The sequence below is a fragment of the Bradyrhizobium sp. CFUWI genome (genome assembly GCF_056429085.1).
In genome coordinates, this window is the sequence record NZ_JBWJZE010000002.1 from 115,344 (window position 1) to 576,716 (window position 461,373).

General features: G+C 64.9%; 397 protein-coding genes and 6 pseudogenes (2 of these 403 running past the window's edge). 215 read left to right on the plus strand and 188 right to left on the minus strand.

What is annotated here, in order from left to right; all coding sequences use genetic code 11:
* On the minus strand, positions 1 to 955 hold the 5' portion of the coding sequence (locus AC066S_RS04410; RefSeq protein WP_478268991.1) for an SMP-30/gluconolactonase/LRE family protein. The gene continues 26 nt to the left of window position 1, outside the view; only the first 955 of its 981 coding nucleotides appear in the window; its start codon is at positions 953 to 955; its stop codon lies off the left edge, out of view.
* 90 nt (positions 956 to 1,045) lie between these two features.
* Between AC066S_RS04410 and AC066S_RS04415 the strand changes: the two genes are divergently transcribed.
* Entirely contained in the window at positions 1,046 to 1,870 is an 825-nt protein-coding gene (locus tag AC066S_RS04415) for an NAD-dependent epimerase/dehydratase family protein (protein WP_126256510.1), read from the plus strand.
* A 69-nt stretch (positions 1,871 to 1,939) separates the two neighbouring features.
* Here AC066S_RS04415 and mddA read toward each other — a convergent pair whose 3' ends face one another.
* The 4 genes from mddA to AC066S_RS04435 form a co-directional block, all read right to left on the minus strand.
* Positions 1,940 to 2,713, minus strand: coding sequence for a methanethiol S-methyltransferase (gene mddA, locus AC066S_RS04420; protein ID WP_478268992.1), 774 nt, complete (start codon positions 2,711 to 2,713; stop codon positions 1,940 to 1,942).
* A 68-nt stretch (positions 2,714 to 2,781) separates the two neighbouring features.
* Positions 2,782 to 3,039 (minus strand): hypothetical protein, encoded by a 258-nt coding sequence (locus AC066S_RS04425; RefSeq protein WP_478268993.1) that lies wholly within the window; start codon positions 3,037 to 3,039, stop codon positions 2,782 to 2,784.
* Positions 3,040 to 3,073: 34 nt separating this feature from the next.
* Entirely contained in the window at positions 3,074 to 3,289 is a 216-nt protein-coding gene (locus AC066S_RS04430) for a hypothetical protein (protein ID WP_478268994.1), read from the minus strand.
* Between the two features lie 53 nt (positions 3,290 to 3,342).
* Positions 3,343 to 3,648, minus strand: coding sequence for a nickel-binding protein (locus AC066S_RS04435; RefSeq protein WP_135167945.1), 306 nt, complete (start codon positions 3,646 to 3,648; stop codon positions 3,343 to 3,345).
* Positions 3,649 to 3,799: 151 nt separating this feature from the next.
* Between AC066S_RS04435 and AC066S_RS04440 the strand changes: the two genes are divergently transcribed.
* Positions 3,800 to 5,593 carry a winged helix-turn-helix domain-containing protein gene (locus AC066S_RS04440; protein ID WP_135167946.1) on the plus strand — a complete coding sequence of 598 codons (1,794 nt, stop codon included), beginning with the start codon at positions 3,800 to 3,802 and terminating at the stop codon, positions 5,591 to 5,593.
* A gap of 31 nt (positions 5,594 to 5,624) precedes the next feature.
* Here the strand turns inward: AC066S_RS04440 and AC066S_RS04445 are convergent, their stop codons facing one another.
* A complete protein-coding gene (locus AC066S_RS04445) occupies positions 5,625 to 6,593 on the minus strand; it encodes a hypothetical protein (RefSeq protein WP_245481291.1) in 969 nt (322 codons plus the stop codon).
* A 488-nt stretch (positions 6,594 to 7,081) separates the two neighbouring features.
* Between AC066S_RS04445 and AC066S_RS04450 the strand changes: the two genes are divergently transcribed.
* Positions 7,082 to 8,797 (plus strand): IlvD/Edd family dehydratase, encoded by a 1,716-nt coding sequence (locus AC066S_RS04450; RefSeq protein ID WP_478268995.1) that lies wholly within the window; start codon positions 7,082 to 7,084, stop codon positions 8,795 to 8,797.
* A gap of 100 nt (positions 8,798 to 8,897) precedes the next feature.
* Here AC066S_RS04450 and AC066S_RS04455 read toward each other — a convergent pair whose 3' ends face one another.
* Positions 8,898 to 9,479, minus strand: coding sequence for a histidine phosphatase family protein (locus AC066S_RS04455; protein ID WP_478268996.1), 582 nt, complete (start codon positions 9,477 to 9,479; stop codon positions 8,898 to 8,900).
* Positions 9,476 to 10,270 (minus strand): enoyl-CoA hydratase/isomerase family protein, encoded by a 795-nt coding sequence (locus tag AC066S_RS04460; protein ID WP_478268997.1) that lies wholly within the window; start codon positions 10,268 to 10,270, stop codon positions 9,476 to 9,478. The genes AC066S_RS04455 and AC066S_RS04460 overlap by 4 nt, the downstream gene beginning before the upstream one ends.
* 226 nt (positions 10,271 to 10,496) lie before the next feature.
* Here AC066S_RS04460 and AC066S_RS04465 point away from each other — a divergent pair, with 226 nt between their 5' ends.
* Complete coding sequence (locus AC066S_RS04465; protein ID WP_478268998.1) at positions 10,497 to 11,717, plus strand: NAD(P)/FAD-dependent oxidoreductase; 1,221 nt, start codon at positions 10,497 to 10,499, stop codon at positions 11,715 to 11,717.
* Here the strand turns inward: AC066S_RS04465 and AC066S_RS04470 are convergent, their stop codons facing one another.
* Together AC066S_RS04470 and AC066S_RS04475 are read right to left on the minus strand one after the other, a co-directional pair.
* Positions 11,718 to 12,635, minus strand: coding sequence for a ribokinase (locus AC066S_RS04470; protein ID WP_478268999.1), 918 nt, complete (start codon positions 12,633 to 12,635; stop codon positions 11,718 to 11,720).
* A gap of 6 nt (positions 12,636 to 12,641) precedes the next feature.
* A complete protein-coding gene (locus AC066S_RS04475; RefSeq protein ID WP_257177331.1) occupies positions 12,642 to 13,535 on the minus strand; it encodes a sugar kinase in 894 nt (297 codons plus the stop codon).
* 224 nt (positions 13,536 to 13,759) lie between these two features.
* Here AC066S_RS04475 and AC066S_RS04480 point away from each other — a divergent pair, with 224 nt between their 5' ends.
* From AC066S_RS04480 to AC066S_RS04530, 11 genes are all read left to right on the plus strand, one after another.
* Complete coding sequence (locus AC066S_RS04480; protein ID WP_478269000.1) at positions 13,760 to 14,608, plus strand: VOC family protein; 849 nt, start codon at positions 13,760 to 13,762, stop codon at positions 14,606 to 14,608.
* A gap of 193 nt (positions 14,609 to 14,801) precedes the next feature.
* A complete protein-coding gene (locus AC066S_RS04485; RefSeq protein ID WP_205680463.1) occupies positions 14,802 to 15,509 on the plus strand; it encodes a TetR/AcrR family transcriptional regulator in 708 nt (235 codons plus the stop codon).
* Between the two features lie 392 nt (positions 15,510 to 15,901).
* Positions 15,902 to 16,711 (plus strand): ABC transporter permease, encoded by an 810-nt coding sequence (locus AC066S_RS04490; protein WP_478269001.1) that lies wholly within the window; start codon positions 15,902 to 15,904, stop codon positions 16,709 to 16,711.
* Positions 16,712 to 16,768: 57 nt separating this feature from the next.
* The gene (locus AC066S_RS04495; protein ID WP_478269002.1) at positions 16,769 to 17,761 is read left to right on the plus strand and encodes an ABC transporter substrate-binding protein; all 993 of its coding nucleotides are present in this window, start codon (positions 16,769 to 16,771) and stop codon (positions 17,759 to 17,761) included.
* Between the two features lie 134 nt (positions 17,762 to 17,895).
* The gene (locus AC066S_RS04500; protein WP_164718468.1) at positions 17,896 to 18,726 is read left to right on the plus strand and encodes an ABC transporter ATP-binding protein; all 831 of its coding nucleotides are present in this window, start codon (positions 17,896 to 17,898) and stop codon (positions 18,724 to 18,726) included.
* A gap of 202 nt (positions 18,727 to 18,928) precedes the next feature.
* Positions 18,929 to 20,326 (plus strand): hypothetical protein, encoded by a 1,398-nt coding sequence (locus AC066S_RS04505; RefSeq protein WP_478269003.1) that lies wholly within the window; start codon positions 18,929 to 18,931, stop codon positions 20,324 to 20,326.
* A complete protein-coding gene (locus tag AC066S_RS04510) occupies positions 20,323 to 21,474 on the plus strand; it encodes a Gfo/Idh/MocA family protein (protein ID WP_478269004.1) in 1,152 nt (383 codons plus the stop codon). Before AC066S_RS04505 ends, AC066S_RS04510 begins: the two co-directional genes overlap by 4 nt.
* A gap of 137 nt (positions 21,475 to 21,611) precedes the next feature.
* Entirely contained in the window at positions 21,612 to 22,802 is a 1,191-nt protein-coding gene (locus AC066S_RS04515; protein ID WP_478269005.1) for a dihydrodipicolinate synthase family protein, read from the plus strand.
* Positions 22,802 to 23,665, plus strand: coding sequence for a sugar phosphate isomerase/epimerase family protein (locus AC066S_RS04520; RefSeq protein WP_478269006.1), 864 nt, complete (start codon positions 22,802 to 22,804; stop codon positions 23,663 to 23,665). The genes AC066S_RS04515 and AC066S_RS04520 overlap by 1 nt, the downstream gene beginning before the upstream one ends.
* A 143-nt stretch (positions 23,666 to 23,808) precedes the next feature.
* Positions 23,809 to 24,207 (plus strand): YybH family protein, encoded by a 399-nt coding sequence (locus AC066S_RS04525; RefSeq protein ID WP_478269007.1) that lies wholly within the window; start codon positions 23,809 to 23,811, stop codon positions 24,205 to 24,207.
* Between the two features lie 42 nt (positions 24,208 to 24,249).
* On the plus strand, positions 24,250 to 27,621 hold the full coding sequence (locus tag AC066S_RS04530; RefSeq protein ID WP_126256489.1) for an adenylate/guanylate cyclase domain-containing protein: 3,372 nt from the start codon (positions 24,250 to 24,252) through the stop codon (positions 27,619 to 27,621).
* Between the two features lie 358 nt (positions 27,622 to 27,979).
* Here AC066S_RS04530 and AC066S_RS04535 read toward each other — a convergent pair whose 3' ends face one another.
* From AC066S_RS04535 to AC066S_RS04545, 3 genes are all read right to left on the minus strand, one after another.
* On the minus strand, positions 27,980 to 29,368 hold the full coding sequence (locus tag AC066S_RS04535; RefSeq protein WP_478269008.1) for a Spy/CpxP family protein refolding chaperone: 1,389 nt from the start codon (positions 29,366 to 29,368) through the stop codon (positions 27,980 to 27,982).
* A 610-nt stretch (positions 29,369 to 29,978) separates the two neighbouring features.
* Positions 29,979 to 31,193 (minus strand): ornithine--oxo-acid transaminase, encoded by a 1,215-nt coding sequence (gene rocD, locus AC066S_RS04540; RefSeq protein ID WP_478269009.1) that lies wholly within the window; start codon positions 31,191 to 31,193, stop codon positions 29,979 to 29,981.
* Positions 31,194 to 31,419: 226 nt separating this feature from the next.
* Positions 31,420 to 32,640, minus strand: coding sequence for a cytochrome P450 (locus AC066S_RS04545; protein ID WP_478269010.1), 1,221 nt, complete (start codon positions 32,638 to 32,640; stop codon positions 31,420 to 31,422).
* Positions 32,641 to 32,745: 105 nt separating this feature from the next.
* On the opposite strand from AC066S_RS04545, the gene AC066S_RS04550 reads away from it, so the two are divergent.
* From AC066S_RS04550 to cnbZ, 9 genes and pseudogenes are all read left to right on the plus strand, one after another.
* A complete protein-coding gene (locus AC066S_RS04550; RefSeq protein ID WP_478269011.1) occupies positions 32,746 to 33,288 on the plus strand; it encodes a phosphonopyruvate decarboxylase in 543 nt (180 codons plus the stop codon).
* Positions 33,285 to 33,875, plus strand: a complete 591-nt coding sequence (locus tag AC066S_RS04555; RefSeq protein ID WP_478269012.1) for a thiamine pyrophosphate-dependent enzyme — start codon at positions 33,285 to 33,287, stop codon at positions 33,873 to 33,875. The genes AC066S_RS04550 and AC066S_RS04555 overlap by 4 nt, the downstream gene beginning before the upstream one ends.
* A 159-nt stretch (positions 33,876 to 34,034) precedes the next feature.
* Positions 34,035 to 34,721: a TetR/AcrR family transcriptional regulator gene (locus AC066S_RS04560; protein ID WP_205680465.1), complete on the plus strand. Its 687-nt coding sequence runs from the start codon at positions 34,035 to 34,037 to the stop codon at positions 34,719 to 34,721.
* Between the two features lies 1 nt (position 34,722).
* Positions 34,723 to 35,916 (plus strand): efflux RND transporter periplasmic adaptor subunit, encoded by a 1,194-nt coding sequence (locus tag AC066S_RS04565; RefSeq protein ID WP_478269013.1) that lies wholly within the window; start codon positions 34,723 to 34,725, stop codon positions 35,914 to 35,916.
* 69 nt (positions 35,917 to 35,985) lie between these two features.
* Positions 35,986 to 39,081, plus strand: a complete 3,096-nt coding sequence (locus tag AC066S_RS04570; RefSeq protein ID WP_478269014.1) for a MexW/MexI family multidrug efflux RND transporter permease subunit — start codon at positions 35,986 to 35,988, stop codon at positions 39,079 to 39,081.
* Between the two features lie 154 nt (positions 39,082 to 39,235).
* Positions 39,236 to 39,445: pseudogene (locus AC066S_RS04575) on the plus strand (HAMP domain-containing histidine kinase); the annotation flags it as partial.
* Between the two features lie 224 nt (positions 39,446 to 39,669).
* Complete coding sequence (locus AC066S_RS04580; protein WP_126256481.1) at positions 39,670 to 40,059, plus strand: response regulator; 390 nt, start codon at positions 39,670 to 39,672, stop codon at positions 40,057 to 40,059.
* Complete coding sequence (locus AC066S_RS04585; RefSeq protein WP_478269015.1) at positions 40,056 to 41,306, plus strand: adenylate/guanylate cyclase domain-containing protein; 1,251 nt, start codon at positions 40,056 to 40,058, stop codon at positions 41,304 to 41,306. Before AC066S_RS04580 ends, AC066S_RS04585 begins: the two co-directional genes overlap by 4 nt.
* Before the next feature lie 9 nt (positions 41,307 to 41,315).
* Entirely contained in the window at positions 41,316 to 42,059 is a 744-nt protein-coding gene (gene cnbZ / locus AC066S_RS04590) for a 2-amino-5-chloromuconate deaminase CnbZ (protein ID WP_478269016.1), read from the plus strand.
* Between the two features lie 117 nt (positions 42,060 to 42,176).
* Here cnbZ and AC066S_RS04595 read toward each other — a convergent pair whose 3' ends face one another.
* The 12 genes from AC066S_RS04595 to AC066S_RS04650 form a co-directional block, all read right to left on the minus strand.
* Complete coding sequence (locus AC066S_RS04595; RefSeq protein WP_126256478.1) at positions 42,177 to 43,061, minus strand: ABC transporter permease; 885 nt, start codon at positions 43,059 to 43,061, stop codon at positions 42,177 to 42,179.
* 4 nt (positions 43,062 to 43,065) lie between these two features.
* The gene (locus AC066S_RS04600) at positions 43,066 to 44,007 is read right to left on the minus strand and encodes an ABC transporter permease (protein WP_126256477.1); all 942 of its coding nucleotides are present in this window, start codon (positions 44,005 to 44,007) and stop codon (positions 43,066 to 43,068) included.
* A 157-nt stretch (positions 44,008 to 44,164) separates the two neighbouring features.
* Positions 44,165 to 45,673 (minus strand): ABC transporter substrate-binding protein, encoded by a 1,509-nt coding sequence (locus tag AC066S_RS04605; RefSeq protein WP_478269017.1) that lies wholly within the window; start codon positions 45,671 to 45,673, stop codon positions 44,165 to 44,167.
* Between the two features lie 22 nt (positions 45,674 to 45,695).
* Positions 45,696 to 46,805: an ABC transporter ATP-binding protein gene (locus tag AC066S_RS04610; RefSeq protein WP_478269018.1), complete on the minus strand. Its 1,110-nt coding sequence runs from the start codon at positions 46,803 to 46,805 to the stop codon at positions 45,696 to 45,698.
* Between the two features lie 175 nt (positions 46,806 to 46,980).
* Positions 46,981 to 47,970 carry an ABC transporter ATP-binding protein gene (locus AC066S_RS04615; RefSeq protein ID WP_478269019.1) on the minus strand — a complete coding sequence of 330 codons (990 nt, stop codon included), beginning with the start codon at positions 47,968 to 47,970 and terminating at the stop codon, positions 46,981 to 46,983.
* Positions 47,967 to 48,677, minus strand: a complete 711-nt coding sequence (locus AC066S_RS04620; RefSeq protein ID WP_478269020.1) for a DUF1028 domain-containing protein — start codon at positions 48,675 to 48,677, stop codon at positions 47,967 to 47,969. Before AC066S_RS04620 ends, AC066S_RS04615 begins: the two co-directional genes overlap by 4 nt.
* A 10-nt stretch (positions 48,678 to 48,687) precedes the next feature.
* Positions 48,688 to 50,493, minus strand: a complete 1,806-nt coding sequence (locus AC066S_RS04625) for a gamma-glutamyltransferase family protein (protein WP_126256472.1) — start codon at positions 50,491 to 50,493, stop codon at positions 48,688 to 48,690.
* A gap of 81 nt (positions 50,494 to 50,574) precedes the next feature.
* Complete coding sequence (locus tag AC066S_RS04630) at positions 50,575 to 51,564, minus strand: ABC transporter ATP-binding protein (protein WP_126256471.1); 990 nt, start codon at positions 51,562 to 51,564, stop codon at positions 50,575 to 50,577.
* Entirely contained in the window at positions 51,561 to 52,547 is a 987-nt protein-coding gene (locus AC066S_RS04635; RefSeq protein WP_478269021.1) for an ABC transporter ATP-binding protein, read from the minus strand. The genes AC066S_RS04630 and AC066S_RS04635 overlap by 4 nt, the downstream gene beginning before the upstream one ends.
* A 28-nt stretch (positions 52,548 to 52,575) precedes the next feature.
* Complete coding sequence (locus tag AC066S_RS04640; RefSeq protein WP_135167969.1) at positions 52,576 to 53,547, minus strand: ABC transporter permease; 972 nt, start codon at positions 53,545 to 53,547, stop codon at positions 52,576 to 52,578.
* An 11-nt stretch (positions 53,548 to 53,558) separates the two neighbouring features.
* Positions 53,559 to 54,539 carry an ABC transporter permease gene (locus AC066S_RS04645; RefSeq protein WP_126256468.1) on the minus strand — a complete coding sequence of 327 codons (981 nt, stop codon included), beginning with the start codon at positions 54,537 to 54,539 and terminating at the stop codon, positions 53,559 to 53,561.
* A gap of 104 nt (positions 54,540 to 54,643) precedes the next feature.
* On the minus strand, positions 54,644 to 56,239 hold the full coding sequence (locus AC066S_RS04650) for an ABC transporter substrate-binding protein (protein WP_478269022.1): 1,596 nt from the start codon (positions 56,237 to 56,239) through the stop codon (positions 54,644 to 54,646).
* 303 nt (positions 56,240 to 56,542) lie between these two features.
* On the opposite strand from AC066S_RS04650, the gene AC066S_RS04655 reads away from it, so the two are divergent.
* From AC066S_RS04655 to AC066S_RS04680, 6 genes are all read left to right on the plus strand, one after another.
* Positions 56,543 to 56,800 carry a DUF6489 family protein gene (locus AC066S_RS04655; RefSeq protein WP_028135213.1) on the plus strand — a complete coding sequence of 86 codons (258 nt, stop codon included), beginning with the start codon at positions 56,543 to 56,545 and terminating at the stop codon, positions 56,798 to 56,800.
* A complete protein-coding gene (locus AC066S_RS04660; RefSeq protein ID WP_478269023.1) occupies positions 56,800 to 57,600 on the plus strand; it encodes an esterase/lipase family protein in 801 nt (266 codons plus the stop codon). The genes AC066S_RS04655 and AC066S_RS04660 overlap by 1 nt, the downstream gene beginning before the upstream one ends.
* A gap of 48 nt (positions 57,601 to 57,648) precedes the next feature.
* Entirely contained in the window at positions 57,649 to 59,196 is a 1,548-nt protein-coding gene (locus AC066S_RS04665; RefSeq protein ID WP_478269024.1) for a WS/DGAT/MGAT family O-acyltransferase, read from the plus strand.
* Positions 59,197 to 59,206: 10 nt separating this feature from the next.
* On the plus strand, positions 59,207 to 60,202 hold the full coding sequence (locus tag AC066S_RS04670; RefSeq protein WP_478269025.1) for an alpha/beta fold hydrolase: 996 nt from the start codon (positions 59,207 to 59,209) through the stop codon (positions 60,200 to 60,202).
* A gap of 131 nt (positions 60,203 to 60,333) precedes the next feature.
* Positions 60,334 to 63,567, plus strand: coding sequence for a bifunctional cytochrome P450/NADPH--P450 reductase (locus AC066S_RS04675; protein ID WP_478269026.1), 3,234 nt, complete (start codon positions 60,334 to 60,336; stop codon positions 63,565 to 63,567).
* Positions 63,568 to 63,597: 30 nt separating this feature from the next.
* The gene (locus tag AC066S_RS04680) at positions 63,598 to 64,272 is read left to right on the plus strand and encodes a spermidine synthase family protein (protein WP_126256462.1); all 675 of its coding nucleotides are present in this window, start codon (positions 63,598 to 63,600) and stop codon (positions 64,270 to 64,272) included.
* Here the strand turns inward: AC066S_RS04680 and AC066S_RS04685 are convergent.
* Positions 64,269 to 65,183: an alpha/beta fold hydrolase gene (locus AC066S_RS04685; RefSeq protein WP_126256461.1), complete on the minus strand. Its 915-nt coding sequence runs from the start codon at positions 65,181 to 65,183 to the stop codon at positions 64,269 to 64,271. The genes AC066S_RS04680 and AC066S_RS04685 overlap by 4 nt on opposite strands.
* Before the next feature lie 160 nt (positions 65,184 to 65,343).
* Between AC066S_RS04685 and AC066S_RS04690 the strand changes: the two genes are divergently transcribed.
* The 16 genes from AC066S_RS04690 to AC066S_RS04765 all read left to right on the plus strand — a co-directional run bounded on the left by AC066S_RS04690 (position 65,344) and on the right by AC066S_RS04765 (position 79,749).
* A complete protein-coding gene (locus AC066S_RS04690; RefSeq protein ID WP_478269027.1) occupies positions 65,344 to 65,727 on the plus strand; it encodes a hypothetical protein in 384 nt (127 codons plus the stop codon).
* Complete coding sequence (locus tag AC066S_RS04695; protein ID WP_478269028.1) at positions 65,724 to 66,806, plus strand: PHA/PHB synthase family protein; 1,083 nt, start codon at positions 65,724 to 65,726, stop codon at positions 66,804 to 66,806. The genes AC066S_RS04690 and AC066S_RS04695 overlap by 4 nt, the downstream gene beginning before the upstream one ends.
* Positions 66,803 to 67,396 (plus strand): GNAT family N-acetyltransferase, encoded by a 594-nt coding sequence (locus AC066S_RS04700; protein ID WP_164718465.1) that lies wholly within the window; start codon positions 66,803 to 66,805, stop codon positions 67,394 to 67,396. Before AC066S_RS04695 ends, AC066S_RS04700 begins: the two co-directional genes overlap by 4 nt.
* Positions 67,397 to 67,600: 204 nt before the next feature.
* Positions 67,601 to 68,056, plus strand: a complete 456-nt coding sequence (locus AC066S_RS04705; protein ID WP_126256457.1) for a phasin — start codon at positions 67,601 to 67,603, stop codon at positions 68,054 to 68,056.
* Positions 68,057 to 68,236: 180 nt separating this feature from the next.
* The gene (locus tag AC066S_RS04710) at positions 68,237 to 69,523 is read left to right on the plus strand and encodes a DUF445 domain-containing protein (RefSeq protein WP_126256456.1); all 1,287 of its coding nucleotides are present in this window, start codon (positions 68,237 to 68,239) and stop codon (positions 69,521 to 69,523) included.
* A 196-nt stretch (positions 69,524 to 69,719) separates the two neighbouring features.
* Positions 69,720 to 70,490, plus strand: coding sequence for an esterase/lipase family protein (locus AC066S_RS04715; protein ID WP_126256455.1), 771 nt, complete (start codon positions 69,720 to 69,722; stop codon positions 70,488 to 70,490).
* A gap of 201 nt (positions 70,491 to 70,691) precedes the next feature.
* Positions 70,692 to 71,558, plus strand: coding sequence for a phenylacetic acid degradation operon negative regulatory protein PaaX (gene paaX / locus AC066S_RS04720; protein WP_478269029.1), 867 nt, complete (start codon positions 70,692 to 70,694; stop codon positions 71,556 to 71,558).
* A 76-nt stretch (positions 71,559 to 71,634) separates the two neighbouring features.
* Positions 71,635 to 72,627 carry a 1,2-phenylacetyl-CoA epoxidase subunit PaaA gene (paaA, locus tag AC066S_RS04725; protein ID WP_167767318.1) on the plus strand — a complete coding sequence of 331 codons (993 nt, stop codon included), beginning with the start codon at positions 71,635 to 71,637 and terminating at the stop codon, positions 72,625 to 72,627.
* Between the two features lie 10 nt (positions 72,628 to 72,637).
* Positions 72,638 to 72,925 carry a 1,2-phenylacetyl-CoA epoxidase subunit PaaB gene (gene paaB, locus AC066S_RS04730; RefSeq protein WP_015687593.1) on the plus strand — a complete coding sequence of 96 codons (288 nt, stop codon included), beginning with the start codon at positions 72,638 to 72,640 and terminating at the stop codon, positions 72,923 to 72,925.
* 137 nt (positions 72,926 to 73,062) lie between these two features.
* Positions 73,063 to 73,839 carry a 1,2-phenylacetyl-CoA epoxidase subunit PaaC gene (gene paaC, locus AC066S_RS04735; RefSeq protein ID WP_478269030.1) on the plus strand — a complete coding sequence of 259 codons (777 nt, stop codon included), beginning with the start codon at positions 73,063 to 73,065 and terminating at the stop codon, positions 73,837 to 73,839.
* Positions 73,833 to 74,336, plus strand: coding sequence for a 1,2-phenylacetyl-CoA epoxidase subunit PaaD (paaD, locus tag AC066S_RS04740; RefSeq protein WP_478269031.1), 504 nt, complete (start codon positions 73,833 to 73,835; stop codon positions 74,334 to 74,336). The genes paaC and paaD overlap by 7 nt, the downstream gene beginning before the upstream one ends.
* A gap of 136 nt (positions 74,337 to 74,472) precedes the next feature.
* On the plus strand, positions 74,473 to 75,555 hold the full coding sequence (gene paaE, locus AC066S_RS04745; RefSeq protein WP_478269032.1) for a 1,2-phenylacetyl-CoA epoxidase subunit PaaE: 1,083 nt from the start codon (positions 74,473 to 74,475) through the stop codon (positions 75,553 to 75,555).
* 101 nt (positions 75,556 to 75,656) lie between these two features.
* On the plus strand, positions 75,657 to 76,106 hold the full coding sequence (gene paaI, locus AC066S_RS04750) for a hydroxyphenylacetyl-CoA thioesterase PaaI (RefSeq protein WP_164718463.1): 450 nt from the start codon (positions 75,657 to 75,659) through the stop codon (positions 76,104 to 76,106).
* A gap of 48 nt (positions 76,107 to 76,154) precedes the next feature.
* Positions 76,155 to 77,486, plus strand: a complete 1,332-nt coding sequence (gene paaK, locus AC066S_RS04755) for a phenylacetate--CoA ligase PaaK (RefSeq protein WP_478269033.1) — start codon at positions 76,155 to 76,157, stop codon at positions 77,484 to 77,486.
* A gap of 179 nt (positions 77,487 to 77,665) precedes the next feature.
* A complete protein-coding gene (locus AC066S_RS04760) occupies positions 77,666 to 78,670 on the plus strand; it encodes a quinone oxidoreductase family protein (RefSeq protein WP_478269034.1) in 1,005 nt (334 codons plus the stop codon).
* Between the two features lie 2 nt (positions 78,671 to 78,672).
* A complete protein-coding gene (locus AC066S_RS04765; protein WP_478269035.1) occupies positions 78,673 to 79,749 on the plus strand; it encodes a YeeE/YedE family protein in 1,077 nt (358 codons plus the stop codon).
* 1 nt (position 79,750) lies between these two features.
* On the opposite strand, the gene AC066S_RS04770 is transcribed toward AC066S_RS04765, so the two are convergent.
* Genes AC066S_RS04770 through AC066S_RS04785 form a run of 4 tightly spaced genes read right to left on the minus strand, consistent with a single transcriptional unit; the run spans position 79,751 to position 83,186 of the window.
* Entirely contained in the window at positions 79,751 to 80,974 is a 1,224-nt protein-coding gene (locus AC066S_RS04770) for a bifunctional alpha/beta hydrolase/OsmC family protein (RefSeq protein WP_478269036.1), read from the minus strand.
* Between the two features lie 25 nt (positions 80,975 to 80,999).
* Complete coding sequence (locus AC066S_RS04775) at positions 81,000 to 81,662, minus strand: sulfite oxidase-like oxidoreductase (protein WP_478269037.1); 663 nt, start codon at positions 81,660 to 81,662, stop codon at positions 81,000 to 81,002.
* A 36-nt stretch (positions 81,663 to 81,698) separates the two neighbouring features.
* Positions 81,699 to 82,919, minus strand: a complete 1,221-nt coding sequence (locus AC066S_RS04780; protein WP_135167984.1) for a cytochrome P450 — start codon at positions 82,917 to 82,919, stop codon at positions 81,699 to 81,701.
* Between the two features lie 57 nt (positions 82,920 to 82,976).
* Positions 82,977 to 83,186 carry a ferredoxin gene (locus tag AC066S_RS04785; RefSeq protein ID WP_126256754.1) on the minus strand — a complete coding sequence of 70 codons (210 nt, stop codon included), beginning with the start codon at positions 83,184 to 83,186 and terminating at the stop codon, positions 82,977 to 82,979.
* A gap of 159 nt (positions 83,187 to 83,345) precedes the next feature.
* On the opposite strand from AC066S_RS04785, the gene AC066S_RS04790 reads away from it, so the two are divergent.
* Positions 83,346 to 83,993 (plus strand): TetR/AcrR family transcriptional regulator, encoded by a 648-nt coding sequence (locus tag AC066S_RS04790; RefSeq protein WP_478269038.1) that lies wholly within the window; start codon positions 83,346 to 83,348, stop codon positions 83,991 to 83,993.
* A 90-nt stretch (positions 83,994 to 84,083) separates the two neighbouring features.
* Here AC066S_RS04790 and AC066S_RS04795 read toward each other — a convergent pair whose 3' ends face one another.
* The 4 genes from AC066S_RS04795 to AC066S_RS04810 all read right to left on the minus strand — a co-directional run bounded on the left by AC066S_RS04795 (position 84,084) and on the right by AC066S_RS04810 (position 88,128).
* A complete protein-coding gene (locus AC066S_RS04795) occupies positions 84,084 to 84,734 on the minus strand; it encodes an aspartate/glutamate racemase family protein (RefSeq protein WP_478269039.1) in 651 nt (216 codons plus the stop codon).
* A gap of 145 nt (positions 84,735 to 84,879) precedes the next feature.
* Complete coding sequence (locus AC066S_RS04800; protein ID WP_126256440.1) at positions 84,880 to 85,893, minus strand: amino acid ABC transporter substrate-binding protein; 1,014 nt, start codon at positions 85,891 to 85,893, stop codon at positions 84,880 to 84,882.
* Between the two features lie 10 nt (positions 85,894 to 85,903).
* Positions 85,904 to 87,253 (minus strand): aspartate aminotransferase family protein, encoded by a 1,350-nt coding sequence (locus tag AC066S_RS04805; RefSeq protein WP_478269040.1) that lies wholly within the window; start codon positions 87,251 to 87,253, stop codon positions 85,904 to 85,906.
* A gap of 2 nt (positions 87,254 to 87,255) precedes the next feature.
* Complete coding sequence (locus AC066S_RS04810; protein ID WP_478269041.1) at positions 87,256 to 88,128, minus strand: MurR/RpiR family transcriptional regulator; 873 nt, start codon at positions 88,126 to 88,128, stop codon at positions 87,256 to 87,258.
* Between the two features lie 86 nt (positions 88,129 to 88,214).
* Between AC066S_RS04810 and AC066S_RS04815 the strand changes: the two genes are divergently transcribed.
* Genes AC066S_RS04815 through AC066S_RS04825 form a run of 3 tightly spaced genes read left to right on the plus strand, consistent with a single transcriptional unit; the run spans position 88,215 to position 92,048 of the window.
* Complete coding sequence (locus tag AC066S_RS04815) at positions 88,215 to 89,399, plus strand: amino acid ABC transporter permease (protein WP_478269042.1); 1,185 nt, start codon at positions 88,215 to 88,217, stop codon at positions 89,397 to 89,399.
* 2 nt (positions 89,400 to 89,401) lie between these two features.
* A complete protein-coding gene (locus AC066S_RS04820) occupies positions 89,402 to 90,511 on the plus strand; it encodes an amino acid ABC transporter permease (protein ID WP_478269043.1) in 1,110 nt (369 codons plus the stop codon).
* Positions 90,512 to 90,551: 40 nt separating this feature from the next.
* Positions 90,552 to 92,048 carry an extracellular catalytic domain type 2 short-chain-length polyhydroxyalkanoate depolymerase gene (locus tag AC066S_RS04825; RefSeq protein WP_135167991.1) on the plus strand — a complete coding sequence of 499 codons (1,497 nt, stop codon included), beginning with the start codon at positions 90,552 to 90,554 and terminating at the stop codon, positions 92,046 to 92,048.
* A 114-nt stretch (positions 92,049 to 92,162) separates the two neighbouring features.
* Here AC066S_RS04825 and AC066S_RS04830 read toward each other — a convergent pair whose 3' ends face one another.
* Entirely contained in the window at positions 92,163 to 93,584 is a 1,422-nt protein-coding gene (locus AC066S_RS04830) for an amidase (RefSeq protein WP_478269044.1), read from the minus strand.
* A 139-nt stretch (positions 93,585 to 93,723) separates the two neighbouring features.
* The gene (locus AC066S_RS04835) at positions 93,724 to 94,500 is read right to left on the minus strand and encodes an SDR family oxidoreductase (RefSeq protein ID WP_135167992.1); all 777 of its coding nucleotides are present in this window, start codon (positions 94,498 to 94,500) and stop codon (positions 93,724 to 93,726) included.
* Between the two features lie 154 nt (positions 94,501 to 94,654).
* Here AC066S_RS04835 and AC066S_RS04840 point away from each other — a divergent pair, with 154 nt between their 5' ends.
* Positions 94,655 to 95,728 (plus strand): tartrate dehydrogenase, encoded by a 1,074-nt coding sequence (locus AC066S_RS04840; RefSeq protein ID WP_135167993.1) that lies wholly within the window; start codon positions 94,655 to 94,657, stop codon positions 95,726 to 95,728.
* Positions 95,729 to 95,844: 116 nt separating this feature from the next.
* On the opposite strand, the gene AC066S_RS04845 is transcribed toward AC066S_RS04840, so the two are convergent.
* The 5 genes from AC066S_RS04845 to AC066S_RS04865 all read right to left on the minus strand — a co-directional run bounded on the left by AC066S_RS04845 (position 95,845) and on the right by AC066S_RS04865 (position 100,941).
* Positions 95,845 to 96,486, minus strand: a complete 642-nt coding sequence (locus AC066S_RS04845) for a suppressor of fused domain protein (protein ID WP_478269045.1) — start codon at positions 96,484 to 96,486, stop codon at positions 95,845 to 95,847.
* Positions 96,487 to 96,641: 155 nt separating this feature from the next.
* Positions 96,642 to 97,715: a malate/lactate/ureidoglycolate dehydrogenase gene (locus AC066S_RS04850; RefSeq protein WP_478269046.1), complete on the minus strand. Its 1,074-nt coding sequence runs from the start codon at positions 97,713 to 97,715 to the stop codon at positions 96,642 to 96,644.
* A gap of 11 nt (positions 97,716 to 97,726) precedes the next feature.
* Positions 97,727 to 98,638 carry an NAD(P)-dependent oxidoreductase gene (locus AC066S_RS04855; protein ID WP_478269047.1) on the minus strand — a complete coding sequence of 304 codons (912 nt, stop codon included), beginning with the start codon at positions 98,636 to 98,638 and terminating at the stop codon, positions 97,727 to 97,729.
* A 12-nt stretch (positions 98,639 to 98,650) separates the two neighbouring features.
* Positions 98,651 to 99,901, minus strand: coding sequence for an allantoate amidohydrolase (locus tag AC066S_RS04860; RefSeq protein WP_478269048.1), 1,251 nt, complete (start codon positions 99,899 to 99,901; stop codon positions 98,651 to 98,653).
* Positions 99,902 to 100,023: 122 nt separating this feature from the next.
* Positions 100,024 to 100,941 (minus strand): LysR family transcriptional regulator, encoded by a 918-nt coding sequence (locus AC066S_RS04865; RefSeq protein ID WP_028135248.1) that lies wholly within the window; start codon positions 100,939 to 100,941, stop codon positions 100,024 to 100,026.
* Positions 100,942 to 101,060: 119 nt separating this feature from the next.
* On the opposite strand from AC066S_RS04865, the gene AC066S_RS04870 reads away from it, so the two are divergent.
* The 6 genes from AC066S_RS04870 (at position 101,061) to AC066S_RS04895 (ending at position 106,655) form a co-directional block, all read left to right on the plus strand.
* Positions 101,061 to 101,876: a putative hydro-lyase gene (locus AC066S_RS04870; RefSeq protein WP_126256426.1), complete on the plus strand. Its 816-nt coding sequence runs from the start codon at positions 101,061 to 101,063 to the stop codon at positions 101,874 to 101,876.
* Positions 101,877 to 101,965: 89 nt separating this feature from the next.
* On the plus strand, positions 101,966 to 103,210 hold the full coding sequence (locus AC066S_RS04875) for an ABC transporter substrate-binding protein (protein WP_478269049.1): 1,245 nt from the start codon (positions 101,966 to 101,968) through the stop codon (positions 103,208 to 103,210).
* A gap of 167 nt (positions 103,211 to 103,377) precedes the next feature.
* A complete protein-coding gene (locus tag AC066S_RS04880) occupies positions 103,378 to 104,256 on the plus strand; it encodes a branched-chain amino acid ABC transporter permease (protein ID WP_126256424.1) in 879 nt (292 codons plus the stop codon).
* The gene (locus AC066S_RS04885; RefSeq protein ID WP_126256423.1) at positions 104,256 to 105,239 is read left to right on the plus strand and encodes a branched-chain amino acid ABC transporter permease; all 984 of its coding nucleotides are present in this window, start codon (positions 104,256 to 104,258) and stop codon (positions 105,237 to 105,239) included. The genes AC066S_RS04880 and AC066S_RS04885 overlap by 1 nt, the downstream gene beginning before the upstream one ends.
* Complete coding sequence (locus tag AC066S_RS04890; RefSeq protein WP_126256422.1) at positions 105,236 to 105,967, plus strand: ABC transporter ATP-binding protein; 732 nt, start codon at positions 105,236 to 105,238, stop codon at positions 105,965 to 105,967. The genes AC066S_RS04885 and AC066S_RS04890 overlap by 4 nt, the downstream gene beginning before the upstream one ends.
* Complete coding sequence (locus AC066S_RS04895) at positions 105,951 to 106,655, plus strand: ABC transporter ATP-binding protein (protein ID WP_478269050.1); 705 nt, start codon at positions 105,951 to 105,953, stop codon at positions 106,653 to 106,655. The genes AC066S_RS04890 and AC066S_RS04895 overlap by 17 nt, the downstream gene beginning before the upstream one ends.
* 161 nt (positions 106,656 to 106,816) lie before the next feature.
* Here AC066S_RS04895 and otnC read toward each other — a convergent pair whose 3' ends face one another.
* Positions 106,817 to 107,497 carry a 3-oxo-tetronate 4-phosphate decarboxylase gene (gene otnC / locus AC066S_RS04900; RefSeq protein WP_478269051.1) on the minus strand — a complete coding sequence of 227 codons (681 nt, stop codon included), beginning with the start codon at positions 107,495 to 107,497 and terminating at the stop codon, positions 106,817 to 106,819.
* A 37-nt stretch (positions 107,498 to 107,534) separates the two neighbouring features.
* Between otnC and ltnD the strand changes: the two genes are divergently transcribed.
* From ltnD to AC066S_RS04925, 5 genes are all read left to right on the plus strand, one after another.
* On the plus strand, positions 107,535 to 108,521 hold the full coding sequence (ltnD, locus tag AC066S_RS04905) for an L-threonate dehydrogenase (RefSeq protein WP_478269052.1): 987 nt from the start codon (positions 107,535 to 107,537) through the stop codon (positions 108,519 to 108,521).
* A gap of 14 nt (positions 108,522 to 108,535) precedes the next feature.
* Positions 108,536 to 109,318, plus strand: coding sequence for a 2-oxo-tetronate isomerase (otnI, locus tag AC066S_RS04910; protein WP_478269053.1), 783 nt, complete (start codon positions 108,536 to 108,538; stop codon positions 109,316 to 109,318).
* Positions 109,315 to 110,604: a 3-oxo-tetronate kinase gene (gene otnK / locus AC066S_RS04915; protein WP_478269054.1), complete on the plus strand. Its 1,290-nt coding sequence runs from the start codon at positions 109,315 to 109,317 to the stop codon at positions 110,602 to 110,604. The genes otnI and otnK overlap by 4 nt, the downstream gene beginning before the upstream one ends.
* Before the next feature lie 171 nt (positions 110,605 to 110,775).
* Positions 110,776 to 112,467 carry a methyl-accepting chemotaxis protein gene (locus tag AC066S_RS04920; protein WP_126256416.1) on the plus strand — a complete coding sequence of 564 codons (1,692 nt, stop codon included), beginning with the start codon at positions 110,776 to 110,778 and terminating at the stop codon, positions 112,465 to 112,467.
* A 233-nt stretch (positions 112,468 to 112,700) separates the two neighbouring features.
* Complete coding sequence (locus AC066S_RS04925; RefSeq protein ID WP_126256415.1) at positions 112,701 to 114,395, plus strand: methyl-accepting chemotaxis protein; 1,695 nt, start codon at positions 112,701 to 112,703, stop codon at positions 114,393 to 114,395.
* Positions 114,396 to 114,486: 91 nt separating this feature from the next.
* Here AC066S_RS04925 and AC066S_RS04930 read toward each other — a convergent pair whose 3' ends face one another.
* Both AC066S_RS04930 and AC066S_RS04935 read right to left on the minus strand, forming a co-directional pair.
* Positions 114,487 to 115,995: an acetyl-CoA acetyltransferase gene (locus tag AC066S_RS04930; RefSeq protein ID WP_126256414.1), complete on the minus strand. Its 1,509-nt coding sequence runs from the start codon at positions 115,993 to 115,995 to the stop codon at positions 114,487 to 114,489.
* Positions 115,996 to 116,133: 138 nt separating this feature from the next.
* The gene (locus AC066S_RS04935) at positions 116,134 to 117,267 is read right to left on the minus strand and encodes a nitronate monooxygenase (RefSeq protein ID WP_126256413.1); all 1,134 of its coding nucleotides are present in this window, start codon (positions 117,265 to 117,267) and stop codon (positions 116,134 to 116,136) included.
* A 375-nt stretch (positions 117,268 to 117,642) separates the two neighbouring features.
* Between AC066S_RS04935 and yghU the strand changes: the two genes are divergently transcribed.
* Complete coding sequence (gene yghU, locus AC066S_RS04940) at positions 117,643 to 118,524, plus strand: glutathione-dependent disulfide-bond oxidoreductase (RefSeq protein ID WP_478269055.1); 882 nt, start codon at positions 117,643 to 117,645, stop codon at positions 118,522 to 118,524.
* A gap of 157 nt (positions 118,525 to 118,681) precedes the next feature.
* Here the strand turns inward: yghU and AC066S_RS04945 are convergent, their stop codons facing one another.
* The 3 genes from AC066S_RS04945 to AC066S_RS04955 all read right to left on the minus strand — a co-directional run bounded on the left by AC066S_RS04945 (position 118,682) and on the right by AC066S_RS04955 (position 121,570).
* Complete coding sequence (locus AC066S_RS04945) at positions 118,682 to 119,959, minus strand: acyl-CoA dehydrogenase family protein (protein ID WP_135168003.1); 1,278 nt, start codon at positions 119,957 to 119,959, stop codon at positions 118,682 to 118,684.
* 319 nt (positions 119,960 to 120,278) lie between these two features.
* Positions 120,279 to 120,659: a VOC family protein gene (locus tag AC066S_RS04950; RefSeq protein ID WP_164718460.1), complete on the minus strand. Its 381-nt coding sequence runs from the start codon at positions 120,657 to 120,659 to the stop codon at positions 120,279 to 120,281.
* Positions 120,660 to 120,790: 131 nt separating this feature from the next.
* Complete coding sequence (locus AC066S_RS04955) at positions 120,791 to 121,570, minus strand: SDR family NAD(P)-dependent oxidoreductase (protein ID WP_135168005.1); 780 nt, start codon at positions 121,568 to 121,570, stop codon at positions 120,791 to 120,793.
* Positions 121,571 to 121,737: 167 nt separating this feature from the next.
* Between AC066S_RS04955 and AC066S_RS04960 the strand changes: the two genes are divergently transcribed.
* From AC066S_RS04960 to AC066S_RS04970, 3 genes are read left to right on the plus strand one after another with little or no spacing between them, the layout of a single operon-like run.
* Positions 121,738 to 122,526 (plus strand): enoyl-CoA hydratase/isomerase, encoded by a 789-nt coding sequence (locus tag AC066S_RS04960; RefSeq protein WP_126256408.1) that lies wholly within the window; start codon positions 121,738 to 121,740, stop codon positions 122,524 to 122,526.
* Positions 122,523 to 123,509, plus strand: coding sequence for a phosphotransferase family protein (locus tag AC066S_RS04965; protein ID WP_478269056.1), 987 nt, complete (start codon positions 122,523 to 122,525; stop codon positions 123,507 to 123,509). The genes AC066S_RS04960 and AC066S_RS04965 overlap by 4 nt, the downstream gene beginning before the upstream one ends.
* Positions 123,510 to 123,512: 3 nt before the next feature.
* On the plus strand, positions 123,513 to 123,890 hold the full coding sequence (locus AC066S_RS04970; RefSeq protein ID WP_478269057.1) for a DUF6285 domain-containing protein: 378 nt from the start codon (positions 123,513 to 123,515) through the stop codon (positions 123,888 to 123,890).
* Positions 123,891 to 124,141: 251 nt separating this feature from the next.
* Here AC066S_RS04970 and AC066S_RS04975 read toward each other — a convergent pair whose 3' ends face one another.
* Complete coding sequence (locus AC066S_RS04975; RefSeq protein ID WP_126256405.1) at positions 124,142 to 124,921, minus strand: enoyl-CoA hydratase-related protein; 780 nt, start codon at positions 124,919 to 124,921, stop codon at positions 124,142 to 124,144.
* Between the two features lie 213 nt (positions 124,922 to 125,134).
* On the opposite strand from AC066S_RS04975, the gene AC066S_RS04980 reads away from it, so the two are divergent.
* Entirely contained in the window at positions 125,135 to 126,409 is a 1,275-nt protein-coding gene (locus AC066S_RS04980; protein ID WP_478269058.1) for an acyl-CoA dehydrogenase family protein, read from the plus strand.
* Between the two features lie 119 nt (positions 126,410 to 126,528).
* On the opposite strand, the gene AC066S_RS04985 is transcribed toward AC066S_RS04980, so the two are convergent.
* A complete protein-coding gene (locus AC066S_RS04985; protein WP_478269059.1) occupies positions 126,529 to 128,106 on the minus strand; it encodes a fatty acid--CoA ligase in 1,578 nt (525 codons plus the stop codon).
* A gap of 281 nt (positions 128,107 to 128,387) precedes the next feature.
* Entirely contained in the window at positions 128,388 to 129,260 is an 873-nt protein-coding gene (locus tag AC066S_RS04990; protein WP_126256402.1) for an SDR family oxidoreductase, read from the minus strand.
* A 106-nt stretch (positions 129,261 to 129,366) separates the two neighbouring features.
* Here AC066S_RS04990 and AC066S_RS04995 point away from each other — a divergent pair, with 106 nt between their 5' ends.
* From AC066S_RS04995 to ppc, 5 genes and pseudogenes are all read left to right on the plus strand, one after another.
* On the plus strand, positions 129,367 to 130,176 hold the full coding sequence (locus tag AC066S_RS04995; RefSeq protein ID WP_478269060.1) for a crotonase/enoyl-CoA hydratase family protein: 810 nt from the start codon (positions 129,367 to 129,369) through the stop codon (positions 130,174 to 130,176).
* A 139-nt stretch (positions 130,177 to 130,315) separates the two neighbouring features.
* Positions 130,316 to 131,859, plus strand: a pseudogene (locus tag AC066S_RS05000) (acyl-CoA synthetase).
* A 312-nt stretch (positions 131,860 to 132,171) separates the two neighbouring features.
* On the plus strand, positions 132,172 to 132,576 hold the full coding sequence (locus AC066S_RS05005; RefSeq protein WP_126256399.1) for a YccF domain-containing protein: 405 nt from the start codon (positions 132,172 to 132,174) through the stop codon (positions 132,574 to 132,576).
* A 109-nt stretch (positions 132,577 to 132,685) separates the two neighbouring features.
* Positions 132,686 to 133,090, plus strand: coding sequence for a VOC family protein (locus AC066S_RS05010; RefSeq protein WP_135162430.1), 405 nt, complete (start codon positions 132,686 to 132,688; stop codon positions 133,088 to 133,090).
* Between the two features lie 982 nt (positions 133,091 to 134,072).
* Positions 134,073 to 136,868 (plus strand): phosphoenolpyruvate carboxylase, encoded by a 2,796-nt coding sequence (gene ppc, locus AC066S_RS05015; RefSeq protein ID WP_478269061.1) that lies wholly within the window; start codon positions 134,073 to 134,075, stop codon positions 136,866 to 136,868.
* A 107-nt stretch (positions 136,869 to 136,975) separates the two neighbouring features.
* On the opposite strand, the gene AC066S_RS05020 is transcribed toward ppc, so the two are convergent.
* From AC066S_RS05020 to AC066S_RS05030, 3 genes are all read right to left on the minus strand, one after another.
* Entirely contained in the window at positions 136,976 to 137,890 is a 915-nt protein-coding gene (locus tag AC066S_RS05020; protein WP_126256396.1) for an SDR family NAD(P)-dependent oxidoreductase, read from the minus strand.
* 144 nt (positions 137,891 to 138,034) lie between these two features.
* Positions 138,035 to 139,174 carry a thiolase C-terminal domain-containing protein gene (locus AC066S_RS05025; protein WP_478269062.1) on the minus strand — a complete coding sequence of 380 codons (1,140 nt, stop codon included), beginning with the start codon at positions 139,172 to 139,174 and terminating at the stop codon, positions 138,035 to 138,037.
* Positions 139,175 to 139,177: 3 nt separating this feature from the next.
* The gene (locus AC066S_RS05030; protein ID WP_100178942.1) at positions 139,178 to 139,591 is read right to left on the minus strand and encodes a Zn-ribbon domain-containing OB-fold protein; all 414 of its coding nucleotides are present in this window, start codon (positions 139,589 to 139,591) and stop codon (positions 139,178 to 139,180) included.
* A gap of 177 nt (positions 139,592 to 139,768) precedes the next feature.
* Between AC066S_RS05030 and AC066S_RS05035 the strand changes: the two genes are divergently transcribed.
* From AC066S_RS05035 to AC066S_RS05055, 5 genes are all read left to right on the plus strand, one after another.
* Complete coding sequence (locus AC066S_RS05035; protein ID WP_478269063.1) at positions 139,769 to 141,118, plus strand: amidase; 1,350 nt, start codon at positions 139,769 to 139,771, stop codon at positions 141,116 to 141,118.
* On the plus strand, positions 141,111 to 141,797 hold the full coding sequence (locus tag AC066S_RS05040; RefSeq protein ID WP_478269064.1) for a DUF2848 domain-containing protein: 687 nt from the start codon (positions 141,111 to 141,113) through the stop codon (positions 141,795 to 141,797). Before AC066S_RS05035 ends, AC066S_RS05040 begins: the two co-directional genes overlap by 8 nt.
* A gap of 304 nt (positions 141,798 to 142,101) precedes the next feature.
* Positions 142,102 to 142,848: a 2OG-Fe(II) oxygenase gene (locus tag AC066S_RS05045; protein ID WP_478269065.1), complete on the plus strand. Its 747-nt coding sequence runs from the start codon at positions 142,102 to 142,104 to the stop codon at positions 142,846 to 142,848.
* A gap of 9 nt (positions 142,849 to 142,857) precedes the next feature.
* The gene (gene alkB / locus AC066S_RS05050) at positions 142,858 to 143,511 is read left to right on the plus strand and encodes a DNA oxidative demethylase AlkB (protein WP_478269066.1); all 654 of its coding nucleotides are present in this window, start codon (positions 142,858 to 142,860) and stop codon (positions 143,509 to 143,511) included.
* 54 nt (positions 143,512 to 143,565) lie between these two features.
* Positions 143,566 to 144,807 carry an MFS transporter gene (locus AC066S_RS05055; RefSeq protein ID WP_126256389.1) on the plus strand — a complete coding sequence of 414 codons (1,242 nt, stop codon included), beginning with the start codon at positions 143,566 to 143,568 and terminating at the stop codon, positions 144,805 to 144,807.
* Here the strand turns inward: AC066S_RS05055 and AC066S_RS05060 are convergent.
* From AC066S_RS05060 to hpaH, 3 genes are all read right to left on the minus strand, one after another.
* Complete coding sequence (locus AC066S_RS05060) at positions 144,785 to 146,413, minus strand: thiamine pyrophosphate-dependent enzyme (protein ID WP_478269067.1); 1,629 nt, start codon at positions 146,411 to 146,413, stop codon at positions 144,785 to 144,787. The two genes, AC066S_RS05055 and AC066S_RS05060, sit on opposite strands and share 23 nt — an antisense overlap.
* 81 nt (positions 146,414 to 146,494) lie before the next feature.
* Complete coding sequence (locus tag AC066S_RS05065; RefSeq protein ID WP_135168021.1) at positions 146,495 to 146,893, minus strand: 5-carboxymethyl-2-hydroxymuconate Delta-isomerase; 399 nt, start codon at positions 146,891 to 146,893, stop codon at positions 146,495 to 146,497.
* A 26-nt stretch (positions 146,894 to 146,919) separates the two neighbouring features.
* Positions 146,920 to 147,726, minus strand: a complete 807-nt coding sequence (hpaH, locus tag AC066S_RS05070; protein WP_478269068.1) for a 2-oxo-hept-4-ene-1,7-dioate hydratase — start codon at positions 147,724 to 147,726, stop codon at positions 146,920 to 146,922.
* Between the two features lie 111 nt (positions 147,727 to 147,837).
* On the opposite strand from hpaH, the gene hpaR reads away from it, so the two are divergent.
* The 8 genes from hpaR to AC066S_RS05110 all read left to right on the plus strand — a co-directional run bounded on the left by hpaR (position 147,838) and on the right by AC066S_RS05110 (position 159,903).
* Positions 147,838 to 148,356: a homoprotocatechuate degradation operon regulator HpaR gene (gene hpaR, locus AC066S_RS05075; protein WP_126256385.1), complete on the plus strand. Its 519-nt coding sequence runs from the start codon at positions 147,838 to 147,840 to the stop codon at positions 148,354 to 148,356.
* A 115-nt stretch (positions 148,357 to 148,471) separates the two neighbouring features.
* Complete coding sequence (locus AC066S_RS05080; RefSeq protein ID WP_061020197.1) at positions 148,472 to 149,248, plus strand: HpcH/HpaI aldolase family protein; 777 nt, start codon at positions 148,472 to 148,474, stop codon at positions 149,246 to 149,248.
* Positions 149,249 to 149,344: 96 nt separating this feature from the next.
* Entirely contained in the window at positions 149,345 to 150,868 is a 1,524-nt protein-coding gene (locus AC066S_RS05085) for a UxaA family hydrolase (protein WP_126256384.1), read from the plus strand.
* A gap of 236 nt (positions 150,869 to 151,104) precedes the next feature.
* Complete coding sequence (locus AC066S_RS05090; protein WP_135162547.1) at positions 151,105 to 151,626, plus strand: PAS domain-containing protein; 522 nt, start codon at positions 151,105 to 151,107, stop codon at positions 151,624 to 151,626.
* Positions 151,604 to 152,908, plus strand: coding sequence for a methyl-accepting chemotaxis protein (locus AC066S_RS05095; RefSeq protein ID WP_478269069.1), 1,305 nt, complete (start codon positions 151,604 to 151,606; stop codon positions 152,906 to 152,908). The genes AC066S_RS05090 and AC066S_RS05095 overlap by 23 nt, the downstream gene beginning before the upstream one ends.
* Positions 152,909 to 153,193: 285 nt before the next feature.
* A complete protein-coding gene (locus AC066S_RS05100) occupies positions 153,194 to 156,463 on the plus strand; it encodes a transglutaminase family protein (RefSeq protein WP_478269070.1) in 3,270 nt (1,089 codons plus the stop codon).
* A gap of 27 nt (positions 156,464 to 156,490) precedes the next feature.
* Positions 156,491 to 159,028: a circularly permuted type 2 ATP-grasp protein gene (locus AC066S_RS05105; RefSeq protein WP_478269071.1), complete on the plus strand. Its 2,538-nt coding sequence runs from the start codon at positions 156,491 to 156,493 to the stop codon at positions 159,026 to 159,028.
* Positions 159,025 to 159,903, plus strand: coding sequence for a transglutaminase family protein (locus AC066S_RS05110; protein ID WP_478269072.1), 879 nt, complete (start codon positions 159,025 to 159,027; stop codon positions 159,901 to 159,903). The genes AC066S_RS05105 and AC066S_RS05110 overlap by 4 nt, the downstream gene beginning before the upstream one ends.
* Positions 159,904 to 160,019: 116 nt before the next feature.
* On the opposite strand, the gene AC066S_RS05115 is transcribed toward AC066S_RS05110, so the two are convergent.
* Positions 160,020 to 160,637: a cyclic nucleotide-binding domain-containing protein gene (locus AC066S_RS05115; RefSeq protein ID WP_478269073.1), complete on the minus strand. Its 618-nt coding sequence runs from the start codon at positions 160,635 to 160,637 to the stop codon at positions 160,020 to 160,022.
* A 142-nt stretch (positions 160,638 to 160,779) separates the two neighbouring features.
* Between AC066S_RS05115 and AC066S_RS05120 the strand changes: the two are divergent.
* Positions 160,780 to 161,123, plus strand: a pseudogene (locus AC066S_RS05120) (transglutaminase-like domain-containing protein); the annotation flags it as partial.
* Between the two features lie 170 nt (positions 161,124 to 161,293).
* On the opposite strand, the gene AC066S_RS05125 reads toward AC066S_RS05120, so the two are convergent.
* Both AC066S_RS05125 and AC066S_RS05130 read right to left on the minus strand, forming a co-directional pair.
* Complete coding sequence (locus AC066S_RS05125) at positions 161,294 to 163,408, minus strand: alpha/beta fold hydrolase (protein WP_478269074.1); 2,115 nt, start codon at positions 163,406 to 163,408, stop codon at positions 161,294 to 161,296.
* Positions 163,409 to 163,417: 9 nt separating this feature from the next.
* Positions 163,418 to 164,020, minus strand: coding sequence for a TetR/AcrR family transcriptional regulator (locus AC066S_RS05130; RefSeq protein ID WP_478269075.1), 603 nt, complete (start codon positions 164,018 to 164,020; stop codon positions 163,418 to 163,420).
* 192 nt (positions 164,021 to 164,212) lie between these two features.
* On the opposite strand from AC066S_RS05130, the gene AC066S_RS05135 reads away from it, so the two are divergent.
* Positions 164,213 to 165,277 carry a class I SAM-dependent methyltransferase gene (locus tag AC066S_RS05135; RefSeq protein WP_478269076.1) on the plus strand — a complete coding sequence of 355 codons (1,065 nt, stop codon included), beginning with the start codon at positions 164,213 to 164,215 and terminating at the stop codon, positions 165,275 to 165,277.
* A gap of 83 nt (positions 165,278 to 165,360) precedes the next feature.
* Here AC066S_RS05135 and AC066S_RS05140 read toward each other — a convergent pair whose 3' ends face one another.
* The 5 genes from AC066S_RS05140 to AC066S_RS05160 all read right to left on the minus strand — a co-directional run bounded on the left by AC066S_RS05140 (position 165,361) and on the right by AC066S_RS05160 (position 170,690).
* Positions 165,361 to 166,185 carry a phosphodiesterase gene (locus tag AC066S_RS05140; protein ID WP_478269077.1) on the minus strand — a complete coding sequence of 275 codons (825 nt, stop codon included), beginning with the start codon at positions 166,183 to 166,185 and terminating at the stop codon, positions 165,361 to 165,363.
* A gap of 271 nt (positions 166,186 to 166,456) precedes the next feature.
* Complete coding sequence (locus tag AC066S_RS05145; protein ID WP_478269078.1) at positions 166,457 to 167,737, minus strand: ABC transporter substrate-binding protein; 1,281 nt, start codon at positions 167,735 to 167,737, stop codon at positions 166,457 to 166,459.
* A 28-nt stretch (positions 167,738 to 167,765) separates the two neighbouring features.
* Positions 167,766 to 168,602: a carbohydrate ABC transporter permease gene (locus AC066S_RS05150; RefSeq protein ID WP_126256371.1), complete on the minus strand. Its 837-nt coding sequence runs from the start codon at positions 168,600 to 168,602 to the stop codon at positions 167,766 to 167,768.
* Positions 168,599 to 169,546: a carbohydrate ABC transporter permease gene (locus AC066S_RS05155; RefSeq protein ID WP_478269079.1), complete on the minus strand. Its 948-nt coding sequence runs from the start codon at positions 169,544 to 169,546 to the stop codon at positions 168,599 to 168,601. The genes AC066S_RS05150 and AC066S_RS05155 overlap by 4 nt, the downstream gene beginning before the upstream one ends.
* Positions 169,539 to 170,690 carry an ABC transporter ATP-binding protein gene (locus tag AC066S_RS05160; RefSeq protein WP_478269080.1) on the minus strand — a complete coding sequence of 384 codons (1,152 nt, stop codon included), beginning with the start codon at positions 170,688 to 170,690 and terminating at the stop codon, positions 169,539 to 169,541. The genes AC066S_RS05155 and AC066S_RS05160 overlap by 8 nt, the downstream gene beginning before the upstream one ends.
* Before the next feature lie 152 nt (positions 170,691 to 170,842).
* Between AC066S_RS05160 and AC066S_RS05165 the strand changes: the two genes are divergently transcribed.
* The 8 genes from AC066S_RS05165 to AC066S_RS05200 all read left to right on the plus strand — a co-directional run bounded on the left by AC066S_RS05165 (position 170,843) and on the right by AC066S_RS05200 (position 179,518).
* Complete coding sequence (locus AC066S_RS05165; RefSeq protein WP_126256368.1) at positions 170,843 to 171,742, plus strand: LysR family transcriptional regulator; 900 nt, start codon at positions 170,843 to 170,845, stop codon at positions 171,740 to 171,742.
* A 219-nt stretch (positions 171,743 to 171,961) separates the two neighbouring features.
* On the plus strand, positions 171,962 to 172,789 hold the full coding sequence (locus AC066S_RS05170) for an HD domain-containing protein (protein ID WP_126256367.1): 828 nt from the start codon (positions 171,962 to 171,964) through the stop codon (positions 172,787 to 172,789).
* 112 nt (positions 172,790 to 172,901) lie between these two features.
* Positions 172,902 to 173,795 (plus strand): alpha/beta fold hydrolase, encoded by an 894-nt coding sequence (locus AC066S_RS05175; RefSeq protein WP_478269081.1) that lies wholly within the window; start codon positions 172,902 to 172,904, stop codon positions 173,793 to 173,795.
* Positions 173,796 to 173,912: 117 nt separating this feature from the next.
* Positions 173,913 to 174,539: a GTP cyclohydrolase I FolE gene (folE, locus tag AC066S_RS05180; protein WP_135168033.1), complete on the plus strand. Its 627-nt coding sequence runs from the start codon at positions 173,913 to 173,915 to the stop codon at positions 174,537 to 174,539.
* A gap of 26 nt (positions 174,540 to 174,565) precedes the next feature.
* Positions 174,566 to 176,089 carry an FAD-dependent oxidoreductase gene (locus AC066S_RS05185; RefSeq protein WP_478269082.1) on the plus strand — a complete coding sequence of 508 codons (1,524 nt, stop codon included), beginning with the start codon at positions 174,566 to 174,568 and terminating at the stop codon, positions 176,087 to 176,089.
* A gap of 127 nt (positions 176,090 to 176,216) precedes the next feature.
* Complete coding sequence (locus tag AC066S_RS05190; RefSeq protein ID WP_126256359.1) at positions 176,217 to 176,792, plus strand: HdeD family acid-resistance protein; 576 nt, start codon at positions 176,217 to 176,219, stop codon at positions 176,790 to 176,792.
* Between the two features lie 145 nt (positions 176,793 to 176,937).
* A complete protein-coding gene (locus tag AC066S_RS05195; RefSeq protein ID WP_135162456.1) occupies positions 176,938 to 178,149 on the plus strand; it encodes an ABC transporter substrate-binding protein in 1,212 nt (403 codons plus the stop codon).
* Positions 178,150 to 178,303: 154 nt separating this feature from the next.
* Positions 178,304 to 179,518, plus strand: coding sequence for an acyl-CoA dehydrogenase family protein (locus tag AC066S_RS05200; RefSeq protein ID WP_478269083.1), 1,215 nt, complete (start codon positions 178,304 to 178,306; stop codon positions 179,516 to 179,518).
* Between the two features lie 203 nt (positions 179,519 to 179,721).
* Here AC066S_RS05200 and AC066S_RS05205 read toward each other — a convergent pair.
* A pseudogene (locus tag AC066S_RS05205) lies at positions 179,722 to 181,458 on the minus strand (methyl-accepting chemotaxis protein); the annotation flags it as partial.
* Between the two features lie 223 nt (positions 181,459 to 181,681).
* Here AC066S_RS05205 and AC066S_RS05210 point away from each other — a divergent pair.
* From AC066S_RS05210 to AC066S_RS05230, 5 genes are all read left to right on the plus strand, one after another.
* The gene (locus tag AC066S_RS05210; RefSeq protein ID WP_478269084.1) at positions 181,682 to 183,064 is read left to right on the plus strand and encodes an ethanolamine ammonia-lyase subunit EutB; all 1,383 of its coding nucleotides are present in this window, start codon (positions 181,682 to 181,684) and stop codon (positions 183,062 to 183,064) included.
* 146 nt (positions 183,065 to 183,210) lie between these two features.
* Positions 183,211 to 184,797 carry a B12-binding domain-containing radical SAM protein gene (locus tag AC066S_RS05215; protein ID WP_478269085.1) on the plus strand — a complete coding sequence of 529 codons (1,587 nt, stop codon included), beginning with the start codon at positions 183,211 to 183,213 and terminating at the stop codon, positions 184,795 to 184,797.
* On the plus strand, positions 184,794 to 185,612 hold the full coding sequence (gene eutC / locus AC066S_RS05220; RefSeq protein WP_126256347.1) for an ethanolamine ammonia-lyase subunit EutC: 819 nt from the start codon (positions 184,794 to 184,796) through the stop codon (positions 185,610 to 185,612). Before AC066S_RS05215 ends, eutC begins: the two co-directional genes overlap by 4 nt.
* Positions 185,613 to 185,787: 175 nt before the next feature.
* Positions 185,788 to 188,154: an efflux RND transporter permease subunit gene (locus AC066S_RS05225; protein ID WP_478269086.1), complete on the plus strand. Its 2,367-nt coding sequence runs from the start codon at positions 185,788 to 185,790 to the stop codon at positions 188,152 to 188,154.
* A 217-nt stretch (positions 188,155 to 188,371) separates the two neighbouring features.
* Positions 188,372 to 189,592 carry an MFS transporter gene (locus AC066S_RS05230; RefSeq protein ID WP_478269087.1) on the plus strand — a complete coding sequence of 407 codons (1,221 nt, stop codon included), beginning with the start codon at positions 188,372 to 188,374 and terminating at the stop codon, positions 189,590 to 189,592.
* 151 nt (positions 189,593 to 189,743) lie between these two features.
* Here the strand turns inward: AC066S_RS05230 and AC066S_RS05235 are convergent, their stop codons facing one another.
* Complete coding sequence (locus AC066S_RS05235; protein ID WP_126256341.1) at positions 189,744 to 190,241, minus strand: hypothetical protein; 498 nt, start codon at positions 190,239 to 190,241, stop codon at positions 189,744 to 189,746.
* A 461-nt stretch (positions 190,242 to 190,702) separates the two neighbouring features.
* Between AC066S_RS05235 and AC066S_RS05240 the strand changes: the two genes are divergently transcribed.
* The 6 genes from AC066S_RS05240 (at position 190,703) to AC066S_RS05265 (ending at position 196,901) form a co-directional block, all read left to right on the plus strand.
* Positions 190,703 to 190,936 carry a hypothetical protein gene (locus tag AC066S_RS05240; protein ID WP_126256339.1) on the plus strand — a complete coding sequence of 78 codons (234 nt, stop codon included), beginning with the start codon at positions 190,703 to 190,705 and terminating at the stop codon, positions 190,934 to 190,936.
* A 187-nt stretch (positions 190,937 to 191,123) separates the two neighbouring features.
* Positions 191,124 to 192,008, plus strand: a complete 885-nt coding sequence (gene hpnC, locus AC066S_RS05245; RefSeq protein ID WP_478269088.1) for a squalene synthase HpnC — start codon at positions 191,124 to 191,126, stop codon at positions 192,006 to 192,008.
* Positions 191,998 to 192,837 (plus strand): presqualene diphosphate synthase HpnD, encoded by an 840-nt coding sequence (gene hpnD, locus AC066S_RS05250; RefSeq protein ID WP_478269089.1) that lies wholly within the window; start codon positions 191,998 to 192,000, stop codon positions 192,835 to 192,837. The genes hpnC and hpnD overlap by 11 nt, the downstream gene beginning before the upstream one ends.
* Positions 192,837 to 194,093 (plus strand): hydroxysqualene dehydroxylase HpnE, encoded by a 1,257-nt coding sequence (gene hpnE / locus AC066S_RS05255; RefSeq protein ID WP_126256334.1) that lies wholly within the window; start codon positions 192,837 to 192,839, stop codon positions 194,091 to 194,093. Before hpnD ends, hpnE begins: the two co-directional genes overlap by 1 nt.
* Positions 194,094 to 194,157: 64 nt before the next feature.
* Positions 194,158 to 196,155, plus strand: a complete 1,998-nt coding sequence (gene shc, locus AC066S_RS05260) for a squalene--hopene cyclase (RefSeq protein WP_478269090.1) — start codon at positions 194,158 to 194,160, stop codon at positions 196,153 to 196,155.
* On the plus strand, positions 196,089 to 196,901 hold the full coding sequence (locus AC066S_RS05265) for a phosphorylase (protein WP_126256330.1): 813 nt from the start codon (positions 196,089 to 196,091) through the stop codon (positions 196,899 to 196,901). Before shc ends, AC066S_RS05265 begins: the two co-directional genes overlap by 67 nt.
* Before the next feature lie 131 nt (positions 196,902 to 197,032).
* Here the strand turns inward: AC066S_RS05265 and AC066S_RS05270 are convergent, their stop codons facing one another.
* The 5 genes from AC066S_RS05270 to ispH form a co-directional block, all read right to left on the minus strand.
* Positions 197,033 to 201,388 (minus strand): NACHT domain-containing protein, encoded by a 4,356-nt coding sequence (locus AC066S_RS05270; RefSeq protein WP_478269091.1) that lies wholly within the window; start codon positions 201,386 to 201,388, stop codon positions 197,033 to 197,035.
* A 130-nt stretch (positions 201,389 to 201,518) separates the two neighbouring features.
* The gene (locus tag AC066S_RS05275) at positions 201,519 to 201,926 is read right to left on the minus strand and encodes a PIN domain-containing protein (RefSeq protein WP_478269092.1); all 408 of its coding nucleotides are present in this window, start codon (positions 201,924 to 201,926) and stop codon (positions 201,519 to 201,521) included.
* Positions 201,923 to 202,183 carry an antitoxin gene (locus tag AC066S_RS05280; RefSeq protein WP_478269093.1) on the minus strand — a complete coding sequence of 87 codons (261 nt, stop codon included), beginning with the start codon at positions 202,181 to 202,183 and terminating at the stop codon, positions 201,923 to 201,925. Before AC066S_RS05280 ends, AC066S_RS05275 begins: the two co-directional genes overlap by 4 nt.
* Before the next feature lie 1,002 nt (positions 202,184 to 203,185).
* Entirely contained in the window at positions 203,186 to 204,346 is a 1,161-nt protein-coding gene (gene hpnH / locus AC066S_RS05285; RefSeq protein ID WP_126256328.1) for an adenosyl-hopene transferase HpnH, read from the minus strand.
* A gap of 36 nt (positions 204,347 to 204,382) precedes the next feature.
* A complete protein-coding gene (ispH, locus tag AC066S_RS05290; RefSeq protein WP_478269320.1) occupies positions 204,383 to 205,309 on the minus strand; it encodes a 4-hydroxy-3-methylbut-2-enyl diphosphate reductase in 927 nt (308 codons plus the stop codon).
* 465 nt (positions 205,310 to 205,774) lie between these two features.
* Between ispH and hpnN the strand changes: the two genes are divergently transcribed.
* Complete coding sequence (gene hpnN / locus AC066S_RS05295; RefSeq protein WP_126256326.1) at positions 205,775 to 208,363, plus strand: hopanoid transporter HpnN; 2,589 nt, start codon at positions 205,775 to 205,777, stop codon at positions 208,361 to 208,363.
* On the opposite strand, the gene AC066S_RS05300 is transcribed toward hpnN, so the two are convergent.
* Positions 208,331 to 208,966, minus strand: a complete 636-nt coding sequence (locus AC066S_RS05300; RefSeq protein ID WP_164718456.1) for a DUF2147 domain-containing protein — start codon at positions 208,964 to 208,966, stop codon at positions 208,331 to 208,333. The genes hpnN and AC066S_RS05300 overlap by 33 nt on opposite strands.
* 141 nt (positions 208,967 to 209,107) lie before the next feature.
* Here AC066S_RS05300 and hpnO point away from each other — a divergent pair, with 141 nt between their 5' ends.
* Positions 209,108 to 210,499, plus strand: coding sequence for an aminobacteriohopanetriol synthase HpnO (gene hpnO / locus AC066S_RS05305; protein ID WP_126256321.1), 1,392 nt, complete (start codon positions 209,108 to 209,110; stop codon positions 210,497 to 210,499).
* Between the two features lie 112 nt (positions 210,500 to 210,611).
* Here the strand turns inward: hpnO and AC066S_RS05310 are convergent, their stop codons facing one another.
* Both AC066S_RS05310 and AC066S_RS05315 read right to left on the minus strand, forming a co-directional pair.
* On the minus strand, positions 210,612 to 211,493 hold the full coding sequence (locus AC066S_RS05310; RefSeq protein WP_126256319.1) for an alpha/beta fold hydrolase: 882 nt from the start codon (positions 211,491 to 211,493) through the stop codon (positions 210,612 to 210,614).
* Positions 211,494 to 211,505: 12 nt separating this feature from the next.
* Positions 211,506 to 213,125 (minus strand): GMC family oxidoreductase, encoded by a 1,620-nt coding sequence (locus AC066S_RS05315; protein WP_126256317.1) that lies wholly within the window; start codon positions 213,123 to 213,125, stop codon positions 211,506 to 211,508.
* Positions 213,126 to 213,362: 237 nt separating this feature from the next.
* Between AC066S_RS05315 and AC066S_RS05320 the strand changes: the two genes are divergently transcribed.
* The gene (locus AC066S_RS05320; RefSeq protein WP_478269094.1) at positions 213,363 to 214,535 is read left to right on the plus strand and encodes a M20 aminoacylase family protein; all 1,173 of its coding nucleotides are present in this window, start codon (positions 213,363 to 213,365) and stop codon (positions 214,533 to 214,535) included.
* Between the two features lie 224 nt (positions 214,536 to 214,759).
* On the opposite strand, the gene AC066S_RS05325 is transcribed toward AC066S_RS05320, so the two are convergent.
* From AC066S_RS05325 to AC066S_RS05335, 3 genes are all read right to left on the minus strand, one after another.
* The gene (locus AC066S_RS05325; RefSeq protein ID WP_478269095.1) at positions 214,760 to 216,388 is read right to left on the minus strand and encodes an inorganic phosphate transporter; all 1,629 of its coding nucleotides are present in this window, start codon (positions 216,386 to 216,388) and stop codon (positions 214,760 to 214,762) included.
* A 97-nt stretch (positions 216,389 to 216,485) separates the two neighbouring features.
* On the minus strand, positions 216,486 to 217,928 hold the full coding sequence (locus AC066S_RS05330) for a UdgX family uracil-DNA binding protein (protein WP_478269096.1): 1,443 nt from the start codon (positions 217,926 to 217,928) through the stop codon (positions 216,486 to 216,488).
* Complete coding sequence (locus AC066S_RS05335) at positions 217,928 to 219,163, minus strand: putative DNA modification/repair radical SAM protein (protein ID WP_478269097.1); 1,236 nt, start codon at positions 219,161 to 219,163, stop codon at positions 217,928 to 217,930. Before AC066S_RS05335 ends, AC066S_RS05330 begins: the two co-directional genes overlap by 1 nt.
* A gap of 161 nt (positions 219,164 to 219,324) precedes the next feature.
* On the opposite strand from AC066S_RS05335, the gene AC066S_RS05340 reads away from it, so the two are divergent.
* Genes AC066S_RS05340 through AC066S_RS05350 form a run of 3 tightly spaced genes read left to right on the plus strand, consistent with a single transcriptional unit; the run spans position 219,325 to position 225,102 of the window.
* Entirely contained in the window at positions 219,325 to 220,131 is an 807-nt protein-coding gene (locus AC066S_RS05340; protein ID WP_478269098.1) for an ImuA family protein, read from the plus strand.
* Positions 220,028 to 221,623, plus strand: coding sequence for a Y-family DNA polymerase (locus AC066S_RS05345; protein WP_164718455.1), 1,596 nt, complete (start codon positions 220,028 to 220,030; stop codon positions 221,621 to 221,623). The genes AC066S_RS05340 and AC066S_RS05345 overlap by 104 nt, the downstream gene beginning before the upstream one ends.
* Positions 221,620 to 225,102: an error-prone DNA polymerase gene (locus AC066S_RS05350; protein ID WP_478269099.1), complete on the plus strand. Its 3,483-nt coding sequence runs from the start codon at positions 221,620 to 221,622 to the stop codon at positions 225,100 to 225,102. Before AC066S_RS05345 ends, AC066S_RS05350 begins: the two co-directional genes overlap by 4 nt.
* Positions 225,103 to 225,282: 180 nt before the next feature.
* Here AC066S_RS05350 and AC066S_RS05355 read toward each other — a convergent pair whose 3' ends face one another.
* Together AC066S_RS05355 and AC066S_RS05360 are read right to left on the minus strand one after the other, a co-directional pair.
* On the minus strand, positions 225,283 to 226,053 hold the full coding sequence (locus AC066S_RS05355) for an SDR family NAD(P)-dependent oxidoreductase (RefSeq protein ID WP_478269100.1): 771 nt from the start codon (positions 226,051 to 226,053) through the stop codon (positions 225,283 to 225,285).
* Positions 226,054 to 226,226: 173 nt separating this feature from the next.
* Entirely contained in the window at positions 226,227 to 226,514 is a 288-nt protein-coding gene (locus AC066S_RS05360) for a hypothetical protein (protein WP_126256303.1), read from the minus strand.
* Positions 226,515 to 226,569: 55 nt separating this feature from the next.
* Between AC066S_RS05360 and AC066S_RS05365 the strand changes: the two genes are divergently transcribed.
* The 3 genes from AC066S_RS05365 (at position 226,570) to AC066S_RS05375 (ending at position 232,516) form a co-directional block, all read left to right on the plus strand.
* Positions 226,570 to 227,982, plus strand: coding sequence for a CoA transferase (locus AC066S_RS05365; protein WP_478269101.1), 1,413 nt, complete (start codon positions 226,570 to 226,572; stop codon positions 227,980 to 227,982).
* 144 nt (positions 227,983 to 228,126) lie between these two features.
* Complete coding sequence (locus AC066S_RS05370; protein ID WP_478269102.1) at positions 228,127 to 229,371, plus strand: efflux RND transporter periplasmic adaptor subunit; 1,245 nt, start codon at positions 228,127 to 228,129, stop codon at positions 229,369 to 229,371.
* A gap of 28 nt (positions 229,372 to 229,399) precedes the next feature.
* Positions 229,400 to 232,516, plus strand: a complete 3,117-nt coding sequence (locus AC066S_RS05375) for an efflux RND transporter permease subunit (protein ID WP_478269103.1) — start codon at positions 229,400 to 229,402, stop codon at positions 232,514 to 232,516.
* A gap of 3 nt (positions 232,517 to 232,519) precedes the next feature.
* Here AC066S_RS05375 and AC066S_RS05380 read toward each other — a convergent pair whose 3' ends face one another.
* The 6 genes from AC066S_RS05380 to AC066S_RS05405 all read right to left on the minus strand — a co-directional run bounded on the left by AC066S_RS05380 (position 232,520) and on the right by AC066S_RS05405 (position 237,890).
* Positions 232,520 to 233,482 carry an amidohydrolase family protein gene (locus AC066S_RS05380; protein ID WP_478269104.1) on the minus strand — a complete coding sequence of 321 codons (963 nt, stop codon included), beginning with the start codon at positions 233,480 to 233,482 and terminating at the stop codon, positions 232,520 to 232,522.
* Between the two features lie 51 nt (positions 233,483 to 233,533).
* A complete protein-coding gene (locus AC066S_RS05385) occupies positions 233,534 to 234,091 on the minus strand; it encodes a P-loop NTPase family protein (protein ID WP_135168059.1) in 558 nt (185 codons plus the stop codon).
* A 70-nt stretch (positions 234,092 to 234,161) separates the two neighbouring features.
* Positions 234,162 to 234,512, minus strand: a complete 351-nt coding sequence (locus tag AC066S_RS05390; RefSeq protein ID WP_478269105.1) for an addiction module antidote protein — start codon at positions 234,510 to 234,512, stop codon at positions 234,162 to 234,164.
* Between the two features lie 192 nt (positions 234,513 to 234,704).
* Positions 234,705 to 236,135: a TolC family outer membrane protein gene (locus tag AC066S_RS05395; protein WP_126256284.1), complete on the minus strand. Its 1,431-nt coding sequence runs from the start codon at positions 236,133 to 236,135 to the stop codon at positions 234,705 to 234,707.
* Positions 236,136 to 236,322: 187 nt separating this feature from the next.
* A complete protein-coding gene (locus AC066S_RS05400; RefSeq protein ID WP_126256282.1) occupies positions 236,323 to 237,102 on the minus strand; it encodes an enoyl-CoA hydratase in 780 nt (259 codons plus the stop codon).
* A 110-nt stretch (positions 237,103 to 237,212) separates the two neighbouring features.
* Entirely contained in the window at positions 237,213 to 237,890 is a 678-nt protein-coding gene (locus AC066S_RS05405) for a hypothetical protein (protein ID WP_478269106.1), read from the minus strand.
* A 292-nt stretch (positions 237,891 to 238,182) separates the two neighbouring features.
* Between AC066S_RS05405 and AC066S_RS05410 the strand changes: the two genes are divergently transcribed.
* Both AC066S_RS05410 and AC066S_RS05415 read left to right on the plus strand, forming a co-directional pair.
* Entirely contained in the window at positions 238,183 to 238,728 is a 546-nt protein-coding gene (locus AC066S_RS05410) for a sigma-70 family RNA polymerase sigma factor (RefSeq protein ID WP_135162496.1), read from the plus strand.
* A 2-nt stretch (positions 238,729 to 238,730) separates the two neighbouring features.
* Complete coding sequence (locus AC066S_RS05415; RefSeq protein WP_478269107.1) at positions 238,731 to 239,369, plus strand: NrsF family protein; 639 nt, start codon at positions 238,731 to 238,733, stop codon at positions 239,367 to 239,369.
* 10 nt (positions 239,370 to 239,379) lie between these two features.
* Here AC066S_RS05415 and AC066S_RS05420 read toward each other — a convergent pair whose 3' ends face one another.
* A complete protein-coding gene (locus AC066S_RS05420) occupies positions 239,380 to 240,483 on the minus strand; it encodes a DUF2336 domain-containing protein (RefSeq protein ID WP_478269108.1) in 1,104 nt (367 codons plus the stop codon).
* Between the two features lie 60 nt (positions 240,484 to 240,543).
* On the minus strand, positions 240,544 to 241,701 hold the full coding sequence (locus tag AC066S_RS05425; RefSeq protein ID WP_126256273.1) for a GGDEF domain-containing protein: 1,158 nt from the start codon (positions 241,699 to 241,701) through the stop codon (positions 240,544 to 240,546).
* A gap of 439 nt (positions 241,702 to 242,140) precedes the next feature.
* Here AC066S_RS05425 and AC066S_RS05430 point away from each other — a divergent pair, with 439 nt between their 5' ends.
* The 4 genes from AC066S_RS05430 (at position 242,141) to AC066S_RS05445 (ending at position 246,571) form a co-directional block, all read left to right on the plus strand.
* Complete coding sequence (locus AC066S_RS05430) at positions 242,141 to 242,710, plus strand: sigma-70 family RNA polymerase sigma factor (RefSeq protein WP_028135360.1); 570 nt, start codon at positions 242,141 to 242,143, stop codon at positions 242,708 to 242,710.
* On the plus strand, positions 242,707 to 243,402 hold the full coding sequence (locus tag AC066S_RS05435; protein WP_126256271.1) for a hypothetical protein: 696 nt from the start codon (positions 242,707 to 242,709) through the stop codon (positions 243,400 to 243,402). Before AC066S_RS05430 ends, AC066S_RS05435 begins: the two co-directional genes overlap by 4 nt.
* 118 nt (positions 243,403 to 243,520) lie before the next feature.
* The gene (locus AC066S_RS05440) at positions 243,521 to 245,239 is read left to right on the plus strand and encodes a S8 family serine peptidase (RefSeq protein ID WP_478269109.1); all 1,719 of its coding nucleotides are present in this window, start codon (positions 243,521 to 243,523) and stop codon (positions 245,237 to 245,239) included.
* A gap of 579 nt (positions 245,240 to 245,818) precedes the next feature.
* The gene (locus AC066S_RS05445; protein ID WP_478269110.1) at positions 245,819 to 246,571 is read left to right on the plus strand and encodes a TIGR03809 family protein; all 753 of its coding nucleotides are present in this window, start codon (positions 245,819 to 245,821) and stop codon (positions 246,569 to 246,571) included.
* Positions 246,572 to 246,700: 129 nt separating this feature from the next.
* On the opposite strand, the gene AC066S_RS05450 is transcribed toward AC066S_RS05445, so the two are convergent.
* The 8 genes from AC066S_RS05450 to AC066S_RS05485 all read right to left on the minus strand — a co-directional run bounded on the left by AC066S_RS05450 (position 246,701) and on the right by AC066S_RS05485 (position 253,927).
* Complete coding sequence (locus AC066S_RS05450; RefSeq protein WP_135168065.1) at positions 246,701 to 248,071, minus strand: TIGR03808 family TAT-translocated repetitive protein; 1,371 nt, start codon at positions 248,069 to 248,071, stop codon at positions 246,701 to 246,703.
* Between the two features lie 180 nt (positions 248,072 to 248,251).
* A complete protein-coding gene (locus AC066S_RS05455) occupies positions 248,252 to 248,908 on the minus strand; it encodes a pyroglutamyl-peptidase I (RefSeq protein ID WP_135168066.1) in 657 nt (218 codons plus the stop codon).
* Positions 248,905 to 249,891: a methylmalonyl Co-A mutase-associated GTPase MeaB gene (gene meaB, locus AC066S_RS05460; RefSeq protein ID WP_478269111.1), complete on the minus strand. Its 987-nt coding sequence runs from the start codon at positions 249,889 to 249,891 to the stop codon at positions 248,905 to 248,907. Before meaB ends, AC066S_RS05455 begins: the two co-directional genes overlap by 4 nt.
* A gap of 21 nt (positions 249,892 to 249,912) precedes the next feature.
* Positions 249,913 to 250,257, minus strand: coding sequence for a HepT-like ribonuclease domain-containing protein (locus AC066S_RS05465; protein WP_126256260.1), 345 nt, complete (start codon positions 250,255 to 250,257; stop codon positions 249,913 to 249,915).
* Positions 250,258 to 250,572 (minus strand): nucleotidyltransferase family protein, encoded by a 315-nt coding sequence (locus tag AC066S_RS05470; protein ID WP_126256258.1) that lies wholly within the window; start codon positions 250,570 to 250,572, stop codon positions 250,258 to 250,260.
* 85 nt (positions 250,573 to 250,657) lie between these two features.
* Positions 250,658 to 252,169 carry a tripartite tricarboxylate transporter permease gene (locus AC066S_RS05475; RefSeq protein WP_126256257.1) on the minus strand — a complete coding sequence of 504 codons (1,512 nt, stop codon included), beginning with the start codon at positions 252,167 to 252,169 and terminating at the stop codon, positions 250,658 to 250,660.
* Positions 252,170 to 252,173: 4 nt separating this feature from the next.
* A complete protein-coding gene (locus AC066S_RS05480) occupies positions 252,174 to 252,665 on the minus strand; it encodes a tripartite tricarboxylate transporter TctB family protein (protein ID WP_126256255.1) in 492 nt (163 codons plus the stop codon).
* 269 nt (positions 252,666 to 252,934) lie between these two features.
* Positions 252,935 to 253,927, minus strand: coding sequence for a tripartite tricarboxylate transporter substrate binding protein (locus tag AC066S_RS05485; RefSeq protein ID WP_135168068.1), 993 nt, complete (start codon positions 253,925 to 253,927; stop codon positions 252,935 to 252,937).
* A gap of 218 nt (positions 253,928 to 254,145) precedes the next feature.
* On the opposite strand from AC066S_RS05485, the gene AC066S_RS05490 reads away from it, so the two are divergent.
* On the plus strand, positions 254,146 to 254,622 hold the full coding sequence (locus AC066S_RS05490) for an SRPBCC family protein (RefSeq protein ID WP_478269112.1): 477 nt from the start codon (positions 254,146 to 254,148) through the stop codon (positions 254,620 to 254,622).
* 108 nt (positions 254,623 to 254,730) lie between these two features.
* Here the strand turns inward: AC066S_RS05490 and AC066S_RS05495 are convergent, their stop codons facing one another.
* The 10 genes from AC066S_RS05495 to AC066S_RS05540 all read right to left on the minus strand — a co-directional run bounded on the left by AC066S_RS05495 (position 254,731) and on the right by AC066S_RS05540 (position 263,372).
* Positions 254,731 to 255,495: an RsiV family protein gene (locus AC066S_RS05495; protein WP_478269321.1), complete on the minus strand. Its 765-nt coding sequence runs from the start codon at positions 255,493 to 255,495 to the stop codon at positions 254,731 to 254,733.
* A gap of 227 nt (positions 255,496 to 255,722) precedes the next feature.
* Positions 255,723 to 256,019, minus strand: coding sequence for a nucleotidyltransferase family protein (locus AC066S_RS05500; RefSeq protein ID WP_126256247.1), 297 nt, complete (start codon positions 256,017 to 256,019; stop codon positions 255,723 to 255,725).
* A gap of 36 nt (positions 256,020 to 256,055) precedes the next feature.
* Positions 256,056 to 258,212: a methylmalonyl-CoA mutase gene (scpA, locus tag AC066S_RS05505; RefSeq protein WP_135168104.1), complete on the minus strand. Its 2,157-nt coding sequence runs from the start codon at positions 258,210 to 258,212 to the stop codon at positions 256,056 to 256,058.
* A gap of 23 nt (positions 258,213 to 258,235) precedes the next feature.
* Positions 258,236 to 258,700 carry a GFA family protein gene (locus tag AC066S_RS05510; protein WP_135168069.1) on the minus strand — a complete coding sequence of 155 codons (465 nt, stop codon included), beginning with the start codon at positions 258,698 to 258,700 and terminating at the stop codon, positions 258,236 to 258,238.
* Entirely contained in the window at positions 258,697 to 260,568 is a 1,872-nt protein-coding gene (locus AC066S_RS05515; protein WP_478269113.1) for a methylmalonyl-CoA mutase family protein, read from the minus strand. The genes AC066S_RS05510 and AC066S_RS05515 overlap by 4 nt, the downstream gene beginning before the upstream one ends.
* An 81-nt stretch (positions 260,569 to 260,649) precedes the next feature.
* Positions 260,650 to 261,141, minus strand: coding sequence for a 2-amino-4-hydroxy-6-hydroxymethyldihydropteridine diphosphokinase (gene folK, locus AC066S_RS05520; protein ID WP_478269114.1), 492 nt, complete (start codon positions 261,139 to 261,141; stop codon positions 260,650 to 260,652).
* A gap of 1 nt (position 261,142) precedes the next feature.
* The gene (gene folB / locus AC066S_RS05525; protein WP_135162515.1) at positions 261,143 to 261,511 is read right to left on the minus strand and encodes a dihydroneopterin aldolase; all 369 of its coding nucleotides are present in this window, start codon (positions 261,509 to 261,511) and stop codon (positions 261,143 to 261,145) included.
* Positions 261,508 to 262,368 carry a dihydropteroate synthase gene (gene folP, locus AC066S_RS05530; protein ID WP_478269115.1) on the minus strand — a complete coding sequence of 287 codons (861 nt, stop codon included), beginning with the start codon at positions 262,366 to 262,368 and terminating at the stop codon, positions 261,508 to 261,510. Before folP ends, folB begins: the two co-directional genes overlap by 4 nt.
* Positions 262,369 to 262,572: 204 nt before the next feature.
* A complete protein-coding gene (locus AC066S_RS05535; protein WP_097662917.1) occupies positions 262,573 to 262,980 on the minus strand; it encodes a DUF4332 domain-containing protein in 408 nt (135 codons plus the stop codon).
* A gap of 26 nt (positions 262,981 to 263,006) precedes the next feature.
* Complete coding sequence (locus tag AC066S_RS05540) at positions 263,007 to 263,372, minus strand: DUF2267 domain-containing protein (protein WP_478269116.1); 366 nt, start codon at positions 263,370 to 263,372, stop codon at positions 263,007 to 263,009.
* Between the two features lie 349 nt (positions 263,373 to 263,721).
* Between AC066S_RS05540 and AC066S_RS05545 the strand changes: the two genes are divergently transcribed.
* Together AC066S_RS05545 and AC066S_RS05550 are read left to right on the plus strand one after the other, a co-directional pair.
* Entirely contained in the window at positions 263,722 to 265,344 is a 1,623-nt protein-coding gene (locus tag AC066S_RS05545) for a helicase HerA-like domain-containing protein (protein ID WP_478269117.1), read from the plus strand.
* A gap of 227 nt (positions 265,345 to 265,571) precedes the next feature.
* Positions 265,572 to 266,966, plus strand: coding sequence for a M20/M25/M40 family metallo-hydrolase (locus AC066S_RS05550; RefSeq protein WP_478269118.1), 1,395 nt, complete (start codon positions 265,572 to 265,574; stop codon positions 266,964 to 266,966).
* 216 nt (positions 266,967 to 267,182) lie between these two features.
* Here AC066S_RS05550 and AC066S_RS05555 read toward each other — a convergent pair whose 3' ends face one another.
* Positions 267,183 to 267,962: a class II aldolase/adducin family protein gene (locus AC066S_RS05555; protein WP_478269119.1), complete on the minus strand. Its 780-nt coding sequence runs from the start codon at positions 267,960 to 267,962 to the stop codon at positions 267,183 to 267,185.
* Between the two features lie 157 nt (positions 267,963 to 268,119).
* Positions 268,120 to 269,769: a glycosyltransferase family 39 protein gene (locus AC066S_RS05560; protein ID WP_478269120.1), complete on the minus strand. Its 1,650-nt coding sequence runs from the start codon at positions 269,767 to 269,769 to the stop codon at positions 268,120 to 268,122.
* 310 nt (positions 269,770 to 270,079) lie between these two features.
* Here AC066S_RS05560 and AC066S_RS05565 point away from each other — a divergent pair, with 310 nt between their 5' ends.
* Both AC066S_RS05565 and AC066S_RS05570 read left to right on the plus strand, forming a co-directional pair.
* Complete coding sequence (locus AC066S_RS05565; RefSeq protein WP_478269121.1) at positions 270,080 to 270,934, plus strand: DUF308 domain-containing protein; 855 nt, start codon at positions 270,080 to 270,082, stop codon at positions 270,932 to 270,934.
* 138 nt (positions 270,935 to 271,072) lie between these two features.
* Positions 271,073 to 271,492, plus strand: coding sequence for a Ros/MucR family transcriptional regulator (locus AC066S_RS05570; protein WP_126256224.1), 420 nt, complete (start codon positions 271,073 to 271,075; stop codon positions 271,490 to 271,492).
* Between the two features lie 113 nt (positions 271,493 to 271,605).
* On the opposite strand, the gene AC066S_RS05575 is transcribed toward AC066S_RS05570, so the two are convergent.
* Entirely contained in the window at positions 271,606 to 272,034 is a 429-nt protein-coding gene (locus tag AC066S_RS05575) for a SufE family protein (RefSeq protein ID WP_478269122.1), read from the minus strand.
* Positions 272,035 to 272,102: 68 nt separating this feature from the next.
* On the minus strand, positions 272,103 to 272,543 hold the full coding sequence (locus tag AC066S_RS05580; RefSeq protein WP_126256220.1) for a DUF5330 domain-containing protein: 441 nt from the start codon (positions 272,541 to 272,543) through the stop codon (positions 272,103 to 272,105).
* A 409-nt stretch (positions 272,544 to 272,952) separates the two neighbouring features.
* On the opposite strand from AC066S_RS05580, the gene AC066S_RS05585 reads away from it, so the two are divergent.
* From AC066S_RS05585 to AC066S_RS05600, 4 genes are all read left to right on the plus strand, one after another.
* The gene (locus AC066S_RS05585) at positions 272,953 to 274,833 is read left to right on the plus strand and encodes a sensor histidine kinase (RefSeq protein WP_478269123.1); all 1,881 of its coding nucleotides are present in this window, start codon (positions 272,953 to 272,955) and stop codon (positions 274,831 to 274,833) included.
* A complete protein-coding gene (locus AC066S_RS05590; RefSeq protein WP_135168079.1) occupies positions 274,826 to 275,530 on the plus strand; it encodes a peptidoglycan-binding domain-containing protein in 705 nt (234 codons plus the stop codon). Before AC066S_RS05585 ends, AC066S_RS05590 begins: the two co-directional genes overlap by 8 nt.
* A 145-nt stretch (positions 275,531 to 275,675) precedes the next feature.
* On the plus strand, positions 275,676 to 275,891 hold the full coding sequence (locus AC066S_RS05595; RefSeq protein ID WP_167767328.1) for a hypothetical protein: 216 nt from the start codon (positions 275,676 to 275,678) through the stop codon (positions 275,889 to 275,891).
* Between the two features lie 53 nt (positions 275,892 to 275,944).
* Positions 275,945 to 276,289 (plus strand): DUF1491 family protein, encoded by a 345-nt coding sequence (locus tag AC066S_RS05600; RefSeq protein WP_126256213.1) that lies wholly within the window; start codon positions 275,945 to 275,947, stop codon positions 276,287 to 276,289.
* Positions 276,290 to 276,436: 147 nt separating this feature from the next.
* On the opposite strand, the gene AC066S_RS05605 is transcribed toward AC066S_RS05600, so the two are convergent.
* Positions 276,437 to 277,414: a DUF2336 domain-containing protein gene (locus AC066S_RS05605; RefSeq protein WP_478269124.1), complete on the minus strand. Its 978-nt coding sequence runs from the start codon at positions 277,412 to 277,414 to the stop codon at positions 276,437 to 276,439.
* Positions 277,415 to 277,668: 254 nt separating this feature from the next.
* On the opposite strand from AC066S_RS05605, the gene AC066S_RS05610 reads away from it, so the two are divergent.
* From AC066S_RS05610 to AC066S_RS05660, 11 genes are all read left to right on the plus strand, one after another.
* A complete protein-coding gene (locus AC066S_RS05610; protein ID WP_126256209.1) occupies positions 277,669 to 277,857 on the plus strand; it encodes a hypothetical protein in 189 nt (62 codons plus the stop codon).
* A gap of 16 nt (positions 277,858 to 277,873) precedes the next feature.
* The gene (locus AC066S_RS05615; RefSeq protein WP_135168105.1) at positions 277,874 to 278,635 is read left to right on the plus strand and encodes a hypothetical protein; all 762 of its coding nucleotides are present in this window, start codon (positions 277,874 to 277,876) and stop codon (positions 278,633 to 278,635) included.
* A 227-nt stretch (positions 278,636 to 278,862) separates the two neighbouring features.
* On the plus strand, positions 278,863 to 282,267 hold the full coding sequence (locus AC066S_RS05620; protein WP_478269125.1) for a CHAT domain-containing protein: 3,405 nt from the start codon (positions 278,863 to 278,865) through the stop codon (positions 282,265 to 282,267).
* 25 nt (positions 282,268 to 282,292) lie between these two features.
* Positions 282,293 to 282,736, plus strand: coding sequence for a hypothetical protein (locus AC066S_RS05625; RefSeq protein WP_135168107.1), 444 nt, complete (start codon positions 282,293 to 282,295; stop codon positions 282,734 to 282,736).
* A gap of 196 nt (positions 282,737 to 282,932) precedes the next feature.
* On the plus strand, positions 282,933 to 283,697 hold the full coding sequence (locus AC066S_RS05630; protein WP_478269126.1) for a hypothetical protein: 765 nt from the start codon (positions 282,933 to 282,935) through the stop codon (positions 283,695 to 283,697).
* Between the two features lie 213 nt (positions 283,698 to 283,910).
* Positions 283,911 to 284,276, plus strand: a complete 366-nt coding sequence (locus tag AC066S_RS05635; protein ID WP_478269322.1) for a hypothetical protein — start codon at positions 283,911 to 283,913, stop codon at positions 284,274 to 284,276.
* Positions 284,277 to 284,378: 102 nt separating this feature from the next.
* On the plus strand, positions 284,379 to 284,771 hold the full coding sequence (locus tag AC066S_RS05640; RefSeq protein WP_126256201.1) for a FixH family protein: 393 nt from the start codon (positions 284,379 to 284,381) through the stop codon (positions 284,769 to 284,771).
* Between the two features lie 79 nt (positions 284,772 to 284,850).
* Positions 284,851 to 286,272 (plus strand): efflux RND transporter periplasmic adaptor subunit, encoded by a 1,422-nt coding sequence (locus tag AC066S_RS05645; protein ID WP_478269127.1) that lies wholly within the window; start codon positions 284,851 to 284,853, stop codon positions 286,270 to 286,272.
* Positions 286,269 to 289,460, plus strand: coding sequence for an efflux RND transporter permease subunit (locus AC066S_RS05650; protein ID WP_478269128.1), 3,192 nt, complete (start codon positions 286,269 to 286,271; stop codon positions 289,458 to 289,460). Before AC066S_RS05645 ends, AC066S_RS05650 begins: the two co-directional genes overlap by 4 nt.
* Positions 289,461 to 289,639: 179 nt before the next feature.
* The gene (locus AC066S_RS05655) at positions 289,640 to 290,251 is read left to right on the plus strand and encodes a class I SAM-dependent methyltransferase (RefSeq protein ID WP_126256198.1); all 612 of its coding nucleotides are present in this window, start codon (positions 289,640 to 289,642) and stop codon (positions 290,249 to 290,251) included.
* Between the two features lie 73 nt (positions 290,252 to 290,324).
* Positions 290,325 to 290,795 carry a DUF411 domain-containing protein gene (locus tag AC066S_RS05660; protein ID WP_478269129.1) on the plus strand — a complete coding sequence of 157 codons (471 nt, stop codon included), beginning with the start codon at positions 290,325 to 290,327 and terminating at the stop codon, positions 290,793 to 290,795.
* A 338-nt stretch (positions 290,796 to 291,133) separates the two neighbouring features.
* On the opposite strand, the gene AC066S_RS05665 is transcribed toward AC066S_RS05660, so the two are convergent.
* From AC066S_RS05665 to AC066S_RS05685, 5 genes are all read right to left on the minus strand, one after another.
* The gene (locus tag AC066S_RS05665) at positions 291,134 to 291,541 is read right to left on the minus strand and encodes a GFA family protein (RefSeq protein WP_478269130.1); all 408 of its coding nucleotides are present in this window, start codon (positions 291,539 to 291,541) and stop codon (positions 291,134 to 291,136) included.
* Positions 291,542 to 291,667: 126 nt separating this feature from the next.
* Entirely contained in the window at positions 291,668 to 292,069 is a 402-nt protein-coding gene (gene arsC / locus AC066S_RS05670; RefSeq protein WP_126256195.1) for an arsenate reductase (glutaredoxin), read from the minus strand.
* Positions 292,066 to 292,767 carry an aquaporin gene (locus AC066S_RS05675; protein ID WP_135168116.1) on the minus strand — a complete coding sequence of 234 codons (702 nt, stop codon included), beginning with the start codon at positions 292,765 to 292,767 and terminating at the stop codon, positions 292,066 to 292,068. The genes arsC and AC066S_RS05675 overlap by 4 nt, the downstream gene beginning before the upstream one ends.
* Positions 292,767 to 293,294, minus strand: coding sequence for an arsenate reductase ArsC (locus AC066S_RS05680; RefSeq protein WP_135168117.1), 528 nt, complete (start codon positions 293,292 to 293,294; stop codon positions 292,767 to 292,769). Before AC066S_RS05680 ends, AC066S_RS05675 begins: the two co-directional genes overlap by 1 nt.
* Positions 293,287 to 293,649 (minus strand): ArsR/SmtB family transcription factor, encoded by a 363-nt coding sequence (locus AC066S_RS05685; protein ID WP_478269131.1) that lies wholly within the window; start codon positions 293,647 to 293,649, stop codon positions 293,287 to 293,289. The genes AC066S_RS05680 and AC066S_RS05685 overlap by 8 nt, the downstream gene beginning before the upstream one ends.
* Before the next feature lie 119 nt (positions 293,650 to 293,768).
* Here AC066S_RS05685 and AC066S_RS05690 point away from each other — a divergent pair, with 119 nt between their 5' ends.
* The 5 genes from AC066S_RS05690 (at position 293,769) to AC066S_RS05710 (ending at position 300,148) form a co-directional block, all read left to right on the plus strand.
* On the plus strand, positions 293,769 to 294,086 hold the full coding sequence (locus tag AC066S_RS05690) for an ArsR/SmtB family transcription factor (RefSeq protein ID WP_135168474.1): 318 nt from the start codon (positions 293,769 to 293,771) through the stop codon (positions 294,084 to 294,086).
* A gap of 49 nt (positions 294,087 to 294,135) precedes the next feature.
* On the plus strand, positions 294,136 to 295,497 hold the full coding sequence (locus AC066S_RS05695; protein ID WP_478269132.1) for an NAD(P)-binding domain-containing protein: 1,362 nt from the start codon (positions 294,136 to 294,138) through the stop codon (positions 295,495 to 295,497).
* On the plus strand, positions 295,497 to 296,684 hold the full coding sequence (locus AC066S_RS05700; RefSeq protein WP_478269133.1) for an MFS transporter: 1,188 nt from the start codon (positions 295,497 to 295,499) through the stop codon (positions 296,682 to 296,684). The genes AC066S_RS05695 and AC066S_RS05700 overlap by 1 nt, the downstream gene beginning before the upstream one ends.
* A 54-nt stretch (positions 296,685 to 296,738) precedes the next feature.
* Positions 296,739 to 297,917 (plus strand): MFS transporter, encoded by a 1,179-nt coding sequence (locus AC066S_RS05705; protein WP_478269134.1) that lies wholly within the window; start codon positions 296,739 to 296,741, stop codon positions 297,915 to 297,917.
* 296 nt (positions 297,918 to 298,213) lie between these two features.
* Complete coding sequence (locus AC066S_RS05710; RefSeq protein ID WP_126256189.1) at positions 298,214 to 300,148, plus strand: AI-2E family transporter; 1,935 nt, start codon at positions 298,214 to 298,216, stop codon at positions 300,146 to 300,148.
* A 139-nt stretch (positions 300,149 to 300,287) separates the two neighbouring features.
* On the opposite strand, the gene AC066S_RS05715 is transcribed toward AC066S_RS05710, so the two are convergent.
* Positions 300,288 to 301,088, minus strand: coding sequence for an IclR family transcriptional regulator (locus AC066S_RS05715; RefSeq protein ID WP_478269135.1), 801 nt, complete (start codon positions 301,086 to 301,088; stop codon positions 300,288 to 300,290).
* A gap of 185 nt (positions 301,089 to 301,273) precedes the next feature.
* Here AC066S_RS05715 and AC066S_RS05720 point away from each other — a divergent pair, with 185 nt between their 5' ends.
* From AC066S_RS05720 to AC066S_RS05740, 5 genes are all read left to right on the plus strand, one after another.
* Complete coding sequence (locus tag AC066S_RS05720; protein WP_478269136.1) at positions 301,274 to 302,434, plus strand: aminotransferase class V-fold PLP-dependent enzyme; 1,161 nt, start codon at positions 301,274 to 301,276, stop codon at positions 302,432 to 302,434.
* 22 nt (positions 302,435 to 302,456) lie between these two features.
* Complete coding sequence (locus AC066S_RS05725; protein ID WP_135164207.1) at positions 302,457 to 303,365, plus strand: amino acid ABC transporter substrate-binding protein; 909 nt, start codon at positions 302,457 to 302,459, stop codon at positions 303,363 to 303,365.
* A gap of 80 nt (positions 303,366 to 303,445) precedes the next feature.
* Positions 303,446 to 304,240: an amino acid ABC transporter permease gene (locus AC066S_RS05730; protein WP_135164206.1), complete on the plus strand. Its 795-nt coding sequence runs from the start codon at positions 303,446 to 303,448 to the stop codon at positions 304,238 to 304,240.
* Positions 304,237 to 304,932 (plus strand): amino acid ABC transporter permease, encoded by a 696-nt coding sequence (locus tag AC066S_RS05735; RefSeq protein ID WP_126256184.1) that lies wholly within the window; start codon positions 304,237 to 304,239, stop codon positions 304,930 to 304,932. The genes AC066S_RS05730 and AC066S_RS05735 overlap by 4 nt, the downstream gene beginning before the upstream one ends.
* A gap of 38 nt (positions 304,933 to 304,970) precedes the next feature.
* A complete protein-coding gene (locus AC066S_RS05740; RefSeq protein WP_478269137.1) occupies positions 304,971 to 305,741 on the plus strand; it encodes an amino acid ABC transporter ATP-binding protein in 771 nt (256 codons plus the stop codon).
* Between the two features lie 188 nt (positions 305,742 to 305,929).
* On the opposite strand, the gene AC066S_RS05745 is transcribed toward AC066S_RS05740, so the two are convergent.
* From AC066S_RS05745 to AC066S_RS05755, 3 genes are read right to left on the minus strand one after another with little or no spacing between them, the layout of a single operon-like run.
* Entirely contained in the window at positions 305,930 to 306,514 is a 585-nt protein-coding gene (locus tag AC066S_RS05745) for a DUF1254 domain-containing protein (RefSeq protein WP_135168127.1), read from the minus strand.
* Positions 306,511 to 307,089, minus strand: a complete 579-nt coding sequence (locus tag AC066S_RS05750) for a DUF1214 domain-containing protein (RefSeq protein WP_135168128.1) — start codon at positions 307,087 to 307,089, stop codon at positions 306,511 to 306,513. The genes AC066S_RS05745 and AC066S_RS05750 overlap by 4 nt, the downstream gene beginning before the upstream one ends.
* A gap of 9 nt (positions 307,090 to 307,098) precedes the next feature.
* Entirely contained in the window at positions 307,099 to 309,378 is a 2,280-nt protein-coding gene (locus AC066S_RS05755; RefSeq protein WP_126256175.1) for a transglycosylase domain-containing protein, read from the minus strand.
* Between the two features lie 292 nt (positions 309,379 to 309,670).
* Between AC066S_RS05755 and AC066S_RS05760 the strand changes: the two genes are divergently transcribed.
* Positions 309,671 to 310,186 (plus strand): YcgN family cysteine cluster protein, encoded by a 516-nt coding sequence (locus AC066S_RS05760; protein WP_478269138.1) that lies wholly within the window; start codon positions 309,671 to 309,673, stop codon positions 310,184 to 310,186.
* 311 nt (positions 310,187 to 310,497) lie between these two features.
* On the plus strand, positions 310,498 to 312,081 hold the full coding sequence (locus tag AC066S_RS05765) for an MDR family MFS transporter (RefSeq protein WP_478269139.1): 1,584 nt from the start codon (positions 310,498 to 310,500) through the stop codon (positions 312,079 to 312,081).
* A 3-nt stretch (positions 312,082 to 312,084) separates the two neighbouring features.
* Here AC066S_RS05765 and AC066S_RS05770 read toward each other — a convergent pair whose 3' ends face one another.
* From AC066S_RS05770 to AC066S_RS05800, 7 genes are all read right to left on the minus strand, one after another.
* Complete coding sequence (locus tag AC066S_RS05770) at positions 312,085 to 314,043, minus strand: GAF domain-containing protein (protein WP_478269140.1); 1,959 nt, start codon at positions 314,041 to 314,043, stop codon at positions 312,085 to 312,087.
* Positions 314,044 to 314,546: 503 nt separating this feature from the next.
* Positions 314,547 to 316,235, minus strand: a complete 1,689-nt coding sequence (locus tag AC066S_RS05775; RefSeq protein WP_478269323.1) for a thiamine pyrophosphate-requiring protein — start codon at positions 316,233 to 316,235, stop codon at positions 314,547 to 314,549.
* Between the two features lie 52 nt (positions 316,236 to 316,287).
* Positions 316,288 to 319,254 carry an ATP-binding protein gene (locus tag AC066S_RS05780; RefSeq protein ID WP_478269141.1) on the minus strand — a complete coding sequence of 989 codons (2,967 nt, stop codon included), beginning with the start codon at positions 319,252 to 319,254 and terminating at the stop codon, positions 316,288 to 316,290.
* Between the two features lie 106 nt (positions 319,255 to 319,360).
* Complete coding sequence (locus AC066S_RS05785; RefSeq protein WP_167767370.1) at positions 319,361 to 319,783, minus strand: putative quinol monooxygenase; 423 nt, start codon at positions 319,781 to 319,783, stop codon at positions 319,361 to 319,363.
* A gap of 76 nt (positions 319,784 to 319,859) precedes the next feature.
* Positions 319,860 to 320,705, minus strand: coding sequence for a VOC family protein (locus AC066S_RS05790; protein WP_478269142.1), 846 nt, complete (start codon positions 320,703 to 320,705; stop codon positions 319,860 to 319,862).
* A 38-nt stretch (positions 320,706 to 320,743) separates the two neighbouring features.
* Complete coding sequence (locus AC066S_RS05795) at positions 320,744 to 321,757, minus strand: aldo/keto reductase (protein WP_478269143.1); 1,014 nt, start codon at positions 321,755 to 321,757, stop codon at positions 320,744 to 320,746.
* A 54-nt stretch (positions 321,758 to 321,811) separates the two neighbouring features.
* The gene (locus AC066S_RS05800; protein ID WP_478269144.1) at positions 321,812 to 322,567 is read right to left on the minus strand and encodes an alpha/beta fold hydrolase; all 756 of its coding nucleotides are present in this window, start codon (positions 322,565 to 322,567) and stop codon (positions 321,812 to 321,814) included.
* Between the two features lie 338 nt (positions 322,568 to 322,905).
* Here AC066S_RS05800 and AC066S_RS05805 point away from each other — a divergent pair, with 338 nt between their 5' ends.
* From AC066S_RS05805 to AC066S_RS05830, 6 genes are all read left to right on the plus strand, one after another.
* Positions 322,906 to 323,832, plus strand: coding sequence for a helix-turn-helix domain-containing protein (locus tag AC066S_RS05805; protein ID WP_478269145.1), 927 nt, complete (start codon positions 322,906 to 322,908; stop codon positions 323,830 to 323,832).
* Positions 323,833 to 323,914: 82 nt separating this feature from the next.
* A complete protein-coding gene (locus AC066S_RS05810) occupies positions 323,915 to 324,379 on the plus strand; it encodes a (2Fe-2S)-binding protein (protein WP_126256165.1) in 465 nt (154 codons plus the stop codon).
* 1 nt (position 324,380) lies between these two features.
* Positions 324,381 to 326,636: a xanthine dehydrogenase family protein molybdopterin-binding subunit gene (locus AC066S_RS05815; protein WP_478269146.1), complete on the plus strand. Its 2,256-nt coding sequence runs from the start codon at positions 324,381 to 324,383 to the stop codon at positions 326,634 to 326,636.
* A 9-nt stretch (positions 326,637 to 326,645) separates the two neighbouring features.
* Positions 326,646 to 327,278, plus strand: a complete 633-nt coding sequence (locus tag AC066S_RS05820) for a hypothetical protein (protein WP_478269147.1) — start codon at positions 326,646 to 326,648, stop codon at positions 327,276 to 327,278.
* Between the two features lie 126 nt (positions 327,279 to 327,404).
* Entirely contained in the window at positions 327,405 to 328,094 is a 690-nt protein-coding gene (locus AC066S_RS05825) for a type 1 glutamine amidotransferase domain-containing protein (RefSeq protein WP_126256162.1), read from the plus strand.
* Positions 328,095 to 328,173: 79 nt separating this feature from the next.
* Positions 328,174 to 328,479: a putative quinol monooxygenase gene (locus AC066S_RS05830; RefSeq protein WP_126256161.1), complete on the plus strand. Its 306-nt coding sequence runs from the start codon at positions 328,174 to 328,176 to the stop codon at positions 328,477 to 328,479.
* A 1,038-nt stretch (positions 328,480 to 329,517) separates the two neighbouring features.
* Here AC066S_RS05830 and AC066S_RS05835 read toward each other — a convergent pair.
* The 6 genes from AC066S_RS05835 to ku form a co-directional block, all read right to left on the minus strand.
* Complete coding sequence (locus AC066S_RS05835; protein WP_478269148.1) at positions 329,518 to 331,113, minus strand: MBL fold metallo-hydrolase; 1,596 nt, start codon at positions 331,111 to 331,113, stop codon at positions 329,518 to 329,520.
* Positions 331,110 to 332,030 carry a ribose-phosphate pyrophosphokinase gene (locus AC066S_RS05840; protein ID WP_478269149.1) on the minus strand — a complete coding sequence of 307 codons (921 nt, stop codon included), beginning with the start codon at positions 332,028 to 332,030 and terminating at the stop codon, positions 331,110 to 331,112. The genes AC066S_RS05835 and AC066S_RS05840 overlap by 4 nt, the downstream gene beginning before the upstream one ends.
* The gene (locus AC066S_RS05845; protein WP_478269150.1) at positions 332,027 to 333,568 is read right to left on the minus strand and encodes a thymidine phosphorylase family protein; all 1,542 of its coding nucleotides are present in this window, start codon (positions 333,566 to 333,568) and stop codon (positions 332,027 to 332,029) included. The genes AC066S_RS05840 and AC066S_RS05845 overlap by 4 nt, the downstream gene beginning before the upstream one ends.
* A 97-nt stretch (positions 333,569 to 333,665) precedes the next feature.
* Positions 333,666 to 333,830 (minus strand): Flp family type IVb pilin, encoded by a 165-nt coding sequence (locus tag AC066S_RS05850; RefSeq protein ID WP_478269151.1) that lies wholly within the window; start codon positions 333,828 to 333,830, stop codon positions 333,666 to 333,668.
* Positions 333,831 to 334,116: 286 nt separating this feature from the next.
* Entirely contained in the window at positions 334,117 to 334,353 is a 237-nt protein-coding gene (locus AC066S_RS05855; RefSeq protein ID WP_126256156.1) for a hypothetical protein, read from the minus strand.
* Positions 334,354 to 334,408: 55 nt separating this feature from the next.
* On the minus strand, positions 334,409 to 335,386 hold the full coding sequence (ku, locus tag AC066S_RS05860; RefSeq protein ID WP_478269152.1) for a non-homologous end joining protein Ku: 978 nt from the start codon (positions 335,384 to 335,386) through the stop codon (positions 334,409 to 334,411).
* A gap of 231 nt (positions 335,387 to 335,617) precedes the next feature.
* On the opposite strand from ku, the gene AC066S_RS05865 reads away from it, so the two are divergent.
* From AC066S_RS05865 to AC066S_RS05920, 12 genes are all read left to right on the plus strand, one after another.
* Positions 335,618 to 335,773: a hypothetical protein gene (locus AC066S_RS05865; RefSeq protein ID WP_018315820.1), complete on the plus strand. Its 156-nt coding sequence runs from the start codon at positions 335,618 to 335,620 to the stop codon at positions 335,771 to 335,773.
* A 244-nt stretch (positions 335,774 to 336,017) separates the two neighbouring features.
* Entirely contained in the window at positions 336,018 to 336,683 is a 666-nt protein-coding gene (locus AC066S_RS05870) for a response regulator transcription factor (RefSeq protein WP_478269153.1), read from the plus strand.
* Positions 336,684 to 336,777: 94 nt separating this feature from the next.
* A complete protein-coding gene (locus AC066S_RS05875; RefSeq protein ID WP_478269154.1) occupies positions 336,778 to 338,154 on the plus strand; it encodes an ATP-binding protein in 1,377 nt (458 codons plus the stop codon).
* Between the two features lie 162 nt (positions 338,155 to 338,316).
* Positions 338,317 to 339,717 carry a hypothetical protein gene (locus AC066S_RS05880; protein ID WP_126256152.1) on the plus strand — a complete coding sequence of 467 codons (1,401 nt, stop codon included), beginning with the start codon at positions 338,317 to 338,319 and terminating at the stop codon, positions 339,715 to 339,717.
* 96 nt (positions 339,718 to 339,813) lie between these two features.
* Positions 339,814 to 340,083 (plus strand): hypothetical protein, encoded by a 270-nt coding sequence (locus AC066S_RS05885; protein WP_126256744.1) that lies wholly within the window; start codon positions 339,814 to 339,816, stop codon positions 340,081 to 340,083.
* Between the two features lie 131 nt (positions 340,084 to 340,214).
* Positions 340,215 to 341,321, plus strand: coding sequence for a c-type cytochrome biogenesis protein CcmI (gene ccmI / locus AC066S_RS05890; protein ID WP_478269155.1), 1,107 nt, complete (start codon positions 340,215 to 340,217; stop codon positions 341,319 to 341,321).
* A gap of 37 nt (positions 341,322 to 341,358) precedes the next feature.
* Complete coding sequence (gene ccmE, locus AC066S_RS05895) at positions 341,359 to 341,883, plus strand: cytochrome c maturation protein CcmE (RefSeq protein ID WP_478269156.1); 525 nt, start codon at positions 341,359 to 341,361, stop codon at positions 341,881 to 341,883.
* Positions 341,880 to 343,862: a heme lyase CcmF/NrfE family subunit gene (locus tag AC066S_RS05900; RefSeq protein WP_478269157.1), complete on the plus strand. Its 1,983-nt coding sequence runs from the start codon at positions 341,880 to 341,882 to the stop codon at positions 343,860 to 343,862. Before ccmE ends, AC066S_RS05900 begins: the two co-directional genes overlap by 4 nt.
* 4 nt (positions 343,863 to 343,866) lie before the next feature.
* Positions 343,867 to 344,349, plus strand: coding sequence for a cytochrome c-type biogenesis protein (locus tag AC066S_RS05905; RefSeq protein ID WP_126256148.1), 483 nt, complete (start codon positions 343,867 to 343,869; stop codon positions 344,347 to 344,349).
* Positions 344,350 to 344,469: 120 nt separating this feature from the next.
* Positions 344,470 to 345,813, plus strand: a complete 1,344-nt coding sequence (locus AC066S_RS05910; protein ID WP_126256147.1) for a methyl-accepting chemotaxis protein — start codon at positions 344,470 to 344,472, stop codon at positions 345,811 to 345,813.
* 222 nt (positions 345,814 to 346,035) lie between these two features.
* Complete coding sequence (locus tag AC066S_RS05915) at positions 346,036 to 347,616, plus strand: Do family serine endopeptidase (RefSeq protein WP_478269158.1); 1,581 nt, start codon at positions 346,036 to 346,038, stop codon at positions 347,614 to 347,616.
* A 274-nt stretch (positions 347,617 to 347,890) separates the two neighbouring features.
* On the plus strand, positions 347,891 to 348,571 hold the full coding sequence (locus AC066S_RS05920; RefSeq protein WP_478269159.1) for a response regulator transcription factor: 681 nt from the start codon (positions 347,891 to 347,893) through the stop codon (positions 348,569 to 348,571).
* A gap of 80 nt (positions 348,572 to 348,651) precedes the next feature.
* Here the strand turns inward: AC066S_RS05920 and AC066S_RS05925 are convergent.
* The 3 genes and pseudogenes from AC066S_RS05925 to AC066S_RS05935 form a co-directional block, all read right to left on the minus strand.
* Positions 348,652 to 348,804: pseudogene (locus AC066S_RS05925) on the minus strand (FCD domain-containing protein); the annotation flags it as partial.
* Between the two features lie 197 nt (positions 348,805 to 349,001).
* Positions 349,002 to 349,358: a hypothetical protein gene (locus AC066S_RS05930; protein WP_135168148.1), complete on the minus strand. Its 357-nt coding sequence runs from the start codon at positions 349,356 to 349,358 to the stop codon at positions 349,002 to 349,004.
* 291 nt (positions 349,359 to 349,649) lie between these two features.
* Positions 349,650 to 349,898 carry a hypothetical protein gene (locus AC066S_RS05935; protein WP_164718445.1) on the minus strand — a complete coding sequence of 83 codons (249 nt, stop codon included), beginning with the start codon at positions 349,896 to 349,898 and terminating at the stop codon, positions 349,650 to 349,652.
* A gap of 234 nt (positions 349,899 to 350,132) precedes the next feature.
* Between AC066S_RS05935 and AC066S_RS05940 the strand changes: the two genes are divergently transcribed.
* The 6 genes from AC066S_RS05940 to AC066S_RS05965 all read left to right on the plus strand — a co-directional run bounded on the left by AC066S_RS05940 (position 350,133) and on the right by AC066S_RS05965 (position 358,018).
* Positions 350,133 to 350,318: a hypothetical protein gene (locus AC066S_RS05940; protein WP_478269160.1), complete on the plus strand. Its 186-nt coding sequence runs from the start codon at positions 350,133 to 350,135 to the stop codon at positions 350,316 to 350,318.
* A gap of 71 nt (positions 350,319 to 350,389) precedes the next feature.
* Positions 350,390 to 351,070, plus strand: a complete 681-nt coding sequence (locus AC066S_RS05945) for a response regulator transcription factor (RefSeq protein WP_135168150.1) — start codon at positions 350,390 to 350,392, stop codon at positions 351,068 to 351,070.
* Positions 351,071 to 351,079: 9 nt separating this feature from the next.
* Entirely contained in the window at positions 351,080 to 352,504 is a 1,425-nt protein-coding gene (locus AC066S_RS05950; RefSeq protein ID WP_478269161.1) for a sensor histidine kinase, read from the plus strand.
* Between the two features lie 60 nt (positions 352,505 to 352,564).
* On the plus strand, positions 352,565 to 353,488 hold the full coding sequence (rpoH, locus tag AC066S_RS05955; protein ID WP_478269162.1) for an RNA polymerase sigma factor RpoH: 924 nt from the start codon (positions 352,565 to 352,567) through the stop codon (positions 353,486 to 353,488).
* Between the two features lie 79 nt (positions 353,489 to 353,567).
* A complete protein-coding gene (locus AC066S_RS05960; protein WP_478269163.1) occupies positions 353,568 to 356,750 on the plus strand; it encodes an efflux RND transporter permease subunit in 3,183 nt (1,060 codons plus the stop codon).
* Positions 356,747 to 358,018 (plus strand): efflux RND transporter periplasmic adaptor subunit, encoded by a 1,272-nt coding sequence (locus tag AC066S_RS05965; protein WP_478269164.1) that lies wholly within the window; start codon positions 356,747 to 356,749, stop codon positions 358,016 to 358,018. Before AC066S_RS05960 ends, AC066S_RS05965 begins: the two co-directional genes overlap by 4 nt.
* Here AC066S_RS05965 and AC066S_RS05970 read toward each other — a convergent pair.
* Positions 358,011 to 358,397, minus strand: a complete 387-nt coding sequence (locus tag AC066S_RS05970) for a hypothetical protein (RefSeq protein WP_478269165.1) — start codon at positions 358,395 to 358,397, stop codon at positions 358,011 to 358,013. The two genes, AC066S_RS05965 and AC066S_RS05970, sit on opposite strands and share 8 nt — an antisense overlap.
* Positions 358,373 to 359,974: a tetratricopeptide repeat protein gene (locus AC066S_RS05975; RefSeq protein WP_478269335.1), complete on the minus strand. Its 1,602-nt coding sequence runs from the start codon at positions 359,972 to 359,974 to the stop codon at positions 358,373 to 358,375. Before AC066S_RS05975 ends, AC066S_RS05970 begins: the two co-directional genes overlap by 25 nt.
* A gap of 241 nt (positions 359,975 to 360,215) precedes the next feature.
* Here AC066S_RS05975 and AC066S_RS05980 point away from each other — a divergent pair, with 241 nt between their 5' ends.
* The gene (locus AC066S_RS05980) at positions 360,216 to 360,497 is read left to right on the plus strand and encodes a hypothetical protein (protein WP_478269166.1); all 282 of its coding nucleotides are present in this window, start codon (positions 360,216 to 360,218) and stop codon (positions 360,495 to 360,497) included.
* 113 nt (positions 360,498 to 360,610) lie between these two features.
* On the plus strand, positions 360,611 to 363,463 hold the full coding sequence (locus AC066S_RS05985; protein ID WP_478269167.1) for an ATP-binding protein: 2,853 nt from the start codon (positions 360,611 to 360,613) through the stop codon (positions 363,461 to 363,463).
* A gap of 211 nt (positions 363,464 to 363,674) precedes the next feature.
* Here the strand turns inward: AC066S_RS05985 and AC066S_RS05990 are convergent, their stop codons facing one another.
* Complete coding sequence (locus AC066S_RS05990) at positions 363,675 to 366,545, minus strand: ATP-binding protein (protein ID WP_478269168.1); 2,871 nt, start codon at positions 366,543 to 366,545, stop codon at positions 363,675 to 363,677.
* Between the two features lie 192 nt (positions 366,546 to 366,737).
* Positions 366,738 to 367,631, minus strand: coding sequence for an SDR family NAD(P)-dependent oxidoreductase (locus AC066S_RS05995; protein WP_478269324.1), 894 nt, complete (start codon positions 367,629 to 367,631; stop codon positions 366,738 to 366,740).
* Positions 367,632 to 367,990: 359 nt separating this feature from the next.
* Here AC066S_RS05995 and AC066S_RS06000 point away from each other — a divergent pair, with 359 nt between their 5' ends.
* The 6 genes from AC066S_RS06000 (at position 367,991) to AC066S_RS06025 (ending at position 372,549) form a co-directional block, all read left to right on the plus strand.
* Positions 367,991 to 369,046 (plus strand): catalase family peroxidase, encoded by a 1,056-nt coding sequence (locus tag AC066S_RS06000; protein WP_478269325.1) that lies wholly within the window; start codon positions 367,991 to 367,993, stop codon positions 369,044 to 369,046.
* On the plus strand, positions 369,043 to 369,606 hold the full coding sequence (locus AC066S_RS06005; protein WP_478269169.1) for a cytochrome b: 564 nt from the start codon (positions 369,043 to 369,045) through the stop codon (positions 369,604 to 369,606). The genes AC066S_RS06000 and AC066S_RS06005 overlap by 4 nt, the downstream gene beginning before the upstream one ends.
* A gap of 63 nt (positions 369,607 to 369,669) precedes the next feature.
* Positions 369,670 to 370,170 carry a Dps family protein gene (locus AC066S_RS06010; protein WP_478269170.1) on the plus strand — a complete coding sequence of 167 codons (501 nt, stop codon included), beginning with the start codon at positions 369,670 to 369,672 and terminating at the stop codon, positions 370,168 to 370,170.
* Between the two features lie 252 nt (positions 370,171 to 370,422).
* Positions 370,423 to 371,022, plus strand: a complete 600-nt coding sequence (locus AC066S_RS06015; protein ID WP_135168161.1) for an HdeD family acid-resistance protein — start codon at positions 370,423 to 370,425, stop codon at positions 371,020 to 371,022.
* A gap of 3 nt (positions 371,023 to 371,025) precedes the next feature.
* A complete protein-coding gene (gene fdhD, locus AC066S_RS06020) occupies positions 371,026 to 371,862 on the plus strand; it encodes a formate dehydrogenase accessory sulfurtransferase FdhD (RefSeq protein ID WP_478269171.1) in 837 nt (278 codons plus the stop codon).
* A gap of 18 nt (positions 371,863 to 371,880) precedes the next feature.
* Positions 371,881 to 372,549, plus strand: coding sequence for a YoaK family protein (locus tag AC066S_RS06025; RefSeq protein ID WP_478269172.1), 669 nt, complete (start codon positions 371,881 to 371,883; stop codon positions 372,547 to 372,549).
* 143 nt (positions 372,550 to 372,692) lie between these two features.
* On the opposite strand, the gene AC066S_RS06030 is transcribed toward AC066S_RS06025, so the two are convergent.
* A complete protein-coding gene (locus tag AC066S_RS06030) occupies positions 372,693 to 373,940 on the minus strand; it encodes an oxalate decarboxylase family bicupin (protein WP_478269173.1) in 1,248 nt (415 codons plus the stop codon).
* 248 nt (positions 373,941 to 374,188) lie between these two features.
* Here AC066S_RS06030 and AC066S_RS06035 point away from each other — a divergent pair, with 248 nt between their 5' ends.
* Positions 374,189 to 376,480: an FdhF/YdeP family oxidoreductase gene (locus AC066S_RS06035; protein WP_478269174.1), complete on the plus strand. Its 2,292-nt coding sequence runs from the start codon at positions 374,189 to 374,191 to the stop codon at positions 376,478 to 376,480.
* Positions 376,481 to 376,503: 23 nt separating this feature from the next.
* Here the strand turns inward: AC066S_RS06035 and AC066S_RS06040 are convergent, their stop codons facing one another.
* The 3 genes from AC066S_RS06040 to AC066S_RS06050 form a co-directional block, all read right to left on the minus strand.
* Positions 376,504 to 377,988, minus strand: a complete 1,485-nt coding sequence (locus AC066S_RS06040; protein WP_478269175.1) for a sensor histidine kinase — start codon at positions 377,986 to 377,988, stop codon at positions 376,504 to 376,506.
* A 165-nt stretch (positions 377,989 to 378,153) separates the two neighbouring features.
* Positions 378,154 to 381,285, minus strand: coding sequence for an efflux RND transporter permease subunit (locus AC066S_RS06045; protein ID WP_478269176.1), 3,132 nt, complete (start codon positions 381,283 to 381,285; stop codon positions 378,154 to 378,156).
* Entirely contained in the window at positions 381,282 to 382,454 is a 1,173-nt protein-coding gene (locus AC066S_RS06050) for an efflux RND transporter periplasmic adaptor subunit (RefSeq protein WP_135168168.1), read from the minus strand. The genes AC066S_RS06045 and AC066S_RS06050 overlap by 4 nt, the downstream gene beginning before the upstream one ends.
* A 27-nt stretch (positions 382,455 to 382,481) precedes the next feature.
* On the opposite strand from AC066S_RS06050, the gene AC066S_RS06055 reads away from it, so the two are divergent.
* Complete coding sequence (locus AC066S_RS06055; protein ID WP_478269177.1) at positions 382,482 to 383,129, plus strand: hypothetical protein; 648 nt, start codon at positions 382,482 to 382,484, stop codon at positions 383,127 to 383,129.
* A gap of 9 nt (positions 383,130 to 383,138) precedes the next feature.
* Here AC066S_RS06055 and AC066S_RS06060 read toward each other — a convergent pair whose 3' ends face one another.
* Positions 383,139 to 383,480, minus strand: coding sequence for a hypothetical protein (locus tag AC066S_RS06060; protein WP_478269178.1), 342 nt, complete (start codon positions 383,478 to 383,480; stop codon positions 383,139 to 383,141).
* 313 nt (positions 383,481 to 383,793) lie between these two features.
* On the opposite strand from AC066S_RS06060, the gene AC066S_RS06065 reads away from it, so the two are divergent.
* The 10 genes from AC066S_RS06065 (at position 383,794) to AC066S_RS06110 (ending at position 392,589) form a co-directional block, all read left to right on the plus strand.
* On the plus strand, positions 383,794 to 384,579 hold the full coding sequence (locus AC066S_RS06065; protein WP_135168170.1) for an alpha/beta hydrolase: 786 nt from the start codon (positions 383,794 to 383,796) through the stop codon (positions 384,577 to 384,579).
* A gap of 98 nt (positions 384,580 to 384,677) precedes the next feature.
* Positions 384,678 to 385,547 (plus strand): MBL fold metallo-hydrolase, encoded by an 870-nt coding sequence (locus AC066S_RS06070; protein ID WP_478269179.1) that lies wholly within the window; start codon positions 384,678 to 384,680, stop codon positions 385,545 to 385,547.
* The gene (gene mdcA / locus AC066S_RS06075; protein ID WP_478269180.1) at positions 385,544 to 387,190 is read left to right on the plus strand and encodes a malonate decarboxylase subunit alpha; all 1,647 of its coding nucleotides are present in this window, start codon (positions 385,544 to 385,546) and stop codon (positions 387,188 to 387,190) included. The genes AC066S_RS06070 and mdcA overlap by 4 nt, the downstream gene beginning before the upstream one ends.
* A gap of 9 nt (positions 387,191 to 387,199) precedes the next feature.
* On the plus strand, positions 387,200 to 387,517 hold the full coding sequence (gene mdcC, locus AC066S_RS06080; protein ID WP_126256120.1) for a malonate decarboxylase acyl carrier protein: 318 nt from the start codon (positions 387,200 to 387,202) through the stop codon (positions 387,515 to 387,517).
* Positions 387,514 to 388,452: a biotin-independent malonate decarboxylase subunit beta gene (locus AC066S_RS06085; protein WP_478269181.1), complete on the plus strand. Its 939-nt coding sequence runs from the start codon at positions 387,514 to 387,516 to the stop codon at positions 388,450 to 388,452. Before mdcC ends, AC066S_RS06085 begins: the two co-directional genes overlap by 4 nt.
* The gene (gene mdcE / locus AC066S_RS06090; protein ID WP_478269182.1) at positions 388,439 to 389,161 is read left to right on the plus strand and encodes a biotin-independent malonate decarboxylase subunit gamma; all 723 of its coding nucleotides are present in this window, start codon (positions 388,439 to 388,441) and stop codon (positions 389,159 to 389,161) included. The genes AC066S_RS06085 and mdcE overlap by 14 nt, the downstream gene beginning before the upstream one ends.
* Complete coding sequence (gene mdcG, locus AC066S_RS06095; protein WP_478269326.1) at positions 389,136 to 389,816, plus strand: malonate decarboxylase holo-[acyl-carrier-protein] synthase; 681 nt, start codon at positions 389,136 to 389,138, stop codon at positions 389,814 to 389,816. The genes mdcE and mdcG overlap by 26 nt, the downstream gene beginning before the upstream one ends.
* Positions 389,813 to 390,694 carry a triphosphoribosyl-dephospho-CoA synthase MdcB gene (gene mdcB / locus AC066S_RS06100; protein WP_126256116.1) on the plus strand — a complete coding sequence of 294 codons (882 nt, stop codon included), beginning with the start codon at positions 389,813 to 389,815 and terminating at the stop codon, positions 390,692 to 390,694. The genes mdcG and mdcB overlap by 4 nt, the downstream gene beginning before the upstream one ends.
* Positions 390,691 to 391,641, plus strand: coding sequence for an AEC family transporter (locus tag AC066S_RS06105; protein WP_126256115.1), 951 nt, complete (start codon positions 390,691 to 390,693; stop codon positions 391,639 to 391,641). The genes mdcB and AC066S_RS06105 overlap by 4 nt, the downstream gene beginning before the upstream one ends.
* A gap of 9 nt (positions 391,642 to 391,650) precedes the next feature.
* A complete protein-coding gene (locus tag AC066S_RS06110; protein WP_126256114.1) occupies positions 391,651 to 392,589 on the plus strand; it encodes an acyltransferase domain-containing protein in 939 nt (312 codons plus the stop codon).
* A 219-nt stretch (positions 392,590 to 392,808) separates the two neighbouring features.
* On the opposite strand, the gene AC066S_RS06115 is transcribed toward AC066S_RS06110, so the two are convergent.
* The 4 genes from AC066S_RS06115 to AC066S_RS06130 all read right to left on the minus strand — a co-directional run bounded on the left by AC066S_RS06115 (position 392,809) and on the right by AC066S_RS06130 (position 397,375).
* Positions 392,809 to 393,825 (minus strand): helix-turn-helix domain-containing protein, encoded by a 1,017-nt coding sequence (locus AC066S_RS06115; RefSeq protein WP_167767340.1) that lies wholly within the window; start codon positions 393,823 to 393,825, stop codon positions 392,809 to 392,811.
* A 524-nt stretch (positions 393,826 to 394,349) separates the two neighbouring features.
* On the minus strand, positions 394,350 to 394,727 hold the full coding sequence (locus AC066S_RS06120; protein ID WP_135168174.1) for a response regulator transcription factor: 378 nt from the start codon (positions 394,725 to 394,727) through the stop codon (positions 394,350 to 394,352).
* A 102-nt stretch (positions 394,728 to 394,829) separates the two neighbouring features.
* Entirely contained in the window at positions 394,830 to 395,501 is a 672-nt protein-coding gene (locus AC066S_RS06125; protein ID WP_126256111.1) for a response regulator transcription factor, read from the minus strand.
* On the minus strand, positions 395,498 to 397,375 hold the full coding sequence (locus AC066S_RS06130; RefSeq protein ID WP_478269183.1) for a PAS domain-containing sensor histidine kinase: 1,878 nt from the start codon (positions 397,373 to 397,375) through the stop codon (positions 395,498 to 395,500). Before AC066S_RS06130 ends, AC066S_RS06125 begins: the two co-directional genes overlap by 4 nt.
* A gap of 486 nt (positions 397,376 to 397,861) precedes the next feature.
* Between AC066S_RS06130 and AC066S_RS06135 the strand changes: the two genes are divergently transcribed.
* The 3 genes from AC066S_RS06135 to AC066S_RS06145 all read left to right on the plus strand — a co-directional run bounded on the left by AC066S_RS06135 (position 397,862) and on the right by AC066S_RS06145 (position 400,713).
* Positions 397,862 to 398,716: a helix-turn-helix domain-containing protein gene (locus AC066S_RS06135; protein WP_135168177.1), complete on the plus strand. Its 855-nt coding sequence runs from the start codon at positions 397,862 to 397,864 to the stop codon at positions 398,714 to 398,716.
* Positions 398,713 to 398,922, plus strand: a complete 210-nt coding sequence (locus AC066S_RS06140; RefSeq protein WP_126256108.1) for a hypothetical protein — start codon at positions 398,713 to 398,715, stop codon at positions 398,920 to 398,922. The genes AC066S_RS06135 and AC066S_RS06140 overlap by 4 nt, the downstream gene beginning before the upstream one ends.
* 468 nt (positions 398,923 to 399,390) lie before the next feature.
* Positions 399,391 to 400,713: an MFS transporter gene (locus AC066S_RS06145; protein ID WP_478269184.1), complete on the plus strand. Its 1,323-nt coding sequence runs from the start codon at positions 399,391 to 399,393 to the stop codon at positions 400,711 to 400,713.
* A 150-nt stretch (positions 400,714 to 400,863) separates the two neighbouring features.
* Here AC066S_RS06145 and AC066S_RS06150 read toward each other — a convergent pair whose 3' ends face one another.
* On the minus strand, positions 400,864 to 401,763 hold the full coding sequence (locus AC066S_RS06150; RefSeq protein WP_478269185.1) for a LysR family transcriptional regulator: 900 nt from the start codon (positions 401,761 to 401,763) through the stop codon (positions 400,864 to 400,866).
* Positions 401,764 to 401,928: 165 nt separating this feature from the next.
* Here AC066S_RS06150 and AC066S_RS06155 point away from each other — a divergent pair, with 165 nt between their 5' ends.
* The 3 genes from AC066S_RS06155 to AC066S_RS06165 all read left to right on the plus strand — a co-directional run bounded on the left by AC066S_RS06155 (position 401,929) and on the right by AC066S_RS06165 (position 404,971).
* Positions 401,929 to 403,149, plus strand: a complete 1,221-nt coding sequence (locus AC066S_RS06155) for an aminotransferase class I/II-fold pyridoxal phosphate-dependent enzyme (RefSeq protein WP_478269186.1) — start codon at positions 401,929 to 401,931, stop codon at positions 403,147 to 403,149.
* 22 nt (positions 403,150 to 403,171) lie between these two features.
* Positions 403,172 to 403,804 carry an RraA family protein gene (locus AC066S_RS06160; protein ID WP_135168182.1) on the plus strand — a complete coding sequence of 211 codons (633 nt, stop codon included), beginning with the start codon at positions 403,172 to 403,174 and terminating at the stop codon, positions 403,802 to 403,804.
* A gap of 192 nt (positions 403,805 to 403,996) precedes the next feature.
* The gene (locus AC066S_RS06165; RefSeq protein WP_478269187.1) at positions 403,997 to 404,971 is read left to right on the plus strand and encodes a Bug family tripartite tricarboxylate transporter substrate binding protein; all 975 of its coding nucleotides are present in this window, start codon (positions 403,997 to 403,999) and stop codon (positions 404,969 to 404,971) included.
* A 352-nt stretch (positions 404,972 to 405,323) separates the two neighbouring features.
* Here AC066S_RS06165 and AC066S_RS06170 read toward each other — a convergent pair whose 3' ends face one another.
* The 6 genes from AC066S_RS06170 to AC066S_RS06195 form a co-directional block, all read right to left on the minus strand.
* Complete coding sequence (locus AC066S_RS06170; protein ID WP_135168184.1) at positions 405,324 to 405,686, minus strand: RidA family protein; 363 nt, start codon at positions 405,684 to 405,686, stop codon at positions 405,324 to 405,326.
* 74 nt (positions 405,687 to 405,760) lie between these two features.
* Positions 405,761 to 406,492: an amino acid ABC transporter ATP-binding protein gene (locus tag AC066S_RS06175; RefSeq protein WP_135168185.1), complete on the minus strand. Its 732-nt coding sequence runs from the start codon at positions 406,490 to 406,492 to the stop codon at positions 405,761 to 405,763.
* Between the two features lie 76 nt (positions 406,493 to 406,568).
* On the minus strand, positions 406,569 to 407,261 hold the full coding sequence (locus AC066S_RS06180) for an amino acid ABC transporter permease (protein WP_126256100.1): 693 nt from the start codon (positions 407,259 to 407,261) through the stop codon (positions 406,569 to 406,571).
* A 3-nt stretch (positions 407,262 to 407,264) separates the two neighbouring features.
* A complete protein-coding gene (locus AC066S_RS06185) occupies positions 407,265 to 407,996 on the minus strand; it encodes an amino acid ABC transporter permease (protein WP_126256099.1) in 732 nt (243 codons plus the stop codon).
* 43 nt (positions 407,997 to 408,039) lie between these two features.
* Entirely contained in the window at positions 408,040 to 408,960 is a 921-nt protein-coding gene (locus AC066S_RS06190) for an amino acid ABC transporter substrate-binding protein (RefSeq protein WP_478269188.1), read from the minus strand.
* Between the two features lie 124 nt (positions 408,961 to 409,084).
* A complete protein-coding gene (locus AC066S_RS06195; protein ID WP_478269189.1) occupies positions 409,085 to 409,984 on the minus strand; it encodes a LysR family transcriptional regulator in 900 nt (299 codons plus the stop codon).
* Positions 409,985 to 410,119: 135 nt separating this feature from the next.
* Here AC066S_RS06195 and AC066S_RS06200 point away from each other — a divergent pair, with 135 nt between their 5' ends.
* From AC066S_RS06200 to AC066S_RS06210, 3 genes are all read left to right on the plus strand, one after another.
* Positions 410,120 to 411,361 (plus strand): NAD(P)/FAD-dependent oxidoreductase, encoded by a 1,242-nt coding sequence (locus AC066S_RS06200; protein ID WP_478269190.1) that lies wholly within the window; start codon positions 410,120 to 410,122, stop codon positions 411,359 to 411,361.
* The gene (locus tag AC066S_RS06205) at positions 411,345 to 411,614 is read left to right on the plus strand and encodes a hypothetical protein (RefSeq protein ID WP_205680460.1); all 270 of its coding nucleotides are present in this window, start codon (positions 411,345 to 411,347) and stop codon (positions 411,612 to 411,614) included. The genes AC066S_RS06200 and AC066S_RS06205 overlap by 17 nt, the downstream gene beginning before the upstream one ends.
* A 481-nt stretch (positions 411,615 to 412,095) precedes the next feature.
* Positions 412,096 to 412,260, plus strand: a complete 165-nt coding sequence (locus AC066S_RS06210) for a LuxR C-terminal-related transcriptional regulator (protein ID WP_478269191.1) — start codon at positions 412,096 to 412,098, stop codon at positions 412,258 to 412,260.
* A 91-nt stretch (positions 412,261 to 412,351) separates the two neighbouring features.
* On the opposite strand, the gene AC066S_RS06215 is transcribed toward AC066S_RS06210, so the two are convergent.
* Positions 412,352 to 414,613 carry a DUF2235 domain-containing protein gene (locus AC066S_RS06215; protein WP_478269192.1) on the minus strand — a complete coding sequence of 754 codons (2,262 nt, stop codon included), beginning with the start codon at positions 414,611 to 414,613 and terminating at the stop codon, positions 412,352 to 412,354.
* A gap of 119 nt (positions 414,614 to 414,732) precedes the next feature.
* On the opposite strand from AC066S_RS06215, the pseudogene AC066S_RS06220 reads away from it, so the two are divergent.
* The 3 genes and pseudogenes from AC066S_RS06220 to AC066S_RS06230 all read left to right on the plus strand — a co-directional run.
* Positions 414,733 to 414,924: pseudogene (locus tag AC066S_RS06220) on the plus strand (non-homologous end joining protein Ku); the annotation flags it as partial.
* Positions 414,925 to 415,457: 533 nt separating this feature from the next.
* Positions 415,458 to 416,918: a sensor histidine kinase gene (locus AC066S_RS06225; protein WP_126256095.1), complete on the plus strand. Its 1,461-nt coding sequence runs from the start codon at positions 415,458 to 415,460 to the stop codon at positions 416,916 to 416,918.
* Positions 416,915 to 419,899: a bifunctional [glutamine synthetase] adenylyltransferase/[glutamine synthetase]-adenylyl-L-tyrosine phosphorylase gene (locus AC066S_RS06230; RefSeq protein ID WP_478269193.1), complete on the plus strand. Its 2,985-nt coding sequence runs from the start codon at positions 416,915 to 416,917 to the stop codon at positions 419,897 to 419,899. Before AC066S_RS06225 ends, AC066S_RS06230 begins: the two co-directional genes overlap by 4 nt.
* Here AC066S_RS06230 and AC066S_RS06235 read toward each other — a convergent pair.
* The 5 genes from AC066S_RS06235 to AC066S_RS06255 are packed head-to-tail and all read right to left on the minus strand — an operon-like array spanning position 419,859 to position 425,824.
* Positions 419,859 to 420,089, minus strand: coding sequence for a formate dehydrogenase subunit delta (locus AC066S_RS06235; RefSeq protein ID WP_164718440.1), 231 nt, complete (start codon positions 420,087 to 420,089; stop codon positions 419,859 to 419,861). The two genes, AC066S_RS06230 and AC066S_RS06235, sit on opposite strands and share 41 nt — an antisense overlap.
* Positions 420,079 to 420,906 carry a formate dehydrogenase accessory sulfurtransferase FdhD gene (gene fdhD / locus AC066S_RS06240; protein WP_478269194.1) on the minus strand — a complete coding sequence of 276 codons (828 nt, stop codon included), beginning with the start codon at positions 420,904 to 420,906 and terminating at the stop codon, positions 420,079 to 420,081. Before fdhD (AC066S_RS06240) ends, AC066S_RS06235 begins: the two co-directional genes overlap by 11 nt.
* A gap of 4 nt (positions 420,907 to 420,910) precedes the next feature.
* Positions 420,911 to 423,784 carry a formate dehydrogenase subunit alpha gene (gene fdhF, locus AC066S_RS06245; RefSeq protein WP_478269195.1) on the minus strand — a complete coding sequence of 958 codons (2,874 nt, stop codon included), beginning with the start codon at positions 423,782 to 423,784 and terminating at the stop codon, positions 420,911 to 420,913.
* 10 nt (positions 423,785 to 423,794) lie between these two features.
* Entirely contained in the window at positions 423,795 to 425,351 is a 1,557-nt protein-coding gene (locus tag AC066S_RS06250) for a formate dehydrogenase beta subunit (protein ID WP_135168193.1), read from the minus strand.
* Entirely contained in the window at positions 425,348 to 425,824 is a 477-nt protein-coding gene (locus tag AC066S_RS06255) for a formate dehydrogenase subunit gamma (protein ID WP_126256089.1), read from the minus strand. Before AC066S_RS06255 ends, AC066S_RS06250 begins: the two co-directional genes overlap by 4 nt.
* Positions 425,825 to 426,049: 225 nt before the next feature.
* Between AC066S_RS06255 and AC066S_RS06260 the strand changes: the two genes are divergently transcribed.
* Positions 426,050 to 426,943 carry a LysR family transcriptional regulator gene (locus AC066S_RS06260; RefSeq protein WP_028135446.1) on the plus strand — a complete coding sequence of 298 codons (894 nt, stop codon included), beginning with the start codon at positions 426,050 to 426,052 and terminating at the stop codon, positions 426,941 to 426,943.
* A 170-nt stretch (positions 426,944 to 427,113) separates the two neighbouring features.
* On the opposite strand, the gene AC066S_RS06265 is transcribed toward AC066S_RS06260, so the two are convergent.
* From AC066S_RS06265 to AC066S_RS06340, 16 genes are all read right to left on the minus strand, one after another.
* Positions 427,114 to 429,444: a PAS domain-containing sensor histidine kinase gene (locus AC066S_RS06265; protein ID WP_478269196.1), complete on the minus strand. Its 2,331-nt coding sequence runs from the start codon at positions 429,442 to 429,444 to the stop codon at positions 427,114 to 427,116.
* Positions 429,445 to 429,670: 226 nt separating this feature from the next.
* Positions 429,671 to 431,044, minus strand: coding sequence for a cation-efflux pump (locus tag AC066S_RS06270; RefSeq protein ID WP_126256087.1), 1,374 nt, complete (start codon positions 431,042 to 431,044; stop codon positions 429,671 to 429,673).
* Between the two features lie 215 nt (positions 431,045 to 431,259).
* Positions 431,260 to 432,228 carry a zinc-binding dehydrogenase gene (locus AC066S_RS06275; RefSeq protein ID WP_126256086.1) on the minus strand — a complete coding sequence of 323 codons (969 nt, stop codon included), beginning with the start codon at positions 432,226 to 432,228 and terminating at the stop codon, positions 431,260 to 431,262.
* 25 nt (positions 432,229 to 432,253) lie between these two features.
* Positions 432,254 to 433,249, minus strand: coding sequence for an NAD(P)H-dependent flavin oxidoreductase (locus AC066S_RS06280; protein WP_478269197.1), 996 nt, complete (start codon positions 433,247 to 433,249; stop codon positions 432,254 to 432,256).
* Positions 433,250 to 433,560: 311 nt separating this feature from the next.
* Complete coding sequence (locus AC066S_RS06285) at positions 433,561 to 434,211, minus strand: hypothetical protein (RefSeq protein ID WP_126256084.1); 651 nt, start codon at positions 434,209 to 434,211, stop codon at positions 433,561 to 433,563.
* Between the two features lie 58 nt (positions 434,212 to 434,269).
* Entirely contained in the window at positions 434,270 to 434,467 is a 198-nt protein-coding gene (locus tag AC066S_RS06290) for a hypothetical protein (protein ID WP_018315845.1), read from the minus strand.
* A 190-nt stretch (positions 434,468 to 434,657) separates the two neighbouring features.
* Positions 434,658 to 436,064 (minus strand): hypothetical protein, encoded by a 1,407-nt coding sequence (locus AC066S_RS06295; protein WP_164718439.1) that lies wholly within the window; start codon positions 436,062 to 436,064, stop codon positions 434,658 to 434,660.
* A gap of 480 nt (positions 436,065 to 436,544) precedes the next feature.
* Positions 436,545 to 437,318 (minus strand): fumarylacetoacetate hydrolase family protein, encoded by a 774-nt coding sequence (locus AC066S_RS06300; RefSeq protein WP_478269198.1) that lies wholly within the window; start codon positions 437,316 to 437,318, stop codon positions 436,545 to 436,547.
* A complete protein-coding gene (locus tag AC066S_RS06305) occupies positions 437,318 to 438,337 on the minus strand; it encodes a 2-dehydropantoate 2-reductase (protein WP_478269199.1) in 1,020 nt (339 codons plus the stop codon). The genes AC066S_RS06300 and AC066S_RS06305 overlap by 1 nt, the downstream gene beginning before the upstream one ends.
* A 105-nt stretch (positions 438,338 to 438,442) precedes the next feature.
* On the minus strand, positions 438,443 to 438,871 hold the full coding sequence (locus AC066S_RS06310) for a CBS domain-containing protein (protein WP_126256080.1): 429 nt from the start codon (positions 438,869 to 438,871) through the stop codon (positions 438,443 to 438,445).
* A gap of 176 nt (positions 438,872 to 439,047) precedes the next feature.
* Positions 439,048 to 440,370 carry an oxalate/formate MFS antiporter gene (gene oxlT, locus AC066S_RS06315; protein ID WP_126256079.1) on the minus strand — a complete coding sequence of 441 codons (1,323 nt, stop codon included), beginning with the start codon at positions 440,368 to 440,370 and terminating at the stop codon, positions 439,048 to 439,050.
* 252 nt (positions 440,371 to 440,622) lie between these two features.
* The gene (gene oxlT, locus AC066S_RS06320; RefSeq protein WP_126256078.1) at positions 440,623 to 441,915 is read right to left on the minus strand and encodes an oxalate/formate MFS antiporter; all 1,293 of its coding nucleotides are present in this window, start codon (positions 441,913 to 441,915) and stop codon (positions 440,623 to 440,625) included.
* A gap of 407 nt (positions 441,916 to 442,322) precedes the next feature.
* Positions 442,323 to 443,822, minus strand: a complete 1,500-nt coding sequence (locus AC066S_RS06325) for a tripartite tricarboxylate transporter permease (protein ID WP_135164124.1) — start codon at positions 443,820 to 443,822, stop codon at positions 442,323 to 442,325.
* A gap of 43 nt (positions 443,823 to 443,865) precedes the next feature.
* Positions 443,866 to 444,363 carry a tripartite tricarboxylate transporter TctB family protein gene (locus tag AC066S_RS06330; protein WP_478269200.1) on the minus strand — a complete coding sequence of 166 codons (498 nt, stop codon included), beginning with the start codon at positions 444,361 to 444,363 and terminating at the stop codon, positions 443,866 to 443,868.
* Positions 444,364 to 444,448: 85 nt separating this feature from the next.
* The gene (locus AC066S_RS06335; RefSeq protein WP_478269327.1) at positions 444,449 to 445,411 is read right to left on the minus strand and encodes a Bug family tripartite tricarboxylate transporter substrate binding protein; all 963 of its coding nucleotides are present in this window, start codon (positions 445,409 to 445,411) and stop codon (positions 444,449 to 444,451) included.
* A 488-nt stretch (positions 445,412 to 445,899) separates the two neighbouring features.
* On the minus strand, positions 445,900 to 446,037 hold the full coding sequence (locus tag AC066S_RS06340) for a hypothetical protein (RefSeq protein WP_478269201.1): 138 nt from the start codon (positions 446,035 to 446,037) through the stop codon (positions 445,900 to 445,902).
* Between the two features lie 360 nt (positions 446,038 to 446,397).
* Between AC066S_RS06340 and AC066S_RS06345 the strand changes: the two genes are divergently transcribed.
* Entirely contained in the window at positions 446,398 to 447,723 is a 1,326-nt protein-coding gene (locus AC066S_RS06345; RefSeq protein WP_478269202.1) for an Hsp70 family protein, read from the plus strand.
* 40 nt (positions 447,724 to 447,763) lie between these two features.
* On the opposite strand, the gene AC066S_RS06350 is transcribed toward AC066S_RS06345, so the two are convergent.
* From AC066S_RS06350 to AC066S_RS06385, 8 genes are all read right to left on the minus strand, one after another.
* The gene (locus AC066S_RS06350) at positions 447,764 to 448,213 is read right to left on the minus strand and encodes a c-type cytochrome (RefSeq protein ID WP_478269203.1); all 450 of its coding nucleotides are present in this window, start codon (positions 448,211 to 448,213) and stop codon (positions 447,764 to 447,766) included.
* 277 nt (positions 448,214 to 448,490) lie between these two features.
* Positions 448,491 to 448,934 (minus strand): SRPBCC family protein, encoded by a 444-nt coding sequence (locus AC066S_RS06355; protein ID WP_478269204.1) that lies wholly within the window; start codon positions 448,932 to 448,934, stop codon positions 448,491 to 448,493.
* Between the two features lie 129 nt (positions 448,935 to 449,063).
* Positions 449,064 to 450,116: a hypothetical protein gene (locus AC066S_RS06360; protein WP_478269205.1), complete on the minus strand. Its 1,053-nt coding sequence runs from the start codon at positions 450,114 to 450,116 to the stop codon at positions 449,064 to 449,066.
* Between the two features lie 136 nt (positions 450,117 to 450,252).
* Positions 450,253 to 450,924, minus strand: coding sequence for an ABC transporter ATP-binding protein (locus AC066S_RS06365; protein WP_478269206.1), 672 nt, complete (start codon positions 450,922 to 450,924; stop codon positions 450,253 to 450,255).
* Positions 450,921 to 451,664 (minus strand): ABC transporter ATP-binding protein, encoded by a 744-nt coding sequence (locus AC066S_RS06370; protein WP_478269207.1) that lies wholly within the window; start codon positions 451,662 to 451,664, stop codon positions 450,921 to 450,923. The genes AC066S_RS06365 and AC066S_RS06370 overlap by 4 nt, the downstream gene beginning before the upstream one ends.
* The gene (locus AC066S_RS06375; RefSeq protein ID WP_478269208.1) at positions 451,664 to 452,620 is read right to left on the minus strand and encodes a branched-chain amino acid ABC transporter permease; all 957 of its coding nucleotides are present in this window, start codon (positions 452,618 to 452,620) and stop codon (positions 451,664 to 451,666) included. Before AC066S_RS06375 ends, AC066S_RS06370 begins: the two co-directional genes overlap by 1 nt.
* The gene (locus tag AC066S_RS06380) at positions 452,620 to 453,519 is read right to left on the minus strand and encodes a branched-chain amino acid ABC transporter permease (protein ID WP_126256067.1); all 900 of its coding nucleotides are present in this window, start codon (positions 453,517 to 453,519) and stop codon (positions 452,620 to 452,622) included. Before AC066S_RS06380 ends, AC066S_RS06375 begins: the two co-directional genes overlap by 1 nt.
* Before the next feature lie 71 nt (positions 453,520 to 453,590).
* A complete protein-coding gene (locus AC066S_RS06385) occupies positions 453,591 to 455,186 on the minus strand; it encodes an ABC transporter substrate-binding protein (protein ID WP_478269209.1) in 1,596 nt (531 codons plus the stop codon).
* Here AC066S_RS06385 and AC066S_RS06390 point away from each other — a divergent pair.
* Positions 455,168 to 456,277, plus strand: coding sequence for an alpha/beta hydrolase family protein (locus tag AC066S_RS06390; protein WP_478269328.1), 1,110 nt, complete (start codon positions 455,168 to 455,170; stop codon positions 456,275 to 456,277). The two genes, AC066S_RS06385 and AC066S_RS06390, sit on opposite strands and share 19 nt — an antisense overlap.
* Before the next feature lie 165 nt (positions 456,278 to 456,442).
* Here the strand turns inward: AC066S_RS06390 and AC066S_RS06395 are convergent, their stop codons facing one another.
* A complete protein-coding gene (locus tag AC066S_RS06395; protein WP_478269210.1) occupies positions 456,443 to 456,694 on the minus strand; it encodes a hypothetical protein in 252 nt (83 codons plus the stop codon).
* 153 nt (positions 456,695 to 456,847) lie between these two features.
* On the opposite strand from AC066S_RS06395, the gene AC066S_RS06400 reads away from it, so the two are divergent.
* The 3 genes from AC066S_RS06400 to AC066S_RS06410 are packed head-to-tail and all read left to right on the plus strand — an operon-like array spanning position 456,848 to position 458,708.
* A complete protein-coding gene (locus AC066S_RS06400) occupies positions 456,848 to 457,462 on the plus strand; it encodes a site-specific integrase (protein WP_478269211.1) in 615 nt (204 codons plus the stop codon).
* Positions 457,446 to 457,655, plus strand: coding sequence for a site-specific integrase (locus tag AC066S_RS06405; RefSeq protein ID WP_478269212.1), 210 nt, complete (start codon positions 457,446 to 457,448; stop codon positions 457,653 to 457,655). The genes AC066S_RS06400 and AC066S_RS06405 overlap by 17 nt, the downstream gene beginning before the upstream one ends.
* Before the next feature lie 57 nt (positions 457,656 to 457,712).
* Positions 457,713 to 458,708: a DUF2806 domain-containing protein gene (locus tag AC066S_RS06410; protein ID WP_478269213.1), complete on the plus strand. Its 996-nt coding sequence runs from the start codon at positions 457,713 to 457,715 to the stop codon at positions 458,706 to 458,708.
* A 518-nt stretch (positions 458,709 to 459,226) separates the two neighbouring features.
* Here AC066S_RS06410 and frc read toward each other — a convergent pair.
* A complete protein-coding gene (gene frc, locus AC066S_RS06415) occupies positions 459,227 to 460,504 on the minus strand; it encodes a formyl-CoA transferase (protein WP_478269214.1) in 1,278 nt (425 codons plus the stop codon).
* A gap of 65 nt (positions 460,505 to 460,569) precedes the next feature.
* Positions 460,570 to 461,373, minus strand: the 3' end of a protein-coding gene (gene oxc, locus AC066S_RS06420; protein WP_478269215.1) for an oxalyl-CoA decarboxylase. 927 nt of this gene lie beyond the right edge of the window; 804 of the gene's 1,731 nt are visible here — the last part of the coding sequence; its start codon lies off the right edge, out of view; it ends in the stop codon at positions 460,570 to 460,572.

Genomic DNA, 461,373 nt, shown 5'->3' on the forward strand with positions numbered 1-461,373 from the left:
TCACATACAGCGCGTAGATCGACTGGCTCGCCGCCATGAACAGGCGGTTGCGCTTGAGCCCGCCGAAGCAGACGTTGGCGCAGCGCTCGGGCAGGGCGATGCGGCCGATCATGACGCCGTCGGGCGCGAACACGACAACGCCGTCGAGCTCGGGGTCGCCCATGCCCCAGCCGCACCAGAGATTGCCGTCGATATCGCAGCGCATGCCGTCCGGCGTGCCCGGGCCGGCATCGATATGGACACGCTTGTTGGAGATCGTGGTGCCGTCGGCCGAGACGTCGTAGGCGAGGATCTTGCGATTCGGCACGCCGCGTGATTCCACGACGTAGAGGATTGCCTCGTCCGGCGAGAAGCACAGCCCGTTCGGCCCGAGCACGCCCTCGGCGACGATGGTCGCCTTGCCGGTCGCGGGATCGAGCCGGTAGACGTTCGGCTCGATCTCGGGCTCGGCCTTGTAGCCCTCGTAATTGCCGAGCAGGCCGAAGGTCGGATCGGTGAACCAGATTGAGCCGTCCGATTTAACAACGACATCGTTCGGCGAGTTCAACCGCTTGCCGTTGAATTGATCCATCAGCACGGTGTTGCTGCCGTCATATTCGGTGCGCACCACGCGCCGTCCGCCGTGCTCGCAGGTGACGAGCCGGCCCTGCCGGTCGCGCGTGTTGCCGTTGGCGAAATTGGAGGGTTTGCGGAACACGCTGACTGCGCCGGTCTCCTCCTCCCATTTGATGATGCGCTGGTTCGGGATGTCGCTGCAAAGAAGATAGCGTCCGTCGCCGAACCAGACCGGCCCTTCGGCCCAGCGCAGGCCGGTCGCGATCCGCTCCACCGCCGACAGCTTCAGCCAGTATTTCTCGAAACGGGGATCGAGTGCCTTGATCGCCGGGTCGGGATAATAGGTCGCCGGCCGCCAGCCTTGACGGCCATCAGAGGAGTGGGACGATGCCTCATTCATGTCGGTTCTCTCGTTTCGTTCCCTCTGGACAAACCTGCTATCATTAGAGACATGTGACCGCAAATCGGTCACCACAGGCGAGGAACGACAATGCCGCGTATTCTGATGACGGGAGCTTCGGGCGGAATCGGCACGAGCCTGCGAAAACTGCTGCCTCCGATCTATCCGGATCTCCTGCTCTCCGACATCAAGCCGCCGGCCGATCTCGGCGCCAACGAAAAGTTCAAGGCGGCGGACCTCGCCGATCTCGCACAATGCGAGGCGATCTGCGAGGGCGTCGACGGCATCATCCATTTCGGCGGCTATTCGGTCGAAGGCACCTGGGACCAGATCCTCCAGGCCAACATCATCGGCGGCTACAATCTGTTCGAGGCCGCCTACCGCAAGGGCGTCAAGCGCGTGGTGTTCGCCTCGTCGAACCACGCCGTCGGCTTTTACCCGCGCCACCACAAGATCGGCACCGACGTCACTCCGCGTCCCGACGGGCGCTATGGCGTCAGCAAGGTGTTCGGCGAAGCCGTCGGTGCGCTCTACGCCGACAAGCATGGGCTCAAGGTGACCTGCCTGCGCATCGGCAATTTCGGCGACATGCCGCTCGACCAGCGCCGGCTCTCGATCTGGCTTAAGCCCGACGATCTCGTGCAGCTCTGCCGCATCGGGCTCGAGCATCCAGACATCCATTTCGAAATCTTCTATGGCGCCTCCCACAACGAACGCGCCTGGTGGGACAACCACCGCGCCTACGAATTCGGCTATCGCCCCACCGGGCGCGCCGAAGATTTCCGCGAGCACGCCATGGCCGAGCAGGCCAAGCTGAAGCCGGATCCGGTCGGCGATTATTTCCAGGGCGGCACGTTCTGCAGCATGGAGTTCGACGCCGATCCGGGTCGGATTATTGATTGGAATAAGCGCTAGGCAACGCGTTCGACATGGTAAGAGCGGCCGGGCTCTGCCTGGCCGCTCTCACCGTACATTCGCGTTGGATCAGAACAGGCCCGGGATCAACATCGCCACCTTCTGCCGATAGTGGCGGTATTGGTCGCCGAACAGCGCAATCAGATCGCGCTCCTCCAGCCAGATGCCGACGAAGATGTAGGCCGTCGTCACCATCGCGAACAGCATGTGCCCGAACGTCATGATCGGCGTCGACCAGAATGCGATGATGAAGCCGAGGTAGATGGGATGCCGGATCAGGCGGTAGAGGCCGGGCGTCCTGAACTTCATCGGTTCGGTGAGCCGCCCCGCAAAGTGGCTGACGACTTGCGTCAGTCCGAACAACTCGAAATGGCTGATTAGGAACGTGCTGTACAGCACGATGAGCCAGCCGGCGAAGCTTCCGGCGACCGCGGCGTAAGCTGCCATCGGCATCTCGATCTCCCAAACGATGGCCGTGATGGGCCGCCATTGCCAGAACAGCAGGATCAGGCTCAGGCTTGCCAGCAGCACATAGGTGCTACGCTCGAGTGCGGGCGAGGCGAAGGCGGCGAACAGCTTCTTGAAGCCCCGCCGCGCCATGCCGCTGTGCTGGACGGCGAAGAGCGACATCAGCGCGAGGTCGATCATGAGGGCCTGTCCGGTCGAGCCGGTCGCGCCGCTGTCGATTGTCTTGGGCACGACGAGTTGCGCAATGAAACCGACGGCGTAGAGAAAGGTCACGAAGAAGATGACATAAGCGAGCACGCCGTAGCCGAGCACGAAGCTTCGTGCCGCCAGCGAGCTTGCGGTCTGAACAGGTCCGTTATGCATGGTGATGGACATGATAGAGTTTCCGGTTTCGTGGTGAAGGATTCAATGGCTGATCAGTGGGCGTGCCACTGTTGCCTTCGTCACATTGCAAAGGTTGTCGGAACCGTCGCGGCCTTGCATCTGCCGGGGCTTTTCTGGACCGTTGCGCCGCCACTCGCGCCTTCGGTGCGATGATCGTCGAACGTCGCTGCAGCCGACGCCAGAGCAAGCGAGATCAGGACGGCACCGGTCGTGCCGATCGCCAGCGCGGCGGTTCTGGACTTGAAGTTTCCAGGCCTGAAATTCCTGAAATCGGAGGCCTTGGCTTCGGGAGCGTCGGATTGGGAAAAAGAACTCATGACTATTTCCTCGAATTGAAACGGTTGCTGGGAATCAAATCCTCTGATGGTGATGCGTGTCTCGAACCGGGCTGCCATCGCTGGCCGTGGTGCCGTTGCAACCCTTGGCGAACTGCATTGCGGCCTTCTCGCGGTTCGCCAGCATGCTGGCGACCGACCGATTGATGAGCCGGCGAAGCCGCAGCAGGATGCTGGCGAGATATCGCTGCGGGAGGCTCAGTGCGGGCGGCGCCTGAGACTGAATGGACATTTCCTAATCCTTTCACGGAATCACGAGTCGAGGACGGCGCCCGCGCTGATCTGCTATTCGGCAGCCGCCGTCTGCGGGATGGGATCGCCGCGAACGAGCACGGTGGTGGCGACCTTGTAGAATTCCTCGCCGGGCATGCCGACGCGCCGCGCATGCTCGCGGATCGAATCCCCATCGCGCGCCTCGTAGATGCAGAAGGTGCCGATGCGGCCGTCCGCCTCATGGACCACATAGCTGCGGATCCAGCGGACGCGGTCAGACATTTGCTCGTTGCCGATCCGCGCGGACTTCGCGCCGGCGGCTTCCAGTTCGCTCAGGTTTGCCCAGGCGCTTGGGCGGCGAATGACATAGAGTTCCATCAATATCTCCTCGGGGGTGTTGCCTGCGGGTCGGGAGCAACCCGAGGCCGTGAGGAGCTATAGGCGTGGCCGGTGCTGACCGTCCTTACTGCGGCCTGATCATTGCCTGATCCTTGTCTGAACCTTTTCCGCCTTGCCCGGACTCAACGATATGACCCTCAGGTTTGGACCCTTCGAGCTGGATGAAGCGGGCCGTGCGCTGATGCACGCGCAGAAGGAAGTCGCGTTGCAGCCGCGTGTGTTCGATCTGCTGGTCTACCTGATGCGCAACCGGGATCGGGTCGTCACCAAGGACGAACTGCTCGAGGCTCTCTGGCCTGACGTAACGGTCACGGACAACTCGCTGCAGCGAGCGGTGAGCATGCTGCGCGGTGTGCTGCGCAAGGGCGGCATGGACAGCGCCATCCGGAATATGCCGGGCAGAGGATATCGTTTCTGCATCGAAGGCCCATCGGAGCTGCAGGTTGCCGCTCCTGGGACGACGGACGGGCAAGCCGCGGACGTGCGAGCACAGGCGCGAAGCGCTGCTGCCGCACAGGCCTGGAACGAGGCCGCGGCGCTGTTCGAGACGGCCGATATCGCCGATTCCCTCGATGGCGCCGACTTGCACCAGTGGGCGCTGGCTCTGCAGTGCACGGGCAAGGCCCATGCAGCTGTTCCTGTTCTGGCTCGGGCGGTTGCCGCCCATATCAGGGCCGGCAACGTGCCGCCGGCTGTCGTCGACGCCGTCACACTCTCCGGCTTGCACTTCGAGCGCGGCCAGGCGGCGATTGCCAAGGGCTGGCTGGCCCGTGCTGAGGATTGGGCCTCCGAGATCGAAAATCCGGCCACGACTGCGTTGACACTCTGGATGAAGTCGAAGGTCGCCGCGTTCGACGGCGAGCCTGAACAGGCGCTTTCTCTTGCCGACATCGCGTACAGCACGGTCCGGCACAAGGACGCTGTTGGCATCGAGGCGCTGAGTCTTGCTTATCGCGGGTTCTACCGGCTGTGTCTGGGCGATACACGCGCAGGACTGGCGGACCAGGATCTCGCCGCTGCGATGGCGCTCTCCAGCGGCGATATTGATCCCATTGTCGGAGGCATCCTCTACTGCAACATCTTGTGGGCGGCGCGGATGTTCTGCGATTGGGCGAGGGCCGACCAGTGGACGCTGGGCTATCAGAAATACTGCACTGAGAGCGGGATGGAATTGACCGGCTCCTGCCAGCTTCATCGGTCCGAGGTTCTCGGCGTCAGGGGCTCGCTCGGCGAAGCCTTGTCCCGCATTCAGGACTCGCTGGCACGGCTCACCGGCGATGCGCCTTGGGCGATCGGCGACGCCAACCGCGTGCTTGGCGACGTTCACGCGGCGATCGGTAACGACGAGGACGCGCTCGAAGCCTATGAGAAGGCTTACGCGCACGGCTGGTGCCCGGAACCAGGCCGCGCCATGCTGCTGCTGGAACGTGGTGAGGCTGAAGCCGCCTACGCCAGTCTCGAACGTAGTTTGATCGGAAAGACCTGGTGGACCCTACAACGGCGAGGAATGCTGTTCGCGCATCTTGCGCTTGCCGCCGCGCACACGGGCCGCCGTGAGCAGGCATTGGAGCTGATCGAGGAACTCTCCGGAAGTCCCGACCGATGGCCGATGCCGTCGATCCGGGCATTGACGAACGAGGCGCAATCGGTCCTCGCCCATGCGCGCGACGATTACGACTCTGCGCTGCGGCATCTTCATCTGGCCCGGCAGCTATGGTCGAGCATCGACGGGCGAGTGCAGGCCGTCAGGCTGAGGCTCCGCATCGCGAAGCTGCAATTGGCGCATGATGACGTTCGAGGCGCTTCGGCGGAAATCCACGCAGCCCAGCTCCTGGCAAGCGAACTCGGCTCGCGGAAGTACGGGGCTGAATGCGCGGCTTTGCGGCGCGAGGCTGATATCCGAACGAGCGGACGCGCTGCCTAGCGACCGTCCACGCCGTTCGTGCAGCCCGACATCAAAAATGCAAGTTGAGGCGCAACAGCGCTTGGTGCCGCTCGAACTGCTCCAGGTTGAGGCTGCGATTGTCGCCGATCGCCTTGCCGGCAACTTGCATCTGCCATGTCCCGGAGATGCCGACTTCCTTCGAGATGCTGTAGGAGAAGGTCGGGCCCGCGAACACGGCATCGCCGAGGAAGCGGTCGAGTGCGCCGCCGTCATAGGCCCGCGCGTAGCGTACGCCGAGGCCGAACACGAGTTCGGGCTGCACCGCGTACGAGATCGCTGCCTGGAGCTGCATCTCGGAATCGTGTCGCCAAAGATTAGTGGCGATCTCGCGGGTTCCGCCGGTCCCGTACCAGACGTTGAAGGCCGCAAACAGCCTGTCCTTGACCAGCTCGCGATCGAATAGCGCAGCAAACTCCGCGCCATATTGCTGGATATGCAGGCCGGTGGCGTCGTCGATCCGGCTCCAGCCGGGCTGTGCGTGGAGGGTCAGCCCAAAGGGCGCGACGGCGCGATCGACCAGCTTGTAGCGCAGTTCGAGCGCGGCGCCGCCGAAAGAGACGTCCGAATGATCGGCAAGTCCCGGAACGCCGTTGATGCGCTGTCCGCTCAGTGCAAATCCGGGTGCGATCCGGAAATTATCCGAGACCGTGTATTTGACCTGATTGAGATTGGCCCAGGCCGCGTAGGTGCCGGAGCGCTTGCCGAACGCGCCGACATTCTCGAACTCGACCTCGATTTCGCCGGGCTTGCCGATGTCGGAGCCCATGCTGAAGCCGAAAATGTGCTCGGTGTCGATCTCCGCGTGAGCTGACGGCAACCCGCCTGCCAGCTTGTTGACGCCGAGGCCGGGTGCGGAGCCGGGCCAGGGAGCCGCATATGCGAGGCCGCGTGCGCCCTCATCAGCGGAGGCAGAGACGCTGCTCGCCAGACCGACGATGGTTGCCGCCGCTAATGCGCCCGGGAAGCTCGATCTTCTCACCACAACAATCCCACCACCCACGCAAACCAAGGCACCGATCGACGCAGGGGCTCGGGTTCGCGCGCAAGCCCCTTGCGACTGCAAGTCATTCGCAAAAGGATCCCATAGAATGGCCGGGAATGCAACTACTTGCTAATCATTCTTAGTTGCGTTCAAGTCCATACTCCGCGCCGCGGGTGAAGTGCGAAGGAAGTCTGATGGTGGCGCACCGGTGCTGGGTCCACGAGGTTCAGCTGCTCGCACCATGACAGTTGGCGTTCCACCGAAACTCGCCGGAGAAGCTGGAAAGCTGGAAGCACTCGGCGCTCGTTGGGGCGCGTCGAGATCGGCAAACCGGATGCAGGATCACCTTGGAGTTGAAACTGCGACGAGCCGTGAGATGCTCGCTCAAGAAGGGCCCCGGCCACCAAGCGTCAGGCCTGCAACTCGGCTTATTGACAATCAGGGGGCTGGCCTTACCACGACTTCAAAGCTGAAGGAGCGACCTGATGACGAGTGGCTTGCGCAAGGGTCTGACGAGCTATGGCGATGCCGGCTTCTCGCTGTTCCTGCGCAAGGCGTTCATCAAGGCGATGGGCTATTCCGACGACGCGCTGGAGCGCCCGATCGTCGGCATCACCAACACTTATAGCGACTACAATCCCTGCCACGGCAACGTCCCGCAGATCATCGAAGCCGCCAAGCGTGGCGTGATGCTGTCCGGCGCGATGCCATTCGTGTTCCCGACCATCTCGATCGCCGAGAGCTTCGCGCATCCGACCTCGATGTATCTGCGCAACCTGATGGCAATGGACACGGAAGAAATGATCCGCGCCCAGCCGATGGATTCGGTGATCGTGATCGGCGGCTGCGACAAGACGCTGCCGGCGCAGGTCATGGCCGCGATCAGCGCCGACCTTCCGACCGTGGTGATTCCGGTCGGCCCCATGGTGGTCGGCCATCACAAGGGCGAAGTGCTGGGCGCCTGCACCGACTGCCGCCGCCTCTGGGCGAAATATCGTGCCGGCGAGATGGACGATGCCGAGATCGAGGCGGTGAACGGGCGTCTGGCGCCGTCGGTCGGCACCTGCATGGTGATGGGCACGGCCTCGACCATGGCCTGCATGATCGAAGCCATGGGCCTGTCGCTGCCGATGAGCGCGACGATTCCGGCGCCGCACGCCGAACGCTTCCGCTTGGCGGAGGCCAGTGGGCGGGTTGCCGCCGAGATGGCCAAGACCAAGGGGCCGAAGCCGAGCGAGCTGCTGACGCCGGCCTCGTTCAGGAATGCGCAGGTGGTGCTTCAGGCGATCGGCGGCTCGACCAACGGCCTGATCCATCTGACCGCGATGGCGCATCGCTCGCCGCACCGGCTCGACCTCGAGGTCTTCGACCAGATCGGCCGCGAGGTGCCGGTGCTGGTCGACCTCAAGCCGTCCGGCGAGCACTATATGGAGCATTTCCATCACGCCGGCGGCGTGCCGAAGCTGCTGGCGCAGCTCGGCGACCTCGTCGATCTCGATGCCAAGACGATCTCCGGCCAGACGCTGCGCGATGTCGTGGCCAATGCGGAAGACGTGCCCGGTCAGGACGCGATCCGCTCGCGCGACAATCCGATCAAGAAGGAAGGCGGCCTTGCCGTGCTGCACGGCAACCTCGCGCCGCGCGGCGCCGTCATCAAGCAATCGGCGGCGAGCCCGAAGCTGCTCAAGCACACCGGGCGCGCGGTGGTGTTCGAATCCGTCGAGGACATGACCTTGCGGGTCGACGATCCCGATCTCGACGTGACTGCCGACGACGTGCTGGTGCTGCGCAATGCCGGCCCGAAGGGGGCGCCGGGCATGCCGGAGGCGGGCTATCTGCCGATCCCGAAGAAGCTCGCGCGCGGCGGCACCAAGGATATGGTGCGCATTTCGGATGCGCGCATGAGCGGCACCGCGTTCGGCACGATCGTTCTGCATATCGCCCCGGAATCCGCTGTGGGCGGGCCGCTGGCACTGGTGCAGAACGGCGACATGATCAGCCTGGATGTGGCCAGGCGCAGCATCGAGCTGCTGGTCGATGCGACCGAGCTTGAGCGCCGCCGTGCCGCCCTGAAGCCGAGTGCGGCGCCGGAGGAAGCACGCCGCGGCTACGCCTGGCTGTTCAACGAGACCATCATGCAGGCCGACGAGGGCTGCGATTTCGATTTCATGCAGAGGACTGGGAAGACCGAGACAAGCTGACCGAAAGACGAACGCTCAGACCGCTGGAGTGGCGGGCAGCTTGGGAGAGCCGCAATTCGCCCGCGTCAGCTTTGCGAAGGCGCTACGCGAGGCTGCCGATCTATCCGTCCGCAATAGCGACCTGCTCGACCCGCCATTGTCCGGCCTCGTGCAGGTAACGGAATGGGATGCCCTGGCTGTTCTTGAAATAGCTTCCGCAGAGCGCGTTGGCCATGCCCTGCATCACCGCGTCATGGCAGACGAACAGAAAATTGTCGTCGGGGTGACGGTCGAGCCAGGCGGAGACACAACGCAGCGACCGTTCAGTCATGGCGTGCCAGCTTTCGCCGTCCTCAGGCAGGATCGCGACGAGATCCGTCGCCGACTTGACACCGTGCCTGATCATGAGATCGCGGACGGGCAGGCCCTCCAAGCTTCCGAAGTCGAACTCGATGATGCCGTCGTCGATCGCGAGCGGCACCGCGATCGCGGCCGCGATGACCTCGGCCGTTCGCGCCGCGCGGACCAGGGGGCTCGCGACGATGCGGTTGATGCCGGCCCTGCGCAGCATGTCCACGGCCGCGTGCGCCTGCCGCAGGCCGTCCTCGTTCAGCGGATTATCGGTTCGTCCCTGGAATAGCCCGTCACGATTCCAGTCGGTGGCGCCGTGGCGGAGGCCGTAGAATGAACGCGCGGGTGTCACTTCGACTTGCTCGTGAACTTCTTCACGGCAACGCGGAAATCCTCCGTGTTCATCGCCATGATGATCTTGTGCTCCTCGGCATCGAGCTGCTGCTTCACCGGCGTAGTCGCGGCCCGATAGACCAGCTGCTTGGTGCCGGCGATGGCCGCCGGCGGATTCTGCGCCAGGCGCTCGGCGAGCTTTCGCGTCGCCGCCTTCAAGTCCGCGGCGGCAACGACCTTCGCGACCAGGCCCCATTCATAGGCCTGCTGCGCGCTAAAATTGTCCTCGGACAGGAAGATCTGCAGCGCGCGGCGCGAGCCCACCGTGCCGACGATGCCGACCGTGGAGCCGCCGTCCGGCGACACGCCGATCTTGGCGTAGGCCGGCGTGAACTTGGCGTCATCAGCGGCGATGCAGAGGTCCGTGACGAAGGCGAGGCCCATGCCGGCGCCGGCAGCCGAGCCGTGCACGCTCGACAGCGAGATTTTCGGCATGCGCCTGACGATCTCGATGAAGGCATGATAGTGCTTCAAGAGCTCGCCGACGACCGGCGTCACGGTGCCTGCTTCGGCGGCCGCCCCGATCGTCTGCAGATCGCCGCCGGCCGAGAAGGCGCGGCCTTCGCCATCGATCACCAAGACCTTGATGGCGTCGTCGCCCTCGATATACGCCGCGAGCTGTTCGAGCTTCTGCGCAATCGCAAGGTTGATCGAGTTGAACGCGGCGGGGCGGTTGAGCGTGATGGTCGCGATCGGGCCGTCGATCCGCAGCAAGGCGGGATCGTCGGGCTGGGAGATGGGAGCTGGCATCCTGGATGTCCCCGGCATGAGGTCCTGGGGAGCGACTAAATCGCAGAAGCGCGGGGGAGACAATCCCTGCGCTGCACCCTTGCACTGGAGGGAACGATAGGCTCAAATGGCCAGGCCTTTTCCAAGGGACGGACACGAGCGCCGGCTCCTCGTAAGGTCAGCAACCATAATCAGCGAGAGGAGATGGCATGGGTCACGCTCGTGTCTTCCGGAAATGGGCTGTCCAATGAGCGACGGTCCGGTGATCATCGTCGGTGCCGGCCATGGCGGCTACCAGGTCGCGGCATCGCTGCGCCAGGCCGGCTTTGCAGGCCGCGTCTGCCTGATCAACGACGAGGCGCATCTGCCCTATCAGCGGCCGCCGCTGTCCAAGGCCTACATCAAGGGCTCGGCCGGTCCCGAGAGCCTGATGTTCCGCCCCGAAAAGTTCTACCACGACCAGAAAATCGAGCTGATCGCCGGCCGCGCGGCCTCGATCGACCGCGCGGGGCGCAAAGTGCATCTCGCCTCCGGCGAAACGCTTGGCTACGGCCATCTCGTGTTGGCGACGGGCGCGCGCAACCGGCTGCTCGATCTGCCCAATGCCAACCTGCCCGGCGTGAAATATTTGCGCATCCTCGACGAGAGCGAGGCGCTGCGCCAGATCATGCCCTCGAAGACGCGCGCCGTGATCATCGGCGCCGGCTTCATCGGCCTCGAATTCGCCGCCACAGCGCGCATCAAGGGCCTCGAGGTCGACGTGATCGAGCTCGCCCCGCGCGTGATGGCGCGGGCGGTGACGGCGGAGGTGTCGGAATATTTCCAGGCGCGGCATCGCGAGGCCGGCATCCGCATCCACCTCGGCGTGCAGGCGACCTCGATCGAAGCCGAGAATGGCAAGGTCACCGGCGTGTCCTTGAGCGACGGACGGCATCTGCCCGCCGACCTCGTCGTGGTCGGCGTCGGCGTGCTGCCGAACATCGAGCTCGCGGCGGAGGCGGGGCTGCCGGTCGCCGCCGGCATTATCGTCGACGAATATCTTTCGACGGCCGATCCCGACATCTCCGCGATCGGCGATTGCGCGCTGTTCGCCAGCCCGCGCTTCGGCGGATCGCTGCGGCTTGAATCGGTGCAGAACGCGACCGATCATGCCCGCTGCCTCGCGGCGCGGCTGACCGGCGACAAGAAGCCTTATGACGGCCATCCCTGGTTCTGGAGCGACCAGGGCGACGACAAGCTCCAGATCGCGGGGCTGACCACCGGCTACGACCGCGTCGTGCTGCGCGGCAGCCCTGCGAACAAGGCGTTCTCGGCGTTCTGCTACAAGGGCGACAGGCTGCTCGGCATCGAGTCCATCAACCGCGCCGGCGACCACATGTTCGGCCGCCGCCTGCAGGCCATGGACCGCTCGATCACGCCGGAGCAGGCCGCGGACGAAAGCTTCGACCTGAAGAGCGCGCTGGCGTAATCAAGAGGCACCGAGAACAGCCTCGACCTCCGCGGCCGTCGGCATCGACGGCCCCGCGCCCATGCGCTGCACGCTGATCGAGGCGGCGGCATTGGCGAAGGCGAGTGCGGTGCGCAAAGGCACTTCGTCGGCAAGTTGCGCGGCGAGCGCGCCGACGAAGCAGTCGCCGGCGCCGGTGGTGTCGATCGCCTTCACGGCGCGCCCCGGCACGGTGATCTCCTCGCGCCCGGCAAGCGCAAGCACGCCGCGTTTGCCGAGCGTGACGCAGATGGTCTGGTCCTCGCGCACCTGAAGCTGTCGCGCGGCGCCGATAATCTTTGCGGCCTCGTCGCTGTCGGACAGGTCCACGCCGGCGAGGAAGCCGAGCTCGGTCTCGTTCAGCACGAGGATGTCGACCAGCGCGAGCAGCTCACCGGACATCTTCTGCGCCGGTGCGGGGTTGAGCATGGTGACGGCGCCAGCTGCGCGCGCCCGCTGGAAGAACGCGGCAATGCTGGGCAGCGGAATCTCGAATTGGCTCACTGCGACGTCGCCCGCCAGAAGCGGCACGACCTCGACGTCATCCGCGCCGACCAGCCCGTTTGCCCCTGGAATGACGACGATGGTGTTGTCGGCCTCGGCGACCGTGATGATGGCCGTGCCGGTGTGCGCCTCGGCCGTCTCCACGACATAGCCGAGATCGATGCCTTGGTCGCCGAGGAACGTCCTCAGCTCGGCCCCGAACGAATCCTTCCCCAGCCGTCCGATCAACGTCGTCCCGGCGCCGAGGCGTGACGCCGCCACCGCCTGGTTCGCCCCCTTGCCGCCTGGAAAATACAGCACCTGCCGGCCCGCGACGGTCTCGCCGACCTTCGGATGGCGATCGGCCGTCGCCACCACATCCATGTTGATGCTGCCCGCGACGAAGACGCGCCCCATCTGGATCTAGACCCTGACTTCGAACTCGTGCCTGACCTTGGCGATGTCGACCAGCGTCGGCAGGCCGGCCTCGTTGCCGAGGCGCTGGATCTTGAAGGTGGAAGCGGCCCTCGCGAAATCAAAATGCTCGCGCCAGCTTTTGCCGGGATGAGCGAGGTAGGAATAGACATAGGCGCCGTGGAAGACGTCGCCGGCGCCGTTGGTGTCGATCACGCGCTCGCGCGGGATCGGCATCGCCGGCATCACCTGCACCGTTCCGGTCTCGTCGTACCAGAAGAGGCCCTTCTCGCCCATGGTGACGCCGCCGATCTTGCAGCCGCGGCTCTTGAGGTAGTCGAGCATCTTCTCGGGCGTCAGGTCCATCTGCTCGCACAGGCGCTCGGCGACGATGGCGACGTCGATGAATTCCAGGAGCTCATGGGTGTTGGTGCGCAGACCGCCGCCGTCGAGCGAGGTCAGAATGCCGGCCTCGCGGCAGACTTTTGCGTAGTGGATCGCCGCATCCGGCTGGTGGCCGTCGACATGGAGTGCGCGGCAGCCGCCGAGATTGAGCATCGGAAAGGGATGGATGTGCTCGTCGTCGCGGCAGCGGACGATGGCGCGCTTGCCGTCCTTGGGCATGATGAAGGAGAGCGAGGACTGATTGACCTTCCGCCCGTGCAGCGAGATCGCGTATTTCGCGCACATGTCCTGGAACATGCGTCCCAGCCAGTCATTGGCCACGGTCGCGATGAGATCCGGCACGATGCCGAGCTTGGCGCAGCAGAACGCCGCCGTCACGGCGTTGCCGCCGAAGGAGACGGCGTAGTCCGAGGCGACGTGCTTTTCGTCGCCGCTCGGCATGTGGTCGGTGATGAAGACGACGTCGATATAGGTCTGTCCGATGAAGAGAGCCTGCATTGCCTGTCCGTCATGCGCTTGTGGTCCCGGCCGGTGCGCTTACTGTAGCACCGGTTCCGCTCCGGCGGGACGCTGAAATTATTCGCAAAACTGCCGCCCGAAGCGCTTGAGGTCAGCATGGTCAGGGAATACGACCATCACCGGGCAATGCCAAGTCCGGACAAACGCCGTGTTTCGGCCCATGGGTTCCAGGGCCATGAAAGGGGCGATCAAAAGGGGGAAGAATGATCACGGGCCTCGATCATGTCGTCGTTCTGGTTAGGGACATCGGGGCGGCCAAGGCGGCCTACCAGACGCTGCTCGCCCGCGCGCCGGCCTGGCAGAACTCGGGCGAGGGCGCCGATCGCGTGCTGTTCACCCTCGCAAACATGACGATCGAGTTGATGGCGCCGAGCGGCTTCAGCGTGACCGCGGATCGCATGCGGGCACTGCTCGATGACCACGAGGGGGTGCTCGCCAGCCTGTGCTTTCGTGTCGCGGACATGAGCCGGATGCACCGGCGGCTGGAGCGGGTGGCCCTGAACCCCGATCCGGTCGCCGAGGTCGAAAGCAGCGACAGGGAAACAGGCAACGTCCTGCACTGGAAGCGCACACGCGCCGCCACGGAACTCACGCGCGGCGTGCGCATGTTCTTCCTCGAGCTGGCCGACGAGCGCCCGCTCTCCGTCGCCACCGACATCGCGCCGATCGACGCGCTCGATCACGTCGTGGTCACCACCGAGGATTCCGAACGTGCCGCCGCGCTCTACGGCGCGCGGCTCGGCCTCGATCTGGCGCTCGACCGCTCGCACCAGGATTGGGGCCAGTTGATGTTCTTCCGCTGCGGCGACCTCATCGTCGAGGTGGTCCGCCGGCCGGTCGCCGGCAGTGATCTCGCGCATGACCGTCTGTGGGGCCTGAGCTGGCGCGTCGCCGACATCGACGCCACCCGCGCCCGCCTGATCGCTGCCGGCCTCGACGTCAGCGAAGTGCGCAAGGGCCGCAAGCCGGGCACGCGGATCATGACGGTGCGGAATGGGACGTGCGGCGTGCAGACGGTGCTCTTGGAGCGCTCGCCGAAGCCGGTGGAGTGAGTTGTCATTCCGGGGCGTCGCGAAGCGACGAGCGCGGAATCCGTTCATCCGCCCGTTATGAGGCTCGATGGATTCCGGGCTCGCGCCCAAGAGGGCGCGCCCCGGAATGACGGAGCCAACCGGCAACCTTGCGTTCTCAAACGCGCGCGCGCGTGCTACACGCGTCTTGTCAGCACCCCAGCGAGCACCCGGTTTGGCGAAGGCAAAGCGAACTCTGAAATGGCAGCGCGATCCCGAAGGGATGCGGCTGCGCATTCTCGAAGCCGCCAAGCAGGAGTTTTCCGCCCATGGTCTCGCCGGTGCGCGGGTCGACCGCATTGCGGCCAAGGCCGGCGCCAACAAGCGCATGCTGTACTATCACGTCGGCAACAAGGACGAGCTCTACCTCGCGGTGCTCGAAGGCGCCTATGACAAGATCCGCAGCGAGGAGCGGGGGCTCGATCTCGAACATCTCGATCCGCCCGAGGCGATCAGACGCCTGATCGAGTTCACCTGGAATTACTTCCTTCGCAATCCCGAATTCCTGTCGCTGCTCCAGACCGAGAACCTCGCGCGCGCCAAGCACCTGAAGAAGTCGACCAAGGTCAAGTCGATGCACTCGCCCTTCGTCGAGATGATCCGCACCGTGGTGCGGCGGGGCGTCGAGTCCGGCGACTTCCAGGTCGCGGTCGACCCGGTGCAGCTCTATATCTCGATCGCGGCGCTCAGCTTCTTCTACCTCTCCAATTCGGCGACGCTCAGCGTCATCTTCGGCCGCGATCTGCTGGACAAGAAGGCCAAGGACGAGCGACTGGCGCACATGGTGGGCCTCGTGCTGGCTGCGCTGACGGGACAGTCCGTGGCCTTGTTCGAGATCGCGAAGGCGCCGAAGTCGCGCGCTGCGGTGCCGCAGACGGCTTAGCCAAGCTCCTCGCTGTCATTGCCCGCGAAGGCGGGCAATCCAGTATTCCCGAGACGCCGGCGGTTTACGGAGAAGCCGCGGCGTACTGGATTCCCCGCTTTCGCGGGGAATGACACTGAGGGTGGGGCGGTCTCGTGCCCCGGACGCAGCGCAGCACGCAAGTGATGCGCTGCTGAGCCGGGGCCCATGTCACTATCGAGTACGCCGCCGCTGGGTCCCGGCTCAGCGCAGCAACGCTTCGCATCGCAGCGCGTCCGGGACATGGAGGCGATAGTCCCGTCCCCCCAACCGCCCGCACCCCCGGCGCAAAACGTCACAGGGAAAGCTCTGGACAGTATTTATCCAACGGGTTAATTTCTCCCCACAACGAAGAAGACTGCCGGGAGTGAAAATTGGCCGAGCCGAAGCCGCAAAACACCGTTTCCAAGGTGCTGAATGCAGCCTGGGTTCGGCCGTTCTTGTTCCTGGTCTTCATCGTTGTCGCCTGGGATCTCGCGATCCGGCTGTTCAGGATCCCCGCCTACCAGATCCCGTCGCCGCTCGATGTCGTTGCCGTGCTGCGGACCGAGTGGCCGGAACTGCTGCGGCAGTCCTGGCCGACGACCTATGCGACCGTCTGCGGCTTCCTGCTGTCGGCGCTGTTCGGCATTCCCGTCGCGATGCTGATCGCGGGTTCGAAGACGGTGGAGAGCTATGTCTATCCGCTGCTGGTGTTCTCCCAATCCGTACCGAAGATCGCGATCGCGCCGCTGTTCGTGGTCTGGTTTGGCTTCGGCATCATTCCGAAGGTGATTTCCGCGTTCCTGCTCGGCTTCTTTCCCGTGGTCGTCTCGGCCGTGCAGGGCTTCAAATCGGTCGACCCGGACATGGTCGATCTCGCCCGCGCCATGCAGGGCAGCCGTTTTCAGGTGTTCCGCGCGGTGAACCTGCCGCATGCGCTGCCGGCGATCTTCTCCGGCCTCAAGGTTTCGGTGACGCTCGCCGTGGTCGGCGCTGTCGTCGGCGAGTTCGTCGGCTCCAATTCCGGCATCGGCTACGTCATGCAGCGCTCGATCGGCACGTTCGACCTGCCGACGATGTTCGCGGCGCTCGTCATCCTCGCGCTGCTCGGCGTGGTCCTGTTCTGGATCGTCGACCGGGTCGAGAAGCTGGTCATTCCCTGGCATGTCAGCCAGCGCGAGGACGTGATCTTTGCATCCTGACTAGGACAACGAACGGCCACCAACGGCCGACGTAACAGACGGCAAGGGAGAGAAGCGATGAAGCGGTTGATCGGGGCTGTCTCAGCGGTGCTGATGGTTCTTGCGGCCATGCCGGCGCAGGCGGCCGACAAGGTTGTGCTGATGTTGAACTGGTACGTCTATGGCGAGCACGCGCCGTTCTATTACGGCAAGGCCAAGGGCATCTATGCGGCCGAGGGCATCGAGCTCGAGATCCAGGAAGGCCGCGGGTCGGCCGCCACCACCCAGGCCGTCGCGGCGAAGACCGCCGATTTCGGCTATGTCGACGTCCCCACCATGATGCGCGCCGCGATCAAGGGGGCGCCGGTGATTGCGACCGGCGTGCTGCTGCAGACCTCGCCGATGTCCGCGATGGGCTTCGCCGACAAGAACATCAGGAAGCCCGAAGACATCAAGGGCAAGACGGTGGCGATCACGCCGGCGGATTCCATGACCCAGATCTGGCCGCTGTTCCTGAAGAAGACCGGCCTGAAGGAGAGCGACTTCCAGACGGTGGCCGGCGACGGCCAGACCAAGCTCAACGCCGTCATCAACGGCCAGGCTGATCTGCTGCTCGGCTACGTCATGGACCAGTCGATGAAGATCAAGGACGCCACCGGCAAGGACGTTTATCCGATCAAGTTCGCCGACTACGGCATCAACATGGTCTCCTCCGGCGTCATCGCCAACACCGACTACGTGAAGGCCAATGCCGACCTCGTCCGCCGCTTCATGTCGGCGACCACGAAAGCGGTCGAAGCCGCCGAGAAGGAGCCGAAGGCGGCGGCGCAATCGATCCTCGATGCCAACCCCAAGGGCGGCAAGATCGACACGCTGACGCAAGGTTTCGAGCTGACCATTCCGCTCTATCGGACCGCGGACACCAAGGGCAAGCGTCCCTTCCAGGTCACCGACCAGAACATGACGGACTCGGTCAATCTGATGGTCGAATATGGCGGTCTCGACGCCAAGGCCAAGGACAACCCGAAGTCCTTCTACACCAACGATTATCTGCCGAAGAGCGGCTCGTGAAAGCAAAAACCGCCGTCATTCCGGGGCGCCCGAAGGGCGAACCCGGAATCTCGAGATTCCGGGTTCGATGCTTCCGCATCGCCCCGGAATGACGGTTCACACTCAGTGGGCTTGATTGAATGAACTTAGCAGCAATGGCGGCATCTGACGCGCAGCCTGCCGCACATCTGAGACTGGTGAGCGACCGGGCGGGCGATGCATCAGGCATCAAGCTGTCCGGCGTGTCCAAGACCTATCGAACGCGCGACGGCGACGTGCCGTCGCTGCGGCCGCTCGATTTCCACATCAATGACGGCGAGTTCTTCGTCGTGGTCGGCCCGAGTGGCTGCGGCAAGTCGACCTTGCTCAAGCTGATCTCGGGATTGCTGGCGCCGACATCGGGCGAGATCCTGGTCGAGGGCGAGAAGGTGACGGCGCCGCACGGCAATGTCGGCATCGTGTTCCAGAACGCGCTGCTGCTGCCATGGCGCAACATCCTCAACAACGTGATGCTGCCGATCGACATGAAGCGGCTGCCGCGGCCGCAATATCTCGATCGCGCCAAAGCGCTCTTAAGACTGGTTGGGCTCGAAGGCTTCGAGAAGAAGCTGCCCTGGCAGCTCTCCGGTGGCATGCAGCAGCGCGCTTCGATCTGCCGCGCGCTGGTGCACGATCCCAAGATCATGCTGATGGACGAGCCGTTCGGTGCGCTCGATGCGTTGACGCGCGAGCGCATGAATGTCGAATTGATGCGGATCCAGCGCGAGACCAGGAAGACGGTGCTGCTGATCACGCATTCGATTCCCGAGGCCGTGTTCCTCGCCGACCGCGTTCTGGTCATGACCGAGCGCCCCGGTGCGGTGGCCGCGATCTACGACGTGCCGCTGCCGCGCCCGCGCTCGCTCGACGCGATGGCCGATCCTGTGTTTACCGAGCTCGTGCAGCGCATCCGCAAGCACTTCTTCTCGCAAGGTACGTTGGATTAGGCGATGCGACTGGTTTGGGCTGCAACCGCGACGACGGTGCGCCCCCTCCCCCGCCTGCGGGGGAGGGTTGGGGAGAGGGTGTCTCCGCTGGAAAGACTCCCCCAGAGGAAGGAACCCTCACCCGGCACTTCGTGCCGACCTCTCCCGCAAGCGGGAGAGGTGCACCGCATCCGCGGCCAGCTTTGTGGGACCAACTAGCACCATGTCCCCCCGCCTGAAGCTGCGAGACATCGCCTTGTTCGAACGTCCCGTGCAGTTCGCGCGGCCGTTCCGTTTCGGCGCGATCACAATCAACGCGACGCCGCAGCTGTTCGTGCGGGCCGAGATCGAGGTCGAGGGCAGGGGTGTTGCGGTCGGTGCCAGCGCCGAGCTGCTGGTGCCGAAATGGTTCGACAAGCGGCCGGAGCTGTCGCCGGAGCAGACGGTCGATGGGCTGCGACGGTCGCTGGAGATCGCGCGTGGGCTCTATCTGGCGCGCACCGGCTACCAGACCGCGTTCGATCTGCATGCCTCCTGCATCGGGGCCCAGGTGGCAACCTGCGCGAAGAAGAACATTCCGTCGCTCGCAGCAAGCTATGGCCCGGCGGAGATCGACAAGGCGATCCTCGATGCTCTGCTGCGCGGCGTCGAGGCCAGCTTCTTCGACGGCATGGCTGCGAACATCGCCGGCATCGATGCCCGGCTTTCTCCTGACCTGAGCGAGAGGGACATCAGGACGTTTCTCTCCGGCCGGATGCCGCTGCAGCGCGTTGCCATCAGGCATACGGTCGGCCTTGATGATGTCGTTGAGGGCGAGGGCGGCGTTGCCGATCCGCGCGGGAACGCGGGTGCACGCTACTTCAAGCTCAAGCTGTCGGGCGATCCCGTAGCCGATGCCGCGCGCCTGGTGCGGATCGGCAAGGAGCTCGATACGCTCGGTCGCGACACCAGGGTAACGCTCGACGCCAACGAGCAATATGCCGACCTCGCCGTGCTACAGGCGCTGATGGACCAGCTCGATCCCGATCCCGCATTGCGCCCGATCGCTTCGCGCCTGCTCTATGTCGAGCAGCCGATGCCGCGCGACATCACGCGGCAATCGCCGCTCGGCTCGCTCCGCGCCCGTGATTTTATCATCGACGAAGCCGACGATTCCTACGATGCTTTTCCGGCGGCCCGGGCCCTCGGCTATCGCGGCATCTCATCGAAGTCCTGCAAGGGCCTTTACAAATCCATCGTCAATGCCACGCGCGCCGCAAGATGGAGCGCGGAAGGCGAGAGGTTCTTCGTCACCGGCGAGGACCTCACCTGCCAGGCCGGGCTTGCCGTGCAGCAGGACCTTGCACTCGGCGCCTTCATCGGCGTCACCCATGCCGAGCGCAACGGCCACCACTATGTCGACGGCTTTGGCGAGGCGCCGGCCGCGGAAGCGCAAGCCTTCGCGGCCGCGCATCCCGATCTCTATTCCGACGCCGGACAAGGCATCCGCCTCTCCATTCACGACGGCGATCTCCTGACGGGATCGCTTCATGCTGCGGGCTTTGCGACCTCGGTCCATCCGGACTGGTCGGCGCTTCGCCCGCTCCAACAGCCAAAATCACTTCAGGAGTATCTGGCATGACCACCCAACGCCTCGGCCTCATCATGAACGGCGTTACCGGCCGCATGGGGCTCAACCAGCACCTGATCCGCTCGATCGTCGCGATCCGCGACCAGGGCGGCGTCCGCCTGAAGAACGGCGATCGCGTGATGCCCGATCCGATCCTGGTCGGCCGCAGCGCCGAGAAGGTCGAGGCGCTCGCCAAGCGCTTCAACATCACCCGCTGGACCACCGACCTCGACGCGGCACTGGCCGACAACAACGACACCATGTTCTTCGATGCCGCGACCACGCAGGCGCGGCCGGGACTTCTGACCCAGGCCATCAATGCCGGCAAGCACGTCTATTGCGAGAAGCCGATCGCGACGAATCTCGAGGAAGCCGTCGAGGTCGTCAAGCTCGCCAACGCCAAGGGCGTCAAGCACGGCACGGTGCAAGACAAGCTGTTCCTGCCCGGCTTGAAGAAGATCGCCTTCCTGCGCGATTCCGGCTTCTTCGGCCGCATCCTGTCGGTGCGCGGCGAGTTCGGCTATTGGGTGTTCGAGGGCGGCTGGCAGGAGGCGCAGCGGCCGTCCTGGAACTATCGCAGCGAGGACGGCGGTGGCATCATCCTCGACATGGTCTGCCACTGGCGCTACGTGCTCGACAACCTCTTCGGCAATGTCCAGAGTGTGGTCTGCATCGGCAACACCGATATCCCCGAGCGTTTTGACGAGCAGGGCAAGAAATACAAGGCGACGGCCGACGATTCCGCCTACGCGACCTTCCAGCTCGAAGGCGGCGTCATCGCGCACATTAACATGTCCTGGGTGACGCGCGTCTATCGCGACGACCTCGTCACGTTCCAGGTCGACGGCACCCACGGCTCGGCGGTCGCTGGCCTCACCGACTGCATGATCCAGGCGCGGCAGGCGACCCCGAGGCCGGTGTGGAATCCCGACGAGAAGCGGCTACACGATTTCTACGGCGATTGGCAGAAGCTGCCTGATAACGTCAGCTACGACAACGGCTTCAAAGAGCAGTGGGAGATGTTCATTCGCCATGTCTACGAGGATGCGCCCTACAAGTTCACGCTGCTCGAAGGCGCCAAGGGCGTGCAACTCGCCGAATGCGCGCTGAAGAGCTGGAAGGAGCGGCGCTGGATCGACGTCGCCCCGATCAAGGCGTGAGATTGATTGGATAATGCCCCGATGTTAACCAACCCGTCATTGCGGGGAGCGAAGCGACGAAGCAATCCAGACTGTTGCCGCGGAGGCATTCTGGATTGCTTCGCTTCGCTCGCAATGACGGGGAGAGGTTTGAAATCATGACCAAGCCCGTCCAACCCATGTCATCCCTATCGCTCAAGCTGCCGAGGCCCGATCGATCGATCGAGACCTACCGGCTGGCGGCCTCGCGCACGTTCCCGGAGAAGCTCGAGGGACCGCTGAATCGCATCGCCTTCTCCGCTGTGCACACGGTGGCCGATCCCTTCGCGGACAACGATCCCTGGCTCTCGGTTGCTGTCGACTGGGACAAGACCATCGCCTTCCGCGAGCACGTCTGGGACCTCGGCCTCGGTGTTGCCGAAGCCATGGACACCGCGCAGCGCGGCATGGGACTGGACTGGCCGACCTCGCTGGAGCTGATCACGCGCTCGGTCGGTGCCGCCAAGCGTCGCAATGCGCTGGTGTTCTCGGGTGCTGGCACCGACCATCTCGCGGTCGAGGACGCCAAGAGCCTCGACGACGTCATTCGCGCCTATGAGGAGCAGATCTCGGCGGTCGAGAAGGTCGGCGGCCGCATCATCCTGATGGCGTCGCGCGCGCTTGCGAAACTCGGCCGCAATGCCGACGATTACGCAAAAGTTTATGACCGCGTGCTGTCGCAGGTCCGCGATCCCGTGATCATCCACTGGCTCGGCGACATGTTCGATCCGGCGTTGACGGGCTATTGGGGCACCAAAGACCTCGACAAGGCGATGGACATTGCGGTCGCCATCATCAACGGCAACGCAGCCAAGGTCGACGGCGTCAAGGTTTCGCTGCTCGACAAGCAGCGCGAGATCGATATGCGGCGTCGCCTCGACAAGCGCATCAGGATGTATACCGGCGACGACTTCAATTACGCGGAGCTGATCGCCGGCGACGAGCAGGGGTTTTCGCATGCGCTGCTGGGCATCTTCGATGCGATCGCGCCGGCGGCGTCCTATGCGCTGTCGCGGCTGGCGGCCGGCGACGAAGCCGGCTTCCACGACGTGCTCGGCCCGACGGTGCCGTTGTCGCGCCACATCTTCAAGGCGCCGACGCGCTTCTACAAGACGGGCGTCGTGTTCATGGCCTTTCTCAACGGCCATCAGGATCATTTCACCATGGTCGGGGGACAGGAGAGCACGCGCTCCACGCTGCATCTGGCCGAACTGTTCCGTCTGGCTGACAAGGCCGGCCTGCTCTCCAATCCCGAACTCGCGACGCGGCGGATGAAAACCGTGCTCGCCACCCACGGTATCGAACCCTGATGCGCGACTTCTCGTCCGATCACCGCTGGCTGTCGCTGAACACGGCGACGGTCCGCAAGCAGGGTGACCTCATCGCGATCATCGATGCCTGTGCGAAGCACGGCATCCGTGCCATCGATCCCTGGCGCGACCAGGTTGCAACGGTGGGTCTCGAGCGCGCCGCGCGCGCGGTGCGCGAGGCTGGCCTCGATCTGTCGGGCTATTGCCGCGGCGGCATGTTCACCTCGGACGCATCGCGCCGGGGCGAGGTGCGCGACGACAACAGGCGCTGCGTCGACGAAGCCAAAGCGCTGGGCGCGCCTTGCATCGTGCTGGTCGTCGGCGGCCTGCCGCAATATTCGCGGCCGGGCAGCGAAGCCTCGAAGGATCTCACAGCGGCGCGTGGGCAGGTCGAGGAAGCGCTGGCCGACATGCTCGACTACGCCAGGCAGGCGAAGCTGCCGCTGGCGATCGAGCCGTTGCATCCGGCCTATGCGGCGGACCGGGCCTGCGTGAACACGACCAAGCAGGCGCTCGATATCTGTGACCGGCTCGATCCCGGCCGCACCGGCATGCTCGGCGTCGCGCTCGACGTCTATCACATCTGGTGGGACCCGGAGCTGATGGGCCAGATCGTGCGCGCCGGCCAGGATCGCCTGCTCGCGTTCCATATCTGTGACTGGCTGGTGCCGACGAAAGACATCCTCAACGACCGCGGCATGATGGGCGACGGCGTCATCGACATCAAATCGGTGCGTCAAGCGGTCGAAGCGGAGGGCTTTGCCGGCTATTCCGAGATCGAGATCTTCTCCAACGACTGGTGGGACAAGCCGATGGACGAGGTGCTGCGCACCTGCATCGCGCGGCATAAGACAGTAGTGTAGTAACAGGTCCGCTGGCCTCACGGGCTTAGGGACATTGTTGGACTTGCTGGTGACTGCGGGGTTCCCGCACGTTTCCGATGTCGCGCACCGCCCAGGAGTGATAGGATGGGGCACTCACGAAGGTCAAAATGAGGGAGGGAATCATGACGAACTTGGCGCCTTCCACGAGCTTCGACCTCAGAGACGAAATTACTGCGGCTTATGCCGCCTGGGATTCGGCGTTCAACAAAGCCGACTCTAAAGCGGTTGCCGCAGCCTATGTTTCAAACGCTAAAGTACTACCACCAACGCATCAGGTCATATCGGGTCCGGAAGAAATCGAAAATTTCTTCGCTGGACTGTTTTCAGGCGGCTTCACCGATCACAAACTAACGATCATGGACGCGGGTGGAGACGAGAAGGTCGTCTTCAGTACGGCAAAATGGACGGCCGACGGCAGGGGATCGGATGGGAGCCGTCAAAGCGTCGGCGGCCTTGCTGCCCATGTGTTCGAGCGTCAAGCGGACGGCTCACTGAAGCTGAGGTTACATACCTTCAACTGAGCTCGCCGTCCAATCGCTGGGCGCCGCGCGAGGAGACTTCGCGTGGATATAGCGGAATGGCTTCGCGGTCTTGGGCTGGAGCGCTACACTCAGGCTTTCCAGGACGCCGAAGTCACGCCTGATGTCCTGCAAGAGCTGACTGAAGCCGATCTGCGAGAGCTTGGCTTGCCGCTCGGCCCGCGGAAGACGGTGCTGAAAGCGATTCAAGCGCGCTCATCATCGATTGCTGCCGCCCTCATTGGTGCTGGTGAACCAGCTGGACAGGTAAGGCCGTTACTACCGTCAGAGGCGGACCGTCGGCAGCTAACAGTCATGTTCGTCGACTTGGTCGGTTCGACCGCCCTCGCCTCGGGACGCGACCCCGAGGAGGTGCGTGAGTTCATGCAGGCCTACCACAACACCGTGGCGGGTGAGATCGCTCGGTTCGAAGGCCACATAGCCAAATTCCTGGGTGACGGCGTTCTCGCGTATTTCGGTTGGCCGCGGGCGCATGAAGATGAGGCGGAGCGTGCCATCCGGGCTGGACTTCGGGTGACGAAGGCGGTCGCGTCCCTGACGGGCCCGGGCGGCTTAGCGCTTGCCGCTCGCGTCGGCATTGCAACTGGTCTGGTCGTGGTCGGTGAACTGGTCGGCGAGGGAGAGGCTCGCGAGCGCGCTGTGATCGGTGAGACGCCGAACCTGGCCGCACGCCTGCAGGGGCTGGCCGAGCCCGGCGACGTCGTGATTGCCGAGTCAACGCGCCGCCTACTCGGCGAGGCTTTCATGTACCGCGACCTCGGCACGGTGCCTCTCAAGGGCTTTCCCGGACCGGTACAGGCCTGGCTCGTCACTGGGGAGGGCGAAGCCGAGAGCCGTTTCGACGCCCAGCACGGTATGGCCACGACCGCGCTGATTGGACGAGACCAAGAACTTGCGTTGCTCTTGGACCGGTGGGAGCGCGCAAAGGAGCGAGAGGGACAGATCGTGCTGCTCGGCGGCGAAGCAGGGATTGGCAAGTCACGACTCGTGCGGGCCCTGCGCGATCACCTCGCAGGTGCGCCGCATACGCCGCTGAGCCATTTCTGTTCGCCATTCCATGCCAACACTGCGTTGTACCCGGTTATTGGCCTTCTTGAACGGGCGGCGGGAATAAGACGGGAAGATGCTCCCGAAGAACAGCTAGATAAGCTCGAAGCCATGCTCGCTCTTGCGACAAGCGACGTGCATGAGAGCGCACCGGTTCTTGCCGACCTCTTGGCAGTTCCAGCAGGTGGGAGATACCCGCCACTCGCGCTCAGTCCACACCAGAAGAAAGAGCGAACGTTCCAAGCCCTGCTGGAGCAGATCCAAGGCCTGTCGGCAAGGCAGCCGCTTCTTGCCATATACGAGGATGTCCACTGGGCAGATCCTACCATGCTCGAATTCCTCGACCGGGCTGTTGACGAAGTGCAGGGTCTTCCGATTCTGATGATTATTACCTTCCGGCCGGAGTTCCTTTCGCGCTGGACAGGCCATGGACACGTGACGGCGCTTTCTTTGAGCCGACTCGGCCGGAGGCAAGGGGCGGCTGTGGTCGATCGGGTCACGGGCGGCAAAATGCTTCCACAAGAGGTGCTTGAGCAGATCTTGGCCAAAACCGATGGCGTGCCGCTATTTGTCGAGGAGCTCACCAAGGCCGTCATTGAGTCCGGACTGCTCAAAGACCACGGCAGCCACTATGAGTTGATAGGTCCGTTGCCGCCGCTGGCGATCCCGACGACACTGCAGGATTCGTTGATGGCGCGCCTCGATCGGTTGGCGCCGGTCAAGGAGGTCGCCCAGATCGCAGCTTGCATTGGGCGCGAATTTGGGCACGACCTTCTGCGATCAGTTACAGCGCTCGACGAGCATGCGCTGCAGCGTGCTCTCAATGAGCTATTAACAGCCGAGCTCATATTCCGGCGTGGAGCACCTCCGGATATTGGCTACAGCTTCAAACACGCGCTGGTCCAAGATATCGCGCATGAGAGCCTCTTAAAGGGCAAACGGCAGCAGATCCATGCCCGCATCGCTGCAGCTCTGGAAGAACACTATCCTGCCCGTGCGGAGGCGGAGCCGGAAACGATTGCTTCGCACTTTACGCAGGGTGGGTTGGCGGGAAAGGCAGTCGGCTATTGGCTGCGGGCCGGCCGGATTGCAGCGGAACGTTCCGCCAATCTCGAAGCGATCACTCATCTCACAAGGGGACTGGAGGCACTGAAGTCCAGTCCACAAGGACCCGAGCGCGATCGCCAGGAACTCGCGCTGCAAACGGCGATCGGAGGTCCGCTGATCGCTATTCACGGATACACGGCTCCGCAATTGGGCACTGCCTTCAGCAGGGCTCACGCGCTCTGTTATGAACTCGATGACACGGGTGCCTTGTTCGCTACTCTTAGCGGGAAGTTTATTTTCCACTTCGTGCGCGGCGACTTTGGTGCCATGCAGATCCTTGTTGCCGAGGCGCAACGCGCCGCCGAGCGGACCGGCGACACGGCGCTTGATCTAGCTGCACATCGTATGGCGGCGCTCACCGCCATGCATGCCGGCGACTTTCTTACGGCTCGCTCGGAGTTCGAAATGATCTTGAGTCGTTATCAGCCGGACACGCATCGGCCGCCGCCAGTTCACTATGTACATGACCCGAAGGCGTCCGCATTACCCTATTTGGCAATTGTGCTTTGGATGCTTGGCTACCCCGAACAGGCCCAGAGGACCAGCCGCGCGGCGTTTGAATACGCTGCGGAGCTGAATCAGACGAACCTTACCGCGCACGTGCAGGTCTATGGCGGAGCGGGGCCTGCGGAGCTGATGGGCGACACGGCGGCTGTGCATGCGCACGCCGATGCAATCATCGATCTCGCCGATCAGCACAGCTTGAACTATTGGCGCTTGAGCGGCCTCATCCTGCGGGGTTGGGCGATGGCAAAAGAAGGTAACGTGCAGGGCGGCCTGCCGCTCATGCGCCTCAGTCTGAACGAGCGAGCCAGGCTCGGAGCCAGTTGGTACCAGGTCCGTTACTTGTGGATGCTCGCGGCAATGTACCGCCAGTTGGGCGACGACGAAAACGGGCTGGCCACCCTCGCGGAAGCGAAGGCCATTGCTGCGCGCAACGAAGAACATATTTGGGAGGCGGAGCTTGCATGCATCGACGGCGAACTGCGTCGTATTGGCGGTGCTTCAGCTGAGGAGGCCGAGAATTGTTTGCAAGCTGCGCTCATAATTGCTCAACGCCAAAGCGCGAAATCCTTCGAATTGCGTGCGGCCATGAGTCTGGCTCGGCTCTGGCGCGACCAGGGCCGGGTGGCCGACGCGCGGGGCCTCCTTGGTTCCGTTTATGGCTGGTTTACGGAAGGTTTTGAAACAGCAGACCTTCGTTCCGCCAAGGCGCTGATGCAGGAACTTGCTGAGGTCTGATTCCTTCTCGTCGTCGCCCACGATGGCGCATCAACATTGACCTCAAACCCCGGCTTATCAATCGCCAATTCAATCTGCGAAGCTGTGGCAATACGAATGCGATTTTCTTGCTTCCCACATTCCAATGCCATTAACTCGAAGGAGATGGAGCAGTCTCAAGCGATCACGAACACAAATGATGCTCGGCGGGAGACGAGGTCCGCCGCGGAAGGAGGAATGAGACTGTCGTTTGCATCAGCGCCACACTTCTCGCAGGGAGCTCCGACTCGAGCATGCATGTTCTCGTCTTGCTCTGGGGCATGAGGTAACGTCACCCGCGTCGTTCGGCCACCGCACAGCGAGAACGCGATGCTGTCTCTTAGGGGCTTGCGACCTGTTGCAGCGTGTTGAAGCGCGCCTTCTGCTCGCTGCTCAGCGTGGCATAGAACTCGTCCAGGGCGGGTTCGACCAGCTTGGCGGCCGTCAGCATGGCCTCGAGCCGGTGCTGCATCGCCTCCAGCCGTCCGACGGGCGTCAGCGGCACGTCGTTCGGACAGGCCGCCTGCAGGCCCGCAACGCCCTTGGCCGTCGCTTCGCTCAGACGGTCGAGCGCCTCCTTCTGTTTGCCTGCGGGGTGGAGCACAGCCTCGACCCTCTGGATCGGCAACTGCGTTAGGCTGAACTTCGGATCGCCGCAGCCCTCGGCACTGGCCTCCCGCTGCTGGGTCGAGCGCTCGCCGACATTGGGGCCGAGCGCGCTGAAGCGGGCCTGCTGTTCGTCACTGAGCGAGTTGTAGAAATTCTCCAGTGCCGGTCGCACGATCTTGACGGCTTCCAGCGTCGCGCTGATGCGGTTCATCATCGCGCGCAAGCGGCCAGGGGGTGTCAATGCATAGGTCTCAGCGCAGGAGTCCTTGAACACGCCGGCAGCGTTGGCGGCTGCGATCTTCAACTCGTCGAGCAGTGCGCGTTGCTCCGGCGTCGGCTGCACCGCGCGCGCGATATCGGCAAGCGGCCAGGCGGTCACGCCCTTGTCCGGTGCGCCGCACAATTGCTGGAGCGTTTGTCGGCTCACGCTGGCGCGTGGACGCGCGCGGTCGCCGCGGGCTTGCGGATAGTCATACGGGTTGGTGCTGGCATAGGCGGAGTAGGGGCTATCACCACCCCAGAACACGGTATCGACGAAATCGTCGTAGGCGTAGGCCCAATAGCCGGGCTCGTAGGCATAGGACCAGAACGTGTAGTTGAAAATGTCAGAATAAGCGTAGGGCCAGAACACGGGCCCAAGCCAGGCCACGAACACCGCGGGATGGCGATGTCGCCAGGCCTGCCGGGGAGCCCAGCCGCTCTGGCGGGTGGTGAGGGCCGCCTGGGCTTGCGCAGGGGCCTGCTCGCGGAAGCGCTCGGCAAACCGCCCGCGCTGGGCGGCCTGGGCAGCGGCCGCAACAGCTGGCGCCCGCCCGGCGGGAGCTTGCAGTCCAAGCTGCTGCTGACGCGCCAGGTCACTTTGTTGAGCGCGCTGTTCACGCTGAAGCAAGCGATTCTGCGTCTGGAGCGTCCGTTGCTGCTCGCGCAACGCCCGCGCGCCTTCCGGTTTCTGCGACTGGAGTTGCTGCACGCGCTGCTGCAGGCGATCGATGCGGGTCTGGCGCTCCGTCGTCTGGCGCGACAGCATCTCGCGCTGCCGCTGCTGCACCATCTGCTCGCGCTGCTGGACTTGCTGCTGGCGCTGTTGCGCGCGCGGTTCGATCTGATCTCGCCGCGACATCCGCTCGCTCGCGGCCGGCGGTCCGCTGGGCCGGGAGGGGGCGGCGATGTGCGGCGTCGGCCGGGGCGCCATGGCCGGACGTTGCGGTGCTGCCGGCGTCCGATGGAGTTCAGGTCGCGGCGCCGACACGTGCGGAGCTGCCCGCGGTGGCGGTGCAGCGGAATGTGGGGTCGGGCGCGGTGGCGGTGAGGCGATGCGCGGCGCAGGATGTGGCGCCATAGCCGGCCGCTGCGGGCTGGCCGGGGGATGGAATGCCGGCGCGGCGGGACGTGCCATGGCAGGCGGCGCAGCCGGACGGGACATGGCAGGTGGCGCAGCCGGACGGGCCATGGCCGGTGGTGCTGCTGGCTGAGGTGCCGGCGCTGCGGCTGGACCCGGTGGCCCGCCCCTTCCATGTCCATGGCCATGTCCCTGGCCGGGTCCTTGGGCGAGCGCGCCGACGCTCGGCGCCAGCATCGAGATACCAACTAAAACGGCCGTAAGGCAAACGCCACGCGGAAGCATGATCCTAGCTCCCAGCTCGTAATCGCCCACGACGTTTCAACGCGCAGATTGCGGAATCGTTCGTTGCTGGCGGCGGCCGGCATGCGATCTTCGGACGCAGGCAGTCTCAGGAGAAGTCCTGCGTCAGGATGGTGGCGAGCCGCTCCAGCGCCCAGTCGACCTGGTCGCTTGTGATCACCAGCGGCGGAGCGATCCGGATCGTTTGCTCATGGGTATCCTTGGCGAGGATGCCCTTGCCCCGAAGCGCCTCGCAGTAGCGGCGCGCGCGGCCGGCCTCGGGATGCAGCTCGACCGCCAGCATCAGGCCGCGCCCGCGCACTTCGCGGATCGTGTTGGCGCGGATGTCTTTCAAGCCTTCGAGAAAGCGCATGCCCTGCCTGGCCGCGTTCTCGATCATGCCTTCCTCGACCAGCACGCGCATCGCGGCGCGCGCCACTGCGCAGGCAAGCGGGTTGCCGCCGAAGGTCGAACCGTGCTGCCCGGGCCTCAATGTCCCGAGCACGTCGTTGTTCGAGAGCACGGCCGACACCGGATAGAAGCCGCCGGACAGGGCCTTGCCGAGCAGCGTCACGTCGGCCTCGATGCCCTCGTGCTGCTCGGCGAGCAGCTTGCCGGTGCGGCCGAGGCCGGTCTGGATCTCGTCGAGCACGAGCATCACGTTGTTGTCGGTGCAGAGCTGGCGCACCTCGGTGAAATAACCGGCTGGAGGAATGATGACGCCGGCTTCGCCCTGGATAGGCTCGACCAGAAAGGCGACGGTGTTTGGGGTGATTGCGTCTTGCAATGCCGCGGCGTCGCCGAAAGGGATGATCCTGAAACCCGGCGCGAACGGCCCGAAATGTGTGCGTGTCTCGGGGTCGGTCGAAAAGCCGACGATGGCAAGCGTGCGACCGTGGAAATTGTTGGCGCAGACGATGATCTCGGCCGCACCATCCGGCACGCCTTTCACCTCATAGCCCCATTTGCGCACCGCCTTGATCGCGCTTTCGACTGCCTCGGCGCCGCTGTTCATCGGCAGCACCTTGTGGGAGCCGGTGAGCGCGGCGATCTCTTCGTAGAACAGGGCGAGCTGGTCGTTGTGGAAGGCGCGCGAGGTGAGTGTCAGCCTGTGCGCCTGTTCGACCATTGCCGCCAGGATCTTGGGGTGGCAGTGGCCCTGGCTGACCGCCGAATAAGCCGAGAGGCAATCGAGATAGCGGTTGCCTTCGGTATCCCAGACCCAGACACCTTCGCCGCGCGACAGAACGACCCCGATCGGCTCGTAATTATGGGCGCCAAAGCGTGCTTCTGTCGCGACGAAATCAATGATCGGCGAGCTCATCTGTCGTCACTCCATTGCTGCGCGGCGGCGTCCGCCGACTAGTCCGGAGCCGTCAACTCTGATGTGGGTGTCAGCCAACCGTCTTGGAAGCCTGCCTGCGCCCGATGGCGGGGCGCGGCCTGATTTGGCTGAAATGTCAGATGGTTCTGCGGAACCACAGGGCCTCGTTCGCCAACCCGGGCTCTACTGTGCATGGGGTTGTTTTGGCGTTCTTGTTTTGGAGGCCTCAGCCGATCGCGCACGGCACGCTCAAAAAGCCGCGAAATCGCACCCGGCCGCCCCGCACCGGCTTGCCGCTCACGGCATAGTTCGGGAAACGCGCCAGGAAGCGTGAGATCGCGATCGCCCCTTCCAGCCGCGCCAGCGCCATGCCGGCGCATTGATGCGCGCCGGTGGCGAAGGCGAGATGCCGGTTCGGCGCGCGCGCGATATCGAAGCTCTCGGGGTCGGGAAACTGCGCGGGATCGCGGTTGGCCGCGCCGATGCACAGCGTCACCGACGTGCCGGCCTCGAGCACGACGCCGCCAAGCTCGACCCGCTCGGTGGTCATGCGATTGCCGAGCTGGTTGGAGCTCTCGTAGCGCAGCATCTCCTCGACCGCGGTCTTGATCATGTCGGGGTTGTCGATCAGTCGCTGCTTCTGGTCCGGATGCTGGTCCAGCGCCACGAGGCCGTTGCCGATCAGGTTGGTGGTGGTCTCGTGGCCGGCATTGAGCAGGAAGATGCAATTGTGCAGCAGCTCCTTCTCGGTCAGCCGCTCGCCGTTCTCCTCGCCCTGGATCAGGCGCGTCAGCACGTCTCGCTCGGGATTGCCGGGCTTGGCGCGCCGGCGCTCCACCAGCGTTTCGAGATAGGCCAAAAAGTCTTGCACCGCCTTGTTGCCGCGCGCAGCCGCGTCGGGCGACACCACGGGTTCGAGCGCGCCAAGGATCGCCAGCGACCAGTCGCGCAGCGGCCCGCGCTCGTCATGGGGGACGTCGAGCAGATTGCCGATCACCTCGATCGGGATGGACGCGGCGAAATCCTCGATCAGCTCGCATTGTCCTTTGGCCGCGATGGCGTCGAGCAGACCGTCGACAAGCCTGATGAGATCGCCCTCCATGCCGGCGATCGCCCGCGGCGACAGCGCGCCCATGATCAGGCGGCGCACGCGGGTATGCGACGGCGGATCGTTGAACACGAGGCTGGTGGTGTGATGCTCGTAGAGCGGGGTGTCGCCGTATTTCGGCGCGAACTCACGCTTCTTGTCCGAGCTGAACGATTTGGTGTTCTTGTAGGTGGTGACGAGATCGTCATAGCGGGTCAGAAACACGGTGCCGCTGCGCAGGCGCTTGACCGGCTCGTTCTCCCGCAGTGCACGATAGGTCGGATAGGGGTTGTCGTAGAACTCGGGGGTCAGCTTCTGGAGATCGAAGCTTGCCGCCAGCTCCTTCGCATTTGCGTTCATCCCGTTATACTCGCCGGTTAAAGCCGTTATGCCGTTTTTGTTGTTCTGATCGGCACATGCATGCGTCTACAGTCTGCGCACCTTGCTAGCCGACCGGACAGGAAAATGCACGCCCACGCTGACGCTGCCGACACGGCCCCGACTTGGCCCGACGATATTTTCGCGGCCTTGCAACGCTTCGACGTCCGGCAGGTGCCTTACGTGCCCGACGCGGGCCATGCGAAGCTGATCAATCGCGTGCTGGCCTCATCCACGATGCGCGGCATTCCCCTGACCACTGAGGAGGAGGGCGTGGCGCTGCTTGCGGGCGCCTGGGCCGGCGGACAGCGCGGCGTGCTGCTGATGCAGTCGAGCGGCGTCGGCAATTGCATCAACATGCTGTCGCTGATCCCGATCCTGCGCTTTCCCTTCCTCACGCTGGTGACGATGCGCGGCGAGTGGGGCGAGTTCAATCCCTGGCAGGTGCCGATGGGATCGACCACCCAGGGCGTGTTCGAGCTCTCGGGCGTCCAGGTGCTGCGTGCCTCGAACGCGGCCGAGGTGCCGGCGGTGCTGGAGGCCGCTGCATCGCAAGCCTACAACGCGCTGACGCCCACCGCCGTCCTTCTGTCGCAGCGCCTGATCGGCGCCAAGGTTTTCACCAAATGAGCAAGGCCAATCTCCTCGACCGCCGTCAGGTGGTCTCCACGCTGCTCGCGAACCGCAAGGACGTTGTCGCGATCGGCGGCCTCGGTGCCTCCACCAACGACATGTGCGCGGCCGGCGACCACGCCCGCAACTTTTACCTCTGGGGCGGCATGGGCGGCGCGGCGATGATTGGCCTCGGCCTCGCACTGGCGCAGCCGACACTGCCGGTATTGGTCATCACCGGCGACGGCGAGATGCTGATGGGCATGGGCAGCCTTGCCACTATCGGCCTGCAGAAGCCGTCCAACCTCTCGATCGCGGTGCTCGACAATGAGGCCTATGGCGAGACCGGCGGCCAGACCAGCCACACCTCGGCCGCCGCCGATCTCGTCGGCGTCGCCCGCGCCTGCGGCATCAACGACAGCCGGGCTGTCACGACCATGGCCGAGGTCGAGGCCTTCGCCAAAGCCGTCCATGACGTCTCGGCCGGGCCGCGGTTTGCCAATGTGAAGATCGGCAGCGCCGGCCTGGAGCGGATTTTGCCGACCCGGGACGGGACTTACATTCTCAACCGGATTCGCGGCGACCTCGGCTTCCAGCCGATCTAGGACGGGGCTGTCTGTTTCATGCGGCGCCCAGGTCTGCACGCGGCCCGTGCAGACGAGCCAATTTGCACTGAATTTACAACGCACTTAGGTTGCGCTGCAATATAGTGCTTGACTTGTGCGTGGGTGAGTGCTTACTCACCCAGCATGAGCTCATTGCGTATGACGAGCGACCTGAGGCGTCAATTGATCCTCGGTGCCGCGAAGCGCTGCTTTGCCCGACATGGCTACACCGGCACCACGACGAAAAGCGTGGCGGCCGCCGCTGCCATTTCCGAGGCGCTGCTGTTCAAGCATTTCCCCTCCAAGGCGGCGCTCTACGCCGAAATCCTCAGCGACGAATGCGAAGCGGATCCGGCGTTCATCGAGCTGCTCGAGCGGGAGCCCTCGACCGCCACGCTGGTCGAGGTGATCCGCAGGATGGTCGCGCATTTCCTGCGCATTGCTGATGGTCCCGATCAGGAAGAGGCGCAGCGCCTGCGACTGATGGCCACGAGCCATCTGGATGACGGCGAATTCGCGCGTTTGCTATATGCCAAGATCGAGACACTGATTGGGGCGGCTTTTGTCGGCTCGCTTGAGCGTGCCGTGGCCGCCGGGGATGCGCGGCCCTACGCTGGCGATCCGCTCAACCTGTTCTGGTTTGCGCATCATGCGGTGATGACCGCGGCGCTGACCAGGCTGCCGGCCACGCCTTGTCTCGCTTACGGCAAGGCGAACGACCTCGAGCGGCAGCTGTGTGAGTTTCTCCTGAGGGGTATCGGACTTAACGACGCCGCAATTGCTTCGCATCTGGGCCACGATCAGGCCGCGGATGCCGGCAAGGCGGCGATTGCAGAAAGTGCATGAAATGAACATCGTAACCGAGCACAAGATTTCGGGCGAACCGATCGACACCAAGGCTCCCAAGCGTCCGGTCCGTCCGGTGCTGTGGTTCATCATCGTCGGCACGCTGCTCGCCGCACTGGTCGGTGGCCTCGTCTGGTTCAACTATTTCCGCGGCCAGATGATCAAGCAGTTCTTCGCCAACAACAAGCCGCCTCCGACGGCTGTCAGCGCGGCGGAAGCGAAGTCCGAGGTGGTGCCGAACCTGCTCACCGCGGTGGGCAGCCTCGTCGCCGTGCACCAGGTCGACGTCAGTGCCGACGTCAACGGCCGCGTCACCGAGATCAAGTTCCAGCCGGGCACGCGTGTCGAGGCCGGCACGCCCCTGGTGCAGCTGTTCGATGCGCCCGAGCAGGGCGACCTCGCCAACTACAAGGCCCAGGCGACCGTCGCGCAGCTGTCGCTCGACCGCGCCAAGCAGCTGGCCTCGCGCCAGTTCGGCCCGCAGGCGACCGTCGATCAGGCGCAGGCTGCCTACGACCAGGCGCAGGCGGGCATCGCCAAGACCGAGGCGCTGATCTCGCAAAAGCTGGTCCGCGCACCGTTCGCCGGCGATCTCGGCGTCCGCAAGGTCGAGGTCGGTCAATACCTGACGGCAGGTACGGCGATCGTATCGCTGACCGATCTGTCGGAGCTGTGGGCCAACTTCACGGTGACCGAAAAGGATTCCGGCAACCTCAAGGTCGGCCAGACCGTTCGGCTCAAGGTCGACGCCTATCCGGGCCGCACCTTCGAAGGCAAGATCACCACGATCGAGCCGCAGATCGCGGCAGACACCCGCAACATCCGCGTGCAGGCGACGATCGCCAATCCCGAGAAGATCCTCAAGCCCGGCATGTTCGTGACCACCACGGTTGTGCTGCCGGACAAGCCGGCCGTGATTACCGTTCCGGAGACTGCGGTCGACTACACGCTGTATGGCGACTCGGTGTTCGTGATCGCCGAGAAGAAGGAAGAGGATGGCAAGACCAGCCTCTCCGCGGTGCGGACCTTCGTGCAGACCGGCAACCGGGTCGAAGGTCGCGTCGAAATCATCAAGGGCCTGAAGGCTGGCGACAAGGTCGTCGCCGTCGGCCAGCTCAAGCTGCAATCCGGCGCGTCGGTGTCGATTTCGACCGACCCGGCTCCGCAGATCCCGGCGCAGCCGCCGCGCTACTGATCATGACATTCAAGTGATCCGGCTTGGCCGGATCACTTCTCTTGAGACAAAGAAATCGAGATCGCCGCGATGGCCTTTACCGATATTTTCATCAAGCGCCCGGTTCTGTCGGTCGTCGTCAGCCTGCTGATCCTGCTGATCGGCCTGCGCGCGGCGATGGTGCTGCCGATCCGGCAATATCCCAAGCTGTCGAACACGGTCATCAACATCACGACCGTCTATCCGGGCGCATCCGCGGACCTGATCCAGGGCTTCATCACGACGCCGATCGAGCAGGCGGTCGCCTCCGCCGAAGGCGTCGACTACATCACCTCGTCCTCGGTGCTCGGCACCTCGACGATCCAGGTCTACATCAAGCTGAACTTCGATCCGAACCAGGCGCTCACCGAGGTGCTGGCGAAGACGAATTCGGTCAAATATCTGATCCCGAAGGAATCCAACGACCCGATCGTCACTAAGACCACGGGCCAGACCACGGCCGTGATGTATCTCGGCTTCTCGTCCGAGGAGCTGTCGGGCTCGGCGATCTCGGATTATCTGACGCGTGTGGTGCAGCCGGTGCTGTCGACCGTCGATGGCGTGGCTTCCGCCGACATTCTCGGCGGGCAGACCTTCGCGATGCGGCTGTGGCTCGACCCCGAGAAGATGGCCGGTCGCAATGTGTCGCCAGCGGACGTGGCTGCGGCGATCCAAGCCAACAACTTCCAGTCTGCGGCGGGTCAGGCCAAGGGCTATCTGATCGTCTCGAACGTCTCGACGAACACGGGTCTGACCAACGTCGATCAGTTCAAGAAGATGATCGTCAAGGCCAAGGACGGCGGCTTCGTGCGGATGGAGGACATCGCCACGGTCGAACTTGCCGCCCAAAGCACGGATGCGAGCGTCGCCTTCAACGGCGAGCACGCGATCTTCATCGGCGTGCAGGCCACCCCGCAAGGAAACCCGCTGACGCTGGTCAAGGGCGTGCGGGCACTGTTCCCGGAGCTCGAACGCAATCTGCCGCCGTCGATGAAGATGAAGGTCGCCTACGACTCGACCAAGTTCATCCAATCCTCGATCGAAGAGGTGGAGAAGACGCTGGGCGAAGCCGTGTCCATCGTGATCGTGGTCATCTTCCTGTTCCTGGCCTCGCTGCGGTCGGTCATCATTCCCGTCGTCACGATTCCCTTGTCGATGATCGGCGTCTGCACGCTGATGCTGGCGCTGGGATTCAGCTTCAACCTCCTGACGCTGCTGGCGATGGTGCTGGCGATCGGCCTCGTGGTCGACGACGCCATCGTCGTGGTGGAGAACATCCATCGCCATCTGGAGGAGGGCAAGACGCCGGTCCAGGCGTCACTGCAAGGCGCCCGCGAGATCGTCGGTCCGGTGATCTCGATGACCATCACGCTCGCCGCCGTGTACGCGCCGATCGGCTTCCTTGGCGGCCTCACCGGTTCGCTGTTCCGCGAATTCGCCTTCACGCTGGCGGGCTCGGTGATCGTGTCGGGCGTGATCGCGCTGACCTTGTCACCGATGATGTGCTCGGTGCTCCTGAAGAACACCGAAGAGGGCCGCTTCGCCAAGCTCGTCAACAGGGTGTTCGGCGCGCTGACGCGCTGGTACGGCCGCAGGCTCGACCGCTCGCTCGACTACAAGGCGATCACCGGCCTGTTCGCTGTGACCATCCTCGGGCTCGTCGGCTTCCTCTACATGCACACGTCGAAGGAGCTGGCGCCGGAGGAAGATCAGGGCATCGTGTTCGCGGTGACCAAGGCGCCTAAATACGCCAATATCGATTATGTCGATTTCTACGGCGAGAAACTCGACGAGAAATTCCAGCAGTTCCCCGAGACCGATCTGCGCTTCGTGCTGAACGGCATCAACGGCCCGCAAGGCGGCATCGCCGGCATGCTGCTCAAGCCCTGGGACGAGCGTAAGCGCTCCTCGATCCAGCTGAAGCCGCTGGTGCAGGCCGAGCTCTCCAAGATCGAGGGCGTGCAGGCCTTCGCGTTCAACCTGCCGCCGCTGCCGGGCGGGCCGGGCGGCCTGCCGGTGCAGATGGTGATCAACTCCACCGCCGGGTTCCAGACGGTCTATGAGCAGATGGAGAAGCTGAAGGACGCTGCGCGCAAGAGCGGCATGTTCATCGTCTCCGACAGCGATCTCAACTTCAACCAGCCGAATGTGAAGGTAACGATCGACCGCAGCAAGGCGCAGGATCTCGGCATCAACATGCAGAACCTCGGTGCCACGCTCGCTGTGCTGCTCGGCGGCAATTACGTCAACCGTTTCAATCTCGAGGGGCGGTCCTACCAGGTGATCCCGCAGGTGCCGCGCGCCAAGCGACTGTCGCCGGAATCGCTCGGCGGTTACTACGTAACGACCAATACCGGCCAGCAGCTTCCGCTTTCGACGGTGGTGTCGATCCAGACCAAGACCGACCCGAATTCGCTGACGCATTACAATCAGCTCAATTCGGCGACGTTCTCGGCGGTGCCGATGCCCGGTGTGACCGTCGGCGCGGCGGTCGACTTCCTCGAAAGCGAGGCCAAGAAGCTGCCGCAGGGCTTCAGCCACGACTATCTGGCGGACTCCAGGCAATACGTTCAGGAAGGCAACCAGCTCGCGATCACCTTCGGCTTCGCGCTGATCATCATCTTCCTGGTGCTGGCAGCGCAATTCGAGAGCTTGCGCGATCCGCTGGTGATCATGATCTCGGTGCCTATGGCGATCGTCGGCGCGCTGATCCCGCTGTTCTTTGGCGCCGCGACCATGAACATCTACACCCAGGTCGGCCTGCTGACCCTGGTCGGCCTGATCACCAAACACGGCATCCTGATGGTGGAATTCGCCAACGAGCTCCAGGTCAACGAGCGGCTCGACCGCCGCTCGGCCATCGAAATGTCGGCCCGCATCCGCCTGCGGCCGATCCTGATGACGACGGCCGCCATGGTGACCGGCCTGATCCCGCTCCTGACTGCGACCGGCGCGGGCGCGGCCAGCCGCTTCTCGATCGGTCTGGTCGTCGTGGCCGGCATGTCGATCGGCACGCTGTTCACCCTGTTCGTGCTGCCGGCGGTGTACGTGGTGCTGGCGACCGACCACCGCGCGGCGGCCGATTCCGATCGAAACAAGCAGATCAACGAGCTCGATCTCGGCGCCGAGGCCCTGCGGCCGACCTGAGACGGCTCGCACGCGAACCAGAGGGCTGCAGCGGCTAAAACCGTTGCCGCCCTTTTTTCGTTGTGCCACGGCATCGGCCGTTCGGCGCCGCAGCCGCGGGGCCTTCTCGCGCCTGCGAAAGACAAGGCCCGTCCTTCTTGCTAGGTTCCGCGGGATGAGCCTTTCCCTCCATCCCGACATCCCACAAGCCAGGACGCTGCCGGGCGCGGCTCAAGCTGGCGCTGTCTCCGGCACGGCTGCGGGACGGGGGATCAGGATGCGGCTTTTCACCAAATATGTTGCGCTGTTCGTGGCTGTCGCACTGCTGGCCAACGGCCTGTTCGAGGTCTTCTTCTGTTATCGTGAGCACAAGGCTTCGCTGATCGGCTCCCATCGAGCCGCGGCACTGGACTATGTTCGTCGAGCTTCCGGTCGAGGAGGGCTATGCTTCGTCGAGCAGCGGACCTCCCAACTGCGGCAATCGCTCAACACCATGATATCGTCTTGAAGCAGCACCATCGACGTGAACACCGAGCCCGGTGTATTTACCGAATTCATCATCACCCTGCCGCGCGCGATGGCGGCGGGCGGCACGTCCGGAGGCAAGTCGTGAACGTTTACATCCTGGTCGTCGACGACGAGCCCGACGTCGAGGCGCTGTTCCGGCAGCAGTTCCGGCGCGAGTTGCGCGCAGGCCGCTTCCAGATGGAGTTCGCCACCTCCGCGCCCGATGCGCTCAAGCGCGCCGCCGAGGTTCGCGCCCCCTCGTTGATCCTGATCCTGTCCGACATTAACATGCCCGGCATGAGCGGGCTGGACATGCTGCCGAAGGTGCGTGCCGCGCACCCGGACGTTCCCGTCATCATGATCACGGCCTATGGCGATGCCGAGACGCGGCGGAAGGCGATCGAGCGCGGCGCCGTCGGGCTGCTCACCAAGCCTATCGACTTTGCCTTGCTGCGACAGGAAATCGACACGAGGCTCGAGCAAGCCGCATGAGCACGACCCTCCTCTTCGTCGACGACGAGCCGGATCTCGAGGTGCTGGTCCTGCAAAAATTCCGCAGGCGGATCCGCGACGGAGAGGTGACCATCATTTTTGCCCGCGACGGTCTCGAGGCACTGGCCGCGCTCGAGCAGCACCCGCAGGTCGACATGGTGGTTTCGGACATCAACATGCCCCGGATGGACGGGCTGTCGCTGCTGACGAAGCTCCAGGAGGCCGAGGACAAGAAGTCGACCATCATCGTCTCCGCCTATGGCGACATGAGCAACATTCGAACCGCCATGAACCGCGGCGCGTTCGACTTCCTGACCAAGCCGATCGACTTCGCCGATCTGGAAGCCACGATCGGCAAGACCATCCGGCACATCGAGATGCTGCGCGAGGTGCGGCGACGGCAGATGGAAGCCGAGCGCGCCCATGCCGCGCTGTCGCGTCATTTCTCGCCCGAGCTGGCCAAGCGTCTGGCCGCCAGCGGCGAGGGCGAGGGAATCGAAGTGCAGTGGCGAGATGTCGCCACCATTTTCACCGACATTACGGGCTTCACCTCCCTGGTCGAGACCGCCCCGCCCGAGGCATTGGGCAAGCTGCTCAACGAGTATGTCGGCGGCATGACCGAAATCGTCTTCGCGCATGAGGGGACGGTCGCAAAGATCATTGGCGATGCGATCCAGGTGCTCTTCAACGCGCCAGGGGATCAGCCGGATTATGCCACGCGAGCGGTCGCCTGCGCCCACGCGCTCGATGCCTGGGCGCAGGAGTTCCGCGCGCGGCAACATGCGATGGGCATCACCTTTGGTGCCACCCGCATCGGCATTCACGCCGGGCCGGCGCTGGTCGGTAATTTCGGCGGCAACCGCTACTTCGACTACACCGCGTATGGGGATTCCATCAACATCGCGGCGCGGCTGGAGGCCGCCAACAAGCATCTGGGGACGCGCATCTGCGTCAGCGCCAGCGTCGCCGAGGCGGCTGAGAATTTTCAAGGGCGCCCTGTGGGTGAGCTGATGCTGCGCGGACGCAGCGAGCCGTTGCGCGCGTTCGAGCCGTTGCCGCCGGAAAAATATCAGGCGCCGGAAACCGCGCTGTATGCGGAGGCTTTCGCCAAGATGGCGGCCGGCGACGCCGCGGCCATGCCCGCCTTTGCCGCGCTGGTCGGCATGCATGCCGACGATTCCCTGGCCGGCTTTCACCTGAGGCGCCTGCTCAACGGCGCCAAGGGCATTCGCATGCAGCTTGAATAGGAGTACGTCATGATCCGCGATTTCCCCTCTGGCAATTACCGCTTCATTCCGTCGGTGTTTCAATATTCCGCAGGTGCAGCCGCGGATGACGGTTACGAAATCGAACGCGTCCGCTTCGATCGTCTGGTGCCGCTCGCAGAAGGGTTCGCGCTGGCGGCGAAGTTCATCCAGGAAGCAGGGCGTCCGCTGACGGCGTTCTGTGCCTGCGAGCTGCGCTCACCGGCGGCCTTCAGCGAGGAGGGCTTTCGCGCGTTCAACCTGCACTATGTGAAGACGCTGTCCGAATGGGGCATCTTCGACGGCACCACCAATCCCGTGGCGCGCAGCAATGTTTGTCCCGAGATCGAGCCGCCGTCCGAACCATCGTTCTATGCATTCTCGTTCACGCGGCCGACCCGCTCCAAGGCCCCGTCTTTCGTCATCGCCGGCGGCGCCGAGGCGCGCGAGGGCAGCGGGACCTATGTCGAGCGCACGGTGCGTTATCGCGATCTCAGCCCGGAGGGCCTGCGCGAGAAGGTGCGCTTCACCACCTCGCAGATGGAGACCCGGATGGCGGCGTTCGGTTTTGGATGGAACGACACCACCGGCGTCCAGGCCTATTCCGTCCACGACTTCCACCACGCGCTGGCCGACGAGCTGGTTCGGCGCGGCGCGCTGCGCTCCGGTCTGACCTGGCATTTCGCCCGGCCTCCGGTGGTCGATCTCGAATATGAGATGGATTGCCGCCGCGTGATGCGGGAAGCCGTGATCTGAGATCCTCATCCTGAGAGCGGCCGTGAGGCCGCGTCTCCCAGGATGACCGCAGGCGACAACGGGGCCTTCATGGTTCGAGACGCGCGCGAAGGGCGCTCTCCTCACCATGAGGAACAACTACCGCTGCCTCGGGTCGAGCGCATCGCGCAGGCCGTCGCCGAGCAGGTTCAGCGACAACACCACAAGGAAGATCGCAAGTCCGGGCCAGATCGCCATCCAGGGCGCCTGCGTCAGGAAGCGTTGCGCGGCGTTGAGCATGCTGCCCCAGGACGGTGCCGGTGGTTGCTGGCCGAGGCCGAGGAACGACAGCGCAGCCTCGGCGATGATGGCGGCGGCGATCGAGAGCGTCGCCTGCACCAGCAGCGCGGGCAGGATGTTCGGCAGGATATGCGAAAGCGCGATCCGCCACGGCGGATTGCCGAGCGCGCGCGCCGCCTCGACATAATCCTCGGCCTTGACCACGAGGACCTGACCGCGGGTCAGGCGGATGAAGATCGGGGTTGCCGAAATGCCGATCGCAATCATGGCATTGCCGAGGCTCGGCCCGAGGAACGCCGCCAGCGCGATCGCCAGGATCAGGAACGGGCACGCCAGCATCGCATCCGTAACCCGGCTGATCAGCGCGTCGAGGAAGCCGCCGCGATAACCGGCGAGGAGGCCGAGCGGAACGCCGATGCCGAGCGCAATCGCAACCGAGATGAGGCCCGCCAGCAGCGAGGCGCGCGCGCCGTAGACGATGCGGCTGAGGATGTCGCGGCCGAGCTCGTCGGTGCCGAACCAGTGCGCCGCATTGGGCGGCTTGCGTACCAGGCTCCAGCTCGTCGCGATGGGATCATAGGGCACGATGAGCGGGGCCAGCACGGCGAGCAGGATGAACATCGTGAGCACGATGAGCCCGAACACCGCCGCCTTGCGCTTGAACAGGCGCCGGCGCGCGCGGCGGGCCGGGCTGTCCAGCTCGTCGGCGTGCGTAAGGGGGCTCGGCAGCGCGGCGTCGGTCATGAATCTAGCCCCGAAGCCTTGGATTGACGAGAATGTAGGCGATGTCGGCCACGAGGTTCAGCGTGATGTAGATCGTGGCGGTCACCAGCACCACGCCCTGCACTACGGCATAATCGCGGTTGAACACGGCATCCACGATCAGCTTGCCGAAGCCGGGAATGGAGAAGATCTGCTCGGTCAGGACGGCGCCGGACAGCAGTGTGCCGAGCTCGAGCGCGCCGAGGGTGATGACAGGGGTCAGCGCATTGCGCATGGCGTGCTTGAGGATCACCGAGCGCTCCAACAATCCCTTGGCGCGCGCAGTGCGGACGTAATCGCTTTCCAGCACCTGAAGCATGGCGCTGCGCGTATGCCGCATCAGGACCGCGGCAATCGCATTGCCGAGCACGAAGGCCGGCATGATGGTGACAGCCAGGCTGGCGCGCCAGTTCTCGGTGAGCGGCACGTAGCCGGACGCCGGCAGCCAGCCGAGCTCGATCGAGAACAGGAAGATCAGCATGATCCCGAGCCAGAAGTTCGGCGTCGAGATGCCCCACAGCGCAAACAGGTTCGCGCAATAGTCCCAGGCCGACCCCTTCTTCACGGCGGCGACGATGCCGGCGGGAATGCCGATCAGGAAGGCGATCAAGATCGCCATCGAGCCCAGCTGCAGCGTCACCGGCAGCTTCTGCGCGATCAGCTCGCGCACCGGCATCTTGTTGCGCAGCGACTCGCCGAAATCGCCCGAGAGCACGCCCTTGATCCAGTAGACGTACTGCACCGGCACGGGCTGATCGAGCCGGTACTGGCGGCGGATCTGCTCGATCACCGCGGGGTCGCGCTCTTCGCCCGCCATGACCAGCGCGGGATCGCCCGGCAGCAATTGCTGCAGCGAGAAGATCAGCACCGAGACGAAGAACAGCGTCGGCACGATCTGCGCAAGGCGGCGGGCGAGGAAGTTCAGCATGGTCGCACCTGTGTCCCGGGCGCGGCGCAACATGCAATGTTGCGCCGCTGAACCGGGACCCAGCTGCCACGGTTCGTCGTCGCCGTGGGTCCCCGCTCTGCGGAGCAGCGCTTCCGCGCTGCGCCGCGTCCGGGACACGGACTGAGCTTCAGATCGATCACTTCAGCTTCAGCCCGATCACGCGCACGAGGCCGTCGGGCATCTGCTTGTAGCCTTCGAGCCTGGTCGTATGCGCGATGATGATGCGGCGGTGGTAGAGGTAGAGCAGCGGCTCCTCCTCCTGCACCAGTCTGGCGAGCGTCTCGTAGCTCGCCTTGCGCTTGGCGGGATCGGTGACCAACCGCGCATCCTCCAGCGCCTTGTCGGCCTGCGGATTATTCCACCCGCCGTAGTTCTGCGGCGCGCCATTGTGCAGGAACACGAAAGTGTTCCCATCCGGATCGACGCGGCCGCTCCAGGCGAGCATGTAGGCCTGGTAGTCGCCGGTCTCGGCCTGCTTCAGCCCGGTTGCGAATTCGGTGAGGCGTATCTTCATGTCGAACCCGGCTTCCGCCGCCATGGACTGGATCACCTGCGCCGGTGTCTCGGTCTCCGCGCCCTTGGGCACCAGGAAATCGACGCTCACCGGCGGTGTCACGCCGGCTTCCTTCAGAAGCTCCTTGGCCTTCTCGACGTTGCGGGGACGGATCGGAAGCGATTTCTGATAATAGGGGTGATCAGGGTTGACCCATTGATTGCCGACCTGAAACTCGCCGTTGAACACGACCTGGTTGATCGCCTCGCGGTCGATGGCGAGGTCGAGCGCCTGGCGCACCTTGGCGGATTGGCTGAGCGGTCCCTTGGCCTTGTCCTTGCCGATGTTGAGCGTGACGCCCTGATAGCCGAGCTCGATGGCGGTCGCGACCTTCAGACGCGAGTCGGCGCGCACCTCCTTCAGATCAGTGGCGAGCACCCGCTCGATCAGGTCGAGGCCGCCGGATTTCAGGTTCGCCAGCCGCACGGTGGCATCGACGATCGGCTGGAACACGATCTTGTCGATGAAGACGTTGTCCTTGTTCCAGTAGCCCGCGAACTTCTCGAACACGATGCGGTCCTGCTGCACGCGCTCGACGAATTTGTAGGGGCCGGCGCAGACCGGACGCAGGCCGAACTTGTCGCCGGCCTCTTTCGCCGCCTTCGGCGACATCATCATCCCGGCACGGTCGGTGAGCTGGGCGAGCAGCGGCGAGAACGGCGACTTCAGCACCAGCTTGACGGTGAGGGGATCCATGACCTCGATGTGATCGACCGAGGCCAGCTCCGGCTTGCGAAACGAGCCGGGGAACGTCAGATGGCGTTCCAGCGAGAACTTTGCAGCCTCGGCATCGAGCGGCTCGCCGTCGTGGAATTTCACGCCGGGACGCAGCTTGATGACGAGGCCCTTGCCGTCGTCGACGGTCTCGCTCGACAGCGCAAGCTGCGGCACGATGTTGAGCTTCTCGTCGATGTCGAACAGCTTGTCGCAGAAGGCGGAGAACACGATGCGGCCGACATAGGTGCGCGCCATCGTCGGATCGAGGATATCGGGATCCTCGGCGAGGCCGATGCGAAGCGTGGTCTGAGCCTGCACGGCTCCGATCGACACCAGGAGGGCGGCGGCCGTTGCGGCCAAGCGTAACATCTTCATCGGACAATCCCCATTGCTTCGGCTATTTCGTTGTGGATACGGCGTCTTGTATACCAACCCCGGTGAAGCTCCCGCCTTCCGTCTTTTGGCTGAAGGCCGCGACCAATTTTGCAAGCGCCGGCGAAAATCCGCCCGCTACCGGCAGAATGGCATCGGCAGACGGCAGCTCTGCCGTGCGGTGACAGGCGGTGGCGTGGCCGGTGCCGTCCGCCACGAGCTTCGGCGCCTCGCTCCGGCAACGCTCGATCACGAACGGGCAGCGGGTGTGGAAGCGGCAGCCGGCCGGAGGATTGAGCGCGCTCGGGATCTCGCCCTCCAGCAGGACCGTCGTTCGTTTCGCCTTCGGCTGTGGCAGCGGGATCGCGGACAGCAGCGCGCGGCTATAGGGGTGGCGCGGCGCGGCGAACAGCGCGTCGGCCTCCGCCGTCTCGACGATCTGGCCGAGATTCATCACCGCCACATGGTCGGCGATGTGCTTGACCACGGCGAGGTCGTGCGAGACGAAGATGTAAGCGAGGCCGAGCCGGTCCTGCAGCTCGCGCAGCAGGTTGAGGATCTGCGCGCGGATCGAGACGTCGAGCGCCGAGACCGGCTCGTCGCAGATGATCAGCTTCGGCTCGACCGCGAGCGCACGGGCGATGGCGATGCGCTGGCGCTGGCCGCCCGAGAATTCGTGCGGATAGCGCCGGGCCAGTCGTGGTTCCAGCCCGACCAGCCGCAGCAGCTCGGCGACGCGCGCGCGGCGCTGTGCCGGCGGCACGAGATCGTGCAGCGCCAGCGGTTCGGTCAGGATCTGGCCGACCGTCATGCGCGGATTGAGCGAGGCGTAGGGGTCCTGGAAGATGATCTGCGCCTCGCGGCGGAAGGCGCGCAAGCCGCCGGCGTCGAGCGCGAGCAGGTCGCGGCCATTGAAGCGCACCGTGCCCGCATCCGGCTCGATCAGCCGCAGCACAAGACGGCTGACGGTGGATTTGCCGCAACCGGATTCGCCGACCAGCGCCAGCGTCTTGCCGGCCTCGAGCGAGAAGGAAACACCATCGACCGCCTTGACATGCGCCAGCGGCCGGCCGAACAGCGAGCGCTGGGCGACGAAATGCTTGACCAGGCCGTTGACTTCGAGCAGCGCGGTCATCGTCCACGCTCCCCACGGAATCCGCTCTCATGTCCCGGGCGCAGTGCAACACGAAGTGTTGCGCTGCTGAACCGGGACCCAGCTCGCCGCCGCATCGGCCCCGGTTCAGCAGCGCACCACGGCGCCTCGCTTGTGCTGCGCTGCGCCCGGGGAACGAGAGGAGAGAGCAGCGCCATCACGCCACCAGACGTTCGAGCGGCGCGCGGATGCAGCGCGAGAGGTGGCCGGGGCTGACTTCGACCAATGGCGGCGGCGCGTGGGCGCAGGCGTCCAGCACGAACGGGCAGCGCGCCGCGAAGCGGCAGCCTGCCGGCGGCTGCGCCATGTTCGGCACCATGCCTTCGATCGTCGCAAGCTGCGCGGCGCGATGGTCGAGCCGCGGGATCGAGCCGAGCAGGCCCACTGTGTAAGGATGCTGCGGGGCGGAGAACAAGTCGTCCACCGGTGCGCGCTCGACGATCTCTCCGGCATACATCACCGCGACCTCGTCGCAGACTTCGGCGACAACGCCGAGATCGTGGGTGATCAGGATGATGGCGGCGCCGCTGGCCTCCTTCAGTTCACGCATCAGCTCCAGGATCTGGGCCTGCAGGGTGACGTCGAGCGCCGTGGTCGGCTCATCGGCGATCAAGAGGTGCGGATCGCAGGCCAGCGCCATCGCGATCATCACGCGCTGGCGCATGCCGCCGGACAGCTTGTGCGGATATTCGTCGATGCGCCGTTCGGGCGAGGGGATGTGAACGCGGCGCAACAGCTCGATCGTCCGCTCGCGCGCGCTGCGACGTGAGCCGCCGCGATGGCGCAAGATGGTCTCGATGATCTGGTCGCCGATCGTGAAGCTCGGATTGAGCGATGTCATCGGCTCCTGGAAGATCATCGCGAGCCGGTTGCCGCGCAGATCGCGCAGGGTCTGATCCGGCATCTGCAGCAGGTCGAACCCGTCGAAGCGGATCGCGCCGGATATTTCCGCGCTTTGCTTCGGCAAGAGGCCCATGATCGCCAGCGACGTGACGCTCTTGCCGCAGCCGGACTCGCCGACGAGGCCAAGCGTCGCGCCGTTGGCCACGCTGAGATCGACGCTGTCGACCGCGTGGGTGATGCGGCCGTCGTCGCCGTGGAAACGGATGCGCAGGTCGCTGATCTCGATAAGAGGGCTCGCGTTCATGAGCGTCTTGCGCGGCTTGCGGCGATGCTGGCGTCGATGACGCTGCGATCGGTGTTGCCGGCCGGGTTCTTTCGCGTCGGCATGGAGGGCCGGAAGTGCACCCAGAGCTCGTGGCTGACGCGTTCGAGCCGCTCGAGCTCGCCGAGCGGGTCGGGATGATCGTCGGCGCGAATGTCCAGCGCCGGCCATTCCTCCTCGCCGTGGATTAGCAGCGCGGCGGACTGCTTGCCGCGCTTGTCGCCGCCGGCGGCCTCCCCTGCGCGCATCGCCGCGAGCAGGCGGCGCGGGAAGGGCAGGCTGTCGTTGGCAAGATAGGTCTTTGCCGTTTCGGCGAGCACGTCGGCGCCTGCGAGCATGTTGCCCGCGATCGAGAAGTCGCTGCCTGCGATATGACCGCACCAGTCGACACAATCGCGCCCTGTATGCGCGGCGATCTCGCCGCTGGCATCCATGATGTGGACCTGGCGGCTTTCGCGGCCGTCGTCGGTCGCGAGCAGGGTGGCGAGCACGTCGTGCGCGTTCAAACCTTCGCGCAGCAGCTTGACGCCGTCGATGCCGTAATAGGGGTTGACGAAGGCCTGCGTTGCGATGGCGCCGACGCCGGCGGCAATGTACGGAACCCGCGCGCCGACGGCGAAGAAGCGGGTCGCGACCGCGATGCCGAACTGGCCGGTGGCAGGATCTCGCGCGATGATCGACCAAGTCATGTGCTGCCTATCAGCGCCCCGCCGCGTAACCTTGCATGCCGCGCGGATTGGCGGCGGCGCGCCGGCGCGGACCGACACGCGAGGCCGCGGTGAGGCGGCCTTCGGACCAGTCGGGGCCGACCTCGACGATGTGTCCGCGCTCGCGCAGATTCTCGATCGTCGCCTTGGGCACGCGGTTCTCGACCACGAGCACGCCGGGGCGCGCGGTGCGTGGCCAGAACGAGATCGGGAAATGCTCGGAGTGCCAGGCCGGTGCGTCGATCGCCTCCTGGAGATTGAGATTGCAATGGACGTGTCGCAGGAAGAACTGCGTGATCCACTGATCCTGCTGATCACCGCCGGGCGAGCCCCAGGCGAGGTAAGGCTCGCCGTCGCGCAGTGCCATGGTCGGCGACAGCGTCGTGCGCGGCCGCTTGCCGGGCGCAAGCGCCGCCGGATGGTCCTCCTCCAGCCAGAACATCTGAGCGCGGCTGCCGAGGCAAAAGCCGAGCTCCGGAATGATCGGCGAGGATTGCAGCCAGCCGCCCGATGGCGTCGAGGACACCATGTTGCCGGCCTTGTCGATGATATCGAAATGCACGGTGTCGCCGCGCACCTCGCCGAAGCGCCCGACGGTCGGCTCGCCGGCACCGAGCGCGCCGACGGCCTCGCGCTGACCCTCGGCGCGGCGCAGCTTGACGACGCCGCCAAAGCCCTCCACCGCGCCGGGGCGGAAGTCGAGCGAGGCGCGGTCGGTAACCAGCTTGCGGCGTTCGTCGTTGTAGGCGTCCGACAGCAGCGTCGTGATCGGGATCTCGTTGAACTTAGGGTCGCCGTAGAATTTTTCGCGGTCGGCAAAGGCAAGCTTGGCGCATTCGATCTGCAGATGGATGAACTCAGGTCCGGTCGGATCGAGCCCATCGAGCGCAAAGCCCTTCAGGAGCGCGAGCTGTTGCAGCGTCACCGGGCCCTGGCTCCAGACGCCGGCCTTGCAGACGGTGTAGCGGCCATAATCGTAGGTGAGCGGCGCCTCGATCGTCGGCTGCCAGCGCGCCATGTCGTCGGCGGAAAGCACGCCGCGATGCGGCGAGCCGCTGACGTCCATCACGTCCTGGGTCCGGCAGAACCTGTCGATGGCCTCGGCGACGAAGCCTTGCGACCAGGCTTTGCGCGCCCGCTCGATCTCGGCGTCGCGGCCACCGCCGCCGCTTTCCGCTTCGCTGAGGATCCGGGCGTAGGTCGCGGCCAGCGTCTTGTTGGTGAACAGCGTGCCGGGCTTCGGCACTTCGCCGTTCGGCAGGTAGACGGCGGCGGAGGTCGGCCAGTGCTTGCGGAACAATTGCTCGACGGTCTGGATCGTGGCGCAGGCGCGCTCCACCAGCGGGTAGCCGTCGCGCGCATAGGAGATCGCGGGCTCCAGCACGTCGCGCACGCGCATCGTGCCGTAGTCGCGCAAGAGCATCATCCAGGATTCGAACGTGCCGGGGACGCAGGCCGCGAGCAGGCCGGTGCCGGGCACCATGTCGAGGCCCTCGCTCCTGTAGTGCGCGATGGTGGCGCGTGCCGGCGCCGGGCCCTGGCCGCAGATCACCTCGGTGCGGCCGCGCTTCACATCGTGCACGATGACAGGCACGTCGCCGCCGGGGCCGTTCAGATGCGGCTCGACCACCTGGAGCGTGAAGGCGGTGGCGACGCCGGCGTCGAAGGCGTTGCCGCCCTTTTCGAGGATGGCCATGCCGATGGCTGTCGCGATCCAGTGCGTGGTGGCGACGACCCCGAACGTGCCCTCGATCTCGGGGCGCGTCGTAAAGGGATCGGGATTGACGTTGCTGGCCATGGGCTACCTCATTTGCGGCGCGCGCAATTGATCACAGGGGCAGGCTGTCGCCAAATGCGCAGGCTGCATGGCACGCGCGCGTCACGCCGGGACCGGCGCGGTGTTGACCGCATGGCAGGCGACGCCGCCGATCAGTTCCGGGGCCTCCTTGCGGCAGAGCTCGAACGCCAGCGGGCAGCGCGGATTGAAGGCGCAGCCGGAGGGCGGGTTGATCGGGTTCGGAATCTCTCCCTTCACCGGAATGCGCTGGCGACCGCTCATGGCAAGGTCGGGCACGGCGCCCAGCAGCATCTTGGTGTAGGGCATGCGCGGATTGGCGAACAGCTCGCGCCCCTCCGCGATCTCGACGATGCGGCCGAGATACATCACGCCGACGCGGCTCGCCATGTGGCGGACCACGGCGAGGTTGTGGCTGATGAACATGTAGGTCAGGCCGAACTTGTCCTGGAGGTCGCGCATCAGGTTGAGGATCTGCGCCTGCACCGAGACGTCGAGCGCGGAGGTCGGCTCGTCGCAGACGATGAACTCGGCATCCGAGGCAAGCGCCCGCGCAATCGCGATCCGCTGGCGCTGGCCGCCGGAGAATTCGTGCGGAAACTTCAGCCGGTCGTCGGGATGCAGGCCGACCAGGGTGAGCAGCTCGGCGACGCGAGCCTGGATGTCGCGCTCGCCCTGGATCAGGTCGAAGGCGCGGATCGGCTCGGAGATGATGGCGTCGACGCGGAAGCGCGGGTTCAGGCTCGCATAGGGATCCTGGAAGATCATCTGGATGCGGCGGCGCAGCTTTCGCCGCGCTGGCGCCTGCCGCGGATCGGTCATCGAGACGCCGTCGATCAGGACGTCGCCCGCGCTCGGCGGCAGCAGCCCCACGACCATCCGTGCCACCGTGGTCTTGCCCGATCCGGATTCACCGACCAGCGCAAAGGTCTCACCCTTCCTGATGTCGAAGGTGACGTGATCGACCGCCTTGAGATATTCGAGGTGTCCGCCTTCGAGCACCCGGTTGAGCCAGGGTTTCGAGACGTCGAACACCCGGCGCAGATTTGTGGCCTGAACAAAGGGGGCGCTCATGCCGCGCTCTCCGCCGGCACGTTGTCGTAGAGGTGGCAGGCGACCGATTGCGCGCCGCGCGGCTGCGGCTCCGGCCGCTCGACCCGACAGCGGTCGAAGGCGAAGGCGCAGCGCGGATTGAACGAACAGCCGCGCGGGATCGCCGAGAGGCGCGGCATCGAACCGGGGATCTGCTGGAGGCGCTTGTCGTCGCCGGCCAGCGTCGGGATCGCGCCCATCAAGCCCTTGGCGTAGGGGTGCAGCGGATTTCTGACGACATCCTGCACCGGACCGATCTCGGCGACACGGCCGGCATACATCACCGCGACGCGGTCCGAGGTCTCCGCGATCACGCCCATGTCGTGCGTCACCAGCATCACGGCGGTGCCGTGGTCGCGCCCGAGCCGCTTGATCAGTGAGATGATCTGCGCCTGCACGGAGACGTCGAGCGCGGTGGTCGGCTCGTCGGCGATGATCAGCTCGGGCTCGGCGCAGATCGCGAGCGCGATCACGACGCGCTGACGCATGCCGCCGGAGAATTCGTGCGGATAGCCGTCGATGCGCCTGTCCGGCGCGGGAATGCCGACCTCGGCGAGCAGGTCGATGGCGCGGCGGCGGGCGGCGGATTCGGACAGGTCCAGGTGGGTCCTGATCGTCTCGATGATCTGGTCGCCGACCCGGTAGAGCGGATTGAGCGAGGTGAGCGGGTCCTGGAAGATCATGCCGATCCGCTTGCCCCGGATGCGGCGTATCTGTTCCGGCGGCAGGTGGTCGATGCGCTGGCCGGCGAGCCGAATCTCGCCGCCGGCGATGCGGCCGGGGGGATCGATCAGCCCGATCACGGCGAGGCCGGTGACGGATTTGCCGGCGCCGGATTCGCCGACCACGCCCAGCACCTCGCCCTTGGCGATGTCGAAGGAGACGCCGTCGATAGCGCGCAGCGTGCCGCGGCGGGAGGCGAACTCCACCTGAAGGTTGCGCACGGAGAGAATGGGTTCGGTCATGACCGAGGCGTACTCATCGAAGTGTTGCTCATCGGAGTTTCGGATTGAGCGCGTCGCGCAGCCAGTCGCCGAGCAAATTGATCGACAGGATCAGGCCGGCCAGCGCCAGGCCCGGGAAGGCGACGATCCACCATTCGCCGGCGAACAGATAATTGTTGCCGATGCGGATCAGCGTGCCGAGCGAGGGCATCGTGTCGGGCAGGCCGACGCCGAGGAAGGACAGCGTCGCCTCGGTGATGATGGCGAGCGCCAGGTTGATGGTGGCGATGACGAGGATCGGGCCCATGGTGTTGGGCAGCACGTGGCGCAGCATGATCTTCGGCGCGGGCAGGCCGATCAGCTGCGCGGCAGCCACGTAGTCCTTGTTCTTCTCGACCATCACGGAGCCTCGCACCGTTCGGGCATACCCCACCCAGAAACTCAGGCCGATCGAGATCACCAGCACCACAAGCATGCTGGTGGCATCCAGCCGGTTGCCGAAGATGGATTTGGCGATGCCGTTGACCAGCAGCGCGATCAGGATGGCGGGAAAGGTGAGCTGCACGTCGGCGATCCGCATGATCACGCCGTCGACCGCGCCGCCGAAATAGCCGGCGATCAGGCCGAGCGCGATGCCGAGCGCGCCGGCGAAGATCACGCCGGCGACGCCCACCATGAGCGAGATGCGCATCCCGTAGAGGATGGCGGAAAACACGTCGCGGCCCTGCTCGTCGGTGCCGAGCAGGAACGGGCTCTGGCCGTCGGCGGTCCAGAGCGGCGAGATGCGCGAGTTCATCAACTGGAGCTGCGCCGGATCGAACGGGTTCTGCACCGCGAGGGCGGATGCAAAGATCGCGAGCAGGAAGAACAGCACGGTAATGGCCGCCGCCACCATGGTCAGCTTGGATCGGCGGAACGAATAGAAGACGTCACTGTCGAGCGCGCGGCTCAGCCAGCTGCGGCCGGCCTGGGCGGGCGGCGCGCTCTGCTTGTCGGGATTGGAGGCGACTGCGTCGGACATGCAGGGCTGCCTTATGAGGCGCGGCCGACGGTCGCGCGGAGGCGCGGATCGACCACGGTGTAGAGGATGTCGACCACCAGATTGATGGTGACGAAGATCAGCGAAACCATCAGCAGGTAGGCGGCCATGATCGGGATGTCGACGTTTTGCACGGCCTGCACGAACAGAAGTCCCATGCCCGGCCATTGGAACACGGTTTCGGTGATGATCGAAAATGCAATAACCGAGCCAAACTGAAGTCCGGCCACCGTGATCACGGGAATCAGCGTGTTCTTCAGCGCGTGGCCGAAATGGATGGCACGGGTGGTCAATCCCCGGGCGCGAGCGAAGCGGATATAGTCGGTTCGCAGCACCTCCAGCATCTCCGCGCGCACCAGCCGCATGATCAAGGTCATCTGGAACAGGCCGAGGGTGATCGAGGGCATGATCAACGCCTTCAGTCCCGACAGCGTGAGCAGGCCCGTGCTCCACCAGCCGAGCTTGACCACCTCGCCGCGACCGAACGAGGGCAACCAGCCGAGTGTCACGGCGAACAGATAGATCAGCAGAATGCCGATCAGGAAAGTCGGCAACGAGATGCCTATCAGCGAAACCGCCTGGAACAGCTTGGCCAGCACGGTGTCGCGCCTGAGCGCCGAATAGACCCCCATCAGAATCCCGAACACCATTGCAAAGACGGTGGCGCAGATCGCAAGTTCCAGCGTGGCGGGCATCCGCTCCATCAACAGCGTGGAGACCGGCTGGCGGAACTGATAGGAGACGCCGAACTTGAACTGCGCGGCATCGGCGAAGTAGCGCACGAACTGCACCGGCACGGGATCGTCGAGGCCGAGCGATTTACGTACGATTTCGCGTTCGGCCGCCGATGTGTCGATCGAGACGATCTGGTTGACGGGGTCGCCGGCGAAACGGAACATCGAGAAGGCGATGATGCCCACGGCGAACATGACGCCGATGGCCTGAACGGCGCGGCGAAGCGTGAAAGCAAGCATGCCTTCCACTATCCTTGAGTGTGCGTGCGGCCGACGACTTTGTCAGCCGGAAAAAGGAAAGGTCCCGGACGCCTGATGCGCCGGGACCTCGTATTCAGCTGACGCTATTCCTTCTTGGTCGCCCAGTGGAACATGACCAGGTTGTCGGCGCGCTGCGGCAGGTTGACCTTTTTCGATACGCCCCAGGCCAGTGCCTGCTGATGCAGCGGAATGTAGGCCCAGTCCTTGATGCTGATGTCGTAGGCCTGCTTGATCAGCTGGTTGCGCTTGGCGGTGTCGGTCTCGACCAGCACCTTGTCGGTGATGGCGTCGAACTCCTTGTTGCAATAGCCGCCGAGATTGGCCTCGCCGCGCGAGGACTTCGCATCGTCGCGGCAGCCCATGATGTCGTACAGCACGTTGTGCGAGTCCATCGTGCTCGGCGTCCAGCCCAAGAGGTAGAACGAAGTCTGGTAGCCGCCTTGTTTGAGCACCTTGGCGAAGTACTGCGCCTTCGGTTGCGCCAAAAGATTGATCTTGACGCCGATGCGGGCGAGCATGCCGACGACCGCCTGGCAGATCGCGGCGTCGTTGACGTAGCGATCGTTCGGGCAATCCATCGTGACCTCGAAGCCGTCGGGATAACCCGCTTCGGTCAGGAGCTTCTTGGCGCCGTCAGGGTCGAATTTCGGTCGCGTGAACTCCTTGGACAGCACGAACAGTTCCGGCGCGATCATCAGGGCCGACGGCGTCGACAGCCCGCGCATCACGCGCGTCTTGATCAACTCGATGTCGATCGCCTTGTAGAAGGCCTCGCGGACGCGGGCGTCCTTGAACGGATTCTTGCCCTTGATGTTGGAGTAGAGCAGCTCGTCACGGGTCTGGTCGAAACCGATGAAGATGGTGCGAAGCTCAGGTCCCTTCAGCACTTGGGCGTTCGGGCTGGAATCGACACGGGAGATGTCCTGGATCGGCACGGGTTCGATGACGTCGACTTCGCCGGAGAGCAGTGCGGCGACGCGGGTGGCGTCGGAGGAAATCGGGGTGAAGACGATCTCCTTCAGGTTACCTTCCATCTTGCCCCAGTAATTGGGATTGGCCTTGAACACGGTCTTCACGCCGGGCTGATGGCTGTCGATGATGAAGGGACCGGTGCCGTTCTCGTTGAGTGAGGCGTAGCTCGGCGTGGTCGCCGCCACCGGCGTCGGATCGACGACGTTGTTCTCCTCGGCCCACTTCTTGTTCATGATGTACCAGACATCCCACGAATTATGCAGGATGGGATTGGGCGAAGGCAGAACGAAGTCCACGGTGTAGTCGTCGACCTTGACGACCTTGACGTCGGGCGCGAGGCGGGTCTGCATGTTGGACCCCTTCTTGCGGACGCGATCGGCGGAGAACACGACGTCGTCGGCGGTGAAGGGATTGCCGTTGTGGAATTTCACGCCCTTGCGCAAATGGAAGCGCCAGCGGGTCGGCTCGGGAGTTTCCCAGCTCTCCGCCAGCGCCGGAATGATCTTGAGGTCCTTGTCGCGCGCGGTGAGGCCTTGGTAGACGTGACCGAGATGCGCGTGGGTCGTGCTCTCGTTGAGCGTGTAGGGATCGAGGGACTTCAGGTCACCCTGGTTGGCATAACGGAGCGTCTGGCTCGATGCCGGCGTGACCGCCAACGCAAGCGTACCGGCGAGCGTCGCCGCAAACAGACTTCGACCTAATGACATTCTTGACCCTCTCCACTGCCATGCCGATGATTTTTGATTGTTCGGCGGGGCTGATTGATCCATGTTGCCCAGAGTTCTCGACCGGTGCAAGCGCCATTCCAGCAAGGATCGCGCCAAGTTGCGCCGCTGTGCAGCAATGCAGACCATGCCGCCCGGCATGGAAGATCGCCCCTTTCGACTTTGGTTGACCATATCGGCGGGTTGCGGGACGGGGCGCGCCGCGCCTGCATCAGGTCGCTTGCGTCGCACCACAACTCGCGGCGATACTCCGCCAGGCCGCTCGAATCTCAATCTGGAGGGGACATGAAGGTAAACATCGAAATCGACTGCACCCCCCTCGAGGCCCGCCAGTTCTTCGGTCTGCCCGACGTAGGGCCGATGCAAACGGCAGTGATGGATAAGCTGCAGCAGCAGGTGCTCAGCAACATCGAGAAGGTCTCGCCGGAGTCGCTGATCCAGAGCTGGTTCACGTTCGATCCGAAGATCGCCGAGCGGTTTCAGGATATGTTCGTCACGATGGCCGGCCTCGGCGGCACGCGTAGCAGCGACAAGAAAAAATAGTGTCGCCCGGGCAGGAGGGGGCGCTGGAGAGAGGCCGGCTTCGTCCGCCGGGTCTCGGCCTGTTGCTCGCCGAAGCCCGTGGCCTGCTCGAACTCAATGCAAGCCTCTTGCTGTCGCCGCTCCTGATGCGGGCGCCGAGGGGCGACGGCCATCCGGTGCTGGCGCTGCCGGGCTTTCTCGCCAGCGACCTCTCGATGGCGCCGATGCGGCGCTATCTCAGTGAGCTCGGCTACGAGACGCATGCCTGGCGGATGGGCCGCAATCTCGGCGGCCTCGGGCGGATGCGGGACGCGCTGCGCGCCCGGCTTGCCGAGATTCATGCCGCGAGCGAGCGCAAGGTCAGCCTGGTCGGGTGGAGTCTCGGCGGCGTCTATGCCCGCGATCTTTCGCTTTGGGCGCCCGATATGGTTCGCTACGTCATCACGCTCGGCAGCCCTTTCGCCAATGACGTGCGGGCGACCAACGCCACGCGGCTCTATGAGGCGCTGTCGGGCGAGCGGGTCGAGGATTTTGCCGAAGCGCGCGAGGCGATCGCCGGCGATCTGCCGGTGCCGACAACCTCCATCTATTCGCGGGCCGACGGTGTGGTTAACTGGCGGACCTGCTTGTTGCGTCCCTCCGACCGCGCCGAGAATATTGAAGTGCTCCTGGCGAGCCATATCGGGCTCGGGGTGAATCCGGCGGCGCTGTGGGCGGTGGCCGACCGGCTGGCTCAACCGGAGGGGGAGTTCTCGCCATTTGACCGGGCAGGGCCGTTTGCCATTGCATATCCCCCGCCGGAACAGGCAATATCGGCCTGACGAGAAGCGCCGGCTAAGGCGCCCGTCCAATCTCTGCGGGAGGGAACTATGGCTGACGGTAAGAAGCTGTCGTCGCTGGACGCGTCGTTTCTCTATCTGGAAACGCCGGAAATGCCGATGCATGTCGGAAGCATGGCGATCTTTCGCCTGCCCGACGACTACAAGGGCGACTTCTTCGAAGACTTCAAGGCGATGATCGTCTCGCGGCTGCACATCGCGCCGATCCTGAAGGCGCGGCTGGAGAAGGCGCCGCTCGACATCGACCATCCCTCCTGGGTCGAGGACGATCAGTTCGACATCGACCGTCACATCTTCCGGGCCAGCCTGCCGCAGCCGCGCGACCGCGCCACGCTGGAGCGCATCGTCGGCTGGGCCCATGCCAAGCTCCTGAACCGCGCCCGGCCGCTCTGGGAGTTCTACGTGTTCGAGGGCATGAAGGACAACGAGGTGGGGCTCTATTCCAAGATGCACCATGCCGCGATCGACGGCGGCGCCGGCGCGGCGCTGACCAGCATGATCTACGATATCTCGCCGATCCCGCGGAAGATCGAGCCGCCGGCGGCGGGATCCAAACCCGGCCAGGAGCCGCGCGACATCGCCGCCAACCTGCTGGATTCCTATCAGCAATTGTTCAGCCAGTCGCTCGACGCCTCGGCGGCGAAGAAGCTGCAATTGCCGCGCACCGGCAAGAGCGATATCGGCTCGATCCTGTTCGACAACGCGATGTACCAGATCGAAAGCGCAGTGCGCTTTGCCGGCAACATTCCGACCGTGCTCAAGAGCGTGTCCGACGTGCTCGCCAAGGTCGCCGATCCCAGATCGCGCGAAAGCCTCGTCAGCATGGTGTCGCCGCCGACCATGCTCAACAAGAGCATCTCCTCGGAGCGCAGCTTTGCCGGCGTGTCGATCCCGCTGTCGCGGGCGAAGGCGCTGGCCAAGAAGGCCGGCGGCAAGCTCAACGACGTCGTGCTGGCGCTCGCCTCGGGCGTGGTCCGCCGCTATCTCCTGCAATATGGCACGCTGCCGGCGAAATCGCTGACGGCGGCGGTGCCGATCTCGCTGCGCGAGGAGGGCAACACCGAGGCCAACAACCAGGTGTTCGGCATGATCTGCGCGATCGCGACCAACGTCGACGATCCCAAGGCGCGGCTCGAGGCCATCATCGCGCAATCGACCAAGTCCAAGGAGATGTCGCACCCCTTGCGCGCGCTGATGCCGCAGGTCTCCAACATCTCGATGCTGGGCGCGCCGATCATGGTGCAGATCCTGGCCTTGCTCTACAGCCGCTCGAACCTCTCGGACGTGCTGCCGCCGGCCGCCAACATCACGGTGTCGAACGTGCCGGGACCGCGGCAGACGCTCTATGCCGCGGGCGCCGAGCTGCTGCACATCTTCCCGGTGTCGATCTCGACGCACGGGCAGGCGCTCAACATCACCGTGCAGAGCTACCGCGACCAGCTCGATTTCGGCTTCATCGTCGGCGCCAACATCATTCCGCATGTGCAGGTGATGTGCGACATGCTGCCGGAGGAATTCGCCGCACTGGAGGCAGCCTACGCGCCACCGGCGTCGGACATCAAGGTCGCTGCGGAATAGGAAACTTGTGATGATCGAAATGCCGCCACTTCAGTTCGCGACGACGAACGGAATCCGCATGGGCTATTACGAGGCGGGCCCGGCCGACGACAAGCCGCCTGTCGTGCTGTGCCACGGCTGGCCCGAGCTCGCGTTTTCCTGGCGCCACCAGATCAAGGCGCTGAGTGAGGCCGGCATCCGGGTGATCGCCCCGGACCAGCGCGGCTATGGCGCGACCGACCGGCCCGAGCCGGTCGAGGACTATGACATGGAGCATTTGACCGGCGATCTCGTCGGTCTGCTCGATCATCTCGGCATCGACAAGGCGATCTTCGTCGGTCACGACTGGGGCGGCTTCGTCGTCTGGCAGATGCCTTTGCGGCACCCCTCGCGCGTCGCTGGCGTGGTCGGGGTCAACACCCCGCATTGGGACCGCGCGCCGATCGATCCCATCGCGCTGTTCCGCCAGCGCTTCGGCGATCAGATGTATATCGTCCAGTTCCAGGATCCCGCGCGCGAGCCGGACAGGATCTTCGGCAGCCGGGTCGAGCAGACCTTCGACGCCTTCATGCGCAAGCCGGCCGCGCGCCCTCCGGGTGCGCCCGAGGAACAGCCGATTGCCGGTATTGGTGCTTCGCCCCGCATCAACCTGGCGTTCCCGCAGATGATCGCGAACTACGACGCCAGACATGATCCGCGCACGCCGATCCTGTCGGCCGAGGAGAAGAAGGTGTTCGTCGACACCTTCACGAAGACCGGCTTCACCGGCGGCATCAACTGGTATCGCAACTTCACGCGCAATTGGCAGCGGGCGAAGGGACTGGATCATCACATCCACGTGCCGTCATTGATGATCATGGCCGAGAACGACGCGGTGCTGCCGCCGTCTGCGGCGGACGGCATGGAGAATCTGATCGGCGATCTCGAGAAGTATCTGGTGAAGGACAGCGGCCACTGGACGCAGCAGGAGAAGCCGGAGGAGGTCAGCGCCAAGCTGATCGAATGGCGTAGAAGGCGGTTTGGGTGAGGATCCGGTCGTCCACGTAAGTCAGACGTCATTCCGGGACGGGCCGAAGGACCGGACCCGGAATCTCGAGATTCCGGGTCCGATGCTGCGCATCGCCCCGGAATGACGGCAAGAGGGGGAAGCGTAGTTAAATGTCATCCACGAATCGTCTGGAGCCGATCCCGCATCCGCCGACCAAGCCCGTGGTCGGCAACATGCTGTCGCTGGATTCGGCTGCGCCCGTGCAGCACCTGACACGGCTCGCCAAGGAGCTCGGTCCGATCTTCTGGCTCGATATGATGGGCTCGCCGATCGTGGTTGTCTCTGGCCACGATCTCGTCGACGAGCTCTCCGATGAGAAGCGCTTCGACAAGACGGTGCGCGGCGCGCTGCGGCGCGTGCGCGCGGTCGGCGGCGATGGCCTGTTCACGGCCGATACCAAGGAGCCGAACTGGAGCAAGGCGCACAACATCCTGCTTCAGCCGTTCGGCAACCGCGCCATGCAGTCCTATCACGGCAGCATGGTCGATATCGCCGAGCAGCTGGTCCAGAAATGGGAGCGGCTCAACGCCGACGACGAGATCGACGTCGTGCACGACATGACCGCGCTGACGCTGGACACGATCGGCCTGTGCGGATTCGACTATCGCTTCAATTCGTTCTACCGGCGCGACTACCATCCCTTCGTCGAGTCGCTGGTGCGCTCGCTCGAAACCATCATGATGACGCGCGGCCTGCCGTTCGAGCAGCTCTGGATGCAGAAGCGGCGCAAGACGCTGGCCGAAGACGTCGCCTTCATGAACAAGATGGTCGACCAGATCATTGCCGAACGGCGCAAGAGCGCAGAGGCCATCGACGACAAGAAGGACATGCTTGCCGCGATGATGACCGGCGTCGACAGGGCCACCGGCGAGCAGCTCGACGACGTCAACATCCGTTACCAGATCAACACGTTTCTGATTGCGGGCCACGAGACCACCAGCGGCCTGTTGTCGTACACGCTCTATGCGCTGCTCAAGCACCCGGAGATCCTCAAGAAGGCCTATGACGAGGTCGATCGCGTTTTCGGCCCCGACGTCAATGCGAAGCCGACCTATCAGCAGGTGACGCAGCTCACCTACATCACGCAGATCCTGAAGGAGGCGCTGCGGCTGTGGCCGCCGGCGCCGGCCTATGGCATCTCGCCGCTGAACGACGAGACGATCGGCGGCAGGTACAAGCTTCGGAAGGGCACCTTCACCACGATCCTGGTGACCGCCCTGCATCGCGATCCCTCCGTCTGGGGTCCGAATCCCGATGCCTTCGATCCCGAGAATTTCAGCCGTGAGGCGGAAGCGAAGCGCCCGATCAATGCCTGGAAGCCGTTCGGCAACGGCCAGCGCGCCTGCATCGGCCGCGGCTTCGCCATGCACGAGGCCGCGCTTGCGCTCGGCATGATCCTGCAGCGCTTCAAGCTGATCGATCACCAGCGCTACCAGATGCATCTGAAGGAGACACTGACGATCAAGCCGGAGGGCTTCAAGATCAAGGTGCGTCCGCGCGCCGATCGCGAGCGCGGTGCCTATGGCGGACCGATTGCGGCCGCCGGTTCGGCGCCGAAGGCCCCGCGCCGGCCGACGGCCCGGCCCGGCCACAACACGCCGATGCTGGTGCTCTATGGCTCCAATCTCGGCACCGCCGAGGAGCTCGCGACGCGCATGGCCGACCTTGCGGAGATCAACGGCTTTGCCGTGCATCTCGGCCCGCTCGACGATTACGTCGGCAAGCTGCCGCAGGAGGGCGGCGTGCTGATCATCTGCGCCTCCTACAACGGCGCGCCGCCCGACAATGCGACGCAGTTCGTCAAATGGCTTGGCGGCGATTTGCCGAAGGATGCCTTCGCCGGCGTGCGCTACGCCGTGTTCGGTTGCGGCAACAGCGACTGGGCCGCGACCTATCAATCGGTGCCGCGCCTGATCGACGAGCAATTGTCGAAGCATGGCGCCCGTGCGGTCTATCCGCGCGGCGAAGGCGATGCGCGCAGCGATCTCGATGGCCAGTTCCAGAAATGGTTCCCCGCCGCCGCCCAGGTCGCGACCAAGGAATTCGGCATCGACTGGAATTTCACCCGCACCGCGGAGGACGATCCGCTCTATGCGATCGAGCCGGTCGCGGTCACCGCCGTCAACACTATCGTTGCCCAGGGCGGCGCGGTGGCGATGAAGGTGCTCGGCAACGACGAGCTTCAGAACAAGAGCGGGCCCGATCCGTCCGAGCGCTCGACGCGCCACATCGAGGTGCAGCTGCCGGCCAACGTTAGTTACCGGGTCGGCGATCACCTCAGTGTCGTCCCGCGCAATGATCCGACGCTGGTGGATTCGGTGGCCCGTCGCTTCGGGTTCCTCCCGGCCGACCAGATCAGGCTGCAGGTTGCCGAGGGGCGCCGCGCCCAATTGCCGGTCGGCGAGGCCGTGTCGGTCGGCCGCCTGCTCAGCGAGTTCGTCGAGCTGCAGCAGGTCGCAACCCGCAAGCAGATCCAGATCATGGCCGAGCACACCCGCTGCCCGGTCACCAAGCCGAAGCTGCTGGCCTTCGTCGGCGAGGAGACCGAGCCGCTCGAGCGTTACCGCGCCGAGATTTTCGCCAAGCGCAAATCGGTGTTCGACCTGTTGCTCGAATATCCGGCCTGCGAATTGCCGTTCCACGTCTATCTGGAGATGCTCTCGCTGCTGGCACCGCGCTATTATTCGATCTCGTCCTCGCCATCGGTCGATCCCGCGCGTTGCAGCATCACGGTCGGCGTGGTCGAAGGGCTGGCCGCCTCCGGGCGTGGGGTCTACAAGGGCATCTGCTCGAACTATCTCGCCAATCGCCGCGTCGGCGACGTCGTCTACGCCACCGTGCGTGAAACCAAGGCCGGCTTCCGGCTTCCCGAGGATCCGTCGGCGCCGATCATCATGATCGGCCCGGGCACGGGCCTCGCGCCGTTCCGCGGCTTCCTCCAGGAACGCGCCGCGCGCAAGGCCAAGGGCGCGACGCTTGGGCCATCCATGCTGTTCTTCGGCTGCCGCCATCCCGACCAGGATTTTCTCTACGCCGACGAGCTGAAGGCGCTGGCCGCAAGCGGCATCACCGAGCTGTTCACGGCGTTCTCGCGCGCCGAGGGACCGAAGACATATGTGCAGCACGTGCTGGCCGCACAGAAGGACAAGGTCTGGCCGCTGGTCGAGCAGGGCGCGATCATCTATGTCTGCGGCGACGGCGGCAAAATGGAGCCCGACGTCAAGGCGGCGTTGGTCGCAATCCACCGCGAGAAGAGCGGCGGTGACGCGGCCGCCAGTGCCCGCTGGATCGAGGCGATGGGCACGAACAACCGCTATGTGCTCGACGTCTGGGCGGGTGGGTGATTGTTCGTCCGATCGTGCTAAACGTCGGGGATGATTCCCTGGGAAAAGATCGACACCGCCAGGATTCCCGGTTCCGACGAGGAGCTCCGGCTGATGCGGCGGGGCAAGGAATTCTCGATCAAGCTCGGCACCAACGAGCTGATGAACAATCGCTTGTCCGGTTCGGAAGCCGCGCTCGCAACGCTCGCGGCGAAGCAGATCGAGAAGGTCAAGAAGCCCGTCGTCCTGATCGGCGGCCTCGGCATGGGCTTTACGCTTCGTGCGGCGCTCACCGTGCTTGGGCCCAAGGCGAAGATCGTGGTGTCCGAACTGGTGCCGGCGGTGGTGGCCTGGGCGAAAGGTCCGATGGCGGAGGTCTTCGGCGACAGCCTCGATGATGTCAGAGTGAATATCCGGGAAATCGACGTCGGCGAAATCATCCGCGCGCAGCGGTCGGCCTTCGACGCCATTCTCCTCGACGTCGACAATGGGCCGGAAGGGCTGACCCGCAAGGGCAATGACGCGCTCTACAGCACGAGCGGGCTCTCGGCAGCGAAGACGGCGCTGCGCCCGGGCGGCGTGCTCGCGGTCTGGTCGTCGGGACCCAACCCCGCCTTCACCAGGCGTCTCCGCACCGCCGGCTTCGACGTGAACGAAGTCAATGTCCGCGCCACCGGGCGAGGCGGTGGCGCGCGCCATGTAATCTGGATCGCGAAGAAGAGTTAAGCGGCCTGCGCGGCCGCGCCATGGGCGTGCTTGTCGATGGCGTCGATGATCTCCGGCCAGAACCGCATCGGCAGCGCGTGGCCCATGCCTTCGATCATCAACAATTTGGCGTTCGGGATTGACGCCGCCGTGTCCTTGCCGCCTTCGGGGCGGACCAGCGGATCGACGGTGCCGTGAATGACCAGTGTCGGTGTCATCACCGCGTGCAGCCGCTCCTTCCGGCTGCCGGACGCCAGCACGGCGCGGAGCTGACGGCCGACGCCGGCCGGATTGAGTCCGCGCGCGAACACGCGCTCGGCACGCTCGGGGTCGAGCGCTTCCTCCTCCGGAAAATGTCCGGCGCGCAACACCTTCCAGGTCTGTCCGTAGCGGACGATGAACTCCTCCTTGCTGCGCGGCGGTGGCGCCATCAGCATTGCGGCGGCTTCGCGCGACGGCGGCGGGATGCGCGGATTGCCTGTGGTCGACATGATCGATGTCAACGAACGGACGCGGTGCGGAAACGACAGCACCACCTCCTGGGCGATCATGCCGCCCATGGACGCGCCGACCAGATGCGCCGACTTGATGTCGAGCGCATCCATCAGGGCGACCGTGTCCTTGGCCATGTCGATCAGCTTGTAGGTCGCGGCGACGGGAATCCTGAGGAAGCGCAGCTTCAGCAGCTCGAGCGGCGTCAGGCGCTTGCCGCCGGTGAGGTGGCTCGACTTGCCGATGTCGCGATTGTCGAAGCGGATCACGCGGAAACCCCGCGCGGCAAGCTGCTCGCAGAACGCATCGTCCCAGTGGATCATCTGCGCTCCCAAACCCATGATCAGCAGCAGGGGTTCGGCATTGTCGTTGCCAAAGATCTCGTAGCAGATGTCGATGCCGTTGGCGCGGACGGTCTGGGGCGGCTGATGGGTGGTCACGGATCCCTCCTGCTGATCGGTGTTGTATCGCACGGTTTCCCGCCACAAAGAAGCCGCGTGCCGAGCAGCGCGTGCGCTTGCCGGTTGACCGGCACCGCGCAACGGTGTGGTATGGCGCAAAAAGAAGGGCATCGCAGCTCTCGTTTTCAGGAGGACGCCGATGACCGACAAGACCAACGACCCCGTTGCCACGTGGCAGAAGATGGTCGGCGAGATGGAGAAGGGGTTCAACTCTTTCGCCAACCAGGCCATGTCGTCGCCGGAATTTTCACAGGCGATGAACCGCGCCGGCGGAGTTGCTGCAGGTGCTCAGAAGCAGCTCGGCGAACTCATGGAGAAATATCTCGTCACGATGAACCTGCCGAGCCGGGAGCAGGTCACTGGTCTTGCGGAACGGCTCCAGTCGGTCGAGGCTCAGATCGGCGAGATCAAGGCGATGCTGAGCCGGATGGCGGCGAGTTCCGGCATCACGCAAGGCTTCGAGAACACCCCGCGGCCGCCACGGACGAAGCGCCCGCCTTCCGAGCCCGGAGAGCCGACATGAACGGGCCGGCGGGACTTGATCTCGCGTCCATCCCGGAGCGGATCCAGACCGAGGTGCAGCGCGCCATCCAGCGCAGCATCAAGTGCGTTGAATATTTCTCGACCTCGGGCCCTTCGCTCGGCTCGACGCCGAAGGACGTGCTGCATTCGCGTGGCACCATGAACCTTTATCACTACCGGCCGATGTCGGACGAGATCTACCGGGTGCCGGTGCTGATCGTGATGGCGACCACCAATCGCGGCTACATCCTCGACCTCGTCCCCGGGCAGAGCTTCATCGAGTTCCTGCTCAAGCGCGGATACGACGTCTACATGCTCGACTGGAGCGCGCCGCGGCCGGAGGAGAAGGGCCTGCGGATGGAGGACTATGTCCTCGACTTCATCCCGGACTGCGTCCGCCGCGTGCAGGCCGATTCCGGTGAGCAGGACGTCTCGGTCATCGGCTATTGCTTCGGCGGCGTGCTGTCGCTGCTGTACGGCTCGATCCACAAGGATGGGCCGATGAAGAACCTGATCTGCTTCACCACGCCGATCGACTTCCGCGAGATGAAGCTGTTCTCGAACTTCTCCGACCGTCGTTATTTCGATGTCGACCGTCTCGTCGACAGCGTCGGCAACGTGCCGCCGGAAATGATCCTGTCTTCGTTCGAGATGCTGCGCCCGGCCTCGCGCACGGTGAGCCAGATCCAGCTCTGGGAGAACATCTGGAACGACGAGTTCGTCAAATCCTACCGCATGTTTGATCGCTGGGCGACCGACACGCTGCCGCTGGCCGGCGAATATTTCCGCACCATCACCAAGGACCTGATGTGGGACAACAAGCTGTTCAACGACGCCATGTCGGTCGGCGGCCGCGCGGCGAAGCTCGAGAACATCAAGGTTCCGATCCTGCATGCGGTCGCCGAGCACGACCACATCGTGCCGTATGAGGCCGCCAAGCACCTGATCGCGAAGATCGGATCTGCGGACAAGGAAGAGGTGATCCTGAAAGGCGGTCACGTCTCGCTGGTCGCGGGCGCCAACGCCGTGAAGCGGCTATGGCCGAAACTGGATTCCTGGCTGGGAAAGAGATCGATATGAGCGAGCAGCGTTCCTATCCGCGTCACGTCAAGACGGACGCCGGCGATATCGAGATTCGTCTGATGGCGCCCGCGGACGAGGCCGCGGTGCTCGCCTTCGGCAAGGGTCTGCCAACCCACGATTTGCTGTTCCTGCCCCGCAATATCAGCGAGCCGAAGGTGCTGTCGGCCTGGGTCAAGGAGATCGAGCGGGGCGCGATCACGAGCCTGCTCGCGGTCAGGGACGGCAAGGTCGTCGGCTGCGGCACGCTGGTGCGCGATCCCCATTCCTGGTCGCCCCATGTTGGCGAGATCCGGATGGTGGTCTCGCTCGAAGTGCGCGGGAAGGGAGTGGGGCGGGCGCTGTCGCAGGAGACCTTTGCGCTCGCACTCGGGGCGGGCCTGGAAAAGCTCTCGGTCCAGATGACGGTCGACCAGCAGGCGGCGATCGCCGTGTTCGAGAGCCTCGGCTTCAAGGCCGAAGCGCTGCTGCGGGACCACGTTCGGGACGTCGACGGCAAGACCCATGACATCGTCGTGCTCGGTCACAACATCGCGCAGGTCCAGGCCCAGATGGAGGCCTATGGGCTGCCGGGGGCGGTGCAGCACTAGGGATCGCCAAAAGGCGGTCGATAGGGGTCGAGTGGCCAAGGAGGCATCAGGATGCCTCTTATTCAGCTTCATCACCATTTCGTGATATCGCAGTGCAATATGGATGTTGCATCGCACAATTAACTATGCCATATAGGTCGTGCCCCGGGCCAATGCGGACGGGGTGAGCCCATAGCTCAGAGCAATGAGGATGGAGAGAACCCCATGACCACTGAAACCAACACCGCTTTCGAGGGCTTCAAGGACGCTTTCAAGAACATCCAGAATCTGGAAGTTCCCGAGGCTGCCCGCGAGTTCGTCAAGAAGACCGCCAACACCGCCAAGGACCGTGCTGCCGAGGCTTTCGCAGGCTCCGAGCGCGTGACCGCCGCCGTCGAGAACGCGGTGACCGAATCCGTCGCTGAAGCCGGCAAGATCAGCCGCAACATCCAGCAGGCGATCTACGACGACGCCGAGGCGTTCCTCTCGAGCATCGACAAGCTCGCGTCCGCCAAGTCGTTCAGCGAGGCCGTCGAGATCCAGTCGGGCCTGCTCCGCTCGCGCGGCGAAGTGTTCGTCTCGCGTGCCAAGGCGACCGCCGACTATTTCGGCAAGCTCGCTGCCAATGGTGCGAAGTCCGCGCAGGACAATTTTGCCAAGGTCTACAACAAGACCGCCTGATCTGGCGCCTGAGCAGAAACTGAATTTGAGGCCCGCTTCGGCGGGCCTTTTGTTTGTGGCTGCGCTGCTTCCACCGTCATTCCGGGGCGCCGAAGGGCGAACCCGGAATCCAGAGGTTATGGCGCGAGATTCCGGGTTCGATGCTTCGCATCGCCCCGGAATGACGTAGTCTCCAATTCAATGACTCCACCCGCCACCTTCACCTTCGACAGCCCCGGCGACGCCGAACGCGCGGCCGAGCTGCGCCGCGTCAAGGCGCTGGCGACGCTGGTGCTTGCCTCGACGCTTGCGCTCTTCATCGTGGCAAAATGGCTCCTGCCGGTGCATCCGTTGTTCGGCTTCATCGCCGCCTTCGCGGAAGCCGCGACCATCGGCGGCCTCGCCGACTGGTATGCCGTGGTTGCCCTGTTCAAGCGGCCGCTCGGCCTGCCGATCCCGCATACCGCCATCATCCAGAGCAACCAGGCGCGCATCGCGGACAAGCTCGGCGAGTTCATCCAGGTGCATTTCCTCGAGGCCGGTCCCGTCGAGGCCAAGCTGAAGGAAATCGATTTCGGCTCCTTCGTTGCCGACTGGCTGCGCGACCGCAAGCGCAGCGATGATCTGGCTCGCTTCGCGCTCCGCCTGTTGCCCGAGGCCTTCTCGGCGACGGAGACCTCAGGCTTGATGACCTTCATCATCCGCCGCATGTCATCGCAGCTCCAGGCGATCGACCTTGCGCCGCTTGCCGCCGGTACGCTGCGCGGCTTCGTGGCGGAGGGACGCCACCAGATCCTGTTCGACGATCTCCTGCGGGTGATGCACGAGACGCTGAATCAGAAAGAGACGATGGCGATGATCCGCGAGAAGGTGCGCGCGGAATTGCCGACCCTGCTCAGGCTCTACCGTGCCGACAAGTTTCTGGTGAACAAGATCGTCGCGTCCGCCACCGCGTTCTTCAACGAGGTGCGCAGCGATGCCAAGCATCCGTTCCGCAGCGAGTTCGATCGCATGGTGCTGAGCTTCGTCGACCGGCTCGGCACCGATCAGGCCTATATCGACCGCATCGCCGGTTTGAAGCGTGACCTGCTGGCGCGGCCCGAGCTCGCCGAACTTGCCCGCACGGTCTGGGCCAATACACGCTCGTTCATCGAGCGCAGCGCGAGCGGCGAAACGCAGGTGCTGCAGCATCATCTCGCCGGCATGTTCGTCGCGGCAGGCGAAGCGCTTGCCGGCGATGCCGAGCTGCGCGGCGAGATCAACAAGGGCCTGGTGACGGTGTTGCGCAGCTTCATTGCCGATCAGAAGAGCGGCGTATCGATCTTCATCTCCGATCAGGTCAAGGCATGGGATATGGCGCAGCTGATTTCGCTGATCGAAATCAATATCGGTCGCGATCTGCAATACATCCGCTTCAACGGCTCGCTGATCGGCGGCCTCGCCGGCTTGGCGCTCTACTCCGTAGAATTCCTGCTCAGATGGCTGTGACTTTTGCGTCACGGCTTCCGGCATTAGCACACAAGCCTATTGTCGCCTGAGGTCTGCCCGGCTTCAATGCCGGGAACCGGCTGCGCGGCTGATTCATGTTGCAGTGCGGAACGATCAAGAAGCCGGAGAGTTGGAATTCAGATTTGCCGGCCTCGTCCCGGCGTCCTTTATCCAGTTCTTCCCAGGGGAAACATTGATGACCGCTACTGCCCAGACGCTGCGTCCGCCGTCCCGCACCCTGATGTTTCTGGAGGGACGCGCGATCCACGAGTTCGGCGCATTCCTCGGCGCACTTCCGCTGCTGAGCCTCGCGCCGCGCGGCGATGGGCACCCCGTGCTGGTGTTGCCGGGCCTCGTGGCTTCGGACGCGTCCACACGCGCGCTACGTTCGTTTCTGACCAGCAAGGGCTACGCGGTGAGCGGTTGGCGCCAGGGCCGCAATTACGGCCTGCGCGACGGCGTGCAGCACGCGATGGTCGATCTGGTCGAGGAGCTCAGCGAAACGCACGGCCGCAAGCTCAGTCTGGTCGGCTGGAGCCTCGGCGGCCTCTATGCCCGTCAGCTCGCCAAGATGATGCCCGACCGCGTGCGCCAGGTGATTACGCTCGGCAGCCCCTTCGCCGGCAATCCCCGCTCCACCAATGCCTGGCGCGTCTATGAATGGGCCAGCGGACGGAAGGCCGATGAGGTCGATCCGCGGTTTGGCGGCGAGCTTGCCGTGCCGCCGCCGGTGCCGACCACCGCCATCTTCAGCCGCACCGACGGCGTCTGCGCCTGGCAGGGCTGCATGGAGAAAACGGGAGCGCAGACCGAGAGCATCGAGGTCGAGAGCAGCCATTGCGGCATGGGCCATCATCCGGCCGTGGTCTATGCAGTGGCCGATCGCCTCGCGCAAAAGGAAGGCCAATGGCGTCCGTTCGATCGCAGCGGCTGGCGCAGTGTGGTCTATCCCGATCCGCATCGGTAGTCGGGCCTGCATGGTTCGAGACGCGCGGCTTTGCCGCGCTCCTCACCACGAGGGTCGAAATAAGTGATGCCGCGCAAAGACGGGCAGACCTCATCCTGAGGAGGCGCGAAAGCGCCGTCTCGAAGGATCGAGCCCGGCTCCCTGCTTCGATGGTCGCCCCGTCCATTGTCGCGCCGGCGCCAAACGCGCTATGCCTGCCGCATGGCGCATCCGCTCTCCCGCATCATCGACCAGCTCAAGCGTGAACCGTCGCGCACCGGCTCCATCGTCATCACCGTGTTCGGCGATGCCATCGTGCCGCGCGGCGGCGTGGTGTGGCTCGGCACGCTGCTGAAATTCTTCGAGGGTCTGGACATCGACAGTGGGGTTGTCCGCACCGCGATGTCTCGGCTTGCGGCCGACGGCTGGCTCACCCGGGAGAAGGTCGGCCGCAACAGTTTCTATCGACTTGCCGACAAGGGACGCCAGACATTCGAAGCCGCCACGCGCCACATCTACGACCCGCCGCCGTCGGACTGGACCGGGCGCTTCGAGCTGCTGCTGATCGGCAACGGCGAGGATCGTGACGTCTCGCGCGAGGCGCTTCGCAACGCCGGCTTCGGCAGTCCGTTGCCGGGGGTGTGGGTTGCGCCATCGGGCCTGCCGGTGCCGGATGAAGCCGCGGGGGCCATCCGGCTCGAAGTCTCGGCGGAGGATGATAGCGGGCGCCGCCTCCTCCGCGCGAGCTGGCCGCTGCAGCGCACCGCGGACGCCTATCTGAAATTCATGAAGACGTTCGAGCCGCTGCGCGCCGCGATCGCGCGCGGCACGGAGCTGTCCGAGGCCGACGCCTTCACCGCGCGCATCCTGCTGATCCACTATTATCGCCGTGTCGTGCTGCGCGATCCGCTGCTGCCTGAAAGCCTGTTGCCGGCGGATTGGCCGGGCAGGGCGGCCCGCGAGCTTTGCGGCGAAATCTATCGCGCGCTGCTCGCTCCGTCCGAGCAATGGCTTGATGGTCATGGAACCAATGAAAAGGGGCCATTGCCGCCGGCGCGAAAACTTCTGGAACGGAGGTTCGAAGCCTGATCTTTATGTTACAGAAATATCTTGCATGAGCTAGTTCTTGTTATATATTGCCTCTCAATCAAATGGGAGGATGCGCATGTATACCCAGGCGCTGAACACGGCCGAGACCGACGACCGCGGTCTTGAGGATGCGGCCAAGGCTGCTCAATTCCAGGCCCGCATCGACGCCGAGGAGCGCATCGAGCCGAACGACTGGATGCCGGCGGCCTATCGCAAGACGCTCACCCGCCAGATCTCCCAGCACGCCCATTCCGAAATCGTCGGCATGCTGCCGGAAGGCAACTGGATCACGCGCGCGCCGACCCTGCGCCGCAAGGCCGCGCTGCTCGCCAAGGTGCAGGACGAGTGCGGCCACGGCCTCTATCTCTACGCCGCTGCCGAGACGCTTGGCGCCTCGCGCGAAGAGCTGGTCGACGCGATGCTCGCCGGCAAAGCCAAGTACTCCTCGATCTTCAATTATCCGACGCTGACCTGGGCCGATATCGGCACCATCGGCTGGCTTGTCGACGGCGCCGCTATCATGAACCAGATCCCGCTGTGCCGCTGCTCCTACGGCCCCTATGCGCGCGCGATGATCAGGGTCTGCAAGGAGGAGTCCTTCCACCAGCGCCAGGGCTACGAGATCATGCTGACGCTGTGCCGGGGCTCGGACGAGCAGAAGGCGATGGCGCAGGACGCCCTGAATAGATGGTGGTGGCCGGTGCTGATGATGTTCGGTCCGCCCGATGCGGCGAGCCAGCACAGCGACACCTCGACGAAGTGGAAGATCAAACGCTTCTCCAATGACGAGCTGCGCCAGAAATTCGTCGATGCCACCGTGCCGCAGGCGCAATATCTCGGCCTCACCATTCCAGATCCCGGCATGACGCAGGATGCCGAAGGACATTGGCGCTACAGCGAGATCGACTGGGCCGAATTCAAGCAGGTGCTCGCCGGCAACGGCCCCTGCAATCGCGACCGCATCGCCGCGCGCCGCAAGGCCCATGCGGAGGGCGCCTGGGTGCGCGAGGCGGCCGCAGCCTATGCGGCGAAGCGCGCGCAACGCCAGACCGCGCAAGCCGCGGAATAGGGAGACCAATATGGCCACGCCGAACACGCCGCTGTGGGAAGTCTTCATTCGCAGCCGCAACGGGCTCGCGCACAAGCATGTCGGCTCGTTGCATGCGAGCGACGCCACCATGGCCCTGCAAGCCGCCCGCGACATCTACACCCGCCGCGGCGAAGGCCTGTCGATCTGGGTCGTGCCGTCGAGCGCCATCACCGCGAGCGATCCCGCCGAGAAGGGCATGATGTTCGAGCCGGCGGAATCGAAGATCTATCGCCACCCCACATTCTACGAGGTGCCCGAGGAAGTGGGGCATATGTAGCGCTCTCTCCCCTCATGGTGAGGAGCGCGAAGCGCGTCTCGAACCATGAAGGCCCGTGAACTGCGGCCATCCTTCGAGACGGCGCTGCGCGCCTCATCAGGGTGAGGTCGGAACAAGTGGCAAGATGGATAGGACAGATGCCCGTCGCCAACATCCAGGTTTCAGAAACGCCGCTGGTGCTCTACACGCTGCGCCGCGCCGACGATGCGCTGATCCTCGGCCATCGGCTGTCGGAATGGTGCGGACATGCGCCGATGCTGGAAGAGGACATGGCGCTCTCCAACATCGCGCTCGACCTGATCGGCCAGGCGCGAGAGCTCTACAGCTACGCCGCCAAGGTCGAAGGCAAGGACAACGACGAGGACAAGCTCGCTTACTTGCGTGACGTCAGGCAGTACCGCAATCTGCTGCTGGTCGAGCAGCCCAACGGCGATTTCGCCCAGACCTTGGTGCGGCAGTTCTTCTATTCCGCGTTCGCCGACCTCTCCTGGCGCGCGATGATGACCTCGCGCGACACCACGTTGGCTGCGATTGCCGCCAAGTCGGAGAAGGAGAGCGCCTACCATCTGCGCCACGCCTCGGAATGGCTCATCCGGCTCGGCGACGGCACCGATGAGAGCCACGCCCGCGCGCAAGCCGCAATCGATCACCTCTGGGCTTTCACGGGCGAGATGTTTGATGTGGACGAAGGCGAGCGCGCCCTGATCCATGCCGGTATCGCCATCGATCCCGGGCTATTGCGCGGCCGCTGGCTGCAGACGATCTCCGATGTCGTCAGCGAAGCCACGCTCGTCCTGCCGCAGAACAACTGGATGCAGCAGGGCGGCCGTACGGGCCGGCACAGCGAACATCTCGGCCATCTCCTCTCCGAGCTGCAATCGATGCAGCGCACCTTCCCGGGGCTGACATGGTGAGCGTTCTGGAGCGCGATAGCGAGCTGCGCACGCGCGCCTGGGCCGCGGCGGCGAGCGTGGTCGACCCGGAGATTCCGGTCTTGACCATCGCCGATCTCGGCGTGCTCCGTGAGATCGTTCTCGACGGCGACCAGGTCGAAGTCAAAATCACCCCGACTTATTCGGGTTGTCCGGCGATGAACATGATCGCGCTGGAGATCGAGCTGGCGCTGGAGCGCGCCGGTTTCCGTCATCCGAAGGTGCGAATCGTGCTGTCGCCGGCGTGGACCACCGACTGGATGAGCGAGGACGGGCGCCAAAAGCTGCGTGCCTACGGCATCGCGCCGCCGCAAGCGTCGAGCTCGCGCCGCGCGCTGTTCGGCGCGCAGGCCGTGGCCTGCCCGCAATGCGGCTCTGAGAACACCGAGCTGCTCTCGGAATTCGGCTCGACCTCCTGCAAGGCGCTGTGGCGCTGCAAGTCCTGCCGCGAACCTTTTGACTATTTCAAGTGTCATTGAGGATCACGATGCCAACTCCATCGTCATTGCGAGCGAAGCGAAGCAATCCAGAATCCGTCCGCGGAAGCAGTCTGGATTGCTTCGTCGCAAGGGCTCCTCGCAATGACGGCGGTGAGACCAGGCTGGGGTATTTCTGATGTCAGCAGCCGCACCACGCTTCCATCGCCTGGCCGTCAGCGACCTCCGCCGCGAGGCGTCCGACGCCGTTTCGATGACCTTCGCCATTCCCGGCGAGCTCGCTCGCGATTACGCCTTCACGCCCGGCCAGTACCTCACGCTCCGCACCACGCTGGACGGAGAGGAGGTGCGCCGCTCCTATTCGATCTGTTCCGGCCCTGACGAAGGCGAGATCCGCATCGCCGTGAAGAAGGTCGACGGCGGCGCGTTTTCGAGCTGGGCAGCCGAGGATCTCAAATGCGGCGACGAGCTCGACGTGATGACGCCGACCGGCCGCTTCGGCGTGGTTCCCCCGGCAGACCAGGCGCGCATTCATGTCGGCTTCGCCGCAGGCTCCGGCATCACCCCGATCCTGTCGATCGTGAAGGGCGTGCTCGCGCGCGAGCCGGACAGCCGCTTCTTCCTGTTCTACGGTAACCGCAACACCGACAACATCATGTTCCTCGAAGCGCTCGAGGAGCTCAAGGACCGCTTCATCGATCGGCTCTCGCTGTTCCATGTCATCTCCGGCGAGGAGCAGGACATCCCGATCCTGCATGGCCGGCTCGACGGCGACAAGGTGAGGGTGTTGCTGCGCTCGCTGGTGCCGGCCGCAAGCGTCGATCATGTCTATATCTGCGGGCCCCTTGGCATGAGCGAGGACATCGAGGCCACCTGCCGCGCGCTCGGCATCGTGCAGGACCGCATCCACGTCGAGCGCTTCGTTTCCGAATTCGGCGGCAAGCCGCGGCCGAAGAAGGAGGTTGCTCCCGACGCGCCGCCGAAGGCGATCGCCTCGCTGATCATCGACGGCAAGCGCCGCGAGGTGCCGGTGGCCGAGGACGAGGCGATCCTCGATGCCGCGCTGCGCGCCGGCGTCGATCTGCCCTTTGCCTGCAAGGGCGGTATGTGCTCGACCTGCCGCGCCAAGCTGGTCGAGGGCGAAGCCCCGATGGACATCAACTATTCGCTGGAGCCGTGGGAGCTCAAGGCGGGCTTTGTCCTGACCTGCCAGGCCAAGCCGTCATCGGAGCGCGTCGTGGTCGATTATGACCATGTCTGAGCGGGCGCATCAGACGCCAGCGATGCAAATGCGTCGCATTATTTGACAGTTTTGGCCAACCAGCAGAACATCATATGCAAGCATTTGACCGGGAGAGGCGCGTGAACCTCAAAGCCGCTTTGTCGCCTGACAATGTTGCCCGCGCCTGCGCCGACGCGATGTGGGCGGAGGACGACGCCTCCAAGGGACTCGGCATGGAGATCGTCGAGATCGGTCCGGGCTTTGCGACGCTCGCGATGACGGTGCGGCCGGACATGGTCAACGGCCAGCGCATCGCCCATGGCGGCTTCATCTTCACGCTCGCCGATTCCGCCTTCGCCTTTGCCTGCAATTCGCACAATGACCGCGTCGTTGCGGCGCAGGGACAGATCACCTTCATCAAGCCGGGCAGGCTCGGGGATCGCCTCGTCGCGAAGGCGCGTGAGATTACGCGCAGCGGGCGCTCCGGCATCTATGACGTGCGCGTCACTGTCGGCGACTCCGTCATTGCGGAATTCCGCGGACATTCACGCGTCATTCCCGGAACCTGGCTGCCGACCCAGGAACCGTAAGCCCAATAAGAGAATAAAAAAGAAAACCGATGATGTGGGGAAACGAAGATGAACCTGACGAGGCTCAAGCAAGGCGGCAGCGCCTATAGCCCCGAGATGGACGCGCATGAGCGTGCCTCGCGCGACGAGATCATGGCGCTGCAGACGCAGCGGCTGGCCTGGTCGCTGAAGCATGCCTACGACAACGTCGCGCATTATCGCAAGGCGTTCGACAAGGCTGGCGTGCACCCGTCCGATTTCCAGGAACTATCCGATCTCGCGAAATTTCCGTTCACGGTGAAGACCGATCTGCGCGACAATTATCCGTTCAACATGTTTGCCGTGCCGCGCGAGAAGCTGGTGCGCGTGCATGCCTCCTCCGGCACGACGGGCAAGCCGATCGTGGTTGGTTATACGCAAGCCGATATCGACACCTGGTCCGAGGTGATGGCGCGTTCGATCCGCGCCGCCGGCGGCCGCACCGGCATGATCATCCACAACGCCTACGGCTATGGCCTCTTCACCGGCGGGTTAGGGGTGCATTACGGCGCCGAGAAGCTCGGCTGCACCGTGGTGCCGATCTCCGGCGGCATGACCGAGCGGCAGGTGCAGCTCATCAACGATTTCCGGCCCGACATCATTACGGTGACGCCGAGCTACATGCTGGCGATCCTCGACGAGTTCAAGCGCCAGAAGCTCGATCCGCGCCAGTGCTCGCTCAAGGTTGGCATCTTCGGCGCCGAGCCCTGGACCAACGCCATGCGCGGCGAGATCGAGGACGCCTTCGACATGGACGCGACCGACATCTATGGCCTCTCCGAGGTGATAGGCCCCGGCGTCGCGCAGGAATGCATCGAGACCAAGGACGGCCTGCACATCTGGGAGGATCATTTCTACCCCGAGGTGATCGACCCCGAGACCGGCGCGGTGCTGCCGGACGGCGAGAAGGGCGAGCTGGTCTTCACCTCGCTCACCAAGGAAGCGTTCCCGGTGATCCGCTATCGCACCCGCGACCTGACGCGGCTTCTTCCCGGCACGGCACGCCCCGGCATGCGCCGCATGGAGAAGGTGACCGGGCGCTCCGACGACATGATCATCCTGCGCGGCGTCAATTTGTTCCCGACCCAGATCGAGGAGGTGCTGCTCGCGACCGATTGGTGCGGCGGCCACTTCATTCTGGAGCTGACCCGCGAAGGCCGCATGGACGAGCTCACCATCATCGCCGAGGCGCGGCCGGAGAGCTGGGACGGCCGGGGCCTCGTCGACCACGCCGACCGCATCTCGACCCACATCAAGAACACGATCGGGATCAGCTCGAAGGTGAAGGTGGTCGCGCCGGCCACGCTGGAACGCTCGCTCGGCAAGGCCAAGCGGCTCTACGACAAGCGGCCCAAAGACTAGGTCTCGCCCCTCATGGTGAGGAGGCGCTTTAGCGCCGTCTCGAACCATGCAGGCCCGGCTCGCGCTGCGGGCCTTCATCCTTCGAGACGCCGGCTTCGCAGGCTCTTCAGGATGAGGGGAGGCGGTTGACTCGCCCGGCCCCAAAGGCGACAAGGCCCGCGAGAAATCGCGGGCCTTTTATGTCGTCACTAGATGCCAAATCCGTCGAAGCGCGCTGCGTGCGCCTCAATGCCAAGGCTGAAAACGCCGCCGCGCTTGCGCCGATGGTCGAGCGTCACCCGCTGACGCGCGGTCCGAACGATCTCCTGATCGAGGTGAAGGCTGCCGCCGTCAATCCCTCCGACGTGAAGGCCGCGACCGGGCTGATGCCCTATGCGGTGTTCCCGCGCACGCCGGGCCGCGACTATGCCGGCATCGTCATCGACGGGCCGGCCGGCACGGTCGGCCGCGAGGTGTTCGGCTCCTCCGGCGATCTCGGCATCCGCCGCGACGGCACCCATGCCAGCCATCTCGTCGTCGAGGCCGATGCCGTGGTGGAGAAGCCGGAGACGGCGTCGTGGGAGGAGGCCGCCGGCATCGGCGTTCCCTTCGTCACCGCGATGGAAGGCTTTCGCCGCGCGGGCTTGCCGAAAAAGGGCGATACTGTGCTGGTGTTCGGCGTCAACGGCAAGGTCGGCCAGGCCGCGGTGCAGATCGCGACCTGGCAGGGCGCAAGCGTCATCGGCGTGGTCCGCAAGGCGGAGGCCTATGAAGGCCACGCCAATGCGCCGATCGAGGTGATCGATGCCTCCGCGACCGACGTTGCCGCGCGCGTGCGCGAATTCACGGGCGGCAAGGGCGCCGACATCGTCTTCAACACGGTGGGCGATCCCTATTTCGAGGCAGCGCACAAGTCGCTCGCCTTGCGCGGTCGCCAGATCCTGATCGCCGCGATCGACCGCATCGTGCAGTTCAACATCCTCGAATTCTATCGCGGCCAGCACACCTATGTCGGCATCGACACGCTCGGCCTGTCCTCGGCGGCAACCGGCGCGGTGCTGCGCGACCTCGGCCCGGGCTTTGCGAGCGGCCACCTCAAACCGTTTCCGATCAAGGCGAATGCCGTCTATCCGCTCGAGCGCGCCAAGGAGGCCTATGTCGCCGTCGCCGGCTCTTCGCGCGACCGGGTGATCCTGAAGCCGTAATCATGGAATCGTCCGCCCTCGTCATCCTCGCCGGCCTCGGCATCGGTCTCGTCTACGGCGCCGTGGGTCTGCTCAGCGGCTTCTGCCTGATGAGCAGCATGCGCGGCTGGCTGGCCGAGGGAGACGGACGGCTGGTGCGGACCTATGCACTGGCGATCGCGGTGGCGATTGCCGCGAGCCAGTTCCTCGCCGGCAGCGGCATGGTCGATCTCGGCAAGACGATCTACCTGCAACCATCGTTCTCGGCCCCGGTGCTGTTCCTCGGCGGCCTGCTGTTCGGTTACGGCATGGTGCTGTCGAACGGCTGCGGCTCGCGCGCGCTGGTGCTGCTCGGCCGCGGCAATCTCCGCTCGTTCGTCGTCGTGATCGTGCTCGCCATCGCCGCCCAGATGACGCTCAAGGGCCTGATCGCGCCGGCGCGCATCGCGCTGGTTCAGGCTTCGCAAACGACAGTCAACCCGAACTCGCTGCCGTCCTTGCTGACGACGCTCGGTGTGACGGAATCGCTCTCGCGTGTGGTTGCCGCCGTGCTGATCGTGCTCGCATTGATCCTGTTCGCTTTCGCGCACCCTGGGTTCCGACGCTCGCCCGGCCAGATCGTAGCGGGGATCATCGTTGGCCTCCTCGTCGCCGGCGGCTGGTACGTCACCGGCCATCTCGGCGCCGACGACTTCAATCCGATCCCGGTGACCTCCCTGACATTCATCGCGCCGATCGCCGACAGCCTGCAATATGCCATGCTCTCGACCGGCCTGACGCTGAACTTCGGCATCGCCACGGTTGCCGGTGTCTTCGCCGGCAGCCTGGCGACGGCGCTGGCAACGCGCCGCTTCAAGCTCGAAGGCTATTCATCGCCGCGCCACATGCTGCGCTCGAGCAGCGGCGCCGCCCTGATGGGGATCGGCGGCGTGATGGCGTTCGGCTGTTCGATCGGGCAGGGGCTCACCGGTGTATCGACGCTCGCACTGGGCTCGTTCGTCGCGCTCGCCGGCATCCTGCTCGGCACGACGGCCGGCTTGCGCGGCGCGCTGCGGGTTCAGCCGGCCCAGAGCGCCGAAGCGGGCTCGACGGCCGCTTGAGCTAATCCACCGCCTTCGTCACGATGCGGATCTCCGACGTCAGTGTCCGGTGCACCGGGCACTTGTCGGCGATCTCCATCAGCTTCTTGCGTTGCTCGGCATCGAGCGCGCCGTCGATTGCGATGTCGCGTTCGATCTGGTCGAGCATGCCCTCGCGGGTCTCGCATTCTTCGCAGTCTCTTGCGTAGATCTTGGAATGCTTCAGCGTGACGGTGACGCGGTCGAGCGGCAGCGACTTGCGGTCGGCATAGAGGCGCATGGTCATGGAGGTGCAAGCCCCGAGGCCGGCAAGCAGGAAATCGTAGGGCCCGGGGCCCGCGTCCTCGCCGCCGGCCGCGACCGGCTCGTCCGCCACAAGCCGATGCGGGCCGACGGTGATGATCTGGTTGAACTTGCTCTTGCGGGTCTCCTGCACCACGACCTGCCGCGGCGCCTCGGGCAGATCCATCGCCTTCGCGGGCTTTGCGGCGTCGATGTAGCGGCCCGCCCAGGCCGCGATCACGTCGGCCGCGTAGAGCGCGTCGGCGGGCTTGCTCAGCAGATGATCGGCGTGATCGAGCGAGACGAAGCTCTTGGGATGCTTCGCCGCAACGAAGATCTTCGTGGCATTGTCGATACCGACGGTGTCGTCGACAGGCGAGTGCATCACCAGCAGCGCCTTGTGCAGGCCGGTGATATCGCTCATCAGCTCGTGCTCGGCGATGTCCTCGATGAATTCGCGCCTGATCCGGAACGGACGTCCCGCAAGCGAGACCTCGACCTCGCCCTGCGCGCGGATATCGTCGAGATGCGCTTTGAAGAGGCCGGTTACGTGCGCCGGGTCGGATGGCGCCGCGATGGTCGCGACGGCCCTGGCTTCCGGGATCTGTCCGGCGGCCGCAAGGATCGCGGCGCCACCGAGGCTGTGCCCGATCAGGATCGATGGCGCCTTGCGGGCACTGCGCAGATGGTCTGCCGCTCGGACGAGATCGGCGACGTTGGAGGAGAACGTGGAGTTGGCGAAATCGCCTTCGCTGGAGCCGAGCCCGGTGAAGTCGAAGCGCAGCACCGCGACGCCCTTGGCGGCGAGCGCGACCGAGATGCGCTTGGCCGCCAGCGTATCCTTGCCGCAGGTGAAGCAGTGCGCGAACAGCGCGTAGGCCGCGGGCTCGCCGTCCGGCAATTCCAGCGCGGCCGCAAGCTGATGGCCGCCTTCGCCCGTGAATTGAAAGCGCTCCGTCGGCATGGCTTCCCTCGTTCCAATCTGAACTCTAATCGTTCGAATAGCGCTGCTCGGCCCAGGGATCGCCGCGGTTATGATAGCCCCGGACCTCCCAGAAGCCCGGCGCGTCCTCGGTCAGGAACTCGATGGCCTGGAGCCATTTCGCGCTCTTCCAGAAATACAGATGCGGCACGACCAGCCGCACCGGGCCGCCATGCTCCTCCGTCAGCGGCTGGCCGGACCAGCTATGGGCGAGCAGGGCATCCTCGGCAGCAAAGTCTTCCAGCGCGAGGTTGGTGGTGTAGCCGTCATAGGAATGCAGCGTCACGAAGCGTGCATCCTCGCGCGGCTGGCACGCCGCGAGCAACTCTCGCGTGGCGAGCCCTTCCCACTCGTTGTCGTAGCGCGACCAGGTGGTGACGCAATGGATGTCGGAGGTGAACCGGGCCTGCTTCTGGGCCGCGAACTCCGCAAAAGTCCAGAACACGGGGGTCTCGATTGCACCGTAGACGTCGAGCCGCCAGCGCTCACGCGAAATTGGCGGCGTGACGCCGAGATCGAGCACCGGCCAATCCTTGGTGAGATGCTGGCCCGGCGGCAGGCGCTGGTCTTCCGGCCGTGCGATCTTGCCGGTGAGGAAGCGGCCCTCGCGCGCCCACTTCTCCTTGGTGCGGGTCAGCTTGCTGTCGGGCGGCTCGTTGTCGTCAGCCATGGCCGTCCAGCCTCTCCGTACCCGTGTTGGAAAGACTTACATCGCCTTTCCCAGCAGAAATGGCAACTGGCGGGGGCCTCGCACCGTGCCTTGCGACCAGGTCACCGTGCCTGCCGGATCGAGCCGGAAGTCCGGAATGCGCTTCAGCCATTCCTCCAGCGCAACCTGCATCTCCATACGCGCCAGGTTGGAACCGACGCAGCGGTGGATGCCGAGGCCGAAGGCGGCATGGCGGTTTTCGCGGCGGTCGATCACGACTTTGTCGGCATCCGGAAACACCTTGGGATCGCGGTTGGCGGCCGGGAAAGACAACAGCACCATGTTGCCCGCCTTGACCGGACAACCCGAGATCGTCGTGTCCTTGACCACCTCGCGGGCCATCGTCACCGGCGAATAGGCGCGCAGCAGCTCCTCCACCGCGATCGGCATCAGGCCCGGCTCGGCGATCAGCCGCTCACGGTCGGCCGGCGTCTTCGCCAGATGCCAGAGCGAGGAGCCGATCGCGCTCCAGGTGGTGTCGATGCCGGCGATCAGCAGCAGGCGCAGCGAGCCAAGGACGTGGGAGTCTTCGAGCGGATTGCCCTCCTTGTCCCTGGCGTTCATCAGGTAGGAGATGAGATCGTCGGTCGGGTTGTTCTTGCGCTGCTCGATGTGCGCGCCGAAATAGGCGCTCATCTCCTGCACGGCCTGGAGCAGCTTGCTCTCGTCCTTGATGCCGAGCTCGAGCACCATGTGGATCCAGTTGATGAAGAGATCGCTGTCGCTCTCGGGGATGCCCAGCATGTGCGCAATCGCCCGAACGGGAACGTACTTGCTGTAGCGCGCGGCGGCATCGACCTTGCCGTCGGCGATGAACCCGTCGATCAGCTCATTGCAGATCGCGCGCATCCGCGGTTCCAGCTTCTTCATCGCGTCCGGCGTGAACGGCGGCAGCAGCAGCTGCTTGGCCGGCTTGTGCACGGGCGGGTCGGAGGTGATCGGCGGAGCTGCATTCCTGGCGACTTCGGGCCGGACGTCACGCACGATGATGCGGCGCGAGGAGAAATGCTCGGTGTCGTTGGCGATCTCGCGCACGGCTTCATAGGTCGTCGGCATGTAGCAGCCGAGGAAGCGCTTCGTGTGCACGACCGGGCTTGCGGAGCGCATCTCCTCCCAGATCGGGAACGGGTCTTCCGTCCACTGCGGATCGGTGTGGTCGAAATCGTTGACCCAGTCGGTGACGGGCGGATGGGCGACAGGTTGGCTGACGTCGGACATGACGGGGAATCCTCGGGCTGGCGGTCGAATCGCGCGCGGGCACACAGGGAGCCTGCGCTACTCCTCGATCACATCGATTGCGATTTCCGGGCAATTGGCTTTGGCAAGCCAGGCCTTGTCTTCGAGCCCGGGCGGGACCGTGCCGTCGCCGGCTTCGTGCGCGTTGCCGAATTCGTCGAGCTCGAAGAGTTCCGGCGCGAGTGCTTTGCAGCGCGCGTGGCCCTGGCATTTTTCGGGATCGACGTGAACCCTCAGTCGCTCTGTCATGGCGGCATCCTTGGTCGTATGCGCGCGTGGCCCGCAGGGCGGCGCGTTCCTCATGTCACTTTTTTATCCGCGGCATTTACCGCGGGCTTTAAGTTATATGCTATTACATTCGCGGCAGGCTTTCCCTGTCAAGGGCAAACTTGTAGGCTTGGCCACAACATGCGCTCCCAACTCGCCCGCAAGCCCGAAAACACCTACCATCATGGCGATCTTCGCGATGCTTTGATCAAGGCTGCGCTACGCGAGGCGGAGCGGGGCGGCGCCGAGGCGATCAGCATCAAGGCGTTGGCCAAGCAGCTTGGCGTCTCTCAGCCGGCGCCGTATCGTCACTTTGCCGATCGCGAGGCGTTGCTTGCGGCGGTGACGGCGGAGGCGTTCCGCCAGCTCAGCGCGATCCTGCGCGAGGCGATGGCCAAGCCGTCGAAGCAATCGAAGTTGTCGCTTCTGGCACAGGCGACCCTGGATTTCGGCCTACGCCGCAACGGCATCTACCGCCTGATGTTCGCCTCGCGCACCGTCTCATGCGCGGCCAAGGGCAGCGAGCTGCACGAGGCCACGCGCGAAACGTTCGCGCTCGTGATCGAGGCGCTGGAAGCGCCTGCGGTCGGCTATTTGCGCGAGCGGCAAGCGCTCAAGATCTGGGCGGCGTTGCACGGTGTCGTGATGCTGGCCGAGCAGGGCCTGTTCACCGGCGAGGCGGCCCATGCCACGCGCGAGGAGCTGGTCGAGGATTTCGTCAACGAGACGAAGGCCGCGCTCGCGCTCGCGATCAGGGCCGCGCGGCGTCGAAAAGCGACGGGCGCCTAAAGCGCGATGCGATTAGGATGAATCGTCATCGCGTTTTAGGTTGTTGTTTAAGCATGATCTTTTCGGAAAACCGCTACGCACTTTTCCGGATCATGCTTTAGCTCCCAACAGCATCATCAGTTTGTCGACGGCGCTGTCAGGCGTGGTGACGACGGGACGGCCGGTGGCTTCTGCGACCAGCGGTGCCGTCGCTGCGATGCTGAACTGCGCCAGCGCGATGACGTCGCAGTCGCGCAGGTCCTTTGACGCTTCGACGATCAGGCGGTCGTGCGTGGCGCGGTCGCCGCGGTCGAGCGCCGCCAGCGCGCCCTCGGCAAGTTTCGGAACGACCTGGACCGAGGCCGGAAACTCCGGCGGCATCGAGGCCAGCGTCGGCGGGAAGGTGGAGAGCAGGCCGATGCGCCGGCCCATCGTCACCGCGCGCTCGATCATCGCTTCGTTCGGCTTGAGCACCGGCATCGGCGCCTGCGCGCGCGCGACCGCCTCGATGCAGGGGCCGAAGGCGGAACAAGTGAACAGGATTCCATCCGCTCCCGTCGCCGCTGCGTAATCGCCGAGCGCGAGGAAGCGCTCGGTCATGGCGTCGTCGAGCTTGCCGTCACGGGCCAGATCCGCAGACAGGCTGTCGTCGAGCAGGTTCATCAGCCGCGCCGCCGGCCACGCCTTCGAAAACGCGGCCTCGATCGGGGCGATGGAGTGCTTGAGGGCATGGATGAGGGCGATGCGAGGGGGCGTCGTCATGGAGTGTGACTATCTGGTTCCCGTGCCCCGGACGCAGCGCAGCACGAAGTGATGCGCTGCTGAGCCGGGGCCCATTGTGGTCGCTCGGTCCCGGCTCGGCGCAGCAGCGTTGCACGCTGCAGCGCGTCCGGGACACGAGTGCTGTCTACTTGAACGGGATGGCGTACATCAAGCCGCCCTTGCTCCAGAGGCCGTTGAGGCCGCGATCGAGCTTGAGGGGGCTGGTTTTGCCGACATTGCGCTCGTAGATCTCGCCGTAATTGCCGGTGGCCTTGATGGCGGTGACCAGCCATTTGTTGTCGAGCCCGAGCCGCGAGCCGAGATCGCCGGAGGCGCCGAGCAGGCGCTGGATCGCTGGAGTCTGCGACTTCGTCATCTCGTCGACATTGGCTTGGGTGACGCCGAGCTCCTCGGCCTCGATCAGGCCGTAATGCAGCCAGGTGATGATGTCACTCCAGACCTCGTCGCCGTTGCGAGTGAAGGGGCCGAGCGGCTCCTTGCTGATGGTCTGCGGCAGCACGACGTAATCGGTGGGGTTCGGCGCCGCAGTGGTCACCGCACCGGCGAGCGCGGAGGCATCCTGGGTCATCGCATCGCAGCGGCCGCCGAAGAAGGTCTGGTACATGGTGTCGACGCGGTCGAACACCAGCGGCTTCCAGTCGATGCCGTTGGCGCGGCCGTAATCGCCGAGCGTGACTTCATGCGTGGTGCCCTGAGCCACGCAGACCGTGGCGCCCTTGAGGTCCTTGATGTCCTTGACGCCCAGATCCTTCTTCACGACAAAGCCCTGGCCGTCGTAGAAGTTGATCGGGCCCTGCCGCAAGCCCAGCGTCGCACCGCGCAAATAAGTCTGTGTCGAGTTGCGGTAGAGCACGTCGATCTCGCCCGATTGCAGGGCGGTGAAGCGGTTCTGGGCGGTCAACGAAACGTATCGCACCTTGCTGGCGTCGCCGAGCACGCCGGCCGCGAGCGCGCGGCAATAATCGACGTCGAGACCCTTGTAATTGCCTTGCGAGTCCGGCGCGGAGAAGCCGGCAAAGCCGGCGCTGACGCCGCACACCAGCGTGCCGCGGCTCTTCACCGTGTCGAGCGTCGCGGCGGATGCGACTATTGTCGATGCGACGAGCGCACCCGCCGCGATAACCACTTTCCTCATCATGCTACTCCCCTTAGTGATTGACACTACGCAACACGTTGTCGACGGCCGTGCCGAGCTTGTCGACGATCAGGTCGATCTCGTCGGCGGAGGCGATGTAGGGCGGTGCCAGCAGCACGTGGTCACCGCGCACGCCGTCCACGGTGCCGCCGCCCGGATAGCAGCCGAGCCCAGCAGCAAAGGCTTCCGCCTTGATCCTCTGATGGAGCTTGAGCGCGGGATCGAACGAGATGCGGCTGGCGCGATCGGCGACCAGCTCGATCGCCCAGAACAGGCCGCGGCCCCTGATATCGCCGACATGGCGGTGATTGCCGAAGCGCTCGATCAGCCGCTGCTCCAGCTGCTTGCCGCGCTCCCTCACGCGGTCGAGCAGGCGATCGTCGCGGATCACATCCTGCACCGCGAGTGCGGCCGCGCAGGCGAGGGGATGTGCCAGGTAAGTATGACCGTGCAGGAAGGCGCCCGAGCCTGAGCGGATCGTGTCGATGATCTTGCCGCTCGCGAGCATCGCCCCGATCGGCTGGTAGCCGCCGCCGAGCCCCTTTGCGATCGCCTGGATGTCGGGCGCGATGCCTTCCTGCTCCCAGGCGTGCGTGGTGCCGGTGCGGCCCATGCCGCACATGACCTCGTCGAGGATGAGCAGCGCACCGTGCCTGTCGCAGATCTCGCGCACCGCCCTGAAGTAGCCGTCCGGTGCCGTCACCGCGCCGGCAGTGGCGCCGACGACCGGCTCGGCGAGGAACGCTGCGACCGTGTTGGGGCCGAGCCGCTGGAATTCGGTCTCCAGCTCGGCCGCCAGCCGTGCCACGAACTGCGCGTCCGACTCGCCATCGTGCTTCTCGTGATAGGCGAAGGCCGGTGTCACGTGGCTGAAGGCGCCGGAGAGCAGCGGCGCGTAAGGCGCACGCCGCCAGGCATTGCCCCCGGCGGCGAGCGCGCCAAGCGTGTTGCCGTGGTAGCTCTGACGCCGCGCGATGAAATGCTGCCGCTGCGGCTCGTCGCGCTCGATAAAATATTGCCGCGCGAGCTTGATGCTCGCCTCGATCGCCTCGGATCCGCCGCTGACGAAATAGGCATAGGCGAGACCGCCGGGCTCGTGCCCGACCAGCGTTTCGGCGAGGGCTTCGGCGGGCTCGGACGAAAAGAACGCGGTATGCGCATAGGCTAAGGTCGAGGCCTGTTTCGCCATCGCCGCGATCACGCGCGGATGCTGATGGCCGAGGCACGAGACGGCCGCGCCGCCGGAGGCGTCGATCACGCGCCGCCCGTCCTCGGCGAAAAGATAGACGCCTTCGCCGCCGATCGCCTTGGGCGGCGTCTCGCGCAGCGAGCGGTGCAGCACGCGGCTGATGCGGGCGGCCATGGTCAACCTTTCTCTGAAACGTAGATGGAGGCAGCAGCGAGCCGCGCCTCGGTAGTCTCCAGGCGCTTCTTCGCGGCGACGCCGCCGAGCGAGAACGTCACGGCAGCCAGCGATTGCGCGATCGCGATCGCGCCGGTGAGACTTGGGAAGAAGCCAGGAGAGGAGGCCGCCTCGAACAGCAGCACGTGGTCGGCGCCCTCGGCCATCGGCGCGGAAAGGCTGTCCGCGATCGCGATCAGTGTCGCGCCGCCGCGATAGGCGGCCTGTGCGACGCCGACGCTCGCATGGGTATAGGGCAGAAAGCCGATGACGATGACGGCCTCGCCGGGCCGGAAGGCGCCGAGGTCGAGATCGTCGGGGCCGGATGTGCCGATGAGTTGCACCTGCTCGGGCCGGAATAACCTCAGTTCATAGTTCAGCAATTCCGCAACGCTGCGGCAGCTCCGGTAGCCCGCGATCCAGATACGCTTGGCCTCGTGCAGCGCACGGGCCGCCTCCGCAATCGGCTGGGCCGGGATCCGCGGAAGCCCGGCGGCCTCGGCCTCGAGCTTGTCGGTGACGAGCGCGACGTCGGCGTTCGGGCCGGGCCGGCGGCCTCTGGCACGGCCGGAGAAGGGCGAGGTCGGCGATGGTCGCCGCGCCTCGGTCAGCGCCGCGCGCAATTCGTCCCAGCCCGAATAGCCGATCGCCTTGGCAAGGCGCGTGAACGCGGCGGGGTCGGCGCCGGCCTCCGCCGCGAGGTCGCGCATCGAACGGGTGGTGGCGTCGTAATCGTTGGCGGCGACGAAGCGCCCGACCTCCTGCAGTCGCATCGGGAGCGATGGCAATGCAATGCGCAGTTCGCTCAGGGGCGAGGATTTCGCGGGCTCGGCCATGAAACATTTGTTGCATGAATTTTATATCGGTGCAACAGTTGACGTGCGTTGCCGGAAACGTCGCTCTCGAGAAGGATTTTTGCGCTGTGACCACGGACGCCCGGAGACCGCCGCCGCGCCGCCTGTTCGGCGCATGGGGACGCCGCGAGCTGCAAGGCCTGCTCTGGCAGGTGCTGGTGGTCGGGATCGCGGTCGCGGTTATCGGCTTCCTCTGGTCCAACACCGTCACCAACCTCACGGCGCGCCGCATCACGACCGGCTTTGCCTTCCTCGGCCGCGAGGCCGGGATGCCGATCGCCGACAGCCTGTTCGCCTACAATCCGAAAGACACGTATCTCTGGGCCTTCGTCGTCGGCGTCGGCAACACCTTGCGCGTCGCCGTGATTGGGATTGTGCTCGCGACGGTCCTGGGCACGCTGATCGGCATCTCGCGCTTGTCGGCCAACTGGCTGCTGTCACGACTAGCCGCCGTCTATGTCGAAACGCTCCGCGACATCCCGCTGCTGCTGCAACTCCTGTTCTGGTACGTCCTGATGCAGGCGCTGCCGGCCGCGCGCGCGGCATGGCGGCCGATCGAGGGCGTGTTCCTGTCCAATCGCGGCCTGATCCTGCCCGCCATTCCGATTGGCCCGCTGCAGCTTTGGGTGCTCGGCGCCGCTGTGCTCGGATGTGCCGCGTTCTATCTGGTCAGAAGGCAGCTTATCGCGCAGCAATTGCGCGACGGCAGGCCGCGGCCGGGCTGGCCGTTTGCGCTTGCCCTGATCGTCGGATTGCCGGCGCTGGTGTCGGTGCTGCTCGGGGTGTCCTGGACAATCGAATGGCCGGAGCTGCGCGGCTTCAATTTCGTCGGCGGGCTGACGCTCGCTCCGGAATATTTCGCGCTGCTGATTGCGCTCGTGACCTACACCTCGGCCTTCATCGCCGAGATCGTGCGCAGCGGCATCCAGTCCGTGCCGCGCGGGCAATGGGACGCCGCCAACGCACTGGGCCTGCGCCGCAGCTTCATGCTGCGGCAGATCATCCTGCCGCAGGCGCTGCGTGTCATCGTGCCGCCGATGACGAGCCAGTATCTCAACCTGACTAAGAATTCCTCGCTTGCGGTGGCGATCGGCTACCAGGACGTGGTCTCGATCGCCAACACCACGCTGAATCAGACCGGACAGGCCATCGAAGCCATCGCGCTGATCATGGCGGTGTTCCTGACCATCAGCCTTTCGATCAGCTTCTTCATGAACTGGTACAATGCGCGCATCGCGCTCGTGGAGCGCTGATCATGACCGCGATCACTGACATCCCCGATGCACCCCGGGCCGCTCGCCGACCGCAGCTGGGCAATCCGGTGCTGCACTGGCTGCGCAAGAATCTGTTCTCCTCGATCCCGAATGGGATCATCAGCGTCCTGCTGCTGGTGCTGCTCGCCAAGGGCATCTTCAGCTTCGTGCAATGGGGTCTCGCGAATGCAGTGTGGCTGACGCCTGCGAACGATTCCAGCGCCTGCCGCGCGGCGCGCGGCGTCGGCGCCTGTTGGGCGATCATTCCGGAAAAGTACCGCTTCATCCTGTTCGGGACCTATCCGTTCGACGAGCAGTGGCGGCCGGCGCTGTCGGTGCTGCTGTTCATCGCGCTGTTCTATCTCTCGAGCCGCCGCGCTCTGTGGCGGCGCGAGCTGGTCTATCTCTGGATCGGTGCACTGGCGCTGATCAGCGTGCTGATGTGGGGCGGCGTGCTCGGCCTGTCCTTCGTCTCGCAGGACCGCTGGGGCGGCTTGCCCGTGACGCTGATCCTGGCGACGTTCGGCCTCGCTGTCGGCTTTCCGCTCGGTATTCTGGTCGCGCTCGGGCGGCGCTCGAAGCTGCCGGCGATCCGCTCGCTCAGCGTGCTCTATGTCGAGCTGATCCGCGGCGTGCCGCTGGTGAGCCTGCTGTTCATGGCGAGCGTCATGTTTCCGCTATTCATGCCGGCCGGATTCAACATCGACAAGCTGCTGCGCGCACAGATCGCGATCATCCTGTTCGCCGGCGCCTACCTCGCCGAAGTGATCCGCGGCGGGCTTCAGGCCGTGCCGCGCGGGCAATATGAAGCCGCCGACGCGCTCGGCCTGTCCTACTGGCGCAAGCACCGGCTGATCATCCTGCCGCAGGCTATCCGCCACGTCATCCCGCCGCTGGTCAACACCTTCATCGCCTTCTTCAAGGACACCAGCCTGGTGCTGATCATCGGCATCTTCGACCTGCTGACGACGGCGAAGACCGCGATCATCGATCCCGCCTGGCAGCAATTTTCGGTCGAGGTCTACATCTTCGTGGCCGCGATCTACTTCGTGTTCTGTTTCGCGATGTCGCGCTACAGTCGCAGCCTGGAGGCGCCGACAACGCCAAAGTGACGGTTTCTCGTTTGGTGCCGCTTGTTTGCGCTTGCGCCGATTGCCGATCTTGATCTCTAATACCAGAGGTTGCTCCTGCGGTCGATTTGGCGAGGCTGTCATGCGCGTGGCCGTTTTGCGGCAATTCACCGCCGCCCAGATCTGCGTCCTGATCTTCACAACCACTCTCGGCGTGTCATCGTGCGCCGCGGAGGGGTTACGGCGCTATCGCGCGCCGATCGGTGAGAGTTCGATTTCGGGAATTTCGTCGGGCGCGTTCATGGCCGTTCAGTTCGGCACGGCATGGTCGTCGGTGATCAAGGGCGTCGGCGTGGTCGCAGGCGGCCCTTACTGGTGCGCAAAGGCGGACGCGTTTGATGCCGTCACCTGGTACTGGGGGCCGATCCGGCGGGCCACGGGTGCATGCATGAAAGGGCCGGCGTCGGATCTGAATCCGAAGGATTTTACGGCAAAGGCCGACGCGAAGGCCGCAGCGGGCGAGATCGACCCTCTCAGCAATGTCGGCAGGCAGAAGATCTATCTCTTTCACGGCTACAATGACGCGATCGTCGACAAGGCCGCGACCGATGCGGCCGCCGATTTCTATCGCCACTATCTGGGAGATGCCAATCGCGGCAACTTGTTCTATCAGGCCACGCTCGGCGCGGGCCACTCGTTCGTCGTGGCGAAACAGGGCGCACCCGGGCTCAACGACTGCAAGGCCAACACGGCGCCCTATATCGACCAATGCGGCTATGACCAGGCCGGCGTCATCCTGCAGCATATTTACGGCCGCCTGAATCCGCCCAATGCCGCGCAGCTTGCAGGTTCAGTGAAGAGCTTTGATCAATCGATCTATACCACGCCGCATCTGCCCGACGCGTTGAGCATGGGCGATACCGGCTATGTGTTCGTACCCAGGGATTGCGAGCAGGGCAGTCCGTGTCGCGTCCACGTCGCGCTCCACGGATGCAAGCAGGACGTCGCCGATATCGGACGCAAATTCGTGGATGAGGCCGGCTACAATGAGTGGGCGGACACGAACCGCATGATCATTCTCTATCCGCAGACCAAGACCAGCCCATACTGGCCAAGCAATCCGCAGGCCTGTTGGGATTGGTGGAGTTACGTCAACCATCAGGATAGCTACGTGACGAAGTCCGGATCGCAAATCAAGGCGATCAAGGCGATGCTGGATGCGCTCACGGCCGCTGCCGCGGCGCCTGCCGGCGTGACCGCGCCCTCGCTATCGGCACCGCAGTCGCTCACGGTGATCGATACGTCGGATAGCGGCGCTGACCTGGCCTGGTCTCCAGGAGACGACGGAACAATCTACCGGGTTTCGCGTGCGGGACCCGATGGTGCGTTCCAAGCGGTTGGCGACGTAACAGGCGCGAGCTTTGGGGATTCCGGTCTGACGCCGCAAACAACATATCGATGGCGTGTCTCGGTCATTCTGAACGGGGCGGTGGGCCCGAGCTCCGAGGAGGCGACCGGCACCACGCGATCGACGCCTCCTCGCTGCGATAATCCCGGCTCCTGCCCGATCGCCAAATAGCGAACCGAGCAACCGTCCCAGCCTGGAGGCGACCAGCGGGAGGTGAGGTCTCGTGTCCCGGCTCTGCGACGCAGCGCTGGCGCGCTGCCCCTTGTCCGGGACACGAGAGTGAGGCTAGTTCTTCACCTTCGGATCGATCGGCGTGGTACCGCGCAGGCCCAGAATATCCTCCAGCACCTTTGCGCCGGCGATCACTTGCGCATCCGCGCGCGGTGCGCCGACCACCTGCACGCCGACCGGCAGGCCGGACGCCGTGAAGCCGCACGGCAGCGACAGCGAGGGGCAGCAGGCCAGCGTGATGGCGTAGACGATGCCGAGCCATTCGACGTAATTGTCGAATCTCTTGCCGGCACATTCGGCGACATAACGGTGCTCGATCGGGAAGGGCGGCACGATCGTGGTGGGTGTCAGCAGCAGATCGTAGGTCTTGAAGAATTCGACCGCCCGCGCGGTCATGCCGACGCGCTGCGCCTCGGCGCGCGCGAGCTGATCGACGGTGAGCTTGAGGCCTTCCTCGATGTTCCAGATCACCTCGGGCTTGAGCATGTCGCGCTTCGTGCGCAGCAGGTTGGCCTTGGTGATCGCGAAATCGAACGCGCGCAGCACGTGGAAGCATTCATGCGCCTCGCGCCAGTCCGGATGCGCTTCCTCGACGATGGCGCCGGCCTCGGCAAAGCGTTCCGCCGCTTTCCGCGTGATCGCCTTCACCTCGGGGTCGACAGGCGTGATGCCGAGATCTGGCGAATAGGCGATGCGCTTCGGCCTCTTGCCCGATTGTGCCGCCGACAGGAACGAGATCGCGGGCGCCGGCAGCGACAGCGGATCGTCCGCATAGTCGCCGCTCATGGCATCCAGCAGCAGGGCGAGATCCTCGACGTTGCGTGCCATCGGACCCTGCACGCCGAGATTGCGATCGATGCCCGCCTTCGGCGTATGCGCGACCCGGCCGATGCTCGGCCGCATGCCGACGACGCCACAGAAGGCGGCGGGGCTGCGCAAGCTTCCGCCCATGTCCGAGCCCTGGGCGAGCCAGGCCATGCCGGTGGCCAGGGCCACCGCCGCGCCGCCGGAGGAGCCTGCCGCGGACTTCGTCGTATCCCAGGGATTGAGCGTCGCGCCGAACACCTCGTTGAAGGTGTTGGCACCGGCGCCGAATTCCGGCGTGTTGGACTTGGCGTAGACGACCGCGCCGTTGGCCTCGAGGTTCTCGACCATGAGGTCCGACTTGGCGGGAATGTTGTCCCTGAAGATCGGCGAGCCCTGCGTGTTCAACACGCCTGCAACGTCGGTCAGATCCTTGATCGGGACCGGCAGGCCGGCGAGCAGCCCGCGCGCGCCGGCGGGTTTCCGCATCAACGCCTTGGCGTTGTCGCGCGCGCGATCGAAACACAATGTCGGCAGCGCATTGACCTTGCCGTCGACTTCACTGATGCGCTTCTCCAGCACGTCCAGCAGCTCGAGCGGCGAGACGTCGCCGGAGCGCAGCTCATCGACGACGGCGCATGCGGTTTTCCGGATCAGGTCTTCACTAGGCAATTGTCTTGCTCCTCTGTAACCAAGTATTCCGTCATTGCGAGCGCAGCGAAGCAATCCAGACCGTCTCCGCGGGGCATCCCCGGATTGCTTCGCTGCGCTTGCAATGACGGTGTGTGGTGCAGGCAGCGGCACGCGTCAACTAACCCCAGCCCGCGCTGATGCCGCCGTCCACCGTGTAGATCACGCCCGACGTATAGCCGGCGCGGTCCGAGGCCAGGAACGCCATGAGGTCGCCGATCTCGCGCGCATGCGCGGGACGGCCGAGCGGCAGGCTCTTCTGGAATTCCTTGTAGCGGCTCTCGTCGCCGAACTGCTGCTTCGCTCGCGTCTTCAGCAGCGTGACGTGGCGATCGGTGCCGACAGGGCCCGGATTGATGCCGACCACGCGGATGTTGTCGGCGAGACTTTTTCCCCCGAGCGCGCGGGTGAAGGCCATCAGCGCGGCATTGCCGGCGCTGCCGCAGATGTAATTGGCGTCGAACTTCTCGCCGGCCGCGCCGATGTCGTTGACGATGACGCCGCCGCCCTTGGCCTTCATCTGCGCGTAGATGTGCCGCGTGAGGTTGATATAGCCGAACACCTTCAATTCCCAGGCGTGGCGCCAGGTGGCCTCGTCGATCTTGTCGATCGAGCCGCCGGGGATGTCGCCGGCATTGTTGACGAGCACGTCGATGTCCGCGGCTTCCCTGGCGAGCCGCGCCACGTCTTCTTCCTTGCGCAGGTCCACGATGCTCGTTGCGGCATCGATCTGGTGGGCGGAACGCAAGCGCTCTGCCAGCACCTTGAGCTGGTCGCCGCTGCGGGCGGCGAGCAGGAGATGTGCGCCTTCCTCGGCAAACGCCTCGGCCGCGGCAGCGCCAATGCCCTTGGACGCGCCCGTGATCAGGACGCGCTTGCCACGCAGATGCAGATCCATGAGTTTACTCGCAGGATAGGAACAGGATCAAACCAGTAGGCGCTTGGTCGCGCCATGGTCAACATTGCAGTGCAGCGTTGCACTGCCGACGCGTTTGGTCCATTGCAGTGCGGTCAAAAGGCGGCGGCTGCCGGACCAACCAAGGACGTACTCGATGAGCAAGAAACAATACCGGATCGCGGTCATTCCCGGCGACGGCATCGGCAAGGAAGTGATGCCTGAGGGCCTGCGCGTGCTGGAGGCGGCGGCGAAGAAGCACGGCGTCGCTCTGCATTTCGACCATTTCGACTTCTCGTCCTGGGACTATTACGAGAAGCACGGCCAGATGATGCCGGATGACTGGAAGGAGAAGATCGGCAAGCACGATGCGATTTATTTCGGTGCGGTCGGCTGGCCGGCCAAGATTCCGGACCACGTCTCGCTGTGGGGCTCGCTGATCAAGTTCCGGAGGGAGTTCGATCAATATGTGAACCTGCGCCCGGTGCGGCTGATGCCCGGCGTGCCGTCGCCCCTGGCGGGCCGCAAGCCCGGCGATATCGATTTCTGGGTGGTGCGCGAGAACACCGAAGGGGAATATTCCTCGGTCGGCGGCCGCATGTTCCCCGATACCGACCGCGAGTTCGTGACGCAGCAGACGGTGATGACCCGCACCGGCGTCGACCGCATCCTGAAATTCGCCTTCGAGCTCGCGCAGTCGCGGCCGAAAAAGCACCTGACCTCGGCTACCAAGTCCAACGGCATCTCCATCACCATGCCCTATTGGGACGAGCGCGTGGAGGCGATGGCCAAGAAATATCCGGGCGTGAAGTGGGACAAGTATCACATCGACATCCTGACCGCGAACTTCGTGCTGCACCCGGACTGGTTCGACGTCGTGGTCGGCTCCAATCTGTTCGGCGATATCCTCTCCGACCTCGGCCCGGCCTGCACCGGCACCATCGGCATCGCGCCGTCAGGCAACATCAACCCCGAGGGCGACTTCCCCTCGGTGTTCGAGCCGGTGCACGGCTCGGCGCCTGATATTGCGGGGCAGGGGATTGCGAACCCGATCGGCGCGATCTGGTCCGGCGCGATGATGCTGGAGCATCTCGGCGAGAAGGAAGCCGGCAAGTCGATTGTCGAGGCGATCGAACGCACGCTGGCCGAACGCACGCTACGCACCAAGGATCTCGGCGGCAACGCCGACACCACGGCGTGCGGCAAGGCCGTTGCGGAGATGGTGGATTAAGGCTCGCTCGCGCAAGCAACTCCAGGGTGGTCCCTGCGAACGCAGGGACCATAACCCCAGGCGGCGCGCGCTTCAGGCGCGCTTGTCCGGGACGACAGCGGTGTTTTGGGCGCGCCCTACACGTACGACTTCCGCCTGGGATCGAAGATCGGCGGATAGTCGTTGTCGTCGAGCAGGTCGAGAAATGGATCCAGTCCCTCGGATTTGATCAGCGCGAGCTCTCGATCGGAAATCAGGTTCACGGTCAAAATCTCGACCGGATCGCCTGCGATTTCCAGCGCTTCGGCGATCTGCTTGTCGGGACCGATGATCGGCGTCAGAAACAGAAAGGTCTGGAAGTCGGTTCCTGCGACCGGGGGCCACGGCAACGCGACGCGGTGACCGAACCCGAACCAGGTCGTGTCGATGAACGGCAGATTGGCCAGCCAGCGCAGATTGTCGCGGACGTCCGGCGTCGGCTCGCGAACGTACCACATCAGTTCGGCCCGCAGTTTTGCATCCCCGCGCACCCCCGGCATCCGCTGCTGGCTCATGCCATTGGTCAGCAGGACGTAACCCTCGTCAGAACCCTCCTGGCACACCGGCACGAAATCGCGGCCGAAGGCGTGGATGTCGATGCGGCGTTCCGCGCTGTCCGTGAAGCTGTGCTCGGGCTCGCCAAGCTCGCTCTCGTAGATGGCAAGCCGATGCCGGTAGAGGTCGACGGCGGGTGACGGATCGGTGGAGCCCGATACGAGCTTTGCGAGACGGGAGAGCATGTGAACCTCTGGAGCGGATACGAGTCGGGATACCCGCGTTGTCGCAAGGCAACGGGGGCCGGTTCAAATCCGCTTCAAGAGCTGCGCCTTAGTCCATCTTCTTGCGCAATTGTGCATGAGACCGGAGCTATTCGAGCGATGCGCGGCGTTTCCGATCAGCTTGCGATCTTCTCGATCGCCGCCTGATCCAGCCCGAACTTCTTCCCGGACTCGAGGATCTCCTGCCAGGTGGTCGGATCGACCGGAATGCCTTCGGCGAGGCGCTTCTGTTTGGTCTCACGCTCGGGTTCGCCCGCGATTCTGACCTTGTCGACGCCGGGAGCGGGCGGCGAGCCGGTGTGCCAGGCGACGAAGCTCTCGACTTCGCGTGCGAGGTTTTCGCCGGTACCGAGCTTGCCGGGATCGATGACGATCGAGAGCATGCCGTTGAGGACGTTGTACTTGCCGTCGGACGGGCCCTTGACCACCTGCCCGCCGGAGAGCGCGCCGCCGAGGATTTCGCAGACCAGCGCGAGCCCCGAGCCCTTGTGCTCGCCGAAGGGAAGGATGGCGCCGTACGGCGGGATCACGGTGTAGCGCGGATTGACGGTGGGCTTGCCCTCATGGTCGATGATGGTGCCGGGCTCGAGCTCGACGCCCCTGTTGTGGGCGACGCGGGTCTTGCCCTGCGCGATCCTGCTGGTGGCGAAGTCGAGCACGATCGGGTCCTTGCCCGTGCGCGGGATGCCGACGCAGAACGGGTTGGTGCCGTGGCGCGCGTCGCTGCCGCCCCAGGGGGCCACGATCGGCCGCGAGATCACGTTGACGAAGTGGATCGAGACCAGGCCGTGGTCAATGCACTGTTCGGCCCAATGGCCGATGCGGCCGATGTGGTGCGAGTTGGAAAGGCCGACCAGGCAGACGCCGTTTTTCTTGGCGCGCTCGGCCGCCAGCTCCATCGCCTCATGCCCGATCACCTGGCCATAGCCGGTGAGGCCGTCGAGGGTGAGAAGGGGGCCGGTGTCGAGCACGATCTTGACGTGCTGGTTCACGGCGAGGCCGCCATTGGTGACGCTCTGGACATAGCGCGGGATCATGCCGACGCCGTGCGAGTCGTGGCCCTTGAGATTGGCTTCGACGAGATTGGTGGCCACGAGCTCGGCCTCGCGGTCGGAGGAGCCGCCGGCCTTGACGATGGCGTGGATGGCACGGGTGAGCGGCTCAGCCTTGATGGTGCGGTAGTCGGCCATTGTTGTTGCTCTTATCCCTTCACGATCCGGCGGCAGTGCTCCCACGCCGCATGAATGAGGTTCTCGCTCGCTTCCGGCGTGCGGAAGGCGGAATGCGCCGACAGCGTCACGTTCGGCAGCTTCGTCAGCGGATGATCGCCGGGCAGGGGCTCGGTGTTGAAGACGTCGAGGCCGGCATGGCGGATATGGCCCGACTTCAGCGCCTCGATCATGGCGGCTTCGTCGACGATCGCGGCGCGCGCGGTGTTGACCAGGATGACGCCGGGCTTCATTTTTCCGATCTTCTCGCGCGTGATCATGCCGCGCGTCTCGTCGTTGAGCAGCAGATGCAGCGACACCACGTCGCTCCTCGCCAGCACCGTGTCGAGATCGGTGAATTCGACGCCGGGGCAGCTCTTCGGCGAACGATTCCAGGCAATTACCTTCATCCCGCTGCCGGAGGCAATGCGCGCGACCTCCGCGGCGATGCCGCCGAAGCCGATCAGCCCGAGCGTCTTGCCGGTGAGCTGCATGCCGTCCTCGCGCAGCCAGTTGCCGACGCGCATCTCGCGGTCCATCATCGCGATGACGCGGGCCGACGCCCACATCAGCGCGATCGCGGATTCGGCGACCGCGGTGTCGCCATAGCCCTTGATCAGATGCACCGAGATGCCGAGCTCGGCGAGCTCCTCCGGGTTCATGTAGCTGCGTGCGCCGGTGCCGAGGAACACTACGTGCTTCAGCCCGGCGCACTTCTTGGCGACCGCGGTCGGCAGCGCGGTGTGGTCGACGATCGCGATCTCGGCACCGTCGAGGATTTCAGGATATTGCTCCGGCTTGATGTCGGGATCCCGGTGGATCCGCACCTTGGGATCGCCGGGCTGCTCCAGCCGCTCCATGATCACGGCGAGGGCTTCGTTGGCGTCGACGAAAACTCCGCGCATGGCTCTCTCCGATCAGGACGCGACGCCGGCGATCGCCAGCACAGTATGCATGAGAACGTTGGTACCTGCGGCGCAGTCGCCCTGCGTGGCGTCCTCCAGCTCGTTGTGGCTGATGCCGTCCTTGCAGGGCACGAACACCATCGCGGCGGGCATCACGGTGTTGAGGTTGCAGGCGTCGTGGCCGGCGCCGGAGGTGATGCGGCGCGAGGAATAACCGAGCGTCTTCGCCGCGTTCTCCACCGCCGCGATCAGCTTGGGGTCGAAATGCGTCGGCGGCTTGCGCCAGACCAGATCGATCTTCACCTCGACCTTGCGGCGTGCGGCGATCTCGGCGATGGCGGCGCGCAGATCGCGGTCGAGCGCGTCCATGATCGCGCTATCCGCGCTGCGGCAATCCATCGTGAAGGCGATCTCGCCGGGAATGACGTTGCGCGAGGGGTTGGCGATCACGGCCTCGCCGATCGTGCCGACCGCGTTCGGCCCGTGCTTCTTTGCGATGGCCTCCATCGCCAGTACGATCTCCGACAGCGTCGCCAGCGCATCGCGGCGCAGCGGCATCGGCGTCGAGCCCGCATGGCTCTCGAAGCCGGAAATCTTGCCGTCGTACCACAGCACGCCCTGGCCGGAATCGACGACGCCGATGGTCTTGCCTTCAGCCTCCAGGATCGGGCCCTGCTCGATGTGCAACTCGACGAAGCAGCCGAGCTTCTGGAAGCCCACCGGTTTGTCGCCGCGATAACCGATGCTGTCGAGCGCCTGGCCGACGGTCGCGCCCTCGGCGTCCTTGCGCGACAAAATGTCGTCGGTGGTGAAGTCGCCGACGTAAGCCGCGGAGGCCATCATCGCAGGCGCGAAGCGCGAGCCTTCCTCATTGGTCCAGTTGACGACGCAGATCGGTGCGTCGGTCTCGATACCGGCATCGTTCAGCGTACGGATCACTTCCAGCGCGCCGAGCGTGCCCAGAATGCCGTCATACTTGCCGCCGGTCGGCTGTGTGTCGAGATGCGAGCCGATGCCCACCGGCAGTTTCGACATGTCGCGGCCCTTGCGCAGGCCGAATTGCGATCCGAGCGCATCAGTGTGCACCTCAAGGCCTGCCTCCTCGCAGGCCTTGCGGAACCAGTCGCGCACCTGCTTGTCTTCGGCACTCAGCGTCAGCCGCCGGACGCCGCCCTTGGCCGTCGCGCCGAATTGCGCGGTCTCGTGGATGGAGCCCCACAGGCGGGCGGAATCGATTTGCAGGTTGGTGACGGCTCGGCTCATGCGGTCAGTCTCTCAGTTGTCATTCCGGGGCGGCTCGAAGAGCCGAACCCGGAATCTCGAGATTCCGGGTCTGGTGCTGCGCACCATCCCGGAATGACGTTGAAGGTTGTCCGGCGCCTTTTTCAATGACGCGCCTGCGCGGGCGCGTCAACCGCGAGGCTGCTCTGCGCAATTTGCCGTGCAAGCTCGGCGACGCGCTCCACGGCAACGACGTCGGGCGAGGCGAGCCAGCTTGCGGTGAAGGTCAGCGGCGCGATCGCCAGATCGGTGTCGAGCAGTTGCAGCCGCCCGTCGGCGAGCTCGCTCTCGACGATGGCGTCGGGAATCACGGCGACGCCCAGTCCCTCGACCGCCATATGGATGACGGTGGCGAGCGAGGCGGATGCATGCAGGCGGATCGGCGGCAGCTCCGGCCGGTCGAACACCTCGCGCACCACCTCGTAAGGCTTGGTCTTGCGCGGGAAGGTGATGATCGGAAACCGCGCGAGGTCGGCCGGCGTCACCGGGCCCTTGCCGAGCCCGAGCGAGGGACTTGCGAGAAAGCCGATCGGATAATCGGCGAGCACGCGGTTGTGCACGCCGGAGGCGGACAGCGGTCCCACCACGAACGCAAGCTCGATCTCCTGCGCGAGCAGGCGCGCGGTGAGGTTCGGCGTGATGTCGACCTCGATCTCCAGCGACAGGTTCGGGTAGACCTGGTTGACGCTCTTCACGAGGCGCGGCAGCCAGGTGTGCACGATGGTCTCGGCGACGCCGAGCCGCATCACGCCGCGCATCGCCGAGGCGTCGCTGATCTCCGCCATCATCTGGGCGCGCAGCCCGATCAGCTTCTCCGCATAGACCATCATCTGCCGGCCGCTCGGGGTCGGCGAGGCCACGCGGTGATCGCGGTTGAGCAGCTTCACGCCCATCTCGCGCTCGAGCTGGGCGATGCGCTGGGAGATCGCCGGCTGGGTGGTGTTGAGCCGTTGGGCGGCGCCGCGAAAGCTGCCGAGCTTCACCACCCAGAGGAACGTCTCGATCGACCTGAAGTCCAGCATGGAAGGGTTTTCCCAGTCGATAAATTAATTTTATCGAGATTGATTAGAAACGACGATTAGACTTTATAGCACGCTTGGTGTTGGCTTGTCTTTGTCGAGTTTATAGGCAGGTTGATCGCATGACTGTTTTGGTGGCAGCGCAGCAAACTGAAACGCCCGACACGCTCCCGAGCCGCAAGGCCCGGCTTGCTTACCGCGAGGGGCTGGTCGCCTCCACCGCCGGCGTCGCCCCCGGCTTCGTCCAGGGCAATCTGGCGATCCTGCCGGCCGACTATGCCGGCGCCTTTCACCGCTTCTGTCAGCTCAATCCCAAGCCGTGCCCGATCATCGGCATGTCCGATGTCGGCAGCCCTTTCATCCCGGCGCTCGGCGCCGACCTCGACATCCGCACCGACGTGCCGCGCTACCGCGTCTGGCGCGACGGCGAGATCGTCGACGAGCCGATTGATGTGACCAAGTATTGGCGCGACGACCTCGTCACCTTCGTGCTCGGCTGCTCGTTCTCGTTCGAAGAGGCGCTGCTCGACGAGGGCATGCCGATCCGCCACATCGAGCAGAACGTGCGCGTGCCGATGTACCGTACTAACATTCCTTGCGGCGAGGCCGGGCCGTTCGCCGGTCCCATGGTGGTGTCGATGCGTCCGTTCAAGCCGGCGGACGCGATCCGTGCGGTGCAGATCACCTCGCGCTATCCCGCCGTGCACGGCGCGCCGGTGCATCTCGGCCATCCGCATCTGATCGGCATCAAGGACATTTCCAAGCCCGACTACGGCGATCCGGTGCCCGTCGCTGACGACGAGATACCGGTGTTCTGGGCCTGTGGTGTGACGCCGCAATCGGTCATCAACGCCGCCAAGCTTCCGTTCGCGATCACGCATTCGCCCGGCCTGATGCTGGTGACGGATCTCAAGAACAGGACCATGGCCGTGATTTAACGGGCAGCATCTGCTGCTTCTTCGAGCTTTACCGCATCCATCATTCGCTTCATTCGATCAACCGAAATTCAGTCACAGGGGACTCTGCCATGACGATCACTCGCCGCGACGTGTTGTTAGGTGCCACCGCCACCGCTGCACTGGTGCCGCTCGCTGCACGCGCACAGACGTCGGAAGTCGTGATCGGCGTGATCTATCCGTTCTCCGGCGGCAGCGCGCAGCAGGGCGTCGACGCCCAGAAGGCCTACGAGACCGCGCTCGAAGTCATCAACAAGGACACCGATTTCGACCTGCCGCTGGCCAAGGGCGAAGGCCTGCCGGGCCTCGGCGGCGCGAAGATCCGCCTCGTCTTCGCCGACCACCAGGCCGATCCGCAGAAGGGTCGCGCCGAAGCCGAGCGCCTGATCACGCAGGAGAAGGTCAGCGCCATCATCGGCACCTATCAGAGCGCGGTCGCCGTCACCGTCAGCCAGATCTGCGAGCGCTACCAGGTCCCGTTCGTCTCCGCTGACAATTCCTCGCCGAGCCTGCATCGCCGCGGCCTGAAATACTACTTCCGCGCCGCGCCGCACGACGAGATGTACTCGGCCGCCATGTTCGACTTCTTCGATGCCATGAAGAAGAAGGGCACCAAGATCGAGACGCTGTCGCTGTTCCACGAGGACACCATCTTCGGCACCGATTCCGGCAACGCCCAGGCCAAGATCGCCGGCGAGCGCGGCTACAAGATCGTCACCGACATCAAATATCGCGCCAACTCGCCCTCGCTCTCGGCCGAGGTGCAGCAGCTCAAGTCTGCCAGCGCCGACGTGCTGATGCCCTCGAGCTACACCACCGACGGCATCCTCCTGGTCAAGACCATGGCCGAGCTCGGCTACAAGCCGAATGCGATCGTGGCGCAGGACGCCGGCTTCTCCGAGAAGGCGCTCTATGATGCCGTCGGCGACAAGCTCGAAGGCGTGATCTCGCGCGGCACGTTCTCGCTCGACCTCGCGCAGAAGCGCCCGATGGTCGGCAAGATCAACGATATGTTCAAGGCGAAGTCGGGCAAGGACTTCAATGATCTCACCTCGCGCCAGTTCATGGGCCTGATCATCCTCGCCGACGCCATCAGCCGCGCCAAGTCGACCGACGGCGAGAAGATCCGCGACGCGCTGGCAGCGACCGACATCCCGGGCGAGCAGACCATCATGCCCTGGAAGCGCGTCAAGTTCGACGAGATGGGCCAGAACAACGACGCCGACCCGGTACTGCTGCAATATATCGGTGGCAAGTTCGTCACCATCTTCCCGCCGCAGGCTGCGATCGCCGAGGCGGTCTGGCCGATGAAGTAAGCGCTGTGGGAGCAGGGGACCACATCGCGATCGTCGCGCGAGCCTCGTCATTGCGAGGAGCGAAGCGACGAAGCAATCCAGGCAGTCTCCGCGGGTGAGATGCTGGATTGCTTCGCTTTGCTCGCAATGACGGAGCAAACGGTGACTTTTCGAACGGGGGACGACTTTTGACAGCCCAAGCCATTATCCAGAGTCTTGCGAGCGGCCTGCTCATGGGGCTGCTCTACGGATTGATCGCGGTCGGCCTCGCGCTGATCTTCGGCCTGATGGACGTCACGAACTTCGCTCATGGCGAGTTTCTGATGATCGCGATGTATCTGTCCTTCTTCCTGTTCGCGTTCTTCGCCATCGACCCCTTGCTGTCCGCGCCATTGGTCGCTGCCGCGCTCTTCATCTTCGGAGCGGTGATCTACTTGCTCATTGTGCGTTTCGCCATGCGAGCCAAGGCCAATGCCGGCATGGTGCAGATCTTCACCACCTTCGGCCTTGCCATCGTCATGCGCGGCCTTGCGCAATACTTCTTCACCCCTGATTATCGCAGCATTCCGCAGTCCTGGCTCGGCGGTAAGACCATCTCGATTGCCGGCATCTTCCTGCCGGAGCCGCAGCTGGTCGGCGCGCTGGTCTCGATCGCGGCCTTCGCCGGCCTCTATTTCTTCATCCATCGCACCGATTTCGGTCGTGCGATCGAAGCCACCCGCGAAGATCCCGGCGCGGTCGCGCTGGTCGGCATCGACAAGAACCGTGTCTTCGCCTTCGGCTGGGGCCTCGGCGCCGCGCTGGTCGGCCTCGCCGGCGCGATCATGGCGAGCTTCTTCTACATCTATCCTGATGTCGGCGCGTCCTTTGCCCTGATCGCCTATGTCACCGTGGCGCTCGGCGGCTTCGGCAGCGTGTTCGGCGCTTTTGCTGGCGGCATCATCGTCGGCCTCGTCGAAGCCACCACCGCCCTGGTGCTGCCGCCAGCGCTGAAGTCGGTCGGCATCTACGCGGTCTATCTGCTGGTCGTCTTCATCCGGCCGCGCGGCCTGTTCGGATCGATCTGATGGACAAGGATTTTGCAGCGCGGCGCCGCCGCGACCTCATCATCGCCGCGGCGCTCGCCGCCATCGCCGCGCTGACGCCATTGTTCGTGAAGGACGTCGTTGTCCAGAACATCCTGATCCTGACGCTGATGTATGCGGGTCTGTCGCAGAGCTGGAACATCCTGTCCGGCTATTGCGGACAGATATCGCTCGGGCACGCGCTGTATTTCGGCCTGGGTGCCTACACCACCGAGCTGCTGTTCACCAAGTTCGGCGTTCTGCCCTGGTTCGGCATGCTGGCGGGCGGCGTGGTGTCGGCGCTGATCGCGATGGGGCTCGGCTATCCCTTCTTCCGCCTGCGCGGCCATTACTTCGTGATCGCCACCATCGTCATCGCCGAGATCGGCTTGCTGCTGTTCCACAATTGGGAATGGGCCGGCGCCGCGATGGGCATTACCATTCCGATCCGCGGCGACAGCTGGCTGAAATTCCAGTTCCTGCGCACCAAGTTGCCGTATTTCTACTTTGCGCTCGCGCTGTGCTGCCTCGCCTGGTTCGTGACCTGGTGGCTGGAAAACTCCAAATGGGGATTCTGGTGGCGCGCGGTGAAGGACAATCCGGACGCGGCCGAGAGCCTTGGTGTCGACGTGTTCAATTCCAAGATGGGCGCGGCCGCGGTCTCCGCCTTCCTGGTTGCCGTCGGCGGCAGCTTCTACGCCCAGTTCGTCTCCTACATCGATCCCGAAAGCGTCATGGGCTTCCAGTTCTCGCTGCTGATGGCGTTGCCGGCCGTGCTCGGCGGCATCGGCACCCTGTGGGGGCCGGTGCTCGGGGCCGCCATCCTGATCCCGCTGACCGAGCTGACGCGCTTCAAGTTCGGCGGCTCGGGGCGCGGTGTCGATCTCATCGTCTACGGCACGCTGATCGTCCTGATCTCGCTGGCCCTGCCGCGGGGGCTGCTCAGCCTGTTTTCACGCCCGAAGAAGACGGGAGCCACGCGATGACCGCGCTCCTTGAAACCCGTGGCGTCTGGCAGCGTTTCGGCGGCCTCGTCGCCAACAGCGACGTCTCGATCTCGGTCGGCCGCGGCGAGATCGTCGGCCTGATCGGCCCCAACGGCGCCGGCAAGTCGACGCTTTTCAATCTCATCGCCGGCGTGTTGCCGCCGACGCAAGGCTCGATTCTATTCGACGGCGAGGACGTCACCCACATGCCGGCAGCCGCGCGCTGCCAGCGCGGCATCGGGCGCACCTTCCAGGTGGTCAAGAGCTTCGAGACCATGACCGTCGTCGACAACGTCATCGTCGGTGCGCTGGTGCGCAACACGGTCATGCGCGAGGCGCGCCGCAAGGCGCACGAGGTGCTGGAGTTCACCGGCCTTGCCGCGCGCGCCGACGTGCTGGCGAGCGACCTCGTGCCGGCCGAGAAGCGGCGCCTTGAAGTCGCCCGCGCGCTCGCGACCGAGCCGAAGTTGCTGCTGCTCGACGAAGTCCTCACCGGCCTCACGCCGACCGAGGCGCAGACCGGTGTCGCGCTGGTGCGCAAGGTGCGCGATGCCGGCATCACCGTCTTGATGGTGGAGCACGTCATGGAGATCGTGATGCCATTGGTCGACCGTGCCATCGTGCTCGACCTCGGCAAGGTGCTGGTCGAGGGCAAGCCTTCGGACGTCGTCCGCGATCCCAAGGTGATCAAGGCATATCTGGGAGATCGTCATGCTGTCGGTGCGTGAAGTCACGACCGCCTATCAGGGCCTGGTCGCGATCTCCGCGGTCTCGATCGAGGTCCAGAAGGGCGAGATCGTCTGCGTCGCCGGTGCCAACGGTGCCGGCAAGTCGACGCTGCTGAAATCCATCGCCGGCGCCGAGCGCCCGCGCTCGGGCAGCGTGACGTTCGACGGCAAGCAGATCAACGGCATGGCGCAGCACCACATCACGGCGGCCGGCATCGCCTATGTACCGGAGAACCGCCGGCTGTTTCCGCGTCTGTCCGTGCGCGACAATCTTCGTCTCGGCAGCTATCTCTACCGTGGCGAAGCCAACCGCGAAGAGCCGCTCGATCTCGTCTTCACGCTGTTTCCGCGTCTGTCCGAGCGCCTGGAGCAGCGCGCCGAAACGCTCTCCGGCGGCGAGCAGCAGATGCTCGCGATCGGCCGCGCGCTGATGACGCGCCCGCGGCTCTTGATGTTGGACGAGCCCTCGCAAGGCATCATGCCAAAACTCGTCGACGAGATTTTCCAGGCGGTGAAGCGCATCCGCGACGCCGGCATGACCGTCCTCATCGTCGAGCAGCGCATGGCCGAATGCCTGGAGATCGCCGACCGCGCCTACATCCTGCAGACCGGCCGCGTGCTGATGCAGGGCGCGGCACGCGAGATCAAGGGCAATCCGGATGTACGAAAGGCGTATCTGGGGTTGTAGCTAGACTGCCCCCGCAATCTCCGCCGTCATCCTGAGGTGCGCGCTCTTCGCGCGCCTCGAAGGATGGGCCGCGAGCGCCCGGAGCCCATCCTTCGAGGCTTCACCTTGCGATGCGCTGCATCGCAAGGCTCGCGCCTCAGGATGACGGCGGAGTATCCGGCTCAATGCCCATGCTCCGGCAGCGTCACCCCGAAAACCTTCACCAAATCTTTTACCTGCTCCGGCGACAAATACCGCGGGTTCATGCCGCGCAGCAGCAGGTACAGCTTCGCCGTCTCCTCCAGCTCTTCCGTCGCGAACACCGCCGCTTCCAGCGTGTCGCCGGCGACGACCGGGCCGTGATTGGCGAGCAGCACGGATGAGTATTTCCCCGCCAGTCCCTTGATCGCGTCAGCCACAGCGGGATCGCCCGGGCGGTAATAGGGCACGAGCGCGGTGGCGCCGCATTTCATCAGATAGTAGGCCGTCATCGGCGGCAGCGCGGCGCGCGGGTCGATCTCGGGCAGCATCGACAGCGCGACCGAATGGGTGGAGTGCAGGTGCACGATCGCACGCGCGCTGCCGCGCGTTTCGTAGAGCGCATTGTGCAGCGGAACTTCCTTGGTCGGCGCATCGCCAGAGACCAGCCGACCCTGATCGTCCAGCCGCGACAGCCTTGCCGGATCGAGGAAGCCGAGTGAGGCGTTGGTCGGCGTCACCAGCCAGCCGCCGCCGTCCAGCCTGACGCTGATATTGCCGGAAGAGCCCGGCGTCAGCCCGCGCTCGAACAGGGACCGTCCGAAGCGGCAGATGTCCTCGCGCAGCCGCGTCTCGTGGCTGTTTTCAGTCCTCATGGCCGTCATGTCCGCTTGTCTCACGCTTTGGCAGCGCGGCCAAGCCGTGATATCGGTTCGCCGAGCCGCCGCAAAGGCCGGCCATCCAGGAAACGTTCGCAAGGATCAGTTGCATATGTCCGCCTCCACGTCTCAGAATCAGCGCATCGCCGTGATCGGGCTCGGCTCGATGGGGTATGGCATGGCGACCTCGCTGAAGCGCGCCGGCCATGCGGTCACTGGCTGTGACGTCTCGGCTGACGCAGTGGCGCGCTTCGTGACGGATGGCGGGGCGGGAGCAAAGACCCCGGCTGAGGCCGCCAAGGACGCCGACATCGTCGTCAGCGTCGTGGTCAATGCCGCGCAGACCGAGGCGATCCTGTTCGGCAAGGATGGAGCCGCCGAGTCCATGCCGAAGGGCAGCGCGTTCGTCTCCTCCGCCACCATGGATCCGGATGTGGCGCGCCGCCTTGCCAAGCAGCTGGAGGCGACGGGCCGGCTTTATCTGGACGCGCCGATCTCAGGCGGGGCGCAGCGCGCCGCGCAGGGCGAGTTGACGATCCTCGCCTCCGGCAGTCCCGCCGCGTTTGCGAAAGCGCGGCCGGCGCTCGATGCCATGGCCGCGAAGCTCTATGAGCTCGGCGATGCGGCAGGGCAGGGCGCTGCCTTCAAGATGATCAACCAGCTGCTCGCCGGTGTGCACATCGCCGCCGCCAGCGAAGCCATGGCGTTCGCGGCCAAGCAGGGCCTCGACATCCGCAAGGTCTATGAGGTGATCACGGCCTCCGCGGGCAATTCCTGGATGTTCGAGAACCGCATGCCGCATGTGCTCGATGGCGATTACTCGCCGCGCAGCGCCGTCGAGATCTTCGTCAAGGATCTCGGCATCATCCAGGACATGGCACGCAGTGCCCGATTCCCGGTGCCGGTCTCCGCTGCCGCACTCCAGATGTTTCTGATGACATCAGCCGCCGGCATGGGCCGCGACGATGACGCGTCTGTGGCCCGCATGTATGCGCAGGTGACTGGCGTGAAGCTGCCCGGCGACAAGTAAGCAAGAGGACTCCGATGCCGCGTTTTGCCGCCAACCTCTCGATGATGTTCACCGAGGTGCCGTTCCTCGATCGTTTCGATGCCGCTGCGCAAGCCGGCTTCACCGCGGTCGAGTATCTCTTCCCGTACGAGCATCCCGCCGAGGCGGTTGGCGAGCGGCTCAAGCGCAACGGCCTGACCCAGGCGCTGTTCAATCTGCCGCCGGGCGACTGGAATGCCGGCGAGAAGGGCTTTGCGGCGCTTCCCTCGCGGTTCAACGATCTCAAGGCGAGCCTGGAGACGGCGCTGCCCTATGCCAAGGCGACCGGCGTCAAGCGCCTGCACCTGATGGCCGGCATCGCCAACCGCGGCGAACGCGTCGCGATCGAGGCCTTCTACAAATCGGTGGCATGGGCCGCGGAGTTCTTCGCTCCCCACGGCATCGACGTCGTGATCGAGCCGATCAATGCCCGCAACGTGCCGGGCTATTTCCTCAACGATTTCGGCTTCGCCCGCGACCTGATCCAGGAGCTGAGGCTTGCGAATCTCAAGCTTCAGTTCGACATCTATCACTGCCAGATCATTCATGGCGACGTCACCATGCGGCTGCGCGAGATGATGCCGATCATCGGCCACATCCAGATCGCCAGCATCCCCTCGCGCAACGAGCCCGACGGCGAGGAGCTGAACTATCCGTTCCTGTTCGAAGAGCTCGACCGCCTCGGCTATGCCGGCTTCGTCGGCTGTGAGTACAATCCGCGCGGCAAGACTACGGACGGCCTTGCCTGGTTCAAGCCTTACGCCGGAGTGAAGCCGTGACACTTGCAGCAAAGATTTCGCTTGGCTGCATCGCCGACGACTACACCGGCGCCTCCGACCTCGCCAACACGCTGACGCGTGCGGGCCTGCGCACGGTGCAGACCATCGGTGTGCCCTCGGACGATCTCGCGTTGCCCGAGGTCGACGCCGTCGTGGTGTCGCTGAAGAGCCGCTCGATCGAGGCCGGCCTTGCCGTCTCGCGCTCGCGCGCGGCGGACAAATGGCTGCGCAGCCGTGGTGCGGGCCACGTGCTGTTCAAGATCTGCTCGACTTTCGATTCCACCGACGCGGGCAATATCGGCCCGGTGATGGACGCGTTGCGTGCCGATAGCGGCGAAGGTGCCGTTCTGGTGACGCCGGCCTTCCCGGAGACCGGCCGCACCGTCTACCAGGGCAATCTCTTTGTCGGCGCCGTGCCGCTCAACGAGAGCCCGCTGAAGGACCATCCGCTCAACCCGATGCATGATTCCAACCTGGTGCGCGTGCTGGCGCGTCAGAGCAGGACGCAGATCGGCCTCGTCGACCTCGCCACCGTCACGCGCGGCGCGGATGCCGTGCGGGCGCGGCTGGCCGAACTCGCCGGCAAGGGTATCGGCGCTGCCATCATCGACGCCGTGTTCGACCGCGACCTCGAAACCATCGGTCTCGTGGCCGGCGAACATCGCCTGTCGGTCGGGGCCTCCGGCATCGGCCTTGGGCTCGCGCGCGCGCTGGTGTCGACCGGCAAGGTCAAGCCCGGTGCCGCGAGCAGCGAGTCCGGAGCTGCCGTCGGCGGGCCGGCAGCGTGTCTTGCCGGAAGCTGCTCGCAGGCCACGCTTCAGCAGATCGCGAATGCCGAACGCATCATGCCGGTGCTCCATCTCGACCAGGACCGTATTATTACGGGAGCGAACGAAGCCGAGCGCGCGCTCGACTGGGCGAGGCCGCGACTTGCCGACGGCCCGGTGCTGATCGCCTCGAGCGCGAAGCCCGAAGACGTCGCCGCATTGCAAGCCCGCCACGGGCGCGATGCCGCGGGCCATGCCATCGAGCAGGCCATGGCCGATATCGCGGAAAACCTTGTGAAAGCAGGGGTCCGGCGGCTCATCGTCGCCGGCGGCGAGACGTCCGGCGCGGTCGTCGACCGCCTCGAAATCCCGGGCTTCCTCGTCGGCGCGGAGATCGCCGCGGGCGTCCCGGTGCTGCGTGCCGTTGGCGCCGAAGCAGGCGAGATGCTGCTCGCGTTGAAGTCCGGAAATTTCGGCGGCCCGGAGTTTTTCGCGGATGCGCTTAGGCTCATGCGCTGAGCGCTGGGCGTTCTTAGGCGCCTGTTCATTTCTTTCGACTTCCGTGCTTGCGCGGAGTCGCACTTAACATCTTTCGCAGACGGTCTGCTGTCTGATGTCGGCGCTGCTCCCCTTTGTTTGATTCCTTAGAGTTCCCGACGCGCGCCCGCGCCAGCACAACGAGACCCGATTATGTTTGCCAAGCTTTCCATCCGCGCCAAGATCATCAGTGTCGTGGCGTTCCTGCTGGTCGCGATGACCGGCATGGGCCTGCTCGCCGTCACGAAGATGCGGACGATGAACGCCAACACTCTCGACATCACCACCAACTGGATGCCGAGCGTCAAGGCGATCGGCGACCTGCGGGCCGCAGTCATCACGTATCGGAACGTGGTGCGCCAGCACATGCTGGCCGAAGCTTTGGACGACAAGCTCGCGGTGGAGAAGACCGCCGCCACCGTGACCGACGCGCTCGCCAAGACGCGCAGCAAGTATGAGGCCATGATCAGCTCCCCGGAAGAGCGCGCGCTCTACAGCCAGTGGTCCAAGCTCTGGGACGATTACAAGAAAGGCACCGAGGAGGTGATGGCCTTGTCGCGCAAGGAGGCCGGCAAGATGCCGCGCGAGGCGCAGGAGCTCAACTCCAAGACGGTCAACAAGATCGGGCTTCAGGCGGATGAGGTCCTGAACAAGGACATCGAGCTCAACACCAGGGGTGGCGAACAGGCCGCTCAGGATGCCGCCGACAGCTATTCCTCTGCCTTCATGCTGGTTTCGGTCATTCTCGGCGCCGCCGTCCTGATCGGCATCGGTCTCAGCTTCTATCTGGTCCGCGATGTCTCGAGCGGCATCAATTCCATCACACAGCCGATGCAGGCGCTGGGCCGGGGCGACCTTTCGGCCGAGGTGCCGCATCGCGGCGAGAAGACGGAGATCGGCGCGATGGCCGACGTGCTCCAGATCTTCAAGGAGGCGTTGATCGCCAAGAAGGCCGCGGACGAGGCTGCGGCCGCGGATGCCGAGGCCAAGATCGAGCGCGGCCGCCGCGTCGACGACATCACCCGCGAATTCGAAGCCATGATCGGCGAGATCGTCCAGACCGTGTCGTCGGCTTCGACCCAGCTCGAGGCCTCCGCCTCGACGCTGACGTCGACTGCCGACCGCTCTCAGAGACTGGCGACGACGGTGGCTGGAGCTTCGGAAGAAGCCTCGACCAACGTGCAATCGGTGGCCTCGGCCACCGAGGAGATGGCCTCGTCGGTCGGCGAGATCAGCCGTCAGGTGCAGGAATCGGCGCGGATGGCGGGCGATGCCGTCGGCCAGGCGCGCGCCACCACCGAGCGCGTCAGCGAGCTGTCGAAGGCTGCCGCCCGGATCGGCGACGTGGTCGAGCTGATCAACACCATCGCGGGCCAGACCAATCTGCTCGCGCTGAACGCCACAATCGAGGCGGCGCGAGCGGGCGAAGCTGGCCGCGGTTTCGCGGTGGTGGCCTCCGAGGTGAAGGCGCTCGCCGAGCAGACCGCGAAGGCGACCGGCGAGATCGGCCAGCAGATCTCCGGCATCCAGGCGGCGACCAACGATTCGGTCGGCGCCATCAAGGAGATCTCCTCGACCATCGAGCGCCTCTCGGAGATCTCCTCGGCGATTGCGGCCGCGGTGGAAGAGCAGGGCGCGGCGACGCAGGAGATCGCCCGCAATGTGCAGCAGGCCGCGCAGGGCACCCAGCAGGTCTCCTCCAACATCACCGACGTGCAGCGTGGCGCGACCGAGACCGGAACGGCATCGTCGCAGGTGCTGTCGGCGGCGCAAATGCTGTCAAACGACTCGGGCCGGCTGAAGAACGAGGTCAGCAAGTTCCTGACCAACGTCCGCGCGGCGTAAAGTCTTTGTCCGATCGAGCGACGAGCGGCGCCACATAGCACCGCTCGTTTCGTCTTGCCGGTAGCATGATGTCGCTCGCGGCGGAGCTCTTCTGAGATCGTCCGTAGTGTTACGGGCGCGACGTTTCATCGATGGTTAAATCGGATTTACGATAGTTGACAGAGGGCAGGCTCATGCCGGGCGCGTCCCGATTCGAATGACTTTTTACTGAATTCGGTCTTTGGGGAGCCCCGATGCGCAAGAATTTTCCGGTCACGACGGTCGAATATCCCGTCAGTGACGAGACGCTGATCGTTTCGCGGACCGATCTCAAGGGCAAGCTCACCTACTTCAACGAGGACTTCATTGCCGCCGCCGGCTTCACGTCGGCGGAACTCATGGGCCAGCCGCACAACATCGTTCGTCATCCCGACATGCCGCCGGAGGCGTTCGACAACCTCTGGGACACGCTGAAGGCCGGCAAGCCCTGGCTCGGCGCGGTGAAGAACCGTCGCAAGAACGGCGACTTCTACTGGGTGCTGGCGACGGCCTCTGCGATCCGCGAAAACGGCGAGGTCAAGGGATATACGTCGATCCGCACAAAACTGCCGGCCGACCAGCGCAAGCTCGCCGAAGAGGTCTATTCTGCGATCCGCGAGAAGAAGCCGCATGGCTATCGCATTGACGCCGGCATCATCCGCCGCCGCTCGTGGCTGGACCGCTTCAGCGTCTTCACCGGGACGCTGAAGGCGCGCCTCTTCACGACGATGGCGCTCCAGGCGCTGTTCATGCTTGCGCTCGGCATCGGCGGCGCGCTCGCCGCCGGCGGTTCGGCCAGCCTGATTCTGGCGGCGCTGGCCGTCGTCGGCGTCGCCATCGTCGGTTTCGCCGGCGTCACGACCATGCGCGCGATCCGGAGACCGATGCAGCAACTCAACGATACTTTGCTGAACCTCGTCCAGGACAAGCTCGACAGCCGCATCGTGATCGAGCGCGACGACGAGATCGGCGAAGCGCTGCGCAACCTCCAGACAGTGCAAACCATCATCCGCTTCAGCCGCGACGAGGTGCAGGCGGTTCAGCGCCGTGCCGAGGCGCAGCGCAAATCCGACATGACCAAGCTCGCAACCGGCTTCGAGGCCGCGATCGGCGAAATCGTCGAGACGGTGTCGTCGGCCGCAACCGAGCTCGAGGCTTCGGCCTCGACGCTGTCCTCGACCGCGGGTCGGGCGCAGGAATTGGCGACGGCGGTCGCAACCGGCTCGGAAGCAGCCTCCACCAATGTCCACTCGGTGGCGTCGGCCGCCGAAGAGATGTCGTCCTCGGTGCGCGAGATCGGCCGCCAGGTGCAGGACTCCTCCCGGATCGCGAGCGAAGCGGTCAGCCAGGCCCATGCCACGACCGAGCGCGTCAGCGAATTGTCGCGGGCCGCATCGCGGATCGGCGACGTCGTCGAGCTCATCAATGCGATCGCCGGCCAGACCAATCTGCTGGCCCTCAACGCCACGATCGAGGCGGCACGGGCGGGCGAGGCCGGACGCGGCTTCGCTGTGGTGGCTTCCGAGGTCAAGGCGCTCGCCGAGCAGACCGCCAAGGCCACCGGCGAGATCGGCCAGCAGGTCGGCGGCATTCAGGCGGCGACCCAGGATTCGGTCACCGCCATCGGCGACATCAGCGGCACCATCGCGCGTCTGTCGGAGATCGCTTCGGCGATTGCGGCAGCCGTGGAGCAGCAGGGTGCGGCAACCCGGGAGATCGCCCGCAACGTTCAGCAGGCCGCCCAAGGCACCCAGCAGGTCTCGTCGAATGTGGGCGACGTCCAGCGCGGTGCCTCCGAAACCGGCTCGGCGTCTTCGCAGGTGCTGTCGGCGGCGCAGATGCTGTCGCGCGATTCCAACCGTCTCAAGCTCGAGGTCGGCAAGTTCCTGAGCTCCGTCCGCGCCGCCTGAGGCGGATGGCGCAGGGGGCCGAGATCGGTGCCCCGGATGCCGCGCGGCAGTCCCGGCGATGCGCAGCATCGTCCGGTGTGATGCGCCGCAGCTACGCCACCCGCCACTCCGGCACCCCGTCGGCAGCCACCGTGATCTCGCCGAGCGAGCCGACCGGCGTGCGATCCATGTTGAGCAGATGGGCCAGCGTCGCGCTGTCGCGCGCCGGAATCCGCGCCAGCGTTCGCCGGTCGTGCTCGGTGCGCAGCATGACGACGCCGTGCTCGACCTCGCCGCTGCGGCCATAGAGCACCGTGAAACTCTCCACCTTGCCTTTGCCCGAGGCCTCGTCGACGAATTCCGGCACCGCGCGCTTGTTGCGGTCGGCCTCGCCTTGCACGCTGGTCTCCTGCGCCAGCGCCGCGTGCGGCGGCGCCTTCGCGACCACCAGTGCGTGATGCTTGGTGACGAAGCCGCCCTGGCCATAGAGCAGGCCGAGCCTGGCGCCATCGCGCAGCCGCCGCACCATCGCGCAGGCCGCATGCGTCATGTAGGTGTTGAGCGGCGCGCCGAAGAAGGTGAGCCCGCCGGTCACGGTCGGCTGCACGTCGGCGGAAAGCCCGAGCGTCCGCCGCGCCATCTTGGGCACGCAAGGGAAGCAGCTGTAGAGCTCGATCGCGTCGAACGTCTTGCCGTCGCCGCCGGCAAGGTCCATCACGGCTTGCAGCACCGCGTTCTGCGGATGGCTTTCGTAGAACTGGTCGCGCAACAGATAATCGCGCGGCTCCTCCGCCGAGGCGCCGCCGAGCGGATAGACCAGTCGGTCCTCCGCGATCCCGGCCGCACGGGCCTTGGCAAGGCTGGTGAGCAGCAGCGCGCCGCCCATGTTGACGCTGGGATTGGCGACCATCAGCTTGTTGTAGGGCCAGGCGATCAGGCGATTGTCCGCGGTCGGTGTCGTGATCTCCTCCGGCGCATAGCGCCGCTTCAGCCAGGCATTGGGATTTTGCGCGGCGGCTTGCGAATAGCGCGACCACAGCACGCCGGACTCGGCCATCGCCTCGCGCGGCGTCTGGCCCCAATGTGCGGAGGAGGCGGCCTCGTAGAACGGATAGACCGTGACGGGTCGGAACACGCCGAGCTTCACCGCCAGCGGCTTCTGGAACGCCGCGCCGCGCTTGGGCTCCTCGACGTCATGGGCGAACGGGGTCCATGGCAGCTTGACGCCGGCACGTTCCGCCTTGGTCGCGGTCGACTGCGCTTCCGCGCCGCAGACCGCGGCGACCGTGCACTCGCCGCGCGCGATGCGCTTGGCGGCTTCGTGGATGTAGCGGATCGGGCTCTCGCCGCCGACCGGGCCGTAATAGCAATGCGCGGGCGTGACGCCGAGGCGCTGCGCCAACAGCTGCTCGGGATCGCGATAGCGCCAGCTCAGGAAGTTGACGACGTCGAGCGACTGCACCTCGCCAAGCAGTTTTGCACCGGCGTCCGCCTCTGCGCGCCGCAGCGCCTGTTCGAGCAGATCGAGCGGTTCGAGGCCTTCAGTGATCTCCTTCGGGCGATCGACGATCTCGCCGACGCCGACGATGACGGGGATGAGGTCAGGGGGAACAGTCGTCATTGTTCTGCTGCTTCACTCTCTCAAACATCTCCGACCTCATCCTGAGGAGCCTGCGAAGCAGGCGTCTCGAAGGATGGGCCGCGGGCTCTCATGGTTCGAGACGGCGCTTGCGCGCCTCCTCACCATGAGGGTCTACACCTACTCCGCCACCAGCGCATTCATGTGCTCGACCGCTTCGGCGAACTCTTCCTTGAACTCCTGCACCACGGCGCCGGCGGACTTGACGCTGTCGATCAGGCCGACGCCCTGGCCGACGAAATAGCTGACGAGATCGCGCGCCCGTGCGTTGCCGCTCGCTGCGGCACGGTCGATCGAATTGAAGGCGTCGCGGCTAAGGATGCTTTGCAGCGGCATCGGCAGCGCGCCCGGGCTGTCCGGCGCGCGGTCCCAGGCGTCGGTCCAGACCGAGCGGAGCTGCCGCGCCGGCTTGCCGGTGCGGCCCTTGGAGCGCACGGCGTCGCGCGAGGACGCCGCGATCATCTTCTCGCGGAAAATCTCGCTGGTCTCGGATTCGACGGTCGCCAGCCACACCGAGCCGGTCCAGGCGCCGGCCGCGCCCATCGCCATGCAGGCCGCCATCTGTCGGCCCGTCATGATGCCGCCGGCCGCCAGCACCGGCACGTCGCGGATCTTTCTGATCGCCTTGATCACCTCGGGCACCAGCACCATGGTCGAGACCTCGCCGCAATGGCCGCCGGCTTCGGTGCCCTGCACCACGAGAATGTCGACGCCGGCGGCGACCTGGCGCAGCGCGTGCTCCTTGGCGCCGACGAGCGCTGCGACCGGCACCCCGTGTGTCTTGCCCATCTCGATCATCGCCTTGGGCGGCACGCCCAGCGCGTTGGCGATCAGGCGGATCGGATGATTGAAGGAAACCTCGAGCAGCTGTAGCGCGGTTTTTCCGTCGAACGGCTGCGGTTGATCGGCTGCGACCTCCGTGGTCGTGAGCTCGATGTCGTATTTCTTCAGCAGATCGCGCGTGTAGTTGCGATGCTCCTGCGGCACGCGCGCCTCCAGGCTCTTCCAGGTGACGTCCTTCTCGCCCGCGGTCGAGATGTTCTCGGGGATCAGCACGTCGATGCCGTAGGGCTTGCCGTCGATGTGATCGTCGATCCATTTCAGCTCGCGTTCGAGCGTATCGGGGGTGTGCACGGTGGCACCCAGCACGCCGAAGCCGCCGGCGCGGCTGACGGCGGCGACGACATCGCGGCAATGGCTGAAGGCCAGCAGCGGGAACTCGATTCCCAGCATGTCGCAGATCGGCGATTTCATGGCTCTCTCCCGGCGGCCTTCGCGTTTTCGTTGTTTTCGCTGGCAAAGCAAAGTGACGCGAGCCGGTCGATGACATGCCGGATTCGGCGAGGCATCTTGTGTGTAGACGTCGCGCTCGTCCCGCAGGCCGTTGCGTCCCGGATGAGGCCGGTCATTCCGGGGCTCGCGTCAGCGAGAACCCGGAATCCATTTTTCGGAGCATTCCTGGCGGCGCAATGGATTCCGGGCTCGCCCTGCGGGCGCCCCGGAATGACGGGGAGGGAGCCTGCCATGACGAACCGTGAAGTTGCCCGGTTCGGGAATGCATTCGGCGCCCTTGTCATTCGGCATTCGCGGTCTAATTAATGCAGACGCATCTTTCCGCCGGAGCCCCGCATGACCGACGCCCCCGCCTACGTGCCGCCCAAAGTCTGGACCTGGAACAAGGAGAATGGCGGGCAGTTCGCCAGCATCAACCGCCCGATCGCCGGCCCAACTCACGACAAGGAGCTGCCGGTCGGCAAGCATCCGCTTCAGCTCTATTCGCTGGCCACCCCGAACGGGGTGAAGGTCACGGTGATGCTGGAGGAGCTTTTGGCGCTCGGCCACAAGGGCGCCGAATACGATGCCTGGCTGATCAGGATCGGCAATGGCGACCAGTTCGGCAGCGGTTTTGTCGACATCAACCCGAACTCGAAGATCCCCGCCCTGATGGACCGCTCGGGTCCGGAGCCGATCCGGGTGTTCGAATCCGGCTCGATCCTGTTCTATCTCGCCGAGAAGTTCGGCGCCTTCCTGCCGAAGGACATCAAGACCCGCACCGAGGCGATGTCCTGGCTGTTCTGGCAGATGGGCAGCGCGCCCTATCTCGGCGGCGGCTTCGGCCATTTCTACGCCTACGCGCCGTTCAAGATCGAATACGCCATCGATCGTTTCGCGATGGAGACCAAGCGCCAGCTCGACGTGCTCGATCGGCGCCTTGCCGACAACGAGTACCTCGCGGGCAAGGAATACACGATCGCCGACATCGCGGTGTGGCCCTGGTACGGTGCGCTCGCCAAGGGGCTGGTCTATGGCGCCGGCGAATTCCTGTCGGTGCAGGACTACAAGAACGTGCAGCGCTGGACCGACCAGATCGCCCAGCGTCCCGCCGTGAAGCGCGGCCGCATGGTCAACCGCGTCTCGGGCGACCCCGCCAGCCAGCTCCACGAGCGCCACGACGCCAGCGATTTCGAGACCAAGACCCAGGACAAGATCGAGGCCGCGACGACTGCGTAACGTCGCTCGCGGATGTGCGTAGGGTGGACAAAGCGACTTGTCCGCCGTAGCTCGAAGAGCGAAGGCGGAAGCGTGCCCACCACCTCTCGCATTGGCCGCGACGGTGGGCACGGCACGCGAAGTGCGCGCCTTTGCCCACCCTACGGCATCTCGTCGATCACGCCATGCTCAGCTCGTGGCGTCCCACCACCATCCAATGCACCTCGTCCGGACCGTCCGCAAAGCGCAGGTGCCGCACGTCCTGATACATCTCCGCGAGCGGGGTCCAGTGCGAGATGCCGGTGGCGCCGTGCATCTGGATCGCCTGGTCGATGATCTTGCAGGCGCGCTCCGGCACCATGGCCTTGACCATGGAGACCCAGACGCGGGCCTCCTTGTTGCCGAGCACGTCCATCGCCTTGGCGGCCTTCAGCACCATCAGCCGCATCGCCTCGATCTCGCAGCGCGCCTGGGCGATGATCTGCATGTTGCCGCCGAGATGGGCGATCTTCTTGCCGAAGGCCTCGCGGGTTAGGCCGCGCTGCACCATCAGATCGAGCGCCTTCTCGGCCTTGCCGATGGTGCGCATGCAGTGATGGATGCGGCCCGGGCCGAGACGGAGCTGCGAGATCTCGAAGCCGCGGCCTTCGCCGAGCAGCATGTTCTCCTTCGGGACGCGCACATTGTTGAAGCGCATGTGCATGTGGCCGCGCGGGGCGTGGTCCTGCCCAAACACGTACATCGGGCCGAGCACCTCGACGCCCGGCGTGTCGCGCGGCACCAGGATCTGCGACTGCTGCTTGCTCGGCGCGGCATCCGGATTGGTCTTCACCATCACGATGAGGATCTTGCAGCGGGGGTCGCCGAGACCGGAGATGTAGTATTTCTCGCCGTTGATGACCCATTCGTCGCCGACCAGCTTTGCGGTGGTCGAGATGTTCTTGGCGTCGGAGGAGGCGACGTTCGGCTCGGTCATGACATAGGCCGAACGGATCTCGCCGTTGAGCAGCGGCTTCAGCCACTTCTCCTTCTGCTCCTTGGTGCCGACGCGCTCCAGCACCTCCATGTTGCCGGTGTCGGGCGCCGAGCAGTTCATCGTCTCTGACGCCAGCGGGCTCTTGCCGAGTTCGGCGGCGATATAGGCGTAGTCGAGGTTCTTCAGGCCCTGGCCGGTCTCGTCATCGGGCAGGAAGAAGTTCCAGAGGCCTTCCTGCTTGGCCTTGTTCTTGGCCTTCTCCAGCACCTCGAGCTGCTTCGGCGTGAAGCTCCAGCGGTCCTCCTTGCCTTCGCCCGCCTTGGCGAACTCGATCGACATCGGCTCCACGGTGTTGCGGATGAATTTCCTGACATGATCGTAGAGCGGTCGGACCTGCTCCGACATCCGCAAGTCGTTGAGCTCGTCGCCGGGATTGAGGGTGTAGTTGGTGGTGCGGGGAATGTAGGTGTGTTTTGTCATTGTTCCTCCCGGGGACGCAGAGATTGTTCTGGGCGCAAGAATAGTCGCGGCGCGGCCAAAGTGCGAGCGCGCATTTTTTCGCGCCGAGCCCTGCCACGCGATGGAATATCGCGAGGGCGTTTGAAATGTTGTTTGAACGGGGCGGCGCGAGTGGGCTGGAGCGCCGTCAGATCCCCAGGACTCCGTCAATGCGAGCGCAGCGACTTGTCCGCCGAAGCCTTCGGCGAAGGCGGAAGCAATCCAGAATCTTACCTCGGCGGCAGTCTGGATTGCTTCGTCGCAAGAGCTCCTCGCAATGACGAGGAGAGTCCGGTCGGCCTCACGCCGGCATCCGATGCATCGCGCAGATCTTGTTGCCGTCGAGATCGCGCAAGTAAGCCAGATACAGCTTGCCGCCAGGGCCCTGACGCACGCCGGGCGGATCCTCGATCGACTTCCCGCCGGCCGCAATGCCGGCTGCGTGCCAGGCGTCGACCTGCTCCGGGGAATTGGCGGCGAAGCCGATCGTGCCGCCATTCGCGCAGGTTGCCGGCTCGCCGTTGATCGGCTTCGACACCGAGAACACGCCGGTCTTGGTGATGTAGAAGATGCGGTGGCCGTCGACCCTGGCCGGCCGGACCTCGAGCGTGCTCAGCAGATTGTCGTAGAACGTCTTGGCCTTGTCGAGATCGTTGGTGCCGATCATGACGTGTGAGAACATGTGCCCATTCCCTTCTGCGCTTTTGAAATCAGATGCCGCAGGGTGGGCAAAGCGCAGCGTGCCCACCATGGCATCCGGAAATGCGTAGGGTGGGCACGGCGCAAGCGCGCCTTTGCCCACCCTACGAAATCTCAATACGCCGTATAGCCGCCGTCGATCACGAACGTATCGGCGGTGTGATACGACGACGCCTTGCTCATCAGATATACCGCGATGCCGCCGAAATCGCTCGCCTCGCCGAAGCGGCGCTGCGGAATGCGGGGCATCACGTTGGCGACGAACTTGTCGTTGGCCATGAGACCGGATGTCATGTCGCTCTTGATCCAGCCGGGCAGGATCGCGTTCGCCGTGACGCCGTGGCGGGCGAGCTCGACGCCGAGCGCGCGAACCAGCGCGTTGATCGCAGCCTTGGTCGCGGCGTAATGCTCGTTGCGCGCGGTGCCGAAGATCGAGGCGAGACTCGATGTCGCAACCAGCCGGCCGAAGGCATCGCCGGCATTGGCGCGCTCGGTCATGTGCCTTGCCGCGGCCTGGAAGGCGTGGAACACTCCGTCGAGATTGGTCGCGAACATCGTGCGCCATTCCTCCTCGGTGCGCTCGATGAAGGAGCGCCGGCCGCCGCCGCCGATGCCGGCATTGGCGAAGCAGCCGTCGACCCGGCCGAAAATGTCGAGCGTCGCCTTCATCGCTGCGTTCACCGAGGCCGGGTCGGTGACGTCGCAAACGCGGGTGTCGACCTTGCCGGGGAGCCCGGCCATGCTCGCGGCAGCCACCTTGTTCTTGTCGGGATTGCGGCCCCAGATCGAGACGTTGCAGCCTTGGGCCGCGAGCGCCTGCGCGATGCCGAGGCCGATGCCGCCATTGCCGCCGGTGATCACGGCGACGCGGCCGGTGAGGTCGAAAATAGACATGGCGCGTTTCCTGTTTTTTGGTCTGCGGCCAACCAGCCGCTGCGCGCAAGATTGCTTGCTATGCTCTGATCACCATGGACAAGACCGCGCCAAAAATCAAATATGCGCCCCGGCAAAACGAATTCCGGGCTGCGAAACTGGCGCAGGCCGCAACTGACGAGGAAACCATGCAGTTCAAACACGTCACGCTCGATTTCGATGGTTCGGTCGCAATCCTCAAGCTCGACCATCAGGAGGTGATGAACGCGGTCTCCGTGGACATGCTGGGCGGCCTTGCCGAAGCGCTCGATACGATCGAGGAGAAGAAGGACGAGGTGCGCTGCGTGGTGCTGACCGGCGCGGGCCGCGCCTTCTGCACCGGCGCCAATCTGCAAGGGCGCAACAGCCAGTCGAAGAAGACCAAGGCCGGCCTGACGCTGGAGACCGGCTTTCACCCCTTCCTGCGCCGCATCCGCAATCTGCATTGCCCGATCGTCACCGCGGTCAATGGCCCGGCGGCGGGCGCCGGCATGAGCTTCGCGCTGCTCGGCGACATGATCTTGTGCGCGCGTTCCTCCTACTTCCTTCAGGCCTTCCGGCGCATCGGCCTCGTGCCGGATTGCGGCTCGACCTGGCTGCTGCCGCGCCTCGTCGGCCGGGCGCGTTCGATCGAATTGTCGCTGATGGGCGAACGGCTGCCGGCCGAGAAGGCGCTGGAATGGGGCCTCGTCAACCGCGTCTATGACGACGGCGTGCTGATGGAGGAGGCGATGAAGCTCGCGCGCGAGCTCGCCAGCGGGCCGACGGTCGCGCTGTCGCTGATCCGCAAGCTCTATTGGGACAGCCCGGAAAATTCCTTCGAGGATCAGCTCAACCTCGAATTCCAGTGCCAGCTTCGCGCCGGCGACACCCAGGATTTCCGCGAAGGCGTCGGCGCGTTCCTGGAGAAGCGGCCTGCGCAGTTCAAAGGCAAATGATCGAGGCCGAGCTTTCACGCAGCGTCAAGCGCTGGTGCAAGGGCGCGACCGGCGCGACCTGCGCGGCCAAATTGTCGGGCGGCGCCAGCCAGGAAACCTGGCGCTTCGACATCACCCATCCCGATGGCGCGATCGGCGCGATCCTGCGGCGCTCGCCGAAGGGCTATGGCGCGGCGCCGACCCGCGCGGCGGGCCTTGCCGCCGAAGCGAAGCTGATGCAGCTCGCCTTCGAGGCGGGCGTGCCGTCGCCGCGCGTGATGCACGTGCTGGTGCCGGAGGACGACCTCGGCACCGGCTTCATCATGCAAAGGGTCGAAGGCGAGACCATCGCGCGCAAGATTCTTCGCGATGACGAGTTTACCGCGGCGCGGCCGCATCTGGCGCGGCAGATCGGCGGCATTCTCGCTGCCCTGCATCGATTGCCGAAGGACAAGTTGCCCGAGCTGCGCAGCAGGTCGGCGACGCAGGAGATTGCCGAGTTCGAGCGCGACTATCGCAGCCTGAACTGGCCCAAGCCCGTGTTCGAGCTGGCGCTGCGCTGGCTGCGCGACCACGATCCCGGACCGTCCGCCGAGACCACGCTGGTGCACGGCGATTTCCGCAACGGCAATCTCATCATCGGCACCGACGGCGTGCGTGCCGTGCTGGACTGGGAGCTCGCCCATCTCGGCGATCCCATGGAGGATCTCGGCTGGGTCTGCGTCAATTCCTGGCGTTTCGGCGAGATTGACAAGCCCGTCGGCGGTTTTGGTTCGCGCGAGGAGCTGTTCGCAGGCTATGAGGCCGCCGGCCGCAAGGTCGATCCCGAACGCGTCAAGTTCTGGGAGGTGATGGGCACGCTGCGCTGGGGCATCATGTGCGGCGGCATGATGCAGCGGTTCCGCGAGGGGCCCGACCATTCGATGGAGCGCGCCATGATCGGCCGCCGCGCCTCCGAAACCGAGATCGATCTGTTGCGGCTCCTGGCGCCGCGCGGGAGCTGACACATGCAGGACGAGCCGACCCCGATCGAGCTGACCAAGTCGGTCGCCGATTTCCTCCGCAGCGACATCACACCGCTGATCTCCGGCCACCAGGCCTTCAAGCTGCGCGTCGCCATCAACATCCTCGACCTCGTGACGCGGCAGCTGACGCGGGAAGAGGGCAGCGATGCTGCGGAAGTCGAGCGGTTGCACGCGCTGCTCGGTATGGACGGCTCGGTCATGGACCTGAACCGCGCACTCGCCGAGCGAATAGCGAAAGGCGAGATCGATCTCGCAACGCCAGGCCTCGCCGAGCATCTGTGGGCGACCACGATGGACAAGCTCGCCGTCGATCAGCCGAACTACGCGTCCTACAAAAGGGAGCTGGAGCGGGGCGGGTAGGTCTCTCCGCCGTCATTGCGAGGAGCGCAGCGACGAAGCAATCCAGACTGTTTCCGCAGAGGCAGCCTGGATTGCTTCGCTGCGCTCGCAATGACGGTGTTGAGGCAGGCGCGCCACTCTCTCCGCCGTCATTCCGGGGCGTCGCACAGCGACGAACCCGGAATCCATTCATCTGCGCGTTCTGCCGCCTAATGGATTCCGGGCTCGCGCCTGTCGGCGCGCCCCGGAATGACGAGCGGAGAGAAACGCGGTCACTTCCCCACCCATTTCGGCGGCCGCTTCTCCGAGAAGGCCTTCGGGCCCTCGATGTAATCCTGCGAGGCCACCATCGCCTGCACCGCCGGATAATCCCGCTGCTCCGCGATCGCCTGCTCCAGCGAGACGCCAAGTCCCTTCTGAATCGCCTGCTTGGACGCCCTGATCGACATCGGCGAGTTCTTGCCGATCATTTCGGCCCAGCGCAGCGCGGCGGAAAGCGCCTCGCCCTGCGGCACCACCTCGTTGACGAAGCCGAGCTCGAAACCTTCCCTGGCGCTGACATGGCGCGCGGTCAGGATCATGCCCATGGCGCGCTTGAGGCCGATCTGCCGCGGCAGCCGGTGCAGGCCGCCGGCGAGCGCGGCAAGGCCGACGCGCGGCTCGGGCAGGGCGAAGGTGGCGTTCTCCGAGGCGATGATGAGGTCGCAGGCGAGCGCGATCTCGAAGCCGCCGCCCATGGCGACGCCGTTCACGGCCGCGATGATCGGCTTGTCGCAGTCGAAGCGCGAGGTGAGGCCGGCAAAGCCGCCCTTGTCCCAGCCCCGTTTGCCGCCGGCCGCCTGCCATTTCAGATCGTTGCCGGCGCAGAACGCCTTGTCGCCGCTGCCGGTGACGATCGCGATCCACTGCTCGGGATCTCCTGAGAAATCGTCGAACACCTTTTGCAGCTCGAAATGCGCGTCGGTGTGCAGCGCGTTGTAGACTTCGGGCCGCGACAGCGTCACGATCGTGATCGGTCCCTTGCGTTCCACCTTGGAAAATTTCAGCTCCATCGCGCGCTCCCCGCATTCTCTCCTTGGGAATATTGGCGGCATACTACCGCGCGGCGGCGCTTGAGCACCATCGAATTGCGCTGGTGCGCCTTGCGCAGCCGTCACGCCTCGCCTTGCTTGACTTGCACGCGCTCTTCTCCGCTTAATCGCGAGAAGCAAGAATGCGCCCAGCGCCTTAACGCAAAACGATAAAATCAATCCGGGAGAGAACCTGTGGATTTCTCATTGCCTGCCGATCTCGTCGCCTATCTCGGAGAGCTCGACCGTTTCATCGCACGCGAGATCAAGCCGCTGGAGGAAGCCGACGACAACATCCGCTTCTTCGACCATCGCCGCGAATGGGCGCGCACCGATTTCGAGAACGGCGGCCTGCCGCGGCACGAATGGGAGACGCTGCTGCGCAAGGCCAAGGACCTCGCGGACGCCGCCGGCCACCTCCGCTTTCCGGTGCCGAGGCAATACGGCGGCAAGGACGGCTCCAACCTGTGGATGGCCGTGATCCGCGAGCACTTCGCGGCGAAAGGCCTCGGCCTGCACAATGATCTCCAGAACGAGCATTCCATCGTCGGCAATTTCCCCGTCGTCACCATGCTCGACCGCTACGGCCGCGACGACCAGAAGGCGATGATCGACGGCTCGATCAAGGGCAAGTACCGCATCACCTTCGGCCTCACCGAGCCGCATCACGGCTCGGACGCCACCCACATGGAGACGCGCGCGGTGCCGGCGACCCGCGACAACGTCAAGGGCTGGATCATCAACGGCGAGAAGATGTGGACCACCGGCATGCATGTCGCGACGCACTGCGCGCTGTTCGCGCGCACCAGCGGCAATGACGGCGATGCCCGCGGCATCACCTGCTTTCTGGTGCCGGCCAAGAGCCATGGCGTCAAGGTCGAGGAGTACATGTGGACCTTCAACATGCCGACCGATCATCCGCGCGTCAGTTTCACCGACGTCTTCGTGCCGGAAGATGCGCTGTTCGGCGAGGTCGGCCGCGGCCTGTCGCTGGCGCAGTGCTTCGTGCACCAGAACCGCATCCGCCAGGCGGCGAGCTCGCTCGGCGCCGCCGTCTACTGCATCAACGAAAGCGTGAAGTACGCGCGCGAGCGCAAGCCGTTCGGCAAGGCGCTGGCGGAGAACCAGGCGATCCAGTTCCCGCTGGTCGAGCTCGCCACGCAAGCCGAGATGCTGCGCCTGTTGATCCGCAAGACCGCTTGGGAGATGGATCAGCTCACCGAGGAGCAGATCGAGCGCACGCTCTCCGACCGCGTCTCGATGTGCAATTACTGGGCAAACCGCCTCTGCTGCGAATCCGCCGACCGCGCCATGCAGGTCCATGGCGGCATGGGTTATTCACGCCACAAGCCGTTCGAGCACATCTATCGCCACCATCGCCGCTACCGCATCACCGAGGGCAGCGAGGAGATCCAGATGCGCAAGGTGGCGGGATTCCTGTTCGGCTATATGGGGCCGGGGAAGCACTAAGGCTTGCACCGCTCTCGTAGGGTGGGCAAAGCGCAAGCGTGCCCACCACTTCTGTCGCGATCATGAAAGAATGGTGGGCACGGCGCTTTGCGCCTTTGCCCACCCTACGAGACCGCGGATCAATTCACCCTTCGATCCTTCCCCACCCAGTACGGCTCGCGCAATTGCCGCCGCAGGATCTTGCCTGAAGGATTGCGCGGCAGCGCCGGCAGGAACTCCACGCTCTTCGGTGTCTTGTAGCCGGCGATACGCGTCCGGGTGAAGTTGATGATGTCGGTGGCGGTCGCCTGCTTGCCCGGCTTCATCACCACGACCGCCTTCACCGCCTCGCCCCATTTGTCGTCGGGCACGCCGATCACGGCGGCCTCGGCGACATCAGGGTGATCGCACAGCGCGCTCTCGACCTCGGCCGGGTAGATGTTCTCGCCGCCGGAGATGATCATGTCCTTGATGCGGTCATGGATGTAGAGGTAGCCGTCCTCGTCCATGTAGCCGGCATCGCCGGTGCGCAGCCAGCCGTCACTGCGCAGCGTCGCGGCAGTGGCCTCCGGCAGGTTCCAGTAGCCCGCCATGTTGGAGCCCGAGCGCGTCGCGATCTCGCCGACCTGGCGCGGCGGCAGCGGCTTGCCGTCCACGTCCAGGATCGCGATCTCGACGCCCGGCAGCGCCTTGCCGGCCGAGCGCATCCGCTCCAGCCCCTCGACGTGATCCTCCGGCGGTAGCGCGACGATGGTGCCCGTCGTCTCCGTCATCCCATACAGCTGCACGAAGCCGCATTTGAAGACCTCGATGCATTCCTTCAGTAGCGCCGCGGGAATCGGAGAGGCGCCGTACAGCATGTATTTCAGCCGCGAGAAATCCACCGTCCTGGCGCGCGGCTGCCGCACCACGAACTGCATCGCCGCCGGCACCATGAACAGTTTCGTGATGCCCGATCGCTCGAAGAAGTCCAGCACCTTGGTCGGATCGAACTCGCGTGCGATCACGCCGCGGGCGCCGTGATAGAGTCCCATCACGCCCCAGCCCGAGCCGCCGATGTGGAACACCGGCATCGCCACCAGCGAGACGTCGTCGGTCGACCACCGGTTCCACTCCGGCTTGTCCTCGGCATTGCCGGATTGCACCAAATTGAGGAAGTTGGCGTGGCTCAGCATCGCGCCCTTCGGCTTGCCTGTCGTGCCCGACGTGTAGAGCTGGATCGCGATGTCCTTGGCATCGATCGGCACCTTCGGGTCGTCGCCGCTCTGCGCATCGCGCCAGGCCGCAAAGTCCTGCCATTCCGGCGCGCCGCCCTCGGTGGCGATGATGGTGGGCACGCCAGGAATCTGGTCCCTGATCTGGCGGACCTGTGTGATGAACTCCGGTCCGACGAACAGCACCGGCGCCTTGCAGTCTTCGACGATGAAGGCGACCTCGGGCCCGGCGAGCCGCCAGTTCACCGGCGCCATCACCACGCCGGCCTTCATCGCGCCCATCAAGAGCTCGAAATAGAGATCGCTGTTCTTGCCGAGATAGGCGATGCGGTCGCCGCGTCTGACGCCCATCGCAAGAAGCGCGTTGGCGACCTTGTTGGTCTTGATATCGAACTCGGCAAAGCTGGTGAGGCGGCCTTCGAACTCGTAGGCGATGGCATCGCCGCGGCTCTTCGCACGCTCGCGCACCATATCGGCGAGGTTCGCCAATGGCTGTGTGGACATGTTTCTCCCGTGACGTCTTGTTCTTATGCCCGGGAGTGTGGCGTCATCCGCGAGTAAAGACAATACGCGAGAAGGCAAGCTGTCGTCCCGGACAAGCGCGCCATAGGCGCGCGCAGATCCGGGACCCATAATCACAGGAAGTGGTTTGGCGAAGACTCGGAGTTACCGACTCGCGCGACACTGCTCCCTGTGGCTATGGGTCCCCGCGTTCGCGGGGACGACAGGTGAGGGCGGGGCGAAAGCGCTAGGCCCTTACATATGCGCGCACTCGCAACGCGTCCTCACCCCCGCTTCGCCCGGTCCTTCTCGTTCTGCGCCATGATGCTGTCGCGCGCGGTTTTCCAGTCGTCGTCGCTCCAGTCGCGTAGCTGGTAGAAATTGCCGCCCATCGCGAGCGCCTGCGCGCCGTCCATGGCGATGGTCTCGCCGTTGATCCAGTCGCAGCCGCCGGAGATCAGGAACACCGCGAGGTTCTGCAATTCCTCCATGGTGCCGACGCGGCCCATCGGGTTCAACGCCCTGGTGCGCGCGCCGGCCTCGTCGCCGGGCTTGATGCGCTTGCTCATGCCCTCGGTCGGGATCTCGCCGGGCGCGATGGTGTTGAGGCGGATGCCGTAGCGGCCCCATTCGGTGGCGAGCGACATCGTCATGGCGTGGATCGCCGATTTGCTCATCGCCGACGGCACCACGTAAGGCGAGCCGTTGCGCACCCAGGTCACGGTGATCGAGACGACGTTGCCGGGCTGCTTGTCCGCGATCCAGCGCTTGCCGACCGCATGGGTCACGTAGAACGTGCCGTGCATGACGATGTTGGCGACGGCGTCGAAGCCGCGCGGCGACAGTTCCTCGGTGCGCGAGATGAAATTGCCCGCGGCGTTGTTGATGAGGTCGGTGAGGCCGCCGTCGCGAAAGATGTTCTCCACCATCTCCTCGACCGCGACGGCGTTGCGGATGTCGACGCCGTGGCTGGTGACGCGGCCGCCATAGAGATCCATCAGCTCGGTCGCGGTCTCGTCGCACACGATCTTGCGGCGGCCGCAGATGTGCACCTCGGCGCCGAGTTGCAGGAAGCGCGCCGCCATCGACTTGCCGAGACCGGTGCCGCCGCCGGTCACGAGAATGCGCCGGCCGGCCAGAAGATTTTCTTGGAACATGGTGGTTTCCCCCGTAGGGATTGTCAGTTAATTGGTCGATTGACTAAATCTGGCCGCCAGCGTCCTGTAAAGCGGGAACCGGTCAAGCACAGGGGAGAATTCGTCCATGGAAGATCGCGTCTCGATCTCGATCTCGGAAGGCGTCGCCGACGTGCGCCTGGTGCGCGCCGACAAGATGAACGCGCTGGATCAGGCCATGTTCGAGGCGCTTGTCGCCGCAACCGAGCGGCTTTCCAAGGAAAAAGGCCTGCGCGCCGTCGTGCTCTCCGGCGAGGGCCGCGCCTTCTGCGCCGGGCTCGACATGGGACGTTTTGCCGCCATGAAGGAGAAGGGCGGCAACGGAATTCCGGGTGGCGAAAATCGCGATCTCACCAAGCGCACCCACGGCCAGGCGAACTTTGCGCAACAGGCGGTGTGGGGCTGGCGCCAGCTTCCGGTGCCGGTGATCGCGGCCGTGCACGGCGTTGCCTTCGGCGGCGGCTTCCAGCTCTCGCTCGGCGCCGACATGCGCTTTCTCTCGGCGGATGCGCGGATGTCGATCATGGAGATCAAATGGGGCCTCGTGCCCGACATGGCGGGCACGCCGATCCTCGCGAGCCTCGTGCGCGACGACATCCTGCGCGATCTCACCTACACCGGCCGCATCTTCTCGGCGCAGGAAGCGATGACATACGGCCTCGCCACGCGCATCTGCGACGACCCGCGCGCGGCCGCTCTCGAGGCCGCGCGCGAGATCGCGGGAAAAAGCCCCGATGCGATCCGCGCCGCCAAGCGGATGCTGAACAATCTCTCGGTCGATCCGGGTCCGGCGCTGCTCGCCGAGTCGGTCGAGCAGCAGAAGCTGATCGGCAGCCCGAACCAGACCGAAGCGGTGCGCGCCAATATCGAGAAGCGCGCGCCGAATTTTGCGGATTGATGGTCTCTCCGTCATGGCCGGGCTTGTCCCGGCCATCCACGTTCTTGATGCAACCGATGAACCAAGGACGTGGATCACCGGGACGAGCCCGGTGATGACGGCCAACTGACACCGTCGCTGACAACAAAGAAGAACAACAATGAGCGAAACGTCTGACTTCCTCGGCATCGTCTGCGGCGACCGCCGACGCACCCACGCTGAAATCGCCGCCCGCGCCGACCGCATCGCCTCCGGCCTCGCCAACTCGGCGTCCGCCCGGGCGATTGCGTCTGCATGCTGATGCGCAACGACATCGCCTTCCTGGAAGCCGCCTACGCCGCGATGCGGCTCGGTGCCTATGGCGTGCCGATCAACTGGCACTTCAAGCCGGAGGAGATCAACTACATCCTTGGCGACACCGGCACCTCCGTGCTGATCGGCCATGCCGACATGCTGCACGCCCTGCGCGATGCGATCCCTGCGGGCGTCACCGTGCTCAGCGTGCCGACACCGCCGGAGATCCTGTCCAGCTACAGGATCGATCCGGATCAACTGACGACGCCAGGCTTCGCGATCGATTTCGAATCCTGGCTCGCGCAGCACCCGCCCTATGACGGCCCGGTGGTGCCGCAGCCGATGAACATGATCTACACGTCGGGCACGACCGGCCATCCCAAGGGCGTGCGGCGCAACGCGCCGACGCCGGAGCAGCAGGCGGCCGGCGAGCGCATGCGCGCGATGATCTACGGGCTCAAGCCCGGCGCCCGTGCGCTGCTGCCGGGCCCGCTCTATCATTCCGCGCCGAATTCCTTCGGCATCCGCGCCGGCAAGCTCGGCGGCGCATTGGTGCTGATGCCGCGCTTCGAAGCGGAGGAGTTTCTGGAAGCGATCGAGCGCTACAGGGTCGACACCATCTTCATGGTGCCGACCATGTTCATCCGCCTGATGAAGCTGCCGGAAGCGGTGCGCAGGAGGTACGACGTCTCCTCGCTGCGCCACGTCATCCACGCCGCCGCGCCGTGCCCGGCCGACGTCAAGCGCGCCATGATCGAATGGTGGGGGCCGGTGATCTACGAATTCTACGGCTCGACCGAATCCAGTGCCGTCACCTTCGCGACCTCGGAGGACGCGCTGAAGAAGCCCGGCACGGTCGGCAAGATCTCGCCCGGCGCCGAGCTGCGCTTCCTCGGTGAGGACGGCCACGTGCTCGGCGTCGGCGAGATCGGCGAGATCTATTCCCGCATGGCCGAGCTTGCCGATTTCACCTACCACAACAAGCCGGACAAGCGCGCCGAGATCGACCGCGACGGCTTCATCACCTCCGGCGATGTCGGCTATATCGACGAAGACGGCTACGTCTTCATCTGCGACCGCAAGCGCGACATGGTGATCTCGGGCGGCGTCAACATCTATCCGGCCGAGATCGAGTCCGTGCTGCACGCCGTGCCCGGTGTGCACGATTGCGCCGTGTTCGGCATCCCCGATGCCGAGTTCGGCGAGGCGCTGATGGCCGTGGTCGAGCCGCAAGCCGGCGTCACGCTCGAGGCCGCCGATGTCCGCGCCGCGCTGAAGGCGCATCTGGCCGACTACAAGGTGCCCAAGCACATTGAGATCCGAACCGGCCTGCCACGCGAAGATTCCGGAAAGATCTTCAAGCGCCGCCTGCGCGATCCCTATTGGGAGCAGGCGGGGCGGAAGATCTGAGGCAGTGCCGTCGGATCGGTAAAGCCGCAGTCTCGTAGGGTGGGCAAAGCGTCCGCCGTAGCTCGAAGAGCGAAGGCGGAGGCGTGCCCACCAAATTCGCTTACGGAGACAGATCGTGGGCACGGCGCAACGCGCCTTTGCCCACCCTACGAGACAACGGATGGGGAAAACACTGTCATGACCGATGAAGCCGTTCATGGAGAACCGCGAGCCGAAATTCGAGGGGCGGTAGCGGGAGACCGGGCGAGGCCGTCTTAGCAGAGACAGATTTCGTGCCTATATGGGCGGTGTCACTGTTTTCTGGATCATGCCATGGCCCCTGTTTCCATTCTCCTCAACATCCTTTGGATCCTCATCGGTGGCGCCTGGATGGCGTTCGGCTGGGTGATCGCCGCGGTCATCATGGCCATCACCATCGTCGGCCTGCCCTGGGCGCGGGCGGCATTCAACATCGCCGTCTACACGCTGCTGCCGTTCGGCTCGCGGGCGGTCAGCCGCTACGAGGTGACCGGTGTCGAGGATATCGGCACCGGCCCGCTCGGGGTGATCGGCAACATCATCTGGTTCGTGCTCGCCGGCTGGTGGCTGGCGCTCGGCCACGTCCTGACGGCCTTGGTGCTCGCCGTCACCATCATCGGCATTCCCTTCGCTTGGGCTCACCTCAAGCTCGCAGGTATCGCGCTGTGGCCGATCGGCAAGGTGATCGTGCCGGCTTGAGGCGCGCGGACCGCGCGAGCGCCGATCGCCGCTTTGACCCGTAGCACGTTTGAGGTTGGCTGACGGACACGATGCTCCCGCCTCGGATCGATCTCGGAAGGAGCCAAGGATGCTGGGGAAAGCGAAGGTGGCCACCCGTCTTCCAGCCAAGGATTTGGACCGGGCGCGGGCGTTCTATTCCGAGAAGCTCGGGCTCGACCCGGTCGAACAGCGCGAAGGTGGACTGCGCTACGTCTGCGCCAGCGGCGAGTTCGCGATATTCGTCTCGGCCGGCGTGCAATCCGGCACGCACACCCAGATGGGCTTTGAAGTCGAGGACATCGAGGCCGCGGTGCGGGAGCTTCGCGCCCGCGGAGTCAAGTTCGAGGAATACGATCTGCCCGGGCTGAAGACCGTGAACGGGATCGCCGACATCGCCGGTAATTACGCAAGCAAGGGCGTCGGCGAGAGGGGCGCCTGGTTCCGCGACAGCGAAGGCAACCTTCTTGGAATCGGGCAGCCTGTTCGGAGCTGATAGCTCATAGCATGGGCGGAGCGTGCTGCTCAGCCGCTTCTCGCCTCCCAATCCCTTGCGCTGCCCGACAGGCAAAACACGCAACATGCGGGTCAAGGGACAGGTCCGCAAAATATTCTGATTGACCGAAATCATCGTTTCGGCTAAACCGCATTCCATCCCGGCCCGCCAAAAGGGGCGTTTCGCGATCGTCACGATACGTTGGCCGGGATGCGATGGACGCGGCAGCGCCGGCGCGTGACGGGATGGCAGGGCGGGCGCGGCCTGTGAGCCGTCACGATCCGCGGCACGACACGGCGCGGTCAAAGCGTTTCTTTTCGGCGTCGGGGGCGAGCACGCGCGAGCTTCCGGCTGTCCGGGGAGAAACGTCCGCGGACGGCAAAAGCGTGTGGTCCTGACGCCCGCAGGCTGGCGTCAAGGCTTGCGGTGATGAAGCGGCCCGACCGGGCGCGCGCATCGATCAGCCGCAAGGCGACGGGGGCAATAGTGCATCGCTCCCCGGGGAGAGCGCGCCATAAGCCGTAACACCATTGCGCAGGGAAGGCCGGGAGCCCGGCATCACCTGTGGTCAACCCCGCGTGCGTCTTGTCGCGTGCGGATCTCGGGTGCCGGCCGGCGCCCGGCCTTCCCTGCGCCCTTTCTTCTCGATGGGGGCGAACCGACAGCAAAGCTCGGGCGTAACGCGCCGCGAGAGGGCGAAGGTGTGTGTTTGGGATGAGATTGCAGCTCTCGTGCCCCGGACGCAGCGCATCACGCCGCGTCTTCGTGGCGTGGTGCGCTGCTGAGCCGGGGCCCATCTCTCCACGTGTACCGTGTGGCCTCCTGAGTCCCGGCTCTGCGCAGCAGCGTTGCACGCTGCAGCGCGTCCGGGACACGAGGCGCCAGTGTGCGCCGCGCCAACTTCATCTTGCGCTGCGGTAGAAAAATATCGCACACTCGGCCGTGCCGGGCATCCAAGCGAGCTCGAACCAAGGAGCGAGCCATGTCCCTCCAGACCGTACCCGAGGCCACCGAGCATCGTCCCAACCGCCCTGAGGACGTCCAGGTCACGGAGGCCGAGGCGCGGCTGCGGGACGACATCCGCCTGCTCGGGCGCATCCTCGGCGACACCGTGCGCGACCAGGAGGGCGCCGATGTGTTCGAGCTGGTCGAGCGCATCCGCCAGACCTCGATCCGCTTTCACCGCGACGAGGACCGGCTCGCCCGCCGCGAGCTCGAGCAGATCCTCGACAGCATGTCGACCTCGGAGACGGTACGGATCGTCCGCGCCTTCAGCTATTTCTCCCACCTCGCCAACATCGCCGAGGACCAGAACAACATTCGCCAGATGCGCGCCCGCAGCGCGGGCAAGAATGGCGGTTCGGGCGTGCTGGCGGAAACGCTCGCCCACGCCAAGGCAGCGGGTATCAGCGCCGACGGCTTGCGCGACTTTTTCAAGACCGCGCTGGTCAGCCCGGTGCTGACCGCGCATCCGACCGAGGTGCGCCGCAAGAGCACCATGGACCGCGAGATGGAGGTCGCGCGCCTGCTCGACCGCCGCGAGCGCGTGGCGCTGACGGCCGAGGAGGCTGATGCCAGCGACGAGCAGCTCCGCCGCGAGGTGCTGACGCTGTGGCAGACCAATCTCCTGCGCCGGACCAAGCTCACCGTGCTCGATGAGGTCGCCAACGGCCTGTCATTCTACGACTACACCTTCCTGCGCGAAGTGCCGCGGCTGCTCAACGCGCTGGAAGACCGGCTGGAGGAGGGCGGCGAGCAGGCCTCCGGCGAGCTCGCCTCGTTCCTGCGCATGGGCAGCTGGATCGGCGGCGACCGCGACGGCAATCCCTTCGTCACAGCCGACGTCATGCGCGGCACGCTGCGGCTGCAGTCGAGCCGGGTGATGCAGTTCTATCTGGAAGAGCTGCACGTGCTCGGCTCGGAATTGTCGATCGCGGCGCATCTCGCCGACGTCTCGGAAGAGCTGCGCAACCTGGCGGAGCGCTCGCCGGACACCTCGCCGCACCGGAGCGGCGAGCCTTATCGCCTGGCGGTCTCCGGCATCTATGCGCGCCTGACCGCGACGGCCGAAAAGCTCGAGGTCGAGATCACGCGCCGGCCGGTCGGCAAGGGTGCGCCCTACGCCAGCGTGAAGGAACTGCAGGCCGATCTCGACGTGCTGCACCGCTCGCTGATCTCCAACAATGCCCGCGTCATCGCCCGCGGCCGGCTGCGGCTGCTCCGGCGCGCGGTGGACTGCTTCGGCTTCCACCTCGCCCGGCTCGACATCCGCCAGAACTCCGCGGTGCACGAACGCACCATCGCCGAGCTGATGGATGCCGCCAATCCCGGCATGTCATATCTCGCGCTCGGCGAGGACGCGCGCATTTCGCTGCTCACGAACGAGCTGCGCTCGACGCGCGCGCTGGTGTCGCCCTTCGTCAAGTATAGCGACGAGACCATGGGCGAGCTCAACGTGTTCCATGCCGCCGCGGAAGCGCATGCGAAGTTCGGCTCGGACGCCATTCCCCAATGCATCATCTCGATGTGCAAGGGCATGTCTGACATGCTCGAGGTCGCGGTGCTCTTGAAGGAGGTCGGCCTTGTCCATCCCTCCGGGCGCAGCGCCATCAACATCGTGCCGCTGTTCGAAACCATCGAGGATCTGCAGGCCTCATCCGGCATCATGGACCGCATGCTGTCGCTGCACGATTACCGGCGTCTGGTCGACAGCCGCGGCAGCGTGCAGGAGGTCATGCTCGGCTATTCCGACTCGAACAAGGATGGCGGCTTCGTCACCTCCGGCTGGGAGCTCTACAAGGCCGAGATCAACCTCGTCGAGGTGTTCGAGCGTCATCACGTGCGGCTGCGCCTGTTTCACGGCCGCGGCGGCTCGGTCGGCCGCGGCGGCGGGCCGAGTTATGACGCCATCATCGCGCAGCCCGGCGGCGCGGTGAACGGTCAGATCCGCATCACCGAGCAGGGCGAGATCATCTCGTCGAAATATTCCAACGCCGAGGTCGGCCGCAACAATCTGGAGATCCTCGCCGCAGCGACGCTGGAGGCGAGCCTGTTGCATCCGCGCCAGAGCGCGCCGCGCCGCGAATATCTGACCGCGATGGACGAGCTTTCCAATCTCGCGTTCAAGGCCTATCGCGGCCTGGTCTACGAAACGGAAGGCTTCGTCGACTATTTCTGGGCTTCCACCGTCATCAACGAGATCGCGACGCTGAACATCGGCAGCCGTCCGGCCTCGCGCAAGAAGACCCGGGCGATCGAGGATCTGCGCGCGATTCCGTGGGTGTTCTCCTGGGCGCAATGCCGGCTGATGCTGCCGGGCTGGTACGGTTTTGGCAGCGCGGTGGAGCAGTGGATCGCGGAGCATCCCGACAAGGGCATGCCGTTCCTGAAAGAGCTCTACAGCGAATGGCCGTTCTTCCGCATGCTGTTGTCGAACATGGACATGGTGCTCGCGAAGAGCTCGATCGCGATCGCCTCGCGCTATGCCGAGCTCGTGCCCGACGAAGCCTTGCGGGAAAAGATCTTCGGCCGCATCCGCCGCGAATGGCACGCCTCGATCGAGAGCCTGCTCGACATCATGGGCCAGGACCGGCTGCTGCAGGGCAATCCGCTGCTGGAGCGTTCCGTGCGCCACCGCTTCCCCTATCTCGATCCGCTCAACCACGTGCAGGTCGAGCTCTTGAAAGAGCACCGCGCGCAGAACCCGGACGAGCAGGTGCTGCGCGGGATTCAGCTAACCATCAACGGCATCTCGGCGGGCTTGCGGAATACGGGGTAATTTGGGCTGTCGTTCCGGGGCGCCTGAAGGGCGAACCCGGAACCTCGAGATTCCGGGTTCGGCTCTTCGAGCCGCCCCGGAATGACATCATTGATAGACAACCACCCTTACACCGGATCCCAGGTGAAGATGTCGGCGGAGCGGTCGAGCTTGTAGAACGAGCCCTTCAGCGCCGGCATGCCATGTTCCGCGATCGATTGCGGCGTCCAGCCTTCGCTCCGCTGCACCGAGCGGATCGGACGGTTCTGGCTGAACAGGAAGATCTCGTTCATGCGCACGCCGAAGATCTGCCCGGTGACGTCCTTGGCGGAATCGCCGAGCAGATAGCCGCAGAGCGGCGCGATCTTCTCCGGGCCCATCTGCTTGATCTTTTCGACCCGCGCCTTCTCGGCCTCGGTCTCGGTCGGGATGGTGCCGATCATGCGGGTCCAGGCGAACGGCGAGACGCAGTTGGAGCGGACGTTGAAGCGGCCCATGTCGAGCGCGATCGACTTGGAGAGCCCGACAATGCCGAGCTTGGCCGCGGCGTAGTTGGCCTGGCCGAAATTGCCGATCAGGCCCGAGGTCGAGGTGAAGTGCACGAAGGAGCCGCTCTCCTGCTCGCGGAAGATCCGCGCCGCGGCGTGGCTGACATAGAACGAGCCCATCAGATGCACCTTGATGACGGCCTCGAACGCCTCCACGCTCATCTTGTGGAAGATCATGTCGCGCAAGATGCCGGCATTGTTGACGACGCCGTCGAGCCGGCCGAAATGATCGGTCGCGGTCTTGACGATCTTGCTGGCCGGAATCGCTTCCGCGACGCTCTCGAAGTTCGCAACCGCCGTGCCGCCGCGCTTCTTGATCTCCTCGACCACCTCCTCGGCCGGCGCCGCGTTCGCGCCGGCGCCGTCGGAGGCACTGCCGGGATCGTTGACGACGACCTTGGCGCCTTCCGCCGCACACAGCAGCGCGATCTCGCGCCCGATGCCGCGGCCTGCGCCGGTGACGATGATGACCTTGTCTTGCAGTGATTTGCTCATGTTGGTTCTCCGCTATCCATTCCAAATTCCGTTGTCATTCCGGGGCGCGCCCCTTGGCGCGAGCCCGGAATCCATGTCTCCGCCGTCGCTTGCTGCACGATGGATTCCGGGCTCGCGCTGCGCGCGCCCCGGAATGACGGCGCGTTACCTCTCGTTCGTAAACACGATCGTGCCACTTGCCGCGAACATGCCGCCGACGCCGTGGCACACCGAAATCCTCGCGTTCGGCACCTGCGCCGGCGCGATGCCGCGCATTTGCCGCACGCTCTCCTGCAGCGCGTACATGCCGTACATGCCCGAATGCATGTAGCTCAATCCGCCGCCATTGGTGTTGAGCGGGAGCTTAGCCCCGGGCCGGGTATTGCCGTCCGCGATGAACTTTCCGGTCTCCTCATAGGGCATGAAGCCGAGGTCGCCGAGCCCGAACAGCGGCAGATGCGCGAACGCATCATAGATCATGAGATGATCGACGTCCTCATGCGCGATGCCGGCCTCCCTGAAGGCGAGGGGCCCCGCGGTCTTGAACGCGCGCGAGGAATTGAAGGTCTCCATCTGGCTGACCATCGGCGTCTCCACGCTCTCCCCGGTGCCCATGATGTAGACCGGCCTCCGCGGAAAATCCCTGGCGCGGTCGGCCGAGGTCAGGATCAGCGCACCACCGCCGTCGGTGACGAGGCAGCATTGCAGCAGACGGAACGGATAGGCGATCATGCGCGAGTTGAGCACGTCGGCGACCGTGATCGGCTCCTTCATCATAGCACGCGGATTCTTCGCCGCCCATTCCCGCTGCACCACGGCTACCGAAGCAAGCTGCTCGTGGGTGATGCCCCAGGTCTTCATGAAGCGCAGCACGGGGATGGGGAACATGCTGGGCGGCCCATAGACGCCGTAGGGCGCCTCGAACTGGCCGTTGAGGCTGTCGGCCGGCGTCGAGCGCGGCAATTTGCCGATCATCGACTTGCCGCTCTCGGCATGGGTGATCAGCACGGTCTTGCAGAGGCCGGCCTCGATCGCGGCTGCGGCATGGCGGACGTGCAGCATGAAGGAGCAGCCGCCGACCGATGTGCCATCGACCCAGGTCGGCTTGATGCCGAGATAATGGCAGACCTGCTGCGGCGTCTCGACCGCGGTGGCAAAGCCGTCGATGTCGGAGAGCTTCAGCCCGGCGTCCGCGATGGCGTTGAGCGCGGCATCCGCGTGCAGCTGGAGCTGCGAGGCGTTGGGGATGATTCCGAGCTCGGTGGTCTCGGCCGCGCCGACGACGGCAACCTGGTTCTTGCGCATGGCCTACCCCTTCGCCGGACGGAAGACGGGAAGGGTGATCTTGTCGTCGAGCGCCTGGAAGGCGACCTCGAGCTTCATGTCGAGCTCGAGCGCTTCGGGGGTCTGCGGGCAGTCGATGATGTTGCTCATCATCCGCGGGCCCTCGTCGAGCTCGACCACGGCGATGGCGTAAGGCGGCGTGAAGCCGGGCGCGGCGGGCCGATGGTTGATCACGTAGCTGTAGAGGAAACCCTTGCCGCTCGCCTTGAAGATGCTGACCTTGCGCGAGGCGCAGGACGGGCAGAACGGCCGCGGCGGGAAGTAGACATGCGCGCAGGCGTCGCAGCGCTGCAGGCGCAATTCGCCGGCTTTGGTGCCGTCCCAGAAATGCTGGGTCTCCGGCGTCGGTTTCGGTCGCGCGCGCTGCGGTTCGGCCATGTTGGCGGCTCCTCCAGGAGACAGGCTTGGCGCCCGCCTGTTTCGATCTTGATGCGACAATCGGCTATCGTGCGTCAACGGTCCAGCAATACGCATGCATGCCATCATGCGCACAGTGCTTGTGTCGAGCTGAGCCAGCGCTATAGATTGCGCGCGCAAATATTCCGTGAGACAGACATGCCCGATTTTCCGACACTGGCGAAGCTCGCCGAGGACCTCGAAAGCGGCCGCACCACCGCCCGCAAGCTGGTCGAGGCGTGCATCGCCAGGATCGCCGATCCCTCAGGCGAGGGCCGGCGCACCTTCCTCCATGTCGACAAGGACGCCGCGCTCGCGGCCGCGGACGCGATGGACGGCTTGCGCAAGGTGAAGGCCGCGCCGTCGCGCTATGCCGGCATCCCGGTCTCGATCAAGGATCTGTTCGACATCAAGGGCCAGGTGACGCGCGCCGGCTCGCGCGCCCTCGACGATTCTCCGCCGGCCGAGCAGGACGCGGCAACGGTGGCGCGGCTGCGCAAGGCCGGCTTCATCGTGATCGGCCGCACCAACATGACCGAGTTCGCCTATTCCGGCATCGGCATCAATCCACATTACGGCACGCCGAAGGGGGCCTGGAACCGGGCCGAGGGGCACGTGCCCGGCGGCTCCTCCTCGGGCGCGGCGGTGTCCGTGCTCGACGGCATGGCGCATGGCGCGCTCGGCACCGACACCGGCGGCTCCTGCCGGATTCCGGCGGCCTATAACGGCATCGTCGGCTACAAGCCGACGCAGCGGCGCGTGCCGCTGGACGGCTCGGTGCCGCTGTCGTTTTCGCTCGACAGCATCGGTCCCTTGGCGCGATCGGTCAGCTGCTGTGCCATTCTCGATGCCGTGCTCGCGAACGAGCCGATCGCCGCGCTGAAGCCGCGTCCTGTGAAGGGCATGCGGCTGGCGGTGCCGACCACGATCGCGCTCGACGACCTCGACGCAGCGGTAGCTGAGACCTTCGAGCGCGCGCTGACATCGCTGGCCGATCACGGCGCCATCATCGAGCGCATCGAGATGGCCGAATTCCACGAGATCGGGCCGATGAACGCCAAGGGCGGCTTTGCCGCGTCCGAGAGCTATGCCTGGCATCGCTATCTCATCACCGCCAAGGGCGACGTCTACGATCCCCGCGTCTCCGTGCGGATCATGCGCGGCGAGGCGCAGAGCGCGGCCGACTACATCGATCTCCTCAACGAGCGTCGCTCGCTGATCGCCCGCGTCAATGCGCGCCTCGCGCCCTATGACGCGCTGGTGCTGCCGACCACTGCGAACACGCCGCCGAAGATCGCCGATCTCGCCGACGACAAGGCCTTCACCACGCAGAACCTGCGCGCGCTGCGCAACTGCACCCTGATCAACATGATCGACGGCTGCGCCATCTCGATCCCTGCGCATCGCCAGGGCGACGTTCCGGTCGGCCTGATGCTGGCGGGCGCGGGCGGGTCGGACCGCCGTATCTTTGAACTTGCTGCCGGCATGGAGGCCGTCATTCGTGTTTGATCTCACTTTCACCGTCGACGCCCGGGGGACCACCACGCCGTTGACGCTGGCGATCGACCAGATGGTCATCGCCGGCTGGACCGGCCGCGATCCGGTCGCGCGCGACAAGCACATCAAAGAGCTGCAGGAGATGGGCATCGCCCCGCCGGCGTCGACCCCGATCTACTACCGCGCCTCGGCGCGGCGGCTGACCCAGGAAGACGGCATCGAATGCACTGGCGGCGATTCCAGCGGCGAGGTCGAGTTCGTGCTGATCGGTTGGCAGGGCCGCATCTTCGTCGGTTGCGGCTCCGACCACACCGACCGCAAGGTCGAGGCCTACAACGTCACGGTGTCGAAGCAGATGTGCGACAAGCCGATCGCCTCCACGCTGTGGGAGCTGGAGGACGTCATCGGCCATTGGGACCAGATGATCCTGCGCTCCTACGCCACGATCAAAGGCGAGCGCGTGCTCTACCAGGAGGGCACGCTGGACGCGATGCTGCCGGTCGCCGACCTCATCGCGCGCGGCTTTGATGGCGGCAGGTTCCCCGACGGCTGCGCCATGTTCGGCGGCACCTTCGCCGCCAAAGGCGGCATCCGCCCTGCCGACCGCTTCGACTTCGAGCTGGAGGACCCCGTGCTGAAGCGCACGATCAGGCACGGCTACGACGTGGTGACGCTGCCGGTGAGAGGATAGCTCGGTTTTGGGGGCGGTGGAGGATAGTTGGTTCATAAGCGACGGTTCCGTAGGGTGGGCGAAGCGAAGCGTGCCCACGTCTTGCGAAGACGTGGGCACGGCGCAAGAGCGCCTTTGCCCACCCTGCGAAACTGCGTTGCGGGCACAACTCTCTCCACGTCATTGCGAGGAGCCCTTGCGACGAAGCAATCCAGACTGATTCCACGGTGGCACTCTGGATTGCTTCGCTGCGCTCGCAACGACGGAAAGATAGTCATCGGAAATCGGGTGGCGGGGTGAACGCCGAGCTGCAAAGGTGATTGTTATGACAATGACCGCACGCAAATCGCCCCAAGCGCCGTTCGCCGACCTCGCATCTCATGTCGATGCCCTCGACTGGCCGCAGATCACCGCCGAGCTCGACTCCCAGGGCTGCGCCGTCCTGAAGGGCCTGCTCACGCCCGATCAATGCCGCGCCGTGGCCGCGCTCTATCCGGAGGACGCCAACTTCCGCAGCCGCATCGTCATGGGCCGTCACGGCTTCGGCCGCGGCGAGTACAAATATTTCGCCTATCCGCTGCCCGACCTGATCGCGCAATTGCGGCCTGCGCTGTACGCACATCTTCAGCCCGTGGCCAATGGCTGGAACGAGGCGATGGCGATCGACATCCGCTATCCCGACAGCCATGCTTCATTCCTGAAGCGCTGTCACGAGGCGGGGCAGGCGCGGCCGACGCCGCTGCTGCTGCAATATGAGGCCGGCGACTACAATTGCCTGCATCAGGACCTCTACGGCGAGCACGTGTTTCCGATTCAGGTCGCGATCCTGCTCTCCGAGCCGGGCCGCGATTTCACCGGCGGCGAGTTCGTGCTGACCGAGCAGCGCCCGCGCATGCAGTCACGCGCCGAAGTCGTGCCGCTGGCGCAGGGCGATGCGGTCGCCTTCGCCGTGCACCATCGCCCGGTGCAGGGGACACGCGGCATCTATCGCGTTAATCTGCGCCATGGTGTCAGCCGTATCAGGTCCGGCCAGCGCCACACGCTGGGTGTGATCTTTCATGATGCGAAATGAGCGCGGGCATTGACGTCTGATCTGTTCGACAGCGTCGCCGAGGCGCAGCCCTCGCGCGAGGAGATCGCCGACGGCGCCGTGCTGCTGCGCGGTTTCGTCACGCCGATCGAGAGCGAGTTGATCGAAGCGGTGCGCGCCATCGTGGCGCAGTCGCCGTTCCGGCGGATGACCACGCCCGGCGGCCACCTGATGTCGGTGGCGATGACCAATTGCGGCGAGCGCGGCTGGATCGCCGATCACACCGGCTACCGCTACGATCCGGTCGATCCGCGCACCGGAGCGCCATGGCCGGCGATGCCGCCCGTGCTGCGCGATCTCGCTCGCCGCGCGGCGGAGCAGGGCGGCTTTCAGGACTTCGCGCCCGATGCCTGCCTCGTCAATCGCTACGAGCCCGGCACGCGGCTGTCGCTGCATCAGGACAAGGACGAGCTGGATTATTCGGCGCCGATCGTCTCGGTATCGCTCGGCCTGCCCGCGACCTTCCTGTTCGGCGGCATGGCGCGCAGCGACAAGCCGCGGCGTTTCCGTCTGGTGCACGGCGACGTCGTGGTCTGGGGCGGGGCCAGCAGGCTCGCCTATCACGGCGTGGCGCCGCTCGCCGAGGGCGAGCACGCGCTGCTCGGGCGGAGGCGGATCAATCTCACCTTCCGGAAGACACGCTGACGCGTTTGCTCGCGGGCCTGCCTCGTCTAAGCTGGCGGCAGGGGAGGCGGCGTCATGACGAACATCGAGCATTCGGCCGATACGGGAGCGGGCAGGCGGACCGGCCTTTATCTTGCCGCGCTGCAATTCGTGTTCACGCTGGGCTGGACCACCTACGTCGTCTATCTGCCAAAGCTCGCCGCCGAGGTCGGCATCGCGCCATCAGCCGTCATCCTCATCCTGATGCTCGATCAGGCGATCTTCACCATTGCCGATACCGCAATGGGCCTCGCCGCCGACAAGCTCGCGCCTTATGTCGGCAGGCTCGGCCTGTTCGTCGGGCTCGTGACCGCGATCTCCTGCGCGGCTTTCGTTGCGCTGCCCTTCGTCGCCGGAGCCGGTGCGGCCGCGCAAGTCTGGTTCATTGCACTGATCGTGGTCTGGTCGGTCACCTCCTCCGCGCTGCGCGCGCCGCCGCTGACCTTGCTCGGCAAATACCGCGCCAAGCCGCAGGTGCCGTTCCTCGCGGCGCTGGCGATGCTCGGCTACGGCGTCGCCGGCGCGGTCTCGCCCTATCTCGGCGTCGTGCTGCGCGAGCACGATGCGCGGCTGCCGTTCGTGATCTCGAGCGTGGTGCTGCTGTTGACGGCGCTCGGCCTGTCCCGCATCGAGCATGACGTGGCGCGCGATGTCGCGCCGCCGAAGCCGGACGAGGCAGCAAAGCCGCTCGGCCTCGTTCCGATCGCCTTCATCGTCGCGATGGTCGCGCTCGCCCTCGGCTACCAGCTGCACTTCGCCGTGAACAGCGCGCCGTCCTACTTGCGGTTCGCCGCCCCCGGTGAATTGCAATGGCTGATGCCGGTGTTCTGGATCGGCTTCAACATTGCGATGTTCCCGGCGAGCCTCGTCGTCAAGCATCGCGGCGGCCTGATCGTGATGGGCGCCGCCGGATTGCTCGGCGCGGTCGCGATCGCGGCGGCCGAGTTCGCCGGCAGCCTCAACACGCTGATCGCGGCGCAATTTCTCGCCGGCGCCGCCTGGGGCTGCATGCTCATGAGCGCGATCTCGGCTGCGCTCGCGATCGGCTCGACCGGCGCGGAAGGAAAGGTCACGGGGCTGGTCTTCTCCGCCCTCGCGCTCGGCACGTTTGCGCGCATGGCGGCCGTCGCCGGCGGTCTGCAGAAGATGCCGGAATATGCCCCGTTGCTGCACTGGACGCCGGTCGCCTGCTGGTCGGTCGCGGGCGCCGGCCTCCTGGTGATCGCCGCGGCGCGACTGCAGGGCCCGTCCGGTCTCAAGGCTTCGGCGGGTGGATGAACGCCCATGGGCTGACTTCCGAATCCCGCGGCACTTCCACCGAGATCAGATACGGTCCGCTGTGGCTCAGTGCCTTCTCCAGCACGGCCTTGAACTGATCCGGTGCAGTGACGCGCGCAGCCGCAACGCCAAATGACTCCGCGAGCTTGACGAAATCCGGATTGACGAGGTCGGACGCCACCACGCGGCCGTCGAAGCGTTCGCGCTGGTCGCGGCGGACATTGCCGTAGGCATTGTTGTTGAACACCAGCGTCACCACGCCGATGTTGAACTGCACGGCCGTGGCAAGCTCCTGCACGCCGAACATGAAGCCGCCGTCACCGGTGATCGCCACCACGGGCTTGTCCGGGTTCGCTACCTTGGCCCCGAGCGCGGTGGGAAAGCCCGAGCCGAGCGTGCCCTGGTAGCCAGAGGTGATGAAGGTGCGCGGCTGGTAGACCGGAAAACCGTACCAGGAGGCGAAACCGACCTGAGACAATTCGTCGGTCACTATCGCGTTCGGCGGCAGCACCTCGCGCAGGATGTTGAGATACGCCATCTGCGGCTGGATGCGCTGGATCTCCGCCTGTGCGGTCGCGGTGGCCTCGCGGATGTCCTCCCGCCGGCCGCGGGTCCGCGCATAGCCGGCCTTTTTCACCGCCGTGACGAGATCTGCCGTTCCGGCTTTGGCATCGGCGACGATGGCGGCATCGACCACGACCCGGCGCATCTCGGTTGGGTCGATGTCGATCCGAACGGATTTCAGCCCCTTCGGCTGATAGGGCCAACGGAAGCCCGATGCCGGCAGCTCGGCGCGGGTGCCGATTGCGATCATCAGATCGGTTGCCGGCCAAAGCTTGTAGGCCGCGGCCATGGTCAGGCCAAGCTCGTGCGCGTTGGAGACGATGCCGCGCCCGCTGCGGAAGGCGACGACGGGCGCATCGATCATCTCGGCGAGTTCGAGGATCTCCTCGCCGGCCTCGATCGCGCCGCTGCCGACGAAGATCATCGGCGCCTTGCTGGCCTTGATCAGCGCGGCCGCCTGCTTCACCAGATCAGGGTCGGGTTGCGGGGCGGGCAGGGGCTCCAGCACCCGCGCAGGGCCGGTGTCGGCGCGTTGGGTGAAGACGTCCCAGGGCATCTCGACCGAGGCCGGACCGCGCCGTCCCGACATCATCTCCTGGAACGCGCGCGCCACGACCGTCGGCGCGTTGCCGGGATATTCGATGCGGTCGGCCCATTTCACATAGGTGCGCAGGGTCGCGAGCTGATCCGGCATCTCGTGCAGATGGCCACGGCCCTTGCCCAGAAACTGCGTCGGCACCTGGCCGGTGACGCACAGCACCGGCTCGTTGCAGCCGAACGCGGTCAGCAGCGCCGCGCTGGCGTTGAGCACGCCGGGGCCGGGCACCACGCTGAACACGCCGGGCCTGCCGCTGGAGCGCGCATAGCCGAACGCCATGTAGCCGCAGGCCTGCTCGTGCCGAGCGCCGATCACCTTGAGCTGGGCCTGGTGGAAGGCGTCGAACAGGCCGTAGACCTGCGCGCCGGGCAGGCCGAACACGGTATCGACGCCGTGGGCGACCAGGCCGCTTACGATTGCTTCGCCGCCGCTGAGGGTGGTCATTGCGCTCATCCACTTCAATTGAGGTTCAGGAATCCTCGACGCCGCCATTTTGGCAGAACTCACCCGCGGCTTCGAACAACATCAGCCTGCTTGTGCTTCCGCCTTCAGGGCGTCGTGGATGTTGTTCCGCTTCCAGCTGGTGTCCTTGTCGTTGATCTGCATGTCGAACGACAGGGCGAACTTGCCGGCGGCAAAGACCGGATCGAGATGGCGGGAGAGCGCCTGGAAAACCTGCTCGCCGGCCTGTTGCCGCGTCTTGAGGTCGCGGCCCTCGCCGATGCGCAGCACCATGTCGAGAAAGGCGTAGTCCTGCCTGTTGTCGGCGACCGCATAATGCTCGCAGCGGATGGCGCGCACGCGGATGCCGCCGAGTGGGAAGATGCCGGTCTCGCTGGCTGCCTTGCGCACCACCTCACACACCTGCTTCATATCGAGCCGGCCATCGAGATTGGCCGAATATTCGATCGTGAAATGCGGCATCGCGGTTCACTCCCTCGTTATGCCTCTCAAGCGAAGTAGCAACTGACCGAGCCGTAGGCGCCATAGTCGGCCTGAATTGTGTCGCCCTTGCGGGTCTCGATCGGACGGATGAAAGACCCCGCAAGCACGACCTGGCCCGGTTCGAGCGCCAGCCCAAGCGGCGCGATCTTGTTGGCGAGCCAGGCGACCGCGGTCGCGGGATGATTGAGCACGCCGGCGGCGAGGCCAGTTTCCTCGAGCTGACCGTTCTTGAAGCACAGCGCGCCGATCCAGCGCAGGTCTGCCTCGAGCGGGCGGATCGGTCGTCCCCCGAGCACGATGCCGGCATTCGCCGCGTTGTCGGCAATGGTGTCGAAAATCTTTCGCGTCGCTTTCGTCTTGGGATCGACGCGCTCGATCCGCGTGTCCAGGATTTCCAGCGCCGGCACGACGAAGTCGGTGGCGTTGAGCACGTCGAACAGCGTGCAGTCCGGGCCTGAGAGCCGTTTGCTCATGACGAAGGCTAGCTCGGCTTCGACCCGCGTCGCGATGAAGCGCCCGGTCGGAATGATCCCGCCGTCGGCAAAGAACATGTCGTCGAGCAGCACGCCGGAATCCGGTTCGTCGATATTGAGCGCGCTCTGCATCGCCTTCGAGGTCAGGCCGATCTTGTGGCCCCGGACGATGCGCCCCTCCGCGATCTTGATATCGACCCAGGCCTTCTGAATCGCGTAGGCGTCGGCGATGGTGATATCAGGGAAATCCTGTGAGAGCTGCCGGATCTGCGAGCGGGTCCTTTCCGCCTGGTGCAGACGCCTCGCGCAAGCTTGGATATCGTCGTCGGAAAGCGCCATTTGCCATCTTACGAATTGGGGTGCGGAAAGATGCTTAACATGTTAAATGAATGCGTCAAACCCCGTTCCGGTTTGCTGCACCGCAAACTTGCCGCGGTTTGAAAGGGCGCCATGGTGAAAAAGCCGGCTGATCCAGCCAACGGGAGCGCGCCCGCCGCACGGCAGGTGCCGATGCGCGATTTCTCGCGCTCGCTGCCGATGTCGCTGCTGCGGGCCCGCGAGGCCGTGATGCGGCAGTTCCGTCCCTCGCTGCGCCAGCACGGCTTGACCGAGCAGCAATGGCGTATCCTGCGCGCGCTGGCGGCGATCGAGGCGGTGGAGGTCACGGAACTCGCGCGCACGGCGTTCCTGCTCGGACCGAGCCTGTCGCGCATCCTGCGCGATCTCGAAGCGCGCAATCTGATCGAGCGCAAGACGGCGAAAGCGGACCAGCGCCGCAGCATGGTCTCGATCTCGAAAGAAGGGGTGAAGCTGATGGCTGCCGTGGCGCCGAATTCGGAGGCGATCTATGCCGAGATCACGCGACGCTTTGGCGCGCACAAGCTGGCCGAATTGCAGGAGATGCTGGGCGAGCTCGAACACAGTCTCGCCGGGCTCGGAAGCGCGGATGATACCCTCGCGGAGGGATGACCCCAGATATGCGTGCGTGCACGGCGAGAGCCATGGACATTCACGCTTTTTTTCGCTCAAAGTGCGGCCCAACTCGATCCGCGGCCAGTGAGCGCAACAGGGAAGGAAAGGCAACGTGGCGAACAAAGTCAAAGAGATCTGGAAGTCGGGCAAGGCCGTGGTCAACGCGTGGCTTGCGATTCCCTCCGGCTTCTCGGCCGAGATGATCGCGCAATGCGGCTTCGACAGCGTCACCGTCGACATGCAGCATGGCGTGCAGGATTATCTGTCGATGGTGCAGTGCTTCCAGGCGATGGACAAGCATCCGATCACGCCGATGGTCCGCGTGCCCTGGAATGAGCCCGGCATCATCGGCAAGGTTCTCGACGGCGGCGCCTATGGCGTGATCTGCCCGATGGTCAATACGCCGCAGGAAGCCAGAAACCTCGTTTCCTATTCCAAATATCCGCCGAAGGGCGTGCGCTCCAACGGTCCGATCCGCGCCGGCATGTACGGCACCGCGGGCTCCTACCAGAAGACGGCCAACGACGAGATCGTGCTGCTGCCGATGATGGAGACCCGGACCGCGGTCGAGAACATGGAAGCGATCCTCGATGTCGAGGGCATCGACGGCGTCTATATCGGCCCGTCCGATCTCGGCTTCTCCTACGGCCTCGAGCCCAAGCTCGACCGCAGCGAGCCCGAGATCCTCGCGATCTACGAGAAGATCATCAAGGAGTGCGGCAAGCGCGGCCTCAACCCCGGCATCCATTGCAGCGGCGCCGAAGGCGCAGCGCGCGCCATCAACATGGGCTTCAAGCTGGTGACGCTGTCCAACGAGGTCGGCCTGATGACGACCTACGCCAAGATGCAGGTCAATGCGACCCGCAAGGATTCCGGCGGCAAGGCCTGAGCTCTGGGCGAATGGCGAATAGGGAGTGGCGAATGGCGCCGCTCCCGTTTCCATTCGCTACTCACCATTCGCTATTCGCCTCCGAAGGAGACCGCCATGACCATCAGCCCCGTCATCCGCCTGCATCCCGATGATGGCGTGGTGATCGCGCGCGCCAGCCTGCCGCCGGGAACGGTGGTGGCCGACGGCGTGACCACGGTCGAGCGCATTCCCTCCGGCCACAAGGTCGCGATCAAGCCGATCGCAACGGGCGAGCCGGTCAAGCGCTACGGCCAGATCATCGGCTTCGCCACGCAAGCCATCGCGCCGGGCCAGCACGTTCACGTGCAGAATTGCGGCATGGGCGATTTCTCCAAGGACTACGCCTATTGCGTCGACGTCAAGCCGACGCCGAATTTCGATCTGCCGGCGACGTTCGAAGGCATCCGCCGCCCGGACGGCCGTGTCGCCACGCGCAATTATATCGGCATCCTCACTTCGGTGAACTGCAGCGCGCATGTCGCAAGCCTCGTCGCCGACGTCTTCAAGAAGAATCCCTTCACCGGCGACAATCCGCTCGCCGATTTCCCCAATGTCGACGGCGTGGTCGCGCTGACCCACAAGACCGGCTGCGGCATGACGCAGAATGAGCCGCTGGCGCTGCTTCGCCGCACGCTCGGCGGCTATGCGCGGCACGTCAATTTCTCTCACGTCATCGTGCTCGGCCTCGGTTGCGAGGTGAACCAGATCGGCGGCCTGATGGAAGAGCAGAAGCTCGCCGGCCGCTTGCGCGCGATGGACATCCAGGAGGTCGGCGGCACCCGCAAGACCGTCGAAGCCGGCATCGCCTTCGTGCGCGAGGCGCTGACTGATGCCAACAAGGTCAAGCGCGAAACCGTGCCGGCGAGCGAGCTCACTGTGGCCCTGCAATGCGGCGGCTCGGACGGCTATTCCGGCGTGTCCGCCAATCCGGCGCTCGGCGTCGCCAGCGATCTCATCGTCCGCCATGGCGGCACGGTGATCCTGTCGGAGACGCCGGAGACCTACGGCGCCGAGCATCTGCTGACGCGCCGCGCCGTCAGCCGCGAGGTCGGCGAGAAGCTGGTCGACCTCATGCGCTGGTGGGACGAATACACGACGCGCGAAGGCGCCGAGATGAACGCCAATCCGAGCCCCGGCAACAAGGCCGGCGGCCTCACCACCATCCTGGAGAAGTCGCTCGGCGCGATGGCCAAGGCCGGCACCACCAACCTCGTCGAGGTGCTGCGCTACGCCGAGCCTGTCACCAAGAAGGGTTTCGTGTTCATGGACACGCCCGGCTACGATCCGGTCGCCGCCACCGGCCAGGTCGCGGGCGGCGCCAATCTGGTCTGCTTCACCACGGGCCGCGGCAGCGTGTTCGGCTGCAAGCCGGCGCCCTCGATCAAGCTCGCCACCAACACGCCCATGTACAAGCGCATGGAAGAGGACATGGACGTCAATTGCGGCACCATCCTCGAAGGCGAGGAGAGCGTCGAGCAATGCGGCCAGCGCATTTTCGATCTCGTCCTCAAGACAGCTTCGGGACAGCCGACCAAGAGCGAGAGCTTCGATTTCGGCGGCGCCGAGTTCGCGCCCTGGGTGCTTGGCGCGACGATGTAATCGCGCCAGGCGCGCCGCGCCGCGCCGACGCAATCAGAGGACGCAGGCAGACGTTCGCGACGGCTTCGGCATCGCGTGTGATCGTCGGTGATGCAACGTTCATTCGCTAAGTAGTGATACGGAGGCTGGCGCCTCTTCGGGACTCTCCCGGCTTACATCTGGTTAACATTGTTGCCGTAGACAGGAGGCGATGCGGCTCCACAGCGTGGTGGGCCCTCCCTTTGTCGAGGATCCATCTGATGCAAGCGATACGTCCCACTGGGGTGGAAAATCTCCTCGGTGAGGAAGAGCTGATCGTATCGAAGACCGATCTCAAAGGCCGCATCACCTACGCCAATGACGTCTTTCTCCGCATGGCGAAATACCCCTGGAAGGAGCTGATGGGCGCGCCCCACAGCGTGATTCGCCATCCGGACATGCCGCGCTGCGTCTTCAAGCTGCTGTGGGACACGCTCCAGGCCAAGCAGGAAATCTTCGCCTACGTCGTCAATCTCGCCGGGGACGGCAGCCATTATTGGGTGTTCGCCCATGTCACCCCGACGTTCGACGATCGCGGCAACATCATCGGATATCATTCCAATCGACGCAGGCCCGATCCGGCGCCGGTCGAACGCATCAAGCCGATCTACAAGGCGCTGTGCGCGGAAGAGGCGCGCCACGCCAATGCCAAGGACGGCATGCGTGCGAGCTTCGACATGATGGTCGGTCTGCTCAAGCAAAACGGTGTCGCTTACGATGAATTTGTGCTCTCTCTCTAAGGCGCAGGGAGCGACTGCGGTCGCGTGCCTTCTCGCCAGCGTCGCGTTCGTCGGCTTGCTGCTCGGCTGGAGCGGAAGCATCGGTGCGGCGCCGCTCGGCGCGGCGATCCTGCTGCTCGGCTATTCCGCCTGGTGCCAGCATCGAGCGGCGGTGGCCGTCGATGAGGTCGCCGATGTCTGTCGCAAGGCGGCGCGCGGCGATCTCGAAGCGCGGATCCTCAGCGAGCGACAGGCCGGGCGGATCGGCGCCATCCAGAAGTCGGTCAACGACATGCTCGACATCACCGACGCCTTCGTCCGCGAGGCTTCGGCATCGATGGACTATGCCAGCCGCGGCAAGTATTTCCGCAAGATCCTCGCGCGCGGATTGCCCGGCTCGTTCCGCCGCTCGGCCACCGTGATCAATGTTGGCACCGACAGCCTCGGCCGCCGCGTGGTCGAGATCGCCGGCCTCGCCAATCAGTTCGGCACGCATCTCGACGAGGTTGCCGGCAGCCTCATGAGCGCCGCGACCGATCTGGAATCCGACGCCGGCCAGATGGCGGCCGCGGCGGAGGTGACCAACCGCCAGACCTCCGGCATGCGCAGCGCGTCCGAGCAGGCCTCGAGCAACGTTGCGACGGTGGCGAGCGCCGCGGAACAGCTCGCATCCTCGATCGCGGAGATCAGCCGCCAGGTGGCCGGCTCGACTGCGAGCACCGGTCGCGCCGTCGACGAAGCCAATCGCGCCGGCAACGAAATTCGCTCCCTCGCGGATGCCGCGCTGCGGATCGGCGACGTCGTCAAGCTGATCAGCGAGATCGCCTCGCAGACCAACCTACTGGCGCTCAACGCCACGATCGAGGCGGCGCGGGCAGGCGAGGCCGGCCGCGGCTTCGCGGTGGTCGCCTCCGAGGTCAAGAGCCTCGCCAACCAGACCGCGAAGGCGACCGAGGAGATCAGCGCCAAGGTCGGCGAGATGCAGCAATCGACGACCAATTCGGTCGCGGCGGTCGAGGCGATCGCCCAGACCATCGCCGAGATCGACGGCATCACCGCGAGCATTGCGGCCTCTGTGGAGCAGCAGGGATCCGCGACCCGCGAGATCGCCCGCAGCGTCCACGAGGCCTCCGCCGGCACCTCGCAGGTCTCCTCCAACGTGTCAGGTATCAGCGAAGCCGCTGCCGATACGGGCCGCGTGGCGAGCCGCGTCAACAGCGCCTCCGAGCGCGTCCACGGCGAAGTCGAGACGCTCCGCCGCGAGGTGAGGCAGTTCCTGCAGCGGCTGACCTCGGCGGCGTAAGGCCGCGCGATCGCGGCGAGATGGGGCGGGCTCTCTCCGCTGACTCGGAATCGTAGAATCGTAGGGTGGGCAAAGGCGCACTTGCGCCGTGCCCACGCAACGGAAGCCGTGGGCACGGCGCGCAAGCGCGCGCCTTTGCCCACCCTACGAGACTGCACATGTGGCGCGCCATCCGGCCTACGGTGTGACCGGGATACTTCCTAGGCACGCGCTGCCCGTTGTTAGTGCTTGATCGCACCCACTTCAGGTGTTCTGCTCAAAAAAGCTGCTGGAGCACCGCACCCCGTGTCGATCTACGTCGCACTGCATCATGTCACGCACTACAAGTACGACCGCCCGATCGACCTCGGTCCGCAGACCATCCGCCTGCGCCCGGCGCCGCACACGCGCACGCCGATCCTGAGCTATTCGCTCAAGGTCACGCCATCCAATCATTTCGTGAACTGGCAGCAGGATCCGCAAGGCAACTGGCTCGCCCGCTACGTCTTTCCCGAGAAGACGACCGAATTGAAGATCGAGGTCGACTTCACCGCGCAGATGACGGTGGTCAATCCGTTCGACTTCTTCGTCGAGCCGTACGCCGACAGCTTTCCGTTCGAGTACACGAAGGATCTCAAGACCGAGCTCGCGCCGTATCTCGAGACGGTCAAGCCCGATCGCCTGTTTGCGAAATATCTGGACTCGATCCCGCAGGACGCTCCGAACACCGTCAACTTCCTGGTCGAGCTCAATCGCGAGCTGCAGAAGAAGATCCGCTACATCATCCGGATGGAGCCGGGCGTGCAGACGCCGGAGGAGACGCTCGCCTCGTCCGCCGGATCATGCCGCGATTCCGCGTGGCTGCTGATCCAGACTTTCCGTCATCTCGGGCTCGCCGCGCGCTTCGTCTCCGGCTATCTCGTACAGATCCGCCCCGACATCGATCCGATCGAAGGGCCGCCGGAAGTGGAGAACGACTTCACCGACCTGCACGCCTGGGCCGAGGTCTATCTGCCCGGCGCCGGCTGGATCGGCTTCGACGCGACCTCCGGCATGCTCGCGGGCGAGGGCCACATCCCGGTTGCGGCCACCCCGCATTATCGCTCGGCGGCGCCGATTTCGGGCGGCGCCGGCTTTGCCGAGGTCGAGTTCGCCTTCGACATGAGCGTTAAGCGCATCCGCGAGGCGCCGCGTATCACAAAGCCGTTCTCCGACGAATCCTGGGCGCGGCTCAACGATCTCGGCGAACAGGTCGACGGCGATCTCGCGAGCGCGGACGTACGGCTCACCATGGGCGGCGAGCCAACCTTCGTCTCGGTCGACGATCTCGAAGCGGCGGAGTGGAATACGGAAGCCGTCGGCCCGACCAAGCGCGCGCTTGGCGACGACCTGATCCGCCGCCTGCGCACGCGCTTCGGCGCGGGCGGTCTTCTGCATTACGGCCAGGGCAAATGGTATCCGGGCGAGAGCCTGCCGCGCTGGGCCTTTGGCTTGTACTGGCGCAAGGACGGCGTGCCGATCTGGAAGAACGCCGACCTGATCGCCAGCATCGAACATCCGCGGCGCGCCGCGGTGAAGGATGCCGAGACCTTCATCGAGGTCACGGCAGCACGGCTCGGGCTCGATCCCGGCTACATCATCCCGGCTTACGAGGACACGGCCTACTGGCTCCAGAAGGAAGCCGAGCTTCCCGTCAACGTCGATCCCACCGATTCCAAACTGTCCGATCCGGAGGCGCGCGCGCGCATGGCACGCGTGTTCGACGAGGGGCTGAGTACGCCGCGCGGCTTCGTGCTGCCGGTGCAGCGCTGGAACGCGCCGCCGCGCTGGCGCAGCGAGCGCTGGGCTCTCCGGCGCAATCATCTGTTCCTGATGCCGGGCGATTCGCCTCTTGGCCTGCGCCTGCCGCTCGGCTCGCTCGGATACGTGCCGCCCAACCAATATCCCTACATCGTCGAACAGGATCCGATGGAGGCTCGGGGCAAGCTGCCCGTGTTCACGCTCGCCGCGCGCCCGGAATCGCCGCCGCGGGCCGCGCCCGAGCAGCTCAACACGGCCGTCCCGGTGCGCACCGCGCTGTCGGTGGAAGTCCGCGACGGCGTCATCTGCGCCTTCATGCCGCCGGTCGAGCGCATCGAGGATTATCTCGAGCTGGTCGCCGTGCTCGAAGCCACCGCCGAGGAGATGCAGCTCCCCGTCCATGTCGAAGGCTATCCGCCGCCGTTCGATCCGCGCATCGAGGTGATCAAGGTGACGCCCGATCCCGGTGTCATCGAGATCAACATCCAGCCGGCGAAGAGCTGGGGCGAGGCGGTCGAGATCACCACCGGCCTCTACGAGGATGCCGGCAAGGTTCGCCTCGGCGCCAACCGCTTCCTGGTCGACGGCCGCCACACCGGCACCGGCGGCGGCAACCACGTCGTGGTCGGCGGCTCGAGCCCGCCGGACTCGCCGTTCCTGCGCCGGCCGGATCTGCTCAAGAGCCTCGTGTTGTATTGGCAGCGACATCCTTCGCTGTCCTACTTCTTCTCCGGCCTGTTCATCGGCCCGACCAGCCAGGCGCCGCGCATCGACGAAGCCCGGCACGACAGCATCTACGAGCTCGAGATCGCGCTCTCGCACGTGCCGCCGCCGGGCACTCAGGCGCCGCTATGGCTGGTCGACCGCCTGTTCCGGCATCTGCTCGTCGACATCACCGGCAACACCCACCGCGCCGAGATCTGCATCGACAAGCTCTATTCGCCGGAGGGACCGACCGGCCGGCTCGGCCTCGTCGAATTCCGCGCGCTCGAAATGCCGCCGGACCCGCGCATGTCGCTGGCGCAGCAGCTGTTGATCCGCGCGCTGATCGCGAAATTCTGGCGCGAGCCGCAACACGGCAAGTTCGTGCGCTGGGGCACCGCGCTGCATGACCGCTTCATGCTGCCGCATTTCATCTGGGACGATTTTCTGGATGTGCTCGGCGAGCTCAAGCAGTTCGGTTATCCGTTCGAGCCGGAATGGTATCTGGCGCAGCTCGAATTCCGCTTTCCCGCCTTCGGCCGCGTCCATCATGGCGGCGTGACGCTGGAGCTGCGCCAGGCGCTGGAGCCCTGGCACGTGCTGGGGGAGGAGGGCTCGGCCGGCGGCACCGTGCGCTATGTCGACTCATCGGTCGAGCGGCTCCAGGTCAAGGCGGAGGGGTTCGTCGAGGGACGCCACATCGTCACCTGCAACGGCCGCCGCCTGCCGATGACCTCGACCGGCCGCTCGGCCGAGGCCGTGGCCGGCGTCCGCTTCAAGGCCTGGCAGCCGGCTTCCGGCCTGCATCCGACCATTCCGGTCCACGCGCCCCTGACCTTCGACCTGATCGACAGCTGGAACGGCCGCTCGCTCGGCGGCTGCGTCTACCATGTCGCCCATCCGGGCGGCCGCAGCTACGACACTAAGCCGGTCAACACCTATGAAGCCGAGGCGCGGCGTCTGGCGCGCTTCCAGGACCACGGCCACACGCCGGGGCCCATCCGGCCCCCGCCCGAGGAACGCACAAATGAGTTCCCCCTGACCCTCGACTTGCGGACCCCGCTCCTGCAATGAGTATGATGGTGGGGCAGGGAGAGGCGCATGGCCGAGGGCGCAGCCGAAGAGGACGACAAGGCGGGTAGGGCGCCAGGACAACGTGAGAGCCAGCGTGAAGGCCAGCGCCGCTTCGCGCAATGGGTCCGCGACTATCGCCGCCTGCCCGGCATTCCGGATGAGTTCCTGGGCCCCGACGGCGCCCCGCGCGCGGTCTGGAGCCGCTTCTTCGAGGCCTTCGGCGCGCTCGCGCCGGACGAGATCGAGCGGCGATTCGGCATGGCCGACCGCCACCTCCGCGAGGCCGGCGTCACCTACCGGGCCCCCGGCGACAGCGCCGACCGGCCCTGGTCGATCAGCCATCTGCCGCTTTTGATCGACGAGGCCGACTGGCAGCAGCTCTGCGCCGGCATCACCCAGCGCGCCGAGTTGCTCGAACGCGTGCTGCGCGACCTCTATGGCGAGGGACGCCTGGTCGCCGAGGGCGCGCTGCCCGCGGCCGCGATCGCCGGCAGCCCCGAATACCTCCGTCCCGTCTGCGGCGTGCCGCCGCCGGGCGGGCGCTATCTGTCGCTCTATGCCGCCGATGTCGGCCGCGGGCCCGACGGCCGCTGGTGGGTGCTCGGCGACCGCACCCAGGCGCCATCGGGCGCGGGCTACGCGCTGGAGAACCGCCTGGTGCTCTCGCGCGCCTTCTCCGACCTCTACAAGTCGATGAACGTGCCGCGCGTCGCGCCGTTCTTCGAGGCGTTCCGCGACTCACTGCGAGCGCGCGCCGATCGTGACGAGCCGCGCATCGGCGTGCTGACGCCGGGCAGCTTCAGCGAGACCTATTTCGAGCATGCGACGCTGGCGCGCTATCTCGGCTTCCTGCTGGTCGAGGGCGACGATCTCGCCGTCAGCGACAACCGCATCCACATCCGCACCGTTGCCGGCCTCAAGCGGCTCGACGTTCTGCTGCGCCGGGTCGATTCCAACTCGCTCGATCCGCTCGAGCTCGATGCGTCCTCGCATCTCGGCGTGCCCGGCCTGATCGACGTGCTGCGCAAGGACGGCGTCGTCGTCGCCAACATGCCGGGCTCCGGCGTTTTGGAGGCGCGGGCGCTGCTCGGCTTCCTGCCGGCGCTCAGCCGCCGCCTGCTCGGCGAGGAGCTGAAGATGCCGCATATCGCGACCTGGTGGTGCGGCCAGCGCGTCGCGCGCGAGGAGGTGCTGGCGCGGCTCGACGAGGTCGCGATCGAAGGCGCCTACCGGCGCGGCGTGCCCGGCTTCGACTCCAGCGGTCCGGTGCTCGCGAGCGAGCTTGATGCGAGCGACCGCCAGCGCCTGGTCGAAGCCATCGCCGCGCGCGGCATGGATTATGTCGGCCAGGAGGTGGTGCGGCTCTCGACCATGCCGGTGTGGGAGCAGGGCCAGATCACGCCGCGTCCCTTCGTGCTGCGCGTGTTCGCGGCGGCGACGCCCGACGGCTGGGCCATCATGCCCGGCGGCTTCTGCCGCATCGCCGAGCAGGCGGACGCGCGCGCGGTGTCGATGGGCGACGGTGCGCGTGCCGCCGACGTCTGGGTGGTCTCCGACAAGCAGGTCTCGACCGCGACCTTGCTGCCGGCGACCGACAAGGTCCGCATCCGCCGCATCGCCGGCGTGCTGCCGAGCCGCGCCGCCGACAATCTGTTCTGGCTCGGCCGCTATCTCGAACGCGCCGAGGCAACGCTGCGCCTCGTGCGCGCTTTGGGCTCGCCGAGCGGGCCCAACAAGGGCACCGCGGCCTCGCTGCAATCGGCCGAGCGCATCCAGCGCCTGTTGGTGGCCTGGGGCGCGGTCTCGCAAACCTCGCGCGCGGCCGCAGGGCGCATCGCGGCCGAAGCGCTGCAGAGCGAGGCGCGTTTCGGCTCGGCCCTGTCGCTGGTGCGCGCGGCGCAGCGCACGGCGACCTCGTTGCGCGAGCGGCTGTCGCCCGATGCCTGGCAGGTCATCACCGAGATGGCCGAGCGCCTTGCCTATGAGGTCGAGGACGACGACAGCGTGCTGAGCGCGGCCGAGCTGACCTTGCAGGAGCTGGCGAGCTTCGCAGGCCTGGCGCAAGAGAACATGAACCGCGCCGCCGGCTGGCGCTTCCTCGACATCGGCCGCCGCGTCGAGCGCGCCATCAACACCACGCGCTTCACGCGGCAATTCGCCCATGACGAGGCCGGCGACGAGGACCTCGACATCCTGCTGACGCTGGTGGACTGCCAGATCACCTACCGCTCGCGCTATCTGCTGGCGCCGATCCTGGCGCCGGTGCGCGACCTCGCCGTGCTCGATCCCTACAATCCGCGCTCGGTGGCGTTCCAGGTGACGGCGCTGAACGAGCATATTGAAGCGCTGCCGAGCCTGAAGGAGCACGGCCTGATCGAGAAGCCGCAGCGGCTCGCGGTGGCGATGCAGGCGATGCTTGCAACGGCGGAGGCCGAGAAGCTCGAGGTCAAGATGCTGTTTGCGCTGGAGCAGGACCTGCTCAGCCTCGCGGAGGCGATCGGACAGCACTACTTCCCGCACGGCCCCAATGCCGCCCGGCCGGAAAAGCTGACGGGGCTGGCGTGATCTACGACATCCGTCACGTCACCACCTACGAATACGAGAGTCCCGTCAGCTTCGCCCGCTGCACGCTGCGGCTCGAGCCCAGAAGCGGCGGCGGCCAGCAGCTGATCTCGCACGGCGTCGAGATCCGTCCGCGGCCTGCCGAGCGCAATGTACGGCGCGATTTCTTCGGCACGCTGACCGAGAGCATCGTGATCCAGGCCGCGCATCGCAACCTGCGGATCGACTCGCGCTCGCGCGTCGCTGTGTCACGCCGGCCGCCGCCGCGCGATGCCGTCAGTCCGCCCTGGGAAAGCATCCGTGACGTCGCCTTCGAAGCGACGAGCCTCGGGCCGTCCTCGCCGATCGGTTATGTCTTTGCGAGCCCGCTGGTGCCGGTGCTGCGCCCGGTCAGCGCCTATGCGAGTTTGAGCTTTGCACCCGGCGCGGGCATCCTCCAAGGCGCGGTCGACCTCATGCACCGTATCCGCGCCGACTTCCGCTACGACCCCAAGGCGACGGTGATCTCGACCCCGCTCGGCGAGGTCTTCGACAAACGCCACGGCGTCTGTCAGGATTTTGCCCATGTGATGATCGCGGGGCTGCGCGGGCTCGGTCTGCCGGCGGCCTATGTCAGCGGCTATTTGCGCACCATTCCAGCACCGGGCCAGCCCCGCCTGCAGGGCGCCGATGCCACCCATGCCTGGGTATCGCTGTGGTGCGGGGCGGAGCTTGGCTGGGTCGATCTCGACCCGACCAACGACCTCTTGATTGGCAACGACCATATCGTGCTCGCGGTCGGGCGCGACTTTTCCGACGTCTCGCCGGTCGACGGCATCATCGTCGGCTCGCCCAAGCAGAAGCTCGGCGTCGCCGTCGATGTGGTGCTGGTGGAGTAGGGCGGGTACTCATAGGCGCCGGCTTACCAACGCAAAGCGGGAGTTTGCTGATCTAGATGTGATCCGCAGCTTGTGACCCGTTGCGGATTCGGAAAGGAGGCGATCCGAGCGAGAACTCAGTTGGCGTCTGTACCGATAGAAGCCAGCCGCGAGGCATTTTGAGTCATTCGAGTAGCTGTCAGTCGCAGGAAGTACAACGATAAGCCGGGGTTACGCTCGCATAGCTTTTTCAATGCTTGGTCGCTGATGCAAAGCAGATCCACATCCGTTGCTGCAGTCACGGTTTGCGTACGTCGCCTCTCTAAGGAAAACAATCCAATCTCGCCAAAGAGATCACCTGCCGAAAGTCGCTGATTGATCTCCGGAAGCTCGACTTCACCCGATACCACGATGTAAAGTAAATCGGCGTGCTGGCCCTTCCTGAAGATCGTCTCCCCTGTTCTGAAGTGCTTCGGCCACATGAATGGCTGCATCCACAACGGCGAAAGATCGGTGGCCGCTGCGAGCTTCGCCTTCCGAAGCAAAATCGTCATGCGAAGGAGAAATACCACGTTCAAAGGAAGCAGGACGATGTGCAGAATGAGGACGGGGTAAAGCCCGGCCGCCAAACCGTAGCTGATGAACGCGAAGTTGCTGCAGATTGCCACCGCACGCAGACTTAGCATTGTGCTCATGCAGAACGTCAGCAGGACAAGAGCCGACGCCAAATAGCCTATAGCTTCAACCAAGGTCATTTTGGTGCCCGACCGGCGCGATCAATATCGGAAAGTATGCCGCTAGAGTCGCTTGCGACATGAGGCAAAAATGAGGCTGAGCGAGAGCGTTGAGCTCTCCTCCTGGGCTTCACATTCGGAACGCAGCTCTGGCCGTCGCCACAAGCGTCACGGGGGCTGCCAGGACTTCGCCCATGTCATGATTGCGGGGCTGCTCGGGCTCGGGCTGCCCGCAGCCTATGTCAGCGGATAACTGCGCACTATTCCGCCGCCGGGCCAGCCGCGCTGCAGGGCGCCGACGCCACCCATGCCTGGGTGTCGCTCTGGTGCGGGGCCGAGCTCGGCTGGACCGACCTCGATCCAGCCAACGATCGCCTCATCGGCAACGATCACGTCGTGCTTGCCACGAGGCGCGACTTTTCCGACGTCTCGCGGGTCGACGGCATCATCGTCGGCTCGCCCAAGCAGAAGCTCGGCGTCGCGGTCGACGTGCTGCTGGTGGAGTAGGGCGTGTGCGAACAAGCGTCGGCTGACTCACGCAAAGCGGAAGTCTGCAATCCCGAATTTCATCGGCAGCTCGTGGCCCAATCGGACGTGCGGGGCTGTTTCGGTCGAGTTCAGACAAGGACAGGTAGCTCTGATAGGCTTCTGGCAGCTACGTAAACGTTTGTTGCCAGTCAGGAGGCCTGAAGCAGCTGTGCAATCATGCGCGCTGCGCGTTCGGCGCCGTTGGCTTCCACAGATTTGGATCGAGCTGGTTCACGGAGAGCCGTGACCATTGCTTCCGAGATCTCTTCGGGGCTGACGTTGGCAAATTCCAGGCGATGTCCGGCCTGGTATCGATCCAGACGATGGGCAACGTGGAAGTTCTGTTCGAAGTGATTGCGCAGCGGAAAATAGATGAATGGCGTACCAGCCGCCGTTAGCTCCATACAAGTCGTCAGGCCGCCCTGGACCAGCGCAAGGTCACACGCAGCGAGATGGCGATCAAGATCGGGCACAAACGCAACAACCTCAACATCGACTGGCGCTCCCAATGAGACCGGATCGATGCGGGGGCCTGCAACGACAATCATCCGGAGTTCTGGGATTTTCGCTTTGGCGGTTGGCCAGGCTTGCAGAATTCGCTTGATCAAGTGAGCGCCCACGCCGGATCCGCCGACCGTCACGATGCAGACCTTCTCGTCCGCTGCGTATCCGAGCGTCTCTCTCAATTCTGACCGGCCGCCGAAGTTTTGCGGGTGCATGCCCATGACGTAGCCCGCGAAACCGAAGTGCTTCGGCACCCATTCGCGCATGGATGGGAGATCCTTTCCAAATGACATGGGGGCAATGTCCGCGGTTTCCCCGACGAATATCGCCAGATCGCGCACGGTAGGGTGTCGTTCGATATGCTCGATCATCTCGGCGTTATAATCGGTGGTCAGGAACGCTTCATGCTGGCCGCCTGAGGGCATGGGGATAAAGCCTACGAAATCCGTAAACCAGACTAAGGGAGCTCTCTTGAGTTCGGGGTGCTCGTGCCAGTAATGGTCGATATCCCATGCCTCGTCGGCGATCACGAGGTCGTATTGCTCCTCTTCGACAGCGTCTTGAAACGTCATGAAATTGGCAACCAGGATTTCGTCCATGCGGCGGATGGCTTGAAAAGCGTGAAGCTCGTGTTCGCCGGATTCTTGTTCGATGTGACGTGTTTCGCTGGCGAGACGGCCGCTCAAGGGATGTATTGTCTCGCCGCTGGAGGCCAGTAGCCGCGTGACGGGATCCTGCGCCAGCCAGTCGATCTGTAAACCCGGAACGAGCTTGCGCAGTTCACGACTGACGGCGATGTCGCGGCGGGCATGCCCGAGCCCAATCGGCGACGACAAGTAGAGCGCTCGCCGCGGTTTGGAGCGCGATAGATTCGGCCTCGCTCTGACCGGCAGGCCGAGCTTGCGCTCAAGAAATTCGGAGATCAATCTGTTGCACTTTGCCGGAGCACGCCCGAGTGGATTGTGGCCTCCACCCTCGATCGTCGTGAACTCGGCACCCGTCAGTTCCGCGACGAGTCGTCCGCGAGCGTAGGGCTGAATGCGATCGTCATCTCCATGGATCATCATCACCGGACATTTGATCTTCCGGTACATCGCCTCGCTCACATCGAAGGCTGGTGGAATCGACCTCGCATGGACCGTTTTAGCCAGGATAGGCCCTGTCGTCTCGTTGGCCCAGCCAACTGCGTCTTCAATCTGTTTCGTTGAGTGCGGCTCGGAGAAAATGTTGCCGACAAAGTGTGCGGCAAAATCCGGATAATCCGAGAGCCAATAATCCTCGTTGTACTTGCCCCACTCGTCAAAATTCGTGCGCTTGAGCTGAAAATGGCTCGTTGTCATATAGGGATGGCTGGGCCCGATGACGGCCGACGTGCCGACCAGCACAGCAGCCCTGACGCGGTCAGCGTGGTGTGCAGCCATTATGCTGATGATCATGCCGCCTAATGAAAGGCCAACCAAAACTGCAGCTCCTGTTGCTGTCGCATCCATGATGGCGAGTAAATCCGCAACAAGGTTGTTGAGAGAGTATGCCGCGATGTCGTCTGGCCGATCGGATTTGCCATTCCCGCGAGGGTCATAGGTCACACAGCGAAACCGTTCGGCGAAATAGGGAACTTGCCCCTTGTACACGCGGGAGTGAACGATGCTCCATGGGGGCACGAAAACGATGGTTTCGGTGCCATCGCCGTAGATCTCGTAGTGGAGCTTGACGCCGTCGCGCTCGACAGTTCCTTCCTGGACCGGCAGTTTGGCGCGCATGACGTCACCTCACTTCAGTGATTCCATGATGCGGATCAGATCGCCGAAGCGGCGAAGCGCTTGCCGAACGGGGGCGCCTTTCTTCTCAAGGCCGAGAAGATAGTGGCTCTCGGCACCAATGAAGGCGTTGCCGACTAGAATCGCGACTTCATCCGCGGTAAACGGGCCCAATCCGCCAAACTCGCGCTCGGCGCGCCGCGCCAGTTCGCCAATGAGCGTAATCCATCCCATGATGCCGGTTTGAATAACTTTTGCCACCGCGCCATCGGCCCAGCTCGCCGCGATAAGCTCCTGCAGCACACGAACATATCCCGATCCAATGTCTTCATCGAGGTAGTCGCAGGCCTTGTCCCACTGTTCCGATAATTTGAGCGTTTTGTCGTGGAATAGCACGCTCTGGCGATCGAGCAGTTGCGAATTCAAATACTCGAATAGCGCAAGCAGCATCCCCTGCTTCGAACCAAAGTGATAGTGGATCTGGCTAAGCGGAACGCCCGCGGCAGCGGCCACATCGCGGGTAGATAGCTTGGCGTAACCTTTCTGCCGAAGCACCTTCTTGGCGGCCTCCAAAACCACCGTGCTGGTATCTACTTTTGCCAATGTCCGCGCCATTACCCCTCTGCGAGATTGTTTCGTGATGCATAAATTCGGTCGGTCGACCGAAGTCTAGCATAACCCGATAGCATTCAGAAAGAACCGAACGGGCTTGACTCCAACTCGGTCCAAGCCATAATTCGGCCGACCGACCGAAATTGGTCGATCGACCGAATTAGGCTCTGGTCCGCAAAATAATGGAGTTAGGTCATGACCATTATCGACAACGACAAGCTCGGTGCGCTCGTCGGGAAGATGCTGGGAGATCTCGGGGGTGCGTTCAGCGTCCCAACGGCCGGTATCGGTTTCCGGCTTGGCTTGTTTGACACGCTGCATCGCGACGGCGCCTCAACTGTATCCGATCTCGCCAAGCGAACGGGACTTGCCGAACGATACGTGCAGGAATGGGCACTTGCGCAGGCGGCAAATGGATATATCGCCTTCGACAGAAAAGACCAGCGGTTCAGCTTAACCCCGGAGCAGGCCATGGTGTTCGCAGTCAAGGACAGTCCCGTATACCTTGAAGGAGCGTTTGATTTGGCTGCGGCGATGGTAGAAGGCCGGCCAAAGGTCGAAGAGGCGTTTAAGACCGGAAACGGAGTCGCCTGGGGAGAAAGCTCTGGATGCCTGTTTTGTGCGGTCGGCTCGTTCTTCCGGCCGGGCTATGTCAACAACATTGTTCAGGCCTGGCTTCCTGCGCTGGAGGGCATGACGGACAAGCTGAAGAGCGGCATAAGGGTTGCGGACATCGGCTGCGGCGTGGGCTTCTCGACGCTGTTGATGGCGAAAGCATTCCCGGAGAGTTCTTTCGTCGGCTACGATTTCCACGTTCCTTCGATCGAACAGGCCAATGCCCATGCCAAGGCCCACGGGTTAGCCGAGCGCGTGCGCTTCGTAGCGGCGCCGGCCAAGGATATCGTTGAGCGGGAGTTCGATCTTGTCACTATGTTTGACTGCCTGCACGACATGGGCGACCCAAAGGGATGTGCCAGACACGTTCGGGATCTGTTAAAGCCCGGGGGCTCCTGGATGATCGTCGAGCCGATCGCCGCGGATCATCCGGCCGATAACGTCGGAAACCCCGTGAGCCGTCTCTACTACAACGCTTCGACAATGATTTGTGTGCCGACGTCACTTGCGCAGGAGGTCGGCGAGGCTCTCGGCGCGCAGGCCGGAGAGGCGAAACTCACGGAGGTGTTGAAAGAGGGTGGTTTCCGGCAAATCCGGCGCGCCGCCGAAGGGCCGTTCAATATGGTCCTCGAGGCCAGAGTCTAGTTTGCTGTGAATTTCGCGAGCAACTCTCTTCCCGGTCTCCGGGCCTGAGGCTGGGAGAGGCTTGGCGCGCGGGCGCTCGCCGGTCACCGAACCATGGTCTCGCGATCCCAAGCCTTGTAGTCGGGCGAACCTTGGGTGCGGATAGGACCGTCATAGCCGTATTCCACCATGTGTACGGTCACATAGTCCTCCCCGAAAAATGCGACGCCGTAGGATTGCGGCAGGTCGCAGGCGCTCAGCAGCTTCGTCTCGGAGAAGAGCGGAAAGCTCGCATGGTTGGTGCCGCGCAGCGACGAGACGGGGACGCCGGCAATCGAGCCTGCAAGAGGCAAGTGACAATGCCCGAAGAAGACGTGGCGGATCTTGGCCCGATGGCGATTGATGAGATGCCGGAATGGAGCCTCGTCGAGCAGGCCGATCTGGTCGAACGGGACGAGATGCACCGGCATGGGATTATGGTGCATGAAGATCAGGAACGGCCCGTCATGCTCGGCAAGCCGTGCCTCGAGCCAGCCGAGGCGATCGTCGCAATAGCGGCCGGCGTGCGTTTCAGGATGGGCGGTGTCGAGGAACAGGCAGCGGCCGGCTGCCGTATCGTGCATGCCCTGAACGAAGCCGTTGTCGTCGGCGAGGTCCGGGAAGACGCTCAGGAACGCGGTGCGCCGGTCGTGGTTGCCGATGCACAGCCGCACCGGCAGCGGATATTCGTCGAGGCGCTGCTTGAGCCATTGATAGTCGGCGAGATCGCCCCAATCCGAGAGGTCGCCGGTGATCACCATCAATTCGGCATCGTGATGATCCTTCAGGGCATGCGCCAGCGCCCGCTCGAAATTGGCGCGCGGATCGCGCCCGCCGATGGTCGAGCCGGGCGCGGTCAGGTGAATGTCGCTCAGATGAAGCAGTTTCATCGCCATCTCCAGTGATGAGGCACGGGGCGCTAGAACATGATGAGATCGGGTTTGATTGCTACAGCGTAAGTGCACTCCCTCTCCCGCCTGCGGGAGAGGGCTGGGGAGAGGGTCTTTCCGCGATGGGATAACCCCTTAGAGGAGAAAGCCCTCACCCGCGCCTTTGGCGCGACCTCTCCCGCAAGCGGGAGAGGTTGCACCGAGCCCGTGGCAATCAAGTCAACCTAAAGCCATTCCGCTTTAGTGGCTTCCCGTGCCGGCGGATGTCAGGTCAGCGCGCCGCGCCGGTGGTCTTCGGGAGCAGCTTCTGCACGTCCGCGGTCATGTCGGCGAGGACGGCCTCGGGCTCCTTGGCGCGGGCGCCCGAGATGATCGAGTTGAGATGATCCTTGATCACGTCGGTGATCTTCAGGCCGTTGTCGCCGGGGAAGGCGTACCACTTGGTGAGCAGCGCGAGCTGGCTGACCGCGGTGTAGTTGTTGGGGTTCTTGACGTAGAAGTCCTTCAGATAGACGTCGTTGGCGACCTTGTTCGGCGGCATGTAGCCGGTGGTCTCCGCCATGATCGCGGCACCCTTGGGGCCGGTCCAGAACTTCACCGCTTCCCAGGCGGCGTCGCGCTTGGCCTTGTCCTTGGCGAGGATCAGCACGACATTGCCGCCGGCCGGCAGGCGGCCGTTCGGAGCGACGACGTCGGGGAACGGGATCGTTTTCAGCGCGAACTTGCCGCCGGTCATCTGCGTGACCTTGTTGAGATCCGAGGTCGAGGTGACGTGAAAGCCGGTCTTGCCGGCCGCGAACGCCGCGCGCATCGACGGCTGGTCCAGGTTGGGCATGCTGCCCTCGTTCACGAGCCGCGCGATCATGTTGATGGCGAACTTGCCTTCCGGTCCGTCGAAGGCGACCTTGGTCTCGTCGGCATTGAGCATGGTGCCGCCGCGCGCGAACACCGGGGCCTGCCACAGCCAGTTGCCGGTGATGTCCCAGGCATAGGTGACGCCGTTGGTGTCGTTGCCGAGCGCCTTGATCTTCTTGGCGAGCGCGATCAGCTCGTCCCAGCTCTTCGGCAAATTGTTCACGTCGCCGCCGGCCTGCTTCACGAGGTCGAGGTTGACGTAGACGATGGGCAGCGAGATCGCGAAGGGCAGGGCGTAGACCTTGCCGCTGGCGGTGCCGATGTCGTACATCGCCTGGTGGAAGCCCTGCTTGTCGAAATCCTTCTCGGCCGCGATGTAGCCGTCGAGCGGGGCCGGGATGTTCTTGTCGACCAGGACACGGATGCGGTTCAGGCCCTGGAAGGACACGTCCGGCATCTGGTTGGTCACGGCCTCGCGCAGCACCTTCTGGGTGCCGTCCTCGTAGGATTCGTAAGGAGCCCGCATCGTGACCTTGATCTCCGGGTGCACCTTGGCGAACTCCTCGGCGATGCGCTTGTGGGTCTCGGTGAACAGCTCCGGATAGGGATACTGCATCACGATCTCGGTCTGGGACTGCGCGAGGGCAGAGCCGGCCGCAAGCGACAGAGCCGCCGCGGCGATGATGGACTTCAGCATGGATACACTCCTGTTTGAGGTGACGTAGTTACTTGATCCCGGTGAGGGTGATGCCCTCGATGAAGCGGCGCTGGGCGAAGAGGAAAGCGATGACGAGCGGCGCGATGATCACCATCGCCGCGGCCATCAGCGGGCCGTAGCTGGTGCCGGCCTCGTTGTTGCGGAAATGCGCGACGGCAAGCGGTGGCGTCCGCAATTGCTCGCTGTTGAGCACGATCAGCGGCCAGAAATAGTCGTTCCAATGCGCGACCACGGAGAAGATGCCGAAGGCGGTGAGGGCCGGGATCGCGGCGGGCAGCATCACCCGCCAGACGATGCCGAATTCGGAGATGCCGTCCATGCGCGCGGCATCGACGAGATCGTCGGGCACGGTCTTGAAGAACTGGCGCATCAGGAAGATGCCGAACACCGAGATCGTGAAGGGCAGGACCAGCGCGGCATAGCTGTCGAGCAGGCCGATCTTGTGCAGCAGCAGGAAGACGGGGATCGCGGTCGCCTGCGGCGGGATCAGGATCCCGAACAGCACCAGTGCAAACAGCGTCTCGCGACCGAGGAAGCGAAGCTTTGCCAGCGCGTAGGCCGCCGGCAGCGCCACCATGACCTGCAGCACAAAGATCGAGACCGTGACGATGAGGCCGTTGATCAGGAAGCGCAGCAGATTGGCCTTGGCGAAGGCCTCGCGCAGGTTCTCCGCCAGCGCGAACTGGTGCGGGATCAAATGCAGCTCGCTGGAGAAGATCTCGGTTTGCGGCTTGGACGCGGTCGAGATCATCCAGATGAAGGGCGCCAGCATGAGCGCGGCACCCGCGATCAGGAGCACGTGGCGGAGGATCGCCCGGAGCGTGACGGAATGCGTATGGTTCATGTGTAGTGCACGCCGCGATCGGCGAGCCTCGACTTGATGAGCGTGAGCGCGAGAACGAAGACGAGGAAGACGACAGTGATTGCCGCGGCGTAGCCCGAGCGGAAGAACTCGAACCCTTCCGTGTACATGGTGTGGATCAGGACCTCGGTGGATTTGGACGGGCCGCCCTTGGTCAGAACGTGCACGGTGTCGAACACCTGGAACGAGCGGATGCCTGAGATCACGACGACGAAGGTCGTGACCGGCCCGAGCATCGGCCAGGTCACGAGGCGGAAGCGTGCCCAGCCGCTCGATGCCCCGTCGATTTCGGCCGCTTCGTAGAGCTGCTTGGGGATGGAGACGAGACCGGCGAGAAACAGCACCATGTTGAAGCCGACGGCCTGCCAGATGCCGATTGCGCACAGCGCATAGAGCGCGGTGCTGCGGTCCTGCAGCCAGGCGAAGGCCGGCAGGCCCGCGCCGCGCAACAGCCCGTTCACCAGACCGAATTGCGGATGCAGCATGAATTCCCACACCACCGCCATGGCGATCAGGGTCGCCATCACGGGCAGGAAATAGATGGTCCGGTAGAGGCTGCGCAGGCTGGTGCCGCTCTGGATCAGGAGCGCGATCGCAAGGCCTGCGATCACGGCGCCGGGCACCACGACCACGACGTAAGCCAGCGTGTTGCGCAGCGCGGTCCAGAATACCTTGTCGGCAAGCAGGTCCTGGTAGTTGGCGAGCCCGATCCAGGAGAAATGCGGCGCGCCGAGCTGATAATCGGTGAAGGAGAGGGCGATCACGCCGGCGAGCGGACCAAGCAGCATGACCAGCATGAGGGCTACGGCTGGCGTCACCAGGGCGTAAGCGGAATATGTGCGCCGGCTGCCATGCGCCGGCAACGCCCGCTTCGCGGCGGCAGCCGGGACGATCGCCGCGTCAATGGTCATGGAGCCGTCAGACATGGGCGGCCTCACGGATGCGCTCGGCCTGCTCCACTCTCGGCTCGATCCGTTTCCCGGCCGCATCGAACAGCCGCACCGCGTCGGGGGCGAAACCGAACGCGACGGGACTGCCCATCGCAGGCAAGTGCCTGACGTCGGCGAGCCGCGCGATCAGGCGCAAGCCGGCGCCTTCGATCGCAAGGTGTACGAAGGCCTCCGCGCCGAGGTTTTCCAGATGAACGACGCTTCCGGAAAATGGCCCCGCGCCCAGTTCGATCCGCTCCGGGCGCACGCCGACACGGCAGTCGCCCGCGGTCGCGCCGCACGCAAGCCGCAGAGCGATCCCCAGCACGTCGATGCCGCCATCCTTCCGGATCCGGCCGGGAAGGATATTGATCTTGGGGCTGCCGATGAATTCGGCAACACGGATGTCGTCGGGATCGTTGTATATTTCCGCGGGCGTGCCGGCCTGGATCAGTTCTCCGCCCATCATGACCGCGATCCGGCTCGACATGGTCATCGCCTCGGCCTGGTCGTGCGTGACATAGATGAACGTTGCCTTGAGACGGCGATGCAGCTCGGCGAGCTCTGCGCGCATATGGACACGCAGCTTTGCGTCGAGATTGGAGAGCGGTTCGTCGAACAGGAAGGCTCGGGGCTCGCGCACCATGGCGCGCCCGACAGCAACGCGTTGCCGCTGTCCGCCGGACAATTGCCCGGGCTTGCGCCGCAGCAACGGCGCGATATCGAGCTGCTCGGCGATGGCTGTGATGTCGGCGCGGATGACGCGTTCCTTGGCGCGCCGGCCCGGCAGCAGCGGGCCGAGCAGCGGCAGCCGTTCGATCGCTGAGAGACGCCGCATCCGCAACGGTACTGCAATGTTGTCGAAGGTGCTCAGATGCGGATAAAGCGCATACGACTGAAACACCATCGCGAGGTTGCGCGCGCTGGGACGAATGTCGTCTACGGGGCCGCCGTCGATGCGGACCTGCCCGGAATTCTGCGGCTCCAGCCCGGCGATGATCCGGAGCAGGGTCGACTTGCCGCAGCCGGAAGGACCGACCAGCGAGATGAACTCGCCATCCTCGATCCGGAAATCGATGCCCTTCAGGACGTCCGTGCCGTCAAAGGACTTGCGGATTGCGGAAAGTTCGATCTGCGCCATGCGCGCTTAGTCCCCTGCTGGCCTTGTTGCGGCGCATGAGGAGTAGGGAGCGCATCTGACATTCACATAACGGTCAATGGCCGTCCTTATGGTCATCCCAGGTTTTGCTTTTGCCGGGTTCGGCAGACGGAGATCGACTTGGGGTTGTTGTCGTGGCGTTGACGTCCTCGCGCGTCCGGGCGGTCAATGCGGTGTTCGAGACCGGCAGCTTTGCCGCCGCAGCAAGGCGGCTTGGGGTGTCGCAGCCGGCCGTTGCCCAGCTTGTGCGCGATCTGGAGGCCGAGTTCGCGGTTGCGCTGTTCGACCGGCACGGCCAGACTCTGATCGCGACGCCGCTGTGCCGCCGGCTCTACGCAGCGACGAGCCGCATGCAGGCGATCGAGGCGGACGCACTGGCCATCCTGCAGCAGCGCGATGAGCTCACGGGAGGCGAGCTTCGCATTGGGCTCGGCAACGCCATGCCCGGCATGGCGTTGATCGCGGCCTTTCGCAACCTGTATCCGAAGATCCAGATCAACATCGAGATCGGGAGCTGGTCGGCGATCATGGCGGCGGTGGTCGATCAGCGTGTCGACGTTGCGGTGCTGCCGGAGGTGCCGCAGGACAATCGCTTCCGTCGCGAACCCTGCGTGCAGCAGCGCGTCGTCGCGATCTGCCACCCCGTCCACGACCTCAGTCGGGAATCGCGCGTGTCCGCCGTCAGCTTGTTGCAATATCCATTGGTGTTTCGGACTCGGGATTCCGCGACCCAGCGCGTCGTGGACCGGGCGTTTCGCGCCGTCAATCTGCGCGCGAGCCCGGCGATCGTCGTCAACACGCGCGAGGGCATGCTGGAGGCCGTCGCCAACCGGCTCGGTGTCGGCTTCGTCTGGGAGCACGGCTCGAGCCGTATCGATCGCATCGCCAAGGTGGCGATCGCGGAAATCGAGGCGGAATCGCCCGAATATATCTTCTCGCTGGCCGGCAAACGCGGCAAGCTGGTCGAGCTGTTCTATTTGGCCAGAAGCCTTTCGCGCTCGGCCGATGGCGCCGACATCTTGTCCGCCCCGTAAGGCGGTCGTCAGGCCTGGATCTTTCCGGCTGTCGCCCTCAGGGTGTATCAGATGCTAGACGCAACCGCTATGTTGCGCAGCGGCAATGTAACATATTTACGAATTTTTGATGCGGAATTTGGTCAGCCGGCCCAAGATGGGCTATGCTGGCACCGCGTCGAGAACAACAGAGGCGTCGGGAGAGAGCGTGGGACACCAGCGGCGGACGGGGCTGCAGCCATGATAACCTTACCGAGACTGGCGGCTGAATCCCTCGAGGACTTCCTCGGTAAGTTCATGCGTCGCCGGTACGATGAGACTTCTGCCAATATCGTCGAGAGCGCGACCCGCACCGCGATGGAATGCATCGGCAACAGCGATGCGCTCTATCACAATATCGAGCACACGATGCTGGTGACGCTGGCGGCCCAGGCCATCCTGCGCGGCCGGAGTCTCCATACCCATCTGTCGGCTGAGGACTACGTCCATATCCTGATCGCCTGCCTCGCCCACGACATCGGCTATGTGCGCGGGCTGTTCGAGGAGGACGACGCCGACGGCTTCGTCATCGACGCGTCCGACACCAAGATCTCGCTGCCGCGCGGTGCATCCGACGCGAGCCTGATGATGTATCACGTCGACCGCTCGAAACTATATGTGACGCGGCGGTTGCGGCATATTCCCGGGCTCGATCCGGAGCGCGTTGCCCGCGCCATCGAGGGTACGCGCTTTCCGGCGCGCCAGGGCCAGGAATACGACGACGAGGCCTCGATCCTGCGCGCGGCCGACTTCATCGGCCAACTCGGCGATCCCAACTATCTGCGCAAGGCCAACGCACTCTATTACGAGTTCGAGGAAGTCGGCATGAATCGCCAGCTCGGCTACGATTCGCCGGCCGACATCGTGAACCGCTATCCGCAGTTCTATTGGAACAGCGTCGCACCGCACATCCAGACCGAGATCGGCTATCTCAACAAGACCGAGATCGGCCGGCAATGGATCGCCAACCTCTACAGCAACGTGTTCCGCGCCGAGCGCGACATCTCGCTGTCCGGGCCGCAGACATAGGCCCGTTGTAGCCCGGATGAGCGCAGCGATATCCGGGGCCGGCGGCGCCGCATCCCGGATGTCGCTGCGCTCATCCGGGCTACGATAGTGCGCAAAATCCGTGAGCAAAACCATGCAACAAAAAACCATCACCACGGACATCCTCGACATCGCCTATCGCGAATACGGCGCGCCCGACGGCTGGCCCTGCATTATGGGCCACGGCTTTCCCTACGACGTGAACGCCTATGCCGAGACCGCGCCGATCCTCGCCGAGGCCGGTGCGCGGGTGCTGGTGCCTTGGCTGCGCGGCTATGGGCCGACGCGTTTCCGCAGCGCCTCGACCTTGCGCTCCGGCGAGCAGGCAGCACTCGGCGCCGATCTCCTGGCCTTCATGCACGCGCTCGATATCCGGCGCGCAATCGTCGGCGGCTATGATTGGGGCGGGCGCGCGGCCTGCGTGGTCGCAGCGCTTTATCCGGATCGCGTGATCGGGCTGGTCAGCGGCAATTCCTACAACATCCAGAACATCGCCCGTGCCATGGAACCGGCCTCGCCGCCCGAGGAGGCGGCACTCTGGTATCAATATCTCTTCCACAACGAGCGCGGCCGCCGCGCGCTGGAGCGCAACCGGCGCGGCTTCGCCCGCCAGCTCTGGGCGATGTGGTCGCCGAAATGGGCGTTCGACGACGCAACGTTCGAGCGGAGCGCGGTGTCGTTCGACAATCCCGATTTCGTTGATGTCGTGATCCATTCCTACCGGCACCGTTACGCGCTGGTCGCGGGCGATCCCGCCTATGCGGAAATCGAGGCGCGGCTCGCCAGCCAGCCGCAGATCCGCGTCCCGGCCATTGCGATCGACGGCGACAGCGACGGCGTCAATCCCGGCACCGCCCATCACGCGCGCAAGTTCGAGGGCTTCTTCGAACGGCGCGTCTTCACCGATGCCGGTCATAATCTGCCGCAGGAGCGGCCGGCCGAATGGGCGCAGGCCGTGATCGACGTCCGGACGGCGGCTGCGGCATAGGCAGTCCAAGCTCCGCCCCTCCCAATTTTCCCTGATCGGCGGGAACCTTTTCCGATTGCAGCCGTCCAAGCTGTGGGGCCGCTTAACCTATGCGGCTCATTGCAGGGGAGGATCCCGATGATGTCGCACGTGCGTAAGCTCGAACGTGTCGCGGTGGCGCAGGCGCCGGTCGAACGGCCCGACAAGGCGGAGGTCGAGCAGGCGGTCCGGACCATGATCCGCTGGGCCGGCGACGATCCCGGGCGCGACGGCCTGCGCGAGACGCCGGACCGGGTCGCACGCGCCTTCGAGGAGTATTTCTCCGGATACGCGCAGGACCCGACCGAGATCCTGCAAAAGACCTTCGAGGAGATCGAAGGCTATGACGAGATGATCGTGCTGCGCGGCGTTCGCTTCGAGAGCCATTGCGAGCACCATATGGCGCCGATCGTCGGCCGCGCCTGGGTCGCCTATATTCCGCAGGGGCGCGTCGTCGGCATCTCCAAGCTTGCACGCGTGGTGGACGTCTACGCCAAACGGCTCCAGATCCAGGAGAAGATGACCGCGCAGATCGCCAATACCATCAACGACGTGCTCAAGCCCGAAGGCGTCGGCGTCATCATCAAGGCGACGCATCATTGCATGACCACGCGGGGTGCGCACAAGCCCGGGACCGATCTCGTCACCAGCCGCATGCTGGGCGTGTTCCGCGACAATGCGCTGACGCGCCAGGAGCTGCTGGGGCTCGCCAATTCGGACGATTGACCCGCGCGCAAGAAGGAGGCGTCGCCATGGCCGAGGACAACAAGCCGAGCGGACCCGATCTGAGCAAGGGCATATCGCTGAGCGCGTTCAAGGACGGCAAATTGCTCGGTCACGTCGGCGAGGAGGACGTCCTGCTGGTGCAGGCCGGCAGCGAGATCTTCGCGATCGAGCCGGCCTGCAGCCATTATCACGGTCCGCTCGCCGAGGGCCTGGTGGTGGGCGACACCATCCGCTGTCCCTGGCATCATGCCTGCTTCTCCTTGCGCACGGGCGAAGCCACCCGCCCGCCGGCGTTGAATGCATTGGCGGTCTGGGAGGTCACGCGCGATGGCGACAGCATCGTCGTTCGGCGCAAGCGCGAGGCGCTGACGCCGCCGGCCGCACATCGCAGCGCGCCGACGTCGGAGAAGTTCGTCATCGTCGGCGGCGGCGCCGCCGGCTTCTCCGCCGCCGAGACGCTCCGGCGCGAGGGCTTTGCCGGCTCCATCACCATGCTCAGCAATGACGGCGCGATGCCGGTCGACCGGCCCAACCTCTCCAAGGATTACCTCGCGGGCAACGCGCCGGAGGACTGGTTGCCGCTGCGCGACGAGGGCTATTACCAGGACGCCGGCATCGATCTCAGGCTCAACACCGACGTCGCCACGATCGATGCGAAGACGCGCAGCGTCACGCTCGGAAATGGCGACAAGCTGCCGTTCGACCGGCTGCTGCTCGCGACCGGCGCCGAGCCGGTCAAGCTGCAGATTCCCGGCGCGGACCAGCCGCATGTTCACACCTTGCGCTCGGTCGCCGACAGTCGCGCCATCATCAAGGCCGCAGCAAGTGCGAGGCGCGCACTGGTGATCGGCGCCAGCTTCATCGGACTCGAGGTCGCGGCCTCCTTGCGGGCCCGCAAGATCGAGGTGCACGTGGTCGCGCCGGACGAGCGGCCGATGCAGAAAGTGCTCGGCGCCGAGATGGGCGATTTCGTCCGGTCCCTGCACGAGGAGAACGGCGTCATCTTCCACTTGAAGGATAAGGTGGAGAGGCTCGACGGCATGCGCGCGACGCTGAAGAGCGGCGCCGTCATCGAGGCTGACGTCGTCGTCGTCGGCATCGGCGTCAAGCCGCGCCTCGCGCTCGCCGAGCAGGCGGGGCTGGCGGCCGATCGTGGCGTCAGCGTGAGCGAATATCTGGAGACCAGCGTAGCCGGCATCTTCGCGGCCGGCGACATCGCCCGCTGGCCCGATCCGCGTTCGCGGCAGACCATCCGCGTCGAGCACTGGGTGGTGGCGGAGCGGCAGGGGCAGACCGCGGCGCGCAACATGCTCGGCAGGCGCGAGCGCTTCGATGCCGTGCCGTTCTTCTGGAGCCAGCACTACGACGTGCCGATCAACTATGTCGGTCACGCCGAGAACTTCGACGACATCGCGATCGACGGCAGCATCTCCGGAAAGGACTGCCTGTTGAAGTACCGCAAGGGCGGTCGCGTGCTCGCGGTTGCTTCAATTTATCGCGATCTCGATAATCTCAAGGCCGAATTGGAGATGGAGCGCTCACGCGGCTGAAGCGGGGCGCCCGATCTTGATTTGCGTCAACGTTGCGGCGGGTAAGAGCTGATCTGCTGGCTGTCGTCCCGGTGCGGTGCGTGCTATCCTGGCGTGTGCCCGCGGGCTTCGCATGCAGGAGTGGCCAATGACAAGTGCTTCAGATGCACCTCACCCTTCCAGTCTCGGCTCGGGTATCTCGGCGCTACATGCCAAATGGGGCTGGATCGTCGCCCTCGGCGTCGTTTACCTCATCGCCGGCTTCGTCGCGCTCGGCAGCATGATGATGGCAACGGTGGCGAGCGTGATCGTGGTCGGCGCGATGATGATCGTTGCCGGCGTGACCGAGGTGATCGGCGCATTCCAGATGAAGAGCTGGGGAAGATTCCTGATCTGGGCCTTGCTTGGTGTGCTCTACATTGTAGCCGGCTTCCTCACCTTCGCGAATCCGCTCTTTGCCGCCGTGCTGCTCACTCTCTTTCTCGGCGCTTCGCTGCTGGCCTCTGGCGCAGTCAGGCTGTTTCTCGCTTTCAGCATGAAGCGCGAGAGCCCGTGGGTCTGGGTGGCGCTGTCGGCCGTCGTCACGCTGCTGCTCGGGCTTTTGATCCTGGCGCGCTGGCCGGTGAACAGCGTCTACATCCTCGGCCTGTTTCTCGGCATCGACCTGATCATGGCGGGTGCGGGCTGGGTCAGCCTTGGTCTCGGCTTGAAGTCGCGCCGCTAGCTCCTGCGCGCTGAGTGCCGGACCATCAGCAACTCGACGCAAGACCACCTTGCCGAACTCCGCTGAGCTGGCGCGCTGACAAAAAAGCAGCGCGCCGTGCGTTCACGCCACGATCTCGTGCGGCGACAATCATCGGAGAGAAACCATGAAAGCCGCTCTGGTCCTGGCCGCAGCGCTGGCTGCCGCCTGCCTGTCGACGCCTGTCTCCGCGCAGAAGTCCTACGGTCCCGGCGTCAGCGACACCGAGATCAAGATCGGCAACACGATGCCCTATAGCGGACCGGCTTCGCCGCTCAGCATCACGGGCCGGGTCATCGCGGCCTATTTTGACGAGGTCAACGACAAGGGCGGCGTGAACGGCCGCAAGCTCAATCTGATCTCGCTGGACGACGCGTTCTCGCCGCCCAAGACCATGGAGGCGGCGCGGCGCCTCGTCGAGGGCGACGGCGTTGCCTTCATCTTCGCCACCATGGGCACCGCGCCGAGCTCGGCGATCGCGAAATATCTCAACAGCAACAAGGTGCCGCAGCTGTTTTTGATCAGCTCGGCCTCGAAGTGGAACGATCCGGCCAACATGCCCTGGTCGATGGCGCTGCCCTGGGCGCCGAACTACACCAGCGAGGCCGCGATCGACGTCGCCTATGCCCGCGCCAAGAACCCGAATGCGCGCTTTGCGGTGCTCTATCAGAACGACGATGCCGGCAAGGAATATCTGCGCGGCGTCAAGGAAGCCCTTGGGGCCGACGCCGACAAGGCGATCGCGATGGCCTCGAGCTTCGAGGTCGCCGATCCCACCGTCGATTCCCAGGTGCTGACGCTGGCGAGCACCAAGGCCGACGTCTTCATGATCTATTCGGTGACGCCGCGCGCCTGCGCGCAGGCGATCCGGAAAGCGCACGAGGTCGGCTGGCAGCCGACGCGCTTCCTCGCCTCGGGCTGCGCCAACAAGGCCACCGTGATGGTGCCGGCAGGCGTCGAAGCCGGCAAGGGCGTGCTCTCGCTCGGCGCGCTCAAGCCGTTCGTCGAGCAGCCGAAGGACGATCCGGCCATGACGGCCTATATCGACTTCATGAAGAAGCGCCTGCCCAACGCCGACGTCAACAACGTCGCCGGCCTCTACGGCTACACCGTCGCCGAGGCCCTGGTGGTGCTGCTGAGGCAGTGCAAGGACAATCTGACGCGCGAGAACATCATGGCGCAGGCCGCAAATCTGAAGAGCGTGCCGCTGTCGCTCCTGATGCCCGGCATCACCCTCAACACCACGCCGCAGGATTTCCGCCCGATCAAGGACGGCTACATGCTGCAGTTCGACGGCAACGATTGGGTGGTGGCGAGCGAATTGCTGAAGGGAACGTGAGCGGTATCTCTCCGCGAGTCAGAAATCGTAGGGTGGGCAAAGGCGCAAGGCGCCGTGCCCACCACCTCTCTCGGTCGCAAACAATGCGTGGGCACGCTTCGCTTTGCCCACCCTACGACACTGACGCGCGACGAGGCGAACAGGAGGACCCATCATGGACTTTCAACACTCTCCCCGTTCGCTGGAGCTTCAGGACCGCGTCCGCCAGTTCATGCGGACGCATGTCGAGCCGGTCGAGGAGCTCTATTACGAGCAGGTGAAGCCGGACGCCGCGCGCTACAAGACGCCGCCGGTGCTGCAGGACCTGAAGAAGCTCGCGCGCGAGCAGGGGCTCTGGAACCTGTTTCTATCCGGCGAGCACGGACCGGGCCTCACCAACCTCGAATACGCGCCCGTGAAGGAGATCATGGGGCGCATCCTCTGGGCGCCAGAGGTGTTCAACTGCTCGGCGCCCGACGTCGGCAACATGGAGGTGCTGGCGAACTACGGCACCAAGGCGCAGCAGGAGCGCTGGCTGAAGCCGCTGCTGGAGGGGCGCATCCGCTCCGGTTTCTCGATGACCGAGCCGCAGGTCGCTTCCAGCGACGCCACCAACATCCAGTGCGCCATCACGCGTGACGGCAGCGACTACGTCGTCAACGGGCGGAAGTGGTTCACCTCGGGCGCGATGAACGAGGATTGCGAGATCCTGATCGTGATGGGCAAGACCGCGCCCGACGATCCCGACCGTCATCGCCAGCAATCCATGATCCTGGTGCCCAGGAACACGCCCGGCGTGCGCATCGTCCGCGACATGCTGACCTACGGCTATGACGACGCCCCGGTCGGCCACCCCGAGATCGTCTACGACAATGTCCGCGTGCCCGCCGAAAACATCCTGCTCGGCGAGGGGCGCGGCTTCGAGATAGCGCAGGGGCGGCTCGGTCCCGGCCGTATCCACCATTGCATGCGGCTGATCGGCTGCGCCCAGCGCGCCCTGGAATTGATGTGCCAGCGCGCGGCGTCGCGTGTCGCCTTCGGCAAGCCGCTCGCCGAGCAAGGCTCGGTGCGCGAGGACATCGCGCACTCCTTCTGCGAGATCGCGCAGGCCCGTCTGCTGACGCTGCAGGCCGCCGACAAGATGGACCGCGAGGGCAACAAGGCCGCGCGCGACCTGATCGCCGCGGCCAAGATCGTCGTGCCCAGCATGGCCGCCCAAGTGATCGACCGCGCCATCCAGATCCACGGCGCCGCCGGCGTCTCGCAGGACACCTTCCTCGCCCGCGCCTACGTCTACGCCCGCTTCATCCGCATCGGCGACGGCCCGGACCAGGTGCATCTGGCGGCGGTGGGGAAGGAGCTGATCAGGCGCGGCGGGGTGATGGGGTAGGGCCCACATCGCGGTGCGCCGTGATGACATCCTGCCGGTGTGGTGCCCGACGAGTCAAAGCGGGTTCGTAAAATCCGCAAGCCGGCGCACCAGCTAACTCATTGATTTCGCTGCTGTCGGCTACTGTGCATGGGGTTGTTTTCGCGCTTTTGGGGGGGCGCGGGAGCCGCCGACGGCTTCGCAAGACCCGGTCCGCGCCGTGATCCCGCCTTGGCGACGCGCCCGTCTCCCGACCCCGCACGCAGGTTCTGGAAGAACGTCTCGACCTCGCGCGACAGCGTGTCCGCGGTCTCGGCAACGCTGCCCGCCGCCGTCAGCACCGAGGCTGCGGCGGTGTCGGTCTCGCCGATGGCGTCGCGCAGCGAGGTGATGTTGGCGACCAGTGTCTCGTTGCCCTGCGCGGCGCTCTGCGCGTTGGACGAGATCTCGCGCGTGGCGGCGTCCTGCTGGCCGACGGCGCCGGCAATCGCCGAGGTGACCTCGTTGATCTCGCGCACCGCGCCGCCGATCTCGCGCACGGCGTCGACCGCGTTGCGGGTCGAGGCCTGGATCATCGCGACGTTCTCGCTGATCTCGGCGGTGGCCTTGGCGGTCTGGCCCGCGAGCGCCTTCACTTCATGGGCGACCACGGCAAAGCCGCGGCCGGCATCGCCGGCGCGCGCGGCCTCGATGGTGGCGTTGAGCGCCAGGAGATTGGTCTGCTCGGCGATGGCCTGGATCAGATTGAGCACGCCGTCGATGCGCTGCGTGGCCGCGGCAAGGCTCTCGATCTCGGAGATCGACTTCTCGGTGCGCTGGCCGGTCTGCTCGACCGCGCCGGCGCTCTGCCGCACCTGGCGGCCGATCTCCACCACCGAGGCGGACAGTTCCTCGGCCGCGCCCGCCACCGCCGTGACGTTGTGCGCGGCCTGCGCGGTGGCGTTCGCCGCCGTGCCGGCGCGGCTGTTCGCATCCGCGGTGACGCGGGTGATGGTCTGCGCGGTCTGGCGCATGACGGAGGCGTTGTCGCTGAGGCCGCGCATGATCGCGCCGATCGCCTCGCGAAATTGCTCGACGGATCGCTCGATGTGGCGGGCGCGCTCCTCGCGGGCGGCGGAGTCCTGCGAGACCTGCGAGGCGAGGTTGCGGTTGCGGCGCATGGCTTCCTGAAAGACCTGGATCGCGCGGGCGAGCGCGCCGATCTCGTCGGCGCGGTCGGAGTGCGGCACCACGACGTCCTCGGTGCCGTCGGCGACCTGCTTGATGGTCGCGGTGATCGCGGCGAGCGGCCGGGCGATCGAGCGGGCGATGATGACGATGCCGATCACGACCAGGGCCAGCGCCACGCCGCCGAGGCAGGTCAGCACGAAGGACAATCCATGGTTGGCCGCGGTCTGCTGCGCGATCTGCCTGGCCCGCTCGGCATAGACCTTGGACAGCGCCTCGAGATCCTTGTTCAGCGCCGAGCGCACGGCGCGGTTGGCGTCGTTGTCGCCCCATTCGCGGCCCGCGGCCGCATTGATCTCGACGCCGCGGCGCACCAGCTCCTTGCGGAACTCGACGAATTGCTCGATGCGCTTCTTGAAGGTGGCGAACTGCTCGGCATCGTCGGCCTTGACGATGGTCTCCCAGCGCTTCACGACGTCCAGGATCTGCGCGTTGAACTTGAGCAGGCCGTCGCCGTATTTCTTCACCACGGCGGGCTCGGTCGACATGTAGACGCCGCGCGATTCCATCACGACCGCATAGACCAGCGAGTTGACCCGCTCGACGTTCAGCGCGGCGGCGTTCGCCGTCTCGATCGCGTTGGTCAGGTCGGCGCTGCGGCGGCTGTTGTAGTCGGACAGCGTGGCGATCGCCGCCGTGAGCAGCGCGAACAGCGTGAAGATCGCATAGAGCTTGGTGGCAAGCGTGAAGCGGCCTGCCAGCTTGGCGGCATTCCCAGATCGGTCTGATGTCATGGTACTCAGGGGGCCGGAATGGCCTGAAACGGCCGGTGAACGGGGGCGTGTAAAATTGATGCAAAACTATGCAGAACGAAGATGGATGCCGCGTTAACGCGTCGGTCGGCTCTGTTGGCCATTGGTCGAAGGAAAGCTATGATATTTCAGCGTCTTGATCCGCGGATATAGTGTCCGGACAGTCTTGGGCTCGGCCAGCGGCCGACGAACCCCGGAGAGGCCCTTGGTCTACCGCCACACCATCGACGCCACGACCTACACGTTCCCGGACCTGCGCGATCTGCTGGCCAAGGCGACCCCGCCGCGCTCCGGCGACCGGCTGGCCGGGATCGCCGCCGACACCGCCGAGCAGACGATCGCGGCCCGGATGGCGCTCGCCGACGTCCCGCTCGGCCAATTCCTGCAGGAAGCGGTCATCCCCTATGAGGCCGACGAGGTCACCCGCCTCGTCATCGACAGCCACGACGCGGCGGCCTTCGCGCCGGTGGCATCCCTGACGGTTGGCGCCTTCCGCGACTGGCTGCTGTCGGATGCCGCAACGCCCGAGGTCCTGCGCAGGCTGGCGGGCGGCATCACGCCGGAGATGGCGGCTGCGGTGTCGAAGCTGATGCGCAACCAGGATCTGATCCTGGCGGCGCGGAAATGCGAGGTCACCACCGCCTTCCGCAACACCATCGGCCTGAAGGGGCGGATGAGCACGCGGTTGCAGCCCAACCATCCGTTCGACGATGCCAGGGGCATCACCGCCTCGATCCTCGACGGCATCCTGCTCGGGGCGGGCGATGCCTGCATCGGCGTCAATCCGGCGAGCGACGATCCGGCCGTGATCGCGCAATTGCTGCGCCTGCTCGACGAGATCATCGCGCGGCTGACGATTCCGACGCAGGCCTGCGTGCTGACCCATGTCACGACGACGCTGTCGCTGATCGGGCAGGGCGTGCCGGTCGATCTCGTCTTCCAGTCGGTCGCCGGCACCGAGGCCGCCAACCGCAGCTTCGGCATCGATCTTGCGCTGCTGAAGGAGGCGCAGCAGGCCGGGCTGTCGCTGCGGCGCGGCACCGTCGGGCAGAACGTGATGTATTTCGAGACCGGCCAGGGCTCGGCGCTGTCGGCGGGCGCCCATCACGGCGTCGACCAGCAGACCTGCGAGGCGCGCGCCTATGCGGTCGCCCGCGCCTTTGCCCCGCTCTTGGTGAACAGCGTGGTCGGCTTCATCGGCCCGGAATATCTCTATGACGGCAAGGAAATCATCCGCGCCGGGCTGGAGGATCATTTCTGCGGCAAGCTGCTCGGCCTGCCGCTCGGGATCGATATCTGCTACACTAACCACGCCGAGGCGGACCAGGACGACATGGACAACCTGCTGACGCTGCTCGCCGCCGCCGGCGTCACCTTCATCATGGGCGTCCCCGGCGCCGATGACGTCATGCTGAACTACCAGTCGACGTCTTTTCACGACGCGCTCTATGTCCGTGACGTCTTCGGCTTGCGCCGCGCCCCGGAATTCGACGATTGGCTGGCGCGGTCGGGCATCGCGGGCGCCGATTTCCGGATTGCCGGCGATGCGGGCCTGCTGCCCGATTTTGCCTCGCGGCTGATCGCCTGAGCGAAGGAAGGCTCTTCTCAGGAAACCATTTGGCGCCCGCGGGATTATGCTTTCGCCACAATATTGAGAAATTCCGGCGGCAGCATTACGCTATGTGTCTGGCTGGCAATTTCCGCAACCAGGTCGAGCGTGGCGGGGGAGCTTAGATGCGAGCTGAAAGTAACGGAACGTCCCGGCGGATCCTCTGTGTGTTTCCGCGCTACACCTCCTCGTTCGGTACGTTCGAGCATTCCTATCCGCTGACCGATGGCGTCCGCGCCTTCATGCCGCCGCAGGGGCTGTTGCTGATCTCGGCCTATCTGCCGCAGGATTGGCAGGTCAAATTCGTCGACGAGAACCTCCGCCGCACGACCAGGGAAGAGTTCGAATGGGCCGAGGCGGTCTTCGTCAGCGGCATGCACATCCAGCGCCAGCAGATGAACGACATCTGCCGCCGCGCGCATGAGTTCGACCTGCCGGTTGCACTCGGCGGCCCCTCCGTCAGCGCCTGTCCCGACTATTACCCGTCATTCGACTATCTCCATGTCGGCGAGCTCGGCGATGCCACCAACCAGCTGATCGAGATCCTGTCGCGCGACACCTCCCGCCCAGAGAGCCAGGTGGTGCTGACCACCAAGGATCGCGTGCCGATGACGGAATTTCCGATCCCGGCCTACGAACTTGCCGACGTGAAGAAATATTTTCTCGGCAGCATCCAATATTCCAGCGGCTGTCCCTATCAATGCGAGTTCTGCGACATCCCGGGCCTCTACGGCCGCAACCCGCGCATCAAGACGCCGCAGCAGATCATCGCCGAGCTCGACCGCCTGCGCGAATGCGGCATGACCGACACGGTCTATTTCGTCGACGACAATTTCATCGGCAACCGCAAGGCGGCGCTGGACCTGTTGCCGCATCTGATCGAATGGCAGAAGCGGACCGGCTACGTGGTCCGGCTCGCCTGCGAGGCGACGCTCAACATCGCCAAGCGGCCCGAGATCCTGGAGAAGATGCGCGAGGCCTATTTCATCACCATCTTCTGCGGCATCGAGACGCCCGATCCCGACGCGCTGAAGGCGATGCAGAAGGACCACAACATGATGGTCCCGATCCTGGAAGGCGTGCGCACCATCAACTCCTACGGCATGGAGGTCGTCTCGGGCATCATCATGGGGCTCGACACCGACAAGCCGAATACGGGGGAGGCGCTGCTCGCCTTCGTCGAGGAATCGCGCATTCCGCTGCTCACCATCAATCTGCTCCAGGCGCTGCCGAAGACGCCGCTGTGGGACCGGCTCGAGCGCGAAGGCCGCCTGATCCACGACGACGGCCGCGATTCCAACGTCGATTTCCTGCTGCCTTATGATGAGGTCGTCGCCTCCTGGAAGCAGGCCATGGCGCTCGCTTACGCGCCCGAGAAGGTCTACGCCCGCTACCAGCATCAGTGCGATCATGTTTACACGCAGCGTCTCAAGGTGCCGGTGCCGGACGAGATGAAGACCTGGCCCAACATCCGCCGCGGCCTCGTCATGCTGCGCAACATCTTCTGGAAGGTCGGCGTGCTCGGCGACTACAGGCGCGTGTTCTGGAAGTTTGCGCTGGGACGCATCAAGCGCGGCGATCTCGAAGGCCTGATCGGATGCACCCTGATCGCGCATCATCTCATCACCTTTGCGCGCGCGGCCTCCAGCGGCAGGCAGAACGCCTCGAACTACTCGATCCGGCTGCGCGAGGCCGCCGTTCCCGCCGAATGAGCGACAAGTCCGTTCCGGCCCGCCCAACCATTGACCTCAGGTCATTCACGCCCGCGCGCGTTGCCCTGGGCCGCACTGGTGCAAGCGTGCCGACCAAGGCGCTGCTCGACTTCACGCTCGACCATGCCCGCGCCCGCGATGCCGTGCATGCCGCCTTCGATGCGCCGCGCCTGCTCGCCGATCTCGGCGCGCTGGGACTTGCCGTCACCGAGGCGAGGAGCCAGGCGGTCGACCGCAGGGACTATCTGCGGCGGCCGGATCTGGGGCGACGGCTCGAGCTCGGCTCGGTCGAGGTTTTGACGCGCGCGGCTTCCGCGCCATGCCAGCTCGCGCTGGTGATCGGCGACGGGCTGTCCGCGGCGGCGGTCCACGCCCATGCGGCGGCCCTGGTGAAGCGCCTGCTGCCGTTGCTGGCGGAAGGGGATGCTGTCGCGCTCGGCCAGGTCGTCGTCGCCTCAGGCGCGCGCGTTGCGCTCGGCGACGAGATCGGCGCCATTCTCGGCGCGCGCATGGTCGTGACGCTGATCGGCGAGCGGCCCGGCCTGTCGGCGCCGGATAGTCTCGGCGCCTATCTGACTTTCGCGCCGAAGCCCGGCCGCACCGATGCCGAGCGCAATTGCGTGTCCAACATCCACGAGGCTGGGCTCAGCTATGACGAGGCCGCCTTCAAGATCGCCTGGCTGGTCCGCGAGGGGCTGGCCCGGCAGGTCAGCGGCGTGGCGCTGAAGGACGAGAGCGCGGACCGCGCGCCGCGTCGAATTGGCACATTTCCCCCGGATGACCGGGGGCAGGGACCCGAAATCGCCACATCTTGATCGATTCGCCCGCACTTCGCCTGCTTGCGAGAAGGGCAATTGACCTGCTAAACCCCTCGCGGCGATTTTCCGCGCATTTTCAAAGGGCAAGCCTCCCATTGGTATGGCGTTTTCAAGCCGTTCGCGGGGCGCAATAAGCTCTCAAGACCGAGCCGATTTAGGAACTGGATAAGGCATGCTCGAAAAGCACAGCGAGAATGAGGTTCATGTCGACAAGGTCGAGCAGGGACCTGCGTCCTCGATCGCCTTCGGGCTGGAGCGCCTCGGGCTGATCGCCGTCCGGGCGCCGATCGTCTCCTGCATCGTCCTGCTCGTCCTGATCGTCGGCGCCGTGTTCGGCATCCACAGGATCAAGATCGACGATTCGCTGTCGCAGCTGTTCCGCTCCGACAGCCGCGAATTCAAACAATATGAAGAGGTGACGAAGAAGTTCCCGGCCGAGGAGTTCGACGTCCTTGTCGTGGTCGAGGGCAAGAACCTGCTGGCGCGCAACAATCTGGAGAAGCTGCGCGACTTCGTTACCGACCTGCAATTGGTCGAAGGCACGCGTGGCCTCGTCTCGCTGTTCTCGGCGCGTCAGGCGCCGGCACCGGGCAAGCTGCCGGCGGCGCTGTTCCCGGCCGAGCTGCCCGAAGGCGCCGACTACGACAAGTTCATCGAGACCGTCAAGAACAACGAGATCATCCGCGGCAAGCTGCTGTCGGAGGACGGCACGCTGGCGCTGGTCGTGCTCTCGCTCGATCCGGAGGTGGTCGCTTCCAACAAGCTGACCAAGACCGTCGCCGATATCCGCGCGCTGATGAAGGAGACGCTCGGGGACACCGGCCTCAACGTGCAGCTCTCCGGCGTGCCAGTGATGCAGCTCGAGATCCGCAACGCGGTCGAGCGCGACGGGCTGACCTACAACATCCTCGGCATCCTCGCCGGCTGCATCATCGCCATCATCTTCTTCCGCAAGATCTCGTTCATGATCGCGGCGGCGTTCCCGCCGATGATCGCGATCCTGCTGGCGCTCGGCGCGCTCGGCTGGGCCAATTTCAACCTCAACATGTTCCTGAACGTGATGACGCCGCTCATCATGGTGATCAGCTTCTCGGACTCGATGCAGCTCACTTTCGCCGCGCGCGACCGGCTGATCGCAGGCCAGGACAAGTTTACCGCATTCAAGAACGCGGTGCTGGTGGTGGGCCCTGCCTGCGTGCTGACGCACGGCACCGCCGGCATTTCCTTCATCGCGCTGCAATTCTCGGACTCCGACCTGATCCGCAAGTTCGGCGAGGCGGGGCTCGCCGCCACCATCATCGCGCTCGTCGCGGTGCTGTCGCTGGTGCCCGTGTTCGGCGTGCTGTTCGTGCGCAACGAGAAGGTCTTTGCAGTCAAGTTCCAGGGCGCCGATGCCGGCGTGCAGGCGCTGCGCAATTTCTGCTACTGGATCGCGGTGCGCATGGTCGGCCGGCCCGGCCTGTTCAGCCTGATCGCGGTGCTGTTCGTCGGCGGCCTCGGCGTCATCTACGCCAATCTGGAGCCGCGCTACCGGCTCGCCGACCAGGTGCCGGACAAGCGCCAGGCGGTCGCCGCCAGTGACCGGCTCGATGCCAAGCTGACCGGCGCCAATCCGGTCAACGTGCTGATCGTGTTTCCGAAGGGGCAATCGCTCTATTCGCCGGAGACGCTCCAGACCATCGCCGAGGTGCACGCGACGGTCGAGAGGTCCGCCGGCGTCGGCAACGTGTGGTCGCTGGAGACGCTGCGTCGCTGGCTGACGGAAAAGGCCGGCAGCGCCGACGTCGCGACGCTGAAGGAATATGTCAGCGTCATCCCCGAGCATCTGGTGCGTCGCTTCATCGACGCCGAGCAGGACGCGGTCGTCGTCGCCGGCCGCGTGCCGGACAAGGATTCCAGCCAGTTGCTGCCGATCGTCGACAAGCTCGATTCCGAGCTCGACGGCGTCCGCAAGAAGCATCCGGGCTACGAAATCGCAGTGACCGGTCTCGCCGCCATCGCCGCGCGCAACTCGGCCAACATGATCGAGAAGCTGAACCACGGTCTCACGATCGAATTTGCGCTGGTCGCGATCTTCATCGGCCTCGCCTTCCGCTCCTGGGTGGTGACGCTCGCCTGTATCCTGCCGGGCATCTTCCCCGTGGTGATGTCGGGCACGGTACTGTGGGCGATGGGCGAGGGGCTGCAATTCGCCAGCGTCGTCGCGCTCACCGTCTCGTTCGGCCTCGGACTCAGCGCCACCATCCACTTCCTCAACCGCCTGCGGCTGGAGAACAAGCCCGGCGTCGGCTCGGCGCTGGCGGTGGAGCGGGCGACCGTGCTGGTCGGCCCGGCGCTGATTCTGACCACGGTGGTGCTTGCCTGCGGCCTCGTCGTCACCGTGTTCTCCGACCTGCCGTCGCTCAGGCTGTTCGGCTGGCTCAGCGCCTTCTCGATGGTGATGGCCCTCGTCGCCGACCTCTTCATTCTCAGGCCGACGGCGATGTGGCTGATCAACCTGCACGACAGGCTGCAGGGGACCGACAAGCCGGCGATTTAGCCGTCATCGCGCCTTCACCACGGCGCCCCCGCGACGCGGTCAGGCACCGCTCTCGCCCCGTGCGGAACTGCCGAGGTTTTTTCGGCAGTTGACGAACCTTTGCCCTGCCAGCCTGTTCAACCCTAGGTGTGGCCTGCCGACATCGTCAATTCGGCAAACACGCGCGAGCGTGGCAGGCTAAATGGCTTCGGCGACAGCAGCTCTGAGGAGGGGTGGCATGTGCCTTGAGCCCGATCCAGCTTCATCGGGCCTGGCTGCAATGCCCCGGCGCGACGCGGCCGCGCCGGATTGGATGAAAGTCGTGCTCGTAACCGCGACGGTGGGCGTGTTCGCCGTCGCCACCGGGCTGTCGTCGCCGCTGCTCGCGCTGGTTCTCAAGGGCGAGCAATTCAGCGGCGTTCTGATCGGCGCGAATGCCGCGATGATGTCGATGGGGCTTCTGACCTCCGCGCTTTGCGTGCCGCGCCTTGCCCAGCACATCGGTGCCCACAAGGCTGCCGTCGGGCTCGCGCTGACCGCGGCCGCAGCGCTTGCCCTGATGATGATGTTTCGCACGCTTTGGATCTGGTTTCCGGCGCGGTTCGCGCTCGGGCTCGCCATCGGCGGTTTCTACATCGTCAACAAGGCATGGTTGAACGAGATTGCCGTGTCGGTCTATCGCGGCCGCATCATGGGACTTTATGCGGCCATCCTGGCCGCCGGTTTCTCGCTCGGCCCCTTCGCCCTTGCGCTGACCGGCTCTTCGGGGTGGCCGCCATTCGCGGTCGGCATTGTGGCCCTGCTGACTGCATCGCTGATCACGGCCATCTTCGCGCACCGTTTGCCTGGCTTCTCGATCAAGGAGCACATGCCGACCATGAGCTTCCTTCCGCGCGCGCCCGTGCTGCTCGCTGCGGTCGGGGCCTTTGGCTTGTTCGATCATGCCACGCTGAGCTTTCTGCCGGCGTTCGGGATGAGGAACGGCTATTCCGAGCAGGCCATGGCGATCGGCCTCGCCGTGCTTAATGGCGGCAACGTGTTCTTGCAAGTTCCGGTCGGCTGGCTTGCGGATCGGTTTCCGCGACGGCTCGTGCTCTTCGGGCTTGCAGCCGCGACCGCAGCGGGCGCCGTGCTGCTTGTTCTTGCCGTCCAGCGGGGACCGCTCATGCTGTTCGTGTTGCTGTTTGTCTGGGGTGCATGCGCCTATGGCGTCACCACGGTCGCGCTTGCCGAGCTAGGCGATCGTTTCAGCGGTTCGACCTTGCTGGCGGGCAGCGCAGCCTTCACGCTCAGCAGCGGCATCGGCGGCATGTTGGGCGGCCCGCTCACCGGCGCTGCCGTCGACACGGCCGGCGACAGCGGCTTGATCCTGGTCCTGGCGGGTGCCTACGGACTGCTTGGCCTGCTGGTCGCAATGGTCCCGCTCACGCGTCGATCCGCAAGACCCCGTAGGGATTGAACTTGAGGTCGCCCTCGGCGTAGTCCTGCTCGTGCGACAGCATGAGCTTGCGTGTCGGGTCCATCTCGGCAGATTCCGCCTGAGTTCATGTCAACAAAAAGCCCCCGGTTCGGCAGAACCGGGGGCCATGATCCTTTCAAGCGGGACGGGATCAGCTCTTCGTCATGGTGATGTTGACGCCGCGGATCTCGCCCTTGGAGGAGATCTGCACCGTTTGCTTGGTGCCGTTGGTGCGCAAAGAGAGGTTGGCGGCAAAGCCGTTGGCCTCGACGAACACGTCGATCTGGCCGCCGCCGGCGGTGCCCTGGAGATTGCCGAAGATGTTGCGGCTGGACTCGCTCCAATTGCCGGAGATGCGCTCGCCCTGGCTCGTCACATCGCTGGTGAGATCGAACTTGTAGCTGTCGGATGCGCAGTGCAGGGCCTGCTTCAGGTTGAGGCCGCTGCCGGCGACCTTGTAGTCGGCCTTGCAGCGAATGCGCTCGGTGGATCCGTCGGACAGCGACACCGTGCCGGTGCCGGTCCATGCGCCGTCGAAACCGGCAAACGGGCCGGACGACTGAGCGTGGCTTGCCGAAACCGAGAAGAGCAGCGCCGCCCCGATGCCGGCCGCCTTGATTGCCAGTCCAGATCGCCCAAAGAATGTCATCTCAAATATCCCGTTTTAGAACGACGCCCGCTTACGCGTGATAACGTCTCGCCACATCGAAAGTTTAGTGCTCCGAGCCAGTGGCAGGTTCAAAGCCAGGCCGCCAGAGATGGCCATTCACGAAGCCTCGCGCCAGGCCCGGGGCCCCCGGTCTGCGCAGCTTCGGGAGGTTTCCGGCGGCAAAGGCGGGATGGAGAGATGCAGCTCTGCAACAGGTCCGCAGCAAAACGCGGCGTCCTTGAATTATGACGTAGTATCAACCTCTTACATCTGCCAATGAAGGTTGAGGGAAGACCTGATTTGGTGGACGCGGCGCCAATTTGGCCGCATTTGCCAGTGCTTGTGCCTTCTCTGAAAGCCGCTATGTCCGCGGCGATTTGCCATCAGAACAAGCCGTTCCGGTCGTCCGCCCTGTGCGGTCCGGGTCCGGTGCGATTCTGCCGCCAGAATGAAGGAATACAATGCGTAAGCTTCTCGTCGCTCTCACCCTGCTGTCGGCATCTGTTTCGACGGCGGCGTTCGCCCAGCAGGGGCGTGGCACGGACGCCGAGCAGAAAGCCTGCACGCGCGACGTGCAGAAGTTCTGCCGTCCGGTTATCGACCAGGGCGATTTCACCATTCTGGCCTGCCTCAAGGAGAACCGCTCCAAGATCTCGCAGGCCTGCGACCAGGTCCTGAAGAATCACAACCAGTAGGCTCGGCCACTGGCCCACATAGGCGGCCCCGGGGCCGCCTTTTCGGGCCCTTTCGCCAAGGCAGCCATCGAGAGACAGGATTGGTTTTGCGGCCGTATTCCCCTATATGGGGGCCGCGGCGGATCGCCGGCACGAGCCCGCGAGCGAACAAGCCCTTTCTATCCAAACGATTGTAAGCCAGCCCTCGATGACCTCTGCGAGCGAATTGCGATCCGGCAAGGGAGACCGCGACGAGAATTTTCCCGTCGCGTCCTGGATCATTCATCCGCGTCATCGCGCCCTGATCCTGGCGTACTATAATTTCGTCCGCACCGCCGACGACATCGCCGACCACGCCACGCTCCCGCCCGACCAGAAACTCGCTTATCTCGACCTGCTGGAGGCCGAGCTGCTCGGCAAGGGCGATACCCAGGCCGAGGCCGTCAGTTTGCGGCATGCGCTCGCCGAGCGCGGCATGGCGCCGCGCCATGCCCTCGACGTGCTGACCGCGTTCCGCATGGACGTGACCAAGCTGCGTTACGAGACCTGGGACGAGGTCATCCACTATTGCCGCTATTCCGCGATGCCGGTCGGCCGCTTCATGCTCGACGTCCATGGCGAGAGCACCTCGACCTGGGCCGCATCGGATGCGCTCTGCGCGGGCCTGCAGATCAACAACCACCTGCAGGATTGCGGCAAGGATTTCCGCGAGCTCAACCGCGTCTATCTGCCGCGCGATGCGCTGGCAGCACACGGCGCCTCGGTCGAGCAGCTCGGCCTTGCCCAATCGCCGCCGGCGATGCTGGCCTGCCTGCACGGGCTTGCCGCGCGCAACGAAGCGCTGCTCGACGAGGGCAGGTCGCTGGCTGCCGAGATCCGGGATTTTCGCCTCGGCGTCGACGTCGCGGTGATCCAGGCCTATGCCGACCGCATCGTGCGCCTCTTGAAGGTGCGCGATCCGCTGCGCGAGCGGGTGCATCTGAACAAGTTCGAGCTGCTCGTCTTCAGCCTTGCCGGGATGCTCAGTGAGGCCGGCCGCCGCGCGATAGGACGCAAGGCCATTTCCAGACCGGGGACTGCCCATGACGCTTGAGGCGACCTCGCCCGGCGCCAATTATGGCACGACCGCATCCGGCAGCTCCTTCTACGCCGCGATGCGCATCCTGCCGCATGACCAGCGCGAAGCGATGTTCCAGATCTACAGCTTCTGCCGCCAGGTCGACGACATCGCCGATTCCGACGGCCCGCGCGAGGAGCGGCTCGCCGCGCTTCAGGAATGGCGCAACGACATCGAGGCGCTCTATCAGGGCAATCCGCCGCCGCGGCTGAAGGATTACGTCGCCTCGGTGAAGGCCTTCGGCCTCAAGCGCGAGGATTTCCTGGCGATCGTCGACGGCATGGAGATGGACGTGCCGCAGGACATCCGCGCGCCCGACATGGCGACGCTGGATCTGTATTGCGATCGCGTCGCCAGCGCGGTGGGACGGCTGTCGGTGCGGGTCTTTGGCCTGCCCGAAGAAGACGGCATCCAGCTCGCCTATCATCTGGGCCGCGCGCTTCAGCTCACCAACATCCTGCGCGACATCGACGAGGACGCCGGCCTCGGCCGGCTCTATCTGCCGCGCGAGGCGCTGCTGCATGCCGGCATCACCTCCAGCGATCCGAACCGCGTGATCGCCGAGCGCGCGTTGCCGAAGGTCTGCCTGCCGCTGACGCAGCGTGCGAAAGCGCATTTCGAGAAGTCGGACGAGATCATGAACCGCAACAAGCGCCGCGCCGTGCGCGCGCCGCGGATCATGTCGAAATATTATCATTCCATTCTGGATCTGCTGATTGCGCGCGGTTTCAACGCGCCGCGCCAGCCGGTGCGTGTGTCGAAGGTCACACGCATCGCCATCCTGCTCCGTTACGCTTTCATCTGATGCAAAAGACAGCTCACATCATCGGTGCTGGAATTTCCGGCCTCTCCGCCGCCGTGCGGCTCGCCAATGCCGGCTTCAAGGTCGCCGTGCACGAGGCCACGCACCAGGCCGGCGGCCGCTGCCGTTCCTATTTCGACGGGGCCACCAACCTCACCATCGACAACGGCAATCATCTGCTGCTGTCGGGCAACAGCCATGCGCGCGCCTATGCGCGCGCGATCGGCTCCGAGGCGGGCTTGGTCGGCCCCGAGAGCGCGCAGTTTCCGTTCGTCGACATTAAGACCGGGCAGCGCTGGCAGATCGATCTCGGCAGCGGTCGGTTGCCGACCTGGGTGCTCGACGAGAGCCGCCGCGTGCCCGACACGGGCCTTGCCGATTACCTGAAGCTGGCGCCGTTGATCTGGGCGTCGGAAGAGACATTGGTCGGCAAGTCGATTCCTTGCGAAGGCGTGCTCTATCAGCGCCTGGTGCAGCCGCTGCTGCTCGCAGCCCTCAACGTCGATCCGCCCGAGGGCTCGGCGGGGCTTGCCGGCGCGATCGTGCGCGAGACGCTGCTTGCCGGCGGGCAGGCCTGCCGTCCGCTGATCGCGCGCGACGGTCTCAGCGCCGTGCTGATCGAGCCCGCGGTGAAGTTCTTGGCTGAACGTGGCCACATTGTTCAGCTCGGCCATGAGCTGCGCTCGTTCGCGACCGGCGACGGCAAGGCCAGTGCGCTGCATTTCGGCGGCGAGGATGTGATCCAGCTCGGTGAGGGCGATGTCGTCGTCATGGCGGTGCCGCCGCGCGCCGCCGCCAGCCTGCTGCCCGGCCTGAAGACGCCGACGGAATTCCGCGCCATCGTCAATGCGCATTTTCGCATCACGCCGCCGCCGGGTTCGGCGCCGATCCTCGGCGTGATCGGCGGCATCGTGGAATGGCTGTTCGCGTTCCCGAACCGGCTTTCCGTCACCATCAGCAATGGCGACCGTCTGGTCGACATGCCGCGCGAGGAACTCGCGCAGGCGGTCTGGAACGATGTCTGCAAGGCGGGCGGCGTGTCCGGCGAGCTGCCCCCTTGGCAGATCGTGCGCGAGCGCCGCGCCACATTTGCGGCGACGCCGGCGCAGAATGCCCTGCGTCCGGGGCCGGTCACCGCGCTGAAAAACCTGTTCCTTGCGGGGGATTGGACTGCTACGGGATTGCCTGCAACCATCGAGGGGTCGGTCCGGTCCGGTGATCGCGCCGCCGATCTGGTTCTGGCCGCCAAAGCATCCTGAAAGGCGGCCCTGACGGGCAGACGTCCCGGCCAATTTCAATCCACTATCGGAGCAATCGAGCGAGATGGATTCCGTGAACGCGACCAGCCGCGAAGCCCTTCAACAGGAGGCCTTGCAACCGGGGACCTTGCAACCGGGCATCTTGGAATCGAGCATTGCATCGGCGACGCAGGGCGTCCTCGAACTCCAGCAGGCGGACGGCCATTGGGTGTTCGAGCTCGAGGCCGACTGCACGATTCCGGCCGAATACGTCCTGTTGCGCCACTATCTCGCCGAGCCGGTCGATGCCGTGCTCGAAGCCAAGATCGCCAATTATCTTCGCCGCATCCAGGGCGCCCATGGCGGCTGGCCGCTGGTGCATGACGGCGAGTTCGACATGAGCGCCAGCGTGAAGGCCTACTTCGCGCTGAAGATGATCGGCGATTCCGTCGACGCCCCGCACATGGTGCGTGCGCGCGAGGCGATCCATGCGCGCGGCGGTGCGATTCACAGCAACGTCTTCACCCGCTTCCTGCTTGCGATGTACGGCGTGGTGACCTGGCGCGCGGTGCCGGTGCTGCCGATCGAGATCGTGCTGCTGCCGTTCTGGTCGCCGTTCCACCTCAACAAGATCTCCTATTGGGCGCGCACCACCATGGTGCCGCTGATGGTGCTCGCAGCGCTGAAGCCGCGCGCGAAGAATCCGAAGGGCGTCGGCATCGACGAATTGTTCCTGCAGGATCCGCGCTCGATCGGCATGACCGCCAAGGCGCCGCACCAGAGCATGGCCTGGTTCCTGCTGTTTCGTTCGCTCGACGCGATCTTGCGCGTGATCGAGCCGCTGTTTCCCAAGAGCCTGCGCAAGCGTGCCATCGACGCCGCGCTCGCCTTCACCGAGGAGCGCCTCAACGGCGAGGACGGCATGGGCGCGATCTATCCGCCCATGGCCAACATCGTCATGATGTACGACGCGCTCGGCAAGGACGAGAATTATCCGCCGCGCGCGGTCACGCGCCGGGGCATCGACAAGCTGCTCGTGATCGGCGAGGAGGAGGCCTATTGCCAGCCCTGCGTCTCACCGGTCTGGGACACGACGCTGACGGCGCATGCGCTGCTGGAGGCGGGCGGCGACAAGGCGGTGCCAGCCGCCAAGCAGGGCCTCGACTGGTTGATCCCGAGGCAGGAGCTCGAGCTGAAGGGCGACTGGGCGGTGAAGCGGCCCGACGTGCGTCCGGGCGGCTGGGCCTTCCAGTACAACAACGCGCATTACCCAGATCTCGACGACACCGCCGTGGTGGTGATGTCGATGGACCGCATGCGCCGCGAGCACGGCGCCACCGGCTACGACACCGCGATCGCCCGCGGCCGCGAGTGGATCGAGGGCATGCAGAGCGACGACGGCGGCTGGGCCGCCTTCGACGTCAACAATCTCGAATATTACCTCAACAACATCCCGTTCTCCGACCACGGCGCGCTGCTCGATCCGCCGACCGAGGACGTCACGGCGCGCTGCATCTCGATGCTGGCCCAGCTCGGCGAGGCCGCGAAGACCAGCAAGCACGTCGCCGACGGCGTCGCCTATTTGCGCAAGACCCAGCACCCCGAGGGGTCCTGGTACGGCCGCTGGGGCATGAACTTCATCTATGGAACCTGGTCGGTGCTCTGTGCCCTCAACATGGCCGGCGTCGACCACAAGGACCCCATGATTCGCAGAGCCGCCGCCTGGCTGGCCTCGATCCAGAACAAGGACGGCGGCTGGGGCGAGGATGCCGTCAGCTACCGGCTGGACTACAAGGGCTGGGAAGCTGCCCCCTCGACCGCCTCGCAAACGGCATGGGCCTTGCTTGCCCTCATGGCGGCAGGCGAGGTTGATCACCCGGCCGTTGCCCGCGGGGTGGAGTACCTGATTGCAACACAAAACAAAAAAGGACTGTGGGACGAGCAGAGGTACACCGCCACAGGCTTCCCCCGCGTGTTCTATCTACGTTATCATGGTTACCCAAAGTTCTTTCCGCTGTGGGCGTTGGCGCGGTATCGGAACTTGCGGAACACCAACAGCAGGGTGGTAGGGGTCGGAATGTGACTTTGGGGACGGGGGACTATTTTACCGCGGGTCAGGCCATCGACCCGCGGCCGATACTGATCGTGACCGGACTGGTGCAGGAGGCCCGCATCGCGGCCGGGCCGGGAATGGCCGTCATCTGTTCATCCAGCAGCCCGACGCAGTTGCGGGCGCTTCTGACCGTGGTGGATCCCGAGACGATTCGCGGCGTGATCTCGTTCGGCGTCGCCGGCGGGCTCGACCCGAGCTTGCGCTCCGGCGACGTCGTGCTGGCGACCGAGGTGCTGTCCGGCGACACCCGCTGGGCCGCGGGGCTCTCGCTCGGCGACGATCTGATCGACCGCCTGACGTCGGGACGCCGCCGCGTCGTGCGCGGCAGCCTCGCCGGTGCTGAGGAAGTGGTCACCAAGCGCTCCTGCAAGGCGGCGCTGCATTCTGAGACGGGCGCCGCTGCCGTCGACATGGAAAGCCACATCGCCGCCGCCTACGCCGCCGAAGCCGGACTGCCCTTTGCCGCGGTTCGCGTCATCAGCGACCCCGCTCACCGCGCGCTGCCGGCGATCGCCCGCGCCGCGATCAAGCCGAACGGCCAGATCGACCTCGCCGCCGTGCTGCGCGGCATCGTGCGCAATCCGGCAACGCTGCATGCCCTGGTCTCGACCGGCATCGACTTCAACCGCGCCCTGCGGAGCCTGCGCGGCTGCCGCGATTATTTGATCGGGACGGAGCTGATCGAGAGCGAGCCGTTGGTGTCGAAAGCGGCCTGAGCGGCCGCGTCGAGAGCTGGCGAAAGACAAGGCCCGGTCAAGCGCCGGGCCTTTAGCATTCGATCGCCTAAGCAGCTAACTGCACTACGCCACCCCAAGCTCAACTTGCTCGGAATTTCTTCCGCACGTGCCTACCGATCGCCTGATCGGGTACTCTTCTCCTTCGAAAGCCTTGGTCTGAGATCCAACCCTCTCGCCATCAGCCTTACGGTGCCGCCAAGGCCATTTGCCAACCGCTCAGCCTCATCGTTAAGAACAGTGATCAGCTGCTTGAAACCTAGACGCTCGCCCGTCTTTGGATGTTCCCACTGACGATGTCTTGCGATTGTCACGAGGAGACAGCCTGCACGGCACTCATCTGCCGCCATGTATTTTGTCAGGAGCTGATCGTGAATGGTGTTGAACAAGTCCGTACCTGAGCGCTCATCACCGAGCTTGAGTTCAATTACCCCCTGCTGGCCCGAACCGGTCGACCGAAACCGGATATCGGTTTCCTTCTCGTCGGCGGTTACGCTTTCCTGATCGATAATATAGCTCTGTCGGGAGGCGTCTCGCAGTACGAGTGCAAGTGCCCGTCGCATTACATGCTCGTCGTTGATGCTGGCCCATAGTTCTCGCGGCGAAACGTCTTGGAGTAAGAGATCGTCAATGTCATCGAGACGATCCCGCATCACCGCGAACATCGCGTCCCTTGTCTTGGGCGGAGACTCACCGTGCCGTTCGAGAGCTGAGAACTCGGCCTCGGTGAGCACGACGTCGTCCGCTTCTTCTGCGGCCTTCTCCTCCGCCACGGCAATAGCGCGATCCTTGAGATGCGCAAACAGCGGGTCGTTGGCCATTTCGATTTTCACGGTCCAAGCTTCGGTGCCGGGTGATGCAAACAGCGCGCTCAAGATGGCATTGCGTCCGCGTTCGGCATGGTCCCGCGTGTCTGGCGTATATGAGCCCTTATGATGGTTATCGTCATCGGGCCGAACCTGGCGGTAAGCGAGACGGAGAAGGCGCAGCAGGAGAGCCGGACCAAAGCGGGCGCTGCCAAGGTCGAAGCCCAGGCCTCCGTGGTCGTGGTTGAAGAGGTCTGCGAAGATTTGTACGGCAGGTCCCGTTTTGCCGATCGTCATGCCGGCCATTCCCTTCTCGAGCGTGTCAACGCCAGCCTCAGGATCGCGATTCAGGAGTGCCGTCAGCCACACTTTTGCGATAGGGGTCGTAATATCTTCCCCAAGATGCTGTTTCGCTGTTTCGCAGATGAACCTGCGATCATCATCATTCCCGGTCTTCACAAGCAGTTCGATCGCTTGCCGCAGATTTTGTTCATAACGAAAATCGGTGGAACCACTGTTCCCTGCAATCTCTGTCACCCAGGCTCGAATGCGGGGAACGAAGAGAGCCGCGACGATGGCCGGAGCGTGAACGATGTGCTGAAGAAATATCGAATAGGCGCCGGCGTTCGTTGTCTCTTTCAAGGCCAAGCTCAATTCTTGGCCAAGGACGCGATCAACAGCTTGGGGGTATTCAACCGTCAAGCTTTCCAGCCACGAGGGAAGAGCATTCATCTCAACCGGCGCGAAACGACAGGCAAGTTCGGCTTCCTGCTCTGTCAGTTTTTGAGCCCAGTTCAGATCTTCGGCCTCTGCCGCTATACAGGCAAGGCCGAACTGCCATCGAACCAGAAACGTGTCCTTCTTGTCTTCGGCACGCTCGCTACGGAGCGTCGGTCTTTCCTTTCGCCACGCCGCCATCATCGTCTCGCGGAGCCGATCGGCGACGCTCTTGCCAAACTGCGCCTCGATGAAACGTCGATTCCATCCCGAAGCCAGGCTTTTCTCGCCGGAACGTTGGATCGCGCGCCATAAGTCCCAGGCGGTACCTTCCGCGCGATCACCTGAAAAGACAGAAGTTGGGTTCTGCGCGAGTTCGCGCCAAAACGTCACCCAGCCTGCATGGTCTTCGGCCGCGCGTCTCTCGGCTTGTTTCGTCCGCTTTGTATTCTCCGCTTCCATGCGACGAAATTGGGCCGAGATCTCCTGCGGTTTCATGCGGTCACCGATGATCATCGTGAGGGCCGGAGAGTCAGAAACGAGCGGCTTTAGCCCCTCAAGCAGCTCCTGATAGTTCGTTGCTCCGCGATGAAGCAGGTTCATTTGGGCATATAGCATCATCTCGCGGTGATCGATCGGAGTCTGTCGATCGGCGAGACGTTGGCGAACCCATGCATCGTCTCTATCGTTTAATTGAATGCCACCATGGTGCGACAGATCAAAAATGTGCTCCCAAGCTCCCGCACTCTTATGAAGATTCGCGACAAAACGACTTTCGGCCCAGAAGGCTCTTTCGCGCGCACTGGGTGAGAGCTCATCGAGAGTTCGTCGCAGCGAGGCGAGCGCATTTCTTTCGTTGCTGTACTCCTCCTTTGAAAGCCGAATCGAAAGAAGGCTCGATGCGATCCACGCATCACTCCTTACACCTGCGAGCTCCTGGCGGCGGCATGTTGAACCGAGCGCAGGTACCAGATCGTATCGTCTAGTTCGAATGTGTGGGAACTTGTTCTGGTCCCATGTGATCCCGTCAAGGATCAGAGCTGTGAGTGATTGCCTCAGTGCGTCGAGGTACTCCGGCCTCAGGTCGGCGGTCTCAATTTCGTGCGGCAAGCGATGGGTAAGCTCACCAATGCTGCGGGGATGCTCCCGTACCCGTCCGAGTATCTTCGACAACTGATCAACTGATACATGCCCCGGGAAAAGTTCTATGAGAGCCCGGCGCGCCATGACATCGGGCCATCGATCCGACTCCACCTCTAACGATGTGACCAGCGGCCCAAGTCGTTCATCATTAAGCTGTATCATCGCCTCGATGGCCAGGGTGCGCTCGCGGATGTCTCCGACCGCGTCCATTGCGACAGCGTGGACAATGTCTCCGCACTCCTTCAGCTTGCCAATGGCAATTACCCGAAGAAGAAAGGTCCGCACTTCAGGATTCTCGATCTCGCGTTCCCACAAGCGCTTCACGCTGGCGGCAAGTTCCGGGCAAGTGAAACGGTGCGCCTGAATTTCAGGGATACTGAGGCCTCGCCAGCCGCCGCTGCCGTAGCGGTCCACATAGGCTTCGAGGGCCCTGACCCGCTGTACCGGGCTCAAAGACTGCGGATCGCCGTGGTTGAGAATGACGGCGGGGTCGAGCAACAGAACGTCGTCAAGAATGGTGCTGCGCCAAAGAGCAAGCCACGCTGCTACCGGTCGCATCGACGGTCGAGCTGTTGGGGTCCCCTGCGCCGTCGTCACAAACAGGAGCCTCTTGATGGATTTGATGGCCACACCGCGGTCCAGAAGCGCATCGAGCCGCCTTGCAGCAAGAAATTCGAGCACGGATCGGTGATGAAAGCGAACGCGGCCGTAGCTCGCGAAACCAAACAGAGCGCGCTCCAGAAGAACGGATTGGGCCTCCGCGCCCCAGTCCAACAAAATCTTGGACACGTCCAACGCTGCTTCGCTTGTGTGGATGCTGTCAGCGTCAGCGGAGTGACGCAGGGTGAGTTTTCGGGTCAGCAGGGCGGCGAGCGCAAGGCGGCTTGCCCCCTCGATTGCGACCTCATGCGAAAGCTCGACCCTCTCTTTGGGTTCAGTTCTCGGCTTCAGCTTGGTGGCGACGTTCGACTCGACTTGTTCGCGGTGCGATCGGATACGATGGTGCTCGCGCCAATCTGAGCATAGTTCGATTAGATCTTGAGGACGTTCAGCGAACTCCTGCGCATCGCGTTCGCGGATATCCGCTAACAGCGCGTCAGGGTCGGCCAACCCCTGAAGAATGGCGAACTCCCGCATTTGCTCGGCCGACAAAGGCATCAGGCTGACATTGCGCCAAGGTTTGGGTCCGACCCCATCGGAGGGCTTGTTCTGGTTGCGCTCCATCATCATGTCGGCGAACGCCTCAGCTGTCGGTGTTGCCTCCCGCGACAGTGGAATGGGCAGATGCTCCCTGAAAAGCTCACGATCGATCGGCACTGGCCGAGTTGTGACGACGATTCTCGTACGGCTCAATTGGCCGGCCAGCGCCTTATTGAGCCGCTTGAGTGCCTGTTCGAAGCTACCAAGCGTAAGCTTTAGCTCATCGTAGGAATCTAGGAAGAAAGTCGCTGTTTCAGACTGAGATCGTAGCCACGCGTCAAAGCGCAACTCCTCTTCATGGCTGAGCATGTCGCGAACCGAGCTTCCTGAAAGGGCCGCAAGTTCCAGAAAGAATGCAGGCTCCCCGGCGCTCCAGAGCCTGGCCTGCTGTGCTTGGCACTCATACGTCTTTCCCGCCCCAGCCTCCGAGACGATGATGACGCGCCGCGAGAGCAGGAGCTCATCCCAGCCGAAACTGCCGCGCCAACCAATGCGAGCAAGTAGGGAGGCTCGTTCGATATCGGCAACCTCGACGTCCGAGAGATCCCGAAAAGAGCGCTTGATGGCTAGTGGGGTGACGGAAGCATCTGTTCTTTGAGGCATTGCATTGCCACGCTGAAGGACTTTGATTCGCTATCAGCTAGGTTAGCAGCACGTGGCGATTTTGGTGGCTAGACCAGCAATCGCTGGAGTTGCGTCCCTCCGCGCACTGTTACAGTAACGCCTGCGAGCATCAATCCCTCGTCCAATCCTCCAACCTCAATCCGGCGACACGCTGGAATTCTGCAGTGTTGTTGCTGACGAGCGGCAGGCCGCGCGCCATCGCTTGACCGGCGATCAAGACATCATAGGGACCGATCGGCGTGCCGCGCCGCGCAAGGTCTGCCCGGATCTCGCCGGCAGCTCGCGCGTCCTCCTGGTCGAGGTCGAGGATTTCGAGATCGGCAAAGAGGAGACGGAGCGTCTCGAGATTAAATTCGACCTTCTGGCTGCGATAAGCGCCGAAGTAGAGTTCGTGGGCAACGATGGCCGAGATCGCGAGTGCGCCGGGCTCGCTGGATTCGACCCGGCGCAGGAGAGGCTCTGACCGGCGTGTGACGAGTGCGATGACGGCGTTGGTGTCGAGAAGCCATTTTGTCATCGAAACGCCTGGTTCAGATCGGGACGCGTCTGCTCTTCAGGTTGCTCCCGGCCTTCGGCCATGAAGTCTGGGCTGAAACCGCGTGCGAGGGCCGCGCGAAGCGATGCCCACGGGCCGGTCGCGCTCCGCCTTGGGCGCAGGATCACAGCCTCGCCTTCGCGGGACACTTCGACTTCATCGACCGAAAAACGAAAATCCTTCGGCAGCCGGACGGCCTGGGAGTTGCCCGATTTGAACACCTTGGCGATGTGGGACATGGCGACCTCGTATATACTATTTCGTATATACGGTATGGGGGTGGCAAATGCAACGCCGAGCTACGGTTCTACTTTGCATGGGGTTGTTTTTGATTTTTTGCAAAGACCCGTACGGCCGGCAGTAGGTCTGGCAGACGTCTGCACGAGCCGTCGGGCAAAACACCACAAACGCCGTCAACCCCTTCCCGCAAAAATATTCCACTTTCCCGAATTTCGGATTTGTGGCATAGAGCGTCCATCCCGGCCCTGCCAGAGGGGCGCTTCGCGATCGTCACGAGATGCGGGTCGGGGTGCGGTGGACGCGGCAGCGCCGGCGCGAAAGGCGATGACAGGGCGGGCGACCGTTGAGTCATGCGCGGCGCGATACGACACGGCGCGGTAACAGCGGTTTCGGTCGTCGTCGGAGGTGAGCACACGCGAGCCCCCGGCGATCAGGTCGAACCGTCCGCGGACGGAGAAGTCGTGTGGTCCCGACGCCCGGGGTTCTGGCGTCAAATCTCGCCGTGATGCGGCGGCCAACCGGCACGCGCATCGGCCAGCGGCGAGGCGACGGGGGCAATAGTGCAACGCTCCCCGAGGAGAGCACGAAGGACACCGTTAAAACCATCCGCGCAGGGAAGGCCGGGCGACCGGCATCACCTGTGATCCACCCCGTGTGCATCTTTCGTTGCGCACGGATCGCGGGTGCCGCCGGCGCCCGGCCTTCCCTGCGCCCTCTGGTCTTTCGAGGGCGGTGAACACGAGCAAGACTCGGGCAAAAGGTGCCGCGAGAATGCGGATGTGCGTCTGCGATGAGAGCGCTGATGGAAAGAGCAAGCTGGTGCCGCATACGCCGTCATTGCGAGCGCGGCGAAGCAATCCAGAATCTTTCCGCGGAGGCAATCTGGATTGCTTCGCTGCGCTCGCAATGACGGGGCGGATAGCGTGGCTCAATCACCAATCAAAAAGGCCCGGTCGCGATCGCGGCCGGGCCTTTGTCGTGAGAGTTGAGTGCGTCCGCTCTTATGCCGCCGTCGAAGCCTTCTGTGCGGCCTTCGCCTGCGCGGCCTCGGCCTCGTCCTTGCGGATCTCCGAGAGCTTCTTCTGGACCTGCTCGGAGAAGATGTACTGCGCCGGGCGCTGCTTCGACATGTCGATCTCCGGCGCCATCGGGCCCGAGGTCTTGATGCCGCGCAGCGACACCCACATCGCCTTCAGCGGGTTGTTGAGGGCGGCGGTCGCCGCCGTCGGCTCGTAGCCGCAATGGGCCATGCAGTCGGCGCACTTCTCGTAACGGCCGGTGCCGTAGCTGTCCCAGTCGGTGGTCTCCATCAGCTCCTTGAAGGTCTTGGCGTAGCCTTCACCGAGCAGATAGCAGGGCTTCTGCCAGCCGAAGATGTTGCGCGCCGGCATGCCCCACGGCGTGCACTCGTATTCCTGGTTGCCGGCAAGGAAGTCGAGGAAAAGGGCCGAATGCATGAAGTTCCACTTCTTGCCCTTGCCCATCGCAAAGACGTCGCGGAACAGCTTCTTGGTCTTGGTGCGGTTGAGGAAGTGCTCCTGGTCCGGCGCGCGCTCATAGGCATAGCCCGGCGACATCGAGACGCCGACGCCGAGCTCGACGGTGAGGTCCAGGAACTTGGCGATCTCCTCGGCCGGATGGCCGTCGAAGATGGTGGCGTTGACGTTGACGGTGAAGCCGCGTGCCTTCGCCGCCTTGATCGCGGAGACGGCGCGGTCGAACACGCCCTTCTGCGACACGGCCTTGTCGTGGTGGTCGCGCAGGCCGTCGAGATGCACGGAGAAGAACAAATAAGGGGAGGGCTCGAACAGATCGAGCTTCTTCTCGAGCAGCAGCGCGTTGGTGCAGAGCGAGACGAACTTCTTGCGCGCGACGAGGCCGCGCACGATCTCGCCGATCTCCTTGTGGATCAGTGGCTCGCCGCCGGGAATCGCCACCATCGGCGCGCCGCACTCGTCGGCGGCGTCCCAGCACTCCTGCGCGGTCATGCGGCGGTTGAGGATCGCATCCGGATAATCGATCTTGCCGCAGCCGACGCAGGCGAGGTTGCAGCGAAACAGCGGCTCCAGCATCAGCACGAGCGGGTAGCGCTTGCGGCCAAGCAGTCTCTGCTTGAGCAAATAGCCGCCGATACGCATTTCCTTGAAGAACGGGATAGCCATTACGAGTTTCTTTCTGGGCTTTTGAATTCGGGTGGGTCAGCTCGCGGCCAGTTGGGCCGGAAGCCGGAATTCGATGTTTTCCTCGCGGCCCGGCAAAACCTGGACCTTCACCGGTCCGATCCGCCGCATCGCTTCGATGACGTCATCCACGAGTACCTCGGGCGCCGAGGCGCCGGCCGTGATGCCCACGGTCCTGGCATTCTTCAGCCACTCCGGATCGAGCTCGCTGCCGTCGGCAATCAAATAACTCGCGACGCCGGCCTCGGTGCCGATTTCGCGAAGCCGGTTCGAGTTCGAGCTGTTGGCGGCGCCCACCACCAAGATCACGTCGACCAGCTTGCTCAAGTCCCTTACCGCAGATTGGCGGTTCTGTGTCGCATAGCAGATATCCCGGATATCCGGGCCTTGAATATCTGTAAAGCGGGCCTGAAGGGCCGCAATGATGTCCTTGGTGTCGTCGACCGACAGGGTGGTCTGGGTGATGTAGGCCACTGGCGTATCCACCGGCAGCGTGAGCGCCTTAACCTCTTGAACGCTCTGGACAAGCAGCACGGGGGCGGGAACCTGACCCATCGTGCCCTCGACCTCGGGGTGTCCGGCATGGCCGATCAGGATCAGCGTGCGGCCCTTGGTGATGTAGCGCTTCCCCTGATTGTGAACTTTCGTGACCAGGGGGCAGGTGGCGTTGAGCACCGGAAGGTCGCGCGCGGCGGCCTCTTCCTCGACGCTGCGGGCGACGCCGTGGGCGCTGAACACCGTGACCGACTTCGGCGGGACCTCGGACAATTCCTCAACGAAGATTGCGCCTTTGTTCTTCAGGCTCTCGACGACGTACTTGTTGTGCACGATCTCGTGGCGCACGTAGACGGGCGGGCCGTACTTCTCCAGCGCCCGTTCCACGATCTCGATCGCACGCACCACGCCCGCGCAGAAGCCGCGCGGCTGCGCCAGATAAACTTCCATGGGTTGCCCATCACGCAAGTTGCACCAATCCGCTTCAAAGTCCCCGGCGGCATGCCGATACTGACCAATGAGTTGCAATATCCGCACCATTGGTTCGCGCACGCGGTAGCCGCCCACCCCCCGGTCGGGGCTCCGGCGCATGGAGGCGCAGTACTTTGTGTCAAAAAATCGGCAGCAAGGAAAGGTCAAATGAAACCTCCAGCCCCGATCGAGGCCTTTTTGCGGTATTATAGTAGTTAGATTTCCCCAAGCGGCAAGCGCGTCGAAAGTGCCCAGTCTTTCGTCACTTTCCCGCCTCAACTCCCCGGCTATACCGGCCGCCCCGCATGATTTTGCCCGGTCTCCCGCCGTTTACTTCGAACTTCGTCGCGGCGAGAACCACCCAAAACAGCAATAGGTTTCGCCCGGGAACTCCGATAAACAGCGGGCGTTTCCGGCAAGCTATAAACCGCAGAAAGAAAAGAAGTGCTGCAAAGCGTAGTCGTTGCCATCGTCAGGGCCTGCACCCGGTTTGCCTCCCTCGTCGTCGTTCTCGGGCTCCTGCTGTCGGTGGGCGCGGGCTATTACGCGTCCCGGCACTTCGCCATCAACACCGACATCAATTCGCTGATTTCTCAAAATCTCGACTGGCGCAAGCGTGACCAACAGTTCGACAAGGCGTTCGATCAAAATGAATTAATCCTGGCTGTGGTCGAAGCGCGAACGCCCGAGATGGCGAGCGCGGCGTCAGACGCGCTCTTTGCCAAGCTGAGGGGCGACAAGACCAACTTCCAGTCGATGCACCAGCTCGGCAGCGGCGAGTTCTTCGAGAAGAACGGCCTGTTGTTCCTGCCGACGGAAGAGGTCGGCAAGATCACCGGCCAGTTCGAATCCGCCGCGCCCCTGATCGAGATCATGGCCGGCGATCCCTCCATCCGCGGCCTGACCGGCGCGCTGGAGACCGGACTTGCCGGCGTCAAGCGCGGCCAGGTCAAGCTCGACAACACCGAGCGGCCCTTCAACCTGATCGCGCAGACGGTCGAGACCGTGCTCAACAAGGGCAATGCGAGCTTCTCCTGGCGCGAGCTCGTCAGCGACGAACCGCTGAAGGATGGCGACAAGCGCGCCTTCATCGAGTTCAAGCCGATCCTCGACTACAACGCATTGGAGCCCGGCAAGGATGCCACCGATGCGATCCGCAAGGCCGCGGCAGATCTGGATTTTCCGGGCAAATACCAGGCGCGGGTGCGGCTGACCGGCCCGGTCCCGATCGCCAACGAGGAATACGCCACCGTCCAGGAGGGCGCCGTCATCAACGGCGTCGGCACGGTTCTCGTCGTGCTGGTCATCCTCTGGCTCGCGCTGCATTCGTCGAAGATCATCTTCGCCGTGTTCGTCAATCTGTTCGTCGGCCTTGCGCTCACGACCGCCGCCGGCCTGATGATGGTCGGATCGTTCAATCTGCTGTCGATCGCGTTCGCGGTGCTGTTCGTCGGCCTCGGCGTCGATTTCGGCATCCAGTACAGCGTCCGCTACCGCTCGGAGCGCTTCAAGCACAACGATCTTTCCGGCGCGCTGGTGCTGGCGGCCAAGCGCTCGGCGGTGCCGCTCTCGCTCGCGGCGATGGCGACCGCCGCAGGCTTCCTCTGCTTCATGCCGACCGACTACAAGGGCATCGCGGAGCTCGGCCAGATCGCCGGCGTCGGCATGCTGGTGGCGTTCCTCTCCTCGATCACCGTTCTGCCGGCCATGCTGAAGCTGCTGAACCCGCCGGGCGAGAAGGAGCCGGTCGGCTATGCCTTCCTGGCGCCGCTCGACCACTTCCTGGAGAAGCACCGTGTGCTGATCGTCGGCGGCACCCTGCTGCTGGCGCTCGGCGGCCTGCCGCTGCTCTACTTCATGAAGTTCGACTTCAACCCGATGAACCTGCGCAATCCGAAGGCCGAATCGATCGCCACCTTCCTCGATTTGCGCAAGGACCCCAACACCGGCGCCAATGCCATCAACGTGATGACGACGTCCGAGGAGCAGGCAAGACAGGTCGAGGCGAGGCTGGAGAAGGTGCCCGAAGTGCTCAGGGTGATGTCGCTCGAGAGCTTCGTGCCGCAGGACCAGGCGCCCAAGCTGAAGCTGATAGCGCAGGGCGCCAAGGTGCTGAATCCCGCGCTCAATCCGGATCAGATCGATGAAGCGCCGTCGGACCAGGAAAACATCGAGGCGCTGAAATCCTCGGTCGACAATCTGCGCCGGACGGCGGGCGACGCGAAGGGCACGGGTGCGGTCGCTTCGCGCCGTCTGGCCGATGCGCTCGAAAAGCTCGCCAATGCCGACGAAGCCACGCGCAACAAGGCCCAGGACGTATTCGTCACGCCGATGAAGATCGTGTTCGATCAGCTCCGCAATGCGATGCAGGCCGGGCCCGTCACACTGAACTCATTGCCGCCCGAGCTCGTCAGCGCCTGGAAGAGCAAGGACGGCATCATCCGTGTCGAGGCGCTGCCCAAGGGCGATCCCAACGACAACGATACGCTGCGCAAATTCGCGGCGGCGGTGCTCGTTGCCGAGCCGACCGCGATCGGCGGGCCGGTCTCGATCCTGAAATCCGGCGACACCGTGGTGCGCGCGTTCATTCACGCCGGCATCTATGCGCTGCTGGTGATCGGCCTCTTGCTGTGGATCACGCTGCGCCGCTTCGTCGACGTGCTGATGACGCTGGTGCCGCTCCTGGTTGCGGGCGCGGTCACGCTCGAGATCTGCGTGTTGATCGGCCTGCCGCTCAACTTCGCCAACATCGTCGCGTTCCCGCTGCTGCTCGGTGTCGGCGTCGCCTTCAAGATCTACTATGTCGTGGCCTGGCGCTCGGGCAGGACCAACCTGCTCCAGACCAGTCTGACACGCGCGATCTTCTTCAGCGCGCTGACGACGGCGACTGCGTTCGGCAGCCTGTGGCTGTCGAGCCATCCCGGCACGTCCAGCATGGGCAAGCTGCTTGCCCTTTCGCTGGTGACGACGCTCGCGGCGGTGCTGCTGTTCCAGCCGGCCCTAATGGGCAAACCCCGCAATCTCAGGGAGTAGGCAGATGTCGCCGACCGGATCGGTGGCGCTCTTCTGACCGGGTTTGGCTGCGCCGGCGGCCTTCGGGGCTGCGGGCGCAGGCGCTGGCGCTGCGGCCGCCGTCGTAGCTGCGGCTTTCGGCGCCGCGCCGGTGGGCTGCTTTGGCGCGCCCTTGGCCATGGCATTGGCGGTGCTCAAGGGGATCGGCGGGCCAACCCGGGTCCAGGTCTCGCCGCCGCAGAGGAAGCCCATCACGCAGCCCTTGATTTCGAGCTGGTCGGGACCGGTCGGCGTGATGGTCGCGCTATAGGTCTGGCCGTCCTGGGCGTTGTAGACCTGTCCCTCCCACTGATCGGCGCCTGGCTTCTTCTTCATGTCGATCAGCGTCACCATGCCCAGCGTCGGCCTGTTCTTTTTCGAGACATCCGGATTGTTCTCGTCGCGCCCGCCGGGCTTCTTTTCCCAGGCAACGGCGCCCCACATGCTGCCATTGCATTGGGCGACGCGGATGTTGGCGACGCCGTCGGCGACCCGCCAATCGCCGGTGGGGTCGGCGGCGAGCGCCGGGGTCAGGCAGGTGTAACCGCCAGCCAGTATTAGTCCGGTGTAAAGGGCTAAACGCATGATGGTTCCTTGGCAGTGCAACATGGTCTAAAGCTGTGCTTGCGAAGATGGTCCGAAAAAGGGCAAAAGGCCGCACAGACCGTTTTGAGTAACGGTCCCTTTTCAGTTGACGAGACGACCCTCAACCGAAGTATGTAACGGATGCACAGCCCAAATCCAGACATGTCTCAGCTATTCGCGGACCGTCAGGCCCAGCGCAGCACCCTGCATAATCGGTATCTGAACGAGCAGTTCGTTCGGGTCCTCAAGACCATCGGCTACGATGTCGGCTTCCAGAAGGGGCAGGGGCAGTATCTCTACGATCGTGACGGCGCCCGCTATCTCGACCTGTTGTCCGGCTTTGGCGTGTTTGCGATCGGGCGCAATCATCCGGTCATGCGCGAGGCGCTCAAGAGCGTGCTCGATGCCGACCTGCCCAACCTCGTCCAGTTCGACGTCTCGACGCTCGCCGGCGTGCTGGCCGAGCGGCTGCTGAAATACGTCCCCTATCTCGACAAGGCGTTCTTCGCCAATTCCGGCGCCGAATGCGTCGAAGCCGCGATCAAATTCGCGCGTGGCGCGACGGGGCGTCCCGGCATCGTCTATTGCGCCCATGGCTATCACGGCCTGACCTATGGCGCGCTGTCGCTCACCGGCGATTCGAATTTCCGCAACGGTTTCGAACCGCTGCTGCCCGGTTGCACCCCGATCCCGTTCAACGACCTGGCGGCGCTCGAAAAGGCGCTGGCCTCGCGCGAGGTCGCGGCCTTCGTCGTCGAGCCGATCCAGGGCAAGGGCGTCAACATGCCCACCGACGAGTTCCTGCCCGGCGCGGCCGCACTCTGCAAGAAATACGGCACGCTGTTCGTCGCCGACGAGATCCAGACCGGCATGGGCCGCACCGGCCGCTTCCTCGCGGTCGAGCACTGGAATGTCGAGCCCGACATGGTGCTGCTGTCGAAGTCGCTGTCGGGCGGCCACGTGCCGGTCGGCGCGGTGCTGACGCGCAAGGCCATCTTCGACAAGATCTTCAACCAGATGGACCGCGCTGTGGTGCACGGCTCCACCTTCTCCAAGAACGACCTCGCGATGGCCGCCGGCATCGCCACGCTCGACGTCATGGAATCCGAAAAGCTGATCGAGTCCGCCGCCAAGCGCGGCGCCGAGCTGCGCCTCGCGCTGACGCGCATGGTGCCCGGCTACGAACTGATGAAGGAAGTCCGCGGCAAGGGCCTGATGATCGGCGTCGAGTTCGGCCCGCCGAAATCGCTGCGCCTGCGCGCCTCCTGGAACGTGCTGGAGACCGCCAACAAGGGCCTGTTCTGCCAGCTCATTACCGTGCCGCTGTTCAAGGATCACAAGATCCTCACGCAGGTCGCCGGCCACGGCAGCCACACCATCAAGCTGCTGCCGCCGCTCACCATCACCGAGGAAGACTGCAGCTGGATCGAAAAGGCGTTCGACGACGTCATCGCCGGCAGCCACAAGGTCCCCGGCGCGATCTGGTCGCTCGGCAAGACGCTGGTGGACAACGCGGTGAGAAGGTCGGCCTGAGGCGGTCGTAGCACGGAGCGGCGGGACCCAACAGGCGGCACAGTATGCGGTGAGATGGGCCCCGGCTCAGCAGCGCATCACTGAGTGCTGCGCGGCGTCCGGGGCACGAGACCTATTTCGCGAACTCCCGCACGGCTGCGACGACGGCCGCAGGCACTTCCTGAGCCACGCAATGGCCGGCGTCCTCGAAGACCTGCGTGCTGGCCCGCGGAATCAGCGATACCGCGCGCCGCGCCATCTCCCAATAGATCGGCCCTGATTTCCCGGAGGTCGTCACGCGCACCGGGCAGTCGATCTCGGCGAGCGAGGCAAACGGATTGCCGCGGGCGTCGCCAGCGTACACCTGCTCCATCACCTCATAGATCGGATGCAGGATTGCGGACTCGATCTCGGGCGTGCAGCAGAGGCGAACCCGCCCATCGTCGAGCGGCGCGAAGCCGTGGCGCACATAGGCGCGAAGCGAAGTCTCGGTCCAATCCGCAAACGCAGGCGCTGTGCGGTAGCGCTCGAAGACGGCGTCGGCGCTGTCGAACTCGGCGCGTCGGCGCAGCGTGCCTTGGACGCGGGCGACGGATTCGTCGCTCAATCCTCCGGAACGGGTGGCGCGCGGGTCCATCACCGTTGGCTCCATCACGAACAGGCGCGTGAAGTGGCCGGGCAAGAGCTTCGCCGCGAGCAGGAGATCGGTCGCGCCCGCGCTATGGCCGATGCCGTAGACGTTGCGCAGCTCGAGTGCATCCATTACCCGTCGGACGTCATCGGCATAATCCAGGAAATGATAGGCACCGGGCTTGTGGCTGGCGCCATGGCCACGGCGGTCCAGCGCGTAGACGGTGTAGGTCGATGCAAGCTCGCACGCGACCTCGTCCCAGACGGCGGCGACGAAGCCGGTGCCGTGCACGAGCAGGGCGGGCGGCTTGCCGCGCTCGCCCCATTGCAACATGGCGATCTCTGCACCGGCCGGGCCGATTGAAAAACGCTGCGGGCTGGTCATGATGGCGGCAAGCTACTTCGCATCCTCCAAGATCATCGCAGAGCCCTTCTCGGCGATCATCGCGGTCGGCGTGTTGGTGTTGCCGGACGTGATCGTCGGCATGATCGAGGCATCGACGATGCGCAAGCCTTCGAGGCCGTAGAATCGCAAGCGCTCGTCGACGACCGCCATGGGATCACTGACCGCGCCCATCTTCGCCGTGCCGACGGGATGGAAGATGGTCGTGCCGATATCGCCGGCGGCTTTTGCCAGCGAGGCGTCGTCGTCGCCGACGGTGGGACCGGGCAGGTATTCGCTCGGGCGATATTTGGCGAGCGCTTTCTGCTGCATCAGGCGGCGGGTGGTGCGGATGGCGTCGGCGGCGACCTGGCGGTCGTCGTCGGTCGACAGATAATTCGGCGCGATGATCGGCTTCTCGTCCGGGCTCGCCGAGCGCAGCCGCACGATGCCGCGCGAGGTCGGCTGGAGATTGCAGGCGCTCACGGTGATGGCGGGGAAGCGGTGCAGGGGATCGCCGAACTTGTCGAGCGACAGTGGCTGCACGTGGAACTGGATGTTGGCGCGGGCGCGCGTCGCATCGGAGCGGGTGAAGATACCGAGCTGCGAGGGCGCCATGGTCAGGGGACCGCGGCGGCGGAACGCGTAGTCGAGGCCCATCAGCCCGCGTCGGAACAGATTGTAATAGGTCTCGTTCAGGGTGCGCACGCCCTCGACCTTGTAGATCGCGCGCTGCTGCAGGTGGTCCTGCAGGTTGCGTCCCACGCCGGGCCTGTCCATGACGATGTCGATGCCGAGGGGCGACAGCCAGTCGGCGGGCCCGATGCCGGAGCGATGCAGCACCTGCACCGAGCCGATCGAGCCGGCCGAGAGGATCACCTCGCGTTTCGCGCGCGCCTCGATCATCTCGCCGTTTTGGATGAAACGTACGCCGACGGCGTGGCCCTGCTCGATGATCAGGCGGTCGACCAGTACGTGCTTCTCGAGCCGCAGGTTCGCCCGCCTCAAGGCCGGCTTGAGGAAGCCGCGTGCCGAGGACCAGCGCCGGCCGCGCTTCTGGTTGACGTGGAAATAGCTGGTGCCCTCGTTGTCGCCGGTGTTGAAATCCGGAATGCGCTTGATGCCCATTTCCTCGGCGGCATCGCCGACGGCATCGAGAATGTCCCATGACAGCCGCGGCGCTTCGATGCGCCAGCCGCCGCCGGCGCCGTGATGCTCGCTCGCGCCGAGGAAATGGTCCTCGAGCTTCCTGAACAGCGGCAGCACGTCGTCGTAGCCCCAGCCGGTCATGCCGAGCTGGCGCCAGTGATCGTAGTCGGCAGCCTGTCCGCGCATCGAGATCATGGCGTTGATCGCCGAGCAGCCGCCGATCACCTTGCCGCGGGGATAGGCGAGCGAACGCCCGTTCAGCCCCGGCTCGGCCTCGGTCTTGAACATCCAGTCCGAGCGCGGATTGCCGATCGCGAAGAGATAGCCGACCGGGATATGGAACCAGATCCAGTTGTCGTCGCCGCCGGCTTCGAGGATGAGGACGCGGTTCTTGGGCTCGGCCGAGAGCCGGTTGGCGACGATGCAGCCGGCCGTGCCGGCCCCGACGACAATGTAGTCAAACTCACCTTCGAGCCGCCTTGGCATTCTGCTTCCACCCGGACAGGCGTCTCGCCCGGGCTGGTCCCGGACATTCACGCGCTTTCCCTTCTAATAGTCAGAGGTGGATGGCCAAGACAAGTTGGACCAAGACAGGTTGGAGACGAGCCGGCCGCGAGCCCGGCCATGACGACAGAACAGGGCTACCCTCGATCTGCGGGAGTTAGCTGGACTGATGCTTGCATGGTAGACAGTCCGATATTTTCAATAAAGCTTGAGACCTCCATGCCCATCGTGAACCGCGTCGCCGACCTTCAATCCGATATTCAGGCTTGGCGCCGGGACATCCACCAGCATCCCGAGCTGCTGTACGACGTCCACCGCACCGCAGCATTCGTGGCGGATCGGCTGCGCGAGTTCGGCTGCGATGAGGTCGTGACCGGCCTCGGCCAGACCGGCGTGGTCGGCGTGATCAAGGGCAGCAAGCCGGCCGGTGAGGGACTCAAGGTGATCGGCATGCGCGCCGACATGGACGCGCTGCCGGTCGAGGAGCAGACCAAGCTGCCTTACGCCTCCAAGATCCCGGGCAAGATGCATGCCTGCGGCCATGACGGTCACACCGCGATGCTGCTCGGGGCCGCCCGCTACCTCGCCGAGACCCGCAACTTCGCCGGCGATGCGGTGGTGATCTTCCAGCCGGCCGAAGAGGGCGGCGCCGGCGGCGCGGCCATGGTCAAGGACGGCCTGATGGAGCGCTTCGGCATCGAGCAGGTCTACGGCATGCACAACGGCCCGGGCATCCCGGTCGGCTCGTTCGCGATCCGGCCTGGTCCGATCATGGCGGCGACCGACGAGGTCGACATCATGATCGAGGGCCTCGGCGGCCACGCCGCGCGTCCGCACAAATGCATCGATTCCGTGCTGGTTGGCGCGCAGGTGATCACTGCCCTGCAATCGATCGTCGCGCGCAGCGTCGATCCCCTGGAATCGGCCGTGATCTCGATCTGCGAGTTCCACGCCGGCAACGCCCGCAACGTCATTCCGCAGACCGCGATCCTGCGGGGCACCATCCGCACCCTCTCGCCCGAGGTGCGCAAGCTGGTCGAGAAGCGCGTGCACGAGGTGGTGGCGGGCGTCGCCCAGATCACCGGCGCCAAGATCGACCTGCATTACAAGCGCAACTATCCCGTCGTGAACAACCACGCCGCCGAGACCGAGGTGGCGCGCCGCATCGCCAAGCAGGTCGCGGGCGAAGCCAATGTGCACGAGATGCCGCCGCTGATGGGCGGCGAGGATTTCGCCTACATGCTGGAGGCGCGGCCCGGCGCCTTCATCTTCTGCGGCAACGGCGACAGTGCCGGCCTGCATCACCCCGCCTACAATTTCAACGACGAGGCGATCGTCTACGGCACGTCCTACTGGGTGAAGCTGGTCGAGGAGCAGCTGGCGGCGTCGTAAGGCTTTTTCTCGCCCCGCTTGCGGCAGGGCAATCCCGTATGAGGCTTGGGTTGGCACCGACAGCAACCACAGCGTCATGGCCGGGCCTGTCCCGGCCATCCACGCCTTTCCACGCAGCACTGAGAACGTGGATGCCCGGGACAAGCCCGGGCATGACGACGTCTGCCGAAGGTTCAAAAGCAATTGCCCTCTCCCCGTAAGAACGGGAAGAGGGAGAGGAGAGCTCAGAACATCCGCGAGAAGATCACGTAGAGCGTGGCCGACAGCATGATCGCGCAGGGCAGCGTCAGCACCCACGCCATCAGCAGATTGCGGATGGTGGCCATTTGCAGGCCGGAACCATTGGCCGCCATGGTGCCGGCGACGCCCGACGACAGCACATGCGTGGTCGAGACCGGCAGGCCGAACACGTCGGCGGCGCCGATCGTGGCGGCGGCCACGAGCTCGGCCGAGGCGCCTTGCGCGTAGGTGAGGTGGCTCTTGCCGATCTTCTCACCGACGGTGATCACGATGCGCTTCCAGCCGATCATGGTGCCGAGGCCGAGCGCGATGGCGACCGCGATCTTCACCCAGTTCGGGATGAACTTGGTGGCGGCGTCGAGCGAGCCCTTGTAGGCATTCAAGGTCGCGATCTCCTCCTTGTTGAGATCGTTTTCCTTGTCCTTCATCAGGAAGCGGATCGCTTCCGAGATCATGTACATGTCGTTGCGGGTGTTGCCGACGGCCTCCGCCGGCACCTTGTTCAGCGTGCCGTATCTGGCGACCTGGTCGCCGACATCCTTCACCAGCACGGCGAGCGAGGGATAGGTGCCCTCGTTGATGTGACGCACTGTGATGTACTGCGTCACGGCCGGACGGGGATCGCCGATGATGCTGTGGCCGGCGCCCTTCGCGGAGATCACCTGGGCGGCGGCATCCGAGGTCTTCTGGAACTGGACGATCTGGGATTCCGGCAGCGCGCGGTTGAGGGCGTAAGCCGTCGGCACGGTGCCGATCAGGATCAGCATGATCAGGCCCATGCCCTTCTGGCCGTCGTTGGAGCCGTGCGCGAAGCTGACGCCGGTGCAGGTCGCGATCAGCAGGCCGCGAATCCAGAGCGGCGGCGCCTTGTTGCCTTCGGGGGCGGCGTAAAGTGCGGGATTGCGCACGATGAACTTGAGCAGCAGCAACAGCAGGGCGGCGCAGATGAAGCCGAACAGCGGCGACAGCAGCAGCGCATAACCGATCTCGGTCGCCTTGGTCCAGTCCACGCCCGAAGTGCCGTCGCGGCCGCGCATCACGGCGTTGGCGACGCCGACGCCGATGATCGAGCCGATCAGCGTGTGCGAGGAGGAGGCGGGCAGGCCGAAGAACCAGGTGCCGAGATTCCACAGGATCGCGGCGATCAGCAGCGCGAACACCATGGCGAAGCCGGCGCTGGAGCCGACCTGGAGGATCAGCTCGACCGGCAGCAGCGAGACGATGCCGAAAGCGACCGCACCGGAGGACAGGAGCACGCCGAGGAAGTTGAAGAAGCCCGACCACATCACCGCGACCTCGGCCGGCAGCGAATGGGTGTAGATCACCGTGGCCACCGCATTGGCGGTGTCGTGGAAGCCGTTGACGAATTCAAAGCCGAGCGCGATCAGGAGCGCAATGAACAGGAGGATGTAGGGCAGGTAGGTCGTCACCCGCACGCCCGTCGCGTTGACGTCGACATAGATGCTGTAGGCGACAAACAGCAGGCCGGCGGCGAGGATGCCGAAGAACAGGATCATCGTCAGCGGATTGAAGCCCTTGTCGAGATTTGGCCGCGAGGCCGGCTGGACGGGCGCGGGATCTGCTACCGCGCGGTCGAATGCAACATCGCTCATGTCTGGACGCCCCTTAACTTGCAGTTGAGGCATTGTCCGCGACGGATTTGAAGGCCGGATGACAAGCGGCGGTTGAATACCGCCTTCTTGCCAGTATTCAGGCAGCCCGCGCCGCCTTCTTCTGCAAGCTCGCGGCAATCTTCAGGTCGTCGACAAAGCGCCGATATTCCAGCGCCTTGGCTTCCGGATCAGGCAGTCGCAGCAGATAGGACGGATGCACCGTCACCAGTGCTTTTCGTCCCTCGGGAAGCTCTATGAGACGGCCGCGGGTCTTGCCGATGGGAGTGATCTTGCCGAACACGCTTTGCGCGGCGGTAGCCCCCATCGCCACGATCAGATCGGGCTGGATTGCCGCAACTTCCCGCTCGTACCATTGCCGGCAGGCGCGGATCTCCGGCGTATTCGGCTTCTGGTGCAGGCGGATCTTTCCGCGCGGCACGAATTTGAAGTGCTTGACCGCGTTGGTGACATAGACCTTCTTGCGGTCGACGCCGGCTTCCTCCAGCGCACGGTCCAGCATCTGCCCCGCGGGACCTACGAAGGGATGGCCGGCGAGGTCTTCCTTGTCGCCGGGCTGCTCGCCGACCAGCATGATATTGGCGGACTTCGGGCCTTCGCCGAACACGGTCTGGGTCGCGTCCTTGTAGAGATGGCAGGCGCGGCAATGCGCGGCCTCCTCGCGGAGGGTTTCGAGATCGTCGGCGGCGGGCTTGCGTTTCATCGGTGCCTCCGGCCGCTTTTGGGGCTTGTGCGGATCGGTTGCGGCGTTGGCGATCATGGCGCCGGTCATGCGCTCGGCGTCCTCGATCAGAGGCTTAATGATCGAAGCCTCGGGCAGGTTCCTCCAGTATTTCTTCGGCATCTCGGCCTGCATCGACTTCACCTTGAGCCGCGCCGGATTGAAGATGCTGGCGTAGTAACGCCGCCAGGTTTCTTCCAGCCGGTCTTCGCTCGGCGCTTCGCTCCTGCTGACGCCGGATGTGAACGAAAGTGCGTGGCCATCCCAATGCGCGCAGAGGTCCGGGGTCAGGATCGACCAGGGCATGTCGGCAAAGCGTTTTGCGAAGAACGGCGCGGCGAACTCGACGATGTGATGCTCAGGCTCGAACCAGGCGACGTAATGCGCCTCGCGTTCCCTGCCGATTTCGCGGAAGCGCACGAAGGCATGCATCTTGTGCTCGTCGCGATGGACCGCTCTCGCCATGGCGGTGACTTGCGCGACGTCAGGATCGGTCGCGACCTCGATGAGGTCGTGATTGTCCTTCAGCCGAAACAGCAGCCGGTAGAGGATGGCAAAGCGCTCGGGATCGCGGTGCAGGATCGCTGCTTTGGCGAGCTCGATGAATTTGCCTGACACGGTGAAGGTGCCGTCGTTCACTTCGAGGATCGGCGATGGCGCGGGTGGGGCGAACAGCTCGGCTTCGCCGCCTTGCACGGTCCAGGTGACATCGTACGGCTGCACGTGATGAAGCACGAGGTGACGTGCGGCTTTGCGCCAGCCGTCGAAATCGGTTTCGGTGTCGAGGATGATGTATTGCATCAGAAGCCAAACCCCAGTTGCGTTGCCTTCGGCTTGAACCGTTCGATCAGCCGCGCGTCGTCGAGACGGTGTGGCGACGGCCGGTGATCGCCGAGGACGATGAACGGCATCGCCTTGCTACGGGGCACATGCAGCCGCGCCAGATCGGCGAGGCGGATCGTGGTGGTGCGCCGTGCCGCGATGATGCGTTCGACCGCCTTGGTGCCGAAGCCCGGCACGCGCAGCAATTCCTCGCGGCTGGCACGGTTGACGTCGAGCGGGAAGCGGTCGCGGTGGCGCAGCGCCCAGGCGAGCTTTGGATCGATCTCGAGCGGCAGCATGGCGCTGTCGTCGACGATCTCGCCGACGTCGAAGCCGTAGAACCGCATCAGCCAGTCGGCCTGGTAGAGCCTGTGCTCGCGCAGCAGCGGTGGCTGCACCAGAGGCAAGGCGCGGCTTGCGTCGGGAATCGGGCTGAAGGCGGAATAATAGACGCGCCGCAGCCGGTAGGCGCCGTAGAGATTGGCGCTGGTGTGGAGAATGGTGTGGTCGGAGGCGCTGTCTGCGCCGACGATCATCTGCGTGCTCTGGCCGGCCGGCGCGAAGCGTTGCGGCTTGGCCTTCGTCTTTGCGCTGCGGCCTTCCTCGGCCTCGTCCAGCTTCAATCGCAGCCGGCCCATGGTGCGGCGGATCGCGCGCACGTCTTTCTCGGGCGCGAATTGCTGCAGGCTGGTCTCCTCGGGCATCTCGATGTTGATGGAGAGGCGGTCGGCATATTTGCCGGCTTCCGCGATCAGGGCATCGTCGGCCTCGGGAATGGTCTTCAGATGGATGTAGCCGCGGAAGTGATGTTCCTCGCGCAGTTTTCGCGCGACACTCACCACCTGCTCCATCGTGTAATCGGGGCTGCGGATGATGCCGGAGGAGAGAAACAGGCCCTCGATGTAATTGCGCCGGTAGAAGTCGAGCGTCAGCTTGACGACCTCGTCGATGGTGAAGCGGGCGCGCGGCACGTTGGAGGAGGCGCGGTTGACGCAATAAAGACAGTCGTAATTGCAGGCGTTGGTCAGCAGCACCTTGAGCAGCGAGATGCAGCGTCCGTCCGGCGCATAGGAATGGCAGATGCCCATGCCGGGCGCGGTCGAGCCCATGCCCTTGCCGTCGCTGGAATCCCGCTTTTCGGTGCCACTGGAGGCGCAGGACGCGTCGTACTTGGCGGCATCGGCCAGGATTTCCAGTTTGCGTTGCACGTCCATGTTTGAATCCCGTTGATTCCGCTCATGAATCCGAAAGCGCGCCAATTCGATTGACTCTCCGCGCGCCGTTAGCTTTATATTAGAACATATCATGAACAAATGAGCCAGCCGCTGGTTCTTCTTTTGAAGACCACGGCACCATTCCTGAAGGAGCGGCGAGCATGAGCGGCGCACGTATGAGCGCGCTTGCGATCTTGCGCGGCCAGATCGAGCGCATCGAGACCGCGGAGATCGTGCATCAGCACGATCGGGTGGCGCTCGGCCATGGCCAGGCCGATGGCGCGCTGAAGGGCGGGCTCGCGCGTGCGGCGATCCACGAGGTGTTTTGCGAAGGGCGCCAGGGCGTGGCCGCAACGGGTTTTGTCATGGGGCTTGCGGGGCGCGTGGCGGCGCGCAAACCGCTGCTGTGGGTGCGGCAGGATTTTTCGGAAGTGGAAACAGGCGCGCTGTCGATGAGCGGGCTCAGAGAGCTGGGCCTCGATCCGCGCCGCGTGGTGACGGTCCGCGCCGCCGATGTCGAGAGCGCGCTGCGCACCTCGGCCGATGCGCTTGCCTGCGACGCGCTGGGCGCCGTCGTGCTCGAGCTCTGGGGCGAGACCAGGCAGTTCGATCTCGTGGCGAGCCGCAAGCTGACGCTGGCCGCGCAAGGCTCCGGCGTCACCGGCCTGATGCTGCGCATGGCCGCGCAACCTTTGCCGTCGACTGCGGAGACGCGATGGATGCTGCGCGCGGCGCATTCGCCGCCGGGACCGGCTTCAATGCCTGCGGCGCCTTGGAGCGTTTGGGGCGCGCCGCGCTTCGATGCCACGCTCTTGCGCAATCGTCATGGCCCCTGCGGCCGGTGGATCATGGAATGGAATTGTGATGAGTGCCAGTTCAGCGAACCGTCGACGTATTCTCAGCCTGTGGCTGCCGCGCCTGCCGATCGACAGGATTCAGCGGTTTTTCAACAGCGCCGGGCTGGGTAAAGCCAATCATGAGCCGAGCATCGTCGTCATCAAGGACAACAATGCGCTGGTGATCCATGCGCTGGACGAGGCCGCCGAGCGCCTCGGCCTGTACATTGGTCAGCCGCTGGCGAATGCGCGGGCGATGTGCCCGGATCTGAAAGTGTTCGACGCCGATGTCGCGGCCGATGCGAAGACGCTCAGCGATGTCGCCGATTGGTGCGACCGCTTCACGCCGCTGGTGGCGCTCGATCCGCCGCACGGGCTGTTCCTCGATATCACCGGCTGCGCCCATCTGTTCGGCGGCGAGGCTGCGCTGCTAACGACGCTGGTTCGTGCGCTCGCTCGCCAGGGCTTTGCCGTCGGTGCGGCAATCGCCGGCACGTCGATCTGCGCGCGTACGCTGACGCGGCAGGCATCTAGCAGCATCGTCGCCGATGGCGGCGAGGCGGCGGCGATCGAGCGGTTTCCGGTGTCCGCGCTCGGTGCGGGCGAGGCCATCACCACCGGCCTGCGCCGCGCCGGCCTGAAGACCATCGGCGACGTCGCCTCGCGCGCGCCGAGCGAGATCACGGCGCGGTTCGGCGCCCGGTTCTCCACGCTGCTCGCGCATGCGCTGGGGCAGGGCGATGCGCCGATCAGCCCACGCAAGCCGCTGCCCGATTACATCGTGGAGAAGCGCTTCGCCGAGCCGATCGCAACCGACACCATGATTGCGATGACGCTGTCGCGGCTCGCCGACACGCTGATCGCATCGATGGAGAAACAGGGCAAAGGCGCGCGCAGGCTCGAAGCCGCCTTCTTCCGCACCGATGGCGTGGTGCGCGCGATCATGGTCGAGACCGGACGTCCGGTGACGAAAAGCACGGTGATCGACCGCCTGTTCCGCGAGCGTCTCGATGCGCTTGCCGATCCGCTCGATCCCGGCTTCGGCTTCGACATGGTGCGCCTGTCGGCGAGCCGCACCGAGATCGTGGTGCAGGAGCAGCGCGATCTCGACGCCCATGTCCACGACAATGACGAGCTCGCCGCGCTGATCGACCGCATCGCCGCGCGCATCGGAGGAAAACGCGTCGTCGTGCATCTGCCTGAGGATACCCATATTCCCGAATGTGCAGTGATGGCCGCCCCGGCGCAGCATCATCTTGCTGCCGCCATGCAGGCCGAATGGCCCGCCCGTGTCGAGAGCGAGCCGCCGCTGCGTCCCTTAAGGCTGTTCGACAAGCCGGAGCCGATCAAGGTGCCGTTCGCGGCCGTGCCGGATGGTCCGCCGCATCAATTCACCTGGCGCCGCGCGCTGCATGCCGTGGTGCGGGTGGAGGGGCCCGAGCGTATCGCGATGGAATGGTGGCGGCAGGACGGCAAGCAGCTGACGCGGGATTATTTCCGCATCGAGGATGCCGAGGGCCTGCGCTTCTGGATCTTTCGCGACGGTCTTTACGAGGGGGAAGTGTTCGATGGCGACGGCAAGCCCGCCTCGCCCGGCTGGTATGTGCACGGTCTCTTCGCATGAATGCGCTTAGCTATGCCGAGATCGGCATCACCACCAACTTCTCCTTCCTGCGCGGCGGCTCGGATCCGCGCGCGTATGTGCATCAGGCCAGCGAGCTCGGCATTCCCGCGATCGGCATCGCCGACCACAACACGCTCGCCGGCGTGGTGCGGGCCTACAAGGAGCTCGACAATGACAAGGTGCTGCACAAGCCGAAGCTGCTGATCGGCGCACGCATCGTCTTCATCGACGGCACGCCCGACATTTTTGTCTATCCGCGCGACCGCGCCGCCTATGGCCGTTTGTGCCAGCTCCTGACTCGGGGCAAGCGCGGCGACGACATCACGCGGATCGAGAAGGGCGAGTGCCGTCTCAGCTTCGCCGATCTGCTGGAATTTTCCGAAGGCCAGCTCCTGATCCTGACGCTGCCGCATCGCTTCGACCCGGCCCAGGCGCTGGACGTTCTTGCGCAGCTGAAGGCCGGCCGCGCCGAAGGCGTGTGGCTGGCGGCGAGCCTGGTCTATCGCGGCGACGACCGGCGCCGGCTGGCGCGGCTCGGTGATCTCGCGATGAAGGCGAAGGTGCCGCTGCTCGCGACCAACGAGGTGCTCTATCACGATCCCGGCCGCCGTCCGCTGCAGGATGTGCTGACCTGTATCCGGGAAAAGACCACGATCGAGGCTGTGGGGCGGAAGCTGGAAGCCAATGCCGAACGGTTCCTGAAGACGCCGCGCGAGATGGCGCGTCTGTTCCGCGATTTTCCTGATGCGATCGCGGAGACCATGCGCTTTGCGGACGCAATCGAGTTTTCACTCGATCAGCTCAAATACCAATATCCGGACGAGCCGGTGCCGCCGGGCAAGACCGCACAGGGGCATCTGGAGGATCTGACCTGGGCGGGTGTCGAGAAGTATTTCGACGGCAAGATCGACGACAGGCTGCGGGCGACGCTCAACAAGGAGCTCGCGCTGATCGCCGAGCTGAAATACGCGCATTATTTCCTCACCGTGCATGACATCGTGCACTATGCGCGCAGCCAGAACATTCTGTGTCAGGGGCGGGGATCGGCGGCGAATTCGGCCGTGTGCTACGTGCTCGGCATCACCTCGGTCGATCCGACCAAGGTCGATCTGTTGTTCGAGCGCTTCATCTCCAAGGAGCGGCTGGAGCCGCCCGACATCGACGTCGATTTCGAGCATTCGCGGCGCGAGGAGGTGATGCAATATGTCTACCGCCGCTACGGCCGCCACCGCGCCGCGATCATCGCGACCGTGATCCATTATCGCCCGCGCAGCGCCATTCGCGACGTCGGCAAGGCGCTGGGCCTGACCGAGGACGTCACCGCCGCGCTCGCCGACACCGTCTGGGGCAGCTGGGGCAAGGGCCTCAACGACATGCAGGTCCGGCAGGCCGGGCTCGATCCCAAAAATCCCATGATCAACCTCGCGGTCGAGCTTGCGACCGAGCTGATCGAATTCCCGCGCCATCTGTCCCAGCATGTCGGCGGCTACGTGCTGACCCAGGATCGGCTCGACACCTATGTGCCGATCGGCAATGCCGCGATGGACGACCGCACCTTCATCGAATGGGACAAGGACGACGTCGATGCGCTCAGCATGATGAAGGTCGACGTGCTGGCGCTGGGCATGCTGACCTGCATCAGGAAGTGTTTCGATCTGATCGACCAGCACAAGGGCGAGCGTTTCGTGCTTGCGAGCGTTCCTCAGGACGATCCCGAGGTTTACGACATGCTGTGTGCCGGGGAGTCGCTCGGCGTGTTCCAGGTCGAGAGCCGCGCGCAGATGAACATGCTGCCGCGGCTGAAGCCGCGGACCTTCTACGATCTCGTCATCGAGGTCGCGATCGTGCGGCCGGGTCCGATCCAGGGCGACATGGTGCATCCTTATTTGCGGCGGCGGAACGGGCTCGAGAAGGTGAGCTATCCCTCGCCGTCGCCGGAGCATGGCGACAGGGACGAACTCTACAAGGTGCTGCACAAGACGCTTGGAGTGCCTCTGTTCCAGGAGCAGGCGATGCGGATTGCGATCGAAGCGGCACATTTCACCTCCGAGGAAGCCAATGGCCTGCGCCGCTCGATGGCGACTTTCCGCAATGTCGGCACCATCGGTCAATACGAGGAAAAGTTGATCGGCAACATGGTGGCGCGCGGCTACGATCCCAACTTCGCCAGAAGCTGCTTCGACCAGATCAAGGGGTTCGGTTCCTACGGTTTCCCGGAGAGCCACGCCGCGAGCTTTGCGCAGCTCGTCTACATCTCGTCATGGCTGAAGCATTATCACCCGGATGCGTTTTGCTGCGGCCTCCTGAACTCGCAGCCGATGGGGTTTTATGCCCCGGCGCAAATCGTCGGCGACGCCCGCAAGAACGGCGTCGAGGTCCGCGACATCGACGTGTCCTACAGCTTTGCGCAAAACACGCTGGAGGAGGGGAGCGGCAGATATTGCGCCGTCCGCCTGGGCTTCCGCCAGATCGACGGATTCCACTGGCTGGACGAGGATGAAGAGAGGCTGAAGCGCTCTCAGCTGTCATTCCGGGGCGCGCGTAGCGCGAGCCCGGAATCCATCGGGCCGCATGCGCCTGGCGGAATGGATTCTCAGATGCGCAATTGCGCATCAGAGCTCGACGCTGACGCGTCGCCCTGGAATGGCAATGCGGAGAAATCGGGAGACTGGGCCGACCGCATCGTCGCGGCCCGCAACCGCCGCCCCTTCACCTCACTGGAAGATTTTGCCCGCGACACCGGCCTGCCCAAGCGCGCGCTGATCCTGCTGGCGGATGCCGACGCGTTCCGCTCGCTCGGGCTCGACCGCCGCGAGGCGCTGTGGCAGGTGCGGCGGCTGCCTGACGACGTGCCGCTGCCGCTGTTCGAGGCGGCCACCGCGCGCGAGCAGCCGGACGAGCATGCCAAGCCGCTGCCGCTGATGCCGCGTGCCGAGCAGGTCGTCGCGGACTACCAGACCATCCGGCTGTCGCTGAAGGGCCATCCGATGGAATTCCTGCGCGAGATGTTTTCGCGCGAGCGGATCGTCGCCTGCAAGGAGATCAGCCACGAGAACGAGCGCCGCCGCGTCCGCTGCGCCGGCGTGGTGCTGGTGCGGCAGCGACCGGGCAGCGCCAGCGGCGTCGTGTTCATGACGCTGGAGGACGAAACCGGAATCGCCAATGTCGTGGTCTGGCCCAAGATCATGGAGCAGTACCGGAAAGAAGTCATGGGCGCGCGGCTCATCGAGGTCCAGGGCTATATCCAGAGCAGCCCCGAAAAGGTGACGCATCTGATCGCCCAGCGCATGATCGACCGCTCGCACGATCTGGTCGGCCTCGCCAACGATGCCTTGAGCCGCCAGCATCCGGTGCCGGCGGGCGCCACATTGGTCGAGCCGCTCAACGAAGACCCTCGCGCGCTCGCGGACATGCCGGCGCAAAAGATCCGCCACCCCCGCAACGTCCGCATCCTGCCGCCGTCGCGGGATTTTCATTGAGGGGGCCGTTACGGTACCGCTCGTTCACCGTCACCCTGAGGTGGCCGCTCCTTCAGCGGCCCTCGAAGGGCGACGGCCCGGCTGCATCCGGGCCGTGCATCCTTCGAGGCTCCCGGCGCGATGCTCTTGCATCGCGCCACTCGCGCCTCAGGATGACGGAACTGACGGGAGGCGGCGCCCTCAAAAATTCACCCGGTTCGAGATCGCGCCGTCCACGACGAGATTCGATCCCGTCGTGAACCCGGATACCGGGCTCGCCAGAAACACCGCGGCGTTCGCGATCTCCTGCGGCGTTGCCATGCGGCCGGTCGGGTTGCGCTTCATCGCGTCGTTGTAACGCTCCGGCATGTTCTTCTCGATCATCTCCCAGACGCCGCCCTTGAAATAGACGGTGCCTGGCGACACCACATTCACGCGGATCCTCTTCTTGGCGTATTGTCGCGCCAGGCCCTTGGCCATGTGGATCAGCGCCGCCTTGATCGGGCCGTAGGAGCTGGCCGTGTCGGCCTGCGCCGCCGAGATCGAGGAGATGATGACGACGGCGGCATCGCCGCTTCTCTCGCCGCTGGCCTCGAGAAACGGCCGCGCGGCGTCGAACGCGTGCACGGCGCCGAGCAGATCGAGCCGGAAATTCTGCTCCCACGAAGCCGCGTCGTGGCCCTGCGCCATCGCGCCGGCATTGGCGAACAGCAGGTCGACGCCGCCGAGCTCCTTTGCCGCGCCTTCGATCCACGCTTTCAACGCCGCGCCGTCGGTGACGTCGACCGGGCCGCCGGTGGCGTTGACGCCGATCGCCTTCAATTCAGCGACGGTGGCCGCGACCTGATCCGCATTGCGCGCGCACACCGCGACATTGGCGCCTTCACCGGCGAGCGTCGCCGCAATCGCCCGCCCGATACCGCGCGTGCCGCCGAGCACGACGGCGTTCTTGCCTTTGAGACTGAGATCCATTGTTAGCTCCCTATTTGGTGCTGCGAGTGCAGCTGTTTCGACATGTATGCTGAACTATCCAGTTCGTCATTGCGAGCGTAGCGAAGCAATCCAGAAAATGCGTCCGAGGCAACGGTCTTGATTGCTTCGTCGCAAGGGCTCCTCGCAATGACGCGGTGAGAGGCTCGCACCCCTCACTCCGGTGCAGCCCCCACCGGCGGGCCGCCGGGCGGGCGGTGCAGGAAGGTTAGCGACGCATAGGCGCCGGCCCAGGAGCCGATCGCGGCGAAGGCGACGTAGAACGCGTTTTCGGTGTAGCTGATCACGGCATAGGAGGAGAGCAGGTACCAGACCGCGCTCCAGTTCGCCGCAGGAATGCGCTTGCGCGCGATCACGGCCGAGGTGAACATGACATAGACGGCGTCGGTGGCCGCCGTCGCGATGAATACGGCACCTGCGATGAGGGGATCGATGGCGACCATTACATTCCCTTATGTGCTGATGGATCGTCGTAGAAAGTAAGGGAGAGAGGCGGCCATGCAAAGCCCCGCCGATATTCTCAGGGATATCTGGACCTCCGCCGGCGGCGATCCGGCTGCGCTCGAACACGTCCGGCTGACCGGCGAGGAGCCGCAGATTCCGTCCTCATTTCGTGTTGCCGTCGCCGGCCAGACCACGATCGCCGCCGCAGGCCTCGCCGCCGCCGAGATCTGGCGGCTGCGCAGCGGGCGGATGCAAAACGTCTCCGTCGACATGCGCCACGCCGTCGCCGAATGCCGCTCCGAACGCTATCTGCGCGTCGACGACAAGCCGCCGCCGCCGGCCTGGGACGCGATTGCCGGCGTCTACAGGACCGGCGATGCCCGCTTCGTTCGCTGCCACACCAATTTCCCGCAGCACCGCGAGGCCGTCTGCGAGGTGCTCGGTTGCGAGCCGGAGCGCGACAAGGTGCAGGCCGCGCTGATGCAATGGAGGGGCGAGGATTTCGAGACGGCAGCTTATACGGCGGGCGGCGTGGTTGCGCTGATGCGGAGCTACGAGGAATGGTCTGCGCTGGCGCAGGCGCGCGCGCTCGCGCAATTGCCGCTGATCTCGATCGAGAAGATCGGCGAAGCCCCGCCAAAGCCGTGGCCCCAAGGATTATCAAACAACGATCGTCCGCTCTCCGGCCTTCGTGTGCTCGATCTCTCCCGCGTCATCGCAGGCCCCGTCGCCGGCCGCACGCTCGCCGCGCACGGCGCTGAAGTGCTGCTGGTGTCGGGGCCGGAGCTGCCAGCCATTGACTGGCTCACCATCGATACCGGCCGCGGCAAGCTCACCGCCTTCATCGAGCTGAAGACCGACACGGGCAGGGCGCAATTACGCGAACTGCTGGAGAACGCCGACATCTTCTCGCAAGGCTATCGCCCGCGTGCGCTTGCCGCCCTCGGCTTTTCGCCGGAGGACGCAGCGAAGATCAATCCGGGCATCGTTTACGTGACGCTCTCGGCTTATGGCCATGCCGGGCCCTGGGCCGCGCGCCGCGGCTTCGATTCCCTGGTGCAGACCGCGACCGGATTCAATCACGCCGAAGGCCAAGCCGCCGGCCTCGATGGCCCCAAGGAATTGCCGGCGCAGATGCTCGACCACGCCACCGGCTATCTGATGGCGTTCGGCGCGATGATGGCCAGGATGCGCCAGGCCTGCGACGGCGGCAGTTGGCACGTACGCGTGTCGTTGGCGCAGACCGGACGCTGGCTGTGGAATCTCGGCCGGCTCGATGGCGGACTGAATACCCCGGATCTTGCGGGCGAGGCCGTACATGCTGCGTTCATCGAGAGCATGCCATCTGGTTTCGGCATGCTGAAGGCGGTGCGCCATTCGGCGCTGCTGTCGACGACACCGGCACATTGGCGCCGTCCCGCGATGCCGCTCGGCAGTCATCCGGCACATTGGCCGGCGCGAAGCTGACATGAAGCTGACATGTCGCAAAGTTTTTAACGCAAACCGAAAGGCGCCAGCGTTTTTTGGTTGTTTGAAATTGCAGTTCGGCACTATTAGCGCAACCGACACGGCAGACATCTGCCGAGATCGTCGCAGACACGACCGGGCTCCATGGTGGTTGATAATACCAAGCGATTGCAGCTGTTTACCAAACAACGGATGATCACATCCGTGGTTTTGCTAGCTCTTGCCGGCGCGGGTGCCTACGGCTTCCTCGCTTTGGGGCCCAAGGAAAAGAAGCACTCCGAAATCTCCAGCCAGTCGCGCAGGAATGCGCAGACCTTCACGCCGACGCCGTCCGAATGGGCGACGCTGACGATCGAGCCGGTCAAGGCCAAGAGCTTCCGAGCCGAGTATGTCACCGAGGGCAAGGTCGCGGTCGACGAGGACCGCTCGACGCCGGTGTTCTCGCCCTATGCGGGCCGCGTCACCAAGCTGCTGGCCAAGCCGGGCGAGACGCTGAAGCAGGGTCAACCGCTGTTCACGATCGAGGCCGCCGACACCGTGCAGGCCCAGAACGATTTCATCGCGGCGATGACCTCGCAGAACAAGGCGAAGTCGGCGCTCGATCTTTCCGACATCCAGTTCAAGCGCGCCAAGGACCTTTATGAGGGTCATGCCATTCCGCTGAAGGACTATCAGCAGGCGGAAGCGACGCAGGTTCAGGCGCGCAACGACATGCGCTCCTCGCAGACCGCGCTGGAAGCCGCGCGCAACAAGCTGCGCATCCTCGGCTTCACCGACGAGACCATCAAGGCGTTCCAGGACAAGGGCGCCATCAATCCGGAAGTCACGATCTATTCGCCGATCGCCGGCACGGTGGTGCAGCGCAAGATCGGCCCCGGTCAGTACGTCAATTCCGGCGCCAGCGATCCGGTCTTCGTGATCGGCGACCTCTCCACCGTCTGGCTCACCGCCTTCGTGCGCGAGAGCGACGCCGCCGCCGCGTGCATCGGTCAGGACATCACCGTCAACGTGATGGCACTGCCGGGCCGTCCGCTTACCGCCAAGATCAACTACGTCGCCGCCGCGATCGATCCCAGCACCCGCCGCCTGCTGGTCCGCGCCACCATCGACAACAAGGACGGCCTGCTCAAGCCAGAGATGTTCGCCAACGTCACGATCTACTCGGCGGGCGACCGCGCCGCGCCGGCAGTGCCGAAACAGGCCTTGATCTACGAAGCCGACAAGGTTCGCATCTGGGTCGCGCGTGAGGACAAATCGGTCGAGCTGCGCCAGATCAAGATCGGCCTCATCAACGGCAACCTCGTCGAGGTCACCGGCAATCTGAAACCCGGCGAGCAGATCGTTACCAAAGGCAGCCTGTTCATCGACCGCGCGGCGTCCGGCAGCTGACGACGACCCAAGAAAATTGAAGACCTGAATGGATCGTCTCGTCGCTCTTGCCGTCAACCGGCGCTTCCTGATGGTCGGCATGTTCGTCGCTGTCTTGGTCGGCGGCCTGATCGCGTTCAACCAGCTCAACATCGAGGCCTATCCCGATCCGACCCCGCCGATGGTCGATATCGTGACGCAGAGCCCGGGACTGTCGGCAGAGGAGATCGAGCGCTACATCACGATCCCGATCGAGACCCAGGTCGCGGGCCTGAAGAACATCACGACCATCCGCACCATCTCGCTCTACGGTCTCTCCGACGTCAAAATCCAGTTCTCCTTCGCCTACACCTATGACGAGGCGTTGCAGCAGGTGTTGAACCGCCTGGCGCAGCTCGCGCCGCTGCCGGGCAACGTGCAGCCGCAGATCTCGCCGCTGAGCCCGATCGGCGAGATCTTCCGCTACCGTCTCGTGGGGCCGCCGAACTACAGCGTGCTCGACCTCAAGACCATCCAGGACTGGAACCTGCAGCGCCGCTTCCGTGCCGTGCCGGGGGTCATCGACGTCACCGGCTGGGGTGGCAAGAGCAAGACCTACGAGCTCCAGGTCGATTTCAACAAGCTGGTCGCCAATGGGCTGACGCTGCCGCAATTGCTCCAGGCGGTCGGCAATTCCAACGTCAATGTCGGCGGCAACACCGTCGATATCGGCCAGCAATCGGCCGTCGTGCGCGGCGTCGGCCTGATCCGGTCGATCGACGATCTCGCCAATACCATGGTGGCGCAGACCGGCGGCAATCCGGTGCTGGTCAAGGACGTCGCCACCGTCACCGTCGGCCAGAAGCCGCGCCTCGGCATCGCCGGCCTCGACGAGGCCGACGACATCGTGCAGGGCATCGTCCTGATGCGGCGCGGCGAGCAGAGCTCGCCGACCATCCAGCGTGTCCACCAGCTCGTCCAGACCATCAACAATTCCAGCATCCTGCCGCCCGGCGTACGCATCGAGCGCATCTACGACCGCGGCGACCTGATCGAGCTCACCACCCACACGGTGCTGCACAACATGGTGGTCGGCATTCTCTTGATCGTGCTGTTGCAGTGGATCTTCCTCGGCGATCTGCGCAGCGCGCTGATCGTCGGCGCCACCATTCCGTTCGCGCTGTTCTTCGCCGTCATCATCCTGGTGCTGCGCGGCGAATCGGCCAATTTGCTGTCGGTCGGCGCGATCGATTTCGGCCTGATCGTCGATGCCACCGTCATCATGGTGGAGGCGATCTTCCGTCGCCTGACGCAGACCACGCCGATGTCGGAATCCGAGCACACGTCCAACGAGACGCTGTTCGGCATGAAGAGCCACGCCATCCTCAGCGCGGCCGCCGACGTCTCGCGCTCGATCTTCTTCGCTGCGGCGATCATCATCGCGGCCTTCCTGCCGCTGTTCACGCTGTCGGGCGTCGAGGGCAACATCTTCGGGCCGATGGCCCGCACCTATGCCTATGCGCTGGCCGGCGGGCTGCTTGCGACGTTCACCGTCACGCCGGCGTTGTCCGCGATCATCCTGCCCGCGCATGTCGAGGAAACCGAGACCAGGGTCATGCTGATCCTGCACCGCTTGTACTCGCCGCTGCTGCAATGGGCGGTCGCCAATCGCAACATCGTGCTCGGCGGCGCGGTCGGCCTCGTGTTGATGACGGTGGCGCTCGGCCGGCTGCTCGGCCTCGAATTCCTGCCGAAGCTGGAAGAGGGCAATCTGTGGATTCGCGCCACGCTGCCGCCGACCATCTCGCTCCAGGAAGGCAATTCCTACGTCAACGAGATGCGCAAGGTGATCCGCGCCCGGCCCGAGGTCGAGTCCGTCGTATCGCAGCACGGCCGTCCCGACGACGGCACCGACGCCGCCGGCTTCTTCAACGCCGAGTTCTTCGCCCCGCTCAAGCCCGTGAGCCAGTGGCCCGGCACGCGCGACAAGGAGGAGTTGACCGCGCAATTGCTCAAGCAGCTCGATGACCGCTTCCCCGGCGTCGAGTTCAACTTCTCGCAATATCTCCAGGACAACGTCTCCGAAGCCGTCTCCGGCGTGAAGGGCGAGAACTCGATCAAGCTGTTCGGCAGCGACCTCCAGGCGCTCACCGACACCGCCAACAAGATCAAGCAGGTGCTGGCCACGGTGCAGGGCGTCACCGATCTTGCGGTCTTCACCTCGCTTGGCCAGCCGACCGTCCAGATCGACATCGACCGCGCCAAGGCCGCGCGCTATGGTCTTGCGCCGGGCGACATCAATGCCACGATCAAGGTCGCGATCGGCGGCGACACAGCGGGGGACCTCTACGAGCCGGGCAGCGATCGTCACTTCCCGATCATCGTCCGCCTTGCGCCGGAATATCGCAGGAGCGCGGAGGCGATCCAGAATTTGCGGATCGGCGCGCCCGGGCCGAACGGCACCGTCACCCAGATTCCCCTCAGCGAGGTCGCCAACATCAGCCTCGTGTCGGGCGCGGCCTACATCTATCGCGAGCAGCAGGAACGCTATCTGCCGATCAAATTCTCGGTGCGCGAGCGCGACCTCGGCAGCGCGATCAGCGAGGCTCAGCAGAAGATCGCAGAGCAGGTGCAGCTGCCGCCCGGCTCGCACATGGAATGGGTCGGGGAGTTCGGCAATCTCCAGGACGCGATCCGGCGGCTGTCGATCGTGATGCCGATCTCGCTGGCGCTGATCGGCGTGCTGCTCTGGTTCAATTTCGGCTCGATGACCGACACGCTGCTCGCGATGAGCGTGATCCCGATGGCGATCTTCGGCGGCGTGCTCGGCCTGTTGATATCAGGCACGGCCTTCAGCGTCTCCGCGGCGATCGGCTTCATCGCGCTGTTCGGCATCGCCGTGATGGACGGCATCATCATCCTGTCGCAGTTCAACCAGCTGATCGAAGAAGGCATGGACCGCATGACAGCGGTGGTGCGCACGGGAGAGTTGCAGCTCCGGCCGGTGCTGATGACCTGCGTCGTCGCCGGCGTCGGCCTTCTGCCGGCGGCGCTGTCGGAGGGGATCGGCTCGCAGGTGCAGAAACCGCTCGCGGTCGTCGTCGTCACCGGCATGATGCTGGCGCCGGTCGTGATCCTCGTGACCCTGCCGGTCCTGATCTCGTTCTTCTCGCGCCGCGCGCGCTGAGCATCAGAAGCCGTAGAGCCGCGCCGGGTTGTCGACCAGGATCTTCTTGCGCACGTCGGCATCCGGCGCCCACACCGGAAGCTGATTGAGCAGGCGGCCGTCATCGATCTGGTAGAGCGGCGCGATGTCGGTTGCCTTGCGCCCCTCGACGCGGCTGGAATCCGGATGCGGCCAGTCGGTGCCCCAGACGATGCGGTCGGCATTCGCCGCGATCAGCGCCCGCGCATAGGGCACCATGTCCTGGTAGTCGGGTGCGAGCTTCGAGGAGCGATAGGCGCCGGAGATCTTCACATAGGCCTTGCCGGACCTGACGAGCGCGATCAGGTCGGAAAATCCGGGTTGCTCCAGCCCGAGCGCAGCCTCGAGCCCGCCGAAATGGTCGAACACGACGGGCACCGGCGCCGCCTCGACGAGGTCCTTGATCGCCGAGATCATGGCCAGCGTGGTGTAAAGCTGCACGTGCCAGCCGCGCGCCCTCATGCGCTCGACGGCGGCGGTGAAGCGCGGCCGGCCGACATTGGGGTCGTTGACGCCGCCCGTCGCCAGATTGAGGCGGATGCCGCGGAAGCCGTCTTGATGCATCGCATCGAGCTGCGCCTCGGTTGTCTTGTCGTCGATCACGGCGACCCCGCGCGCGGTCGCGCCGCGTGCCTTCATGCCGAACAGGGTGGAGGAATTGTCGGTGCCGTAGACGCTCGGGGTGACGATCACCACGCGCTCGATATGCAGCGCCTTGTGCAGCGCGGCCATCTCTTCAGGGCTTGCCGGCTCCGGCGTATAGACGCGGCCTGCGAAGAACGGAAATTTTTCGACATCGCCATGGATATGGGTGTGGCAGTCGCAGGCATGCGCCGGCACGTCGAAATTGACCGGCGTCGCGGGCTGCGCTGCACGCGCGTGGGCTCTGCTGGTCATGGCTGCTCCGGCCGCAAGGGAGGCAAGCAGGACGCTGCGTCGGTTGAGCATGGTTTCTCTCCCTGCTTCGTTGTTTGGCGGTGGTGCCGGGAGAATATCACATCAGCCGGACAGCCGCTGCGCTTCGCTGCATAGCTGGTCGACGAGGTCCGCAAGCGGGCGTGAGCCGTCAACGCGCACGACCGGGCAGGGCAGGCCGGCGAGCCAGGCTTCGTGCGTCGCAAGATTGCGGCCTTCGCGGTCGCCGGCTTCGTAATGGGAAGCCCATTCGACGAAGGCCTCGGTCTCGGCGTGGCGCCAGCCCCCCGATGCGACGGCATCCGCGCCGAAATGGGCGGCCTCGCGGGCGCGCAATCGCTCCAGGCGGATGTCGCGCGGCGTGGTCACGAAGACGACGAGGTCGAAATACGAGACGAGCTCCTCGCCCCAGCCGGTGACGGATCCGCTCAGCACCCAATCCAGACGCGGCAGAAACATCTCGCGCATCAGGCGCAGCCGCTCGGAAGCGGGCCGCGTCGTCTGATAGGGCGGCACGGTCGGCAGCCAGAAATAGTCGTCGCTGTCGTGATGCGGCAGCGCAAGCCGGCCGGCAAGCGCGCGACCGAGCGTCGTCACGCCGGAGCCCGAAGCCCCCATCAGATGGATGCGGCGGCTTTTCATCTTCACATCCTAGGGCGGCCTGAATCGATTGGCGGTCTCTAACGGCGGAGCGCCCTACGGGCGCACCCCCTCAAGCGGCGCGGCGGCGCTTTGCCACTCGTCCGCCTGTCGCGGGTTGGGCCGACAATGTCAGGCCCAGCGCTCCGACAATTCGCATGACCGTACCGAACTCGGGATTTCCAGTCTCTCCGAGCGCCTTGTACAGGCTCTCCCGGTTCAAGCCGGCCTTCTTTGCGATCGCGCCCATGCCGCGCGCGCGGGCGACGAGACCAAGAGCGTCGCGCACGAAATTGGCGTCGCCGGTTTCCAGCGCGGCCGCGATATAGGCGGCTTGGCGCTCTTCGGTGTCGAGATAGTCGACGGCGTCGAAGCGCGTCGTCCTGGATGCCGATTTGACCGTCGTTCTCGCCGCCTTTGGCATCACAATGTCTCCGCCAGTTGCTGCGCTCGCTTGATGTCTTGCCGCTGCGAGCGCTTGTCTCCGCCGCATAGCAGGATCACGATCTGGGTTCCGCGCTGCAAAGTCCATAGGCTACAGTATGTCAAAGACGAGTGACGCACCGGGGTGGCGGCGGCGTTGGAGGGAGAGCGCAGGCGTCGCCTTGGCGGACGGTTACTGCCCCGACGGTGTGCGCAGGCCGTGCCAGGCGTCGCGGACCTGGTGGTAGTGCACCTCGGGCAGGTAGTCCGGCGTGTTCAGGTTCAGCGTCTTGACGTCGAGATGGCCGATGGCGCTGAGCAGCGTGTAGGAGGCGATGACGCGGTCGCGCTGCGCGCCGATCAGGCGGGCCTTGGCCTGGATCAGATCGGCTTGCGAGTTCAAGACATCCACGGTCGTGCGCTGTCCGCCGGATGCCTCACGCTGCACGCCCTGGAGCGCGACGGTCGCCGCCTTCACCTCGGACTCCGAGGCCGAAACCGTGACCTTGGCACCTTCATTGGCAACCCATGCGCTGACCACCGCCGTGCGCGCCTGGTTGCGCACCTGGTCGAGCACGAGCCGGCTCTGTGCCGTGATCTCCTTGGCCTGCCGCGTCTGCGCTGCGGCCTGACCGCCGTCATAGATCGGGGCGGTGACGTTGGCGACGATCGAGGCCTGGTCCTCGGCGAAGGTGCCGAGCGTCGGGTCGTTGTTGCGGCTCTTGCTGGCGCTGCCCTGGATGGTGGCGCTCGGCAGCAATACGCCTTCGGCGATGCGGATGTTGGTGGAGGCGACATCGACATCGAAGCTTGCGGCCATCACCGCCGGATGCTGGCGGATCGCCATCGTCACGGCGTCTTCGCGGCTCTTCGGCAGATAGCGGTCGACGGCCTCGGCGGGCCGAAGCTGCGAGGGCGAATTGCCGATCACTTGCGCATAGGTCGCCTGGCTGACGGCAAGCGCGACCTCGGCCGCGTTGAGATCGGCAAGGCCGCGATTGAGGCGCGCCTCGGCCTGCGCGGTATCGGTCGGCGTGACATCGCCGGCGTTGAGACGGCGCTGGGTGACGGAGAGCGTCTCGCGCAGGAAGGCGACGTTGGAGCGCTGCGCTTCGACGAGCGACTGGTTGGCGAGCACGTTGGTGTAGGCCGTGACCGCATCGAGCAGCACGCCCTGGCCGACATTGCGCAGCGCCTCGCGGCCCGACTGCACCTGGAGTTCGGCGGCCCGCACGCTGTTGGCGGTGCGGAAACCGTTGAACAGGGTCTGCGTCACGGTGACGCCGATGATCCACGGCTTCAGGTTGCCGGTCTGGATCGTGTTGTCGGGCAGCAGATTGCGAACCGATTGCAGGCCGGCGCTGAGGCTCGCCACGATCTGCGGTCGGTAACCAGCGAGGGCCTGCGGCACGTTCTCGTCCGTGGCGCGTTGTCGCGCGCGCTCGGCATTGAGCTGCGGATTGGTCTGGTAGGCCTTGGCGAGCGCCTCCGGCAGGGCTTCGGCCCGAGCGGCCGAGGGCAGGGCGCAACAGAGCGCCAGCGCGGTCCATGTCGCAAGCACGGCACCCATGCCCGATCGGCGCCGGTTCATCACGCGACCAGCTCTGGCGGCTCGCCCAATCATGTAATCCCGCTTAATCCCGGCTTTCCGCCCCCGCCGACGGTTGCCTCTTAGCTTGTTTAACCAGCCGAGGTCGCGCAGGCAAACTGCCGCGGGGAAAAGCCCCATGAAATCCGTGCTTGTTGCAGCTTCGTCACAGGGATCCTGTGTAACTCGGCGAGCCTTACAACAGCCTGACCGTTCGGCGCCGTTACCGGTTCTTGTTCACCGGCTTGCGCTTCTCGATGAACGCCGCCATGCCCTCGGAGCGGTCCTCCAGCGCGAAGGTCGCGTGGAACAGGTTGCGCTCGACGCTCATGCCTTCGGCGAGCGTGGTCTCGAAGGCGCGGTTCACCGCTTCCTTGGCCATCGCGGCGGCAGGGCGCGACATCGCGGCGATCTTCTCGGCTGCCGCCATCACCTCGTCCATCAGCTTGTCAGCGGGCACGATGCGGCTGACGAGGCCGGAGCGCTCGGCCTCCGCCGCGTCCATCATGCGGCCGGTGAGGCACAGGTCCATGGCCTTGGACTTGCCGATCGCGCGCGTCAGGCGCTGGGTCCCGCCGATGCCGGGAATGGTGCCGAGCGTGATCTCGGGCTGGCCGAACTTTGCGGTGTCGGCGGCGATGATGATGTCGCACATCATGGCGAGCTCGCAGCCGCCGCCGAGGGCATAACCGGCAACCGCCGCAATCGTCGGCTTGCGGCAACGTGCGACGCGGTCGCCGCCGATCGCGGCGAAATCCTCCGAGAACATGTCGATGAAGCCCTTCGGCTGCATCTCCTTGATGTCGGCGCCAGCGGCAAAGGCCTTCTCGCTGCCGGTCACGATGATGCAGCCGATGGCGTCGTCGGCCTCCAGATCGTCGACCGCAGCGGCGATCTCGCGGAAGACGCCGAAGGAAAGCGCGTTGAGCATCTTCGGCCGGTTCAGCTTGATGATGCCAACCGCGCCTTTGCTTTCGACGATGATGTGTTCGAACGTGCTCATGCTCCACCCACGCGTTTGATTGGGCGGGCAATGTGCCCGCTGGCGCGGATGCCTTCAAGGGGGCCGGAGACCCAGGACGCGCGGGGCCGCGCGTCCTGGCGGAACCGCGATCAGGCCATGAACATGCGCGCGGCGGACGCCAGCGTGAGCAGCGTGCCGACGCCGATGAAGATCTTGCCGATCAGGGAGCTCTGGTCCCAGGCCGTGCTCTGCTGGCTGCTTGCCATCACCGGCGCCGGCCGGGGCCGGGCTTCGGTCGCGGCAATGACCGCCTTCTGTGCCGGCGGGTTGTCCTGTTGCACGGCACGGTCGATGTCGTTGAGCTGGTCGGGTGCGACGACCTGGCTCTCAACGTTCGGGGCGTTGGTATTGTCAGCCGCGGCCTGGACATTGCCGTTGGCACGGTCCGTCATCGCGGAGGCCGCAGCCGCGGTCGGCGTGTCGGTGCCGGCGAACTGCGCGTTGGCGTTTGCAACCGCCGGCGGCATCTGGCCCGAGGCCGGCAGGATGCTGTCGGCCGCCTTGCTGTCAGACGCCTTGCTGTCGGGCTTGGCCTCGTCTGTCTTTGCCGGAGCGTCGGCCTTGTCGTCCGATTTCTGTGCCGTCTTGCCGGTGCCGGTGCGGCGTGACTCCTGGCGCCGATGCTTGCCCGGCTTGGCCGCGTCGGCCTGCTTGCCCGCGCTGTCCGATTTGCTTGTGGCTGAGCTTGGCTCCGCCTGTGCAGGGCCTCCGAACAACAAAAGCCCGGCCAGAACAATCAGGGCCGTGCGCCCGCTGGCTTTCATCATGGTGATGATCTCCCCAATTCCGCCCGTCCCGGGAACGAACAGAGACCCTGGGGCGTGACGACAGCGGGGCAGAAAATGGGAATCTTCGGGCACCACCGGGCAAAAACGGGGCAAACCGGCCCCCTGCTGGCGGCCGCCGAGTGCGGGCCGGGGCGATCGGTGTTATGAGCCGTCGCAGAGTCTGACGGCCGTATCGGTCGCGAGGTCCGGGCCTAGATCACGAATTCGTGATCTCGTGCCGCCCCGCGTAACAAATTGATCGAACGGCCGAATTGCATGGTGAGGGGCGCGCGTGCGCGGACGTGAGGACGAATGGACCGGCCTGATGCGGTCGGCCATGGCCGGCGATGATGCGGCGTATCATCGCCTGCTGAAGGCGGTCACGCCGGTGCTGCGCGCCGCGGCGAGGCGCGGCCTGGCGCGGGCCGGGCAGCCTCCCGATCAGGCCGAGGATATCGTGCAGGAGATATTGTTGGCGGTGCACCTGAAGCGGCACACCTGGGACAGCGAGGCCCCGTTCGCGCCCTGGCTGTTCGCGATCGCCCGCAACAAGCTGATCGATGCGCTGAGGCGACGCGGCAGGCGCGTCTTCGTCAACATCGACGATTTCGCCGAGACGCTGCCGGGCGAGGCGCCGCAGGAGACAGCCTCGGCTAGCGAGGTCGCAGCGCAACTGGGCACGCTGCCGCAGCGCCAGCGCGACGTGCTGCAGTCGATCGCGGTCGAGAGCGCCTCGATCAAGGACACGGCGTCGAAGTATTCGATGACCGAAGGCGCGGTGCGGGTCGCACTGCATCGCGGACTTGCGGCACTGACTGCCAAATTGCGGGACCACTAGTCATGGATACCGACCAACTGATCCGCTCGCTCGCCGCCGACAACGCCCACCGCGTGCCGCGCGTCGGCGCCGTGCTGACCATGGCGCTGCTGGTGGCCGCGCCGCTGTCGATCCTGATTTTCGCGACCTTCCTCGGCGTGCGGCCGGACGTGATGACGGCCATGCGCAATCCGTTCTTCGACATGAAGTTCGCGGTCACATTGTCGCTCGCGATCCCCGCGATCGTCGTCAGCCTGCATCTGTCGCGTCCTGAAGCCTTGATGCGCGGCTGGGGCTGGTTGCTGCTGTTTCCGGTCGGGCTGCTGGCGGTCGCGATCGGCAGCGAAGCGATGATGGCCCCGGCGATGCCGATGACGATGCGACTGATGGGCAAGAATTCGAGGGTGTGCCTGGTCGCCATCCCCGCGATGTCGCTGCCGCTGCTCGCAGGTGCGCTGTTCGGCCTGCGGCATGGTGCCCCCTCGCACCCCACGCTTACAGGCGCGCTCGCCGGCCTTTTGTCGGCCGGCCTGGCCGCGACGCTCTACGCCTCGCACTGCACCGACGATTCCCCGCTGTTCGTCGCGACCTGGTACACGCTCGCGACCGCGCTGGTGACGGCGATCGGCGCGGCAGTAGGCTCCAGGGTGTTGCGCTACTAACGAGCCGGCTTCACGCCGCCGGTGTCGTGGTTTGCTGCATGCGGTGGAAGCGCAACACCTGCTGCGCGGTCGACGAGCGCAGCGCCTGGTAAGTGTCGCGCAGCGTCAGCATGTCGGTCTGCGGGCCGCCCGAGAGCTTCTCGCGCATGGCGAGGATGGCGCGCACGCTCGGCCAGGACATGCCCGCGACCTTGGCGAGGATCATCACGCCCTCGGTGCGGCTTTCGATCATCATGGTCTCGGCGGTCTCGACCGCGACGCCCGCGAGCGCGGCGAGCCCCGCATTGGTCTCGTCGAACTTGCCCTGCTCGGCGAAAGTGGTGACCTGGAATTCGTTGAGGCGGCCGTCCTCGTGCAGCGATCGCACCAGCGCGCGCGCCATCTCGGTCTGCTTGTTCATGGCGGCGGCGCGCATCCTCTGGGCGACCTCCTGGACCACGCTCGACACCTCGTCCGCGAACTCCGGATGCGCCGCCTCGAGCTTCCTGCGCACGCTCGAGGACGCCTTGGCGACCAGCTTCAGATAGTAGTGGCGCGGCAGGTCGGGCCGCAGGCCGATGCAGGTCGCGAGGTCGTCGTCGCGTTCGGCGCGGGTGACGAGGTCGGTGAGGCTTCCCTCCGAGAGCCGCGCGCCGGGATTCTTGACGGTCGACTGCACCACGTCGGCGTTGCCGCGCGTCACCAGCACGTCGGTCAGCGCTTCCGACAGCACGCGCCGAAGCGAGATCGCCTTGAGATGCGCCTGGCCTCTCGTGCGCGCGATCTCGATCAGGGTCGTCTCGTCCAGCCGTTCCGATTTCGACAGCACGGGCCCGGAGACCTCGATGACCTCGTCAAGCGCGAGCGTGCGGATGATTTTCGGCGGCGCGGCCGCGACCGGAGCGAGGCGGTCGGCGAGCAGCGCCCTGGCTGACGTCTCGATCTGTTCGACCAGGCATTGGAACACGTCGTCGAACAGGCGGATGTGGTCGTCGGAATAGTCCACCGCGTTGCCCACGAAGAGATCGGTGACGCGGCGCAGCGTCTCGACCCGGCGCGCCACGGTGCCGTGCGAGAGCGCAGTCTGCAATTCCTCGAGCAGGTTCTCGGATGATTTTGGGGATTTGGATCTCATTGCCCTGTCCTGGAGCGTTCGGCCCGACAGCTGCTGTCGCGCCGGAAAAAAATGGATTGGTCAGCTCGTTGCAATACGGTTGCGCCCCTGCGCCTTGGCGGAATAGAGCGCGCGGTCGGCGCGGGCGAGAAACGTGTCGGCAGTATCAAGCTCGCGCAGCGTCACGACGCCCGCAGAAATGGTCACGCGCATGCCTGCGGAGAATGCGTCCCAGTCGAGATCGGCGACGATGCTGCGCAAGCGCTCGAGCATGCGCTCCGCGGCATCGCCCGTCGTGTCCGGCAGCAGCAGCAGGAATTCCTCGCCACCGTAACGGCCAAAGCTGTCGGATGGGCGGATATTGGCGAAAATGGTGATCGCGAAGGTACGCAGCACCTCGTCGCCGATGGGATGGCCGTGGACGTCGTTGATGCGCTTGAACCAGTCAAGATCGATCAGCGCGATCGCGCAAGGAGAAGAGGTCTGTCGCGACTTTTCGATCTCGACGTCGAGAAGGCGCATGATGCAGCGGCGGTTGTAGGAGCCGGTGAGCTCGTCGAGCTCGGCCAGTTCCTCGATGCGCCGATAGGCGGCCTTCAGCTCGATGCTGCGCCGGTACAGGATCTTGCGCAAGGTTGCGCCGAACAGGCCGAGAGAGGCGCACTGACCGATCACCAGCACGAAGCACAGCATCGAGGCGGTTCGCTCCAGGCGGGTCGCAACCGGCAGTCCGATCGGCAGGTTCGTGCCCAGGAACACAAAGGCCAGCCCGCAAGTGGCAAGGCCCCAGGTGACCATTGCCTGGCGCGAGGTCATGCGCAGCGTGCCGAACGCGAAGATCAGAAACAGCACGGCGAGGAACGCGACCCCGACCCTCGGCACGGCGAGCAGGAACAGCAGTTGCAGCGCCATATGCGCCGAGATCTGGAACACGGTGAGGTAATGATCCTCAAACCGGTCGCCGAAGCCGGCTTCCGACAACACGGTGAATGTCCCGATGATCAGGAGGCCGCCGAGCCAGAACAGCGACGGAACGGCCATGTCGACCGTGCCGCCATAGGCGTAGAGCAGCAGGACGGAGGCGCCCAGCGAATAGCTCGCCACCTGGCCGATATACATCTGGCGGCGCTGCCGGGTCCGCCGCGCCTGGACTTCGGGGGCCGCCGCCTCGGAGGCGAGGACGATATCCGCGACCTCAGCAGCATTCCTCTCGGGAAAGGACGTCGCGGCCGTGCTCATGGTCCCGCCAATGGTGGATCTCAGCGTAAAAATCTACGTGGCAAGCCTTTAGGTTTGGTATCCTTTTGAAACCGAATCCGAACCGTGCAGCACGGAACAAGGTGATGGGCCGGCGAGGGAAATTTTACCGGTGGTCGGGTATCGGTTTGCGATGCGATCGAGCCTAAGTCCGGCTTGGCGAGACATATGTCGTGCAACGTTGCTATGGAACCGGACGAGGCCGGGCCGCCTGTGCCGGACAGGCATTCCGCAAGGAAGTATCTAGTATTATGCTACCGATCTGGATTGTGGCGGCCGACGGCTGCGGGCGGGACAAGAAAAATGCGCGTATGTGGGGTGGATCACACAGGCGCCCGTACGACTGCGGTAAATTGAACAATTTTGCACCCCTGGTCGAACCGTCTGCTGCGCCGACCCGACCAACTTTGCGAGACGGCCTTTGAGCGTGACACAGGCGGCTTCGGACGAGGTCCTGATCGCCAGGATCGCCCAGGGTGACCGGCTCGCCATGCAGGTGCTGTACGGGCGGCACCATGTCAGGGTCTACCGGTTCGGGCTCAGGCTCGTGCGGGACGAGCAGGCGGCGGAAGACCTCATCAGCGAGGTGTTTCTCGACGTCTGGCGGCAGGCCGGTAAGTTCGAGGGCCGATCCGCCGTTTCGACCTGGCTGCTGGCCATCACCCGATTCAAGGCCCTGTCTGCGCTCCGGCGCAGGAAGGATTTCGAGCTGGACGAAGACGCCGCGAACGCGATCGAGGACACGTCCGACGATCCGGAAACGGTGGTGCAGAAGAAGGATACCAGTGCAGCGTTGCGGGGGTGTCTGACGGGCCTCTCGCCGGAACACCGGGAAATCGTCGATCTCGTCTACTACCACGAGAAGTCCGTGGAAGAGGTGGCCGAAATCGTCGGGATACCGGAGAACACTGTGAAGACGCGCTTGTTCTATGCGCGCAAGAAACTGGCCGAACTGCTGAAGGCAGCCGGCGTTGAGCGAGGCTGGCCATGATGGCTTTGAGCAAGAAGATGCTGGAGCAAGAGCCCGGTGAAATTGAACTGCTGCTGCCGTGGCACGCTGCCGGGACTCTGAACGCGCGCGATGCGCGCCGGGTCGAGGAAGCGCTGGCGCGCGATCCCGAGCTTGCCAAGCAATACGCCGCGATCCGCGGCGAGTACGAAGAGACCATTCATCTGAACGAGAGCTTGGGCGCTCCGTCGGCACGCGCGATGCAGAAGCTGTTCGCCGCGATCGACGCCGAGCCGGCGCGGGCGACCGGCTCGCTGCCGCTGTCGGCGCGCATCTCGACCTTCTTCGCGAGCCTGTCGCCGCGCACGCTGGCGTGGTCGGCGAGCCTTGGCGCTGTCGCGCTCGTGCTGCAAGCCGGCGTGATCGGCGCCGTGCTGATGAAGAACCAGCCCGCGACCTTCCAGACCGCTTCGCTCTCGACCAGCGCGCCGCTCACGCGCGAGCTTGGCAGCACCGCCGCGCCGGCCCGCGCCCTGGTGCGCTTTACGCCCGAGGCGCGCATTGCCGACATCACCGGGCTGCTCGACAGCTACCACGCCTCGATCATCGACGGCGCCAAGGGCGGCATGTTCCGCCTCCAGTTCGACAGGGCCATGAGCCAGGACGAGCTCGCTTCGCTGCTCGGCAAGATGCAGCGCGAGAAGTTCGTCAACCTCGCCGTCGCGGCGCCCTAAAGCGATGATCCGGAAAAGTGCGCAGCGGTTTTCCGAAAAGATCATGCTCAAACAGCAAGCTAAAGCGCGATGGCGATTCATCCTCACCGCATCGCGCTTTAGGCGCGCCGCAGAACCGATGACGGGCAAATCCGAGAGCAGGGTACGCGCCGGGGCCTACGCTTCATCGGTCGGCGCCGCGCTTCTGATCGCCGCCTGTCTCGGCGTCGAAGTTGCGCAGGCGCAGGCGATCATGCGTACGCCGACGATCAGCGTGCCCTCGCGAACGCCGACCGTCTCTCCGAGCATCACCCCACGAGTCAGTCCCAATATCGCCGCGCGCGCGGTCAACGTCGGCACCGGCCCCCGGACGATCGCGACCATTCCCAACACCACGACGTCGCGAATCCGGCCGCCGACGACGGTGCTGCCCTATGCGCGCTACTCGCCGAACCTGTATCCGGCCTGCACCGCGCCCTATCGCGATGCCGGTGGCGAATGCCTGGCGCAGCCGAGTGCGGGCGGCAATGGCTCAGCCAAGTCCGGCAAGAAGAGCGCCGGCAAGGGCCGGGGCGACGCCACGCCGGCCGCCGCCGCCAATCTGCGCAGCTTCGCCAACGAATTCGTGGCGGAGATCGATGGCACGCTGTCGCCCGGCGATGCCGACGCGCTTGCCCGCCGGCACGGTTTGACGCGCATCTCGTCGGAGAACTTCCCGCTGATCGGGGCCACGTTCGGTCTGTTCCGCATCACCGATGGCCGTCCGTACGAGACGGTGCGGCGCGAATTCGCGGCCGACGGCAGCGTGCGCTCGGTCCAGCCGAACTTCCGTTATGCGCTCCAGGATCAGAAATCGACGATCCCGAGCGAGGGCGATCCCGCCCAATATGCCCTGGCCAAGCTCCGCCTGCCGCAGGCGCATACGCTGGCGCACGGCGCCAACGTCACGATCGCCGTGATCGATTCCGGCATCGATGCCAGGCATCCCGAGCTCGCCAATTCCATCGCCGACAATTTCGATGCGCTCGGCAGCGCCGAGGGGCCGCACGTCCACGGCACCGGCATCGCCGGCGCGATCGTGGCGCATGCCCGGCTGATGGGCAGCGCGCCCGAAGCGCGCATCATCGCGATCCGCGCCTTTGGCGGTGCCAACGGCGGCGCCGAAAGCTCGTCCTACATCATCCTGCGCTCGCTGAATTACGCCGCCGAGCACGGCGCGCAGATCGTCAATATGAGCTTTGCCGGTCCCAAGGACGCGGTGATCGAGCGCGCCATTGCGGCCACCGCCGCGCGCGGCCTCGTGCTGATCGCGGCCGCCGGCAATGCCGGCGCGAAGTCGCCGCCGCTCTATCCGGCCGCCAATCCCAACGTCATCGCGGTCAGCGCGACCGACCAGCAGGACAGGCTGTTCGCCGCCTCCAACCGCGGCAACCACGTCGCCCTTGCGGCGCCCGGGGTCGATATCTTCCTGCCGGCGCCGGACGGCAAATACCAGATGACGTCGGGAACCTCGTTCTCGGCGGCCTATGTCTCCGGCGTCGCGGCGTTGCTGCTCGAGCGCAACTACGCCTTGAAGCCGGAAGCGCTGCGCATGACGCTGGCCAAGACCGCGCGCGACCTCGGCTCGCCCGGGCGTGACGATCTGTTCGGCGACGGCCAGACCGATGCGTTTGCCGCGGTCATGGCCGTTCCTGCCGACAGCGCCACGCCGCTCGCGGCTGCGTCCGGTACAACAAAACGTGAAGATGCCGGCAAGCGTCGCGATGAGCCCAATAGCCGCGCGATCGAACTACCCTCGCTGTCGAGCGCGGATGAGAAATCCACGGATTCTCAAGCGGATAGGCCGGCGGCGCGGTAGCGGCTGCGACAAAGATGCACGCGGGCCGAAGGTCAGAAAAGCGAACCCCGCGTTGAACGTTCAGCTCCCTGCCACGACCAAATTATGTGGGAGCGGTCATCCCTCCCCATCAGTCATATCAGGCGCGAGCGCCCATCCACCCCAAGCGCCCATATGGCTCGACCCGTCCGGTTGTCCCCCCGGACGGGTCTTTTCTTTTCAGAGCGTTCTTGAGCGGAAGTGGATTCCGGTTCGCGTGAAGAAGACGCGTCAAAACGAATCCAGAAGCATCGGTTCTGATTCAATCAGAACCGCTCCGGGCGTCCGGTCCTTTGAGGCGCCGCGGGCGTTCAGCTTTCGGTTGAAAGGTCGCGCCCGGCATCCACGTCCCGCCCGGGCGGCAAGCAGCAGGTCCGCTATGCTTGTGCGAAGCTTGACTCGAAAACACAGCAAATCTCCGCACGACTACGGTATTTGACGGCGAGCGCCGCGTCGTTGCTGGACAAGTCAAATCTTTTCCACAAAATATTCATGTCGCGTTGAAATTGATTCGTGTGCGTTGCGTCCCCGCATCCGTGTTTTCGCCTGACGGGCTGGTTCATGACACATCGCCGAGAATCCGACTGCGCGGCTGTTCCTGCCGTGGCTGTTGACCGCGCCGTTGCGGCGCGCTGGTGCGCTCTCGCCGAGCAGCGGCTGCAACATCTCTCCGAGATGTTCGAGACCGGCCGCTGGCGCCGTTATCATTCCGAGATCGCGTTCCTCGAAAATATCCAGGAAGCCAAGCTCGCGGTCCAGACCTGGCGCGCGCTCGCAACCGGTGGAGACGTCGCCGAGGCGGCGGCGAGCGTGACGCCGGCATTCGGCTGGTCGCCGGCGACCATGCCCCGCGTATTTCCGCGTGAGCAGCAGGCGCAGACCATGCAGCCGAAGGCCGTCCACATCGCCCCCGAGACCGCCGTGCCGGTCAGGCTTGATCCCACGCCGGACGTCCTTGCCGAAATCACCCAAGCGCCGCTCGCCGCGCCCGCAACTGTGGCGTCATTCACCGCGCCTGCCGAGATGCCACCGCTCAAGGCTCCCGCTGCGAGGGCGCCGCTCACCGCACCCGTCGTGAGATCGCCGCCCGCCGCGCCCGCCGCAATGGCTCTCAACGCGCCCGAAGTGAAGCCGCCGCTCGCGGTGCCGGCCGCGAGGCCGCCGAAGACTGCGCCTGCCGCGATGGCGGCGCTCCTGCCGCAATTCGCCCCGCCGGCCGAGGAAATCGTCGCAGCCCCCGAGCGTGTCGTCGAATTCACTTTCAGCCTCGACGGCCTGGAAGCCAAGTACCCGCTGCTCAGGAATGCGTTCTAACGCTCCGGAGCGTTGGCAAAGGGGAAGCAACCGCAGCTCTCGCGCCGTCATCCTGAGGCGCGAGGCATGGGAAGCGAGGCGTCCCATGGCGAGCCTCGAAGGATGAAACGGCCCGGCCGTCAGCCGCGCCTACCTTCGGACCGCATTCCCGCCGAGCACCACCTGCGCAAATCGCTGCGCGCCGTCTGCCGACAGATCCGAGGTCACGGCTCGCGCGTGATCGAGGCCGACGATGGCGCCGCGCGGGGTCTCCGAGATCATGTTGTTGTTGACGAGCGCGATGCCGGCGCCCGGCACGACCGAGACGCCCACACCCGCCAAGGCCTTGCGGATCACGTTGCCCGTGATCGCGACGTCGCGCAGATATTTGCCCCAGCCGGCGACGATGCCGTAGGACGGCGCGTTCTCGATCACGTTGCCCGTCACCGACGTATCCGCCTCGATGTAGATGCCGACGCCGGCATCGTCGTCCGGCGCGGTGCCGATCGGCCGCTTCGGGATCAGATTGCGGATGATGTTGCCCTGGACCACGGCGATGCGGCCGCCCTCGTTGAAATTGCAGACGGAGACGCCGACGGCGGCGCCATCGACCGTGTTATTGGCGATCACGGCGGCTTCGAACGCGAACTCCGAATAGAGCGCGACCTCGCGCACGTCGCTGACGCTGTTGCCGGTGATGTGGATATTGGCGGCCGAATTGCCGCGCACCGCGGAATAGTCGCAGTTCCTGATGCGGTTGCCGCGCACGATCACGTTGCCGGCGCGAAAAGCGTTGATGGCGTTGCCGTACTGGCCGGAGCCGCCGGGGCTCGCCTTGATGTTCTCGATGCGGTTATCGGCGACCAGCGTGCCGTCGTCGCCGATCGACGTGCGCAGGATCTCGATGCCGTTGTCATTGGTGCCGAGAATCGTGTTGCGGGAGACGTTGAGACCTTTGGCATCGAACGACACCACCGCCGTCACCGCGATGTCGGTGAAGATATTGCCGGAGATCTCGCCGGACACCTGCTCGAGCCAGATGCCGCTGCCGCCCGAATTCGCGATCTCGCAATCGGCAATTCGGACGTCGCGTCCGCCGAGCAGGTGGACCAAGCCGCGCCGGGCCGGCAGCGCAATGCCGCCGCCGTCGAAGGTGATGCCGGAAAGACCGACGGAGTTCGAACCCTCGCTCTGGATCGCCGAGGCCCCGCCGGTGAAGAGAATCCTCGTCGCTCCGCGCACGCCGATCATTTGTGCGCCGTTCGGCAGCCGCAGCAGCCCGCTGCGGTAAACGCCGGGCGGCAATGCCAGCGGCATCTGCGCCCGCGCGGCGTCATCGATCGCCCGTTGGAGCACGCGGGTCTGATCCTCGCTGCTGCCAGGGCGCACACCGTATTGCGTGGCGTCGCGGCCGAGCAGGGACGTCAGCGGCGCCGCGCGCGCGGCCTCGGCCGGCATGGCCAGCGCACCGGCGATGCCGGCGGTGGAAGCTCCGATGAGGTAACGGCGATTGAGGTCCATGACGCGTCCTCCGCGCAGATTAGGTAGCGCAGGGCGGGCGAGGGCGCGGGGATTGTTCGCGGTAGGGTTAAGTGTTTACCGCGGCCGAGGTGCCGTAGGGTGGGCAAAGCGCAGCGTGCCCACGATTTGATGATGATGGAACGAGATGGTGGGCACGGCACAAGGGCGCCTTTGCCCACCCTACGAAACCGGCCTGTTCCGTCGCTTCCGGGCCAACCCCACCATTTCCATCAGCATGGCCTCGCCGGCATCAACGAGTTCCTCCAGCGTGATCCGCGGCGCCCCCTTGCGGCGCGCGGCGTCGCCGCGCGCAAGCAGGGGGATATGGACGAACGCCGCGAACTGCGGACCACCTGCCTTCACGCTCTCGATCGCGCGCCAGCTCAAATAATTGCAGAGATAGGCGCCGGCATCGCGCGAGGACCGCGCATCGATGCCGGTGAGGCGCGCGGCGCGCAGCAGCCTTGCCGTGTGCGGGCCGAACGTCATGGCGTCCGCACGGCCGGCGATGCCGCGCTTGCTCGAGCGGGTGTTGGCGGCATCGGGCCAGAGCATGGTGACGGCGTTGCGCGCGCGGGTCTCGATCCGCAGGTAAGGCGTGCGCGCAGCGAGGCCGAACATCAAAAGCGCATCCGGCTTCACTTTCGCGAGCACATCGGGCAATTGCCGGTCGACCGCAGCATAGGTGACCGGGAAGATGTGACTGGCGATCGCGACATCATCGAGTGCCGGACGGCGCAATTGCGCCAGCCGCGCCACCAGCGGCTGGGTCGGGTTATGGGGCGCGCCGGGAAACGGCCCGAAGCCAGTCAAGAGAATGCGGAGCTTTTCGCTCATTGCAGCAGCTCCAGGATCTGCTCGGCGGCGAGTGCCGGGGTAAGGTGACCTTCGGCGACCTCGGCTTCGATCTTCCGGACCTTCGTGCGAACCGATGCCTCGCTGCGCAGCCGCGCCAGCATGCGCTGCTCCAGCATCGACCACATCCATTTCACCTGCTGCTCACGCCGCCGCGCCACGAAATCGCCGGAGGCATTCATCGCCTTGCGGTGGTCGAGCACCTTCTGCCAGAGTTCGGCGATGCCGGTGCCGGCCAGCGCCGAATAGGTGACGACGGGGGGATGCCAGTGCTCGGATCGCGGAGCCAGGATATGCAGCGCGCCGCGATAGTCCGCGGCGGTGATGTTGGCGCGCTTGAGATTGTCGCCATCGGCCTTGTTGATCGCGATCATGTCGGCGAGCTCGACCAGGCCTTTCTTGATGCCCTGCAATTCGTCGCCGCCGCCCGGCAGCATCAGGGCGAGAAAGAAGTCGGTCATGTCGCAGACCGCGGTCTCCGACTGGCCGATGCCGACGGTCTCCACCAGCACGACGCCAAAGCCGGCCGCCTCACACAGCAACATCGCCTCGCGGGTCTTCGCGGCGACGCCGCCGAGCGTGCCCGATGACGGCGATGGCCGGATGAAGGCGTGGTCGGAGGACGACAGCCGCGCCATCCGCGTCTTGTCGCCGAGGATCGAGCCGCCGCTGCGCGCCGAGGACGGGTCGACCGCGAGCACCGCGACCTCATGGCCCTGCGCGATGAGATATGTGCCCAGCGCGTCGATGGTGGTGGATTTGCCGACGCCGGGCGAGCCGGTGATGCCGACGCGGAACGCCTTGCCGGTGTCCGGCAGCAGCATCTGCACCAGCTCGCGCGCCAGCGCCTGATGGTCGCCACGCCGGCTCTCCACCAGCGTGATGGCACGCGCCAGCGCCGCGCGGCTGCCGGCGCGGAGTTCCTTGGCGAGGGTCTTGATGTCGATGGATCTGCGAATGGTCATGATTGTTTTCGCGTCCAGCCGCTAGCGGCCCGACATGCGAAGGTGTCTTTCAGCGCAGGATTTCAACGGCGGAAGGTGAGTTTGAATGACGTCCCAGACGATCTCGGCTTTCGTCATATGGTAGGCATGGCGGAGAAGATTTCCGAAGTCGATCATCTTGCGCCAGTCGATTTCAGGCTCGGTTCGCTTGATCTCGTCCGGGATGAATCTCGAAGCCTCGCAGATGATCTCGAGAAGGCGTTCGATTGCCAGACGAGAGGTCCTTTCAGAGACGAACTGATCGAAGTTGAGGCCCTTCACGACGCTTTCGATGTCGGCGATGGCTTCCAGAATATCTCGCAGCCGGTCTTCCGCGGTCGGCGGCATTCAGAAGACCTCAACCAGATCACCCGCGATCCGCTCGGCCATCCGCGGCTTCAGCAGGTCCCGCATCGAGATCTGTGCTCGAAGGCCGACCTGATCCTCGATCAGGTGCAGGACCCTGAAATAGTCGAATCGCGGCGTTTCCTCGCGCGAGGTCGTCTCGATCAGGACATCAAGATCGCTGTCGGGCCGGGCGTCGCCGCGCGCGCGGGATCCGAACAGGTACAGGCGGGTGACCCCCGCGGCCCTCAAGGCGGGAGCAAGCTCTCGGAGCTTTCCGACAATCGTCTTGAGCGGAACGTCTGCGACCTCTGTCATGGCCCAATACTAGCACAGGGTTGCAGCCTGGCCCAGCCGCCGGCTTCGACCGCCCGGGCGGGGGCAGGCGAGAGCCCCGCCGATATCACCTGCTCGTCGCCGCCGCGGCTTGCGGCTGTTTCACCTTGCGCCAGATCCACACCATCACCGGCCAGAGCAGGGCACCGATCGCCATGGCGGCGAGAATGGCTGCGATGGGACGTTCGAAGAACGGCAAGATGCTGCCGTCGGACTTGATCAGCGAGGTCACGAAGGCCTGCTCGACCATGGTGCCCATGACGATGCCGAGCACCATGGCGGCGACGGGATAGCCGTTCGTTTCCATGACATAGCCGATCACCCCGAAGGTGGCGACGGTGACGACGCCGAACATGTTGTTGCCGATCGCGAACGAGCCGACCGCGCAGCACAGCATGATGACCGGCATGATGGCCGAGCGCGGCGCCAGCAGGATGTAGGCGGCGACCCGGATCATGGCGATGCCGAGCGGGATCATCATGATGTTCGCGATGATGAACATCAGGTAGATCGCGTACATGCTCGACGCCTTCTCGGTGAACAGCGTCGGGCCCGGGTTGAGACCCTTCATGTAAAGCACGCCGATCGCGATCGCGGCGATGGTGTCGCCGGGAATGCCGAACAGCAGCGACGGCACCCAGCCGGAGGCGATGCTGGCATTGTTGCTGGCGCCGGCCTCGACCAGGCCCTCGACATGGCCTGTGCCGAACTTTTCCGGCTCCTTGGAGAAGCGCTTCGACATCGCATAGGAGACCCAGGCGGCCATGTCGGCACCGGCGCCGGGCAGCACGCCGATGATGATGCCGACGATGTTCCCGCGCGTCATCTGCCAGCGATACAGCTTCGTCAGCCTCCACTGGCCGGCCAGGATGCTTCCGAATTTTCGCCGCGGCAGCGGCGGGGGCTCCGGCGTCAGCATCGCGCGCATCACCTGCGCCACCGCGAACACGCCGACCAGCGCCGGGATCGGCTCGATGCCGCCGAACAGATCGGTGAGGCCGAAGGTGAAGCGCGGCACACCGCCGGGATTCTCGATGCCGATGCAGGCGACGAGCAGGCCGATGAACATGCCAGCAATCGCCTTCACCGGCGAGGAGCGCGCGACCAGAGTCGCGCACATCAGGCCGAGCAGCGCCAGCCAGAAATATTCGAAGGTCGAAAACGACAATGCGATCTCGGCGAGCGGCGGCGCCAGGATCATCAGGGACAGCACGCCGGCGATCCCGCCGACGGCGGAGAACCACACGCCGGCCCCGAGCGCGAGTTCGGCCTGGCCCTTGCGCGTCATGGCATAGGCTTCGTCGGCATAGGCGGCGGAGGCGGGCGTGCCGGGAATGCGCAGCAGCGCGCCCGGGATGTCGCCCGAGAAGATCGCCATCGAGGATGCCGCGACGATGGTCGCGATCGCCGCGATCGGGGACAGGTAGAAGGTGACCGGGACGAGCAGGGCGGTCGCCATCGTTGCCGACAGGCCCGGCAGCGAGCCGATCACGAGGCCGTACACGGAGGCCGCGAACATCGCGATGATGACCTCCCAGGTGGAGATCAGCGCGAACGCGTCGAGCAGGGTTTTCAGCATGGGATTACCAGGGCGTCGGCAGCAGGCCGGCGGGCAGCGGCACGCGGAGCAGCTTGCCGAAGATGAGGTGAATGGCGAAGGGCGAGAGCGCCGCGAGCGGCAGCGCCAGCTTCCACTTCGCGCCGAGCGCGGTCGAGGTGACGTAGACCATGATCGCTGCGGTGATGATGAAGCCGAGCCTGTCGGCTGCGACCACGTAGAACAGCAGCAGCAGCGGCGGCAGCAAAGCGCGCAGGCCATAGAGCTTGCCTTGCGGCGGCGGGGCTGCTGCCTGGCCGTCCTCCAGCGGGACCAGCTGTTCCTCCTCCTCGAAGGAGTGGCCGATCCCGAACACGATCGCGAGCCCGCACAGCGCCAGCCCCGTGCCGATCACCAGCGGAAACACGTTGGGGCCGACCGGCTGCCCGGGCACCGGCGGCAAGATCCAGCCGCCATAGGCGGCCGCAGCGCCGAGTGCGACGAGAAACGATCCCGTGACGGAGTCGGGAAGACGCATGGAGAAGTCCTGTCAGAATTGCGGAAGGTATGCTCCCTCTCCCTCCGCGGGTTGGGCTAGCGCAGTGCCGAGGGCGCTCGGCCTGCATGGTTCGAGACGCCCGCTTTCGCGGGCTCCTCACCATGAGGGTTTGATATCTCGCCGCAAAATGCGACCTCATCCTGAGGGCCCGCCGGAGGCGGGCGTCTCGAAGGATGGGCTGCAGGCGAGCTACTCGCCACCTTCTTCATAAGCCGATAACCCTGCGGCGTGCGAGAAGAGGCGAACAATCACGCCTTGCTGAGGCCGGCCGCCTTCATCGCTTCGCCCATCTGGGCGTCGCCCTTGTCCATGAAGCTGGCGAAGTGGGCGGCGTCGCCCCACACGGTGCCGAAGCCGCGATTGCTCATGAAGTCCTTGAACTCGGCGGAGTCGTAGACCTTCTTCAGCGCCGCGGTGAGCTTGGTTGCGATCTCAGGCGGCAGGCCCTTCGGTGCGCCGATGCCGCGCCAGGCGCCGGTCGCGTAGTCGATGCCCATCGCCTCCTTCAGCGTCGGCACGTCCTTGAAGACCGGATTGCGTGCGGGCGCCATGATGGCGAGGCTCCTGGCCTTGCCGGCCTCGATGATCGCGCGCGCCTCCGGCACCGAGCAGGTGGTGAGGTCGAGCCCGCCGGCGGCAAGATCCTGCATCGCCGGCGCCGCGCCGTTCGACGGCACCCAGGCGACCTGGTTGGCGGGCAGGCCCATCGCCTGCATCCAGCCGACCAGCGCCAGATGCCAGATGCCGCCCTGGCCGGTGCCCGAAGCCTTGAACTTGCCGGGAGGCGCGGCCTTGATCGCGTCCGCGAGCTCCTTGACCGTCTTGTAGGGCGACGAAGAGGAGACCTGGATGCCCGGAGGATCCTCGTTCATCAGGGCCAGCGGCGTGTAGCTCTTCGGCGTCAGCTCGGTGAGGCCCTGCCAATGCATCATCGAGATTTCGACGGTGAGCATGCCGATCGTGTAACCGTCGGGCTGCGCGGTCGCGATCGCGCTATGGCCGACCACGCCGGAGCCGCCGGTGCGGTTGACCACGTTGAAGGGCTGGCCGAGATCCTTTTCCAGCAGCGCGGCGACGATGCGCGCGGTGGCGTCGGTGCCGCCGCCGGCGCCCCATGGCACGATCACGGTGACCGGCCGGGCCGGATAGGCCTGCGCGAGTGCGGGCTTGAAGCCGAAAGCGGCGGATGCCGCGACGGCGGCGGTCGAAGCCGCAAAGGTGCGGCGCGAAATCTTGGACATTGAATTCCTCCCAGCGGCGCCCGTGACGCCGGGCGCTCTTGTCGATGGCGACATTCTAGTCGGCTTTGCAGCGCCGCCGCAAGGTAGCGCTACCAACGAGATCGACATGTTGTGTGAAAACAGCATGCCTTTTGAGTGGGGCAATCGGAAATCGGGTGGGTTTTGCCGGCATGCTTCGCCAACCTGTGCGCGTAACGAAAGCCAAAGGCAAGCTATCGATGACCCAAGCCTATTACAGCGCCGTGCTGGACTGCCCGCTGGACGACGTCTGGTCGCTGATCCGCGATTTCAACAATTACCCCGCTTACATCGACGGCGTGAGCGAGAGCGTGATCGAAGACGACAAGCGCGGCGATGAAGTCGGCGCCATCAGACGCTTCTGCTATCTCGGAAACTGGATCCGCCAGCGCCTGGTCGATCACTCGGACCGGCAGCACACGCTGACCTATGCCGGTCTCGAAGCGCTGCCGTATCCGCAAGATGACGGCAGCAGGACGCCGGCGCCGACGCGCTATCAAGGCACCATGCATCTGCGCCCGATCGTGGAAGGCGACCGCACCCTGATCGAATGGTCGGTCGCGCTCGAGACCGAGCCTGCGGACGCCGACCGCTGGCAAGCCCTGTTTGCGTCCTGGATTCCCGATTGGACGGATTCACTTGCGCGGACATTGGCGCGGGTCCATCCGCGATCTTAAAGCGCGATGCGATTAGGATGAATCGTCATCGCGCTTTAGGTTGTTGTCTAAGCATGATCTTTTCGGAAAACCGCTGCGCACTTTTCCGGATCATGCTTTAGCGATCGCTCACGGCTCCTCCGCGTCGCCCTTCGGCCGCGCGCCGCCGAAGATGCGGGTGCCTTCCGCGCTCAGGTAGGGCTTCAGCGTCTCCCACGGCACGAAGGCGACATACTCGCCCTCGGCATAGGGACCGACGGCGTAGGGCGGATAGTGGAAGGTGAGGCCGGAGCTCTTGCCGGACTCGGTCGAGGGCGCCAGCGTCACCGCGCCGATCTTCAGCAGGCTCGGCGCGACCGCTTTGAACCATTCGTCGGTCGCGGTCTCGCTGGCATCGCGCTTCTTCTTCTCCGCCCTGAGCGAGGCGACGATCGCCTGCGCCATCGCCTTCATGGTTGCTCCATTGTCGGCAGTCTCGGTGAAGAACGGGCGGATCGAGATGCGCTTGGTGTCGGCCTTGTCCCACAGGATCGTGTTCACGTCCGAGTTCGGATGCGCACCTCTTGTATTCATGTAGTCGTTGCGCAGGATGCTGACATAGCGATCCGCAACGACGGAGCGGATCTCGTATTTGCGCTCGAAATCCCAGGCGCCGTCCCTGAAGAATTGCGGATCGGCTTTGCGCGCGGCGGCAGCTTCCGCGGCATTCCTGTCGAGCCACTTCTTGCCCTCCTTGAGGCAATCCGCCGCCAGTGCCGCGTCCGCCTTGATCCTGTCGTCGAGGAACAGCCGCGCCTCGATGCTCTTGGTCTTGACGACGGCGTCGGGCCTGGGGTCGGCGGCGTGGGCGGGGGAAATATTGATCGCGCCCAGCAACAGCGTCGCGAGGCTCAATTTCAGGACGGGGTTCAAGCCTTTGGCTCCTCGGCGATTGTTCGGATGAAGATCTCCAGCGGCGGGAGATCGTCTTTGATCATGTCCCATAGCAGGTCCGCGTCGGTTCCAGACGTATGAAGACATCCTGGGCGAAGATCTAACGGCGATGAGCAGATACGGCCAGCCTGATCTTGGCCGTCGCATCCAGGATATGGCCGATGCGGTCGGCTAAAGTCGGGGGCACGTCAGAATATTTCGAGAATGTCGTCTGCGATCCGCTCTGCGAAGCGGGGAGAGATAGAGCGACGAACAGTTGCCTGTGCTTGCAAGCCCGTCGCATCCTCGATGATGTGCTCGACATCGATCAAGTTGAGTAGCGAAAAGGCGGTGTCCGGCTCGATTTCGACGATAACGTCGATGTCGCTGTCAGGCCGATAATCGTCGCTGGCACGCGAGCCGAAAATGGCAAGCTTCGATACGCCTTTACCTTTGATGGCATCTGCGTTCTTGCGTATGGCAGCGACGATTTCGTCACGCGTCATGGAGACACCTGGCCGGTCATGCGGCCAGTCTATCAGCTACTCTGCAGCCTCGCTATGCCCGAGACGGGCGTTGAGCTTGCGGATCAGCTCCTCGGCGGCTTCCGCGATCACGGTGCCAGGCGGAAAGATCGCCTCCGCACCGGCGGCATAGAGCGCGTCGTAATCCTGCGGCGGCACCACGCCGCCGACGATGATCATGATGTCGTCGCGGCCCTGCTTCTTCAGCGCGGCCTTCAGCTCCGGCACGGCGGTGAGATGGGCGGCGGCGAGCGAGGAGACGCCGAGGATGTGGACGTCGTTCTCGACCGCCTGCCGGGCGGCTTCGTCGGCGGTCGCGAACAGCGGCCCAATGTCGACGTCGAAGCCGATGTCGGCGAAGGCCGAGGCGATCACCTTCTGGCCGCGATCGTGCCCGTCCTGGCCGATCTTTGCGACCAGGATGCGCGGGCGGCGGCCTTCCGCCTCCTCGAAGGCGTCGATCAGCGCCTGAACCTTCTCGACCTGGTTGCCCATGCTGGACGCCTCCCGCTTGTAGACGCCGGTGATGGATTTGATCTCGGCGCGGTGGCGGCCGAACACCTTCTCCATCGCGTCCGAAATTTCGCCGACGGTCGCCTTGGCTCGAGCCGCATCGATGGCGAGCGCGAGCAGATTGCCGTTGCCTTCGCCGGCCGAGCGCGTGATCGCCGCGAGCGCGGCATCGACGTCCTTCTGGTTGCGCTCGGCTTTCAGCCGCGTCAGCTTGTCGATCTGCAAGCGGCGGACGTTGGAATTGTCGACCTTCAGGATCTCGATTTTGTCCTCGTCGGTCGGCTTGTACTTGTTGACGCCGATCACCGCCTGCTTGCCGGCGTCGATCCGCGCCTGCGTCTTGGCGGAAGCCTCCTCGATACGCAACTTCGGCAGGCCGGCCTCGATTGCCTTCGCCATGCCGCCCAGCTCCTCGACCTCCTGGATGTGGCCCCAGGCCTTGGCCGCGAGGTCGCGCGTCAGCCGCTCGACGTAATACGAGCCGCCCCAGGGATCGATGATGCGGGGGGTGCCGCTCTCCTGCTGCAGGAACAGCTGGGTGTTGCGGGCGATGCGGGCCGAGAAGTCGGTCGGCAGCGCCAGCGCCTCGTCGAGCGCGTTGGTGTGCAGCGACTGGGTGTGGCCTTGCGTCGCCGCCATCGCCTCGACGGTGGTGCGCATCACGTTGTTGAAGACGTCCTGCGCGGTCAGCGACCAGCCCGAGGTCTGGCTATGGGTGCGCAGCGACAGCGAGCGCGGGTCCTTCGGGTTGAAGGGCTTGAGCAGCTTCGCCCAGAGCAGGCGCGCGGCGCGCAGCTTGGCGACTTCCATGAAGAAGTTCATGCCGATCGCCCAGAAGAACGACAGGCGCGGTGCGAAGCGGTCGACGTCGAGACCGGCAGCAAGGCCGGCGCGCAAATATTCGACGCCATCGGCGAGCGTGTAGGCGAGCTCGAGGTCCTGCGTCGCACCCGCCTCCTGCATGTGATAGCCGGAGATCGAGATCGAGTTATATTTCGGCATCTTTTGCGACGTGTAGGCAAAGATGTCCGAGATGATCCGCATCGAGGGCGCGGGCGGATAGATGTAGGTGTTGCGCACCATGAACTCTTTCAGAATATCGTTCTGAATGGTGCCCGACAGCTTCTCTGGCGGCACGCCCTGTTCCTCGGCGGCGGCGACGTAGAGCGCGAGGATCGGCAGCACCGCGCCGTTCATGGTCATGGACACGCTCATCTGGTCGAGCGGAATCCCTGCGAACAGCGTGCGCATGTCGTAGATGGAATCGATGGCGACGCCGGCCATGCCGACGTCGCCGCCGACGCGCGGATGGTCACTGTCATAGCCGCGATGGGTGGCAAGATCGAACGCGACCGAGAGGCCCTTCTGGCCCGCCGCGAGATTGCGGCGGTAGAACGCATTGGAATCCTCCGCCGTGGAGAAGCCGGCATATTGCCGGACGGTCCAGGGCTGATTGACATACATGGTCGGGTAGGGGCCGCGTAGATAGGGCGCAATGCCCGGATAGCTCTCGAGGAAATCGAGCCCGGCGAGATCGGCCTCGCCATAGGCCGGCTTCACCAGAATGCCCTCCGGCGTCAGCCACGGCTCGGCGCCGCCGGCGGGTGCTGCTGTGGCGGTTCGCTCGAACGCAACGTCGGCGAAATTGGGAATGCGGGTCATGGTTTCAACCATATCATAGACGCTCAATCATGATCCGGATGCTGATGGCTGACGATGGTCGCCATCTTCTCCGGTCCGTAATTCTGCTGCGTGGTCTGGCTCGGCAGGTTCGCGATGCCGACCACCCAGCCGAGGCGGGATTCGGTGCCGTACTGCCGCGTCGGGATTACGCGGTCGGGACGGTCGAAGCTGCCGGTCATGATCTCGATGCGGTCGCCGTCGATGCGGCCGAAGCTCAGCGGCGTGCCGCAGGCGGCGCAAAAGCCGCGCTCGGCGATGGTGGAGGAGCGGAAGAACGAGGGCTGTCCCCTGGTCCAGGCAAAGTCGGTCTTGTTGATGTCGGCAAAGGACGCGAATGGCGCACCGGCGGCCTTCTGGCACATGCGGCAGTGGCAGATCGAGACCTTGGTCGGCGCCGTCATGACAGCAAAGCGCACGGCGCCACATTGGCAACCGCCGGTGAGAACGGGTTTGCTGGTGTCGGTCATGGCTGCTCCATCCGTCGATAGGCGTCTTGCAGCGTGGCAAGCGCATCGCCTCCGGCGAAGACAAAACCCGTGACGCCGGCGGCCCGCAGCGCCGCCTCGGCATCGGTCGGGCGGCCCGCCAGATAGATATGTCGGGCGCCCGCCGTTTGCAGGGCCTTCGCGGCAGGTTCCGCACGATCGGCATAGACCTTGTCGCTGGAACAGAGGCAGGCGAGCTCGGCGCCGGAGGCCTTGAAGGCGGCAACCAGCTTGGCCGGATCGGCAAAGCCTTCGCTGTCCAGGGCCTCGATGCCGCCGGCCTCGAAGAAGCTCTTCGCGAAGGTCGCGCGCGCCGTGAAATCGGCGGGCGTGCCGAGATTGGCCAGGAACACCTTTGGCCGCGCGCCGCGTGCCTTCAGCACGGCATCCGACTTGTCGCGCAGCGCCTCGAATGGCTCCGCGAGCCGGATCGGCGGCAGCGGATCGAACTTGTATTTCTGCTCGCCGTACGGTGCCAGCGCGATCGACGTCGCCTTCAGCACGGTGGCTTCGCTCTCGCGCAGGTTTGGAAACTCGCTGGCGCCGGTCAGGACGTCACGGCGCTTTGCGATGTTGGCGTCACGCGCCTTTCGTGCGGCCGCGACCTTGCTCTGAAACAGGCCTTGCTGAAGCGCGGCAAAGGCGCCGCCGGCCTTTTCGCTCTCCTGGAACAGCGCCCAGGCGGCCTCGCAAAGCTGCGCGGTCAGCGTCTCGATGCCGCCGCTGCCTGCCGCGGGATCGCTGACCTTGGCGAGGTTGCTTTCTTCCAGCAGCAGGAGCTGCGTGTTGCGCGCCACGCGCCGCGCGAACGGATCGGGCAGGCCGAGCGCCAGCGTATGCGGCAGCACCGTGATCGCGTTGGCGCCGGCGAGCCCGGCGGCAAACGTCGCGACGGTCGCGCGCAGCATGTTCACATAGGGGTCGCGCTGCGTCAGCATGCGCCATGCCGTATCGGCGGCGATGAACAATGGTTTCGGCGCGAGCCCGCACGCTGTTTCGATCCGCGCCCACAACAGCCGCAGCGCGCGGAATTTGGCCATGGTCAGGAACTGGTCCGCATCGGCGGAAAGCCGCGCATAGACCATGCCCTGCGCCTGCTCGAGGGGAATGCCGGCGCCTTCGATCGCGCGCAGATAAGCGACGCCGCAGGCGAGCACGAAGCCGAGCTCCTGCACCTCGGAGCCGCCGGCATCGTGGATCACGCGTCCGTCGGCGGAGGTGAACGGCCCCTTGAAGCCGAGCCCGGCGAGCCCCTTGATGGCTCCGGTGATCGCGGGTGCGATTTCGTCCCAGGTATAGGGGCTGTGCCCCCACACCGCGCCGGCCGCGAGCGGATCGAGACCGAAGCGGATATTGCAGGCGGCGGGATCGAGGCCCTTGCCCTTTACATATTCCGCGACGTGGATCGCCGCCATCCGCGATTGCGGACCGATCTCGAGCTCGAGGCCGATTCCGGCGTCGAGATGAATATCCTTCAGGACCTTTGCCACCGCGTCGGCTGCAGGTTCCAGCCCGAAACCGTGCGCGCCATTGGCGCCGGCGAACACCAGCGCGAGCCCGGTCGCGCCGTTCTCCAGATCCTGCAACGCCTGCGCATTCGCGAGCGCCGCATCGGGATGGTCGATCCGCTGGATGACTTGCCAGGGCGCTGCGGCCGGCCGCCCCACCACGGGCGCAACGCCTTTGGCGCGCGGATAGAGCGGATCAATCTTGATGCCGTCATAGGTCTTGCCGACCAGCTTCTCGAACGGCGCGCCCTTCAGCACGCCGTCGACCAGCTTGCGCCAGTCCTCGACCGTCGCCTTGGGAAAATCCGCCGCCAGCGGCAGGTCGTCAGTCACGGAGGTCATGCGGCGAGGGGCTCCCGAACGTATCGTTATGCGCAGGCGAAATTGCCACGGCGGACCGTCCCTGCAAACGGTTGTTTTTGGTTAACCGGTATCCGGAAGCCGCTCAATGCCTTGCGTCGAGACGCTGGCGAGCCCGTCGCGCACGCGAATGCCCGAGATCACGCGATCGGGCGCGATTTCGGCCAGCGGCACCAGCACGAAAGCGCGCTCGAACAGGCGCGGATGCGGCAAGGTCAGGTCAGGCTTCTGCAAGGACAATTCATCATAGGCGATCATGTCGAGATCGAGCGTGCGGGGACCCCAGCGCCGATCCTTCTGCCGCATGCGGCCGAATTTCTGCTCGACCTTCTGCAGCACGAACAAGAGCGCGTGCGGATCGAGGTCGGTCTCGATCTCGATGCAGGCATTGATGAAGGCAGCCTGATCCTCATCGCCCCAGGGCGGTGTGGCATAGTCCGAAGAGCGCGCGATCAATGCGCCTTGCGCCATGCCGCAGATTTGGGCGATCGCCTTGCGGAACGTCGCGCGGACATCGCCGACATTGCCGCCGAGCGCGATCAGCACGCTCGCCATCTCAGGGATGCCGCGAGCGCGTCAGCACGATGCCGACGTCGTCGAAGATCGCGGCGATTGGCGCATGCGGCTTGTGCACGGTGACCTTCACGGCGCGGATGCGCGGGAAGTGCGACAGGATGGCGTCGGCCACCGCGCCCGCCGCGCGCTCCAGCAGCTTGTAATTGGTGTTCTTGAACGCCGCCGTCGTCGTCGCCACCACCTCGGCGTAGGACACCGTATCGGCGAGCCGGTCGCTGCGCGAGGGCTCCGACAGGTCGGTATAGAGTTCGAGATCGATGACGAAGCGCTGGCCGACCTCGGTCTCGTGATCCATCACGCCGTGGCGGGCGTGGATCGACAGCCCGGTGACGAAGATCGTGTCGGTCATTGCTTGCCCTCGATTGCGTTCGCCACCCGCAGCGCCTGCAAGGTCTCGGCGACATCATGGGTCCGGATGATCCTGGCGCCGCGCTGCGCGGCGATCAGATGCGCGGCGATCGAGCCGGCCAGCCGGTCCTTCGGCTCGGACGGCGACACCGAGGCGATGAAGCGCTTGCGCGAGGCGCCGACCAGGATCGGCAGGCCGAACATCTCGAATTCGCGCAAGCGCGCCAGCGCGGTCATGCTCTGCTCGGCGGTCTTGCCGAAGCCGATGCCGGGATCGAGCACGATCTTGTCGCGCGCGATGCCGGCCTTTGCGGCGATGTCGAGCGAGCGCAGGAAGAACGTCTTCATGTCCGTGATGATGTCGATGGCCGGATCGGCGTCGTCGCGGTTGTGCATGACGATGACGGGCACGCCCCTTGCGGCCACCAGCGGGGCCATGGCGGCGTCGCGCTGCAGGCCCCAGACGTCGTTGGCGATCGCCGCGCCCTGGTCGAGCGCGAAAGCCACCACCTCGGCCTTCATGCTGTCGATCGAGACCGGCACGCCGAGGGCTACGACCCCGGCCAGCACCGGCTTCAGCCGGGCGAGCTCATCCTCCGCCGTGACCGGCCGGGCCCCCTTGTAGGGCCGGGTGGACTCGGCCCCGATATCGATGATGTCGACGCCGGCCTCGATCATCGCCCGCGCGCGTGCGAGCGCCTGCTCGGGCGCGACGAACTCGCCGCCGTCGGAGAAGGAGTCTGGGGTGACGTTGAGCACGCCCATCACCGCCGGGATCGACCGTTCCAGCAGCGTCCGCAGCACATCTGGCCCGGCCGAGCCGGCCGGCGGGACGGATGGGGAGGGCGAGGCATTCATGCGGGTGGCTTTAGCGGTCGGGGAGGGGGAGTTCAAGCGGAGACGTTGCCTCGTGCCCCGGACGCAGCGCAGCGCTTCTTCAGCGGTGCGCTGCAGAGCCGGGGCCTATGTTGCCGAGAGCAGTTCGCGCGGTATGGGTCCCGGCTCTGCGCCGCAACGCCAAGGGCGTTGCAGCGCGTCCGGGACATGAGACCGAACGCGGAGCTAATACGTGATCTTCGGCTGCAGCTTCTTCGCCTTGGCGATGATGTCGCCGACCGACTTCTCGGAAGGCAGGATTCGCAGCAGCTTCTTCTTCTCGTTGGCGTCGCGCATGCTCTGGGCGAGCCTTGCCGGATTCCTGTAGGCGAGCTCGCGCACGGTAGTGACGCCGGCGGCGCGGACCAGGCCCACCTTGGCCCGGCCCATGCCGGGGATGCGCATGTAGTCGGACACGTTGGCCCATTCCAGCAGCAGCTGCTCGCTGATGCCGGTCTTGGCGGAAAGCGCCTTGCGGCCCTTCACCGTGCCGGCCGCCTCGAGCAGCGCGTCGGTGGTGCGGATGCCCTGCGCCTTCAACTTGTTGGCGGCAAAGACCGACAGGCCCTCAATCTCGGAGATCGGATATGTCATGATACTCGATATGAAATGCCGAAGCTTCAGGCGAACTGGCTGAGGCCCGGCGTCCCCGCAACGATCCTGCCCATCTGATCTGCTCCGATTTTGTCTCGACCGTAGCGGAAAAGTTCACGGGCGACGTTTTGAATTTCGGACATGCCGAGCCCGAGGCCCATCAGGCGCGTGCCGACCGCCATCAGGCCGCCGCCCATCAGCCGCGACAGTCCGCCGCTGCTGCGGGATGCCTCGATCGCGGCTTCCGCTCCGGGAATCTGATCGATCAGGGCCTGTACGCTATCGGGAGGACCCTCGCTGCGGAGGAAGCCCAGGATGATGCCGACGGTCTTTTCAGCGACAGCACTATCTATGCTGGCGTTTGTCGCCAGCCGCCCGATCAGTTCGTCCATAAGGTCCGCCCCTCAGCCGGTTGCATGCCGGAGTATTTCTTCGAAAATGATCTTGAGCCGGTGTGATGTGAAATTCAAGCGATGAACGCGGGCGTCGGAGCGATTCATCTTCGAAGGCGCGAAAAGTGTTGCAGCGGTGCAAGAGCGGAGATGGAATCGGCGAAAAATTGCCGCGTTGCGAACGGCTCGCCCCTACTTTCGGCTGATGTTGTCCGTCTGTTTCCGGCAATGTCGCATGCTTCGACTGCGTTGAACGGTTTTAATCGGCGCGCGACATGCGCTAAACTACGGAACTGGTGCATTCGAGTTTCGATACGTGAAACCCGGCAAGAAGAGATCAGAGAGAAGAATGACCGCACAGGACAGCAAGCTCGGCGATACCGACGACAAGATCTTCGTCGGCAAGGGAGACGAGCAGGCCTGGCTGACGCTGGCGCTCGCCAATCGCCACGGCCTCGTCACCGGTGCAACCGGAACCGGCAAGACCGTGACGCTGCAGGTGATGGCGGAAGGATTTGCGCGCGCGGGTGTTCCGGTCTTCGCCGCCGACATCAAGGGCGACCTCTCCGGCATCTCGGAGGTCGGCGTGCCCGCGGACTTCATCCTCAAGCGCGCCTCCGGAATGGGTCTGAATTTCCAGCCCGACCAGTTCTCGACCGTGTTCTGGGACGTGTTCGGCGAGCAGGGCCACCCGGTGCGCGCGACCGTCACGGAAATGGGGCCGCTTCTGCTCGCGCGCATGCTCGATCTGAACGACGTGCAGGAAGGCGTGCTCAACGTCGCCTTCCGCGTCGCCGACGACGCCGGATTGACCCTCATCGATATGAAGGATCTGCGCGCGCTGCTCGACGCCATCGTGCCCGATGGCGGGAAGAAGGCGGCGGACGCGGAGGAGAATCCGCTCGCCGCCATCCGCAAGGCCGCGCAGGGGTTCGGCAACGTCACCAAGGCCACCGTCGGCACCATCCAGCGCCAGCTCCTGGTGCTGGAGAACCAGGGCGGCACCAAATTCTTCGGCGAGCCCGCGCTGGCGCTGCAGGACTTCATGAAGACCGACCGCGAGGGCCGCGGCATGGTCAATATTCTGGTTGCCGACAAGCTGCTGCAGAGCCCCAGGCTTTACGCAACCTTCCTGTTGTGGATGTTGTCGGAGCTGTTCGAAGAGCTGCCCGAGGCCGGCGATCTGCCCAAGCCGAAGCTGGTGTTCTTCTTCGACGAGGCGCATCTCTTGTTCAATGACGCGCCCAAGGCGCTGTTGGACAAGATCGAGCAGGTGGTCCGCCTGATCCGCTCCAAGGGCATCGGCGTCTACTTCGTGACACAGAACCCGATCGACGTGCCGGACCGTGTGCTCGGACAGCTGGGTAACCGGGTGCAGCACGCGCTGCGTGCCTTCACCCCGCGCGACCAGAAGGCGGTCGCGGCTGCGGCCCAGACCTTCCGGCCCAATCCGAAGCTCGACACGGCCAAGGTGATCACGGAGCTCGGCAAGGGCGAGGCGCTGGTGTCCTTCCTCGAGGGCAATGGCACGCCGGCCATGGTGGAGCGGGTGATGATCCGTCCGCCGTCGGCCCGCATCGGATCGATCACGCCGGACGAGCGCAAGGCGATCATGGCTGCAAGCCCGGTGAAGGGCAAATACGACACGGCCGTCGACGAAGAATCCGCTTACGAGATGATCCAGAAGCGCATCGCCGGCACGGCGGCGACGGCCGACGGCCCGGCTGGCGCGAGCGGCGGCGGCATTCTCGGTCAGCTCGGCTCGATCGTCGGCACCGTGTTCGGCACCAACGTCAAGCGCGGCCGGATGTCGACGGGCCAGGTCATCGCGCGCGATGTGACGCGATCGGTCACCAACCAGGTGATCGGCGGGATGGCCGCCAATATCGGCAAATCGCTCGGCGGCCAGCTCGGCGGCTCGATCGGCCGCACGCTGGTCCGCGGCGCGCTCGGCGGATTGCTGCGGCGCTAGAGCATGATCCGGAAAAGTGCGAAGCGGTTTTCCGAAAGATCATGCGCAAACAACAACCTGAAGCGCGATGACAATTCAGTCTCATCGCGATTTAGGCAGCCCGCTATGCGCATCCTTCCAGAGGCTCGCCGTCGGCGGGGTTGCGATGTCCTGACGTGGCTGGCACTGCCGCGGCGTCGGCGCTAAAAGCGTTAGACGTCTCGACACCGGCAATCAGGAACACGACCATGGCCAATGCGCAGCTTCAATCCGTGCTCGACCACATCGACAAGGACTTCGACAACAGCCTGGAGCGTCTGTTCGCGCTGCTCCGGATCAAGTCGATCTCCGCGGATCCGGCCTTTGCCGGCGATTGCAAGGCGGCGGCGGAGCATCTCGCCAAGGACATTGCGAACCTCGATGTCGCCACCGAGGTGAGGCCGACCGCGGGCCATCCCGCCATCGTCGGCAAGACCGGGGCCGGCGGCCGGCCGCACGTGATCTTTTACGGCCATTACGATGTGCAGCCGGTCGATCCGCTGGATCTCTGGCACCGCCCGCCGTTCGAGCCTGTGGTGACCGACCACGCCGACGGCCGCAAGATCATCGTCGCGCGCGGCGCCGAGGACGACAAGGGCCAGGTGATGACCTTCGTCGAAGCCTGCCGCGCCTGGAAAAAGGTGACGGGCTCGCTGCCGATCGACGTCACCTTCCTGATCGAAGGCGAGGAGGAGGTCGGCTCGAAGAATTTCGTGCCCTTCATCGAGGCCAACAAGGACGAGTTCAAGGCCGACTACGTGCTGGTCTGCGACACCGGCATGTGGGACCGCAACACGCCGGCGATCACGACCTCGCTGCGCGGCCTGCTCTATGAAGAGCTGAAGATCACCGCCGCCAATCGCGACCTGCATTCCGGCGTGTTCGGCGGCAGCGCGATGAACCCGATCCGGGTGCTCACGAAAATTCTGGGCGGCCTGTTCGACGACGACAACCGCATCACCATTCCCGGCTTCTATGACGGGGTGAGGGATCTGCCGCCCGACATCCTCGCGCAATGGAAGAAGCTCAACCTGACGCCTGAGATGTTCCTGAAGCCGATCGGCCTGTCGATCCCTGCCGGCGAGAAGGGGCGCCTCCTGATCGAGCAGGCCTCGTCGCGCCCGACCTGCGACGTCAACGGCATCTGGGGCGGCTATATCGGCGAGGGCTCCAAGACGGTGATCCCCTCGCATGCCTCGGCCAAGGTCTCGTTCCGCCTGGTCGAAGGGCAGGACCCGCAAAAGATCCGCAAAGCCTTCCGCGATTACGTCACCGCACGGCTTCCGGGCGACTGCAAGGTCGAGTTCGGCGACCATTCCGCCGCACCCGCCGTCGCGCTCGACTGGAACATGAAGCCGCTCGCCGCCGCCAGCAAGGCGCTCACGGACGAATGGGGCAAGGAGACCGTGCTGATGGGCTCCGGCGCCTCGATCCCGATCGTCGCCGACTTCAAGCGCACGCTCGGCCTCGACTCGCTGCTGGTCGGCTTCGGCCTCGATGACGACAACATCCACTCGCCGAACGAGAAGTACGACCTGCGCAGTTTCCAGAAAGGCATCCGCTCCTGGGCCCGCATCCTGGCGGCCCTGGCGGAGGTGAAATAGGCGCGGGTGCCGTAGTGCGGTAGTGCCGTAGGGTGGGCAAAGCGTAGCGTGCCCACCACCTCTCAGTGATTCCAAGAGAGAAGACGTGGGCACGCTGCGCTTTGCCCACCCTACGAGATCTGGCCAACAAAAACGCCGCCCGGGATTGGGCGGCGTTTCATTCCAGAACGTGCAGAGGTAGTTCGGCGAAGACACTACCTTAAATTCGTGAAAATCTCAAGACCGATAGCCCGGAAGCTCGCGGTCGAGCTTGCGCAGCAGCGGCGGCCACACCAGGTTGGTGGCGCGCAGCTCGGCGCGATCGCGGTTGGCGAGCAGCTCGCTGTTCTTCTCGATCGCAGTCTCCTCGACCGGATAGACCGGCGTGCCGAGCGCGCGCGTGCGCACCTGCATCGAGCAGGCGCGCTCGAGGTGGTACATGCGCTCGAAGGCGGAGGCGACCGAGCGGCCGACCGTCAGCGTGCCGTGATTGCGCAGCAGCATGTGATTGTGGTCGCCGAGATCCTTCTGCAGCCGCGGCCGCTCGTCGTGGTCCAGTGCGATGCCTTCGTAGTCGTGATAGGCGAGGTCGTGGGTAACGAGCTGAGCGGTCTGGTTCAGCGGCAACAGGCCTTCTGCGCTGCTCGACACCGCGGTGCCGTCGAGCGTGTGGAGGTGCAGCACGCAGATCGCGTCCTCGCGGACCTCGTGGATCGCCGAATGAATGGTGAAGCCCGCCGGGTTGATGCTGTATTCGCTCTCGGAGAGCTGGTTGCCGTGCAAATCGACCTTGACGAGGCTCGAGGCCGTGATCTCCTCGAACATCAGTCCGTAGGGGTTGATGAGGAAGTGATGATCGGGGCCGGGGACGCGCGCGGAGATGTGGGTGTCGACCAGATCGTCCCAGCCGTACAGCGCGACCAGACGATAGCAGGCGGCGAGATTGACCCGTTGCTGCCATTCGGCCTCCGTCATATCAGACGGCATTTCCTTCAGGCGCGCTTCCGCTGGCGACATGGCTGATCTCTCCGAACATCGTTGTTGCGGGGAGGGAGCGTAGCCCTGGTGGTGAGTGGCGGCAAGGCGCGTCAGCAGCGCGGCAGTCAAGCGTAGCCCGCATGCTTGTCCGCCGTAGCTCGAAGAGCGAAGGCGGAAGCGCTACGGGAGAAAATCATTACGGCGCCGGGATCGACAGCAGGCTGGAGATGCTGCGGCCGCGGATGTCGTAGACGCGGGCGAACACCACATCGTCGCGCTTGATCTCGACCATCACCGGCGCGGTGAGGCCCTTGCAGTAGAACTCGCTGAGCGTCATGGCGAAATCGGCCGCGTTGGAATCCCAGCCAATGGTGAAGTCGGGGCCGAGGGCGACCTGCGCCGGGCGCTGCGGACCGCACACCGCGACCTTCCATTTGCGGTTCGCAGGCGGCACCTCCTGGCGCTCGACGATCTGCTCGCGCAATCCGTCGGAGGCCTGCTTCAGCGCGAGGCCCCAATAGTCCAGCATGAAACGGCTGTCGGCGCCGCGCACGGTGCCGGCGATGTGGTTGAAGTGCGTGTATTGATAGGGATGCAGCCGGATCATCTCGGCGAGCGGCAACGCGAGGCCGAAGCAGAAGGTGGCGAGCACGACGGGCTGCCAGGTGCGGTGATTGGCGCGCAGGCGCTCCATCGCCCGGGCGAAGGCGACGCCGGCGAGCACCGCCATCGGCGGAATCACGAACACGAAATGGCGGATGCCGTTGTACAGCGCCGGCCGCTTCACCATCGCGATCACAAGCGGCAGGGTCGCAGCCAGCGTCAGCATCAGCATGATGGTCTTGCGCCGCGCCGGCACTTCGCCTCGTGCCAGCATGGCGAAGGTGCTGAACACGGCGCCGGCCATCAAGACCAGCATCACCTCGGGCAGCTGGAGCGCGAACAGCGTCGGCAGATAGGACCACGGCATGTCGGGCACCGACACGATCGCGCCGTCGAACATCTCCTTCCACGGCTTCTCGAAGAAGTGCGAGAAGTAGGTCAGCGCCTGGAAGGGATTGCCGGGCTCCATGATCGACCACGGCCAGATCAGGCCCATCACGAGATAGCCGAATACGAGGCCGGGCAGCAGCACATAGACGACATGGGCGAAGCGGCGAACCGACTCGCGCAGGCCCTCGTTGCGCAGTTCCTCCAGCAACAGCGGGATGAAGCCGAGCAAGGCGTAGACCAGGGCGAGCCCGCCGAGAACGCGGCAGCCGAGCGAAAGACCTGCGCCGAGCCCGACGATCAGGATCGTGCGCGGCGAGGGCTGCGGATATTCCTCGGCGAGCCGGACGAGGCCCAGCATCAGGATGATCATGGCCACCGCGAAGGGCGCGTCCTTCGGGTTCATGAACATGTGGCCGTAGAAGATCGGGCACAGCGCGAGCAGCAGGAGCGCGGCAAGACCGGCAAGCGGGCCGCCGATGCGACGGCCGAGCCGCCACGTCACCGCGAGCCCGATCACGCCGACGACGGCGCCGACCAGACGTCGCGTCTCGAACAATTCGAGCGGAATGATTTTGTGCAGGAGGGCCGCGACCATGTCGAAGCCGCCGCCATACATGTAGAGATTGGCGAAGGAGAGCGCCGCAATGTCCTTGAAGCCGGAACCGAACATGCGCAGCAGCAGGTCGGCATATTCAGCATGGGTGTAATCGTCCCAGCCGAGGCCGTAATCGCGGAAGGTCAAGCCTGCAATGACGGCGACCACAGCCAGCACCAGCATGGCGAGATCGTCGCAAGTCCGTTCGACCGAGCGCCGTTGAGGCGTGTCGATCGCCGAAGTCGTGATGGATGTCATGGCTATCGGTGCCCCGGAATCCCCTCTTGGCCCTGCTGGTGCGCGCGGGCCTCAACCCCGGACTCCCTATAGCGCAGTTCCATTACCAAGTAATTGGGCATTATGGCTAAAATCCTGATGCAGCGCAGCAATTCCCGATTTCAGAGCAGCCTAGCAGTAGCGAGCCCTGTCTGAAGGGAATGTGAATAAGTCCCTGATTTCCTTCCCATTAGGAACGCGGGTTGTAATTGGCCGTTGGCGCGGACCGGCGTATGACGATATCGTGGCGTGACGGGTCGCGTGTGGATGTGTGCGGCCGGGGGTGAGTTCGATGACCTTGGCATTGTTGATCGCGGGGATTTTCGCCGTCGTGGCGGGCCTCCTTTCGATCCTGTTTGGCTTCTCCGTCAGGGAGTTCAGCCTCGGCAGTCCCCTCATAATCGCGGGCACGATCGCCGTCTGCTCCGGACTGTTACTGGTCGGTCTCTATCTCGTGGTCACGGAGCTGCGGGGCATCGCTCGCCGGCTGGCCGGTGCGCCGTCCGAGGTGCGGGTCAGGCCCGTGCTGCCGGGCCTCGCAGCATCAGGCGCCGGTGCGCCGGAGCCGCTGCCTGCCTCGGCGGCAAGGACCGAGTCGGCATCACCGCCGCCACCGCCCGCAGGCCCGCCGCCGTGGCAGAGCGAAGCCGCCGCGCGCGAACGTCCGCGCCTCGAGACGCCGCCGGAGCCGGAAGCCCCGACGCCGCCCGCGGCTCCGGAAGCGCCGCGCCGGCGCAACCTGTTGTTCGCCTCGAGCTCGCGCAAGGAGCGCGAGCGCGCGGAGGCGAAGACGACCGAGGGGGCGCCGCCGCCTCACGAAGCGCCCGCGGCGCAGGACGCTCCGCCCGCCAGTTTCGACGACGCCTGGCCGAAGCCGGAGCGCATGCGCCCGCCGGAGCCGCCGGTCGGTTCGCGCCGGCCGCCGCCGCGCTCGCCCTCTGCGGAAGCCGCTCCCCCGCCGCCGCCCGCACCCGAGCCGCCGGCCGCGCCCGAGCAGCCGCCCGTGACCGTGCTCAAGTCCGGAATCGTCGACGGCATGGCCTATTCGCTCTATTCCGATGGCTCGATCGAAGCGCAGATGCCGGAGGGCATGATGCGCTTTGCCTCCATCGACGAGCTCCGTTCCCATCTCGACCAGCGCGGCTGAGGCGGCTGCACAGAGGTCAGCGCCGCCATTGTTGCCACCTCGTCGGTCATCGACTCGTTTCGGCCTAACGCATTGTTGACAGGGAATAGTCCGGCGTCGTCTATCCCGTGGGGCGCAAGGTGGAGAGAGGGTGGGCCGATGTCGGACGCGGGGGCGAAGAATTTCATCGAGCTGACGGCGAATATCGTGTCGGCCTATCTCAGCAACAATCCGACGCCGGCTGCGGAGATTCCGAACCTGATCAGCCAGGTGCATGGCGCCCTGGTGCGGGTGTCGTCCGGCCGCGCCGAGACCGCCCCGCTCGAACCGGCCAAGCCGGCGGTCTCGCTGAAGAGGTCGATCGCGCCCGATTATCTGGTCTGCCTGGAAGACGGCAAGCGTTTCAAGTCGCTGAAGCGCCATCTGCGCACCCAGTACAACATGACGCCGGAGCAATACCGCGAGAAATGGGGCCTGCCGGCCGACTATCCCATGGTCGCGCCCAACTATGCGGTGGCGCGCTCGCAGCTGGCGAAGCAGATGGGCCTGGGGCAGCAGCAGCGGAAGAAGGGGAAGTAGCGCGGGTCACTGCTCTCGTAGGGTGGGTTAGCGCAGCGTAACCCACCACTTCTGCTTCTGCGGATAGAGAAGCGGTGGGTTACGGCTTCGCCTAACCCACCCTACGAAGCCTCTTACGTCGCTTCCGCGAGCGCCGCTTTCGCGTCTCTCTTGATGCGCTCGACCATCGAGCGCAGGCCGTTGGAGCGCTGCGGCGTCAGGTGATCGCGAAAGCCGAACTCGTCGAACACGGCGATGGCGTCGGTCGCCAGAATCTCCTGCGGCGTGCGGCCCGAATAGAGCGACAGCACGATCGCGACCAGCCCGCGTACGATATGCGCGTCGCTGTCGCCGCGATACCTCAGGATCGGAACACCCTTGCTGCGGTCGACCAGCTTCTGGAGCCAGACCTGGCTGACACAGCCGTTCACCTTGTTCTCGGCGGAGTGCTCGGCCTCCGGCATCGGTTCCAGGGTCCGGCCCAGCTCGATGACGTACCGGTAGCGGTCGTCCCACTCGTCCAGAAGCTCGAAATTGTCCCTGATTTCGTCGATCGTCGTCATGCTGGCCCAAAGTTCCCGCTTCCCGCCAATATAGGGATGCGAGGCGCCGAAATCGATAGGGTTTGACGCTAATTCGCCGGCGGGCCGCGCCATTCCAGCGCGAGGTCGTCCTGGCTCAGGGTGTCGCGCGGCGCTTCGCTCGAGGCGGCATCGCCTTCGCCGGCCATCGCGATCGAGCCGGTGTGGTCGGGGGCCTTCTTGTCGTTCTTGTCGGTCTTCTCGTTCTTGTCGTTGCTGATCTGCTCCTTCTTGTCGTTGATGATCTGGTAGATCTTGCGCGCGCCGTCCTGGGCGCGCTGGCCGATGATGGTCGCGGCCTGTCCGCCGACCTCGCAGGCCGCCGGCTGGCGCTTGCAAAATTGGGTCATGTCGGAGACGGCCGCGGTCGCAGCCTGAACCGCGTCGGCAGCGCCGATCTGCGGCAGCTTGTCCGATTCGGGCGTCTTGTCCCGTGGCAGGAGCACCAGCACCAGCCCGAGCCAGAATGTGATGCGGAGCAGAAAACGCATCTTATCGACCTGTATGATAGATCCCGTCGCGGCGATGGTCCGCGCGCGTTTCGACCTAGCAACTCTCGATAAATCGCAAGTCATTGCCTTGAGCTTAATTCGCGGAAAATCGACGCAAAATTCTTCGGGATCGACGGCGTCGTAAATTTTCCATTGACGCCGCGGCCCGTGATTCTGCCGGCAGGCATATCCACCAATTCGAAACCATCAGCGGGAACGTGAAACCCTGTGTTCACCATCCGCAGCGAAGACGTCGTCAAATCGTCTAAAAAGCCCCGCGATGTCCCGGCGTCCGGTCGCGCATCCCGCCGCCTTAGCACTCGTTTAAGGTCGCTCTGACACGGTGGCTCAACGACAAGGAGGCGTTCCGGCGCGTCTTCTACGACGATTGAGCCGAAGCGCGAGACCCGTGACAGTTTTGAGTATCATCCGCGATTGTCTCGATGCACTGCTGCATCCCTCCGCGCGTTCCGATGCGCTGATGCGAGCGCGCCACCGTGCCTTCATGGCGCCGCGGCTGCTCGGCAGCCTGGGTGCCTTTGCCGCATTCCCGGTCTATCTCGCCCTGCGGGGCGCACCGAGCGCGGTCGAGGTCGCCGCTTTCGCATGGCTGATCGCGCCGATCCTGTTGTCCTGGTTCCTGTCGCGCACCGGACGCTATGAAGGCGCGCATGTGCTGTCGTCGCTGGCGCTCGCCGGCCTGATCATGGCGGTCGCGGGCTCCACGGGCGGCATCGAATCGTTCGCCGCGGTCTGGCTGGTCGTGGTTCCGCTCGAAGCCGCGCTGTCGGCCTCGCGCCGCGTCGCCGCCTTCGCCTCCTTGCTCGCACTGTCCTGTGCGGGCCTCCTGATCCTGCTCACTCAGCTCGGCTGGCTGCCGCCCGCAGACACCAGTGCCGCGGACCGCGGCGTGCTGATGGCCTGCGGCGTCGTCTCGGCGACGCTCTATGCCGCGGGCCTTGCCTTCGGCGCGGAATCGCTCGCGCGCACCAGCGTGGCGCTGCTTGCGCGCGAAGAGGAACGCTATCGCCTGCTCGCCGGCAACATGAGCGATGTGATCTCGCGGCATCAGCGCAACGGCGCGGTGCAGTTCATCTCGCCGGCGGCGGAGGCCATGCTCGGCGTGCCCGTGGCGCAACTGCTCGGTCATGGCCTGTTCGACCGCGTCCACGTCGCCGATCGCCCGGCCTATCTCACCGCGCTGTCCGATGCCGCGCGCGGCGAGGTGCGCAGCGTCGAGTTCCGGCTGCGGCGCGAGGCTGATGGTTCGGAGCGCGGTCAGGTCGATTTTCTCTGGGTCCAGATGCGCTGCCGTCCGCGCGATCGGGTTACGGGCCATAATCCGTATAGAGTCGTCACACGTGAGGCCGACGTCGTCGCCGTGATGCGCGACGTCACCGACCACAAGCTGTCCGAGCAGGCGCTCGAGCAGGCGCGCAGCGCCGCCGAAGCGGCCGATGCCGCCAAGACGCGCTTCCTCGCCACCATGAGTCACGAGCTGCGGACGCCGCTGAACGCCATCATCGGCTTCTCCGAGATGATCGCGCAGGAGCAGACCCTGATGCTGGGCGCGGCCCAGCGCCGGGAATATGCCCAGCTCATCAACGATTCCGGCCAGCATCTGCTGTCGGTCGTCAACGGCATCCTGGACATGTCGAAGATGGAATCGGGCAATTTCGAGATCGCGTCCGAGCCGTTCGCGCCGCGCGCCTCGCTCTTGCATTGCTGCAATCTCCTGGCGCTGAAGGCGCGGGAAAACGGCGTCGACCTCGTCACCGACGCGCCGCACGACCTGCCTGTCATGACCGGCGATCCCAGGGCCTTCAAGCAGATCGTGCTCAATCTCGTCGCCAACGCCATCAAGTTCACCGAGCGCGGCGGTCAGGTTTCCGTTTCCGCCGCGGTGACCGGTTCGCAGCTGATGCTGCGCATCAGCGACACCGGCGTCGGCATCGCGCCCGACGATCTCAAGCGTATCGGCGCGCCGTTCTTCCAGGCGGGCAGGACCTATCAGCGCCGTCACGAAGGCACCGGCCTCGGATTGTCGATCGTGAAGAGCCTCGTGGCGTTGCATCTCGGTGAATTGACGGTACAAAGCAGCCTGGGTGAGGGCACCGCCGTCACCGTCAGGCTGCCGCTCGTCTACACGCCGCCGCAAGTCAAGCCGGCCGAGAGCAAGATCGCGACGCTGACGCCGGTGCTGCGCCAGGAACTTCAAGGTCAGGAGCTTCAAGACCAAGCTCACGACCAGTCTCAGGACCAACCCACTCTGGTGAAGAAAAGTGCCTAAGAAGTCTGCCAAGGACGAAGCCGCTCCGCGCCGCCGTGGTGCCAAGGCCGCGACTGTCGATGTCGAGACCGAGCGCAACCTCGTGATGCGCGTTCTGCTGCACAGCCCCAAGGACACGCTGGCCGGTCTCGTCGCCGTCGCTGCGATCGGCGCGATCGTTGCCAATGCCCTGTTCCTGCAGACCGGCCGGCACCCGGCGCCGATGTTCGGCACCGTGATCAATCTGCCTGCGCCGTCATCGATGCAGCTGTCGAACCCCTTGCCGCGTCCGCGCCCCGTCGGCGCCGATACCTCGCCGCTGGAGCCGCGCGCGACCGAGTTCCGCGCCGAGCCCAAACCTGCCGAGCGCGCCGCCGAGAAGGCGCCGGAGAAACCCGTCGAGGCGACCGCATCGACGCGCGCGAACGATCCCATGACCAATCTGGTCAAGGCGACGACCTCGACGCCGCCGTCCGCCATGCGCCCGCCGGCCCCGATCCCCGTGCCGCAGAGCCCGGCCGCGCGGCGTATCGCCGGCGTGCAGCGCGCGTTGTCCGAATACGGCTACGGCAATCTGAAGATCACGGGCACGATGAGCGGCGAGACCCAGTCCGCGATCCAGAAGTTCGAGCGCGAGCACAAGATGCAGGTCACCGGCCAGCTGTCCGATCGGCTGCTGCGCGAGCTCGGCGCCGCGATCGGCCACCCCGTCGAATAGAGCGCATCCCCGCTGTCATTGACGCGGATCAACTTGCGGCATCGCGCGAGGCTGCGTCCCGCCGGCGCGATTTGCTTGGGATCAATGACGGCCGCCGGCTTCGGGGATCATGATCGCCCATCTTCAACGAAGAAGAGAGGGTGCCATGTTCAAGGTCTCCATTCTGGTCTGGATCATGCTGGGTACGGTGCTGGCGGGCGTCAGCCTGATCGTCGTGCTGATGGTGCCGAGCTTCGCCGCCGACTCCATCAGGAACATCCCCTACGCTGTCGCCGTCGGCTTTGCGCTCGCAATGCCGCTGTCATACCTCGTCGCGCGCCAGATCAATGGCGGGCAAGGGCAAGGCATCGGCAAGGCGTGACAATCGGACGCTGACACTGGCGGCGCGCGTCACGCTGGCCTATCGTTCGACTCATGCGTTTGAAATCCAACATATGGGTCGCCGCCTATCTGCGCCGGTGCCAGACCGAAGGCGTGTTCGGCGCGGTGCGCCGTCGCGGTGCCGAGGAGGCAGGCGCGGTGTTCGTGAAGGTGTCGCTGCTCAACGGCCATGCGATGCTCTACGTGCCGGCCCCGCAGACCTCTTACGACGACGGCCGCCCGGTCGATCGCTTCTTCGTGCCGGTCGCGCCGCAAGCTCTGCCGGAGCACACCGTCGAGGAACGGCTGATCAGGGAAATCCGCTTCGATCCGGACGCCTGGATCGTCGAGACCGAGGATCGCGCCGGACGGCATTTTCTGGAGCTGGCGAAGACGTAGCTGCTGCCCCGCCGTCATTGCGAGCGTAGCGAAGCAATCCAGAATCCGTCCGCAGAGCGACTCTGGATTGCTTCGTCGCAAGAGCTCCTCGCAATGACGAACTCGGATGCCGCGCCCACCACGCTCAGCGTCAGCGCGCGAACGGGATCACCGCTCCGACGACCCGCCGGTGCCCTTCCGCACCGCCGGCATCGCACCCGGCTGTACGCCCGGCCGCGTCTGGGCCGCGCCGGCGCGCGCGCGCTGGCGTTCGCCGTCGTGCAGGGATGGCTGGTACTTGGCGCGGGTGACGGCGAGCGTCGAGCCGCGCCAGGCCGCCAGCATTACCAGCGCCGAGCGATCGCCGAGGCGGTCGTAGAGCCGCGCCAGCCGGTACACCTCGTTCACGGAATTGCCGATCTCCGGCTTGAAGAACAGCAGGATGCGCTGAAAGTTCGGGCTCGGCATGTCGAGCGCGCGCGCCGCGACCGCGAGGGCTTCGCCGCCGGCATCGTCGACGATCTGGGCTGCGACGCGCGAGGGCAGGATCAGGCTGTCGCCGAGCTCCAGGGCGAAGCTCTCGACGTCGCCCGCGATCGCCGCCATCTCCAGGATCTGAATCGCACGCTTGGCACGCACGGTCGGGATCCGCGGCGCGGCCTTCAGCGGGGTCTGCGCCAGGTTGTGCAGGATCAGCGCGCGCTCGGATGGGCCGGCGCCGAAGAACATGTCGTGGATCTCGGCGGCGTCCTTCGGCTGCATCGCCATGTTGGCTGCCATGCGCCGCTCGGCATCGCTCGGCGTGCGGGCCGGGGAGGCGGGCGGGGCGGGCGCCGGAATCTCGCGGGCGAGCGGAACCCTGCGGCCTTCCTGTGCTGCGACCAGCCCGAGCTTCTGCAACACCGGGACGGGCGTCTGCGGATAGATCGCGAGCTTGGTCTTGACGGCCGCGCGTGTCGCATCGTCGACCTGGTCGATCAGCCGTGTCGCAAGCTCGGTAAATTGACGCTGCTCGTCGTCGCTGTGGATGCGCGTCTGGACATAGAGGTCGGTCAGCACGCGCAGTAGCGTCGGCCGAACATCGACGCCTTCGCGACGGGAGAGGGACATCAGCCCGTCGAATCCGGGAAACAGCGACTTGGTCATGGAGAGATACGCGACCTGGAAAAGATACTCGTCCCCAGCCTAGCGCAGGCTCCTTTAAAGGCTCGTTAAGGAAAACGAGGCGTGAAGGCCGCTGCTTGCTTTGGAGCAATCTCGTCCCTGAACGGGACGCAGCGGCCGGCCCGTGCGGCTACGGTCCGAACCCGACGTTTACACCCCGTTAACCATGAGCTGATCTTAATGAATTGCATGTTGCACGGGCGCGTTCGGTCGCGCGGCAATTGAAGAGAGCTGACATGGGGACCATCATTGAATTTCCGGCCGGTCGCCGGGTGGGCTCGTCGGGGGATGTCGCTCCGCGCCCGGACATGGGAACGATCCTGATCCTTCCCGTCATCCGTATCGAGCGCGAGGCAGATGAAACCAGCGGCGACCGCGACCCTGAGCAGGGCACCGCGCCGGGGCGCCGTCGTCGCCGTCGCTGACATCCGGCTTCATGCAATGCCGGACACCGTCCGCCAGACCCGGCCCGTCAGATCGGCCGTCCTGCTCGCGCTGCTCGCCGCCACGCTCGGCGCGTGCAGCGGCGGCGATTTCGGCCGCACCCGCGCCGACATGCGCAGCGACGACATGCATCGCTGGCTGGGCGCGGAGGTCACGTCCAGCGTCGGCCTGAGGCCGTCGCAATTCCAGCTCACCGACGAGGAGCGCCAGCTGCGCGACCTCGCTTATCCCATGATCGAGCCGCCGCTGTCGCGCCCCGCATGGAAGAGCGTGTTCGGCGACTACAAGGCGTTGCCCTCGCCCTGGCGGCAGAAGGTCGTGTTCGACCGCACCATGTACGGACGCACGCTGATCGACGAGCCGCACCGCTCGCACTCCTCGCGCTATGCGCAGCTGATCGAGGATGTGCGCAACGACATCACCCGCTTCGAGCCGTTCTTCGCCTCGGCGATCCGAGTCATCGACCTCGACAGGAAGCGCGATGCCAGCATGGCCCGCGTCTCCGCGCTCTCGCCGAGAGAGAGGGACGACGCGGTCGCGCGCATGCAGGAGAACTCGCTGATCGTGCAGTGGGTGCAGCAATGCCTGGAGCAGCGTGTCTCGTCCTACCGCTGGGCGCTGGAGCGGCTGGTGATCCAGGCCCCCGACGGCATGGCCGCCGATGCCGACCGCCTGATCGGCGAGCTCGCCGCCCAGACCGCCAACCCGCCGGTCCAGGCGCAACCGCCCTACGGCCGCGCGGTCATCTCGAAGGGCTGAGCGCGCGGGCCCGCCGCCCGTCAGCGCGGGCGATCGTGCCGCGGCTTGCCGGCGCGACCGGGCCGGACCCGGCTGTCCCCCCGCAATTCCTGGCCCCTCATGCCGGACGGGCCGTCGAACGCCCCTTGAGCGCGTCCGGGAACCGCATTGATAGCGCTTGTCCTTCCCGGCCGGAGGGATAGGATTGTCTCGTTTCTTCAAAGTCATTTATCCCAAGGTTCTTCGAGATGAGCTTAGACGCAGCGCATCCTTTCAAGAGCCGTCTGGATGTTTCCCCGCGCCACCTGCTGGCACTTGCCATTCTGCTCGGATCGGCCGGCTCGGCCGCCGCGCTGACCAAGGAGGCGGCGATCGAGAATTGCCGGATGAGCGTCGGCAAGCCGATCGTGCAGGCCTGCATGCGCGCAGGCGGAGGCGCCAATCTCGAAGCCTGCCGCGCCAAGGCATCGCCTCAGGTCAGGGCCTGTGTGATGGCGACGCTGAATGCCGCCAATGGCCGCGCCAACGTCGCAGTCGAGCTTCCCAAGGAAGCGGCACCCAAGCTCGAACCCGGCACGGCGCTGCCGAAGGATTTCGTCGCGCCGCCCCGCACCATCGCCGACATCACCGCGATCCTCGACAGCGAAAAGCCCGACTCGAAACTGCTCGCGGAGCTGAAGGCGGACGCGGATTCGACACCGACCGGAAAGGAATCCCGCGCGGATCTCGCGCAGTTCCATTTCGACCGCGCCAATGCGCGCGCGCAGCTCGGCCGGCTCGCCGAATCCATCGCCGACGCCAGCAAAGCCGTCGAGATCGGCCGTGGTGCGGTCGAGGCCAACATGATGGGCCGCCTGCAGCAGCTTCTCTCGATGCAATACGCCGCAGCCGGTGATCCAAAACGATCGCTCGAGGTCATCCAGCGCCTGTTGCGTGAGACGGCCACCCAGCCGGGGGCCAAGGGCTATCAATTGAGCGCCAACAGGTCCATCGCCGCCAACCTCATCCAGATGGGCGATGTCGCCCAGGCAGAAGCCTATCTGCGCCGCACCCAGGCCGTGATCCAGGAAGCGCGCACCAGCGGTCATCCGGGCTGGCGTGCTTCCTACGCGCGCCTGGGACAGAACTGGGAAGGGGAGCTCGAAGCCACACGGGCCCTGATCTTCGAAGCGCGCGGGCAGTTCGCGGAGGCCGAGGCCGCCTATCGCGTGGCCGAGCAGCGCAAGCGGGCGGGCATGAAGGGCGTGATGGACTCCGACAATCCCCCGGCGGAGACCGTCATGCTGCAGGCAATCGACAACCTCGTGCTCAGCCAGGCTCGCATGAAGGCGCGGCAGGGCCGGCTGGCCGAAGCCGAGGTCGACGCACGCCGCGCGCTGCTCTCGCGCCTGAAGGATACCGGCAAGTACAATCCGGTGACGCCGCGCTACGTGATGGGACTCGGCGGAATTCTGGTCGAGCAGGGCCGCTACGAGGAAGCCGAGCAATTGGGCCGTGTCGCCCTGGAGATCAACAGGACCGTCGGCGTGCCGGACGATTCCCATTCGACGGTGCAGTTGCTGGCGCAGCTCGCCGGCATCCTGACGCTCGAGCGCAAGAATGCCGAAGCAAACGAGCTGTTCGGGCGCATCGACCGAGCGATCGCCAATTGGGAACCACAGCGCCGCCAGGTGTTCGAGCTCAATCCATCTCGCATCATGTCGCTGTACAGCTCCGGGCAACTCGACGCGGGCATTGCCGCCGCCGAGCAGCTCGTCAAGAAGCAGATCGCGCGGGTCGGAGAAAATCATTTCGACGCCGCGGCAGCGCGCGGCACCCTGGCCGTCGGCCTGATGCGCGCAAGGCGCGATGCCGAGGCGATCCGCGAGTACAAGGCCGCCATTCCGATCATGATGGCGGGCGCCAACGAAAACGCCGATGACGAGAATACGACGGTGGTCGCCGCGCGCAGCCAGCGGCTGCAGACCATCGTCGAGAGCTATTTGATGCTGCTTGCCAGGGCCGAAGGCACCGGCAAGGATATCGGCGAGGAGACGTTCAGCCTCGCCGACGCCATTCGTGGCCGTTCGGTCCAGCAGGCGCTGGCGGCGTCGAGTGCGCGTGCGGCGGCCAAGGATCCCGCGCTCGCCGAGCTCGTGCGCAAGGAGCAGGATCTGACCAAGCAGGTCAACGCCCAGCTCGGCACGCTCAACAATGTGCTCGCGCTGCCCTCGGCGGAACGGGACGAGAAGGGCGTTGCGCAGATCCAGGCCTCGATCACAGCGTTGCGCGGGCAGCGCGACAAGGCGCGCCAGGAGATCAAGCAGAAGTTCCCGATCTACGCCGATCTCGTCTCGCCCAGGCCGCCGAGTGTCGCCGAGATCCGCGCCATTCTGGCCGATAACGAGGCCATGCTGTCGTTCTATTTCGGCCAGAACGGCAGCTTCGTCTGGGCGGTGCCGAAGTCGGGACCGGTGGCGTTCGCCGCCGTGCCTGCCAAGATCGGCGACATCGAGAGCAAGATCCGCAAGCTGCGCGAAGCCCTCGAGCCGCAGGCGGCGATGATCTCGGACATTCCGCCCTTCGACCTCGCACTCGGCTACGAGCTCTACGATCTTCTGCTCAGACCCGTCGAGAGCGGATGGAAGCCGGCCAAGAACCTCATCGTCGTGACCAATGGCGCGCTCGGGCTGCTGCCGCTGTCCCTGTTGCCCACGGCACCGGCACAGGTGGCCGCCGACGAGGACCCGCTCTTTGTCGGCTATCGCAACGTGCCGTGGCTGGCGCGAACCCATGCGGTGTCGACGGTACCGTCCGCGGCGGCGTTGCGCACGCTCCGGCAATTGCCGCCGGGCAAGCCCGGCCGCGGCGACCTCGTCGCCTTCGGCGATCCCTATTTCAACAGGGATCAGCAGGCCGAGGCGGACGGCGCCGGGGAGAAGATCCAGGTCGCCGACGCCGGCGGCAATGTCACGCGCGGTGGCCCGCTGAAGCGGCGCAACAGTCCGAAGCTGGACGGCGTCGACAGCGCCGAGCTCGGTTTGCTGCCCCGGCTTCCCGATACCGCGGACGAGCTGAAATCGATCGCGCTGGCGCTGCAGGCCGATCCCTCGAAGGTGCTGTTCCTCGGCAAGAACGCCACCGAGAGCGCGGTGAAGACCATGACTCTGTCCGGCTTCAAGATCCTGGCCTTTGCCACCCACGGTCTCGTCCCCGGCGAGCTGAACGGGCTCACGCAGCCGGCGCTCGCTTTGTCCTCGCCGGCGGTGACGGGCGAAGGCGGCGACGGCCTCCTGACCATGGAGGAAATCCTCGGCCTCAAGCTCGATGCGGACTGGGTGATCCTGTCGGCCTGCAACACAGGCGCGGGCGCCGGCGCAGGGGCCGAGGCGGCATCCGGACTCGGGCGCGCGTTCTTCTACGCCGGCACGCGTGCGCTGCTGGTGACGAACTGGTCGGTGCATTCGCAATCGGCGCGGCAATTGGTGACGGATCTGTTCAAGCGGCAGGCCGACGATCCGAAACTGTCGCGCAGCGAGGCGCTGCGCCAGGCGGCGATGGCCCTCGTCGATGGCCCCGGCTATCTCAGCAGCGAGGGCAAGACCGAGTTTGCCTATGCGCATCCGCTGTTCTGGGCGCCGTACACGATCATCGGCGATGGCGGTCTGCGTTGACGAACGGGGGAAGGGGTGTACGGAAATGAAGCGGAATGTCTTGCTGGGCGTTGTTGCCGCAGGTCTGTTGTTCTCGGGACCATCGCGTGCCACGCCATTGATCACGGAGGAGGAAGCCAAGCTGCCGCCTCCGAAAGGCGCGGTGGCCGTGGAGCAACGCGGCATCATGCGCGGTCCCAAGGTCGAGTTCGTCTCGCCGGGCGATTCCGCGAGTTCACCTCTGCCGCTGGTCTTGAAATTCCAGTCCTATGGCGGGGCAAAGATCGATCCGGCATCGGTCAAGATGATCTTCCTCCGGACGCCGAACGTGGACCTCACCCCGCGGGTCAAGCCCTTCGTGAAGGCGGACGGCATCAACATGCAGGATGCGGAGGTGCCGCCCGGCGAATACATGGTGCGCGTCGATATCAAGGACAGTGATGGCCGTTCGGGCACGACCGTCTTTACGCTCAAGGTCGCACCCAAGTGAGGTGTCCCTATTGCCAGGCGGGGATCGGGGAGGGGGCGCTTGTCTGCGCGTCCTGCGGGCGCGACATCGCCGTTCCCGCGACGCTGATTGCGGAGCGTGACGATCTCCTGCGCAAGCGCCAAGAGCTCCGCGACGAGCTGAAACGGGCCAGAGACGAGGCCGAGGCCTTCATGAGGCGGAGGCATTCGCGTTAGCGATGGAATGTCCGTTCTGCGCCGAGACGATCAAGGACGAAGCCATTGCGTGCAAGCACTGCTCGCGCGACCTGCGCGTGGTGCGGCCGACCCTGCTCGAGATCGAAGAGATCGTCGCCGATCTGGACAGGCTCAGGCGTGATCTCGACCGGATCAATGTCCGGCTCGAACGGTACAGGAATCCGCTGCGCTATTTCACCACGCATGCGGTTCTCTACGTCGCGATACCGTCCCTTCTTCTGGTGATCGCGCACGTGCTCGTGACCATCACTTTCAACCTGTCGCCGATCCCGCTTCGGATCGCGTCCATCGTCATACCGCTGCTGTTCGGATTCGCGGCCTACCCGCTGCACCGGGTTTCGGCCTTGACGGCCTTGGTGCTGGCGTTCCTTTCGGCAGCCGTCAGCGTCCTGTCGATGCTGACGGTCACGGGAATTCACGATCATGTTCCGATCCTGCCGGAAGCCTGGATCGAATGGCGCGAAGTGTTCGAATATGGCGCCAGCATCCTGCTTGCCTTCGTCTCCGGAAACATCCTCAGCGTCGTGATCTTCCAGGTGCTGCCGCGCGTGCTGACCCAGGGCGGCAAGCCGAACGCGTTCGCCTTCCGCGTGGCGCGCCTGCTCGGGCAGCACGTCGGCGAGGAGCAACTGCGCCGCCGCGCCCGCTTGATCCAGGACCTGATGCAGACCGTCGGCCCGCTGGCCGGCGTCGCCGCGACCGCCGTCGGCTCCATCTATGCCGGCCTGAAGGGTCTGCTGGGATAGTCCGGCCTCTCACCCCGGCGCGCGGTCCGGGCCCGCGACTGCGAGCGCTGCCGCCGTGGAGGGCATTTAGCGGCCGCGGCACTGCGAGAATCCGCTTGCGAACTGGACAGCCGACCCCTGGTCACGCATGCTTGATCCGGATCAACAAGCGCCGCCGGCTCCGGGATATGTTAGAAAGGAGGCGTTGCGGCCCGAAAGGTAAAGTCGATCTTGATGCGGTTCGTCCGTACCATCCTGGCATTCGCCATCGCCATGTCGCTGGCGATGCTGCCGGCTGGCGTGTCCGCATCCAGCCTTGCCATGTCGTCGGACGACATGCAGATGGCGATGCAGATGGGCGGCGACGCCGAGATGGCGATGGACGATTGCTGTCCCGACATGAAGGGAACGCCGTCCCAGACCGGCGACTACGAATGCGGGATGGGCTTCTGCTGCGTCAGCGGGCTCGTTGCGCTCGATGACGTCAGGCCCGTCGCCTTCGGCCATTTCGCCGTCGCGGCGAGCACGATCGCCATCCCTGAGGACCAGGTCGTCTCCGTCCGCGGCGGCAGTCCTCCCTTCCGGCCTCCTCGAATCTGATCTCGCCCAGCCCCAAGACGCGAGCGGCATTGCCTGCGCGCGTCGACGACTGACGTGTGCGCCATGCGCCACGGCGAAAGATCAGATCATGAGGACAGGACAATGCTTTCCAAATTCAGCACAGCGGCTCTCGCCGCCACCCTTTCGCTTGCCGCTTCCGCCGCCATGGCGGGCGCCGGCGACTACGCCTTCGAGCCCGTCAACGCGCAGATGAAGAAGGGCGACGATGTCACGCTCTCGGTTCGCCTGACCAACAAGCAGACCGGCAAGCCGGTGGCGGACGCCGTCATCTTCAAGACCCGCGTCGACATGGCCCCGGACGGGATGGCCGAGATGGAATCGGCCGTGGCGCCGCTGCCGTCGAAGGAGCCGGGCGTCTACGCCTTCAAGACCGATCTGCCGATGGCCGGCCGTTACCAGGTCACGCTGTCGGCCAAGGTGCAGGGCGAGCCCGAGACCGTCACCGGCAAGGTGATCGTCACGGCGACCAAGTGAGCGTGCGGACGCCGCCCGCGGCGTCCGGACTTCTCCGTTCCACTCAGATGGACGCGCGCCCGGCGCGCGAAGACACACCATGAAGACGCTGCGTCTCCTGACGATTCTCGCGCTCGGCGGCGGCATCGCCTCAGGCGCGTACTGGTTCTCGAACGAGGGGAGCTGGTCCGCTCATGCCGAGGCGACCCCGGCTGCGCCCCAGGCGAACCGGGCTCCGCTCTATTACCGCGACCCGGGCGACGCGCCGCTCTGGTCTGCCGCTCCGAGGAAGGACGACCGCGGCCGGGACTATCTGCCGGTCTATGACGACGATCAGGCTGCCGCGACGGCCCCGAAGCCGGCGCAGGCGTCGTCATCGCGAAAGATCCTTTACTACCGCAATCCCATGGGCCTGCCCGACACCTCGCCGGTGCCGAAGAAGGATCCGATGGGGATGAACTATATTCCCGTCTACGAAGGCGACGAGGTCGACGACGGCACGGTGAAGCTTTCGCCGGGCAAGATCCAGCGCACCGGCGTGAAATCCGAGCCGGTCGAACGGCGCGCGATCCGCGTCGCGGTCAAGGCGCCCGGCACGATCCAGCTCGACGAGCGTCGCGTCTCGGTGATCGCGATGCGCGCCGAGAGTTTCGTGCAGAAGGTCGCCGACGTCACCACCGGCACGCGCGTGAAGGCGGGCCAGCCCCTGATGGAGATCTACAGTTCGGCGGTCGCCTCCGCCGCGGCGGAATATCTCGCGACCATCACCTCGAAGACGGTGGGCGGCGTCGAGATGTACGGCCGCGGCTCGCGGCAACGGCTGGTCAATCTCGACGTCCCCGAGCCTGTCATCGCCGAGATGGAGAAGACGCGCGTCGCGCCCGTCACCATCCATTGGTCGGCGCCGCGCGACGGCATCGTGCTCGAACGCAGCGCGATCGAAGGCATGCGCGCCAATCCCGGCGACGTGCTGTTCAGGATCGCGGATATCTCGCTGGTCTGGGCCCTGGTCGACGTCGCCGAGCGCGATCTCGGCAATATCGCGGTGGGGCAGTCCGTGGCGGTGCGCGCGCGGAGCTTTCCCGGCCGTATCTTCAGCGGCAGGATCGCCGTGGTCTATCCGCAGGTGAACCGCGAGACGAGGACGGTTCGCGTCCGGATCGAGCTCGCCAATCCAGACGCGGCGCTGCTGCCGGACATGTACGTCGATGCCGACATCGACACGGCCGACGGCGCGCCCGTGCTGGCGATCCAGGACAGCTCGGTGCTCGACACCGGCACGCGCCAGGCCGTCCTCGTCGACAAGGGCGAGGGGCGCTTCGAGCCGCGTGAGGTGAAGCTCGGCCGGCGCGGCGGCGGCTACATCGAGGTGCGGGAGGGACTTGCGGATGGCGAGGCGGTGGTCACATCCGCCAACTTCCTGATCGACGCGGAGAGCAATCTGAAGGCCGCGCTCAAGGGCTTTGCCGAGGCGGCGCCTCAGGCTTCCCCACCTGGCCATGCGACGGGGGAGCACAAATGATCGCCCGCATCATCGCCTGGTCGGCGCGCAACCTGCTGCTGGTGCTGTTCGGCGCCGGCTTTGCAGCCGCGGCCGGTCTCTATGCGCTGATCCATCTGCCGCTGGATGCGATCCCGGACCTCTCGGACACCCAGGTGATCGTCTACACCGAATATCCCGGCCAGGCGCCGCAGGTGATCGAGGACCAGGTCACCTATCCCTTGACCACGGCGATGCTGACCGTGCCGAAATCGAAGGTCGTGCGCGGCTTCTCGTTCTTCGGCGTGTCGTTCGTCTACGTGATCTTCGAGGACGGCACCGACATCTACTGGGCGCGCTCGCGCGTCCTGGAATTCTTGAACGGCGCCGCGTCGCGGCTTCCCGCCGGCGTCAGCCCGACCATCGGTCCCGATGCGACCGGCGTCGGCTGGGTCTACCAGTATGCGGTCCTGTCGAAGGAATTGAATCTCGCGGACACCCGCACGATCCAGGACTGGAATCTGAAGTTCGCGCTGGCCAAGGCCGAGGGCGTCGCCGAGGTCGCCAGCATCGGCGGCTTCGTCAAGCAGTACAACGTGGTGCTCGATCCGCAGCGGATGCGCGATCGCGGCATCAGCATGCAGAAGATCCGTGAAGCCATCCGCGCCAGCAACGCCGACGTCGGCGGGCGCACCGTCGAGCTCGCAGAGTTCGAATACGTCATCCGCGGCAAGGGCTACATCAAGAGCATCAACGATCTCGGCAACATCGTGCTGAAGACGAGCAACGGCACGCCGGTGGTGCTCCGCGACGTCGCCAATGTCGAGCTCGGACCGGACGAGCGCAGGGGCATCACCGAGCTGAATGGCGAGGGCGAGGTCGCAAGCGGCATCGTGCTGCAGCGCTTCGGCGTCAACGCCCTCGACGTCATCGAGAACGTCAAAAGGCGCTTCAAGGAGATCGCGAGCAGCCTGCCGAAATCGGTCGAGATCGTCCCGGTCTACGACCGCTCCAGCCTGATCTACGCGGCCATCGACACGCTCAAGCACACGCTGTTCGAGGAGAGCATCATCGTCGCGCTGGTCTGCATCGTGTTCCTGCTCCACGTCCGCAGCGCGCTGGTCGCGATCCTGATGCTGCCGGTCGGCGTGCTGATGGCGTTCGGCGCCATGAAGCTGCTCGGCCTCGGCTCGAACATCATGAGCCTGGGCGGCATCGCGATCGCGATCGGCGCCATGGTGGATGCCGCGATCGTCATGATCGAGAACGCCCACAAGCACCTCGAACGCGCCAAGCCCGATCAGTCGCGCGTCCAGATCCTGATCGACGCGGCCTCTGAGGTCGGCCCTGCGCTGTTCTTCAGCCTGCTGATCATCACCGTGTCCTTCATGCCGATCTTCACGCTGGAATCGCAGGAAGGGCGGCTGTTCAGCCCGCTCGCCTTCACCAAGACGTTCGCGATGGCCGCTGCGGCCCTCCTGTCCGTCACCCTGGTGCCGGCGCTGATGGTGATCTTCGTCCGCGGCCGAATCGTGCCGGAAGGCCGCAACGTCATCAACCGTTTCCTGATCTGGATCTACCGCCCCGTGATCAAGGGCGTGCTTCGCGCCAAGACGCTGGTGATCCTGGCCTCGCTCGTCGTGCTCGCCGTCACCATCTGGCCGGCCCGCCAGCTCGGCACCGAGTTCATGCCGACGCTGAACGAGGGCACGCTGCTCTACATGCCGACGACGCTGCCCGGCATCTCCGTGACCAAGGCGGCCGAGCTGATGCAGATTCAGGACCGCATCATCAAGTCGTTCCCCGAGGTCTCCTCCGTCTACGGCAAGGCGGGGCGGGCGGCGACCGCGACCGACCCGGCGCCGACCGAGATGTTCGAGACCATCGTCAACTTGAAGCCGAAGGAGCAATGGCGCCCCGGCGTCACCGTCGACAGTCTGATCGCGGAGATGGACAAGGCGCTGCAATTTCCCGGCGTCTCCAACGCCTGGACCATGCCGATCAAGGCGCGCATCGACATGCTCTCGACCGGCATCCGCACCCCTGTCGGCGTCAAGGTCATGGGCACCGACCTCGTCGAGATCGACCGGCTGGCGCGGCAGGTCGAACGCGTGATCAAGACCGTGCCGGGCACCTCCTCGGCCTATGCCGAGCGCGGCATCGGCGGATATTATCTGGAGATCGTCCCGGACCGCGAGGCGCTCGCGCGCTACGGCATTTTGATCCAGGACGTCCAGGACACCATCGCCGCCGCGCTCGGCGGCCAGACGGTGACGACGACCGTGGAGGGCCGGCAGCGCTTCACGGTGAACATGCGCTACCCGCGCGACCTGCGCGACAATCCCAAGGCGATCGCCAGCGACATCCTGGTGCCGATGCCGGCAGGCGGCGCCGTCCCGCTCGGCGAGGTCGCCAAGGTCGAGCCGGCGCGCGGGCCGACATCGATCCGGACCGAGAACGGCCAGCTCGCGACCTACATCTATGTCGACATCCGCGATCGCGACATCGGCAGCTACGTCGCGGATGCGCAACGCGCGGTGACGGAGAGCATCCAGTTTCCCGCCGGCACCTATGTGGTCTGGAGCGGCCAGTACGAATATCTCCAGCGCGCGGCAGCGCGCCTCAAGATCGTCGTGCCCGTGACGCTGACGATCATCTTCCTGCTGCTGTTCCTGAATTTCAAGGCGCTGACCGAGACGCTGATCGTGATGCTGTCGTTGCCGTTCGCGCTGGTCGGCGGCATCTGGATGATGTGGTGGTTCGGCTTCAACCTGTCCGTCGCCGTCGCGGTCGGCTTCATCGCGCTCGCCGGCGTCGCCGCCGAGACCGGCGTCGTGATGCTGATCTACCTCGATCACGCGCTGGCCGAGATGAAGGCGAGGCGCGACACCGAGGGCAGGGTCTTCACCCGGGCCGATCTCCACGACGCCATCATGGTGGGCGCGGTCGAGCGCGTCCGGCCCAAGATGATGACCGTGGTCGCCATCATGGCGGGCCTGCTGCCGATCATGTGGAGCACCGGAACCGGATCGGAGATCATGCAACGCATCGCGCTGCCGATGATCGGCGGGATGATCTCATCGACGCTGCTGACGCTGATCGTGATCCCCGCGATCTTCGGCCTGGTGAAGGGCTTCCACCTGCCGCCCGAGGCCGAGGACAAGGGACAACCGACCGAAATGACAAAGCCGATCAGTCCGAGATTGCGGGTGCTGCAGTCCGCCGAATGAGGTCAGTCATGTCGAACGGCTGTCAGAGACGTTGGGCCGATGGAATTGATCACCGCATTGGTCGTCATCGCGCTAATATTGGGGACGGCGCTGGCATGAGGCGAACGTGCGGACGTGATCTTTGCCGCACCTGAAGAGATCAGTAAGACCGCCGAGTGGCGATGCCAGGAGATGCGCGCATGGGCTTCTACAACGACGTCATTCTGCCACGGCTTTGCGACCTTGCGATGCGGAATAAGGAACTTGCGCCCTACCGGCAACGCGCGGCCCGCGCGGCCCAGGGCCGGGTCCTCGAGATCGGCGTCGGGTCCGGCCGCAACCTGCCGTTCTACGGAGCTACGGTGACGCAGCTTGTGGGTCTCGAGCCCGCTCCAAGGCTTCTCGAGATGGCGCGACACGCGCCGCATCTGGAGACTCCGGTCGATCTCGTTGAAGCTTCGGCCGAGGCTATGCCGATCGAGGACCGCAGCATCGACACGGTCCTGACGACCTGGACCATGTGCAGCATTCCGGACGTCGATCGCGCGATGACAGAGGCGCGGCGGGTGCTGAAACCGGGAGGGAAGCTGATCTTCGTCGAGCATGGCCGCGCGCCCGAACCGAACGTGCGCTGGTGGCAAGATCGCCTGACCCCCGCATGGATGCGCATCTCGGGCGGTTGTCATCTCAACCGGGACATCGCTGACGTCTTGACTCGCAACGGCTTTCGCATCGACGAGATGCGCACCGGCTATATGAACGGGCTGAAGCCCATGACGTTTATGTACGAGGGCCAGGCGAGCCCCCGTTGATGCCTGCGACGCTCCGGCCTTGAGATCCAGCGATGAAGAAAGGAATCCGAAGATGAGGGAACGCGGACATGTGATGACCCGTCGGTCACTTGCAGGGCTGATGGCGGCGGCAGTGGCGGCAGTGCTGGCCAGGCCTGCCGTTGCGGCGCAGGCCCAAGAAGCCACCATCACGGTGCATAGGGATCCGAGCTGCGGCTGTTGCGCGGGCTGGGTGCAGCATCTCCGGGACGCAGGATTTGTCGTCCAGGTGGAGGAGACCGCCGATCTCGACGTGGTTCGGAATCGTCTCGGCATCCCCTCGGACCTGGCCGCGTGTCACACGGCGGAGGTCGCAGGTTATCTCATCGAGGGACATGTGCCGGCCGCAGCCGTGCGGCGCCTCCTCTCGGAGCGCCCCATTGCGAAAGGGCTCGCTGTGCCGGGCATGCCGGTCGGATCGCCCGGGATGGAAGGCGGCAAGCCGGAGCCTTACACGGTCGTGCTGTTCGGTGCCGATGGTCAAAGGCCATTCATGCGCTTTATCGGCTCGCAGGTGATCGGTTGAGCTGGATATGGCGAGCTGCGCGGGTACGCGTCCGGCGATGCTGCGCCACCATCGATGAACTGATGCACGAGCCGAACGTTGCCAATCCTCCGATGACCAGGGCTATCGCATATGAGAGCTTTTCTCTGCGGCCATCCTTCGAGACGCCCGCTTTAGCCGGGCTCCTCAGGATGAGGGCGGAGTGCGCGGCAGCAGCTTCAACGGGCACTGACGCCGTTGAGCCTCATCCTGAGGAGGCGCGTCAGCGCCGTCTCGAAGGACGAGGCGTGCGCGCAGGCGCCGCCACGAGTCATACCTGCCCTGGATGACGCCAAAAGAGCCGGTGTCATCCTCCGCCGTTACGGTTGCGGCGGATAGCGCTCGAAGGTCGGCAGTTCGTGCGCGTGCTCCATCCAGCGCAGGCGCTCGGCGACCTGAATGTGCATCATGGGCGGCACGGCCTCGGGATCGTCGTAGGTCGCGCTCTGGATGTCGATCATTCCGGGCACCAGGCTGGCATTGAAGTAGAACAGGCCGGTGCCGCAATTGCCGCAAAAATGCCGCCGACCGTGTTCCGACGAGCTGTAGATCCTGGGCTCGCCCTTGGTCACCTTGACGGCGCTCTCCGGATACATCGTCCAGCCGACGACCGGAGCGCCGGCATGGAGCCGGCAATCGCGGCAATGGCACAGCGCATGCACGATCGCGTCGCCCTCGACCTCGTAGCGGATTGCGCCGCAGTGACAGCCGCCTTTGATGGTGCTCATGCGTCTCTCCCGATCGCGTATTGACGTTGCCGATCGATAGCTCTCGAGATTTGCGGCATCAACGGCGCAATCGGTTTTGCGCTTGCGTCCTACTGTCGCGTGACAGCTGCTGCCATCGAAGCCAGTCTATCGCGCCTCGATCACTTCGCCGTCTTCCTTGACGAAGCGGCCGACCGGATGATCCAGGAGATCGACGACCGCTTCCGAGGGGCGGCACAGGCGCGCGCCCTTCGGCGTCACCACGATCGGACGGTTGATGAGGATGGGATGTGCGAGCATCTGATCGATCAGCTCGTCGTCGGACCATTTGGCATCGTCGAGGCCGAGCTCCTTGTACGGTGTTCCCTTCTCGCGCAGCAGCGCACGGACCGGCACCCCCATTTTCTCGATCAGCTGCTTGAGCGTCTCGCGCGAGGGCGGCGTCTTCAGATACTCGATCACGACGGGCTCGACGCCGCTCTGCCGGATCATCGCCAGCGTGTTGCGCGAGGTGCCGCAGGCGGGGTTATGATAGATCGTGACGCTCATCGACTTGTCTCCGCAATTGGAACTGGACCGCGCGCCTCGCCGCGTCCCAGCAGCCAGTTCATCAGCAGCATGCCGACAAGCGCTCCACAAAGCTCGGCCAGGATGAAGCCGGGCAGGTCGGTGGGGCGGATGCCCGCAAAGGTGTTCGTCAGTGATCGCGCAATCGCCACCGCCGGATTGGCGAACGACGTGGAAGCCGTGAACCAATAGGCCGCCGTGATGTAAAGGCCCACCAGCCAGGGCACCGCATTCCGCTGAAACCGGATGCCGGCCAGGATCGTCGCCACCAGCCCGAAGGCGGCGACGGCCTCGGCGAACCATTGCGGCCCTCCGGTTCGGACCTTCGTCGAGAGCTCGAGCAGGGGCAGTCCGAACATCAAATGCGCGGCCAGGGTTCCCGCGATGCCGCCGGCGACCTGCGCGACCACGTAGAACGCGGCCTCGGTCGCCGGCAGCTCGCGCTTGCCGGCGAAAACCAGCGTGACCGCCGGATTGAAATGCGCGCCGGAGATCGGACCGAGCATGGTGATCAGCACCACCAGAATGGCACCGGTCGGCAAGGTATTGCAGAGCAGCGCAAGAGCAACATCCTTGGTCAGCGTTTCCGCCATGATGCCGGACCCGACGACCGTGGTGACGAGAATGCCGGTGCCGAGCGCTTCGGCGGCAAGCCGCCGCGAAAGATCGAACTTCTCCATCAGCCGGCCTTCGGCGTCGGATGCGTCGCGCCGTCTGCGCGGCCGATCTCACGCAGCTTGGTGCCGAGCGAGAGGTTGTCGATTTTCCGCAGCGGAAGGCTCACGAACGTATCAATCCGGTTCCTCAGATAGCGGAACGCGGTGACGAACGCCGCCTGCTTCTCCAGATCCGTGCCTTCGGCGGCGGCAGGGTCCTCGATGCCCCAGTGCGCTGTCATCGGCTGGCCCGGCCAGATCGGGCAGGACTCGCCGGCGGCGTTGTCGCAAACGGTGAAGACGAAATCCATCACCGGCGCATCGGGCGCGGCAAACTCGAGCCAGCTCTTCGAGCGCATTCCGTCGGTCGGGTACTCCAGGGTCTCAAGCGTGCGCAGCGCCAGCGGATGCACTGCGCCTTTCGGCGTGCTGCCGGCGGAGAAGGCCCGAAAGCGGCCGGCGCCGTCTTTGCGAAGGATCGACTCGGCCAGGATGGATCGCGCCGAATTGCCGGTGCATAGAAACAGGACATTGTAGATCTGGTCAGGCACGGCTTCGCTCCTTCCGTTTCGGCGAGCAGCAGGATTGCAGGGTTTCGACGACGGGATTGCAGACCTCGGGACGTCCGCCGCAACAATCGCGCAACAGGAACACCGCGATGTCGCGGAATTCGCCGAGATTGGCGCGGTAGACGATCGAGCGGCTGTGCCGCTCGGAGGAGACGAGCCGCGCCCGGCTCAGGATCGCCAGATGCGCCGACAGCGTGTTCTGCGGAACCTCCAGCAGGCGGGCGAGGTCGCCGGCGGCAAGGCCGTCGGGCTCGTGCTTCACCAGCGTCCGGAACGCCTCCAGGCGGGTCGGCTGGGCCAGCGCGGCGAGGGCGAGGACGGCTTCTTCATTTTCCATATATCCAGATTTATGGAATTATCGGGCCGAGTCAACCTGGGAATCTTGTCGCCTGTATAATTCGAATATTCTAGAAATATGGTTTGACGGGGCGTGCGAACAAGTGCAGCATGATCGTCATGAAGATCGCCGACGCAGCAGCACGCTTGGAGGCCCTGGGCAATCAAACCCGGCTCCAGATCTACCGGGCCCTGGTCCGGGCCGGGCACGCGGGCATGCCCGTCGGCCGCCTGCAGGAGAAGCTGAAGATCCCGGCCTCGACGCTGTCGCATCACATCAAGACGCTGGTTGCGGTCGGACTCGTCAGCCAGGTCAGGGAATCGACCACGCTGATCTGCCACGCGAACTTTGACGCGATGCGCGGCCTCCTCGCCTTCCTGGCGGCGGAATGCTGCGCCGACGAAGCCGGATGCAAGGCAGCGCAAACCGCGGCGTGATTTTCTTGCGAACTTATTCGATGATTCTAGAAAGATGGGAGAAGCTGGAATGAACGCCAAGACGGTCGCCATCATCGGGGCAGGGCCGGTCGGCCTCGCTGCCGCCGCACATGTGCTTGAACGCGGCATGTCGCCCATCGTGCTCGAGGCCGGACCTGAAGCCGCGCACGCGATCCGCCAGTGGCAGCATGTCCAGCTGTTCTCGCCGTGGGAATACAATATCGACAAGGCGTCGGCGCGCCTGCTCGCGCCGACGGGATGGAATTCGCCGGACCCGCAGTCCTATCCGACCGGCGGCGAGCTGATCGACCGCTATCTGACGCCGCTCGCAACGCGCACGCCGCTGCGCGAGACGATCCGCACGTCGAGCCGGGTCACGGCGATCAGCCGCGCCGGTTTCGACAAGGCAACAACGAAGGGCAGGGACCGGGCGCCGTTCGAGATCCGCTATCAGAACGGCAGGGGTCCCGAGGTGCTGCGCGCCGATGCCGTTATCGATGTCTCGGGCACGTGGTTCTCCCCCAACCCCGCCGGCAGCAACGGCTTGCCCGCGATTGGCGAGCGCGAGCGCGCCGACCGCATCGCCTATGGCATGCCGGACGTGCGGGGCACAGATCGCGCCAGATATGCCGGCAAGATCGTCGCCGTGCTCGGTGCCGGCCATTCCGCCGTCGGTACGCTGATCGATCTCGCGCAGCTCGCTGGAGAGGTGCCGGGCACGCAAGCGATCTGGTTGTTGCGCGGCGCCGATCCGGCCAAGGCTTTCGGCGGCGGCCGCAACGACAAGCTGGCCGCGCGCGGCGAACTGGGCTCCGCCTTTGCCGCACTCGTGACCGCCGGCAAGATCAGGGTGGAGAGCCAATTCGGTGTCACTCACCTCTCGGAGTCCGAAGGCCGTCTCAGGATTTCGGCTGGCGGCGGCTGCGGTGCGCGCAGCGTGGTGGCGGATGAGCTCGTCGTCGCCACCGGCTTTCGCCCCGATCTGTCGTTCCTGTCCGAGCTGCGGCTGCGGCTCGACCCGGCCATCGAGGCGCCTGTCGCGCTCGCGCCGCTGATCGATCCCAACGAGCACAGCTGCGGCACGGTCCGTCCGCACGGCGCGCGCGAGCTCGCGCACGACGAGCCGGGCTTCTATCTCGCCGGCATGAAGTCCTACGGCCGCGCGCCGACCTTCCTGATGATGACCGGATACGAGCAGGTGCGCTCCATCGCGGCCGACATTGCCGGCGACAAGAAGGCTGCCGCTCGGGTCGAGCTCGTGCTGCCGGAGACCGGCGTCTGCACGCGCGGCGGGGTGGAGTCCGCAAGTGCGGTGGGATGCTGTGGCGGTCCGGCGCAGGAGGAGACGTCAGCCTGCTGCGCCGCCGACGAAAAAGCCAGGAAGGCAGGCCGCGCCGGGTGCGGCTGCTGATGAGCAGCCTCGCTGCGGCCGGGACTGCGCGGCCGCTCGCTGTTGTTCTCGCGCTCGGAACCGCGCAGACCATTGCGTGGGCATCGAGCTACTATCTTCCGGCCATCCTCGCGGCGCCAATTGCTAACGATCTCGGTCTTGTGCCGACACACGTGTTCGGTGCGCTGTCGGCCGCGCTCGTCATCTCCGGGCTGCTCGGCCCGCGCGTCGGGCACGCTATCGATACGTTCGGAGGGCGCGGCCTGCTTGCCGTTTCGAATCTCGTTTTTGTGGCAGGCCTGCTCCTCCTTTCGGTGGCGCATGGCGTGGTGGTGCTGATCGCATCCTGGATATTGCTCGGTATTGCCATGGGCATGGGCCTGTATGAGGCGGCCTTTGCGACGCTTGCGCGCATTTATGGCAGCAATGCGCGACGAACGATTACCGGAATTACCCTGATTGCCGGTTTCGCCAGCACCCTCGGGTGGCCGCTTACGACCTGGCTCGCTTCGCAATACGACTGGCGCGTGGCCTGCCAGGTCTGGGCGGTGATTCATCTTGGCCTTGCGCTCCCGCTCAATCTGTCGCTGCCGCGCGCCATTCCACTAGACCAGCCGCATCGGCCGGATCCAGGCGCTAGCCGGGGATCCGGACGGCAGAGCGAGACCTTCGCGATGGTGCTGTTGGCTTACATGTTCGCGGCGGCAAGCTTCGTCAGCTCGGGTGTCTCGGCAATCCTGCCGGCCATGCTGGTTGCGTTCGGCGCAACGCCGGCACAGGCCCTGATTGCAGGAGCATTGGTGGGGCCGGCCCAGGTTGGCGCCCGCCTACTGGAAGCAGGATGGCTCGGCCGGTTTCATCCGCTGCTGTCGGCAAGGCTGGCCATGCTCATGAATCCGATCGGTGTGATCGCACTGGTCATGGGCGGTCCCTTCCTCGCATCAACTTTCACGGTGCTGTATGGCGCAGGCAACGGCATCATCACCATTGCCCGCGGTACGCTTCCGCTGGCACTGTTCGGCCCGTCAGGATTCGGCAGGCGGGTCGGCATGATCTCGCTGCCTTCGCGAGCCACCGGCGCGCTCGCGCCACTCGCACTCGGCGTGATGGTGGAGCATTTTGGCAGCGGCGCGCTATGGATCAGCGCGCTGGCCTCGATCTCCGCATTTTTCGCACTGCTGATGCTGCGTGCTGACCAGACGAGATAGGACCGACGGGAGGAGAGCATTCGGAGCCTGAGCGGGGGACCGCTGATTGCGGCGATGTGCATCGGCCAGCTCGGCAATCTGCTGCCGCACGTGACGCTGTCAGCGAATCTGGCGCAGCATCTGATGCCGGCATGGGGGCTGTCCGCCGCCGAAGGCGGGTTGATGGCGAGCGGCTATGCGTTCGGCTACATGCTGGCCGTCCCGGTGCTGACGACGCTGACCGATCGCATCGACGCGCGGATCGTGCTACTCTGCGGCTCCATCGTCAGCGGGCTTGCGACCGCCGCCTTCGGCTTCTTCGCCGAGGGGTTCTGGTCGGGCACCATCATCTGGTCGCTCGCAGGATTGGGCTTCGCCGGCGCCTATATGCCGGGGCTGAAGGCGCTGACGGATCGGTTGCCCGCCGGCGACACCTCGCGGGCGGTGACGCTGTACACTTCGAGCTTCTCGGTCGGCGTCGGCCTGTCGTTCCTGGTTGCGCAGATCCTCGCCGATCGCTGGGGGTGGCGGACCGCGTTCTACGTCACCGGCGTCGGCCCCATCGCGATGGTGCTCGCGTGCCTCCTGATCGAGGGACGGCGGCCGGCGCCGAAGTCCGGGCGTCTTCTCAACTTCGCACCCGTCCTCGCCAATCGCGAGGCGCTCGGCTACATCCTCGGTTACGGCGCCCACTGCTTCGAGCTCTACGGCATTCGCACCTGGCTGGTCGGGTTCTGGACTTTCGTCGTTGCGCATCAGGGTGGGCCGTCCTGGATGACGCCGGTGCTGATGAGCTTCTGCTTCGCGGTGATCTCGATGCCCGCCAGCATCCTCGGCAACGAGGCCGCCCTGAAATTCGGACGGCATCGCGCCATCACGGTCGTGATGATCGCGTCGGCTTGCGTCGCGCTGGCGATCGGCCTCAACGCAACGGCCCCGGCATGGCTGCTCGCGCTGCTGCTGATGATCTACGGCCTGACCGTGCCCGCTGATTCAGGTGCGTTGACCGCGGGCATGTCGGCGGCGGCCACCTCCGAGCATCGCGGCGCGACCCTGGCCCTGCATTCGACGGTCGGCTTCGGCTTGTCGGCGCTCGGCGCCTGGGGAACCGGCGTCGCGCTCGACATCGCCGGCGGTCCGCAGAGCGCGAGCGGCTGGCTGCTGGTGTTCATCGTGCTCGCGGCCGGCATTGCGCTGGGGCCACTGGCGCTGGTGTGGGCGCGGAAAGGGCATTCCGGCAAGCGGCCATCGTGAGCGCACCCGCTCCAACATGAAAACACCAGCGTGTAGAGTCCCCGCGTGCGTGTGATCACGACCCGCAGTCAGGAACCTTTTCAGGGCAGACCGGTTGGCGTGCCACGGCGCGGCCGCAAATAGGGCCCCGCTCATGAAGACCGTATGGACGAGTGCCCTGAGCGGCTGTCCCATGCAGTGTCGTCCTGCGCCCTTGCAGCTGAAATGAATATGCGCTCAGCGGACGACGGGGACAGGGACGGAAAATGAGGCCTGTAGCGAGACAGCCTTTCAAACCACGCACCACCGAGGAACTGATGGCGCTGCTTGGTGCAGTGGCGACAGCGATTCTCAGCGTCATCATTATCGCGATGCTGTATTTCGGCCGGGATATCTTCGTGCCCGTCGCGCTGGCTATTCTCCTCAGCTTCGTGCTGGCGCCACTGGTCGGAATATTGCAGCGTATCCATGTCCCGCGGGGACTGGCAGTCGTGAGCGTGGTGGTCGCTGCCTTCATGCTTATTTTTGCCATAGGAAGCCTTCTCGCCGCGCAATTGACGCAACTCGCCGGTGACCTTCCTCGCTACCAATCGACGATCAGCGAAAAGATCCAGTCGTTTCGAGATACCAGAGCGGGGCGGGGCACGCTGGAGCGTGCTTCCGATATGCTGAAGGATCTCGGCAAGGAGCTCGATAAGCCGAAAGACGCCGCATCTGCGCCCAAGATCGGCACGATCGCCGGCTCGAATGCCTTCGCGCCACCGGTGCCGGTTGAAGTACGCCAGCCGGATCCCGGCGCGTTGGAAAGCCTGCGGACCTTGATTTCCCCACTCGTTCATCCGCTCGCGACCACCGGCATCATCATTATTTTCGTTATCTTCATTCTCATTCAGCGCGAGGATCTTCGTAATCGCTTTATTCGGCTCGCCGGTTCGTCGGATTTGCAGCGTACGACGGCTGCACTGGACGATGCCGCGAGCCGGCTCAGCAGGCTGTTTCTGACCCAGCTCGTCCTGAATGGCGGTTTCGGCGTGGTGATCGGCACCGGCCTGTGGTTCATCGGAATTCCAAGCGCGATTCTCTGGGGTATCCTCGCGGCTGCGCTTCGCTTCGTCCCCTATGTCGGCGCCGTTATCGCGGCCGCATTCCCGTTGGCGCTGGCGGTCGCCGTCGATCCCGGCTGGTCGATGCTGCTTTGGACTCTCGCCCTATTTCTTGTTGTGGAACCGTTGGTGGGCCATGTCATCGAGCCGATGGTTTACGGTCACAGCACGGGGCTTTCGCCCATTGCCGTAGTCGCATCGGCTACGTTCTGGACGGCGCTTTGGGGCCCGATCGGGCTCGTCCTCGCCACTCCCTTGACGGTTTGCCTCGTGGTGCTCGGACGGCACGTGGAGCGACTGGAATTTCTCGACGTCATGTTCGGCGACCGGCCAGCGCTTTCTCCTCCGGAAATATTCTATCAACGGATGCTGGCGGGGGACCCGACGGAAGCGGCCGAAAAAGCCGAAGAGTTTCTGAAAGAGCGTTCGCTGGCATCGTACTATGACGAGGTCGCCCTGAAGGGTTTGCAGCTGGCGCAAGCCGACGCCGAACGCGATGCACTTGACCAGGAGCGTCTTACCAAGATCCGGGACGCCGTCAGCGAGTTTACCAGCGACCTTTCCGATCAGGACGACCGGCCGCTGGCGAAGAGCAATTCAACCAGCGACGCCGAAGCATGGTCGGCGGTGGAAGCCGTTGCAGAAAATGCGGTCAATGAACGCTTGCCTTATCTCCGCAGGGAAACCCTCCCGCTGGATTGGCAGGGTGAGCATCCCGTCCTTTGCGTGGCCGGGCGCAGCCTGATCGATGAGGCGGCCGCGATCATGCTGGCCCAGCTGTCGACGGAGCATGGCCTCGCGGCACGAGTCGAAGGGCCGGAATCGCTTTCCACGACGAATGTCTTCCGCCTCGACACGACGGGAGTCGCGATGATCTGCCTGGTCTATCTCGATGCCCGCAGTGCGGCACACATGCGGTATTCCGTCCGGCGTCTGAGGCGAAAATTGCCGAAGGCAACCATCATTCTGGGCTGCTGGGTCAAAGACATTGACGCGGCTGCGCTGGAATTGCTGCGGGAGAGCGCCAAAGCCGACCTCGTTGCGACGAGCATCGGCGAGGCCGTCAGGCTGTGCATCGAGGCAACGGGGTTGACGGGGTCGGCGGGCGAGGCCCTCGGGCTGAAGAACTCACCGACGGCTGCAGCGTAAGAGTTCGACCGGTGCCGGTGCTTTGCCCGACGTATCAAAGCTGAACGCTGCTGTATTGGCGCCGAAACGATGCGTCGGCTTGCGTCCCGGCATCACGCTGAATCTACTGGCGCTGCTGTGCGCGGCGGGCGATGCGGAGCTAGAGACGATCTGATCCATCGTCCGCATCGTCCTCGTCAACCTGGAGGATGGTCTCCGAGAGCAGCGCGGCGGCTTTCTGAAGCGGCGCGATGAAACGGTCCAGCTCGGCGAAGCTCACGCGGGCCACGGGAACGGAGACGCCGAGGCAGGCGATCAGTTCGCGGTCCGGAGACAGGATGGGCACGGCGCAGCCGACCACCCCTCGCACATATTCTTCATTGGTCTTGGCCCAGCCGCGCTTGCGGGTCTCGTCGAGAACCTTCATCAGGTTTTCGACATCGACGATGGTGGTCTGCGTGTACTTGGTGAGCGCAAGTGCGCGGCACAGCTTCTCACGCGCCCGCTCCGGAAGCCGGCTCATATAGATCTTGCCGGTCGAGGTGCAGTGGAGCGGCGCCGCTTCGCCCGGATTGAACTGCAGCCCCTGCGGCTGCGACACGCGGACACTGTCGACATAGGCAACGACGTTGTCCCGCACGACGCCGATCTCGCATTGCTCGCCGATCTCGGCCGCCACGGCGCGCAGCACGGCGTGCCGGCGCGCGGTGCGGAAGGCCGCGCCGATGACCTTGGCCGACAGCGTGACCAGTTGATTGCCGACCACGTAGCGCTTTGTCCCCAACGCCTTCTGCAGAAGCCCGCGCTGCTCGAGATTGCCGATCAGACGATGCGCGGTCGGCAGCGGGAGGGCCAGTGCGCTGGCGATCTCCGCGACCGAAACGGCTCTGACCTGGCCAGCGACATGGCCAACGATGGCGAATGCCCGGTCGAGCGGTCCATCGGCGTTGATCTCAGGCATTCTTCTTTCTTCCCTCGGCGCGAATTGGCATAATTATCATTTTTCGGAATGAATACTATTGAAATATGAAAATAAATCTAGACCGCTTGAGTGGGTTGCCCATATCGTTGGCGTTGCCGACAGGTGATTGGGATTTGTGCAGTGCCGTCCACGGCCCCGCCGGGTGCGCTGATCGGGAGAATGGGATGTCTCGCCATTACGACGTCGATGCCGTGCGGAAGGAATTTCCGGCCGTCGAGCGCATCACCTATCTCGACTCCGGTTTCCAGACGCCGCTGGCGCGGCCGGTCAAGGCGGCGATCGATCTCTTCCTCCGCGAGGGCCTTGAGACCGCCGGCCCGAAAAACGTGTGGCTTGACCGTGTCGAGCAGACCCGCGCGAGGCTGGCGCGGTTTCTCGGAGTGACGGCCGATGAGATCGCCTTCACCAAGAACACCTCGGAAAGCATGAACATCGCCGCCAACGCGCTGCCCCTGCGCGCCGGCGACAGGGTGCTGATGATCCATGGCGATCATCCCAACAACGCCTATGCCTTCCTCAATCTGAGACGCAAGGGCGTGACGGTCGATTTTGCGCCGATGACGGAAGTCGTGGACGCGGACAGCCTTCGTCCGCATCTCGGCGAGAAGACCCGGGCGATCTCGATGTCGCAGGTGACCTTCCATGCCGGCCATCGTTTCGACGTCGAAAGCATCGGCGCGCTCTGCGCGGAGAAGGGGCTCTATTTCATCGTCGACGTGATGCAGGCGATCGGCGTCGTGCCGATCGATGCCAGGGCAATGCGCGCGACCTTCATCGGATCGGGCAGCCACAAGGGCCTGCTCGTGCCGCAGGGGCTTGGCCTGCTGGTCTGGGACAAGTCCAGGACCGAGCTCGAGCCCGCCTATCTCGCCGCCGCCAGCCTTGCGGAGGTCCCGGCCGATCTGATCGCCCGGCCCGACGGGCTCGAGCCCGCCGCGAGCGCGCGCCGCTTCGAGCTCGGCAACTTCAATCTTCCGGCGATCCACGCGCTCGGCGCCTCGCTCGACATGATCGAAGCCCTGGGCGTGCAGAACATTCAGAACCATTGTCTCGATCTCGGCGATCATCTCATCGCCGGCCTCGATGCGCTGGACGTGCGCCTCGTCGGTCCCCGCGAGCGGCGGCACCGCGCGCCGCACATCTACGTTATCGCGCTTCCTGCCGCCGAATGGCTCGGCCATTTCGAGCAGAACGGCATTCGCGTATCGCCGGAGCGCGACGGCATTCGCGTGTCGTTCGGAATGTTCAACTCGTTCGCCGACATCGATCGCCTGATCGACGTCATCAAGCGGCGCGGCGTGAAGCCGTCATCCAGGGCCGCCTAGACTGTTTTTTATTGGAGGGGAGATGCACATGACTGGTTTTGCGCGTGTCTGGGGCGTTCTGTCCGGCCTCGCGGCCGCCGCCGCCTTTGCTGCACCGTCGATCGCGGCCGACAGTCCGACGCTCGCCAGGATCAAGTCGAGCGGGGCCATCACCATCGGTCACCGCGAGGCTTCCATTCCGTTCTCCTATCTCGGTCCCGATCAAAAGCCGATCGGCTTCTCGCTGGATCTCTGCGCGGCGATCGTCGAGAGGGTCAAGACGGAGCTGAACCTGCCCAATCTCGCTGTCAAATACACGCCGGTGAACTCGTCCAACCGGATCCCGCTCATTCAAAGCGGCACCATCGACATCGAGTGCGGCGGCACGGCGAACGACAGGAAGCGGCAGGAGCAGGTCTCGTTCTCGGTCGCCACTTTCGTCAGCCAGCCGCGCTGGCTGGTCAAGGCGGATAGTGGCCTGAAGACGGCGGGCGATCTCAAGGGCAAGACCATCGTCGTGACCCAGGGCTCCAACGCGGTCGGTTTTGCGCAGGGCGTCAACGCCAAGGAGCAGCTGGGCTTCAACATCGTCCAGGCGAAAGACCACGCCGAATCCTTCCTGATGCTGAATACCGGCCGTGCGGCCGCCTTCATGGAGGACGATATCCTGCTCGCCGGCCTCAAGGCCGCCGCTGCGAAGCCGGATGCGCTGATCTTTCTCCCCGAGGGCTACGCCAAGATCTATTATGGCCTAATGTTCACGAAGGGCGATACCGGCTTCAAGGCGCTCGTCGACGACGTCCTGTCGAAGCAGATGGCCTCGGGCCAGTTCGAAAAGACTTACGCCAAGTGGTTTACCCGCGCGATTCCGCCCAAGGGCGAGAATCTCGCATTTCCGCTGACGGACGAACTGCAGCAGCGGATCGCCCATCCCAGCGACGCGGTCGACTAGCCGGAGACAAGGACCGGGGTTTCAACCGGGATTCATTGGCACGCTGATCCTCTCTCGCATCCGGAGCTTCGAGGTTGGCCATGTTCGCAGTGCTTTTTGAACAGACGGCGGATGGCCAGCGCTATATCGACTGGCTGTTGTCGGGCCTCGGCTGGACCTTGGCACTGGCCTTCTTCGGCTGGTGGATCGCCTTTGCCCTCGGGATCGTCGTCGGCATCGGCCGCACCGTGCAGAACCGAGCTGTCGCGGCGCTTGCGCGGCTCTATGTGGAGATCTTCCGCAACATCCCCGTCCTGGTGCAGATGTTCCTCTGGTACTTCGTCCTGCCGGAGATACTTCCCACGACGCTCGGAAATGCGATCAAGCAGATTCCGCCGCCCTGGGGATCGTTCTTTCCGGCGCTCATTTGCCTCGGGCTCTACACCGCAGCCCGGATCGCCGAGCAGGTCCGTGCGGGGATCGAGGCCCTGCCGAGAGGACAGGCCGAGGCGGCGAGTGCGCTGGGGCTGGGCGGGTATCTGACCTATCGCCACATCATCGTGCCGCAGGCGCTGCGTTTGATCGTGCCAAGTCTCACCAGCGAGGTGATGGGCATCTACAAGAACACCTCGGTCGCCCTCACGATCGGGCTGATGGAGCTCACGGCCCAGGCGCGCCAGATCAGCGAAGCGACGTTCCAGACCTTCACGGCGTTCGGCGCTGCAACGCTGATCTACCTCGCGCTGGCGCTGATTGCCTATCAGGGCATGGCGCTGATCGACAGGGCGGTGCGCATCCCCGGCACGACGCGGACGGAGGACGATATCGCACCGAATCTCGCCGAGGAGGTTCAACAGGCCGGCTCATTGCCCGCGGGGATGGAGATCGCGAAATGAACAGCCTCGATTTCTCGATCGTTCTGCAGGCCTGGCCCTATCTCTGGTCCGGATTGCTGTTTTCCTTGGCGCTCACCGCGGTCGCTTTCGTGGTCGGCATGGTCCTCGGCACCTGCTTTGCGCTGTTGCAGCACTTCGAGGTGCCGGTGATCGCAAGGATCGTGCGCGGCTACATCGCCCTGATCCGCTCGATCCCGCTGATCCTCGTCCTGTTCTGGTTCTTCTTCCTGGTGCCGATCGTGCTCGGTCACCTCAGCGGAAGCGGCGGCCCCGTTCCGATCGGCGCCACCTGGACGGCCTTCATCACCTTCGGCCTGTTCGAGGCGGCCTACTATTCGGAGATCATCCGCGTCGGCCTGCGCGCCGTGAACCGCGGGCAGTTCGAGGCGTGCCAGGCGCTCGCCTTGTCCACTTTCGAGACCTATCGCAGCGTGATCCTGCCGCAGGTGCTCCGGGTCGCGAGCCCGATCATCCTGAGCCAGACCATCATCCTGTTCCAGGACACCTCGCTGGTCTACGTGCTCTCGCTCACCGACCTGCTCGGCGCAGCCTCGAAGCTTGCGCAGCTCAACGGCCGTCTCGTCGAGATGTACCTCGTGATCGTCGTGGTCTACCTCGCGATCAGCTCGGCAGCCTCGCAAGGCGTCGCGCTCCTGCGCAAGCGCTATGCGATCGCCGGCGCGCGTCGATAAGCAATCAGACGAGACATCCTGTCCCCTGGGAGACGAAAATGGTTCAGCAGACCGCCATGGACGAGACGAGCCGACCGCAGTCCATCGTCGCCGTGGAGGGAGTGATGAAGCGGTTCGGGCGCTTCACGGCCCTGAACGACATCAATCTCAGCGTGAGGGCAGGGGAGAAGATCGTGCTTTGCGGTCCGTCGGGATCGGGCAAGTCGACGCTGATCCGCTGCATCAATCATATCGAGAAGCATGACGCCGGCCGGATCGTCGTCGACGGCGTCGAGCTGACGGACCGGATGGGGGACATCAACAACGTCCGCCGCGAGGTCGGCATGGTGTTCCAGAGCTTCAACCTGTTTCCGCATCTCTCGATCGCCGAGAATTGCATGCTGGCGCCGATCAAGGTCCGCGGCCTGTCGCGCGCCGAGGCGCACGAGCGCGCGCTCGGTTTCCTGCGCAAGGTGCGCATCCTCGAACAGGCGAACAAATATCCGGGACAGCTGTCTGGCGGCCAGCAGCAGCGTGTCGCCATCGCGCGCGCCCTCTGCATGCAGCCGAAGATCATGCTGTTCGACGAGCCGACCTCCGCGCTCGACCCCGAGATGGTCAAGGAGGTGCTCGACATCATGGTCGAGCTCGCGCGGGACGGGATGACGATGGTCTGCGTGACCCACGAGATGGGCTTCGCCCGCGAAGTCGCCGACCGGGTGGTCTTCATGGACCGCGGCGCCATCGTCGAGGAAGCCGATCCCGAAACCTTCTTCCGCGCGCCGAGCACGGAGCGGGCAAGGGATTTCCTCGGCCAGATCATTCATTGATCGAGGGCGACCTTCCTCGCGACGATGCCATTCTGCCGGTGTTTTGCCCGACGTGTCAAAGCAGCGTCATTGCGGGCCGGAAGCGTTGTCGTCGCCGATCAAGAAGCCCAATGATTTCAATGCCCCCGCTACTGTGCATGGGGTTGTTTTCGCGCTTTTTGTTTTGAAGGTGCCGAGCCGGCCGTGCGTCAACGCCGGCCGCGCGGCGCCTCGGCCTTGGCCGGCGGCTCGGTCTGCGGCGCGCAGGTCGCGGCTTGCAGCGTTGCCTGCGCCTGCGGCATCAGGCCGGGCTCGGGGGCGAGCGCCTTCATCACGATCAGGCCGGTGGTGGTCGGGGAATCGATGATCAGGCGGTCGGCCGCGGTGACCTCTTCGTCCTCGGGCAGTTCGTTGTGCTGCGCTTCCGTCATCAGATCGAGCTCGATCACCTTGCGGCCCGCCGAGCGGTCGTTGATGGCGTAATAGGCGATCTCGTTACGGGTGTAGAACGACACCGAGGTGTAGGCCTGGCTCACGGGCACGGTGAGCTTGATCGGTCCGCCCGAGAGGTCGTAGCGGCAGATCGCCAGCGCAAAGGCCGGGTCCATGAACGGCATCGGCGACGTGTTGGGATCGGCGAGGGGAAGCTGGCTGACGCCGTTCACCTTCGTCATCGGCGTCAGCCGCGAATAGGCGTCCTGCGTCGCGATCCGCGGCAGCGCCAGCACGCTGACGAGATGGACCACGAGGCCCAGAACGATGCCGGCAACGATGGTGAACAGCAGGCGGATCATGAGCAGCCCACCATGCTGATGCTCGGCATCGGCGCATCGCGCTGGGTGCGCGTGGCAACGCCGACCGGCGTGTCGTAGAGGCGCAGCATCAGGGCGTAGCGCTCGATGCCGCCGGTCGGCAGCCAGTTGCCGGCGCGCGAGCGCGAGGCGATGCGGATCTCGAACGAGCCGTCGGAGGACCGCACGATCTCCTGGCTGGTGAAGCCGTAGCGCTGCAGCGAATTGGCGACGAGATGGCCCTTGCGGTCGTAGAGCGTCAGCGTCCAGAACCGCGCCGGCGGCGTCACGCCGGAGACGATCACGTCGCAGCGGCCGTCGAGCGCCTTCTTCTTGTCGTCGGTGGTGGCGGTGAAGGCGACGCCGTCGCCGGTGCCGATCGGCAGCTCGCCGTTGCGCACGATGGTGGCGCGCGAATAGGGATCGACGTCGGCGGTGCCGGTGCGCGGCCGCGCGGTCCAGGCGCCGATGGTCAGCGCGCCGATCTCGGTGCCGCGCGTCGTCGTCATCCAGGTCGCGCCGACGCCGACCACCGTCGCGAGCAGAAGAGCCGTCAATGTGATCAGGATCAGACGCACGGGTTTCGATCAGTTCTTGCGCGGAGCCGAGGCGTTGGCATTCTCTTCCGCGTAGTTCTGCGGGAAGGCGAGCGCACTCGTCGCCGCGGATGGTTTGCTGTCGGCATCCGCCGATTTCTTGGCCGTCCGGGCGGCGTCATCCAGCAGCTTCTCGACCCGCACCAGGATGTCGGCGCCGCGCTTGGTCAGCACCGGCGGCGGACCCGGCTTGGTCTCCAGGATCTTCGGCGCCGCATTGGCCTGCGCGTTGCTGACATGCTGCGGCGGCAGCTTCTGGCCCATGCCGATGCCGGGGATCTCCCGGACCTCGACGCCCTGATGCGCCGCGAGCATGATGTCGTGCCAGGTCTGCGCCGGCAGCGAGCCGCCGGTCATGCGGTTGGTCGGCGAGTAATCGTCGTTGCCGTACCAGACCGCGCAGGTGAAATTGCCGGTGTAGCCGACGAACCAGGCGTCGCGATAGGCATTGGTCGTGCCGGTCTTGCCCGCGGTCGGAATGCCGTCGAGCGCGGCGCGGCGTGCGGTGCCTTCGCTGACGACGTGGCTCATCATGCCGGCCATGTCGGCGGCGACGGACGCGGGGATCGCCTGCCGCGGCTTCGGTCCGTCGCGGTCCCAGCGCCAGACGAGATCGCCGGTGCCGGTGCGCACTTCCAGCACCGCATGCGGCGTCACCGCCTTGCCGCGGTTGGGAAAGGTTGCGTAGGCCACGGCGTGCTCGAGCACGGTGACTTCGTCCGAGCCGATCGGCAGCGACGGCGTGTCGGGCAGCGGCGCCTTGAGGCCGAAGCGGCGCGCGACCTCGACGATCTTGGCGCGGCCGATCTTGGCCGGGTTCGGCGCCTTCGGCTGCTCCTTCTGGCCGATCGCGATCGAGAGCTTCACCGGCACGACGTTGATCGAGCGCGTGATCGCCTGCGTCAGCGTCACCGAGCCGGAATAGGAATGGCCATAATTCTGCGGGCACCAATTGCCGATGCAGACCGGGCCGTCGACCACGATCGAGTTCGGTGTGTAACCGTTCAGCAGCGCCGTCGTGTAGACGTAGGGCTTGAACGAGGAGCCGGGCTGGCGATAGGCGTCGGTGGCGCGGTTGAACTGGCTGGCGCCGTAGTCGCGGCCGCCGACCATGGCGCGGATGCCGCCGTCGAGATCGGCGACGACGGTCGCGGCCTGGGTCGCGTGATAGTCGCGGCCGAACTGGCGCAGCTGGTTCTCGACCGCGTCTTCCGCCGCCTTCTGCACGTTGGTGTCGATGGCGAGGCGCACCACGAAGACGCGCTCGCTGTAGGACTTCGGGAAGGTGTCGACCAGCTTGCGCATCTCGTCGAAGGCGTAGTCGAGATAATAGTTCGGCGAGGCCTCGTCGCGGCGGTCGACCGCGAAAGCCGGATTGCGGCGGGCGCCGAACACCTGGCCCTCGGTCATGAAGCCGGCATCGACGAGATTGTCGAGCACGACGTTGGCGCGGGCGCGGGCGGCGGGCAGGTTGATGTGGGGTGCGTACTTGGTCGGGGCCTTGAACAGGCCGGCGAGCATCGCGGCTTCCGCCAAGGTCACGTCGCGTGCCGACTTGTTGAAGTAGAAATGCGCCGCGCCGTCGACGCCGAAGGTGCCGCCGCCCATATAGGCGCGGTCGAGATACAGCTTGAGGATCTCGTTCTTGGTCAGACGCCATTCCAGCCAGATCGCGAGGAAGGCCTCGTTGACCTTGCGCTCGATGGTGCGCTCGTTGCTCAGGAACAGGTTCTTGGCGAGCTGCTGGGTGATCGAGGAGCCGCCCTGGCGGACGCCGCCGGCCTGCGCGTTGGTGACGAGCGCGCGGGCGGTGCCGGCGATGTCGATGCCGAAATGCTCGTAGAAGCGGCGGTCCTCGGTCGCCAGCGTCGCCTTGATCAGGACGTCGGGAAAGTCTTCCAGCGGGATCGAGTCGTTGTGCTTGATGCCGCGGCTGCCGATCGGATTGCCGTAGCGGTCGAGGAAGGTCACCGCCAGATCGGACTTCTTCAGCCAGTCCTCGTCCGCGGTCTCGCGGAAGGCGGGGATGGCGAGGGCGAGCATCACGACCAGGCCGCCGAGGCCCAGCGTCGCGGCCTCCGACAGCGGCTCGATGAATACCCAGCGCTTCCAGCGTCCGACATAGAACCGGTCCATAAAGGTCGAGTAGCGCTCGTAGAGCTCGCGGATGCCCTTGGCCGAGGAGAACAGCGAGGAGTCGATGCGTGCATCGAGATCCAGGAAGAAATTCCGGATCCTCTGCTTCCAATGCGATGGTATGATCTGGCGCACCTGGAACCTTTGAGGCTCGCTTCAACAGCGTTCAAGCACCCGGCCGGGGCGGCGTCGAGACGTCTTGGGGGAATGTTGCGGCAAACCCAAGGCGCCCGGCCAGCATCCGAGGGACTTGCTGTTCCTTCTAGCTGAGCGGGGCCCATAAACCAATGGTCACGCTCGCGATTTTGAACAACAGGCCTAATTGACCCCGGTTCATTACGGGCCTCAAAGGCGCCTTGCTTGCACCATCGCGGCCGCACGCCCTAGAAGGCGTGGCCGTCACTTTTTCGAACCTTTGTTGAGGCGCATGACCGCAGCTCCCAAACGACCTTCAGGCCAGGAAGGATTCTTCTGGAAAACCAAGACGTTGGAAGAGATGTCGGCGGGCGAATGGGAAAGCCTGTGCGACGGCTGTGGCCGCTGCTGCCTGAACAAGCTCGAGGACGAGGACACCGGGCAGATCTATTTCACCCATGTCGGCTGCAAGCTGCTCGATGGTGCGAGCTGCACCTGCAAGGACTATCCGAATCGGTCCGACAAGGTTCCGGATTGCGTCCGCCTGACGCCGGCCAATGTCCGCACCCTGAACTGGCTGCCGCCGAGCTGCGGCTACAAGCTCGTCGCCGAGGGGCGGGACCTCTATTGGTGGCATCCGCTGGTGTCAGGCGATCCCAACACCGTGCATGAAGCCGGCGTCTCCGTGCGCGGCCGGGTTGAAGGCAGCGAGGAGGAGATCCCGGACCAGGAGCTCGAGGACCACATCGTGCAATGGCCGGCCGTGCTGCCGAGACGGGCTCGCCTGAAGCGACGTCCGAAGGACTGAGCCGCCTTCCAGGGCAGGATCAGTCTTCTCGAGCGAAAACTCGTCATGCCCGGGCTTGTCCCGGGCATCCACGTTCTCCGTGCCGCGCGAAAGATCGTGGATGGCCGGGACAAGCGCGGCCATGACGATGGAGAGAGGGGGCAGCGTCGCGGATATTTCGTTCATTCGACTGATCAATTGTTCGGGATGGCCCGGGGGCGGGATGCACCCATGCGCGGCGGTGCCTGCCTGGGAAGGACTTTGCTGTCTAGATTGGGCTGCATAGAACAAATCCTTCGCGGCGTTGCGCCGCCACATGACGTCCGAGCGAAATGAACAAGTTCGACCGGCAGGGCGCTTCTGCCGACCTCCAGACTTTGCCCGACGACATCGCCGAGGAGCTGTCCCGGCTGCCGAGCGAGGTCATCAGCGTCGACGACGCCCCGTCCATCACGCCGCCGGCGCCGCTGTCGCAGGACGAGGTCCGCACCATCGTCATCAGCCTGATGCTGACGATGTTCCTGGCGGCGCTCGATCAGACCATCGTTGCGACCGCGCTGCCGACCATCGGGCGCCAGTTCCAGGACGTCTCCAATCTCTCCTGGGTCATCACCGCCTATCTGCTCGCCTCGACCGCGGTCGCGCCGGTGTTCGGCACGCTCAGCGACATCTACGGCCGCCGCGCCATGATCATCATCTCGCTCAGCCTGTTCGTGGCGGGCTCGGTGCTGTGCGCGATCGCGCCGAACATGCCGATGCTGATCCTGGCGCGCGGCCTTCAGGGGCTCGGCGGCGGCGGCATCATGCCGGTGGTGCAGACCGTGATCTCCGACGTGGTGAGCCCGCGCGAGCGCGGCCAGTACCAGGCCTATTTCTCCAGCGTCTGGATGGTCGGCGGCATTTTGGGCCCCGTCATCGGCGGCGTGTTCGCCGAGCATCTGCACTGGTCGATGATCTTCTGGATCAACCTGCCGCTCGCGGCTGCGGCCATCGTGATGCTGCTGCCGAAGATGAAGAAGATCCCCGTGTTCCACCGCAAGCGCAAGGTCGACTGGCTCGGCGGCGTGCTGCTGATGGCCTCGGCCGTCGTCTTCATGCTGGTGCTGACCTGGGGCGGCACGCGCTATGCCTGGCTGTCGCCGACCGTGCTGGCGCTGGTGGGCGGCGCCGTCGCGCTCGCGGTCAGCTTCGTGTGGCACGCGCGCCGCGCCGACGAGCCGTTCCTGCCGCTGAAGCTGTTGACCGGATCGGTGGCGCCTTTCGCGCTGACCGCCGGCGGCTGCGGGCTCGGGGCGATCACCGGCCTCACGGTGCAGCTGCCGCTCTATTACGAGTCGGTCTACCATTTGAGCGCAAGCGAGGCGGGTCTTGCCCTGATCCCGCTTGCGGCGGTCTCGACCATCGGCGCGGCCGTCGCCGGCCGCACCATGGCCCGTGCGAAACACTACAAGCGCGTCGCCATCGTCGGCACCTCCTGGGCTGCGCTGTGCGGCCTCGGCCTCACGCTGACCACCTTGCCGCTGTGGGGCCTGTTGACGCTGATGGCGGCGTTTGCACTCGGGCTCGGCACTACCTTTCCGGTCTGCGTGGTCTCGCTGCAGAACTCGGTCGCGCGCCCGCAGGTCGGCACCATCACCGGGGCGATGAACTTCTTCCGCTCGCTGATGTCCTCGTTCACGGTGGCCGCCTTCGCGGCGATCCTGCTTATCGCGCTCGGCGTCGACGTTCCGCTCGCCGGCGAGCATCACGCCGCGGGCAGCGTTGCGATCCCCGCCGACGATATGCGGCACGCCTTCCGCTACGTGTTCGGCGCCGCCACCGCGCTGATGACCACCGCGGCGCTGTGCCTGATCGCGATGGAGGAGCGGCCGCTGGCCGGGCCGTCGGCGCAGCAACCCGTCGAGATGGCGGAGTAGGGCTCAGCCCCCACCATCCGGCAAGCTGCTCTTCCGCGGCAGCAGAATCGTGAATTCGCTGAACTCGCCGGGCTTGGTCGCGACCTCGATCGTGCCGCCATGCTGCTTCACCACGATGTCGTGGCTCATCGACAATCCGAGGCCGGTGCCTTCACCGGCCGGCTTGGTGGTGAAGAACGGATTGAACATCTTCTCCTTCACCTCGTCCGGGATGCCGGTGCCGTTGTCGCGAATGCGGATCTCGACCTGATCGCCGCGGTCGCGGGTCGCGGCGGTCACGACCGGCTCGTAACCCGCCGCCTCGCTCTCCGCCTTGCGCTTGGCGACCGCATGAAATCCGTTTCCGATCAGGTTCAGCAGCACCCGCGTGATCTCCTGCGGGAACACATCGGCCGAGCCGGCCGCCGGATCGAGGTCGCGTTCGAGCGTCACGTCGAATTGCGGCTGCTCGGCGCGGGCGCCGTGATAGGCGAGGGTGAGGCTCTCTTCCACCACCGCGTTGATGTCGCTGATCCGATGCTCGCCGCCGCCTTCGCGCGAATGCAGCAGCATGTTCTTGACGATGGAATCGGCGCGCCGTCCGTGCTGCACGACCTTGCCGAGATTGTCCTTGAGAAGCCCCGTCAGCTCGTCGACCTCGGCGCGAATGTCGGCTGCGAGGCTGACCGGTGCCAGCACCTCGTTCAGCTCGTCGGTCAATTCGGCGGAGACCGAGGCAAAATTGTTGACGAAGTTGAGCGGGTTCTTGATCTCGTGCGCGATGCCGGCGGTGAGCTGGCCGAGCGAAGCCAGCTTCTCGGTCTGGACCAGCCGGTCCTGCGCCGCGCGTAGCTCGTCGAGCGACTTGGCGAGCTCCTCGGTGCGGCTCGCGACTTCGTTGAACAGGCTGACATTCTTGATCGCGATCACGGCCTGATCGGCGAAGGTCTGCAGCAGGCGCACGTGATGCTCGGCGAAGGCACCGGTCGCACGGCGCGTCGCGATGATGATGCCGATGGCCTCGCCCTCGCTCATCAAGGGCGCGAAAAGCATGCTGCGATAGCCGCGGGCGCGCGCGATGTCGCGCGCGGCCGGCTCGAGCTCGGTGTCGGGTAATTGCGCCGCCGTGCCATTGGCTACGAGCCCGTAAGGCGGAAACTGGGCGAACCGCACCGGAAACGAGGCCTGCAGCACGCGATCGCCGGCCGGGTCGGTCGGTGTGAACGCGGCAAGGTGCGCGGCGCCGTCGGCATAGCGCAGCACCGCCGTGGAGAAGCCGCCGATCAGCCGGTTGGCGTTGGCGGCGATAGCGTCGAACACCGGCTGCACGTCGGACGGCGAGGCGGCCATCACCTTCAGGATGTCGGCCGTCGCGGTCTGGCGCTCCAGCGCCGCTTTCGTCTCGTTGAACAGGCGCGCATTCTCGATCGCGATCACGGCCTGGTCGGCAAAGGTCTGGAGCAGCTGCACGAGGTCGGGCGCGAACGCGCCTGTTACAGTGCGCGTGACGCTGATCATGCCGACCGGCGTGCCCCGGTTCATCAGCGGCATGAACAGCACGCTGCGGAAGCCGCGCAGCCGTGCAAGGTCCCGGTTCAACTCAGGGACGTCGTCGGCCTCGCTGTCGGGAAACTGGATCGTCTCGCCGCCGCGCACCAGCGCGAAGGTCGGAAACTCCGTGATCTTGCGCGGGAAGGAGGCCTTGAGCCCTTCGTCCGCCTCCGGGCTGGTCGGCGTGTAGGCCACGAGGTGCAACTCGTCGCCGATGAACTGCAGCACGGTGGCGGAGAAGCCGCCCAGCAAGCGCTTGGAGCTCGAGGCAATCGCCTCGAACACCGGACGGGCATCCGAGGGCGAGGCCGCGATGGTGCGCAGGATCTCGGCGCTGGCGCTCTGGCGATCCCGCGCAATCGCCAGCTCGCTGCGCAGCCGCGCATTCTCGGCTGCGAGTTCATCGGCGATATTGTTCGGAGAGTTGGACATTCCTGATCCGGCTTGATGCCGCGACACGCGCGGCACCGGCCGGATTATCACATCTTTCGCGGCGGGAGCCAGCGCCGGGCTGCACCTCTCCCGAAGGGAGAGGTCGGATCGCATCGAAGATGCGATCCGGGTGAGGGGTTACGGTCTCACGATGCGCTGCGGCCCCTCACCCGGATTGCGCTGGACGATGCTCCGCATCGCCCGGCGCAATCCGACCTCTCCCCGCTGGGCAGGGCGATCGCATATGGCGCTTTGCGGGGACCTGAGCGCACGCCTCGTCCTTCGAGACGCTTGCTACGCAAGCTCCTCAGGATGAGGCTAAGTAGCATTGGTGCCTGTTGAAACTCGTGCCACGCACCCGCATCCTCATCCTGAGGGCCCGCCAACGGCGGGCGTCTCGAAGGATGGCCACAGGCGAGATCGGCTCCATATGCGATTGCCCTGCCCGCTGGGGAGAGGTGGACGGCGGCGCAAGCAGTTGGACTCCATCGCGGGCGCCCGCCTCACGTGCCCGGCCGGGACACGTCCGTCTCCTTGCTGGTGATGAACTCGAGCAGCACCGGGACGCCTTCCTGCGTCTTCTGGATGCCGCGCCTGATCGCGGGGACGATGTCCTCCGGCCGCGTCACCCGCTCGCCATAACCGCCGAAGGCGCGCGCCATCGCGGCGTAATCGCCGGAAATGTCGGTCGAGCGATATTTTTCGGTCGAGACCGGCATCACCTTCAACTCGATCGCCATCGAGAAATTGTTGAGCAGGATCGACATGATCGGGATGCGCTCGCGCACCGCGGTCTCGAAATCCATGCCGGTGAAACCAATGGCGGCATCGCCCCAGACGTTGATGCAGAGCTTGTCGGGCTTGGCAAGCTTGGCGCCCATCGCCAGCCCAAGGCCGTAGCCAAGTTGCGTCGTCTTGCCCCAGCCGAGATAGGTGAGGGGCTTTGTCGATTTCCAGAACGGCGAAAGCTGGTCGCGCGGGCTGCCGGCATCGTGCGTGATGATGGTGTTGTCGACGTCGACGGTATGCTGCAAATCCCACAGCACGCGATAGGGGCTCAAGGGGGCGTCGTTGCTGGTGAGCTTCGGCATCCATTTCGCCAGCCACTCCTGGTGCGAGGCCGCGATCTCGGCCGCGACGGCCGAGGCGTCGCGATCCGACGTGACGGTCTTGCCGATCTCCTCCAGCAGTGCGTCGAGCACCAGGCCGGCGTCGCCGACGAGGCCGATTCGAGCCTCCACATCCTTGTTGAGATGGTTGGGATCGAGCGTGGAATGGATAATGGTCTTGCCCTTCGGCATCGCGATGCCGAAATTCGTTTCCGTGAACGAGCAGCCGATGCCGAAGATGACGTCGGCTTCGCCGAGGAATTTCGGCACCGCGCGCGGCACCGCAAGGCCGCCGCTGCCGAGCGAGAGCGGATGCGTCTCCGGGAACGAGGATTTGCCGCCCAAGCTGGTGGTGACGGGGATCGCCAGCCGTTCGGCGAGCCGCTTCAGCTGCGGCCAGGCCTGCGCGTAATGCACGCCCTGGCCGGCATAGATCACCGGCCGCTTCGCATTGACGAGCAGGCCGGCGGCTTCCTTCACGTGAACGGGATCGGCGCCGTAGCGGGTGCGCAGCACCGGCGTGTAGTCGAGCGGCTCCGGCACCTCCTCGTTCCACATGTCCGAGGGGATCTCGACGATCACAGGCCCGCCGCGGCCGTTCTTCAGCTTGGTGAAGGCGCGGCGGAAGATGTTGGCGACCTCAGCCGCCAGGATGATCGGCTCGGACGATTTCGCGAACGGCTTCATCGCCTCGCTGGAATTGAAGTTCGGCTCGATATGCGACAGCCTGCGCTGATAGCCCATCGGCAGCACCAGCACCGGCACGGATTCGCCGAAGCATTGCGCGACGCCGCCCATCGCATTCTCCGCACCCGGCCCGTGCTGCATGCAGAACGCGCCGATGCTGCGCCCCGACGTGACCCGCGAGATCGCATCCGCCATGTGGATGCCGACGCGCTCCTGCCGCACCATCACGGGCCGGATATCGGCCTTTGCCGCATGCTCGATCAGATGGTTGACCGGATAGCCGCAGAGGATCTCGATCCCCTCGCGCCGCATGATTTCCGAGATCGCGGTCCCGAGCTTCATGGCGTCTCTCTCCCTGGCGAGGCCGGTTGATCCGGCTGGTTGGGGAGAGAGGATCAGGAATTACTCGAGGCGTAAAGCGCGCGCGGCAGGTGCGGCGGTAGGCCAGCTATGCATCGCGGGCGTGCACTGGGTTCGGCTGGCGATGATGGCCGCAGCCGCTCGCCCTCGGCGGCACGCGCTCCAGCAGGCGCGAGGCCGCAACCAGATCCGGCGTCTCGAAGCCCTCGGCGAAGCCTTCATAGATCGGGGCCAGCAGTCGGACAGCCTTGACCCTGCGGCCGGTCCCGATCCAGTGTGCGGCGAGATCGGTGGCGATGCGCAATTCGAATGTCGCCGCTCCGATGGCGCGTGCTTCGGCGAGTGCCTGTTGCAGCCGTTTTTCAGCGCGTAGCGGCTCGCCGGAATGGAGAAGGACCGCTGCGTCGACCCGCTGAAGTTCTGACCGGCACCAGCGCTCACCCTGACGTTCCTGATGGCCGATCGCCCGCGTGATGGCCTCGCGCGCCTCCGCGATCCGCCCTTGCCGCAAATAGGCGCGGGCGAGGACCGCGAGATAGCTGCCGATCCGCATCAGGAAGCGAGATTCGATCAACTCTTCGATCGCGGCTCGAATATGCTCCACAGCGTGCGGATCGCCACGCAAGTCGCGAAGGCAGGCGGAGAAATAGCGCTCCACCGGAACCCAGCGCGAGATGCGCTCGCGTTCCAGGTTGCGACGCAGCCGCATCGTGTAGCTCTCGAGCGCGTCCAGATTGCCGGTTTCGAACGCCACAGGAAGCGCGGCGAGCCCAAGTGCGTTCGATTGCGACACCCAATGACCACTGCGGTCCGCGGCATCGACGGCGTCTTGGGCCAGCCTCGCCGCGTAGTCGGCTTGTCCTTGCATCCAGGCCACGAAGGGCAGGTTGAAGCGGACGGTGATGAACCGGTAGACCTCGTTCGCGTTCTTGCGCGAACGGCCCTCTGCCAGGGAATAGGTTGCCGCAAGACGATCCAGAACAGGACGGCTCTTGCTCAATTGGCCGGCAAACGCGCGGGCCCAGGCCAGTGCCCGGTCGGCTTCGGACGTTGCCGTCAGATCACGTTCCCGGTCGGCCAGCGCGGTGGCCTCCTCGAGATAGGTTATGGCGCGCGGGAGCTGGCCGATCTGCAACAGGTAAAAGGCAAAGCCCACCAGCGCACGCTGCTGATAGTCGATGCTGCCGGCCCGCCGTGCAAAGGCGATCGCATCGAGCCAGGCAAGCTCGTTCTCATTCGACATGTTGCGGGCGTAGAACAGGCTCCATCCAAGGGCGCAGGCGAGCTTTGCCTTCGACAGATCATCGCACGCGACCGTCTTGGCCAAAGCGAGCGCATCGTTCAACCGTGCCTGCGCTTCCGACAGGATGGAGGTTTCCGACCACAAGGTGATCGCCGCGACCGTGAGCCTGATTCCCAGGTGGGCATCGCCTGCCTCTCCGAATGCCCAAGAAAGCGCTGCTCTCAGATCGGCAATGCGACCGAGGTAGCGCTGGGTCCAATCGGTCGGCTCGCGCCAGTTCCACTCTTCCTCGGACTGCTCGAACAGCGCGAGGACGCATTCTGCATGGCGGCGCAGTGCCTGGCCGCAGGCCGGATCGGCCAAGCGCCGCTCGGCGGCATACCGCCGCGTGCTGTCGAGCAGCCGATAGCGCAGGCTTGCGCCGCGTGCCTGCGCACTCAACAGCGATTTGGCGACGAGACTGCCGAGCCCGGTGACGACGTCGACCGGGGCAATCCCCGCGGCCTCCGCGACGAAAACCGCATCCTCGGCGTCAAAGGCCTCAGTGAACACCGACAGCAGGCAGAATAGTCTCGCTTCGTTCTGCGGCAGCAGACGGAAGCTCCAGTCGATTGTCGCCATCAGGGTTTCATGGCGCGGCGGCGCGCTCTCGGTGTCGGGGGCCCGAAAACCCAATTTCCGATCGAGCAGCGCCACCAATTCGCGAGGGGTGAACTTGCCGATCTGGGCCGCCGCCAGTTCGATCGCCAGCGGAAGGCCGTCGAGCGCGTGACAGATCGAGGCGACGTCCTCGCAATCGTCACCGGCGAACTGGTAGTCCGACCATTCGGCGGCGCGACGGACGAACAGCTGCACCGCTGGAAACCTGACGGCCTGATCGACGGTCAGGGCGAGGCCGGATTTCGGTGAGGCCAGCGAACCAAGCCGCACGATATGCTCGGTGGCGGTGCCGAGCGGCTCGCGGCTCGTCGCAAGCAGCCTGGACGGCGATGTATCCGTCATGAACTTGCCGGCAAAGATCGTGGCGGCCGGCAGCACATGCTCGCAATTGTCCAGGATGAGCAGCATCTGCCGCGGCCTCAAATAATCGAGAGCCGCAGCCAGATCGTTGTCCGTGTTGCCTCTGACGCCCAGCGCCGTCAGCAGCGCCGCGCCGAACAGCGTCGGATCGGAGATCGTGGCGAGGTCGACGAAGCAGACTCCGTCGCGGCACCGTGGTGCAAACGCCTGGGCGACGGCCACCGCAACCGTCGTCTTGCCGATCCCTCCCGTGCCAGCCAAGGTCACGTGCCTGTTGTCGGCCAACAGATCAGCGATTTCGACGATGTCCGCTTCGCGACCAACGATGCCGCGCAACAATGGCGGATTGGACAGGGAAAGCGGATCGGGGTGCGGAAGGTGGTCCTCGACCTCGCCGATGCTGATTTGCACGTCCGCGATGAACTTGTACCCGCGGCGCGCCACGGTCGCGATGTAGACGGGTTCGATCTGGGTATCCCCCAGCGAGCGCCGCAGGCTCCACATGTTGACCTTGAGATTGCTGTCGTGGAGGAAGGTGCCCGGCCAGGCCGCAGCCATCAGCTCATTCTTGCTGACCAGATCGCCGCAGCGCTGCACCAGCACCTGCAGGAGCTCGAATGCGCGTCCGCCCAGCTTGACGGGGCGCCCCTCGAGAAGGAGCAACTGGCGGCGGGGAACCAGTCGAAAAGGGCCGAAGCAGTATGTGAGTTCCCGTCGGCGTGTGCCCCGTTGTTGTGTCTCCGTGGCAGCCCGCATTGACCATTGCCATTCGATCGAAAAGATCGCCTGCAATTATCATGCGCTGCAAAGCTGTTGAAGTGAAGGGTTCTGAATTCGCACGATTGCTGCCGGCATTTGTCGGCAGAATGGCTGCGACAAAACCGCTCGCACGGGCCGGCTATTTCTTGGGCACGCCGAGAACCGCCATGCGCAGGACCTCGACGCCGCCATCGGCAAGTTCCGGAAGCTTGGCGAACCATGCCTGCACATAAGGCATGGCATTGTGTGCGTCGAAATCGGCCTGGCTGGCGAACACCTCGTAGAAGATGAAATGGCCCGGTTTGGCGCGGTCTTCCTGGAGAAAATAGACCAGGTTCTTGGGATCGCCGCGAACCAGGTCGATCAGCGGAAGCGTGGCCGCACGCAACGCGTCTTCCTTCCCGGCCTTGGCGCGCACCTGGGCCACCACCGAATAGGCGCCTTCCGGAATCTCCTGATAGCGCACGCGCGGGGCTTCCTGGGCGACGACCGATGCCGTCGTCATGGCCATCGAGGCAGCGAAGAGCAGGGCGCCAAGCGAATTGCAGACGAGCTTTTGCATGATGCAGTCCTTCACGTTGAGATCATCGGCGCCTCGGCGGGCGACCAGCGGAAGCCGGTCGCCCGACGATTGATGGTCAGCGCACGATTGTCTGCTGGCGCTTTGCCAGCGCCTCGCTGAAGCGCTGCTTGACCGGGCCGAGCGCTTTGACGAATTCGAGCTGCTCGCCCTCGGGCCCCTTGCAATAGATCAGCTCCCAGCCGTTCGAGGGTTCCGCGGTCACCCGGTTGGTGTTGGCGCTGCGGGGAGCGGCCTTGCGATCCGCCTCCGTCATGACGCGGATGGTACGGTTCGCTCTCACCTGCGTCATGCCGCGGCGCGCGGATTCGGCTTCGAGGTCGGCGATGAACTTGTTGAAGTCGACGTCGTCGCGAACGTAGAAGCAGATGTGCATCATGCGCGGGAAAGCCGGGCTCATGTGCTCCAACGGCTCGGCAAAGCTCTTCGTGCTGCCCATGGGCTGGTCGGCCTCGCGATATTGCAACAGTTCGAGCACCATGTTGTCGAACTGGATGAAGCGGACATCGAGCCGCTGCGCTCCGCTTCTGAGATCGGGAACGCCGATGGTCCGCGGATTGACCCCGCGCACGTTCGCCTCGATCTCCTGGTCGGCCAGCAGCGTGTTCTGCACCCCGTCGCCCTGGAAGTCGCCGTGACGGAAGACCTCGGTGCCACCCAGCACCTCCGTGTAGAACTGATAGGCCCGCTCCATGTTCTGCACCGTCAGCCCGAAATGCTGGACGCCCTGCAGCCGCGCACCGAGCGGCGCCTCGTTGCGCTCGGCTGACGACATGCCGTCCGGCGCCGCGGACGCGGCTGACGGCATGCTGCCGACCGCAAGACCGGTGATCATCGCGGCGCCTGCCGTGCGAAGCAGGTTGCGGCGCTCGATTTCGGCAACGTTGCAGGTTTCGTCGGTCATTCTCGTCTCCTCGGTCTGTGGGTGATGTCATGTGCCGGTCAGCCGGCGTCCGGAAGCGGAGCCGCCGGATTGACGAGACCGGCCGATCGAAGTTCGCGCCAGAAATCGCCGGGTATTGATTGGTCAAGGGCCGCGCGGTCCTCGGCGATGCGGCCGGGCCGGCTCGCCCCGGGGATCACGGCGGCGACGACCGGGTTTGCCAGCGCGAACTGCAGGCCTGCCGCCTTCATGCTGATGCCGTAGCGATCGGCGATCGCCTTGATGCGCGCCACCTTGTTGAGGATTTCGGCCGGCGCCGGCGCATATTCGAAATTCGGACCGCCGACGAGCGCACCCGAACTGTAGGGGCCGCCGACGACGATCGCGAGCTCGTGTTCCGCCACCATCGGCATCACCCGCTGGAGCGCACGCGCATGGTCGAGCAGCGTGTAGCGGCCCGCGAGCAGGAAGGCATCGGGGCGCGGCTCTTCGAGCGCGAGCAGCAGCTCGATCGGCTCGACCCGGTTGACGCCGAGGCCCCATGCCTTGATCACGCCCTCGTCGCGCAGCCGGTCGAGCGCTTTGAATGCACCCTTGCGCGCGCTTTCGAACACCGAAAGCCATTCGTCGCCGTAAAAGTCCTGCGCGACGTCGTGCACGAAGGCGATGTCGATGTGGGAGGTGCCGAGCCGCTTCAGGCTGTCCTCGATCGAGCGCAACGTCCCGTCCCGGGAATAGTCGTTCACGATCCTGTTCGGGCGCCCGTATTGGAAGACGCCGCCCTTCTCGCCGAGGTCGCGGGCGCCGACATCCTCGATCTCGTCCAGGATCAGGCGTCCGACCTTGGTGCTCACGACATAGTCGCTGCGCGGCCGGCCGGCGAGCGCGGCGCCCATGCGGATCTCGGCCAGACCTGCGCCATAGAACGGCGCGGTGTCGAAATAGCGGATGCCGTCGTCCCAGGCCGCATTCACCGTCGCGAGCGCTTCCTGCTCCGGGATGTCGCGGAACATGTTGCCGAGCGGCGCCGCACCGAAACCCAGTTTTCCCGGCAGAATATCCTTGAGGGCCATATTGCGAGTCCTTCGTCTGTGACCGCCGAGATCATCCGTGCGGCGCGACCGATCTCAGTCGGCTGCGGATGTGTCTGCGCTTCTGATGAACGCGGCGACCTCGCGCGGATGCGACAGCATCACCGCGTGGCTGCTTTTCATCTCCGTCACCTTCGCGCCCGAACGCTTGGCCATGGTGCGCTGTGCGGTCGGGGGGATCATGTGATCCTCGCTCGTCACCATGTAATGGGTCGGCTTCGTCTTCCAGGCGACGCGATCGACCTTGGTCTGCACCGCCTGCAATCCCCAGGGCAGCTGCGCCGCATTCATGAAACGGGTCGTGGCCGGGTCGACATCGGCCGCGAAGGAGGTGGGGAATTTGTCGCGGTCGACGAGGAGATAATTGCCTTCGGCGACCAGCGGAGCCTTGTGCTCGCCGGCCGGTGCCGGCGCTTCCGCCAGCGTGCTGACCGACTCCCCGACGTCGGGAGCAAATGCCGCGAGATAGACGAGGCTGCGAACCTTCGGATTGTCGCCGGCTTCCGTAATGACCATTCCGCCATAGGAGTGCCCGACCAGAATGACCGGATGCCGCGCCTTGGCGATCACGCGTTCGGTCTCCGCGACATCGTCTCGCAGCGTGATCGTCGGCTGCTGGACGACCAGCACCTCATAGCCCGCCTTTGAGAGGATGTCGTAGGTGTCCTTCCAGCCCGAGCCGTCGACGAAGGCGCCATGGACAAGGACGATGGAAACGGCCCTGTCGGCCGCGACCGCGGGGAAGGCCGTTGCGATCGACATTGCGGCAAGCGCGGAGACAAGCGTCTTCATACCAGGCTCCATTCTCGATACGGCAGCATTGCCGTTGATGAGCGCTTCATAGCGTTCGCGAGCACTGCGGTATTTCCGATTCCTGCGCGATGACCGACGCATCTTGCTCATCCGCAGCGCGATCGGCTTTCCAAGCCCGATCGCGCCGCGTTCCAAGCCTTTGCTTTGTCTGCCTTTTACCTCTTTTAACCGCGCCGCCTCTGGACTTCGCTATCGCCGCTTGTGAGAAATTCATAGATCGGCGTGGCGGCGGCCGGGGCCGCAACTCACCACCGGATGGAATGATCGCTCGCTCGCGATACGGAGCCGGGATTCGCCGCAACGAAGCGGAGGTCATGATGGCGCTCGTGACGCATGGAGATCAGAAATATCAGAACAGCGAGAAGCTCGCGGAGGCCAGCGACTGGCCGGGACTGAGCATCGAGCATCGCAAGTTCGAGGCGGGGCGCCAGGCAACGCCTGTCCCCATCTGCACCGAGCTCGTCATGCTGCTGTCAGGCGGCGGGATGGTGTGCCGCGCCGGCAATGGCGAAGTCCAGAAGAGCCTCGCCCGGCCGGGCATGAGCTACCTCGTGCCGGTGGGGACGCAGGAGAGTCATCTCGAGCTTTCGGACCGGATGGAATGTCTTCATCTCTATCTGCCGCCGGAGCTGCTGGATCAGAGCGCGCTTGCGGACTTCGATATCGATCCGGCGAAAGTCGAGATCGCCTACGCGCACGGTCTGGCGGACCAGATCCTCTTCCACATCTGCTCGCCGCTTCGCGACCTGCTCCATCGCCCGCGCCAGCCGACCGACGCGCTGTTCGTGGAGGGAATCCAGGTTGCGCTCGCGGCTCATCTTCTCGGGAATTATACGATCGACCGCTGGCGCGCACCTGACAAGTCGCCGTCGCTCGATCCCAGGCGTCTCCAGCGCGTGCTGGACTACATCGGGGCTTCTCTTGCCGGCGATATCAGGCTCGAGGATCTGGCGGCCCAGGCTTGCCTCAGCCCGTATCATTTCTCCCGGTTGTTTCGCGAGGCGACCGGATTGTCGCCGCACCGTTACGTGACCGATCGCCGCGTCCAGGCTGCGCGGCACGAACTCGCGCGCGACCGCTTGTCCCTGGTCGAAATCGCCCTGGAATTCGGCTTCGGCTCCCAGGCCAATTTCACGCGCGTGTTCCGCAAGGCCGCCAGTCTTACGCCCGGGCAGTATCGCGAATTGTGCTGCGGCCAAGCCGAGGTGAAAGCCGATCCGGCAATCCGCAGGGATTGCGCATGATTCCGCAGGAATCGGGAATACGGCTCGGTGTGCATCAGGCAGTGCTGTTGTGCCGACGAGGTCCGCTAGGGGATATACCGACATGATCGAGCTCACGGTGAACGGGATCAAGCGCCAGGTCGACGTCGTCCCCGAGATGCCCTTGCTTTGGGTGCTGCGCGACGAGCTCGATATCACCAGTGCCAAATACGGCTGCGGGGTCGCGCAATGCGGCGCCTGCACCGTTCATATCGACGGCAAGGCGGTGCGGTCATGCCAGTCGCATATCGGCGAGGTCGCGGGCAAATCGGTCGTCACGCTCGAAGGCCTCGACAACAAGGACCAGCACCCGGTGATCCAGGCCTGGATCGAGCATCAGGTGCCGCAATGCGGCTACTGCCAGGCCGGACAGATCATGCAGGCCATCTCGCTTCTTGCACGGATCTCCAAGCCGACCGACGAGCAGATCAACCAGGTGATGTCCGGCAATCTCTGCCGCTGCGGAACCTATCCGCGCATCCGCGCGGCGATCCATGCGGCGGCGTCCAGGAAGATGGCGGAGAAGTGAGATGGGCCACATGCAGAGCCTTTCCCGTCGCGCCTTCGTTTTCGGCTCCGCCGCCGTCGCCGGCGGCATCGCCTTCGGCGCCTATGGTCGCGCTGAAGCGGCCGCACCGAGCGCCGATGGCAATCCACTCGCCGTCGGTCTCGGGCCGAACTCGGTGACCTTCAATCCCTGGGTCGAGATCAGTCCGGACAAGATCACGCTGATCGCCCAGCATGCGGACATCGGGCAGGGCGTCGGCTCGGTGCAGCCGATCATGATCGCCGAAGAGATGGACCTCGATCCCGGCCAGTTCGAAGTTCGCTTCGCCGTCCCCAGCCCCGCTTATTTCAACACCGGCTTTGCCGACGAGTTCGCGCCGTTCGTGGCCGCGGACCAAAGCCCGGCCGCGGAGGAAGCGCGCGCCAAGTCGCTCGAATGGCTGAGACAATCCGGCCTGCAGATGACCGGCGGGTCGAGCACGCTGCCGGACACCTACGACAAGCTGCGTGTTGCCGGCGCGGTCGCGCGTGAGACGCTGAAGGCCGCCGCTGCCAAACGGTCGGGCGTCGCCGTGGCCGACCTGCGCACACAATCGGGCCATGTGATCCTGCCCAACGGGACCAAGATCGCTTACGTCGATCTCTCTGCGGACGCCGCAAAAATTCCGCCCGTGCTCGATGCCAGGCCGCGCGATCCCTCGACATGGCGGATGCTGGGCAAGCCGATGATGCGGCTCGACATCCGCGACAAGGTGATGGGAGAGCTGAAATTCGGCATCGACCTGAAGATGGAGGGCATGCTGCACGCCTCCGTCAAGCTGAATCCCAACAAGGGGCAGCCACTGAAGTCCTACGATGCGACCAAGGCCCGGGCGATGCCGGGGGTCAAGAAGATCCTCGAAATCAAGAACGGCGTCGCGGTGATCGCCACCAACAGCTGGTACGCGATGAAGGCGGTCGACGCCATCGTTTGCGAGTGGGCGCCCTCCGTGTATCCCGCGGAGCAGGCCGACCATTGGAAGGTTCTGGAATCGTCGTTCAAGCCTGAGTTCCTGGGTAAGGAATGGCGGAAGATCGGCGATATCGAGACCGGGCTGAAGACCGGGACACGCGTCGAGGCCGAATATCGCGCGCCCTATGTGGCGCATCAGCCGCTCGAACCGCTGAACGGGATCGGCCTCGTCACCGACAAGGGAATGGAGCTCTGGGTCGGCCATCAGAGCCCCCGCTTCGTGCAATATGTCGCGGCGACGGCGATCGGCCTCAAGCCGGAACAGATCACCTTCCACAATCAATGGACTGGTGGAAGTTTCGGCCATCGCCTCGAATACGAGAACGTCCGCGTTCTCGCCGAGATCGCCAATCAGATGAAGGGCACGCCGGTCAAGCTGGTGTTCTCGCGCGAGGAGGATTTCCTCCAGGACATTCCGCGGCAGATTGCCATCGCCCGGCATCGTGGCAGCGTGGACAAGGGCAGGATCGTCTCGGCCGACCTGCAATTGGCTTCGACGGCGCCGCTCAAGGGATTGCTCGAGCGTTCGGGCAGGCCATCAAAGGATCCCGACGGGCAATTGGCCGCGGGCCTGTGGAACGTCTATTACGACATCCCCAATTTCCGGGGCACCAGCTACGAGGCGCAAGGGTTGTCGCCAAGCACCACGTGGCGGTCGGTCGGCGCCTCCACCTCGGGCTTCTTCACCGAAAGCTTTATCGATGAGCTGATCCACGCGGCCGGTCTGGATCCCATGAAGGCGCGGATTGCGATGTGCACCGTTCCGCACTACCGCAAATTGCTGGAGACGCTCGCGCAAATGTCGGATTGGAAGGGGCCGCTCGGCAACGGCCGCGGGCGCGGCGTCGCGTTCGTCGAGTCCTTCGGGACGCCGGCGGCCGAGGTCGTCGAAGTCACGATGACCGACAGAGGCATCAGGATCGACAAGGTCTGGGTAGCCGTCGATGTCGGCAAGGTGGTCGATCCCGTCAATTTCGAGAACCAGGTGCAGGGCGGTGTCATCTGGGGTCTCGGCCACGCCATCAACTGCGAGCTCACCTATGCCAGGGGCGCGGTGCAGCAGACCAACTACAACCACCACGAAGCGATGCGGATCTATCAGTGCCCCGTGATCGAAGTGCGCGGGCTCGAGAACGATCCGAAGGTGAGGGGCATCGGCGAGCCGCCGGTGCCGCCGGCAGCGCCCGCACTTGCGAACGCGATCTTTGCCGCGACCGGCAAGCGTATCCGCGAGATGCCGTTCAACAAGTTCATCGACTTTGTGTGAGGGCCGGCCATGAAGGGATTTCTGATCGCGGCGCTCCTCGCCGCTTCGTCGATTGCAGCCCTCACGGGACTGGTCGCGGCCAAGGACGAATCCAAGAAAGACGTCCTGCCGCCGGGCAGCGTCAATCGCGCCGAGGGGCTGGAGGCCTGGAAGCGGATCGAAGCGGTGGTGACCCATCCACGTTGCGCCAACTGCCATGTCGATGCCAAGGCCATCCCGATCTGGACCCCGGCCGGCGAAACCAAGCCGCGCGTGCATGGCATGAACATCCACGGCGGCGAGAGCCGCATCGGCGCCGAGGCGATCCCGTGCGCGACCTGTCACATGACCTCGACCCAGGCGAACGAACCTGCCCCCGCGCCGCCGCGCGCCGGCATCGACTGGCAGCTTGCGCCGGTGGCGTTCATCTGGTTCGGCAAGAGCGGCGCCGAGATCTGCGCGCAGATGAAGGATCCCAAGCGCAATGGCGGCCGCGACGCCGCCGGCCTCGTCGATCATTTGCGGCACGATGCCTCCTTGAACGGCTTCATCCCGCGGGGTTGGGCGCCCGGGGCAGGCCGTTCGACGCCGCCGGGCAGCTTCGAGGATCACGTCAAGGACATGGCCCTGTGGGGCGCGGCCGGACAGCCCTGTCCGAACTGACCGTTCTCTGAGTCGCGCCAAGGCGATCCCAGTCGTAGAGCCAGGATCCCGACAACGAAAATATTGATCGGCCAGTCCCGGTGCTCTGGCCGCCTGAACGCACAGCGTTATCGAAAGGAGAAAACCGTGACCCAACATGTCCTCTTCATTGTCACCAACGCAGCCGTGATCGGTCCGCATAGTCGCAAGACCGGCTTCTTTTTCGCCGAGGTCGCCCATCCTTTCGAGGTGCTCGACAGGGCTGGGGTCGCGGTGGAGTTCGCGTCCCCGGCCGGGGGATGGACGCCTTACGACGCGTACGACGAGAAAGATCCCGCTCAGAAGGATTTTCTCGCGAGCAAGGCCTTTCGCCGCTTGAATCACAGTCGCAAATTGTCCGAGGTGGACGCCGCCGACTACGACGCCATCCTGGTGCCCGGCGGTCTTGGGCCCATGGTGGACATCCAGCGCAATGCAGCAGTCCAGAGTGCCATTGTGCGTGCCTGGAGCACTGGCAAGCTCGTCGCCGCTGTTTGTCACGGGCCGTGCGCGCTGCTTGGCGTTGACCTTGGCGATGGCGTCCCTTTCGTGCGCGGCAAGAAGCTCACGTCGTTCTCGAAGAAGGAAGAGTACGACTACGCGCGCGATGATGTGCCTTACGAGCTCGAGGATGCGTTGAGGGCAGAGGGTGCCGAGTACTCATCCACGGCCAACTGGCAACCTCACGTCGTGGTCGATGGCCGGCTCATCACGGGGCAGAACCCCGCGTCGGCCGGAGCGCTGGGAAAAGAGCTGCTGGCCGCCCTCAAGGATAAGAGCACTGTCGCGAAAATCTGAAGATTCGCAGCGTACGGAATTCGAGAGGGATGGGCGCGGCATCCGAGGCCGCGCTTGCCCTCGCATGGGGAGCTATCGAATGACGCAATTGCCATCCAAGATTACCGCGATCCTGGTTGCTCGCCCGGGCAAGTCCGCTGAACTGAGCGCATTGCTTGTCGGCATGGCTCCGCATTCCAGGGCCGAGCCTGGCAACCTGCGTTGGGATGTCTGGCGCGACATATCGAACGAAGATCGCTACGTTCTCGACGAACTGTACCGCGACGTTGCGGCCGTCGAAGCTCACCGGGCCTCGCCGCATTACCAGGCCTATCTCGCCAAAATTCCCGAGTTGGCTGATCGGACGGCAGTGATCCTGGAAGCGGTCGAGGTTGGGGACAGGTGAACGGGATGGGCGAAGCTTCGTCGTCGCCGCATCTGCGGAACCTGCTCTCCAGATTTCAGCTCTGCTCGATCCGGGGTACAATCGGTTGTGTTGCCCGACGGGCAAAACACGCAAGCGCTGGGTCGAGAGCACTTCGCTAAAATATTCGTATTTACAGAAATTCGCTTTTGCCGTACAAGCCGACGCATCCCGCCCGCCAAAGGGGCGTTTCGCGATCGTCACGAAGCGCGGGCCGGGATGCGGTGGCCGCGACGGCGTCGGCGCGCGATGGGGCTGCAGGGCGGGAATCCCGTGAGCAGCGACCGGCGCGATACGACACGGCGCTGACAGCGTCCTTCGTTCGGTCCCGGCGGCGAGCGCACGCCAGTCCCGGGAATGCGGATGAGAGATGTGCGCGGACGGAGAAGTCGTGTGGTCCTGACGCCCGGGGTTCTGGCGTCAAGTCTTGGCGGAGATGTGGCGGCCAACCGGCACGTGCATCGATCATCCGCAAGGCGACGGGGGCAATAGTGCAACGCTCCCCGGGGAGAGCACGAAGGACACCGTGAAAACCATCGCGCAGGGAAGGCCGGGCGACCGGCATCACCTGTCGTCCACCCCGTGCGCGCTTCTTTCGCACACGCGGGACTTCGGGTGCCAGCCGGCGCCCGGCCTTCCCTGCGCCCTTGCTTGAGATGAGGGCGGAAGAAGCCAGCAAAGCTCGGGCGAACAGCCGCGAGGATGCGCAGCCATGTTTATCGCCAAACAACGTTCTCGTGCCCCGGGCGCAGCGCAACGTCTCTTCGAGGTTGCGCTGCAGAGCCGGGGCCCATGCAGCAGCGCGTGCCGCGGCCTTCTGGGTCCGGCTCTGCGCAGCAGCGTAAGCACGCTGCAGCGCGTCCGGGACACGAGAGGCGCGGGCTGTGGCCAAACACTCCGTCATTGCGAGCGAAGCGAAGCAATCCAGCATCTCTCCGCGGTGAGATCCTGGATTGCTTCGTCGCAAGAGCTCCTCGCAATGACGAGTTTGCGGCGAGGCTTTCGCGTTTCGGCGCCCCGCTACGCCGTCTCCTCCAGCGCGCGGCGCAGCCTGCGGATGATGACGCCGCGGGCGCGGTCGTCGGCAGCGGCCCCCATCCTGTCGTTGATGTCGAGCATGAGCTCGGACATCTCGTTGTGCCAGTCGAGACGGGTCACGGCCTCCGGCGCGAGCCGCCGGCGGTGATCGACGTCGAGTACGCGCGGCTCGGGCGCGGCGAGCTCGTAGATGTCGTCCAGCATCGGCTGGTAGACCTTGGCGGCCGGAATGATGCGCTCGGCGACACGCTCGGCAAGTCCCGCAATCGCGCCTTCCTCGCCATGGACCAGGAACAGCCCGCGGGCGATGGGCCGGCGCGCCGCGATCCAGCTGGCGATGCCGGCGCCGTCGGCGTGGCCCGAATATTCGTCGATCATGCGGATGCGGGCGGCGACCTTGATCTCCTCACCCTGGATCCGCACGGCCTTGGCTCCGTTCTGGAGGAAGCGGCCGAGCGTGCCGTTGGCCTGGAAGCCGGCGAGCAGCACGGTGGCGCGTTCGTTCCAGAGCCAGCGCTTCAGATGATGGCGGATGCGGCCGGCGTCGCACATGCCGCTTGCGGCGATGATGATGTGGAATCCGGACAGGCGCATGATCGCCTTGCTCTCGTCCGCCGTCTCGGTGAACTTGAGATGCGGCGAGTTGAGCAGGCGCGTGGCATCGACGGACGGGTCGAGGCTCTCGGCATGCCGGCGAAACACCTCGGTGGCGCGGATCGCGAGCGGCGAATCGAGGAAGATCGGTGCGGTCGGAATCTCGCCGTGCTCCATCAGGTCGACCAGATCGACGATCAGCTCCTGGGTGCGCTCGACCGCGAAGGCGGGCAGCAGCAGCGCGCCGCCGGCGGCCGCCGCATCGCGCACTTCGGCCGCGAGGTGCTCGCGGCGAAGCGCAGGGGTCGTGGCCTCGCGCACCCGGTCGCCATAGGTCGATTCCGAGATGACGTAGTCGAAATCGGTTGGCGCTTCGGGATCGGGCTGCAGCAGCTTGGCCTCCGGCCCGACGTCGCCGGAGAGCAGCACGCGCAGCGGACGAGACGCGCCTTGCTCGGCGATCTCCAGCTCGATCGAGGCGGAGCCGAGCAAATGGCCGGCGTTCCAATAGCGCGCGCGGACGCCCGGGATCACGTCGGTCCAGCGCTCGTAGTCGACCGCGCGAAACGACTGCAGCGATGCGATCGCATCGGCCTGGGTGTAGATCGGGTGCACCTCCTTGCGCCCGCGCGAGGCGTTGCGCCGGTTGAGCTGCATGACTTCCGATTCCTGGATGCTGCCGGCGTCGGGCAGCATGTAGGAGCAGAGGTCGATCGTGCCGCGCGTTGCTAGAATCGGTCCCTCGAAGCCCGCGCGCACGAGCTTCGGCAACAGACCGCTGTGGTCGATATGGGCATGCGTGAGCAGCACGGCATCGATATCGGCGGGACGAAACGGAAAAGCGCCGTAGTTGAGCTCCTTCAGCGTCTTCTGGCCCTGGAACAGGCCGCAATCGACCAGGAAGCGGCCGCTTGCGGTCTGGAACAGATAGCTCGCCCCGGTCACAGTGCGGGCGGCGCCGCAGAATCGAACGGTGATGCTCATGGAATCGTCTCCGGAAGCTGTGTCGTCGGTAGCTCGGACCGCAAGGCGGCCGCGAGACTTGCGTCGAGCGCAATCGCATTGGTCGGATGCGGCACGCTGTCGGTCGAGCGGATCGACCGGATGCCGGCCTCAGTGAATGCAGGGATCATGGCCGGTGGGAACAGCGCGTGCGTCACGACCGCATCGACGGCGCTGGCGCCAATCGTTGTCAGCGCCTTGGCCGCGGCAATCAGCGTCGTGCCGGAAGAGACGATGTCGTCCACCAGCAGCGCGGGCCGTCCCGACAGCAGGCCGGGATCGGTAAAGCCGATGGACACGGAACGATCGCCGTGCCGCGTCTTCTTCGCCACCGTATGCTGCAATCGCAGCCGGCGCGCGATGTCGTTCACCCAGGGCTCGGATTCCATGTCGGGTCCGATCACGACCGTTGTAGGGTCGATGCCGCCCGTCGCCAGCGCGCTCGCGATGACAGGCATCGCGGACAGGTTCTCCGCTTCGATGCCCGGAAATACCGACCTGATGTCGGGAATGCGATGCAGGTGCGCATCCACGGTGACGATGCGGTCGACGGTCCTTGCGAGCAGATCGCCCATGGCGCGCTGGCTGATGGCTTCGCCGGCATGAAAGGCAGCGTCCTGCCGCATGTAGCAGAGATAGGGCGCGACCAGCACCAGCCGCTTCGCGCCGCCACGTCGCAACGCCTCCGCGGCGAACAGCAGGGCGATCAGCTTGTCATTGGGTTGATCGAGCGGGGCATAGAGGAGAGTGGTGTCGGCGGCCGGCGCGACGGCGATGCGCAGCTCGCCGTCCGGAAAACGATGCACGGCGATCTCGGCACAGGACAGCCCGAGCCGGCCCGCAAGGCGCTTCGCCGCATCGCGGCCGCCGGGCAGTGTCTGGAGCGCGATCGTGCTCACGAGGTTGACTTGCCCTGCGGGGCCTCGTCACCGTTGACGACGTAGCCGGTCTCCTCGGCGGCGGCATCGGCAACCAGATCATGCTCGGGGCGGTCGAACGTGTAGACGCGATAGAGCGGCTCGCCCTGCTCGACGCGATCGCCGATCTTCTTGAACAGGCGGATACCGGCGCCCTTGTCGAGCGGCGCGCCGGCGGTGCGGGCGAGGCGGTTCAGACGCAGGCAGTCGATCGCGGACACGGTGCCGTCATGCGTCGCCTTGACGTCGAAGCTGAGCGATCCCAGCTCGTTGCTGCAGGTCGACGGGCCCTGGGCGTCGATGATTTTCTGCATCTGCTTCAGCGCCGCGCCGCTGTCGAGCAATTCGCGCGCCCTCGCATAGCCGGCGCCGCCGCGCAAGCTCGGATCGTATTCCAGCAGATGCGCGGCGAGCCGCAGCGATTTCTCGCGCAGGTCGCGCGGCGCATCGGGATCGTTGCCGAGCACCGCCATGACGTCATTGGCCTCGAGCACCGGCCCGATGCCGTTGCCGATCGGCTGGCTTCCGTCGGTCACGATCACCTCGACCGAGCGGCCGAAGCGGTCGCCGACGAATTCGAACAGCTTGCGCAGCCGCATCGCCTCGACGCCGTTGGTCACCTTGGCGGTCGGCCCGACCGGAATGTCGATCAACAGATGGGTCGAGCCTGCTGCGATCTTCTTGGACATGATGGAAGCGACCATCTGCTCTCGGGTATCGAGGCTGAGCGGACGCTCGACCGAGATCAGGACGTCGTCGGCCGGCGACAGGTTCACGTGCCCGCCCCAGATCAGGCAGCCGTTGCAGGCCGAGACGATGGCCTTCATCTCCTCGACGCCGACATTCACCCGCGCCAGAACCTCCATGGTGTCGGCGGTGCCGGCAGGCGAGGTGATGGCGCGCGAGGAGGTCTTGGGGATCGGCAGGCCGTGGGCGGCGACGATCGGCACCACGACCATCGAGGTGCGGTTGCCGGGGATGCCGCCGATGCAATGCTTGTCGACGACGACGGGGGTCGGCCACACCAATTGCGTGCCGGCCTGGGCCATCGCCCCGGTGAGGGCGAGCAGCTCGTCGCTGGTGATGAAGCTCGCCGAGCCGATCAGGAAGGCGGCGATCTCCATGTCCGAGTAGCGATAATGGGCGAGGTCGTTGATGATCGCGCCGATCTCGGCCGGGCTCAAGGTTCGTCCGCGGATCTTCGCACGCACCGCCTCCAGGCTCTCCGGAGGCGCGGCGGGCCTGACCGTGACCTGCGTGCCCGCGCCTTGCGCGAAGCGCCGGAATGCCGGCTCGGAGAGTCCGATCTCGTCAGGCGCCACCAGCGTATCGTCGTCCGTGATCAGCAAGGTCGCCAGCATGACCTTGTTGCCGTGACGCAGCTCGACGCGGCTGAAGCCGCGGAAGATCTCGGCGCGCAGCGCCTTGGACTGCCTGGAGAGGACGACGACGTTCTCGCGGCCGGTATCGAGCCGGACGCGGCGGATCTTCAGTTGGGAGTGCGGAAGGTCTGGATGCATGGACAGGCCGGCAGGGAGGAAGCTCGGCCTTCATGCTTAGACGTGGCGGCGCTGATGCTGTTGACGCAGATCATGGCCGGGGCGGCGGCACCGGGCGTTACTTGATCGCCGTGCTGACCGCGTTGAACTTGCTGTTGAGCAGGGCGCCGCCCGTGTTGTTCACGGCGGTCACGATCGCCAGCGCGATCCCCGCGGCGATGAGGCCGTACTCGATGGCGGTCGCACCATTCTCATCGGCAAGGAAAGACCTAAGCAAATGCATTGCCCAACTCCTGTTCATCCGATCCAACGTATGGTCGCGTCGTCATCGAATTCGTCAATAGATCGAATAAGCTCGGTGCGCCAAAAAAATTAAGCCCGCGCGATCGCGCCTCCGCTGATACGACGGCAGTCATTAAATTAAGGTTCCGCCGGTGCGTCCAAATGGATTCAAATCGGCAGACCCTCGTGGGGAGGCAAGCGCCGGGAGGCGGCTCGCCATGGCGGTCGCATCGGGAGCAGGGTGCCGCTTAACGGATTGTTGAGGCTCTTTGCCGAGGCCAGCGCGTTCATCGGCGCCGGCCAGGCGCATTCAGGGCCCGCAGCATGGCGATACGGGCGAACATCACCCAGCCGCCGCCCGTCTCGGCCGCGTTGATCAAGGTCTCGACGGCGGTCTGCCAGTGCGCCTCGTGCTGGGCGTCCTCGGGCAGCTGCATGATGTAGTCCGCGGCGTCCTGGAGCGTGTGCAGCGTGCGCTTGCTGCTCACGCGAACGGGATCGTCGAACGCCGTCGACCAGGGCATGTCAGGCCGCCTGATCCGCGAGGAGTGACATCACGGCGTGATTGATGCGGCGCTGTCAGCCCGCCTTCTTCGCCCGCGCCGGCGCGCGGACCGGCTTGTCGGCTGCCTTTCTCGGGGCATCCTTCGCCTTTGCCGCAGCGTCCTTGCCGCCCTTGCCGGATATCGGCAGCAGCATCTCGCGCTGGCCCTCGACGCGCTTCTTCGGCTTCTTGGCCTTGGACTCCTTGGCGACCTTCGCCGCGGGCGCGACATCCTTCTCGTTCGCGATGCTCTTCTTCAGCGCGTCCATCAGGTTGATGACGTTGCCGCCGGTCTTCGGCGCGGCCTTGGCCGCGATCGGCATGCCGCTGCGCTTCTTGTTGATGAGATCGATCAGGGCGGTCTCGTAATGGTCCTCGAACAGCTCCGGATCGAACGCGCCGGACTTCTTCTCGACGATGTGCCTTGCGAGGTCGAGCATGTCCTTGGTGAGCTTCACGTCCTGGATATCGTCGAAATATTCCGTCTCGCTGCGGACCTCGTAGGGGTAGCGCAGCAGCGTGCCCATCAGCCCGCTCTCGAGCGGCTCGAGCGCGATGATGTGCTCGCGGTTGGTCAGCACCACCCGGCCGATGGCGACCTTGTCCATGCTGCGGATGGTCTCGCGGATCACGGCATAGGCGTCGTGGCCGACCTTGCCGTCCGGCACGAGGTAATAGGGGCGGATCAGATAGCGGTTGTCGATGTCGGTCTTCGGCACGAACTCGTCGATATCGATCGTGTGCGTGGAATCGAGCGCGATCTCGTCGAGCTCGTCCTTGGTGACCTCGATGTAGGTATCGGTGTCGATCTTGTAGCCCTTGACGATGTCCTCGGAGGTCACCTCGTCACCGGTCTCGGCGTCGACCTTGAGGTACTTGATCCGGTGGCCGGTCTTGCGGTTGATCTGGTTGAAGGAGACCTTCTCGGTATCCGAAGTCGCCGGATAGAGCGCAACCGGGCAGGTCACGAGCGACAGACGCAAAAAACCCTTCCAATTGGCGCGGGGGGCCATGGGCTACTCCAAACGCAACAGGGACAGAAGACAAGGATACCATCGTGGAACAACGAATCAAAGCAAGGTCGGTTGCTGAATCTTCCAACTGCGTTAACCGGCCGCGGGGCCGTGCGGTCGCGGCCCGATCCGAGCGTAAAAGCCGGAACATCGTATCCAATCACGCGTTGGCCCAGACATCAGCTGCGAGGAGGTCGCGGCTAACGAAGCGACATCCAGATTGAGGGCATCATGGCAACCACGCGAGAGCAGCGTCAGATCGTGGAAACTCCGACTGAGGCGCGCCAGGGCGAGCCCGGGCCTTCGGTGGCGGCGCTGCTCGCCATTTCGACCGGGCTAGCGATCCTGATCCTCGCCGTCATCTGGTTCGTGTTCTTCCGGACCTGACGGCCGAATTCACGGGAAGGGCGGACCTTCCGGCCTGCCGCGGGCACGCGGCACATTGCGCCCGTCCTGCTGCCGGTCCGTCCGGCCGCAGGGCGGGCGCAGTCGCGTCGGTGATGGACTTCGTATATGACCCAAAAGTATATGACCAAAAAGTAACGCGGCAGGTTCCCCGCGTTCATATTCAGTTCACGCCGGAATTGCTCATCTGGTGCGGTATTGTCGCGGCCTATTTCTGGAGAGAAGCGTGCGCCTGCTCGTTGTTGAGGACGACCCTGATCTCAATCGCCAGCTCACCAAGGCGCTGACCGACGCCGGCTATGTCGTCGATCGGGCCTTCGACGGGGAGGAGGGGCACTATCTCGGCGACAACGAGCCGTATGATGCCGTCGTGCTCGACATCGGCCTGCCGAAGAAGGACGGCATCTCGGTGCTGGAGGCCTGGCGCCGCAACGGCCGCACCATGCCGGTCCTGATCCTCACCGCCCGCGACCGCTGGAGCGACAAGGTGCAGGGGTTCGATGCCGGCGCCGACGACTACGTCGCAAAACCGTTCCACCTGGAGGAGGTGCTGGCGCGCATCCGTGCGCTGCTGCGCCGCTCGGCCGGCCACGCCCAGAGCGAGCTTAGCTGCGGTCCCGTCACCCTCGACACCAGGACCGGGCGGGTCAGCGTGTCAGGCAATCCCGTCAAGATGACCTCGCACGAATATCGGCTTCTGGCCTACCTGATGCACCATTCCGGGCGGGTGGTCTCCCGCACCGAGCTGGTCGAGCATCTCTACGACCAGGACTTTGACCGCGACTCCAACACCATCGAGGTGTTCGTCGGCCGCATCCGCAAGAAGCTCGACGTCGACATCATCCAGACCGTCCGCGGCCTCGGCTATCTCCTGACCCCGCCGGCCACCTGACGCGCTCCGGGGCTTGACGGGTCGCCCGACAGGGGCCTTGGTCCGGTCATGACCTCCGACGCCCCGCCATCCTGCGCCTCCCGGGATATTTCCGATGGCCGCTAGCTCACTCGCCAACCGACTGTTCCTGTCGGCGACCGCCTGGCTCGTGGTGATCCTGGCCATCACCGGCGTGGTGCTCTCGTCGGTCTACAAGAACGCCACCGAGCGCGCCTTCGACCGCCGGCTCAACCTCTATCTGCGCACCCTCATCGCCGAGGTTGCGACCCCCGACGAGCCGCCGGACCGCCAGTTCCAGTCGCTGGGTGAGCCCCTGTTCGAGCTACCGCTGTCGGGCTGGTACTGGCAGATCACCCGGACCGACACCGAAAAGCCGGAGGTGCGCTCCTCGCGCTCGCTCTGGGACAAGAAGCTGCCGAAGCTGGAGGAGCAGGGCACCGAGCTCACCGCCGCCGGCATTCGCCTTGCCTATGTCGATGGGCCCGAAGGGCAGAACCTGCGCATGGTCGAGCGGCCGGTCGATCTCGGGGCCGACGGCAAGTTTCTGGTCAGCGTCGCCGGCGACGACACCGAGATTTTCGACGAGACGCGCAGCTTCGACTATTATCTCGGCGGCACCTTCACCGCGCTCGGCATCGTGCTGCTGCTGACGACCGTGTTCCAGGTCCGTTTCGGCCTGGCGCCGCTCAAGCGCATCTCGGAATCGATCGCCGACATCCGCTCCGGGCGGGCGGAGCGGCTCGAGGGCGAATTCCCGGTCGAGATCGCGCCATTGGCGCGCGAGACCAATGCGCTGATCGATGCCAATCGCGAGATCGTCGAGCGCGCGCGCACCCATGTCGGCAATCTCGCCCACGCGATCAAGACACCGCTCTCGGTCATCGTCAACGAGGCCGGCGCCCACATTGCCGATCCGTTCGCGGCCAAGGTGATGGAGCAGGCGGACGTGATGCGCGACCAGGTCGCCCATCATCTGGAGCGAGCCCGCATCGCAGCGCGGGTTTCCGTGGTCGCGACCGTGACGGAGGTGGCGCCTGCCATCGAGGCGCTGCGGCGGACCATGGAGAAGATCCATCGCGATCGTGGCATCGTGGTCGAGGCCAAGGCCGATCCGTCGGCGAAATTCCGCGGCGAGCGCCAGGATCTGGAGGAGATGGTCGGCAATCTCGTCGACAATGCCTGCAAATGGGCGGCCTCGCGCGTCTTGATCGAGGTGCTGGTCGAGGCGCCGCGCCAGGCGGGTGCGGGTCCGCGCCTGCGGATCATTGTCGATGACGACGGCCGCGGCCTGTCGGAAGCGGAACGCGCGCAGGTCTCCCGGCGCGGCCAGCGGCTCGACGAGTCCAAGCCCGGCTCGGGATTGGGGCTGTCGATCGTGACCGACCTCGCCGCGCTCTACGGCGGCAGCCTCTCGCTCAGCGGCGCGCCGACCGGCGGCCTGCGCGCCGAACTGGTCCTTCCGGGAATATAATCCGTTGTTCTGGCATGATATTTCGTCCGCGCCAGGGGCCGGCCGACGCCAACAACCAGAGGGATTCGGTCCGACTTCCTAAACGGCTTCTTAAGTGGGCCCTCCTATGATCGCGCCCGGACGCATCCATGTCCGCCACTTTACCGTGCATTACCCGGGCGCATGAGCCAGACATCGATCGAGCGGCTGAGGGAATATCTGGCGCAGCTCCCGCCGCAGGCGCAGGCGCTGCTGATGCGGGAGTTCGAGCGCGCGCTCGAGCGCGGCCAGGACACGGCGGTGGCGACCCTCGTGCTCGAGCAGTTGCGCAAGATTGTCCGCAAGACCGAAGCCGATGAAGCCCCGCCGCCGCGCACGGACGATCTGTCGCGGCTGCTGTTCCAGGTTCTGGAACCGTTCCTGGTCGAAGCGGGCGTCCCGATCCGGGTCGGCCAGATTCGCCGCTCCTCGCTCCAGCCGATCTGGCAATGGCTCGGCCGCGACGGCGCGCCAGGCAAGATCAACGAATTCGAGGCCGCGCTGGCCCGTATGCCCGCCGATAGTGCGGGGCAGGTCGAGGCCTTGGCGCTGAAGCTCCAAGCCGCGGCTGCGGACGCCATTTTCGGGCTGACGGGTCCCGGCGGCGGCGACAAATCGCGCGCGCTGGCCCGGGTCGGCCCGCCCAACGTGATCGAGGACCTCTATTCGATCGGAGCGGTGCTCCAGGTCCGGGAGGCCGTCGCCAGCCTGAACGAGAGGCTGCCGCGGACCTTGCGCGCGTTCGGCGATTCCCAGATCGCCTCGGTGACGTCGGCGCTCAATATTCCGGTGCTCCAGACGCCGCAGATGCTGCCCTTCGCGCTGTCGATCGTGGTGCAGCGGATGACCGCGCCGTGGCAGATCATTCGCCTCGCCATCAAGATTGCCGCCTCCGACGACGAGATCCGCGTCGCGGCGACGCCTTACGGCGTTGCCGTCACGATCGCGCTGCACGATCTGTCCTGTGTCGCGGCCACCTTGCGCATGGACATCAAGCGCGGCCATTTCGACAACGTGGCCGGCAATCTCAAGGCGTTGCACGACGGCGTGCGCGGCCTGCGCACCGAGCTCGACCTGCGCAACGATTCCGCCTGGGGCAGGCAGCTCACCTCGATCCGGGCCGACATCTCCAATGCGCTGCAATCCGAGATCGACAGCGTTCCCGGCCGGGTCCGCCGCATCCTGCGCCAGCGGCCAGAGAAGGACATTCCGCCGGGGGCGCGGATCGACAGCACCGAGGTGGAAGAGACCGTGGCACTGATCGATTTCGTCGCGACCTGCCGCAATTATGCGAGCGAGCTGGCGATCAACGAAGTGACGCTGCGCACCTATTCCGACCTCCAGCAATACGTCGAACGCTCGACCGAGCAGCTGGTGCAGTCGTTGCGGGCCGCCGATCACAAGGTCCGCACCTATCGGCAACAGCAGGTGGACGCCGCAATTCGCTTCTGCCAGGTGCTGTTCGGCGACGACTACGCCTCGCTGATGAGCCGGGCCGCGCAAAACGCCGCTACGGGCGAACGAAAATCGTCGCGCGCGAGCTGATTGAGGCGTATATTTTGTAATCACAATTTCTGGTTGACGGTGCCGGTACCGCGCCGTACGGTCCCCGTGGAAATCCGGGGACTTCTATTCGTGCGCATGAAACCCGTCATCAGCTCGATCGAAATTGAGAACCGCGTCGTCGTTGCCAAGTATCAAAGGCTGATGGTCGGCGCCAAAGTGGTGGTGGTCGAGAAGGCAAGCGGTCGGCAACTGTCCGAGACCATCACGCGGGTTGCGTCCCCGGTTCCCGTTGGTGCGCTGCGCATCAGATTGCCGGAGGCCGTCCCCCCAGGAACGTACTTCCTGAAGGCCTTCAACGGCCACGGCGAGCAGGCCGCGCAAAGTGCGGATTTCGAGATCCGCTAAGCCGTTGGATTTGCATCGCTTCGAGACTGCTTGCGGTCGCGCCGAATTGACAATTGTCAATTGCCGCATCGTCCGGCCGTGGTGTAAAGGCACCTATGGGCGCGGTTCGTGCGCTGCCGGAAGCTTGCCAGATGACGCTATGGTTCGTGTTCGCGCTGATGACGGTCGCGGCGATTTTCGCCGTGCTTTGGCCGCTTGGCCGCAAGGGACGCGCGCAAGATCAAGGTAGCGAGGTCGCGGTTTACAAGGACCAGCTGGCCGAGATCGAGCGTGATCTCGCCGCAGGCATGATTCCGGCGCCCGACGCCGAGGCCGCGCGGGTCGAGATCAGCCGCAGGCTGCTTGCCGCGGCCGCGAGCGAGCCCGCGACGGCACCGACGTCGAACGTGACATGGCGCCGCGTGGCGGCCGTGCTGGCGCTCGCCGGCCTGCCGCTCGTTGCGCTCGGCGTCTACATGCCGCTGGGTTCGCCCAAATTACAGGACTTTCCGCTGGCGCAACGGGAGCGCGTGCCGGGCAAGGCGCAGTCGCTCGAGAACCTCGTCGCACAGGTCCAGCAACATCTGGAAAAGAATCCGACCGACGGCCGCGGCTGGAACGTGCTGGCGCCGGTGCTGCAGCGGCTCGGCCGTTTCGACGATGCGGTGCGCGCCTATCGCAACTCGCTCACCTACAATGGCGAGAGCGCGGAGCGCCGGGCCGATCTCGGCGAAGCGCTCTCGGCCGCCGCCGGCGGCGTGGTGACCGCCGAGGCCAAGACGGAGTTCGAGCGGGCCCAGGCCCTGGACGCGGACGATCCCAAGGCCAACTACTTCCTCGGCCTCGCCGCCGAGCAGGACGGCCGCAAGGACGATGCCGCGACGATCTGGCGCGCGCTGCTTGCCAAGGCGCCCGCCGATGCGCCCTGGCGCGCCCTGGTGCAGACCTCGCTGGCGCGGGTCGGCGGCGGCGGCACGATGCCGGCGCTGTCCGACGAGGCGATTGCAGCTTCCAAGGACATGGCCGAAGGCGATCGCAACGCGATGGTGCGCGGCATGGTCGAACGTCTGGCCACCCGGTTGAAGCAGAACGGCGACGACGTCGAGAGCTGGCTGCGCCTGGTGCGCGCCTATCTCGTGATGGGCGAGCGGGACAAGGCGATGGGGGCGTCGGCCGATGCCCGGCAGGCGGTTGCCAGCGACGGCGAGCGGCTTCGCCAGCTCAACGAAGGCCTCAGGACGCTCGGGCTCGGCGGATGACGATGTCGGGACGACAGAAGCGGAGAACGGATACGCCATGACGCGCAAGCAGCGACGTATGACCATCATCGGCGGCTCGCTCACCGTGCTCGCGCTCGCGGCCGCGCTGGTGCTCAACGCCCTTCGCGACTCCATCGTGTTCTTCTCGACGCCGACCATGGTCGCCGAGAAGCACGTCGAGCCGGGCAAGCGGTTTCGTCTCGGCGGGCTGGTGCAGCCCGGCTCGCTGCAGCGCGGGGACAATCTCGCGGTGACCTTCGAGGTCGCCGACGGCAACGCCAAGCTGCCGGTGGCTTTCAAGGGCATCCTGCCCGACCTGTTCCGCGAGGGGCAGGGCGTCGTCGCCGAAGGTGCGCTCGATGCCAACGGTGTGTTCAAGGCCGATACCGTGCTTGCCAAGCACGACGAGACCTACATGCCCAAGGACGTCGCCGATGCCCTGAAGAAGCAGGGGCACTGGAAGGACGATTACGGCGGCAAGCCTTCCGACGGCGGCAAGACGTCCGATGCGGGCAAGCCGGCGACAACGGCGCAGGGCAATCCGCAAGGAGCGGTGCGGTGATCGCAGAATCCGGACATTACGCCCTGGTGCTGGCGCTCGGGCTCGCCCTGATCCAGTCGGTCTTGCCCCTGATCGGCGCGCGCCTGCGTGACGTCGCGCTCATGAACGTGGCGCGCTCCACGGCGCTGGCGCAGCTCCTGTTCGTCTGCGCTTCGTTCATCGCTCTCGTGATGCTGCACGTGAACTCGGATTTCTCGGTCGCCAACGTCTACGAGAATTCCCACTCGATGAAGCCGCTGCTCTACAAGATCACCGGCGTGTGGGGAAACCATGAAGGCTCGATGCTGTTGTGGGTGTCGATCCTCGCGCTGTTCGGCGGGCTGGTCGCCGCTTTCGGCAACAATTTGCCGCTGTCGCTGCGCGCGCACGTGCTCGCCGTCCAGGCCTGGGTCGCCAGCGCCTTCTATCTCTTCATCCTCGTGACGTCGAACCCGTTCCTGCGTATCGCGAACCCGCCGATCGAGGGCCGCGATCTCAATCCGGTGCTCCAGGACATCGGGCTCGCCGTGCATCCGCCGATGCTCTATCTCGGCTATGTCGGCTTCTCGATCTCGTTCTCCTTCGCCATCGCGGCGCTGATGGAGGGACGGATCGACGCGGCCTGGGCGCGCTGGGTGCGGCCGTGGACGCTGGTCGCCTGGATCTTCCTGACGCTCGGCATCGCCATGGGCTCGTACTGGGCCTATTACGAGCTCGGCTGGGGCGGCTGGTGGTTCTGGGATCCGGTCGAGAACGCCTCGCTGATGCCGTGGCTCTCCGGCACCGCGCTATTGCATTCGGCGCTGGTGATGGAAAAGCGGAACGCGCTGAAGGTCTGGACCATCCTGCTCTCGATCCTGACCTTCTCGCTGTCGCTGCTCGGCACCTTCCTGGTGCGCTCGGGCGTCATCACCTCGGTGCACGCCTTTGCCACCGATCCCACCCGCGGCGTGTTCATTCTGCTGATCCTCTGCCTGTTCATCGGCGGCAGCCTGTCGCTGTTCGCGGGCCGCGCCACGTCGTTGAAGCAGGGCGGCCTGTTCGCACCGATCTCGCGCGAGGGCGCGCTGGTCCTGAACAATCTGCTGCTCACGGTCGCCTGCGCCGTCGTGCTGTTCGGCACGCTCTATCCGCTGGCGATGGAGATGCTCGCTGACTTCAAGATGTCGGTCGGTGCGCCGTTCTACAACCTGACCTTTGCGCCGCTGTTTACCCTGCTGCTGCTGGCCGTGCCGTTCGGGCCGATGCTGGCGTGGAAGCGCGGCGACCTGCTCGGCGTGACGCAGCGCCTGTTAGCTGCGGGCGTTGCCGGGCTCGTCGCCGTCGCCATCGCCTGGGGCTGGGCGACGGGCGGCAGCACGCTGGCGCCGCTCGCGATCGGGCTTGGCGTCTTCGTCATCGCCGGCGCGGTCACCGACATCGTCGAGCGGACCGGCCTCGTGCGGCTGCCGTTCGCAACCGTGCTGCACCGGGCGCGTGGCCTGCCGCGCTCGTCCTGGGGCACCGCGTTTGCGCATGCCAGCCTCGGCGTGACGCTGATCGGGATCGTCTGCGAGACCACCTGGAACAGCGAATATATCGCGACGATGAAGCAGAACGACGTCGCCCACATCGCCGGCTTCGACGTGAAGCTCGACGGGGTGCTGCAGCGTCAGGGGCCGAACTACCGCGAGATGATTGCCGAGTTCAACGTCAGCCGCGACGGCGCGCCGCTCAGCGTCATGACGCCGTCCAAGCGCAGCTTCACCACCCGCGGCTCCTCGACCACCGAGGCCGCGCTGCTGACGCGCGGCGCGAGCCAGCTCTATATCTCGCTCGGCGACGCCAACGCCGAGGGCGCCATCGCCGTGCGCATCTATTACAAGCCGATGGTGCTCCTGATCTGGTGGGGACCGGTGCTGATGGCCTTCGGCGGCGTGCTGTCGCTGTCCGACCGGCGCCTGCGGGTCGGCGCGCCGAAGCCGGCGCGGGCCAAGCAGCGCCTCCAACCGGCGGAGTGATCCGATGCGCCGGATCATGACCGCGTTCGCCCTGCTGATGCTGCTGGCTTTGCCGGCAGCCCACGCGGTGCAGCCCGACGAGATCATGTCGGATCCGGCCAAGGAAGCCCGTGCGCGCGAGCTGTCGCGCGAGCTGCGCTGCATGGTCTGCCAGAACCAGTCGATCGACGATTCCGATGCGCCGCTGGCGCGCGACCTGCGGCTCCTGGTGCGCGAGCGCATCGGCGCCGGCGACAGCAATTCGCAGGTGCTCGACTTCCTGGTCGCGCGCTACGGCGAGTTCGTGCTGCTGAAGCCGCGCTTCGAGCGGCAAAACCTGCTGCTGTGGCTGCTCGGGCCGGTGCTGCTGATCGGCGGCGGCATGGCCCTGTGGCTGCAGATCCGGCGTCGCGCCCGTGGCGGTGCAGACCTACCAGCGCCGCCGCTCACGGCCGACGAACAGGCGAAGCTCGCGGCCTTGATGTCCGACGAGACCAAATCTCCGTAGTGACGCGACTGGCCACGTAATCCTACGTAGAGCGCCGGCTCGCCGCGGCGCGGTTCATGGTATTTTGACCTTTGTCTGGAAGCTTGTCGCGAGCTTCGATTCCAGACTCCGAGTGCCCCCATGTTCGCGAACAGCAATCTGACGATCCGCTTCCTGGTCGGCGCCGTCGTCGCTGCATTATTGTTTCTGCTGGGCATCGGCGGCGGCACCGGCTTCATTGCGGTGCTCTATCTCAACAACGAGATCACCAGCCTGTCCTCGGACTTCGCCGCGCTGAGCGGCCCCGCGCGCGACCATGCCATGCAGATCTATCAGCAGGCGCAGGCCGCGTTCTCCTATTTCCTGGCCGCCTGCGGCGTGATCGCCGTCGTCGCCTTCGCGATCTGCCTCACCACCTGGTTTGCCGTCCGCAACGGCATCCTCAATCCGCTGGCGGCGATCGTCCATGCGATGCGCGAGGTCGCCGACCAGAAGTTCGAGACGCCGGTTCCGGGGCTCGGCCGCACCAACGAGATCGGCCTGCTCGCCGGCGCGCTGGAGGTGTTCAAGACCAACGGCATCGAGCGGCGCCACCTCACCGAACGGCAGCTCCACGAAGCGCAGCACCAGGCCGAGCGATCGAAATTCCTGGACGACCGGATCAAGCGCTTCAACGACCTCGTTGCCAGCGTCGTCGACAGCGTGGCGTCATCGGCGGTGCACCTGAAGAGCAACGCCGAGACGCTGTCGCGGACGGCCAACGACACCAGCACCAAGGCCAATGCGGTCGCAAGCGCCGCGAGCCTCGCCAGCGCCAGCGTGCAGACGGTGGCAGGTTCTGCCGGGGAGATGACGAATTCGATCGGCACGATCAGCCGCCGCGTCACCGACGCGACCCAGCGCGCCGAAGGCGCGGCGTCCGAGGCGGAGAAGAGCCGCGACACCATCCACACGCTGTCGGATGCAGCCGACAAGATCGGCGAGGTCGTCCAGCTGGTGCAGGCGATCGCATCGCAGACCAACCTGCTGGCGCTGAACGCCACCATCGAGGCGGCACGGGCAGGGGAGGCCGGCAAGGGGTTTGCGGTGGTCGCTTCCGAGGTGAAGAATCTGGCGCATCAGACCAGCAAGGCGACGGAAGAGATCACCTCCCACGTCGCCAGCATTCAGGGCATCACCGCACAGACGCGCGACGCGATCGACGGCATCTCCAAGACGCTGGCGGAGATCTCCTCCATCATGTCCGGCATCGAGGTCGACACCTCCCAGCAGCGCAACGCGACGCAGGAGATCACGCGCAGCGCCCAGGACGCCGCGCGCGGCACCCTCGACGTCTCCAACCATATCGTCCAGATCACCTCGACCTCCGCGGAGACCGGCCGCATGGCCGCCGAGGCGCGGGATTCCGCGGTCGATCTGTCGCAGCAGGCCGAAACCTTGAAGCGCGAAGTCGACGAGTTCATCGTCAGCGTCAGAGCAAGCTAAGCGCGCCAAAAAGCCCACCCCCGCGCGTTCCGGGAACTCGAGTTAAGTTCCTGTGGAATCACAATTTTCGGCCTGCGCTAAACTGCCGCATCCGCGTTCCGCCTTTATTACGAAAGTTTAACCCCGCCGCCAGCGCACGGTAAGGCGGGAGCCCCCATCTTCAGGTCCGTAAGGTGCCGCCCTCAGGCATCACATGGATTTCAAGGCCCTGGAGATCTCTGCATGACCGACCGTATCGACCTCTCGAACCTTCCGTCCTACCGGCAGCCGCGCCGGTCGGTGTTCTCCGCGCGCAAGTTCGCGCTGATGGCCTCGGTCGTCGCCGGCCTTGGCGCGGCCGTCTATGGCTTCGGCCCGTCGAGCTCGCCGGCCGAGCTGTTCTCGAGCCCGGCGCATGCGCAGGTCAACAACGAGGTCCGCAAGGTCGAACGTCCCATCGGCTTCGCCGACATCGTCGAGCGCGTGAAGCCCTCGGTGATCTCGGTGAAGGTCAACATGAAGGAAAAGACCGCGAGCAACGATGACGGCGACGATTCCGCCTCGCCGTTCCAGCCGGGCTCGCCGATGGAGCGCTTCTTCCGCCGCTTCGGCGGACCGGATGGTTTCCCCCCGGGCATGAAGGGCGGCCGCGGCCGCGTCGTGCAGGGCCAGGGCTCCGGCTTCTTCATCTCGGCTGACGGCTTTGCCGTGACCAACAACCATGTGGTCGACGGCGCCGACAAGGTCGAGATCACCACCGACGAGGGCAAGACCTACACCGCCAAGGTGATCGGCACCGACCAGCGCACCGACCTCGCCCTGATCAAGGTCGAGGGCAGCTCGAACTTCCCGTTCGCCAAGCTCGCCGACAGCAAGCCGCGGATCGGCGACTGGGTGCTTGCGGTCGGCAATCCCTTCGGTCTCGGCGGCACCGTGACCGCGGGCATCGTCTCGGCGAGCGGCCGCGACATCGGCAACGGCCCCTATGACGATTTCATCCAGATCGACGCGCCCGTGAACAAGGGCAATTCCGGCGGTCCGGCCTTCGATACGAATGGCGAGGTGATGGGCGTCAACACCGCGATCTACTCGCCCTCCGGCGGCAGCGTCGGAATCGCGTTCTCGATTCCGGCGAGCACGGTGAAGAGCGTGGTCGCCCAGCTCAAGGACAAGGGCTCGGTCAGCCGCGGCTGGATCGGCGTGCAGATTCAGCCCGTCACGTCCGACATCGCCGACAGCCTCGGCATGAAGAAGGCCGAAGGCGCGCTGGTGGCGGAGCCGCAGGCCAACGGTCCGGCAGCCAAGGCCGGCATCGAATCCGGCGACGTCATCACGGCGGTCAACGGCGAACCCGTCAAGGACGCTCGCGAGCTTGCCCGCACCATCGGCGGCATGGCGCCGGGCGCGACCGTGAAGCTCAACGTGCTGCACAAGGGTCAGGACAAGGTGGTCAACCTCACCCTCGGCCAATTGCCGAACACGGTCGAGGCCAAGGCCGACAACGACAATGACAGCGGCAAGGGTGCGAGCAAGGGTACCGACGTGCCCAGGCTCGGCATGACCGTTGCGCCCGCCAATTCGGTGGCCGGCGCCGGCAAGGAAGGCGTCGTCGTCACCCAGGTCGATCCGAAGAGCGCCGCGGCTGAACGCGGCTTCAAGGAAGGCGACGTGATTCTCGAAGTCGGCGGCAAGAGCGTCGCCACCGCCGGCGAAGTCCGCGATGCCATCAATACGGCGCGGACCGACAACAAGAACAGCGTCCTGATGCGCGTGAAGAGCGGCGGCCAGTCGCGCTTCGTCGCGGTGCCCCTCGCCAAGGGGTAAGCGTTTAGGAGGCTCTCGAGATGAAGGGTGTCGCCGGCATCAGTCGCCCCCGCCGCCGGCGCCCTTCGGGGAAGCAGCGTAACAATCGCTTCCCCTTGCTACCTTCCGGTGGAAAAACGCCCCCCTCCGTCGGAAGGCCTAGGGCGGTGAAGTCCCCCCAGCTTCACCGCCCGCCTTTTTCTCCATGCCAGCGTCTCCCCCTCGGCTTGCATGCGATTGCCGCTCGCGCCATGTTTAGAGAAGGTTGACCTCCTTGACCGCCGCCGAACGCACGATGCGCCTCCTCATCATCGAAGACGACCGCGAATCCGCCGACTACCTCGTGAAGGCGTTTCGCGAGGTCGGACACATTGCCGACCACGCCGCCGACGGCGAGGAGGGCCTCGCCATGGCCGAGAGCGGGGATTACGACGTGCTTGTGGTCGACCGCATGCTGCCCAAGCGCGACGGCCTGTCGCTGATCGGCGCGCTGCGCGACAAGGGCAACACGACGCCGGTGCTGATTCTCTCCGCGCTCGGCCAGGTCGACGACCGCATCAAGGGCCTGCGCGCCGGCGGCGACGATTATCTGCCGAAGCCCTATTCCTTCGCCGAGCTGCTGGCCCGGGTCGAGGTGCTGTCACGCCGCCGCGGCGGGCCCGTCGAGGACACGCTCTACCGCGTCGGCGATCTCGAGCTCGACCGGCTCTCGCATCGCGTCGCCCGCGGCAAGGACGAGCTGACGCTGCAGCCGCGCGAATTCCGCCTGCTCGAATATCTGATGAAGCATGCCGGCCAGGTGGTGACGCGCACCATGCTCTTGGAGAACGTCTGGGACTATCATTTCGATCCGCAGACCAACGTGATCGACGTGCACATTTCGCGCTTGCGCTCCAAGATCGACAAGGGCTTCGAGCGGCCGCTGCTGCACACGATCCGCGGCGCCGGGTACATGATCCGTGACGGGATCAGATAAGATACGGTACCTATTGCTGCCTCGCGCAGGCTCTTGTTGATCCGTTTCGGCTGCGACATTGATGTGATCCGCAGCAGTTGAATTCGGTCGTGCAGCGGCTTGAGCATGCGCTCGATGAAGGCATTGCGGCAGCCGCCGATCAGCGCCGCGTAGAAATCGGTCTTGGCCTCGAGGCATCCGACGAGGTCTTGCTTGGCCGCCGCCGCCTTCAGTCGTGTCAGGGCATCCCCGATCCGGCGCGCGACGTCCGGGTCGTGAAGCCTGGCGCATTCGCACTCCGCCGGCCTTCAATTCGTCCGCGTCAACACGCGCCGCGGCCCTGTCGTGCTCGCCGTAACGCATGCCGACAGTCCCGCCATGAAACTGCGCAGCTCGATCGGACCGGACCATGACGTCGTCAGGTCCGGTGCGATCGGCGCCGTGCGCGCGCTTAGCTGCAGCTCAGCGGCAATGGCTGGTCGGGATGCAGCTCGTACCAGTCATAGCAATCCGGATAGGCGCCGTAGAATCCATATCCGGGCCGGCCGTAGCGGTGAAATGCGTGCTGGCGGAGGCCGCCGGCATGACCGACGAAGCCGAGGTGCTCGCCGCCGAACCGGGCGCCGCCGCCGAAGCCTCCCTCGTGGCCCATGCCGCCGAAATGCGCGCCGCCGCCAAAGCCCGCATGTCCTCCGCCGCCAAAGCCGCCGTGGCCGCCGCCACCACCGCCGCCGTGCGCGTCCGCCGCGCCGATGGCCAGCGTCGAAGCGAGTGCTGCTGTTGCCAGAATCATGATGGCTCGTTTCATGGAAAACTCCTCTCGTACTGAGCTGCCCCGCCCATCCCGGAAGCCGCTGACGCATCGTGCTGCGCGCGCGAGGCTGCCGATGATTGGGCGTGTGATGCAAGAGAGGTAGGAGCGATGCACGGCAATCCAACTGAATTCGGTGTCATACATCGGTCGCGCTACTCGCGAAGGTGAACTCGCCGCGCGCTGCAGCGGCGTGCGCGCGAGGAGCGGGCTGAATCGACCAGCCCGCTCCCTGTCGTTCGACGTGCGGCGGCCGGCGGCGTCATCCGCACGGACGGGTCGACGCGATCAGAAGCTGCCGGTGCCCGGCTCGCACGGCACGTTGTTGCCGGTCCACGGTGCGGTGGCGAAGGCGCCGACACGCGGCGCCGGAACGCAGGCGCGTTCGCCCGGATAATAGAAGGGCCCGCTCGTTGCGACCGTATCGGCTTCCACGGCGGGCCGCCGCACGACGCCGTGATGCTCGCGCGCCATCACGGGCCCGCCGAGCATGGCGGCCGCAATCAGTCCCATCGACAACAGTCTGGACGTGGTCATTCGCTCTCTCCATTGGTGACGTCGGGCCGAACAAGCCGGCTCGCCGTCGAGGTGCGAACAATCGGGCGCGATTCAAACGCACGATTTGCTCACTCGCGTTCAACGGCCTGTGAGCCGATGCGGCGCCGCAGCCGCGATCGTGCGAATGCACAACATCCGTGGCCCCGGAAACTACAGCGCGTGCGTTGAGGGCATATGTTCGATGCAGCGCAGTTCGCAGCGGAGTCCGCAAAGATGATCACGACATTGGCAACACGCATCGTCCTTGCATTGGCGCTGCTCGTGAGGCGAGCCGTCCGCAACATGAACTGGAATTCAATGGCAGCGCCCGCGCAGCAAACCTATCTCGCACCACAGCGAGTGGCCGGCATCGGGCAGCGTCAGGGCCGCGGGTTCGGTGCGCGCGGACGCCGAACATGACGCTGCGCGCCGTTGTACCCCCGCTTCCTCACCGCGCGCCAAGACGCCGCGCGGAACGTGGAGCGAAGATCATGAACCGGATTCTCCTGATCGAGGACGACGCCGAGACTGCCGAGGCGATTGTCGCCGAGCTCGCCGATCGCGGCTTCGAGGTGCAATGGGCCGGCGACGGTGTCGAAGGGCTCGACCGTGCGCGCGCGTCGAGCCCGGATGCCATGATCGTCGATCGCATGCTGCCCGGCATGGACGGGCTGACCGTCATCGAGGCGCTGCGCAAGGATCAGGTCAGGACCCCGGTGCTTGTCCTCAGTGCGCTCGGTGCGGTGGATGACCGGGTGCGCGGATTGCGCATGGGCGGCGATGATTATCTCACAAAGCCGTTTGCGCTGGTCGAGCTGGTCGCGCGGATCGAGGCGTTACTGCGCCGTCCGATCGACAGCCGCGAAACCATCCTTCATGTCGGCCCGCTCCAGCTCGACCTGATCGAGCGGACTGCGCGGCGTGCCGAGCGCGAACTCGACCTGCTGCCGCGCGAATTCCGCCTGCTCGAATACATGATGCGCCGGAACGATCAGCTGCTGACGCGCGCGATGCTGCTCGAGGAGGTCTGGAACTACAAGTTCGTTCCGGCGACCACGAACCTGATCGACGTGCATATGGGCCGGCTTCGCCACAAGGTCGACGGTCCCGGAGAGGCGCAGCTCATTCACAACGTCCGAGGCTCCGGCTTCGTCCTGCGCTTGCGGCGATAGGGGCGGCAGATGCACCAGATCCAGTTGATCCGCTCCAGCACATTCCTCTGGGCCCTGGCCGTGGCGGCCGCTTTCGCGCTGTTCGTGGTCGCCCTGTTCGCGTTCATCTACTGGAAGCTCGACGACTATCTGGTCGCGCGATCCGATCGCATGATCACGACGCAGATCCGCTTCATCGCAGACCTGCCGCCGGCCCGCCGCATCAGCGCCATCGCGGATCATCTCGCGCAGGATTCCAGGGGCGTGCAGTACGCGGGACTGTTCGATGCCGCCGGCGCCAGGCTTGCCGGCAACATCGACCGCGTGCCGCGTGAGCTGGGGCTGGACGGAGCAGTGCAGGGCGTGCGGCTGGATCTGCTCGAACAGCCCGCGGTCCATGTTCCGGTCGTCAGGGCGGTCGGCAGGCGTCTCGATGACGGCGATGTCCTCGTGCTGGGACGGAACGTGGATGAGACGCGCGAGATATCGAGCGTGGTGGGGGAGGCCCTGGCCCTGGGCCTGCTGCCGGCCTTCAGCCTCTGCCTGCTGGCTGGAGTCTGGCTGAGCGTCCGCGCCCAGAGGCGCGTCGAGGAGGTCAACCAGCGGGTTCAACGGATCGTGGCCGGCGAGCTGCGCGAGCGGCTTCCAGAGGGCAGCACGGACGATTCCTTCGCGCGGCTGGCCAGGATCGTGAACGGCATGCTCGACGAGATGGAGACCATGATCAATGCGCTTGCCGGCGTCGGCAACGACATCGCTCATGATCTCAGGACTCCGCTGACGCGCGTCCGTCTGGCGCTGGAGCGTGGGCGAACGCATGCGGCAACGCTGGAAGAGCTCCAGGACATCACGGACAAGGCCATCGTCGGCATCGACCAGTCGCTCGCGATTGTCACGGCCTTGCTGCGCCTGACCGAGATCGAGAACAGCCGTCGCATGGCCGGCTTTGGCGATGTCGCGCTCGATGAGATCCTGCGGGAGGTGTGCGATGTCTATGAACCCATCGCCGAAGACAAGCGCATCGGGCTCGGTGTCGTCATCGATCGCAATGTGCAGGTGTGGGGTGACCGCGACCTGCTGTTCGAGGCGGTCGCCAACCTCGTCGACAATGCCATCAAGTTCACGTCGCCAGGCGGAGGGGTGGAGCTCGCTCTGGAAGCAGGGGACGACACCGCGCTGGTTCGCGTGAGCGATACCGGGCCTGGCATCAGCGAACGGGAGCGCGAAGCGGTGCTGCGGCGGTTCTATCGCTCCGACAAGATGCGCAATACGCCGGGCGTCGGTCTCGGACTGAGCCTTGTGGCCGCGATCGTCAAGCTGCACGGCTTTCGGTTGATCATTGGTCCCGCTCCCGGTGGGCGGATCGAGATCCTCGCCTGGACCGGGAGCGCGGGCAAGCCCATCACGCGCCGGCCGCGGACACTGGTACGCGCAGACGCGAGCCAGATGGGATGAGCCAGATGATGCACGAAGCTTTCGAGATCAATCAGCCGGCCTGGAATGTAGGAGTGACAAATGCAGACTAGCCACGAACTGGCGAGGCGCGATCCCGTCGCCGTGCCGGCCGCATCGGTGTCGACGCCGTTTCTCAGCGCCTATTCGGCGAGCATCAGGCGCTTTGACCTGCTCGAGCCGGGTCAGGAGCAGCAGCTGGCACGTCGCTGGCAGGAAACGCGGGACCGGAGCGCGGCGGACGCGCTCGTCACCAGCCATCTCCGGCTCGCTGCCAAGCTGGCCCGTGGTTACAAGGGATATGGCCTTCCGCTGGTCGATCTGATCGCGGAGGCGAATCTCGGCCTCGTGATCGCAGCATCACGCTTCGCACCCGGCCACGGCGCGCGATTCTCCAGCTATGCGGTCTGGTGGATCAAGGCTGCCATTCACGAATACATCCTGCGGTCTTGGTCCCTGGTCAAGATCGGGACGACGGCCGCGCAGAAGAAGCTGTTTTTCAAGCTCCGCAGCGAGATCAGAAAGGCCACCGGCAGCGTGATGACAGGGCTTACGCCCGACGTCGCCGAACTGATAGCCGGGAAGCTCGATGTGACGGCGCGTGACGTCATCGAGATGGACGCGCGGCTGAATGGCGACCTGTCGCTGAATGCGCGCGTCGGCGGCGAGGAAGGCGGAATCGAGCTGGAAGCCTTGTTGGTCGATGGGGCAGTCGATGCTGAGACGGTGCTGGCCGATCACGAGCAGACGGAACAGCGCACCAGGGCCTTGCGTGTTGCGCTGGGCGGGCTTGCGGCGCGGGAACGACACATCTTCGAGGCGCGGCGGCTGACGGAATGTCCTGTGACGCTCGATCAACTCGCCCGCGAATTGTCCATCTCCAGCGAGCGTGTCAGGCAGATCGAGATTCGCGCCTTTGCCAAGGTCAAGCGGGCCGTCATGCTCGCCGCGCGGGACGCGCCGCGCGCGGCCGCGTGCAGCGTCTGAATTCGTTTTCATTTGAACGGAGGTCCGGCCGTCCTCACCTGTTCGCCGATCTCGCGTCATTTTCTCCAGGCAGACCATCATGGGCATTGTTCGCTTCGCGCTACGGCTTCCGCACACATTCTATGTGCTTGCCGCGCTGATCCTGTTCCTCGGCGGCATCGCGATCCGCTCGATGCCTACGGATATTTTTCCGGAGATCCAGATCCCGGTCGTCACGGTCATCTGGAGCTATACCGGCCTGTCGACGCCGGAGATGGAGCAGCGCGTCAGCACCTACAGCCAGTATTCGATCAGCGCCAACGTCAGCGGCATCAAGAATATCGAGGCGCAGACCCTCAACGGTCTGTCGGTTCAGAAGATCTACTTCCAGCCGGACGTCAATCTCGATCTCGCGATCTCGCAGATCGTCTCGGCGACCAATGCGATCCGCGCCCTGATGCCGCCGGGCATCCAGCCGCCGATCATCGTGCAGTTCAATGCCTCGAGCGTGCCGGTGCTCCAGCTCAGCCTCGAGTCGAACAGCCTCAATGAGCAGCAGCTCTACGATTTCGGCATCTACCGGGTCCGCCAGCAGCTGGCTCCCGTTCCCGGCGTGACCTTGCCCACGCCCGCAGGCGGAAAATACCGCCAGATCATGGTCGACATCGATCCGAACAAGCTGCTGTCGCGCGGATTGACGCCGCTGGACATCGTCAATGCGGTGAACACCCAGAACCTTACGTTGCCGACCGGCACGACCAAGATCGGCGACACCCAGTACACCGTTCGCACCAACGCCACGCCGGCCACGGTCCAGGATCTCAACATGATCCCGGTCAAGTTCGCGAACGGGGCCACCATCTTCCTGAAGGACGTCGCCCAGGTCCGCGACGGCGCCCAGGTCCAGCAGAACATCGTGCGCGAGGACGGCCACCGCGCGGTCCTGCTCAGCGTCATCAAGAACGGAAATGCCTCTACCCTTGCCGTGGTCAACGGCGTGAAAGCGGCCCTGACGTCGATCCGCGCATCAGCGCCGGCGGGGCTGAAGATCAACGAGCTGTTCGACCAGTCGATATTCGTCACCCATTCGGTCGATGGCGTGCTGCGCGAAGGTGCCATCGCGGCTGGCCTGACGGCGCTGATGATCCTGGTGTTCCTGGGATCGTGGCGATCGACGCTGGTGGTCCTGATCTCGATCCCGCTGGCGATGCTATCCTCGCTGATCGTCCTTTATTTCCTCGGCGAGACCCTCAACACGATGACGCTCGGAGGTCTCGCCCTCGCGGTCGGCATCCTCGTGGACGATTCGACGGTGACGATCGAGAACACGCACCGGCTCTGGACCGAGGAGGGCATGCCGCTGCCGGATGCGACCCTGCATGGCGCCGCCGAGATCGCGGTGCCGACGCTGGTCTCGACGCTCGCGATCAGTTGCGTGTTCACCTCGGTCGTATTCCTGGAGGGGCCGGCCAAATATCTGTTCACACCGCTCGGCCTCGCCGTGGTGTTCGCGATGCTGGCGTCATACGGGCTGTCGCGGACGCTCACGCCGATCACCATCGGCCTGCTGCTGAAGGGGGAGCGGCGCCATGGTAAGGGCGAGCGTCCGTCGGGAATATTCGCGCGCGCCTCCGCGGCATTCGAGCGCGGCTTCGAGCGCCTGCGCGACGGGTATTCCGATCTCCTGCTGCAATTGCTGCGGCATCGCGCCATCGTGCCCCTCGTCGCCGTGCTGGTGCTGGCGCTCGGAGCCACCATGTTCGTCTATGTCGGCAGGGACTTCTATCCCCTGATCGACGGCGGCCAGATCCAGCTCCATGTTCGCGCCCCCGCGGGCACGCGGATCGAGCGGACGGAAGCGATTTTCCAGGCGGTCGAGGACAAGATTCGCGAAGTCATTCCCGAGCGTGACCGGGCGCTGATCGTCGACAATATTGGCCTGCCGGCGCGTCCCTACAATCTCGCATTCACCGATGGCTCCACGATCGGGGTGAACGACGGCACCATTCTGGTGTCGCTGAAGGATGGGCACAAGCCGACTGCAGATTACGTCAGGAAGCTGCGGCAGGTGCTGCCGTCGGCATTCCCGGAGGACACCTTCTATTTCCAGGCCGCCGATATCGTCACGCAGATCCTGAACTTCGGTCTTCCGGCGCAGATCGATGTCCGAACCGTCGGTTACGGCAACAACAATCTGGCCGTCGCCAAGGAGCTCCAGAAGAGTCTTGCGGCGATCCCCGGCGTGGTCGATGCGCATCTACAGCAGGAGGTCGATGCTCCCGCGTTCTACGCCAACATCGACCGCACCCGCGCCGCGCAACTCGGCCTCAACGCCAGCACGGTGGCGACCAACATCAATGTCAGCCTCAGCTCGTCCGCGCAGGTTTCGCCGAATTTCTGGACGGATCCGTCGTCGGGCATCCCCTATTACCTGGCGGTGCAGACGCCAGAATACAGGGCCAATTCACTGAACGCCCTGGGCAACACGCCGGTGTCGGCCTCGCTCGCCGCAAGCGGGCAGACGGTGCCGGGCCTGCTCAGCAATGTCGCGACGTTCAAGCGGGGCACCGTTCCCACCAACTCGAACCAGGCCAATGTCCAGCCGGTGTACGACGTCTATGCCAGCGTGCAGGGCCGGGATCTCGGCAGCGTTGCGGCTGACATCGAGAAGGTGACGTCCACGCTGAAAAAGCAGCTCCAGCCGGGCAATTCGATTCAGGTTCTGGGGCAGATCCAGAGCATGCATCAGTCGTTCCGCGATCTAGGGATTGGACTGCTGTTCGCGGCCATCCTGGTGTACCTGCTGATGGTCGTGAACTACCAGAATTTCGGCGATCCCTTCGTCGTCATCATGGCGCTGCCGGCGACATTCTGCGGCATCGTCACGATGCTGTTCATCACCGGAACGACGCTGAACGTGCCCTCGCTGATGGGAGCCATCATGGCGATCGGCGTTGCCTCGGCAAACTCCATCCTGCTCGTGACCTTCGCGCGAGACGAGCAGTTGAAGGGACACTCGGCCTTCCAGGCGGCGCTCAGTGCGGGCAGAACGAGGATCCGGCCCGTGCTGATGACCGCGGCGGCGATGATCGTGGGCATGATCCCGATGGCGATCGGCGGGCCGGGCGAGGAGCAGAATGCGGCGCTCGCGCGGGCGGTCATCGGCGGGCTGCTGTTCGCGACCCCGACCACCTTGCTGATCGTGCCTTACCTCTTTGCAATGCTGCGCAAGGGCAACGACGGCAAGCCTCGCCAGGGCGTATTCGAGGAGCAACCGGAATGAGTGATGTTCGAGCAAGGACCGATGACGAGGGGGCGAGCAACCGCCCGGGGGCAGAGAGCCTCAGGGTCGTGGAGCTGCCGGGCAAGAGCGCACGATCCGGACGCCGTTACGGTGGCGCGCTGCTCGGGGGAGGGGTCCTCCTGCTGGTCGCGGGCGGTCTCGGCATCGGCGGCTGGCGGCACTACGAGGCCGCGCGTGATGTGGCGGCGGTAGCAGAGCAGGTTCGGACCAACGTTCCGGAAGTTCGGGTGGCGACAGTCAAGCCCAGCGGCGACATCATGAAGGTGAGCTTGCCGGCGACGACGACTGCGTTCGAAGCAGCCAACATTTTCGCGCGGACCAGCGGCTATATCGAGAAGCGCCACGTCGATATCGGCGATCGGGTCAAGAAGGGCGATCTCCTCGCGGAAATCACCGCGCCCGAGCTGGACCAGCAGATCGCGCAGGCGCAGGCGACGCTCGCCCAGGACCAGGCTGCGCTTCAGCAGGCGCAGGCGAGCCGGGAGCTGGCCGACGTCACCAATTCGCGGGATAGTAATCTCGTCAAGCAAGGCTGGTTGACGGCACAGCAGGGCGACAACGACCGCCTCACCCTGCGCGCGCAGCAGGGTGCGGTGGGCGTCGCTCAGTCGAACATCACGGCGCAGGAGGCGCAGATTCGCGTCCTCCAGCAGGAGAAGGCCTACCAGCGCGTGGTGGCGCCGTTCGACGGTGTGGTCACCCAGCGCAACGTGGACAATGGCAGCCTGGTGCAAGCAGGCTCCACCTTCATGTTCACGATGATGCACTCCGACGTCATCCGAACCCAGGTCTTCGTACCGCAGGACGAGGCGTTCGGGGTCGGGCCCGGCGTCGATGCGGACATCCGCGTCCCCGAGATTCCGGGGCGGACGTTTGCAGGCAAGGTCACGCGGATCGCGACCGCGCTGCAGCCGGGGAGCCGGACGCTGCTGACCGAGATCGACGTCCCCAATCCCGATGGCCTGCTCAGTCCCGGCATCTATTGCACCGTCGAATTGTCAATCCCGCGCAAGACGCCATCAGTGACGATTCCGTCCGACGCGCTCGTCTTCGATCAGAACGGCCTCCATGTCGTGGTCGTACGGAACGGCACGGTTCAATTTCAGCAGGTCTCGATCTCCCGGGACTTCGGTACCACGGTGGAAGTGCACGACGGCGTGCAGGCCGGCGATCAGGTCGTGCTCAATCCCGCGGTCAATCTGGCAGAAGGCAGCAAGGTCGCCGTTCGCAAGACCGAAGCTAGCTAGGGACTACAGAGATGATACGGATCGTGTTTGCAACGGTGATGGCTCTGCTGCTCGGCAGCTCTCCGGGCGAGGCACAGGTCGCAACGACCGGCAGCACGGCAATGGATCTGCCGACGGTGCCGGGCGCGATCGTGATCTCGCCGCTCAACGGCCCGGGGCCGTTTTCGGCGACGACCGTGTCGGGCGCGCCTGATACGACGCTGGCGCCCGTTCCGCTCGCGTCGGATCCGACGACGCCGGGGACGGTGGTCGTCTGCGCCCCACCGTCGTCATCACTAACGCCGGTGCCGCCGACTCCGGTCGTATCGCCCACGGGCCTTCCAACCTCGGGCATCGCGGCTCCGATCCTGCCGGTCACGGGACAGAACAGCAGCTCCATCGGGACGATTTCCGCGGCTGCGCCGGCGGGAACAGGTGCGACGGCGGCATGCAGCTCGACGCCGGGAGGGCAGGTGACGAGCGCTGCGTCTTTGCCGCTATCGATTCCGCAAGTGGCTGCAAGCCCGGCACCCGGCACGATCCTGGTGGACACCAGCGACGCCGGGGGCACAGGCATAGACCCGAGTGCCGCCGTGGTGCCGAGCCCGAACAGTTCGGCTTGCGCGGAAGGCGTCTCGATGAATCTGGCCTCGCCTGCGACGGTGTTGCCGGCCAACGCCTCAGGCGCAGCGCCAACGCCGGGCGTGTCGCCGATCCTGCCGCCGGGATGCTGAAGCACCGATGCCGCCCAGAACCTGTCGTCGAGAGATGCCTATCACGCAAAATCGAAAAGAATGAGGGATCGGTCGTCTCGGCAGTACGGGACGTGCTGCCCCGACCGAACGGCATCGCCACCTGGTGGCAGGTGCAGGACGCTGGCCGATCGCTGTCGCACGTCGAACGCGAAATGCCCGGTATCTCAGCCAGAGCGCGGGCAAAGGCGAGCGCTGGAAGATCGATCTCCTGGTCGAACAGAGCGCTGACCGGACCGACGAGATCAAGGGCCGTCTGCTGACGGTTCGATTTCGCCATGATGCCTGCCCACGCAGCCGCAACCTTCAACTCGTAGAAGTGGCATTGCTGGCCTCTGGCGACGGACAGTCCCTCGGCGAACAGCACTTCGGCTCGCGAGAGATTGGATGGTCCGTCGGCCAGGAGAATCTCGGCCTTGATCCGCAATAGGTCCGCAAGGCACCACAATTGTCCACCTTGCCGCGACATGGTCAGGGCCTCTTCCACCACGGCCAGCGCCTGCGCGGCCTCGCCGCTTGCGAGCAGTCCTTCGGCGAGCGATCCGAGAAACTCGGGGTTGCGCATAAGCCATCCGTTCTCGGTCCGCGCCTTCAGGCCGCTGCGCAGCAGCGCTATCCCGTCGTCATGCTTGCCTTGCAGAACCAGCAATTGTCCCTTCAGGCAGGAGGTCCAGCTGGTCCAGAAAGCTATTCCCTCGCGTGTGACGAGCTCGAGAAGCGAGGATATCGCCTGATCGGCGGTGGCCAGATCATGCGTCATCAGCGCGATCGGGCAGACCGCGTTCCGAAGTGCGTAAGCGATCGCAAGCTTGTCTTTCTCGCGCTGGGCCTCCTGGAGGCACTCGGCGGCGAGGGACCTGCTCTGGCCGAACTTTCCCTGCAGCAGCAGCACGCGCGCCAGCATGGCCTTGGCAAGGACGCTCTGGTTCAGCAGGAACCACATCTGGTTCGCGCCGCCGTCCAGTCCGTGAGCCGCGTGGTCCAGCGACAGAGTCAGTTCGCGCCGTGCATCCTCCTGCGCGCCGAAGAAATGGGTGGCAGCGCCGATCAGGCGACGGCCTACCGTTTCGTTGGCGGGATTTCCGGTGCGCAGGGCGATATCGAGGTAGCGTTCGCCGACCCCTGATCGGCGAAGGACCAGGCTGCGGATGCGGATGATATCGTTGCTGTTGAGAGTAGCGCAGCGGCGATTAGAATTTTGAATACGCTCATAGCGATTCTCCATTGTTTGCTCTGTGCGGAGAGTCGCTTGGCGATGATCGCTGCTCGGCTGGTGGCGTTTTCCGAAGATTGATTTTGATGAAGACTATGTAGGTCGTCGGAGCGGAAAGTCCCGATGGATCTGCATCACTCCTGCGGGAAGATTCTGTCACCGTTGTCAGGATTCTCGCGCGCTTGTGCGTGGTCAAACGCGTCCGGTGTTCGTTTCTGGGAGGCAGATAGTTTGAACATCTGGAGTGTGAGCAATGAGATCATTTGCTGTTGTTTGTATCCTCGCCAGCATTGCGCTCTCGGGCGCTGCGTCTGCCCGCGGTGGCATGGGATCGCATATGTCGATGGAGAGCGGCGGTACGCTCGGTACGAGCGCCGCCGCGCCGGGAACGAACTCGCTGGGCACCGCGCTTCCGTCGTCGGACGGTGGCGGCCACGCGATGAAGGGGCCGTTGCTCGGCACAGACGCGACCATCACCAAGGACGACGCCCGGCTCGAGAAGATGCTTGAAGGATCGATCTGCCGCGGCTGCTGAACAGCGCGTATTGCAAGACGGGGCTGGACGGCGGCGCCGCCCGGCAACCTGTGTCTTTCGAAAGGTTGATGGTAAGCTGGACTGAAAATGATGAAACCGCTTGGGCTGTCCCGATGATGGCTGAGCCAGGCCAGCGTCCCGTCTACATTTGCGCGGAATGGGAGATCGATCTGGGCAGACGCGAATTGCGCTTGACCGGAGAGCTGGTTCCTTTGGGAGGACGTGCCTTTGAAATTCTTGCGGAATTGGTTCAGGCGCAGGGCCAGCTCGTCACCAAGAACGATCTGACGGAGCGAGTCTGGCGGGGCGTCTTTGTCGAGGAGAGTGCACTTCGCGTCCATATCGCGGCGATCCGAAAGGCGCTTGGTCCTGACCGCGATATGCTGTCAACCACCGTTGGCCGCGGTTATCGTTTGCTGGGTGCATGGCGGATCCAGCATATGGAGACCCCGCTACAATCTGTCGCAACCGGCTTGCCGCCGTCGATCAACATTCCCAGCGCATCATTCGATCTCATCGGCCGGACCGCTGCGATCGCACATTTGTGGCGGCTTCTGTCGACCTATCGCATCGTGAGCCTGGTTGGGCCTGGCGGCATCGGAAAGACGTCGCTGGCGCTGGAGGCCGCCAGAACGCCGCCGCCGGGTTTCGAGGCTGACCGACTGCTGGTCGAGCTAGCCTCGCTGTCCGATCCCAGGCTCGTCTGCTCGGTCATCGCCGGCGTGCTCGGCACCAAGCTCGAGGGCGAGGAGATTTCGCCTGATGCCATCGCGCGTGCGATCGGCGCTCGGCCATTGCTGCTCGTTCTCGACAATTGCGAGCATGTCATCGATGCCGTGGCCCGGGTGGCCGAGTTGATTGTCAGCCATTGTTCAGGGACGACCATTGTTGCGACAAGCCGGGAGGCGCTACGCATCGAGGAGGAGTATGTCTACCGCGTGCCTCCTCTGGGCGTGCCGCCTGAAGCCTGCCTCGAACCCGCCGGCGCTTTTGCGTACAGCGCAGTGGAATTGTTCACGAGCAGAGCGAAGGCGCTGGGGTCAAGCTTTGTGCCCGACGAGGAGAACATTGGCGCCATCGCATCCATCTGCCGGCGGCTCGACGGCATTCCGCTTGCGATCGAGTTTGCGGCGGCGCGCGCAGTCATGCTCAGTCCACCGAGGATCGCGGCACTCCTCGATGACAGGTTCAAATTTCTGACGACCGGCCGGCGCACGGCGTTGCCAAGGCAGCAAACGCTGCGTGCGACGCTTGACTGGAGCTATGACCTCTTGCCGGACGACGAGGCGTGGCTGCTCCGGCAACTCGGCATATTCGCCGGTGAATTCCAGCTCGATGCAGTGATCGCGGTCGCTGGCGAGGACATCGGCGACGTGACCGGCCAGCTTGCCAGGCTGGTGGAAAAGTCGCTGGTTCTCGCGGATATTCGCGGCGACAGCCCTCACTATCGCCTGCTGGATACCACGCGCGCCTACGCACTGGAGAAGCTGCGTGCCGGCGGAGAATATCCCGGCGCAGCCCGCCGCCAGGCGACGTACTATTCCGGATTCTTTGCCAGCGCCGAAGCCGACAGCGAAGTGAGGCCGCAGGCGGTGCGGCTCACCCTCTATGGCCGGCACATCGACAACGTGCGAGCGAGTCTTGATTGGGCCTTCTCCCCTGGCGGAGACTCGCAAGTCGGGGCGGCCCTGACGGCGGCCGCGGTTCCGCTCTGGGTGCAATTGTCGCTCCTCGCCGAATGCCGCGAGCGGACCGAACTCGCTTTGGCGCGCCTCGATCCAACGGCTGCGAACGCGCCGCGGCTTCGGATGCAGCTGTCGGCCGCGCGCGGCTGGTCGCTGATGTACGGTGTTGGAAGGGCCCGGGAGGCCGGTCCCGCCTGGGCAGAGACCCTTCAGCTTGCCGAGCAGCTCGAGGACAGAGACTATCTGTTGCGTGCGCTGTGGGGACTTTGCATCGATCAGTTCAACAACGGCGAATTCCGCAGGGCGCTCGAATTTGCGCATCGCTTCGCCGAGGTCGTGGCCGATTCCGGCAATCCCGTCGACCGGATGATGGCCGACCGGCTTCTCGCAACCACGCTGCATTATCGCGGCGACCAGCGGCTGGCCTATCATCATATCGGGCGAGCCCTGTCTCGCCTCCCGGATCTGGCGGCAAAGCCGCAGGCAATCCATTTCCGGTTCGACCTGCGGGTCTCGGCGCGCTACTTCCAGGCGCGAATCCTGTGGCTGCTTGGCCTCGCGGATCAGGCCTTGAGCGTCGTCGACCATAACGTCGAGGAAGGCCGGACCAGTGGTCACGCCCTCACGTTTTGCAGTGTCCTCGGCCAGGGTGCCTGTCCGATTGCGTTCCTGGCCGGCGATCTCGACGCGGCCGAGCGCTATTGTACGATGCTGCTCGAGCACACCGAGCGACACCCGATCCGCTTGTGGAATCTGTGGGCGCGCGCCTTCAGGGGCCTCTTGATCTCGCGCCAGGGCGACCTCGCGACGGGATTGCCCCTGCTGCGCAAGACGCTCGAGCTCGCGGGCGAGGCGCGCCACCTGCCGCGCTTTCTTCTTCTCATCGGCGAACTTGCCGCATGTCTCGGAGAGGCCGGTGAAGTCTCGCACGGGCTTGCGATCGCCGACGAGGCGCTGGCGCGATGCGAGGCGAGGGACGAGGGGTGGTATGTCGCCGAGCTCTGGCGCATCAAGGGCGAATTGCTTCTGCTTCCCGGCACGCATCACTCGACGACCGCAGCTGGGCAAGCCTTCGACAGGGCGTTCGAAGTGGCGCGGAACCAGGGTGCATTATTCTGGGAGCTGAGGACGGCGATCAGTGTTGCAAGATTGAGGATGAGCGAGGGACATCGGGGCGATGCGCGCGATGTTCTCGTATCCGTACACGGCAAGTTCAGCGAAGGTTTCGAGACTGCGGACCTTCGCGACGCGCGCGCAATGCTGGCGAAGCTGGGATCGTAGGCGATGCCCCGGGGAGCGACATCCGATTCAATCCATCGGACGCCGGTGCGGCCTCGGTGAGCGCCGCAATGCCCCGTGCTCTGGAACGTTCCGCAATTCGCATGTGACGCCGCCTGTGCCGCGCGCCGACGTCTCATTGCATGCCCAGCATGGACCTCCAGCCAGCACGGGTCGTTCGTGACTGCACGCCTCTATCGCGATTGCACGGCGGTCATTTGGCCGCAAACGAGCACGAGCGTGGCGGGCTCAGCTCGGCAAGCAGGCCCCTTGCCGTCACGAGGCTGCGTGTCTGGAATCCCTCGGTAAACCGCTGATAGACGGACGCAAGCATATCGTGCGCCTCCTGGCGGTGTCCGCCCCGCTGCCATAGTCTCGCAAGCCCGATCGCCGCGCGAAGCTCATAGCCCAGTGCTCCCTGATTGCGGGCGACGTCGAGCGCCTGCACGAGGCTCAGCTTCGCTTGCGCAAGATCCGGATTGCTCTTGTGCATCAGCGCTTCCGCCCTCGCGCGCAACATGTCGGGCATGTCCATCATGAAGTTGCATTGTCGGGCCTCGGCAATTGCCCGATCAATGGTGTCCAGGGCTTCGTCGCCGTGACCTGTCGCCGCCAGGGCTTCGGCGAGAGGCATGCGAAGCCCTGCCACCGCACCGAAACTCAGGCTCTGCAGTTTCTCGATCGAGCCCCTCAGCATGGCGAGACCGATGCCGGTCTCGCTTCGCGCCAGCAGCGTAATCCCCTTCATGGCCTCGCCGACCATCTGGAGGATGGCGAGGTTGTGCCTTCGAGCCTCCACGATGAATCTGTCGATATGGTCTTCGCAATCCTCCGTGTCGCCATTCCAGAAGAAGATGCCGAATGCCCATGGCAGCGCTCGGCAGAACATCACCGGATGGTTCGCTGCGATAACGTCCGAGATGGCCCGGCGCACCATTTGTGCCGCTTGATCGGGATAGCCCTGCACCCAGAGCACGCGGGCGAGGCTGATCTGGGCGCGCTTGGGATATTCGAGGGTGAGGCGGCCATGGGCCTCGACCTCCAGTCCCGGCTGCAGCAGCGCCGCTTCGATGTATGAGCGGGAGGCGGCAAACTTGCCGAGATACTGGCAGGAGATGCCGAGCAACAGGCGCATGCGTGCCACCGCAAGGGAATCGTTGCTGGCGAGGGCAACGGCTTCGCCGTGTTGGGCGGTGCTCAATGCAATATCGTACTTGCCGGCGAACAATTGCAGCAGATGCAATTGGTCGATCAGACGGATCTGCCCAGCTATGTCTCCGATCTTTTCCGTCAGTTCGAGCGCCCGGCCAAGATGATCTGACGCCAGCTCATCCAGCTGGCCCGTGAGCATGCGGGCGGCCGCGAGCGCAGTGTGAAGGACGATACCGTGCCTGATGCTTCCGGTCGTTTCATCGAGTGCTTCGATGGCGCGAGTGACCCAGAGTTCGCACTCTGCCAGCAGCGACAACTTGAAGAACAGCGGTATCGATGCTGCCGCCAGTGCCACGGCGACTTTGCGGTCGCCCTGATCCGAGAAGGACCACATGAGTGCGGCGCGTATATTGCCGAATTCCTCGGTCGCCGCCGAAAGGTCCCGGTCCGATTTGTCACTGACTTTCTCGAGGAGGCCGAGAAAGTAGCGAGCGTGACGTCGCGAGATCGCACCCGCGTCTCCGCTGGCGGCAAGTTTCTCTTGCGCGTATGCCCGGGTCGAGTCGGCAAGGCGGTAGCGGGTCGGTTGCGGACCGGTGTTCAGTGCAAGCATCGACTTGGCAACGAGGCCGTCGATGATCGTCAGGATCGTGTCGTCGTCCTCCATGGTCACGGCAATCGAGCGCGCGGCGTCCAGGGTCATGCTGCCGACGAACACCGACAGCCGCCCGAGGATCACGCGTTCCGGTTCCGATAGGAGATTATAGCTCCATTCGATGGTTGCGCGCAGCGTCCGGTGTCGGGGCAGTGCGGTGCGTCGTCCCTCCCATAGCAGATTGAGGTGCTGGTCGAGGAGTTGAACCATCGCTCTCGCGCCGTATACGCCCACATGGCCGGCGGTGAGCTCGATGGCAAGCGGGATGCCATCGAGCCGGCGGCAGAGATTGCCGACATCAGAGGCGTTCGCATCCGACAGCGCAAACTCGCCGCCTCCCGCAGCAGCACGCTCCACGAAGAGTTTCACGGAAGCGTAGGCGAGAGCGTTCTCGGCGGTCAGAACGGCCTTCTCCGGCGGGCTCGGCAGCGGGGGGAGGCGATATGTGAACTCACCTTCGACGCGCAGCAACTCCCGGCTCGTGGCCAGGATGTGAAGCTCCGGCGCTGCCTGGTAGAGCCGTTCGGCCAGCGCCGCAGCCGCTTCGATGACATGCTCGCAGCAATCCAGAATGAGCAGCATGCGCCTGTCGCGCAGCAATGTCGCGAGGCTGCTGGTGGGGTCATTCGATCGAACTGGCAGTCCAAGTGAAGATGCGACGATGGCCGGCACCGGAGCGGCGTTGCCCGTCTCGCCGAGACCCACGAAGTGAACATGCCCGCCGAATTCCGCGAGCAGCGCGTGACCCGTGGAAGCGGCGACCGTGGTCTTGCCGATGCCACCCGGGCCGACGACCGTGACGAAGCGTTGGGTTCTCAGTCTCTCCGAGATGTCCTGGATGGCTTGCTCACGCCCCACCATCTGCCGGGGACGCGCCGGCAGGTTGTGGACGTAAGCCGGATTGGTCGGTGCAGGCTGCCTCTGGTCCGGGCGCGAGACCGCAGCGACGAAGCAATAGCCCTGCCCGGAGACCGTGCTCAGATATCTGACGCCGTCGTTGCCGTCTCCGAGTGCCTTGCGGAGTGCGGCGATATGGACACGTAGGCTGTTTTCCTCGACAGCGGCGCCCGGCCATATCGTGGCCATCAGTTCTGCCTTGCTGACGACGTTGCCGGCCTGCCGGGCCAGCGCGAGCAGGATGTCGAATGCGCGACCCGACAGGTGCAGCGGGTTCCCGTCCCTTTCAATCCGCCGCTGCGAGGGGACGAGGCGAAACGGCCCGAAGACGAGGATCTCCTGGGCGGCTTCGTCTTGGGTGGGGCCAGCAGCAGCCGTCATGTTTTGCTTTGCCAGCGTGGGGCCATTTTGGGAATATCAACCCGGCGCACGAATCGTCACGTTCTATGACTTGGAAGCACACCAAGACGTGCGAACGTAGTGGCCCGTTGAGGGTACCATCCGGCCGTAACAGGGTAAAGGATTGGGGCCTATCACTTTGGCTTGGGGCGCCGGGGCGGCTCCCGGCCTCCTCTATCTGATGATAGCGGGCTTGAGAATGTCTTCCAGTCCGATCCCGCGGAGCAGTTCCGCACGGACGCTGTCCGCGACGGCGTCGACGGCTGCGGCTCCGTCGTGGTCCGGACCGAAATGAACTCTTAACGGACGCTGTCCGAACGGCATGTCGACGACATCGGCGATGGCGTTTGCGACGTCTTGCGGAGTTCGATCCTTCGCCGGGAGCTGCGCAAGCGCCGATAACGCGACCTCGCTCAAATCGGCCGTCGGACCATCCGCGTATTCCTCGGCCCGAACGGTGTCCAGCGGCCGGCCGGAGCGAACGTAGTGGCCGGGTCCGAGCGCGCTGGGGACGACGATGGTGGTCTCGACGCCCCAACGCGCGAGCTCGCCGGCATAACCGAGCGCCAGCGCGTCAAGGGCGGCCTTTGAGGAAGCATAAGCGCCCAGGAAAGGAACCGAGCCGCCACGCGCGCTGCTCGACGAAACCCATATCAGCAGGCCCTGGCCCTGCTTGCGCAACTGTGGCAATGCGGCCCGATTGAGCCGTTGCGCACTCAGCACGTTGGTGTCGTAGAGCTCGGCAAGCTGGTCCGGTGTAAAGGCTTCCGCCGGCCCGTAGAGGACCTGCCGGGCATTGTGCACGATCACGTCGAGGCGGTTGTTCTCGGCGACGATGGTATCGATGGCCGAGTTCACGGAGACTTCCGAGGAGAGGTCGAACGCGATGGTTCGCAGCTCCGCGCCGAGCTTGCCGGGTTCGGCTCCGGCCTCCTCGACGCCGTGCTCATCGTGGCCCTCCATTTCCCGCATTGAAACGTAGACCGTGTGGCCGGCCCGCGCCAATTCCTTGCAGGTACTTCGTCCGATGCTGTTTGCAGCTCCTGTGACGATGATCACTTTGCTCATTCGATTCCCAATCGCATTCCAGCTTCCGCAAAGACGCCAGCGCCGTCGCGACAACGTTCACCGATCGTCGATCGATCGCTGGCCTTGCGCGACGAGCCTCCGAAATACGGCGGGGCGCAAGACGGGTCTTTCAAGCCCGGCGGATGATTTTCAGAACGCACGAAATATTTCGAGAAAGCCCGAAGGCGGGCAGGACGAGCCGCCCGCTGGCCGGACAAGCCCGAACGTGCCTTCGCGAAATTGGCGTTGGGTTTCAGAAGATCGCGGCCGTGGCCGCCGGTTACAAGGAACTTGAGCCGCTCGCCAGAACGGACCGTGTGGGCGGTCTGCGAGCAGCTCACCCATTGCAAGGAGAAGCGATGAATCCGTCTGGCAACCTGTCGCGTTCGGGACTCGGATCGCTCGTGTTGATCGCGGCCGTCCTCGGGGGCGGCGCTGCCGCGTTCGCCTACACCGCAGGCTGGCTCTCGCCCGGGCGCCTGACGCCGGAGCGGATGATCGCGGCGCTGACGCCTCCGAGCGGCGCGCCGCTCGGGCACCGGCGAAATCATGCGAAGGGGACCTGCTTCACCGGCATCTTCGAGGCGAACGGAAACGGCGTCGAGCTCTCGCGGGCCAAGGTCTTTGAACGGGGCAGCTATCCGGCTCTGGGACGCTTCAATCTCGGTACCACCGATCCGAACGCCGTGGATGCAACTGTCCGTGTGCGCGGTTTGGGATTGCAGATCGCAGCGGCGGACGGCGAAGAGTGGCGGATGGCGATGATCAACCCGCCGTTCTTTGCAGTGTCCACGCCACAGGCGTTTCACGATCTGCTGATTGCATCCGGCAAGAAGGATGCGGAGGCGATGAAGACTTTCATCCAGGCAAATCCGGAATTTGCCGCCTTCGCGGCCTGGGCCAAGACGGCGCCCTGGACCGCCAGCTATGCGGAGGAGCCCTACCACGGGCTGAACAGCTTCATCTTCACGGACGCGAAGGGCGGCGAGCATGCAGTTCGATGGTCGCTGCTCCCGACGGCGCAGATGGTTCCGGTTTCGCAAGCCGAGCTGGAAAAGCGCGGTCCGGATTTTCTCGAACAGGAGTTAACGGAGCGGGTCCGGACCGCCGGCCCGCAACGCTGGACCATGGTTACGACAATCGCCGATCCCGGCGATCCGACCGCGGACCCGAGCAAGGCCTGGCCGGAGAGCCGGCGCACGGTGCAGGTCGGAACGCTCATCGTACAGAGGATCGAGCCGGAGCAGGATGGGCCTTGCCGCGACATCAACTTCGACCCGACCGTGCTGCCGCGGGGTATCCGGGTGTCTGACGATCCTTTCCCGGCTGCGCGCTCGTCGGTCTACCGCAAATCCTACGATTTGCGTGCGGCCGAAGCCAGCGACTACCCGCGAACCGGGACCACCAAGCCATGAGCAATGCTCCTCATCGTTTCGCCTTGATCCAGCGGCTCCTGCACTGGCTGATGGCAGCCTGTATCATTGCCATGTTCTTCATCGGCGTCGGCATGGTGTCCACCGTGGCACCGACATATCTGCCATTGATCCTGATTCACAAGACGCTCGGCTTCACGCTTCTGGTTCTCGTCGTGATCAGGCTGGCGCTGCGGCGCCATTACGGCGCGCCTCCGTTGCCGGCTGATCTTCCGCCGGCGATGAAGCTGGGAGCGCGATTGTCGCATCTGCTGCTCTATGGCTCCATGATCGTCATGCCGCTACTGGGTCTCGGCATGCTTTGGGTCGCGGCGTACCCGGTTGTCCTATATGGCGGGATTCAAATTCCGGCGTTGTTGCCGCAGAGCGACCGCGTGCACACGCTGCTGTGGAATGCCCATGTCTATCTGGGCTTCGCGTTCTTTGCCCTCGTGCTGCTGCATCTGGCGGCAGCGCTGTTCCACGCATTGATCCGCCGCGACGGCGTCTTCTGGACGATCGCACTCTTTCCACTACGGAACAGGACGACGCCGGCAGAATGAGCGCTTCGCGCGCCGGCGAAACGCGCGGTTAAGATTTTTCAACTTCGAACAAGGATGACGACAATGACCAAGGCTGACCTCCAAGGCCCGACGGATCTCGGGGCCAATGCGAACCGTGACGTTCCAGCCGCGCTGAGAGCGCTGCTGGCTGACGTCTTCGCGCTGTACCTGAAGACCAAGAATTTCCACTGGCACGTATCGGGCCGGCACTTCCGCGACTACCATCTCCTGCTCGATGAGCAGGCCGAGCAGATCTTTGCGATGACCGACGACATCGCCGAGCGGGCGCGCAAGATCGGCGGAACGACGCTGCGCTCGATCGGCCAGATCGCGCGCGAGCAGCGCATTCTCGACAACGACGCCGACTATGTCGATCCGCAGGACATGCTCGCCGAGCTGCGCAGCGACAATCAGCAGCTGACGCGGGAAATGCGCCGCGTCCACGAACTCTGTGACGAATACGGCGACGTCGCGACTGCAAGCCTGCTGGAAAACTGGATCGACGAGACGGAGCGGCGGATCTGGTTCCTGTACGAGACCGGCCGAGGTGGGCCGAACTCGTAAGCATTTGGCATGGAATGCGGCCGGAAAGCGAAGCCGGCTGCTCGCCGCGAATACGCGGAAGCGAGGGAGACCCTCGCTTCCGCATACTGCTGGCTCATCGTCTTCGACTTGATCGACCAAGCTGCGCGTTGCGTCCACATCGTGCGGATCAAACAATATCGCGGCATCCTCGAAAGATGACTGGAAGCCGATCTCTGTACGCTTCATCGCGTCCATGACCGGCAGGCCGGTCATAGGTACAAGGATCAAGCCATGACGGATATGTCGAACTCGAAGGCGTCGCTCGGAAGGGCCATTCACGCAATCTCCGGAAAATGGGGCTGGTTCGTTGCGCTGGGCGGCGGCGAACTGGTCCTTGGCGGCATTGCGTCGGCCAATCTGATGGCGGCGAGCCTTGCCTCGGTGGCCGTCATGGGCGCCACCATCGCAGTCGCCGGGGTCTTCCAGATCGTGCATGCCTTTTCGGTGCACGGCCTGCGCGGCTTCCTGTTCTGGCTGCTCGCCGGGATCGTCTATGCCGGTGCCGGAGCGATCATCCTCCACGATCCGCTGCTGGCTTCGTTCACGCTGTCACTCGCAATGTGCGCCTTCCTGGTCGCTGCCGGGGTGACGCGGATCTGGGCAGGCTTCCATATGCGGCCGGCCGCGGGGTGGCGCTGGATCGTGGCCGCCGGCGTCGTGACGTTCTGCGTCGGCGTGATGCTGGTTGCGGCGTGGCCTGCCATTGGCCTGTGGCTGCTCGGTGCGATGCTGGTCGTCGATCTGGTCTTCCAGGGTTGGGGGTTCATTGCATTCGGGCTCGCACTCAGAAGCCGGGCCTCGCGGCATTCGGCCGAGCCGGCGACGGTGTGAGCCATGATGACAGGTTCGACATTCACGCGGCACCGCGAGATCGCCTGGCGCGGCGGCCGCACCAGGTCGACGTCGCGATTGGTTGCCGAGGAGAGCGCCATCGCGCTCACCTATAACGGATCGACCCATGCGGTCATGATGGGGACGCCATCCGATCTTGAGGATTTCGGTGTGGGCTTCAGCCTCACCGAAGGAATCATCGGCCGCGCAAGCGAGATCGGGAGCATCGAGCTGATCTCGAACGAACTCGGCATGGAAGTGCGGATGTGGCTCGATGGCGACCGTGCGGCGACCCTGGCTGCGCGCCGCCGCGTCATCAGCGGTCCGGTCGGGTGCGGGTTATGCGGCATTGAAAGCCTCGAACAGGCACGTCGCGCGCCGTCTCGGGTCGAAGGGCGTGGCATTGCCTTTCACGCACGGGACCTGCTGCAAGCCATGCAGGCGCTGTCTCCTCTCCAGACATTGAACCAACAGACGAGGTCCGTTCACGCGGCGGCCTTCTGGCATCCCCGCACCGGCATTACCCTGGTCAGGGAGGACGTCGGCCGGCACAATGCGCTCGACAAGCTCGCCGGCGCAATGGTTCGCGACGGCAACTCGGCCCGCGACGGCGCCGTGCTGCTGACGAGCCGCGTTTCGGTGGAGATGGTGCAGAAGGCCGCGATCATCGGCGCGCCGGTCGTCGTCGCCGTTTCTGCGCCGACCGCGCTCGCCATCCAGACAGCGAATGAGGCGGGAATCACGCTTCTCGCCGTCGCCCGCGACGACGGATACGGCGTATTCACGCATCCGCGTCGCGTTCTGCTGCCTGACGAGGCTGCGTCGCGTGCCGGCTGCTGACCCCGCGGACTGGCGAACATGGCGATGCAAGCCTCGTCAACGGAGCCCTTGGCCGAGGCACGTATCGAGGTCTACGCTCCGGAACGATCGCTGCTGGTTGCTTCTCTCCTCAGCATGTCGGGAGGTTTCCTCGACGCCTTTACGTGGTTGTCGCTCGGCGTCTTCGCGAGTTCGCAGACCGGCAATGTCGTCTTCCTCGGACTCTATGCCCTGTCGGGAGAATGGCAGCGGGCGCTTCACCATCTGCTTCCGCTCGCGGCCTTCGTCCTGGGGGCGGCGGTGGCGATCCGCACCCGGGCGGCGCTGCGGTGTCTTGTCGGAGAGATCGTCTGCCTGACAGCGGCGATGCTGCTGCTTCATCGTGTTCCCGATCAGATCGTGATCCTCGGAATCTCCTTCGGCATCGCGTTGCAGTCGGCGAGCTTCAGGCAGGTCGGACGCTGGAAGTATCTCTCGGTCACCGTCACCGGAAACATGCTCCGCGCCATCGATCAGTTTGTTGCGACGTCCGATCGCGATGCGGCGTCCGGCGCCGGAGCCATGCTTACGCTCTGTCTGATGTTCCTGTTGGGGGCCGCCGCAGGCGGCTGCGTGACCAGGTGGCTCGGAACTTGGAGCCTCGCTCTGCCGATCGCATCGTCGGCATGCGTTCTCTGGATCTGCCGCAAGCGAAGCCATTCGCACTGACATCACGCTCGCCCATTGCAGGCCGAGGCGCCCGCATGCCACCCTCCTGAAGGCTGCACAGCGCGAAGTTGACGTGAGCTGCGACAATAAGAAAGGCGCCGGTTTCGGCGCCTTTCTCGTTCGGGCCCCTATATGGCCTTGCGTCAGGACTTGGGCATGACGCCCGGGCCGTTCTCCGGCCATTGAGCGATCAGCTTCTCGTCGATGTTGAAATGCTGGGCCACCAGCTTGGGCGGTGTGTGCGTCAGCCAGTTGGAGAGCGACACTTCCTCGTAGCGCGGCGCACGGAACACGCCGACGAACTGCAATTCGGTGTCGCCGACATTCTCGACATAATGGCCGAGATTGCGCCGGACATAGCCGATGTCGCCGGCCGAGAAGTCCGTCGTCAGCGCGTTCGGGCCGGTGTCGAACACCGTCATCCGCGCCTTACCCTTGATGTAGTACTGCCACTCGTCGGCGTTCGGATGCCAATGCATCTCCCGGACCGCTCCCGGCGGCATCGTCACCAGCGCCGCGGCGACCGTGGTTGCGACCTTGAAATTGGTGCTGTCGGCGACGCGGATGCTGCCGGCGGAGCTCTCCTTGACCGGAGGCGAGCTGCCGAGCGAATGGATGAACGGATAGGGCGGTGCTTCCGCATGCTTGGCGATCGCGGCGCGATCGGCGGCGAGATCGCCGGGCACCGTGCCCTGGAAGATCCAGAGATTGTGCAGCGGAATCTTGGCGAAGGCATCGGCGGGCACGCCAAAGTTCTTCGCCAGCACCTCGGGCGGCGTATGGGCGAGCCAGTCCGTCACCAGCAGCGTGTTGAACTCATTGGCGTGGCCGTCGTCGAAGCAGATCACGAATTCGCAACCGTCGGGGCCCAATCCTTGCAACGAATGCGGCGCGCCCGGCGGGAAATACCAGAGATCGCCGGCGTTGAGGTCGCCGACATAGGGGCGCCCTTGCGTATCGAGCACGGTGATGCGGCAGGAGCCGTAGGTCATGATCGCCCATTCGGCGGCCTGGTGCCAATGCAGCTCGCGGATGCCGCCGGCGGACAGACGCATGTTGACGCCGGAGATTTCCTTCGAGATGGCGAAGTCCTCGACGGTGACCTGACGCGCCCAGCCGCCATTCTGGATGCGTCGCGGCGCATTGTTGAACGAGGCCCAATCCATCGGCAGCCCGCCGACGTCGGTCGCCGGCGGCGTTTGTGCGGAAGGGAATTGCTTGGCGAGCGCGGCATTTTGCGGGCCGGGATCGGTCAGGCTTCCGGGACCCTTGGCGTTGACGGCGCCTTGCGGCGGCTCGTCCGGGTTGCCGAAGGTTGCGGCCTGCGCACCGGAGCCGACCATGGCGGCGCCTGCCGCGGACATGGCCAGCAAATCACGTCTTGAAAACATCTTGGGTCGCTCCTGAAAAATATCGAAAGCCTTCCGTAGCGACGGGGCTCCAGCCGACAAACCTAGTTTCCGGTTGTCATTTCGGCTTCCGCGGACGGCGTTCCTTTTGCCGGAATGCATGGCTGCTGCGGCCGGCCGGCCCGGTCCGTACGTGTGCAATTGCGAAATTCGGCTTCGTTTTGAAAAGACGGCGCGGCCCGCGCGATCCTTAACTGGCTCGGAGAATTGCCATACCGAGTGATATCGAGATGACCACGAAATCGGTTCGTCCCTATCGTGAACCCGCCGGCGGCTGGGGCGCGCTCAAGGCGCTCAGCGAGGCGCTGCTGGTGCAGCGGGCGCCGCTGAAGGGCGCGGCGACGCTGAGCCGGATGAATCAGCCGGAGGGGTTTGATTGCCCCGGCTGCGCCTGGCCCGATCCAAAGCACACTTCGTCATTCGAATTTTGCGAGAACGGCGGCAAGGCGATCGCCTGGGAGACGACATCGAAGCGCTGCACGCCCGAATTCCTTGCCGAGCATACCGTCACGGAGCTCGCGAGCTGGAACGATTACGATCTCGAAATGGTCGGGCGGCTCACCCATCCGGTGGCTTACGACGCCGCATCCGACCGCTATCTCCCGATAGAGTGGAGCGATGCGTTCGACATGATCGGACGCGAGCTCAAGGCCTTGCCGGATCCGAACATGGCGGAGTTCTACACGTCCGGGCGGACCTCGAACGAGGCCGCCTTTCTCTATCAGCTCTTCGTGCGGGAGTACGGCACCAACAATTTCCCTGACTGCTCGAACATGTGCCACGAGGCGACCAGCGTCGGCCTGCCGTACTCGCTCGGCGTCGGCAAGGGCACTGTGTTGCTGGAGGATTTCGACAAGGCCGATTGCATCTTCATCTTCGGCCAGAATCCCGGCACCAACAGCCCGCGGATGATGACCAGCCTGCGCAATGCGGCCCGGCGCGGCGCCTCCATCATCTCGTTCAACCCGTTCCGTGAGCGGGCGCTGGAGCGTTTCCAGGCGCCGCAGAGCCCGGTCGAGATGATCACGCTGTCGTCGACGACGATCAGCTCGAAGCTGTTCCAGGTGCGGGTCGGCGGCGACGTCGCCGTCCTCAAGGGGATCATGAAGATCCTGGTGGAGGCCGACGAGGCCGCCCGTGCCGCCGAGCAGCCGGAGATTCTGGACTGGGATTTCATTCGCGGTCATACCGTCGGCGTCGAGGCGCTGATCGACGATCTCGAGCGCACGCAATGGCCTGATATCGAACGTCAGTCCGGCCTGACGCGCGAGGACATGGAGTATGCGGCCGGTGCCTACATGAAGGCCGAGCGCGCCATCCTCGTCTACGGCATGGGCATCACCCAGCACTGGCGCGGCGCGAACAACGTCCAGCAGATCGCCAATCTCGCGCTGCTGCGCGGCAATGTCGGGCGCGAAGGCGCCGGCGTCTGCCCGGTTCGCGGTCATTCCAACGTGCAGGGCGATCGCACCGTGGGGATCACCGAGGTTCCCAAGGCGGACTTCCTCGAGCGCCTCGAGCAACGCTTCGGCTTCAAGCCTCCGGCCGCGCCGGGACACAACGTGGTGACCGCGCTGGAGGCCATGATCCGCGGCGAGGTGAAGGCCTTCTTCGCGATGGGCGGCAATTTTGCTGCGGCCATTCCGGACTGGCAGGCGACCCAGGCGGCGCTTGGCAAGCTCGATCTGACCGTCCACGTCTCGACCAAGCTCAACCGCAGCCACCTGATCCACGGCCGCGCCGCTCTGATCCTGCCGTGCCTCGGACGCACCGAGATCGATGTGCAGGCATCGGGGCCGCAGTCGATCACGGTGGAGGATTCGATGTCGATGGTGCATGCGTCCGGCGGCCGCAACAAGCCGGCATCCGAGCACCTGCTCAGCGAGGTCGCGATCGTCGCCGGCGTCGCCAAGGCGACGTTGGGCGAGCGCACGGTGGTCGACTGGGACGGCTTTGTCGCCGATTACGACCGGATCCGCGATGCGATCGAGGCTGTATTCCCGATCTTCCAGGGCTACAATGCCCGCGTCCGCGTGCCCGGCGGTTTCCATCTTACCTCGACCGCGCGCGAACGCATCTGGGCGACGCCGTCCGGCAAGGCGAACTTCCTGGTCTATCCGGGTTGCGGCGAAGATCCGCCGCAGAGCGATCCCGATTTCCTCTGGCTCACCACCATACGCAGCCACGACCAGTACAACACCACGCTCTACTCGATGTCCGATCGCTATCGCGGCGTGTTCGGCCAACGCGACGTGATCTTTCTCAACGAATACGAACTGAGGAAGCGCGGGCTTGCCGACGGCGATCGCGTCGACCTGATAACCGCCTCGACCGATGGCGCCGAGCGGATCGTGCGCAACTTCCGCGTCGTGGCCTATTCCTTTCCGGCCGGCTGTTGTGCGGCATACTATCCGGAGACCAATCCGCTGGTCCCGCTCTATGCCCGCGACCCCCTCAGCTTCACGCCGTCATACAAGGGCGTCCCGATCCGCCTGGTGCGCTCGGCCGCTGCCGTGGAATAGCGGCAGCGCTGGAAAGGTCGCGGTCACGTATCGGCGTGGAGGTCGCAGCGCGGCAAATCCGCCGGGGCGGCGATCGGCAGCGTGAACCAGAAGCGAGCGCCGCCATTCGCCCCATGGCCTTCGGCGCCGATCCGGCCGCCATGCGCTTCGACGATCGACCGGCAGATCGGCAGTCCCATGCCCATTCCGCTGTCCTTGGTCGTGAAGAAGCTTTCAAACAGTCGGTCGACATGTTCGGTGGCGATGCCGGGACCGTTGTCCTCCACGGAGCAGCATAATGTGGTCGCGTCCTGCGTGACCGTGCTGATGACGATCCTGCGATCATCATATCCTGCTTGCGTCATCGCCTGCACCGCGTTGATGGCTAGATTGACGATCACCTGCTGGAGCTGGGTGCGGTCACCGAGCACCTGCGGCGCGCTCGGATCGGGCCGGTGCAGGATCGTCACCGCGCGGGATTCGAGTTCATGGCGGAGGAAGACAAGCGCTTCGCGAATGATTTCGTCGAATGACAGGGATGCCTGCTCCGGAGGTCTCCGGGAAGCCATCCCGCGAATGCGCGCCACGATGTTCGCCGCCCGCTGCGCGTCTACGACGATGTTCTCGATGGTCTTGCGGATCTCGACGATATCGGGAGTGGGCCTATTCAGCCATCGCAGCCCGGCGGCGCCATTGGTGGCGATGGCTGCGAGGGGCTGATTGACTTCGTGGGCGATCGATGCGGTGAGCTCGCCGAGCATCGAGACCCGCGCGGCATGCGCGAACTCGGCCTGTACCTGCTGGAGCTTCTGCTGGGCGCGAAGACGCTGTGAGATGTCGATCGTGCCGACCAGGCTTATTTCGAGATCATTGATAGGGCCGACGCGCGCGGTCGTGAAGAGAACGTCGACGATTCGACCGTCCCACGTGACCATCTTGGTCTCTTCCTCGAAGTTCGTCTCGCCGCGATAGCGGGACTCCATCGCGCGGCGGAACGTATCGGGCCGTTCCCTCCAGGTATCCGCCATGGAACGTCCGACGAAGCCGTCGACGCCTCCCCCGAACATCTGGACGGCCCGCTCGTTGGCCTCCTGAAACGTGAGCGCATCCATGCAGGTGCGGAGGAATTCGGGATGGTTGTCGAAATAGGCGCCGAGGTCCTTCACGCCTTCGGCGCGCAATTTGCGGAACAGCACGACCAGCCCGCTGGCGTCGAGCTGCCGGAGTGCGATCGGCATGCGGCTGAACAGCTGGCGGTAGCGCTGCTCGCTCCGCTCCAGCTCGGCATTGGTCTTCCTCTGCGCGGCGATGGTCAGGCTGATCACCACGAGCGAAGCGGCAATGGAGTCGGCGAATGCGATCGCGGTGAAACTGTAGCCGAGCAGGGAAGAAGCAAACGAGAACAAGCTGAGCGTAACACTGCCCCAGGCCCACAGCGGAGCGCCGTCCCGAACGGGCCGACCGGCGAGCACACGGCGCCACCACCGCTGGGGCTTTATGGGAGTGGAGCCATCCAGGCGTTCGAGCATGCGAGAGGTCTAACTCGCCGACGAGGAGTCGTCTTCTGTGTTTGGGCCGGTCCTTTGTCAAAACGCACGAGACCGCGATCGGGTTACGCCCGGCATCACATGGCCGACCGTCATCCCGGGCGTGACGGTCACCAGTTTTCGGCGGTCATGCCGGTCGTCACTTTCTCAAGCGGATTCATGGCTCAATTCCGTCTCGGTCGTGGATGGGGTGGATGTCTTGGCGGCCTGCGGCTTGCGTCCGGTGAACCAGTTGCCGAGCCGGTCGAGATAGAGATAGACGACGGGCGTGGTGTAGAGCGTCAGGATCTGCGACAGCATCAGCCCGCCGACGATCGTGTAGCCGAGCGGCTGGCGCAGCTCCGCGCCGGTGCCCGTGCCGATCATCAGCGGCACACCGCCAAGCAGTGCGGCCATGGTCGTCATCAGGATCGGACGGAAGCGCAGCGTGCAGGCCTGGTAGATCGCCTCTTCCGGGCTGAGCCCCTGCTGGCGCTCCACCTCGAGGGCGAAATCGACCAGCATGATGCCGTTCTTCTTGACGATGCCGATCAGCAGGATGATGCCGATGATGGCGATGACGCTGAGATCCATGTGGACAGCCAGCAGCAGTGCGCCAATGCCGGCCGACGGCAGCGTCGACAGGATCGTGATCGGGTGGATCAGGCTCTCATAGAGCACGCCGAGGATGATGTAGATCACGATCAGCGCCGCGCCGATCAATAGCGGCGTGCCCGACAGGGAGGACTGGAACGCCTGCGCATTGCCCTGGAAAGAGGTCGACAGCGAGGCGGGCTTGCCGGTGCTCTTCTCAATGTTCTGGATCGCCGTCACCGCATCGCCCAATGCGACGCCGGGCTTCAGGTTGAACGAGATCGTCACCGAGGGAAACAGGCTCTGGTGGTTGATCAGGATCGGCGCCGGCTTGATGACGGCATGGACCAGCGTGCTGAGCGGGACCTGCTGGCCGCTGGCCGAGTTCAGGTAGATGTCCTTGAGCGCTTCGGGCCCGTACTGGAAGCGTGGATCGACTTCCATCACGACGTGGTACTGGTTCAGCGAGGTGAACATCGTGGAGACGATGCGCTGGCCGAACGCGTCGTCGAGGGCATTGTCGATCGTCGTGGGCAGGATGCCGAAGCTCGATGCGACCTCGCGATTGACGGTGACCTCCAGCCTCGGGCCGGCATTGGCCTGGTCGCTCGCGACGTCGGTGATGAGGTCGAGCGCGCGGAGTTTTGTCAGGAAGGTCGCCGACCAGTTGGTGAGCTCGTTGGAATCGGCATCAGTCAGCGTGTACTGATACTGCGTCTTCGACAGCCGTGCGCCGATGGTGATGTCCTGCGCGGCCTGCATGTAGAGCCTGATGCCCTGGATGTGGGCGAGCCGGGGCCCCAGCCGCTCGATCACCTGATCGGCGCTGGCCTTGCGCTCGGGCTTCGGCTTCAGGACGATGAAGATGCGTCCCTGGTTGAGCGTCGCGGTCGGGCCGCCCGGGCCGATATAACTCGCCACCGACTGCACCGCCGGATCCTTCGAGAGGATGTCGACGATCGCCTGCTGGCGCTCGGACATCGCGGGGAAGGAGATGTCCTGCGCGGCTTCGGTGATGCCGACGATCTGGCCGGTGTCCTGCTGCGGGAAGAAACCTTTCGGAATGATCACGTAGAGGTAGCCGGTCAGTGCGATGGTCGAGAGCATGACGAGCAGCGTCGCGAAGCGATGCCGCAGCACCACGCGCAAGCCCCGCGCGTAGAGCGCAAGCAGGGCATCGAAGCCGTGTTCGAACAGGAGATAGATCCGGCCGTGCTTCCTGCGCGAATCGTCCTTCAGGAGGCGCGCGCACATCATCGGCGTCAGTGTGAGCGAAATGACCAGCGACAGCAGCAGCGCGGCGGTGATCGTGATGGCAAATTCCTGGAACAGCTTGCCGACGTAGCCGCCCATCAGGAAGAGCGGGATGAACACCGCGATCAGCGACAGGGTGATGGAGACGATCGTGAAGCCGATCTCGGCGGAGCCCTTGAGCGCGGCCTCCATCGGCGTCATGCCCTGTTCGAGATGGCGCACGATATTCTCGATGACCACGACCGCATCGTCGACCACGAAGCCGACGGCGATCGACAGAGCCATCAGCGAGAGGTTGTCGAGGCTGTAGCCGAGCACATAGAGCACCGCGAACGTCCCGACCAGCGCCAGGGGAACAGTGATGGCCGGAATGACCGTGGCCCAGAAATTCCGCAGGAACAGGAATATGACCATCACCACCAATGCAACCGTCAGCATCAGCGTGAATTGGACGTCGGAGACCGCGGCGCGGATGGTGGCGGTCCGGTCGGCGGCGATCGTCACCTTGATCGCCGGTGGAACGGAGGCTTGCAGCTGCGGCAGCAGCTTCTTGATGCGGTCGACGGTCTCGATCACGTTGGCGCCGGGAACGCGCTGCACTGCAAGGATGATGGCGGGATCCTTGCCGTACCAGCCGGCCAGGAGGTCGTTCTCGGGCCCCTCGATCGCCGTGCCGATGTCGCGTATCCGCACCGGCGAGCCATTGCGATACGCGATGATGAGGTCTTCGTAAGCAGAGGGTTTCAGCAGCTGGTCATTGGTGTTCAGCGTGTAGGTAACGCGCGGGCTGTTGAGCGTGCCCTTGGGCAGGTCGACATTGGCGCCGGCGATGACGTTGCGGACGTCTTCGAGGCCGATGCCGCGGGCGGCAAGCGCCTGCGGATTGACGCGAACACGGATCGCGGGTTTCTGCTGGCCGCCGATGCCGACGAGGCCCACGCCCGGCACCTGCGAGATCTTCGGCAGCAGGATGTTTTCCGCATAGGCGTCGACCGTGGTCAGCGGCAGCGAGTCCGACGTCAGCGCGATCAGCATGATCGGCGTCTCCGCCGGATTCACCTTCCGGATCGTCGGCGGGTAGGGGATGTTCGGCGGCAGGAAGGGGCTCGCGGCGTTGATCGCGGCCAGCACGTCCACCGCGGCGCTGTCCACCGTCCGCGACAGCTCGAATTGCACCGTGAGCTGGGCCACGCCGAGTGCACTGGACGAGGTGAGCTGGGTGATGCCGGGGATCTGGCTGAGCTGCTGTTCGAGCGGCGTGGCGAGCGACGAGGCGATCGTTCCCGGGTCCGCGCCGGGCAGTTGCGCGGAGATCTGGATGGTCGGGTAGTTGACGTTCGGCAGCGCGCCGACCGGCAGCAGCGGATAGGCCGCAAGGCCGCACAGCAATAAGCCCGCCATCAGCAGAGCGGTTGCGATCGGCCGCAGGATGAAGGGCGCGGAAATGTTCATGGGATTGCGTCCTGCACGGCGCTCTGCAGGTCGGCTTCCTGCGCAGCTTTGCCATGCAGTTCCCGGACGCGACTGCCTTCCGTCAGCCGATACTGGCCGTCGACCACGACCACGTCGCCTGATTTCAGCCCCTGGTCGATCAGTGCCTGACCATTACTGATCTGTGCAACGTGAACAGGGCGCAAGGTCGCCGTCTGGCCATCGGTCACGACATAGACATAGCTGCCGTTCGGTCCCTGCTGCACGGCCGAGCCCGCGACGGTGAGCGCGTCTTTCCGAATTTCGAGCAGCAGGCGCGCGTTCACAAGCTGGCCCGGCCACAGCCGGTGCTCACGATTCGGGAACACCGCCTTGAGCTGGACGGTGCCGGTCGTCCCTGCGATCTCGTTGTTGACCAGCAGCAGCGTGCCTTCGTCGAGCTTCGTCTTGTTGTCCTGGCTGTAGGCGATGACCTTCAGCTCGCCCTTTGCGGCATGCTGCTGGATCACGGGCAGATCCGTCTGCGGCAGGGTGAACAGCATCGAGATCGGCTCGATCTGGGTGACGACGACGAGACCGTTCGGGTCGGTCGGATGGATCACGTTGCCGACATCGATCTGGCGAACGCCCGTGATGCCGGGAATGGCCGAGGTCAGGCGCGTGTAGCTGAGCTGGACATTGGCCTGATCGATCAGCGCCTGGTCGGCCTTCACGGCGGCTTTGAGCTGCGCCACCTGCGCCGTCTGCGTCTCGATCAGTTGCGGGGTCGCGTAGCCCTTGTCGCCAAGCTGATTGTAGCGGGAGAGATTGGCCTCGGCATTGACGAGCTGTGCCTGGTCCCTGTCGCGGTTGGCCGTCAGCTGCTCGATCTGCGCCTCGTAGGGACGCGGATCGATCTGGGCGAGCAGGTCGCCGGCCTTGACGGTCTGTCCCTCGGTGAAGGCGATCTTGACGATCTGCCCCTGGATCTGGCTGCGCACGACGTCGGTGTTGAAGGCAATCACCGTGCCGATGCCGCGCAGATAGATAGGAACGTCCTTGCCGGTGACGCTGGCGGCGACCACCGGCACGGCGGCGGGCACGGGCGCGGCCGCCACTGCCGGCTTCCGGTCGGTGCCGAAGAACCAGAGGCCTGCGCCAGCCAGGATCGCGGCAAGAGTAACAAGCGCAATGGTGATGTTCCGTTTCACGGCGATGTTCCTTCTTGATCTCAGGGATTGCCGGAGCCGTCGATCGAAGTCGTGCCGCCCATGGACGTGGGGCCGGGCACCGGCACGGACGGACTGATTCCGGCGCCGCCGATCTCGGTGGAGCCCAGCGGAATTCCGACCCGGCCGACTGTCGATGTCGAGGGCAGGGACGAGACCGCTGAAGTGCTGCCGGCGCAATTGGTCGATGAGGTGCCGGACAGCCCGCCGCCGTCGAACAATGCTCCGGAGGATGAGGCATTGCCGGACCCGGCGCAGGCGGTCGTGCTTTGCGCGGGATTAAGCGGAGAGATGCCCGGCGTTGCGATTTCGGTCGATCCCAACGGAATGCCGACAGGCCGCGTGGATTGCGGGTTGAGGGGAGACGTCGTGAGCATGCCGGCAGGCGGTTGCATTCCTGGCATCGTTGTTTGCGCGATGGACGCAGTCGAGACCAGCCAAAGGAGGCCGCTCGCAAGCAAGGTACCGGAATGCATCGAGGAGAATCGGCGCGATCGGGATTTCCGTCCGCCGGCGTTGTTTGATGGATGCTGTTTTTGCATGGAACAAAACTCCCCTGACGGCGATCGAACAATAGAAAGGTGTGTGAGCGCGGGTATTTCCAGAACGCACGTCCTGCTGCCCGGCCGCACGGCGACGCCTCGCCATCGGCCTTGAAGTCCTTCGCTACCTCAGGATGGCCCGCGCGTGTGCGACCTCCCGGCTGCACGCGGCGATGTCGCCGGTGCGATCGGCGGTGCGCGCGCGATCGAGCGAATCGAGCGCGTCGGTGAAGTCGATGCCGTTGCCGCCTTCGGTTTCGGCGAGCGAGCGCGGCGTCGGTTGATGGCTGCGCAACGCGCCGAGGCTCTCCGGCTGCCAGCCGTGAGAGCCCGCATCCTTTTCTATGGCCAGATCGAGTTGTGCCTGGGTTTGCGCGATGTCATCCGCGCAGGCTCCTGCATGAGCCGGCATGGTTGCGCATAGCAGGGCGAAGAGAGCGGCGCTGCACTTTGCGATGGATGTCATTGTTCGATCCTATGCTTGGATTTCGAGAGACGTCATGAACGTTGTCGTGAATGACAGAGCGCGTATCGATCGTCTTTCGCCTACGAACGTCGGCCGTTCACGCTCGCGCGAGATTCCTGTCACGAATGTCAGTGGGCATGACGTGGGCCTTCTGCTTGAATGCATCTCTCAACCCGGCCGTGTCCGGAGGGCGCGCGAACAACGATCGTCGCGCGTCCCGGCGTGCGAAGTGGCAAGGACAGTTGTTTGCCGAAATACGTAAGCCAGTTATCGAAACTAGTGTCTCGTCATCCCAACCTGGAGTGATCCTGACATGAAACACCTCAACGCAGGCCTCGCCTTCGTCGCCGCTCTCTCTCTATTCTCGACCGTCGCACCGGCGCGCGCCGAGCCCCTGAAGAACATCGTCCTGGTGCACGGCGCCTGGGTGGATGGGTCCGGCTGGAAGCCGGTCTACGAGATCCTGACCAAGGAAGGCTTCCGCGTCACCATGGTGCAGGAGCCCGAGACCTCGTTCGCCGACGACGTCACGGCGACGAAGCGCATCCTCGATCTCCAGGATGGCCCGACGCTTCTCGTCGGTCACAGCTACGGTGGCTCGATCATCACCGAGGCCGGCGTCCACCCCAACGTCGTCGGCCTGGTCTACGTCGCCGCGCACGCGCCCGACGTCGGCGAGGACGAATCTGCGCTCGGCAAGAAGACGCCGAGCGTGCTTGGAAAGACCGAAGGCGTCATCAAGGTCACGCCCGACAAGTTCACCTATCTCGATCCCGTGCAATTCCCGAAACTGTTTGCGCCGGATCTGCCGCGCGAGCGGGCAGAGTTCGTCGCGCGCTCGCAGGTCCCGGCCGCGACCCAGGTGTTCAGCACGCCGCTGACGGCGGCGGCGTGGAAGACCAAGCCGAGCTGGGGCATCGTCGCCGGCAACGACCAGATCATCAATCCGGATCTGGAGCGCTGGTACTACGAGCGCGCCAAGAGCAAGACCACCGTGATCCCGGGCGCCAGCCACTCGGTCTACGAGTCGCGTCCGAAGGAAGTGGCGGCGGTCATCACCCGCGCCGCGCGCAGCATCCAGCAGCCGGTCACACGTTGACAACGCTTCTGCCGGTCCTGACGCACGATCGGCGGAAGGTAGGCCGGCGGGAGTGACAATACTCCCGCCGGTCCGACTGTCCAATCAGGAGAATTCCGATGAACGCGATCGAGACGACCGGCACTGCCCTGAACTGGAAGGCGACGACAGTGAAGCGGGCCGGACTGAGCCGCGACTTGCCGTCCGGCAATCCGGAGCTGATGTGGGTCGCGAATTCGTCGACACTGATCTACGGGGAGCGGGATGCAGTCCTTGTCGACACGTTCCTTACCGCCGGGCAGTCGAAAACGTTACTGGACTGGGTCGCGTCGTGTGGTCGAGATCTGACCACGATCTATGTGACGCACGGCCACGGGGATCATTTCTTCGGTCTGGCACCGCTGCTTGACCGCTTTCCGCAGGCAAAAGCCGTTGCCGTTCCCGAGGTCGTCAACGAGATGAAGGCGCAGCTCGCGCCGGAGTCGCTCGACGGTTTCTGGCGCAAGCGCTTTCCAGGGGAGATAGCCGACGAACTGGTCGCGGCGGAGCCGCTGGCGGGCGGCGGATTCACGCTCGAGGGACACGAGCTCGTCGTCATCGACATGGGACGAACCGATACGGCGCGCTCCACCGCCCTTCATGTCCCGTCGCTCGACCTGATCGTCGCCGGCGACACCGTCTACAATGGCATTCATCCTTATCTCGCCGAAACCGATACGCAGAGCCGGCTGGAATGGATTGCCGCGCTCGACCGGCTCGAGGCGTTGAAACCGCGATTCGTGGTGGCCGGGCACAAGAAGCCGGATAATGACGACGACCCGCGCAACATCGCGGAAACCCGCCGATACCTGTTCGATTTCAACCGCCTCGATAAGGCGACGGCGTCACCGCGCGAGCTCTACGAGGCGATGCTCGCGCTCCATCCCGATCGTGCGAATCCGGGATCGCTCTGGAGCGGGGCCAACGCCGCAAAGGGGCAGAGGTCATGACGAGCTGGCAGAACAACCGCGCCGCGCGTGATGCCCGTATCGCGGCGGCGGCTGGCCTTGCCCGCGGCAAAGTCGTTGAGGCGCAGGATGCGACGCGCCTGCTGGAGGCCGTGATCCGGCCGGGCGACCGGGTTTGCCTGGAGGGCGACAACCAGAAGCAGGCGGATCTCTTGAGCCGCGCGCTGCTGGCGGTTGATCTGTCCAAGGTCAACGATCTGCACATGGTGCAGTCGGGTGTCGTTCTTCCCGAACATCTGGACCTGTTCGACCGCGGGGTCGCGAAGCGGCTCGACTATGCCTATTCCGGACCGCAAGCGGCGCGCATCGCGCGCATGCTGTTCGGCGGCAAGATCGAGCTGGGCGCGGTCCATACCTATCTCGAACTGTTCGCCCGCTACTTCATCGACCTCACGCCGCACGTCGCGCTGATCGCCGCCGTCAGCGCCGACCGGGAGGGAAATCTCTATACCGGCCCGAACACCGAGGACACCCCGACCGTGGTCGAGGCGACGGCGTTCAAGGACGGTATCGTGATCGCCCAGGTCAACGAGATCGTCGAGCAGGTTCCGCGGGTCGACATCCCGGAGGACCGTGTCCACTTCATCGTCAAGGCCGACAAGCCGTTCTTCGTCGAGCCGTTGTTCACGCGCGATCCGGCCGCGATCACGGAAGGCCAGATCCTGACCGCGATGCTCGCCATCAAGGGCATCTATGCGCCCTATGGCGTGCAACGGCTCAATCACGGCATCGGCTTCAGCACGGCCGCGATCGAGCTCCTGCTGCCGACATTCGGCGAGAGGCTGGGGCTGAAGGGCAAGATCGCGACCCACTTCGCGCTAAATCCCCATCCCGCTCTCATTCCCGCGATCGAATCCGGCTGGGTGCGGCAGATCCACTCGTTCGGGTCGGAGGTCGGCATGGATGACTATATCCGCGCCAGATCCGACGTGTACTTCACCGGTCCCGACGGCTCATTGCGCTCCAACCGCGCCTTCTGTCAGACCGCCGGGCTCTATGCCTGCGACATGTTCATCGGCTCCACGTTGCAGATTGATCTGCAAGGGAATTCGTCGACCGTCACCGCCTCGCGCATTGCAGGCTTCGGCGGCGCCCCGAACATGGGAGCGGATGCCCGTGGACGGCGTCATCCGAGCGAGCCCTGGCTGAGGGCTGGAGCGGAGGCCGATCCGGACGGCCCGGCACTGATGCGCCGCGGTCGCAAGCTGGTCGTGCAGATTGGCGAGACGTTCGGCGACAAGAATGTGCCGCTGTTCGTCGAGAAGCTCGATGCGATCGAGCTCGCCGAGAAGCTGAAGCTCGATCTCGCGCCGGTCATGATCTATGGCGACGACGTCACGCACATCGTCACCGAAGAGGGCGTCGCAAACCTGTTGCTGTGCCGCACCGCGCAAGAGCGCGAGCAGGCCATCCGCGGCGTTTCCGGCTACACCGACGTCGGCCGTCGGCGGGACCACGGCATGGTCTCGCGCCTGCGCGAGCGGGGCGTGATCCGGCGGCCGGAAGATCTCGGCATCAATCCGCTCGATGCCGATCGCAGCCTGCTGGCGGCGCGCTCGATCAAGGATCTCGTGCGCTGGTCGGGCGGCCTGTACGCACCCCCGTCGAAATTCAGGAACTGGTGAGGACGCGCCATGGAAGATCTCAGCTTTCGACATCCGGTCCGCGCCCGCGCGAGTGGCGCCAGGCGAAGTGCGATTGTCGGCGTCGTCGCCTCGGGCAATCTGGAGGTGCTGGTGGAGCGTGTGCTGCCGGACGCGGAATGTGCCATCGAGATCAAGACCGCGGCGGTCGGCTTCGGTGAGGTCTGGAGTGCCGTGATCGGCGATTTCGTCGAGCGCTATTCACCTGGCGGGCTGAAGTTCTCGATCAATGACGGCGGCGCGCGTCCTGATACGGTCTCGCTTCGGCTGGCGCAGGCGGTGCGATTGATCGCGGAGAACGGCCAATGACCGCGCCGCTCAAGGATCTCACCCCGGCCGAACGGGCCCGCAGCACCAGCTTCTACGAGGCGTCGGCCCGCACGCGGCTGGAGTTGCTGCTCGACGCCGGCAGCTTCGTCGAGTTCATCGGGCCGGAACAGCGCGAGGTCAGCCCGCATCTGAAGATCTTCGATCTTCCCGAGCAGTTCGACGACGGCATCGTCGTCGGTCACGGCCGCCTCGACGGCTCGCCCGTGTTCGTCGCCGCGCAGGAGGGGCGCTTCATGGGTGGCGCCTTCGGCGAGGTGCACGGCGCCAAGCTGACGGGGCTGCTCCGCGCCGCGCGCCAGATCGGCTCGATCCCCGTCCTGATCCTGTTCGATACCGGCGGAGTCAGGTTGCAGGAAGCCAATGCCGGCGAGCTTGCCATCGCCGAGATCATGCGCGCCGTGATGGAAGCGCGCAGCGCCGGTGTGAAGGTCATCGGTCTGATCGGCGGCAGGTCCGGATGCTATGGCGGCGGCGGCTTGATCGCGGGCTGTTGCTCCGCGCTTGCCGTCTCGGAGCCGGGGCGCATCGCGGTGTCGGGTCCCGAAGTCATCGAGACCAACCGCGGCGTCGAGGAGTTCGACTCGCGCGATCGTGCCCTGGTCTGGCGGACGATGGGCGGCAAGCACCGCCGCCTGCTCGGCGCCGCCGATGTCTTCGCTGACGACAATGTGCAGGATTTTCGCGAGGCCGCGCTGAAGCTGATCGGCTTGGTCGGACCTTTCGGTTTCGACAGGCTAAAGGCCGAACAGGAGCGGCTTGCCGGCCGGCTGCGCAGCTTCGGTGCTTGTGGAGATTCCGTCGACATCTGGACGGCGGAAGGCATCGCGGACGCTCAAGCCGTTCCGGAGCTTCCGGCCGATGAGTTCATTGCCCTTGCCAACCGGATCGGGAGGACCAGTCGTGACGCTCGATGATATCATCGCCTCGCTCTTTCCCGACGGTCATGACGTGAGGAACGACAAGGGCGTTATCCACGGCTCGGCGACGCTGCGATCCGGCAGCCGGATGCTCGTCCTTGGTGTTGCAGACCGGACTGCGCTGGGCGTCGACGAGGCGATCAAATTGTCCGGCCATGTTCTGGAGTCGATCGGCCGGGGCTCCGGGCCGATCCTGGTGCTCGTCGACAGCGACAGCCAGCGCATGAGCAAGCGTGACGAATTGCTCGGGCTGAATGAATTCCTCGCGCATCTGGCGAAGGTGCTGATCCACGCGGACATGAACGGCCGCCCGACCATCGGTCTTCTCTACGATCACTCGGCTGCGGGCGCGCTGCTTGCGACTGGCCTTGCAACGCGCGTGCTGGTCGGACTGCCCGGCGCCGATCCCGCGGTGATGGACCTGCCGTCGATGGCGAAGGTCACCAAGCTGTCGATGGACGCGCTTGAGGAGAAGGCGAAGTCGACGCCGGTGTTCGCGCCGGGCCTGTCCAATCTCGCACAAATGGGTGCCGTCCACATGACATGGAGCAATGCCACCTCGCTCGCCGACCAGTTGGAGGCGTTGCTGGCCGGCATGCCGGCCGCGCAGGATCGGCGGGATGCGCTCGGCAAGGAACGTGGTGGCCGGCTGAAGGCCGCCGAGATAGCGGAGCGTGTTCGTGACCTGGCCCTGCAAGCACGGTGAACGTCCACCCGGTCGTCACGACCTCGTCTTCGTCAGCCCTGAAGGATGGCGCGCGACGCTGGATGCACGCGACGATCTTGCGACGAATTCCCTTCTCACGCACTGGCCCAAAATGAGATGGCCGACGATCAGGCGGCGCGCGTTGCCATCCGAGACAACCGGCCTCGCATTAGGGCTGCCATTGCCGCCCTCGGCCGGCAAGACGCGGCTCTCTCTTCTAATTGACATCGACCACGTCGCCTCCGTCGCGAGGCCGCCGTTGCTGCGCCAGACGCGTCCCTACGCGCCGCGGAGCTGGTGGCCCACGCTCGACCGGCTCGACGAACTGGCGCTTCGCCATTCGGTGGATGCTCGCGTGTTCGGCAGCCTCGCCTGGCAGTCGTTGACCGGGCTCGACTACGTGACCGCCAGTTCCGATCTCGATGTCCTGCTCGAGTTTCGCCGCGAGACCGATCTTGATCGTCTCGCCGCCGACGTGGCCGCGATCGAGGCCGGCGCACCGATGCGGATTGACGGCGAGTTGATGGGCGCTGATGGCACTGCGATCAACTGGCGCGAACTCCATGGCGGCACGAGCGAACTGCTGGTTAAGAGCATCGAGCGCGTGGTCTTGCTCGGCAGGCATCAATTCATTTCGGGAGCGATGGCATCATGATCACGACGGCCGCAAGAGGCGTGGAACGGCCGGTGCTGCGCCAGGCGCAGATCGCGCCCAATGTCTCTGCCATCGGCGCCGTCGCCGCCGACTGCCTCATCAAGGAGCTCGAAACCTGGCCGAAGCCGGGGCTCGTCAGTCATGTCGACAATGGCAGTCACGACGACATGGACGCGGGCACGTTTCGTCGCAGCGCTGCGGCCATCAGGCCCTATCTGCAACGCCTGGCCGATGCGGGCGCGCTTGGCTGCGGTATGGGGCGGCTGCGGATCATCGGCCTGGAGGCGGAACGCGCCATGCTCGCGGCGACGTCGGGGGTCAACACCCATCGTGGCGCGATCTTCGGGCTCGGCCTGCTGTGCGCGGCGGCCGGCGCCAAAGCCGGCGGGTTGGTTGATTCCGGGCTTCCGCTTGGCGATGTCGTGGCGCGCCTCTGGGGCGACAGCATCCTCGATGGTCCGGTGCTGCTGCACAGCCATGGCAGCTTGGCTCGCCGCCGCTTTGGCGCGGGCGGTGCGCGTATCGAGGCTGCGAGCGGATTTCCCAGCGTCTACGGGATCGGCTTGCCGGCCTTGCGGAGAGCGACGCCTGTCGTGCCGGAGGATGCGGAAGCCGCCCGGGTCGAGGCGTGCTTTGCCCTGATCGCATCCGTCGAAGACACCAATCTCCTGCATCGTGGCGGGCCCGTCGGCCTCCGCTTTGCGCATGATGCGGCGCGGAGCTTCATCGCATCAGGCGGCGTCGACGCGCCCGGCTGGCGTGCGCGGGCGCAGTCGATCCACGACAGCTTCGTCGCCCGCCGTCTCAGCCCGGGTGGATCGGCCGACCTGCTTGCAATGACGCTCTTCGTCGACGCCCACGAAAGGCCGATTCCATGATGTCCAACGCGATCCTGATGGCGCTGGGGCCGGTCTTCTTCGTTCTATTGCTGGGATATGCCGCCGGAAAATTTCATATCGTCGACAATCTTCACGTCGACGCCCTCAACGCACTTGTGATGGATTTTGCGTTGCCGGCCTCGCTGTTCGCCGCGACCGCCTCGGCGTCGCGCCGCGAGATGATTGAGCAGATCCCGCTCTTCCTGGTGCTCGGCGTGACGATGCTGCTGCTCTATCTCGCCTGGTATTTTGCCGCACGTGGGTTCTCCAAGGTCTCCCGGTCGGAGGCGTCGTTACAGGCGTTGACCATCGGCTTTCCGAATCTCGCCGGCGTGGGCCTTCCGATCATGACGTCAGTCGTGGGGCCGGCCGGCACTGTCCCGGTTGCCGTTGCATTGGCGGCGGGCTCGATCCTCATCAGCCCGCTGACGCTGATCATGGCGGAAATGGGCGCCGCCAAGGCTCGCGGCGAACAAATGACGGCGCGGCAGGTCCTGACGGCAATCCGGCGCGCGATCACCAAGCCGGTGGTGCTCGCGCCCGCGCTTGGCATTCTGTTCTCGTTGTCGGATGTGAGCCTCGACGCGCTCGCGCATGCGAGCCTCGCGCTGATCGGAAGTTCGGCCGCGGGCGTCGCCCTGTTCCTCACTGGAGCCATTCTGTCGGCGCAGTCGTTTCGGCTGGATTGGAAAATCACAGCTGCAACGGTGGCCTCGGACATCGTCCGGCCGCTGCTGGCTGTTGCGGTCATTCGCGTCATTCCGGTCGCGCAGGATGCCGCGAAGACGGCCATTCTGCTTGCCGCCGTACCCTCCGGCTTTTTCGGAATCCTGTTCGCGGTCAACTACCGGCTGGATTCCGCAAGGGCAGGGTCCATGGTTATTGCGAGCACGGCATTTAGCGTCGTGACCCTGGCGATTGCCATCGCAGTGCTCTTTCCCCGCTAGGCTGCGCCCATGACACTCGCCATCCTTTGCTCGGGGCAAGGCAGGCAGCATCGGAACATGTTCGCTCTCACGGGCGATGCGCCGGAAGCCGCGCAGCTGTTTGCGCACGCGGCGGCCTTGCTCGGCGGCAGGGATCCGCGCGATTTCGTGCGCGGCGAAGCCGATGAGGCCCTGCATCGCAACCGTGCCGGCCAGATTCTCTGCACCTTGCAGCCGCTCGCCGCGGCGAGCGCGCTCGCAGATGTCGTCCCACATGGCGTCATCATTGCCGGCTATAGCGTCGGCGAGGTCGCGGCCTGGGGTGTCGGCGGTTTGTTCGATGCGACCGCCACGCTCGATCTCGTGGCGCGCCGCGCGGAGGTCATGGATGCGGCCACGCGCGCCGGCGACGGGCTGATCTTTGTTCGCGGTCTTTCGCGAGAGGAGATCGGTCACCTTTGCGAGCGTCACGGCGCAGCGATCGCCATCGTCAATCCCGGCGATGCCTTTGTCATAGGCGGCGGCCGTGAGGCGCTGAGCAGGATTGCCGAAGACGCGCGGACGATGCACGCCGCAAGGATCGTCGCGTTGCCGGTTGAAGTCGCCTCCCACACCAAACGGCTCGCCGTTGCGTCTGCCGTCTTTCGTAAGACCTTGCGCCAGGCATCGGTGATGTTCCCGCCGAGGAGCGGAGCGCGCATTCTGAGCGGAATCGATGCCGCTCCGGTCGTCTCGCTCGAAACCGGCTTCGACAAACTTGCCGCGCAGATTTCGCAAACCGTGCAATGGGCAGATTGCCTGCAAGCCTGTGTCGAAGCGGGCGCGACGGGGTTTCTCGAGCTCGGGCCGGGACATGCGCTCAGCGGCATGGCCGCGGAAATCGGGAGCGGACTGTCGGCTCGCTCGCTGGATGATTTCAGGAGTCTTCAGGGCGTCCGCGCCTGGGCTGCGCGTCACCTGAGCGGCTAGCGCCGCCAGGTTCTGAAGAGACGGTGCCGCCGATCGTGCCGCGCTGTCAAAAAAGCGGGCCGTCCTTTGGGGGAGGACGGCCCCTAGATGCTCGAATGCCCAGGGAGGAGGGAGGCTCGAGCGGTGACTTGGGGGTCTCAGTCACCTAACACGCACAGCATCGCCGATCCCGCAACCAATGTATTTCACGAACCCCGGCTGTTTTTCATTTTGCATGATTCACGAGAAGCCTGCGGGCAGCACGCAGGACATGACCTTGCATGTCGAAGCTGGATCGCCGCCTGAGAGCCTGGACGCAGCCGATGCGTTCCGACTGGCGCAGCGCCAGCGCGCGGGCGTGTCACCTGTGATCCGCTTGAAGACGGTCGAGAAATGCGCCTGGGTGCAGAAGCCGACGGTCAGCGCCACCTCGGCGAGGGCCGTCTCGGAATTCAACAGCAGCGATTTCGCGCGCTCGATGCGCTGATGCAGCAGATACTCGCGCGGCCGATATCCCGTCGCGGCGCGAAACTGGGCCGCGAAGTGCATCCGGGACAGTCCCGCGATCTTGGCAAGCTCCGACAGGCTGATGCAGTGATCGAAGTGCGTCCCGACATATTCCTGGACGCGCCGCAGCCGCCATTTCGGCAAGGCATTGACCTTCGCTTGAGGAAGTGCGCGTCGGGCAAGGTGCATTGCCAGCGCCTGGCCGATGCAGCGCGCGAATTCCCGGTCGGCGGAATGGCTGCGTTCGATCAGTGCCTTCGCAAGCTGCTCGGCGAAGGGGTCTCGGAGCAGGACGAGGTCGTTGAGGCCTTCGGCCGAAGCACGTCCTGTTCCAGGCCGTAAAGGCGGAAAATAGCGGCTGGCGGAGACGTGGAAGTGCAGGAAGTCGCACGGCGCGTGGAACTGCGCACTGAGCTGCTGCGACGGTGCGCCGATATACAGCGTGCCTGCCGGCATGACGCCGTCGAAAATGGTGTGACGGCCTCTGGTCAGTTTGGCGCGGGTCGTCTTCAAGGCGATGGCGAAGAAGTATCGGTCGGGAGGCGTGGTCGCTTCTTCGTGCCTTATGCCTGTTTGCGTGCAGGTCCAGCGCGAGATCGTGACGTCCTCGGGCAAGGTGCCCGCACGTTGGTCGGGCTGGCGCCACTTTCGTTCGAGGGGGAATGCGCGGGTCTCCCGCGGGGAATCAGGGTCGCGCCGGCCGGGTTGATACGTCAACCGGGCGCCGGCCGCTTGCATATCGGTGAGCATTGTTCGTCCCGTCTCTTGGATTCTGCTGCCGTCGTGACGGCGGCCGAATGCAAATGGTCCATGCTCGAACGATAGGTGCGATCTCGTCGCTGGGCTCGTTAAGGATGCTTAAGCGGTATTAGATTTTGCAAATGCGGGAGGTGCGACCGCATGTCGCAAAAAGTGCAATTGAACCAAAGGGATCAAACACATGTGCGGTGGGGTGTGATGTTAGGGCGCAGCACACCGGACGAGAGGTGCATGCGACACCTTCTCATCCGGTCGGGGCTGCCTCGTCCAACTCAGGGCAGGCGTGGCGAAGCGTCGATGCCGGGTGTCAGTCCGGCTGCGATCTTGTCTGCCGGCGGAACAGCGCGTTCGCGCCAATACGCGGCGGACGTCCTGCGCCGAACAGATCGGCGACGGGCGGCCGATCTCGCGAAGTCGGCGTCGAATATGAGGTTTGCCGGGCCTGCCGGTATTTCCGGTCCACTAACCTGCTTGCCGGAATGCACGTCCGGTTGGGACGAGGGCCGTCTTGCGGACTACGGCGCGTGGCCTGCCAGCGCCTCTTCAAGGCGGCGGATGATCTCGTCGCCGCTGGAGGGCTTGCCGAGATAGCAATGCGCGCCTGCGGCCATTACGCGCTGGCGCACATTTTCACTCGGAAACGCCGTCATGAAGATGATCGGGAAATGGCGGCCCGCGGCAATCAGCCGGGCCTGCAACTCATCGCCGGTGATGACAGGCATCTGGACGTCGGCGATCATGCACGCCGGATCGTCCCCCGGCGCCTGCCTCAGGAAGTCCATGCCGGATTCGTAGGCCCGGGCCTCGTAGCCGATCGAGCGCACGAGGCTCGCAAGCGACGCGCGAACGCCTTCGTCATCATCCACGATCGCAATCACCGGGGTTTTGGCCATTAGCGCACAATCCTGACCGCGGTGTTCCGCAAGGAGGGTATCTCCCTTTGCACGGCCGATGAAGCCGTATATGCACCCGGAGCAGCCCGGCCGGAATTATACTCAGGTGTGGTCCGTCGTCCTGCGGGTCTGGGAAACCCCGAGCGCCTCGGCCTTGCGGACGAGGTCGGCCAGCGACCGGACCTCCATCTTGCGCATGACGTTCCCGCGGTGGATCTTGACCGTGATCTCGCTGAGACCGATCAGGGCGGCGACCTGCTTGTTCATCAGGCCGGCAGTGACATGGCCCATCACCTCGCGCTCGCGCGCCGTCAAGGTCTCGTATTGGGCGCGGATATCCTCCTTGGTGGCGGCTTCGGCACGGTGCTGCGCATCGCGCTCGAGCGCCGCGGTCACCGCATCGAGCATGTCCTGGTCGCGAAACGGCTTGGCGAGGAAATCGACCGCGCCGGCCTTCATGGCACGCACCGACATCGGGATGTCGCCGTGGCCGGTCATGAAGATGATCGGATATCTGATACCCTGCCGGACGAGCTGGCTTTGCAGGTCGAGCCCGCTCACACCGGGAAGACGGACGTCCAGCACGATGCAGCCGGGGCCGTCCGGCAGCGCGCCGCCGAGCAGTTCGGCGGGCGATGCAAACAGGCGCGTCTCGAGGCCGACGGATCGGAACAGGCTGTCGAGCGAGGCGCGGATCCCCGCATCGTCATCGACGATGATGACGACTGAGTTGAAGGGTTGGGCCGGCGGTCGCGCTTGATCTGGTCGTGTCATGGTCGGATGTGTTCTTGGCTGTATGGCAGTGTCAGACGGAAGGTCGCGCCCGCGCCGGGCGTACTCTCGACCGACAACAGGCCGCCGTGAGCTTCCACCGTCGTTCGGCAGATCGCAAGTCCCATGCCCATTCCGCCGCGCTTCGTCGTGAAGAACGGATTGAACAGCCGCGGCATGTCTTCAGGCCTGATGCCGGGGCCGCTGTCCCGCACGGTGATGGCGAGATGCTCCCCGTCGACTGCATTGGCGCGCAGCTTGACGGTGCGGGAACCCGGCTGGCCCGACATGGCCTGGCCGGCATTGACCAGCAGATTGACGAGCACCTGCTGAAGCTGGATCCGGTCGCCGCAGATGGGCTTCAGGCCATGCTCGACCTCGAAGGTGAGGACGACGTCGTCATTGGCGAGCTCCCGCGCGACCAGAAGGGCCGCTTCCTCGATGATCTCGGCGATATCGAGACTGTCCTGCTCGGCAGGGGCCTTCTTCAGGAAGGTCCGGATGCGCGCCACGATCTCGCTGGCACGGCGGCCTTCCGCGACGATTTGGACGATCGTGGCCCCTACCTCGTGAAGATCAGGCACCTCGCGCCGCAGCCAGCGCAGGCCGGCCTCGCCACTGGTGACGATCGCCGCCAGCGGCTGATTAACCTCGTGGGCAATGGAGGCGGTGAGCTCGCCGAGGGTAGCGACGCGCGCGGCATGGGCGAGCTCCGCTTGCGCCGCGAGCAAGGCATCCTGCGCCTGCTTGCGCTCGGTGATGTCGACGACGAAGGCGAGCACGTTGCGATCGCCGTCGGGCCCGGACGGAAAAGTGATCGTGAACAGCACGGGAACCTTGCCTCCGTCAAGCCTGACAAGCTCGGTCTCGCCTTCGTAGAACGGCTCCGCTTCCGCGAACGCGACCAAGGCTCCGAGGAAACTGCGGTCGTCCTCGCCGAGAAGCCGGTCCACATTCTCGATGAAGGCGGAGGCGCCGTTTGATCCTGCCATCTTTTGCAGGGCCGGATTGACGTCGGTGATTCTGGCGAGCCGCCGGGCCTCCCGGACGAAATCGGGATGTTGTGCCAGATAGTCGCGCAAGCCGGCTCCTGCGGTGTCCAGCGATTGCAGCGCGGCCCGGAGATCGCTCCAGTCTTCTTGGACCACGCCGATCCGGCTGGCGTCGAACATCCGGCGGTATCGCTGCTCGCTCTGGACCAGCGCGCTGTGTGCGGCGACACGATCGGTGACGTCGGTATGCGTTTCGAGAACCCCGACGGGCTTGCCGAGACGGTCGTGCTGCAAGGCCCATCGGGCATCGACGGTGAGCACCGCACCGTCTTTCGTTCGCTGCTGCACGCGGCCTTCCCACCGGCCGGTGTCGAGCAGGCCCGCTTCGATGATTTCGCGCCGGTCGGGATAGGTAGTTCGCAGAAGCTTGTCGGCGAGCTGACCGAGCGCCTCGTCCGACGACCAGCCATAGGCCTGCTCGGCGGTCTTGTTCCAGAAGGTGACCACGCCGCCGCGATCCCTGACGAAGATCATGTCATGCGAAAGGTTGAGCAGGCGTGCCTGCGCCGCGAGGCGCTTCGTTGCCGCGTGATTCTGTAGCGCCAGCAAGGTTGTGATCCCGATCGCCGCAAGGCTCACCAGTGCGCGAACGGCGGGCGAGGCGATGCTCTCCAGATCGTGGGACAGCAGATAGGCGACAATCGTCAGGACCACACAGCCGACCGCGGCAATGATCGTATCGTCGCGCCGGTTGGTCTTGGCCGCGAGCAGGATCGCGACGACATAGAGAACCGCGACCGCGCCCTCGAGCGGCGTCAGCACGTCAACCAGGAAAACCGCGACGGCGAGGACGGCGGACCAGAACCGCAAGCCGGCGTGGCTCATGGATGAACCCGTGGTCCGATCATGAGTCGTCATCGTCGCTGGCTGTCGTTCTTCTCATACCAGCGGCGTTGATGCCGCGATTTGACCGCGTCCACAACATCCCGCCGCGTGATTTTCGTGCTCTCGTGGAAGACCTGCGCGCCACGCAACCCGGCGAAGTTGCCGGCAGGCGGCATTCCCCGGAAAAACCAGCCCGCTCGCGTGATTCCCCCGGCGAATGCCGCCCAAAAAGCGCGTCAACTTACCGCAGGCGCATCACGCCGGGGTCCTGTGCGCATCCGCGATGCCAGCAAGGTGCCGCGCCGGTGCGCTCACCGGACGAACATGCTGCGACATACCTAGGTATGACGCGGTCAACCCGAGAACTTAACGACGCACCCGCGCGTAGAATGGATCGCGCGGATCGCCGAATTACTCTGCCCCCATGACATTCGGACAAGCCAGTCAGGCCAGGCCGGATCGAAAACGGGACAAGGAGATTCGACGATGTCGCTGCAGATGTCACGCTCACAGCCGATCAAGGATCATGACGTTCGCGCGATCGATATCTCGGCGATCGATCGCGATCGGCTCGGGCTGTCGAAACTTCCTGACCGCTTCGGCGAGGACGGAACGATGTTGTCCTTCGTCCATCTGGACGTCGCCCTGGCGGTCGAGACGCCTGCGGCAAACGTCGAGCGATCTGCCGCTCGTGGACCGGGATTCAGGGTCTCCGCAAAACTCCTTGCGGGATCGCCTGCCGAGAGCGAGCGGGCGTTTACAGCAGGAGAATTCACCGACCCGGTCATGCGGCGCCTGTCGGATGCGCTCGCGGCGACCGAAGCCACGCACGATGCCCATTCCGCCATCATGGCCGATGCGCTGCGGCTCGCGATCCTCACCCGGACGTTCAGCCGGCAGACGCTTCGCGCACCGGCCGAACTCGACCCCGCTGACGGCGTTCGCGAGGAGGATGCGGGTCGGGCCGTGCGGTCGCTGCAGAATTGGCGTCTCAAGCGCGTTCTGCAGTTTGTCGACAAGAATCTGAGTGCCAAAATAACGCTGCAGGAGATGGCCGCCGTCGCCGGGCTGAGCAGGATGCATTTCGCTGCGCAGTTCCGCGCGGCCACTGGCGTTCGGCCCCACGAATATCTGCTGAGGCGTCGCATCGAGCGCGCCCAGGAGCTGCTCAAGCAGGCCGAGATCGCCCTGGTCGATATCGCCTTGACCGTAGGCTTCCAGACCCAGGCGCATTTCACCACGGTGTTCAAGCGCTTTGTCGGCGACACGCCGTATCAATGGCGGAGCGCCTATCTCGCGCAATTCATGCCGCTGCCGCGCGCAGGAGTGGGGGCGTCATGAGCGATGTTGGCATTCAGGCCCTGCTGCTCCCGCTCGCGAGCGTGCATTTGACGCTGACGCATCATGAACTCATGGAGGCGATCGAGCTTGTTCGCGCTCTCGGCAACTCCTATCGTCTTGCTGCTTCGGAACCGGATTCAAGCGTCTTCTACGGTCGTTTCAGCCTGGATTTCTTTAGGGCCACCGTCGCATGCCTCGCGCGCTAGGCGCGCATCAACGAATCGGTCGATCGGACATATCTCCGCAACTGCAAGGCTGCTGCTTACGCAGCCAGAGCGGCGCTGCCTGGCGCGCGCTGTACTCACCTCTGGTGCTGGGAAAAACCGCGGAGGGTTTGCAGACAAGAGATCGTCTTGTGCAGCTCTTATCTGCTGCTGGCTGAAAATCCGGTGGCAACTCAGGTCGCGCGGTTGCGCCAGCCTTCGATACCTTCCTTCCTTTCATCACTAAAAGTGATCTAACTGCATGATCATTTATCGCTCATCGCACGGCAGTCCATGAGCTAATTTGCGGAGAATTCGCAAGATACCATGGCGCTTGTGCGCTACCTGGCATCTGTGGGCAACAAAAAGGGAGGGCGTCATGGTGGGCACGAACACCCCAGAATGTGCATTGCAGATCTATGTCAATGTCATCGCGTCATCCTCGCGCGGGTCTGCAGAGGACTTCCATCCATGACGACCGCAGTCATTGCTACGAGCCGTAGCCACAAGTCAAACTTTCGTTGGGTCGTTCTCGCGTTGATCTTCTTGATCTACATGATCGCTGCGGCTGACCGCGCCAATATCGGTTTTGCGTTGCCCTTTATCCGCAAGGAGTTCGCTATGTCGAACACCGAGGCGGGAGCGATTCTAAGCCTTTTCCTTTTGGGCTACGCGATCGTGCAGATCCCATCGGGATTTGCTGTGAGCAGACTTGGTGTGCGGCGCCTCTTTTCCTGGGCAATGATTTTTACTTCGCTCTTGACCGGATTGATGGGGACCGTCTCAACCGTTTTCGTACTCAAGATGTACCGTTTTGCTTTAGGTATTGCCGAGGGGCCTCTGCCAGTTGGAATTACCACGACAATCAACAACTGGTTTCCCGGCAAAGAGAAGGGTATGGCCAGCGGTGTATTTCTGTCCTCGGTCAAATTCGGCCCTGTGATCGTTCCGCCGGTCTGCGCGCTGATCGTCAGCTATTGGGGTTGGCGTGAGATATTCTACTTCTGCGCCCTTCCTGGGTTCGTCCTGGCCGCGGTTTGGTATTATCTGGTGCCAAATAATCCAGCCGAAAGCCGCTTTTGCTCGGAACGCGAGATCGATTTCATAGCGGACAAGACGGTACAGGGTGATGCTGCAAAGACCGAGCACACCCAACAATTCAGATTTCTAGACAGGCTGATATTCGGACGGGCTGTGGAGCCGTTGGCCACGTCGGGGAGCGTCTTCAGGTCGTGGGACGTGCTGGGTTGCGCTTTCGGCTACAGCTTCCAGCTTGGTATTTCGAATGTGCTCTTGGCCTGGATTCCGACTTATCTGCTAACCGTCAAGAAATTCTCGATCATGGGCTCGGGTTTTGTCGCGGCGGCTCCTTGGGTCGGTGCTGTGGTCGGCAATCTCGTCGGCGGCTACCTCTCGGATCGCTGGCTCGGCAAGCGCCGCAAGCCCGGAATGCTGTTTTCGGCGTTGGCGACGGCGGGCATGATGTATGCGCTGATCAATTCACCGGCGGATCCTCTGGAATACGGTCTGTTGCTGTTCGCAACGGGGGTGCTGCTCAGCCTCGGCTTTTCCGCCTACATGGCCTATCCGATGGGGCTGACGACCAAGCAGACTTTCCCGATTGCAAGCGCGCTGGTCAACACCGGCGGACAGTTAGGCGGCGCCGCGGCGCCTCTCGCGGTCGGCTTTCTGCTGGACGGCTACGGCTGGGACTATGTCTTCCTGTTCATGGCTGCCGGATCGCTGATGAGCTTCCTATTGGTGTCGACCATTCGGGAGCCGTTGCCTGAGTGAGTTTCAGGGAACGCCAGGTAGGCGAACATCTCGTCGCGGCCCACAGCGACACGCCGGGCGCCGTTGCGATGGCGCGGGAAGGTTCGTTCAGCTATCGCTTCCGCGAACGCCAGGGTAGCACCTCTTTCGGCGAGCCTCCGCTGACGCCGTCTATTCCTGAAGCTGGCGTCCAAAATCGCAGACGCTTCCCGCAAGCGCGGCAATTGTGGCGGTGAACGCCGACGGCCGGTCGTTTCGATACATGGCGGCATAGGGAACCGCGGGCAAGGCGGGCTTCACCGGAACGATCACCAGTTTCTTCTGCTCGAAGAGTGGACGAAAGCACTGGCGGGGCAGATAACTGACTCCAAGTCCGGCGACCGCCAAACCGACCAGGGCCGTCAGGCTGTCGCACGAAATGACGCGCTGGAACGCGACGCCGTTGGCCCGCAGCCATTTGTTGAAGTAGAGCCCGGACCCGGAACGGCCGCCTTGCGTCAGGATGGTGTATTCGGCCAGCTCGTCGAAGCTGATCGAGCGTCGAGACTTCACCATCCCGGGACGCGCTGTCCAGACGTTTACGACTTCAGCAATCCGAACCGAAGCGATCTCGGGATCCGAGAATGCCTCCGGAATGACGATCAGATCGATTGTGTCCTCGAGCAGCCGGTCGTAAAGATTACGGCTCATGTCGACCTCAGGTTCGATCGTCACCGCCGGATAGTGGTCACGGATCGCCGAAACCAGTCGAGGCAGCCATGTGAGCGCGCACATCTCGGTGACGCCCAGGCGCAGGCGGCGGGTCGGAGCCGATTTGCCGTCCTTGAGTGCCAGGATCTGATCCTGAATGGCGAGCATGCTCTGACCGAGTGCCAGAAGCTGCTCGCCCTGCTCAGTAAGCCGCGCACCGCGTTGGTTACGGTCAAAGAGTGGAAGGCCCGTTGATGCCTCCAGTTCCTGGACTCGCTTTGAAATCGCCGATTGGGTGGTGTTGAGCTTGGCTGCCGCGCGCTCGAACGTGCCAAGTTGCGCGATCCAGTTCAGCGCCTCGAGTTGCTTCAACGTGATCATGTCGTGTTTGCCCTAAGACTCTGGACACCGATCTGTCTGATTTTTCATTCCGATAAGTGATGTTTCGCAATCACATTTTATCTGTTTTTCGCATTCTGATCCAGCCGTACTCTTGCTGCCGATCCGGCAATCTCATGCCGGTTCGTGCACTCAGGAGCTGATCGAATGTCGTTGAAGCTGGCAGAACGCGTCGCCAGGCTGAAGCCCTCTGCGAGCATCGCCGCAAAGAAGAAAGTGACGGAGCTTCTCGCTTCAGGCCGAAGTGTCGTCGACTTTACCATCGGCGAACCCGATCTCGATACGCCGCCACACATCATCGATGCAGCTATTGCCGCCATGCGCAAGGGTGATACGCATTATACGGCAACGGCCGGCACGCCGGAGCTTCGAGAAGCCATCTGCGCAAAGCTCGAGCGCGAAAACGGCGTGCGCTATAGACCGGACGATATTGTGGTCGGTTGCGGTGCCAAGCAGCTCATTTTCGAAGCCTTCGCGGCAACCCTGAGCCAAGGCGACGAGGTCATCGTCCCGGCACCCCACTGGGTGTCCTATCCCGACATTGTGGGCGTGAACGAAGGTGTGCCCATCGTCGTAGCGTGCGGCGAAAACGTCGGATTCAAGCTCACTCCAGCAGCCCTCGAAAAAGCGATTACGCCGAAAACACGTTGGCTGATTCTGAATTCGCCGAATAATCCCAGCGGTGCCGTCTACTCACGGGAAGAGATGCGCGAACTGACTGACGTCCTGAAGCGTCATCCGCATGTCTGGCTCATGACGGATGAAATCTACGAACATCTCGTCTATGGCGGAAGAGCTTCCGCAAGTCCGGTTCAGATCGCTCCCGAGCTTGTGGCGCGAACCATGATCGTCAATGGCGTCTCGAAAGCCTATGCCATGACCGGGTGGCGGGTCGGATACGCAGCTGGCCCCAAAGACCTCGTCGATGCCGTGACGAAGCTGCTTGGCCAGAGCACGACTTGCGCGAGCTCCGTTAGCCAGGCTGCTGCTCTTGCCGCCCTCACGGGCGACCAGTCCCATATCGAGCAGACAAGGCGTCTCTACGCGACGCGCCGCGTGCGCATGATCGAATTGCTCGAGGGAACTCCGGGCTTGCGGCTGTCGAAGCCTGATGGAGCCTTCTACCTGTATCCGTCGGTCGCAGGTCTGATCGGAAGGAAAACGACCTCCGGGTACGTCCTCAAAGATGATCTCGATGTCGCTCTCTATTTGCTCGACGTTGCCAACGTGGCTGTCATGGACGGGACGTCTTACGGTTTGTCGCCCTACCTGCGGCTTTCATTTGCCACCTCGATGTCGGCGATTGAGCTTGGCTGCGCAAACATTCGCAAAGCTTGTGAGGCCCTCTTTGACGACAGAACCCGATAGCGAGAGCACGATAGGCTAGGATATGGTCGGAAACAGAGAGAACCAAAGCGCATCGTCGGCGGATCCCGCGCTGCTCGAAGCCTTCAAGAGCGCCGCAACGTCAATCATCAGCGACAATCTGCAGCGACTGCCGGGAGCCAATTTGCGCCCGTTCCACCGCGGGGGCTCGATGGCGGGAACGGCGGTGACAGTCCGCACCGCGCCCGGCGACAACCTGTTCATCCACAAGGCATTGGAGCTCGTCCGCCCCGGCGACGTCATCGTGGTGGATGGCGGAGGCGATCTATCGCGAGCCCTGGTTGGTGAAATCATGTCCTTGATCGCGTCGACGCGCGGCGCCGCCGGTCTGGTGATCGACGGCGCGATCCGGGATGCAGGAGAAATTGCGCGGTCGGATTTTCCGGTCTTCGCGCGTGGTGCCAATCACCGCGGGCCATACAAGAACGGCCCCGGCGAAATCAATGTGCCTGTATCCATCGGCGGCCTCATCGTTTCGCCGGGCGATATCGTCGTGGGGGACGAGGACGGCGTCGTCGCGTTTCCCCAGGCGATAGCATCCGACTTGCTTATCAAGGTTCGCGCTCAGGAAGAACGAGAAGCTGAAATGCTGCTGAGCATTCGGGAGGGGCGATACAGGGGCGCCTACGGCCATTGACGGCTCCTCCTCCTCCCGACTCTAGAGCTCAAGGGACGCCAAGACATCGTTTGCACGCGGATCTGCTCGCGCCGATCAAGCCCTGAACCTATCCAAGCTGAAGGGTTCGATCGACACGTACGGAGTTGAAAATGGAAGGTCCAGTTCTGGTCTGATCGTAAAACATTTCAAAACACCACGGGGAGAAACAACATGCAGATCGTTCGACGCGTCCTTTTGGCTTGGCTTGTGGCCCTCGCCGCCGGTAGCGCGGTAGCTCGTGCCCAGTCCTATCCCTCGAAGCCGATCAGGATGATCGTAGCTTTCGCCGCGGGTGGATCGGCTGATATCAATGCTCGGATCATCGCGCAGCAGCTTGCCGCCGAACTCGGGGGCAGCGTCGTGATCGAGAACAGGGGGGGAGCGGGGGGCAATCTCGGCGCGGTCGAGGTCGCGCGCGCCCAACCTGATGGCTACACCGTCTTCTATGCGACTTCCGCGGTAGCACTTGCGCCGGCCGTCTATGTCAAACCGGGCTTTCGGCCGGACGCCGATTTCGCTCCGGTTTCCCTCACCGCCACGATTCCGCTGGTCCTCGTTGTCAACTCGGCTATTCCAGCCAAGACCGCGAGCGAGTTCGTCGACTGGGTGAAAGCTCAAGGTGGCAAGGTCAACTACGGCTCATCGGGCCGCGGCGCGCTGCTTCATCTTGCTGGCGAGCTGTTTCTGAAAGAGACGGGCCTGAGCGCAACGCACGTGCCTTATCGCGGTAGTGCTCCGGCGATCACCGACCTGCTTTCCGGCTCCACGCAGTTCATGTTCTTGCCGATCAACGAGGCGCGCACTCACGTCGAGGGCGGAGGCATGCGCGCGCTTGCTGTTACGCACGAGCAGCGCCTGCCGCAGCTACCTCATGTTCCCACGATGAAGGAGGCATTCGGCTTGACCACGATGAACATGGGGGCCTGGCAGGGCCTTCTGGTGCCGGCCGGCACGCCTGCGGGGATTACAACGATCCTTGGGGGCGCGCTCGAGAAAACGTTGAGGAACGAAGCTCTACGGGCACGTCTCACCGAGGGTGGATCAATCGTGCTCGGTGGCACCGCCAAGGAATACGCCGACTACATGCGCTCGGAAGGTGAGCGCTGGGCAAAGATCGTCCAAGCCGCAGGAATTGCCGCCGAATAGGGTGAGCCCGCGGGATAGCGTGATGGCAGATGCGAACGGCGTCGTCTTGGTGCCGCGCGGGAGGTCGCGGAAACAGCGAGGATGATCGAGGCGGTCGAAAGCCGCATTCGCAAAGCGATCGCAGGCAGCGAGAGCCTGCGACAGGCGCGCGAGGAGCTCGGCTACCATCAGCTTCAGAGCAGGGCGGGGCACTCCCGCGCTGAGATGACGTGCCGGTCAGGACGATCAAAGCTCCGACCGGCAGAGATGAGATGTCGATCAGATGCCTGTGTCTAGATTAGAACGCGGCAGCCGTGTCCGCCCCAATGATCTCAAAGGCGAGGAGCCCGCCGCCACGATCTTGCCTGGGACTTCAGGCTGAGCGGACCGCGGCGATGACTGCCACTTCGACCCTGGCGCCGACTTGCAGGGCAGCCTGAACTGCCGCGCGGGCAGGCTGCCGGCCGGGCACGACCCAGGCGTTCCAGACTTCGTTGAAGCCCGCCACGTCCCCATTAACGTCGGTTAGCCAGATCGTCGCCGACAGCAGCTCGCTCTTGTCGGTCCCTGCTGCTGCGAGGCGCTTGTCCAGCTCGGCGAGCACCTGGGCCGTCTGCCCCTTGATGTCGAGCGAGGTGTCCGATGGCACGGCGCCGGAGACATAGGCGACGCCGTTATGGATCACCGCGTCCGAACGGTGTTTGAAGTTGCCGGGGTTCAAATATGTCGATGCCATCGTCTGCCTTTGCTGTGCGTATGGATACGTGTTCTAGAGGGCGGCGGTGTTTGGCCGACGCGGTGCTCAATGTATCAGTGCGACAGGACTTTCGAGAGGAAAGAACGTGCCCGTTCGCTCTGTGCGCCGCTGAAGAAAACCTCCTTGTCCGCATCCTCGATAATCTCGCCCCGGTCCATGAAGACCACACGGTCGGCCACCTTGCGGGCGAAGCCCATCTCATGAGTGACGACCATCATCGTCATGCCCTCCTGGGCGAGATCCACCATCACGTCGAGAACCTCGCCGACCATCTCAGGATCGAGCGCCGATGTCGGCTCGTCGAAAAGCATCACAGTCGGGTTCATGGCGAGTGAACGGGCGATCGCGACGCGCTGCTGCTGACCGCCGGACAACTGCGCCGGAAATTTATCGGCATGATCGGCAAGGCCCACGCGCTGCAACAGGGCGAGCGCGCGGCTCTCGGCTTCCTTGCGGTCGCGTCCGAGCACTTTCTGCTGAGCCAGGCAGAGATTGTCGACGACCTTCAGGTGTGGGAACAGCTCGAAATGCTGGAAGACCATTCCGACGTGCGAGCGCAGTTTCGGCAGATTGGTGTCCCTGGCCTCGACTTTTGTCCCGTCGACGCTGATCGATCCCTGCTCGAAGGGCTCCAATGCGTTCACACATTTGACGAGGGTCGATTTGCCGGAGCCAGACGGCCCGCAAACGACCACGACCTGGCCTCTATCGATGCGGGTGCTGCAGCTCTTCAGGACCTGAAACGACGGCCCGTACCATTTGCTGACGTCGTTGATCTCGATCATGACAGGATGCTTTCCAGCGGCGCGGCTGCGAGGGCATGAAGGGAAGGAGAGGCGGAGGGCGTCGATCGCATCGGCGTCAGCGGCTGATCGCGATGCGCGCCTGGAGACGTCGCACCAGCATCGAGAAGCTGAAGCAGATCACGAAATAGACCAGCGCCACGAACAGGTACATTTCGACGATGGTTCCATCCCGCTGGGCGATCTTGGAGGCGGCGCCGAGAAAATCGGTGACGGAAACCACGTAGACGAGCGAAGTGTCCTGAAACAGGATCACCGTTTGCGTCAGCAGGACAGGGATCATGTTGCGGAAGGCCTGCGGCAGGACGATATACATCATCACCTGCCGATAAGTGAGGCCGAGCGCATATCCGGCGCCGACCTGTCCTTGCGAGACCGATTGGATGCCGGCGCGCATGATCTCCGAAAAATAGGCGGCCTCGAACAGCGTGAAGGTGATCAACGCCGAGGCGAACCCGCCGACCGGCACGGGCCGGCTGGCGTTCAATACCCACGCGGCGATGTAAGGCATCAGGAAGAAGAACCAGAAGATCACCAGCACCAGCGGCAACGACCGCATCAGATTGACATAGCCGGCCGCGATCTTCGGCAGCACCGGGAGGGAGGACAGGCGCATCAGCGCAATCAGCGTGCCGAGCACGACGCCGCCCACCGCCGCCAGGACGGTCAGGGTGAGGGTCGTGCTCATGCCTTGCACGAAGAGATAGCTCAGCGATTGCGTGATCGCCCCGATGTTCAAGCCCGACAGCATCGCCTATTTCCCGGAGATGTAGCCGGGGATCGCGATCTTCTTTTCGAGAAGGCGCATGCCCAGGGTGACGCAGAGATTCACGATGAGGTAGATCACGGTCGCGGCCGCGAACGCCTCGAAGAACTGGAAGGACTGCTCCTGGATTGCGTAGGCACGAGCCGTGAGTTCGACGAGACCGATCGTAAGCGCGACCGAGGTGTTCTTGATCGTGTTCAGGAATTCCGAGGTCAACGGCGGCAGGATGATGCGGAAAGCGACCGGCAGCACCACATGACGATAGGTTTGGGCGGTGGTGAGCCCTAGAGCCAGTCCAGCGTTCTTCTGGCCTCGCGGCAGGGCGTTGATGCCGGAGCGCAATTGCTCGGCGACGCGCACCGACATGTAGATGCCGATCGCCACGACGGCGGTGAAGAAGGAGGCATTCGGCAGTTGCTTCAGCCAGGTTCCAGCTGCCTTAGGCAGCATTTCCGGAAGCACGAAGTACCAGCAGAAGAGCTGAACCAAAAGTGGGATGTTGCGAAACAGTTCGACATAGGCGGTGCCGATCGCCTGCAGCGGCCGTGAGGGCAGGGTGCGCAGGATGCCTACGACGATGCCGAGCGAGAGCGCCAGCACCCAAGCGCTGAGTGCCGTCGCCAGTGTCCAGCGTAGACCCAGTAGTAGCGTGTCGAGATAGGTGCCCCAGCCGTCCGGCGACGGTTCGAGGAAAATGCCCCAGTTCCAGTTATAGTTCATGGTTCATCTCCCCGAACCGCCGCGTGCGAAACGCTTGCTCGGCTCAGTTCTTCAGTGCGTAATGGTCGGGGTCGGCGCTGTCGCTGGGGCTCTTGAACGCCGCTGCCAGCGCCGGGTCGAGTGGGTAGTTGAAGTTGATGTTGTTCGGCGGCACCGGAGACCGGAACCACTGCTTGTAGATCGTCTCGATCTCCGGGCTCTGATAGAGCGCAGCGGTCGCCTTGTCGGCCAGATCCTTGAACGGCTTGTCGTTCTTGCGGATGATGATCCCGTAAGGTTCGGGCTTGCCGAAGGCCTCCTTGCTGATGACGTAGGCAGCCGGGTCCTTCGAGCGCGCGGCTTGAACGGCGAGCTGCACGTCGTCCATCACGTAAGCCTGGGCGCGATCGGTTTCGAGCATGAGAAAGGCCTCCAGCTGGTCCTTTGCGGAGGCGACTGTCATGCCGAAACTGCGCTCGTTGTTGATGCGGTTGATCTGATTGAGATTGACCGAACCCGCCACGGACACGACCGTCTTGCCTTTCAGGTCTTCAATACTATGGAGATTGTTTGATTTTTTGCTGACGAAGCGGTTCGCGGTCAAGAAGTGCGTGTTGACGAAGTCGACCTGCTTCTGGCGCTCGAGGTTGTTGGTGGCAGAAGCACAGTTCATATCGATCGTGCCGTTGAGGAGCAGCGGGATGCGGTTGGCTGACGTCACAGGCGTGTACTCGATCTGCAAGCCCGGCTCGCCGATCTCTTTACGGATCGCGTCAACGATCTTCGAGCAGATGTCGAGCGTGTAGCCGACCGGCTTCTGGTTGCCGTCGAGGTAGCTGAAAGGCACCGAAGCTTCTTGGAAGCCGATGACGATCTTCTTGGTGTCCTTGGCCTTCTGCAGGGTACCGGTCAGGGCCTGAGCCGAGGCCGGGCCGGCGATCAGTGCTGTCGTCGCAATAGCGACGAGACTTGCAATCAAACGCATGTTCTTTCTCCTCTGAGTGTATGTTCTTGAGTTCAATTTCACGTGCCACGCTCGTTCTGCGGCATTGCGCGGTGTCGATCTTCGTTAGGGGATACGATGTCTCTCTGACTGCTGGACGCTCCCCCTACTGCCACAACAGCATTTCCGGCCGCGCCGTCAGACGTTCCCAAAGGCGGCGCAGCGCGGGATTTGCGGCTTCCCGGTCGCGGAAGGCCGCAACCTGGATATCGAGCGACCACGATCCGTCATCCACCGGCGTCAGAGCCTCGTGCACACTCGGATCGATCGTGCAACTCGGTAACCAGGCGACCCCAATCCCGGCCAGCGCCAGGTCGCGCAGCACGTCGGACATCTCGCATTCCACGACGCGGTCAGCGCGCAACGGCGCCGGGGCGCGCTCGACGATCGTCTCCACGAGTCGACCGAAATAGGCGGTCGGTGGATAGGTCAGCAGCGGACATGGGCGCTTGGCCGTGCCTGGAAAAAACTCCGCCGCTTTGAAGTCGCGTCGCGCGTAGGGTCTCACCTTGTCGAGCCCCACCGTCAGCCGCTCATAGCGCTGCTCGTCGATCTGAATGGGATGAGACGGGCTGTAGAAGGTGATCAGCAGATCGGAACGGCCCGAGACGAGTGCCGTGAACATGTCGTGCATGCTGCCGGGAAGCAGCATGTAGCGCAGCTTTTCCGGGGCCCAGCCGCCCAGCCAACGTCCCGCGAAGGCCGTGGCAAGAGCATAGGGCAGTGCGATGCGTAGCGCCCCACCAGAAGCGCCTGTCGAAATGTCCTGAATGGTTTCGCGCAACTGTCCGAGCAACTCGGCCGCCCTTGCGCGAAACGCATCACCCGCGGGAGTCAGGCGCGTCGGGTACGTGCTGCGATCGACGAGTGTCGCGTTGACGGCCATCTCAAGCGCCCGGATACGACGGCTGAAAGCAGCCTGCGATGCGTTGCGCAGCATGGCCGCGCGCGTGAAATTCCCCGTATCGGCCAATGCGATGAAGTCGTCGAGCCACTTCGTATCCAACCTAGATTTCCCCTTATCGTAAGAATTTTAGGGAGCAGTCGCGCTGCGGGTCCAATGCAAATTTCGCATTGGACCCGCAAATGTGGACGTGCCTTAAGACGGTCCCGAGCGGACGAGCAGAGGTACCCATCGGTCATGGCCAAGAACGTTCTGGTGTTGGGGGCGGGCATCGTCGGGATGTCGACGGCCATCCATCTCCGGCGGCGCGGCATCGAGGCCACCGTCGTGGATAGGGTCGGACCTGCGGCAGGAGCGTCTTTTGGAAACGGAGGGCTGATTCAGCGGGAGGCGGTGTTTCCCTATCGCTTTCCGCGCGAGCTCGGCACTCTGCTGCGGGTCGCACGCAACCGCTCCGTCGACGTCTCCTATGCTTCGCTTGCGCTCGCGCGGATGGCACCCGTGCTGCTGCGTTACTTCATGGCCTCGGCGCCCGGACCTTATGCGCAGACGGTGAGGAAGGAGGCCGCGCTGATCTCTACCTGCCTCGACGAACATCTCGATCTCGCACGCGAGGCTGGCGCTCTCGATCTGTTGCGGCCGGTCGGATGGTTGCGCGCCTATAGTACGCAACGGGATCTCGACGAAGCAGTCACTGCTGCCGAAACGGCCCGCCGTGCTTTCGGCGTCAACTTCTCTACTCTCGATGGCGCTGGCTTGGCCAAGGCCGAGCCCGATTTCCAACCACGCCGCGTCGGCGCGCTGCATTGGACGCAATCGCTGTCGCTGAGTGACCCGGGCGGACTGATCGCGGCCTATGCGCAATTGTTCGAACGCCTCGGTGGCCGCATTCTCAGAGGCGATGGGACCAAGCTGGAGCGGCGTGGCGCGGCGTGGCGCCTCGCCACGGAGGATGGATTCGTCGAGGCCTCCGATGTCGTGGTCGCGATGGGGGCCTGGTCCGTCGATCTGACAGCCCGCTTCGGCTATGCGCCGCCTCTGTTCGGCAAGCGCGGCTACCACATGCATTACCTCCTGAGTGAGAGAGCTAAGCTCAACCGCCCGATCCTCGACAGCGAGAGCCAATTCCTGTTGGCGCCGATGAAGCACGGCGTCCGGCTGACGACCGGTGTCGAGTTCGCCGATCGTGACGGAGCTCCCACACCGGTTCAGCTCGCGCGCGCCGAGCCGATTGCGCGCCGCTTGCTGCCGCTCGGCGAGCGGGTCGACGCGGCGCCGTGGATGGGCGTCAGGCCCTGCATGCCGGACATGATCCCCGTGATCGGCCAAGCGCCGGGGATCGCCGGTCTGTGGTGCGGGTTTGGCCACGGCCACCAGGGCATGACGCTGGGGCCGACGACTGGACGCATGCTGGCGGAGATGGTCGTGGGCGAGAGGCCGTTGCTCGACCCGGAGCCTTACCGTGCCGATCGCTTCTGACGCAGCCGCGCCGAACGCCGAGCAACCGGGCGGCATGCTGCCTGGCGGCCGGTCGCCGACGATGCAGGCGGCGTTCAAATGCTCAACCTGCCTGGGCCGGCTTGGCGTAGGCGCCGGCATAGCGGCCTTCTCGGATACTGAGCATGATCTCGGCTTCCTTTTTCTCCTGGGCGCGGAGCTTTCAACAGCGCCGCCGCCCGATCGGTCGGCCGCCCTGCAGCTCGCGAACGTCCCGTCTCTTGACGCAATTTAGACGTACTGCGATCAGCGCCAAAAGCGATAAAAAGTTCTAACCAAGCATCGAATTTAAGAATGTATCCCTCTTCGTTTCGACGTATCCCGAGGTTCTCGCCCGATCCGGAAGGCGTCCCCGGCGTGCGGCAAGCCGGCGGGGGCCATGCGGGACGATGTCAGCGATGGAGTTGCGTCAACGGTGTCCGTGAGCTGGACAACCCGGGTGCCCTCAAGGTCGCGTTGCCACGAGAAAATGGCTCGTATCGCCGGCTGGCCTACGTTTGAGGCATTCTACCCACATACTCGAAACTGTTTATCCGACAGCAGCGCCTGAAAATCGTCACTTGGAAGTTGAGATCTGTATCAACTAGGATTCTTGTCATAGCGGCGCGTGGGTCCGGACTCGAAATGATGCGTTCGCAGGAGTACGGCTTCAACGTCGCGGCTGAGCGCCTGCCTCTGGCAGTAACTTTATCTTCACGACAGCAGGAAGTCCTGCTTTGGACGCGCAGGGCAAGACAACGTGGGAAACGGCTGTCATCATGAAATGCGCAGAAGCGACCGTGAACTATCATCTCAAACAGGTGTTCAGGCCCCTATTCCACGGCGATGACCTACGGAAGCGAGGCAAGGATGCGCTGGCATTCTGCTTGGATCACCCTTGAGTGCTGCTTTGGTCGGACAAGCTTGCCTTTTGTTCCAAGACGATTTGCGCGGCGGCCGGACGGGTGGGCCCTTCGATGGGTCTGAATTGCCTCACAACAATTTCACGGTCACCTTAGCTTTGCCTCCGTTGTTCGGGTAAAAAGTGTCGCCGAGCCATGGCAGACCGATCACTGCGTCGTTGACGTAGAGAAATAGCTCACCGCTGCGCGCAGCCTTGAACGTTGCTTTGTACGTTTGCGGCGTCGTGTTCGGAAGCGGGATAGGATCAAGGAAATACTCGTCCACGCCGGTCTCACCAACCCGCGCGATGATGCGGTGCCAGGGTCTGAACAGGATGCGACGGAGGAATATCGCACCGCGAAACTTCCACCGGTCAGCGAGCTCTACGGTAGAGGTCCGGAAGCCAACAGGTGTGGTCGGCCGCTCGGCGTCAGTCCAGGGCTCGGTGACCGCGATCCTGATCTCATACGAGCGACCGGAAAAGACCTTCAGGCCTGTTGGCGCGCAGATCGCCGACGTCGCGAAGTCTGCGCCATTCTGGTCAATGCCCTTGTTGACCGGGACAAGCTCGGCCTCCGCCGTGCCTTCGCAGAATGCTCCCATGGAATCCGCGACGTTGAACAGGAAATGGCTCGTGACTGTCGCACCGACCCAGACCATCGCCACCACCAGAAGCAGGGGCAGGACGTGCCGCTTCCCGGCGCGTATGACGAACTGATAGAGCGCATGGGTCCTGAACGCGTAAATGGCGTCGTGCATCAGACCGGAGAGCGGCACTGGCGCCGCCCGGTCTCGCCAGAGCAGGCGCATCCGGTCCTTGATTTTGCTGCTAAGGCTGCCGCCAAGAACCATCAGCATGATCACGGCGACGATGCCGCCGGCGAACCATTCAGGATTCGCGGCGTACCAGTCCGTCCACCAGTGAAATGATTTCGGCAGGAAGGACTCGATGAACCGCACGAATTCCGAGACCATCCGGATCGGTGACTCGAACTCATGCTCCTTGATGCGGTCGTGGAAGAGCCAGAACGCCGCAAGATGCAGCGTGGCAGCCAGGGTGGCGAAATACGCCAGCCGACGCATCCAGACGAAATTCCAGAGCTTTTCCTGTGCCGCAAAACGGGCGGTCGCACCCCCTGGCGTCTCGAATGTCGTCGGCGCGAGCGGCGTGAGCTTACCGTTGCGGGAAACCACGAGGTATTCCGGCGGCAAGCCGATCGGAGCATAGGCATTGCAGCCGCTGTCGATACGGTCGAACACACTTTCGTGGATCTTCGGCAACTTGACGCTGACGCCGACATACGGGTCATTGCACAGGTCAGAGACCTTCCGCGGGCCATAGCGATAGTAGGACCCGAGGCCGGAACGCGAGTCGTAGAGGCGGCCGTCCTTATCCTGCGCTGAACTGATCAGCTTAATGGAGTCGGGGTCTGCGAACGGTGCCTCCTTGAAAACGAGACCATGCTTGATGGATTCGTCGACAAGCCAGGACAGCGGTACGAACGATACGGCATCGTCGGGATAGCCTCCGCCCACGTTGGCGTGCATGCCGACGAACCAGACCTGGACCAGGCGCTCGTCGTCGATGGTGGTGGGAACCGCGGGCTTGGATTCGCCTTCCTCGGTCCAGAGCACGGGATGGAAGGTCGTCCGCTCATCGTCGAGCGCAAGCGCGTGCCTTGCGCATTTGACGCGTTGGCTCAAGATCCGGTTCGGAAGCTCAAGGGGCCAGATCCAGTTGCTGATGCCGCGTGTCATTTCATCCATGGGCAGGCCGTAGGCAGCGACCGTGTCCCACACGCCGATGAACTCTATGGATGGGACGTCCTTGCGGACGATTTCGGCGTAGGACTTGTTGCTCTGCAGGAGGTCCAGCACCGGCGCCAGAAGGTAGTCGCGCAAGGCGCGGAAGAGCACCTCGATCCGCAAGATCGAGTGGTAGCCCTTTGCCCGGTAGGCCCTGTAAGCCTTGACCGCGCCGTTGTGCAGCTCTGCTTCGGTATCCGCCACAACCAGGCCCTGCTGAAGAATGATCGCGCCGAGGACACGCACGGTGAACGCGCCACGGCTGAAGCCGAAGAGATAGATCTTTGAGTGTTTCTGGTGATCGTAGTTGCGGCAGATGTACTTGTAGGCGTCGAGGATGTTGCGCTTGAGGCCGTATCCGAATGCGCCGCCCAACACAGCGAGCGGCACAAAGGACGAGGTACCCACGCCATCGTCGTATCTCGCGGCCTGGCTGTTGCCTTGCAGGTCGAGCGCCTGGAACATCCGCCAGACGTTCGTGCGCCAGACGCTCGAGGCGGCATTACCGGTGCCGTCAGACAGGATAATGATCTTGGGGCTGGCCATGCGAGGCGTCCTCCCTGAAAAGATATAATGAAGGCAGTAAGCGTAACAGGTGCCGGGATGATTTCAACCTGTGATAGTCATTCCACCAAGTTTGAACGGTGGGCAAAGGTGGGGGGCTGCCGTGCCGGAAGGGTCTCGTCTGCAAGCTGCTCCGCTATCCCTACGAGGTGCGGAGCGAGCAGGAATATTTCGGCGAGATCCAGGACTTGAAGGTCACGAAAGATATGCTGGATCTTGCAAAGCACATCGTGAATCAAAAGGCGGGGCGGTTCGAGCCTGAGAAGTTCGAAGACCACGAGACCGCGCTGATGCCCTCGCGCTTCAATGCAACCTTGTACTCGCGTGCCTTCTCGCGCGCGCTGCTTAGGGTCAGAACGTCACCCCCCTGCGCTGTCGCGGTCGCCAGCCCTGGCGAACTCCATCTGCGCCCGTTGGCCCTCGGGGCCGGTGAAACGGAAGGCCCACACCCGATCACCGTTCCTGCGCACGACCAGATAGAGTCCCCATTGTCCGCATGAACGCCAGCTTGCAGGGATTTAACTTGGCTCGAATTGAGCGCCACTTTAACGTTCCCCTTTCGCTTACCACTTGCCGGCACGGATGCTTTGCCCGCCATGGTCAGTCGTTCCACGAGGAACCAGTTGGATGTGTGACCGTCACGGATACTTTCAAATGGACCCATGCGCAGCCTTACCACTTTTCTACCTGGCCGGCCGGCGTTCGGCGATTTTAGGCGAAGACAGACGATGGCTTAAGAACCCAAGGTACTGTAAATAAAGCAGAATATGAAGGGTGAGGATGCTCGGTGATAGCAGGCGCGGCACTGAAATTGGATACATGATCCGTGACGGCATTCGGTAAACTCGTCCGCACCACGGCATTCCGGCTCACGCTGGTCTATCTGCTGCTGTTCGCGATGTTCGCGGCCTCGCTGCTGGCTTATTTCGCCTGGAATACGCGGCGGCTGATCACCGAGGAGATCACGCAGACGGTCAATGCCGAGACCTCGGAGATATCCGAGATCTATGGCCGCAGGGGCCTGCGCGGCCTTGTGCTGGCGATCGAGTACCGGGCGCTGCGGCCCGGCGCCAATCTCTACCTCGTGACCACGCCGACCGGGCAGGCGATCGCCGGCAATGTCGGCTCGCTGGCGCCGGGCGTGATGGCGACGCGCGGCTGGTCGGAGACCGCCTACCGGCGCCTCGAGGACGCCGACGACCGCGACCATCGCGCGCTGGTGCGCGTCACCGAACTGGAGAACGGCTTTCGCCTCCTGATCGGCCGCGACCTCGCCGAGCGGCGGCGGCTGTTCGGCATCGTCGCCAAGGCCGCGCAATGGTCGATCCTGATCGTCGTCGTGCTCGGTCTCGGCGGCGGCGTCTTCGTTGCGCGCCGCGTGCTCCGACGCATCGACGCCATGACGGGGACCGCGCAGCGCATCATGTCGGGCGATCTCAGCGAGCGCCTGCCGGTCGGGCGCAGCGGCGACGAGCTCGATCGCCTTGCCGAGAATCTCAACGCCATGCTGGAACGGATCGAGGCGCTGATGGCGGGGCTGAAGGAGGTCTCCGACAACATCGCCCATGATCTCAAGACGCCGCTGACGCGCCTGCGCAACCGCGCCGAGGAGGCGCTGGCCAAATCGGGCTGCGAAGCCGATTACCGGGCGGCGCTGGAGCGGACCATCGAGGAGTCCGACGGTCTGATCCGCACCTTCAACGCGCTGCTGATGATCGCGCGCGCCGAGTCCGGGCAGGCGCGCGGCAACATGGATGATTTCGACGCGGCCGAGGTTGCCAACGGCATCCACGAGCTCTACGAGCCGCTCGCCGAGGACGACGGCATGACCTTGAAGGTCAAGGCCGAGCCGACGCCAATTCACGCCAACCGCGAACTGGTCAGCCAGGCGCTCGCCAATCTGGTCGAGAACGCGATCAAATACGGCAAGCCGGTGGCGCAGACCGGCGGAACCGTGGTGAGCATGGAGGCCCGGCCGATTCTGATCGAGGCCAGGCGCGACGGCGACCAGGTGCTGCTCAGCGTCACCGATCGCGGTCCCGGCATTCCCGAGGCCGACCGCAAGCATGCCGTCGAACGATTCGTGCGCCTGGAAGCGAGCCGCACGCTGCCGGGCTCCGGCCTCGGCCTCAGCCTCGCTTCCGCGGTTGCCACATTGCATGGCGGTGAGTTGAAATTGGGCGACGCCCAGCCCGGCCTCGTCGCCACGCTGGTGCTCCCCGCGCGCGCCGGCGCCGGCGACAGGGTTGCTCCGCCAATACCGGATGTGCCACAGAAGGTGGCATGAACCACTCCGCGCCGGGAAACGCGGACAAGCATGGTGAGAGGCTGGCCGCGCGCTTCGCGGAAGCTCCCCATATTGCCGCTTCCACAACCGACGAGCGACGTCTTGAAAGCTGGCTGAGCGAGCTTGAGCCGGCCCAATCGGCCCGTCTCGAAGCGCTGCTGGCGCATCCCTTCGCGAAGGACATCCTGGCCGGTATCGCGGAATTCTCGTCCTATCTGTTCGATCTGGTGCGCGCCGACGCCTTGCGCCTGATCCGGCTGCTCGAATGCGATCCGGATTCGCATCTGGCGGAACTCATCGCGGAGGCGAGGGCTGCGGTGCTCGCGGCGGCGGACGAGGCCGAGGTGATGCGGCTGCTTCGCCGCATGAAAGCGGAGACCGCGCTGCTGACCGCCTTGTGCGACATCGGCGGGGTCTGGCCGGTGATGCGGGTGACGGCGGCGCTGACCGATGTCGCGGTGTCCTCGGTGCAGGCGGCGCTGCAATACCTGCTGCGGCAGGAAGCCGCACGCGGCAAGCTCGCGCCGCCCAATCCGGAGGCACCCGAAGAGGGCTGCGGGCTGATCGTGCTCGCCATGGGCAAGATGGGCGCGGGCGAGCTGAACTATTCCAGCGACATCGATCTCATCGTGTTCTTCGATCCCGATGCGACGACGCTGGCGGCGGACATCGAGCCGCAGCCGTTCTTCGTCCGGCTCACGCAGGGCATGGCGCGCATCCTCCAGCAGCGCACCTATGACGGCTACGTCTTCCGCGTCGATCTGCGCCTGCGGCCCGATCCGTCCTCGACACAAGTGGCGATCTCGCGCGACGCAGCGCTGAGCTATTACGAGCGCGAAGGGCGCACCTGGGAGCGCGCCGCGATGATCAAGGCGCGTGCCTGCGCCGGCGATGCCCGCGCAGGCGAGGCGCTGCTGGCCGAGATCGCGCCGTTCGTCTGGCGCAAGCATCTCGACTTCGCCGCGCTCGCCGACGTCCACGACATGAAGCGGCAGATGCAGACCTATCGCGGCCAGAGCGAGGTCGCGGTGGAGGGGCACAACGTCAAGGTCGGCCGCGGCGGCATCCGCGAGATCGAGTTTTTTGCGCAGACCCAGCAATTGATCGCCGGCGGCCGCCATCCGGAATTGCGGGTGCGGCCGACGCTCAGTGCGCTCGACATTCTCGCCTCCAGCAACTGGATCACCCCAGCTGCGCGCGACGAGCTGACCATTGCGTACGAATTCCTGCGCCGGGTCGAGCATCGCCTCCAGATGATCGCCGACGAGCAGACCCACGCGCTGCCCGAAGACAAGGAAGCGGTCGAGCGTTTTGCGCGCTTCTTCGGCTATCCGGATCGCGAGGCCTTTGCGGGCGACCTGCTGCGGCAGCTCAAGATCGTGCAGGGGCACTACGAGAAGCTGTTCGAGGGTGACGATCCGACCGGCACGGCCAGGCTGCCGGCGCTCGATTACAGTGCTGGCCCTGACGATCCACGCCTGCTCCAGCACCTCGTGACGCTCGGCTTCAAGAAGCCCGCCGCCGTGGCGCAGACCGTGCGCGACTGGGTCACCGGCGACTATCGCGTGTTCCGCAATGAGGCGACGCGGAACGCCTTCGTCGAATTCGTGCCCGCCCTGATCGATGGGCTTGCCCATGCCGAGGAGCCGGACCGCGCCGTCGTCGCGTTCGATCAATTCCTGGGGGCCTTGCAGCGCGGCGGCCGGCTGTTCACGCTGCTCGGCCAGAACCGCGGGCTCGTCGCGCTTGTCGCGCTGGTGCTGGGCGCGGCGCCGCGGCTCGGCGAGATGCTGGCGCGGCAGCCGCAGCTGATGGACGGCCTGATCGATCCGCGCTTCTTCGGCGCCATGCCGGACCGGCAGGAATTGTCGGGACGGCTGGCCGCGACCGTGCAGGATGCCGGCTCCTACGAAGAGTTCCTGGATCGCCTGCGCCTGTTCGGGCAGGAGAGCCTGTTCCTGATCGGCACGCGGATCCTGTCCGGCACCGTCTCGGCGCAGCAGGCCAGCACGGCCTTTGCCGACGTCGCCGAAGGCATCGTCCACACCGTGCATGGCCTCGTTGCCGACCGTTTCGCCGCCCAGCACGGCCGGATCAAGGGCCAGGAGACCGCGATCATCGCGATGGGACGGCTCGGCAGCCGCGAGATGACCGCGTCCTCCGATCTTGACCTGATCCTGCTCTACGATTTCGACAGCGACCATCCCGACTCCGACGGGCCGAAATCGCTTCAGGGCGCGCATTATTTTGCCCGCCTGACCCAGCGCCTGATCAGCGCGTTCACGACGCGCACCAATTACGGCGTGCTGTACGAGATCGACATGCGGCTGCGTCCCTCGGGGCGTGCCGGCCCGGTGGCCTCGAGCCTCGTCTCGTTCGCGGATTACCAGGCCAACGAGGCCTGGACCTGGGAGCATATGGCCCTGACGCGCGCCCGCGTGGTGTCGGCTTCGCCCGAATTCCGGCAACGGATCGAGCGCGTCATCCGCGACGTCCTGACCCGCCGCCGCGATCCCGCCATCACCGCCAACGACGTCGCCGACATGCGGCGAGCCATCGCCCAGGAGAAGGGCGAGGCCGATTGCTGGGATCTCAAGCATGCCGCCGGCGGCATGGTCGACATCGACTTCATCGCGCAATATCTCCAGCTCGTGCATGCGCACGACAAGCCGGAGATCCTGGACGTCGGCACCATGCAGGTGCTGGAAAACGCGTGCAGGCTCGGCGTCCTGCCGCAATCGGAGACCGAGATATTGCGCGCAGCCGCGCGGCTCTACCACGATCTGACTCAGATCCTGCGGCTGTGCGTGAGCGACCGCTTCAAACCCGAAACCGCCGGCAACGATCTGCAACGCGTGATGGCGCGCGCCGGCGATGCGCCGGATTTCTCGTCGCTCGAGGCGCGCGTGAAGGAGACGCAGGGCGAGGTGCGGCGCGTGTTCAGGGCGCTGCTGGAAGGGACGCAGCCTGCAACGAGGTGAGCGCCTCGCGGACGTCGGGCTCGAGGCCCGCGCCGCCGGCGTCGAGATGGGCGAAGATCGCGCGCTTCATCCTGGGATCCCAGAATTTCTTGATGTGCTCGGCAATCCCCGGCACAGCCTTGCCGTGGCCCTGGCTGCGGAAGAACGTGCCGATCTGGTTGGCCATGTAGATCAGGCGGTCAGGCGACATCGGCAACCTCCGTGGCATGGCGCGCGGCGACCCGGCTGCCATGCGTGAATATCTCGAATCCGTCCTGCCGGGCGATCGCGATCAGCGTGATGCCGGCGGCTTCCGCCGAGCGCACCGCGAGCGCGGTCGGTGCGGAGACCGCGATCAGCACAGGTGCGCCGATCGCGGCGGCCTTCTGCACCATCTCGACCGAGACCCGGCTCGTGAGCAGCACCAGGCCGCCGCGAGGATCGGTGCGGCTGCGCGCCAGGGCGCCGGCGAGCTTGTCCAGCGCGTTGTGGCGGCCGACGTCCTCGCGCAGCGCGACGATGTTGCCGGGAGGGGACCAGAATGCGGCGGCGTGAACGGCGCGGGTCTGCAGGTTGATCGACTGCAAGGGCGCGATGGCCTGCATCGCCGCCATGATCTGTTCCGGCGTGAAGCTCGGCCCCTGCGACACCACCGCTGGGGGGCGTACGGCTTCGGCGATGGACTCGATCCCGCAGATGCCGCAGCCGGTGGGCCCGGCGACATGGCGACGGCGCTCGCTGATGCGTGCGGCATCATCCGGCGCCAGCCACATCCTGAGCTCGATGCCGTCGTCAAGGCGAACGATGTCGAGCGACTTGATGTCGTCGACCGACTTGATAATGCCTTCGCTCACACTGAAGCCGACCGCAAAATCTTCCAAGTTCTGCGGCGTCCCCATCATGACGGCGTAGGTGCCGCCATTATAGGTCAGCGCCAACGGCGTCTCCTCCGGAATGAAACGCGTTCCTTCGGACGCCACACCGTTGCGCCAGATTCCGCGATCGATCGCCTGAACCGCGACGTGCATGCCGTTACTCCGCGGCTTCGGCTGGCACGATGCGGCGGGATTGCCGCGCCTGCGCGTCATAGGCCTTCTGCCAGTCGGAGGGGCCGTTCGATGGCGAGACCTGCACCGCCGTGACCTTGTATTCGGGACAATTGGTCGCCCAGTCCGAATAGTCCGTGGTGATGACGTTGGCCTGCGTGTCCGGATGGTGGAAGGTGGTGTAGACGACGCCGGGCGCCACGCGATCGGTGATCTCCGCGCGCAGCGTGGTCTCGCCGGCACGGCTCTTCAGCCGCACCCAGTCGCCGTCGCGCACGCCGCGCTGCTCGGCATCGTGCGGATGGATCTCGAGGCGATCCTCGGCATGCCAGACCACGTTGTCGGTGCGCCGTGTCTGCGCGCCGACATTGTATTGGCTGAGGATGCGGCCGGTGGTGAGCAGCAGGGGATAGCGTGGGCCGGTGCGCTCATCGGTCGCGACATATTCGGTCACGACGAACTTGCCCTTGCCGCGGACGAAGCCATCGATATGCATCACCGGCGTGCCCTCGGGCGCCTTCTCGTTGCAGGGCCACTGCACCGAGCCGAGCTCATCCAACTTGGCGTAGGAGACGCCGGCAAAGGTCGGCGTCAGCGCCGCGATCTCGTCCATGATCTCGGACGGGTGGCTGTAGTTCATCTCGAAGCCCATCGCCTTGGCAAGGCCGATCGTGACCTCCCAGTCGGCCATGCCGTTCTTCGGCGTCATCACCTTGCGCACGCGCTGGATGCGGCGCTCGGCGTTGGTGAAGGTGCCGTCCTTCTCGAGGAAGCTCGAGCCGGGCAGGAAGACGTGGGCGTAGTTCGCGGTCTCGTTCAGGAAGAGATCGTGAACGATCACGCATTCCATCGCCGACAGCGCCGCCACCACGTGGCTGGTGTTGGGATCGGATTGGAGAATGTCCTCGCCCTGCACGTAGATTCCCATGAACGTGCCCTCGACCGCGGCGTCGAACATGTTGGGAATGCGCAAGCCCGGCTCGGGGTTGAGCTTGACGTTCCACAGCGCCTCGAACTGGTCGCGCACGGCATCGCCGGAGATGTGGCGGTAGCCGGGCAGCTCGTGCGGGAACGAGCCCATGTCGCAGGAGCCCTGCACGTTGTTCTGCCCGCGCAACGGGTTCACGCCGACGCCGGGGCGGCCGATATTTCCTGTGGCCATCGCCAAGTTGGCGATTGCGATCACGGTGGTCGAGCCCTGGCTGTGCTCGGTGACGCCGAGCCCGTAATAGATCGCGCCATTGCTGCCGGTGGCGTAGGTGCGGGCGGCTTCGCGCAGGTCCTTCGGATTGACGCCGGTCAGGATGGCGGTGGCTTCCGGGCTGTTCTTGGGCTGCGCGACGAAGGCGGCCCATTCCTCGAATTCGCTCCAGTCGCAACGTTCGCGCACGAAGGCCTCGTTGACGAGCCCTTCGGTGACGATGACGTGCGCCAGCGCGGTCATGACCGCGACGTTGGTGCCGGGCATCAGGGGCAAATGCAGCGCCTTCACATGCGGCGATTCCACCATCTCGGTGCGGCGCGGATCGATCACGATCAGCCTGGCGCCCTGGCGCAGCCGCTTTTTCAGCCGCGAGGCGAACACCGGGTGGGCGGAGGCGGGGTTGGCGCCGATGACCAGGACGACGTCGGTGTGCTCGACCGAGTCGAAATCCTGCGTGCCGGCGGAGGTGCCGAAGGTGGTGGCAAGGCCGTAGCCGGTCGGGGAGTGGCAGACGCGGGCGCAGGTGTCGACGTTGTTGTTGCCGAAGCCGGCGCGGATCAGCTTCTGCACCAGATAGGTCTCTTCGTTGGTGCAGCGAGAGGAGGTGATGCCGCCGATGGCGTCGCGGCCGTACTTTTTCTGGATGCCGCGCATCCTGGCGGCGGCGAACGAGAATGCCTCGTCCCAGGACACTTCGCGCCAGGGATCCTCGATGCGCTCGCGGATCATCGGTTTCAGGATGCGTTCCTTGTGGTTGGTGTAGCCCCAGGCGAAGCGGCCCTTGACGCAGGAATGGCCGCGATTGGCCTTGCCGTCCTTGTAGGGCACCATGCGCACGACTTCCTCGCCGCGCATCTCGGCCTTGAAGGCGCAGCCGACGCCGCAATAGGCGCAGGTGGTGACGACGGAGTGCTCGGGCTGGCCGATCTCGATCACGGACTTCTCGGTCAGCGTCGCGGTCGGGCAGGCCTGCACGCAGGCGCCGCACGACACGCATTCCGAGCCCAGGAAGCTCTCGCTCATGCCGGGCGAGACGCGGCTGTCGAAGCCGCGGCCGGAGATGGTCAGCGCGAAGGTGCCTTGCACCTCCTCGCAGGCGCGGACGCAGCGCGAGCAGACGATGCACTTGGACGGATCATAGGTGAAATAGGGGTTGGACTCGTCCTTCGGCATCCAATTGTCGTTGGTGCAGCCGTCCGTCTTGGCAAAGACGTGGTTTTCGCCCTCGTAGCCATAGCGCACGTCGCGCAGGCCCACTGCGCCGGCCATGTCCTGCAATTCGCAATCACCATTGGCGCCGCAGGTGAGGCAGTCGAGCGGATGGTCGGAGATGTAGAGCTCCATCACGCCCTTGCGCAGTTTCTTCAGCCGCTCGGTCTGGGTGTGCACGACGAGGCCGTTCATCACCGGCGTGGTGCAGGACGCCGGCGTGCCGGCGCGGCCCTCGATCTCGACGAGGCAGAGCCGGCAGGAGCCGAACGCATCGACCATGTCGGTGGCGCAGAGCTTCGGGATCTGGTGGCCCGCGTCCATCGCGGCGCGCATGATCGAGGTGCCCTCGGGCACCGTGACCTCATTGCCGTCGATGGTCAGCGTGACCATCGTTTCCGATTTGGAAGCCGGCGTGCCGTAGTCGATTTCTTCGATCAGAGACATCGTCGCTCTCCTATTCCGCGGCCTGAAGCGTGGTCGGGGCGGGGGCGAAATCCTCCCGGAAATGCTTCAATGCACTGAGCACGGGGTAGGGCGTGAAGCCGCCGAGTGCGCAGAGCGAGCCGAATTTCATGGTGTTGCAGAGGTCTTCCACGAGCGCGATGTTTTCGCTGACGCGTTCGCCGTTGATGATCTTCTCGATGGTCTCGATGCCGCGGGTCGAACCGATCCGGCACGGCGTGCACTTGCCGCAGGACTCGACGGCGCAGAACTCCATGGCGAAGCGGGCCTGCCTACGCATATCGACGCTGTCGTCGAACACGACGATGCCGCCATGGCCGATCAGGCCGTCGCGCGCGGCAAAGGCCTCGTAGTCGAACGGCGTGTCGAACAGGGCACGGGGGAAATACGCGCCAAGAGGCCCGCCGACCTGCACGGCGCGAACCGGGCGGCCGGTCAACGTGCCGCCGCCGATATCGTCGACGAGCTCGCCGAGCGTCACGCCGAACGCGGTCTCGAACAGCCCGCCGTGACGGATATTGCCGGCGAGCTGGATCGGCATCGTGCCGCGCGAACGGCCCATGCCGAAATCCGCATAGGCCTTGGCGCCTTCGGCGAGCACGAAGGGGACAGCCGCGAACGACAGCACGTTGTTGATGACCGTCGGCTTGCCGAACAGGCCGTGATGCGCCGGCAGCGGCGGCTTGGCGCGCACGATGCCGCGCCGGCCTTCGAGGCTTTCCAGCAGCGAGGTCTCTTCGCCGCAGACGTAAGCGCCGGCACCGACGCGGACTTCGAGATCGAAGCTGTGGGTCGACCCGCCGATCCTGTCGCCGAGATAGCCGCCGCGCCTGGCGGCGGCGAGGGCAGCATTCATCGCCTCCACCGCATGCGGATATTCGCTGCGGATGTAGATGTAGCCCCTGGTCGCGCCGACGGTGAGGCCGGCGATGGTCATGCCCTCGATGACCAGGAAGGGATCGCCCTCCATGATCATGCGGTCGGCGAATGTACCGCTGTCGCCCTCGTCGGCGTTGCAGACGATGAACTTGCGGTCGGCCCTGGCCTGCGCCACCGTCTTCCACTTGATGCCGGTCGGGAAGCCCGCGCCGCCGCGGCCGCGCAGGCCCGACGCCGTGACTTCGTTCAGGATCGCATCGGGTCCGAGCGAGAGCGCGTGCTCAAAACCCCTGTAGCCGCCATGGGCGCGGTAGTCGTCGAGCGAGCGCGGGTCGATCACGCCGCAGCGGGCGAAGGTGAGGCGGGTCTGCCGCTTCAGCCAGGGAATTTCGTCGGTTGCCCCCAGCCGCAGCAGATGCGGCGTGTTGCCGGCGAGTGCATCGAGCAGCGATGGCACATCGGCTTCGGTGACCGGGCCGAAGGCGATGCGGCCCTGCGGCGTCGCCACCTCGACCAGCGGCTCGAGCCAGTACATCCCGCGCGAGCCGGTCCTGACGATCTCGATCGTCAGGCCGCGCTTGCTTGCTGCCTGCTCCAGTGCCAGCGCAACCTCGTCGGCGCCGACGGCGATTGCGCCGGCGTCACGTGCAACGAACAGACGCAGGTTCATCGCTGCGCCTCCGCAACCAGCGCATCGAGCCGCTTCTGATCGAGCCGGCCGATCAGCCGGCCGTCGAGCATCGCGGACGGTGCGGTCGCGCACAGGCCGAGGCAGTAGATCGGCTCCAGCGTGACGCGATCGTCGGGCGTGGTGTTGCCGAGCGACACGCCAAGCTTCGCTTCGGCGCGCGCGGCCAGCGCATCTCCGCCCGCGGCCTGGCAGGCCTCCGCGCGGCACAGCTTGAGCACGTGGCGGCCGGCCGGCTTGTGGCGGAAGTCATGATAGAACGTGACCACGCCATGCACTTCGGCGCGCGACAGATTGAGCGCCTGCGCCACCATCGGGATGGCGGCCTGCGGCACATAGCCGAACGCCTCCTGCAGCGCATGCAGGATGACCAGCGTCGCGCCCTCCTGGTTGGCATGTTCAGCGATGATTTCGCCGCCGCGCGTCTCGTTCCAGGGCTCAAAAACCGCTGTCATTCTTCGTTCTCAACCTGAGCGTTTCCTTTGCCGCAAACTAGTTGGAATCATTCGAAGATCAATAAAGCTGTCCCGTGCTGCGATTGCGGATTCTGATCGATTTGCAATCGCTATCGTCTGATCCGAAACGGCAATGAAAGTTGGGCCGGCTGCCGGTTTTTGCGTGTTGGTGCAGGCCCGGCGTGCTAGCTTGCATGCCACGACAGAATTCGAGGGGACGACCGATTGATCGACAAGCTTGAACTATTGCTGGCGCTGGCGAAGGAGCGGCATTTCGGACGCGCGGCGGAGGTCTGCGGCGTCACGCAACCGACGATGTCGACCGGGCTCAAGCAGCTCGAGGAGATTCTCGGCGTGATGCTGGTGCAGCGCGGATCGCGCTTCCAGGGCTTTACGCCCGAAGGCGAGCGCGCGCTCGACTGGGCGCGGCGGATCGTGGGCGATGCCCGCGCGATGCGCGACGAGATCAACGGGCTGAAGCATCAGCTCTCCGGCGAGATCCGTATCGCGGCGATCCCGACCGTGCTCGGCATGGTCGCGTCGCTGACGACGCCGTTCCGCGCCCGCCATCCCGAGGTGCGCTTCAGCATCCGCTCGACGACCTCGTCCGAGGTGCTGGGCCTGCTCGAAAATCTCGAGGTCGATGCGGGGCTGACCTATATCGAGAACGAGCCGATCGGCAAGGTGCGCACCATTCCGCTCTACAACGAGAGCTATCGTCTCCTGACCGCGCCGGATGCGATGTTCGGCGATCGCGAGACGGTGACCTGGACCGAGGTCGGCCAGGTGCCGCTGTGCCTGCTGACGCCCGACATGCAGAACCGCCGCATCATCGACCGCGCGCTGCGCTCGGTCGGCGCGGAGGCGACGCCGACGCTGACCTCGAACTCGCTGCTGGTGCTTTTCACGCATGTGAAGACGGGACGCTGGGCGAGCGTGATGCCGGCCAAGCTTGCCGAGACGCTCGGCCTTTCCGACACGGTGCGCTCGATCCCGATCGTCGAGCCCGACGTCAATTACAGCATCGGCATGGTCATCCCGCAGCGCGATCCGATGACGCCGCTGATCGCGGCGCTGGTCAATGTCGCGCGCGAAGTCGCGCCGACGCTGCAATTGTAGATTCGAGCAAGCGCCTCGTCCTTCGAGACGACTGCTTCGCAGTCTCCTCAGGATGAGGCTCGGCGCCGGGGATCCTTCGAAATTGCTGCCGCGCACGCCGACCTCATCCTGAGGGCCCGCCGCAGGCGGGCGTCTCGAAGGATGGCCTCGGGCGAGCGTCCCGCCGTGCGCTAAGCCGCGGCCGATATCCCGGACGCCGCCTTGATCGCGTCGCGCGGCAGGATCACGCGGACGACGGTGCCGACCTCGAGCTTGGAGCGCAGCCGCATCGAGCCGCCGTGGAGCTGCGCCAGCGAGCGGGCGATGGCGAGCCCGAGGCCCGAGCCGTGATAGGTCTTGGTGAGCTGGCTCTCCACCTGCTCGAACGGGCGGCCGAGCCGTGCCAGCGAATGCGGCGCGATGCCGATGCCGGTGTCGGCGATCATCAGCACGATCCGGTCCTCGAGCTGACGGCTGCGCACCACGACGCGCCCGCCGTCGGGCGTGAACTTCACCGCATTGGAGAGCAGGTTGACGATGATCTGCTTGGTGGCACGGCGGTCGGCGACGACGGAGATGGATTTTGCGATGTCGGCGTCGAGCGTGATGTGCTTATCCTGGGCCCGGCCGGTGACGACCCGCAGGGATTCCGCCAGCGTCCGCGACAGGTCGAGCTGCTCCATGTCGAGCTTCATGCGGCCGGCCTCGATCTTCGACATGTCGAGGATGTCGTTGATGACCTCGAGCAGATAATGGCCGCTGGTCAGGATGTCCTGGCAATATTCCTGGTACTTCTCGCTGCCGAGCTCGCCGAACATGCCCGAGCCCATGATCTCGGAGAAGCCGATGATGGCGTTGAGCGGCGTGCGCAGCTCGTGGCTCATATTGGCGAGGAATTTCGACTTGGTCTGGTTGGCCTCCTCGGCGCGGGTCTTCTCGCGCTGGTACTTCTCGGCGAGATCGGCGAGCTCGACCGCCTGGCGCTCCAGCGCGGCCTGCGAACGCTTCAGGTCGATGACGGTGGCGCGCAGGCGCAGGTCGTTGTCGACCAGCTTCTGCTCGTGCTCCTTGATGCGGGTGATGTCGGTGCCGACCGAGACGTAGCCGCCGTCCTTGGTGCGGCGCTCGCTGATGTGCAGCCAGCTGCCGTCGTCGAGCTGCGCCTCGAAGGTGCGCGCGCCCGGGCCTTGGGCCGCGGTCTCGTTGTGGCGGGTGCGCACCTCCGGCATGCGGCCGACCTCGAGCACGGTCTCGTAGGAGGTGCCGGGGATGACGGCGCTCTCGGGCAGCTTGTGCAGGCGCTGGAAGTGCGAGTTGCAGAGCACGAGGCGGTCGCTCGCATCCCACAGCACGAAGGCTTCCGGAATCGTCTCGATGGCGTCGCGCAGGCGAAGGTCGGCTTCCACCGTCCTCTCGGCGAGGCTCTTCTGCTCGGTGATGTCGACGGCGATCCCGATCAGGTGCACGCTGGAATCGGTGGCGCCGCGGGTCTTCTCGCAGCGGACGCGCAGCCAGATCCAGTGGCCGTCGACATGCTGCATGCGGAAGGTCTGGTCGATGTGGTCGATCTTCTCCGAGATGAGCTGGTCGGCGATCGCGAACAGGTCGATGTCGTCGGACTTCACCAGCGCGTTGACCTCGCCGAAAGTGAGGAGCTCGTGGCGGCCGTCGAGGCCGAGCATCGAGAACATCGACTGCGACCAGAAGATCCGGCCGCGCGACAGGTCCCAGTCCCACAGGCCGCAGCGGCCGCGGTTGAGCGCGGTGTCGATGCGGCCGCGCACGGCGTCGTTGATGAGATCGCCCTCGCGGGCGCGGGTGGACTGCCAGTGGAAGGCGAAGCCGAGGATCAGGACGACGAATCCCGTGGTCGCCGACAGCGTCACCGAGAGCGCGGCGTCCGAGCCCCAGATCGGCTCGTTGCGCTCCTGGATCACGGTGACGAAGCCGGGCAGCGACTTGATCTGCCGCGAGGTCGCCATCGCGGCGTTGCCGGTGGGCAGCGTCATGTCGGAGATGTTGCCGTCGCGGGTCGGCGCCGCGAGCAGTTGTGCCGTTGTGATGGCATCGAGCAGACGGTCGTTGCCGGAAGGATCGCTGTCGACCGGGACGCGGGCGAGGACGCGGCGGTCGATACCGGCCGAGGTGACGATGACGTGGCGGCCCGAGGCCGTGCCCCAGGACGGGATCAGGTCCGGCAGCAGCGTCGGCAGGCCCTCGATGTTTTTGAGACGCTCCTGCCGCACCGAGGTGAGGCGGTCGATGCGGTCGGCCAGCACATCGGCGAGCGCCGAGATGTCGTGGCGGATCGCCAGCCGCTTCTGGCGGGTCTGGTCGACCACCTGGACGAACGCGCCGAGGCAGATCGTGATCAGGAAGGCGATGATGAGCGTCGGCACGGCGCGACGAAGCGCCGGCTCCGCGATCAAGAGCCGATGATAGGCAGGTTTCGCGATCGATTGCGCCAATCCCTTGATCGAATCGGATTGGACGCACGCGTTCGCGGCGTCTGCACGCGACATGCCTTCGGCCCCCTGAAAACCAGCTTGCAACTGAAGTCCGGAAGCAGCCCCACATCGCTTCCGAATCAAAGCGATTTGAATCCAGTTTTCGCGGGCTGTCGAGAGTCAACGAATCGTTAACGCGAAATTATTCTTATCCAACGCGCAGTTTGTGCGCCGCGCGTCCGCAAAGTCACGGGCCGAAGGAGTCCGAAACGGGAACGTGTGACTCCTCGCGCATTCCTCGTCACGCGCGCGGCGGTTCGGCGTGACTGATCACGCGCTTCACGGTCGGGAACGCGCGCCGCAGCGCGCGCTCGATCGCGTCGACCTGCTCGTGCACCTTGACGACGCTCATCGACGGCGTCGCGCGGCAGTGGAAGTTGACGATCTCGCCGGCATCGGTGTTGCGGACGCGGACATTGTGGATGTCGTGGATCTCGCCTCCGGCGGCGTACTGCGTCAGCGCGGCGGCGATCGTCCGCACCCTCTCAGGCGCCGCATCGACCCCGAACGGAACTTCCGGTTCCAGCGGCTCGATATGGACGTCGACCTCGACGTCCTCGCCGAACTCCTCCTGGATGTTGCGTTCCAGGGTGTTGGCGATGTCGTGGGCGGCCTCCAACTGCATTCCGCCATCGACCTCGAGGTCGATGCTGACGATCAGCTTGGCGCCGAGATCGTGCACCGTGACGTGGTGGATGGCGAGGCCCGAATTGCGCGCGATCACCATGATGCGGTCGCGCACGGTCTCGTTGTCGCGCGCGACGGGCACCGCAGCGAAAGTGAGGTCGGCATCACCGAACGCCCGGCTGACGGCGGCCTGCGCGTTGCGCTTGATGTCCTCGACACGGTCGATCGGGTAGGTCCGCGGCACCTTTGCGATGGTGTCGATGAAGGTGGTCGCGCCGACCATGCGCACCCGCAGGCGTTCGACGTCGATCACCCCTGGCACGCTCCGGATCGCGGCCGTGGCCTTCTCCTGCGCGCCCTCGGGAGCGCGATCAACCAGCGTCTGCACGGTCGAGCCGGCCATGCGCAGGCCGAGCGCTGCGATCATCACGGCGACCGCGGCAGCCGCCGCGGCGTCGCCCCACCAGTAGCCGAGGCCGGCGAGGATCAGGCCCACGATCACGGCGAGCGAGCCCATCACGTCCGAGGCGAAATGCAGCGCGTCGGCCGCCAGCGCCTGGCTCCGCGTCTCGCGCGCGGCGCGGTGCAGGGCGCGGGCGCGCCAGAGATTGACGATGATGTCGATCACCAGCACGACGAAGGGCACGGCCGAAATGGTCGGCGGCGGGGTTCCCTCGCTGAGCCGGCTATAGGACTCGACCAGGATGCCGCCGGCGAGCACGTAGAGCAGGGCGGTGACGCCCAGCGCCGAGACGCTCTCCAGCTTGCCGTGGCCGTAATGGTGCTCCTCGTCCGCCGGCTTGTCCGACACCCGCACCACCGCCCAGGTGATGATGGTGGCGACCAGGTCGATCGAGGAGTGCAGGGCCTCGGAGATCAGTGCCAGCGAGCCGATCGCGATCCCGACCGCGAACTTGGCGGCCGCCATGCCGCCGCTGGCGAAGATCGAGATCGCGGCGACCGAGGTCTTGTCATGCTGGGAAGTCATGGCCGGGGATTTAGCAGCCCATGGCCGAACATCAAGCGGCGATCCACAGAAGTAGTCGCGAGTGAGTTGCAGGAGCGATCTACGCTTGCTCGGTCTCGTAGGGTGGGCAAAGGCGCGAAGCGCCGTGCCCACGTTCTTTCACGATTGCTGACGGATCGTGGGCACGCTTCGCTTTGCCCACCCTACGGGACCGCCGCTTTGGCCGAGACTGCCCCTCACACCGTCACCACGATCTTCCCCAGATGCTTGTTCGCCTCCATGTGCTCGAACGCCCTGTCGATGTCGTCGAACGCAAACACCCTGTCGATCGGCAGCTGTAGCTTTCGGGACTCCACCGCGCCCCAGACGTCCTTGCGGACCTCCTCGAAGATCTCGCGGACCTCCTCGATGGTGCGGGTGCGGAAGGTGACGCCGACATAGTCGATGCGGCGCGCCGCATGCAGGTCGAAGTTGAAATCGGCATGGGTGCCGCCGAGCCGGCCGACATTGACGATGCGGCCCTTCACCTTGGTCGCGGCGAGGTTCTGATTGGCGACCTTGCCCGAGACCTGGTCGACGATGAGATCGACGCCTTCGCCGTTGGTCGCCCTCAGGACCTCGTCGACCCATTTCGGATCGGAGCTGTCGACCGCGAGATCGGCGCCGTAGTCCTTCAGCCGGCCACGGCGAGCGGCATCGGTGGAGGAGCCGATCACGAGCCTGGCACCCTTGAGCCTTGCGATCTGCATTGCCATCAGGCCGACGCCGGAGCTCGCACCCTGGATCAGCACGCTCTGTCCGGGCTGCATGCCGCCGACGGTGACGACGGCGTTGTGCATGGTCGCGAGCGCGACGGGCAGGGTGGCGGCCTCCTCGAAATTCATGTTGGAGGGCGCGTGGAACAGCCGGCCGTGATCGGCCAGCGTGTATTCGGCGAAGGCCGCGCCGCCCGAGCCCATGATGCGGTCGCCGATCTTGACGCCCTTTGCATCGGGTCCGAGCTCGGCGACCTCGCCGGCCCATTCCATCCCGAGCACGGTGCCGACGCCGCCGGCCGCGCCATGGGCGTGGCCCTTGCGCATGCCGGTGTCGGCGCGGTTGAGCCCGCAGGCGTGGACGCGGACCAGCACCTGCGTGCCCTCTGGTCTTGGTTGAGCGACGTCGGAAATCTTAGCGCCGTCAGGGCCGTAGACATAAGCCTTCATGAAATGATTTCGCCTCTTGCCGTGACTATTCGGCCGCTTCGCGTTGCGGCTGAACGATCATGCCCTCCAGCCGGTTGCGAATGATCGCTTCCGCCTCGCGCACGATGCGGGAGACGAGCTCGGCGCAGCTCGGGATGTCCTGGATCAGGCCCTGGACCTGGCCGGCCGACCAGATGCCTTCGTCGGAATTGCCGGTGGCGTAGACCATCTTGCCGCGGGCGCCCGCGACGAGCTCGCGGATGTCCTCGAACTTGGCGCCTTCCTTCTCCATCGCGACGACCTTGGTCGAGATCGCGTTCCTGGCGACGCGCGAGGTGTTGCGCATGGTGCGGAAGATCAGCTCGGTCTCGCGCTCGTCGTTGGCGACGATCTTCTCCTTGATGAGCTGGTGGATCGGGCTCTCCTTGGTCGCCATGAAGCGGGTGCCCATGTTGATGCCGTCGGCGCCGAGCGCCAGCGCCGCGACGAGGCCGCGGGCATCGGCAAAGCCGCCTGAGGCGATCATCGGGATCTTGACCTTGTTGGCGGCGGCCGGGATCAGGATCAGGCCGGGCGTGTCGTCCTCGCCGGGATGGCCGGCGCATTCGAAGCCGTCGATCGAGATGGCGTCGACGCCCATGCGTTCGGCCGAGAGCGCGTGGCGCACGCTGGTGCATTTGTGCACGACCTTGACGCCGTGCCTTTTGAACTCGTCGACATGCTCCTGCGGCTTGTTTCCGGCGGTCTCGACCACCTTGATGCCGGCCTCGATGATGGCGGCGCGGTATTCGGCATAGGGCGGCGGCTTGATCGCGGGCAGGATGGTGAGGTTGACGCCGAACGGCTTGTCGGTGAGGTCACGGCAGCGCGAGATCTCCTTGGCGAGGTCCTTCGGTGTCGGCTGCGTCAGCGCCGTGATGAAGCCGAGCGCGCCGGCATTGGCAACGGCGGCGACCAGCTCGGCGCGGCCGACCCATTGCATACCGCCCTGGACGATCGGGTGCTCGACCCCGACGAGTTTGGTGAACCGTGTCTGCAGCATGGATGTGCTTTCCCCCGGGTGGCCCGCAGGCTCTGTTGTCGGTTGATGCTTGGAGGATGCCGCTGGGGGTGGCAAAAGTCTATTGCGCCGCCGTACGGGCGATCATGCGGAGATGTAGGTGATTCCGCAGGGCGGCTAATTGGAATGCGCTGCTCCCTGATGGCGCAAGCTCTTCCCTCAAACGCCGTCGTCATGCCCCGGCTTGACCGGGACATCCAGTACGCCGTGGCGTCCCGGCGCTAGCCTCGCAGTCTCTGGAATGCTGGATTGCCCGCTTTCGCGGGCAATGACACCGAGTATGGGGCGAAGAGCTACTCCGCCGACAGCCGCACCATCCGGCGGCCGCCGTTCATTTCCTTGAGGCGGTTGACGAAGTTTTCCGGGCGTTGCCAGCGGTTGGGGACCTCGAGGCCCATGAACTCGGCGATGTCGCCGATGAAGCCGGTGCAGTTGGCGGTCTCGGCGTTCCAGACCGGCGAGTTCGCCTGCAATTTCTTGATATAGGCGAACACGCGCTTGGCGTCGGCCTCGTTGAGATAGACGCGATAGCTCGCAGTCAGATATTCCGGGTCGAGATCGCCGTAGCTCGCGCCGGTCTCGGACGGTACGAAGGTGATGTGGCCGAGCACGTAGGCGAGCGTGTCGCCGGCGGGCGTGAGGCCAGCGACCTCGACCGCCTTCTCGCTGGTCTTGCCGTACCAGACGAAGGCGTGGCCCCAGCTCGCGGCCGTCCGCGCGCGGAAGTCGACGTAATAGGGACCTTTCTCCACGCGCGCGACGGAGCGCCGCGCCGATTGCGGCGCCGGCCGCGACGTGGAGTCGGTCGTGGCAAGCACATTGGCATCGGCATTGCGCTTGTTCGCTTCGTGCGCCGAAGCCGAGGGCATCAGGCACGCGATCATCGCCGCGAGGGCGAGCCCGGCAAGAATGCAGGATCCCGATCGATCAGGTTTGTTCGTCACGCTGTGCCCCTCGACTGTCGGCCGCTTACACTGGTCTCGCGCGCATTGCGCTAGCGCGTCAGTAGCGCGCCGCGACCGGGCCGGGCGCCTTGCCGATCGGAGCCTTTCCAACCGGGCTCTTGCCAATCGGCATCTTGCCGATCGGCGCCTGCTCGGCCGGATAGACCGGCACCGGCTGTCGGCGCGGCAGGTCCGCAGCGTTCGCGGCCGTCACCAGAGCAAGCGTGGCACCCAGAGCAATTACAATCTTCTTCACAGCGATACCCCTAGAAGGTTTGGTCCAAACACGGCAGTGCCGTGCCCCCAGACACGCCTCACAGAAGGGCGGCCGAATGCGTCCAAGTTGCGGCGCACACGGGACATGTTGGCGGCATATGTCTGACGCGCGCAGATGTGATTTGTCCGGATGCTTCGGATGGCGCGATGCGGGTTTCTTCCGCGACGCCTCACCCGATGCGGTTCAAACTATTCCTGATCGTCGCGAAGATGCCGCCGATGTCCTTGCGCAGCGCGTCGAGCGCGTTGAAATTGTCGAAGACGCGCGCGAGACGGTCTTCGACCTCGCGCTTGCTCTTGGTGAGCGCGTCGACGCGCGAAGCGAGGGTCACGTTGCCGTTCGCCTCGATCTCGCCGACGGTTCTGGCGAGGAGATCGCGAGTGGCCCCGACCTCGGCGATCATGGCCTCGATGCCGAATACCGGTGCCTTGAGCGGGACGAGATCGGCCTGCGACTTCGACAGTTCTGTCTTGAAGGCGTTCAGCGTCGCCAGCGTCTCCTGCAAGGCGCCGAGGCGCTGGCGGGACTGGAGGACGAACTCGTTCAGCGCATTCTGGCGGTCTGCGAGGGGCGTACCGTCGGCGTCCGTCTCGACCTCGGCGAGCGCGCGCTCGATCTGGGCCCGGCGTTGGCCGAGGTCCTCGAAGTCGAGCCGGATGCTTTTGAGAATGTTGAAGCTGTCGTCGATGCGGGCGAGGCGCTGCTCGATCTCGATCTTGTGCTTCGACAGCGTCTCGACACGCGTGGCAAGCGGCGTCTCGCCGCCGGTCTCGAGTTCGTCGATGGTCTTGGCGAGACGATCATGGCTGAGACTGAGCTCGCCGATCAGAGCGTTGATGCCGGCGTCCGAGGACCGCAACGGCGCCAGCTCGGCGTGGGATTTCGCCAGATCCTCCCGGTATTGATTCAGGGTCGCAAAGGTTTCCTGGACCGCGTTGACCCGCCCCAGCAGCGCCGACACGTCGCGCGCGATGTCCCGCTGCCGATCGGCGAGGTTGTTCCTGCGGTCGTCGGTTTCGAGGTCGTGCAGCGAGCGTTCGAGCTGGTTCTGGCGGTCGCGGATCTCGGTGAAGACGGGCTCGACCGCGCGGCGCTGCTCGGCGACCTTGCCGACCATCTCGCGCAGATGCTGCTGGCGATGGCGGATCTCGGCGAGCTGGTCGTGCATGTCGGCGGATTCGTTGCGGCCCTGCTGCAGCAGCGCGCGCTGCTCGGTCTCGCCGAGCTTGTCGTGGAGGGCGGAGACCGCCTCCCGGGGATCGCTCTCGATCAGGTGCTGGACGGTGGCGTCGAGGTGGTTTTGCAGGGCGTGGGCGACGACGACGTCCTCGCGGGTCTTCCTGAGGCGTTCGCGCAGGGTGTCGAGGCGCCGGTCCTGGCGCGACAGCCGCCAGACGGAAGCGCCGATCAGCGCCAGCGCCAAGGCGGAGATCGCGCCGGTCGCGACCCGCTGCGGCGTCGGCAGGCTGACGAACCAGGCGGGCAGGTGACTGACGTCGTATCCGAACGCCTGCTGGGCGAAGACCGCGGCGACGGCCAGCAGGCCGAACCAGGCAACCAGGAAAAACAGCCACATCGTGAATTCCTCACGCCGGCACACATTTCCGCCATGATTGCCAAGCGCGGAACCGGGCGCAAGGGGCCGGCAGGGTGCCGGATGCGCGTTGGGGCGCGAATCCCCAACTGGCCGCATCAGCCGATGGGCTGGAGGCAATGAAAGGCTGCCGGGACTTCCTGAACCGGGAAATCCCTAGATCGGACGCAGCTGTCGCGGCAGTCGCCGACCCGAATCGGCGCGCCTCACTTCCCGAAGAAGTTCGAGCGCATCTTGTCGGCGAACCAGACGACGAAGATCGCAGCGAACGCGAGGGCAAAGTACAGAGCCGTCCACAGAAGTGCATTACCGGCATTCGTCATGGCGTCCTCCCTTGCATCAGAACTCGGTCTGTTGCCGCCAAGGATAATGGCGTCGCGACGGCGCGATTTGCGCAGGATCAAATCTGCCGCGCTGCAGCAAGGACAGCGCGATGACGATTCATCCTGATCGCATCGCGCTTTAGAGCCGAAACTCGTTGGTGAGCTCGCCGATGCCGTCGATCGCGACGGTCACCGTGTTCACCTGCTCTTTCATCACGCCGACGCCGACCGAGGTGCCGACGGCGATGAGATCGCCGGGAAGCAGGGTCATGTCGTGCGAGATCTTGCTGACCAGCTCCTGCGCCGAGAAGATCATGTCGGAGATCGGGTAGTTCTGCCGCTCCGCGCCGTTGAGGATGGTGCGGACGGTGAGCTTGGCCGGATCGAGGCCGGTCGCGATGACGGGACCGAACGGACCGTAATCGTCGATGCCCTTGGCGCGGGCCCATTGCGGGAAAGTGGGATCGCTGGTCAGGATGTCGTTGGCGGTGATGTCGTTGACGCAGGTGTAGCCGAAGATGAAGCTGTCGGCTTCGTCAGGCGAGACGCGGGCGCATGTCCTGCCGATGACGATGCCGAGCTCGCCCTCATAGGTGGTCTTGCCGTCGTAATAAGAGGGCCGGCGGATCACGGCACCCGGCGTCGTGATACTGGTGGTGGCCTTGAGCAGATAGAGCGGCTCCGGCGGCTCGGGCTGGTTGAGCTTGGCGGCGAGTGCGTGAAAATTGTTCCAGAGCGCGACGATCTTGCTGGGGGCGCAGGGCGCGAGCAGCTCGACCTCCGACAGCGCCAGCGTCTTGCCGGTGGCAGCGTTGCGGCCGAACATCTCGCCCTCATGCACGCTGATGCCTGATGAGGTCAGCGTGCCGAAGCCGGTCGTGCCAGCGTGGCGGAAGCGCAGCCACTTGTTCATCACGCCACCGCCAATGCGCGCGGATCCGCCGGCGTCGAGACGCCGTCATAGAGGCCGGCGATGCGGGCGCGCTGGGTCACCATCGCCAGCACCGAGTCGAGCGCGGGCGTCGGGATGCCGGTGAGGCGGCCCATCTCCTGCACGACGGTGACGAGCGGGTCGATCTCCATCGGGCGGCCGCGCTCGAGATCCTGAAGCATCGAGGTCTTGTGCGCACCGACCTTGCGGGCGCCCTCGATGCGGCGCTCGACGTCGACGCGGAATTTGATCCCGAAGGTTTCGGCAACCGCTTGCGTCTCCACCATGATCGCGCGTGACAGTGCGCGCGTCGCCGGATCGGTGCAGATCACGTCGAGCGTGGCGTGGGTCAGCGCGCTGATCGGGTTGAAGCAGACATTGCCCCAGAGCTTCAGCCAGATCTCGTCGCGGATGCGGTCGAGCACCGGCGCCTTCAGCCCGGCGGCGACGAACAGGTCGGCGAGGCGCGCTACGTCCGACGTGATCTCGCCGGAGGGTTCGCCGAGCGGAAAATTGTTGCCGTAGACGTGGCGGATCACGCCGGGCGCCTCGATCTCGGTGGCGGGATAGACGATGCAGCCGATGGCGCGCTCGGCTCCCAGCTCGCGCCACTGCCGCCCGCCGGGGTCGATGCTCTCCAGCGTCGAGTTCTCGTACTGGCCGCCGTGCTTGTAGAAGTACCAGTAGGGGATGCCGTTGACGGCGGTGACGATGCGGGTGTGGGGCCCGAGCAGCGGCTGCATCGTCTCGATCACGCCGGTGATCGAATGCGCCTTCAGCGTGATGATGATGTAGTCCTGCACGCCGAGCTCGCTGGGGTCGTCGGTGCAGCGCGGATGCACAATGTGCTTCTCCTCGCCTGTGAGCAGCGTCAGGCCGCGCTCGCGCATTGCGGCAAGGTGCGCGCCGCGGGCGATGAGGCTGACATCGGCCCCTGCGCGCGCGAGCTGAACCCCGAGATATCCGCCGATCGCGCCGGCGCCGTAGATGCAGATCTTCATGAATTCCTCGCGGAGAGCAGAAGCCGGATTTTGGGACGAAAGATCCGATCCGGCTCGGAAGGATCCGAGCCGGGGCCGGCAGTCGCAGGGGAAGGGTTGCGTCGTTCAGGCGGCCGCTTGCGGCGTGCCGTTGAGGGCCTCGTCAACGGCAGCTGCGATGTCGCGCATGCTGATGACGGAGACGAGGCTGTAATCGTCGATCACCGGCAGGTGGCGGATGTGGTGCCGGTTCATCAGATGCCGGACGTGCTCGACCGTGTCGCTCGAGGTGCAGGAAACCAGCTGCTGCACCGAGACGAGTTGCGAGACCTTGACGTTGACGGCATTCGCGCCGTGCTCGGCGACCGCGCGCACCACGTCGCGCTCGGTGAACATGCCGACCGCGGTGTTTCCTTCCGAGCGGACCACGTCCTTGACCACCAGCGCGCTGATGTTGTTGGCGCGCATCAGCTTGGCGGCGATACCCACGGTTTCGTTCATTCGCACCGTGACAACGCGCGGCGTCTTCTTGCGCAGAATGTCTCCGACCAGCATTGCAACCTCCCTGGGTGAAATGTTGGGAGAAGTGTGGTATACATAATGCCAACCGTCAAGCGTTGGATTTGGCCGATCCGAAAAATCTTGCGTCAGCGATCCTGACATTGTCGTCGCGACAAAAAGAAAGGGGCGCAGCGCTGCGCCCCTTCTGGTCGTGCAAACCCAGGTGGCGGTTATGCCGTCTCGGTCTTGGCGCGGCCGGGCGCCGCCTCGGTGCTCTCGGCGTCCTTGCCGAGGATGAAGGAGCGGCGCAGCGGCTTGATCACGAACAGTGCCATCAGCGCCGCCGTCGCGTTCAGGGCCACGGCGACCACGAACACGGCCTTCCAGCCATGGGCCGCCGAGATCACGCTTGCGAGCGGAACGAGCAGGGAGGCGGTGCCCTTCGCGGTGTAGAGCATGCCGTTGTTGGTGGTCGCGAATTTCGAGCCGAAGGTGTCACCGCAGGTGGCGGGGAACAGCGAGTAGATCTCGCCGAACACGCCGAAGTAAATCGCGGTCGCCAGCACGAAAACGAGCGGGATGTGACCGTAGGCCGACAGCGTCAAGAGCATCAGGGCGGCGGTGCCGAAAGCGATGAACATGGTGGGCTCGCGGCCGATCGTGTCGGAAACGAAGCCGAAGAACGGGCGGCCGAAACCGTCCAGGATGCGGTCGAGCGAGATCGCGAAGGTCAGTGCCGCCATCTGGAAGCCGGCGAGCGTGACCGGCGTGTCGGCGATCTTGAAGTCGTGCGCGATCGGGGCGATCTGCGCCGCGGTCATCAGGCCGCCCGAGGCGACCATGACGAAGACGAGATACATCACCCAGAAAACAGGGGTGCGCAGCACCTGCGGCGGGGTGAAGTCGATCCTCGTCTGCGGCAGATTGAGCTGCTTCCTCTTCGGCGGGATCGAGAGCCGCGGCGGCTGGATGAAGAAGGCGAGCACGAACACGATGACGCCCTGGCCGATGCCGAAGGTGAGGAAGGCGTGCTGGTAGCCACTCGATGCGATCATGCTCGCGATCGGCACGATGGTGAGCGCGGCACCGGCGCCGAAGCCGGCAGCGGTGGCGCCGGCGGCAAGGCCGCGGCGGTCCGGAAACCATTTCAACGCGTTGCCGACGCAGGTGCCGTACACCGCACCCGCGCCCATGCCGCCGATGATCGCGGCTGCGTAGAGCAGGGTGAGAGAGTCGGCATAGGAGTTGAGGATCCAGGAGAGCGCGATCATCGCGCCGCCGAACATGACGATGATGCGCGGGCCGTATTTGTCGACGAACCAGGCCTCGACCGGCACCAGCCAGGTCTCGGTGACGACGAAGATGGTGAAAGCGAGCTGGATCGCGGCGCGCCCCCAATGATGGGCCGCATCGATCGGATCGACGAACAGCGTCCAGCCATATTGCAGATTGGCGATCATCGCCATGCAGACGATGCCCATGCCGAGCTGGAGCCAGCGGAAGCCGGTGCGAAGAGGCGCGGCCGTGACGGCGCCGTCCGTGCTGGAAATCATCAAGAACCTCCCAACGCGCCTGATTTGGTTGCGATGCAGGTGGCAATGTGACCTGATGTCGCAAATATTGTGACTTATCGTCGCAAGCGCAGGGCGGAGATTGGTATACGATATTCCAGATTGCAAGCCCTAACTTGTCCCGATTTCGACATCAGCGAGAGTTCCAGCGCGATCCCCAGACCCTCGCAACAAACGAAAACGCCCGGCCGTGAGGCCGGGCGTCTGCTCGATGAGGAGCGGTGGCGGAGCGGGTCAGACGGTCGATTTTGCGACCACGACCTTGCGCCAGGGCTTGAGCACCGCGATCGCCAGCAGCGAGGCCAGGATGTTGGCGCCGGCTGCGATGATGAACACGCTGTCCCAGGTGCCCGACGATTGCTGCATGTAGTTGGCGATCGGCACCAGCAGCGCGGCGGTGCCCTTGGCGGTGTAGAGCAGGCCGGCATTGGTGGTCGCGAACTTGGCGCCGAACGTGTCGGTGCAGGTCGAGGGGAACAGCGAGTAGATCTCACCCCAGGCAAAGAACACGAAGCCGGAGAGCAGCACGAACCAGATCGGATCGTGGCCCCAGAGGTAGAGCATCCAGATGCCGAAGCCTTCCATGCCGAAGGCGATGAACATCGTGTTCTCGCGGCCGATCATGTCGGAGATCCAGCCGAAGAACGGACGCGTGAGGCCGTTGAGCACGCGGTCGATTGTGGCCGCGAACGTCACCGCGGTCATCGTCACCGCCATCAGCGTGACCGGCACGTTGTCGACCTTCCAGTCGGCCGCGATCGGCTTCAGATTGGCCGTCACCATCAGGCCGCCGGCACCAACGATCACGAACATGAAGTACATCAGCCAGAAGATCGGCTGACGCAAAACCTCGGTCGGTTGGTAGTTGCGCCGGGTCTGGAGCAGATTGGCGTTTGCCACCACGTTCGGCACCTGGCCCGCTTTCGGCGACAGCAGGAAGAAGGCGAGGATGCAGATGATGATGCCCTGGCCGAGACCGAAATAGAGGAAGGTGGCCTGGAAACCGCTGTCCTTGATCATGGCCTGGATCGGCGCGACGGTGAGCGCGGAGCCTGCACCGAAGCCCGCCGCGGTGATGCCCGCGGCGAGACCGCGTTTGTCCGGAAACCATTTCAGCGCGTTGCCGACGCAGGTGCCGTAGACGCCGCCGGCGCCGATGCCCGCGATGATCATGCCGAGATAATAGCCGTTGAGGGTGGTGGCCTGCGCGTTGATCGCCCAGCCGATGGCGCAGAGCACGCCGCCGACCAGCACGACGATTCGCGGACCATATTTGTCGACGAACCATCCCTCGATCGGCACCAGCCAGGTCTCGAACAGCACGAACAGAGTGAAGGCCCATTGGATCGACGCGCGATCCCAGCCGAACGTCTTCTGGATGTCGGGGACGAAGAACGTCCAGCCGTATTGATAATTGGCGATCATCACCATCGCGCCTACGCCGATGGCCAATTGCGCCCAGCGATAAGCATCGCTCACACGGGTGACACTAGGGGCCGCTGCTGCCGACTGCACCATGTCCGTCATTCAAAACCCTCCCAACGCGCCGATCATTTTTATGCATGCGCTGGCGGCAGCTTGGTATGCATTATGCCAAGATTCAAGCTGGGGAGGCGGAGGTGCGGCGAAATAACGCGGCCCCGTCCACATGCGTCATGAGCACCGGATTGTAAAGCCTCAATTGCCGGCGACGTGCGGCGGCAGCGCAGGTGCTGATATTCAAGTCATTGATTTTAAATATATTTTTGTGCGTTGGCGAAGCCGCAGACGTGTTCTCAAACACCTGTCCGCTTGGGATTTCCCACGCAGGCGCTGCCTGCGCCGCCGGTGCACGGGGGCGGGGAGACCGCCCAACATCCTGGAATTCTATATCCCAGAAGTCCGGCCTGCGGCAATTTGGCGAGGGAGGCGGCGGTCGGCGCCGACTTGCGGCTTCACGCCATCGACGTGCGCAGCCGGCTGTAGCCTTCCTGGATCGCGGACCAGAACAGGGCGACCAGACCGAGCGCCATGATCGTGCTGACAAGACCGTTGGAGAAGAAGATGCCGAGCGAGCCTTGCGATCCCAGCAGCGATTGCCGGAAGGCTTCCTCCGCCTTGTCGCCGAGCACGATGGCGAGCACCAGCGGTGCGAGCGGATAGTTGCACTTCTTCAGGAGATAGCCGAGCACGCCGAACACCAGCATCAGCATCACGTCGAAGGTGCTGTTGTGCACCGAATAGGCGCCGATCGCACACAGCACTAGGATGAGCGGCGCGATGATGCCGAAGGGCACGCGGAGGATCGCGGCGAAGATCGGCACGCAGGTGAGCACGACGATGAGGCCGGCGAGGTTGCCGAGATACATCGAGGCGATCAGGCCCCAGACGAACTCCTTCTGCTCGACGAACAGCATGGGGCCGGGCTGCAGGCCCCAGATCAGCAAGCCGCCGAGCAGTACGGCGGCGGTCGGGGAGCCCGGCACGCCGAGCGACAGCATCGGCAGCAGCGCCGAAGTGCCCGCCGCATGTGCGGCCGTCTCAGGCGCGATCACGCCTTCGATCTCGCCCTTGCCGAAATTGTTTCCGCGTCGCGACAGGCGCTTGGCGATGCCGTAACTCATGAAGGAGGCCGGCGTTGCGCCGGCGGGCGTGACGCCCATCCAGCAGCCGATCAGGCAGGAGCGCAGCGAGGTCATCCAATAGGCGGGCAATTCCCGCCAGGTCTGCAGCACCACCCGAAGGTTGATGCTGGCATTGCCGCCGCGGAACGCCAGCCCTTCCTCCATGGTCAGCAGGATCTCGCCGATGCCGAACAGGCCGATCACGGCGATCAGGAAGTCGAATCCGTTGAGCAGCTCGGTGACGCCGAAGGTCAGCCGCAATTGTCCGGTGATGGAATCGAGCCCGACCGCCGCGAGCGCAAAGCCCATCATCATCGCCGCGATGGTCTTGAACGGCGGCTCCTTGCTGAGGCCGACGAAGCTGCAGAAGGCGAGGAAGTACACCGCGAACTTCTCCGCCGGCCCGAATCTCAGCGCGAAGCCTGCGACGAGCGGCGCAACCAGCGTGATCATGATGACGGCAAACAGCGCGCCCACGAAGGAGGAGGTGAAGGCGGCGGTCAGGGCTTCGCCGGGCTTGCCCTGCTGCGCCATCGGATAGCCGTCGAACGTGGTCGCCACCGACCAGGGCTCGCCGGGTATGTTGAACAGGATCGAGGTGATGGCGCCGCCGAACAGCGCGCCCCAATAGATGCAGGACAGCATGATGATCGCCGATGTCGGCGGCATGCTGAAGGTCAAGGGAAGCAGGATCGCAACGCCGTTGGCGCCGCCGAGCCCCGGCAGCACGCCGATGATGACCCCGAGCGTGATGCCGATGATCATCAGCATGATGTTGTAGGGCTGCAGGGCGACCGCGAAGCCGTGAAACAGATTGGCCAATTCTTCCATATTGATATCCTGCAGCAGCAATCAGTGAACAGATGCGCGGCGCTTACAGACCGAGCCATTCCTCGATCGGACCCTTGGGGAGCGGGACCAGGAACCAGCGCTCGAAGATTAGATAGGTCAGGACCGGCATGCCGACCGCCACGGCAACGACCGTCAGCCAGCGATAGCCGCCGAGCCAGCGCATGAACCAGGCAATGAAGACCGTGGAGGCGATGTAGAGGCCGATGAACGGCATCGACCCGACATAGATCGCGGTCGGCACGACGACGCTCATGACCTGGCGCAGCTGTCCCCATTCGGCGAACAGCCGCCCGTCGTCGTCGCGCTGCGCATGCCAGAGGTTGATGGCGCTCGCCACGACGATGGCGGCGCCGATATAGAAGGGGAAGAAGCCGGCACGCGGGCCCTCCGCGCCCCAGTTGATGCCGGCCTTCAGGCTGCCGAAGATCACGATGAGGCCGAAGACGCCGATCAGCAGCGCCATGCCGATTTCCAGCGTCTTGTGGGCCGGGCCAGATGCGGATCCGGATCGTTCAGTCATGTGACCTCCAGGCGGGAACGCAATTTTCTCGGTCGCGGCAGGCGTGTAGACGACAAGCGTCCTCAGCCCTCGCCGAGGTCGCGGCTCAATTCGATGCGAGGAAGCCGGCTTCCTTCATCAGGCCTTCGTGGCGCTTCTCCTCCGCCTCGACCCACTTGGCGTAGTCGGCGCCGGTCAGGAAGGTCGTGTTGAAGGCGCCGCTCTTCATGAAGTCCTGCCATTCGGGCGTGGCGCGGACCTTCTTGAACAGCTCGACATAATATTCGGTCTGATCCTTCGTGACCTTTGGCGACATGAACACGCCGCGCAGCATGAGATATTCCATCGCGAGGCCCTGCGACTTGCAGGTCGGAATATCCTTCCAGGCCTTGCCGTCGGCGATCGGCTCGTCATAAGCCATCGGCTGGGCGTCGAACACGCAGAGCGGGCGCAGCTTGCCGCCGCGCCATTGCGCGACCGCCTCGATCGGATTGTTGACGGTCGAATCGACGTGATTGCCGACGAGCTGCACCGCGACTTCACCGCCGCCCTTGTAGGGGATGTAGGTGAACTTCGCATCGATTGCCTTCTCGATGCCGACCGTGATGATCTGGTCTTCCTGCTTCGAGCCGGTGCCGCCCATCTTGAACGAGCCGCTTGGTGCCTTCTTCGCGGCGTCGACGTAATCCTTGACGCTGTTGTACGGCTTCTCGGCATTGACCCAGAGCACGAACTCGTCGAGCGCCAGCATCGCCACCGGCGTCAAATCCTTCCAGTTGAAAGGAATCCCCGTTGCCAGCGGCGTCGTGAACAGGTTCGACAGCGTGATGATGATCTTGTGAGGATTGCCCGACGACGTCTTCACATCCAGGAAGCCTTCGCCGCCCGCGCCGCCGGCCTTGTTGATGACGACCAGCGGCTGCTTCATCAGATTATGCTTGGTGACGATGCCCTGGATGGTGCGCGCCATCTGATCGGCGCCGCCGCCGGTGCCCGCGGGCACGATAAACTCGACCGGGCGGACCGGCTCCCAGGCTGCACGGCTTGTGGTGCTGCTGACGCATGACATCGCGATTGCCGCCACGGCGACATTCAGAACGAGTGGCTTCATCTGTTTCTCTCCCTGTCGAACCCTCAGCGCAGCCGCTCTTTGTCGGCTTGCGTCAGCCCATTTCGATTTCAGATACCCGGTGTCACCCTTGCGGTCGATCTCCCATGGTAGTCCGATAGAAACTCTATGATCAGGGATAAGGCGCGGCATCCGCTCCTTTTGGCTAAGGCTACCAAGGGCGCCACGCTCGTGCCCCTCGGCTTTTCCCGTCGCGCGCTACGTTTCCCCGCCTCACACCTTGGATTGTGCGATCGTTATTTGCTGGTCGAATGGTATGCGAGATGCCAGCAAACAAACAATCGGATCGGCGGGGGCCCGGTCGGACACATTGTCGCAGCTGCGAGGCGAGGAGGCAAAAGCAAATGGCCCCGAGGTGGGGCCATTTGATCGAGTAGAGTGGGGGCGGGAATCTGCCGGCCCGTCGCTCGGCGTCAGATAAGCCCTTCTTACAAGCCGAAACGCGGCAGTTCGCCGTTGCGGTTGGAAATCTCGGCGCTCGCCATCAGGAAGCTGTCGATCGCGGCCATCAGGCGGGCGAACAGCGAGGAGGACGGGGCGAAGGCAACGGAAGCGGACTTGGACATTGGAATTCCCTTTCTCGAGACGGTCAGTCCGAAGGACGGTCAGTCTTGGCGTCTCACGGCGAAAGGGAATTTATGTATACCAGATGCCAACGTCTACGCTCTTGTTTGCATAGCAGCATTCGATGCGCCGCATTGCAGCATAATGCGGGGTTAATGCGGCCGGATCGGGCCTAAAAGCTACGGCTGGCTGAGATTGCCGGTCCATTCATGGCCAAGAGAGGGCGAATCGTTCGCTGCGAGACGGGATCCCGATGGCGATGGACGCCAAGTTCCGGCCGCACTGCAGCGGACGGGTCTTGGCAGGACAAGTCAAAGCCGCTAGTGGTCTGCCCCCTTTCCAATCATCTGTCAGAGTGGTTCATGTCGAGCGCCTCGCCCGCCGTCTCGATCGGCATCGATTTTGGGACCAGCAATACGGTCGTCGCACTTGCGGCGGACGATCGCCGGGTCGAGGCCATCCGTTTCGACCACGGCGGACAGCGCCACAGCGTCTACGTGTCGGCGCTGTGCTTCTGGGAGGACCGGCCCGGCGCCGGCGCCCAGGCCGAGGGCGGCCCGTGGGCGATCGAGCAATTCCTCGAAGGCCGTCACGTCTACCGCTTCCTGCAGTCGTTCAAGACCTTTGCGGCGAGCAGCAGCTTCAACACCACGCAGGTGTTCCGGCAGCGCTTCAAGTTCGAGGACATCCTGGCGGCGTTCCTGCGGACGCTGGCGCGCCATGGCGGCGAGAAGTTCGGCTTCGAGACGTCGACCATCACGGTCGGTCGCCCGGTGCGCTTTGCCGGCGGCAATCCCGACGAGGCGCTGGCGATGCAGCGCTACCGCGCCGCGTTCGAGCGCCTGGGCGCCGGCCATGCCCGCTATGTCTACGAGCCCGTGGGCGCGGCGTTCTCGTTTGCCCGAAGGCTGGAGCGCAATGCCACCGTGCTGGTTGCGGATTTCGGCGGCGGCACCAGCGATTTCTCCGTGATGCGCTTCTCGCGCAAGGGCGGTGCCCTTCGCGCCGAGCCGCTCGGCCATGCCGGCATCGGGATCGCGGGCGATACGTTCGATTACCGTATCGTCGATCACGTGGTCTCGCCGCGGCTCGGCAAGGGCTCCAGCTTCCGCTCCTTCGACAAGGTGCTGCCGATCCCCAGCGGCCATTACACCAATCTCGCGCGCTGGCATCAGCTGGCGATGATGAAGAGCAACGGCGATTTGCGCGAACTCCGGGAGCTTGCGCGCACCGCGCTGAAGCCGGCTCTGCTCGAGGACTTCATCACCATCGTCGATCTCGACCTCGGCTTTGCGCTGTACCGCGCGGTGTCGGATGCCAAGGTCGCGCTGTCGGCGCAGGACGAGGTCGACTTCCGTTTCAAGGGCGGCGGCGTCGACATCGGCGCGGCCATCACGCGCAAGAATTTCGAATCCTGGATTGCCGACGACATCGCCCGGCTCGGTGCCACCGTCGACAAGGTGCTGGCCGAAGCCGGCATCGCCGCGCGCGAGGTCGAGAAGGTCTTCCTGACCGGCGGCAGCTCGTTCGTGCCGGCCGTGCGCAAGCTGTTCGCTGAGCGGTTCGGCAACGAGCGCCTGATGTCGGGCGACCAGTTCGAGTCGATCGCCTACGGGCTTGCGCTGATCGGGCACAGCCCGGATCCGGATCGTTGGACCGCAGGCGGCGGGCTGGCCGCGCAGGCGTAGCAGGCGGCGAGCAGCGTCCAGGCGGGACGCTGTTCGGTCGCTATTTCTGCTGAATTCGGTTCAGGTAATCGATCACCGCGAGAATGCGAGTCCGCACCACGACCTCCGGGTTTTGCTGCGGCCCGGCCTTCTGCCAATAAGTGGGATCGACGGCGTGAGGCAGGTTGACGATGGGGTTGAACCGCTCGCCCCAGACGGGCATCTCACGGGTGCCGTGAGCTGTGACTGATTTCGACCCATAGAGGGTTTCGTAGACGGCGTTGGTGGGAAACACGCCGTCATTGTTCTTGGCCAACTTGGTCAGGTCGGACGGCGGGGTCTTGAGCTGGCCGCTGACCGGTCCGTTGCCCTTTGCCTCGGCGCCATGACAACTCGCGCACGAAGACTGGAATTCGGCCTTGCCTATGTCGATTTCTTCAGCCTCGGCAGCGGTCGCGACACCGGCGGCCAGACTGGCAATGATCAACCATTCGAGAGCAGATCTCATCATCTCGCCTCCGACGCCCGCAGGGAAGACTTCTGCTCCTAGCCGCTTTGTCCGTCTGACAGCTTGACGCACATCAAGACCGCGCACCCGGTGCCGTCGGTGGGCGAAGGCGCGGAGCGCCGTGCCCACCATCTTGGCAAGTGCCGCAGGGTGGGCGAAGCGACCTGTCCGCCGTAGCTCGCAGAGCGAAGGCGGAAGCGTGCCCACGCGTCTGTCGCCGTATCGGAAAGGTCGTGGGCACGGCGCTTTGCGCCTTTGCCCACCCCTGCTGATGTCGTCGCTACTGATTGATCTCCGGCTCGACCAGCTTCGCCAGATTGCGCAGCGATTCCTGCCAGCCGAGATAGCAAGCCTCCGGCGGAATGACGTCGGGAATGCCGGCCTGCGTGATCTCGATCTCGGTGCCGACCGAGACCTTCTTCAGGCTCACGTTCACCTGAATTTCGCCGGGCAGGTTGGGATCGTCGAACTTGTCGGTGTAGCGCAGGCGTTCGCCAGGGACGAGCTCGAGATATTCGCCGCCGAACGAATGGCTGTTGCCCGTGGTGAAATTCCGGAACGACATCTTGAACGTGCCTCCGACCTTGGGCTCGAAATGATGCACGGTGCAGGTGAAGCCGTTCGGCGGAAGCCATTTCGCCATCGCATCCGCCTCCAGGAAGGCGCGATAGACCTTCTGGGGGCTGGTGGCGAGAACGCGGTGCAGGCGGACAGTGCTGGGCATGGTTGTTATCCTCAGTGTTTGATGGGCCCGAGATTGGCGTCTATGGCCCATTCATGTCACGAGGACGACCGGGAAGCCGCCGATCCGACAGGCGCGGCGGATTTTTTTCACGACTGTTCCGCCGGTCTCCTAGCCGGCTGCGACATCCTGCGGTGTCATCGTGAATGCCAGCCGATAGCTGCCGATCGTCGGATTGCTCTGCGCGCCCAGAGCGCCGAGCGACCCTGGCGAAAGCGGGCTTGCGATCGCAGCCTCAACTACATCGGCATCGTAGCCTGAGAGCAGCACGATCCAGTCGGCGGCGCCGTCCTTGCCGCGGATCTGTTGTTCGGTGGTGGGCGCGCTCGTCCGCGGCGTGTCGGTGCGGAGGAGGTGAGCGCCGGTCAGCCCCGGTTTCTGCGCCAATGTGCCGAGCGTATTCGCAAGGTGCGCCTGCAAGTCCGCCTCACATCCGGCCTGCGGTGACAACCTGATCGTCGCGAGCGAAGTCGCAACGCCACCCCCAAAGCTTTCGATCAGGCGGCATTGGCTGCGGATCATGCCGAGATGATGCGGCATCATTTTCGTCGACCACGGCGTCGGCGCATTGAGCCGGTCGAGATATCCCTTCGAGGTGAGCACCTCATACTCCGCGAGCTCGTAGAGCACGAAGAAACCCTCCGCGTCCGTGGTGCTGGTCCAGCGCGATCCGCGCCGGAAGCCGGGAATGCCCATCCGCTCCGGAAAGTGCTCATGCGAATGCCAGTCGCCGAACTCGAAGCGCTGCTCGGGGCGAACGCTCCACCACATCGCGACGGCGGCCTTGCCCAGCAGTGACATGCTGATCTCCCTTGCGTTTCCGCCAGATTGCTTCAGGACACGCGGCCGATCAATCAGCCACGATTCCGCTCTCGTTGCCCGCTCAACTCCAGCACGAAATCGGGGGGACCACCGTTGCGCTGCACGCTCTCGGCTTTCGTCATTACGCTTTGCTGTCTTGGTTCGCCGGCCGCCGCAGCTGGCATTCAGTTGCTCAATGCCGGTCCGGCGCTGTCGGGCGCGATCTGGTATCCGTGCGCGGCGGCCGACGCATGTGGCACTGAGCAACCTGTCAGTCGGCGCCGATTTCGATGTGAAGGGCGTGAAGGATTGGCCGAAAATCTGCGCGGGTTTTGTCTGCTTGGGCTGCTCGGATTTCATCATTTTCAGCACGAGCCAGAACTTGGTCCCACCGCGACGACCTACTCGTGTTGCATTGAGCGCCAGTCGATTCGTCTGTTCGGCAAGCTTCGATGGAGCTTGGCTTGACCGTCTGTTTGCGCGCCAAACCGGGCGAGCGCTACGCAAGGGCCCGGCTTTCGATTTCGCCGCGCTCGATCGTCAGCGTCACGTCGGCGAAGGTCTCGAGCAGCTTTGGGTTCGACTCCGTGATCAGCAGGGTAATGTCCCGGTCCTGCGAACGAAGCCGACGCAGCGCCTCGGCGTACCTCTGCGCCAGCACAGGGGCGAGGCCCTGGAACGGCTCGTCCAGAATGACGAGGCGGGTGCCTAGCATCAGGGCGCGCCCGAGGGCGACCATTTTGCCTTGGCCGCCCGAGACGGAGCCCGCCGGGCGACTCGCCAGGTCCTTGAGTTCCGGCAGGACGGAGTAGGTTCGCTCCAGCCGCCGGCGCGCCTCGTTCGCGCTAAGTTTCGCGACGCGACCGGGCAAGAGAATGTTTTCTTCCACCGTAAAGGCCGAGAAGAGACGACGGTCCTCGGGGGCGTAGCCGATGCCTAAGAAGGGGCGGCGGTGCGGAGGTACATGTCCCAGGTCCTGACCGCCCAAGCGCACGGTGCCGCTCGCCTTCGTGAAGCCCATGATGGTCCGTACCGTCGTGGTCTTGCCGGCTCCGTTTCGCCCGATGAGCGCGGCGGTCGCGCCCGGCGGCAGCGAGAAGCTGACGCTGCGCAGCACCGGCGCATCGGCGATCGCGACGTTGACCTTCTCGAAGTCCAGCATCGCCGTCATATGCCGATCACCTGTTCGCGGACCTTGGGATCGGCCAGAACCTCCGCCGGCGTGCCCACCTTTTGGATCTTCCCGACGTTCCACACCGCGACTCGGTGGGCATAGCGCTCCACCATGTCCATGTCGTGCTCGACGAAGACCGAAGTCACCTTCTCCTTGGCGAGAGCGGACGTCAGGATGTCCATGATCTCCAGCTTCTCGGCGGAGGCGACGCCCGAAGTGGGCTCGTCCATCAGCAGCAGTCTGGGCTTCAGCGCGAGCGCCAGAGCGATGTCGACCAGCTTGCGTTGTCCCTCGGGAAGCTCCCTCGCCTTGCGAGACGCGTACAACTTGACGCCGACGAGATCCAGAAGGCGCTCCATTTCAGGCAGCTCAGGCAGGGCGGAAAGAGCCGTGAAGCCGGAAGGGCTTCCCAGCCGCGAGGCCGCGGCGATCAGCATGTTCTCCATCACAGTCTGATCGAGAAAGAGCTGCGGTATCTGAAAGGCCCGCGCGATGCCGAGCCTGGTGATCGTGCGCGGGAGCTGCGCCGTGATTTCCTGGCCTAGGAAGGTGATGCTTCCGGCCTGCGGCCGCAGATAACCCGTCGAGATGTTGAGGAAGGTGGTCTTTCCGGCGCCATTCGGTCCGATGATCGCGAGGTTCTCGCCTTGGAGCACGTCCAGATCGATACCGTCGGCGGCGACGACGCCACCGAACCGGATCTTGATGCCCTTCGCAGAAAGGAGGACGTTGGCCATCAATGTCCTCCCTGCTTCGCCTGGCCGTAGCGCTGCCTGAGACCTATCAGTCCGTTAGGCGCATAGAGAATGATGACGATCAAGACCACGCCGAGGATCAGCTGCCAGGTGTCGGCCAGGTGGGCCGCCGCATAGAAGCGCACGCACTCGAACATCGCCGCGCCGGCGAACGCTCCGAAGGCGTGGGCGCTGCCGCCGAGGATCGCGATGAAGACGAACTCGCCCGACTTCGTCCAGAACCCGAACTCGGGCGTGGCGATCTGCTGGATGATCGCCACCAGCGTGCCGCCGATGCCGCCGAGAAAAGCCGAGATCACGTAGCCTATCAGAAGCACGCGCCGTGCGGACGTCCCGAGGTACTCGAGCCGGGTCTCGTTCGATTTGATGGCACGCAGCATGTGTCCGAGCGGGCTATCGAGATAGCGTTGCACGCCGTAGAAGGCGACGACCGCGATCAAGAGGCTCACGTAAAGAATGACGTACTGGAAGGTTTCGGGCGTAAACGACAGTCCCAACAGGGCCGGACGAGGGACCCGGATGCCGTCGGCGCCGTTGGTGTAATGAAACATCTTCTCCAGCAGCGACCACAGCACCATCGAAAACGCCAGATTCAGCATTCCAAAAAAGATTTCCCGGTAGCGCACGACGAAGAGCCCAACGATGAGGCCAAAGACGGCGGAGGTGATGCCGCCCAGCGCGATGAAGAGCACGATGTCGCCGCCACCGACGTACTTGCCCCAGAACGCCGCGGTATATGCCCCGGTAGCGAAGAACATTGCATGTCCGAACGACACCTGCCCCGCCTGCAGCAGAAGAATGATACCGAGAACGACGATCCCCTTCGCGAGGATCAACGCGAACAAGGTCGCCCAGCTCGATACCAAAAGAGGCGCGACGGCGCTGACCAGAAAGAAGATGATCGCGATCGTGGTGACCGGCTTGATGCGACCGCTCATCAAATTTTCCTTACCTGCACGGCGCCGAACAGGCCGAACGGACGCACCAGAAGCACCAGCACCATCAGCAGATAGGGAACGAGAACTTCGAATTCCGGTTGGAGATAGATCACGAAGGCACGGGTCAGGCCGATCATCAGCGCGGTGAGCGCGGTGCCCTCGATCTGGCCGAGACCCGCGGTCGCAGCGACGGCAAAGGAAAGCACGATCATATCGGCACCCATACCGGGGACCAGCGAGGTGGTCGGCGAGGCCAGCGCTCCTCCCAACGCAGCCAGGCTCGCGCCGATGACGAAGGTAACGAAATATACACGTTTTGCGTCAATCCCGATGGCCGTCGAAGCTTCGCGGTCCTCCGTGACCGCAAGGATCACCGCTCCCGACAGCGTCCTGCGCAGGAAGTAGCGGAGCCCGAACAGCGTCGCCAATGCGACGCCGGGCAGGAGAATGACCTGGTACGACGTGTAACTGACGCCGAACACAACGACGTTGGGAAGTAGTCTCAACGGCTCCGCGGCGAAGATGGGCTGCACGCCCCAGATCAGACGCTGCAGGTTGTCCATGATCATGAAGGCGGCGAAAGTGATCAGAAGCTGGAGGACGTCTTCCTGTCCGGAGAGCGGTCGCAGCAGAAACCGTTCGATGAAACCGCCGCACACGATGCCGATCACGATGGAGGCGGCCAGCAGCGCGGGATAGGTAAGCCAAGGCGATATCGGCGCGACTGCAAGGCTGAACGTCGCAGCCAGGTAGGCGCCGAACGCGTACAGCGAACCGTGCGCGACGTTGACCACGCGCAGCACGCCGAAAATCAGGCTGAGCCCGACCGAGACCAGGAACACCAGTGCGGCGTAGCTGATCCCATCGAGGATCGCCAAGATAGCGAGTGTCGAGTTCATGATGGCCTTCGGAAAAGGTCCGTCCTCCGGGATGCGGCTCGGAGGACGGGGATCAAAAGTCGAGCGTGCCGCTACTGAGCTTTGAAGGTCGGCACGTCCATCTTGACGAAGTCCGGCTTGAGCGTCTTGAGCCACTCAACCGACCGTACGCCCGCCGGGTTGGTGATCATCTTCGGATCGAAGATCATCATGTTGTCGAGCAGCTTGAAGTCGTACCCCGGAACGGACTTGGTGACGCCGACCAGCTGAGCTTCGAGGCCCTGGTTGTCCTCGGGCCGCAGCGTAATCGGACGGCCGAAGCCGGTGGCGAACTCGGTGCCCGCCGTCGCGTCCACGACCTGTTCGCGCGTCGGCCAGTTGCCGCCGTTGGACTTGATCGCCTTGTCGTAGGCCGTCTCCAGGGCCTTGAACGCCTGCGCCATGTGATAGACGGGGTAGATCGGCCATGCACCGGTCTTCGCCTTGAAGGCTTCATTGAACGCCTTGAAGGCCGCGTCGTTCTTCTTCTCGGGATGCAGGAACCAGTGGTCTCCGCGCGCGCCGACGATCAGGCCTTCAGGCAAGTCTTTGCCCAACCGCTGGATCGATGATTCGCCGATCCCGAGCACGAAGGTCGACTGCTGCAACAGGCCGCGCTGACCAGCCTGACGGACCAGCGTGTCGAGATCTCCACCCCAAGACGTTGTCAGAACCACATCCGGCCGCAGCGCCAACAGACGGGAAACTTCAGTCGAGTAGTCCGGTGCGCCGAACTTCGGGAAGAGCTCCGCGACGACTTGCACGTCCGGCTTCATCGCCTTGAGCGCGGTCGAAAAGATCTCCCAGCTCTCCCGACCCCATGCATAATCCTGATTGACCACCGCGATCGTCTTAAAGTCGGGCTTGGTCTTGAGCAGGTAAAGGAGCACGGCCAGCATTTCCGGCGTGCCGTTCGCCTGCGTCCGGAAATTGTACCGGTACTTCTTGGTTTCGAGGATCGAGGCCGCACCGCAGTCCCACATGAAATTCATGACTTTGAGGTCTTCGGCGATCGGCACCAACTGGGTGCAGCTGCCCGACGAGATCGAAGCAAACGTGGCATCGACCTTTTCGTCCTGCACCACGCGTCGGTAGTTGGAGACGAGCGCTTCGCCTCCCGCGCCTTCGTCGATGAAGGAGAGCTTGACCGGCACGCCGCCGATGCCACCCTTCTTGTTGATGTCTTCCGCGATCATCTCCGCCGCGGCCTTCGCCGGCACACCGAAGACTGACGCAGGGCCCGACAGGAACGTCGTGATGCCGATTTTGAGCTCCGACGGCTTGGTCTGCGCAAGCGAGGTGTTGGTAAAGGTCGCAACGACAAGCCCGGCCGCAACCGCAGTCTTGAGAAACTGCATCGAAAGTCCTCCCTGTTGTGTGTTGCCCGGCTTCAGCCGCCGTGCGCTTCTTCTTGCAACGACGCTACTATAATTGTCGCGTGTTGCCAGCCCCCTTGGCCGTGATCGCGAGCCGACGAACCCGGTTCGACGCGGCCGCCTATTTTTGTCGGCTGCGCATCGATTGGAACGGACAAGGTCCTCAAAATGGTCGATGCCTTTAATTCCATGGTGCGATAAAAGCTCCGGCCAGAGCCCGCAGCGCGCGCAAGGCCTCCTGGTTGCCGCTTTTGGTGCAGGGACGGAGGTCACGCCCGAAGGTTCGTATCGCCTGCCGATCCAGAGGCGCGCTGGACGGGCGCACCCGAAGCCACAATTCCGCTATCGTTTCCTCATTCAACTCCCGCGGGAAATCAGGGGAGCTTCCGTTGCGCTGCACGCTTTGGGTTCTTGCGATCACGCTCTGCTGTCTTGGTTCGCCCGCCGCGGCAGCTGGCATTCAGTTGCTCGACGCTGATCCGGCGCTGTCGGGCGCGATCTGGTATCCGTGCGCGGCGGAGCCGACGCATGTCGCCCTCGGCCGTTTATCGGTGAGTGCCGATTTCGATCTGAAGGGCGTGAAGGATTGTCCCGTCACGGATGCGAAGCTGCCGATCGTCATCTACTCGCACGGCCGGGGCGGATTTTTCGGCCAGCAGCACGACACGGCGGAGGCGCTGGCCGATGCCGGCTTCGTTGTCGCCGCCATCAATCATCCCGGCGATACGGTCAGCGACTCCTCGCGGCGCGATACGCTGTCGGTCTGGGGATCGCGTCCGGCCGACATCGTGCGCCTGCTCGATTTTCTGTTGAACGGCTGGAAGGACAGGGCGGTGATTGATCCTGCGAGGGTCGGCTTCGTCGGTTTCTCGCTCGGCGGGGCGACCGGCCTCGTGCTGATGGGGATCAAGCCGGATTTCGCCAGGGTCGCCAGCCTCTGCAAGGAGACGACCGGCATGTGCGCACAGCTTCACAACGGCGAGACGCCGCCCGAGCCGATACGGGATGCGCGCATCCGCGCCGCCGTCATCGTTGATCCAGCACCAGCCACGCTGACGCGGGATAACCTTGCCGCCGTCAAGGTGCCTATCCAGTTCTGGCGCTCGCAGTTCGGCGGGCCCGGCGTCGGCGACGGCTCCGGCAACGCGCGCGTCGCGGAAGGCTTGCCGGGCAAGCCTGACATCCACGTCGTGCCGGCCGGCCACTATGCGTTCCTCGCTCCATGCTCGGCGGAACTCGCGGCGGCCGTGCCCCGCATCTGCACCGATGTGCCCGCAGCGTTCGACCGGGCAGGATTTCATCGCGAGTTCAACGCGGCGGTGGTGAAGTATTTTCGTGAGCAATTGGCGGCGGGAGATCGCTGAGGGTCTCGGGAATTACGGGGACCGTGCACCTAATCTGCCGCTGACGAAGTACAATTGAGTGTACTGTCACCGTAATCCGCTGTTTCGCGGTGGAGCTCAGTCCGGAATATTGCGGCCTGGTAATCGCACGGTGGGAACAATTGACGGGATGGAAGGCCGAACCGATCAGGGAAAAATTCGCTTGAGGCCTTTGCCGGTTCGCTGTTGGAAGTCGTCTAACGCTCGAAGGTCAGAGATTGGTGCGTCGAGAGGCTTACGAACTACCAAGGCTTTGGTCGCGTTCGTTTCGAGCTTTTCGATCGCTTCCTCGACCGTCAGGCGGTCGAAGAACGTTTCGAGCGAACCGTGCGCTACGTTTGGAGTGTGTATCTCTACGACCCAAATCCGGCGGGCGTCGTCTTCGTTGCCGTCGCTCATGGTGGCCTCTCTGCTTTTTTGATCGAGAACTACCATGACAGAATCGACAATTTTGGTCGATCCGACGGCCTCGGTACGCGCCTATCTCGCGGCGTCGAGCTCAAGAAACACCCGTCGGGCCTACAGCTCTGACTGAGCGGACTTCGTCACCTGGTGCGGCCAGGTGCTCGAACAACCGCTCCCGGCCGAGCCGGAAACCATCGCCCGGCGCAGCTCGCCGACAGCGGTAGCAAGACGTCCACCATTCAGCGTCGCACCGCCGCGATCGCCGCGGCCCGCCGCGCCGGCGGCTTCGACCCGCTGCCGACCAGCGCCGAAGGCGTCAAGGCGACGATGCGCGGCATCCGCCGCGCCCTCGGCGCCCGGCAGACCCGGAAGGCGTCGACCACGGCCGAGCTGCTCGCCCGTCTGATTCACATCTTGCCAAGAACGCTCGCCGGCTTGCGCGATCGGGCGATTTTGCTTGTCAGTTTCGCCGCGGCGCTGCGCAGATCTGAGCTGACCGCTTTACATGTGCATCACATCGAGCGCCGCGCCCGCGGAATCGTGCTGCACATCGACGCCTCCAAGACCGACCAGGAAGGGAACGAAGAGCTCCCGGTACCGAACGGCCGCCAGCTGCGGCCTGTCGACGCCCTTGACGCCTGGTTCGAGGCCGCCGGCATCACCGAGGGGCCGATCTTTTGGGAAGTCGATCGACACGGGAAGGTGGGGGTTGGCCCCACTTTCCAACCGCTCGATCGCGCGAGTAGTGAAACGCGCCGTTAAGGCGGCCGGGCTGGACGAGACCATCTTCTCCGGGCACTCGATGCGCGCCGGCTTCGTCACTTCGGCACTCGCCGACGGCCAGGATCCGCTGAAGGTCTCGAAGATCTCGCGGCACAAGAGGATCGATACGCTCAAGATTTACGACCGGCGCGAGACCGAATTCGACGATCACGCTGGCGATGGCTTCTCGTAAACTTGCGGTCGCGAAGGATTCCGGCTTAGCTCTGTTCCCCAAACGAGAGCTGAGCCGATGACCCGCGATCCGCTAGACAAGAAGATCTCTGTCGGAGTCGAACTGACGGAAGCAGGCCTCAACGCCAATGCAAGAAGCCGTGCCGCCGCAGCATTAGACCGGCTGGTTGGAAACCTCGTAGATTTCGTCAATTTGCCAGTGGAAGCCAGCAACGTTCGATCCAGGACAAAGATCGAAGCGGAGCGCCAGCTGATGGACGCAATGCGTAAACACGCCATTGGCCGAATGAAAACGGACGCCGAATTCGCCGACCGCGCGATGTCGAGCTATCTCCGGTCCATTGGTATCCGCCAAGAGAATAAGGACGGCGTTGCCCGGCATGCGATCGAGGACTTGCGCCGAGATCCATCAGCTTCGGGCAAAGCGAGCGACTTAGATCCTCTGTTTGTCGATAAGCTAGAGCGGCACGCGGAGGAGGCATCAACAGAAGCTCTGAGGGAAAAATGGGGCCGGGTGCTGGCTGCGGAAGTGCGAGAGCCCGGATCATTTGCGCCAAAAGTTCTGAGGGTGGTCGATGAGCTGGACGGCCAAACTGCCCGAGTGTTCGAGGAGGTTTGCAATTTCCGTTTGAATGATGTGATTCCGCGAACTTTGTCTGGAGTGCTTGAGTTCGAGAAAATAACGCGGCTGGTCGAGGCCGGGCTTCTCCTAGATCCTGGCGAGGGCGGGCAGCTACAGTATTTCGTGGAGTCGACGCATACTTCGAAGCCAGACGACAAAATCTGGATGCTCGGGATGGGCGAAGTGGCGATCGGGATTCGCGATATCAGCTCACTTTCCCGTCAACCGCTTATGAGCACTGAACCAATTGGACTTTACGAGGGGCAGCCGGCCATCCCAGTCTATATTCTCACTCAGGCGGGACATGCCGTTTCGAGGATCTTGCCAAAAAGGGACGAGGAAGTACTGGAAGCTTACGCTCAGAAGCTGGAGCAGTCCTACGGCGATGTGCTTCGATTGAAGCGTGTCGAGGGGGGCTATAGTGTCCGATAACAGCTGATATTGTTGTAAAAGTCAGTTGAGACGAGCGACAAGCGTGATGCCAATCACCAGGACTGAACTCGCTTCCGTGAAGGGAGCGAAGGGCAGAGGCGGGAGGGGCAACGCCGGAAATCCAACTTGAGCAGATACTGATTGCCGTCCCGCGATCATGCAGGGCCAGCGCTGCTAGCGGCGGGAGATCGCTGAAGATCTCGGTCAACCCGGAGGCCAATGGCGAAATGCCCGCTTCCGCGAGCGGCGTGGATGTCGGGGATCCGTTCCGATGTGGCAACAGCCAGCGCCCAATGTGCACTCCCGGCATGACATCCACGATGGCATCATACCCCTGTTTTGCCCGACGGGTCAGGATTCTTTCGTTGAATCAGAAATACCGTGGCGAGCCAATGGGATGGCTACTGTGCATGGGGTTGTTTTTTCAGTTTTGATTTTGAGCCTGCGACTGCGCGCCTCCCAAGCAAAACGGGCCGCCCTTCGGGCGGCCCTTTCGTCTCGTTCAATGTGGGGCCTGCTTACTCCGCGGCCTGCTTCTGCGGCGGGTCGAGGGCGCCGGACTTGTGGATCTCGGCGACCTGGTGATCCGAGAAGCCGAGCACCGAGCGCAGGATCTCGTCGGTGTGCTCGCCGAGCAGCGGGGAGCGCTGCACGTCGCTCGGGCTATCCGAGAGCTTGATCGGATTGCCGACCGAGACGTACTTGCCGCGGGTGGGGTGGTCGACCTCGACCACGGTGCCGGTCGCGCGCAGCGACTCGTCTTCCGCGATCTCCTTCATCGACAGGATCGGGCCGCAGGGGATGTCGTCCTTGTTGAGGATCTCCATCGCCTCGAACTTGGTCTTGGTCATCGTCCACTGCTCGATGCGGGCGAAGATCTCGTTGAGGCGGGGCAGGCGGGCGGCCGGCTTGGCGTAGTTCGGATCGGTCTTCCAGGTGGGCTCGCCGATCACGTCGCAGATCTTCTCCCAGACCGGGGCCTGGGTGATGAAGTAGATGTAGGCGTTGGGATCGGTCTCCCAGCCCTTGCACTTCAGGATGCGGCCGGGCTGGCCGCCGCCGGAATCGTTGCCGGCGCGCGGCACGGCATCGCCGAACGGCACGCCTTCACCGAACTGGCTGTACTCCTTGAGCGGGCCGTGGGCGAGACGCTGCTGGTCGCGCAGCTTGACGCGGCAGAGGTTGAGCACGCCGTCCTGCATCGCGGCGGTGACGCGCTGGCCCTTGCCGGTGTGGGTGCGCTGATAGAGCGCGGTGACGATGCCGAGCGCCAGGTGCAGGCCGGTGCCGCTATCGCCGATCTGCGCGCCGGTCACAAGCGGCAGGCCGTCGCGGAAGCCGGTGGTCGAGGCGGCGCCGCCGGTGCACTGCGCGACGTTCTCGTAGACCTTGCAGTCTTCGTACGGTCCGGGGCCGAAGCCCTTGATCGAGGCGACGATCATCTTCGGGTTGATCGCTTGAATCTTCTCCCAGGGGAAGCCCATGCGGTCGAGCACGCCGGGGCCGAAATTCTCCACCAGCACGTCGCACTTCTTGATCAGCTCGGTGAGGACTTCCTTGCCCTTGGGGTTCTTGGTGTCGAGCGTGATCGAGCGCTTGTTGTGGTTGAGCATGGTGAAATACAGGCTGTCCACGTTCGGGATGTCCTGCAGCTGGCCGCGGGTGATGTCACCCACGCCCGGACGTTCCACCTTGATCACGTCGGCGCCGAACCATGCCAGTAGCTGCGTGCAGGTCGGTCCGGACTGGACGTGGGTGAAGTCGAGAATGCGAACGCCCTCGAGCGCTTTGGTCATCGTGTTGCTCCGTACTCTTTTGTCTGCCCCTGCACCCGGCAGGGAATAAGGGTTGAGGGGTGGACTTACTTCTTCTGCAGAACGCTCTGCGGATTGAGGTTGCCGATGCGGCCGCTCTCCGAGCCCGCGGCCGGATCGATCACCGCGTTGATGAGCGTCGGCTTGCCGGACTTCATGGCTTCGTTGACCGCGCGCTTGAGCTCGTCGGGCGAGGTCGCATTCACGCCGACGCCGCCGAAAGCTTCCATCATCTTGTCGTAGCGAGCGCCCTTGACGAACACGGTGGTCGCCGGATCGGAATTCGCGCCGTTGACGTCGGTGCCGCGATAGATGCCGTCATTGTTGAAGATGACGACGCAGATCGGAAGGTTGTAGCGGCAGATGGTCTCGACCTCCATGCCGGAGAAGCCGAACGCCGAGTCGCCTTCCACCGCCAGCACGGGGTGGCCGGTCTCGAGCGCAGCTGCGATCGCCTGACCCATGCCGATGCCCATCACGCCCCAGGTGCCGACGTCGAGACGCTTGCGCGGGCGGTACATGTCGATGACGCCGCGGGCGAGGTCGAGCGTGTTGGCGCCTTCGTTGACGAGGATCGCCTCGGGATATTCCTTGATGACGTTCTTCAGGACGCCGAGCGCACCGTGATAGTCCATCGGCGACTTGTTGTTCATCAGCTTCGGCGCCATCTTGGCGACGTTCTCTTCGCGCTTGGACGAAATCGCCTTGGTCCAGTCGGCGGGCGGGGCGGTCCAGCCCGTTGCCATCGCCTGGTTGAAGGCGGAGACGACCGAGCCGATGTCCCCGACCACGGGCGCGACGATCTCGACGTTGGAGTCCATCTCGCGCGGCTCGATGTCGACCTGGATGAA

Bases quoted from the DNA above. Each gene is read 5' to 3' on its own strand.
- AC066S_RS04415 (WP_126256510.1), top strand. From the start codon at position 1,046: ATGCCGCGTATTCTGATGACGGGAGCTTCGGGCGGAATCGGCACGAGC.
- mddA (WP_478268992.1), bottom strand. From the start codon at position 2,713: ATGTCCATCACCATGCATAACGGACCTGTTCAGACCGCAAGCTCGCTG.
- AC066S_RS04425 (WP_478268993.1), bottom strand. From the start codon at position 3,039: ATGAGTTCTTTTTCCCAATCCGACGCTCCCGAAGCCAAGGCCTCCGAT.
- AC066S_RS04430 (WP_478268994.1), bottom strand. From the start codon at position 3,289: ATGTCCATTCAGTCTCAGGCGCCGCCCGCACTGAGCCTCCCGCAGCGA.
- AC066S_RS04435 (WP_135167945.1), bottom strand. From the start codon at position 3,648: ATGGAACTCTATGTCATTCGCCGCCCAAGCGCCTGGGCAAACCTGAGC.
- AC066S_RS04440 (WP_135167946.1), top strand. From the start codon at position 3,800: ATGACCCTCAGGTTTGGACCCTTCGAGCTGGATGAAGCGGGCCGTGCG.
- AC066S_RS04450 (WP_478268995.1), top strand. From the start codon at position 7,082: ATGACGAGTGGCTTGCGCAAGGGTCTGACGAGCTATGGCGATGCCGGC.
- AC066S_RS04460 (WP_478268997.1), bottom strand. From the start codon at position 10,270: ATGCCAGCTCCCATCTCCCAGCCCGACGATCCCGCCTTGCTGCGGATC.
- AC066S_RS04465 (WP_478268998.1), top strand. From the start codon at position 10,497: ATGAGCGACGGTCCGGTGATCATCGTCGGTGCCGGCCATGGCGGCTAC.
- AC066S_RS04470 (WP_478268999.1), bottom strand. From the start codon at position 12,635: ATGGGGCGCGTCTTCGTCGCGGGCAGCATCAACATGGATGTGGTGGCG.
- AC066S_RS04475 (WP_257177331.1), bottom strand. From the start codon at position 13,535: ATGCAGGCTCTCTTCATCGGACAGACCTATATCGACGTCGTCTTCATC.
- AC066S_RS04480 (WP_478269000.1), top strand. From the start codon at position 13,760: ATGATCACGGGCCTCGATCATGTCGTCGTTCTGGTTAGGGACATCGGG.
- AC066S_RS04495 (WP_478269002.1), top strand. From the start codon at position 16,769: ATGAAGCGGTTGATCGGGGCTGTCTCAGCGGTGCTGATGGTTCTTGCG.
- AC066S_RS04500 (WP_164718468.1), top strand. From the start codon at position 17,896: ATGGCGGCATCTGACGCGCAGCCTGCCGCACATCTGAGACTGGTGAGC.
- AC066S_RS04505 (WP_478269003.1), top strand. From the start codon at position 18,929: ATGTCCCCCCGCCTGAAGCTGCGAGACATCGCCTTGTTCGAACGTCCC.
- AC066S_RS04510 (WP_478269004.1), top strand. From the start codon at position 20,323: ATGACCACCCAACGCCTCGGCCTCATCATGAACGGCGTTACCGGCCGC.
- AC066S_RS04515 (WP_478269005.1), top strand. From the start codon at position 21,612: ATGACCAAGCCCGTCCAACCCATGTCATCCCTATCGCTCAAGCTGCCG.
- AC066S_RS04520 (WP_478269006.1), top strand. From the start codon at position 22,802: ATGCGCGACTTCTCGTCCGATCACCGCTGGCTGTCGCTGAACACGGCG.
- AC066S_RS04525 (WP_478269007.1), top strand. From the start codon at position 23,809: ATGACGAACTTGGCGCCTTCCACGAGCTTCGACCTCAGAGACGAAATT.
- AC066S_RS04535 (WP_478269008.1), bottom strand. From the start codon at position 29,368: ATGTCGCGGCGAGATCAGATCGAACCGCGCGCGCAACAGCGCCAGCAG.
- rocD (WP_478269009.1), bottom strand. From the start codon at position 31,193: ATGAGCTCGCCGATCATTGATTTCGTCGCGACAGAAGCACGCTTTGGC.
- AC066S_RS04545 (WP_478269010.1), bottom strand. From the start codon at position 32,640: ATGAACGCAAATGCGAAGGAGCTGGCGGCAAGCTTCGATCTCCAGAAG.
- AC066S_RS04550 (WP_478269011.1), top strand. From the start codon at position 32,746: ATGCACGCCCACGCTGACGCTGCCGACACGGCCCCGACTTGGCCCGAC.
- AC066S_RS04555 (WP_478269012.1), top strand. From the start codon at position 33,285: ATGAGCAAGGCCAATCTCCTCGACCGCCGTCAGGTGGTCTCCACGCTG.
- AC066S_RS04560 (WP_205680465.1), top strand. From the start codon at position 34,035: ATGACGAGCGACCTGAGGCGTCAATTGATCCTCGGTGCCGCGAAGCGC.
- AC066S_RS04565 (WP_478269013.1), top strand. From the start codon at position 34,723: ATGAACATCGTAACCGAGCACAAGATTTCGGGCGAACCGATCGACACC.
- AC066S_RS04570 (WP_478269014.1), top strand. From the start codon at position 35,986: ATGGCCTTTACCGATATTTTCATCAAGCGCCCGGTTCTGTCGGTCGTC.
- AC066S_RS04585 (WP_478269015.1), top strand. From the start codon at position 40,056: ATGAGCACGACCCTCCTCTTCGTCGACGACGAGCCGGATCTCGAGGTG.
- cnbZ (WP_478269016.1), top strand. From the start codon at position 41,316: ATGATCCGCGATTTCCCCTCTGGCAATTACCGCTTCATTCCGTCGGTG.
- AC066S_RS04595 (WP_126256478.1), bottom strand. From the start codon at position 43,061: ATGACCGACGCCGCGCTGCCGAGCCCCCTTACGCACGCCGACGAGCTG.
- AC066S_RS04600 (WP_126256477.1), bottom strand. From the start codon at position 44,007: ATGCTGAACTTCCTCGCCCGCCGCCTTGCGCAGATCGTGCCGACGCTG.
- AC066S_RS04605 (WP_478269017.1), bottom strand. From the start codon at position 45,673: ATGAAGATGTTACGCTTGGCCGCAACGGCCGCCGCCCTCCTGGTGTCG.
- AC066S_RS04610 (WP_478269018.1), bottom strand. From the start codon at position 46,805: ATGACCGCGCTGCTCGAAGTCAACGGCCTGGTCAAGCATTTCGTCGCC.
- AC066S_RS04615 (WP_478269019.1), bottom strand. From the start codon at position 47,970: ATGAACGCGAGCCCTCTTATCGAGATCAGCGACCTGCGCATCCGTTTC.
- AC066S_RS04620 (WP_478269020.1), bottom strand. From the start codon at position 48,677: ATGACTTGGTCGATCATCGCGCGAGATCCTGCCACCGGCCAGTTCGGC.
- AC066S_RS04625 (WP_126256472.1), bottom strand. From the start codon at position 50,493: ATGGCCAGCAACGTCAATCCCGATCCCTTTACGACGCGCCCCGAGATC.
- AC066S_RS04630 (WP_126256471.1), bottom strand. From the start codon at position 51,564: ATGAGCGCCCCCTTTGTTCAGGCCACAAATCTGCGCCGGGTGTTCGAC.
- AC066S_RS04635 (WP_478269021.1), bottom strand. From the start codon at position 52,547: ATGACCGAACCCATTCTCTCCGTGCGCAACCTTCAGGTGGAGTTCGCC.
- AC066S_RS04640 (WP_135167969.1), bottom strand. From the start codon at position 53,547: ATGTCCGACGCAGTCGCCTCCAATCCCGACAAGCAGAGCGCGCCGCCC.
- AC066S_RS04645 (WP_126256468.1), bottom strand. From the start codon at position 54,539: ATGCTTGCTTTCACGCTTCGCCGCGCCGTTCAGGCCATCGGCGTCATG.
- AC066S_RS04650 (WP_478269022.1), bottom strand. From the start codon at position 56,239: ATGTCATTAGGTCGAAGTCTGTTTGCGGCGACGCTCGCCGGTACGCTT.
- AC066S_RS04655 (WP_028135213.1), top strand. From the start codon at position 56,543: ATGAAGGTAAACATCGAAATCGACTGCACCCCCCTCGAGGCCCGCCAG.
- AC066S_RS04665 (WP_478269024.1), top strand. From the start codon at position 57,649: ATGGCTGACGGTAAGAAGCTGTCGTCGCTGGACGCGTCGTTTCTCTAT.
- AC066S_RS04670 (WP_478269025.1), top strand. From the start codon at position 59,207: ATGATCGAAATGCCGCCACTTCAGTTCGCGACGACGAACGGAATCCGC.
- AC066S_RS04675 (WP_478269026.1), top strand. From the start codon at position 60,334: ATGTCATCCACGAATCGTCTGGAGCCGATCCCGCATCCGCCGACCAAG.
- AC066S_RS04680 (WP_126256462.1), top strand. From the start codon at position 63,598: ATGATTCCCTGGGAAAAGATCGACACCGCCAGGATTCCCGGTTCCGAC.
- AC066S_RS04690 (WP_478269027.1), top strand. From the start codon at position 65,344: ATGACCGACAAGACCAACGACCCCGTTGCCACGTGGCAGAAGATGGTC.
- AC066S_RS04695 (WP_478269028.1), top strand. From the start codon at position 65,724: ATGAACGGGCCGGCGGGACTTGATCTCGCGTCCATCCCGGAGCGGATC.
- AC066S_RS04700 (WP_164718465.1), top strand. From the start codon at position 66,803: ATGAGCGAGCAGCGTTCCTATCCGCGTCACGTCAAGACGGACGCCGGC.
- AC066S_RS04705 (WP_126256457.1), top strand. From the start codon at position 67,601: ATGACCACTGAAACCAACACCGCTTTCGAGGGCTTCAAGGACGCTTTC.
- AC066S_RS04710 (WP_126256456.1), top strand. From the start codon at position 68,237: ATGACTCCACCCGCCACCTTCACCTTCGACAGCCCCGGCGACGCCGAA.
- AC066S_RS04715 (WP_126256455.1), top strand. From the start codon at position 69,720: ATGACCGCTACTGCCCAGACGCTGCGTCCGCCGTCCCGCACCCTGATG.
- paaX (WP_478269029.1), top strand. From the start codon at position 70,692: ATGGCGCATCCGCTCTCCCGCATCATCGACCAGCTCAAGCGTGAACCG.
- paaA (WP_167767318.1), top strand. From the start codon at position 71,635: ATGTATACCCAGGCGCTGAACACGGCCGAGACCGACGACCGCGGTCTT.
- paaB (WP_015687593.1), top strand. From the start codon at position 72,638: ATGGCCACGCCGAACACGCCGCTGTGGGAAGTCTTCATTCGCAGCCGC.
- paaC (WP_478269030.1), top strand. From the start codon at position 73,063: ATGCCCGTCGCCAACATCCAGGTTTCAGAAACGCCGCTGGTGCTCTAC.
- paaD (WP_478269031.1), top strand. From the start codon at position 73,833: ATGGTGAGCGTTCTGGAGCGCGATAGCGAGCTGCGCACGCGCGCCTGG.
- paaE (WP_478269032.1), top strand. From the start codon at position 74,473: ATGTCAGCAGCCGCACCACGCTTCCATCGCCTGGCCGTCAGCGACCTC.
- paaK (WP_478269033.1), top strand. From the start codon at position 76,155: ATGAACCTGACGAGGCTCAAGCAAGGCGGCAGCGCCTATAGCCCCGAG.
- AC066S_RS04760 (WP_478269034.1), top strand. From the start codon at position 77,666: ATGTCGTCACTAGATGCCAAATCCGTCGAAGCGCGCTGCGTGCGCCTC.
- AC066S_RS04765 (WP_478269035.1), top strand. From the start codon at position 78,673: ATGGAATCGTCCGCCCTCGTCATCCTCGCCGGCCTCGGCATCGGTCTC.
- AC066S_RS04770 (WP_478269036.1), bottom strand. From the start codon at position 80,974: ATGCCGACGGAGCGCTTTCAATTCACGGGCGAAGGCGGCCATCAGCTT.
- AC066S_RS04775 (WP_478269037.1), bottom strand. From the start codon at position 81,662: ATGGCTGACGACAACGAGCCGCCCGACAGCAAGCTGACCCGCACCAAG.
- AC066S_RS04780 (WP_135167984.1), bottom strand. From the start codon at position 82,919: ATGTCCGACGTCAGCCAACCTGTCGCCCATCCGCCCGTCACCGACTGG.
- AC066S_RS04785 (WP_126256754.1), bottom strand. From the start codon at position 83,186: ATGACAGAGCGACTGAGGGTTCACGTCGATCCCGAAAAATGCCAGGGC.
- AC066S_RS04790 (WP_478269038.1), top strand. From the start codon at position 83,346: ATGCGCTCCCAACTCGCCCGCAAGCCCGAAAACACCTACCATCATGGC.
- AC066S_RS04795 (WP_478269039.1), bottom strand. From the start codon at position 84,734: ATGACGACGCCCCCTCGCATCGCCCTCATCCATGCCCTCAAGCACTCC.
- AC066S_RS04800 (WP_126256440.1), bottom strand. From the start codon at position 85,893: ATGATGAGGAAAGTGGTTATCGCGGCGGGTGCGCTCGTCGCATCGACA.
- AC066S_RS04805 (WP_478269040.1), bottom strand. From the start codon at position 87,253: ATGGCCGCCCGCATCAGCCGCGTGCTGCACCGCTCGCTGCGCGAGACG.
- AC066S_RS04810 (WP_478269041.1), bottom strand. From the start codon at position 88,128: ATGGCCGAGCCCGCGAAATCCTCGCCCCTGAGCGAACTGCGCATTGCA.
- AC066S_RS04820 (WP_478269043.1), top strand. From the start codon at position 89,402: ATGACCGCGATCACTGACATCCCCGATGCACCCCGGGCCGCTCGCCGA.
- AC066S_RS04835 (WP_135167992.1), bottom strand. From the start codon at position 94,500: ATGGATCTGCATCTGCGTGGCAAGCGCGTCCTGATCACGGGCGCGTCC.
- AC066S_RS04840 (WP_135167993.1), top strand. From the start codon at position 94,655: ATGAGCAAGAAACAATACCGGATCGCGGTCATTCCCGGCGACGGCATC.
- AC066S_RS04845 (WP_478269045.1), bottom strand. From the start codon at position 96,486: ATGCTCTCCCGTCTCGCAAAGCTCGTATCGGGCTCCACCGATCCGTCA.
- AC066S_RS04850 (WP_478269046.1), bottom strand. From the start codon at position 97,715: ATGGCCGACTACCGCACCATCAAGGCTGAGCCGCTCACCCGTGCCATC.
- AC066S_RS04855 (WP_478269047.1), bottom strand. From the start codon at position 98,638: ATGCGCGGAGTTTTCGTCGACGCCAACGAAGCCCTCGCCGTGATCATG.
- AC066S_RS04860 (WP_478269048.1), bottom strand. From the start codon at position 99,901: ATGAGCCGAGCCGTCACCAACCTGCAAATCGATTCCGCCCGCCTGTGG.
- AC066S_RS04865 (WP_028135248.1), bottom strand. From the start codon at position 100,941: ATGCTGGACTTCAGGTCGATCGAGACGTTCCTCTGGGTGGTGAAGCTC.
- AC066S_RS04870 (WP_126256426.1), top strand. From the start codon at position 101,061: ATGACTGTTTTGGTGGCAGCGCAGCAAACTGAAACGCCCGACACGCTC.
- AC066S_RS04875 (WP_478269049.1), top strand. From the start codon at position 101,966: ATGACGATCACTCGCCGCGACGTGTTGTTAGGTGCCACCGCCACCGCT.
- AC066S_RS04885 (WP_126256423.1), top strand. From the start codon at position 104,256: ATGGACAAGGATTTTGCAGCGCGGCGCCGCCGCGACCTCATCATCGCC.
- AC066S_RS04890 (WP_126256422.1), top strand. From the start codon at position 105,236: ATGACCGCGCTCCTTGAAACCCGTGGCGTCTGGCAGCGTTTCGGCGGC.
- AC066S_RS04895 (WP_478269050.1), top strand. From the start codon at position 105,951: ATGCTGTCGGTGCGTGAAGTCACGACCGCCTATCAGGGCCTGGTCGCG.
- otnC (WP_478269051.1), bottom strand. From the start codon at position 107,497: ATGACGGCCATGAGGACTGAAAACAGCCACGAGACGCGGCTGCGCGAG.
- otnI (WP_478269053.1), top strand. From the start codon at position 108,536: ATGCCGCGTTTTGCCGCCAACCTCTCGATGATGTTCACCGAGGTGCCG.
- AC066S_RS04920 (WP_126256416.1), top strand. From the start codon at position 110,776: ATGTTTGCCAAGCTTTCCATCCGCGCCAAGATCATCAGTGTCGTGGCG.
- AC066S_RS04925 (WP_126256415.1), top strand. From the start codon at position 112,701: ATGCGCAAGAATTTTCCGGTCACGACGGTCGAATATCCCGTCAGTGAC.
- AC066S_RS04930 (WP_126256414.1), bottom strand. From the start codon at position 115,995: ATGACGACTGTTCCCCCTGACCTCATCCCCGTCATCGTCGGCGTCGGC.
- AC066S_RS04935 (WP_126256413.1), bottom strand. From the start codon at position 117,267: ATGAAATCGCCGATCTGCGACATGCTGGGAATCGAGTTCCCGCTGCTG.
- yghU (WP_478269055.1), top strand. From the start codon at position 117,643: ATGACCGACGCCCCCGCCTACGTGCCGCCCAAAGTCTGGACCTGGAAC.
- AC066S_RS04945 (WP_135168003.1), bottom strand. From the start codon at position 119,959: ATGACAAAACACACCTACATTCCCCGCACCACCAACTACACCCTCAAT.
- AC066S_RS04950 (WP_164718460.1), bottom strand. From the start codon at position 120,659: ATGTTCTCACACGTCATGATCGGCACCAACGATCTCGACAAGGCCAAG.
- AC066S_RS04955 (WP_135168005.1), bottom strand. From the start codon at position 121,570: ATGTCTATTTTCGACCTCACCGGCCGCGTCGCCGTGATCACCGGCGGC.
- AC066S_RS04960 (WP_126256408.1), top strand. From the start codon at position 121,738: ATGCAGTTCAAACACGTCACGCTCGATTTCGATGGTTCGGTCGCAATC.
- AC066S_RS04965 (WP_478269056.1), top strand. From the start codon at position 122,523: ATGATCGAGGCCGAGCTTTCACGCAGCGTCAAGCGCTGGTGCAAGGGC.
- AC066S_RS04970 (WP_478269057.1), top strand. From the start codon at position 123,513: ATGCAGGACGAGCCGACCCCGATCGAGCTGACCAAGTCGGTCGCCGAT.
- AC066S_RS04975 (WP_126256405.1), bottom strand. From the start codon at position 124,921: ATGGAGCTGAAATTTTCCAAGGTGGAACGCAAGGGACCGATCACGATC.
- AC066S_RS04985 (WP_478269059.1), bottom strand. From the start codon at position 128,106: ATGTCCACACAGCCATTGGCGAACCTCGCCGATATGGTGCGCGAGCGT.
- AC066S_RS04990 (WP_126256402.1), bottom strand. From the start codon at position 129,260: ATGTTCCAAGAAAATCTTCTGGCCGGCCGGCGCATTCTCGTGACCGGC.
- AC066S_RS04995 (WP_478269060.1), top strand. From the start codon at position 129,367: ATGGAAGATCGCGTCTCGATCTCGATCTCGGAAGGCGTCGCCGACGTG.
- AC066S_RS05005 (WP_126256399.1), top strand. From the start codon at position 132,172: ATGGCCCCTGTTTCCATTCTCCTCAACATCCTTTGGATCCTCATCGGT.
- AC066S_RS05010 (WP_135162430.1), top strand. From the start codon at position 132,686: ATGCTGGGGAAAGCGAAGGTGGCCACCCGTCTTCCAGCCAAGGATTTG.
- ppc (WP_478269061.1), top strand. From the start codon at position 134,073: ATGTCCCTCCAGACCGTACCCGAGGCCACCGAGCATCGTCCCAACCGC.
- AC066S_RS05020 (WP_126256396.1), bottom strand. From the start codon at position 137,890: ATGAGCAAATCACTGCAAGACAAGGTCATCATCGTCACCGGCGCAGGC.
- AC066S_RS05025 (WP_478269062.1), bottom strand. From the start codon at position 139,174: ATGCGCAAGAACCAGGTTGCCGTCGTCGGCGCGGCCGAGACCACCGAG.
- AC066S_RS05030 (WP_100178942.1), bottom strand. From the start codon at position 139,591: ATGGCCGAACCGCAGCGCGCGCGACCGAAACCGACGCCGGAGACCCAG.
- AC066S_RS05035 (WP_478269063.1), top strand. From the start codon at position 139,769: ATGCCCGATTTTCCGACACTGGCGAAGCTCGCCGAGGACCTCGAAAGC.
- AC066S_RS05045 (WP_478269065.1), top strand. From the start codon at position 142,102: ATGACAATGACCGCACGCAAATCGCCCCAAGCGCCGTTCGCCGACCTC.
- AC066S_RS05055 (WP_126256389.1), top strand. From the start codon at position 143,566: ATGACGAACATCGAGCATTCGGCCGATACGGGAGCGGGCAGGCGGACC.
- AC066S_RS05060 (WP_478269067.1), bottom strand. From the start codon at position 146,413: ATGACCACCCTCAGCGGCGGCGAAGCAATCGTAAGCGGCCTGGTCGCC.
- AC066S_RS05065 (WP_135168021.1), bottom strand. From the start codon at position 146,893: ATGCCGCATTTCACGATCGAATATTCGGCCAATCTCGATGGCCGGCTC.
- hpaH (WP_478269068.1), bottom strand. From the start codon at position 147,726: ATGGCGCTTTCCGACGACGATATCCAAGCTTGCGCGAGGCGTCTGCAC.
- hpaR (WP_126256385.1), top strand. From the start codon at position 147,838: ATGGTGAAAAAGCCGGCTGATCCAGCCAACGGGAGCGCGCCCGCCGCA.
- AC066S_RS05085 (WP_126256384.1), top strand. From the start codon at position 149,345: ATGACCATCAGCCCCGTCATCCGCCTGCATCCCGATGATGGCGTGGTG.
- AC066S_RS05095 (WP_478269069.1), top strand. From the start codon at position 151,604: ATGAATTTGTGCTCTCTCTCTAAGGCGCAGGGAGCGACTGCGGTCGCG.
- AC066S_RS05105 (WP_478269071.1), top strand. From the start codon at position 156,491: ATGGCCGAGGGCGCAGCCGAAGAGGACGACAAGGCGGGTAGGGCGCCA.
- AC066S_RS05115 (WP_478269073.1), bottom strand. From the start codon at position 160,637: ATGACCTTGGTTGAAGCTATAGGCTATTTGGCGTCGGCTCTTGTCCTG.
- AC066S_RS05125 (WP_478269074.1), bottom strand. From the start codon at position 163,408: ATGCGCGCCAAACTGCCGGTCCAGGAAGGAACTGTCGAGCGCGACGGC.
- AC066S_RS05130 (WP_478269075.1), bottom strand. From the start codon at position 164,020: ATGGCGCGGACATTGGCAAAAGTAGATACCAGCACGGTGGTTTTGGAG.
- AC066S_RS05135 (WP_478269076.1), top strand. From the start codon at position 164,213: ATGACCATTATCGACAACGACAAGCTCGGTGCGCTCGTCGGGAAGATG.
- AC066S_RS05140 (WP_478269077.1), bottom strand. From the start codon at position 166,185: ATGAAACTGCTTCATCTGAGCGACATTCACCTGACCGCGCCCGGCTCG.
- AC066S_RS05145 (WP_478269078.1), bottom strand. From the start codon at position 167,737: ATGCTGAAGTCCATCATCGCCGCGGCGGCTCTGTCGCTTGCGGCCGGC.
- AC066S_RS05150 (WP_126256371.1), bottom strand. From the start codon at position 168,602: ATGAACCATACGCATTCCGTCACGCTCCGGGCGATCCTCCGCCACGTG.
- AC066S_RS05155 (WP_478269079.1), bottom strand. From the start codon at position 169,546: ATGTCTGACGGCTCCATGACCATTGACGCGGCGATCGTCCCGGCTGCC.
- AC066S_RS05160 (WP_478269080.1), bottom strand. From the start codon at position 170,690: ATGGCGCAGATCGAACTTTCCGCAATCCGCAAGTCCTTTGACGGCACG.
- AC066S_RS05170 (WP_126256367.1), top strand. From the start codon at position 171,962: ATGATAACCTTACCGAGACTGGCGGCTGAATCCCTCGAGGACTTCCTC.
- AC066S_RS05175 (WP_478269081.1), top strand. From the start codon at position 172,902: ATGCAACAAAAAACCATCACCACGGACATCCTCGACATCGCCTATCGC.
- folE (WP_135168033.1), top strand. From the start codon at position 173,913: ATGATGTCGCACGTGCGTAAGCTCGAACGTGTCGCGGTGGCGCAGGCG.
- AC066S_RS05185 (WP_478269082.1), top strand. From the start codon at position 174,566: ATGGCCGAGGACAACAAGCCGAGCGGACCCGATCTGAGCAAGGGCATA.
- AC066S_RS05190 (WP_126256359.1), top strand. From the start codon at position 176,217: ATGACAAGTGCTTCAGATGCACCTCACCCTTCCAGTCTCGGCTCGGGT.
- AC066S_RS05195 (WP_135162456.1), top strand. From the start codon at position 176,938: ATGAAAGCCGCTCTGGTCCTGGCCGCAGCGCTGGCTGCCGCCTGCCTG.
- AC066S_RS05200 (WP_478269083.1), top strand. From the start codon at position 178,304: ATGGACTTTCAACACTCTCCCCGTTCGCTGGAGCTTCAGGACCGCGTC.
- AC066S_RS05215 (WP_478269085.1), top strand. From the start codon at position 183,211: ATGCGAGCTGAAAGTAACGGAACGTCCCGGCGGATCCTCTGTGTGTTT.
- eutC (WP_126256347.1), top strand. From the start codon at position 184,794: ATGAGCGACAAGTCCGTTCCGGCCCGCCCAACCATTGACCTCAGGTCA.
- AC066S_RS05225 (WP_478269086.1), top strand. From the start codon at position 185,788: ATGCTCGAAAAGCACAGCGAGAATGAGGTTCATGTCGACAAGGTCGAG.
- AC066S_RS05230 (WP_478269087.1), top strand. From the start codon at position 188,372: ATGTGCCTTGAGCCCGATCCAGCTTCATCGGGCCTGGCTGCAATGCCC.
- AC066S_RS05235 (WP_126256341.1), bottom strand. From the start codon at position 190,241: ATGACATTCTTTGGGCGATCTGGACTGGCAATCAAGGCGGCCGGCATC.
- AC066S_RS05240 (WP_126256339.1), top strand. From the start codon at position 190,703: ATGCGTAAGCTTCTCGTCGCTCTCACCCTGCTGTCGGCATCTGTTTCG.
- hpnC (WP_478269088.1), top strand. From the start codon at position 191,124: ATGACCTCTGCGAGCGAATTGCGATCCGGCAAGGGAGACCGCGACGAG.
- hpnD (WP_478269089.1), top strand. From the start codon at position 191,998: ATGACGCTTGAGGCGACCTCGCCCGGCGCCAATTATGGCACGACCGCA.
- hpnE (WP_126256334.1), top strand. From the start codon at position 192,837: ATGCAAAAGACAGCTCACATCATCGGTGCTGGAATTTCCGGCCTCTCC.
- shc (WP_478269090.1), top strand. From the start codon at position 194,158: ATGGATTCCGTGAACGCGACCAGCCGCGAAGCCCTTCAACAGGAGGCC.
- AC066S_RS05270 (WP_478269091.1), bottom strand. From the start codon at position 201,388: ATGCCTCAAAGAACAGATGCTTCCGTCACCCCACTAGCCATCAAGCGC.
- AC066S_RS05275 (WP_478269092.1), bottom strand. From the start codon at position 201,926: ATGACAAAATGGCTTCTCGACACCAACGCCGTCATCGCACTCGTCACA.
- AC066S_RS05280 (WP_478269093.1), bottom strand. From the start codon at position 202,183: ATGTCCCACATCGCCAAGGTGTTCAAATCGGGCAACTCCCAGGCCGTC.
- hpnH (WP_126256328.1), bottom strand. From the start codon at position 204,346: ATGGCTATCCCGTTCTTCAAGGAAATGCGTATCGGCGGCTATTTGCTC.
- ispH (WP_478269320.1), bottom strand. From the start codon at position 205,309: ATGGAAGTTTATCTGGCGCAGCCGCGCGGCTTCTGCGCGGGCGTGGTG.
- AC066S_RS05300 (WP_164718456.1), bottom strand. From the start codon at position 208,966: ATGCGTTTAGCCCTTTACACCGGACTAATACTGGCTGGCGGTTACACC.
- hpnO (WP_126256321.1), top strand. From the start codon at position 209,108: ATGCACAGCCCAAATCCAGACATGTCTCAGCTATTCGCGGACCGTCAG.
- AC066S_RS05310 (WP_126256319.1), bottom strand. From the start codon at position 211,493: ATGACCAGCCCGCAGCGTTTTTCAATCGGCCCGGCCGGTGCAGAGATC.
- AC066S_RS05315 (WP_126256317.1), bottom strand. From the start codon at position 213,125: ATGCCAAGGCGGCTCGAAGGTGAGTTTGACTACATTGTCGTCGGGGCC.
- AC066S_RS05320 (WP_478269094.1), top strand. From the start codon at position 213,363: ATGCCCATCGTGAACCGCGTCGCCGACCTTCAATCCGATATTCAGGCT.
- AC066S_RS05325 (WP_478269095.1), bottom strand. From the start codon at position 216,388: ATGAGCGATGTTGCATTCGACCGCGCGGTAGCAGATCCCGCGCCCGTC.
- AC066S_RS05330 (WP_478269096.1), bottom strand. From the start codon at position 217,928: ATGCAATACATCATCCTCGACACCGAAACCGATTTCGACGGCTGGCGC.
- AC066S_RS05335 (WP_478269097.1), bottom strand. From the start codon at position 219,163: ATGGACGTGCAACGCAAACTGGAAATCCTGGCCGATGCCGCCAAGTAC.
- AC066S_RS05340 (WP_478269098.1), top strand. From the start codon at position 219,325: ATGAGCGGCGCACGTATGAGCGCGCTTGCGATCTTGCGCGGCCAGATC.
- AC066S_RS05345 (WP_164718455.1), top strand. From the start codon at position 220,028: ATGAGTGCCAGTTCAGCGAACCGTCGACGTATTCTCAGCCTGTGGCTG.
- AC066S_RS05350 (WP_478269099.1), top strand. From the start codon at position 221,620: ATGAATGCGCTTAGCTATGCCGAGATCGGCATCACCACCAACTTCTCC.
- AC066S_RS05355 (WP_478269100.1), bottom strand. From the start codon at position 226,053: ATGGATCTCAGTCTCAAAGGCAAGAACGCCGTCGTGCTCGGCGGCACG.
- AC066S_RS05360 (WP_126256303.1), bottom strand. From the start codon at position 226,514: ATGGTCGCCATCGATCCCCTCATCGCAGGTGCCGTATTCATCGCGACG.
- AC066S_RS05365 (WP_478269101.1), top strand. From the start codon at position 226,570: ATGCAAAGCCCCGCCGATATTCTCAGGGATATCTGGACCTCCGCCGGC.
- AC066S_RS05370 (WP_478269102.1), top strand. From the start codon at position 228,127: ATGGTGGTTGATAATACCAAGCGATTGCAGCTGTTTACCAAACAACGG.
- AC066S_RS05375 (WP_478269103.1), top strand. From the start codon at position 229,400: ATGGATCGTCTCGTCGCTCTTGCCGTCAACCGGCGCTTCCTGATGGTC.
- AC066S_RS05380 (WP_478269104.1), bottom strand. From the start codon at position 233,482: ATGCTCAACCGACGCAGCGTCCTGCTTGCCTCCCTTGCGGCCGGAGCA.
- AC066S_RS05385 (WP_135168059.1), bottom strand. From the start codon at position 234,091: ATGAAAAGCCGCCGCATCCATCTGATGGGGGCTTCGGGCTCCGGCGTG.
- AC066S_RS05390 (WP_478269105.1), bottom strand. From the start codon at position 234,512: ATGCCAAAGGCGGCGAGAACGACGGTCAAATCGGCATCCAGGACGACG.
- AC066S_RS05395 (WP_126256284.1), bottom strand. From the start codon at position 236,135: ATGATTGGGCGAGCCGCCAGAGCTGGTCGCGTGATGAACCGGCGCCGA.
- AC066S_RS05400 (WP_126256282.1), bottom strand. From the start codon at position 237,102: ATGAGCACGTTCGAACACATCATCGTCGAAAGCAAAGGCGCGGTTGGC.
- AC066S_RS05405 (WP_478269106.1), bottom strand. From the start codon at position 237,890: ATGATGAAAGCCAGCGGGCGCACGGCCCTGATTGTTCTGGCCGGGCTT.
- AC066S_RS05415 (WP_478269107.1), top strand. From the start codon at position 238,731: ATGGATACCGACCAACTGATCCGCTCGCTCGCCGCCGACAACGCCCAC.
- AC066S_RS05420 (WP_478269108.1), bottom strand. From the start codon at position 240,483: ATGAGATCCAAATCCCCAAAATCATCCGAGAACCTGCTCGAGGAATTG.
- AC066S_RS05425 (WP_126256273.1), bottom strand. From the start codon at position 241,701: ATGAGCACGGCCGCGACGTCCTTTCCCGAGAGGAATGCTGCTGAGGTC.
- AC066S_RS05435 (WP_126256271.1), top strand. From the start codon at position 242,707: ATGATGGCTTTGAGCAAGAAGATGCTGGAGCAAGAGCCCGGTGAAATT.
- AC066S_RS05440 (WP_478269109.1), top strand. From the start codon at position 243,521: ATGACGGGCAAATCCGAGAGCAGGGTACGCGCCGGGGCCTACGCTTCA.
- AC066S_RS05445 (WP_478269110.1), top strand. From the start codon at position 245,819: ATGACACATCGCCGAGAATCCGACTGCGCGGCTGTTCCTGCCGTGGCT.
- AC066S_RS05450 (WP_135168065.1), bottom strand. From the start codon at position 248,071: ATGGACCTCAATCGCCGTTACCTCATCGGAGCTTCCACCGCCGGCATC.
- AC066S_RS05455 (WP_135168066.1), bottom strand. From the start codon at position 248,908: ATGAGCGAAAAGCTCCGCATTCTCTTGACTGGCTTCGGGCCGTTTCCC.
- meaB (WP_478269111.1), bottom strand. From the start codon at position 249,891: ATGACCATTCGCAGATCCATCGACATCAAGACCCTCGCCAAGGAACTC.
- AC066S_RS05465 (WP_126256260.1), bottom strand. From the start codon at position 250,257: ATGCCGCCGACCGCGGAAGACCGGCTGCGAGATATTCTGGAAGCCATC.
- AC066S_RS05470 (WP_126256258.1), bottom strand. From the start codon at position 250,572: ATGACAGAGGTCGCAGACGTTCCGCTCAAGACGATTGTCGGAAAGCTC.
- AC066S_RS05475 (WP_126256257.1), bottom strand. From the start codon at position 252,169: ATGCTGAAAACCCTGCTCGACGCGTTCGCGCTGATCTCCACCTGGGAG.
- AC066S_RS05480 (WP_126256255.1), bottom strand. From the start codon at position 252,665: ATGCGTCTTCCCGACTCCGTCACGGGATCGTTTCTCGTCGCACTCGGC.
- AC066S_RS05485 (WP_135168068.1), bottom strand. From the start codon at position 253,927: ATGTCCAAGATTTCGCGCCGCACCTTTGCGGCTTCGACCGCCGCCGTC.
- AC066S_RS05490 (WP_478269112.1), top strand. From the start codon at position 254,146: ATGACCCAAGCCTATTACAGCGCCGTGCTGGACTGCCCGCTGGACGAC.
- AC066S_RS05500 (WP_126256247.1), bottom strand. From the start codon at position 256,019: ATGACGCGTGACGAAATCGTCGCTGCCATACGCAAGAACGCAGATGCC.
- scpA (WP_135168104.1), bottom strand. From the start codon at position 258,212: ATGACCCGCATTCCCAATTTCGCCGACGTTGCGTTCGAGCGAACCGCC.
- AC066S_RS05510 (WP_135168069.1), bottom strand. From the start codon at position 258,700: ATGACCGACACCAGCAAACCCGTTCTCACCGGCGGTTGCCAATGTGGC.
- AC066S_RS05515 (WP_478269113.1), bottom strand. From the start codon at position 260,568: ATGACCTCCGTGACTGACGACCTGCCGCTGGCGGCGGATTTTCCCAAG.
- folK (WP_478269114.1), bottom strand. From the start codon at position 261,141: ATGGCGAGCGTGCTGATCGCGCTCGGCGGCAATGTCGGCGATGTCCGC.
- folB (WP_135162515.1), bottom strand. From the start codon at position 261,511: ATGACCGACACGATCTTCGTCACCGGGCTGTCGATCCACGCCCGCCAC.
- folP (WP_478269115.1), bottom strand. From the start codon at position 262,368: ATGAATGCCTCGCCCTCCCCATCCGTCCCGCCGGCCGGCTCGGCCGGG.
- AC066S_RS05535 (WP_097662917.1), bottom strand. From the start codon at position 262,980: ATGACATATCCGATCTCCGAGATTGAGGGCCTGTCGGTCTTTGCCGCC.
- AC066S_RS05540 (WP_478269116.1), bottom strand. From the start codon at position 263,372: ATGGACGAACTGATCGGGCGGCTGGCGACAAACGCCAGCATAGATAGT.
- AC066S_RS05545 (WP_478269117.1), top strand. From the start codon at position 263,722: ATGACCGCACAGGACAGCAAGCTCGGCGATACCGACGACAAGATCTTC.
- AC066S_RS05550 (WP_478269118.1), top strand. From the start codon at position 265,572: ATGGCCAATGCGCAGCTTCAATCCGTGCTCGACCACATCGACAAGGAC.
- AC066S_RS05555 (WP_478269119.1), bottom strand. From the start codon at position 267,962: ATGTCGCCAGCGGAAGCGCGCCTGAAGGAAATGCCGTCTGATATGACG.
- AC066S_RS05560 (WP_478269120.1), bottom strand. From the start codon at position 269,769: ATGACATCCATCACGACTTCGGCGATCGACACGCCTCAACGGCGCTCG.
- AC066S_RS05565 (WP_478269121.1), top strand. From the start codon at position 270,080: ATGACCTTGGCATTGTTGATCGCGGGGATTTTCGCCGTCGTGGCGGGC.
- AC066S_RS05570 (WP_126256224.1), top strand. From the start codon at position 271,073: ATGTCGGACGCGGGGGCGAAGAATTTCATCGAGCTGACGGCGAATATC.
- AC066S_RS05575 (WP_478269122.1), bottom strand. From the start codon at position 272,034: ATGACGACGATCGACGAAATCAGGGACAATTTCGAGCTTCTGGACGAG.
- AC066S_RS05580 (WP_126256220.1), bottom strand. From the start codon at position 272,543: ATGCGTTTTCTGCTCCGCATCACATTCTGGCTCGGGCTGGTGCTGGTG.
- AC066S_RS05595 (WP_167767328.1), top strand. From the start codon at position 275,676: ATGTTCAAGGTCTCCATTCTGGTCTGGATCATGCTGGGTACGGTGCTG.
- AC066S_RS05600 (WP_126256213.1), top strand. From the start codon at position 275,945: ATGCGTTTGAAATCCAACATATGGGTCGCCGCCTATCTGCGCCGGTGC.
- AC066S_RS05605 (WP_478269124.1), bottom strand. From the start codon at position 277,414: ATGACCAAGTCGCTGTTTCCCGGATTCGACGGGCTGATGTCCCTCTCC.
- AC066S_RS05610 (WP_126256209.1), top strand. From the start codon at position 277,669: ATGGGGACCATCATTGAATTTCCGGCCGGTCGCCGGGTGGGCTCGTCG.
- AC066S_RS05615 (WP_135168105.1), top strand. From the start codon at position 277,874: ATGCCGGACACCGTCCGCCAGACCCGGCCCGTCAGATCGGCCGTCCTG.
- AC066S_RS05620 (WP_478269125.1), top strand. From the start codon at position 278,863: ATGAGCTTAGACGCAGCGCATCCTTTCAAGAGCCGTCTGGATGTTTCC.
- AC066S_RS05625 (WP_135168107.1), top strand. From the start codon at position 282,293: ATGAAGCGGAATGTCTTGCTGGGCGTTGTTGCCGCAGGTCTGTTGTTC.
- AC066S_RS05630 (WP_478269126.1), top strand. From the start codon at position 282,933: ATGGAATGTCCGTTCTGCGCCGAGACGATCAAGGACGAAGCCATTGCG.
- AC066S_RS05635 (WP_478269322.1), top strand. From the start codon at position 283,911: ATGCGGTTCGTCCGTACCATCCTGGCATTCGCCATCGCCATGTCGCTG.
- AC066S_RS05640 (WP_126256201.1), top strand. From the start codon at position 284,379: ATGCTTTCCAAATTCAGCACAGCGGCTCTCGCCGCCACCCTTTCGCTT.
- AC066S_RS05645 (WP_478269127.1), top strand. From the start codon at position 284,851: ATGAAGACGCTGCGTCTCCTGACGATTCTCGCGCTCGGCGGCGGCATC.
- AC066S_RS05650 (WP_478269128.1), top strand. From the start codon at position 286,269: ATGATCGCCCGCATCATCGCCTGGTCGGCGCGCAACCTGCTGCTGGTG.
- AC066S_RS05655 (WP_126256198.1), top strand. From the start codon at position 289,640: ATGGGCTTCTACAACGACGTCATTCTGCCACGGCTTTGCGACCTTGCG.
- AC066S_RS05660 (WP_478269129.1), top strand. From the start codon at position 290,325: ATGACCCGTCGGTCACTTGCAGGGCTGATGGCGGCGGCAGTGGCGGCA.
- AC066S_RS05665 (WP_478269130.1), bottom strand. From the start codon at position 291,541: ATGAGCACCATCAAAGGCGGCTGTCACTGCGGCGCAATCCGCTACGAG.
- arsC (WP_126256195.1), bottom strand. From the start codon at position 292,069: ATGAGCGTCACGATCTATCATAACCCCGCCTGCGGCACCTCGCGCAAC.
- AC066S_RS05675 (WP_135168116.1), bottom strand. From the start codon at position 292,767: ATGGAGAAGTTCGATCTTTCGCGGCGGCTTGCCGCCGAAGCGCTCGGC.
- AC066S_RS05685 (WP_478269131.1), bottom strand. From the start codon at position 293,649: ATGGAAAATGAAGAAGCCGTCCTCGCCCTCGCCGCGCTGGCCCAGCCG.
- AC066S_RS05690 (WP_135168474.1), top strand. From the start codon at position 293,769: ATGAAGATCGCCGACGCAGCAGCACGCTTGGAGGCCCTGGGCAATCAA.
- AC066S_RS05695 (WP_478269132.1), top strand. From the start codon at position 294,136: ATGAACGCCAAGACGGTCGCCATCATCGGGGCAGGGCCGGTCGGCCTC.
- AC066S_RS05700 (WP_478269133.1), top strand. From the start codon at position 295,497: ATGAGCAGCCTCGCTGCGGCCGGGACTGCGCGGCCGCTCGCTGTTGTT.
- AC066S_RS05705 (WP_478269134.1), top strand. From the start codon at position 296,739: ATGTGCATCGGCCAGCTCGGCAATCTGCTGCCGCACGTGACGCTGTCA.
- AC066S_RS05710 (WP_126256189.1), top strand. From the start codon at position 298,214: ATGGCGCTGCTTGGTGCAGTGGCGACAGCGATTCTCAGCGTCATCATT.
- AC066S_RS05715 (WP_478269135.1), bottom strand. From the start codon at position 301,088: ATGCCTGAGATCAACGCCGATGGACCGCTCGACCGGGCATTCGCCATC.
- AC066S_RS05720 (WP_478269136.1), top strand. From the start codon at position 301,274: ATGTCTCGCCATTACGACGTCGATGCCGTGCGGAAGGAATTTCCGGCC.
- AC066S_RS05725 (WP_135164207.1), top strand. From the start codon at position 302,457: ATGCACATGACTGGTTTTGCGCGTGTCTGGGGCGTTCTGTCCGGCCTC.
- AC066S_RS05730 (WP_135164206.1), top strand. From the start codon at position 303,446: ATGTTCGCAGTGCTTTTTGAACAGACGGCGGATGGCCAGCGCTATATC.
- AC066S_RS05735 (WP_126256184.1), top strand. From the start codon at position 304,237: ATGAACAGCCTCGATTTCTCGATCGTTCTGCAGGCCTGGCCCTATCTC.
- AC066S_RS05740 (WP_478269137.1), top strand. From the start codon at position 304,971: ATGGTTCAGCAGACCGCCATGGACGAGACGAGCCGACCGCAGTCCATC.
- AC066S_RS05745 (WP_135168127.1), bottom strand. From the start codon at position 306,514: ATGATCCGCCTGCTGTTCACCATCGTTGCCGGCATCGTTCTGGGCCTC.
- AC066S_RS05760 (WP_478269138.1), top strand. From the start codon at position 309,671: ATGACCGCAGCTCCCAAACGACCTTCAGGCCAGGAAGGATTCTTCTGG.
- AC066S_RS05765 (WP_478269139.1), top strand. From the start codon at position 310,498: ATGAACAAGTTCGACCGGCAGGGCGCTTCTGCCGACCTCCAGACTTTG.
- AC066S_RS05770 (WP_478269140.1), bottom strand. From the start codon at position 314,043: ATGTCCAACTCTCCGAACAATATCGCCGATGAACTCGCAGCCGAGAAT.
- AC066S_RS05785 (WP_167767370.1), bottom strand. From the start codon at position 319,783: ATGCAAAAGCTCGTCTGCAATTCGCTTGGCGCCCTGCTCTTCGCTGCC.
- AC066S_RS05790 (WP_478269142.1), bottom strand. From the start codon at position 320,705: ATGACCGACGAAACCTGCAACGTTGCCGAAATCGAGCGCCGCAACCTG.
- AC066S_RS05795 (WP_478269143.1), bottom strand. From the start codon at position 321,757: ATGGCCCTCAAGGATATTCTGCCGGGAAAACTGGGTTTCGGTGCGGCG.
- AC066S_RS05800 (WP_478269144.1), bottom strand. From the start codon at position 322,567: ATGAAGACGCTTGTCTCCGCGCTTGCCGCAATGTCGATCGCAACGGCC.
- AC066S_RS05805 (WP_478269145.1), top strand. From the start codon at position 322,906: ATGGCGCTCGTGACGCATGGAGATCAGAAATATCAGAACAGCGAGAAG.
- AC066S_RS05810 (WP_126256165.1), top strand. From the start codon at position 323,915: ATGATCGAGCTCACGGTGAACGGGATCAAGCGCCAGGTCGACGTCGTC.
- AC066S_RS05815 (WP_478269146.1), top strand. From the start codon at position 324,381: ATGGGCCACATGCAGAGCCTTTCCCGTCGCGCCTTCGTTTTCGGCTCC.
- AC066S_RS05820 (WP_478269147.1), top strand. From the start codon at position 326,646: ATGAAGGGATTTCTGATCGCGGCGCTCCTCGCCGCTTCGTCGATTGCA.
- AC066S_RS05830 (WP_126256161.1), top strand. From the start codon at position 328,174: ATGACGCAATTGCCATCCAAGATTACCGCGATCCTGGTTGCTCGCCCG.
- AC066S_RS05835 (WP_478269148.1), bottom strand. From the start codon at position 331,113: ATGAGCATCACCGTTCGATTCTGCGGCGCCGCCCGCACTGTGACCGGG.
- AC066S_RS05845 (WP_478269150.1), bottom strand. From the start codon at position 333,568: ATGCATCCAGACCTTCCGCACTCCCAACTGAAGATCCGCCGCGTCCGG.
- AC066S_RS05850 (WP_478269151.1), bottom strand. From the start codon at position 333,830: ATGCATTTGCTTAGGTCTTTCCTTGCCGATGAGAATGGTGCGACCGCC.
- AC066S_RS05855 (WP_126256156.1), bottom strand. From the start codon at position 334,353: ATGCCCTGGTCGACGGCGTTCGACGATCCCGTTCGCGTGAGCAGCAAG.
- ku (WP_478269152.1), bottom strand. From the start codon at position 335,386: ATGGCCCCCCGCGCCAATTGGAAGGGTTTTTTGCGTCTGTCGCTCGTG.
- AC066S_RS05865 (WP_018315820.1), top strand. From the start codon at position 335,618: ATGGCAACCACGCGAGAGCAGCGTCAGATCGTGGAAACTCCGACTGAG.
- AC066S_RS05875 (WP_478269154.1), top strand. From the start codon at position 336,778: ATGGCCGCTAGCTCACTCGCCAACCGACTGTTCCTGTCGGCGACCGCC.
- AC066S_RS05880 (WP_126256152.1), top strand. From the start codon at position 338,317: ATGAGCCAGACATCGATCGAGCGGCTGAGGGAATATCTGGCGCAGCTC.
- AC066S_RS05885 (WP_126256744.1), top strand. From the start codon at position 339,814: ATGAAACCCGTCATCAGCTCGATCGAAATTGAGAACCGCGTCGTCGTT.
- ccmI (WP_478269155.1), top strand. From the start codon at position 340,215: ATGACGCTATGGTTCGTGTTCGCGCTGATGACGGTCGCGGCGATTTTC.
- ccmE (WP_478269156.1), top strand. From the start codon at position 341,359: ATGACGCGCAAGCAGCGACGTATGACCATCATCGGCGGCTCGCTCACC.
- AC066S_RS05905 (WP_126256148.1), top strand. From the start codon at position 343,867: ATGCGCCGGATCATGACCGCGTTCGCCCTGCTGATGCTGCTGGCTTTG.
- AC066S_RS05910 (WP_126256147.1), top strand. From the start codon at position 344,470: ATGTTCGCGAACAGCAATCTGACGATCCGCTTCCTGGTCGGCGCCGTC.
- AC066S_RS05915 (WP_478269158.1), top strand. From the start codon at position 346,036: ATGACCGACCGTATCGACCTCTCGAACCTTCCGTCCTACCGGCAGCCG.
- AC066S_RS05920 (WP_478269159.1), top strand. From the start codon at position 347,891: ATGCGCCTCCTCATCATCGAAGACGACCGCGAATCCGCCGACTACCTC.
- AC066S_RS05930 (WP_135168148.1), bottom strand. From the start codon at position 349,358: ATGAAACGAGCCATCATGATTCTGGCAACAGCAGCACTCGCTTCGACG.
- AC066S_RS05935 (WP_164718445.1), bottom strand. From the start codon at position 349,898: ATGACCACGTCCAGACTGTTGTCGATGGGACTGATTGCGGCCGCCATG.
- AC066S_RS05940 (WP_478269160.1), top strand. From the start codon at position 350,133: ATGATCACGACATTGGCAACACGCATCGTCCTTGCATTGGCGCTGCTC.
- AC066S_RS05945 (WP_135168150.1), top strand. From the start codon at position 350,390: ATGAACCGGATTCTCCTGATCGAGGACGACGCCGAGACTGCCGAGGCG.
- AC066S_RS05950 (WP_478269161.1), top strand. From the start codon at position 351,080: ATGCACCAGATCCAGTTGATCCGCTCCAGCACATTCCTCTGGGCCCTG.
- rpoH (WP_478269162.1), top strand. From the start codon at position 352,565: ATGCAGACTAGCCACGAACTGGCGAGGCGCGATCCCGTCGCCGTGCCG.
- AC066S_RS05960 (WP_478269163.1), top strand. From the start codon at position 353,568: ATGGGCATTGTTCGCTTCGCGCTACGGCTTCCGCACACATTCTATGTG.
- AC066S_RS05965 (WP_478269164.1), top strand. From the start codon at position 356,747: ATGAGTGATGTTCGAGCAAGGACCGATGACGAGGGGGCGAGCAACCGC.
- AC066S_RS05970 (WP_478269165.1), bottom strand. From the start codon at position 358,397: ATGGAGCTGCTGTTCTGTCCCGTGACCGGCAGGATCGGAGCCGCGATG.
- AC066S_RS05975 (WP_478269335.1), bottom strand. From the start codon at position 359,974: ATGGAGAATCGCTATGAGCGTATTCAAAATTCTAATCGCCGCTGCGCT.
- AC066S_RS05980 (WP_478269166.1), top strand. From the start codon at position 360,216: ATGAGATCATTTGCTGTTGTTTGTATCCTCGCCAGCATTGCGCTCTCG.
- AC066S_RS05985 (WP_478269167.1), top strand. From the start codon at position 360,611: ATGATGGCTGAGCCAGGCCAGCGTCCCGTCTACATTTGCGCGGAATGG.
- AC066S_RS05990 (WP_478269168.1), bottom strand. From the start codon at position 366,545: ATGACGGCTGCTGCTGGCCCCACCCAAGACGAAGCCGCCCAGGAGATC.
- AC066S_RS05995 (WP_478269324.1), bottom strand. From the start codon at position 367,631: ATGAGCAAAGTGATCATCGTCACAGGAGCTGCAAACAGCATCGGACGA.
- AC066S_RS06000 (WP_478269325.1), top strand. From the start codon at position 367,991: ATGAATCCGTCTGGCAACCTGTCGCGTTCGGGACTCGGATCGCTCGTG.
- AC066S_RS06005 (WP_478269169.1), top strand. From the start codon at position 369,043: ATGAGCAATGCTCCTCATCGTTTCGCCTTGATCCAGCGGCTCCTGCAC.
- AC066S_RS06010 (WP_478269170.1), top strand. From the start codon at position 369,670: ATGACCAAGGCTGACCTCCAAGGCCCGACGGATCTCGGGGCCAATGCG.
- AC066S_RS06015 (WP_135168161.1), top strand. From the start codon at position 370,423: ATGACGGATATGTCGAACTCGAAGGCGTCGCTCGGAAGGGCCATTCAC.
- fdhD (WP_478269171.1), top strand. From the start codon at position 371,026: ATGATGACAGGTTCGACATTCACGCGGCACCGCGAGATCGCCTGGCGC.
- AC066S_RS06025 (WP_478269172.1), top strand. From the start codon at position 371,881: ATGGCGATGCAAGCCTCGTCAACGGAGCCCTTGGCCGAGGCACGTATC.
- AC066S_RS06030 (WP_478269173.1), bottom strand. From the start codon at position 373,940: ATGTTTTCAAGACGTGATTTGCTGGCCATGTCCGCGGCAGGCGCCGCC.
- AC066S_RS06035 (WP_478269174.1), top strand. From the start codon at position 374,189: ATGACCACGAAATCGGTTCGTCCCTATCGTGAACCCGCCGGCGGCTGG.
- AC066S_RS06040 (WP_478269175.1), bottom strand. From the start codon at position 377,988: ATGCTCGAACGCCTGGATGGCTCCACTCCCATAAAGCCCCAGCGGTGG.
- AC066S_RS06045 (WP_478269176.1), bottom strand. From the start codon at position 381,285: ATGAACATTTCCGCGCCCTTCATCCTGCGGCCGATCGCAACCGCTCTG.
- AC066S_RS06060 (WP_478269178.1), bottom strand. From the start codon at position 383,480: ATGACATCCATCGCAAAGTGCAGCGCCGCTCTCTTCGCCCTGCTATGC.
- AC066S_RS06065 (WP_135168170.1), top strand. From the start codon at position 383,794: ATGAAACACCTCAACGCAGGCCTCGCCTTCGTCGCCGCTCTCTCTCTA.
- AC066S_RS06070 (WP_478269179.1), top strand. From the start codon at position 384,678: ATGAACGCGATCGAGACGACCGGCACTGCCCTGAACTGGAAGGCGACG.
- mdcA (WP_478269180.1), top strand. From the start codon at position 385,544: ATGACGAGCTGGCAGAACAACCGCGCCGCGCGTGATGCCCGTATCGCG.
- mdcC (WP_126256120.1), top strand. From the start codon at position 387,200: ATGGAAGATCTCAGCTTTCGACATCCGGTCCGCGCCCGCGCGAGTGGC.
- AC066S_RS06085 (WP_478269181.1), top strand. From the start codon at position 387,514: ATGACCGCGCCGCTCAAGGATCTCACCCCGGCCGAACGGGCCCGCAGC.
- mdcB (WP_126256116.1), top strand. From the start codon at position 389,813: ATGATCACGACGGCCGCAAGAGGCGTGGAACGGCCGGTGCTGCGCCAG.
- AC066S_RS06105 (WP_126256115.1), top strand. From the start codon at position 390,691: ATGATGTCCAACGCGATCCTGATGGCGCTGGGGCCGGTCTTCTTCGTT.
- AC066S_RS06110 (WP_126256114.1), top strand. From the start codon at position 391,651: ATGACACTCGCCATCCTTTGCTCGGGGCAAGGCAGGCAGCATCGGAAC.
- AC066S_RS06115 (WP_167767340.1), bottom strand. From the start codon at position 393,825: ATGCTCACCGATATGCAAGCGGCCGGCGCCCGGTTGACGTATCAACCC.
- AC066S_RS06120 (WP_135168174.1), bottom strand. From the start codon at position 394,727: ATGGCCAAAACCCCGGTGATTGCGATCGTGGATGATGACGAAGGCGTT.
- AC066S_RS06125 (WP_126256111.1), bottom strand. From the start codon at position 395,501: ATGACACGACCAGATCAAGCGCGACCGCCGGCCCAACCCTTCAACTCA.
- AC066S_RS06130 (WP_478269183.1), bottom strand. From the start codon at position 397,375: ATGAGCCACGCCGGCTTGCGGTTCTGGTCCGCCGTCCTCGCCGTCGCG.
- AC066S_RS06135 (WP_135168177.1), top strand. From the start codon at position 397,862: ATGTCGCTGCAGATGTCACGCTCACAGCCGATCAAGGATCATGACGTT.
- AC066S_RS06140 (WP_126256108.1), top strand. From the start codon at position 398,713: ATGAGCGATGTTGGCATTCAGGCCCTGCTGCTCCCGCTCGCGAGCGTG.
- AC066S_RS06145 (WP_478269184.1), top strand. From the start codon at position 399,391: ATGACGACCGCAGTCATTGCTACGAGCCGTAGCCACAAGTCAAACTTT.
- AC066S_RS06150 (WP_478269185.1), bottom strand. From the start codon at position 401,763: ATGATCACGTTGAAGCAACTCGAGGCGCTGAACTGGATCGCGCAACTT.
- AC066S_RS06155 (WP_478269186.1), top strand. From the start codon at position 401,929: ATGTCGTTGAAGCTGGCAGAACGCGTCGCCAGGCTGAAGCCCTCTGCG.
- AC066S_RS06160 (WP_135168182.1), top strand. From the start codon at position 403,172: ATGGTCGGAAACAGAGAGAACCAAAGCGCATCGTCGGCGGATCCCGCG.
- AC066S_RS06165 (WP_478269187.1), top strand. From the start codon at position 403,997: ATGCAGATCGTTCGACGCGTCCTTTTGGCTTGGCTTGTGGCCCTCGCC.
- AC066S_RS06170 (WP_135168184.1), bottom strand. From the start codon at position 405,686: ATGGCATCGACATATTTGAACCCCGGCAACTTCAAACACCGTTCGGAC.
- AC066S_RS06175 (WP_135168185.1), bottom strand. From the start codon at position 406,492: ATGATCGAGATCAACGACGTCAGCAAATGGTACGGGCCGTCGTTTCAG.
- AC066S_RS06180 (WP_126256100.1), bottom strand. From the start codon at position 407,261: ATGCTGTCGGGCTTGAACATCGGGGCGATCACGCAATCGCTGAGCTAT.
- AC066S_RS06185 (WP_126256099.1), bottom strand. From the start codon at position 407,996: ATGAACTATAACTGGAACTGGGGCATTTTCCTCGAACCGTCGCCGGAC.
- AC066S_RS06190 (WP_478269188.1), bottom strand. From the start codon at position 408,960: ATGCGTTTGATTGCAAGTCTCGTCGCTATTGCGACGACAGCACTGATC.
- AC066S_RS06200 (WP_478269190.1), top strand. From the start codon at position 410,120: ATGGCCAAGAACGTTCTGGTGTTGGGGGCGGGCATCGTCGGGATGTCG.
- AC066S_RS06215 (WP_478269192.1), bottom strand. From the start codon at position 414,613: ATGGCCAGCCCCAAGATCATTATCCTGTCTGACGGCACCGGTAATGCC.
- AC066S_RS06230 (WP_478269193.1), top strand. From the start codon at position 416,915: ATGAACCACTCCGCGCCGGGAAACGCGGACAAGCATGGTGAGAGGCTG.
- AC066S_RS06235 (WP_164718440.1), bottom strand. From the start codon at position 420,089: ATGTCGCCTGACCGCCTGATCTACATGGCCAACCAGATCGGCACGTTC.
- fdhD (WP_478269194.1), bottom strand. From the start codon at position 420,906: ATGCACGTCGCGGTTCAGGCGATCGATCGCGGAATCTGGCGCAACGGT.
- fdhF (WP_478269195.1), bottom strand. From the start codon at position 423,784: ATGTCTCTGATCGAAGAAATCGACTACGGCACGCCGGCTTCCAAATCG.
- AC066S_RS06250 (WP_135168193.1), bottom strand. From the start codon at position 425,351: ATGAACCTGCGTCTGTTCGTTGCACGTGACGCCGGCGCAATCGCCGTC.
- AC066S_RS06255 (WP_126256089.1), bottom strand. From the start codon at position 425,824: ATGACAGCGGTTTTTGAGCCCTGGAACGAGACGCGCGGCGGCGAAATC.
- AC066S_RS06265 (WP_478269196.1), bottom strand. From the start codon at position 429,444: ATGTCGCGTGCAGACGCCGCGAACGCGTGCGTCCAATCCGATTCGATC.
- AC066S_RS06270 (WP_126256087.1), bottom strand. From the start codon at position 431,044: ATGACTTCCCAGCATGACAAGACCTCGGTCGCCGCGATCTCGATCTTC.
- AC066S_RS06275 (WP_126256086.1), bottom strand. From the start codon at position 432,228: ATGAAGGCTTATGTCTACGGCCCTGACGGCGCTAAGATTTCCGACGTC.
- AC066S_RS06280 (WP_478269197.1), bottom strand. From the start codon at position 433,249: ATGCTGCAGACACGGTTCACCAAACTCGTCGGGGTCGAGCACCCGATC.
- AC066S_RS06295 (WP_164718439.1), bottom strand. From the start codon at position 436,064: ATGTGGCTGTTTTTCCTGGTTGCCTGGTTCGGCCTGCTGGCCGTCGCC.
- AC066S_RS06300 (WP_478269198.1), bottom strand. From the start codon at position 437,318: ATGAACAAGTGGCTGCGCTTCCGCCACGCTGGCACGACCGGCTTCGGC.
- AC066S_RS06305 (WP_478269199.1), bottom strand. From the start codon at position 438,337: ATGAAGATCTGCATCTACGGCGCCGGCGCGATCGGCGGATATCTCGGG.
- AC066S_RS06310 (WP_126256080.1), bottom strand. From the start codon at position 438,871: ATGCTGGTCGGAGACATTCTGCGCAAGAAGACGCCGCGCGTTGTCACG.
- oxlT (WP_126256079.1), bottom strand. From the start codon at position 440,370: ATGATTTCCAGCACGGACGGCGCCGTCACGGCCGCGCCTCTTCGCACC.
- oxlT (WP_126256078.1), bottom strand. From the start codon at position 441,915: ATGACGGACATGGTGCAGTCGGCAGCAGCGGCCCCTAGTGTCACCCGT.
- AC066S_RS06325 (WP_135164124.1), bottom strand. From the start codon at position 443,822: ATGGAAGAATTGGCCAATCTGTTTCACGGCTTCGCGGTCGCCCTGCAG.
- AC066S_RS06330 (WP_478269200.1), bottom strand. From the start codon at position 444,363: ATGACTGAACGATCCGGATCCGCATCTGGCCCGGCCCACAAGACGCTG.
- AC066S_RS06335 (WP_478269327.1), bottom strand. From the start codon at position 445,411: ATGTCATGCGTCAGCAGCACCACAAGCCGTGCAGCCTGGGAGCCGGTC.
- AC066S_RS06340 (WP_478269201.1), bottom strand. From the start codon at position 446,037: ATGTCCAAGTCCGCTTCCGTTGCCTTCGCCCCGTCCTCCTCGCTGTTC.
- AC066S_RS06345 (WP_478269202.1), top strand. From the start codon at position 446,398: ATGTCGAGCGCCTCGCCCGCCGTCTCGATCGGCATCGATTTTGGGACC.
- AC066S_RS06350 (WP_478269203.1), bottom strand. From the start codon at position 448,213: ATGATGAGATCTGCTCTCGAATGGTTGATCATTGCCAGTCTGGCCGCC.
- AC066S_RS06355 (WP_478269204.1), bottom strand. From the start codon at position 448,934: ATGCCCAGCACTGTCCGCCTGCACCGCGTTCTCGCCACCAGCCCCCAG.
- AC066S_RS06360 (WP_478269205.1), bottom strand. From the start codon at position 450,116: ATGATGAAATCCGAGCAGCCCAAGCAGACAAAACCCGCGCAGATTTTC.
- AC066S_RS06365 (WP_478269206.1), bottom strand. From the start codon at position 450,924: ATGACGGCGATGCTGGACTTCGAGAAGGTCAACGTCGCGATCGCCGAT.
- AC066S_RS06370 (WP_478269207.1), bottom strand. From the start codon at position 451,664: ATGGCCAACGTCCTCCTTTCTGCGAAGGGCATCAAGATCCGGTTCGGT.
- AC066S_RS06375 (WP_478269208.1), bottom strand. From the start codon at position 452,620: ATGAGCGGTCGCATCAAGCCGGTCACCACGATCGCGATCATCTTCTTT.
- AC066S_RS06380 (WP_126256067.1), bottom strand. From the start codon at position 453,519: ATGAACTCGACACTCGCTATCTTGGCGATCCTCGATGGGATCAGCTAC.
- AC066S_RS06395 (WP_478269210.1), bottom strand. From the start codon at position 456,694: ATGAGCGACGGCAACGAAGACGACGCCCGCCGGATTTGGGTCGTAGAG.
- AC066S_RS06410 (WP_478269213.1), top strand. From the start codon at position 457,713: ATGACCCGCGATCCGCTAGACAAGAAGATCTCTGTCGGAGTCGAACTG.
- frc (WP_478269214.1), bottom strand. From the start codon at position 460,504: ATGACCAAAGCGCTCGAGGGCGTTCGCATTCTCGACTTCACCCACGTC.